At 45.7% G+C, this 461,373-nt stretch carries 450 protein-coding genes, 1 tRNA gene, 11 pseudogenes, 10 riboswitches and 1 other annotated feature (2 of these 473 cut by a window edge); of the genes and pseudogenes, 138 read left to right on the top strand and 324 right to left on the bottom strand.

Annotated features, from left to right (window positions below; genetic code table 11):
• From JNUCC22_RS07685 to JNUCC22_RS07650, 8 genes are all read right to left on the bottom strand, one after another.
• Positions 1-129, bottom strand: the 5' end (the start) of a protein-coding gene (locus JNUCC22_RS07685; protein WP_216062245.1) for a UDP-N-acetylmuramoyl-L-alanyl-D-glutamate--2,6-diaminopimelate ligase. 1,344 nt of this gene lie to the left of the window's left edge; only the first 129 of its 1,473 coding nucleotides appear in the window; it begins with the start codon at positions 127-129; the stop codon falls past the left edge of the window.
• 195 nt (positions 130-324) lie between these two features.
• Entirely contained in the window at positions 325-2,244 is a 1,920-nt protein-coding gene (locus tag JNUCC22_RS07680) for a stage V sporulation protein D (protein WP_007409706.1), read from the bottom strand.
• A 113-nt stretch (positions 2,245-2,357) separates the two neighbouring features.
• Positions 2,358-4,502: a penicillin-binding protein 2B gene (gene pbpB, locus JNUCC22_RS07675; RefSeq protein ID WP_042635171.1), complete on the bottom strand. Its 2,145-nt coding sequence runs from the start codon at positions 4,500-4,502 to the stop codon at positions 2,358-2,360.
• A gap of 6 nt (positions 4,503-4,508) precedes the next feature.
• The gene (gene ftsL, locus JNUCC22_RS07670) at positions 4,509-4,862 is read right to left on the bottom strand and encodes a cell division protein FtsL (RefSeq protein WP_003154442.1); all 354 of its coding nucleotides are present in this window, start codon (positions 4,860-4,862) and stop codon (positions 4,509-4,511) included.
• Positions 4,863-4,901: 39 nt separating this feature from the next.
• Entirely contained in the window at positions 4,902-5,837 is a 936-nt protein-coding gene (rsmH, locus tag JNUCC22_RS07665) for a 16S rRNA (cytosine(1402)-N(4))-methyltransferase RsmH (RefSeq protein WP_015239814.1), read from the bottom strand.
• Positions 5,838-5,906: 69 nt separating this feature from the next.
• On the bottom strand, positions 5,907-6,338 hold the full coding sequence (gene mraZ, locus JNUCC22_RS07660; protein WP_007409703.1) for a division/cell wall cluster transcriptional repressor MraZ: 432 nt from the start codon (positions 6,336-6,338) through the stop codon (positions 5,907-5,909).
• Positions 6,339-6,463: 125 nt separating this feature from the next.
• Positions 6,464-8,083, bottom strand: a complete 1,620-nt coding sequence (gene bshC, locus JNUCC22_RS07655) for a bacillithiol biosynthesis cysteine-adding enzyme BshC (RefSeq protein ID WP_015239813.1) — start codon at positions 8,081-8,083, stop codon at positions 6,464-6,466.
• 86 nt (positions 8,084-8,169) lie between these two features.
• Complete coding sequence (locus tag JNUCC22_RS07650) at positions 8,170-9,051, bottom strand: 2-dehydropantoate 2-reductase (RefSeq protein ID WP_252729746.1); 882 nt, start codon at positions 9,049-9,051, stop codon at positions 8,170-8,172.
• Between the two features lie 162 nt (positions 9,052-9,213).
• Here JNUCC22_RS07650 and JNUCC22_RS07645 point away from each other — a divergent pair, with 162 nt between their 5' ends.
• A complete protein-coding gene (locus JNUCC22_RS07645) occupies positions 9,214-9,696 on the top strand; it encodes an N-acetyltransferase (RefSeq protein WP_012117497.1) in 483 nt (160 codons plus the stop codon).
• 40 nt (positions 9,697-9,736) lie between these two features.
• Here JNUCC22_RS07645 and gerR read toward each other — a convergent pair whose 3' ends face one another.
• From gerR to JNUCC22_RS07630, 3 genes are all read right to left on the bottom strand, one after another.
• Positions 9,737-10,312, bottom strand: coding sequence for a sporulation-specific transcriptional regulator GerR (gerR, locus tag JNUCC22_RS07640; protein WP_020955780.1), 576 nt, complete (start codon positions 10,310-10,312; stop codon positions 9,737-9,739).
• Positions 10,313-10,469: 157 nt separating this feature from the next.
• A complete protein-coding gene (gene rpmF / locus JNUCC22_RS07635) occupies positions 10,470-10,649 on the bottom strand; it encodes a 50S ribosomal protein L32 (protein ID WP_003154457.1) in 180 nt (59 codons plus the stop codon).
• Positions 10,650-10,670: 21 nt separating this feature from the next.
• Positions 10,671-11,189, bottom strand: a complete 519-nt coding sequence (locus JNUCC22_RS07630) for a YceD family protein (protein ID WP_149061681.1) — start codon at positions 11,187-11,189, stop codon at positions 10,671-10,673.
• A gap of 208 nt (positions 11,190-11,397) precedes the next feature.
• Between JNUCC22_RS07630 and JNUCC22_RS07625 the strand changes: the two genes are divergently transcribed.
• Positions 11,398-12,645 carry a nucleotidyltransferase gene (locus JNUCC22_RS07625; protein ID WP_020955779.1) on the top strand — a complete coding sequence of 416 codons (1,248 nt, stop codon included), beginning with the start codon at positions 11,398-11,400 and terminating at the stop codon, positions 12,643-12,645.
• A gap of 18 nt (positions 12,646-12,663) precedes the next feature.
• Here the strand turns inward: JNUCC22_RS07625 and JNUCC22_RS07620 are convergent, their stop codons facing one another.
• Positions 12,664-13,686, bottom strand: coding sequence for a SepM family pheromone-processing serine protease (locus JNUCC22_RS07620; RefSeq protein WP_007409697.1), 1,023 nt, complete (start codon positions 13,684-13,686; stop codon positions 12,664-12,666).
• A 5-nt stretch (positions 13,687-13,691) separates the two neighbouring features.
• Entirely contained in the window at positions 13,692-14,471 is a 780-nt protein-coding gene (locus JNUCC22_RS07615) for a patatin family protein (RefSeq protein WP_007409696.1), read from the bottom strand.
• A gap of 179 nt (positions 14,472-14,650) precedes the next feature.
• On the opposite strand from JNUCC22_RS07615, the gene ylbJ reads away from it, so the two are divergent.
• Positions 14,651-15,877, top strand: a complete 1,227-nt coding sequence (ylbJ, locus tag JNUCC22_RS07610) for a sporulation integral membrane protein YlbJ (protein ID WP_094031688.1) — start codon at positions 14,651-14,653, stop codon at positions 15,875-15,877.
• Positions 15,878-15,895: 18 nt separating this feature from the next.
• On the opposite strand, the gene coaD is transcribed toward ylbJ, so the two are convergent.
• From coaD to JNUCC22_RS07570, 8 genes are all read right to left on the bottom strand, one after another.
• Positions 15,896-16,378, bottom strand: coding sequence for a pantetheine-phosphate adenylyltransferase (gene coaD / locus JNUCC22_RS07605; protein ID WP_007409694.1), 483 nt, complete (start codon positions 16,376-16,378; stop codon positions 15,896-15,898).
• 4 nt (positions 16,379-16,382) lie between these two features.
• A complete protein-coding gene (gene rsmD, locus JNUCC22_RS07600; RefSeq protein ID WP_007409693.1) occupies positions 16,383-16,937 on the bottom strand; it encodes a 16S rRNA (guanine(966)-N(2))-methyltransferase RsmD in 555 nt (184 codons plus the stop codon).
• 299 nt (positions 16,938-17,236) lie between these two features.
• Complete coding sequence (locus JNUCC22_RS07595; protein WP_003154470.1) at positions 17,237-17,509, bottom strand: YlbG family protein; 273 nt, start codon at positions 17,507-17,509, stop codon at positions 17,237-17,239.
• A 58-nt stretch (positions 17,510-17,567) separates the two neighbouring features.
• Entirely contained in the window at positions 17,568-18,017 is a 450-nt protein-coding gene (locus tag JNUCC22_RS07590; RefSeq protein ID WP_003154472.1) for a regulatory iron-sulfur-containing complex subunit RicF, read from the bottom strand.
• A gap of 70 nt (positions 18,018-18,087) precedes the next feature.
• Positions 18,088-18,327: a YlbE-like family protein gene (locus JNUCC22_RS07585; protein WP_003154475.1), complete on the bottom strand. Its 240-nt coding sequence runs from the start codon at positions 18,325-18,327 to the stop codon at positions 18,088-18,090.
• Positions 18,328-18,342: 15 nt separating this feature from the next.
• Complete coding sequence (locus tag JNUCC22_RS07580; protein ID WP_007409691.1) at positions 18,343-18,753, bottom strand: YlbD family protein; 411 nt, start codon at positions 18,751-18,753, stop codon at positions 18,343-18,345.
• 175 nt (positions 18,754-18,928) lie between these two features.
• Positions 18,929-19,969, bottom strand: coding sequence for a CAP domain-containing protein (locus JNUCC22_RS07575; protein ID WP_007409690.1), 1,041 nt, complete (start codon positions 19,967-19,969; stop codon positions 18,929-18,931).
• 84 nt (positions 19,970-20,053) lie between these two features.
• Positions 20,054-20,497 carry a CBS domain-containing protein gene (locus tag JNUCC22_RS07570; protein ID WP_003154478.1) on the bottom strand — a complete coding sequence of 148 codons (444 nt, stop codon included), beginning with the start codon at positions 20,495-20,497 and terminating at the stop codon, positions 20,054-20,056.
• Between the two features lie 140 nt (positions 20,498-20,637).
• Between JNUCC22_RS07570 and JNUCC22_RS07565 the strand changes: the two genes are divergently transcribed.
• A complete protein-coding gene (locus JNUCC22_RS07565) occupies positions 20,638-20,997 on the top strand; it encodes a YugN family protein (protein WP_007409688.1) in 360 nt (119 codons plus the stop codon).
• Positions 20,998-21,031: 34 nt separating this feature from the next.
• On the opposite strand, the gene ctaG is transcribed toward JNUCC22_RS07565, so the two are convergent.
• The 6 genes from ctaG to cyoE all read right to left on the bottom strand — a co-directional run bounded on the left by ctaG (position 21,032) and on the right by cyoE (position 27,004).
• The gene (gene ctaG / locus JNUCC22_RS07560; protein ID WP_095060010.1) at positions 21,032-21,916 is read right to left on the bottom strand and encodes a cytochrome c oxidase assembly factor CtaG; all 885 of its coding nucleotides are present in this window, start codon (positions 21,914-21,916) and stop codon (positions 21,032-21,034) included.
• A 24-nt stretch (positions 21,917-21,940) separates the two neighbouring features.
• Positions 21,941-22,273, bottom strand: coding sequence for a cytochrome c oxidase subunit IVB (gene ctaF / locus JNUCC22_RS07555; RefSeq protein WP_007409686.1), 333 nt, complete (start codon positions 22,271-22,273; stop codon positions 21,941-21,943).
• A gap of 2 nt (positions 22,274-22,275) precedes the next feature.
• Positions 22,276-22,899, bottom strand: coding sequence for a cytochrome c oxidase subunit III (ctaE, locus tag JNUCC22_RS07550; RefSeq protein ID WP_003154482.1), 624 nt, complete (start codon positions 22,897-22,899; stop codon positions 22,276-22,278).
• Complete coding sequence (gene ctaD / locus JNUCC22_RS07545; RefSeq protein WP_007611227.1) at positions 22,899-24,767, bottom strand: cytochrome c oxidase subunit I; 1,869 nt, start codon at positions 24,765-24,767, stop codon at positions 22,899-22,901. The genes ctaE and ctaD overlap by 1 nt, the downstream gene beginning before the upstream one ends.
• Before the next feature lie 31 nt (positions 24,768-24,798).
• A complete protein-coding gene (coxB, locus tag JNUCC22_RS07540) occupies positions 24,799-25,869 on the bottom strand; it encodes a cytochrome c oxidase subunit II (RefSeq protein ID WP_100001416.1) in 1,071 nt (356 codons plus the stop codon).
• Between the two features lie 217 nt (positions 25,870-26,086).
• Positions 26,087-27,004, bottom strand: coding sequence for a heme o synthase (gene cyoE / locus JNUCC22_RS07535; protein ID WP_003154486.1), 918 nt, complete (start codon positions 27,002-27,004; stop codon positions 26,087-26,089).
• A gap of 343 nt (positions 27,005-27,347) precedes the next feature.
• On the opposite strand from cyoE, the gene ctaA reads away from it, so the two are divergent.
• Positions 27,348-28,274 (top strand): heme A synthase CtaA, encoded by a 927-nt coding sequence (ctaA, locus tag JNUCC22_RS07530; protein ID WP_072589067.1) that lies wholly within the window; start codon positions 27,348-27,350, stop codon positions 28,272-28,274.
• A 96-nt stretch (positions 28,275-28,370) separates the two neighbouring features.
• On the opposite strand, the gene pyc is transcribed toward ctaA, so the two are convergent.
• The 4 genes from pyc to glsA all read right to left on the bottom strand — a co-directional run bounded on the left by pyc (position 28,371) and on the right by glsA (position 34,628).
• Positions 28,371-31,817, bottom strand: a complete 3,447-nt coding sequence (gene pyc / locus JNUCC22_RS07525) for a pyruvate carboxylase (RefSeq protein WP_072589066.1) — start codon at positions 31,815-31,817, stop codon at positions 28,371-28,373.
• A gap of 75 nt (positions 31,818-31,892) precedes the next feature.
• Positions 31,893-33,104, bottom strand: coding sequence for an FtsW/RodA/SpoVE family cell cycle protein (locus tag JNUCC22_RS07520; protein WP_007409682.1), 1,212 nt, complete (start codon positions 33,102-33,104; stop codon positions 31,893-31,895).
• A gap of 205 nt (positions 33,105-33,309) precedes the next feature.
• A complete protein-coding gene (locus JNUCC22_RS07515) occupies positions 33,310-33,591 on the bottom strand; it encodes an Fpa/YlaN family protein (protein WP_003154494.1) in 282 nt (93 codons plus the stop codon).
• Between the two features lie 107 nt (positions 33,592-33,698).
• Positions 33,699-34,628: a glutaminase A gene (gene glsA / locus JNUCC22_RS07510; RefSeq protein WP_015239797.1), complete on the bottom strand. Its 930-nt coding sequence runs from the start codon at positions 34,626-34,628 to the stop codon at positions 33,699-33,701.
• Between the two features lie 104 nt (positions 34,629-34,732).
• On the opposite strand from glsA, the gene JNUCC22_RS07505 reads away from it, so the two are divergent.
• The gene (locus JNUCC22_RS07505; protein WP_007409680.1) at positions 34,733-35,209 is read left to right on the top strand and encodes a hypothetical protein; all 477 of its coding nucleotides are present in this window, start codon (positions 34,733-34,735) and stop codon (positions 35,207-35,209) included.
• On the opposite strand, the gene JNUCC22_RS07500 is transcribed toward JNUCC22_RS07505, so the two are convergent.
• On the bottom strand, positions 35,204-36,532 hold the full coding sequence (locus JNUCC22_RS07500; protein ID WP_007409679.1) for a PhoH family protein: 1,329 nt from the start codon (positions 36,530-36,532) through the stop codon (positions 35,204-35,206). The genes JNUCC22_RS07505 and JNUCC22_RS07500 overlap by 6 nt on opposite strands.
• A 154-nt stretch (positions 36,533-36,686) precedes the next feature.
• On the opposite strand from JNUCC22_RS07500, the gene JNUCC22_RS07495 reads away from it, so the two are divergent.
• Together JNUCC22_RS07495 and JNUCC22_RS07490 are read left to right on the top strand one after the other, a co-directional pair.
• Entirely contained in the window at positions 36,687-37,310 is a 624-nt protein-coding gene (locus JNUCC22_RS07495) for a YhcN/YlaJ family sporulation lipoprotein (RefSeq protein ID WP_015239794.1), read from the top strand.
• 102 nt (positions 37,311-37,412) lie between these two features.
• Entirely contained in the window at positions 37,413-37,622 is a 210-nt protein-coding gene (locus JNUCC22_RS07490) for a YlaI family protein (RefSeq protein WP_007409677.1), read from the top strand.
• Positions 37,623-37,663: 41 nt separating this feature from the next.
• Here JNUCC22_RS07490 and JNUCC22_RS07485 read toward each other — a convergent pair whose 3' ends face one another.
• Entirely contained in the window at positions 37,664-37,984 is a 321-nt protein-coding gene (locus JNUCC22_RS07485) for a YlaH-like family protein (RefSeq protein WP_015239793.1), read from the bottom strand.
• Positions 37,985-38,040: 56 nt separating this feature from the next.
• Positions 38,041-39,879, bottom strand: coding sequence for a translational GTPase TypA (gene typA / locus JNUCC22_RS07480; RefSeq protein WP_007409675.1), 1,839 nt, complete (start codon positions 39,877-39,879; stop codon positions 38,041-38,043).
• A 111-nt stretch (positions 39,880-39,990) separates the two neighbouring features.
• On the opposite strand from typA, the gene JNUCC22_RS07475 reads away from it, so the two are divergent.
• Both JNUCC22_RS07475 and JNUCC22_RS07470 read left to right on the top strand, forming a co-directional pair.
• Positions 39,991-40,179 (top strand): YlaF family protein, encoded by a 189-nt coding sequence (locus JNUCC22_RS07475; protein WP_003154504.1) that lies wholly within the window; start codon positions 39,991-39,993, stop codon positions 40,177-40,179.
• 309 nt (positions 40,180-40,488) lie between these two features.
• On the top strand, positions 40,489-41,106 hold the full coding sequence (locus JNUCC22_RS07470) for a hypothetical protein (RefSeq protein ID WP_216062243.1): 618 nt from the start codon (positions 40,489-40,491) through the stop codon (positions 41,104-41,106).
• 38 nt (positions 41,107-41,144) lie between these two features.
• Here JNUCC22_RS07470 and JNUCC22_RS07465 read toward each other — a convergent pair.
• A pseudogene (locus JNUCC22_RS07465) lies at positions 41,145-41,437 on the bottom strand (zf-HC2 domain-containing protein).
• A 37-nt stretch (positions 41,438-41,474) separates the two neighbouring features.
• Positions 41,475-41,576, bottom strand: a pseudogene (locus tag JNUCC22_RS07460) (sigma factor-like helix-turn-helix DNA-binding protein); the annotation flags it as partial.
• A gap of 357 nt (positions 41,577-41,933) precedes the next feature.
• On the opposite strand from JNUCC22_RS07460, the gene JNUCC22_RS07455 reads away from it, so the two are divergent.
• Complete coding sequence (locus JNUCC22_RS07455) at positions 41,934-43,499, top strand: M4 family metallopeptidase (protein ID WP_039063025.1); 1,566 nt, start codon at positions 41,934-41,936, stop codon at positions 43,497-43,499.
• A 51-nt stretch (positions 43,500-43,550) separates the two neighbouring features.
• Here JNUCC22_RS07455 and JNUCC22_RS07450 read toward each other — a convergent pair whose 3' ends face one another.
• The 3 genes from JNUCC22_RS07450 to JNUCC22_RS07440 all read right to left on the bottom strand — a co-directional run bounded on the left by JNUCC22_RS07450 (position 43,551) and on the right by JNUCC22_RS07440 (position 45,109).
• Complete coding sequence (locus tag JNUCC22_RS07450; RefSeq protein WP_039063024.1) at positions 43,551-44,003, bottom strand: GNAT family N-acetyltransferase; 453 nt, start codon at positions 44,001-44,003, stop codon at positions 43,551-43,553.
• Positions 43,990-44,787: an inositol-1-monophosphatase gene (gene suhB, locus JNUCC22_RS07445; RefSeq protein WP_007409670.1), complete on the bottom strand. Its 798-nt coding sequence runs from the start codon at positions 44,785-44,787 to the stop codon at positions 43,990-43,992. Before suhB ends, JNUCC22_RS07450 begins: the two co-directional genes overlap by 14 nt.
• A 133-nt stretch (positions 44,788-44,920) precedes the next feature.
• Positions 44,921-45,109 carry a hypothetical protein gene (locus JNUCC22_RS07440; protein WP_003154513.1) on the bottom strand — a complete coding sequence of 63 codons (189 nt, stop codon included), beginning with the start codon at positions 45,107-45,109 and terminating at the stop codon, positions 44,921-44,923.
• A 235-nt stretch (positions 45,110-45,344) separates the two neighbouring features.
• On the opposite strand from JNUCC22_RS07440, the gene JNUCC22_RS07435 reads away from it, so the two are divergent.
• Complete coding sequence (locus JNUCC22_RS07435) at positions 45,345-45,977, top strand: DUF1054 domain-containing protein (protein WP_007409668.1); 633 nt, start codon at positions 45,345-45,347, stop codon at positions 45,975-45,977.
• 34 nt (positions 45,978-46,011) lie between these two features.
• Here JNUCC22_RS07435 and JNUCC22_RS07430 read toward each other — a convergent pair whose 3' ends face one another.
• The gene (locus tag JNUCC22_RS07430) at positions 46,012-46,278 is read right to left on the bottom strand and encodes a UPF0223 family protein (RefSeq protein WP_007409667.1); all 267 of its coding nucleotides are present in this window, start codon (positions 46,276-46,278) and stop codon (positions 46,012-46,014) included.
• Between the two features lie 179 nt (positions 46,279-46,457).
• Between JNUCC22_RS07430 and JNUCC22_RS07425 the strand changes: the two genes are divergently transcribed.
• Complete coding sequence (locus tag JNUCC22_RS07425) at positions 46,458-47,930, top strand: aminotransferase class I/II-fold pyridoxal phosphate-dependent enzyme (protein ID WP_134986501.1); 1,473 nt, start codon at positions 46,458-46,460, stop codon at positions 47,928-47,930.
• 47 nt (positions 47,931-47,977) lie between these two features.
• Here JNUCC22_RS07425 and JNUCC22_RS07420 read toward each other — a convergent pair whose 3' ends face one another.
• Positions 47,978-48,097, bottom strand: coding sequence for a GapA-binding peptide SR1P (locus tag JNUCC22_RS07420; RefSeq protein ID WP_003154518.1), 120 nt, complete (start codon positions 48,095-48,097; stop codon positions 47,978-47,980).
• Positions 48,098-48,210: 113 nt separating this feature from the next.
• Entirely contained in the window at positions 48,211-49,011 is an 801-nt protein-coding gene (locus JNUCC22_RS07415) for a polysaccharide deacetylase family protein (protein ID WP_007409665.1), read from the bottom strand.
• Between the two features lie 248 nt (positions 49,012-49,259).
• Between JNUCC22_RS07415 and JNUCC22_RS07410 the strand changes: the two genes are divergently transcribed.
• Positions 49,260-49,634 carry a hypothetical protein gene (locus tag JNUCC22_RS07410; protein ID WP_007409664.1) on the top strand — a complete coding sequence of 125 codons (375 nt, stop codon included), beginning with the start codon at positions 49,260-49,262 and terminating at the stop codon, positions 49,632-49,634.
• A 47-nt stretch (positions 49,635-49,681) separates the two neighbouring features.
• On the opposite strand, the gene lpdA is transcribed toward JNUCC22_RS07410, so the two are convergent.
• The 14 genes from lpdA to JNUCC22_RS07340 form a co-directional block, all read right to left on the bottom strand.
• Positions 49,682-51,094, bottom strand: coding sequence for a dihydrolipoyl dehydrogenase (gene lpdA / locus JNUCC22_RS07405; RefSeq protein WP_007409663.1), 1,413 nt, complete (start codon positions 51,092-51,094; stop codon positions 49,682-49,684).
• A gap of 4 nt (positions 51,095-51,098) precedes the next feature.
• A complete protein-coding gene (gene pdhC, locus JNUCC22_RS07400) occupies positions 51,099-52,427 on the bottom strand; it encodes a pyruvate dehydrogenase complex dihydrolipoyllysine-residue acetyltransferase (protein ID WP_012117474.1) in 1,329 nt (442 codons plus the stop codon).
• 123 nt (positions 52,428-52,550) lie between these two features.
• Positions 52,551-53,528 carry a pyruvate dehydrogenase complex E1 component subunit beta gene (gene pdhB, locus JNUCC22_RS07395; protein WP_003154528.1) on the bottom strand — a complete coding sequence of 326 codons (978 nt, stop codon included), beginning with the start codon at positions 53,526-53,528 and terminating at the stop codon, positions 52,551-52,553.
• A gap of 3 nt (positions 53,529-53,531) precedes the next feature.
• Positions 53,532-54,647 carry a pyruvate dehydrogenase (acetyl-transferring) E1 component subunit alpha gene (gene pdhA / locus JNUCC22_RS07390; RefSeq protein WP_150941195.1) on the bottom strand — a complete coding sequence of 372 codons (1,116 nt, stop codon included), beginning with the start codon at positions 54,645-54,647 and terminating at the stop codon, positions 53,532-53,534.
• A gap of 470 nt (positions 54,648-55,117) precedes the next feature.
• Entirely contained in the window at positions 55,118-56,209 is a 1,092-nt protein-coding gene (locus JNUCC22_RS07385; protein ID WP_072589052.1) for a serine hydrolase domain-containing protein, read from the bottom strand.
• Positions 56,210-56,241: 32 nt separating this feature from the next.
• On the bottom strand, positions 56,242-60,093 hold the full coding sequence (locus JNUCC22_RS07380) for an alpha/beta fold hydrolase (RefSeq protein WP_216062242.1): 3,852 nt from the start codon (positions 60,091-60,093) through the stop codon (positions 56,242-56,244).
• 50 nt (positions 60,094-60,143) lie between these two features.
• Entirely contained in the window at positions 60,144-67,532 is a 7,389-nt protein-coding gene (locus JNUCC22_RS07375; RefSeq protein ID WP_216062241.1) for an SDR family NAD(P)-dependent oxidoreductase, read from the bottom strand.
• Positions 67,532-73,243: a type I polyketide synthase gene (locus tag JNUCC22_RS07370; protein ID WP_072589049.1), complete on the bottom strand. Its 5,712-nt coding sequence runs from the start codon at positions 73,241-73,243 to the stop codon at positions 67,532-67,534. The genes JNUCC22_RS07375 and JNUCC22_RS07370 overlap by 1 nt, the downstream gene beginning before the upstream one ends.
• A 23-nt stretch (positions 73,244-73,266) precedes the next feature.
• Positions 73,267-80,271, bottom strand: a complete 7,005-nt coding sequence (locus tag JNUCC22_RS07365; RefSeq protein ID WP_216062240.1) for an SDR family NAD(P)-dependent oxidoreductase — start codon at positions 80,269-80,271, stop codon at positions 73,267-73,269.
• Positions 80,264-88,969, bottom strand: coding sequence for a type I polyketide synthase (locus JNUCC22_RS07360; protein ID WP_216062239.1), 8,706 nt, complete (start codon positions 88,967-88,969; stop codon positions 80,264-80,266). The genes JNUCC22_RS07365 and JNUCC22_RS07360 overlap by 8 nt, the downstream gene beginning before the upstream one ends.
• 47 nt (positions 88,970-89,016) lie before the next feature.
• A complete protein-coding gene (locus JNUCC22_RS07355) occupies positions 89,017-93,789 on the bottom strand; it encodes a type I polyketide synthase (RefSeq protein ID WP_197200165.1) in 4,773 nt (1,590 codons plus the stop codon).
• Positions 93,789-106,043, bottom strand: coding sequence for an SDR family NAD(P)-dependent oxidoreductase (locus JNUCC22_RS07350; protein ID WP_216062238.1), 12,255 nt, complete (start codon positions 106,041-106,043; stop codon positions 93,789-93,791). The genes JNUCC22_RS07355 and JNUCC22_RS07350 overlap by 1 nt, the downstream gene beginning before the upstream one ends.
• Positions 106,044-106,064: 21 nt before the next feature.
• Complete coding sequence (gene fabD, locus JNUCC22_RS07345) at positions 106,065-108,371, bottom strand: ACP S-malonyltransferase (RefSeq protein ID WP_216062237.1); 2,307 nt, start codon at positions 108,369-108,371, stop codon at positions 106,065-106,067.
• Positions 108,372-108,827: 456 nt separating this feature from the next.
• The gene (locus JNUCC22_RS07340; protein WP_216062325.1) at positions 108,828-109,466 is read right to left on the bottom strand and encodes a YkyA family protein; all 639 of its coding nucleotides are present in this window, start codon (positions 109,464-109,466) and stop codon (positions 108,828-108,830) included.
• 244 nt (positions 109,467-109,710) lie between these two features.
• On the opposite strand from JNUCC22_RS07340, the gene JNUCC22_RS07335 reads away from it, so the two are divergent.
• Both JNUCC22_RS07335 and def read left to right on the top strand, forming a co-directional pair.
• Positions 109,711-109,890, top strand: coding sequence for a YjcZ family sporulation protein (locus tag JNUCC22_RS07335; RefSeq protein WP_007409651.1), 180 nt, complete (start codon positions 109,711-109,713; stop codon positions 109,888-109,890).
• Between the two features lie 112 nt (positions 109,891-110,002).
• On the top strand, positions 110,003-110,557 hold the full coding sequence (gene def, locus JNUCC22_RS07330) for a peptide deformylase (protein ID WP_003154544.1): 555 nt from the start codon (positions 110,003-110,005) through the stop codon (positions 110,555-110,557).
• A gap of 34 nt (positions 110,558-110,591) precedes the next feature.
• Here the strand turns inward: def and JNUCC22_RS07325 are convergent, their stop codons facing one another.
• The gene (locus tag JNUCC22_RS07325) at positions 110,592-111,365 is read right to left on the bottom strand and encodes a Cof-type HAD-IIB family hydrolase (RefSeq protein ID WP_007409650.1); all 774 of its coding nucleotides are present in this window, start codon (positions 111,363-111,365) and stop codon (positions 110,592-110,594) included.
• Between the two features lie 354 nt (positions 111,366-111,719).
• On the opposite strand from JNUCC22_RS07325, the gene JNUCC22_RS07320 reads away from it, so the two are divergent.
• Together JNUCC22_RS07320 and rnjA are read left to right on the top strand one after the other, a co-directional pair.
• Positions 111,720-111,929 (top strand): DNA-dependent RNA polymerase subunit epsilon, encoded by a 210-nt coding sequence (locus JNUCC22_RS07320; RefSeq protein ID WP_003154548.1) that lies wholly within the window; start codon positions 111,720-111,722, stop codon positions 111,927-111,929.
• Between the two features lie 5 nt (positions 111,930-111,934).
• On the top strand, positions 111,935-113,602 hold the full coding sequence (rnjA, locus tag JNUCC22_RS07315) for a ribonuclease J1 (protein ID WP_003154550.1): 1,668 nt from the start codon (positions 111,935-111,937) through the stop codon (positions 113,600-113,602).
• A 32-nt stretch (positions 113,603-113,634) separates the two neighbouring features.
• On the opposite strand, the gene ade is transcribed toward rnjA, so the two are convergent.
• The 5 genes from ade to JNUCC22_RS07290 form a co-directional block, all read right to left on the bottom strand.
• Complete coding sequence (gene ade / locus JNUCC22_RS07310) at positions 113,635-115,368, bottom strand: adenine deaminase (protein ID WP_216062236.1); 1,734 nt, start codon at positions 115,366-115,368, stop codon at positions 113,635-113,637.
• A gap of 148 nt (positions 115,369-115,516) precedes the next feature.
• Positions 115,517-116,182 carry a Ktr system potassium transporter KtrC gene (gene ktrC / locus JNUCC22_RS07305; RefSeq protein WP_003154554.1) on the bottom strand — a complete coding sequence of 222 codons (666 nt, stop codon included), beginning with the start codon at positions 116,180-116,182 and terminating at the stop codon, positions 115,517-115,519.
• A 40-nt stretch (positions 116,183-116,222) separates the two neighbouring features.
• The gene (locus JNUCC22_RS07300; RefSeq protein ID WP_007409647.1) at positions 116,223-117,050 is read right to left on the bottom strand and encodes a gamma-glutamylcyclotransferase family protein; all 828 of its coding nucleotides are present in this window, start codon (positions 117,048-117,050) and stop codon (positions 116,223-116,225) included.
• A 1-nt stretch (position 117,051) separates the two neighbouring features.
• Positions 117,052-118,356, bottom strand: coding sequence for an ATP-binding protein (locus tag JNUCC22_RS07295; protein ID WP_007409646.1), 1,305 nt, complete (start codon positions 118,354-118,356; stop codon positions 117,052-117,054).
• Positions 118,357-118,528: 172 nt separating this feature from the next.
• Positions 118,529-118,813, bottom strand: coding sequence for a transcriptional regulator AbhA (locus tag JNUCC22_RS07290; protein WP_003154557.1), 285 nt, complete (start codon positions 118,811-118,813; stop codon positions 118,529-118,531).
• Between the two features lie 270 nt (positions 118,814-119,083).
• Between JNUCC22_RS07290 and mreBH the strand changes: the two genes are divergently transcribed.
• The 3 genes from mreBH to JNUCC22_RS07275 all read left to right on the top strand — a co-directional run bounded on the left by mreBH (position 119,084) and on the right by JNUCC22_RS07275 (position 121,630).
• Positions 119,084-120,091, top strand: a complete 1,008-nt coding sequence (gene mreBH, locus JNUCC22_RS07285) for a cell shape-determining protein MreBH (RefSeq protein WP_003154558.1) — start codon at positions 119,084-119,086, stop codon at positions 120,089-120,091.
• A gap of 71 nt (positions 120,092-120,162) precedes the next feature.
• Positions 120,163-120,297: a protein YkpC gene (locus JNUCC22_RS07280; RefSeq protein ID WP_003154559.1), complete on the top strand. Its 135-nt coding sequence runs from the start codon at positions 120,163-120,165 to the stop codon at positions 120,295-120,297.
• A 100-nt stretch (positions 120,298-120,397) separates the two neighbouring features.
• Positions 120,398-121,630 carry an aminopeptidase gene (locus JNUCC22_RS07275; RefSeq protein ID WP_039063007.1) on the top strand — a complete coding sequence of 411 codons (1,233 nt, stop codon included), beginning with the start codon at positions 120,398-120,400 and terminating at the stop codon, positions 121,628-121,630.
• A gap of 31 nt (positions 121,631-121,661) precedes the next feature.
• Here the strand turns inward: JNUCC22_RS07275 and JNUCC22_RS07270 are convergent, their stop codons facing one another.
• Both JNUCC22_RS07270 and JNUCC22_RS07265 read right to left on the bottom strand, forming a co-directional pair.
• A complete protein-coding gene (locus tag JNUCC22_RS07270) occupies positions 121,662-122,570 on the bottom strand; it encodes a ketopantoate reductase family protein (protein ID WP_216062235.1) in 909 nt (302 codons plus the stop codon).
• A gap of 112 nt (positions 122,571-122,682) precedes the next feature.
• On the bottom strand, positions 122,683-124,302 hold the full coding sequence (locus JNUCC22_RS07265) for an ABC-F family ATP-binding cassette domain-containing protein (protein WP_007409642.1): 1,620 nt from the start codon (positions 124,300-124,302) through the stop codon (positions 122,683-122,685).
• 163 nt (positions 124,303-124,465) lie between these two features.
• Between JNUCC22_RS07265 and JNUCC22_RS07260 the strand changes: the two genes are divergently transcribed.
• Complete coding sequence (locus JNUCC22_RS07260; protein WP_007409641.1) at positions 124,466-124,735, top strand: hypothetical protein; 270 nt, start codon at positions 124,466-124,468, stop codon at positions 124,733-124,735.
• Positions 124,736-124,772: 37 nt separating this feature from the next.
• On the opposite strand, the gene sipT is transcribed toward JNUCC22_RS07260, so the two are convergent.
• From sipT to JNUCC22_RS07190, 14 genes are all read right to left on the bottom strand, one after another.
• Positions 124,773-125,354 (bottom strand): signal peptidase I sipT, encoded by a 582-nt coding sequence (gene sipT / locus JNUCC22_RS07255; RefSeq protein ID WP_007611132.1) that lies wholly within the window; start codon positions 125,352-125,354, stop codon positions 124,773-124,775.
• Between the two features lie 131 nt (positions 125,355-125,485).
• Entirely contained in the window at positions 125,486-127,390 is a 1,905-nt protein-coding gene (locus JNUCC22_RS07250; protein WP_045207295.1) for a PTS fructose transporter subunit IIABC, read from the bottom strand.
• A gap of 14 nt (positions 127,391-127,404) precedes the next feature.
• On the bottom strand, positions 127,405-128,316 hold the full coding sequence (pfkB, locus tag JNUCC22_RS07245) for a 1-phosphofructokinase (protein ID WP_025284666.1): 912 nt from the start codon (positions 128,314-128,316) through the stop codon (positions 127,405-127,407).
• Positions 128,313-129,068, bottom strand: a complete 756-nt coding sequence (locus JNUCC22_RS07240) for a DeoR/GlpR family DNA-binding transcription regulator (protein ID WP_007409639.1) — start codon at positions 129,066-129,068, stop codon at positions 128,313-128,315. The genes pfkB and JNUCC22_RS07240 overlap by 4 nt, the downstream gene beginning before the upstream one ends.
• A gap of 282 nt (positions 129,069-129,350) precedes the next feature.
• Entirely contained in the window at positions 129,351-130,544 is a 1,194-nt protein-coding gene (locus tag JNUCC22_RS07235; RefSeq protein WP_025284665.1) for an ABC transporter permease, read from the bottom strand.
• Positions 130,541-131,233, bottom strand: coding sequence for an ABC transporter ATP-binding protein (locus JNUCC22_RS07230; protein ID WP_007409637.1), 693 nt, complete (start codon positions 131,231-131,233; stop codon positions 130,541-130,543). The genes JNUCC22_RS07235 and JNUCC22_RS07230 overlap by 4 nt, the downstream gene beginning before the upstream one ends.
• Positions 131,234-132,370 (bottom strand): efflux RND transporter periplasmic adaptor subunit, encoded by a 1,137-nt coding sequence (locus JNUCC22_RS07225; RefSeq protein ID WP_012117453.1) that lies wholly within the window; start codon positions 132,368-132,370, stop codon positions 131,234-131,236.
• Between the two features lies 1 nt (position 132,371).
• A complete protein-coding gene (locus tag JNUCC22_RS07220) occupies positions 132,372-133,070 on the bottom strand; it encodes a YknW family membrane protein (protein ID WP_025284664.1) in 699 nt (232 codons plus the stop codon).
• Positions 133,071-133,393: 323 nt separating this feature from the next.
• The gene (moaD, locus tag JNUCC22_RS07215; RefSeq protein WP_007409633.1) at positions 133,394-133,627 is read right to left on the bottom strand and encodes a molybdopterin converting factor subunit 1; all 234 of its coding nucleotides are present in this window, start codon (positions 133,625-133,627) and stop codon (positions 133,394-133,396) included.
• Positions 133,624-134,094 (bottom strand): molybdenum cofactor biosynthesis protein MoaE, encoded by a 471-nt coding sequence (locus tag JNUCC22_RS07210; RefSeq protein WP_007409632.1) that lies wholly within the window; start codon positions 134,092-134,094, stop codon positions 133,624-133,626. Before JNUCC22_RS07210 ends, moaD begins: the two co-directional genes overlap by 4 nt.
• Entirely contained in the window at positions 134,095-134,616 is a 522-nt protein-coding gene (gene mobB / locus JNUCC22_RS07205) for a molybdopterin-guanine dinucleotide biosynthesis protein B (RefSeq protein WP_032868152.1), read from the bottom strand.
• Complete coding sequence (gene glp / locus JNUCC22_RS07200) at positions 134,577-135,869, bottom strand: molybdopterin molybdotransferase MoeA (protein WP_007611114.1); 1,293 nt, start codon at positions 135,867-135,869, stop codon at positions 134,577-134,579. The genes mobB and glp overlap by 40 nt, the downstream gene beginning before the upstream one ends.
• 17 nt (positions 135,870-135,886) lie before the next feature.
• Positions 135,887-136,906 carry a molybdopterin-synthase adenylyltransferase MoeB gene (locus JNUCC22_RS07195; RefSeq protein WP_007611113.1) on the bottom strand — a complete coding sequence of 340 codons (1,020 nt, stop codon included), beginning with the start codon at positions 136,904-136,906 and terminating at the stop codon, positions 135,887-135,889.
• A 50-nt stretch (positions 136,907-136,956) separates the two neighbouring features.
• Positions 136,957-137,559 (bottom strand): molybdenum cofactor guanylyltransferase, encoded by a 603-nt coding sequence (locus JNUCC22_RS07190; RefSeq protein ID WP_216062234.1) that lies wholly within the window; start codon positions 137,557-137,559, stop codon positions 136,957-136,959.
• Between the two features lie 145 nt (positions 137,560-137,704).
• Between JNUCC22_RS07190 and JNUCC22_RS07185 the strand changes: the two genes are divergently transcribed.
• Positions 137,705-138,697, top strand: a complete 993-nt coding sequence (locus tag JNUCC22_RS07185) for a coiled-coil domain-containing protein (RefSeq protein ID WP_021493753.1) — start codon at positions 137,705-137,707, stop codon at positions 138,695-138,697.
• 23 nt (positions 138,698-138,720) lie between these two features.
• Here JNUCC22_RS07185 and rok read toward each other — a convergent pair whose 3' ends face one another.
• Both rok and JNUCC22_RS07175 read right to left on the bottom strand, forming a co-directional pair.
• The gene (gene rok, locus JNUCC22_RS07180) at positions 138,721-139,317 is read right to left on the bottom strand and encodes a transcriptional regulator Rok (RefSeq protein WP_082997942.1); all 597 of its coding nucleotides are present in this window, start codon (positions 139,315-139,317) and stop codon (positions 138,721-138,723) included.
• Between the two features lie 451 nt (positions 139,318-139,768).
• Entirely contained in the window at positions 139,769-140,227 is a 459-nt protein-coding gene (locus tag JNUCC22_RS07175) for a TlpA disulfide reductase family protein (RefSeq protein ID WP_007611110.1), read from the bottom strand.
• Positions 140,228-140,514: 287 nt separating this feature from the next.
• Between JNUCC22_RS07175 and JNUCC22_RS07170 the strand changes: the two genes are divergently transcribed.
• Positions 140,515-141,321, top strand: a complete 807-nt coding sequence (locus JNUCC22_RS07170) for a mechanosensitive ion channel family protein (RefSeq protein ID WP_038463800.1) — start codon at positions 140,515-140,517, stop codon at positions 141,319-141,321.
• Between the two features lie 33 nt (positions 141,322-141,354).
• Here JNUCC22_RS07170 and JNUCC22_RS07165 read toward each other — a convergent pair whose 3' ends face one another.
• The 14 genes and pseudogenes from JNUCC22_RS07165 to fadH all read right to left on the bottom strand — a co-directional run bounded on the left by JNUCC22_RS07165 (position 141,355) and on the right by fadH (position 151,649).
• Positions 141,355-141,600: a YkuS family protein gene (locus JNUCC22_RS07165; protein ID WP_216062233.1), complete on the bottom strand. Its 246-nt coding sequence runs from the start codon at positions 141,598-141,600 to the stop codon at positions 141,355-141,357.
• A gap of 60 nt (positions 141,601-141,660) precedes the next feature.
• A complete protein-coding gene (locus tag JNUCC22_RS07160) occupies positions 141,661-142,785 on the bottom strand; it encodes an N-acetyldiaminopimelate deacetylase (protein ID WP_216062232.1) in 1,125 nt (374 codons plus the stop codon).
• Between the two features lie 70 nt (positions 142,786-142,855).
• Complete coding sequence (gene dapD, locus JNUCC22_RS07155) at positions 142,856-143,566, bottom strand: 2,3,4,5-tetrahydropyridine-2,6-dicarboxylate N-acetyltransferase (RefSeq protein ID WP_007409623.1); 711 nt, start codon at positions 143,564-143,566, stop codon at positions 142,856-142,858.
• A gap of 81 nt (positions 143,567-143,647) precedes the next feature.
• Complete coding sequence (locus tag JNUCC22_RS07150; protein WP_038463794.1) at positions 143,648-144,103, bottom strand: flavodoxin; 456 nt, start codon at positions 144,101-144,103, stop codon at positions 143,648-143,650.
• Between the two features lie 26 nt (positions 144,104-144,129).
• Positions 144,130-145,023 carry a WD40/YVTN/BNR-like repeat-containing protein gene (locus tag JNUCC22_RS07145; RefSeq protein WP_216062231.1) on the bottom strand — a complete coding sequence of 298 codons (894 nt, stop codon included), beginning with the start codon at positions 145,021-145,023 and terminating at the stop codon, positions 144,130-144,132.
• Entirely contained in the window at positions 145,013-145,486 is a 474-nt protein-coding gene (locus tag JNUCC22_RS07140) for a flavodoxin (RefSeq protein WP_216062230.1), read from the bottom strand. The genes JNUCC22_RS07145 and JNUCC22_RS07140 overlap by 11 nt, the downstream gene beginning before the upstream one ends.
• 112 nt (positions 145,487-145,598) lie before the next feature.
• Positions 145,599-146,480 (bottom strand): transcriptional regulator CcpC, encoded by an 882-nt coding sequence (ccpC, locus tag JNUCC22_RS07135; protein ID WP_216062229.1) that lies wholly within the window; start codon positions 146,478-146,480, stop codon positions 145,599-145,601.
• Positions 146,481-146,619: 139 nt separating this feature from the next.
• On the bottom strand, positions 146,620-147,063 hold the full coding sequence (cbpB, locus tag JNUCC22_RS07130; RefSeq protein WP_003154608.1) for a cyclic-di-AMP-binding protein CbpB: 444 nt from the start codon (positions 147,061-147,063) through the stop codon (positions 146,620-146,622).
• 143 nt (positions 147,064-147,206) lie between these two features.
• Positions 147,207-147,398 carry an antirepressor AbbA gene (gene abbA, locus JNUCC22_RS07125; protein WP_007409618.1) on the bottom strand — a complete coding sequence of 64 codons (192 nt, stop codon included), beginning with the start codon at positions 147,396-147,398 and terminating at the stop codon, positions 147,207-147,209.
• Positions 147,399-147,538: 140 nt separating this feature from the next.
• Positions 147,539-148,057, bottom strand: a complete 519-nt coding sequence (locus tag JNUCC22_RS07120) for a ribonuclease H-like YkuK family protein (protein ID WP_007409617.1) — start codon at positions 148,055-148,057, stop codon at positions 147,539-147,541.
• Between the two features lie 122 nt (positions 148,058-148,179).
• On the bottom strand, positions 148,180-148,419 hold the full coding sequence (locus JNUCC22_RS07115) for a YkuJ family protein (RefSeq protein WP_003154613.1): 240 nt from the start codon (positions 148,417-148,419) through the stop codon (positions 148,180-148,182).
• Between the two features lie 443 nt (positions 148,420-148,862).
• The gene (locus JNUCC22_RS07110; protein WP_007409615.1) at positions 148,863-150,083 is read right to left on the bottom strand and encodes an EAL domain-containing protein; all 1,221 of its coding nucleotides are present in this window, start codon (positions 150,081-150,083) and stop codon (positions 148,863-148,865) included.
• 141 nt (positions 150,084-150,224) lie between these two features.
• Positions 150,225-150,771 (bottom strand): annotated as a pseudogene (locus JNUCC22_RS19515) (hypothetical protein).
• A gap of 113 nt (positions 150,772-150,884) precedes the next feature.
• Complete coding sequence (gene fadH / locus JNUCC22_RS07100; protein ID WP_038463789.1) at positions 150,885-151,649, bottom strand: 2,4-dienoyl-CoA reductase; 765 nt, start codon at positions 151,647-151,649, stop codon at positions 150,885-150,887.
• A gap of 144 nt (positions 151,650-151,793) precedes the next feature.
• On the opposite strand from fadH, the gene JNUCC22_RS07095 reads away from it, so the two are divergent.
• The 4 genes from JNUCC22_RS07095 (at position 151,794) to JNUCC22_RS07080 (ending at position 155,181) form a co-directional block, all read left to right on the top strand.
• Complete coding sequence (locus tag JNUCC22_RS07095; protein WP_038463786.1) at positions 151,794-152,657, top strand: metallophosphoesterase; 864 nt, start codon at positions 151,794-151,796, stop codon at positions 152,655-152,657.
• Between the two features lie 74 nt (positions 152,658-152,731).
• Positions 152,732-153,226 carry a L,D-transpeptidase family protein gene (locus tag JNUCC22_RS07090; protein WP_088462390.1) on the top strand — a complete coding sequence of 165 codons (495 nt, stop codon included), beginning with the start codon at positions 152,732-152,734 and terminating at the stop codon, positions 153,224-153,226.
• A 75-nt stretch (positions 153,227-153,301) separates the two neighbouring features.
• Entirely contained in the window at positions 153,302-154,594 is a 1,293-nt protein-coding gene (locus JNUCC22_RS07085) for an MFS transporter (protein WP_015239757.1), read from the top strand.
• Positions 154,595-154,716: 122 nt separating this feature from the next.
• Entirely contained in the window at positions 154,717-155,181 is a 465-nt protein-coding gene (locus JNUCC22_RS07080) for a YkyB family protein (RefSeq protein ID WP_003154622.1), read from the top strand.
• A 42-nt stretch (positions 155,182-155,223) separates the two neighbouring features.
• Here the strand turns inward: JNUCC22_RS07080 and cheV are convergent, their stop codons facing one another.
• On the bottom strand, positions 155,224-156,135 hold the full coding sequence (gene cheV / locus JNUCC22_RS07075; RefSeq protein ID WP_007409609.1) for a chemotaxis protein CheV: 912 nt from the start codon (positions 156,133-156,135) through the stop codon (positions 155,224-155,226).
• A 188-nt stretch (positions 156,136-156,323) separates the two neighbouring features.
• Here cheV and JNUCC22_RS07070 point away from each other — a divergent pair, with 188 nt between their 5' ends.
• Together JNUCC22_RS07070 and JNUCC22_RS07065 are read left to right on the top strand one after the other, a co-directional pair.
• Positions 156,324-156,485 carry a hypothetical protein gene (locus JNUCC22_RS07070; RefSeq protein WP_007409608.1) on the top strand — a complete coding sequence of 54 codons (162 nt, stop codon included), beginning with the start codon at positions 156,324-156,326 and terminating at the stop codon, positions 156,483-156,485.
• Positions 156,486-156,685: 200 nt separating this feature from the next.
• Positions 156,686-157,855, top strand: a complete 1,170-nt coding sequence (locus JNUCC22_RS07065; RefSeq protein ID WP_167860099.1) for an aminotransferase A — start codon at positions 156,686-156,688, stop codon at positions 157,853-157,855.
• A 24-nt stretch (positions 157,856-157,879) separates the two neighbouring features.
• Here the strand turns inward: JNUCC22_RS07065 and JNUCC22_RS07060 are convergent, their stop codons facing one another.
• Together JNUCC22_RS07060 and JNUCC22_RS07055 are read right to left on the bottom strand one after the other, a co-directional pair.
• Positions 157,880-159,700 (bottom strand): PAS domain-containing protein, encoded by a 1,821-nt coding sequence (locus JNUCC22_RS07060; RefSeq protein WP_023356869.1) that lies wholly within the window; start codon positions 159,698-159,700, stop codon positions 157,880-157,882.
• Between the two features lie 177 nt (positions 159,701-159,877).
• Positions 159,878-162,010: a peptidoglycan D,D-transpeptidase FtsI family protein gene (locus JNUCC22_RS07055; protein WP_216062228.1), complete on the bottom strand. Its 2,133-nt coding sequence runs from the start codon at positions 162,008-162,010 to the stop codon at positions 159,878-159,880.
• A gap of 339 nt (positions 162,011-162,349) precedes the next feature.
• Here JNUCC22_RS07055 and JNUCC22_RS07050 point away from each other — a divergent pair, with 339 nt between their 5' ends.
• Positions 162,350-163,135: a CAP domain-containing protein gene (locus tag JNUCC22_RS07050; protein ID WP_190664231.1), complete on the top strand. Its 786-nt coding sequence runs from the start codon at positions 162,350-162,352 to the stop codon at positions 163,133-163,135.
• A gap of 36 nt (positions 163,136-163,171) precedes the next feature.
• Here the strand turns inward: JNUCC22_RS07050 and JNUCC22_RS07045 are convergent, their stop codons facing one another.
• The 9 genes from JNUCC22_RS07045 to JNUCC22_RS07005 form a co-directional block, all read right to left on the bottom strand.
• The gene (locus JNUCC22_RS07045) at positions 163,172-164,038 is read right to left on the bottom strand and encodes an NAD(P)-dependent oxidoreductase (protein WP_108654833.1); all 867 of its coding nucleotides are present in this window, start codon (positions 164,036-164,038) and stop codon (positions 163,172-163,174) included.
• A gap of 81 nt (positions 164,039-164,119) precedes the next feature.
• Positions 164,120-166,087, bottom strand: coding sequence for a methyl-accepting chemotaxis protein (locus tag JNUCC22_RS07040; protein WP_108655010.1), 1,968 nt, complete (start codon positions 166,085-166,087; stop codon positions 164,120-164,122).
• Positions 166,088-166,213: 126 nt separating this feature from the next.
• Entirely contained in the window at positions 166,214-167,242 is a 1,029-nt protein-coding gene (gene splB, locus JNUCC22_RS07035) for a spore photoproduct lyase (RefSeq protein WP_007611071.1), read from the bottom strand.
• Between the two features lie 84 nt (positions 167,243-167,326).
• Positions 167,327-167,566: a splAB operon transcriptional regulator SplA gene (locus tag JNUCC22_RS07030; RefSeq protein WP_003154646.1), complete on the bottom strand. Its 240-nt coding sequence runs from the start codon at positions 167,564-167,566 to the stop codon at positions 167,327-167,329.
• An 87-nt stretch (positions 167,567-167,653) separates the two neighbouring features.
• Positions 167,654-169,369, bottom strand: a complete 1,716-nt coding sequence (gene ptsP / locus JNUCC22_RS07025; RefSeq protein ID WP_108654834.1) for a phosphoenolpyruvate--protein phosphotransferase — start codon at positions 169,367-169,369, stop codon at positions 167,654-167,656.
• Positions 169,369-169,635 (bottom strand): phosphocarrier protein HPr, encoded by a 267-nt coding sequence (locus tag JNUCC22_RS07020; RefSeq protein ID WP_003154654.1) that lies wholly within the window; start codon positions 169,633-169,635, stop codon positions 169,369-169,371. Before JNUCC22_RS07020 ends, ptsP begins: the two co-directional genes overlap by 1 nt.
• Before the next feature lie 96 nt (positions 169,636-169,731).
• A complete protein-coding gene (gene ptsG, locus JNUCC22_RS07015; RefSeq protein WP_003154656.1) occupies positions 169,732-171,828 on the bottom strand; it encodes a glucose-specific PTS transporter subunit IIBC in 2,097 nt (698 codons plus the stop codon).
• Positions 171,829-172,058: 230 nt separating this feature from the next.
• On the bottom strand, positions 172,059-172,925 hold the full coding sequence (gene glcT, locus JNUCC22_RS07010; RefSeq protein ID WP_012117426.1) for a glucose PTS transporter transcription antiterminator GlcT: 867 nt from the start codon (positions 172,923-172,925) through the stop codon (positions 172,059-172,061).
• Between the two features lie 50 nt (positions 172,926-172,975).
• Complete coding sequence (locus tag JNUCC22_RS07005) at positions 172,976-173,941, bottom strand: LacI family DNA-binding transcriptional regulator (protein ID WP_108654835.1); 966 nt, start codon at positions 173,939-173,941, stop codon at positions 172,976-172,978.
• A gap of 97 nt (positions 173,942-174,038) precedes the next feature.
• Between JNUCC22_RS07005 and JNUCC22_RS19620 the strand changes: the two genes are divergently transcribed.
• Complete coding sequence (locus tag JNUCC22_RS19620) at positions 174,039-174,164, top strand: hypothetical protein (protein WP_014721086.1); 126 nt, start codon at positions 174,039-174,041, stop codon at positions 174,162-174,164.
• A gap of 57 nt (positions 174,165-174,221) precedes the next feature.
• Here JNUCC22_RS19620 and JNUCC22_RS07000 read toward each other — a convergent pair whose 3' ends face one another.
• The 6 genes from JNUCC22_RS07000 to JNUCC22_RS06975 form a co-directional block, all read right to left on the bottom strand.
• Positions 174,222-175,316 carry a M24 family metallopeptidase gene (locus tag JNUCC22_RS07000; protein WP_007409596.1) on the bottom strand — a complete coding sequence of 365 codons (1,095 nt, stop codon included), beginning with the start codon at positions 175,314-175,316 and terminating at the stop codon, positions 174,222-174,224.
• Positions 175,317-175,429: 113 nt separating this feature from the next.
• Positions 175,430-177,343 (bottom strand): heavy metal translocating P-type ATPase, encoded by a 1,914-nt coding sequence (locus JNUCC22_RS06995; RefSeq protein ID WP_108654836.1) that lies wholly within the window; start codon positions 177,341-177,343, stop codon positions 175,430-175,432.
• Between the two features lie 242 nt (positions 177,344-177,585).
• A complete protein-coding gene (gene stoA, locus JNUCC22_RS06990) occupies positions 177,586-178,080 on the bottom strand; it encodes an endospore biogenesis thiol-disulfide oxidoreductase StoA (RefSeq protein ID WP_108654837.1) in 495 nt (164 codons plus the stop codon).
• Positions 178,081-178,142: 62 nt separating this feature from the next.
• A complete protein-coding gene (locus JNUCC22_RS06985) occupies positions 178,143-179,483 on the bottom strand; it encodes a polysaccharide biosynthesis protein (protein ID WP_108654838.1) in 1,341 nt (446 codons plus the stop codon).
• A gap of 115 nt (positions 179,484-179,598) precedes the next feature.
• Positions 179,599-180,222, bottom strand: a complete 624-nt coding sequence (locus JNUCC22_RS06980; RefSeq protein WP_108654839.1) for a cell wall hydrolase — start codon at positions 180,220-180,222, stop codon at positions 179,599-179,601.
• Positions 180,223-180,497: 275 nt separating this feature from the next.
• On the bottom strand, positions 180,498-180,692 hold the full coding sequence (locus tag JNUCC22_RS06975; protein WP_007409591.1) for a hypothetical protein: 195 nt from the start codon (positions 180,690-180,692) through the stop codon (positions 180,498-180,500).
• A gap of 162 nt (positions 180,693-180,854) precedes the next feature.
• On the opposite strand from JNUCC22_RS06975, the gene JNUCC22_RS06970 reads away from it, so the two are divergent.
• Positions 180,855-181,040, top strand: coding sequence for a YkvS family protein (locus JNUCC22_RS06970; RefSeq protein ID WP_003154669.1), 186 nt, complete (start codon positions 180,855-180,857; stop codon positions 181,038-181,040).
• Positions 181,041-181,112: 72 nt separating this feature from the next.
• On the opposite strand, the gene JNUCC22_RS06965 is transcribed toward JNUCC22_RS06970, so the two are convergent.
• The 3 genes and pseudogenes from JNUCC22_RS06965 to JNUCC22_RS06955 form a co-directional block, all read right to left on the bottom strand.
• On the bottom strand, positions 181,113-181,388 hold the full coding sequence (locus tag JNUCC22_RS06965; RefSeq protein WP_108654840.1) for a DUF3219 family protein: 276 nt from the start codon (positions 181,386-181,388) through the stop codon (positions 181,113-181,115).
• Positions 181,389-181,737: 349 nt separating this feature from the next.
• Positions 181,738-181,833, bottom strand: a pseudogene (locus tag JNUCC22_RS06960) (NADPH-dependent 7-cyano-7-deazaguanine reductase QueF); the annotation flags it as partial.
• A gap of 1 nt (position 181,834) precedes the next feature.
• Positions 181,835-182,581 carry an SDR family NAD(P)-dependent oxidoreductase gene (locus tag JNUCC22_RS06955; RefSeq protein WP_015239743.1) on the bottom strand — a complete coding sequence of 249 codons (747 nt, stop codon included), beginning with the start codon at positions 182,579-182,581 and terminating at the stop codon, positions 181,835-181,837.
• A gap of 168 nt (positions 182,582-182,749) precedes the next feature.
• Between JNUCC22_RS06955 and JNUCC22_RS06950 the strand changes: the two genes are divergently transcribed.
• Positions 182,750-183,118, top strand: coding sequence for a winged helix-turn-helix transcriptional regulator (locus JNUCC22_RS06950; protein ID WP_032871326.1), 369 nt, complete (start codon positions 182,750-182,752; stop codon positions 183,116-183,118).
• A gap of 496 nt (positions 183,119-183,614) precedes the next feature.
• On the opposite strand, the gene queF is transcribed toward JNUCC22_RS06950, so the two are convergent.
• The 6 genes from queF to JNUCC22_RS06915 all read right to left on the bottom strand — a co-directional run bounded on the left by queF (position 183,615) and on the right by JNUCC22_RS06915 (position 188,460).
• On the bottom strand, positions 183,615-184,109 hold the full coding sequence (gene queF / locus JNUCC22_RS06940; protein ID WP_003154673.1) for a preQ(1) synthase: 495 nt from the start codon (positions 184,107-184,109) through the stop codon (positions 183,615-183,617).
• Positions 184,110-184,126: 17 nt separating this feature from the next.
• Positions 184,127-184,858, bottom strand: a complete 732-nt coding sequence (gene queE, locus JNUCC22_RS06935) for a 7-carboxy-7-deazaguanine synthase QueE (protein ID WP_108654841.1) — start codon at positions 184,856-184,858, stop codon at positions 184,127-184,129.
• Positions 184,851-185,294, bottom strand: coding sequence for a 6-carboxytetrahydropterin synthase QueD (queD, locus tag JNUCC22_RS06930; RefSeq protein WP_007408455.1), 444 nt, complete (start codon positions 185,292-185,294; stop codon positions 184,851-184,853). Before queD ends, queE begins: the two co-directional genes overlap by 8 nt.
• A complete protein-coding gene (gene queC, locus JNUCC22_RS06925) occupies positions 185,295-185,954 on the bottom strand; it encodes a 7-cyano-7-deazaguanine synthase QueC (protein WP_003154679.1) in 660 nt (219 codons plus the stop codon).
• Positions 185,955-186,050: 96 nt separating this feature from the next.
• A riboswitch (PreQ1 riboswitch) is annotated at positions 186,051-186,095 on the bottom strand.
• Between the two features lie 108 nt (positions 186,096-186,203).
• Positions 186,204-187,325, bottom strand: a complete 1,122-nt coding sequence (locus JNUCC22_RS06920; RefSeq protein WP_076424027.1) for a hypothetical protein — start codon at positions 187,323-187,325, stop codon at positions 186,204-186,206.
• A 97-nt stretch (positions 187,326-187,422) separates the two neighbouring features.
• Positions 187,423-188,460: a YkvI family membrane protein gene (locus JNUCC22_RS06915; RefSeq protein WP_012117417.1), complete on the bottom strand. Its 1,038-nt coding sequence runs from the start codon at positions 188,458-188,460 to the stop codon at positions 187,423-187,425.
• Positions 188,461-188,861: 401 nt separating this feature from the next.
• Here JNUCC22_RS06915 and clpE point away from each other — a divergent pair, with 401 nt between their 5' ends.
• From clpE to motB, 3 genes are all read left to right on the top strand, one after another.
• Positions 188,862-190,958: an ATP-dependent protease ATP-binding subunit ClpE gene (gene clpE / locus JNUCC22_RS06910; RefSeq protein WP_108654842.1), complete on the top strand. Its 2,097-nt coding sequence runs from the start codon at positions 188,862-188,864 to the stop codon at positions 190,956-190,958.
• 169 nt (positions 190,959-191,127) lie between these two features.
• Positions 191,128-191,943 (top strand): flagellar motor stator protein MotA, encoded by an 816-nt coding sequence (gene motA / locus JNUCC22_RS06905; RefSeq protein ID WP_007408461.1) that lies wholly within the window; start codon positions 191,128-191,130, stop codon positions 191,941-191,943.
• Complete coding sequence (gene motB, locus JNUCC22_RS06900; protein ID WP_003154685.1) at positions 191,915-192,700, top strand: flagellar motor protein MotB; 786 nt, start codon at positions 191,915-191,917, stop codon at positions 192,698-192,700. The genes motA and motB overlap by 29 nt, the downstream gene beginning before the upstream one ends.
• A 35-nt stretch (positions 192,701-192,735) precedes the next feature.
• On the opposite strand, the gene JNUCC22_RS06895 is transcribed toward motB, so the two are convergent.
• The gene (locus JNUCC22_RS06895) at positions 192,736-193,182 is read right to left on the bottom strand and encodes a MarR family transcriptional regulator MhqR (RefSeq protein WP_007408463.1); all 447 of its coding nucleotides are present in this window, start codon (positions 193,180-193,182) and stop codon (positions 192,736-192,738) included.
• Positions 193,183-193,380: 198 nt separating this feature from the next.
• Here JNUCC22_RS06895 and JNUCC22_RS06890 point away from each other — a divergent pair, with 198 nt between their 5' ends.
• The gene (locus tag JNUCC22_RS06890; protein ID WP_046559543.1) at positions 193,381-194,898 is read left to right on the top strand and encodes a sporulation kinase KinD; all 1,518 of its coding nucleotides are present in this window, start codon (positions 193,381-193,383) and stop codon (positions 194,896-194,898) included.
• A gap of 211 nt (positions 194,899-195,109) precedes the next feature.
• Here the strand turns inward: JNUCC22_RS06890 and JNUCC22_RS06885 are convergent, their stop codons facing one another.
• The 6 genes from JNUCC22_RS06885 to JNUCC22_RS06860 form a co-directional block, all read right to left on the bottom strand.
• The gene (locus tag JNUCC22_RS06885; protein WP_003154690.1) at positions 195,110-195,370 is read right to left on the bottom strand and encodes an aspartyl-phosphate phosphatase Spo0E; all 261 of its coding nucleotides are present in this window, start codon (positions 195,368-195,370) and stop codon (positions 195,110-195,112) included.
• Positions 195,371-195,650: 280 nt separating this feature from the next.
• Positions 195,651-196,187, bottom strand: coding sequence for a 1,2-dihydroxy-3-keto-5-methylthiopentene dioxygenase (locus JNUCC22_RS06880; protein WP_012117415.1), 537 nt, complete (start codon positions 196,185-196,187; stop codon positions 195,651-195,653).
• Positions 196,188-196,202: 15 nt separating this feature from the next.
• On the bottom strand, positions 196,203-196,832 hold the full coding sequence (locus JNUCC22_RS06875) for a methylthioribulose 1-phosphate dehydratase (protein WP_014417578.1): 630 nt from the start codon (positions 196,830-196,832) through the stop codon (positions 196,203-196,205).
• Positions 196,790-197,494: a 2-hydroxy-3-keto-5-methylthiopentenyl-1-phosphate phosphatase gene (gene mtnX / locus JNUCC22_RS06870; protein WP_007610963.1), complete on the bottom strand. Its 705-nt coding sequence runs from the start codon at positions 197,492-197,494 to the stop codon at positions 196,790-196,792. Before mtnX ends, JNUCC22_RS06875 begins: the two co-directional genes overlap by 43 nt.
• On the bottom strand, positions 197,491-198,705 hold the full coding sequence (gene mtnW / locus JNUCC22_RS06865; protein WP_159078063.1) for a 2,3-diketo-5-methylthiopentyl-1-phosphate enolase: 1,215 nt from the start codon (positions 198,703-198,705) through the stop codon (positions 197,491-197,493). Before mtnW ends, mtnX begins: the two co-directional genes overlap by 4 nt.
• Positions 198,706-198,786: 81 nt before the next feature.
• Positions 198,787-198,886: riboswitch (SAM riboswitch) on the bottom strand.
• 36 nt (positions 198,887-198,922) lie between these two features.
• Positions 198,923-200,119 carry a pyridoxal phosphate-dependent aminotransferase gene (locus JNUCC22_RS06860; RefSeq protein ID WP_108654844.1) on the bottom strand — a complete coding sequence of 399 codons (1,197 nt, stop codon included), beginning with the start codon at positions 200,117-200,119 and terminating at the stop codon, positions 198,923-198,925.
• A gap of 91 nt (positions 200,120-200,210) precedes the next feature.
• On the opposite strand from JNUCC22_RS06860, the gene JNUCC22_RS06855 reads away from it, so the two are divergent.
• The 3 genes from JNUCC22_RS06855 to mtnA all read left to right on the top strand — a co-directional run bounded on the left by JNUCC22_RS06855 (position 200,211) and on the right by mtnA (position 203,599).
• Positions 200,211-200,990: a carbon-nitrogen family hydrolase gene (locus JNUCC22_RS06855; protein WP_015239733.1), complete on the top strand. Its 780-nt coding sequence runs from the start codon at positions 200,211-200,213 to the stop codon at positions 200,988-200,990.
• Positions 200,991-201,082: 92 nt separating this feature from the next.
• A riboswitch (SAM riboswitch) is annotated at positions 201,083-201,237 on the top strand.
• Between the two features lie 109 nt (positions 201,238-201,346).
• On the top strand, positions 201,347-202,531 hold the full coding sequence (gene mtnK, locus JNUCC22_RS06850) for an S-methyl-5-thioribose kinase (protein WP_108654845.1): 1,185 nt from the start codon (positions 201,347-201,349) through the stop codon (positions 202,529-202,531).
• Between the two features lie 6 nt (positions 202,532-202,537).
• On the top strand, positions 202,538-203,599 hold the full coding sequence (gene mtnA, locus JNUCC22_RS06845; protein WP_007408471.1) for an S-methyl-5-thioribose-1-phosphate isomerase: 1,062 nt from the start codon (positions 202,538-202,540) through the stop codon (positions 203,597-203,599).
• Positions 203,600-203,630: 31 nt separating this feature from the next.
• Here the strand turns inward: mtnA and JNUCC22_RS19510 are convergent, their stop codons facing one another.
• From JNUCC22_RS19510 to JNUCC22_RS06835, 3 genes are all read right to left on the bottom strand, one after another.
• Positions 203,631-203,750 carry a hypothetical protein gene (locus tag JNUCC22_RS19510; RefSeq protein WP_007408472.1) on the bottom strand — a complete coding sequence of 40 codons (120 nt, stop codon included), beginning with the start codon at positions 203,748-203,750 and terminating at the stop codon, positions 203,631-203,633.
• A 90-nt stretch (positions 203,751-203,840) separates the two neighbouring features.
• Positions 203,841-204,338 carry a methylated-DNA--[protein]-cysteine S-methyltransferase gene (locus JNUCC22_RS06840; protein WP_108654846.1) on the bottom strand — a complete coding sequence of 166 codons (498 nt, stop codon included), beginning with the start codon at positions 204,336-204,338 and terminating at the stop codon, positions 203,841-203,843.
• Positions 204,335-206,554 (bottom strand): PAS domain-containing sensor histidine kinase, encoded by a 2,220-nt coding sequence (locus tag JNUCC22_RS06835; protein WP_216062227.1) that lies wholly within the window; start codon positions 206,552-206,554, stop codon positions 204,335-204,337. The genes JNUCC22_RS06840 and JNUCC22_RS06835 overlap by 4 nt, the downstream gene beginning before the upstream one ends.
• Positions 206,555-206,809: 255 nt before the next feature.
• On the opposite strand from JNUCC22_RS06835, the gene JNUCC22_RS06830 reads away from it, so the two are divergent.
• Positions 206,810-207,832, top strand: a complete 1,023-nt coding sequence (locus tag JNUCC22_RS06830; RefSeq protein ID WP_007408475.1) for an acyltransferase family protein — start codon at positions 206,810-206,812, stop codon at positions 207,830-207,832.
• A 41-nt stretch (positions 207,833-207,873) separates the two neighbouring features.
• Here the strand turns inward: JNUCC22_RS06830 and JNUCC22_RS06825 are convergent, their stop codons facing one another.
• The 4 genes from JNUCC22_RS06825 to htpX form a co-directional block, all read right to left on the bottom strand.
• Positions 207,874-208,044 carry a hypothetical protein gene (locus tag JNUCC22_RS06825; protein ID WP_007408476.1) on the bottom strand — a complete coding sequence of 57 codons (171 nt, stop codon included), beginning with the start codon at positions 208,042-208,044 and terminating at the stop codon, positions 207,874-207,876.
• A 1-nt stretch (position 208,045) separates the two neighbouring features.
• The gene (locus JNUCC22_RS06820; RefSeq protein WP_032864618.1) at positions 208,046-208,720 is read right to left on the bottom strand and encodes a DUF421 domain-containing protein; all 675 of its coding nucleotides are present in this window, start codon (positions 208,718-208,720) and stop codon (positions 208,046-208,048) included.
• 94 nt (positions 208,721-208,814) lie between these two features.
• The gene (locus JNUCC22_RS06815) at positions 208,815-210,167 is read right to left on the bottom strand and encodes a TrkH family potassium uptake protein (RefSeq protein ID WP_007610933.1); all 1,353 of its coding nucleotides are present in this window, start codon (positions 210,165-210,167) and stop codon (positions 208,815-208,817) included.
• 158 nt (positions 210,168-210,325) lie between these two features.
• The gene (gene htpX, locus JNUCC22_RS06810) at positions 210,326-211,219 is read right to left on the bottom strand and encodes a protease HtpX (RefSeq protein ID WP_007610932.1); all 894 of its coding nucleotides are present in this window, start codon (positions 211,217-211,219) and stop codon (positions 210,326-210,328) included.
• Positions 211,220-211,366: 147 nt separating this feature from the next.
• Between htpX and JNUCC22_RS06805 the strand changes: the two genes are divergently transcribed.
• Both JNUCC22_RS06805 and JNUCC22_RS06800 read left to right on the top strand, forming a co-directional pair.
• Complete coding sequence (locus JNUCC22_RS06805) at positions 211,367-212,068, top strand: DUF1836 domain-containing protein (RefSeq protein ID WP_007610930.1); 702 nt, start codon at positions 211,367-211,369, stop codon at positions 212,066-212,068.
• A gap of 135 nt (positions 212,069-212,203) precedes the next feature.
• Positions 212,204-212,398 (top strand): alpha/beta-type small acid-soluble spore protein, encoded by a 195-nt coding sequence (locus JNUCC22_RS06800; RefSeq protein WP_003154717.1) that lies wholly within the window; start codon positions 212,204-212,206, stop codon positions 212,396-212,398.
• Between the two features lie 6 nt (positions 212,399-212,404).
• Here the strand turns inward: JNUCC22_RS06800 and JNUCC22_RS06795 are convergent, their stop codons facing one another.
• From JNUCC22_RS06795 to JNUCC22_RS06780, 4 genes and pseudogenes are all read right to left on the bottom strand, one after another.
• Entirely contained in the window at positions 212,405-213,574 is a 1,170-nt protein-coding gene (locus JNUCC22_RS06795) for an anti-sigma factor domain-containing protein (RefSeq protein WP_014417566.1), read from the bottom strand.
• Positions 213,571-214,326, bottom strand: coding sequence for an RNA polymerase sigma factor SigI (gene sigI / locus JNUCC22_RS06790; protein WP_044801321.1), 756 nt, complete (start codon positions 214,324-214,326; stop codon positions 213,571-213,573). The genes JNUCC22_RS06795 and sigI overlap by 4 nt, the downstream gene beginning before the upstream one ends.
• 276 nt (positions 214,327-214,602) lie before the next feature.
• Positions 214,603-215,500: pseudogene (locus JNUCC22_RS06785) on the bottom strand (TerC family protein).
• 130 nt (positions 215,501-215,630) lie between these two features.
• Positions 215,631-216,200: a DedA family protein gene (locus tag JNUCC22_RS06780; RefSeq protein WP_108654849.1), complete on the bottom strand. Its 570-nt coding sequence runs from the start codon at positions 216,198-216,200 to the stop codon at positions 215,631-215,633.
• Between the two features lie 606 nt (positions 216,201-216,806).
• On the opposite strand from JNUCC22_RS06780, the gene JNUCC22_RS06775 reads away from it, so the two are divergent.
• Both JNUCC22_RS06775 and JNUCC22_RS06770 read left to right on the top strand, forming a co-directional pair.
• Positions 216,807-217,688 carry a non-homologous end joining protein Ku gene (locus JNUCC22_RS06775; RefSeq protein ID WP_108654851.1) on the top strand — a complete coding sequence of 294 codons (882 nt, stop codon included), beginning with the start codon at positions 216,807-216,809 and terminating at the stop codon, positions 217,686-217,688.
• Positions 217,689-217,690: 2 nt separating this feature from the next.
• Positions 217,691-219,526: a DNA ligase D gene (locus tag JNUCC22_RS06770; protein ID WP_108654852.1), complete on the top strand. Its 1,836-nt coding sequence runs from the start codon at positions 217,691-217,693 to the stop codon at positions 219,524-219,526.
• 9 nt (positions 219,527-219,535) lie between these two features.
• On the opposite strand, the gene JNUCC22_RS06765 is transcribed toward JNUCC22_RS06770, so the two are convergent.
• From JNUCC22_RS06765 to JNUCC22_RS06750, 4 genes are all read right to left on the bottom strand, one after another.
• The gene (locus JNUCC22_RS06765) at positions 219,536-220,090 is read right to left on the bottom strand and encodes a YkoP family protein (RefSeq protein WP_007407215.1); all 555 of its coding nucleotides are present in this window, start codon (positions 220,088-220,090) and stop codon (positions 219,536-219,538) included.
• Positions 220,091-220,269: 179 nt separating this feature from the next.
• Positions 220,270-220,734: a MarR family winged helix-turn-helix transcriptional regulator gene (locus JNUCC22_RS06760; protein ID WP_007610911.1), complete on the bottom strand. Its 465-nt coding sequence runs from the start codon at positions 220,732-220,734 to the stop codon at positions 220,270-220,272.
• A 142-nt stretch (positions 220,735-220,876) separates the two neighbouring features.
• Positions 220,877-221,059, bottom strand: a complete 183-nt coding sequence (locus JNUCC22_RS06755) for a Fur-regulated basic protein FbpA (protein WP_003154731.1) — start codon at positions 221,057-221,059, stop codon at positions 220,877-220,879.
• Between the two features lie 88 nt (positions 221,060-221,147).
• Positions 221,148-221,303 carry a hypothetical protein gene (locus JNUCC22_RS06750; RefSeq protein WP_003154733.1) on the bottom strand — a complete coding sequence of 52 codons (156 nt, stop codon included), beginning with the start codon at positions 221,301-221,303 and terminating at the stop codon, positions 221,148-221,150.
• A 193-nt stretch (positions 221,304-221,496) separates the two neighbouring features.
• Between JNUCC22_RS06750 and tnrA the strand changes: the two genes are divergently transcribed.
• Positions 221,497-221,829 carry a MerR family transcriptional regulator gene (gene tnrA / locus JNUCC22_RS06745; protein ID WP_003154734.1) on the top strand — a complete coding sequence of 111 codons (333 nt, stop codon included), beginning with the start codon at positions 221,497-221,499 and terminating at the stop codon, positions 221,827-221,829.
• 35 nt (positions 221,830-221,864) lie between these two features.
• Here the strand turns inward: tnrA and mgtE are convergent, their stop codons facing one another.
• The 3 genes from mgtE to JNUCC22_RS06730 form a co-directional block, all read right to left on the bottom strand.
• A complete protein-coding gene (gene mgtE, locus JNUCC22_RS06740) occupies positions 221,865-223,220 on the bottom strand; it encodes a magnesium transporter (RefSeq protein ID WP_012117400.1) in 1,356 nt (451 codons plus the stop codon).
• Between the two features lie 234 nt (positions 223,221-223,454).
• A riboswitch (M-box (ykoK) riboswitch) is annotated at positions 223,455-223,620 on the bottom strand.
• 106 nt (positions 223,621-223,726) lie between these two features.
• On the bottom strand, positions 223,727-223,864 hold the full coding sequence (locus JNUCC22_RS06735; protein WP_003154740.1) for a transcriptional regulator SplA domain-containing protein: 138 nt from the start codon (positions 223,862-223,864) through the stop codon (positions 223,727-223,729).
• 88 nt (positions 223,865-223,952) lie between these two features.
• Positions 223,953-225,215 carry a glycoside hydrolase family 18 protein gene (locus tag JNUCC22_RS06730; RefSeq protein ID WP_007407217.1) on the bottom strand — a complete coding sequence of 421 codons (1,263 nt, stop codon included), beginning with the start codon at positions 225,213-225,215 and terminating at the stop codon, positions 223,953-223,955.
• A 148-nt stretch (positions 225,216-225,363) separates the two neighbouring features.
• Positions 225,364-225,477: riboswitch (TPP riboswitch) on the top strand.
• A 178-nt stretch (positions 225,478-225,655) separates the two neighbouring features.
• Here JNUCC22_RS06730 and JNUCC22_RS06725 point away from each other — a divergent pair.
• The 3 genes from JNUCC22_RS06725 to JNUCC22_RS06715 are packed head-to-tail and all read left to right on the top strand — an operon-like array spanning position 225,656 to position 228,615.
• Positions 225,656-226,255, top strand: coding sequence for an ECF transporter S component (locus JNUCC22_RS06725; protein ID WP_042635141.1), 600 nt, complete (start codon positions 225,656-225,658; stop codon positions 226,253-226,255).
• Entirely contained in the window at positions 226,242-227,879 is a 1,638-nt protein-coding gene (locus tag JNUCC22_RS06720; protein WP_216062226.1) for an ABC transporter ATP-binding protein, read from the top strand. The genes JNUCC22_RS06725 and JNUCC22_RS06720 overlap by 14 nt, the downstream gene beginning before the upstream one ends.
• On the top strand, positions 227,854-228,615 hold the full coding sequence (locus JNUCC22_RS06715; protein ID WP_007407220.1) for an energy-coupling factor transporter transmembrane component T family protein: 762 nt from the start codon (positions 227,854-227,856) through the stop codon (positions 228,613-228,615). The genes JNUCC22_RS06720 and JNUCC22_RS06715 overlap by 26 nt, the downstream gene beginning before the upstream one ends.
• Before the next feature lie 45 nt (positions 228,616-228,660).
• Here JNUCC22_RS06715 and JNUCC22_RS06710 read toward each other — a convergent pair whose 3' ends face one another.
• Positions 228,661-229,494 carry an STAS domain-containing protein gene (locus tag JNUCC22_RS06710; protein ID WP_216062225.1) on the bottom strand — a complete coding sequence of 278 codons (834 nt, stop codon included), beginning with the start codon at positions 229,492-229,494 and terminating at the stop codon, positions 228,661-228,663.
• Positions 229,495-229,713: 219 nt separating this feature from the next.
• Here JNUCC22_RS06710 and JNUCC22_RS06705 point away from each other — a divergent pair, with 219 nt between their 5' ends.
• Both JNUCC22_RS06705 and metE read left to right on the top strand, forming a co-directional pair.
• A complete protein-coding gene (locus JNUCC22_RS06705) occupies positions 229,714-230,673 on the top strand; it encodes a S8 family peptidase (RefSeq protein ID WP_042635138.1) in 960 nt (319 codons plus the stop codon).
• A 139-nt stretch (positions 230,674-230,812) separates the two neighbouring features.
• Positions 230,813-230,967: riboswitch (SAM riboswitch) on the top strand.
• 83 nt (positions 230,968-231,050) lie between these two features.
• Positions 231,051-233,339, top strand: coding sequence for a 5-methyltetrahydropteroyltriglutamate--homocysteine S-methyltransferase (gene metE, locus JNUCC22_RS06700; RefSeq protein WP_099566682.1), 2,289 nt, complete (start codon positions 231,051-231,053; stop codon positions 233,337-233,339).
• A gap of 48 nt (positions 233,340-233,387) precedes the next feature.
• Here the strand turns inward: metE and yeiL are convergent, their stop codons facing one another.
• Positions 233,388-234,059, bottom strand: a complete 672-nt coding sequence (gene yeiL / locus JNUCC22_RS06695; protein WP_108654854.1) for a transcriptional regulator YeiL — start codon at positions 234,057-234,059, stop codon at positions 233,388-233,390.
• Positions 234,060-234,140: 81 nt separating this feature from the next.
• Here yeiL and JNUCC22_RS06690 point away from each other — a divergent pair, with 81 nt between their 5' ends.
• Together JNUCC22_RS06690 and JNUCC22_RS06685 are read left to right on the top strand one after the other, a co-directional pair.
• The gene (locus tag JNUCC22_RS06690; protein WP_108654855.1) at positions 234,141-235,271 is read left to right on the top strand and encodes an MFS transporter; all 1,131 of its coding nucleotides are present in this window, start codon (positions 234,141-234,143) and stop codon (positions 235,269-235,271) included.
• A gap of 294 nt (positions 235,272-235,565) precedes the next feature.
• Positions 235,566-236,747: a BclA C-terminal domain-containing protein gene (locus JNUCC22_RS06685; RefSeq protein ID WP_216062224.1), complete on the top strand. Its 1,182-nt coding sequence runs from the start codon at positions 235,566-235,568 to the stop codon at positions 236,745-236,747.
• A 20-nt stretch (positions 236,748-236,767) separates the two neighbouring features.
• Here JNUCC22_RS06685 and JNUCC22_RS06680 read toward each other — a convergent pair whose 3' ends face one another.
• The 4 genes from JNUCC22_RS06680 to JNUCC22_RS06665 form a co-directional block, all read right to left on the bottom strand.
• Positions 236,768-237,895 (bottom strand): glycosyltransferase, encoded by a 1,128-nt coding sequence (locus tag JNUCC22_RS06680; RefSeq protein ID WP_025284627.1) that lies wholly within the window; start codon positions 237,893-237,895, stop codon positions 236,768-236,770.
• A gap of 4 nt (positions 237,896-237,899) precedes the next feature.
• Complete coding sequence (locus JNUCC22_RS06675; protein ID WP_059367131.1) at positions 237,900-238,361, bottom strand: hypothetical protein; 462 nt, start codon at positions 238,359-238,361, stop codon at positions 237,900-237,902.
• Between the two features lie 21 nt (positions 238,362-238,382).
• Positions 238,383-238,967, bottom strand: a complete 585-nt coding sequence (locus tag JNUCC22_RS06670) for an alpha-helical endospore appendage domain-containing protein (RefSeq protein ID WP_012117387.1) — start codon at positions 238,965-238,967, stop codon at positions 238,383-238,385.
• A gap of 140 nt (positions 238,968-239,107) precedes the next feature.
• On the bottom strand, positions 239,108-239,518 hold the full coding sequence (locus tag JNUCC22_RS06665) for an organic hydroperoxide resistance protein OhrB (protein WP_003154758.1): 411 nt from the start codon (positions 239,516-239,518) through the stop codon (positions 239,108-239,110).
• Positions 239,519-239,591: 73 nt separating this feature from the next.
• Between JNUCC22_RS06665 and JNUCC22_RS06660 the strand changes: the two genes are divergently transcribed.
• Entirely contained in the window at positions 239,592-240,101 is a 510-nt protein-coding gene (locus JNUCC22_RS06660) for a MarR family winged helix-turn-helix transcriptional regulator (protein WP_012117386.1), read from the top strand.
• Positions 240,102-240,128: 27 nt separating this feature from the next.
• On the opposite strand, the gene JNUCC22_RS06655 is transcribed toward JNUCC22_RS06660, so the two are convergent.
• The 8 genes from JNUCC22_RS06655 to JNUCC22_RS06620 form a co-directional block, all read right to left on the bottom strand.
• Positions 240,129-240,554, bottom strand: coding sequence for an organic hydroperoxide resistance protein (locus JNUCC22_RS06655; protein WP_072589015.1), 426 nt, complete (start codon positions 240,552-240,554; stop codon positions 240,129-240,131).
• Between the two features lie 112 nt (positions 240,555-240,666).
• Positions 240,667-241,914 (bottom strand): glutamate-5-semialdehyde dehydrogenase, encoded by a 1,248-nt coding sequence (proA, locus tag JNUCC22_RS06650; protein WP_025284624.1) that lies wholly within the window; start codon positions 241,912-241,914, stop codon positions 240,667-240,669.
• Positions 241,911-243,023 (bottom strand): glutamate 5-kinase, encoded by a 1,113-nt coding sequence (proB, locus tag JNUCC22_RS06645; protein ID WP_012117383.1) that lies wholly within the window; start codon positions 243,021-243,023, stop codon positions 241,911-241,913. The genes proA and proB overlap by 4 nt, the downstream gene beginning before the upstream one ends.
• Before the next feature lie 369 nt (positions 243,024-243,392).
• Positions 243,393-244,295: a formyltetrahydrofolate deformylase gene (purU, locus tag JNUCC22_RS06640; protein ID WP_108654857.1), complete on the bottom strand. Its 903-nt coding sequence runs from the start codon at positions 244,293-244,295 to the stop codon at positions 243,393-243,395.
• Positions 244,296-244,369: 74 nt separating this feature from the next.
• Positions 244,370-244,684 carry a DMT family transporter gene (locus tag JNUCC22_RS06635; RefSeq protein ID WP_007407235.1) on the bottom strand — a complete coding sequence of 105 codons (315 nt, stop codon included), beginning with the start codon at positions 244,682-244,684 and terminating at the stop codon, positions 244,370-244,372.
• A complete protein-coding gene (locus JNUCC22_RS06630; RefSeq protein ID WP_007407236.1) occupies positions 244,684-245,022 on the bottom strand; it encodes a DMT family transporter in 339 nt (112 codons plus the stop codon). The genes JNUCC22_RS06635 and JNUCC22_RS06630 overlap by 1 nt, the downstream gene beginning before the upstream one ends.
• Before the next feature lie 66 nt (positions 245,023-245,088).
• Positions 245,089-245,197, bottom strand: a riboswitch (guanidine-I (ykkC/yxkD leader).
• Positions 245,198-245,209: 12 nt separating this feature from the next.
• Positions 245,210-245,755, bottom strand: a complete 546-nt coding sequence (locus tag JNUCC22_RS06625; protein ID WP_108654858.1) for a GNAT family N-acetyltransferase — start codon at positions 245,753-245,755, stop codon at positions 245,210-245,212.
• Positions 245,756-245,854: 99 nt separating this feature from the next.
• Entirely contained in the window at positions 245,855-246,373 is a 519-nt protein-coding gene (locus tag JNUCC22_RS06620) for an acyl-CoA thioesterase (RefSeq protein WP_021493808.1), read from the bottom strand.
• 189 nt (positions 246,374-246,562) lie between these two features.
• Between JNUCC22_RS06620 and JNUCC22_RS06615 the strand changes: the two genes are divergently transcribed.
• The gene (locus tag JNUCC22_RS06615) at positions 246,563-247,423 is read left to right on the top strand and encodes a dimethylarginine dimethylaminohydrolase family protein (RefSeq protein WP_108654859.1); all 861 of its coding nucleotides are present in this window, start codon (positions 246,563-246,565) and stop codon (positions 247,421-247,423) included.
• A gap of 70 nt (positions 247,424-247,493) precedes the next feature.
• Positions 247,494-248,543 carry a lactonase family protein gene (locus tag JNUCC22_RS06610; protein WP_216062223.1) on the top strand — a complete coding sequence of 350 codons (1,050 nt, stop codon included), beginning with the start codon at positions 247,494-247,496 and terminating at the stop codon, positions 248,541-248,543.
• 27 nt (positions 248,544-248,570) lie between these two features.
• Here JNUCC22_RS06610 and JNUCC22_RS06605 read toward each other — a convergent pair whose 3' ends face one another.
• The 10 genes from JNUCC22_RS06605 to JNUCC22_RS06560 form a co-directional block, all read right to left on the bottom strand.
• Complete coding sequence (locus JNUCC22_RS06605; protein WP_007610864.1) at positions 248,571-249,542, bottom strand: ABC transporter ATP-binding protein; 972 nt, start codon at positions 249,540-249,542, stop codon at positions 248,571-248,573.
• Positions 249,543-249,545: 3 nt separating this feature from the next.
• Positions 249,546-250,445: a C40 family peptidase gene (locus tag JNUCC22_RS06600; RefSeq protein ID WP_216062222.1), complete on the bottom strand. Its 900-nt coding sequence runs from the start codon at positions 250,443-250,445 to the stop codon at positions 249,546-249,548.
• Complete coding sequence (locus tag JNUCC22_RS06595; protein ID WP_216062221.1) at positions 250,442-251,539, bottom strand: mandelate racemase/muconate lactonizing enzyme family protein; 1,098 nt, start codon at positions 251,537-251,539, stop codon at positions 250,442-250,444. The genes JNUCC22_RS06600 and JNUCC22_RS06595 overlap by 4 nt, the downstream gene beginning before the upstream one ends.
• Positions 251,540-251,545: 6 nt before the next feature.
• Positions 251,546-252,493: a S66 peptidase family protein gene (locus JNUCC22_RS06590; RefSeq protein WP_216062324.1), complete on the bottom strand. Its 948-nt coding sequence runs from the start codon at positions 252,491-252,493 to the stop codon at positions 251,546-251,548.
• 75 nt (positions 252,494-252,568) lie between these two features.
• Positions 252,569-254,188, bottom strand: a complete 1,620-nt coding sequence (locus JNUCC22_RS06585) for a peptide ABC transporter substrate-binding protein (RefSeq protein WP_216062220.1) — start codon at positions 254,186-254,188, stop codon at positions 252,569-252,571.
• A gap of 1 nt (position 254,189) precedes the next feature.
• Positions 254,190-255,212: an ABC transporter ATP-binding protein gene (locus JNUCC22_RS06580; protein ID WP_216062219.1), complete on the bottom strand. Its 1,023-nt coding sequence runs from the start codon at positions 255,210-255,212 to the stop codon at positions 254,190-254,192.
• A gap of 5 nt (positions 255,213-255,217) precedes the next feature.
• Entirely contained in the window at positions 255,218-256,165 is a 948-nt protein-coding gene (locus tag JNUCC22_RS06575; RefSeq protein ID WP_017417615.1) for an ABC transporter permease, read from the bottom strand.
• A gap of 5 nt (positions 256,166-256,170) precedes the next feature.
• Positions 256,171-257,097, bottom strand: coding sequence for an ABC transporter permease (locus JNUCC22_RS06570; protein ID WP_007610853.1), 927 nt, complete (start codon positions 257,095-257,097; stop codon positions 256,171-256,173).
• 14 nt (positions 257,098-257,111) lie between these two features.
• A complete protein-coding gene (locus JNUCC22_RS06565; protein ID WP_007407248.1) occupies positions 257,112-257,936 on the bottom strand; it encodes a M55 family metallopeptidase in 825 nt (274 codons plus the stop codon).
• 155 nt (positions 257,937-258,091) lie between these two features.
• Positions 258,092-259,651, bottom strand: coding sequence for an MFS transporter (locus JNUCC22_RS06560; RefSeq protein WP_025284617.1), 1,560 nt, complete (start codon positions 259,649-259,651; stop codon positions 258,092-258,094).
• A gap of 286 nt (positions 259,652-259,937) precedes the next feature.
• Between JNUCC22_RS06560 and JNUCC22_RS06555 the strand changes: the two genes are divergently transcribed.
• Both JNUCC22_RS06555 and JNUCC22_RS06550 read left to right on the top strand, forming a co-directional pair.
• Positions 259,938-261,287, top strand: coding sequence for a serine protease HtrA (locus tag JNUCC22_RS06555; protein WP_216062218.1), 1,350 nt, complete (start codon positions 259,938-259,940; stop codon positions 261,285-261,287).
• A 99-nt stretch (positions 261,288-261,386) separates the two neighbouring features.
• Positions 261,387-261,563, top strand: coding sequence for a hypothetical protein (locus JNUCC22_RS06550; RefSeq protein ID WP_170919534.1), 177 nt, complete (start codon positions 261,387-261,389; stop codon positions 261,561-261,563).
• Between the two features lie 87 nt (positions 261,564-261,650).
• On the opposite strand, the gene JNUCC22_RS06545 is transcribed toward JNUCC22_RS06550, so the two are convergent.
• The 3 genes from JNUCC22_RS06545 to JNUCC22_RS06535 all read right to left on the bottom strand — a co-directional run bounded on the left by JNUCC22_RS06545 (position 261,651) and on the right by JNUCC22_RS06535 (position 265,927).
• Entirely contained in the window at positions 261,651-262,622 is a 972-nt protein-coding gene (locus tag JNUCC22_RS06545) for a glycosyltransferase family 2 protein (RefSeq protein ID WP_072589006.1), read from the bottom strand.
• 11 nt (positions 262,623-262,633) lie between these two features.
• On the bottom strand, positions 262,634-264,793 hold the full coding sequence (locus JNUCC22_RS06540) for a glycosyltransferase family 39 protein (protein WP_072589005.1): 2,160 nt from the start codon (positions 264,791-264,793) through the stop codon (positions 262,634-262,636).
• A gap of 183 nt (positions 264,794-264,976) precedes the next feature.
• Positions 264,977-265,927, bottom strand: coding sequence for a ring-cleaving dioxygenase (locus tag JNUCC22_RS06535; RefSeq protein ID WP_012117369.1), 951 nt, complete (start codon positions 265,925-265,927; stop codon positions 264,977-264,979).
• Between the two features lie 322 nt (positions 265,928-266,249).
• On the opposite strand from JNUCC22_RS06535, the gene JNUCC22_RS06530 reads away from it, so the two are divergent.
• From JNUCC22_RS06530 to JNUCC22_RS19695, 6 genes are all read left to right on the top strand, one after another.
• Entirely contained in the window at positions 266,250-267,566 is a 1,317-nt protein-coding gene (locus JNUCC22_RS06530; RefSeq protein WP_007610842.1) for an APC family permease, read from the top strand.
• A 285-nt stretch (positions 267,567-267,851) separates the two neighbouring features.
• Positions 267,852-268,469 (top strand): DUF47 domain-containing protein, encoded by a 618-nt coding sequence (locus tag JNUCC22_RS06525; RefSeq protein WP_003154804.1) that lies wholly within the window; start codon positions 267,852-267,854, stop codon positions 268,467-268,469.
• A 12-nt stretch (positions 268,470-268,481) separates the two neighbouring features.
• Positions 268,482-269,480 carry an inorganic phosphate transporter gene (locus JNUCC22_RS06520; protein WP_020955696.1) on the top strand — a complete coding sequence of 333 codons (999 nt, stop codon included), beginning with the start codon at positions 268,482-268,484 and terminating at the stop codon, positions 269,478-269,480.
• Positions 269,481-269,584: 104 nt separating this feature from the next.
• Positions 269,585-270,331, top strand: coding sequence for a type II toxin-antitoxin system SpoIISA family toxin (locus tag JNUCC22_RS06515; RefSeq protein WP_007407256.1), 747 nt, complete (start codon positions 269,585-269,587; stop codon positions 270,329-270,331).
• The gene (locus JNUCC22_RS06510) at positions 270,332-270,502 is read left to right on the top strand and encodes a type II toxin-antitoxin system SpoIISB family antitoxin (RefSeq protein ID WP_003154807.1); all 171 of its coding nucleotides are present in this window, start codon (positions 270,332-270,334) and stop codon (positions 270,500-270,502) included.
• Between the two features lie 96 nt (positions 270,503-270,598).
• Positions 270,599-270,724 (top strand): hypothetical protein, encoded by a 126-nt coding sequence (locus JNUCC22_RS19695; protein ID WP_023356844.1) that lies wholly within the window; start codon positions 270,599-270,601, stop codon positions 270,722-270,724.
• A 33-nt stretch (positions 270,725-270,757) separates the two neighbouring features.
• Here JNUCC22_RS19695 and JNUCC22_RS06505 read toward each other — a convergent pair whose 3' ends face one another.
• The 36 genes from JNUCC22_RS06505 to JNUCC22_RS06330 all read right to left on the bottom strand — a co-directional run bounded on the left by JNUCC22_RS06505 (position 270,758) and on the right by JNUCC22_RS06330 (position 296,427).
• Positions 270,758-271,636, bottom strand: a complete 879-nt coding sequence (locus tag JNUCC22_RS06505; protein ID WP_007407257.1) for an N-acetylmuramoyl-L-alanine amidase — start codon at positions 271,634-271,636, stop codon at positions 270,758-270,760.
• A gap of 13 nt (positions 271,637-271,649) precedes the next feature.
• A complete protein-coding gene (locus JNUCC22_RS06500) occupies positions 271,650-271,913 on the bottom strand; it encodes a phage holin (protein WP_003154813.1) in 264 nt (87 codons plus the stop codon).
• A 13-nt stretch (positions 271,914-271,926) separates the two neighbouring features.
• Entirely contained in the window at positions 271,927-272,190 is a 264-nt protein-coding gene (locus tag JNUCC22_RS06495; RefSeq protein WP_003154815.1) for a hemolysin XhlA family protein, read from the bottom strand.
• A 51-nt stretch (positions 272,191-272,241) separates the two neighbouring features.
• Positions 272,242-273,003, bottom strand: a complete 762-nt coding sequence (locus JNUCC22_RS06490) for a phage portal protein (RefSeq protein WP_160222996.1) — start codon at positions 273,001-273,003, stop codon at positions 272,242-272,244.
• A 56-nt stretch (positions 273,004-273,059) separates the two neighbouring features.
• A complete protein-coding gene (locus JNUCC22_RS06485; RefSeq protein ID WP_039062951.1) occupies positions 273,060-273,257 on the bottom strand; it encodes an XkdX family protein in 198 nt (65 codons plus the stop codon).
• Between the two features lie 4 nt (positions 273,258-273,261).
• Positions 273,262-273,633 (bottom strand): XkdW family protein, encoded by a 372-nt coding sequence (locus JNUCC22_RS06480; RefSeq protein WP_039062950.1) that lies wholly within the window; start codon positions 273,631-273,633, stop codon positions 273,262-273,264.
• 12 nt (positions 273,634-273,645) lie between these two features.
• Positions 273,646-275,268 (bottom strand): pyocin knob domain-containing protein, encoded by a 1,623-nt coding sequence (locus JNUCC22_RS06475; RefSeq protein ID WP_061046843.1) that lies wholly within the window; start codon positions 275,266-275,268, stop codon positions 273,646-273,648.
• Positions 275,269-275,270: 2 nt separating this feature from the next.
• The gene (locus tag JNUCC22_RS06470) at positions 275,271-275,543 is read right to left on the bottom strand and encodes a hypothetical protein (protein ID WP_003154822.1); all 273 of its coding nucleotides are present in this window, start codon (positions 275,541-275,543) and stop codon (positions 275,271-275,273) included.
• Entirely contained in the window at positions 275,540-276,118 is a 579-nt protein-coding gene (locus tag JNUCC22_RS06465; RefSeq protein WP_039062948.1) for a YmfQ family protein, read from the bottom strand. The genes JNUCC22_RS06470 and JNUCC22_RS06465 overlap by 4 nt, the downstream gene beginning before the upstream one ends.
• Positions 276,102-277,148 (bottom strand): baseplate J/gp47 family protein, encoded by a 1,047-nt coding sequence (locus tag JNUCC22_RS06460; protein WP_039062947.1) that lies wholly within the window; start codon positions 277,146-277,148, stop codon positions 276,102-276,104. Before JNUCC22_RS06460 ends, JNUCC22_RS06465 begins: the two co-directional genes overlap by 17 nt.
• Entirely contained in the window at positions 277,141-277,566 is a 426-nt protein-coding gene (locus tag JNUCC22_RS06455; RefSeq protein ID WP_020955689.1) for a DUF2634 domain-containing protein, read from the bottom strand. Before JNUCC22_RS06455 ends, JNUCC22_RS06460 begins: the two co-directional genes overlap by 8 nt.
• Before the next feature lie 103 nt (positions 277,567-277,669).
• Positions 277,670-277,936: a DUF2577 family protein gene (locus JNUCC22_RS06450; protein ID WP_007407264.1), complete on the bottom strand. Its 267-nt coding sequence runs from the start codon at positions 277,934-277,936 to the stop codon at positions 277,670-277,672.
• On the bottom strand, positions 277,936-278,913 hold the full coding sequence (locus JNUCC22_RS06445; RefSeq protein ID WP_061046845.1) for an XkdQ/YqbQ family protein: 978 nt from the start codon (positions 278,911-278,913) through the stop codon (positions 277,936-277,938). The genes JNUCC22_RS06450 and JNUCC22_RS06445 overlap by 1 nt, the downstream gene beginning before the upstream one ends.
• A gap of 13 nt (positions 278,914-278,926) precedes the next feature.
• Positions 278,927-279,586, bottom strand: coding sequence for a LysM peptidoglycan-binding domain-containing protein (locus JNUCC22_RS06440; RefSeq protein ID WP_061046846.1), 660 nt, complete (start codon positions 279,584-279,586; stop codon positions 278,927-278,929).
• Positions 279,579-283,400, bottom strand: a complete 3,822-nt coding sequence (locus tag JNUCC22_RS06435; RefSeq protein WP_252729730.1) for a transglycosylase SLT domain-containing protein — start codon at positions 283,398-283,400, stop codon at positions 279,579-279,581. The genes JNUCC22_RS06440 and JNUCC22_RS06435 overlap by 8 nt, the downstream gene beginning before the upstream one ends.
• Positions 283,388-283,540: a hypothetical protein gene (locus JNUCC22_RS06430; protein WP_216062323.1), complete on the bottom strand. Its 153-nt coding sequence runs from the start codon at positions 283,538-283,540 to the stop codon at positions 283,388-283,390. The genes JNUCC22_RS06435 and JNUCC22_RS06430 overlap by 13 nt, the downstream gene beginning before the upstream one ends.
• A gap of 41 nt (positions 283,541-283,581) precedes the next feature.
• On the bottom strand, positions 283,582-284,028 hold the full coding sequence (locus JNUCC22_RS06425) for a phage tail assembly chaperone (RefSeq protein ID WP_216062217.1): 447 nt from the start codon (positions 284,026-284,028) through the stop codon (positions 283,582-283,584).
• A 68-nt stretch (positions 284,029-284,096) separates the two neighbouring features.
• Positions 284,097-284,540: a phage tail tube protein gene (locus JNUCC22_RS06420; protein WP_003154837.1), complete on the bottom strand. Its 444-nt coding sequence runs from the start codon at positions 284,538-284,540 to the stop codon at positions 284,097-284,099.
• Position 284,541: 1 nt separating this feature from the next.
• The gene (locus JNUCC22_RS06415; RefSeq protein WP_039062945.1) at positions 284,542-285,939 is read right to left on the bottom strand and encodes a phage tail sheath family protein; all 1,398 of its coding nucleotides are present in this window, start codon (positions 285,937-285,939) and stop codon (positions 284,542-284,544) included.
• A complete protein-coding gene (locus JNUCC22_RS06410; RefSeq protein ID WP_007407269.1) occupies positions 285,939-286,148 on the bottom strand; it encodes a YqzN/YkzM domain-containing protein in 210 nt (69 codons plus the stop codon). Before JNUCC22_RS06410 ends, JNUCC22_RS06415 begins: the two co-directional genes overlap by 1 nt.
• Complete coding sequence (locus tag JNUCC22_RS06405; RefSeq protein ID WP_007407270.1) at positions 286,145-286,591, bottom strand: hypothetical protein; 447 nt, start codon at positions 286,589-286,591, stop codon at positions 286,145-286,147. Before JNUCC22_RS06405 ends, JNUCC22_RS06410 begins: the two co-directional genes overlap by 4 nt.
• Complete coding sequence (locus JNUCC22_RS06400) at positions 286,588-287,091, bottom strand: HK97 gp10 family phage protein (protein WP_020955685.1); 504 nt, start codon at positions 287,089-287,091, stop codon at positions 286,588-286,590. The genes JNUCC22_RS06405 and JNUCC22_RS06400 overlap by 4 nt, the downstream gene beginning before the upstream one ends.
• Positions 287,088-287,444, bottom strand: coding sequence for a DUF3599 family protein (locus tag JNUCC22_RS06395; protein WP_020955684.1), 357 nt, complete (start codon positions 287,442-287,444; stop codon positions 287,088-287,090). The genes JNUCC22_RS06400 and JNUCC22_RS06395 overlap by 4 nt, the downstream gene beginning before the upstream one ends.
• Positions 287,441-287,824, bottom strand: a complete 384-nt coding sequence (locus tag JNUCC22_RS06390; RefSeq protein ID WP_015239680.1) for a protein YqbG — start codon at positions 287,822-287,824, stop codon at positions 287,441-287,443. The genes JNUCC22_RS06395 and JNUCC22_RS06390 overlap by 4 nt, the downstream gene beginning before the upstream one ends.
• Before the next feature lie 16 nt (positions 287,825-287,840).
• A complete protein-coding gene (locus JNUCC22_RS06385; RefSeq protein ID WP_007407274.1) occupies positions 287,841-288,776 on the bottom strand; it encodes a phage major capsid protein in 936 nt (311 codons plus the stop codon).
• Between the two features lie 26 nt (positions 288,777-288,802).
• A complete protein-coding gene (locus JNUCC22_RS06380; protein WP_015239679.1) occupies positions 288,803-289,648 on the bottom strand; it encodes an XkdF-like putative serine protease domain-containing protein in 846 nt (281 codons plus the stop codon).
• A 19-nt stretch (positions 289,649-289,667) separates the two neighbouring features.
• The gene (locus JNUCC22_RS06375; RefSeq protein WP_108725297.1) at positions 289,668-291,059 is read right to left on the bottom strand and encodes a phage portal protein; all 1,392 of its coding nucleotides are present in this window, start codon (positions 291,057-291,059) and stop codon (positions 289,668-289,670) included.
• Positions 291,060-291,107: 48 nt separating this feature from the next.
• Positions 291,108-292,406 carry a PBSX family phage terminase large subunit gene (locus JNUCC22_RS06370; protein WP_032866117.1) on the bottom strand — a complete coding sequence of 433 codons (1,299 nt, stop codon included), beginning with the start codon at positions 292,404-292,406 and terminating at the stop codon, positions 291,108-291,110.
• A complete protein-coding gene (locus JNUCC22_RS06365) occupies positions 292,403-293,200 on the bottom strand; it encodes a terminase small subunit (protein ID WP_025284604.1) in 798 nt (265 codons plus the stop codon). Before JNUCC22_RS06365 ends, JNUCC22_RS06370 begins: the two co-directional genes overlap by 4 nt.
• Positions 293,201-293,312: 112 nt before the next feature.
• Complete coding sequence (locus JNUCC22_RS06360) at positions 293,313-293,825, bottom strand: sigma-70 family RNA polymerase sigma factor (RefSeq protein ID WP_012117362.1); 513 nt, start codon at positions 293,823-293,825, stop codon at positions 293,313-293,315.
• Positions 293,826-293,931: 106 nt separating this feature from the next.
• Positions 293,932-294,135, bottom strand: a complete 204-nt coding sequence (locus JNUCC22_RS06355) for an XtrA/YqaO family protein (protein WP_007407280.1) — start codon at positions 294,133-294,135, stop codon at positions 293,932-293,934.
• Positions 294,125-294,466, bottom strand: coding sequence for a hypothetical protein (locus tag JNUCC22_RS06350; RefSeq protein WP_015239676.1), 342 nt, complete (start codon positions 294,464-294,466; stop codon positions 294,125-294,127). The genes JNUCC22_RS06355 and JNUCC22_RS06350 overlap by 11 nt, the downstream gene beginning before the upstream one ends.
• Positions 294,467-294,563: 97 nt before the next feature.
• Positions 294,564-294,731 carry a hypothetical protein gene (locus tag JNUCC22_RS06345; protein ID WP_003154863.1) on the bottom strand — a complete coding sequence of 56 codons (168 nt, stop codon included), beginning with the start codon at positions 294,729-294,731 and terminating at the stop codon, positions 294,564-294,566.
• Positions 294,731-295,531, bottom strand: coding sequence for an ATP-binding protein (locus tag JNUCC22_RS06340; RefSeq protein WP_014417520.1), 801 nt, complete (start codon positions 295,529-295,531; stop codon positions 294,731-294,733). Before JNUCC22_RS06340 ends, JNUCC22_RS06345 begins: the two co-directional genes overlap by 1 nt.
• Complete coding sequence (locus tag JNUCC22_RS06335) at positions 295,431-296,258, bottom strand: hypothetical protein (protein WP_025284603.1); 828 nt, start codon at positions 296,256-296,258, stop codon at positions 295,431-295,433. The genes JNUCC22_RS06340 and JNUCC22_RS06335 overlap by 101 nt, the downstream gene beginning before the upstream one ends.
• On the bottom strand, positions 296,248-296,427 hold the full coding sequence (locus JNUCC22_RS06330) for a hypothetical protein (protein ID WP_007407285.1): 180 nt from the start codon (positions 296,425-296,427) through the stop codon (positions 296,248-296,250). The genes JNUCC22_RS06335 and JNUCC22_RS06330 overlap by 11 nt, the downstream gene beginning before the upstream one ends.
• A 190-nt stretch (positions 296,428-296,617) precedes the next feature.
• On the opposite strand from JNUCC22_RS06330, the gene xre reads away from it, so the two are divergent.
• Positions 296,618-296,956 (top strand): HTH-type transcriptional regulator Xre, encoded by a 339-nt coding sequence (gene xre / locus JNUCC22_RS06325; RefSeq protein ID WP_003154871.1) that lies wholly within the window; start codon positions 296,618-296,620, stop codon positions 296,954-296,956.
• Between the two features lie 148 nt (positions 296,957-297,104).
• Positions 297,105-297,695: an ImmA/IrrE family metallo-endopeptidase gene (locus JNUCC22_RS06320; RefSeq protein WP_007610775.1), complete on the top strand. Its 591-nt coding sequence runs from the start codon at positions 297,105-297,107 to the stop codon at positions 297,693-297,695.
• Positions 297,696-297,833: 138 nt separating this feature from the next.
• On the opposite strand, the gene JNUCC22_RS06315 is transcribed toward JNUCC22_RS06320, so the two are convergent.
• On the bottom strand, positions 297,834-298,439 hold the full coding sequence (locus JNUCC22_RS06315) for a poly-gamma-glutamate hydrolase family protein (protein WP_015239671.1): 606 nt from the start codon (positions 298,437-298,439) through the stop codon (positions 297,834-297,836).
• Positions 298,440-298,550: 111 nt separating this feature from the next.
• Here JNUCC22_RS06315 and JNUCC22_RS06310 point away from each other — a divergent pair, with 111 nt between their 5' ends.
• Entirely contained in the window at positions 298,551-298,928 is a 378-nt protein-coding gene (locus JNUCC22_RS06310; RefSeq protein ID WP_007610770.1) for a PH domain-containing protein, read from the top strand.
• A gap of 37 nt (positions 298,929-298,965) precedes the next feature.
• Here the strand turns inward: JNUCC22_RS06310 and JNUCC22_RS06305 are convergent, their stop codons facing one another.
• The 3 genes from JNUCC22_RS06305 to JNUCC22_RS06295 form a co-directional block, all read right to left on the bottom strand.
• Positions 298,966-299,919 carry an N-acetylmuramoyl-L-alanine amidase gene (locus JNUCC22_RS06305; protein WP_015417280.1) on the bottom strand — a complete coding sequence of 318 codons (954 nt, stop codon included), beginning with the start codon at positions 299,917-299,919 and terminating at the stop codon, positions 298,966-298,968.
• Between the two features lie 142 nt (positions 299,920-300,061).
• Entirely contained in the window at positions 300,062-300,196 is a 135-nt protein-coding gene (locus JNUCC22_RS06300) for a PhrA family phosphatase inhibitor (protein ID WP_003154881.1), read from the bottom strand.
• Positions 300,186-301,322 (bottom strand): Rap family tetratricopeptide repeat protein, encoded by a 1,137-nt coding sequence (locus tag JNUCC22_RS06295; RefSeq protein WP_087920760.1) that lies wholly within the window; start codon positions 301,320-301,322, stop codon positions 300,186-300,188. The genes JNUCC22_RS06300 and JNUCC22_RS06295 overlap by 11 nt, the downstream gene beginning before the upstream one ends.
• Positions 301,323-301,527: 205 nt before the next feature.
• On the opposite strand from JNUCC22_RS06295, the gene JNUCC22_RS06290 reads away from it, so the two are divergent.
• Entirely contained in the window at positions 301,528-301,995 is a 468-nt protein-coding gene (locus JNUCC22_RS06290) for a DinB family protein (protein ID WP_025284602.1), read from the top strand.
• A gap of 144 nt (positions 301,996-302,139) precedes the next feature.
• A complete protein-coding gene (locus JNUCC22_RS06285) occupies positions 302,140-302,904 on the top strand; it encodes a sulfite exporter TauE/SafE family protein (RefSeq protein WP_020955677.1) in 765 nt (254 codons plus the stop codon).
• 33 nt (positions 302,905-302,937) lie between these two features.
• Here the strand turns inward: JNUCC22_RS06285 and JNUCC22_RS06280 are convergent, their stop codons facing one another.
• From JNUCC22_RS06280 to JNUCC22_RS06245, 8 genes are all read right to left on the bottom strand, one after another.
• Positions 302,938-304,431, bottom strand: a complete 1,494-nt coding sequence (locus JNUCC22_RS06280; RefSeq protein WP_039062935.1) for a UxaA family hydrolase — start codon at positions 304,429-304,431, stop codon at positions 302,938-302,940.
• Positions 304,428-305,873, bottom strand: a complete 1,446-nt coding sequence (locus JNUCC22_RS06275; RefSeq protein WP_053104242.1) for a tagaturonate reductase — start codon at positions 305,871-305,873, stop codon at positions 304,428-304,430. The genes JNUCC22_RS06280 and JNUCC22_RS06275 overlap by 4 nt, the downstream gene beginning before the upstream one ends.
• Positions 305,874-305,948: 75 nt before the next feature.
• Positions 305,949-306,947: a LacI family DNA-binding transcriptional regulator gene (locus tag JNUCC22_RS06270; RefSeq protein ID WP_007407297.1), complete on the bottom strand. Its 999-nt coding sequence runs from the start codon at positions 306,945-306,947 to the stop codon at positions 305,949-305,951.
• 76 nt (positions 306,948-307,023) lie between these two features.
• Entirely contained in the window at positions 307,024-308,409 is a 1,386-nt protein-coding gene (locus JNUCC22_RS06265; protein ID WP_020955674.1) for an MFS transporter, read from the bottom strand.
• Between the two features lie 24 nt (positions 308,410-308,433).
• Positions 308,434-309,831 carry a glucuronate isomerase gene (uxaC, locus tag JNUCC22_RS06260; RefSeq protein ID WP_081093612.1) on the bottom strand — a complete coding sequence of 466 codons (1,398 nt, stop codon included), beginning with the start codon at positions 309,829-309,831 and terminating at the stop codon, positions 308,434-308,436.
• Between the two features lie 175 nt (positions 309,832-310,006).
• A complete protein-coding gene (locus JNUCC22_RS06255) occupies positions 310,007-311,185 on the bottom strand; it encodes an NAD(P)/FAD-dependent oxidoreductase (RefSeq protein WP_197200250.1) in 1,179 nt (392 codons plus the stop codon).
• 39 nt (positions 311,186-311,224) lie between these two features.
• Positions 311,225-311,641 carry a DUF1641 domain-containing protein gene (locus tag JNUCC22_RS06250; RefSeq protein ID WP_003154908.1) on the bottom strand — a complete coding sequence of 139 codons (417 nt, stop codon included), beginning with the start codon at positions 311,639-311,641 and terminating at the stop codon, positions 311,225-311,227.
• Positions 311,642-312,027: 386 nt separating this feature from the next.
• A complete protein-coding gene (locus JNUCC22_RS06245; RefSeq protein WP_007407302.1) occupies positions 312,028-312,525 on the bottom strand; it encodes a cupin domain-containing protein in 498 nt (165 codons plus the stop codon).
• A 129-nt stretch (positions 312,526-312,654) separates the two neighbouring features.
• Here JNUCC22_RS06245 and JNUCC22_RS06240 point away from each other — a divergent pair, with 129 nt between their 5' ends.
• From JNUCC22_RS06240 to fetB, 3 genes are read left to right on the top strand one after another with little or no spacing between them, the layout of a single operon-like run.
• A complete protein-coding gene (locus JNUCC22_RS06240; protein WP_007407303.1) occupies positions 312,655-313,638 on the top strand; it encodes a DMT family transporter in 984 nt (327 codons plus the stop codon).
• 26 nt (positions 313,639-313,664) lie between these two features.
• Positions 313,665-314,402: an ABC transporter ATP-binding protein gene (locus JNUCC22_RS06235; RefSeq protein ID WP_072588992.1), complete on the top strand. Its 738-nt coding sequence runs from the start codon at positions 313,665-313,667 to the stop codon at positions 314,400-314,402.
• A gap of 1 nt (position 314,403) precedes the next feature.
• A complete protein-coding gene (fetB, locus tag JNUCC22_RS06230) occupies positions 314,404-315,165 on the top strand; it encodes an ABC transporter permease (RefSeq protein WP_015239663.1) in 762 nt (253 codons plus the stop codon).
• A 25-nt stretch (positions 315,166-315,190) separates the two neighbouring features.
• Here fetB and JNUCC22_RS06225 read toward each other — a convergent pair whose 3' ends face one another.
• Positions 315,191-316,009 (bottom strand): uroporphyrinogen-III synthase, encoded by an 819-nt coding sequence (locus tag JNUCC22_RS06225; protein WP_032871243.1) that lies wholly within the window; start codon positions 316,007-316,009, stop codon positions 315,191-315,193.
• Positions 316,010-316,184: 175 nt separating this feature from the next.
• Between JNUCC22_RS06225 and JNUCC22_RS06220 the strand changes: the two genes are divergently transcribed.
• Positions 316,185-316,370: a DUF8096 family protein gene (locus tag JNUCC22_RS06220; protein ID WP_003154919.1), complete on the top strand. Its 186-nt coding sequence runs from the start codon at positions 316,185-316,187 to the stop codon at positions 316,368-316,370.
• A 42-nt stretch (positions 316,371-316,412) separates the two neighbouring features.
• Here JNUCC22_RS06220 and JNUCC22_RS06215 read toward each other — a convergent pair whose 3' ends face one another.
• From JNUCC22_RS06215 to fdhF, 4 genes are all read right to left on the bottom strand, one after another.
• The gene (locus JNUCC22_RS06215) at positions 316,413-317,597 is read right to left on the bottom strand and encodes a macrolide family glycosyltransferase (protein WP_063095543.1); all 1,185 of its coding nucleotides are present in this window, start codon (positions 317,595-317,597) and stop codon (positions 316,413-316,415) included.
• Positions 317,594-318,814, bottom strand: coding sequence for a cytochrome P450 (locus tag JNUCC22_RS06210; protein WP_052827305.1), 1,221 nt, complete (start codon positions 318,812-318,814; stop codon positions 317,594-317,596). The genes JNUCC22_RS06215 and JNUCC22_RS06210 overlap by 4 nt, the downstream gene beginning before the upstream one ends.
• Before the next feature lie 207 nt (positions 318,815-319,021).
• Positions 319,022-319,564, bottom strand: coding sequence for a helical membrane plugin domain-containing protein (locus tag JNUCC22_RS06205; RefSeq protein ID WP_012117344.1), 543 nt, complete (start codon positions 319,562-319,564; stop codon positions 319,022-319,024).
• Complete coding sequence (gene fdhF / locus JNUCC22_RS06200; protein WP_076423932.1) at positions 319,557-322,514, bottom strand: formate dehydrogenase subunit alpha; 2,958 nt, start codon at positions 322,512-322,514, stop codon at positions 319,557-319,559. Before fdhF ends, JNUCC22_RS06205 begins: the two co-directional genes overlap by 8 nt.
• A gap of 124 nt (positions 322,515-322,638) precedes the next feature.
• On the opposite strand from fdhF, the gene JNUCC22_RS06195 reads away from it, so the two are divergent.
• From JNUCC22_RS06195 to JNUCC22_RS06180, 4 genes and pseudogenes are all read left to right on the top strand, one after another.
• Positions 322,639-323,208, top strand: a complete 570-nt coding sequence (locus JNUCC22_RS06195; protein ID WP_025284586.1) for a YjgB family protein — start codon at positions 322,639-322,641, stop codon at positions 323,206-323,208.
• 97 nt (positions 323,209-323,305) lie between these two features.
• Positions 323,306-323,707 carry a ribosomal maturation YjgA family protein gene (locus JNUCC22_RS06190; RefSeq protein WP_029325856.1) on the top strand — a complete coding sequence of 134 codons (402 nt, stop codon included), beginning with the start codon at positions 323,306-323,308 and terminating at the stop codon, positions 323,705-323,707.
• 43 nt (positions 323,708-323,750) lie between these two features.
• The gene (locus JNUCC22_RS06185) at positions 323,751-323,924 is read left to right on the top strand and encodes a YjfB family protein (protein ID WP_012117340.1); all 174 of its coding nucleotides are present in this window, start codon (positions 323,751-323,753) and stop codon (positions 323,922-323,924) included.
• Between the two features lie 115 nt (positions 323,925-324,039).
• Positions 324,040-324,180 (top strand): annotated as a pseudogene (locus JNUCC22_RS06180) (hypothetical protein); the annotation flags it as partial.
• 86 nt (positions 324,181-324,266) lie between these two features.
• Here JNUCC22_RS06180 and JNUCC22_RS06175 read toward each other — a convergent pair.
• A complete protein-coding gene (locus JNUCC22_RS06175) occupies positions 324,267-324,902 on the bottom strand; it encodes an MgtC/SapB family protein (protein ID WP_007407316.1) in 636 nt (211 codons plus the stop codon).
• Between the two features lie 209 nt (positions 324,903-325,111).
• On the opposite strand from JNUCC22_RS06175, the gene JNUCC22_RS06170 reads away from it, so the two are divergent.
• Positions 325,112-325,336 (top strand): hypothetical protein, encoded by a 225-nt coding sequence (locus tag JNUCC22_RS06170; RefSeq protein WP_225307346.1) that lies wholly within the window; start codon positions 325,112-325,114, stop codon positions 325,334-325,336.
• Between the two features lie 238 nt (positions 325,337-325,574).
• On the opposite strand, the gene JNUCC22_RS06165 is transcribed toward JNUCC22_RS06170, so the two are convergent.
• From JNUCC22_RS06165 to JNUCC22_RS06155, 3 genes are all read right to left on the bottom strand, one after another.
• On the bottom strand, positions 325,575-326,774 hold the full coding sequence (locus JNUCC22_RS06165; RefSeq protein ID WP_223198278.1) for a Kelch repeat-containing protein: 1,200 nt from the start codon (positions 326,772-326,774) through the stop codon (positions 325,575-325,577).
• Between the two features lie 298 nt (positions 326,775-327,072).
• Positions 327,073-327,756, bottom strand: a complete 684-nt coding sequence (locus JNUCC22_RS06160) for an HAD family hydrolase (RefSeq protein ID WP_108655011.1) — start codon at positions 327,754-327,756, stop codon at positions 327,073-327,075.
• 16 nt (positions 327,757-327,772) lie between these two features.
• On the bottom strand, positions 327,773-328,534 hold the full coding sequence (locus JNUCC22_RS06155) for a DeoR/GlpR family DNA-binding transcription regulator (RefSeq protein ID WP_007610724.1): 762 nt from the start codon (positions 328,532-328,534) through the stop codon (positions 327,773-327,775).
• Positions 328,535-328,786: 252 nt separating this feature from the next.
• Between JNUCC22_RS06155 and lacG the strand changes: the two genes are divergently transcribed.
• The 9 genes from lacG to JNUCC22_RS06110 all read left to right on the top strand — a co-directional run bounded on the left by lacG (position 328,787) and on the right by JNUCC22_RS06110 (position 339,434).
• Entirely contained in the window at positions 328,787-330,187 is a 1,401-nt protein-coding gene (gene lacG, locus JNUCC22_RS06150) for a 6-phospho-beta-galactosidase (protein WP_088462267.1), read from the top strand.
• 63 nt (positions 330,188-330,250) lie between these two features.
• Entirely contained in the window at positions 330,251-330,565 is a 315-nt protein-coding gene (locus JNUCC22_RS06145) for a PTS sugar transporter subunit IIA (RefSeq protein ID WP_007407323.1), read from the top strand.
• A gap of 11 nt (positions 330,566-330,576) precedes the next feature.
• Entirely contained in the window at positions 330,577-332,274 is a 1,698-nt protein-coding gene (locus tag JNUCC22_RS06140; RefSeq protein ID WP_015239654.1) for a PTS lactose transporter subunit IIBC, read from the top strand.
• A gap of 15 nt (positions 332,275-332,289) precedes the next feature.
• Positions 332,290-333,459 (top strand): galactokinase, encoded by a 1,170-nt coding sequence (locus JNUCC22_RS06135; protein ID WP_216062216.1) that lies wholly within the window; start codon positions 332,290-332,292, stop codon positions 333,457-333,459.
• Positions 333,460-333,462: 3 nt separating this feature from the next.
• Positions 333,463-334,455, top strand: a complete 993-nt coding sequence (gene galE, locus JNUCC22_RS06130; RefSeq protein WP_216062215.1) for a UDP-glucose 4-epimerase GalE — start codon at positions 333,463-333,465, stop codon at positions 334,453-334,455.
• Between the two features lies 1 nt (position 334,456).
• Positions 334,457-335,956 (top strand): UDP-glucose--hexose-1-phosphate uridylyltransferase, encoded by a 1,500-nt coding sequence (gene galT / locus JNUCC22_RS06125; RefSeq protein WP_216062321.1) that lies wholly within the window; start codon positions 334,457-334,459, stop codon positions 335,954-335,956.
• A gap of 51 nt (positions 335,957-336,007) precedes the next feature.
• A complete protein-coding gene (locus JNUCC22_RS06120; protein ID WP_032866133.1) occupies positions 336,008-337,120 on the top strand; it encodes a glycoside hydrolase family 53 protein in 1,113 nt (370 codons plus the stop codon).
• A 285-nt stretch (positions 337,121-337,405) separates the two neighbouring features.
• A complete protein-coding gene (locus tag JNUCC22_RS06115; RefSeq protein WP_007407329.1) occupies positions 337,406-337,879 on the top strand; it encodes a MarR family transcriptional regulator in 474 nt (157 codons plus the stop codon).
• Between the two features lie 142 nt (positions 337,880-338,021).
• Positions 338,022-339,434 carry an MDR family MFS transporter gene (locus JNUCC22_RS06110; RefSeq protein WP_216062214.1) on the top strand — a complete coding sequence of 471 codons (1,413 nt, stop codon included), beginning with the start codon at positions 338,022-338,024 and terminating at the stop codon, positions 339,432-339,434.
• A gap of 99 nt (positions 339,435-339,533) precedes the next feature.
• Here JNUCC22_RS06110 and JNUCC22_RS06105 read toward each other — a convergent pair whose 3' ends face one another.
• From JNUCC22_RS06105 to JNUCC22_RS06040, 17 genes and pseudogenes are all read right to left on the bottom strand, one after another.
• Complete coding sequence (locus JNUCC22_RS06105; RefSeq protein ID WP_223254689.1) at positions 339,534-339,836, bottom strand: putative quinol monooxygenase; 303 nt, start codon at positions 339,834-339,836, stop codon at positions 339,534-339,536.
• Between the two features lie 100 nt (positions 339,837-339,936).
• The gene (bla, locus tag JNUCC22_RS06100) at positions 339,937-340,857 is read right to left on the bottom strand and encodes a class A beta-lactamase (protein ID WP_136803358.1); all 921 of its coding nucleotides are present in this window, start codon (positions 340,855-340,857) and stop codon (positions 339,937-339,939) included.
• Positions 340,858-340,993: 136 nt separating this feature from the next.
• Positions 340,994-341,194, bottom strand: a pseudogene (locus tag JNUCC22_RS06095) (hypothetical protein); the annotation flags it as partial.
• Positions 341,195-341,360: 166 nt separating this feature from the next.
• Positions 341,361-341,837 (bottom strand): hypothetical protein, encoded by a 477-nt coding sequence (locus JNUCC22_RS06090; RefSeq protein ID WP_064116074.1) that lies wholly within the window; start codon positions 341,835-341,837, stop codon positions 341,361-341,363.
• A gap of 32 nt (positions 341,838-341,869) precedes the next feature.
• Positions 341,870-342,508, bottom strand: a complete 639-nt coding sequence (locus tag JNUCC22_RS06085; RefSeq protein ID WP_064116073.1) for a hypothetical protein — start codon at positions 342,506-342,508, stop codon at positions 341,870-341,872.
• Between the two features lie 131 nt (positions 342,509-342,639).
• Positions 342,640-343,095 carry a hypothetical protein gene (locus JNUCC22_RS06080; RefSeq protein WP_064116072.1) on the bottom strand — a complete coding sequence of 152 codons (456 nt, stop codon included), beginning with the start codon at positions 343,093-343,095 and terminating at the stop codon, positions 342,640-342,642.
• Positions 343,096-343,210: 115 nt separating this feature from the next.
• The gene (locus tag JNUCC22_RS06075; protein WP_064116071.1) at positions 343,211-343,780 is read right to left on the bottom strand and encodes a hypothetical protein; all 570 of its coding nucleotides are present in this window, start codon (positions 343,778-343,780) and stop codon (positions 343,211-343,213) included.
• 115 nt (positions 343,781-343,895) lie between these two features.
• Entirely contained in the window at positions 343,896-344,099 is a 204-nt protein-coding gene (locus JNUCC22_RS06070; protein ID WP_229024218.1) for a DNA-binding protein, read from the bottom strand.
• Between the two features lie 124 nt (positions 344,100-344,223).
• Positions 344,224-344,343 (bottom strand): annotated as a pseudogene (locus JNUCC22_RS19690) (sigma factor-like helix-turn-helix DNA-binding protein); the annotation flags it as partial.
• Between the two features lie 67 nt (positions 344,344-344,410).
• The gene (locus JNUCC22_RS06065) at positions 344,411-344,770 is read right to left on the bottom strand and encodes a hypothetical protein (protein WP_216062213.1); all 360 of its coding nucleotides are present in this window, start codon (positions 344,768-344,770) and stop codon (positions 344,411-344,413) included.
• A 1,262-nt stretch (positions 344,771-346,032) separates the two neighbouring features.
• On the bottom strand, positions 346,033-346,407 hold the full coding sequence (locus JNUCC22_RS06060; protein WP_216062212.1) for a hypothetical protein: 375 nt from the start codon (positions 346,405-346,407) through the stop codon (positions 346,033-346,035).
• 53 nt (positions 346,408-346,460) lie between these two features.
• A pseudogene (locus tag JNUCC22_RS19685) lies at positions 346,461-346,574 on the bottom strand (hypothetical protein); the annotation flags it as partial.
• A gap of 74 nt (positions 346,575-346,648) precedes the next feature.
• Positions 346,649-347,020, bottom strand: coding sequence for a UPF0715 family protein (locus JNUCC22_RS06055; RefSeq protein ID WP_080129801.1), 372 nt, complete (start codon positions 347,018-347,020; stop codon positions 346,649-346,651).
• Positions 347,021-347,067: 47 nt separating this feature from the next.
• Positions 347,068-347,766: a hypothetical protein gene (locus tag JNUCC22_RS06050; RefSeq protein ID WP_216062211.1), complete on the bottom strand. Its 699-nt coding sequence runs from the start codon at positions 347,764-347,766 to the stop codon at positions 347,068-347,070.
• 68 nt (positions 347,767-347,834) lie between these two features.
• Entirely contained in the window at positions 347,835-347,969 is a 135-nt protein-coding gene (locus tag JNUCC22_RS19615) for a hypothetical protein (RefSeq protein ID WP_257727110.1), read from the bottom strand.
• Between the two features lie 42 nt (positions 347,970-348,011).
• On the bottom strand, positions 348,012-348,242 hold the full coding sequence (locus JNUCC22_RS06045) for a hypothetical protein (protein ID WP_012117323.1): 231 nt from the start codon (positions 348,240-348,242) through the stop codon (positions 348,012-348,014).
• Positions 348,243-348,290: 48 nt separating this feature from the next.
• Positions 348,291-348,839 (bottom strand): hypothetical protein, encoded by a 549-nt coding sequence (locus JNUCC22_RS06040; protein WP_216062346.1) that lies wholly within the window; start codon positions 348,837-348,839, stop codon positions 348,291-348,293.
• A gap of 453 nt (positions 348,840-349,292) precedes the next feature.
• Between JNUCC22_RS06040 and JNUCC22_RS19610 the strand changes: the two genes are divergently transcribed.
• The 8 genes and pseudogenes from JNUCC22_RS19610 to JNUCC22_RS19490 all read left to right on the top strand — a co-directional run bounded on the left by JNUCC22_RS19610 (position 349,293) and on the right by JNUCC22_RS19490 (position 354,344).
• Positions 349,293-349,424, top strand: a complete 132-nt coding sequence (locus JNUCC22_RS19610) for an EndoU domain-containing protein (protein ID WP_289847945.1) — start codon at positions 349,293-349,295, stop codon at positions 349,422-349,424.
• Between the two features lie 85 nt (positions 349,425-349,509).
• Positions 349,510-349,845 carry a hypothetical protein gene (locus JNUCC22_RS06030; RefSeq protein ID WP_007610697.1) on the top strand — a complete coding sequence of 112 codons (336 nt, stop codon included), beginning with the start codon at positions 349,510-349,512 and terminating at the stop codon, positions 349,843-349,845.
• 1,426 nt (positions 349,846-351,271) lie between these two features.
• Positions 351,272-351,577, top strand: coding sequence for a YjdJ family protein (locus JNUCC22_RS06025; RefSeq protein WP_017417551.1), 306 nt, complete (start codon positions 351,272-351,274; stop codon positions 351,575-351,577).
• A gap of 60 nt (positions 351,578-351,637) precedes the next feature.
• Positions 351,638-352,186, top strand: coding sequence for a hypothetical protein (locus JNUCC22_RS06020; RefSeq protein ID WP_216062210.1), 549 nt, complete (start codon positions 351,638-351,640; stop codon positions 352,184-352,186).
• Between the two features lie 399 nt (positions 352,187-352,585).
• A pseudogene (locus tag JNUCC22_RS19680) lies at positions 352,586-352,681 on the top strand (hypothetical protein); the annotation flags it as partial.
• Between the two features lie 69 nt (positions 352,682-352,750).
• Entirely contained in the window at positions 352,751-353,071 is a 321-nt protein-coding gene (locus JNUCC22_RS19500; protein ID WP_252729729.1) for a hypothetical protein, read from the top strand.
• Positions 353,072-353,214: 143 nt separating this feature from the next.
• On the top strand, positions 353,215-353,796 hold the full coding sequence (locus JNUCC22_RS19495) for a site-specific integrase (protein WP_252729728.1): 582 nt from the start codon (positions 353,215-353,217) through the stop codon (positions 353,794-353,796).
• Positions 353,739-354,344, top strand: coding sequence for a site-specific integrase (locus tag JNUCC22_RS19490; protein ID WP_252729726.1), 606 nt, complete (start codon positions 353,739-353,741; stop codon positions 354,342-354,344). The genes JNUCC22_RS19495 and JNUCC22_RS19490 overlap by 58 nt, the downstream gene beginning before the upstream one ends.
• A 68-nt stretch (positions 354,345-354,412) precedes the next feature.
• Here the strand turns inward: JNUCC22_RS19490 and JNUCC22_RS06005 are convergent.
• From JNUCC22_RS06005 to JNUCC22_RS05995, 3 genes are all read right to left on the bottom strand, one after another.
• Positions 354,413-354,485: transfer RNA gene (locus JNUCC22_RS06005), tRNA-Val, on the bottom strand.
• Positions 354,486-354,623: 138 nt separating this feature from the next.
• Positions 354,624-355,799 carry a cystathionine beta-lyase gene (gene metC / locus JNUCC22_RS06000; RefSeq protein ID WP_007409073.1) on the bottom strand — a complete coding sequence of 392 codons (1,176 nt, stop codon included), beginning with the start codon at positions 355,797-355,799 and terminating at the stop codon, positions 354,624-354,626.
• Positions 355,792-356,913, bottom strand: coding sequence for a methionine biosynthesis PLP-dependent protein (locus JNUCC22_RS05995; RefSeq protein ID WP_012117314.1), 1,122 nt, complete (start codon positions 356,911-356,913; stop codon positions 355,792-355,794). Before JNUCC22_RS05995 ends, metC begins: the two co-directional genes overlap by 8 nt.
• 69 nt (positions 356,914-356,982) lie before the next feature.
• Positions 356,983-357,108: riboswitch (SAM riboswitch) on the bottom strand.
• Positions 357,109-357,282: 174 nt separating this feature from the next.
• Between JNUCC22_RS05995 and JNUCC22_RS05990 the strand changes: the two genes are divergently transcribed.
• From JNUCC22_RS05990 to JNUCC22_RS05965, 6 genes are all read left to right on the top strand, one after another.
• Complete coding sequence (locus tag JNUCC22_RS05990; protein WP_012117313.1) at positions 357,283-358,005, top strand: esterase family protein; 723 nt, start codon at positions 357,283-357,285, stop codon at positions 358,003-358,005.
• A gap of 25 nt (positions 358,006-358,030) precedes the next feature.
• The gene (locus JNUCC22_RS05985; RefSeq protein WP_007610690.1) at positions 358,031-358,546 is read left to right on the top strand and encodes a YjcG family protein; all 516 of its coding nucleotides are present in this window, start codon (positions 358,031-358,033) and stop codon (positions 358,544-358,546) included.
• Positions 358,547-358,550: 4 nt separating this feature from the next.
• A complete protein-coding gene (locus tag JNUCC22_RS05980) occupies positions 358,551-358,982 on the top strand; it encodes a GNAT family N-acetyltransferase (protein ID WP_061581917.1) in 432 nt (143 codons plus the stop codon).
• Between the two features lie 160 nt (positions 358,983-359,142).
• On the top strand, positions 359,143-359,376 hold the full coding sequence (locus JNUCC22_RS05975; protein ID WP_007409078.1) for an AbrB/MazE/SpoVT family DNA-binding domain-containing protein: 234 nt from the start codon (positions 359,143-359,145) through the stop codon (positions 359,374-359,376).
• Positions 359,377-360,114, top strand: a complete 738-nt coding sequence (locus tag JNUCC22_RS05970) for an ABC transporter ATP-binding protein (RefSeq protein ID WP_216062209.1) — start codon at positions 359,377-359,379, stop codon at positions 360,112-360,114.
• Positions 360,107-360,829 (top strand): ABC transporter permease, encoded by a 723-nt coding sequence (locus JNUCC22_RS05965; protein WP_199022474.1) that lies wholly within the window; start codon positions 360,107-360,109, stop codon positions 360,827-360,829. The genes JNUCC22_RS05970 and JNUCC22_RS05965 overlap by 8 nt, the downstream gene beginning before the upstream one ends.
• Before the next feature lie 41 nt (positions 360,830-360,870).
• On the opposite strand, the gene bla (JNUCC22_RS05960) is transcribed toward JNUCC22_RS05965, so the two are convergent.
• The gene (bla, locus tag JNUCC22_RS05960; RefSeq protein ID WP_039062911.1) at positions 360,871-361,560 is read right to left on the bottom strand and encodes a subclass B1 metallo-beta-lactamase; all 690 of its coding nucleotides are present in this window, start codon (positions 361,558-361,560) and stop codon (positions 360,871-360,873) included.
• 128 nt (positions 361,561-361,688) lie between these two features.
• The gene (locus tag JNUCC22_RS05955; protein ID WP_007409082.1) at positions 361,689-361,943 is read right to left on the bottom strand and encodes a hypothetical protein; all 255 of its coding nucleotides are present in this window, start codon (positions 361,941-361,943) and stop codon (positions 361,689-361,691) included.
• A gap of 119 nt (positions 361,944-362,062) precedes the next feature.
• Between JNUCC22_RS05955 and JNUCC22_RS05950 the strand changes: the two genes are divergently transcribed.
• The gene (locus JNUCC22_RS05950) at positions 362,063-364,348 is read left to right on the top strand and encodes an ATP-dependent helicase (RefSeq protein ID WP_216062208.1); all 2,286 of its coding nucleotides are present in this window, start codon (positions 362,063-362,065) and stop codon (positions 364,346-364,348) included.
• A gap of 68 nt (positions 364,349-364,416) precedes the next feature.
• On the opposite strand, the gene JNUCC22_RS05945 is transcribed toward JNUCC22_RS05950, so the two are convergent.
• The 4 genes from JNUCC22_RS05945 to JNUCC22_RS05930 all read right to left on the bottom strand — a co-directional run bounded on the left by JNUCC22_RS05945 (position 364,417) and on the right by JNUCC22_RS05930 (position 365,931).
• Positions 364,417-364,671, bottom strand: a complete 255-nt coding sequence (locus tag JNUCC22_RS05945; protein ID WP_003154986.1) for a sporulation-specific transcription regulator SpoVIF — start codon at positions 364,669-364,671, stop codon at positions 364,417-364,419.
• A 166-nt stretch (positions 364,672-364,837) separates the two neighbouring features.
• Positions 364,838-364,999, bottom strand: a complete 162-nt coding sequence (locus tag JNUCC22_RS05940; RefSeq protein WP_007610678.1) for a YjcZ family sporulation protein — start codon at positions 364,997-364,999, stop codon at positions 364,838-364,840.
• Between the two features lie 91 nt (positions 365,000-365,090).
• Positions 365,091-365,288 (bottom strand): hypothetical protein, encoded by a 198-nt coding sequence (locus JNUCC22_RS05935; RefSeq protein ID WP_012117306.1) that lies wholly within the window; start codon positions 365,286-365,288, stop codon positions 365,091-365,093.
• Positions 365,289-365,574: 286 nt separating this feature from the next.
• Complete coding sequence (locus JNUCC22_RS05930; protein ID WP_015239585.1) at positions 365,575-365,931, bottom strand: DUF1360 domain-containing protein; 357 nt, start codon at positions 365,929-365,931, stop codon at positions 365,575-365,577.
• 170 nt (positions 365,932-366,101) lie between these two features.
• Here JNUCC22_RS05930 and JNUCC22_RS05925 point away from each other — a divergent pair, with 170 nt between their 5' ends.
• The 5 genes from JNUCC22_RS05925 (at position 366,102) to cotZ (ending at position 368,655) form a co-directional block, all read left to right on the top strand.
• The gene (locus JNUCC22_RS05925) at positions 366,102-366,488 is read left to right on the top strand and encodes a spore coat protein (RefSeq protein ID WP_003154992.1); all 387 of its coding nucleotides are present in this window, start codon (positions 366,102-366,104) and stop codon (positions 366,486-366,488) included.
• Positions 366,489-366,525: 37 nt separating this feature from the next.
• Entirely contained in the window at positions 366,526-366,840 is a 315-nt protein-coding gene (locus JNUCC22_RS05920; RefSeq protein WP_015239584.1) for a hypothetical protein, read from the top strand.
• 92 nt (positions 366,841-366,932) lie between these two features.
• Positions 366,933-367,433 (top strand): spore coat protein, encoded by a 501-nt coding sequence (locus JNUCC22_RS05915; protein WP_015239583.1) that lies wholly within the window; start codon positions 366,933-366,935, stop codon positions 367,431-367,433.
• A gap of 150 nt (positions 367,434-367,583) precedes the next feature.
• Positions 367,584-368,066, top strand: a complete 483-nt coding sequence (locus JNUCC22_RS05910; protein ID WP_003154995.1) for a CotY/CotZ family spore coat protein — start codon at positions 367,584-367,586, stop codon at positions 368,064-368,066.
• 145 nt (positions 368,067-368,211) lie between these two features.
• Positions 368,212-368,655, top strand: coding sequence for a spore coat protein CotZ (gene cotZ / locus JNUCC22_RS05905; RefSeq protein WP_216062207.1), 444 nt, complete (start codon positions 368,212-368,214; stop codon positions 368,653-368,655).
• Positions 368,656-368,712: 57 nt separating this feature from the next.
• Here cotZ and JNUCC22_RS05900 read toward each other — a convergent pair whose 3' ends face one another.
• The 10 genes from JNUCC22_RS05900 to JNUCC22_RS05855 all read right to left on the bottom strand — a co-directional run bounded on the left by JNUCC22_RS05900 (position 368,713) and on the right by JNUCC22_RS05855 (position 377,624).
• Positions 368,713-369,321 carry a CotO family spore coat protein gene (locus tag JNUCC22_RS05900; RefSeq protein WP_015239581.1) on the bottom strand — a complete coding sequence of 203 codons (609 nt, stop codon included), beginning with the start codon at positions 369,319-369,321 and terminating at the stop codon, positions 368,713-368,715.
• 97 nt (positions 369,322-369,418) lie between these two features.
• Positions 369,419-370,195 (bottom strand): enoyl-ACP reductase FabI, encoded by a 777-nt coding sequence (gene fabI / locus JNUCC22_RS05895; protein WP_012117300.1) that lies wholly within the window; start codon positions 370,193-370,195, stop codon positions 369,419-369,421.
• 130 nt (positions 370,196-370,325) lie between these two features.
• Complete coding sequence (gene thiD / locus JNUCC22_RS05890) at positions 370,326-371,138, bottom strand: bifunctional hydroxymethylpyrimidine kinase/phosphomethylpyrimidine kinase (RefSeq protein ID WP_132106254.1); 813 nt, start codon at positions 371,136-371,138, stop codon at positions 370,326-370,328.
• Positions 371,139-371,160: 22 nt separating this feature from the next.
• Entirely contained in the window at positions 371,161-372,171 is a 1,011-nt protein-coding gene (thiF, locus tag JNUCC22_RS05885) for a thiazole biosynthesis adenylyltransferase ThiF (protein WP_216062206.1), read from the bottom strand.
• Entirely contained in the window at positions 372,168-372,938 is a 771-nt protein-coding gene (gene thiG, locus JNUCC22_RS05880) for a thiazole synthase (protein ID WP_100001371.1), read from the bottom strand. Before thiG ends, thiF begins: the two co-directional genes overlap by 4 nt.
• Positions 372,935-373,138 (bottom strand): sulfur carrier protein ThiS, encoded by a 204-nt coding sequence (gene thiS, locus JNUCC22_RS05875; protein ID WP_007409096.1) that lies wholly within the window; start codon positions 373,136-373,138, stop codon positions 372,935-372,937. The genes thiG and thiS overlap by 4 nt, the downstream gene beginning before the upstream one ends.
• Entirely contained in the window at positions 373,135-374,244 is a 1,110-nt protein-coding gene (gene thiO / locus JNUCC22_RS05870; protein WP_216062205.1) for a glycine oxidase ThiO, read from the bottom strand. The genes thiS and thiO overlap by 4 nt, the downstream gene beginning before the upstream one ends.
• The gene (gene tenI / locus JNUCC22_RS05865) at positions 374,228-374,845 is read right to left on the bottom strand and encodes a thiazole tautomerase TenI (RefSeq protein WP_015239576.1); all 618 of its coding nucleotides are present in this window, start codon (positions 374,843-374,845) and stop codon (positions 374,228-374,230) included. Before tenI ends, thiO begins: the two co-directional genes overlap by 17 nt.
• Entirely contained in the window at positions 374,823-375,530 is a 708-nt protein-coding gene (gene tenA / locus JNUCC22_RS05860; RefSeq protein ID WP_007409099.1) for a thiaminase II, read from the bottom strand. The genes tenI and tenA overlap by 23 nt, the downstream gene beginning before the upstream one ends.
• Before the next feature lie 87 nt (positions 375,531-375,617).
• A riboswitch (TPP riboswitch) is annotated at positions 375,618-375,726 on the bottom strand.
• Positions 375,727-375,779: 53 nt separating this feature from the next.
• Positions 375,780-377,624 (bottom strand): monovalent cation:proton antiporter family protein, encoded by a 1,845-nt coding sequence (locus JNUCC22_RS05855; protein WP_216062204.1) that lies wholly within the window; start codon positions 377,622-377,624, stop codon positions 375,780-375,782.
• Positions 377,625-377,852: 228 nt separating this feature from the next.
• On the opposite strand from JNUCC22_RS05855, the gene prpE reads away from it, so the two are divergent.
• A complete protein-coding gene (prpE, locus tag JNUCC22_RS05850; protein ID WP_061046900.1) occupies positions 377,853-378,602 on the top strand; it encodes a bis(5'-nucleosyl)-tetraphosphatase PrpE in 750 nt (249 codons plus the stop codon).
• A gap of 33 nt (positions 378,603-378,635) precedes the next feature.
• Here prpE and JNUCC22_RS05845 read toward each other — a convergent pair whose 3' ends face one another.
• The 4 genes from JNUCC22_RS05845 to JNUCC22_RS05830 are packed head-to-tail and all read right to left on the bottom strand — an operon-like array spanning position 378,636 to position 381,390.
• The gene (locus JNUCC22_RS05845; protein ID WP_043021300.1) at positions 378,636-379,529 is read right to left on the bottom strand and encodes an RluA family pseudouridine synthase; all 894 of its coding nucleotides are present in this window, start codon (positions 379,527-379,529) and stop codon (positions 378,636-378,638) included.
• Positions 379,530-379,543: 14 nt separating this feature from the next.
• Positions 379,544-380,344, bottom strand: coding sequence for an NAD kinase (locus JNUCC22_RS05840; RefSeq protein ID WP_003155018.1), 801 nt, complete (start codon positions 380,342-380,344; stop codon positions 379,544-379,546).
• Positions 380,345-380,361: 17 nt separating this feature from the next.
• Positions 380,362-380,997 carry a GTP diphosphokinase gene (yjbM, locus tag JNUCC22_RS05835; RefSeq protein WP_007610625.1) on the bottom strand — a complete coding sequence of 212 codons (636 nt, stop codon included), beginning with the start codon at positions 380,995-380,997 and terminating at the stop codon, positions 380,362-380,364.
• Between the two features lie 27 nt (positions 380,998-381,024).
• Positions 381,025-381,390, bottom strand: a complete 366-nt coding sequence (locus JNUCC22_RS05830; RefSeq protein ID WP_003155020.1) for a UPF0738 family protein — start codon at positions 381,388-381,390, stop codon at positions 381,025-381,027.
• Positions 381,391-381,514: 124 nt separating this feature from the next.
• Here JNUCC22_RS05830 and JNUCC22_RS05825 point away from each other — a divergent pair, with 124 nt between their 5' ends.
• From JNUCC22_RS05825 to JNUCC22_RS05805, 5 genes are all read left to right on the top strand, one after another.
• The gene (locus JNUCC22_RS05825; protein ID WP_021494986.1) at positions 381,515-382,087 is read left to right on the top strand and encodes a CYTH domain-containing protein; all 573 of its coding nucleotides are present in this window, start codon (positions 381,515-381,517) and stop codon (positions 382,085-382,087) included.
• 4 nt (positions 382,088-382,091) lie between these two features.
• Positions 382,092-382,778: a lytic transglycosylase domain-containing protein gene (locus JNUCC22_RS05820; RefSeq protein WP_216062203.1), complete on the top strand. Its 687-nt coding sequence runs from the start codon at positions 382,092-382,094 to the stop codon at positions 382,776-382,778.
• A gap of 228 nt (positions 382,779-383,006) precedes the next feature.
• Entirely contained in the window at positions 383,007-383,405 is a 399-nt protein-coding gene (locus JNUCC22_RS05815) for a globin domain-containing protein (protein WP_053104216.1), read from the top strand.
• Positions 383,402-384,304, top strand: coding sequence for a protease adaptor protein SpxH (gene spxH / locus JNUCC22_RS05810; RefSeq protein WP_007409106.1), 903 nt, complete (start codon positions 383,402-383,404; stop codon positions 384,302-384,304). Before JNUCC22_RS05815 ends, spxH begins: the two co-directional genes overlap by 4 nt.
• Positions 384,305-384,589: 285 nt before the next feature.
• Entirely contained in the window at positions 384,590-384,757 is a 168-nt protein-coding gene (locus JNUCC22_RS05805) for a hypothetical protein (RefSeq protein ID WP_003155026.1), read from the top strand.
• Between the two features lie 37 nt (positions 384,758-384,794).
• Here JNUCC22_RS05805 and pepF read toward each other — a convergent pair whose 3' ends face one another.
• From pepF to mecA, 3 genes are all read right to left on the bottom strand, one after another.
• The gene (pepF, locus tag JNUCC22_RS05800) at positions 384,795-386,624 is read right to left on the bottom strand and encodes an oligoendopeptidase F (protein ID WP_216062320.1); all 1,830 of its coding nucleotides are present in this window, start codon (positions 386,622-386,624) and stop codon (positions 384,795-384,797) included.
• Positions 386,625-386,851: 227 nt separating this feature from the next.
• Positions 386,852-388,012 carry a competence protein CoiA family protein gene (locus JNUCC22_RS05795; protein WP_150941120.1) on the bottom strand — a complete coding sequence of 387 codons (1,161 nt, stop codon included), beginning with the start codon at positions 388,010-388,012 and terminating at the stop codon, positions 386,852-386,854.
• 150 nt (positions 388,013-388,162) lie between these two features.
• Positions 388,163-388,819 carry an adaptor protein MecA gene (gene mecA / locus JNUCC22_RS05790; protein WP_003155032.1) on the bottom strand — a complete coding sequence of 219 codons (657 nt, stop codon included), beginning with the start codon at positions 388,817-388,819 and terminating at the stop codon, positions 388,163-388,165.
• Positions 388,820-389,094: 275 nt separating this feature from the next.
• Between mecA and JNUCC22_RS05780 the strand changes: the two genes are divergently transcribed.
• Entirely contained in the window at positions 389,095-389,751 is a 657-nt protein-coding gene (locus tag JNUCC22_RS05780) for a TerC family protein (protein WP_015417213.1), read from the top strand.
• A 57-nt stretch (positions 389,752-389,808) separates the two neighbouring features.
• On the opposite strand, the gene spx is transcribed toward JNUCC22_RS05780, so the two are convergent.
• The 8 genes from spx to JNUCC22_RS05740 form a co-directional block, all read right to left on the bottom strand.
• Complete coding sequence (gene spx, locus JNUCC22_RS05775; protein WP_003155034.1) at positions 389,809-390,204, bottom strand: transcriptional regulator Spx; 396 nt, start codon at positions 390,202-390,204, stop codon at positions 389,809-389,811.
• Positions 390,205-390,382: 178 nt separating this feature from the next.
• Entirely contained in the window at positions 390,383-390,961 is a 579-nt protein-coding gene (locus JNUCC22_RS05770; protein WP_007409110.1) for a GNAT family N-acetyltransferase, read from the bottom strand.
• A gap of 117 nt (positions 390,962-391,078) precedes the next feature.
• Positions 391,079-392,266 (bottom strand): putative glycoside hydrolase, encoded by a 1,188-nt coding sequence (locus tag JNUCC22_RS05765; protein ID WP_053104215.1) that lies wholly within the window; start codon positions 392,264-392,266, stop codon positions 391,079-391,081.
• A gap of 106 nt (positions 392,267-392,372) precedes the next feature.
• Complete coding sequence (gene oppF / locus JNUCC22_RS05760) at positions 392,373-393,290, bottom strand: oligopeptide ABC transporter ATP-binding protein OppF (protein WP_020955632.1); 918 nt, start codon at positions 393,288-393,290, stop codon at positions 392,373-392,375.
• Positions 393,283-394,359 carry an ABC transporter ATP-binding protein gene (locus tag JNUCC22_RS05755; protein ID WP_003155039.1) on the bottom strand — a complete coding sequence of 359 codons (1,077 nt, stop codon included), beginning with the start codon at positions 394,357-394,359 and terminating at the stop codon, positions 393,283-393,285. Before JNUCC22_RS05755 ends, oppF begins: the two co-directional genes overlap by 8 nt.
• A 12-nt stretch (positions 394,360-394,371) precedes the next feature.
• Positions 394,372-395,289: an oligopeptide ABC transporter permease OppC gene (gene oppC, locus JNUCC22_RS05750; protein ID WP_007409113.1), complete on the bottom strand. Its 918-nt coding sequence runs from the start codon at positions 395,287-395,289 to the stop codon at positions 394,372-394,374.
• 3 nt (positions 395,290-395,292) lie between these two features.
• Positions 395,293-396,228, bottom strand: coding sequence for an ABC transporter permease (locus JNUCC22_RS05745; protein WP_015239567.1), 936 nt, complete (start codon positions 396,226-396,228; stop codon positions 395,293-395,295).
• A gap of 106 nt (positions 396,229-396,334) precedes the next feature.
• Positions 396,335-397,969, bottom strand: a complete 1,635-nt coding sequence (locus JNUCC22_RS05740; protein ID WP_025284554.1) for a peptide ABC transporter substrate-binding protein — start codon at positions 397,967-397,969, stop codon at positions 396,335-396,337.
• A gap of 476 nt (positions 397,970-398,445) precedes the next feature.
• Positions 398,446-398,657 (top strand) — a binding site (T-box leader).
• A gap of 55 nt (positions 398,658-398,712) precedes the next feature.
• On the opposite strand from JNUCC22_RS05740, the gene trpS reads away from it, so the two are divergent.
• Positions 398,713-399,705, top strand: coding sequence for a tryptophan--tRNA ligase (trpS, locus tag JNUCC22_RS05735; protein WP_014304785.1), 993 nt, complete (start codon positions 398,713-398,715; stop codon positions 399,703-399,705).
• Positions 399,706-399,737: 32 nt separating this feature from the next.
• On the opposite strand, the gene JNUCC22_RS05730 is transcribed toward trpS, so the two are convergent.
• The 11 genes from JNUCC22_RS05730 to JNUCC22_RS05680 all read right to left on the bottom strand — a co-directional run bounded on the left by JNUCC22_RS05730 (position 399,738) and on the right by JNUCC22_RS05680 (position 411,829).
• Complete coding sequence (locus JNUCC22_RS05730) at positions 399,738-400,490, bottom strand: YjbA family protein (RefSeq protein ID WP_007409116.1); 753 nt, start codon at positions 400,488-400,490, stop codon at positions 399,738-399,740.
• A 58-nt stretch (positions 400,491-400,548) separates the two neighbouring features.
• Entirely contained in the window at positions 400,549-401,841 is a 1,293-nt protein-coding gene (locus tag JNUCC22_RS05725; RefSeq protein WP_216062202.1) for an MFS transporter, read from the bottom strand.
• Positions 401,842-402,039: 198 nt separating this feature from the next.
• A complete protein-coding gene (locus tag JNUCC22_RS05720; protein WP_044053099.1) occupies positions 402,040-402,792 on the bottom strand; it encodes a class I SAM-dependent methyltransferase in 753 nt (250 codons plus the stop codon).
• A gap of 165 nt (positions 402,793-402,957) precedes the next feature.
• The gene (opp4C, locus tag JNUCC22_RS05715; protein ID WP_039062890.1) at positions 402,958-403,869 is read right to left on the bottom strand and encodes an oligopeptide ABC transporter permease; all 912 of its coding nucleotides are present in this window, start codon (positions 403,867-403,869) and stop codon (positions 402,958-402,960) included.
• A 14-nt stretch (positions 403,870-403,883) separates the two neighbouring features.
• Positions 403,884-404,834 carry an oligopeptide ABC transporter permease AppB gene (gene appB, locus JNUCC22_RS05710; protein ID WP_007610596.1) on the bottom strand — a complete coding sequence of 317 codons (951 nt, stop codon included), beginning with the start codon at positions 404,832-404,834 and terminating at the stop codon, positions 403,884-403,886.
• 75 nt (positions 404,835-404,909) lie between these two features.
• Positions 404,910-406,538 (bottom strand): peptide-binding protein, encoded by a 1,629-nt coding sequence (locus tag JNUCC22_RS05705; protein ID WP_216062201.1) that lies wholly within the window; start codon positions 406,536-406,538, stop codon positions 404,910-404,912.
• Between the two features lie 77 nt (positions 406,539-406,615).
• Complete coding sequence (locus tag JNUCC22_RS05700) at positions 406,616-407,605, bottom strand: ABC transporter ATP-binding protein (protein ID WP_003155053.1); 990 nt, start codon at positions 407,603-407,605, stop codon at positions 406,616-406,618.
• Positions 407,602-408,588 (bottom strand): ABC transporter ATP-binding protein, encoded by a 987-nt coding sequence (locus JNUCC22_RS05695; RefSeq protein WP_007409119.1) that lies wholly within the window; start codon positions 408,586-408,588, stop codon positions 407,602-407,604. Before JNUCC22_RS05695 ends, JNUCC22_RS05700 begins: the two co-directional genes overlap by 4 nt.
• A gap of 173 nt (positions 408,589-408,761) precedes the next feature.
• Complete coding sequence (locus JNUCC22_RS05690) at positions 408,762-409,547, bottom strand: DUF2268 domain-containing putative Zn-dependent protease (RefSeq protein WP_020955630.1); 786 nt, start codon at positions 409,545-409,547, stop codon at positions 408,762-408,764.
• An 82-nt stretch (positions 409,548-409,629) separates the two neighbouring features.
• On the bottom strand, positions 409,630-410,868 hold the full coding sequence (gene fabF / locus JNUCC22_RS05685) for a beta-ketoacyl-ACP synthase II (protein WP_020955629.1): 1,239 nt from the start codon (positions 410,866-410,868) through the stop codon (positions 409,630-409,632).
• A gap of 22 nt (positions 410,869-410,890) precedes the next feature.
• Positions 410,891-411,829, bottom strand: a complete 939-nt coding sequence (locus tag JNUCC22_RS05680; RefSeq protein ID WP_007409122.1) for a beta-ketoacyl-ACP synthase III — start codon at positions 411,827-411,829, stop codon at positions 410,891-410,893.
• 166 nt (positions 411,830-411,995) lie between these two features.
• On the opposite strand from JNUCC22_RS05680, the gene JNUCC22_RS05675 reads away from it, so the two are divergent.
• Entirely contained in the window at positions 411,996-412,214 is a 219-nt protein-coding gene (locus tag JNUCC22_RS05675) for a hypothetical protein (protein WP_007409123.1), read from the top strand.
• A gap of 28 nt (positions 412,215-412,242) precedes the next feature.
• On the opposite strand, the gene JNUCC22_RS05670 is transcribed toward JNUCC22_RS05675, so the two are convergent.
• From JNUCC22_RS05670 to JNUCC22_RS05655, 4 genes are all read right to left on the bottom strand, one after another.
• Entirely contained in the window at positions 412,243-412,434 is a 192-nt protein-coding gene (locus JNUCC22_RS05670; protein WP_003155061.1) for a ComZ family protein, read from the bottom strand.
• A gap of 12 nt (positions 412,435-412,446) precedes the next feature.
• Positions 412,447-413,400: a BMP family ABC transporter substrate-binding protein gene (locus JNUCC22_RS05665; RefSeq protein ID WP_015417205.1), complete on the bottom strand. Its 954-nt coding sequence runs from the start codon at positions 413,398-413,400 to the stop codon at positions 412,447-412,449.
• An 89-nt stretch (positions 413,401-413,489) separates the two neighbouring features.
• Positions 413,490-414,056 carry a Rossmann-fold NAD(P)-binding domain-containing protein gene (locus tag JNUCC22_RS05660; protein WP_216062200.1) on the bottom strand — a complete coding sequence of 189 codons (567 nt, stop codon included), beginning with the start codon at positions 414,054-414,056 and terminating at the stop codon, positions 413,490-413,492.
• 82 nt (positions 414,057-414,138) lie between these two features.
• A complete protein-coding gene (locus JNUCC22_RS05655; protein ID WP_007409127.1) occupies positions 414,139-414,873 on the bottom strand; it encodes a hypothetical protein in 735 nt (244 codons plus the stop codon).
• 260 nt (positions 414,874-415,133) lie between these two features.
• On the opposite strand from JNUCC22_RS05655, the gene JNUCC22_RS05650 reads away from it, so the two are divergent.
• Positions 415,134-415,319, top strand: coding sequence for a YjzD family protein (locus tag JNUCC22_RS05650; protein WP_007409129.1), 186 nt, complete (start codon positions 415,134-415,136; stop codon positions 415,317-415,319).
• Between the two features lie 36 nt (positions 415,320-415,355).
• Here JNUCC22_RS05650 and JNUCC22_RS05645 read toward each other — a convergent pair whose 3' ends face one another.
• The 10 genes from JNUCC22_RS05645 to JNUCC22_RS05600 all read right to left on the bottom strand — a co-directional run bounded on the left by JNUCC22_RS05645 (position 415,356) and on the right by JNUCC22_RS05600 (position 427,149).
• Complete coding sequence (locus tag JNUCC22_RS05645) at positions 415,356-415,535, bottom strand: YjzC family protein (protein WP_003155070.1); 180 nt, start codon at positions 415,533-415,535, stop codon at positions 415,356-415,358.
• Positions 415,536-415,610: 75 nt separating this feature from the next.
• Positions 415,611-416,582, bottom strand: coding sequence for an ornithine carbamoyltransferase (gene argF, locus JNUCC22_RS05640; protein ID WP_007409130.1), 972 nt, complete (start codon positions 416,580-416,582; stop codon positions 415,611-415,613).
• Positions 416,570-419,665, bottom strand: coding sequence for a carbamoyl-phosphate synthase (glutamine-hydrolyzing) large subunit (locus JNUCC22_RS05635; RefSeq protein WP_216062199.1), 3,096 nt, complete (start codon positions 419,663-419,665; stop codon positions 416,570-416,572). Before JNUCC22_RS05635 ends, argF begins: the two co-directional genes overlap by 13 nt.
• Positions 419,658-420,716: a carbamoyl phosphate synthase small subunit gene (locus JNUCC22_RS05630; RefSeq protein WP_007409132.1), complete on the bottom strand. Its 1,059-nt coding sequence runs from the start codon at positions 420,714-420,716 to the stop codon at positions 419,658-419,660. Before JNUCC22_RS05630 ends, JNUCC22_RS05635 begins: the two co-directional genes overlap by 8 nt.
• A gap of 69 nt (positions 420,717-420,785) precedes the next feature.
• Entirely contained in the window at positions 420,786-421,943 is a 1,158-nt protein-coding gene (locus JNUCC22_RS05625; RefSeq protein ID WP_007409133.1) for an acetylornithine transaminase, read from the bottom strand.
• Entirely contained in the window at positions 421,940-422,716 is a 777-nt protein-coding gene (gene argB / locus JNUCC22_RS05620; protein WP_007409134.1) for an acetylglutamate kinase, read from the bottom strand. Before argB ends, JNUCC22_RS05625 begins: the two co-directional genes overlap by 4 nt.
• A gap of 14 nt (positions 422,717-422,730) precedes the next feature.
• Positions 422,731-423,948 carry a bifunctional ornithine acetyltransferase/N-acetylglutamate synthase gene (gene argJ / locus JNUCC22_RS05615; protein ID WP_039062882.1) on the bottom strand — a complete coding sequence of 406 codons (1,218 nt, stop codon included), beginning with the start codon at positions 423,946-423,948 and terminating at the stop codon, positions 422,731-422,733.
• Positions 423,949-423,970: 22 nt separating this feature from the next.
• On the bottom strand, positions 423,971-425,008 hold the full coding sequence (gene argC, locus JNUCC22_RS05610; protein WP_007409136.1) for an N-acetyl-gamma-glutamyl-phosphate reductase: 1,038 nt from the start codon (positions 425,006-425,008) through the stop codon (positions 423,971-423,973).
• 165 nt (positions 425,009-425,173) lie between these two features.
• Positions 425,174-425,716, bottom strand: a complete 543-nt coding sequence (locus JNUCC22_RS05605; RefSeq protein WP_012117271.1) for an MFS transporter — start codon at positions 425,714-425,716, stop codon at positions 425,174-425,176.
• Positions 425,713-427,149 (bottom strand): FAD-binding oxidoreductase, encoded by a 1,437-nt coding sequence (locus JNUCC22_RS05600; RefSeq protein ID WP_216062198.1) that lies wholly within the window; start codon positions 427,147-427,149, stop codon positions 425,713-425,715. The genes JNUCC22_RS05605 and JNUCC22_RS05600 overlap by 4 nt, the downstream gene beginning before the upstream one ends.
• A 321-nt stretch (positions 427,150-427,470) precedes the next feature.
• Here JNUCC22_RS05600 and fosM point away from each other — a divergent pair, with 321 nt between their 5' ends.
• Entirely contained in the window at positions 427,471-427,914 is a 444-nt protein-coding gene (gene fosM / locus JNUCC22_RS05595) for a FosM family fosfomycin resistance protein (RefSeq protein ID WP_032866153.1), read from the top strand.
• A gap of 131 nt (positions 427,915-428,045) precedes the next feature.
• Here fosM and JNUCC22_RS05590 read toward each other — a convergent pair whose 3' ends face one another.
• Positions 428,046-428,354, bottom strand: a complete 309-nt coding sequence (locus JNUCC22_RS05590; RefSeq protein WP_003155088.1) for a metal-sulfur cluster assembly factor — start codon at positions 428,352-428,354, stop codon at positions 428,046-428,048.
• Between the two features lie 62 nt (positions 428,355-428,416).
• The gene (locus tag JNUCC22_RS05585; protein WP_007409140.1) at positions 428,417-429,184 is read right to left on the bottom strand and encodes a prolyl oligopeptidase family serine peptidase; all 768 of its coding nucleotides are present in this window, start codon (positions 429,182-429,184) and stop codon (positions 428,417-428,419) included.
• Positions 429,185-429,304: 120 nt separating this feature from the next.
• Here JNUCC22_RS05585 and JNUCC22_RS05580 point away from each other — a divergent pair, with 120 nt between their 5' ends.
• The 3 genes from JNUCC22_RS05580 (at position 429,305) to JNUCC22_RS05570 (ending at position 430,549) form a co-directional block, all read left to right on the top strand.
• Entirely contained in the window at positions 429,305-430,117 is an 813-nt protein-coding gene (locus JNUCC22_RS05580) for a Cof-type HAD-IIB family hydrolase (RefSeq protein ID WP_007409141.1), read from the top strand.
• 85 nt (positions 430,118-430,202) lie between these two features.
• Positions 430,203-430,352 carry a hypothetical protein gene (locus tag JNUCC22_RS05575; RefSeq protein WP_003155094.1) on the top strand — a complete coding sequence of 50 codons (150 nt, stop codon included), beginning with the start codon at positions 430,203-430,205 and terminating at the stop codon, positions 430,350-430,352.
• Positions 430,352-430,549, top strand: coding sequence for a DUF3813 domain-containing protein (locus tag JNUCC22_RS05570; RefSeq protein ID WP_003155097.1), 198 nt, complete (start codon positions 430,352-430,354; stop codon positions 430,547-430,549). The genes JNUCC22_RS05575 and JNUCC22_RS05570 overlap by 1 nt, the downstream gene beginning before the upstream one ends.
• A 36-nt stretch (positions 430,550-430,585) precedes the next feature.
• On the opposite strand, the gene JNUCC22_RS05565 is transcribed toward JNUCC22_RS05570, so the two are convergent.
• Complete coding sequence (locus tag JNUCC22_RS05565; RefSeq protein WP_007409142.1) at positions 430,586-431,047, bottom strand: BsuPI-related putative proteinase inhibitor; 462 nt, start codon at positions 431,045-431,047, stop codon at positions 430,586-430,588.
• Between the two features lie 14 nt (positions 431,048-431,061).
• Positions 431,062-431,904 (bottom strand): YitT family protein, encoded by an 843-nt coding sequence (locus JNUCC22_RS05560; protein WP_039062880.1) that lies wholly within the window; start codon positions 431,902-431,904, stop codon positions 431,062-431,064.
• Positions 431,905-432,029: 125 nt separating this feature from the next.
• Between JNUCC22_RS05560 and JNUCC22_RS05555 the strand changes: the two genes are divergently transcribed.
• Together JNUCC22_RS05555 and JNUCC22_RS05550 are read left to right on the top strand one after the other, a co-directional pair.
• Complete coding sequence (locus JNUCC22_RS05555) at positions 432,030-432,881, top strand: DegV family protein (RefSeq protein WP_039062879.1); 852 nt, start codon at positions 432,030-432,032, stop codon at positions 432,879-432,881.
• 48 nt (positions 432,882-432,929) lie between these two features.
• A complete protein-coding gene (locus JNUCC22_RS05550; protein ID WP_003155105.1) occupies positions 432,930-433,052 on the top strand; it encodes a hypothetical protein in 123 nt (40 codons plus the stop codon).
• Between the two features lie 48 nt (positions 433,053-433,100).
• Here JNUCC22_RS05550 and JNUCC22_RS05545 read toward each other — a convergent pair whose 3' ends face one another.
• The 4 genes from JNUCC22_RS05545 to JNUCC22_RS05530 all read right to left on the bottom strand — a co-directional run bounded on the left by JNUCC22_RS05545 (position 433,101) and on the right by JNUCC22_RS05530 (position 438,173).
• On the bottom strand, positions 433,101-434,351 hold the full coding sequence (locus tag JNUCC22_RS05545; RefSeq protein ID WP_039062878.1) for a CYP152 family fatty-acid peroxygenase CypC: 1,251 nt from the start codon (positions 434,349-434,351) through the stop codon (positions 433,101-433,103).
• Positions 434,352-434,482: 131 nt separating this feature from the next.
• Positions 434,483-436,132 (bottom strand): methyl-accepting chemotaxis protein, encoded by a 1,650-nt coding sequence (locus JNUCC22_RS05540; protein WP_216062197.1) that lies wholly within the window; start codon positions 436,130-436,132, stop codon positions 434,483-434,485.
• Positions 436,129-437,106, bottom strand: coding sequence for a BMP family lipoprotein (locus tag JNUCC22_RS05535; RefSeq protein WP_020955618.1), 978 nt, complete (start codon positions 437,104-437,106; stop codon positions 436,129-436,131). The genes JNUCC22_RS05540 and JNUCC22_RS05535 overlap by 4 nt, the downstream gene beginning before the upstream one ends.
• A 170-nt stretch (positions 437,107-437,276) precedes the next feature.
• A complete protein-coding gene (locus JNUCC22_RS05530; RefSeq protein ID WP_170936341.1) occupies positions 437,277-438,173 on the bottom strand; it encodes a CvfB family protein in 897 nt (298 codons plus the stop codon).
• Positions 438,174-438,272: 99 nt separating this feature from the next.
• On the opposite strand from JNUCC22_RS05530, the gene JNUCC22_RS05525 reads away from it, so the two are divergent.
• The 5 genes from JNUCC22_RS05525 (at position 438,273) to JNUCC22_RS05505 (ending at position 442,910) form a co-directional block, all read left to right on the top strand.
• Complete coding sequence (locus tag JNUCC22_RS05525) at positions 438,273-438,764, top strand: YajQ family cyclic di-GMP-binding protein (RefSeq protein ID WP_012117263.1); 492 nt, start codon at positions 438,273-438,275, stop codon at positions 438,762-438,764.
• A 100-nt stretch (positions 438,765-438,864) separates the two neighbouring features.
• Positions 438,865-438,986: riboswitch (SAM riboswitch) on the top strand.
• An 89-nt stretch (positions 438,987-439,075) separates the two neighbouring features.
• On the top strand, positions 439,076-440,917 hold the full coding sequence (locus JNUCC22_RS05520) for a bifunctional homocysteine S-methyltransferase/methylenetetrahydrofolate reductase (protein WP_216062196.1): 1,842 nt from the start codon (positions 439,076-439,078) through the stop codon (positions 440,915-440,917).
• Between the two features lie 82 nt (positions 440,918-440,999).
• The gene (locus JNUCC22_RS05515) at positions 441,000-441,440 is read left to right on the top strand and encodes a GNAT family N-acetyltransferase (protein WP_007409151.1); all 441 of its coding nucleotides are present in this window, start codon (positions 441,000-441,002) and stop codon (positions 441,438-441,440) included.
• A gap of 195 nt (positions 441,441-441,635) precedes the next feature.
• Complete coding sequence (locus JNUCC22_RS05510; protein WP_032871159.1) at positions 441,636-442,262, top strand: pentapeptide repeat-containing protein; 627 nt, start codon at positions 441,636-441,638, stop codon at positions 442,260-442,262.
• Positions 442,263-442,415: 153 nt separating this feature from the next.
• Complete coding sequence (locus tag JNUCC22_RS05505; RefSeq protein WP_015239546.1) at positions 442,416-442,910, top strand: DinB family protein; 495 nt, start codon at positions 442,416-442,418, stop codon at positions 442,908-442,910.
• Between the two features lie 45 nt (positions 442,911-442,955).
• Here JNUCC22_RS05505 and JNUCC22_RS05500 read toward each other — a convergent pair.
• Together JNUCC22_RS05500 and JNUCC22_RS05495 are read right to left on the bottom strand one after the other, a co-directional pair.
• Positions 442,956-443,264 (bottom strand): annotated as a pseudogene (locus JNUCC22_RS05500) (Gfo/Idh/MocA family oxidoreductase); the annotation flags it as partial.
• Between the two features lie 35 nt (positions 443,265-443,299).
• Positions 443,300-444,163, bottom strand: a complete 864-nt coding sequence (locus JNUCC22_RS05495) for an AraC family transcriptional regulator (protein ID WP_015239545.1) — start codon at positions 444,161-444,163, stop codon at positions 443,300-443,302.
• 122 nt (positions 444,164-444,285) lie between these two features.
• Between JNUCC22_RS05495 and JNUCC22_RS05490 the strand changes: the two genes are divergently transcribed.
• Complete coding sequence (locus tag JNUCC22_RS05490; protein WP_003155121.1) at positions 444,286-445,653, top strand: MATE family efflux transporter; 1,368 nt, start codon at positions 444,286-444,288, stop codon at positions 445,651-445,653.
• Between the two features lie 35 nt (positions 445,654-445,688).
• Here JNUCC22_RS05490 and JNUCC22_RS05485 read toward each other — a convergent pair whose 3' ends face one another.
• Together JNUCC22_RS05485 and asnB are read right to left on the bottom strand one after the other, a co-directional pair.
• A complete protein-coding gene (locus tag JNUCC22_RS05485; protein WP_167860040.1) occupies positions 445,689-446,429 on the bottom strand; it encodes a squalene/phytoene synthase family protein in 741 nt (246 codons plus the stop codon).
• Between the two features lie 85 nt (positions 446,430-446,514).
• Positions 446,515-448,356, bottom strand: coding sequence for an asparagine synthase (glutamine-hydrolyzing) (gene asnB, locus JNUCC22_RS05480; protein ID WP_167860039.1), 1,842 nt, complete (start codon positions 448,354-448,356; stop codon positions 446,515-446,517).
• A gap of 175 nt (positions 448,357-448,531) precedes the next feature.
• Between asnB and JNUCC22_RS05475 the strand changes: the two genes are divergently transcribed.
• Positions 448,532-449,074, top strand: a complete 543-nt coding sequence (locus tag JNUCC22_RS05475) for a DUF2777 family protein (protein WP_228550843.1) — start codon at positions 448,532-448,534, stop codon at positions 449,072-449,074.
• A gap of 251 nt (positions 449,075-449,325) precedes the next feature.
• Here JNUCC22_RS05475 and JNUCC22_RS05470 read toward each other — a convergent pair whose 3' ends face one another.
• Both JNUCC22_RS05470 and JNUCC22_RS05465 read right to left on the bottom strand, forming a co-directional pair.
• Positions 449,326-449,682 carry a YisL family protein gene (locus JNUCC22_RS05470; RefSeq protein WP_007409161.1) on the bottom strand — a complete coding sequence of 119 codons (357 nt, stop codon included), beginning with the start codon at positions 449,680-449,682 and terminating at the stop codon, positions 449,326-449,328.
• Between the two features lie 93 nt (positions 449,683-449,775).
• The gene (locus JNUCC22_RS05465) at positions 449,776-450,681 is read right to left on the bottom strand and encodes a fumarylacetoacetate hydrolase family protein (RefSeq protein ID WP_031378473.1); all 906 of its coding nucleotides are present in this window, start codon (positions 450,679-450,681) and stop codon (positions 449,776-449,778) included.
• Positions 450,682-450,898: 217 nt separating this feature from the next.
• Between JNUCC22_RS05465 and JNUCC22_RS05460 the strand changes: the two genes are divergently transcribed.
• The 7 genes from JNUCC22_RS05460 (at position 450,899) to JNUCC22_RS05430 (ending at position 453,253) form a co-directional block, all read left to right on the top strand.
• Positions 450,899-451,114 (top strand): aspartyl-phosphate phosphatase Spo0E family protein, encoded by a 216-nt coding sequence (locus tag JNUCC22_RS05460; protein ID WP_007409163.1) that lies wholly within the window; start codon positions 450,899-450,901, stop codon positions 451,112-451,114.
• A 189-nt stretch (positions 451,115-451,303) separates the two neighbouring features.
• Positions 451,304-451,525: a spore germination protein gene (locus JNUCC22_RS05455; protein WP_003155135.1), complete on the top strand. Its 222-nt coding sequence runs from the start codon at positions 451,304-451,306 to the stop codon at positions 451,523-451,525.
• A gap of 12 nt (positions 451,526-451,537) precedes the next feature.
• Positions 451,538-451,774 carry a spore germination protein GerPB gene (locus JNUCC22_RS05450; RefSeq protein WP_007409164.1) on the top strand — a complete coding sequence of 79 codons (237 nt, stop codon included), beginning with the start codon at positions 451,538-451,540 and terminating at the stop codon, positions 451,772-451,774.
• A gap of 35 nt (positions 451,775-451,809) precedes the next feature.
• Positions 451,810-452,427: a spore germination protein GerPC gene (locus JNUCC22_RS05445; RefSeq protein WP_003155139.1), complete on the top strand. Its 618-nt coding sequence runs from the start codon at positions 451,810-451,812 to the stop codon at positions 452,425-452,427.
• On the top strand, positions 452,424-452,600 hold the full coding sequence (locus JNUCC22_RS05440) for a hypothetical protein (protein WP_003155141.1): 177 nt from the start codon (positions 452,424-452,426) through the stop codon (positions 452,598-452,600). The genes JNUCC22_RS05445 and JNUCC22_RS05440 overlap by 4 nt, the downstream gene beginning before the upstream one ends.
• The gene (locus JNUCC22_RS05435) at positions 452,600-452,995 is read left to right on the top strand and encodes a spore germination protein GerPE (RefSeq protein WP_039062867.1); all 396 of its coding nucleotides are present in this window, start codon (positions 452,600-452,602) and stop codon (positions 452,993-452,995) included. Before JNUCC22_RS05440 ends, JNUCC22_RS05435 begins: the two co-directional genes overlap by 1 nt.
• A gap of 39 nt (positions 452,996-453,034) precedes the next feature.
• A complete protein-coding gene (locus tag JNUCC22_RS05430; RefSeq protein WP_003155143.1) occupies positions 453,035-453,253 on the top strand; it encodes a spore germination protein in 219 nt (72 codons plus the stop codon).
• A 43-nt stretch (positions 453,254-453,296) separates the two neighbouring features.
• Here JNUCC22_RS05430 and JNUCC22_RS05425 read toward each other — a convergent pair whose 3' ends face one another.
• The 4 genes from JNUCC22_RS05425 to addA all read right to left on the bottom strand — a co-directional run.
• On the bottom strand, positions 453,297-453,590 hold the full coding sequence (locus tag JNUCC22_RS05425) for a hypothetical protein (RefSeq protein WP_007610512.1): 294 nt from the start codon (positions 453,588-453,590) through the stop codon (positions 453,297-453,299).
• A 15-nt stretch (positions 453,591-453,605) separates the two neighbouring features.
• On the bottom strand, positions 453,606-456,998 hold the full coding sequence (gene sbcC / locus JNUCC22_RS05420; RefSeq protein WP_216062195.1) for an exonuclease subunit SbcC: 3,393 nt from the start codon (positions 456,996-456,998) through the stop codon (positions 453,606-453,608).
• Positions 456,995-458,167, bottom strand: a complete 1,173-nt coding sequence (sbcD, locus tag JNUCC22_RS05415) for an exonuclease subunit SbcD (RefSeq protein ID WP_167860036.1) — start codon at positions 458,165-458,167, stop codon at positions 456,995-456,997. Before sbcD ends, sbcC begins: the two co-directional genes overlap by 4 nt.
• 64 nt (positions 458,168-458,231) lie before the next feature.
• Positions 458,232-461,373 carry the 3' portion of a helicase-exonuclease AddAB subunit AddA gene (addA, locus tag JNUCC22_RS05410; protein WP_216062319.1) on the bottom strand. 563 nt of this gene lie beyond the right edge of the window, so the window shows 3,142 of its 3,705 coding nt (coding positions 564-3,705); its start codon lies off the right edge, out of view — the gene reads right to left on this strand; the stop codon is at positions 458,232-458,234.

Below are 461,373 nucleotides of genomic sequence, written 5' to 3'. Positions count from 1 at the left end.
TATACACACAAAAAGACTCCCTTTTCTCACTTCCCTGGAGTCCATCTCAATTGAAGTTATGTCAGGGTCATGAAAGTCATTTTGAACAGGTTCGGCCATTAAATATGTAAGCAGCTTTGTAAGTTTCATTGTATCAAACCTCTCAGAAATTCTATTCATTCTTTTATCATGATAACCGTTTATAAAAGTCAGAATGGCTTTTAAACATACAGTTCATATTTTAGCGTAAATAAAAGGATACATCCAGTTAATCTTAAAAGTTATCTTCTTTTTTTCTCTTTATGATAAGAGGCAGCCGAAAACAATCGGCTGCCTCAAAAAGACTCATTCTTCACTCAAGTAAACACGGATCTTTGAGCCTTCTTTTACTTTCGTTCCGGCTGCAGGTGATTGTTTCACAATTTTGCTTCCTTTTCCTGAGGAGTCAATATTCAAATTGACAAGCAGCGACTCAAGATCAGAGACAGACATCCCTACAACATTCGGAACCTCTATTGTTTTTGTGTCGTTCCATTGATATTTTTTCTCGATTTGATTTTTTCGCGGTTTCACGCCGAGCTCAGGCAGACTGTCTCTCATCATATTTCCGACAATCGGCGCGGCGACGGTTCCCCCGAATTGAATCGTGCCTTTCGGATTATCAACCGCGACATACACGACAAGGCTCGGGTCATCAGCCGGCGCAAAACCGATAAAGGAGACGATATGGTTGTTTTCGAGATATTTGCCGTCTTTGACCTTTTGTGCGGTACCTGTTTTTCCGCCGACGCGATATCCTTCCACAAAGGCATTCCGCCCCGTTCCCTGAGCGACGACGCTTTCTAAAGCATATCTGATCTGCTTTGACGTTTCCTGGGAAATAACTTGCCTTTTCGCAATCGGCGATTGTTTCTTAACGGTTTTTTTCGTAACGGGATCAACCCACTCTTTGGCGATAAATGGAGTATAAAGCGTTCCGCCGTTTATTGCTGCGGAAACGGCTGCCACCTGCTGAATCGGCGTGACGGAAACCCCTTGTCCGAAAGCGGTTGTCGCCTGTTCGACCGGGCCGACTCTGTCAAGCGGGAATAAGATCCCCGTTCCTTCCCCTTGCAGATCAATGCCTGTTTTCTTTCCAAAGCCGAAGTCCTTAATATATTGAAACAGCTTTTGTTTTCCGAGCCGTTCCCCCAGCTGTACAAACCCGGGGTTGCAGGAATTTTGAACGACTTCAAGATAAGATTGCGAACCGTGGCCGCCCTTTTTCCAGCATCGGAGGCGGGCGCCGTCGACCTCGGCAAATCCTTTGTCATAAAAGTGGTCTCTTTGCAAGTTTACTTTTTGCTCTTGAAGAGCCGCCGCAAGCGTAATAATCTTAAAGGTCGAACCCGGTTCATATGTGCTCCATACCGGCAGGTTCCGGTTGTAAACAGACGGATCCACCGATTGATAGTCAGCCGGATCAAAATCAGGACGGCTTGACATGCCGAGCACTTCCCCGTTTTTCGGATTCATTGCGACCGCAATCATTCCGTCCGGGTTATATTTCGCCGCTGCATTGTCGAGCTCTCTTTCTATAATCGTCTGAACCTTGGCGTCAATCGTCAGTTTCATATCAAGTCCGTCTTTCGGAGGGGTGTAATCATCCGCTTCATCAGGCATTTTCTTCCCCTTGGCATCCGTATAAAATTTTACGGATCCCTTGACACCTTTTAAGTCATCATCATAATAAGCCTCCAAACCGAGAAGGCCCTGGTTATCAATACCGGCAAAACCGAGAACATGGGACAAAAAGCTTCCGTACGGATAATGGCGGATGCTGTCTTCAGCCACATAAACCCCTTTTAAGTCGAGCGCTTTGATTTCTTTCGCTTTTTTATTGGAAATTTTCCGCCCCTCGGGTGAGATTTTTTCTATGGAGGTTTTCTTAGTAATGTGTTTGTAGACCTTCTCTTCCGACATATTTAAAACTGACGCGAGAAGCTTGCCCGTTTTGATGGGATTTTGGATCTGGCGCGGTACGACAAAGACGGTCGGCGCGCTTTTATTAGTAGCCAGCTTCACGCCGTTTCGGTCAAGAATCTCTCCCCGCTCAGGCTCAAACGGCAAATTCCGGCTCCAGGAATCCTTAGCCAGTGAAGTCAGCTTTTCTCCCATCACAAATTGGACATAGCCTAATCTGCTGTCAATGATCAAAAAAATGATTACGCCAATAAGCAAAACCAGTAATAAACGTTTTCGAACCGTTACATTTGAAACGCGCAAGGGACCGTCCACTCCTTATTTAGGCTTGTTTCAATTTATGCCTCAGCTTGGACACATAGAACGGCGGCGCATAAAAAAGAAGCCCGCGGGCATCCGCGGACTTCTCTGTCCCGTTAATCAGGATTTTTAAATTTCACCTTGATCACGGTATTTTCTTTCAGTTCTTTGCCTTTTTTCACACTTTGGCTTGAAGCGTAACCTTCACCGCTCACATCGATGTGAATGCCTGATACTTTGCTGAATTGAAGCACTTCCCGTCTCGACCATCCGGACATATCCGGCATCGTCATCTTTCCGTCTGTTTTTAAGAAGATTTTCTGATTGGTGATCACATCTTCTCCGGCTGTCGGATACTGCTCTTTTACGGCAACATCGCTGCCGATGACAATCGGTGTGAGATGTTCATTTTTCGCTTCCTTCTCAGCGCTCTTGACCGTCTTATCTGTCAGGTCAGGCATCTTTTGGCTTTTCGTTTCTTCCTGACCGGAATCTGTTTTTTCCGTCGGTTCGATATTCATGTAGTGGAGGCTGTTTTTCATCGTCGGGTTAAAGATTTCCGCGACAGGATCAGAGCTGCTTTGCCCCGCTTTTAATTGCGGCTGCTGCACGGCTACATAGATGACGAGCTTAGGATCATTTTTCGGCGCCATGCCCATGAATGAAAACACATAGTTGCTCGTTCCCTTTAAATATCCGCCCGTCCCGGCGATTTGCGCGGTTCCCGTTTTACCCGCGACGTCAAATCCTTCAATTTTATAAGGTTTTCCCGTTCCGATGTCTGACGTCACGACTTCTCCGAGCAGATTCCGGACTTTTTTCGCCGTATCGGCTGAAATCGGCGTGCCTGCTTGCTCTGGTTTTGTCTGCTTGACGACTTTTTTCGTATCGGGGTCGACAATATGATCAATGACGTAAGGTTTCATCATTTTGCCGTTATTGGCAATCGCCGTGACGGCCTGAAGCTGCTGGATCGGCGTTATCGCCGATGCTTGGCCGTAAGCCGTAGACGCTTTGTCAAAATCATATTTGTAGTTAATTTTACTTGATACTTCACCGGGCAGATCAACCCCTGTTTTTTGATAGAGCCCGAATTTGTGCAGGTACTCATTAAACCGGTCAAACCCCAGTTTTTCGTTGGCCAGTTTGGCAAAAGCAACATTGGATGACCTCATAAGGCCGTCATGGAAGCTTGTCATGCCCCAGCCGGCGCCATCGTTCCAATCTTTAACAGGTCCGCCTCCCACTTTATATGTTCCTGATTTATATTTCTCGTTTGCGGAAAACACATTTTCCTGAATCGCCGCAGCAAGCGTAAAGATTTTCATCGTCGATCCCGGTTCATACGCGTACGACACTAAGTCGTTGTAATAATTGGTGACGTTTCTGATATTCGGGTCGAAACTCGGACGCTGCCCCATCGCAAGCACTTTGCCTGTTTTCGGTTCTACGACAGCCGCCATAATTTTTTTCGGTTTATATTTTTCCGCTACTTTCGTCATGCTGTCTTCTAAAAAGGTTTGAATTTTCTGATCAATGGTTAAATATACATTGTCACCGTTTTTAGGTGCGGTGATTTTTTCTTTGCTGTTCGGAAGTTTCCAGCCGGATTTATCACTTTCGTAAGTGACGGATCCGTCGCGTTCCGTCAGATAGTTGTTCAGTATTTTTTCAAGCCCTAAAGAGCCTTGTATCTCGTTTGTTTTTTCATTCACATCGGCATAGCCGAGAACATTTGACAAAAATACACCGTTCGGATAGTAACGCTTCGTATCTCTTAAGAAAGAAATACCCGGAAGATTCATTTTTTCGATCTTTTGTTTTTTCGCATAAGAGATATCGCGGCCGGCTGAACCGAATTCCACCTGCTTCGCGCCATCCCTGTTTAAGATGTCCAGAATCTCGCTTTTATCAAGATTGATAACGGTCGCCAGTTTTTCCGCCGTTTTCTCTTTGTCTTTGACATGCTGAGGATGCTTCTTGTCGGTCGTCATCTTTTTATCAAGCACGGCAATGAGCTTATATGTCGCCGTGTCCTCTGCAAGCACTTTACCGTTCCGGTCAAGAATAGAGCCGCGGCTCGCTTCTATCGTCCGCTTTTTTTCGTGCTGCTCGGTCGCTTTTGTTGCAAGTTCTACACCGTTTGCTTTACCGGTTAATTGAATGTACGCCATTCTCCCGAGAATGACAAAGAAAAAGAGAGCGAAACAAATACTGAGTATCGCTGCTCCTCTGTTCATAAACTTATTTTTTTTCGGCATGGGTTATCATTCCTGTATGTTTTTCACTTTTTTATCTTTCAGATTCAAACCGTGCTTTTTGGCGATATCCATCAGGCGCTGCGGCTGGCTTAAGTCAGCAGCCGTCTTTTCGAGATCACCGATCTGCTTATTCTTCTCAGATACTTTCTCCTCCAGTTTTTGCACCTCAATATTGGATTGGTACGCCGCGTATGCCTTTGATACGATAAACATTGATGTGGAGAGAACGGCAATGGCAAACAGGACGAGCAGCACCTTTTCCCCGAGTGTAATGGAAGCCCTCTTTTTGACAATCACCTTTTTTTCGGGACTTATCACTGGCCGTTGTTGTTTTTCCTGCTGGTAAGCTAAGTTGCTCATAGGCTGATGACCTCCTTTAATGTTGTCATTTGCTGCCCGTTATTTTCGTTTCTCCGCAATGCGGAGCTTCGCTGACCGGGCGCGGTTATTTTCTTCAAGCTCCTCTTTTGATGCCGTAATGGGCTTTCTTGTAATCAGCTTTAATTCCGGTTCAAATTCTTCCGGTATCACAGGAAGACCCGGAGGCAGTTCGGGAAGTGATGATTTTTCCTTGAATGTCGTCTTGCACATTCTGTCTTCCAGCGAGTGAAAAGTGATCACAGACACCCTTCCGCCCGGCTTCAGCACCTCTATCGCTTGCAAGAGGGCCTCTTCAAATACTTGAAGCTCGTCGTTTACGGCGATTCGTATGGCTTGGAATACACGTTTGGCCGGATGACCTCCGCTTCTTCTTGCCGGAGCCGGTATCGCGTCCTTTATTAGATCGACCAGTTGGCCGGTTGTTTGAATAGGCGATTTTTCTCTTGCCTCTTCAATTTTCCGGGCGATCTGCTTGCTGAATTTTTCTTCTCCGTATTTAAAGAAAATCCTCACAAGGTCCTCATACCGCCATTCATTTACGACTTCTTTCGCCGTAAGGGCGGCCGACTGGTCCATCCTCATGTCCAGCGGTGCGTCATGATGATAGCTGAATCCCCGTTCCGGTGTATCAAGCTGCGGAGAGGATACTCCTAAATCAAATAGAACTCCGTCGACACTCGTAATGCCGTGTTCATGTAAACACTCTTTTAAATAACGAAAGTTGCTTTTCACCAGAATGAGCTGTCCTTTGTATTCGGACAATGTTTTCTTTGCGTTTTCAAGTGCCGTGTCATCTTGATCAAAGGCGATCAAGCGTCCTTTTTCCGATAATTGCTGCAATAAATATGTACTGTGCCCGGCGCCGCCAAGGGTGCAGTCCACATAGGTTCCGTCCGGTTTGATATTTAAACCGTCGACGGTTTCACGAAGAAGTACTGTCTTATGCTGAAACATTTGTGTCGGTCCCACCTTTATCAGGAATGAATTGAATTGTCAGTTGTTGTTGTGATGCACGAAGATCCATTATATATCAAATCCAATCATGTTTTCAGCAATTTCAGCGAATGAATCTTCTTGCTCTTCTGTGTATTGTTCCCATATTACCTTACTCCACAATTCAATTCGATTGGAAACCCCGATGACAACACATTCTTTTTCCAGTTTTGCGTAATTCAGAAGAGATGACGCAATATTAACCCTTCCCTGCTTGTCCAGTTCGCATTCGGTCGCACCGGAAAAAAAGAATCGGGTAAATGCGCGGGCGTCTTTTTTGGTGAGCGGCAGAGCCTTCAGCTTTTCTTCAATCAGCTTCCATTCATTCATCGGATAGCCGAAAAGGCATTGGTCAAGTCCTCTTGTCAGCACAAACTGCTCACCGAGGCCTTCTCTGAATTTTGCGGGTACGATCATGCGGCCCTTTGCATCAACAGTATGCCGGTATTCACCCATAAACATGATAAGGACCCCCACTTTCTCCCCTAAACTCACCACTATCCGCCACTTCTCTCCACAACCTCATTTTACACTGTTTACACATAAAAAAAAACCCTGAACTATTCAGGGTTCTTTAAAACTTTATTTCAAAGTTTGACAATCTGATGTTGGTTTTGAAAAGAAAATGGCAGATGTTTGAAGGTTGTGAAGAATTTTGGACCGTAGCGGTTCAGATAATACATCACATTCCAAATCCGTTCCTGCGGAGCGCCGAGCGGTCTGATGCTGTTTTGGATTCTTTCATAGTCACGCAGCACAAAGCCTTCTTTTTCTTCAATTCTTTTCGTTACCGTCCGTTCTAAAAACAAGAGCTGATCTTGAATGAAGGCGGCATTCTTCTGTAAGAGCGGCTCAAGGCTTGAATCGACCTTCAGCGCTTCGTCCCTTGCGCGTTTATGGACAGCTTCAATCTGCGACTTCGCCTGTTCCATTACAGAAGAAAACTCTTCCGGAATCTGCTCTTCAAAATAAGTGTCTTTCAGGTGTCCGGTGCCGTGTTCGATCGCTTCCTGAAGCGGGATATTCCGTTCTGAAAGCTTCTTTTCAATATGGCGCTCTAAAATCGTAATGTTCAGTCTCGGCATTACCGGGGTCATGCGAAAGCCCATTAATGAGAAAGCCCGCTTCAGCTCACCCCAATAATTGATCTCCCCCGGTCCCGCGATAAACGCCAGAGTCGGGATGAGAAACTCCTGCATAAGCGGCCTTGTCACAACGTTATTGCTGAAACATTCCGGTTTTTCTTCCATATGGGTATGAAGCTCGTCGTTCGTCCACTTCAGATCAAGCTCCTTAATGACAAAAACGCCGTTTTCTTTTTCAATTAAGAAACGCTCTCCCTCGTGTTCGTAAAACAGATTGGCCTGATCTTTGTCCGATTCAATAATCGGGTGATAACCGGCTTCCCGCATAAGACGCTGCTGGTCTGACACGGCTTTGGCAAGCTCATGATTGTGTTTTAAAATCTGCTGAAACATACCCGTTTCCAGCTTTTTAATCCCCGGATCTCCCGAATTCATCAGAATAAGGCCTTCTTCTTGAAACAAGTCGGCGATCAACAGTTCAAAAAAGTCCGTGAATGTCTCTGATGAGCGTAAACATCGCTTCACGTTTTGAAGGAGTGTGTTTGTGTGATCCGTCTCCTCAAAAGCAGCGAACACTTCATCAATCCAAGCCGCGCATTTTTCCTGATCAAGCTCGGTTTTAGCCGCCGATGTTTTTTTCCAGTACGACTGCGGCAGTTTCTGTTTCACCGGACCTTTATTCTCTGTTGACGTATGCACAAAATTGATTTCTTCCAGATCGTGATCTTCACCCGCCACCCAGAAAATCGGAACGACAGGAATCTGCAACGCCTCTTCCTGCTGTCTGGCAAGTACGATAATGGAGATAATTTTATGTATGGTGTAAAGAGGCCCCGTTAAAAGACCGGCCTGCTGGCCGCCTACTACCGCTGCGCTTTTTGGATCTCTCAGTTTTTCGATGGAGGCCTGCATGGCGGCGGAGTGAAATTTTTCGTGATAGGAGGATAAATAATCCGCTAATTCTTCTCTGGCAAACGGCCGCGAAGACAGGTCATGAAGCCGCTTTTGCCATACGTCCTCTGAATGAATATCATAATCAAAAAATGAAGACATGTTTTCTCCATCTATATAGTGCTGCACAAACTTATTTTGACTTTTGATGGAAAGTTCAGTTAGCTGCATCTGTCTGGAACTTCCTTTCTCCAATAAATAGTTAGGTTTCCGAAATGAGTATAGCATGTTACCGGAAAACCTCAAAAGACTTTGTTTCAGTTTCTTTCTAACGCTTTTATGCTGCGGTGTAAAAATGGGAGATGAACGGCCGGCAATCCGCGGCTTTCCGCTTCTTTTACAAGGTAGCCGATAATCGCATCGGCCTCTGTCCGCCTGCCTGCCATGATATCGACGAGCATGGAGGAATGATTTTTTTCCGTCAGTCTGCAAACTTCGCAAACCTTGTTCCACGCTTTTTCTCTATCAGCGAGGCCAAGTATTGTCTCCGCTTCTTCAAACACGTTTCTCATATATTTTTTGTAAGCGTCATTTCTTAACAGCTCTCCGTTTTTCACGCGCAGCAATGCAGTTAACGGGTTGATGCATACATTTATGATCAGTTTTCCCGTTAACAGCCGATACCAGTCGTTTTCATCATATACGGGAAAATCCCGGTGCATGCCGGAAAAGATGCTTTTGAGCGTTTCCGGCCGGGATGCGCTGAATACACTCCATCTTACGGCTCCCGCTCCCGTATGTTCAACGGCATGATCTGATATCTTTTTTGCTCCGTGCTCAACAGTGCCGGCATAAAGCGAATGATCCGTATGCCAATCTTTAATGTCGTGTATGTGTCCCATGCCGTTTTGCAAAAATAGCACATTCGTCCCTTTTATCGTCTCAAGATCCCGCAACACAGCACTTAGCTGGTGCTGTTTAACGGCTGCGATTAAGAGGTCGAATCCGGAATTGAGGCCGGTTTGCGCTCTGCATGCCGCCGTACATTCTATTCCGTCTTTCAAAAGCCGTATACCGCCTGAGTTAATCGCATCAGTCTGCTCCGTCCGCCGCGTAATGACCGTTACCTGATGGCGGGACGATAAGTAGTAAGCACATAAAAGGCCTACCGCTCCGCCGCCGATAATTCCGATTTTCACACTGTCACACCCTATATCTGCATTTTTCCATATTATCATAGCAGAAGCCGCCGCAAATTACTTCAATTTCGTTTTGAGCAAAAAGACTGGCAAGCATATTATAGTTGGAATTTTCAATTAAAGCGTTTACAATAATGGTAGAACACAACAAAGGGGGAGTTTGTGTTGAAAATAGAGCGACTGCTCATCAACTTTAAGACACTCGAAGAATTTAAAAGGTTTAAGGAATACGGGATGCAGGAGCTGTCGATGCTTGAAGATCTTCAGGATAATATCATTGAAAATGACAGCACCTCGCCTTTTTACGGGATTTACTTCGGGGATAAACTAGTGGCGAGAATGAGTTTATATCAGGTAAACGGAGGCACGAATCCGTATTTTGATCAGCGTCAGGACTTTTTGGAACTTTGGAAGCTTGAGGTTCTTCCGGGCTATCAAAACAACGGATACGGAAAAGCGCTTGTTGATTTTGCAAAATCCTTCAGAATGCCGATCAGGACGAATTCACGCATGAAATCAGCAGATTTCTGGGATAAGATGAATTTTGAGCCCGTTAAATATGATATGGCGCGTGATAAAGGAGAAAATCCTTATATCTGGCATCCCGATATGGACGGTGAAATGACATCCGGAGAAACGGCATAATAAAAAACCGGCCGGGCCGCCGCCCCCAGGCCGGTTCATTTTACAGGCTCTGCGCCGATTTTCTGTCGTCTTCTTTTGAATTGACCATCCTTCTCGCTCTGTCCATAATGTCAATTAACGCTTTATAATCTTCTTCCGTCATCTCCAGCTTGTTTCTCAAGCTTTCATTTTCCTCACGCAGATCCTCGACTTCTTTTTGCAGCGCGGTCAGCTGTTCTGTGAGTTTTTCTTTTTCATGACGCACATCCGCTGCGGCTGGCGACTCTTTAAATTGCTGCAGAAACAAAATGACATCATCAATGGACAGCTCTTTTTCTCCTTCCGCCCTGCGGATCGGAGACTGTTTGACGGTTCCCGGCAGATTGGCGGAATGCACCCCGATCTGCTTTCTTAATTCCTTCCGCTGTTTTTTCGCCAGTTCTATCCCTGACTGATATTGTTTTCTGACATAAGAATTCCATCTGAACCCGCAGGCGGCAGCCGTTCTCGTCAGCGCTCTGCCGACTTCTTCAAAAGCGGAAAGCTGGGTCCCGCCTTCCCGAATATGCCTGAGCACCACTTCTGCCAGCAGCAAATCTTCATCTTGCGTCCACGCGTCTTGTCTCGTTATCGTCAATCGTATCTCCCTCCATATTTGCTCATTTACCTCATACATATGCCGCTGATAGATTAGATAGACTACTGGGGCTCACAATTTTTTCGGCGGGAGCAGGCTGGAGGGGCAAAAAAAAGAAAAGCGCAGGAACCGAGATTCCCGCGCTTTTCTTCATACATTAATTGCTTTTAACATTTATGTCTTTGCCGTTGTATGATCCGCATGCTTTACATACACGGTGAGACAATTTCATCTCTCCGCATGACGGGCATTCTGTCATACCAGGTACATTTAGTTTGAAATGTGTACGGCGCAATCTTTTTTTCATTTTAGAAGTTCTTCTAAAAGGTACAGCCATTATTCCCACCTCCTTAAAGAGTTAAGATTCATCATCTTGTGTTAAGAGCTTTTTCAGATCCGCAAGTCTGGGGTCGATTTGATTTTTCTTGTCTTCCTCAGAAATCACTTGCCAATCCTTCCCCACTTGGGGAGCGGCTCCTTCTTTTTGTTCAGTTTCACAAAAGACTTGCATAGGAATTTCTAAAAGAATCTCTTCTTTTATGATCGGAGTTAAGTCGACGGTATCGTCTTCAGCAAAATGAACGTCCTCATCTTCTATATCATCCGACTTATGAAATCTAAACAGTTCTTTTGTCGCGATTGTAAATGGATACGGCACATCAACTAAAGTTCTTGAGCACGGCAAAACCATTTCGCCTGAAATCGTAAAGTCAAACGAAACTTGCTTGGATTCAACCTCCGCGCGGCCCTTCACCCGGACGGGAGAAATGCGGCGGATGTCAGAATTCAATTTTGTCAGCTCATTTAACTCAACTGTTTCATCAAATTCAAAGCTCTTTTTCGCCATTTGATGAAGCTGATAAATCGTCCATTTCATTTGTATCACCTCAGGAAAGCAACAAACATGATTATAGCTTTTCAGAATGTTTTTGTCAATATTTTTTCTTTACAGCATAATGCCGCCGTCATGCAATCGTTGACAGCCGGATAGGCTATGCATACACTAAACGAAACGGACTAAAATATGCACTTCATTTGCAAATGTACCACACGAAGCAAAACATAGCAAGAAAGGCGGGACAAATATGAAAGCAGTCGGCCTGGTTGTTGAATATAATCCCTTTCATAACGGACACCGCTATCATGCGGAACAAGCAAAAATCAAAACGGACAGCAGCGTCGCGGCGGCGGTGATGAGCGGCCCTTTTTTGCAGCGCGGGGAACCGGCCGCCGTCTCAAAGTGGGGCCGGACAAAAATGGCGCTGGAAAACGGCGTGGATATCGTCATTGAGCTCCCTTATATATATGCCGTACAAAAAGCGGAATTATTCGCGCGCGGCAGCGTTTCGCTTCTTCATCATTTAGGATGCAGCAGCTTGTTTTTCGGCAGCGAAAACGGGCGGATCGAACCCTTTATTGAAGCGTCTGAAGCGTTCAGCCGAAAGGAAGATGACTGCAGCCTGATTCTGAAAGAGGAGCTGAAAAAGGGTCTCAGCTATCCGGCCGCCGCCTCAAAAGCTTTTTCACACATATTCAAAGGGCGGGACATGCTCGATTTGTCCAAGCCGAACAATATTCTCGGTTTTCACTACGTTAGAGCGATACACACCTCCGGTTCCGCTATGAAGCCTTATACGACAGCCAGAATCGCTTCCCAATATCATGACGCCGAGCTTCCCGGAGATAACAGCCGGATAGCCAGCGCAACAAGCATCCGGAAAGCGCTGATAGAAAAAGGAACGGCGGCCGTAAGGAGCTTTCTCCCGGAAGCGTCTGCGCGTGAGCTGGAGGCATACAGAAATTCATACGGCATATGGCACAGCACGGAAGACTATTTTTCATATGTAAAATACAGCCTCAGCACTCTTTCCGCTGAAGAATTGAGCCGAATCTATGAAGTGGAAGAAGGCCTTGAGCACAGAATTCTGCGCACCATCAGACAAGCCCGATCCTATCGCGAAATGATGGAACGATTGAAAACAAAACGATACACGTGGACGAGGCTGCAGCGGATGAACACGCACATTCTGACACGGACGAAAAAAGAAGACATGCATCGGCTCTTGCAGCCTTCAAGCGCTCCTTATATCCGTCTTCTCGGAATGACGAAAAAAGGACAGGCGTACCTGTCGGCAAAGAAAAAAGAGCTTACCGCACCTCTCGTCAGCAAGCTCTCTTCTTTCTCTCATCCCGCTCTGGATCTGGACATACTGGCGGGACGGGTTTACAGCCTGCCGATAAACGAACCTGAACGCACATTGTTTGAGAAACAGGAATTTTCACAAGCGCCGATCCGCTATGATGAAGACGAAAAGTGTTTTTTGAATGCGTAAAAAAAGCACCTGTCTGTATCAGGTGCTTTTTACTTTCAGCTGATCCAAATAGTCAAGTGCGTCCTGCATGGTGTCGACAGGGACGATTTTCATATCGGACTTGATTGCTTTCGCCGTTTTTACCGCATTTTTGTAATCAGAATTTTCAGCTCCGTTTTGATTCGGCGCAAAGAAAATATCTTTTCCCGCTTTGTCTGCGGCGACGACTTTCTGATCGATTCCGCCGATCGGTCCGACTTTGCCGTCCACGTCGATTGTCCCCGTTCCGGCTATATTATAGCCTTTTGTTTCGTCAGGTTTTGTCAGCTGGTTGTAAATTTCTAAAGACATCATGAGACCCGCAGAAGGCCCGCCGATGTTTTCAATGCTGAAATGAAGATCCGGCTTCACTTTCACGTTCCGGTCCGTATATAATGCGACACCGATTCCCGCTCTTTTCGGGTCGTCCGGGAATGATTTCAGCACAATGTCAACGGTCTTTTCTTTCGTGTCCCGTTCAATGTGAAACGTTACTTTTTCCCCCGCTTTTTTGCTGCTGATATAATCAATCAGCTTTTCAGCGGATTCGTATGTTTTCCCGTCCGCGCTGATGATTTTATCACCGACCTCTATTTTTCCTTTTGCCGGCATGTCAGAGACGACTGAGCTGGCATAAATGCCGTTAAATGAGTATTTCACCTGTTTCCCGGCTTTTTGATAAGCGGCAATGACCGCGTTTTCTTGGGAGCTTTTCATCATTTGCAGCTGGCGCTTCATATAATCCGAGTCCGATTCGCCCTCTTCTTTTATGCTTTCATCAGGGACGATTTCTTCGTAAGGATGCACTTTCGCCCAAAGATATGTATACGGATTGGCGGGGCCTACTTTGACAGTCATCAAGGAAAGGCTTCCTTTTTCAGGATAGCCTCCGTCCACCTTAATCAGCGGTCTCAGCTCTGATGCTTCTCCCGGCTGTGTGATGTAATACGGGAGCTTAATAAATGTAACAGCGATTAATAAGATCAGGATGATAAACACCCAGCGAAAATGTTTTGCTTTCATATGAGTTAGCCCTCCCAGTTCTCTATTTCTTGTTTAATCCGGCCGATCATCCGGTCTGCGGCTTCTTCGCCCGCTGTGATCATATGATCAATGTTGGCAAAAGAACTTGAGCTGAATGATTCAAGAGAAGGGCGGATCATGACGTCTGCGGCAATGGTCTGGTGACGGACCAATTCATTTTGCAGTATATCCATACTTTGCATGATTACATCAAAAATATGTGCCGCTTTTTCCGTTTTTTTCACCCGGGATACGTCCGAGGCGATGACGATATCAGCACCCATATCTTTTACGGCGGAAACCGGGATTCTGTCGACCACCGCGCCGTCGACTAACATACGTCCGTTCATTTTTTGCGGGACGAAAACGCCCGGTATGCTGATGCTCGCGCGGACGGCTTCGGACACTGAACCTTTCGTAAAAACGAGTTTTTCGCCGGTCTGAAGGTCGCAGGCCACGATGCCGAGCGGGATCCGCAGTTCTTCTATCGGCTTGCCGTACGTATAGGCATGAACGAGCTGCCTGATGCGGTCTCCTTTTAAAAATCCGAGCTTCGGCATCGTATAATCCGCGTACAGCCGCCGCTTAAATGCTTTAGCGACTTTTTTCATCGTGGCCACGTCATGCCCGGCCGCATAAAAGCTTCCGACTAATGCTCCCATGCTGCTGCCGGCAATCATATCAATTGGAATCTGATGCTTATGTAAACTGGATAACACTCCGAGATGAGCGATGCCTCTTGCCCCTCCCGAACCTAACGCTAACCCGATTGTAGGTTTGGCCAACGCGACGAACCCCCTAATAGACATCCTATACATGAATTCTATGGTCTAAATTGAACCCCTATGCTCGTATATTAGTACAGGATGACAAATAGGTACTTGCCCGGCCGCCTTTAAGGTCTGTTCTATATTTTATCATGATATAAATGTCAGTGTGCAATTTTAGCATCGGGGAGGTAAGAATGAATTTGTCTAAGTTTCATACATTTTTGATTTCATTGTTTTTCATTTTTTTGACGGCTACGGTTATTTCACACCCTCAGGCCTCATTCGAAGCCTCCAAAACCGGTCTTTCCATGTGGTGGGAGGTAGTTTTTCCTTCATTGCTTCCGTTTTTTATTCTATCTGAGCTTTTAATCGGATTCGGCATTGTCAAGTTTGTCGGCCTTTTACTCGAACCCTTTATGCGTCCCATTTTCAGAGTGCCGGGGGTCGGCGGATTTGTACTGGCTATGGGCATGGCTTCAGGCAATCCGGCCGGCGCGAAGCTGACTGCACGGCTGCGCCAGGATAAACAAATCTCCAGAGTAGAGGCTGAACGCCTCGTCTCTTTTACCAATTCATCCAATCCGTTATTTATATTCGCTGCTGTGGCAGTCGGCTTTTTTCATAACGCGTCTCTCGGCATTCTGCTGGCATCGGCTCACTATCTCGGAAACATCGCCGTCGGCCTGACGATGCGTTCATACGGACGGAAAGAAGAAGCGGCGTATACCGGTAAAAAGACGATCGCTCTCCCTTCTCTGAAGGAAGCATTTCTGGCCCTCCACAAGGCGCGGCTTTCGGAAAAGCGGCCGCTCGGAAAAATTTTGGGCGACGCCGTCACCTCTTCTGTACAAACCTTGCTGATGGTGGGCGGTTTTATTATATTGTTTTCGGTTTTCAGCCGGTTATTATCAATCGTACAAGTCATGGATGTGCTTTCTGTATTTACAAACGCGCTGCTTTCGCTTTTTCATCTTCCGGCAAATCTGGACATCCCTCTTATCAGCGGAATGTTTGAAATTACACTTGGGAGCAAGCTGGTCAGTGAAGCTGATGCCGCCTTGCTGCCGAAAGCCATGATTGTGAGTTTTATTCTCGGGTTCAGCGGCCTTTCCGTACAGGCCCAGGTAGCCGGCATTTTATCGGAAACAGATATCCGCTTTAAACCGTTTTTCGCGGCGCGTATCCTTCAGGGCATTTATGCCGCACTCTTTATTCTCTTACTGTGGAAGCCGCTTTACCTTGCATTGGACGAACCTTACCAGTCCGTATTCCTCCCTTTCCGCGATCAGGAAGCGGGATCTGCTGCCGTCAGCGGCTGGAATACACTTGTTGAAACCGGGCCCGCCATCACGCTGACAGCTCTCGCCGTATACGCATTGATTTATTGTTACAGGCTGTCAGCACGGACAAAAAAAGGATGAGACGCCAATCAGCGCTTCTCATCCTTTAAATTTCTGCATCAGCGCCTGTTCAACTTCCGGAGGAACAAACTCTGAAACAGGCCCGTTATATTTTGCGACTTCTTTTACGATGCTTGAACTTAAAAAAGAGTACTGATTGTTCGTCATCATAAAAAAAGTTTCTATTGATTCGTCGAGCACGCGGTTGACGGAAGTCCCCTGCATCTCATATTCGAAGTCAGAAACGGCTCTGAGCCCCCTGATAATCGCCTTCGCCCGCTTTTTTTTCGCATAGTCGATTAACAGTCCCTGTGACGTCTCGACCGTAACATTCGGTATGTCTTTTGTCACTTCTCTTAACAGCTCACATCGTTCCTCAACTGTAAACAGCGGCTGCTTAGAAGAATTATTGAGCACGCATACGTACACCTGCTCAAACACGTTTGCCCCCCGTCTGATAATGTCCAGATGTCCGTAGGTGACGGGATCAAAACTTCCGGGACATACAGCTATACTTGCCACATCATTACCCCCTATTTCGGTATATCGTCACTCCTGTAAGCCCGTAAATTTCCCTTCTTGTTACAGAAAGCGCGCCGACGGCTTCAGGAAGCGCAACGGCTTTATCATGCTCGGCTACGACAAAACCGTCTTCATTCAGCATGTTCTGCTCATCAATCATTTCGATAAGCGCTTTCAGCTTTTGTTCCTTATACGGAGGATCTAAGAAAATTCCGTCAAAACCTTTTTCCCGTTTCGCCGCGGCATAGAGGGCCCGCTCTGCATCATTGCGGTATACTTCCGCTGAAGACAGCAGATCAAGCGCTTTGATATTCGCTTTTACCGTTTGGATGGCTTTGAAATCACGATCCACAAAGATACAGCGGTCAAATCCGCGCGACAGCGCTTCAATCCCGAGACCGCCGCTCCCCGCAAACAAATCAAGCCCCGTTCCTCCGTCAAAATACGGGCCGATCATATTAAAAATAGACTCTTTTACTTTATCCGTCGTCGGCCTTGTTGATGTGCCCGGCACAGCCTTTAAGGCTCGTCCTTTTCTTGAACCGGAAATTACTCTCATTATTCACACCACTTTTTCTGAAAACTTTGATGTTACTCATCGGCTGAGCCGTTATGTATCAAAACAATCCCTATCTTATCATAAAGCATTCTTTCAAACAATGAACGTGAAAAACGTGTATACATATTCACATTCCTGTCAAGACTACGTGTAACAGCATCAATGAATGATGTTGTTGCCAACCGCGGAGAAGACTTACGTTTCCCCATAAGTTCTTCCTCCGGTTTCTCCTCTCCCTTTTCCTTCTCCTTAACTTGTTAAGGAATAGAAGGACCCCGCAGGTATCTGCGGGGATTTTTTTATATACCGACTTTATAATCGTACTCTTTCGCCTTATCAAGCTTTGATTCAAATTCCAGCTTTAAAAAAGGTTTATAAGAAGGCTCTACCTTCTTCACATAAGAATAAGAAGAAATCTTTTCCATTGTTTTTTCGATTAGGTCCATATCGCAATACAGCACAACGTATTTCAGCCGCTTGGAAACATAATGAACGTTGCCGAATTTTCTCAGCATTTTGCTGTGTTTTAAGGAATGCAGATATACGATTATGCCTTGGCGCTTATTTTCCATCATGATCACCCGCCTGACTTTCTGTTCATTTTATGTAAAAGACGAGACGGCCGTCTCGTCAGGAAACTTTGCATCCGCAGCCGCCGCCGGAACCGCACCCGCCGCCGCAGGATGACAGGCCGTCAAAATAAGGATTCCCCGTCGGAACTTTTACATGCTCCGAGACGGCCGTTCCGAGTTCAATGCTGATCTCGTCAAGCAGCGACTGAAGCTCAGTCTCCGCTTTTTTAAATTCGGCCACCTTATCGTTTAAATCCAGTTCCCGCTTCATTTCTCTCATTTTGCGGGAAATCTCTCTATAATCAGGATGGTATTTGCCAAAACGCTGCACATCCTCATACTGCTCTTTAACGCTCATAAAAGAACGAATGATCCGCCCTGCCTCTTCATCTTCACGGAGACGCTTGTAACAATCGCGGTAATTTTCAGCCGTCTCAGACTGCAGAATCATGCCGGCAAGCTGCTCCGCTTCACTTTGAAGCTTGACGGACTCAATTGTTGCATACATAAATACGCACCTCCAGTTGCTAGTTTACCATGAAACCACCCAATTGGAAAATGCGGCGTTTAAACGCTTTTTAATCCTGTGAACGCATGGCGTGAACCATCTGCATCATCATCTGCGCCATTTGAATCCCGTTTGAGAATTGGCTTACTCGATGCGGTATCGTCTTTTCATAAAAATTCATCATGTCAAGCTGAAAGGAATTGAGATCGTCCGGTTTTCTCGCAAGTCTGCGGTACCAGACGGGACGCTGCCGTATAAACCGTTTCCGTTCCTCATCTGCGGATATGAATTCCTGAACCTCTTTTCGCATACACGATCCCCTTCTTTAATCCTTTCTGAACGAAAAAGGATGTTGTCCGGAGCCTTGCCGGGGCTGCTTCGTGCTGCTCCCCGAAAATTGGCTTAAAAGGCTTTGCAATGATGAAATGGATTGGCTCATTTTATTGATCTGCTCATTCATTTGGTTGATATCCATCTTTTTGACGGCAGTGACCATTTTTGAAACGAAATCGTTTTTTTCAGCTGGTTCCTGTTTGGTTTCCGCGTCGGAAGAAGGCTGAACGGCCTCGTCTTTAAAAGGGTCCCATATCGGATCATCCTCGCCCAGAAGAACCCAATTTTCATAGACTTCCTGCCAGCTTCTTTGTTCCTTGCGAACATTTTGGATCAGTTTGGGATGCTTTTTTACGAATTGTTTAAAATCATCGATTGATTGCCGTGATTGCTGATTCGCCACAATTCTCACCCCCTCCGAAAAGTTTTGCCTGCTATAATGTATCGGTTCATGCGCCTTAATGTTCGCCTAAATTGCGAAAAAAAGCAGGTATATATAAAAATTGTTTTTTTCGGCAGGAGCGCCGCTCGCGAAAAAACATAAAAAAACCGCGGGGGACGCGCCCCTCTGCGGTTTTTTACTGCCAAGGCTTAATGAAGTTTTGCGTATAATACTTCTGATCAACGCCGACACCGAGGTGCGTATAATCCGGGCTTAACAGCGCCTTTCTGTGGCCTTCGCTGTTCAGCCAGCCCTCCACGGCTGCAGGACCGTCCACATAGTTGTAGGCAATATTTTCACCGGCCTCCCGGTATTTCACATCGCCTTTTTCCAAGCGGTCCTTCAGAGTCCCGTATTTCTTTGAGACGTGAGAGAAATACTTGTTATCCTTCATGTCCTTGCTGTGACCGAATGCCACTTTTGCGGCGCCTTCGTCCCATTTCAGCCTTGCAAGTCCGTGTTTTACGCGGATGACATTTGTAATATCGAGAATCTGCTGCTCACTCGCTCGTTCAATGTCGTTCCATTTTTTATCAGAAACAGGCTCGGGTTCTGTCAGCTTTCCTCTGTACATGACTTCATACGGCCTTTGTTTCACAAGTGTTTCCGCATCAAATGCCCTGATGCTTGACAGATTCCCGTCAAATTTGTCCATGTACAGCTGAACATACATTCCGCCTATCTTAACGGTGGGACGGGTATTGATATCTTCTTCAGAAAATTCGAACCGATACGTGTTTCCCTTGTCAGTCACATTGACAAAAGGAGAAACCTGCGTCGTTTTAAAAACTTCGCCCGTCGATTCGCCGATCTTAAACGGTTTTGCGTTGATGCCGCTTCCCGAAGCGTATAAAGTCACGGCTTTATCATTCAAAATACCGACTTGTACGTATTGGTCTTTCCCCTGGTTGTACACCCACCACTCGTAATCGTAGGCAGAAGGATCTTTCCGGGACGGTTCCCCAAGTTTCTTTTTCACATCGGCGGCAGATTTCCCCATGAGAGAAAGCAGTCCGGATGACGGCATTTTCAGCCGTTTTCCGCTCTCTTCTTCATTGGAAACCTGAGGCTCCTCCTGATCCGTCTTTTTCTGAGGAGCCGATCCATATTGTATAAACAGAACATACGCTCCGTAAATAAGCAAAAGGATAACGAGAGCCCTTGCGATATTTTTCAACCTCTCACCCCCATATGTTCAAACCGTTCTGTTTTTGTTTACTCTTATACAGTACAGCCTATTTGCATCGTCCGTGATTTATGTTTAATGGATAAACCCCTCCGGACCGCCGTCTTCAGAAATGTCAGACAGCGCCCGGCCTGCTTGCTCATTTGATTGCTCGGCCAACGAAAGATCGCCGAGCGTAACAATGCCGACCAGTTTTTTATCCCTTGTGACGGGAATTCTTCTGAGCTGATGTTCAGCCATCAAATGGAGCACCTCCTCCACAGAGGCGTCTTCTTCTGCACTGATAACCCGCTCTGTCATTGCGTCGGTTATTTTTTGAGAGTTCGGCTTTTTTGAAGCAATTCCCCGTAATACGAGATCTCTGTCTGTCACGATCCCGACAAGTGTGGCGCCGTCTTCATCCACTATCGGAATGGCGCCGACATCTGCGTCTTTCATCTTCACCGCAGCTTCATATACATTATCTAATACTGTACAATATTGCAAGTCTGACGTCATGAGCTTATTGATCTTTGTCATTGCGGAATTCCTCCTTTTTTCTGCTACTATTGTCGTCAAATTTTTCTTTTTGCATACTTTCACCGTATGAATCATTGAAAGTGTAACGCTTTCATACTATGATTGTCAGGAAAGGGCATTTTTAAAAGGAGGGGGAAGGTTTGAAGTTTGAAAACAGCGGTCTTGAAGGGGTAACAGCGGAGCTCAGCCGCTTGAATGATCTGATGGAAGGTAAAGGGCTCATTCTGGCTGGACAATGGGATTATGAAAGAGTGACTTACGACAAAAAGTTTTCAGTACCTGAGGGGACATTTTATCTGCGGATTCAAGGAACGGCAAAAGAGGGCGATGTCGGCGGCAGCCGGGCCGTGATTCAGCTGAAGGCCCCTCTTTTAGGAAAGCATTATTATCCGCACGGCGTAGAATACGGCAGCGCTGAAGAATTTCCGGAACATGTCGTCGCTGAAAGCAAAGCTTTACTGCTTGAATTGGAAGAGTCATTAAAAACAGTGCAAATGTAATAAAAAAGTACAGCATATTCTGCTGTACTTTTTTTCATGAGACGGTATGCTCGATATACGGCGGCTCTGACAGCGTATCTTTTTCCCGTTCCGTTCTGACCCACTGAAAAAAGATGACAGCCAAATATGTTCCGTAGACCGCCTCTTGAATGATTTTCATCAGCACTGCCCCAAGCTGCTGATCTTCCAGAGGAGGGAGCGTGTTAAACATCTCCGGTCCGGATAAAGGGATCTCCTCCAGCAAATCTAAAGGAACGCAAAGCTTCATTGCTTCGGCCCAAGCCGCCGGATCTGTATACGTGGCATACATGGGCGCCCCGCTGAACATAATGAGCGCGCAGGCCGGCGTTAACAGAATCCCGTCTGCCATAATATACCCCAGCTTCATTAAACCGCTGAGACGGGGCAGACCGTCCACCTTATGCACAAGCGGCCACCACATAAAAAACGCCGTTACAAAGATGAGTCCGTTCATCAGCGTGTGATACAGCGAATCCGTTTTGACGAAATCAAATATAAACGGGATGTGATACAGTGAAAAAATACCGTTAAACAGCACTAATGCGATAAGCGGCATTGAAAAGAACGAAAACAGCGGCTTTACGACAGGACGGAAGATCAGTTTTTTCCATGCCCAGCCGGGAATTCCGGAAATCAACAGCGGCGGTACGACTAAAAACAGAACCGCCATCTGCGTCATATGGGCGCTGAACATCACATGGCCCAATAAATCAACCGGACTTCCCGCAGCCGCGTAAAAAAACAGCGCGGAAAGCACAAACAGCACCTTCTCCTTAGCGGCCACACGTCCTTTATGCCGGCTGCACCAGTAAAAGTAAACACCTGTTATCACGGCAGTTATACAAAACAGATACGGGCTCCACATTGCGCGAAACCCGAACATTTCCAAATTAATCAAATCTCTCACTCCCCGCCGCCCCGATTACCACCAAATAATCGTGACAAATGCAAGCACGGTGATAAACGCGACAAATATTCCCGAATACAGAAATAATGACGGCGCTTCATGCCCCTTCTGGCTCATATGCATAAAGTAAAACAGCTGAAAGATGACCTGGATGACCGCAAGCAGGATCAGAAACGGCATCGTAAACCATCCGGCAATGCCGTCAGCAGCCACCGTCAAAAACGCGACAAGCGTAAGGCCGATCATCAAACCGAAGGATATGACCTGATATTTCATCTCCTCGGCATTTTTCTTTTTTCGATATTCGAGATCCGTACTGACAGTCCCTCTGTTTTTGTTATCGTCCATCGTTATCCCACCATCCCCATCAAATATACAACGGTAAAGATAAAGACCCACACGACATCGATAAAATGCCAATATAAGCTGGCCACATAATATTTCGGCGCATTATAAAGGCTGAGCCCTCTTTTTGCATTCCGGATCATCAGCGCGCTGATCCACAACAGCCCGAACGCCACGTGTGCTCCGTGTGTGCCGACGAGCGTGTAAAACGCTGAGCCGAGCGCAGAGCTTGTAATGGTAAAGCCGAATTCGTGAGTGTAATGCATAAATTCATAGATTTCCACCCCTAAAAATCCTGCTCCCAATAAAACGGTAACCAAAAGCCACACCTGCATTTTTTTAAAGGAGAAATTTTTCATATGATACATCGCATACACACTCGTTAAGCTGCTCGTTAAAAGAAGCATCGTCGCGATAAATACGATCGGCAGCTCAAACATCTCAGCCGTTGACGGCCCTCCGGCTTTAGATTCCCGTAAAGCAAGGAATGTTGCAAATAGCGAGGCGAACAGAACCGTTTCCCCGCCGAGAAACAGCCAAAATCCCAAAAACTTATTTTTCCCCTCCAGCGTTGCTTTTTCAGGAGAAGCCGGAAAGGTTTCAGCCGTCATTTTTTCCTGCAGCTGCATTACGCCTTCACCCCTTTATCATCATTCGGCAGATCTTCTTTGTGAATATGATAGCCGTAATCATCGACCACAGAGCGAAGCAGCATGGTAAAGAATGTGATGCCGAGCCCTATGAAGATAACCGGAAGCCCCCATGAATAATCGGAGTGGTATAAAAACCCGAACGCTGCGACAAACAGCCCGAAAGATATGATAAACGGCATGATGGATCCGTTCGGCATATGAATGTCCTCTACAGGCTCTGCAGGCGCCATCCCTTCATTTCCGGCCTGCTTTTCAATCCACAGCGGGTCAAGGCCCCGGACAAACGGAAGCTGTTTAAAATTATATTCCGGCGGCGGCGAAGAAACCGCCCATTCAAGCGTACGACCGTCCAGCCACGGGTCGTTCCCGACGTATTTCCCCTTTATTGAGGTATAAATAATATTGACGACGAGTAAAGCAGCCGCGCCCGCCATGAAAAACGCGCCGATTGAACTGATCAGGTTGCCGGTATCAAGCCCCTGGCCGGGCAGATATGTGTAAACGCGCCGCGGCATTCCCATCAAACCGAGGAAATGCTGAATGAAGAAGGTAAGATGAAACCCGATAAAAAATAAGACGAACGAAATTTTCCCCATCGTTTCATGAAGCACCTTCCCGAACATTTTCGGCCACCAGAAATGCACCCCCGCCAGGATGCCGAACACAACGCCGCCGATAATGACATAGTGGAAATGCGCTACGACAAAATACGTATCGTGGAACTGATAATCTGCCGCTGCGGCCGCCAGCATGACACCCGTGACTCCTCCGAGTACGAAAGAAGGAATAAAGGCGACGGCATACAGCATAGGCGTCGTGAATTTGACATTTCCTCCCCAGATGGTCAAAAGCCAGTTGAAAATTTTAATGCCCGTAGGCACCGCGATCGCCATCGTCGCAACCGCAAATATCGCATTAGCGATCGGTCCGAGTCCCGTCGTAAACATATGGTGAACCCAAACCATGAACCCGAGAAAGCCGATCAGCACGATCGCAAAGACCATAGACGAATAACCGAACAGACGTTTCCTCGCAAATACGGGAATGATTTCTGAAAAAATCCCAAAGGCGGGAAGAATTAAAATGTATACTTCCGGATGCCCGAAAATCCAAAACAGATGCTCCCAGATTATCGTATTGCCGCCCAATTCAGGATTAAAGAAATTCGTTCCGAACAAACGATCCAGCATCATCAGCGCCAAACCGACGGTGAGCGGAGGAAATGCGAATAAAATGAGTGCCGACGCCACAAATGTCGTCCACGTAAACAGCGGCAGTCTCATATACGTCAAACCCGGCGCCCTCATATTAATAATCGTGGCGAGAAAGTTGATCCCCGCAATCAGCGTACCTAAGCCTGATATTTGCAGGCCGAGCACGAAAAAGTCTATGCCGTGCCCTTTCGAATTCAGCGCAAGCGACGCGTACGACGTCCAGCCTGCATCAGGAGCGCCTCCTAAAAACCAGCTCAGATTCAAAAAGATGCCTCCGAAGAAAAACAGCCAAAATCCGAGCGCATTCAGAAATGGGAACGATACGTCACGCGCCCCGATCTGAAGCGGCACAACCGCGTTCATCAGCCCGAATAACAGCGGCATCGCCGCCAGGAAGATCATTGTCGTGCCGTGCATCGTCATAATTTCATTAAACTGCTGCGCACCCATAAAATCGTTCCCCGGCCTCAAGAGCTGAATCCTGATAAGCATGGCCTCAAGTCCGCCGACGACGAAGAAAAATCCCCCGGCGATCATATATAAAATCGCGATTTTCTTATGGTCAACCGTCGTCAAATAATCCCAAAGCAAAGAGCTTTTTCTTTGCTGTCCTGTAAGCGTATTCATCATTTACGACCTCCCCCCTGATATCTCCCTGTCCTCACTTGTTCTCCGCTTTCAGCCCTTTTAAATATTCATACAGCGCATCCGTTTCAGCGTCCGAGAGCTTCGGATAAGTGCCTGTCATTTTATTGCCCGGTTTAATGCTGTCCGGATTTTTCAGCCAGGCTTTTATATTCTCTTTATTCGCATCCTTAATGCCGGCCACTTTGACCCGTTCACCGAAGGTAGCGAGGTTCGGAGCCGTTCTTGCCGCTTCAGCCCGTTTATCATTGGGCTCAACCGCATGACAGCTCAGGCAGTTTTTTTCCTTAAACAGCTCTTCTCCTTGCGCGGCTAAACCGGAGTCTGTTGTATGCTTATAATTTTTCATCGCTTTCGTCCATTGTTTAAATTCTTTTGACGGCAGCGGCTTCACTTTGAAATCCATCAGCGCATGTGAAGGTCCGCACAGCTCTGCGCATTTCCCGAAGAAATATTCTCCCGCTTCTTTGCTGCGTTTAGAATCGAAGGTCAGAAAGAAAGTATTGTCATTATCCGTATTCGTATCGATTTTTCCCCCGGCTGACGGAATCCAGAAAGAGTGTTTCACATCTGAGGACTTCAGCTTGAAATAGACGCGTTCATCTGTGGGAACGATCAGCTCCTGACTTGTCACAAACCCGTAATCAGGATACTCGAATTCCCACCAGTATAAATTCGCCCTTACATTAATCACGAGCGCATCCTCTGCTTTACGGTTTTTCTTATCCATCGGCGACGTATCCGCCAGCGCCAATGTATCGATGACAACCGGAATGACAAGAATAATCAGAAGCAGGATCGGAATAACGGTCCAGGTGATTTCTAAAAAACGGTTCCCCTCCACCTGTTTCGGTATCGTGTCTTCCCCTATACGCGACCGTCTGAATCTCACAATGACGTAAAAGAAAATAACTGCTACGACCGCAACGACGACAACCATGATAAGTGTGCTGAGCACCGTCAGATCATATTGTTTATCAGCCACTTCGCCGGCAGGCTTGAGCGTGGACAGAAACGGTTTTCCACAGCCGCTCAATAAAAGCGGCATTAAGGCTAATAATGATAAAAGACGCCAACGCTTTAACATTTCACCCAACCCCTTTTTTGAATCAGTACGAGATGCACAAGCAGTAAATCTGCTTCCAGCCGAAATACTTCTTTTCCTCATTTCTTAAAATATGAGATTTTTTACTTAAAATTCCATCTATGTATAAAAGCAAAGCCGCCTGATTAAACAAAAGGTCAAGGCGGCGTTTACTAGTTGTCATTGTTTGTTTTGGCGATCAAACAAGCTCATTATTCAATTAAAACAGCGTAAAGACCACCATCGCTACAAAATAAATGGTCATGTAATTAAGCGAATAGACAAACATAAGAGTTGCCCACTTCATGATGTTTTTCATGCGGAATCCCATCAGTCCGAGAACAAGCCATCCGACATTCAGCAAAGTGCCGAGAATGACGATCGGAAGACCGAGACTGCCGAGGAAAAACGGAAGCGGCAGCAGGCATGCGACCCAGACGATAATCTGTCTTTTCGTCACTTCAAAGCCGTGCACTACTGGAAGCATCGGAATATTCGCTGCTCTGTAATCTTCCGTCTTCTTAATCGCAAGCGCTAAAAAGTGCGGAATCTGCCAGATGAATAAAATCATGAATAAAACCCACGCGACAACACCGATGTGCCCTTCAACCGCTGTCCAGCCGATTAACGGCGGCACGGCGCCTGATACACTTCCGACAACCGTATTAATCGTATAACGGCGTTTGGTCCACATTGTATAAAGAACAACGTACGTAAACACGCCGATAAAACCGATGACTGCTGCCATCACGGTGGTCATCAAAAGCATGATAAGTCCTAAAGCAATGAGTAAAATTCCTGACCACAGCGCTTGATTCGGCTGAATCTTTCCGGTTACCGTCGGTCTTACTTTCGTGCGTTCCATTAAATGATCAATATCACGGTCGTAATAGTTGTTAACCGCACAAGAACCGGCGATGATCAAAGAAGATCCTATTAATGTAAGAAGCACGGTGTTTAAATTGCCTAAAAAACTCAGACCGGATATATGTAACGCAAGCCACATGCCGGTAAAAGTCGTAATTAAATTCGAATTGACGATTCCTATTTTGATAAGCGAAAGGAAATCCTTCCATGCCGTCGTCTCTTCAATCTGTCCGTCTATAGCTGTATCGTTTAAAATTCTGGAATTAGCCATAACGTAAACCTCCCTTACAAACCTAAAGCAGGTTTTTTAAGACCTGCAACTCTATCATACAAGATAATGACCTGTAAAAAAACATCCTCTTAAATATTAAACGAGAAACAGGAATTTATTTGTGAACTTTTTATGAATTTTACCAAATCCGCCGGTTTCATAATAAAGCGGTTACTTTATTTCTATCAGACCCATCTGGAATAATCAACCCCATTATCTAAGAAGTCCTGATTCTATTATATTTTTGTGAACAAACAGAATTGAGAATTGCCACAAAACACATATTCGCTTACACTTGGTACGTATATCATTTTGTCCAGTTTGTTAAGAAGGTGAATGTAAAATGAATAAAGCTTTGAAAGCGCTCGGCGTGCTGACGACATTCGTTATGCTCGTCGTGCTGATCGGCGGCGCTCTTGTCACAAAGACAGGATCGGGTCTCGGATGCGGAAGGCAGTGGCCGCTTTGCCACGGCCGGTTTTTCCCGGAGCTTAACGCCGCTTCTATCATTGAATGGAGCCACAGACTCGCAAGCGGTGTCTCAATCGTTCTCGTGCTGAGTCTCGCTTTTTGGGCATGGAGAAAAGTCACGCCTGTTTTCCGTGAAACAACCTTTCTCGCCATTATGTCCATTATCTTTTTATTTTTACAGGCGCTTCTCGGCGCATTAGCGGTTGTTTTCGGATCAAATGCGCTCGTTATGGCGCTTCATTTCGGCATATCGCTGATTTCTTTCGCTTCTGTTCTGATTTTGACGCTGCTCATATTCGAAGCTGATAAATCAGACAAAAAGCTCGTCAAGCCGCTCAGAATCGGCAGAAAAATGCAGTTTCATATGATCGGCCTTTCGATTTACACGTATATCGTCGTTTATACGGGGGCTTATGTACGCCATACGAAATCAAGCCTTGCCTGCCCTGACGTTCCGCTTTGCAGCAGGCTGAATCACGGGCTTCCGTCCCATTTTCAGGAATGGGTGCAGATGGGCCACAGAACGGCAGCGCTGCTTCTGTTCGTATGGATTCTTGTCGCTTTTGCACATGCGATGCGCTCTTACAAAGACCAAAAACAGATTCTTGGGGGCTGGATAGCGGCTGTTGCCTTTGTTGTATTACAGGCGCTCTCCGGAATCATGGTTGTTTATTCAGAAATGGCCACCGGCTTTGCACTTGCCCATTCGCTCTTTATTGCCGGCCTGTTCGGCGTCTTATGCTATTTCTTATTATTAATCGCCCGCTTCCGCTATGAATCAAAACAGCGGAACATCTGAGGCACATGAAAAGGCCGAAGCATTAGAGCTTCGGCCTTTACACATAAAAAACCTGATCGCACACGGGGGCGGATCAGGTTTTTTTAGGTTCATTTTTTACGCTTTTTCAATTTCGATCAGTAAATCGCCTGTCTGAATCGGTTCACCGTTTTTCACATGAATCTGCTGTATCGTCCCGGAGAACGGCGCCTGTACCGTCGTCTCCATTTTCATCGCTTCATTAATCATCAGATGATCGCCTTTATTCACCTTTGCCCCGGTTTCCGTTAACAATTTAATGACGGTTCCCGGCATGGATGCCGCAATGTGGCTCGGGTTTGTCCGATCTGCTTTTAATTTTTCCTGTACGGACGATTTAATGCTTTCATCTTTAATGACCACCTCGCGCGGCTGGCCGTTCAATTCGAAATAAACGACACGTGTCGCATCTGGCTGCGGTTCACCGATAGATACAAGCTTCACGATCAGCGTTTTTCCGCGCTCAATTTCCACTTCGATTTCTTCACCGAGTGTCATGCCGTAGAAGAAAGTCGGTGTGTCCAATACGGAAATATCATCGAAGCGTTCCGCCGTTTTAACATATTCAGTAAACACCTTCGGATAAAGAGCATACGCGATTGCGTCCTGATCACTCAATTCCATCTGATGCGTTTCTTTCCATTCTTCTTTAATACCTTCAAAAGATACCGGTTCAAGCAGCTCACCCGGTCTTACCGTGATCGGCGTCTGTCCTTTCAGAACGAGCTTTTGCAGTTTTTCCGGAAATCCGCCGTGCGGCTGGCCGATCTGCCCTTTAAAGAGCTCTACGACTGAATCCGGAAAATCAAGCGTTTCGCCTTTACCATAAACATCTTGTTCTGTTAAATTGTTTTGCACCATGTAAAGCGCCATATCTCCGACGACTTTGGAAGAAGGTGTTACTTTCACGACGTCGCCGAACATGCGGTTGACGACGCTGTACATGTCTTTCACCTCATTCCAGCGATCACCCAGGCCGACTCCTTTTGCCTGCTGCTGCAGATTACTGTACTGGCCGCCCGGCATTTCATGATTATAAATCTCAGTATGCGGAGACTTCATCCCGCTTTCAAATTCACTGTAATACTGACGGACGGATTCCCAGTATTGCGACAGTCTTTCCACCTGCCGGACATCCATTTCAGGACGGCGGCTGTTTCCTTCAAGGGCATGATAAAATCCGCTTGCGCTCGGCTGTGAAGTCAGACCCGCCATTGAGCTGACGGCGACATCCACGATGTCCACACCCGCTTCAACAGCTTTGGCATAGAGAAAGACGCCATTGCCGCTCGTATCATGCGTGTGAAGATGAACGGGAATATCAATCGTTTCCTTCAGCGCTGAGACAAGTTCGTATGCGGCTTGAGGTTTCAAAAGACCGGCCATGTCTTTAATGCCGAGAATGTGGGCACCAGACGCCTCAAGCTCTTTCGCCATAGAAAGATAATATTGCAAATCATATTTCGTCCGGGTCTTATCAAGAATATCTCCCGTGTAACAAATCGCAGCCTCCGCCACTTTTCCGGTTTCACGGACGGCATCGATGGCCAGCGTCATCCCTTTTACCCAGTTCAGGCTGTCAAAGATCCGGAATACGTCAATACCTGACTCCGCTGACTGCCGGACAAATTTTTGGATGACATTGTCCGGATAGTTTGTATAACCGACGGCATTTGATGAACGAAGCAGCATCTGGAACAATGTGTTCGGCACTTCCTTGCGAAGATCTTCAAGGCGTTTCCAAGGGTCTTCTTTTAAGAAACGGTACGCTACATCAAATGTCGCGCCTCCCCACATTTCAAGGCTGAACAGTTCAGGCCACAGGGCAGCCGTAGGATTCGCGATTTTTTTCAAATCATTGGATCTGATCCGGGTTGCAAGCAGGGACTGATGGGCATCCCTGAACGTTGTATCGGTCAGGAGCACGGATTTTTGCTCTTTCACCCAGTCAGCAAGCCCCTCAGCGCCTCTTTCATCAAGGATCTGTTTCGTACCGCTTGCCGGCTTTTCCCCGATACCTAACGTAACGGTCTGAGGCTTATCAAATGCAGGTTTTTCTTTTTTTCCGATTCCCGGAAAACCGTTCACCGTGACATTGCCGATATAGGAAAGCATTTTTGTTCCGCGGTCCTTCTGTTTTGGGAAAACAAACAGCTCAGGCGTTGTGTCGATAAACGATGTGTCATATTGGCCCGTCAGGAATTTTTCATGCTTTGCCACGTTTTCAAGAAACGGAATATTGGTCTTAATGCCCCTGATCCTGAATTCCTGCAGGTTGCGGACCATTTTCGCTGATGCCTGTTCAAACGTCAGCGCCCATGTCGACAGCTTGACGAGCAGTGAATCATAATAAGGCGTGATGACGGCGCCCTGGAAGCTGTTTCCCGTATCAAGGCGGACGCCGAAGCCGCCGCCTGAGCGGTAAGCCATAATTTTACCCGTGTCAGGCATAAAGTCATTCAGCGGATCTTCAGTGGTCACACGTGATTGTATCGCATACCCGTTTGTAAAAATGTCTTTCTGCTCAGGGATATTGACGGCACGGCTGTGCAGTCCGTGGCCCTGCGCCACGAGGATTTGCGTCTGAACGATATCAACCCCCGTTATCATTTCCGTAATCGTATGCTCCACTTGCACGCGCGGGTTCACTTCAATAAAGTAAAATTCACCGCCCGCTACGAGAAACTCCACGGTCCCTGCGTTGATATAGCCGACATTTTTCGCAAGCGCCACAGCCGCTTCACAGATTTCGTCCCTTAATTCAGGCTGCAAAGATACACTAGGCGCCACCTCAATGACCTTTTGATGGCGTCTCTGAACGGAACAGTCCCGCTCATACAGATGGACGACATTGCCTTCTTTATCTCCGATCACCTGAACTTCAATATGCTTAGGATTTTCGATCAGTTTTTCAACATACACTTCATCGTTTCCGAATGCGGCTTTCGCTTCTGATTTGGCCCGCTCAAACGATTCTTTCAATTCGCTTTCGTTTCGGACGATTCTCATTCCGCGGCCTCCGCCTCCGAGCGATGCTTTAATAATAAACGGAAATCCGTGGACTTTTGCGAATTGTTCGACATCTTTTAATGTTTCAGCCGGTCCGTCACTCCCCGGAATAACGGGGATGCCGGCTTTTTCTGCCTGCTCCCTCGCCTTTACCTTATCTCCGAACATATCCAAATGCGCTGACGTCGGTCCGATAAATACGATGCCCTCTTCTTCACAGCGTCTCGCAAATTGGATATTTTCAGAGAGAAATCCGTAGCCCGGATGAATGGCATCTACGCCGTTTCTTTTTGCGATCTCAATAATCCCTTCAATATCAAGATACGCATCAATCGGTTTTTTGCCTTCTCCCACAAGATAAGCTTCATCCGCTTTATAGCGATGATAGGAGCCCGAATCTTCTTTTGAATAAACGGCTACCGTTCTGATGTTCAATTCTGTGCACGCCCGGAAAATCCGAATCGCAATTTCTCCCCTGTTTGCTACTAACACTTTTTGGATGGATTGTTGTGACAAACTTTTCTCCCCCTTGGCCTAATAAATATGTAGTTTATAATAAAGGAATATCCGTCCTGTGTATACACTTGTTTTTTAGAGATACACAGATTTTTCCGTCTGCCGTCTTTTTACCCCCTTAGACGGAACGGGCTCCCTCTTTTTCTTCTTTTCTGAGTACTTGACATGCATGCTGACATTCACCAATATACCGGCGCTCATTAATAACAACAACATTGATGAGCCCCCGTAGCTGATAAACGGCAGCGGAACACCTGTAATCGGAATTAAGCCGCTGACACCGCCGAGATTGATAAAGGTCTGAATCGCAATCATGCTGGATATCCCGATTGCCAAAAGGCTCCCGAACGGATCTTCACATTTTCTCGCAATATAAAAACCTTTTAACACGACAAAAGCCAGCAGCACAATGACAAACAGGACGCCGAAAATGCCGAGCTCCTCTGAAATAACCGCCATAATAAAGTCTGTATGCGATTCAGGCAGATAACCGTATTTTTGAATGCCTTCTCCAAGACCGAGACCGAAAAAACCGCCTGAGCCGATCGCATAATACGAATTTATAATCTGCAGGCCTGATGTGCTGGCGTATTTAAATGGATTTTCAAGGCTTTCAAACCGGCTCATACGCCCGGGTGTCAAAATATCGTCCCATTTCAGATAGATGATCGGGCTGACAAGGAGCAATACGATTCCCGCCATGAGCACCAGCCTGAGCAGGGTCCTTCCGCTGAATCCCGAACACATAATGACGCAAAACGCGATCAGACCGATAATCATCGCCGTTCCGAAGTCGGGCTGAATGGCGATAAGCGCACAAATGACTACGGTGACGATCACCGGCGGAGCAACCCCCGTCAAAAGCTGATCGATGTAGCTTTGTTTCTTTGCGTATACCGCGGCAAGGTACAGTATCAGGGTCAGCTTGACAAATTCCCCCGGCTGAATGGCCATTCCGCCGATTTTAAACCAGCTTTGCGCGTTTCCGGCAACATGTCCGAAAACAAACAGCGCGCAAAGCGCAGCCACTGACGCAAGCAGTATGAATTTCTGAATCTTTTGATGGGCGAACACTTTGTACGGAAAAACGGCCGCGATGATAAACAGCACAAACCCTGCGATGACGGCGAACAGCTGCCGTTTAAAGAAATAGTCGCTGCTCACGCCGTAACGCATAACGGCGGTAATCATGCTTGAGCTGTATACCATTACCAATCCGAAACTGCACAGCAGAATGATAGCGCATATCAATGAATAATCGTAAGATTTTAACATTCTTTTAAACATAACATCCTCTTTCCTGCTTAAAGCTTACGTTTAATACCTATTGCGTATTATATTTTACTATAATTCATAAACATTTTACGCAGTTTCTTTATAGTTTTTCGGATGAAATGCAGATTAAGAGACCGTCTTACGAAAAGAAGATGCAAAAAAAACGGTTTACGGTTATAAAAAAACCCAAACCGTTGAATAGTTTGAGTTTGATCATTTATTTTCCTGTAAACGCGTCATGCAAAGCAGACAGTTCTCTTTCAAGTCTGTCCAGCAGCTCTTTGCCGTCGTTTTCGTCAACTAATCCCAGGCGGACAGCAAAATCGATTTCCCTCGACAGTCCGAACATCTGAGTATCCAAGACCTCTTCATACAGAGGACATTGAGGCATCGTTAAGTTATCCATTTGTACTCGGATCAGCTTCAAAATCTTCTCAGCATCTAACTTCAACAGCTCGAATGCTTTCTGCTGATGGTCAACTATAATCTCTGAAGCCAAAAGTATCCCTCCGTTCCCCAGGCGAGTACCTAATTCTTCTATTTATCATAAAGGGTATCAGATGAAATTGCAAGAGAATTTAAGCAGATGTTATGATAAAAAATGTTTCAAAAAATACTCAGCCTGTATTTCTCAGACATGATTTCCAAAAGCTTCACACCCGCGATGCTGTTGCCTTTTTCATCAAGCGCCGGGCCGAATATACCGATTCCGAAGTTGTACGGCGAAATGCCCATGATCCCTCCCGAAACGCCGCTTTTAGCGGGAATGCCGACCTTGATCGCGAATTCCCCGCTCGCATTGTACATGCCGCATGTCACCATAAACGTCTTGCAGATTCTCGCCACATCTTTTTTAATGACCTGCTCCCCGGTTTCCGGATGCTTGCCGTCAAGGGCGAATACACAGCCGATTTTGGCTAAATCCAGACTGCTCATCTTAATCGCGCACTGTTTTGTATACAAATCCATGACCTCTTCAACATCGCCTTTAAAAATGTCATACTGCTTCATGTAATAACACATGGCCCGATTAATCATGGATGAACTGAATTCCGATTCCGCGACATGTCTGCAATATGTAATGTCCTGATTATTCGCAAGTCTTCTGATGAATCCGAGCAGGTAATCCAGGCGGTCTTTCGGCGAATGCCCTTTAATGAAACCCGTAACGATGAGAGCTCCCGCATTAATCATCGGATTTAAAGGCTTGCCCGGATTCACTGTTTCAAGCTTAATCATGGAATTAAACGGGTCGCCGGTCGGCTCCTGACCCACGCAGCTGAACACCTTTTCCTTTCCGTAATCCATCAGTACGAGCGCCAGAGAAAGCACTTTCGAAATGCTCTGCAGCGTAAATGTCCGGTCGGCGTCTCCTGCCGTCAGACATGTATTTTCCGCATGATAAATCGTGACCGAAAGGCTGTCTTGTTCAGATTCAGCCAGAGCCGGAATATAGTCTGCCACTTTGCCTTCTTCGGTCCTTTTTTTCGCTTCCTGAACTAATGCGTCCAGCTCTTGGTAATGCCGGCATACCATGTCGATCATCCTCACTTCGCTGCCGTTGTATACATCTAATTTGCGACGCAAAGTGACAATTCATGCGAAAACTTTTATACTTTAAGTAAAGGGGGGGCTTCACCATGAGCGTTATTCAGGTAAAAGGCAATGTTACATATCCGATTACAATTGATCCGAGTGTCTGGATTTTCGATGACCGCAAGTTTCCGTTTGAAAAAAATCAGCCCGTTCATCCGGACGGCTCTGCAGAAACCCAGGAGCATACGCTTGATCCGGAACGGGTGATCAGAGAAGGGCGCATTTCGCCGCCGACTTTAAAAAGCGAAAAACGTTATGAAAAAGAAAGACTGATGAACGGCAGCTTCGCCATGAAGCTCGGCGCTGTTTTAGCAAATGCCGAGCCAAAAGAAAGCGCTGTCCTGTGCGCATTTATTTCAAAATCAGAAAGAACCGAAGTGCCGCTAGAAAAGGCGATGGACGCAATCGCGCATTTCAGCGATGCGGGGAAACCCCTTCAAGACGGCGGCCCGGTCCATTTTTACGTGGACGGAGACTTTGAAAAACCGATAACGGGCGTCACAGAAATCGAAGTTTTATAACAAATCGGCGGCGAGCTGTGCAAGGCCGGATCTCTCACCTTTCACAAGCTTCACGCTGCCGGAGACGGTTTGTTCTTTAAACCGTTCTACCACATAAGCAAGTCCGTTATTTAAACTGTCTAAGTATGGGTGATCTATTTGCTCCGGATCGCCCATCAGGACAATTTTGCTGCCCTCTCCCACCCGAGTCAAAAGCGTTTTGACCTCGTGCCTCGTCAAATTCTGAGCCTCATCAATAATAATAAACTGATCCGGAATGCTTCTTCCCCGAATGTATGTCAGCGCCTCCACCTGAATCGATCCGATTCCTGCCAAAATCGCTTCAAGTTCACCCGGCTTTTTCGCATTGAATAAAAATTCAAGATTATCAAAGATCGGCTGCATCCACGGCTTGAGCTTTTCCTCTTTTTCGCCCGGCAAATATCCGATATCCTTTCCCACCGGGACGATGGGACGCGCGACGATCAGTTTTTTATAAATACCGAGATCCTCCGTCTGCAGAAGCCCTGCCGCGAGAGCAAGCAAGGTTTTTCCCGTTCCCGCTTTTCCGATCAGGGTGACGAGCGGGATATCTTCCCTCAGCAGGAGTTCAAGCGCCATTGTCTGCTGGACGTTCTTCGGCCTGATACCCCATACGTGCTCATCATCGAAAACGAGTCTTTTTACGGTCTCGCCTTTCTTATCTGTCATGCCGACCGCAGACGAAGATCCTCCTAATTCATCTTTCATCAGCACAAATTGATTCGGATAAACCTGATGCTGCTGAAGCTCCTTGACTGAAATTTGTTTGTTTTTATAAAACGAGGCAAACCGCTCTTTATTCATAAATATATCTTTGTACCCGCTATATATTTCATCATGGTCAACGACTCTGTCGTTTAAAAAGTCCTCCGCCAAAAGCCCGATGGCATCCGCCTTTACCCTGACAAGCACATCTTTGCTGACCAGGATGACGAGGCGGCCGTTTTCTTTCGTTTCCTCCTCAAGGCTTAAATTTTTTGCCACCGCCAAAATGCGGTTATCATTCGTTTTTTCGATAAAAATTTCTTGGAGCTGGTGAAATGACCGGTGGTTCAGTTCAATTCTGAGCGTTCCTCCGCTTTCAAGCGGAACTTTCTCGTGCAGCCTTCCTTTCTCCCTGAGCCCGTCTATCAGCTTAGATACGTGCCTCGCATTTCTCCCGACCTCGTCCATATACCGCTTTTTTGAATCGACCTCTTCCAGCACGACGGCGGGGATGACAACTTCGTTTTCTTCAAAGGAAAAAATGGCGTTAGGATCCTGCAAAAGTACATTCGTATCTAACACATAAATTTTACTCAAGTCTCAGCCTCCTGAAATAAGGATCAAAGCCCATCGTGTGCTTCTCTTTCCGCGAAATACGGGGATGCCTGCTAAAATATATGATTTGGTGAATAAAGATAGAAGGTTAATTCAACAATAAAATAAATGAAAGCATTCAAGGAGGAAATCTGACGTGCGAATTCTTTTCATTATCATACAAGCCTTGTTTATCCTTACCGGCTGCACTGCTGTACAGGACGGCCGCGGCCGCAATATTCAGAACGAATCAGCCGATCAGCGCGATGCAAAACCGATCCATGTGAAAAATACGGCTCCTGAGACAGCTGAAAATCCCGGCCGGACAGACATCGCTAAGCATCTCGTCGAGGTAACCGAAAAAATCCCCGGCATTTCAGATGCCACCGCGGTTGTACTCGGAAGATACTCCGTTGTCGGTATCGATGTGGATGACAATTTAGAAAGAAGCAAAGTGGAGAGCATTAAATACACGGTTGCCCAGGCGTTAAAAAACGATCCTTACGGCGCCAATGCCGTTGTCGTGGCTGATCCTGATACGGTTTCCCGTCTGAGAGGCATGGGCAGCGACATTAAGGCCGGCCGCCCCGTTTCAGGCATTTTGGACGAACTTGCCGCCATCGTCGGCCGTGTCATGCCGGAAGTCCCGAATGATGTGACCGACAATGAAAAAGAATCACCGACTCAATCGAATGATGATCAGCTGAACCAAAGAGACCAGAACAAGCTGCAAAAAGAACAGAACGATCAATCGGATCATCATATGAAAAACCGCCGGTAAAAAGCAGCGCCCGCTCCAAAGGAAGGGCGCTGCTTTCTTTCCCTTTGGCAGGAGGGGCATCCATGATATAATGCTTGTCATAGTGAAAGAGGTGAAAAATCAATGAGAGTAAAATGTTCCATTTGCGACAAAATCGAACAAATTGATGATGAAACACTGACAGCCAAACGCCTCCGCAATCGTCCGATTCATACATATATGTGCCGGGAATGCCATGACCGAATCAAAGTCAAAACGGAGGCGCGGCTGAATACCGGACACTTTTCCTTTCATCCCGGACAAAAAGCGAAAAAAGATAAACTGAAAAAATAAACCGAATAAAAAATGACCCGCCGGAAGGCAAGGTCATTTTTTTATTGCGGTTTAGCTGACTGGCTTTTTTTGGACTGGTGCAGACGGATTTTGTAAATGATCAAAATCAAGGCGGCGACAACAAGCCCTTCTCCGACCGGCAGAAACACACCGAAAAAAGTCAGCACGGTGCAGCCGAGCACGAGAAAGAGATAAACTGCCGCAGCCTTCAACACCGGCAGCCGTTTGGCAAAGCCGAGTTTAAATACAATCACCGAAAGCACGACGATCGTTCCGTATAACAGCCACATTCCCGTCAGCGGATGCTCATCCACTTGGTAAAGAGCCGCAAAGAACGACAGCCGTTCACTTACTTCATTCAAAAAGATCCCCCTCCCCTTTTCCGTTCGGGTTCTACCTTTTCAAATTCTGCAAGTGATTAAGACATTCCTGCTGTTTTTTTCTTTTTCGCCGCTTTTTCACGTTCGTTTTTATTCAGGATTTTCTTTCTTAAACGGATGGATTCCGGCGTTACTTCACAGTATTCATCTTCGTTTAAGTACTCGAGTGATTCTTCAAGCGACATAATGCGCGCTTTCTTAATCGTAGTCGTTTGATCCTTCGTAGCGGAACGGACGTTTGTCTGCTGTTTCATTTTGCTGACATTGACGACAAGGTCATTGTCACGGTTATGTTCGCCGACAATCATGCCTTCATATACTTCTGTTCCAGGCTCAACGAAGATGACGCCGCGGTCTTCAATACCTTGAATTCCGTAAGATGTCGCTTTTCCGTTTTCCATGGAAACGAGCACACCCTGACGTCGGCCTCCGACTTGGCCTTTTTGCATCGGCTGATAGCTGTCAAACGTGTGGTTCAGGATACCGAAACCGCGTGTCAGTGACAGAAACTCAGTAGAATAGCCGATGAGTCCGCGTGAAGGTACGGTAAAGATCAGGCGGACCTGGCCGTTTCCGTTATTAATCATATCAAGCATTTCGCCTTTTCTCGCACCCATTGATTCCATAACAGAACCGGTATGCTCTTCAGGCACGTCAATCTGCACGCGCTCAACAGGCTCGCAGCTTACGCCGTCGATTTCCTTAATGATAACTTCAGGTTTAGACACTTGAAGCTCATAGCCTTCACGGCGCATGTTTTCAATTAAAATGGACAGGTGAAGCTCACCGCGTCCTGAAACAACCCATGCGTCAGGTGATGCAGTCGGTTCGACACGAAGACTGACGTCTGTTTGAAGCTGCGCGTTCAGACGCTCTTCAATTTTGCGGGCTGTGACATATTTGCCTTCACGGCCTGCAAACGGGCTGTTGTTTACGACAAATGTCATTTGAAGCGTAGGCTCATCAATGCGCAGAACCGGCAGCGGCTCATGGTGGTCAGCCGGACAAACCGTTTCACCGACATTGATGTCTTCCATGCCCGAAACGGCAACGAGGTCTCCCGCTCTCGCTTCTTCAATTTCCACGCGTTTCAATCCTTGGAAACCGAAGATTTTCGTTACGCGGAATGATTTTACCGTTCCGTCAAGTTTCATCAATGAAACCTGCTGACCCACTTTCATCGTGCCGCGGAAAACGCGTCCGATACCGATACGGCCGACATAATCATTGTAATCAAGCAGCGCCACTTGGAATTGAAGAGGCTCTTCGGCGTTATCTACCGGGGCAGGGACATGTTCAAGAATCGTTTCATACAGTGATTCCATATTTTCGTCCTGCTTTTTCGGATCCAGACTTGCCGTTCCGTTAATCGCAGAAGCGTAGACGACAGGGAACTCAAGCTGTTGTTCGTTTGCGTCAAGCTCGATGAACAAATCAAGCACTTCATCAATGACTTCTTCCGGGCGGGCAAAATCACGGTCGATTTTGTTTACGACGACAACCGGATTTAAGTTCTGCTCAAGGGCTTTTTTCAGTACGAAACGGGTTTGCGGCATGCAGCCTTCATATGCGTCAACGACTAACAGAACGCCGTCAACCATTTTCATAATCCGTTCTACCTCTCCGCCGAAGTCGGCGTGTCCCGGAGTGTCCAAAATATTAATGCGTGTATCTTTATAGTTAATCGCAGTATTTTTCGCAAGAATTGTAATACCGCGTTCACGTTCAAGATCGTTTGAATCCATTGCGCGTTCGGCAATATTTTCGTTGGCACGGAATGTTCCGGCTTGGTGAAGCAATTGGTCTACCAAAGTCGTTTTCCCATGGTCAACGTGGGCAATAATCGCGATGTTGCGAAGATCGTTTCGAAGTTTCACATTTTCATCTCCTAAAAAAATTAGATAACTTTCATATTATACCACACATCCTCTTTAAAAGCGTTACGTTTTTCTGTAAACTGAAAGTATGACGTTAAAGGGGATGGAAATATGAAAAAATTGAATTGGCTCTTATTATTATTTGCATTCGCAGCAGTCTTCAGCATGATGCTGATCGGCGTATCAATCGCTGAGAAAAGCGCATGGGGCATCATCGGAAGCATTGTTCTCGTTATCGCCATGATGGGAAGCGGTTTCACTGTAAAGAAAAAAATGCGCGAACAGGGACTGCTTGATTAAAAGCATGACCCTTTGCAAAATTCCGTAAACATGGAAAGAAAATATCTAATGAAGCCTGAATCAAAGATTCAGGCTTTTTTACATCCTCAAAACAGGCTGAGATGTAAGGCTTATCTCCCCCGCCGCCTAGTCAGGAAGCCGGAAATGACAGCTCCCATTCTAGTTACATCAGCAGATTCCCTCAGAATATGCAGTCTGAAATAGTCCGGCATCGTTATGCAGAAAATACCATACCTCCTATTTCAATTCCATCATTGTCTTTTTATACTTGTGGCTGTAAGCAAATACACATGACAAGGAGAGAACGAAATGAAAACACCTTTTTTGAAGAAAACCGCTGCAACTGCCGCCGCAACCGCCTCAGCCGCCTTGCTTGCATTCAGTCCGCTTGATTCTGCCGGCGCAAAAACGATTCAGGCAAATGAACCGCATGTCCTGCAGGCTTCCGCAGAGAAAACACCGGAAGACGCGGCAAAACTCATTGACATCATCAGCCAATCGATTTACGAAAAAGACGGTGTCTATTATTTTGACGGTGAAAAAGCGGTTGAATTGGGATTAGATCAAGAACAAGCCCAGATCATTCAAAAGCTGTGGGACAGTTCAACCGAATTTTTAACCGTACTTTCCCAATGTATTGAGAAAACGGACGGCGAATATACATTTAATAAAGAAAAAGCGGTGGAGCTCGGCTTTACGGAAAAAGAGGCCCTTATCGTTGATCAGCTGTTCACCGCTTTTTCCCAAAGTCTTCATATCCTTCAATCTGCGCTGATTGAAGAAGACGGTGTGTATACGTTTGATCAGGAACTTGCTGAAAAAGCAGGAGCAGGAAAAAAAGAAGCAAAGCTGTGTGCCGGATTCTTTAATTCACTGCCCCAGGAATTGCTTGAAGGCATTTATACAGCCTTTCATCCGGCTGAGTAAACGGATTAAAACGCCCGGTCATTCAGCCGGGCGTTTTTTTAAATCAGCAGTTTAAGGACCAGCATGATAAGGAATACAGCGCCGAACAAACAGGCTGCTTTTATCAGCAGCTTCCCGTAATACCGTTCCTTAAACCGCCTATCTTCTTCTGCATAACAGGCTGGCGCCTTCATCTCAGGGCTGCCGAGGTCAAACGGCTCCTTCATCATATGATATAAACTCCCGCACTTACCGCATGATTCAAGATGGCGGGAAAAAACCGCTCCGTTTCTGTTTCACAATCGCCTTCAATATATAAAGGGAGTAAATCTCTCACTAAACAGCAAGTCATATCTGTCCGTCCTTCCTTTTTTCCCCCAAGTGCTGTTTCAGCTGCATTCTGCCCTGTACAGGGTGCTCTTCACCTTCGAAAGACTCCAGTCCAAAACATCAGCAATCTCTTCGTAAGACAGCTCTTGAAATACCTGTCGAAATGCTGAATAAAATGACTGAAAATCTCTTGTATCTGAAACAATCCTTTTCGTTTATTAAGGCCTCACCCGTTTAGACAAACGGCTATAAAAAAAGTTTTACAGATTGGAACATTTTTCCCCTATCATTTTTCCCGACTTCATTTGTCATTTTTTTCAGAATAAATCGCATCATTCGACTCATGTCTGATTCAACACGTGCCTCTCGGCTTATCCCCCGATGCTGGCCGCCGGAAGCCTTTCCGGGACGATTCTATCAATTCATCAGCGGAGTCTAGTTTTATATTGCAGAATGAGAGAATGCTGGTTTATTATAACAATATAAGTTTTCATTATTTTCAAAAAGGGGGATTTATTGTGGGTTTAGGTAAGAAATTGTCTGTTGCTGTCGCCGCTTCCTTTATGAGTTTAACTATCAGTCTTCCGGGTGTTGAGGCCGCTGAGAATCCTCAGCTTAAAGAAAACCTGACGAACTTTGTGCCGAAGCATTCTTTGGTGCAGTCTGAGTTGCCTTCAGTCAGTGACAAAGCAATCAAGCAATACTTGAAACAAAACGGCAAAGTCTTCAAAGGCAACCCTTCTGAGAGACTGAAGCTGATTGACCACACGACCGATGATCTCGGCTACAAGCACTTCCGTTATGTGCCTGTCGTTAACGGTGTGCCTGTGAAAGACTCGCAAGTCATTATTCACGTCGATAAATCCAACAATGTCTATGCGATTAACGGTGAATTAAACAACGATGCTTCTGCCAAAACGGCAAACAGCAAAAAATTATCTGCAAATCAGGCGCTGGATCATGCTTTTAAAGCAATCGGCAAATCACCTGAAGCCGTCTCTAACGGCAACGTTGCAAACAAAGACAAAGCCGAGCTGAAAGCAGCGGCCACAAAAGACGGTAAATACCGCCTCGCCTATGATGTAACCATCCGCTACATCGAACCGGAACCAGCTAACTGGGAAGTAACCGTTGATGCGGAGACAGGGAAAGTCCTGAAAAAGCAAAATAAAGTGGAGCATGCCGCTGCAACCGGAACAGGTACGACTCTTAAAGGAAAAACGGTCTCATTAAATATTTCTTCTGAAAGCGGCAAATATGTAATGCGTGATCTTTCTAAACCTACCGGAACGCAAATTATTACGTACGATCTGCAAAACCGACAATATAACCTGCCGGGCACGCTCGTATCAAGCACTACCAACCAGTTCACAACTTCTTCTCAGCGCGCTGCCGTTGATGCGCATTACAATCTCGGCAAAGTGTACGATTATTTCTATCAGACGTTTAAACGCAACAGTTACGACAATAAAGGCGGCAAAATCGTATCTTCCGTTCATTACGGCAGCAAATACAATAACGCGGCCTGGATCGGCGACCAAATGATTTACGGTGACGGTGACGGCTCATTCTTCTCGCCTCTTTCCGGTTCAATGGACGTAACGGCCCATGAAATGACACACGGTGTTACACAGGAAACAGCCAACCTGAACTATGAAAATCAGCCGGGCGCTTTAAACGAATCCTTCTCTGATGTATTCGGATACTTCAATGATACTGAGGACTGGGATATCGGTGAAGATATTACGGTCAGCCAGCCGGCTCTCCGCAGTTTATCCACTCCGACAAAATACGGACAGCCCGACCATTACAAAAATTATCAAAACCTTCCGAACACTGATGCCGGCGACTACGGCGGCGTGCATACAAACAGCGGAATTCCGAACAAAGCCGCTTACAACACGATTACAAAAATCGGCGTGAAAAAAGCGGAGCAGATTTACTATCGCGCACTAACGGTATATCTCACTCCGTCATCAAACTTTAAAGATGCAAAAGCAGCTTTGATTCAATCAGCGCGGGACCTTTACGGCTCTCAAGACGCTGCAAGCGTAGAAGCGGCCTGGAATGCGGTCGGCTTGTAAACAAGAAAAGAGACCGGAGAAATCCGGTCTCTTTTTTATATCTGAAACATTTCACAATGGCTTCACCATGATCATATATGTCTTTTCCCGATCGTCTTTTTCAAGCTTAAGCTGTTCAAAGCCGCATTGGCTTAAAAACAAAACCCATTCCTGCCTGTCCAGGGGAACGGCTGAAAACATCGCTTTATGCTCCCCTCTCAGCCGGCCCGCAATCTCTTCAATGACCGCGCGTCCGATTCCTTTCTCTTTTGCCTCCGGAGCGATGGCCACGGTTCCTAGCCACGGTTTTCCGTTTGAAGGCGCCCATTCCAAATGAAAACTGACGGCGGCAGGAGCGCCGTCAATCTCCCATACGAGCCATGTTCCATTGTACATGGAGTATGCAAGCATAAACTCCGCCGCATTTTTTGTTCCGAACTCTTCGTTTTTCCACACCGGGTGTGCAGCCGCCAGCTGCTCCAGAAACCCGAGATCTTCTTCTTCAAAATCTCTACCTGTCAGCATGTAAATAGTCGTCAAAGATAATTTTATGTATTGCCGGATTGCCCGCAAGCACGCTGTGGTTGTCTAAAAACGTAAACGGTTCGCCGTCTGTGGTCGTGTAAATGCCCCCGACTTCGTTCAGCAGCACGCAGCCGGCAGCGTAATCCCACGGAGCGAGCCTCATCGTAATGTATGCGTCAATGCGGCCGGCTGCAACACTGGCCAGCTCAAGTGCCGCCGAACCGTAGGAACGCGTTCCTCTGACCCGTTTTACGAGCGGCGCCAAAATACTCGGGTCAATCCTTCTGTTTTCCGTCACCCATGTGGCATTGATTGCAATAATGGCTTCTTCAATGGAAGCTTCTTTTAAAGGAGCAAGCGGCGTGTCGTTCAGATAAGCCCCTTTTCCGCTGAATGCGTGATACAGTTCGTCCTGCATCACATCATAAATTAAGCCGATTTTGCCTTTTCCGTCTTCAAAGATGCCGATGGAGATCGCGAAATGCCGCTTTTGATGGACAAAATTCATCGTTCCGTCAATCGGATCAATGATCCAGACGATTCCGTCAAGGGAGCGGAGTTTATCCCCCTGCCCTTCTTCTCCGAGAATCCGGTGTCCGGGAAAAGTTCCTTGTATACGGTCAATGAAAAAGCGCTCCGTCTCTTTATCAATATTTGTGACTAAATCATTCGGATTTGATTTTGTTTCAATCGTCAAGCTTTCCTGCATGGATTGTCTGATTCTCGTTCCGGCTTCTTTTACCCATTGTTTTGCGATATCATCAATTTCCGTCCAATTTGTCATACCGTGTACCTCTTTTCTATGTATAGCTTATTCTATAGCATACTGATAAAGGCGATGAAAAAGCAAGGAAAATGAAAAAAATGCCTTCTCACGTAAAAACGAACCATTTCCTGCGGTTCGTTTTTACTATTCTTTATCCGTTAAGCCGAATCCATTCTTTTCTGAGACGTTCCAGTTTTCTTTTGCTAAGATCGATTTGATCTTCATTCTCTTTTTGCATGGCCTCATACAGGGTTGCCAATTCATAATCAACCTCTAGTCTCCAGACAGCTACACGGTTATTTTTTTCCTCCCTGAATCCTTCCTTCACCACTTGCCTCATTGTCTTTCGCCCCTTCCAGAGATCATTTGTTAAAAAAGCATCCCATTTTCCAATTTATTAATGATACTTCTTATATCGTATGGAAACTTATATTCGGCTGTAACAACATTCTTAAAATTGTGTGTTTACCTATTCGTTTTTTACCACCAATCCTCTCGGCTCAAACGTTCTCAATGTTTTTGCGGCCGGCGGCGGCTGTGGTAAAATATGAATACTTACGATAAGGAGGAAAAAGATGACTCAGATGCGTTTTACAAAAGAAGACTTCGATACATTTACAATAGAAGGTTTAGATCCGCGCATGGAGGTGTTAAAAGAACAAGTCCGTCCGAAGCTGACCTTGTTAGGAGAGCATTTCGCACCGACATTGTCAGCATTGACAGGCGATGAAATGTTTCCACATGTCGCCAAGCACGCGAGAAGATCTGTCAACCCGCCGGCTGACAGCTGGGTTGCCTTTGCCAACAGCAAACGCGGGTATAAGAAACTCCCTCACTTTCAGATCGGTTTATGGGACACTCATATGTTTGTATGGTTTGCCATCATTTATGAATCTCCGATAAAAGAGGAATACGGCAGATTGCTGGAAGCGAAGCAGGAGGACATCACAAAACAGATTCCCGGTCATTTTGTATGGTCGCCGGATCATACGAAGCCAGGGGCGTACAAGCAGTCCGACATGGATCAGGAGCAGCTGAAAACATTATTTGAACGCCTGCAGACAGTGAAAAAAGCAGAGCTTTTGTGCGGCATTCAGCTGCAAAAAGAAGACGTGATCAACATGAACAACAATGAATTCCTGCAAACCATTGAAGATGCTTTTAGGAAGCTTTCCTTTTTATACACACTGACTCAGAAAGTCTCATAACATAAAAAGCGGGCCGATTGCCGGCTCGCTTTGTCTACATTTTGATAATCGCTTGATCTGATTGTTTCGCCTGTTTCACAGTCCGATACGGGGAATAGGTGCTGTCAGCTTCAAATTGGCTGCAGATTTTCTTTTCCTCCGCTTTCCCGGGAACGATTTCTTTAAAGCGGCGGTACGCATTCAGAAGTCTGTCTCGGTCAGCTCCTTTTTCATAGGCGTTTTCCACCTGCTGAAAAAAAGCAATGACATCCACGGCCTCCTCTGTCGTCCAGTCCTCATTCATCGGATATTGATATTCCAAATGTCTTCACTCCTTTATAATCATGCTCAAAATAAGCATCTTCCATAGATCATAAATTGTTCTTTACTTTCTTTCAAGTTCATAATATAATTCATTTGTTTTACGTTTAAAAAACGGGTAATAAAACTGAATGTAATACAAACTAATCCGTAGGTATTATGATAAAGGTGGGAAAACAATTGCCGCAACATGAAACACCCCTGTACAGCGGACTGAAAAAGCACGCGGACAGACAGCCTGTCCAATTCCACATTCCGGGCCATAAAAAAGGCGCGGGAATGGACCCGGAATTCAGACAATTTATCGGAGAAAACGCGTTAAGTATAGATTTAATTAATATCGAACCTCTGGATGATTTACATGCGCCAAAGGGCATCATTAAAGAAGCCCAGGATCTGGCCGCTCGAGCATTCGGCGCAGACCATACCTTCTTTTCCGTACAAGGGACGAGCGGCGCCATTATGACGATGGTTATGGCCGTATGCGGACCCGGAGATAAAATCATCATCCCGAGAAACGTTCATAAATCCATTATGTCGGCCATTGTATTTTCCGGAGCGGTGCCGATTTTTATTCACCCGGAAATTGACGATGAGCTCGGAATTTCTCACGGCATTACGCTTGAGTCCGCCGAGCGGGCTTTGACGGAGCACCCTGACGCAAAAGGCCTGCTTGTCATAAATCCGACGTACTTCGGTGTGGCAGCTGACTTAAGCAGCATTGTAAAGCTCGCGCATTCTTTCGATGTGCCTGTGCTTGTCGATGAAGCGCACGGCGTGCATATTCATTTTCATGATAAGCTTCCTCTGTCCGCCATGCAGGCGGGCGCTGATATGGCAGCCACAAGCGTGCACAAATTGGGAGGCTCCCTGACGCAGAGCTCCATTTTAAATGTGAGAGAAGGTCTTGTTTCCAAAGAAAGAGTACAGTCGATTTTAAGCATGCTGACGACAACGTCAACATCCTATCTGCTTCTCGCTTCACTGGATGTCGCAAGAAAACGCCTCGCTACAGAAGGCCGCGATCTTCTAGAAGATACGATTCTGCTGGCGGATCAGACACGGGAACGCCTCAATCAAATTGAAGGCATCCGCTGTGTCGGCGAAGAAATCACAGGGTCTAAAGCTGCCTTCAGTTATGATCCGACTAAATTAATCATTTCGGTCAAAAACCTCGGACTGACGGGTCATGACGTTGAAAAATGGCTCCGCGAATCATATAATATCGAAGTCGAGCTGTCCGATTTGTATAATATTTTATGTATTTTCACCCCCGGCGACAGAGCGGGAGATGCCGACCGTCTTGTAAGCGCGCTTACAGACATTTCAAAGCAGGCTTCCGACAATGACTATGCTCATCAGCAAACCGAAGTTCTGCTTCCTGAAATTCCTCTGTTAGCGATGACGCCAAGAGACGCGTTTTACGCAAATACGGAAGTCATTCCGTTAAAAGAATCCGCGGGACGGATCATCGCAGAGTTTGTCATGGTGTACCCGCCGGGAATTCCGATCTTTATTCCGGGTGAGATCATTACTGAAGAAAATATCAGCTACATTTTTAAAAACTTGGACGCCGGCCTTCCTGTGCAGGGTCCCGAAGATGCAACGCTTGAAATGATCAGAGTCATCAAAGAGCAAAGAGCCATCCAATAAACATAAAGATGCCCGAAACGAAATCGTTTCGGGCCTTTTTACGCTTTTTACTCTTCTTCAAGATGACACTGGCATTGTCCGCAGCATGTTCCGTATAACGTCGTGACCTTCTCATCCTCAAAGTAATGAATCGCTTCGTTACAGTCTTGGCAAACAATTGTACCCATCTGTCATTCCCCATTTCTCAGAATTTGAAAACGCTTAATTTTCACTTGTTGTTATTATATTATTATGTCACATTTAATATGTCAACTGATAAATTGTATAACACATTTATTTTTTACGGTCTTTTTATAGCTCGAGGGTCAATCACAGTATATCCTTTATGACGCAATCCTTTTACAATGTCCGGCATGGCTTCCGCCGTCCATTTCCGGTCATGCATCAATATGTTGGCCCCGTCCCGCAGATAAGGACTGTTCAGTGTGATATCGGTAAGCGCTTTTTTGGATTGATATTTCTGATCCCAATCATACCCGAAGGTCCAGTTCATTTTCACCATACCTTCTTTTTTTATAAGTCTGTCACTGTAGTCCGTATTGCTTCCGAAAGGCGCCCTGAAAAATGCGGGTTTCTCTCCTATTACCTTTTCAACCGCTTTATTGACGCCGATGATTTCTTCCCGTTGTTTTTGTTCGGAAAGATCTTTTAAGTTTTGATGAGTCATTGTATGATTACCGATCATAAAACCTAACTCATGAATATGCTTAAGCGCTTTCTTATTTTCATCTTTTTTCAAAAAATGTCCGTTTACAAAAAAGATCGCTGACGCATTGAGATCGTGCAGTTTGTCCGCAATCTCAGCGGCATGCTGATCAGGCGCGTCATCGATCGTTACCAATGCGATCGGTTTTTTCTCTTTCTGTTCATCCATTTTTTCCACAGAAAAGCTTTTCGGATTGATATAGTAACGGGGCTCCGCCTTCTGTTTTTTCTGTTTTTCCTCTTTTGTATGGTGGTTTTCCCGTTTGGCATGATTGGCCGCGGCTTGAGAATGGGGTTTGTTTGTTTGCATCTTTTCATTTGATTGGCAGCCGGCGAGTAAGCACATACATATGACAGCTGCAGCGGCTTTATACATGACAATCCCTCCTGATATGGTTTTGCTCTCAGTATAACGAAAAAACAGCGCTCTCACGAAAAACAATGTGCCTTTTTTACACATCGGCTGCGCAAGTTGTCACACGTATTATTTCTTCATTAAAAACGGTTTCAATTATATAACAATTCAGTAACAAGCCTTAGGTTTTTCACCTCTCGTGATACACTTGATATAGTCCTTTTAAATGGATGAACCCATATATTATATAAAACAGAGGAGTAAGATAGATGCGCTACCGTACGGTGATTCCCTTTTTTTTGATGCTGTTCGTTCTGTCAAGCTGTTCGGTTTCTACTGTCAGTCCATTCACAAAAAACCGGATCGACAGCATTCATCACACTCAAATCTTGTTTTTTTCCGATGAAAATCATATAGATAAAGAAGTGCCTTATTACGATGCGATTCTTGATTTAGAAAAGAAATATCCCCATCATGTCGATCAAATGAAGGTTTATGACAACAGAAAGGGATGGGAAGAGGAAATCAACACGTTCCCTGCGCTGATGGTGATCAATCATCGGCATGTGGTCATGAAGATTGAGGGATCCGTAAAGAAAAAAGAGGATATCATCAAACCTATGCAGCATGTGCTTGCACAATAAAAACAGCCCCCGCTTTTACAAACGGGGGCTGTTTCTTTGTTACATTATTATTTTACGATATGGATCGGGCTTCCGATTGCTACTTCGGCAGCTTCCATAGTGATTTCGCCCAATGTCGGGTGAGCGTGAATTGTCATTGCGATATCTTCAGCAGTCATTCCGCCTTCGATCGCCAGGCTCAATTCAGAAATCATGTCAGAAGCGCTTGCGCCGGCAATTTGCGCACCGATTACAAGACCGTCTTCTTTACGAGTGATCAGCTTCATGAAGCCGTCAGTTTCGTTAAGAGACAGCGCACGTCCGTTTGCTGCAAACGGGAACTTAGCTGCAACGACTTCAATGCCTTCTTCTTTCGCCTGTGCTTCAGTGTAACCGACAGAAGCCAGTTCAGGCTCAGAGAATACAACCGCCGGAATACCGAGGTAATCGATTTCAGCCGGCTCTCCTGAAATAGCTTCGGCAGCGATTTTACCTTCGTAAGACGCTTTGTGAGCCAATGGAGGTCCGTCAATGATGTCACCGATTGCGTAAATGTTCGGTACGTTTGTGCGGCACTGCTTGTCTGTTTTAATGACACCGCGGTCAGTCATTTCGATACCGACTTGCTCAAGGCCGAGCTCATCAGTGTTCGGACGGCGTCCGACAGTGATTAATACGTAATCAGCATCAACCGTTTTTTCTTCGCCTTTTACTTCGAATGTAACTGTTACGCCGTCAGGTCTTTCCTCAACGCCTTTAGCCATGGCGCTTGTATGGATTTCAACGTTGCCTTTTTTCTTCAGTCTGCGGGTAACGAGAGAACTCATTTGTTTTTCGAAGCCAGGAAGAATTTCATCTCCGCCTTCTAAAATAACCAATTCAGTTCCGAAGTTCGCATACGCTGTTCCAAGCTCAGTACCGATATATCCGCCGCCGATAACAACGAGCTTTTTCGGAATTTCTTTAAGCGCAAGTGCGCCTGTAGAGTTCAGAACGCGTTCGCTATATTTGAAGTTTGGCAATTCGATAGGGCGAGAACCGGTAGCAATGATTGCGTTTTTAAATGTGTATGTTTGCGCAGAGTTCTCATCCATTACACGGACAGAGTTGCTGTCTACGAAATAAGCTTCCCCTTTTATAACATCCACTTTATTTCCTTTTAAAAGACCTGCAACACCGCCGGTAAGCTTATTTACAACAGAAGCTTTCCATTCTTGGACTTTTGTAAAGTCAACCGTTACGTTCTCAGCAGTGATCCCCATGTCATCTGAATGTTTTGCATTCTCGTAACGATGGCCTGCATTGATGAGCGCTTTTGAAGGAATACAGCCGACGTTCAGACAAACGCCTCCAAGAGTTGCTTTTTCAACGACTGTTACTTTTTGTCCAAGCTGAGCAGCGCGGATGGCAGCTACATAGCCGCCGGGTCCCGCACCAATCACAAGAGTATCTGTTTCAATAGGGAAATCTCCTACTACCATAACATTACGCCTCCATTAAAATAAGTTGTGGATCGTTCAGTAAACGCTTGATGTGGTTTAACGCATTTTGTGCAGTTGCTCCGTCAATCATACGGTGGTCAAAGCTGAGAGAAAGAGCTAAGACAGGAGCAGCTACAATTTCACCGTCACGGACGATTGCTTTTTCAGCAATACGGCCGATACCGAGAATCGCAACCTCTGGATGGTTGATAACCGGTGTGAACCATTGGCCTCCGGCAGAACCGATATTTGTGATCGTGCAAGAAGCGCCTTTCATTTCCGCAGGTGCAAGCTTGCCTTCACGCGCTTTTGTAGCAAGGCTGTTGATTTCATCAGAGATTTCGAAAACGGCTTTACGGTCGGCATTTTTCACTACCGGCACAAGCAGGCCTTTTTCGGTATCCGCTGCAATTCCGATGTTGAAGTAATGTTTTTGGATCACTTCATCTGTTTTATCATCAATAGATGTGTTTAAAACAGGGAATTTTTTCAAAGCGGATGTTAATGCTTTGACGACGTAAGGCAGATAAGTCAGCTTGATGCCTTGATCAGCAGCAACTTGTTTGAACTGTTTGCGGTGAGCAACAAGATTTGTTACGTCAACTTCATCCATAAGAGTTACGTGCGGTGCAGTATGCTTAGAGTTCACCATTGCTTTCGCGATCGCTTTACGGATACCGCTCATTTTTTCGCGTGTTTCAGGGAATTCGCCTTCAGGAGCCTGAGCCGCTGCAGGTTTAGCTGTTTCCTGAGGTGCAGCTGTTTCTTGCGGTGCCGCTTCTTGAGCCGCTCCTCCATTTGCAAAGCTGTCGATATCTTCTTTTACAACACGTCCGTTATTGCCTGAACCTGTTACTTTACGGATATCCACGCCTTTTTCACGGGCATATTTGCGTACGGAAGGCATGGCGATCACGCGTTTGTTCGGATCAGCTTCCACTTGGTCCTGCTGTCCTGCGCCGGTTTCTTTTGCAGGCTCTTTAGGAGTCTCTTCTTTAGAGATATCCTGCCCTGCTTCAGCAGACGACTGAACTTGAGCTTCAGTTTTCGCATCTCCTGAATCATGGCTTCCTTTAAATTGAAGATCTTCGTAACCAGGTGCGTCAAACGTAATAATCGTTTGTCCAACAGTTGCAACTGTTCCCTCTTCAACTTTTAATTCTAATACTTTTCCTTTAACAGGTGAAGGAATTTCTACCACTGCTTTATCATTTTGCACTTCAGCCAGAACATCGTCTTCTTCTACCTCGTCGTTCGGCTTAACAAACCATTTTACGATTTCGCCTTCGTGGATACCTTCCCCGATATCCGGAAGTTTAAATTCAAATGCCACAGTTTTCGACCTCCTAGTTGATTAAGCAAATTTTAGTTATGCATTCGCAAGCATTGAACCTAGTAAACAGACTCCTTCATATAAGAGAAAAGGACTCTCTTTACCGTCTTTTATGATGCCTGATTAAAATTCAAGAACTTTTTTCGCAGTTTCAAGAACGTCTTTATGGTTTGGAAGCCATACGCTCTCAGCAAGCGAGAAAGGAAATACTGTATCAGGCGCCGCAACACGCAGAACCGGAGCTTCCAGGCTCAGAATCGCGCGGTCATTGATTTCAGCTACAACGTTGGCAGCGATGCCGGCTTGTTTTTGAGCTTCTTGCACGACAATTGCGCGGCCTGTTTTTTCAACAGAAGCAATAATCGTATCAATATCAAGCGGACTTACAGTGCGAAGGTCGATAACTTCAGCAGAAACGCCTTCTTTTTCAAGCTCTTCAGCAGCCTTAAGCGACTCATGAACCATCGCGCCGTATGTGATGATAGAAAGGTCAGTACCTTCGCGTTTCACATCAGCTTTGCCTAGCTCAATTGTGTATTCCTCCTCAGGAACTTCCTGACGGAAAGAACGGTAAAGTTTCATATGCTCTAAGAAAACAACCGGATCATTGTCTCTGATAGAGGCAATCAGCAGTCCTTTTGCATCGTAAGGAGTGGAAGGGATAACAACTTTAATACCCGGCTGCTGAGCGATAAGGCCTTCCAAACTGTCAGCGTGAAGTTCAGGTGTATGAACCCCTCCGCCGAATGGAGAGCGGATTGTCACCGGAGAAGTCCAGCGTCCGCCGGAACGGTAGCGGAGACGAGCCATTTGTCCTGAGATTGAATCCATTACTTCATATACGAATCCGAAGAATTGGATTTCCATAACAGGACGGTAATCTTGCAGGCCTAAACCGAGAGCGAGACCGCCGATACCGGATTCAGCAAGCGGCGTGTCAAATACGCGGTCCTCACCGAATTCTTTTTGAAGGCCTTCAGTTGCACGGAATACGCCTCCGGCAACGCCTACATCTTCCCCGAAAAGCAGAACGTTTTCATTGTTTTTCAGTTCTGTGCGTAACGCATCAGTGATCGCTTGAATCATTGTCATTTGCGCCATGGCTTACTTCGACTCCTTCGCTTTGTAAATTTCAAGTTGTTCTTTCAAGCTGAACGTCGGCTCTTCAAACATATTCTCAATCAGCTCTGTTACTTTCGGTTTTGATTCACCGTCAGCCTTTTTGATAGCTTGTTTGATTTCTTCTTTGGCCTGTTCAATCACTTTGTTCTCTTCTTCTTCAGACCATAGTCCTTTGTTTTCCAAGAACTTGCGGAAACGTACGAGCGGGTCTTTTTGCTCCCATTCATTTTCTATTTCTTTCGTACGATATTTAGTCGGATCGTCACCGGACATTGTATGAGGTCCGTAACGGAATGTAAGAGTTTCAATAAGAGTCGGACCTTCACCGTTAATTGCGCGCTGGCGTGCTTCTGCGGTTGCAGCATAAACGGCTAGTGCATCCATTCCATCTACTTGAACACCTGTAATACCGACGGCAACTGCTTTTTGGGCAATTGTCTGTGCGGATGATTGCTTTTCTACAGGAGTTGAAATCGCATAGCGGTTATTCTGAACAACGAAGATCGCTGGTGCTTTAAATGCTCCGGCAAAGTTCATTCCTTCATAGAAGTCACCTTGAGAAGCTCCGCCGTCACCAGTGTAAGTAATAGCTACCGCTTTTTTACCGCGCTTTTTAAGACCTAAAGCTACACCTGCGGTTTGAATAATTTGAGCACCAATAATAATTTGAGGTGATAAAGCATTTACTCCCTCAGGCATCTGATTACCTTTAAAATGGCCTCTTGAGAACAGGAATGCCTGATGTAAAGGAAGACCGTGCCAAATCAGCTGAGGAACGTCACGATAACCCGGAAGGATAAAGTCGTCCTGTTCAAGCGCGAAGTGTGATGCAATTTGAGAAGCTTCCTGGCCCGCTGTCGGTGCATAGAAACCTAAACGTCCTTGACGGGAAAGAGAAATTGAACGCTGGTCTAAAATGCGGATATACACCATTCTTCTCATTAATTCCTTTAACTGATCATCTGAAAGATCAGGCATTGCGTCTTTATTTACGACTTCTCCTTCAGCATTTAAAATTTGGAACGTTTCAAACTGCTTATGAATAGCATCAAATTGTTTTTTGCTATCAACAATTGAAGTTTTTGTCTTTGCAGCCATTTTTTAAACCACCTCTTCTTTTGATTTAACAGGGTTAGGATACCGTTTAGCCATCCGTATTAAAAACAGTCTTATCATGCTCTGCAATTCTAAAATTAATCATTCAGAAATTCACATAGCGCTTAAGCAAAGATAATGACGTTTAAACTGTACTAATAAAAAAAGATTTTTTATTAGTACAATATGATCAACAACCATAGTTTACAGTAATTAAACAAAGCCGTCAATCATTTATAACCTCATTTTGAAACCGCTTATAAAACTTAAGATCATATTGCGCCAAACTGTACTATAAAAGACTTTAAACTGTATTATAAAAATGCTCTACTGTACTATAATTAAAAAAAATTACAAAGAGTAAATTAAGTTATTTAACTTAGGGGCGGGCTTTGAAAAGATGCCGCGGGATAAAAACGGGCAGTTAGCAATCGTCCCGCCTGCCGAACAGACGGGACGATGCTTTTGTCTAATTATTCAATACCCGCCCACACGATATTCAGCGGCGTCAGCACGGCATGAGGATGAAACTCGGAAATCGGAGTGAAAAATACATACGTAAAATCTTCGGCTGGATCAGAAAACATGCCGCACCAACCCATTCCAAGATGTGAGAAGGTGCCTTCTGTCATGAAATAATGGTCACCGGCCGGCCACAAATTAATGCCTAAACCAAAGCCGCCTTCCTCTCTGGGCGCTCCGAAGAAGTAAAAAGGAAGACCGGGCTTTATTTGATTTCTCAGCATCGCCTCGACTGTTTTTCTTCCAAGCAGCTTCTTATCTTTCAATCTGCCTTTATTTCTAAACATTTCAGCTAACTTCCAAATATCTCGCAACGAAGAGTACAGACCGCTTGTCGCTTTATTCGGAAAATACGGGTGATGACTTTTTTCCAGCTGTACGCACTCGTGCTCATTGATCACACAAACTTCTTCTTTTAAAGTATCAGGCACATAAAAATACGTTCTTTCTAATCCGAGCGCTTCAATAATATGCTTTGTTACATACTGTTCGTAGGATACGCCTGTTACTTTTGAAATAATGATGCCAAGTATAACAAAGCCGGTTCTGGAATAGTTCCATGCTTCATCCACTCCGTACTCCAAAGGCGTACTGACCAGATAGTTTATCCATTCTTCCTCATTCGTTAAGTCAATGCCTTCAGCCTTTTGAATATCCAGCTCAAAACTTAATCCCGCCGTATGAGTCAAAAGGTGCAAAATTTTAATTTCTCCGAAACCCGGTTTATCAAACGCTGGCAAAATGAGCTTGACCGGCATTTTCAGATCGAGCAAACCTTTTTCGACGAGCTGCATGACGGCTACAGCGGTAAACACTTTTGTCAAAGAACCGATTTCTCTGATTGTATCAAGCTGAAATGTTTGCTTTTCTTTTTGGCCGCCGGTAAATTCCCCTAACGACTCAGCTGCAAAAACCTCACCTCCTCTTGACATCATATAACTCGCACATTGCAGATCTCCATTGTCTATCATCGTCTGATAATGGCCGTTAAGAGCGTTAATTTGTTTCATATCAAATGCCGGATTGCTTAATGTTTGTTTCATTGTTTTCTCCCCCTGTACTGTATGTATCGTTTTCATCCCTTACTTACTGATTTCTTGATGAATTCTGACACCGCTTTATTAAATTCTTCCGGATGTGTGATGTTCGGAAGATGCCCCGCTCCCTTAATTTTCTTTAATTCTGCATTGCTCAGCAGTTTCTGCAGCCTTTTTGTTTCTTTCTGATCAACTACGCTTTCCTTCTCACCCGTAAGGATAAGCGTTCTTGTATGAATGTCTTTTAAAAAGCCGATCGTAGAATAGCCTTCTTGTTGATGTATCTTCATAAAACGTTCAATAGAAGCATTTAAGAATTGATTACTGTATAAACTTTCATATTCATGCGACTTTCCTATAGCTATAAAATCATTTTTCAGTTTTTCCTCGACACTGCTTTCAGGGTCTTCTTCGTATGCGGTGTAACTTCCGGAAAGAATGAGCGTTTTTACTTTTTCAGGGTATTCATAGGCTATCCTCTGCCCTATCATGCCTCCCCAAGAAGCTGCCGCAATGTGGATCGGCCAAGCAACCCCTATCTCGTTCAGCACTTCGATAAAAGTCTGAGCCAGCCCGCTCAGTGTAAAATCGGCGCTCCCCTCACTCAGCCCGTAACCCGGTGTGTGTATGACAATTACATTAAATTGATCTGCCCACTCCTTCATTTGTTCTTTCCACATGTAAGCAGTGGTAGCAAAACCGCAAATCAGTAAAATTGTTTCACCCTTACCGCTCATCAATATTTCCATATGCCGGGCATTTTCTGTGTTTGCCAGAAAATGAACGGTTTCCGTTTCTTCTGTCTGGTAAAAAGCGATGAGTTTTTTTGCGGCATCGCTTTGATTGTGCTGAAGGGCTCCTTTCTTCAGTCTGCTCCAATAATGCAAATAATCGTCGAGATGACGATTGGAAGCCGTGCCGAGTATTCGGAAAGGACTCTCGGCTTCTTCCGTAACGACTGACGAAGCATCAAAATCGGCTGCAATCGCTGAATCTCTTACCAGAGGCGGTGCTGAACGGGCGGATAACGGCTTGAAATCGTTTTGTATTTTTTCTTTTTCTCCGTATAACACGATCAGCTGGTGGCCTCGGCCGAGAAGCGAGTGTTCAAAAGCTTTGATTCCGGCAGTATTTTCTAATGGGTGAAGTCCGTACTCCGTTTTCATAATGTCTTGAATGCCGGGATCAACTGACATGCCTCCGTCTTTCCAGAAAGGCCAATTTACAGCGATGGTTTTTCCTGATCTTCCCCCCGCCTTTCTCATACATTCCCTCCACTCGGCAAAATGCTCCAGAAAACGATTGGCATAGGCGTAATCGGCTTGACCCAGACTTCCGATTTCTGAGGAGATGGAAGAAAACAAAACAAAAAAGTCTAAAGGCATATTTCTGAGCGCTTCATCCAAATGAATCACACCATTGACCTTTGATTGCAGCACCGCTTGAGCTTCCGCGTCTGTTTTATTCATAATGAGTGAGTCTTTTAACACGCCTGCACTGTAAATGACCCCGTTGATTTCGGAAAAATCAGCACGAATTTTTTCCGCTAACTTGATGACCTGCTGCTTATCTGACATGTCAGCCTGGATATAAGAAATGCTTGCCCCGTCATATCGGATGCTGTCTAATTTTTCTTCCATGTCTGCTGTCATTTTCGATCGCCCGGCAATGATAACGCTGGCTCCGTGATTTGCATAAAGAAACGCTGAAATAATCCAGCCGATGCCGCTTAATCCTCCGATGATGAGATACACCCCGTTTTTTGCAAACTTGGCGGCCTTTTGTCCTGTTTGCGGCGAAGCGTCTTTATATGCTGTCACCCGCCTTTTTTGATCGCTGTCATATTTCACAGCCTGATGATGTCCGGCACTTAATTCATTGAGAAGCAAAGGTGCTTTTTCAATGGTTTGTCTTGAAGAAATCTCAACCGTTTTACACTTTATATTCGGCTGCTCCGCATTCAGCGTTTTAAAAAAGCCTCCAATCGCGGCGTAAACCGGATTTGTATATTGACCCTTGTCATGTACGTACAAAATGTTGATGTTTTCTTTTGTTTTTTGACGGATCAACGCTTTGCTTAAATAAAGGATTGAATAAAAGCTGTGAGTCAAATCTAACGCTGCCTCAGTATAAGCTTTTTTTGACAGGTAATGAATGATTGACGCCGGAAATGCTCCGGACTTTTTCATATCTTCTAACAGTCTGGAGTAATGAGCAGACTGCTCCGGATTAAATTTATAATGCTTTTCATTTACTATTTCATATTCAGCGGCGGCTTCCGCATAAATAACATTTTCACTGCCGATGTACTTTCGGATTTCATCACTCAATGAACTGCCGAAATCGAAAATCAATGTATTTTCCTTAGGTACTTCTCCGGACTTTAATGGCGATTCTATCCATTCTTTTTGTAAATACAAGGAATCAAGCACCGGCTTTTCAGACGGCTCTTTCGTTTGCGTTTTTTCTTTAAAAGCTGCGGCCGGCGTATTACGCACATCATATTTTTCTTCTAAATAAGCCGCTAAATCATGAATATTGTTATAATCAAAAAGCAATGTCGGATACAATTGTGTATCCAATCTTTCCTCGAGCATTTTCGATATATGCAGCAGCTGTTTTGAGTCAAGACCCAGTTCGTAAAAAGATTGGTGTTTGTCCGCTTTATTTGGCGGTGTGTTTGTAACCTCTCCAATAATGGATGACAGCTCATCTGTTAATGTTTTATGACTGTCTTGGTGCTGAACTGTATCAGAGATAGAGTCTGTAATGTCAGCTCCGTATTTCTCCTGCAGAAATTCCGTCAATTCACCGATTGTGGAGTAATCAAATAATAAAGTCGGGTACAGCTTTGAACCTAACATCAGTTCTAATTTTTTGGATAAGTCTAATAATTGTTTAGAATCCAAGCCCATCTCGTAAAAGGAAATTTCATTCTTCACTGTTTCAGCAGGTTTTTCAATCATGCCGGCTATCTCTTGGATCAAATTATTTCTGATCATTTCTTTATTGTTCGCTACGCTGCCGACCTCTTTAGCTTTTTGGGAATGCTCCAGCCTTTGTATTGATTTTTCATTTCTGACTCTTTTCACACCGAATCGCTCATAATAAAAAGCAAGCTCTCCATCAGGCCTGTATACTTCTATGTCCGCATATAAAATGTCTTTAGAAGGCGGCTGCGTTATACTGGTTTTATTAATATACACAAAACAAGACCCAGTTGTTTTATGCAGTGCCCGGAATGTCTCAATATATATTGGGATAAACGCATTTGTTCCTTCATCCGGCAAGTCTGATGTAAGGATTCCCAACAAGCTGAGAGACCCATCCAAAAATGCGGGATGCATGTAAAAGTCATCTGAATATTCTTTTGAAAGTCCGCTTAAACTGACCTCTCCCAGAATATAATTTTCACCTTCATATACCGTACCTTCCAATTTCATAAAATCTTTATGAATCAGGCCGCCCCTGCGCAAATTACGATAGGCGGCTTCAGCATCCGAAATCCGGACGGCCCCTTTCTTTAATTCTTCGATTGAAATTGTCTTTTCGTTTATCGCATTTTTTCTTATGATTTCCGCCTGCAAGTTGACTGACGCTTCACCTTCCGCCTTTTCAGCGACCCATTTCCTGCTTGTTGTTTCAACAAGCCAGCCGTTTTCTTGTTCCGTAAACTGGAAGGTGACTTTTTTATCAAAATGGACTGACGTCGCAACAGGTTCACGAAATAAAACATGTTTGATTTCAAAACTTCGGGGGGATATCCCTTTCTCAGCTAAAAATCGTGTTATTAAATCCAGATACGTTACGCCGGGTATCGTACGCACTTGATGAAGGACATGGTCTGAAACAATATAATCGTCATGTTTGACTAATACGCTGAACCTCATGCAACTCGACAACCTTTCTTCTTTTACAAAGTAAAGAAACAGAGCAGGTGCTACTCTGTTTCATCAATAATTTCAAGAAGCCGTTTTTTATTCTGTTTGATTTGTTTTTTCCGATTTGAATCCGGCCAGTACTCTTTTCTGACAAACTCGGCAGGCGGCAGCGGCGTTCTGACGGAATGATATGAATCATTCAGGCCGCATACCAAAAGGTGGGCGTTTGTTCCGCCAAAACCGAAAGCGCTGATGCCCGCCCTCCGTTTTCCATCCTTCCAGCTTCTCAGCTCTGTATTCGGATAAAAAGGCGACTTTTCAAATTCAAAGCGGGGATTTGGCGTTTCACAATTCAATGTAGGCGGAATTTCCTTATGCCATATTGATAAAATCACTTTAATGAAACTTGCCGCTCCGGCAGCGCTTAATAAGTGTCCGATATTGGTTTTTACACTTCCTACTCCGCAAAATTGCGTTTTGTTTGTGTCTCTTCGGAATACTTTTGTCAGAGCCTGAAGCTCAATCGGATCTCCAATCATCGTGCCTGTGCCGTGTGTTTCGACGTAGCTGACTGATCCGGGAGTGATATCGGCTTTTTCAAATGCATCTTGAATAACCTGCTCTTGAAGCTTAGGATTCGGGGTCGTAATTCCCATTGTCGCACCGTCGTTATTAATAGCTGATGCTTCAATGATACCGTATATCCGATCTCCGTCAGCTTTCGCTTTCTCCAGCGGTTTTAACAGAACAGCGCCAAAACCCTCTCCGGGTACAAAGCCGTTTGCCCTTTCATCAAAAGTAAAACACTGACCGTCCGGCGAAAGAGCTCCTCCTTCTGTTAACATCAGGTAAGGAATTTCATCCAAAAGCAGATCCGCTCCTCCTGCCAGCGCCATCTCTGAATCACCGTTTTTTATGCTTTGGCAGGCTAAATGAATGCTGACTAATGAAGAAGAACAAGCGGTATCAGAAACCATGCTTGGACCGTGAAAATTAAAGAAATGCGACACATGTGAAGCAATAAAGTTTTGACTAAGCCCGACGATGTGGCTGCTGCTTTCTTTCGGCAGTTTGTGACCGTAGCCGCCCATTCTGGAACCGACAAATACGCCGACTTTTTTTCCCGATAATTCCGTTTCTTCATAACCGGCATCCCGTACAGTCTGTACACTCGTTTCTAAGAAATGTCTTATCAGCGGGTCCGTTTGGATGGCTTTCTCCTCTTCCATGCGGAAATACTCCGGATCGAAGCTGCCGATTTCATTGATAAATCCTCCCCATTTGCTGATGCTTTTTCCCTTTTGCTGCACCGGAGAGTAATTTTCTTCTATATTCCACCGGGAATCAGGTACTTCTTTAATATGATTCTTCCCTTTTCTCAGATTGTCCCAAAATTCCTCTTTATCAGCCGCTCCAGGGAACTTACATCCGATTCCGATAACAGCTATCTTTGCAGAGGAAGCCGTCTGCGGTTCTGTATTTCGGCTCGTCCCAGACTGCATATCTTGCATATCTTGCTGATTGCTGCTTTGAGAATCAGTCTGTTCGATTTGTTTCTTCAACGGCGGCGCCGTCTTACCGATATATTCCGCAAGACCATGAATCGTGTTGTGTTCAAGAAGCACAGTAGGGTCAATTTTTTTCTGAATCATTGCTTCTATTCGATGTATAATGCTGACAAGTAGTATAGAATCCACACCGTATTCCTGAAAATCCGTATTTGGGTTAAGCTTTTCAAGGGGAATGCTCAATTCCTCGGCAAATACGGCAGAAAGTTCACTGACAAGCCCTTCTGAATGATCAAAAGTGTCGGGAGTCTCCTGTCTTCGGACTGGAACCGAAGCCTTGCCGGTTTTATTGATGTTCAGGAGACTGTCTGCATGAAACACTGTTCCTTTTTTCACGATAGGAATGATATTGGCCGATTTTCTCTCCAGTGCATGATACAAAATCGCCAGTCCTTCCCGTGTGGATAGAGAGTCCAGTCCCAATTCATCATATAAAGGACTCGTCACAGTACCCATTCCGACTTCTTTCCAGCTCGGCCAATTGATGGACGTGAAATACGTTCTCCCCTTTTGAAAATGATAAGCCGCGAAATAGTCCATATATGCGTTTGCAGACGCGTAATCAGTCATTCCTTTCGACAGTTTGGGTGACTGTGCTGCAATTGATGAAAATAAAATAAAGAAATCCAGCGGCATATTATTAAAAATCCGCTCCAAATTCTGAAGTCCAGTGACTTTCGGCCCGTACACCGTCTTAAATTCACTCATTCTTTTATGAATAAAGGCCGGATTTCCGCCGCTGTGCAGTCCGGCACAGTGTATGACACCGCTTATATCTTTAAATTCAAGGCTTACTTGGTGAAAGAATGAACGCAGCTTCTCTTCATTTGTGAGAGAACCGCTGTAATACAGATAGTTGACACCTTTCTCTTCAAAACTTTGAAACAGTTTTATATTGCTGACTGTCTTTTCGTCCTGTCTGCCCTCTTTCAGCAAATGATCCCATTCACTTCGCAAAGGTAATGGACGCGTACCCGTCAGCACGAGTTTTTTCACTCCCCGTTTCACCAAATCTTCAGCTATTGCTCTGCCAATGCCCCCTGTGCCGCCGGAAATCACGATGGCTTTATCCGCAGGAAATGAAACAGGCTCGCCGGTATGGATTCTTTCTTCTTCAAAATACGGAACATATCTGACGCCGCTGCGATAGCATACTTCATTCTCTCCGGTACATTGCCTTTCATTCTTAAAGATTTGTTTCAGCTCATGCGTTTCTTTCATGCTGTCTATATCTATTGTTTTCACATGAACAAAGCCGTATTCCGCAGAAAGGGCTTTCAGAAAAGCCGCTGATTCTGCCCCCGTCAGCTTTGGTTTTTCCGCTTTAAATACCTGCAAGCCATTGGTGATTTGTAAAATGGATAATGGTGTTTCCTTTTTACTCCGCTTAATTATTTCTTGTATAAATAAGAATTTACCATATGGGATGCCGTTCTGATTGTCACTCTGGTTTCCGATATCTGAGAAATCAAATATATTTTCGACCTGCCGCTCACCGCCCGAGAAGATCTCACGGATAACGTCGTATGCGTGGTTTTCATCTAATAAAGAACACTCAAACATTTGATCAGAGTGTTTTATAAATGAAGAGTGATGTTTGATGACAATCAGATTCTCCTGATCTATATCCGAACAAATGGTGCGGGCAATTGATTCTGTGTCTTGATTTACAAATGCTACTGTCAGTCCGTACTCTTTTGTTTCGGATGGATTGACAAACGGATTCTCCCTCCATTTTTTTTGCAAGTGATGTTGAAAAGAATGCTGAGGGATCTCTGTCTTCTCAGTCCTGGACGGAACCCAATAACGTTCTTTTGCAAACGGATAAGTCGGAATTGAGATCCGTTTACCCGGCTGCTGTAAATGTTGATGAACGGATTTCCAGTCGATATCCGCCCCCCAAACCCATAATTGAGCCAGCTTTTCCGCTTCACCGTTCTCAATAATGGTCTTTACAAACAATTCACCTGCTCTGCCTTCCGTTAACGCCTTCATTTTTTCAGCAAATGCATCTGCTGATTGCTGATGAACATATACGCCTGGAACTTGCTTGTCACCGCGGCAAAACTCAAATAATTTATCTTTCATTTCTTTAAGAGAGGTACCGATAATCGCCGCTCTGGCCTCCATCGCTTCTCTGCCCGATTGTGTAGTGTATGCCAGATCCCGTAAAACGACGCTTTCCGATTGGCTGCCTTCCATCACTTCATTCGGGAACAGGTTTCTTATCGCTCCGGCATATTCCTTCAATACGTATTCAGTAACCGCTTGAATGGAGGGGCAATCAGTTAATTCATACATCGTGAGTTCAATATGAAACATTTCGTTAATAAAATCCGCCATCCGGCTTAATTCCAAAGGCCCTACGCCAAATTCACTCAGGTGATCAGCAATATTAATTTCTTCCGGATGGATATGAAGCAATTCCGAAACAAACGGTTTGAGTACTTCATACACCTTTTCTCTCATATCAGGCTGCTTATCCTTTACTTCAGGACTTAGTGAACGTTGGATAAAATCTCTCATGTTTTCGGCATACTCAAGAAGACGTTCATTGTCTTTGGCAGATAACAGGACAATATGCGGTTCGTTCTCAACATGTTCTGTTGAGACGTTTGTTTCTTCATATTCTTCTATAATGATATGAACATTCGTTCCTCCCGCTCCGAATGAGCTGATCCCCGCTCTTCTCGGAACAGTTACTGTTTTTCCGTTTTCCTGCAGTTTTGGTTTCTTCCAATCTTGCAATGACCGCTGTACATAAAAGGGAGATGCTTTAAAATCGATATTTGGATTCAACGTCTCCGCATGTATGGAAGGAAACAGTTTTTTCAGTTTCATTTGCAAAAGAACCTTTGTCAAACCGGCAATTCCCGCTGCGGCCTCAAGATGGCCGATATTTGATTTGACAGAACCGATGGAACAATATTGAGTGTGCTCCGTAAATTCCCGAAACGCTTTTGTTAACCCGGTGATCTCAATCGGGTCTCCAAGAGAAGTTCCCGTTCCGTGAGCTTCAATATAACTAATTGTACGAGGGTCAATACAAGCTTTCTGAAGCGCGTCCTGTATCAGTTCAGATTGACCATTTGGATTAGGAACCGTAAAACCGTTTGTTCTCCCTCCGTGATTGACCGCTGTCGCTTTAATCAGCGCATAAATATGATCTCCGTCCCTTACCGCTTCCGCCGCCGGCTTTAAAAGTACGGATCCCACTCCTTCTCCCGGTACATAACCGTCACCGCCCTCGCCGAATGTCCGGCATCGGCCATCACTTGCAAAGAAGCGGCTTTGATTTAACAATGTATATTTATTGGGATGAAGCGTAAGATTGACCCCGCCGGCAACAGCAAGTGTGCTTTCTCCTCTTCGTATACTTTCACAGGCTAAGTGAATGGCGTTAAGAGAGGATGAACACATTGTATCAACCGCCATACTCGGCCCCTTAAAGTTAAAGAAATACGATATTCTGTTTGCTATTGCAGAAAATGGAGACCCGACGGCCAGTTCATTTCCTTTAAGTGATTCTTCAACGCCGAAAAATTGATAGCTTCCATATGTGACGCCTGCAAATACTCCGACCTTTTTGCGGGTCAGATCTGAAGGTTTATAACCCGCATCCTCTATGGTATTGTACACTGTCTCTAAAAAGAGACGTTCCTGAGGATCAAGAAAAGCCGCTTCTTTCGGTGATATCCGGAAAAATAAAGGATCAAACCGGTCTGGATTTTTCAGAAAACCTCCCCACTTATAGCAGCTTCCCTCCAGCATTTCTTTCCGGTCATCGGGAATTTCGCTTACGCAATCCTGTCCATTCATCAGCACATTCTGGAACTCCCTGATGTTTTCCGCACCCGGGTATCTGCCGCTGACACCGATAATGGCTATATCAGCAGAAAGGGGATCGGCCGCCATGTGCTCTTTTGAACCTTCTCCTTCAGAGCGTACCGGCGCTTTTGTTTCCACTGGTTTTCTTTTTTGCTTTTTTTGATATGAGACAAGTTCAGATGTTCCGGCCGGTTTCAGCAGTTTCATCATTCGTTCGCTGTGATGACTCAGGAAATATTCGGCTAACTGCGATATTGAATGATATTCAAAAAATAATGTTTTCGATAATCTGCCGATACTTTGCTCCAGCTTTTTGGTCAGACGCATGATCATCACTGAATCAATGCCGTATTTCTCCAGATATTGTTTTTCATCTATGAGTGAGGCCGGTAATTTCAATTCCTCTGACATTATATTTTTCAGATAACTGATGATATTTTGTCTTAATTCATCGTTTTGCAAATCGGCATCTTCCTGCTGGTCTGAATGTAAGCTGATTGTGCCTGCACGCTTCAGCACATCCTCAATCTTTTCTTTACGGCCTTTCAGGGCAATCAGCTGTTCAGATGATTGACACAAGCTGTTCTCCAGAGCCTGTATTCCGTCACCGTCACCTAACGGGTCAAGACCGAGTTCCTGTTTCATGTAGGATATTCCTTCATCGTCAATATTCATCCCGCCGGAAGTCCATAGCGGCCAATTGACTGACACTATCCTTTCGGCAGACTCTTTTGCGCTCATAACTGCTGCATACTGATCCAAACAGGCATTGGCGAAAGCATAGTCACATTGGCCGGCTGAGCCGAAGACTGCCGATGTGGATGAAAACAAGACAAGTAATTCAACTTTCATTTTTTTGATTTCTTCCGCCAGCCACAGCGTGCCATAAACTTTCGAACCTGTGACTTGATCAATTTCTTCTTTTGTCTTTCTTAAGATAAAAGAGTCACGGAGTACGCCGGCACTGTGAAATACTCCATGTAAGGTGCCGAACTGCTCTTTTGCAAAAGCAAACATCCGTTCAGCATCACTTTGTTTTGAAACATCAGATCGGATATATTCAACTGTTGAACCTGAACTTCTTAAATATTCGATCTTTTTCTCCTGCTCATCAGTTAAATCAGAGCGCCCTGTCAATATGAGATTCGCTTTCCATTGTTCCGACAGATGTTTTGCCAGAATATAACCGAGACCGCCCAGGCCTCCTGTAATCAGATAATTCCCATGATGTTTCAGCGGCTGGGTTAAATCGAATGAGCCGGCTTTATTATAGCTTTTCGTAAAACGTCTGCCGTTTTCATAGCGCACTTCAAAATGGATATCCCGTTTTTCGTCACACTCTCTCTGATATATATCCGCTATTGCTGGAAGAGCGGCTCCCGCACCCTCTGATTGCGTAATATTGATAATCTGATAGTGAAAATTGGGGTGTTCCTGGTGAACGGTTTTCACCAATCCGCCGAGAGCATGATGCAGCGGCAGTTGTTCTTTATTCTCTGTTTGAAAAATATGCGTCAGCTTTATTATCTTTTTCCATTTTAGTTCAATCAGCGCCTGTGTAATATACAGAAGAGAAAACAATCCGTTTTCCAATTGTTTCTGTATACCTCCCTTACTCATGTCAGCCTGAGAATCAGACCACAAGTGAAGAATCTTTTCGGGCAGCTGATAATGATCATGAATGTATCGGAACAGCTTTAGATAATCGTCTTTTTTCACGTGGTTCATACAAATCGTATCATCATGTAAAACAGCAAATTCTTTTCCGCGGATGACAAACAAGAGAGTACAGTCCTTAAACAAACCGCTCAATTCTTGTATTTGCCGTTCATTTTCTGCAAAAATCAGGAGCAATCCCGTCAAGGGTACGCTCTTCTTACTCGGAATGAACGATTCTGTCCATTCCGGCTTGTAATATAAAAGCGGATGGTTCGATGCCCGTGATTTTTGATTCTGAATGGATGTCACACGGGCATAGCCTTCGTCAGCCGACATTTGTCCTGTTTGAATCAGATCAAGAATATCGCTGAGTTGTTCACGTTTTCCGTTCATCATTCTTCCCCCATTAATTGTTTCAATACAGCCTTCTGATCAATATCATTGGTTTCCAATTGTCGCAGGAGACGAATGAGTTCGTCGTCCGTCTGAACAGTGTCTTTTTCATGACCATATCTGAATCTCACATCTCTGCACTCTGCCAGAATGCTTCCGTTTTTATCTGTAAATGTCATATGATACGTTACATCACGGCTGTTCTGCCGGTTCTCTTTTTGAGTATAGACATAAAAATTTTGAGCGAGAGGCTGATAGACATCCGCCGCTCCCATTCCGATCAATTCCGGGAAGGTTTCTCCGCTGACAAAAAACGCACTGGCTTGAATCGCGGACTCAAGCGCTTCAGGAGAGATCGTAAAATTCTCTCTTTTTGCATAAAGCTCATCCGGCAATGAATGAAGCGACAGCATTCCGTCACTGTTTTTCGCTGATTCAATGACAAAAGGCGCTTCAGCAGGATGTTCAGTCATTTTTGATTTGACTTCAGCAATATCAAGCGCTTCAGGAAACATACCGCTTTCAGGCTTAGCAATATGCGCATTTCCCCTGGCAAGACGTACTTTATTCTCATTTTTTGTGTTTGCATATATGTCAAACCGCGCAAAGTCGCGCTCAGGCGTCAGCGTAATCATCAGTTCCCGTATATCAGTTATTCCGTTCATGCTTTCGGTCCACAATAAATCAGTCAATGTATGAACTGGTTGTCCAAATGCCGCCGCTGCATTGACGATAGCCATTTCAGCCAAAGATGCATAAGGGAAAAAGGACACGTTTCCTTCAGACAGACTTAGTGCGAACGGATGATTACGGCTGATTTTTTTCGTGAAACTGAACTGATTAAAATCGGACGTGTTACTCCCCAAGAAAGGGTGAGTCGGCTTACTCACATCCGCTGAAACAAGTGCTTCCCCTTTTTCCGCTATCCAATACCGCTGTTTGATCAGCGGTTGTCCCGGAATAGAAATCCTGCGAGCATTCCGATTCACCTCAAAAGTCTCCCAATCTATCTTTCTTCCATTTACCCATTTGGATGCTGCTTCGGCGTAATCTGAACAAACGTGAGGCATTTCATTGTGAACTTCTGATTCGAATGTATTACCGGTATGACTGAAGTTGCTTTTTTCACCCCTGATATAAGCTGAAAGCTCTTCAGCAATGACCCGCCCGGAATCTGCCACTATCGCCAGCCGTTCTTCCATATGATCGCGTCCCGTCTGAAGTGTATAGGCAATATCCTGAAGACGCAGTTTATCATTGTTATCCTTCGATTCATTTTCTGATAGAAAATCAGCCATAACCTTTGCATATTTTATCAGCCGTTGTTTGTCTTGAGCCGATAAAACAAAGATCACTCGGCCGCTTTGATGATCAAAAGCTTTTGGCGGCTCATACGCTTCCAATATAAGATGCGCGTTTGTTCCTCCTGCCCCAAAAGCGCTTACTCCGGCTCTCAAAGGATGAACAGCATTGCTGTTTTGCGGAATATTCCATTCAGCCGCTTTCCGCTGCACTTGAAAAGGAACCTGATCAAAATCTATAAACGGATTAACAATATCGGAATGCAGAGAAGGAACAAGCTGCTTATTCTTCATTTGGAGAAGCACTTTCGTTACCGCAGCGATTCCTGCCGCAGATTCTAAATGTCCGATATTTGATTTCACCGAACCGATGGCGCAAGGATGGTTCAATTGATAGGAATCTTTCAGTCCTTGAATTTCAATCGGATCGCCTAATGACGTACCCGTTCCATGCGCTTCAATATAATTGACGGTATTCGGATCAATGTCAGCTTTACGAAGCGCTTCTGAAATGACCTCCGCCTGCGCATCCGGATTCGGTATGGAATATCCGCTCGTCTTTCCTCCATGGTTAACGGCGCTTCCCTTAATCACACCGTATATTTGATCTTGATCTTCTATTGCTTTTTTCAATGGTTTTAACAATACGGCCCCGACTCCCTCACCGGGAACATAACCGCTTCCGTCTTTTCCAAAACTCCGGCATCTGCCGTCACTTGATAGAAACTGTCCCATGCTGAGGAACTTATATTTATTCGGATGTATTGACAAATTCACTCCGCCGGCTAATGCCATATCGCTCTCTCCGCAATGTATGCTTTGGCATGCGTAATGAATAGAGGTCAGTGATGAAGAGCACATTGTATCCAGAGCCAAACTCGGACCTTTTAAATGAAAATAATAAGACACCCGATTGGCAATTGAAGAATAGACGGACGCCGGCGAGAAAGCCACTCCATTTTCTTCTCCTTCAAATAGTTGATATTGGCCCCACATTGCACCGACAAATACACCGACTTTCATCTTTTCCAGCATGTTTCTCGGGTACCCTGAGTCTTCAAAACAATGTTTGGCCGTTTCTAAAAAGAGCCTTTCCTGGGGATCCATAAGTTCTGCTTCCCTTGGGGAAATATGAAAGAAAAGCGGATCAAATTGATCGGCTCCGCTGATAAAACCTCCCCACTTGCTGTAAGACTTCCCTTTCATATCTCTGTCTTCGCTGAAGAAATCATCCATATTCCAGCGGTCAGGCGGGATTTCTGTAATACAATCTTTTCCGCTCTTTAAATTCTCCCAAAATTCAGGTAAGTCTTCAGCCATCGGATACTTTCCGCTTAATCCGATAATGGCAATGTCCTCATGCCTTGTATCAGCTTTCTCATTTATTTGGATCTCGCAGTTTTCATCCTCTATGAAGGTATCTTGAAGTGCAGATTCCAATTTTTCTTTGTCACCTTCAAACACGATCAGCTGTGATGCGTTCAGAAAGAGTGAATCTTGAAAAGCTTTGATCCCATTGGTTTTACTAAGAGGAACCATACCGATTTTTTGTTTCATCCATTTTTCAGTTTGTTTATCCACTTTCATGCCGCCGTCTTCCCATAGCGGCCAGCCGATGGCTACTGAGACGCCGGAGCGTTCTTTTTTCCGCCTCATTCCTTCACGCCACTCAGCGAAAAGATCGATGAACCGGTTGGCCAATGCGTAATCCGTCTGTCCGATATTCCCGTACATCGAGGTGCTTGATGAAAACATCACAAAGAAGTCCAAAGGTTCGGTTTGCAGCAAGCTGTCCAATAAGACCGTCCCATTTATTTTCGGAGCGATCACTTCCTGAATTTCATCTTTTGATTTTTGAATCAATAAAGCGTCGTGCGTCACACCGGCACTGTGTATCACACCGTTGATTTCTCCGAATTGCCTTTTAATGGTTTTTATGATTCGCTCTGCATCGCGGCTATCTGAAAAATCACCTCTTATATATTGAACCGAAGAACCGCCTGCTTTCATTCGGCTGATTTTGTTCTTTTTGTCTTCCGTAAGTTCAGAACGGCCCGCTAAAATAATATTGGCTTTCGTTTGGGCTGCGATATGTTCTGCAAATATAAGGCCTAAGCCGCCGGCCCCTCCTGTAATCATGTATACTCCGTTTTCTTTAAAGGTGAAATCTGAGTTTGGAGCCGGTTCTGCTTCCCGTAAGGCACGGACCCAGCGCACATTTCCTTCATAATAAAGATCGGTTTCTCCCGGATGAGCTTCCGTAGATTCGACTCTGATGATTTCAGCTGTAAGTTCCGTCAACGATGACTTGTCTGAAACTGATATCCCGATTGTCTTAAGGGCCAGTTTCGGGTTCTCAAGCACAATAGACTGCCCTGCGCCATGGACTGAAGCGTAAAGCGGCTGATCATATTTATGGTCCGCCGGATAAAGGAAAAGCGATACAACCTTTTTTTCCGTCTTGCTGCGCATCAATGCCCGGCTGAAAAAGAATAGCGGGTAAGCCCCCTTAGAAAGCTGTTCACTTATTTTTTCCGGGCCGGCAAATGACCCTTCCGGCCACCCGTAAACCACGGTGTCGGGCATTTGCCCCCTTTTTTTCAGATCAGCTGCAAGCCTGTCAAAGTGAGCTTCCTCCCTGTGATCTATCTCATAAACACCGTCTCCGTGATAGGAGAAACGATTCCCTGATAAAACGAGAATGATCTGTGTATTTTCGAATCCATTTTCAGCATTTTCCCGCATAAAATGAAAAAGCTCTCTGTCATATTGAAACAGCAGGCATGTTCTTTTCTTTTTATTTCCGCAATTCGGGTCCCAAGCGGCAGCCTTTTGTCTCCAATGCGGCGTTAAATAGGTCAGAGCCGTATGATTCTCTCCATGATGAAGAGGGAGGTCTTTTTCAACGGAAGTTTTTTCGCCGCTCTCTGCAAAATAGTTTGCAAGTTTTTGAATCGTCGGATACTCAAACAATAAAGTAGGGTACAGTTCCCTGCCTGTTTTCTCTTCCAATGCCTTTACGGCTTGCATAAGTGTTACGGAATCGAGGCCTTGTTCATAAAAACCTTTTACCACAGAGAGTGTTTCAGGGGCAGTCCCTTTGATATCTGCGATCAGCTGCTGAATGTCTCCTTCTGTTATAAGAGCGGAAAGATTTTCGTTTTTACTTTCTTTCATGTCAGGCTTTTCAGCCGGTTGATTTCGCGTTAAGAAATAACTGGACATTCTTTGATTTTCTTTAATATACGCGGCGAGTTCCCGGATCGTTTTCTGCTCAAACAGGAGTGTAGGATACAGCTGTTCCCCTGTTTTGTTTTCAAGTTCTTTGACAATGGCAAGCAAAGAAGCTGAATCCAGGCCCTGTTCATAAAAACCAATGTCTGTCCTTATGTCACGCAGATCTATATTTGAAACCCCGGATATTAATTCTTTAAGGTGTGTCTCAATGCTTTCGCTTCGATTTATGATTGAATCTTTTCTGATCAGGCTGTCTTTTGGCTGAGAAGCCGCTTCAGTTTCCAAACGAGTCTGCTTCAGATTTTCAATTAAATCTTTTGAGCGAATATGTTTCACAGACAGCCGCGTAAAATAAGCGATCATCTCCCCGTATGCATCGTACAAACCGTAACTTACTTGGATGACATCCCCTGAATCATGATTTTGGTCTTGCTTCTCTATGTACACATAACACCTGTCTTCCAGGCGCTTCGTCATACGGAACGATTCAATATGGATGGGAATATACGTCTTCATCCGGCTTGCCGGAAATCCTTGTGTAAAATATTCGGGACATGCCTGATAAAGGATCGATATGATGGTAGACGCATCAAGAAAAGTGGGATGCAATTGAAAATAGCCGGTATATTGATTGGCAATTTGGCTGAGCGACAACTCTGCAAGTACAGAATGATCAGACGCATAAACCTTCCCCAGACTCTTCATAAATTCAAAATGCTCTATATCAACCTTTTTTAAATAGTCATAACATATCTCCATATCGGCTTCACGGACGGAGGCATGTTTGATTTCATCGATATGAATTGAACTCATGCTTTCCGGGAATTTCTGCATGAGCCTGCAGGTCATATTCTCATCCCAGCTTTCATCCAGGATGCGGTCATCTTTTACCTTTCTGCTCTTCGCCTGAATTTCCCATCCCTGTTCCAATCCCTGAAAACGGATGCGGATTTCTCTGTCAAAGGTATTCGATGTTGCTACAGGTTCCAAATACAAAATATTCTGACACTCGAGTTCTTCAATAGGCAAACCTTTGCTCAGCGCCATACGGTATATCATATCTAAAAATGTGACACCGGGTATAATCCGGGTGCCATGCACCCGGTGATCCCTGACAATATAGTCCGTATGTTTAATTGTTAATGTGAACTGATAGTTTTGATTACTGGCCACCTGTCTCATTCCTTTTCTTTTCTTTATAATTCTTTGAAATCAAGTAAAGGAATCAGCAATTCTGACTCTTCCTTTTCTGGAGTTTCTCCATTGTCGATCCAGCATTGTTCCTTATTGAATATAATCGGAGAAAGCGGGTGTCTTTTTGTCTCTCCATATCCTAATGTGAGATGGCTGTCGCTCAATATCATATGTGCGTTCGTGCCCCCGAATCCAAAAGAACTGATTCCGGCTCTCAAAACCCCTTTTCTGGGACGCCATTCTTTTAAAGACGTGTTCGGAAAGAATGGCGACTGATCAAATTTAAAACGCGGATTTGGCGTTTTACAATGTAATGTCGGCGGGAGCATCTGATTTTTTATGGATAAGGCAACCTTTATAATACTCGCTATCCCCGCTGCGCTCATTAAATGTCCGAAATTCGTTTTTACGCTGCCTACTCCGCAAAATTGCCTTTCTTCCGTAACCTCCCGGAACACTTCTGTCAGCGCTTTTAATTCAATCGGATCTCCTATCATCGTACCGGTGCCATGCGTCTCGACATAACTGAGAGTATCTGCATCAATTCCGCCTTTTTTCAGGGCTTTTTTTATCACTGCGCTTTGCGCTTTCGGATTAGGTGTTGTCATTCCCATTGTCTGTCCGTCATTATTAACCGCGGATGAGTCAATTACCGCGTAAATTCTGTCACCTTCGGCAAGGGCGTCATCAAGTCTTTTCAAAAGGACTGCGCCGCATCCCTCTCCCGGTACAAAGCCATCTGCCTTCTCATCAAATGTATGACATTTTCCTTCAGGTGAAAGCGCCCGAGCCTCACTCAGCATGACGTAAGGCTTTTGATCCAGCAAAATGTCAACTCCGCCCGCAATCGCCATATCTGACTCTTTTGACATCAGGCTTTGACAAGCGAGATGGACGCTGACCAATGAAGAAGAACAAGCCGTGTCTACAACCAGATTCGGTCCTTTCAGATTAAAAAAGTGTGAGATATGCGCGCCTATGAAATTTTGTCCTATACCCACGATCGTATTTTTTGAAGGGGAACCTATTTTGGACATAAACGTCCCGGTCCGCGAACCGATGAAGACGCCGACTTCTTTGTTTGATACTTCTTCTTTTGTATAGCCGCCGTCTCTCAATGTCTGGACACTGACCTCAAGACATTTTTTGATTAACGGATCAAGCTCTGATGCCTCACTTTTGTTCATATTAAAAAACGCGGGATCGAAAGACTCAATATCTTGAAGAAATCCGCCCCACTTACTGATACTTTTTCCCTTTTCATAGGTGTCAGAGTAGTATGAAGAAATATCCCATCGCGACGCCGGGACTTCGCGGACACTATTTTGTCCTTTCTTCAAGTTTGTCCAGAACGTTTCTGTGTCCGGAGCATCCGGAAACTCACAGCCCATTCCGATAATAGCGATTTGGTTCAGACTGGTTTGTTGTATTTGAGATCCGCTGTCCCGTACTTCGGAAGCATTTTGATTTATATGTTGCTCTTTTTTCCGAACCTCAATGTTTTCTGAATCAATTTGAGGACTGATCCCCTCACTTGCAAATAATTCGTTTAAATAGACGCCCAGTTGTGAAAAACTCGGATACTCCAGAAAAGCTGATGGTTCAATTTTTATTTGAAATGCATCTTCCGCTTTTTTGACAAGCTGAACCAGTAAGATTGAATCAACTCCGTAATCCGCAAAAGACGTATCCTGATCTAAATTCCCGTAAGGTATTTTCAGCTCCGCAGAAAAAATCTCCATTAACTTCCTGATTATAGCTTCATTGTCTCCCTGACCAGAAATCACTTTTTCCTCAGCATCCGGGTTATTTTTAGCAGCTTGAATTCTTGTCTGGAGCAGCTGCTGCAGCATGAATTTCTCCGGATGTGTCTTTGCCGGTATAAGGCATGGGTATCCGTTTATCGTCATCATTTCATCCAGCATGGCAATACCTGTTTCTGTTGAGTGTGAAAGTAAACCAAGTGCCTGATATGATGGACTTGTCACCTCGCCCATCCCAATGTCCTTCCAGCTCGGCCAGTTAATAGATTGATAATATGTTCTGCCGGCTGCATGCTGATACGCCGCAAAGTAATCCATAAAAGCGTTCGCCGCGGCATAGTCACTTGTTCCGGCGCCTAATAAAGGAAAAGCGCTCGCAACAGATGAAAACAAAATGAAGAAATCAAGTTTGTCATCAATAAAAATGTCATGGAGTACCTGCATCCCCTGCACCTTTGGCTCAAATACTTCTCTTATTTCTTGATCAGATTTATGAATAAAAGCCGGATTCGAATGATTGGCTGCACCAGCGCAATGAATGACCCCGCCGATTTTGCCGAACTTCAGTCTCACCTTTGAAAAGAAGCGATGTAATGTTTCTTTTTCCGTGAGCGGCCCGGAATACACTTCCACCTGAACTCCCTTTTGATCCAACTCATGCAGCAGTTGTAATTTCGAATAAAGAGGTGACTTTTCATCGGTGTCTTTTAACATGCCGGCTATTTTATCAGATTCCGGAAGGTCGGTTACTCCCATCAACACAAGTTTTTTGACTCCCTTGCCGGCATAATGTCTGGCAAGTTCTGCTCCGATCCCTCTTGTTCCCCCTGTAATAATCAGGGTTTGATCCGTACGGCATACTGGCAGACCGGATAGTTTCCGGTTTATTTCCGCTGCATGTAATTTCTCGACGTATGGAATATAACGTTCACCGTTCCGGTAGCAGATTTCACTATACAGCCCGTCAGCGTAAGCTTCATCTGTGATTACCTGTCTCAATTCCGCCGCAGTCCCGACATGACCGTCTACATCTATTGTTTTTGATTTTATCTTTTGATACTCCGCACTCAGCATTTTATATAGTCCGGCTGTTTCGGCTCCGGCTAACGACGGCTTGTCATTCAGAAATGTCTGCAGCCCTCTGGTCACATGTAAAACGAAAAGCTGTTTACGTGTCTTTATGATTTCCTGCAGCAGTGTCAGCTTCCCGATTGTGCCGGTGCGTGCCCCGTTTTGATCACTCCGCAAATCTGACAGGTCAATCATGCCGATGATTTCCGGATTTTCTTCTATGACTGCTAGAGCCGTTTTTTTGGCTTCTCCATCCGAATGATCCCAGTTATCTGCGCAAATGACAGCGGATTCAATCAGAGGATCTGAATCAAACAATTCGAATGCAAGCCGCTCACTTTCACTATTAGCCAGGATCATCACCTGTCCTTTCGTAAAAGCGGAAGGCGCAGCCTTTTGTTTTTTCCACGATTTTTTTAATACATCAAATGATAAGTCAGTCGGTGCGTGTGGCAGACTTTGCGGTACACCTGTTTTTTTCTGTTTCTGTGCAGCTTTTGCGGCAGGCACCCAATATCTGTTCCGTTCAAAAGGATATGCAGGAAGAGAGACAAGCTTCGGTAATTCCGCAGTGTACATCTCTTCCCATTGAACGTCTCCTCCGTTCACCCAGTGAATGGCCATTTCTCTTGCACTTTTAAAGTGGGCGGCTGACAGGGCATTCTTTTGACCAGCGCCTCGGCGGGCCTTTCCCCTATATAAACCGTTTAACTTATGATCTGACCGCAAATACATCGTCAGCTTATTGCGAAGATCGTCAATGCTGCTAACCTCAACAGCGAGCCGCTCTTCCATAGCGTTTCTCCCGGTCTGCGAGGTGTACGCAGCATTAGCTAGTGACGTTTTTGGCCCCAGTTCATTTATATATGCATCAATCAAGAGTCTGAGCCGTTCTTCATTTTTGGCAGAAAGCAGAATAATTTGCGTCTTGTTGCTCTTTACCGTTTCCATCTTTTCTTCATTCTTATACTCTTCGATGATAATGTGGGCATTAGATCCTCCAGCGCCGAACGAACTGATGCCTGACGTTCTGGCTTGATTTTGCGGCGTCTCCCAATCGGTCAATTCAGACTGCACGTAAAACGGTGTTTCCTCAAAATCAATATTAGGATTTAAGTTATCGGAATGAAGGGAAGGAGCAAGCTGTTTATACTTCATTTGCATCAGCACTTTTGTAATAGAAGCAATTCCGGCCGCAGCCTCTAGGTGTCCGATATTTGACTTAACCGAACCAATTGCACAACGATAATCGCTTTTCGAGCTGTGCAAAGCTTTGGTTAAACCTGAAATTTCAATCGGGTCTCCCAAAGATGTCCCGGTGCCATGCGCTTCAATATAACTTATGCTGTCTGCATCAACCCCCGCCTTATCAAGAGTTTCACTGATGACGTTTGCCTGCTCGCCCGGATTTGGCACAGTGTATCCGTTTGTTTTTCCGCCGTGATTTACAGATGTTCCCTTAATCACACCGTAAATCCTGTCTCCGTCAGCCTTCGCGGCAGAAAGCGATTTCAAAAGAACGGCCCCGACTCCTTCTCCCGGCACATATCCGTCTCCTCCCGCTCCAAAGCTTCTGCAGCGCCCATCGCTTGAAACAAAATGATTTTGGGAAAGTAAAGTATATTTATCCGGGTGTAAAGATAAATTCACGCCTCCGGCAATAGCGAGGGTGGATTCTCCTCTTTTTATACTTTCACATGCAAAATGAACAGCAGAAAGTGAAGAAGAACACATTGTATCAATTGCAAGGCTGGGCCCGTGCAGGTCAAAGAAATATGACACCCGGTTTGCGATAGACGAATAAGAAGACAAGAGCGCCTGACGTTCCTCATCATCTGAAGCACCGGCTGCAAATAACTGATAGTGGCTGTAGGTGACACCGACAAATACACCTGTCTTATGCCGTTTCAACTTTTTCTTTGTGTAACCCGCATCTTCAAACGTGTGCCATGCTGTCTCTAAAAATAACCGTTCCTGAGGATCAATTAACTCGGCATCACGAGGCGAAATTGAGAAGAACAGCGGATCGAATTTATCAGCGTCTTTTATAAAACCTCCCCATTTGCTGTCATGACGGGCATTGTCACCTGTGTGATAATATTTCCGAAAATCCCAGCGCTCTTTCGGTATTTCCGTTATACAATCTTTTCCGGAAGAAATATTTTCCCAAAACTGTTCCACATCTTTCGCCATCGGGTAGCGGCCGGCTATACCGATAATCGCAATATCTTCCTCAGAAGGTGCGGATGGTATGCGGGAAACGGAAAGCTTCTCCCGTTTCGCCGGAGCCGAATGATCAATTCGCTGTTCGGCTGCCGGTAAAAACGCCTTCTGCAACTCATGCTGATAGTGTTCAAGAAAATACTCTGACAGCTCTTCAACACTGCTGTATTCAAAGAAAAGAGTCTTAGACACTCTTCCAAAATACTTTTCCAGACGGGAGTTAAGACCTAAAATCGTTAGAGAATCAATTCCGTAACGGTCAAACGTATCCTCGGGTAAAATACTGTCCGCCGGTCTTCCCGTTTCCGCTCCGACGATCTCTGTCAAAAGACGGACCGTTTGCTTTTTCAGATCTTTTTCATGTAATTGCGGCAGATTACTGTTGTTTTCAGGCACAGTCTCTATCTTTTTATGGTCAGTTGAGAGTAATTCACTTATTCTATCTTTGTCTCCGCTGATAACAGCCAGCTGAGAAGCAGAGCGGCTCATACTGTCCTGAAAAGCGGCAAGCCCTGCTTGGGCGGATAAAAGTTCCAGCCCTGCATGTCTTAAAGCCTGCAGCTCTCCCGGCCCGACTGTCATATTGCCCGCATCCCATAACGGCCAATTAATAGAAAGTGTTTTCCCGGGACGTCCCTTAATGCTTCGATACTGGGTGAATCCGTCCATACATCCGTTAGCGAAGGCGTAGTCGCTTTGACCCGCATTAGGCAGAACGGCCGAAAGGGATGAAAACATAACGAAGAAATCTAAAGGCTCTTCTTCAGCTGCTTTATCCAGCCAAACGGTTCCGAATACTTTAGGCGCTATAACTTCTTCTATGCTTTCTTTCGTTTTTTTTATGATAAATGCATCCTTAACAAGTCCGGCACTGTGCAAAATTCCGTTTAATTCTCCGAATGTCTGCTTAATGTGCTTAATCAAAGCGTCCGTCTCTTTTTCCTTTGAAATATCTGCCGGGACATATAAGGCTTCAGCGCCGAGATTTTCAAGAGCACTTAATTTTTGCGCCGTTTCACGGGAGGCCGGGGAACGCCCGGTTAATATCAGCTTGACTTCTGCCTGTTTCGCCAGATATTCAGCAAACAGATACCCGAGACCGCCGGCTCCTCCCGTAATTAAATACACACCGTTCTTTTTTACACTGAAACTATGTTTCTCCCCATCTTCTTTTTTTACTCTTTGAAGCTGCCTTTTATAATAATGCCTCGGCTCATAACAGGTAAAGTGGTCCGTCTTACATTGATTGTTCCATTCAAAAGAGATGACATCTGCAATATGCTGCTTTGTAAACGGCTCGTCAAACATTGATTTCAGCTCTGCAGCCTTACATGTGAAATTCGGATTTTCGGCCTGTACGGTCTTAAGAAAACTTTCAACCGCGTTATAAATCGGCTGAACCTCGCCCTCGGCATTTTCATACAGATACAAAATTTCTGCTTTCGGACAAAGTTTGTTCGCCATGAAGGCCTGAAACATTTGAAACAAGGAATACAGACTTTTATTGAGCTGCTTTCTCATTGCATCTTCTGTATTTTTGAAGAGCCCGGCAGCCAAAAAATGAATAATATGGCGGGGTCTTATATTTTGAGAACGCAGAACCCCGCATAACGCATCATAATCCTCACCTTTTGCAAAGTTCATTGTAAAACGACCGTTCCGGCAATCTTCGAAACGCTCGCCGGAAGTCACGTAAATGAAAGGCGCCTCATAACCTTCAAGCTGTCTCTTCATTACGGTATACATGCTGTCGTCTTCGCAAAAAAATAAAATTGGCTCTTTCGTATGCGGGAATTTTTTACTGCCTTTAAATTCATGTCTATCCCATACCATTTCATATAGATGGGTTGTCCCCAAGCTCTTAATTAATTCCAGCCCTTCTTCAGGCGTCAGGCTGCATTCTTTCACCTTTTTCACGATTTGCTCAATTTGCATCGTTTTTTCATTCATGGAAAAGCAACTCCTCTATCAGCTCTGACGTCTCTTTCGTATTCATCTCACCTGTTTGTGCTTTTTCAAGAAGCGACATGATTTCTCCATCTGCTGTATCTTTATTTGAGTTGTGAAGCTCAGTGTTCGAGAAAGCCTCAGCCTTCTGCGCTTCATCTTTATTTAAATGAATCCAATGTCTGTTCTTACTGAAAGGATAGAGAGGAAGAGACAGTTTAACCGGTTTGAGTTCCTCCTCATACAAGTCTTCCCAGCTGATTTCACAACCGATCGTCCACAACTGAGCCAGTTTGGCCGGCTTGTTTTGCTGAATCAGTGATTGTACATATGCATGACCTTCGGGGCCGCCGAATAAAGGAGCGTACAGACTATCAAAATCCGTTACATTTCCTTCATAAACACCTTGCAGCCTGCTCCCCTGGATGTAACCGTTTAATTTTTCAAGAAGATCTCCTGTATTCGAGCAAGTGATCGCAAGGCGGCATTCAAATGGTTCCCTTCCGGTTTGCAGCGTATATGCTATTTCTTCAAGACTGATTCCGGACTTTTCTCTAAAATTGCCGTTATGCGGTTTATCAGCTGATCGATTCCGGACGCTGCTGATATAGCGGCACAGCTCGCTCAGGGTCATTAATTCCTGAAATATGTCTAGTGATATTTCTGTGCCGTACATTTGGTTTATATAAGAGATTAATTCGGAATAAGCCAACGGATCAAATCCGAATTCAGAAAGAGGTGTCTTTGCATCTATATCTGCGGTATCTAAACGCAGGATACCCGCTGCCGCTTCCCGAACCGCCTCTTGCACATCACGTTCCTGCACCTCTTGCTGACTGAATTGAACTGATAGTTCTTCATGTAAAAACGTTGTTAACTCTTTGGCTTTAACCATCAGCCTTTCCTTTGTTTTGGCCGATAGAACAATGATTTGTTCCCGCTCGGCAGTTACTGCTTTATCTTGGCCGTATTCAAATTCTTCCACGATGACATGAGCATTTGCCCCGCCGAATCCAAAGGAACTGACTCCGGCACGGCGCGGAACTTCATTTCCTTGTCCATCTTTTAATCTGGCCCACTTCATTGTTTTATTGATAATATGAAACGGCGTTCCGCTTAATTGAATATAAGGGTTCAGTTCCTTGACATGTAGTGTGGCAGGCAGTGTTTTATACTTCATGGATAGTAATACTTTAATCAGCCCCGGCATTCCAGAGGCGGGCTCTAAATGACCGATATTCGTTTTTACTGAACCGATGCCGCAATATTGATCATGATTCTTTCCTGAATGCGGCTCAAAAGATCCAAACGCTTTTTTCAAGCCTTCAATCTCAATCGGATCTCCCAGTTCTGTCCCGGTTCCGTGTGCTTCAATATAAGATATCGTATCAACAGGAATATCGGCATTTTTGTAAACAGACGTTAACAGTTCTGCCTGAGCTTCCGGGTTCGGCGCGGTCAATGAAGCAGATCTTCCTCCGTGATTTTCTCCGGTTCCTCTCAGAACTCCGTAAATATTGTCTCTGTCATTCATTGCCGCTTGCAATGGTTTCAATAACAGAACAGCTGCACCTTCACCGCGGACATAACCGTCGGCAAGTTTATCAAACGTCTTACACCGGCCGTCCCTAGACAAAATACCGAGTTTATCAGTATACATATGCGTGACTGGATCTAAGAGCAGCGAAACCCCGCCTGCTACCGCCAGCTCACTTTCGCCATTTTGAATCGAGCGCACAGCTCTGTGGATTGCTACAAGACTGCTTGAGCAGGCTGTATCAATGGACTCACTCGGACCTCTGAAATTAAAATAGTGGGATACACGGTTGCTGATGAGCGCCTGGCTGTTTCCGGTTCCCGCAAACGCATGCGCCCCGTCCGAATGCCTCATCAGCAGCTGGCGGTAATCATTAAATTGAATGCCCGTAAACACCCCGATATTTTTGCCAGACAGCTTTGAAGCTTTGTAACCCGCATCTTCTATCGCTTTCCAGGTTTCCTGCAAATAAATTCTGTGCTGAGGATCCATGAGTTCTGCTTCCCGCGGATTAATATTGAAAAACACCTCATCGAATTTATCGGCATCTGTGATAAAGCCGCCCCATTTCGAATGTACTTCGCTGCTTCCTTTGCCTTCAGCGTATTTTTTCCAATCCCAGCGATCCGGGGGAATTTCCTGAATCAAATCTTTTTCATTGATTAAATTGATCCAAAACTCATCTGCATTTTTTGCTCCCGGAAAAACACAACTCATCCCGATAATGGCAACTGGCTGCTTCTCTGGATGATGGTCAGCCTGTCTTGTTGTCTTTTTTTCAAACGGAAAACTTCGCGGCGGATTCACGGTTTTCCCGGTGGTTTTCTCGGCGTGCACTTTCCTTTTTTCAGAAATGTTTTTTTCTGCATCTGTATTCCCTTTTGCAACAGTACGCAGTTCACTGTTTAGAAATTCTGAAAGAGACTTAATATGGCTGTAAGTAAAGAAAACGGCAGGTGTCAGCTTAAGCTTGTATTTTTTATTCAGTCGGACAGCTAATGTTTTCAAACTGATAGAATCAAAGCCGAGATTACCGAAATTCTCTGCCGTATCCAGCTGTTCAATGTTAATTTTCAATAATTCCGATACCATTTGCTTCAGTTCTTCCAGGACATTGTCTGTATAAGCCGGTGCTGTATAAGAAATTTCCTCTTGACGAACCGGAAGCGTATTTACTTTTTGATGCGGCAGATCTTTTTTTGCTGGTGTTGTTCCGGCATCCCCGGTAACAACCGAAATTTGCGGACAGTCATTTGCCAAAATCGTCTCAAAAGCCGCTATCCCTTCTTCCGTTTCCAAATAATCAAACCCGGATGCGGAAAGATAAGCTTCTTCCGCTTCTTTGTTTAAATGCATTCCGCCTTTACGCCACAACGGCCAGTTAATCGAAATGCTCTTGCCTTGTCTCTCTTGCCGGCGGCTCTGTTCGGATCTCCAATTTATATATTGATCTTGAAAATAATTGCATAACGCATAGTTAACCTGTCCAAAATCTCCGAAGACCGAAGAAATAGAAGAAAATACGATAAAGAAATCAAGCGGCTCATCTTTCGTTAATTCATCTAAACATACCGTGCCTTCAATTTTAGCAGTCATGCCATCTGAAAAATCAGCCAGATTCATCTCTGTAAATAACCGATCATCGGCATGACCAGCTGAATGGATAACGCCTTGAATAGAGCCCCAAGTCCGTTTCGTTTCTTCTATGACCCGTCCCATCGTCTTTTGATCTGCGGCATCAGCTTGATAATATACCGCATCTCCTCCAAGCGCCTGCAGCCGGTCAATGTTATGGCGTTTATCAGCTGTTAACGGTGACCTTCCCGTCAATACTAATTTTGCTTGATATTGAGAGGCTAAATATTTTGCGAAAATCAGGCCCAGACCGCCCAAACCGCCCGTTATGAGGTAAATCCCTTCCTGTTTCAGCTGATGAGAGTGCTCTGTATGATTGAATACATAGTCCTTTAATGTCTTAACATACCTCTTGTCATTAATATATTTAACTTCTTCAGCCTGCCGTTCCACGCGTGAAACCATTTCGTTAAGACAAAATTCAGCCATTTTTTCAATTGATATACGTTCTGAAAAACCGATTGACTTCACATTCTCTGCGGATGGCACCAACATATTTGCCGTTTTTAAACAGCCTGCAAGAGCGCCCGTATACGGATCATTCACGCCTTCTTTAAAAGAGTGAACAAGAAGCAGAGAATGAAGATAAAGAGAGGCGTCACTGCGGGCGCTCAGAGCTTTTAATAAATAAAAAATTGATTCCAGGCCGCTGAGAAGGTGGTCACCCGCGTAAAATGTTTCTCCCGTGTGCAAGATGACATCAGGAGAAAACCCCTTTTTCTCTAATTCTTCAAATAAACGAATGTAATCTGATGTCACTTCCGGGTTTACACAGAATGTCAGCAGGTCCTGATCGATCTGCCGCTGATCCGGCGTGACGAGAATGACACGGCTGTCTGATTGATTTTTCAGAGCTCCAGCCAGTGCTTCATCTTTTGCAAAGACCAGAATTGTTTTTGGCTCCCTATCTTTGATTTCAATCAGAGGGTTTTTTTGATCCCACTTATGCTCATAAAAACGTACATTTTTATTAGGCTTTTCGCCAAAAACCAGCCCGCTCAGTTCCATCAAAATCCCGCCGGCATTGTCTAATACATACATATCATAAGCCGAATCGCTTTCTCCAGTTTGTTCTGCATATACATAAACGGGTTCAGTCTCATGATCAAAAATCGTACATTCTTTAATGTTTTCCGGGAGCTCTCCGGCATTTTCCCCCGCAAGGTATATGACGGCTTGATATACGCTCTCAATAACTTCCGGTTTGATTATGCACCCTTTCGGCCCGGCCTTTGCTTTTATTTTTAAAAGTACCTGTCCGTTCCTGCTGACGCAGTGCTCTGCCGCTTTCAGACTGTCACTGCAGCTGTATCCGAATTCGGCAAGCCGCTGATAAAACGCTTCGTACGGAATGGGGTCTGCGCGCTGAGACAGAAACGGCTCAAGATGAATATTTCCGTTCTCGTACGCCCCGCCTTCTAATTCGAGCCGCCCTGAGGAATAAATGGATGAGTCGCTCTGTTTTTCTATAGAATACGATGCACCCTGATTATCCGGGGTTAATACAATCCGGATCTGCTCATTGCTTCCGCTTTGTAACATCGGTTCTCTAAAGGAGAGCTCTGTTAATTTAATAATCGGATTCCCTGAAGCCATCGCTCCGGCAGCTCTCGCCATTTCAATCTGGCTGAGAAACGGAAACATTTCCTTGTCTTGATACTTTGTTTTTATATACAAACCGGTATCGCTTACATTGATAAGAAACTTCTGTGCTTTAAAATCAGATATATTGCATGAAATGTAAGGATGCAGATCGTTATTAACGTTCATCCGGCGGCTTCCCATATTTTGCGCATCTATTCTGCACAGCTCTTTGGCAAATGGATATCCGGGTGCTGATACCCGTCTCAGAGTGGCATCTTTATAAAGTGACGGCCAATCTACCCCGTTACCGCCAACCCAGTATTCAGCAATCTTCAAAAGATCTCTGTTTGCGGCTGCTTCTTCAATTTCAACTTTATTCATCCTTTGAGCTTCTGTTGTGTCTTTGCCGCTTGTAAAAATATGATCCGTCGCGTTTCCGAGAGTATAGTCTGTCAGTCCTTTAAGCAATTCATCTCTTGTGGAGGCGATAACAGCCAATCTGTGCGGCATTTCTTCTCTGCCGGTTTGTAAAGTAAATGCTGTATTTCTAAGTGTTTCTAATGGATAATCTCTGGCTGCTATATGTTCTTTTGCGCGTTTTGCATATTCTGCCAGCCTGTCGGCATTTTTTGCAGAAAAAACAAATAAAAGCTGTTCAGGTTCTTCAGCCGCGAGAGGAGAGATAGCTTCATCCGCAAATTCTTCTAAAATAACATGGGCATTAGCTCCTCCTGCCCCGAAAGAACTGATTCCGGCACGCCTGGGAACGGATGACTCCCATTTTTCGGCACTGTCCGGTACATAAAAAGGTGTTTTTTGAAACGGTATATTTTCATTCAATTCAGCAGAATGAGTCAGTGACGGAACAATCGTTTTATGTTTCATTTGAAGAATAACTTTCGTAATGCCCGCTATGCCTGCAGCAGCCTCAAGATGTCCAATATTTGATTTAATCGACCCGATCGCGCATGTTTTCTTATCGCGTTCGGCATCTGAAAATGCTCTGGTCAGACCGGTGATTTCAATCGGATCTCCTAAGGCGGTGCCTGTTCCGTGAGCTTCTATATAGCTGATGCTTTTTGGATCAATAAATCCTTTTTTTAAGGCTCTCGTAATGACCTCACTTTGAGCTTTGGGATTCGGCACGGTATATCCATTCGTCTTAGCACCGTGGTTGATGGCTGTTGCCTTAATAACTGAATAAATCTGATCACCGTCCGCAATAGCCTTTTTTACAGGTTTCAGCAGCACGGCACCTGTCCCTTCTCCCGGCACATAGCCGTCTCCTCCGGAACCGAAGCTTCTGCACCGGCCATCACTGGATAAAAATCCGCCTTGAGTCAGGAGTTCATATTTATGAGGATGAATGGATAAATTGACGCCTCCTGCAATTGCAATTTCACATTCATTCCTGATTAAACTTTCACAGGCAAAATGAACAGCCGTTAATGATGAGGAACACATCGTGTCCAAAGCAATACTTGGTCCGCTGAAATTAAAGAAGTACGATACCCGGTTGGCGATTGATGCATATGAGGAAGAAACGGCCGCTTCGTGACCAACGCTGTACAGCTGATAGTGGCCGTACATAACCCCTGCAAAAACACCGACGTTTTTTCGTTCAAGCGTTTTCTTTGCGTACCCCGCATCTTCTATGGTGTGCCAAACCGTCTCTAAAAACAGTCTCTCCTGCGGATCAATTAATTCAGCTTCGGCAGGAGAAATATTAAAGAACAACGGATCAAAATGATACACATCGTCAATAAATCCCCCCCATTTGCTTTGGTTTTTTACTTCATCGCCCGCTGCGGGCTGATAGTGCAGCCCCGAATCCCACCGATCCTCAGGTATCTCAGTTATACAGTCTTTACCGTTCAATAAGTTTTCCCACAGAGTATCAAGATCATTTGCCATCGGGTAACGTCCGCTGATACCGATAATCGCGATATCATTGTCATGATACTTCTCCTGCTGCACCTGATTTTTCATCTGGATTTTCTGTTTCCCGTTAACTTCGGCTGTCTGTTCATGATCTTTTTTCTTCTGAGATGGGGTGCTGCTCCCGTTTTCTCCTAACCGGAGTTTATGAAGAAGAGTATCCCTGTGCTCCTCAACGAAATACTGTGACAATTCTTCTGCAGTCTGATATTCGAATAACAGCGTTTTTGAGAGCGCGCCGAAATGTTTTTCAAGCTCATTCGTCATATTGATAATCATAACGGAATCAAGTCCGTATTTTTCCAATGCCTCTTCTGCATCTATTTTGTCCGCAGGCATCCTGAATTCTGCAGCAATCACTTTGATGATGAAATCAGATGTTTCAGCTTTCAGTTTCTCTGAATCAAATGATTCGATATTTCTCCCTGTTCCTTCATCTGCCTGAATATTGTCTTTTCGTTCATATAATTGCTGAACATGATTGTCAATTTGCTCATCTCCGTAAAATACAGTAAATTGCGAAAAACCGGAGGACAATGCGACTGCAAACGCTTCTTTACCTTCCTCTTTTTCTAAAGGATAAAAACCCGCCTTTTTCATTGTCTCTACCGTGCGCTCATCCACTTGCATGCCGACTTCTTTCCACAGCGGCCAGTTCAGAGAGAGAGAAATCGTATCAGAATCCTGGGCAGAACGCATATTCATGAAATGATCCATATAACTGTTTCCGAACGCGTAATCAGATTGCCCGACATTTCCCAACACTGCGGAAGTAGAGGAGAAGCAAATGAAAAAGTCAGGATTTTCTTTCTCAACAGCATCATTCAGCCACATCGTACCCAATACTTTCGGTCTGATTACCTGATCGAATTCCTCTCGTGACTTGTTAAGAAGGAAAGAGTCACGGATGATTCCCGCGCCCTGAATGACCCCGTTTACTTTTCCATAAGAAGTTTTGGCTTTTTTGACTACATATTCGGCTTCTTCCTTATTGGTAATATCAGCCTGAACATAAACAGCTGAAGAACCGGCATCCTCTAATCGTCTCAGCTGTTTTCTTATATGATCTGAAAGCGGAGATCTCCCCGTTAAAACAAGGCAGCATTTTGTTTGAAAAGCCAAATATTCTGCAAAGGTAAATCCTAATCCGCCCGCGCCTCCTGCGATAATATATACTCCATTTTCTCTCAGCGGCACATCTCCGCTTCCGGAATTTTTTTCGGGTTCATACATTTTGAGCTGTTTAACATAACGCTGCATGTCTTTATAACGGATCTCTACATCTGAAGGCTGGAAATCACTCAGCTCATTGCGTATGATATCAGCTGCGTGAACAGCTGCTATTGACTGCTCCATCTCAATGCTTTTTGCTGAGATTAACGGATTTTCCAGCTGCAATGTCCGCAAAAATCCGCTTGCCGCCGCGTAAAGAGGCTGTTCTCCAGAAAGATGTGAAAAATATCCATATAACAGTTTGATCGGTTTGCGGCAGTTATTTTTGAAGAGCGCCTGTTGTAATAAAAACAAAGAATAGACTCCGCTGTCGCATTGTTCACGAATCGCTCTCTCTGTCTTTTCAAACGGCATGTCTGACCACAAATGCACCGCTTCCCGTATATCTGACTTCTCTTCTTCTATAAGCCATCCTAACAGGTTTATGTAATCTCTTTCAGAGCGGGGGTCGATTTCAAATACACCGTCCCCGGTTTTTCGAAACTCTTTCCCCGGCTTAACCAAAATAACCCTTGTATCATGCAATGCAGCAAGTTCTTTACTCACATCTTCATTTTTATCAAATAATAAAAGGCTGCCCTCACGCCGGCCGCCTTTTACATGAATGCTGAGATCTGTCCGCTGCCAGACCGTCTGATAATATATCGCCTGTCCGTTACCCCCTGCGGAATGAGAACCAAGCTGCTGTATCCGCTTTACTCCTTCTTCCAAAGAAATGATGCCGCTTTCTATGTCAGAAAGTACTTTTTTTCTAATATGACGGGCTTCTTTCATAAAAATCTTCATCCCCTTTACAAATGGCACTGCCGCAAAATGATAAACTAATCCTGCATACGCTCCAGCGCATAATCTGCTTCCTCCGCAGTCAGTTCGCCCGCTTTTAATTGTCTGAGGAGCTCTTTTACTCTCTCGTTCTTTCCATTGGAATCCGCTGTTGCACGAGTCTGTGCCTCCGCGGAAAACGTTTCTTTTTTACGAATGGTTACATCCTTCAAACCTGCAAGTCTTTCTCCTTGTTCATTAAGCAGCTGAATATCGTAAATAAGCTCGGATTGACCTTTTTGGCCTGTTTTACGCGCATAAGCCCAGCATTCTGCTGAAACCTTTTTCCGAACCGTAATCTCTCCTATTGAAAAAGGAACATAAACAGATGCCTCTTCTCTTCCGTCCGTAATTCCGAACAAAGATTGCAGAGCCCCATCAATTAAAGACGGATGCAATGTATAATGTTCAAGAGCATATGCGGCTTCTTTTGGCAGCAATAAGTGTGCAACCGCTTCCGTTTTTCCGCCCCATAAACGCTGAATCGGCTGAAAAGCGCGCCCATACAGGAACCCGTTTTCCCGAAAATACTCGTAACATTCATCTTGTTCACGGACAAAAGCACTTCTGTTTATCATCTCTTGTCTGTCGATGTTCTCTATATCATCATCACTGTAATGATGATCATAATCTAATTCCCCCGTCACAAATCCAGTCCTTACAGCAGCATCCTCGTCAGGTGACATGTTAAATAATATGCTGCCGTCTTTTACGGAAATGTGAGTGTAAATGGTCAGGCTCTCTTGCAAAAGCATGGCCGGTCTTGCAAATATCACGTTTTTTAAACGAGTGACCTTTTTCTTTCGATATGACCGCGTTCCCGCTGCGCATGCCATTTCAAGAAAAGCAGCTGCCGGGAGAATGCTCTTGTTTTTTACGATGTGGTCTTTTAACCAAATCTCTTTTTCTCTTAATGTCGTTTTAAAAAACTGCTGTTCCAGAGTAGATTCATTCGAATCCAGAAGCGGGTGCAGTGAAGACTGCTGCGGCAATATTTCCGGAAATACTGCACTTTGGTTTCGAGGCACCCAGTAAGACTCCTCAGCAAATGGATATAAAGGAAGCTTGACCTTTTGCGGGGTATATTCTTCATATAACTCTCTCCATTGAATATCAGCCCCGAAAGACCATAATTTTGCAAGAAGATTCAAGTCCTTTGTCTCCATCATCGCCTCGAGGAATTTATCTTTCCTCTTTTGATCATGAAAGATAAAGACTTTATCAAAATCTTTCGTAACATTGCCTTTGTATACGCCCTCTCCAATTGTTCCTTCAGTACAGAAAGTTCTCAGCTTCTCCTTAAGTCCCGGCAAATCGGAAGCTACAACAGCAAGTCTGTCTTCCATCGGTTCCCTGCATGTCTGCAATGTAAAAGCGATATCAGCTGCCGAGGCCTTTGTCTCCCGCTCTGTGAATTGCAGAAGGCGCCGGGCGTACTCTTTCAGCCTGTCTTCATTTTTGGCAGAGAGAACTGCGGCAAACGGACCGCTTATTGTTTGTGTGTCCGCATGGTTTTGATATTCTTCCACAATGACATGGGCATTTGCTCCGCCCGCTCCGAACGAACTGATTGCTGCTCTCCTGTTGGAGGCGCCTGATTCTTTCCGCCACTCTTCTTCTTTCTGCTGAACGTAAAAAGGCGTCTTTTCAAATCGGATATTTTGGTTCAGCTGTTCCGAGTGAATGGATGGCGCCAATTTCTGATGCTTAAATTGTAAAAGAACTTTTGTAAGGGCTGCTATACCTGCGGCAGACTCCAAATGTCCGATATTAGACTTCACTGAACCTATGGCACAAAATTGTTTATCGTCCGTAAATTTCTCAAACGCTTTTGTCAATCCTGCGATCTCAATCGGATCTCCGAGCGAGGTACCCGTTCCGTGTGCTTCCAAGTAGCTGACGGATCGCGGACTGATGCCCGATTTCTTGAAATTTTCAGCAATCAGCTCAGCTTGTGCATTCGGATTCGGAACTGTAAATCCATTGGTTTTTCCGCCATGATTTACAGATGTTCCTTTAATCACTCCGTATATATGATCCTGATCAGCAATTGCTTTTTCCAGAGGTTTCAAAAGGACGGCTCCCGAACCTTCTCCCGGGACATAGCCGTCTCCGCCCTCTCCGAAACTTCTGCACAATCCTTCGGTGGAAACAAAATTACCTTGACTCAGCCAAAGGTATTTGCTGGGATGTATGGACACATTAACGCCGCCCGCAAGCGCAATTTCACTTTCCCCTCTTTTAATGCTCTCACATGCCAAGTGAATGGCCGTCAGCGATGATGAACACATCGTATCCAGTGCAATGCTCGGGCCGGAGAGATTAAAAAAGTATGAAACCCTGTTCGCAATAGATGAAAAGAAGGAACTGAGCGCAATCGGATTGCCCCGCGCAGTTTCTTCTGCGCCGAATAATTGATATTGTCCGTACATGGCTCCGACAAACACACCGGCTTTCATACCGTCAAGCTTCTCTTTTGTATATCCTGAATCTTCAAACGTATGCCAGGAGGTTTCGAGAAAAATTCGCTCCTGAGGGTCCATCAGCTCAGCTTCTTTATGAGAAATGTGGAAAAACAGCGGATCGAATTGATCAACACCGCTGATAAAACCGCCCCACTTACTGTTGATTTTCCCCTTCTCCATTCTGTCGGGACTGTAATTCGATCTGAAATCCCAACGTTCCTCGGGAATTTCAATAATACAGTTTTTCCCTCCGGCAATGTTTTCCCAGAACTCCTCAAGAGTATCGGAATTCGGATATCTTCCGCTCACACCGATAATGGCAATATCCTCACCCGGCTGAACCATGCTCGGTGCAGATGTATCCTTCTGCTGCCGGTGCTGTTTTTTACTCAGATTTTCTCTTTTCTTCGGCACTCTTGTTACCGGAGCTGCCCCTGCGGCCTTAAGCACTTTTTCTTTAAAAGATGTTAGGAAGAAGTTTGAAAGCTCTTCAATGTTCTGATATTCAAAAAAGATTGTTTTGGGAAGATCCCCGAAAGTATCTTCAAGCTTTGAAATAAGTGACATGATCATAAGTGAATTGATTCCGAATTTCTCAAAAGAGTCTTTCGCATTTATTTTATGTGCTTGGATTTTCAAGACACCGCTGATGATCTTGATTAAATAGTCATTTACTTTTTCTTTCGCAGCATGTTCCTCTTCTTCATCGTGTTCCGCCGTGAGTGTATCTTGATCTGCTGCAGCTGTATTTCTTTGAATCGAAAGCGCTTTTATCATTTTATCCCGCTTTCCTTCTGCAGGCATTAAGCTGGTAAATGAAGACCGCAGCATTTTCAGAAACGCTTCCAAAACAGAGGAAGTTCGCATCGGAGTCATTCCGTATTTTTCTTTTATTTGGTTGATTCCATTGCTGTCGAGACTCATCCCGCCATCTTTCAATAACGGCCAATTGATTGAAAGGGTTTTTCCGTTTCGGGAGAGCTGAGATCGAAGCACTGCAAAACTGTCCATAAAATGATTTGCGTACGCATAGTCACTTTGGCCGGCATTTCCGTAAGCGGAAAAAGAAGAAAAGAGAACAAAAAAATCAAGATCTTCGTCTTTTGTCAGCTCATCCAGCCAGATTGTCCCGTAAACTTTCGGTTTCAGTACGTCCGTAAAATCACTGAGACTTTTGTTTACAAGAAATGAGTCACGAAGGATGCCGGCAGCATGAATGATCCCGTTTATGCTGCCGTACCGCTGTTTAACGCCGAAAATGAATCGCTCTGCCTCTGTTCGATCTGTTATGTCCGTCCGCTGATATTCAACAATAGAGCCGCTCTCATTAAGCTTACTGATCCGTTCTTTTTGATCAGCGGTTAAAAAAGAACGGCCTGTAAGTATAATCACGGCTTGGTTTTCTTTAGCGATGTGTTCCGCAAACAGCAGCCCGAGTTTTCCCGCTCCTCCGGTAATGATATATATGCCGCCTTTTTGATACGTTACAGATCCGTTATCGTGTTCAGGAATATCAATATGCTGCAGCCCTTTCACATAACGGGTATGTGAGTCTATTAAAATCTCACATTCATCCGTTCGAAAGCGCTGTATTTCACTGATTGCAGCATCCCACATCTCGGAAACCGGAGAATTTTTGTCAGAATCCTCATGGCGTATCTGTATGGTTTTCGCTTTAAGCTTGGAGCTTTCCATGTTTACCGTTTTCATGAACCCTCCGACAGCTTCATGAAACGGCTGATTCAGACCGCTTGTCCAATAAATATGCAATAACGTAACAGGTTCGTTTCTCCGCATTAAAGCTTTTGATAATAAAAAGAGCGAGTTTATTCCTCTGCGAAGAGTTTCGTTAACGGATTCTTCAGTGAATTCTCTGATTTCTCCGTTCCATAAATAAAGCACGACATCAGGTGTAAATCCGTTTTCAGCCAAATCAGACAGCAGCATTTCGACATGATTTTCATCAGAAGGATTGATTGTGCATCTATTCCGTTCAATTCTATAATCAGAATCGGGCGTTACGAGAATGACACGGTTATGATCTCCATTCATCATCTCGGCATGCTGAAAAAGACGGTTATCCTGATCAAAAATCAGCATATTCCCCGGTGCCTGCTGATTCGGCATATCAATGTGATTTGTTCTTACCCAATCGTTCTTAAAAAAAATGGTTGGGGACGGAGCTTGTGATTCCGGCTCCGCCTTTTTTTCCATTTGTTCTTTTCTGTAAGTGCGAATTAGCTCCAGTCCTGCATCAGGAGACATTTGCTGTTCTTCAATTAAGGAAAGTATTTGTTTGATCTGCACTATTTTCCCTCCAGCAGCTGATAAACTTGGTCAGCAGAAAGTTCACCGTTTTTCAATTGTTCCAATAAGAAGAGAATTTCCTGATCTTCATTTTTATGACCTGCGGTTAATTCTCCCCCGGTCACTTTTCTGACAGTAAAGTCTTTCATGCTCACGGCTATTTCGCCGCTCTCGTTAATAAAATCAATGTTATACGTATAAAAACCGGTTTCTTTCACCGAAACATGGCATCGGGCAGTAAGCGCCCTCTTAATGTGAAGCTCTCTAAGTGAATAAGGAACAAATAAGCCGTCTTTCTCATTATCTCTTAACAAAAATGCCGCCGCTTGAAAACCGCCGTCAATTAATGAAGGATGAAGTGTAAAATGTGAAAACCCGTTCGCTAAATGATCCGGAAGCTCCAATTCTGCCATTAACTCCATATCACCGCGATATACGGCTTTCAACGTTTGAAAACCGCTATGATATGTCAGGCCCATACGACTGAAGCGGTGATAACACTCTTCCCGGTTTATGACCGCCTTACTGCTGCGTTTGAACTTATCAATATCGACATACTCAGCATTGCTGTTTATGTCTCCGAATACTGTTTCACTTTGTGTGCAGATTTGCTGCACGCCATCCGGCCCCTCTTTACATATCGTTACGTTCAACTTATCTTGTTTCATTTCCAAGTCGGTATAAATGTGCAGCGTTTTTCCTTTATATAATATAGGTCTGTTCCACATCACGTCTTTTATTTTAGATACTTTACTTTCTCCGCTTATTTCCGCACAAACAAGAGCCATTTCAAGCGAAGCGGCTCCTGGCAGCACATAGTCTCCTGAAACAAGATGATCAGTGACGAAAAATTCAGTTCCGGAAATAACAGTTTTAAATGCTTGTTTCTTTAATGTTGAGACATTCTCGCTGATTAATGGGTGAAGACTTTTGCTATTAACCTCGCTTTTGTTCTTTTTCGGGGTGAACCAATAACTCTCTTTTGCAAACGGATAAGTTGGCAGCGGCACTCTATTCAATTTCTTATTGCCGATTGTCTTCCATTCAAACTCGGCTCCATTGGCCCACCATTGTGCGAGCAGCTCCTCTTTTCCGCTTTGAAGAGCCTCCTCAATCATATATTCAGAAACAGCTGTGGGCTCTTCAGTGTTTTCGCTTATAAATACGCCTTTTTGCACCTTGCTGTCATCAAGAAAGCTGACGTATTTATCTCTCAGCTCAGTCAGACTCGCTGCACATACGGCAATTCTTTCGTTCATTGCTTCCCGGCCGTTTTGCAATGTAAATTCCATGTCACTGGCATTAACGGTCATGTCACCGGCAATCACGCGATCCAAGTACTGAAGCATAAGCCGGATATACTCAAGTAATTGATCTTTGGTTTTCGCAGATAAAACAAAAATATGTGTGTTACCGTTGTTTTCCGGCACTTCTTTTTGAGGTTCCCTATATTCCTCTAAAACAATATGCGCGTTCACACCGCCGAATCCGAATGAGCTGACACCCGCTCTCCTCGGCAGATCGTTGTTCTCTTTATCTTTTATCGGATTCCACTTTTGAGCGGTTTCTGTGATATAAAATGGCGTATTTTCCAGTTTGATGTATGGATTGAGTTGTGAAAAATGGGCGAGTCCCGGAAGTTTGCGATATTTAAAAGCCAGTAACACTTTCATCACTCCGGCTATTCCGGCAGCGGTTTCGAGATGGCCGATGTTTGTTTTCACAGACCCGATTCCGCAGCATTTCTGTTTCGCAAAAGGAATGTCCCATTCTTGATATAACGTTTTAAATGCCTTTATGATGCTGTTTACTTCAATCGGATCGCCAAGACTTGTCCCTGTGCCATGCGCTTCTATATATCCCGCAGTGGCAGGGCTGACCCCCGCCTTCCGCCAAGCTTCGGTTAATAAGTCCGCCTGTGCGTTCGGATTCGGAGCTGTCAAAGAATTGGCGCGGCCGCCGTGATTTACGGCTGACCCTTTAATCAAACCATATATATGATCACCGTCTGCCTGTGCTTTGCTGAGCGGCTTAAGCAATACTGCAGCCGCCCCTTCACTCCTTACATAGCCGTCAGCGCTTTTATCGAACGTTTTGCACTTTCCGTCTTTGGAAAGCATACCTGCTTTATCAAAAGCTATAAACAGAGTAGGGCTTGTCATAATATGCACTCCGCCTGCAATCGCCATTTCAAAATCGCCTCTTTGAATCCCCTCAGCCGCACGATGGAGTGCAACTAACGAACTTGAACAGGCAGTGTCAATCGGTTCGCTCGGACCCGTCAGGTTCAGCTGGTAAGAAATACGATTTGCCAATATACAATGATTTAAACCGGTTGCGGTCTGCGCCTGAACAGAGACACCATTTTCATTCAGACGTTCAGCATAATCCGTTGTGGCGACCCCTGCAAACACCGCGGTTTTCGTCCCTGCCAAATCAGACGGCTTATAGCCCGCATCTTCTATTGTTTTCCATACAGTCTCCATAAAAATTCTTTGCTGGGGATCCATTAATTCTGCTTCGGCGGGAGAAATCCCGAAAAACAACGGATCAAAACTGTCCGCGCCTTTGATAAATCCGCCTTTTTTTATTTTTGTTCTATTGACGTCCCTGATCGGATCGCCGTCAAACTCTTTCCAGTTCCAACGGTCTTCAGGAATGTCTGTAATCATATCCCGCCCTTTTTCAATTCCTTCCCAAAAGTCTTCCAGCGTATCTGTTTGGGGGAAACGGCCGCTTATTCCCACTATTGCAACCGGTTCATTCATATGTCTTTCCTCTTGCCTAGCTTTGTTTTCAGGCTCAGGGGAATGTTCATAAGATTCCGGCGGAGGCGTGCTGTACAATGTTTTTTCGTCAGCTGCAGAAAAAGATTCTGTCTCAGCAAAAAGGATTTCTCCGTATTGCTCGATTACATAATCAGTCATTTCAGCCAGTGAATTGCATTCAAAGAAAATGGACGGCAATAATTCCGTACCATATTGTTGATTGATTTCATTTCCGAGTCTGGTAAACGTAATAGAATCAAATCCGTACTCGCCGAATGAAGTCTCTTCTTCTATTTCCTTTCTGTCAATCTTCAAAATACTTGACATCATCTTTGCGATGCCCTCAATCAGATTTTCTCTCCGGTCTTTCGCCGCAGATTCATCTGAAGAAAAAGAACCGCAGAGATGAAGCTCCTCGGAATACTCACTCTTTAAAAACTCAAGAAGTTCATTAAAATCAGTAAGACCGAAAAAATCTGACGGCATCATTGATATTCCTAATGTTTCGTTTAATTCGTTGCCCAGCATTGTAAACATAATTGAATCAAATCCGTATTCACTTATCGGCAGTTCAAAATCAAATTCCCGTTCTTCAATTTTTAATACGCCGGTGATGATGCGCGTCAAAGTGCTTTTTAAAGATTCAGTTATTGACAGCTCTTTCGGTTCGTAATTTTCGTCGGCGATTGCCGGGTCACTTTTGCCGCTGTCAATCGTTATCATTCGTTCCAGCTTTAATTCATTACCGCTAAATACCATTATTTGATGTTCACACCCTGTCATTGCTTGATCAAATGCTGCAAGGCCTTCCCGTTTTCCCAGAGGCAGCATTCCGAAACGGTCATAAAGGAACTTCTCTGAATGAATATCAATTTGCATACCGCCTTCTTTCCATAAAGGCCAATTAATCGAGACTGTTTTTCCAGGTTTATTTTCCGCCGCTCTCATTTCCGCAAAATAATCCATAAACCGGTTTGCATAAGCATAATCAGTTTGTCCGGCATTCCCGATTATTGCGCTGATAGATGAAAACATAACAAAAAAGTCCAGAGGTTCTCTGTCTGTATACCGGTCAAGCCATATCGTTCCGTAAACCTTGCTGGCCAAGACTGAATCGAGATCCTCTTCACGCTTATTGATGAGTAATGAATCTTTTATCACACCGGCGCTGTGAATAATTCCTTTAACAGGACCTAATTTGTTTTTGACGAGTTTTATCAGGTTATTGACATTTTCCTTATCAGAAATATCGGTTCTTACATAAAAAACCTCTGATCCGTTTTTTTCGAGCTCTTTTACATTGCTTACGGCTTCCTCAGAAAGCTCTGACCTGCCGATAAGGACAAGTTTTATTCTCCCTTTTCGCACAAGATGTCTGGCGAAAATCAGTCCCAGACCGCCTGTTCCTCCTGTAATGAGGTAAACTCCCCCTTCTTTTACTTCCATCTTTTCGGGGGGCTCGGCACTTTCAATTTCTGCAGAGTGTTTCACCTGCCTGATTCCATCTCTGTATCTGATTTCTGAAGTATCATCGCTGATGATTGTTTCTTTCACAAGGTTTTTTAATTCAGGCAGACCGGTGTTCAGCTGTAACTGAATTTCGTCGCTGTGTATTTCAATATTTTTACCGGACAACATAGGATGTTCTAAATGAAGCGACCTAAAAAAGCCGCTGATTGCCATTTGATAAGGTAAGATTTGATTTTCCCTTGTGAAAAATACATGTGATATCAGGATTTTATGTCTTGGGATTGTTGCTAACAGAGCTTTCGTTACATTGAAAACCGGCAAAACAGCCTCTTCCAGCTTTTCACGAATGTTCTGCTCAATTCCCGTTTCAGGGCTCATCCCGATTAAAATGACGCGGTCAATTGTCACTTGTCTTTCTTTAAGAATCGCCAGCAATTTCTTATAGCCGTCAAGTTTGACGCTGTTCAATTCAAAGGAATCAGCTTCTTTTTCTTGAAAACTGCCGCCATGGCGGACAAAGATCATGTTCAGGCCGATATCTTTATATGCCTGGCGGATCAGCGGTTCTGATATATCCCGACGGAGTGAAATCACAAGGCAGCTGTTTAAACCGCTGGCTTCAGGCTGATGAAGCAGAGGGGCCCGCTTCCACATATCAGTGTAATACTTAACTGAATGCCGCTCATCCTGAGTCTGCGGTGCAGCCCTTAATGCCTTCAACGCTAAGTTTTTTATTTTAAGACTTACAGATCCGTTTTCATCCATAAATAGTATATGAAACCTTTTGACATCATCATGTTGTCTTTCATCGGCAGCTGTAATGTAAGCATAGCCGTTTGCCGAAGGTGCGTGAAGAATCTCCAGCTCACCTAATTCAAAAGGCAAATATGCGATGTGATCGTCTTGCTGACCGGACGTAAACCCTGTTGTGGATTGAAAAATGCCATCCAATAAACACGGTTCCAGCAGCGTGCCGGATTTTTTATGAATGCTCTCAGGAAGTGATATTCGTGCAAGAACAGCATTTTCATGGATAAACAGCTGTTTTATTACCTGAAAACTGGTTCCATAGTCCAAACCGCTCTGCCGGAAATCCCTGTAACACTCAGCGCCGCTGATTAATCTTTTCTGTCCGGTTAACCAGCTGTCCAATTGAAAATGCTCTGTATGAGAGGCATCTTGATCTCCGCATGTGGTAATGTTTCCTTGGCAGTGAACTGCCGCTTCAGGTTGCATATCGGTTTTCACCACAAATCTGCCGTCTTTTTGATTCGGCAGCAGATCTATAATTATCGTCTTTTCTTTTTCAACGGTTATCGGAACCGCCCATACAACCTGACTCAGTTTTATGACTGATTTTCCGTACAGCCTCTCTCCCGCTTCTCTGGCCGCTTCGATGATTGCCGCTCCGGGCAGAACCGTTTTCCCATGTACAACATGGTCTTTTACATAATATTCAGAATCTGAAAGCGTTTTATAAAATCGGCACTCACCTGCTGAAAAATCAAATAAAGGAGCTGTACCGGCTGCTGATGTTGTTTGCGCCTTATTTGACACCCACAGTCTGTTTTTTAAGAAAGGGTAAGTCGGCAGGGCAATTTTTCTCGGTTTTCTGCCGGTGCGGAAATCTTCCCAGCTTAAATTGCCTCCTGATACCCAAAATTCAGCCATTTCGGTTAATGTGGTGCTGCCGGATTTGAGCGGAAGATCCGATTGCTGCTGTCCGCGTTTATGATTCGGTTTTTTCCCTCTAAATATTTCGTGATCATCAATTCCATTATAAAAGTGATTTAATTTCAACATCAGATCATCGATATTATTTGAAATGACAGCAAGCCTTTCCGGCATGGCTTCACGCCCTTCAAGAAGGGTATACGCAATATCAGAAAGGTGAAGCGGCTTGTTTGTTCCCGCTTGCTGTAAAAACTCGCCCTGCTTATGACGGGCCTTTTGAAGATATTCCTCCAGCTGTTTTGCTGATTCCCGTAAACTCAGTGAATGCTTGGCTGAGAGTACGATAAGTTCCTCACTTTCCTCACGCCTCGTATGACAGTCAGCAGCAGACTCATACTCTTCCACAAGGATATGAGCATTTGCCCCGCCCGCTCCGAAAGAACTTAATCCCGCACGCCGCGGATATTTGCTGTCAGAATGTTTTTCATTCGCGGGTTTTATCCAGTCGGCGGTTTCCTGCTGGAGGCAAAAAGGTGTCTCTTCCAGATAAAGATCCGGATGCACCCGTTCAGCATGCAGTGTTGCGGCTATTTTTTTATACTTCATTTGTAAGATAATCTTTGTCAGGCCGGCAATACCCGCGGCCGCTTCCAGGTGGCCGATGTTAGATTTAATCGATCCGAGAGAGCAATATGAAACATCTTCGGTATAAGCTCTAAACGCCTTGGTCAGGCCTCGAACTTCAATCGGGTCACCCAGCGGCGTTCCCGTGCCGTGGGCTTCAATAAAGCTGACACTTCTGGCGCTCCAACCGGCCGCTTTAAGAGCTCCTTGAATTAAATCCGCCTGTGCGGCAGGATTAGGCACCGTATAGCCATTTGTCTTTCCGCCATGATTAATTGCCGTTCCTTTAATGACGGCGTACACAGTATCATTATCACGTATGGCATCTTTAAGCGGTTTAAGAATAACGGCCCCTACACCTTCCCCGGGCACGAAACCGTCGCCGCCTTCTCCAAAACTTCTGCATTTTCCCGATTTTGAAAGCATTCCCATCTGACATCGGTATAAATAGTCAGAAGGATGAAGATACAAATTTACTCCTCCCGCAACCGCAACCGAGCACTCACCCTTTGTTAAACTTTGGCAAGCCATGTGAATTGCCGTTAAGGATGAAGAACAAGCCGTATCTACAGGGACACTGGGACCTGTAAAGTCAAATGTGTAAGACACTCTGTTCGCGAGAGACCATGGGAACGAATTTGGAAGTACATCGTTTTTGTCAGTCGGTATTCTTTCGCCGAGCAGCTTGTAAGAATTGGTCGTCACTCCCGCAAATACACCGACATGTTTTTCGGTCTGCTTTCTCAACCCTTCAATGGTATATCCCGAATCTTCAAATGCTTTCCACACGGTTTCGAGAAATATTCGTTCTTGTGGATCCATCGCTTCTGCTTCTCTCGGCGATATTTGGAAAAACAAAGAATCAAATGATTCAGCATTCTTTAAAAATCCGCCCCATTTGCAATAAATTTTCCCCTCATGCGCTTTAGCGGGGTCTGGATCATAGTAGGTCTCATAATTCCATCGTTCTTTCGGAATTTCTGTGATTGCGGTTCTCTCTTTTGATAGAAGCTCCCACAATTCTTCGATATTTTCAGCCCCGGGATAACGGCCGCTGATACCGATTACCGCTATCCCGTCAAGATGTTCTTTTTCCTCCGCCGCAGGTGCAGTGATGTTTTGTTCCGGTCTGGCGGGGGTAATGCTCTGAATCTGTTTTCCTTTTTCCTCCCGTGAAAATAAACGCCCCAGCCGATCCGGATATTCCTTTACAAGATGATCTGCTAAATCTCTGATTGTATGAAATTCAAATAAAAGCGTTTTCGAAATTGCTCCCAGTGACTGCTCCAGCTTTGTGTTGCATTGATGAATCATAACCGAATCCATTCCATATTCAGCCAGATGCACATCTTGATCGATCTCTTCCCGTTCTGCACCGACCTCAGAGGAGATGATATTGGTTAAAAACAAAACTGTCTGATCCAAAATATCGCCTTGAGCCAAAGGAATGGCACTGCCTGTCTCTGTTTCGTCCGTCAAAAATCTCTGCCGCATAAATTGTTCAAAGCGCTCATGATCACCGCAGACTGCAATATTATGCAGCTGACCCGAAGTTACAATCCGCGAAAACCATTGCGTTCCGTCTTCAGCAGGAAGTTCTTCGAGCCCGGAACCATGAAAAAGAGACGTCCGCCCTTGACCTGACAGGTTCGCCCCCATTCCGATGTCTTGCCATAAAGGCCAATTGATTGTCAGCGTGCGGCCGCTGCGCAGAGAATTTTGCCGTTTCTGTTCCCGATATTCGGCAAAATGATCTAAAAAGCCGTTTGCATATGCATAATCACATTGGCCTTCGTTCCCTGCAATAGAGACGACTGAAGAAAAAACGGCGAAAAAATCCAATTCCAGCGACTTCGTTGCATGATCAAGATTCAATGCACCATGAACTTTCGGAGCAATCACCTCTGAAAGTTCATGCTTTGTTTTTCGAAAAAACAGCGAGTCTCTGATAACTCCTGCACAATGAATGACGCCATGAAGACCTGCATGCTGATCGGTAATACCGTCAATCATTTTTTTTACCGCTTCTTTATCGGATATATTCGCCTGTATATAATAAACCTTTGCTTTAAAGCTGTTCAGGTATTCTAAATGTTTCTGCTTATCTCCGTTTAAAGCAGATCGCCCCGATAGAATAATGGTGGATCTTTCAGTTTTCGCGCAATATTCAGCGACTTTACTGCCAATCCCCCCGAATCCCCCTGTAATTAAATACACTTTATCTTTTTCAGGGTATTGAATGGTCTTTCTGTTTGTTTCTCTCTGCTTCACTAACATCCGTGCATATCTTACGCAGCCTCTGTAAGTGATATGAATATGCCGATCAGGCGCTGTGTTTATTTCTTTATGAAGAATGTCAGCCCTTTCTGAAAATGAAACAGATGCCGAATCATGTTCAAAGCAAACCGTCTTACAATGCAGCTGCGGATATTCTTGTTTTACCGATTTTAAAAAACCGTTCACACCTTCAAAATACGGCAATTTTTCTTTTTGATCTGCGCTGAATGTATAAATGAACGTTACTTTGTTTATAAGGTTCTCGCTGATTAAAGCCTTAGTCAGATAAAACACGGAATAAATTCCTGATTCGAGTGTTTCTTCCAGTTCAGGCCGTTTTTCAGACCACGTATGCAAAATTGCATCAGGCGCTGCGCCTTTTTCTTTTAACAGACGAATGACACTTTGATAATCATCGGGACGCTGCCTGTTGATCGTGAAAACACTGTCGCTTATCTGCTCTAAACGGTCACCGGGCATAATAAGATATGCGGACGTATTCTCTCTTTTTTTCAGCTCTTCAAAATAGTCTTTGTTACTTGAGAACAACAAAATAGTACAGACTTGTCGGCTGCCCGCTTCATTCTCAAGTGCGGTTTCTTTCCATACCGGCGTATAAAGTGCCTGATTCTTCTTTTCTGAAAAAGCCGCGTCTGATTTTACCGGCTGAGGGTTTAAAGAAAATTGAGAGCGCTCAAACGGATAAGGCGGAAGCGGTGCTTTTCTTTTATGATAATCACCTAGTTTCGCCCATTCAATCTCTTCTCCTGAAAGCCACATTTGCATAAATGAATGATATAGAGCCTCATCGGCTGGTTTGTCCGCTTCAAAAGCAGCCGCTTTGTTTAGTTTTGCTGATGGAGGGAGCGATCCGAATTTAAAAACTGAAAAATCAGAAATATTCACATCCGGCTCCGTTCCCTTTTCTTCCGTGTGAAGCGGCATATGGTCAGCTATCTCCTGAGACACGGCATCCATTTGATTGTATTCTGTCATCAACGGAAAACGAGTTTTATCATAAAAACCTGCCGGCTGCTCATTAATACAAGCAACAGCCTGTTTAATTCCGTCTTGCTTTTTCAATAACATGCTCAGAAAAAGTTCTTTAGACAAGATTCCTTCATCCAGTAAATTTAATATTTCCAGAACATAATCATTATTAAAGAATCCATCATAATCTGTTAAATCCCATCTCTTATACAGTCTTCTCATAGAGGCAAGGATAGCCATGATCGCTGCTTCCTCATCAGCCGGCAATGCATTTCTTTTATCCGCCGTGCGATTCACAATATAAGATAAAATCTCGATTTCCTGAGTCTTTCCCGCTTTATCCCACTCTTCTAAAAAACCTTTAAACGTATATTGGTGCTCAAGAAGCAGCCGTGTTTTCCCGTACAGGCGGTCTGCAAAATCAGCCGGGAAGCTCAGACCGTTCAGCAGCATCCTTACATATTCTTCATTTAATCGAACCGGCGGGTACGTTTTTGAAGTGTACGGATTGACAAATGGAATGGACGGCGGCTCACAGGATATGTGCGAAGGTTTTTCAGCGCCTGTGATGACAGAAATGGCCTTTTCAATTTTGATGATATCCGCTGCTGCAAGAGCGACGTAATATCCGTCTCCGGCGCCTGTAATGAGGCTTGGCTTAAAACCGGATGCCAGGATACTTTTTATGATTTCCGTATTGATAACTAAAGAATACAAGCGGATTTTCTCAGGTGTCCATTTTCTTTTAAATGAACTGTGCAATGTTGGTATACCCTTCAGCACCGGCCTTACGTTCTTTTCTAAATCAGGGAACACCCGTTTCAAAACGGCAAATTGTTTATAACTTTCCCATTTGAAGTCACCGATGGCAAGCGCCCATTCAGAATCTTGTTTCCTCCGAAAACTCAATCCCTCTTTAAGCTGATTTTTAAATTCCTCCTTGCTGCCTGCCAATAAACCAGCCCTGTAATCAAACGATGTCCTTGTTAAAAGGGTGCTGCTGATCACTTCATTTGATATTTTGCAAAATTCCTCAGAATCGTCAGCAAAGGTTCTCCAATGATGTATCATTTGTTTCATGCTTTCTTCACTTTTAGCGGAAAAAAGGAAGGGTACCCTTCCTTTTCTGTCAGATTCGTCTTTTGTATGTATAAATTCTTCGATGATGACGTGAGAGTTGACACCTCCAAAACCGAAGGAGCTGATTCCCGCCCTGAGCGGAGCCCCGTCTGCCGCCTTCCAATCACTTGAATCAAGCGCCGGCCTAAACGGTGTTTTTTCAAACTGTATAATTGGGTTTACCGTATGTACATTCAGGCTTTTCGGCACCCTCCGGTGTTTCATCATCATTAGAACTTTTATCAATCCGGCCATTCCCGCTGCTGCTTCTGTATGACCGATATTTGTTTTCACACTTCCGATCCTGCAATATTGAGTATCCTCAGTATATTGCCGATACGCTTTTGTCAATGCTTCTATTTCTATCGGATCGCCCAGAGATGTACCTGTGCCATGTGCTTCTACATAAGAAACCGTCGCAGCATCGACAGCAGCGTTGTGTAAAGCTTCTGAGATGACCCGGCACTGCGCTTCTGCTCTGGGAGCGGTTATGGAACGGGTTTTACCGCCATGATTAACAGCTGTCCCTTTTATGATCCCGTATATATGGTGACCGGCTTTTACTGCATCACCAAGGCGCTGCAGCAATACAACGCCTGCCCCTTCTCCGGGAACGTACCCGTTCGCTGCTGCGTCAAAGGTTTTACATTTGCCGTCAGGACTCAGCATTCTGGCTTTAGAAAAAGAAATATATTTTCCGGGTTGGAAATTCAAGTTTACTCCCGATGCGATTGCATAATCGCTTTCTTTTGTCCGCAATGACTTAACCGCTTCATGTAAAGCAACAAGCGACGATGCACAAGCGGCATTTACAGACATGCTTTTTCCGGTCAAACCGAATGTGTATGAAAGCCGGTTGGAAAGCATAGCTTCGAAACTTCCTAAACAGGCATAACTGTCGATTTCCGATTCAGCATGACCTGTCTGCCGGTAGTCAGAATTCATAATACCCGCAAAAACAGAAGTGGTTTTACGCTGGAGATCCTGCAAAGAAACCCCGGAATCTTCGATGCACCGCCAAGTTTCTTCTAAAAGGATTCTTTGCTCAGGATCCATGTTTTTCGCTTCCCGGGGAGAGATATTAAAAAACTTATGGTCGAAATGGTCAGCTTTATGAATAAAACCTCCCCACTTGCTGATTGTTTTGTTCGGTATACTGATATCAGCTGAATAATAAAGTTCGGGATCCCACCGTTCAATCGGCACTTCCCGGATGGAATCTTTGCCGCTATTTATGTTTTCCCAGAATTCATGATAATGATCTGCATCGGGGAATCTGCAAGCAACCCCGATTATCGCGATATCCGCACTCTGTTTATTCAAATGAACCATTGGCCTCCACCCGCTCCTTCTTTAGTGTAGAAATAACGTATCCAATCTGCGCCTTAGCAGACTTTCGGTCTCATTCATCAATTTTTCACCAATGTCATCGACATGTCTGTTTCTCCATGATTCCAAATCCGTGCCCTTTACCCAATGATTAAAAGCGCCTAAAGACGGGCCGCAATGAACTTGGAAATTCACCTTTTGTTCTTCCTGCCCTTCCAAAGCAAGCAGACATCCTCTCTGCAAATACCACTTAAATAGTAACAGCATCTTATATTTTTGATTGCGCTCAGCTTTTTGGGCCAGGTTCGGCTGTTTTTCTATTAAGCTTTCGTAGATTTCATCAACAGTCTTGTTAAAATAATCATTTTCGAGCTGAATTTTTGTCTTTTCATCTATCTCACTCAAAGACTCATATTGTTGGTAGATTTGAAATAATTTATTTGCCCTGACCGGAAACAGCGTGCCCTTTTTCAGCACCTGCACCTTTGTTCCGAACTCAAACAGAGTCTCCGAAGGCGCATAAGCAGTATCGCATATTCCTGTCTCACTCAGCATTTCTTTAACAAAACCGCTTGTTTCGGCTTCAACTGTACATTGATTAATGGATCCCGTCATAATAAAATCAGCGCCCATTAAAAAAGCAGACGCGGCAGACTCGGGAGTCCCGATTCCTCCCGCAGCCCCGATCCTTATCTTCCTTGCGTATTTGTGTGTTTCCATCATTTCATCCCGCAGGTTAACAAAAAACGGCAGCATCGCTGTCAATGAGCCCTGTTCAGTATTACTTCCGCAATCTGCTTCAATAATGATATCGTCTGCTGCCGGAATACGGCTGAGCCACTCCGCCTGCTCTTCCGTCAGCATACCGTGCTGACACATTCTCTTTACGATACTTTGAGGAGGCGGACTCAGAAATGCGGCCGCAACTTCCGGCCGTGAAACTTTGGCAATGATCCGATTATGAGGTATGACCCTGCCGCTTTTGTCTATCTTCAACTGATGCGCTTTGTAATAAATTAATGGTGCGCTGACAGAAAGATACGAAGACGCTTCTATTACTCGTACGTCATGCTTGATATATAAATCTATCAATTCCTTTTCTCTATCTTGATGATCCGGCTCAAATCGCAGATTCATTCCGTAGGGCTGGCCATTTTTGAGTGTCTTCTTAATAGAAATAAGGGCCTGTTCAATTTCCCTTATAGGTAAACCCGCTGTGCCAAAGAACCCCAGCATTCCTTTCTTCCCGAGGCGGATCAGCATTTCAGCGGAAGAGATCCCTCTATGCATCGCACCTGCCAAATACGCGTATGTCAAACCGTAATCTTCTTTGAAAGATTGATCACCCAATCGGGACACCGGTGAAGCTGCACCGCTCTCTATATTTTCAGCCAAGAGGCTATGCTCTTTCCCGCTTTCCGAATTGTCCTTGTTCCCTTCAGAAAAAAAGAGACTGTCTTCCGGCGCACTGATAGTAAGCGGTTCCTCATCTCTTTGTATGGTTTGAATTAATTTAGTCAGAATGTTTCCAGGACCGATCTCTTCAAACAGAGTGACGCCTTGTCCCATTAGATACCTGATGCTTTCAGTCCATTTTACCGAGTTTGTTATTTGTTCAATTAAATTCCGTTTGATATCTTCTTGTTTATAAGGTCTTGCCGTATAGTTGGAAATGACCGGGAAATTCAATTCAGAAAAATGAAACTCCTCGATAAATTCCGCAAATTCACGCTGTGCACTTTCCATGAAACGAGAATGAAAAGCTCCGCCGACTTGCAATACGATATAAGCTTTCGCCCCTTCTTTTTCAAAAAAAGAGGCTGCCCGCTTTATCTCTTCTGCAGCCCCTGCTATCACAATTTGTGAAGATGTATTGTAATTGGCGATATCTATTTGGCCGAGTTCATACTTTTGAAGTATTTTTTTTATGTGATGCTCATCCAGTCCGATCACGGCAGCCATTCCGCCCTCGGAAGCCTCACTCATTAACTCGCCTCTTTTAGCAACCAGCCGGAGACCTGTTTCAAAATTAAAAACGCCGGCCGCAAAAAGCGCAGTATATTCACCCAGACTATGTCCTGCAACAGCATCAGGGCGTGTATGACCTTCTTTTAAACCCTTTAAATATTGCAGTGCGCTCACTGTATAAATTGCAGGTTGTGTATACTTCGTATCAGTCAGCCTCTCTTTTTCATCTGAAAGGCATAAATCCTTTATGGAGTATCCTAAAATATGATCTGCCTTTTTAATGAGCTCACTGAATTCATCGAATAAGTCTCTGCCCATTCCTTTAAACTGCGCTCCCTGTCCGGGAAAGACGTAAGCAAGCATTTGTTTTCCTCCTGTTCCGTATTTCTGCCGTTTCTTTTCGTTCCGATTTTGATTAACGTTTTTCACTTCAATTTTAAAATTGTCGTTTACTCTCAGCACCCTTACTTAATAAGCATTACGAAGCAAAATAAAAAAACCTTTATGCCGGATAAAGGTTTAAAAGCAAAAAGCATGTACAAATATCATATTGCCGCAAATATAAATAGATAGAATTTTCTGATAATTAAAACCACATTTTCATTCTGTTTTCTATATATCAATATAATAAAAACATTCCAACGTGCCGAAACAACGATTGGTTTTATGTGAATATTTCCCTAAATAAATACTATACCATGATTTACTTGTTGTCAATGGGAAACACACGTATATACCAATTCTTCAGCCGCCTTTTTACAGGCGGCTGAACTCGGTTGTTATCAGTTCATCAGCCCATGCCGATATGCCTTCACTATACTATTTGCGGAATAATAGTTCTTTCTCTTTGTTGTAGTCTTTAGTAAATTGATTGAACTCATCTGCTTGTTTATGCACCTTTTCGTAAACTGAGTTTACTTTGCTGATTTGCTCTTCCAGCTGCGCTAATGTGAGCTTTTTATCTTTAATCAGCTTATAAAGGTCCTTATCAAGTGATATGGCTTTTTCGTACTTTTTGTACAAAAGATCATAAGATGCATACCTTTTCCCCATTAAAGCGACAGCATGCCCGGCTTTTTCTTTTACTTTCTTATCCTTTATTTCTTGAGAAGTTTTTTTTGCGGATTCAAACACTTTTTTTGAATCATCAATACTGTCTTTTTCTGCTTTCAGATGTTTTTTTCGCTGATTTGCATTGCTCAGAGCCTGATCAGACAGTGTGACAATTTTCTGGTAATCATCCATATTCAGTTTAACCGCGCTGTCGTATAGCTGATGCTCTTTTTTCTCCAATTTTTCTAATGTTTTCTGCTCTTTTTGAAACGGTTTTTCCGCTTGAACGGCTTTTTCCATCGAGTCATGAAGCGATTCAACCGGATCTTTTCCCCCGCAGCCGGCAAGCAGCATACTTGCGGCGCCGAGCGCTCCGATTCCTGCTAATACCTTTTTCTGAATCATATTCACTTAGAATCCCCCAATCTTGACAATTTCCACTATAGAAGCCCGAACGCTTTTTGACAATAGCTGAGCTGTAATTGGCATGACCGTGTAAAGACGCTTACGGTGCTTTCAAAGAATACTTGCGTAAAAAATTGAGAAAACAGGGCGGATGACCATACATCTTTTTGGCTTTTACATAGTTTATAGTAGACGCCGGCCCTGCTGACAGAGGGTCAGCGTAATTAAAAGAGGAGGTTTTTTTATGTACGGATATGGATTTGGCGGCGGATTTGGCGGCGGTTGTTGCGGCGGCGGATATGGTTATGGCGGCGGTTACGGTTACGGCTGCGGCGGCGGATACGGCCGCACATTCGCATTAATCGTCGTATTGTTTATCTTATTAATCATCGTCGGTGCCGCTTATTTAGGCTGCGGCTGCTGACCTTATACACCATGAACATCGGCCGGCCTGCTATGGCCGGCCAATTGTTTCGTTGCGCCGCGATAAAGAAATTCGCTATAATTTACATATTAAGCTTTAGGAGTGAAGTTTCTTGATTACTATGGAAAATATTGTACGCGACGGACATCCCGCGCTCAGAGAGATCGCTGAAGAGGTCCAGCTTCCCGCTTCTGACGAAGAAAAACAGCATCTTGCTGATATGATTGAGTTTGTGAAAAACAGCCAAAATCCTGAATTAGCCGAGAAATACAAGCTTCGTCCGGGCGTCGGTCTTGCCGCTCCCCAAACAGACGTAAAAAAACGGATGATCGCCGTCCATGCAGAAGATGCGAAAGGCACTTTATACAGCTATGCTCTTTTTAACCCTAAGATCGTCAGCCACTCAGTGGAAAAAAGCTACTTGACGAGCGGAGAAGGCTGCCTGTCGGTAGACGAACCCATTCCCGGCTATGTGCCGCGCTACGCCCGCATCCGCGTAAAGGCGGTGACGCTTGAAGGAGAACAGATTGACATCCGCCTCAAAGGTTTTCCGGCCATCGTGTTTCAGCACGAAATCGATCATCTGAACGGCGTGATGTTTTACGACCATATTGATAAAGAAAATCCGTTCAAAGAACCTGAAAACGCCATTGCCATTGACCGTTAAAAATAACCGGCACTTCCCAAAGTGCCGGTTTTCTTTATTGCAAAAGGCCCAGTTCTTTGACGGCCCAGCTGATTCCTTCCTCATCCACCGGCTTTGTGACGAAATCAGCGGCAGCTTTTAATTCCGGAACCGCATTTCCCATCGCCACCCCGGTGCCGACAAAACGGATCATCTCAAGGTCATTTAATCCGTCGCCGAATGCATAAGTGTCACTTACGCCGTACGGAAGCCGCTCAAGCACTCTTTTAATGCCTTCCGCTTTTGAACCGCCTTTCGGAAGCACATCCGTTGACAATTCGTGCCAGCGGACGTAATCAAACTCCGGAAAAGCGGCATATGCTTTTTCTTCATGTCCGCGGCAGAATAAAAGCAGCTGATAAATTTCTTTTCCTTTATAAAAAGTTTCATCAACTTCGGGATAAGGCGCTTTCAGACTGCCGATTCCTTCCGAGACGTGCGGATGTCCGGGGACGGTCGTTTTCATCGTGTCTTCCGCCATAAATACGACGGGGTGCTCCCCTTCTGCCGCCTGCTTTAATAAACGCGCAACCGCATCTTCAGGAAGCGGATTTTTATAAATGACCTCACCTTCAAATACGACATACTGGCCGTTGTATGAAATAAATGATTCAATCTCAAGCTCTTCCAGAATCGGTTTTACCATAAACGGGGACCTTCCGCTGGCGATAAAAACGTGATGGCCAGCCTCTTTAAGCGCCGTCACGGCGTTTCTTGCGCTATCGGGAATATGTTTATCATGGTCATAGATCGTGCCGTCAATATCAAAAAAGATCAGTTTTGGATTCATGTCAATTTCTCCTTTTTCCCGTTTATCAGTCGTGTCTTTTTCAATATCATCATACAGAAAGTTTTTCTTCCGGAAAACCGCCTTGATGAAATTCCAGTTTTACCCACGAAAACAAATTCATTTTTTCCGCATACTACTGCTATAAAAGGCTTTAAAGGAGGTATACGATGCTGCGCCGATTACGGAAGAAACTCAGAAGACAGTGGGGCGGAATGCTCCGGAAAAAAGTCATCGCGTAGAAGGGATCTTTCGGTTTTTGAAAGTCCCTTTTTTGCTCGAGACTTTCCTTATAATCCGTTTTCGAATATAATAGAATAAGCGAGTCTAACATACGGCATTTAAGGAGAGATTTGGATGATTTATAAGGTATTTTATCAAGAGAAGGCTGACGAAGTACCTGTTCGGGAAAAAACAGATTCACTTTACATTGAGGGCGTTTCAGAACGGGACGTCAGAACGAAACTGAAAGATCAGAAATACAACATTGAATTTGTTCAGCCTGTGGACGGTGCTTTTTTAGAATATGAGAAGCAGAGCGAAAATTTTAAAGTATTGGAGTTATGAGCGGAATGAAATTTGTAAAAAATGACCAGACTGCCGTTTTCGCCCTCGGCGGATTGGGCGAGATCGGGAAAAATACGTACGGGGTGCAGTTTCAGGATGAAATTGTACTGATTGATGCGGGAATCAAGTTCCCGGAAGATGAACTTCTCGGCATTGATTACGTAATCCCCGATTACACGTATTTAGTAAAAAATGAAGATAAAATTAAAGGTCTGTTTATCACCCACGGTCACGAAGACCATATCGGCGGTATTCCGTACCTGCTCAGACAAGTAAATATTCCCGTTTACGGCGGTAAACTCGCGATCGGCTTACTTCGGAATAAACTTGAAGAGCACGGGCTGTTAAGACAGACTAAATTAAACATCATCGGTGAAGACGACATCGTGAAGTTCCGCAAGACGTCAGTATCCTTCTTCAGAACGACACACAGCATTCCGGATTCATACGGAATCGTCGTCAAAACACCGCCGGGCAATATCGTACATACCGGGGACTTTAAGTTCGATTTCACACCGGTAGGCGAACCGGCAAACTTGACAAAGATGGCTGAAATCGGGAAAGAAGGCGTTTTGTGCCTGCTTTCTGACAGTACAAACAGTGAGGTTCCTGATTTCACCATGTCAGAACGCCGCGTAGGCGAAAGCATTCACGATATTTTCCGAAAAGTGGACGGCAGAATTATATTTGCGACATTCGCTTCGAATATACACCGTCTTCAGCAGGTGATTGAAGCAGCCGTTTTAAACGGCAGAAAAGTTGCTGTATTCGGACGCAGTATGGAATCGGCTATTGAAATCGGACAAAATCTCGGTTACATTACCTGTCCTAAAAATACGTTTATTGAGCATAACGAAATCAATCGTATGCCTGCCAATAAGGTAACGATTTTATGTACGGGAAGCCAAGGTGAACCGATGGCGGCGTTATCGCGTATCGCTAACGGGACGCACCGGCAGATTTCCATTAATCCCGGAGATACGGTCGTCTTTTCTTCCTCTCCGATTCCCGGAAACACAATCAGCGTAAGCCGCACCATCAACCAGCTGTACCGTGCGGGCGCAGAAGTCATTCACGGTTCATTGAATGACATTCATACATCCGGACACGGCGGACAGGAAGAGCAGAAATTAATGCTCCGCCTGATCAAACCGAAGTTCTTTATGCCGATTCACGGTGAGTACAGAATGCAGAAAATGCACGTCAAACTCGCGACTGATTGCGGCATACCTGAAGAAAACTGCTTTATCATGGATAATGGCGAAGTGCTGGCCCTCAAAGGCGAAGAAGCCGCTGTGGCAGGCAAAATTCCGTCCGGCTCCGTTTACATTGACGGAAGCGGAATCGGTGATATCGGCAATATCGTGCTCCGCGACCGCCGCATTCTTTCAGAAGAAGGCCTTGTTATCGTTGTTGTCAGCATCAATATGGACGACTTTAAGGTTTCGGCGGGGCCTGATTTAATCTCAAGAGGTTTTGTATACATGAGAGAATCCGGTGATTTGATCAATGACGCGCAGCAGCTGATTTCGAACCATCTGGAGAAAGTAATGGATCGGAAAACAACGCAGTGGTCCGAAATTAAAAACGAAATTACCGATACACTTGCTCCGTTCCTATACGAAAAAACAAAACGCCGCCCGATGATCCTTCCGATCATTATGGAGGTCTAAAAAAAACTGCACTCGTAATGAGTGCAGTTTTTTTATTGCAGCGGAATATGCTGAAAGGCTTTGACATCAAACAGACCGGCTGCTGTCATTTTAATATCCGGAATCACCGGAAGCGCTAAAAACGATAATGTGAGAAACGGATTGAAATCACCGGTGAATCCGAGCAGAGGAAGCTTTTCATGAAGCACGCCCAAGCTGTCATTGACCCATTCCGCCGACTTATCAGACAAAAGCCCGGCGATCGGAAGCGGAACGGAGTGAAGCAATTCTCCGTTTTTCACGGCTGTTAATCCTCCTCCGGTGTCACGGAGCCTGTTGATTGCTTTTGCCAAATCGGCATCGTTTGTACCGACGGCGATGATATTATGGGAATCGTGAGAAATGGTTGTGGCGATGGCGCCTTCTTTTAACCCGAACCCTTGTACAATCCCGAGTCCTATCATTTTTTCGCCGCTGTGCCGCTCTGTGACGGCGATTTTTAATAAATCATTTTCTGTATCAGGACAAAACGCGTCAGCAGACGGTGCAGGCACTTCTTTTTTTCTCGTCTCCAAATGATTCGGTATCATTTCGATTACTTTCATTTTCCTGCCCTCATGAATCGGCATATAAAAATCAGATTCAGTCAGCGGCGATCTCAGCCGCACTGTATCCAACAGCGCCTGGTCCGGCGAATAGGAACCGGCAGACTGTTCATAAACCGTTCGTCCGTTCTCGGCAACGGTCCGGCCGGCGACCATGGTCTTCGTGACGGCAGCCTCCCGTACATCTGAAATGAACAGCAGATCTGCGTCAAAACCCGGCGCTACCGCCCCTTTTGTTTCAAGGCCGTAGCACTCAGCCGCATTTAAGCTGGCGAGCTGATACGCAAGGAATGGATCAAGTCCCGCCTTTATCGCCATTTTGACTTGGTGGTTCACACTTCCTTCTGAAAGCAGATCATCTACATGCTTATCATCCGTACAAAAGAAAAAGCGGCGCGCGTTTTTTTCATTCACCGCCGGCAGCACATTGAGCGTATTTTTTGCCACCGATCCTTCGCGCAGCATGACGTACATTCCCCGTCTGATTCTGTCCAGCGCTTCTTCTTTTGTCGTCACTTCATGATCATTTGACACCATTGCGGTTCTGTATATATTGATGATATCTGAAGACAGTCCGGCTAAATGCCCGTCGATCCGTTTTCCGTGACGCTTGGCATCAAGCAGTTTCTGAAGCATATCCTCTTCACCTTCCGCAACAGACACATAATCCATTACTTCCGCAAGCCCGAGCACCTCTTTCTCCTTATAAAAAGGCTTTAAATCCTCGGCTTTTAATACGGCTCCCGAGCGTTCAAAGCTAGCGGCGGGAACACAGGAAGGAAGCATGAAACGGATGTTCAGCGGCGCCTTTTTCGCCTGCTCTATCATAAATGAAATGCCTTTTGCTCCGGAAACGTTCGCAATTTCGTGAGGATCAGTAATGACAGTAGTCACTCCGTGAGGGAGGACGGCTTTAGCAAATTCAATCGGAGTAACCATAGAGGACTCGATATGAACATGTCCGTCAATAAAGCCCGGAACGATCATTTGACCTTCTGCATCAATGACTTCTTCCCCTTCATATTCGCCCAGCCCGACGATCACTCCGCCCGTAATGGCGATATCTGCAGAAATCCATTCCTGGTTAAATACATCCATGATTTTTCCGTTTTTAATGACGGTATCGGCTTTTTGTCTGCCGGCTGATGCATTCAGCCGTTCAGCCAGTGTTTCTTTGTTCAAAATGAGGCCTCCTCTTTTTCTTTATATGGTACAATATGCTATCGGATCGCCTGATCATAGTCAATAAAAATTGCAGAATATACCGCTTACATGATAAATGTCTTTCTATTCTGACATAATAAAAGACCGTCCTTTTACGGACGGCTTTTCACTTTGTGTGAAGCACTCTTTTTTCAAATCGGGAAATGTCCGTAAGAGAGCCGATAACGATGAGAATATCTTCTTTTTGGATCATTTCAGTCGCCAGCGGAGATACGATCACTTCTTTTTCTCTCTTGATGGCCACGATATTAATGCCGTACTTCGCCCGGATATCCAGATCAAGCAGTGTGTTGCCCGCAAGCCTGCTGTTGGCCACGATCTCCACAATGCTGTGTTCGTCGGACAGCTCCAAATAATCAAGCACATTATTTGATACGATGTTGTGGGCGATGCGTTTTGCCATGTCACGTTCAGGGTGGACGATGTGATCGGCCCCGATTTTCGCAAGCACTTTCTCATGATAATCGTTCTGCGCTTTAACCGTGATCGTGTTCACGCCGAGTTCCTTTAAGATCAGCGTCGTTAAAATGCTCGCCTGTATATTTTCGCCGATTGCCACAATGACGTGGTCAAAGTTGCGCAGCCCTAAGTTTTTCAGCACCGATTCATCGGTTGAATCGCCGATGACCGCGTGTGATGCGATTTTGGCGTATTCATTTACTTTATCTTCATCAATATCCATCGCCATGACCTCAAGGCCTTCTTCACTTAATGCTTTGCAAATACTTCCGCCGAAGCGTCCGAGACCGATAACGGCAAACTCTTTTCTCATAACAGTACTCCTTTAAACAATATCTCTAATAGGAATAGTATCACATTTTCGGCAATGAGTTCATATAGCGTTTAAGCTTTTCTGAAAAGGCGGGCGATAAATACAGATCCGATCCGCGTTCGATTTCTTCCTGATAGTGACCCGGAGGCGCAATTTCCTCAGCTTTATCAAGAACGAGAAACGTCAGGACGCCTCTGTATACACGGCCGCCGGCACACACTTCTATGAACGCGGGACGGTATGTGTGGTTATCAACACCTTCTCTTTTGTACAGATAGGTTGCCGCTTCAAACGGGAGCTTGTACAGCACGCCTTCAGTTCGTCCCCCGTCTTCAACAAGATCGGCTCTGGAACCGTCAGGACGCCTTAACGTGAATCTCGTCGAATACCCTTCAACAACCGCCCCTCCGACCGGCTCGGCAAAAAAGTGGTCGACCCCCGCCTGTTTAAACCGGGCATTGTCCATACAGGAGCCGTATGCGAAATAATAAACCGGACTGTCATCCTCCCGTTTCATAAAACGGTATTCTTTCCAGTCTCCGCTTTTGATACGGCTGAATGAGGCACACTGGTCGGGCTTTACGACATATGCGAAGGCGGTTTTATTCCCGGCATCCGTCGTCACGGCAACCTCTTTTCGATCAAAATCAGCATAATACGCATCCAGCTTACGGATCATCTGATGATCTGTTTCATACAATTCCCCGTACACAAAAGCTGTTTCTGCTAAAGACGCCGCAGGCTGACCTTTATCCGTTTCGTACAGCACGCCGTTTATCGCAGCCTGCTCGCACACACACGGAGCGCCTTTCAGCAGTTCATGGTTTTCTTCACGCTTCCGTAACAAACCGTATGCAAAAAGAAGCAAGTTATTTTTCCTCCTTTTGGACAGCAGCCGCTTCTAACGGCAGAATCACCTGAAACGTACTGCCTTCTCCATTTTTGCTCTTAATGTTAAGTTTACCATTATGCTCCTTCAGAATTCGTAAACAAATCGGAAGCCCGAGACCCGTTCCCTGATCTTTTGTTGAGAAAAACGGTTTCCCGATGTTTTCAAGCTTTTCTTTCGACATGCCGTTTCCTTCATCCTGTATGCTGATCACCGCGTATTCTTCATCCCGTTTTGTATAAATATGAATATTCCCGCCGTCAGGCATCGCTTCAATCGCATTTTTAATAATATTGATAAATACCTGTTTCAGCTGGTTTTCGTCACCGTTGACCATACAGGACTCAGTCTGCCTGAAATCCTTCTCAATCACAGTGTTCGACAGCACCGCGTTCGTGTCAAGAAGCGTCGCCACCTGCCGTAAAATATGGTTGAGATGATGAGCGGTAAACGTCACGGTCTGCGGCTTGGCGAGCAGAAGCAGCTCCCCCAGCACGAGATCAATCCTTTTAATCTCCGAAAAAATAATATCAAAATAATCCGTTCTTTCCGGATACTGGGCTTTCATCAGCTGGAGAAAGCCGCTGACTGACGTTAAAGGATTTCTTACTTCATGGGCGATTCCTGCCGCAAGCTCCCCGGCAATGGCCAGCTTTTGAGATTGCATGGCGAGGCGTTCGTTCGTTTCCAGAAGCTCATCGACAGCTTTTTTCCGTTCACTGATATCAGACATCGTCCCCAGGCTTCCGACAAATTTCTGTCTGCGGTCATAATACAGCTTATAATGGACTTCTCCCCAAAAGATCGAGCCGTCTCTTTTAATATATTTGGCCGTAAACATTCCTGACGGGGACTGCTGCTTGATTTGGGAGATAATATAATCAATGATATGTTTTTCTTTTATAAAATAATCATTATACATCGTGCCCATACATTCGCTGATGGAGTGGCCCGTAATCGCCGTCCAGGCCTGATTCAAATATGTAATATTCCCTTGTGCATCCGTCTGAAAAACGATTTCCTGCAGATTGTCCATGATCCGGTTTTTCTCATCTGAAAGCGCCTTTGCTTTCTGCTCGCTGTCCTTCAGCTCCGCCAGCAGCTGCTTTTTATTATCCACATAATAAGCCAGCAGCCAGACGCTGATTAATGTGACGGCGGTAAAGGTGATGTCAACGGGCCAGTTAATCGGATTCCGTTCAATCATATAAAATAAATAATCCCAAAACATAATAAAAATCATTGCCAAGATTAAGGAAATGATACGCGCTTGATATTTTCCCATAGTCCCACCTGCCGCTAGCATTTCTACATATATTGTAACATTGTTGACTGCATTATTGACTAAAAAATGATAACTATTCCCAATTAATTGAGCAGGTTCGCTTACTTTTCCCGTGAGTTTTTGCACAAGTTCATAATAAAAGGACGGAATGATGCTCCGCCCTTTTTGCTGATTATGATCTATCTTTTAACGCTTCCTCGATTTCCTCAAGCAGCATTTTCGCTCCTTCAGGACTTAAAATAATTTTGCCGTTGCCGTACTCCTGATTTTCGGGAGTAATTTCCCCCGTCATTAAGCAAATGCCGTGCGGCTTGTATTTTTTCAAGACAATTTTGTCTCCGTCAACGAAAAATTCAATACTATCTTTAATAGCGATATCCAATGCTCTTCTCAATTCAATCGGCATGACAATACGCCCGAGTTCGTCTACTTTTCTTACTACACCAATTGATTTCATAGAAATCCCCTACTTCCTTTAATGTCTCTTCTTTATGTCCAAGGAAAATCCTTCATAAACGTAGACGAAAGGAACGGAGCAAAAGTTTCTCAGCATCCGGAACTGAATGTTTTTTTACAGAAGAAAATCCTTTTGAAATATGGGATACAGACTTTCCCTCCTTTTTTACAAAAACATTTCATTCCCGGCGGAAACCCCCAAAAATCGTGGTTTTTCTCAGAAACTTTAAATGTAGAATCAATTAAATCAGGATAGGGATTGGGTGAAAACATGTTTCAATCAACTGAGATCGGAATCGACTTAGGAACCGCTAATATACTTGTTTACAGTAAAAATAAAGGAATTATTTTAAACGAGCCTTCCGTTGTCGCTGTAGATACAACAACGAAAGCGGTGCTTGCCATCGGAACGGATGCCAAAAGCATGATCGGAAAGACGCCGGGGAAAATCGTCGCCGTTCGGCCGATGAAAGACGGTGTCATTGCTGATTATGATATGACAACTGACTTATTAAAACACATTATGAAAAAAGCCGGAAAAAAAATCGGAATGACTTTCCGCAAACCGAATGTCGTCGTCTGCACGCCTTCAGGCTCAACAGCCGTTGAACGACGCGCCATCAGTGACGCTGTCAAAAACTGCGGAGCGAAAAACGTTCACTTGATTGAAGAACCCGTAGCCGCTGCAATCGGGGCCGACCTCCCTGTTGACGAGCCGGTCGCAAACGTCGTCGTAGATATCGGCGGCGGTACGACTGAAGTCGCCATCATCTCATTCGGGGGCGTCGTATCCTGCCATTCGATCAGAATCGGCGGCGACCAGCTTGATGAAGATATCGCCTCGTTCGTCAGAAAAAAATACAACCTGCTGATCGGGGAACGTACGGCAGAACAAGTGAAAATGGAAATCGGTTTTGCATTGATCGAACATGTGCCGGAAACGATGGAAATCCGCGGGCGTGACCTTGTAACCGGTCTGCCGAAGACAATCAGACTGCAATCTAATGAAATTCAGCACGCGATGCGTGAGTCGCTCCTGCATATTCTTGAAGCGATCAGAGCGACACTTGAAGATTGTCCGCCGGAGCTCAGCGGTGATATCGTTGACCGCGGCGTCGTGTTAACCGGAGGAGGCTCCCTTTTAAACGGGATGAAAGAATGGCTGACAGATGAAATCGTCGTTCCCGTTCATTTGGCGGCAAATCCGCTTGAATCAGTGGCTATCGGCACGGGGCGTTCATTAGACGTCATCGACAAGCTGCAAAAAGCGATTAAATAATAAGATTATGCTTCTTTTTTCTCCACCCGGCTCATATTGTGAGAACTGGAGAAACATTAAGGAGGAAGCATATGCTTAGAGATGTGGGAAGACGCGTAGCAGTAGCCGTCATTTTAAGCGGAATTATTTTGGGGGGTATGAGCATTTCACTGGCCAATATGCCCCATTCTCCGGCCGGCGGCGCCGTAAAACTGAATCACCCGTAAAGACGCAGCAAAAGCTGTGTCTTTTTCGTTTGTGCTCCTTTCTTTCCTTTATGAGGCGATATTTGATATGATGAGAAAAACCGATGAGGAGGAATGAACGATGAGTTCGTTTACTGAAAAGTTACATACATATGCTCAGCTGGCGGTAGAAGTCGGCGTCAATGTCCAAAAAGGACAGCATGTCGTAATCAATGCCTCAACTGATGTCCGGGAACTTGTCAGACTGCTTGCCAAACATTCTTATGAAAAAGGCGCTAAAAACGTCACAGTAAATTGGCAGGACGATGAACTGTCCAGATTAAAATACGAGATGGCACCTTTTGAAGCGTTTGAAGAGTATCCTGAATGGGAAGCAAAAGGAAAAGAAGAGCTCGCGAAAAAAGGGGCTGCGTTTATTTCTGTCGTCTCATCCGACCCCGACCTATTAAAAGGCACTGACGGCAAACGGATTGCAGCGTTCCAAAAAGCCGCCGGAAAAGCATTGCATACATACAGACAATATATTCAATCAGATAAGGTCAGCTGGACGGTGATCGGAGCCGCTTCAACAGGCTGGGCGAAAAAAGTGTTCCCGGATCAGCCGGAAGAAACAGCCGTTCAGCTTTTATGGGAAGAAATTTTCAAAACGACCCGCGTAAATGAAGAAGACCCTGTTGAAGCATGGAAAAAACATGATCAAAACCTTCATGAAAAAGTGGAACACTTAAACAAAAAACATTACAGCGCCCTGCATTATCAGGCTGAAGGAACAGACTTAACCATTGAACTGCCGAAAAAACATGTATGGGCAGGCGCAGGAAGCGTGAATGAAAGCGGGCACGAATTCATGGCCAACATGCCGACAGAAGAGGTTTTCACCCTCCCGCAGCGTGACGGGGTGAACGGCACGGTTTCCAGCACGAAACCGCTGAGCTACGGCGGCAACATTATTGATAACTTCACTCTTACCTTTGAAAACGGCCGCATTGTCGATGTGAAAGCTGAAAAAGGCGAGGAGATTTTAAAAGGCATCGTCGAAACCGATGAAGGCTCACACTATCTCGGTGAAGTGGCCTTAGTGCCGTACGATTCACCGATTTCACAATCAAATATTTTATTTTACAACACACTGTACGATGAAAACGCCTCTAACCACTTGGCGATCGGCAGCGCGTATGCCTTTAATATTGAGGGCGGCAAACAAATGACACGGGAAGAGCTTGTCAAAGAGGGCTTAAATGAAAGCATTACACACGTAGATTTTATGGTCGGTTCCAAAGATATGAATATCGACGGCATTACGGCGGACGGCAAAAGAGAACCGATCTTCAGAAACGGAAACTGGGCATTTTAATAAAAAAAGGAGGCGATCAGGCCTCCTTTTTTTATTTCGCTTCATACATTTGCAAGTTGGCGCAGACGGTTTCCAAAACAGGTGTATCAACTGACAAGCCTTTCGCTTTCTCAAGCAAAAATCCGTGTAAATGATCACCTTCCGTCACCCTGCCCTTTTCCATATCTCTCAGCATCGACGATTTCATATGGTAAGACATGCTTGTCAATGTGCGATAACTCTCTTCTTCCAGACCAGGATCTTTCGGGATGCCGGCAGCCTTGAAAATGGCTCCGATTTCAGCAAAGAGGCGCTTTGCCGTGTTGCGGCCGCCTTCTGTATCTAAAATCGGTCCGACCGGCTGTTGAAACAGAGTGGTCACTCCCGCCTGCGCGGCAATAAACATATATTTTTTCCAAATGTCCTTTTCAATATCCCGGCTGATGATGACATCCGCTTTCACACCTGCAAATGCGTTTTCCAGCTCGTTCATACGTTCTGTGCGTTCCCCGTTCCATTCACCGAAAACAAAGCGGTGGGCAGCGCTCGTATGAAGAATTTCCCCTTTGTCGTTAAGGGCGCTCTCAATAAAGCAGAGGCCGCCCAGCACCTGCCGTTTTGAAAAAGCTTCAAACAGCTGGTGATAGTGCCTGTATCCGTTTAAAAAAGGAATAATGACCGACGAAGGTTTGACAAACGGTTTGACATCCCGAATGACGTCCTGCAAAGAATACGCTTTTGAAGCGATGATAACCGCGTCAAATGCTCCTTCTTCGCCCGCCATGATTAATTTCGGCTTGATTGAAACATCACCTTTTTCACTTTTGACGGTCAATCCCGTCTCTTGTAATTGTTCCGCCCGTTTCTTGCGGACGAGAAACGTCACGTCATTTCCCTTTTCTGCAAGACGCGCGCCGATATATCCGCCCACTCCCCCAGCTCCGACAACTAAAAACTTCATGATGCATTCCTCCGTCTCTTTTCAAGTTATGTATTCATTTATTGTAACGGGAAGTCAGAAGATTGAAAACTTTTTTCATAAATAAAAAAGCAGAGTCTCCCCTGCTTCTTTATTACGCGTATAGCTCTTCAAGCTTTTTCTGTACATCCGCGTTTTCAAGAAATTCGTCATAAGACATTTGTTTGTCAACAATGCCTTTAGGCGTTAATTCAATGATGCGGTTGGCAATTGTCTGTACAAACTGATGGTCATGAGATGAAAACAGCATAGCGCCTTTAAAGCTGATTAAGCCGTTGTTAAGCGCCGTAATGGATTCCAAATCTAAGTGGTTTGTCGGTTCATCCAGAATTAAAATGTTCGCGCCGGAAAGCATCGCTTTTGAAAGCATGCAGCGCACTTTTTCTCCTCCGGAAAGGACGTTTGATTTTTTGTTGACTTCTTCTCCTGAGAACAGCATGCGTCCTAAGAAGCCGCGCAGAAAGCTTTCGCTTTGGTCATGCGGCGAGTATTGGCGGAGCCAGTCAACAAGGTTCGCATCGCTGCCGTCAAAATACTCGCTGTTGTCTTTAGGGAAGTACGCCTGAGAAGTGGTCACGCCCCATTTAAATGTGCCGCTGTCAGCTTCCATTTCCCCGGAAATGATTTTAAACAATGTCGTAACGGCAAGTTCGTTGCGTCCCGTAAAAGCAATTTTATCTTCTCTGTTCATAATAAAGCTGACGTTATCAAGCACCTTAACCCCGTCAATCGTTTTTGTTAAGCCTTCAACCCGCAGCACGTCATTTCCGATCTCGCGTTCCGGCGTGAAATTGACATAAGGATAACGGCGTGATGACGGTTTGATATCATCAAGCGTGATTTTATCAAGGAGTTTCTTTCTTGATGTCGCCTGCTTTGATTTAGAGGCGTTGGCGCTGAATCTGGCCACGAACTCCTGAAGCTGTTTAATCTGCTCTTCTTTTTTCTTGTTGGCTTCCTGAGAAAGCTTTAAAGCAAGCTGGCTGGATTCATACCAGAAATCATAGTTGCCGACGTACACTTGAATTTTATTAAAATCAAGATCGGCGATGTGCGTGCACACTTTATTTAAAAAGTGACGGTCATGGGATACGACGATGACTGTGTTCTCAAAGTTGATTAAAAACTCTTCCAGCCACTGAATCGCTTTCAGATCCAAGTGGTTGGTCGGTTCATCAAGCAGCAGAACGTCCGGCTTGCCGAACAGCGCCTGTGCCAAGAGCACTTTCACCTTTTCTGAACCGCCTAAGTCCGCCATTTTCTTCGTATGCAGGTCTTCAGAGATGCCCAGGCCCTTTAACAAAATAGCGGCTTCACTTTCAGCTTCCCATCCGTTTAATTCCGCAAACTCTCCTTCAAGCTCAGCGGCGCGGATGCCGTCTTCATCTGAAAAATCAGGCTTCATATAAATCGCGTCTTTTTCCTGCATGACTTCGTATAAACGTTTATGTCCCATAATAACGACTTTCAGCACTTCGAAGTCTTCATATTCAAAGTGGTTCTGCTTCAGAATGGCAAGACGTTCGCCCGGGCTCATATGGACATCGCCGGTCTGCGGCTCCAGCTCACCGGATAAAATTTTCAAAAATGTTGATTTTCCGGCACCGTTTGCGCCTATTAATCCGTAGCAGTTGCCCGGCGTAAATTTAATATTGACATCTTCAAATAACTTGCGATCCGCAAAACGCAAGCTCACATTATTTACAGCAATCATTTAGAATCCTCCATCGTGTCTATCATCATTAAAAGTATACCATGAATAAAGGGGAAGAGAAATGTTTCCCTGCGAATATAAGGGTTTTGAAAAGACGCAAGCGCCAAACCCGAAGCCCTGTGATACAATAGATATATATACATATTCATCACGGAGGAACAAGTTGAAGCTTTTAACACTCACAGAATATTGTCTTATGATTTTCTTTACCGGGGTTTTTCTGGCCGTCACAGGCTTTACCGCACGTGACATCGGCTTGTACGTCGGAATCGCCCTCATTTACACGTTTTCGCATCTCTTTTCAAAACGGATGCTTGAAAAACGCGGCAAAGAGAAGCAGCAGGTGAATCTTTTTTTCAGCGTTCTGGCCATTGTCGGATCAGTGCTGGCCACGGTAATGTTCATTGCCGTCGCCGCCTCGTTTGCCAAATAAAAAACGCCTGCTGTCCGAATCGGGCAGCGCGGCGTTTTTATTTTGTCTGACGCATATCATGAAACGGGAAGAACACAAACTTCGAGGTGCCGACGATCCGTTTTTCGGCAATTAAACCGAGTCCGTTCCGGCTGTCCATTGAGTTCAGCCGATTGTCGCCCATGACGAAGTATTTGCCTTTCGGAACCTTTACGGGGCCGAAATCTCCCGTCAGGTTGACTCCCAGTTTTTTCGCTTCTTTTTTATTGCTCGCGAGGTACGGTTCATCGATTTTTTTGCCGTTTATATAAAGCGTGTCATTTTTCATTTCCACCGTTTCTCCGGGTTTTCCGATGAGCCGCTTTACATAATGGACTTTCGATGTATCGCCGTTAATAATGACGATGTCCCCCCGCTCGATTTCTCCGATATAATTGACGCTTTTGTTGACAAACAGCCTTTCACCGTCATGTAATGTCGGGTACATTGATGATCCTTCCACTAAGTACGGTTCAAACAGGAAATGGCGGATTAAAAGCGCAAGAGCGACCGCTATAATGATGGCCTTTCCCCATTCCCAATACGTGTTGGATTTTCTTTTTACCGATTTTTCAGAAGTAGGTTTTTGTTCTTCAGTCAACGTGGTTCCTCCTAGACGATCACTGTTACGGTTTCATGTACTATCTTTACTTTATCACAACTCATCACCAAATACATAACGCTTCTATGCGCATATGATTGAAAAAAGCGCCCGTAAAGGACGCTTTTTGCTTATTTCTCTACAACCGGTTTTTTGACGATTCCCAAGATAACCGCCGTTACAATCGCTCCGATCACGATGCTCATTAAGTAAAGCAGCGGATGGTTCGTAATGAATGCAACGAATATTCCTCCGTGCGGTGCAGGAAGCGTTACCCGGAAAAACTCTGTCAACCCGCCCGCTACCGCAGAACCGACAACGGCTGCAGGGATGACGCGAAGCGGATCAGCCGCTGCAAACGGGATGGCGCCTTCTGTAACGAAAGCTGCTCCCATGAAGTAGCACGTAATACCGGCTTCACGGTCACGTTTAGAGAATTTGTGTTTAAAGAATGTTGTCGCCAGTGCGATTCCAAGCGGCGGAGCCATTCCGCCCGCCATGATGGCCGCATGCGGCGCATAGTTTCCGGCCCCGATCATCGCGATACCGAAAGTGAACGCCGCTTTATTGAGCGGGCCGCCCATGTCGATAGCCATCATACCGCCTAAAATAATACCCATTAAGACAAGGTTTCCAGTTCCAAGGCTTTCAAGCCAATTTGTTAAGAAATTCATAAACGCTGCGACAGGTGTGTTTATGACAAACTGCATCAGGACACCGGTGATAAAAATACCGAGCAGCGGATAAATCAATACAGGTTTTAATCCGTCAAGAGTCTGAGGAATAAAGACAAACAGCTTTTTCAAAAGGACTACGACATAACCTGCTAAGAATCCGGCAATCAGTCCGCCCAAGAATCCGGCATTCGCCTGCGTAGCCATAAATCCGCCGACCATACCCGGCGCAAATCCCGGACGGTCCGCAATACTCATTGCGATGAATCCGGCAAGAACTGCAACAATCAGCTTTAACGCATTATCGCCGCCGATAAAGTTCAGCGCTGCGGCAAACGTGTTGTATGTCGGGTCTTTCGGATCAGCTGAATGAATTCCCCAGAAGAATGAAATCGCAACGAGAATTCCGCCGCCGACGACAAATGGCAGCATGTTGCTGACACCGCTCATTAAGTGTTTATAGAAAGTACTTCCGATGCTTGTGCCTGATTTCTGTTTCGGGCCGTCTTCATCTGAAGCGGAAGATCCTCCGCCGCTGCCCTCGTAAATCGGCGCATCTTGGTTAACGGCTTTTTCAATCAGTTCCTGAGGACGTCTGATACCGGCCGTTACAGGCACTTGAAGAACATGTTTGCCTTTAAAGCGTTCCATTTCAACCTGTTTATCAGCCGCCACGATAATCGCAGGCGCGTCTTCAATTTCTTGAGCCGTCAGCTTATGTTTGATACCGCTTGAGCCGTTTGTCTCGACTTTAATGTCAACGCCGAGCTCTTTCGCTTTTTCCTTCAGTGCGTCAGCTGCCATGAACGTATGGGCGATACCTGTCGGACATGCCGTAACGGCAAGGATTTTGCCCTTTCCTGACGGCGCTGCCTGTTCTTCCTGCTCTTCTTCTTCCTCATCGTCATCTTTGTCATGCTGATTGATGATGTCAATGATCGCATCTTCTGATTCAGCTTCAAGAAGCTGTTTGCGGATTTCCTCACGCATGAGAAGCGTTGAAAGTCTTGATAATGCCTCAAGGTGCGTATTATTCGCTCCTTCGGTTGCCGCAATCATAAAGACCAGGTGTGCCGGCTGACCGTCTAATGATTCATAATCCACACCATCTTTTGAACGGCCGAATGCGATGGCCGGGTTAATGACGCTCGCCGTCTTCGCATGAGGGATGGCAATGCCTTCGCCGATTCCCGTCGAGCTTTGGCTTTCACGATTTAAAATGGCTGCTTTGTAAGCCTCTCTGTCATTTAATCTGCCGGCTTTGTCAAGCACTGTCACCATTTCATCGATAACGTTTTCTTTCTCTTTGCTTTCTATATTGAGATGAATTGTATCTCTTGTTAACAGCTCAGTTATCTTCACTTTTCTTTCCTCCTCTATAGACGTGTGACTTTAACTTCAGGAAGAAGCTGCTGTACAAACTCTTCAGTTCCGAGTTCTTCAGAAAATGCCGTTGCGCTTCCGGAAGCAACTCCTAAACGGAACGCATCTTCCAAAGGCAGCTGTTTTGAAATTCCCGCAAGGAATCCCGCGACGACGGAATCACCCGCGCCTACCGAATTGACAAGCTTTCCTTTAGGAACATTGGCGAGGAAAACCGCCTCTTTCGTAAATAAAAGCGCACCGTCGCCAGCCATCGAAACAATCGCATGTTCAGCGCCTTGTTCAATCAATTTTTTACCGTAAGGAACGGCAGCTTCGGCTGAATCAATGACCGTATTGAACATTTCGCCAAGCTCATGATGATTCGGCTTCATCAAAAACGGTTTCATTTCTGTCGCTTTCATCAGCGCTTCACCGGAGATGTCCACCACTACCCGGGCATTCTGCTTTCTGCATGCCTCAGCAATTTTTTCATACGTGTTATGCGGCAGGGAAGAAGGAATGCTTCCCGCTAAAACGACGATGTCTCCCTCTTCCAAAGCGGAGAACTGTTCTAAAAAGGCATTGAACATTTCGTCTGAAATCGTCGGGCCCTGTCCGTTAATTTCCGTTTCATCGCCCGTTTTCAGTTTTACATTTATACGTGTGTCTTCATCTACCTCAGAAAAAGCCGTTTCCAGACCTTCCTGCTGCAAAAATGACGTGATATAATTTCCGGTAAATCCGCCGACAAACCCCAATGCTTTTGACGGCACATGATGTCTTTTCAGTAATCTCGAAACGTTGATGCCTTTTCCGCCGGGATACTTCGTGTCATAGCTGGAACGGTTTAAACCGCCTACGGCAAAATCTTCAACGTGAACGATATAGTCAACAGACGGATTGAGGGTTACAGTGTAAATCATGGTTTCACTACCTTTACGACAGTTTTTTCTTGGTAATTATCGAATGCAAGTTCTTCAGCTTCAGTGGTAATGATAGCGGCATCGCCCAAGGCGGCGAACGCTGCGAAAGAAATCTCGCCGAATTTAGAAGGATCGGCTAAAACATACGCATTTTTCGCCTGTCTCACAGCCTTTGTCTTCAGAAGAGCCTCATCCGGATCGGGTGTTGTAAAGCCGGCTTCAATGTGCACGCCGTTCACCCCGAGGAAGCTTTTGTCAAAACGGTACTGGCTGACCGCCGTTAATGAGGCGCCGCCGATCATCGCACCTGTTCTATGCTTCACATATCCTCCGAGAAGATAAAAGGGGATCCCTTTCCTTATTAAAGCGTCGATATGCATAACTCCGTTTGTGACAACCACAATGTCCTTAGAGGGATCTATAAAATCAATCATGTGCAATGTAGTTGTTCCCGCATCAAGATAAATACAGTCACCTTCTTCTAATAAAGATGCCGCTTCTTCTGCGATCTTCAGTTTATCCTGAAGGTTTTTGGAGGATTTTTCAAGCATATCGGGTTCTTGCCTGCTGTTGGAAAGTTTAGACGCCCCGCCGTGAACGCGTTTTAAAAATCCGCGCTCTTCAAGTGTTGATAAATCTCTTCTGATCGTTGATTCAGAAGCATTTGTCATACTTATCAGCTCTTGAATCTTCACCACATCACGCTTTTCAATCTGATCCATAATCAGCTGATACCTTTCAGGAGTGAGCATATTCCGCCTCCTTTGGAAACGTATTCATTTCGGCTGCAAGATAATTGTAAACGCTTTTTTTACTTCTAGCAACTAAAATCACTCAAATTCACTCAATAACTATCAAAATCTTTCACATTTGTTCATATTAACGTATGTACATAGGGTTTGTAAACTGTAAATTCGACAAAAAGGGGGACAATTGTATGACATTTTCTTTTTATCATAAATGAAAAAAGTCTATTATATTCATTCAATCATTAAAACACAAAAAAACCCCATGCAGACTGCATGGGGTACGGGTTATTCATACCGTAACGCTTCAATCGGATCTAAGCGTGATGCTTTGTTGGCGGGCAGCATACCGAAAATGACACCGATCAGCATACTGAACAGCACGCCGATACAAACCACCTGCCAGGAAACGAGCGACGGCCAGCCTGCGATAAGGGAAACGAGTGATGCTCCCCCGTAGCCGAGACAGATTCCGATTAAGCCGCCGATTAATGTAAGCACAACAGATTCAATTAAGAATTGTGTCAGAATCTGTCCTCTCGTGGCACCGAGCGATTTGCGGATGCCGATTTCTCTTGTCCGTTCCGTCACTGATACAAGCATAATATTCATGACCCCGATCCCGCCGACAATGAGAGAAATACCGGCGATCGAACCGATGATCGTCGTCATGACGGTCGTGACCTGGCCGATGCCCGCCGCGATTTCTTCCATATTCATGACTTGATAGGCCTCTTTTGTACCGTGATTGTCATTTAAGAGACGGGCCGCTTCTTTTCCTGTTGATTTGATTTGATCAGCTGACTCCGTCTGAACGGAAACGTTGCTGTAGTCGTTAGTACCGAAAGACGTTTTCAGCATGTTGAACGGCACATACATTTCACTGAGTCCTAACGATAAAAAGCCGCTCTCTTCTTTCAGTACGCCGATTACTTCAACGGGCTGTCCGCCGGCCCAGACGATTTTTCCGAGCGGAGACGTTTTCCCGAACAGCTTTTCAGCCATTTTTTTCGAGATGATTCCCGCTCTTTTCCCGGAAAGAAAATCATTATCCGTAAATGTCCGTCCATCTTGAACATCCAGTTTTTTTACGTCCATGTAGCCGCTGTTAATGCCGTTCAGCGTAATATCCGTGTCTTCTTCATGGTAACGGGCCGTCATGGATTTTACCGCGGAAGCGACAACCTGCTTTACGCCGTCCACTCCTTTTAATCCATTAATATCTTCTTCTGTAAAACTCGCTTCCTGTAAGGCGTTCGGATTGGCTGTTAATTCTTCATCACTGGGCATGTAAAACAATTCAATCGTATTGCCCGGCCCGCTGATGGATTGCTTCAGCATTTGCTCTCCGCCTTGGCCGACAGCCACAACAACAATTACTGAACCGACGCCGATAATGATTCCGAGCATTGTCAGAATCGATCTCAGCTTGTGAGCTCTTACGGAACTGAGGGCCATTCGGAGATTTTCTGACAGGCTCATTCCCCCACTCTCCTCTGCTCAGCATCGCGGGAAACGATCATGCCGTCACGGACGAAAATCACTCTGTTTGTACAGTCCGCCACTTCAGGCTCATGAGTGACGAGCACCACGGTCACGCCCTCTGCATTAAGCTCTGTGAACTGCTCCATAATGGAAATGCTTGTTTTCGTATCCAGCGCGCCGGTCGGTTCATCAGCTAAAATGAGCTTCGGTTCGTTCACGATGGCTCTTGCAATCGCGACACGCTGCTTCTGGCCGCCCGACAGCTCATTCGGCATGTGACGCATCCGATCCGCCAAACCGACTTTTTCCAGCGCGTGCTCAGCCCGTTCCTCACGCTCTTTTTTGCCGATACCGGCGTAGATCATGGGGAGTTCGACATTTTTTCTTGCATTCAATCGCGGCAGCAGCTGAAACTGCTGAAAGACAAATCCGATTGATTTGTTCCGGACCGCCGCAAGCTCTTTTTCAGTGCATGAAGAAACATCTTCGCCCGCAAGCCTGTAACTGCCGGACGTCGGTCTGTCCAGACAGCCGATGATATTCATGATCGTAGATTTTCCCGATCCCGACGGTCCCATAATTGACACATATTCTCCTTCTTCAATCGTCAAGTCAATTGAACGGAGAACATCAAACGTCTCCTTGCCGATCTGATAGCTTTTTTTCACCTTTGAAAGCTGAATCATCTATGCTTTCACATCCGTTCCATCAGTCAAACCGTCAGCCGGATTCAGAATGACTTTATCATCCTTTGAAAGCCCCTCTTTTATCTCCGTAAGCTGATTTGCGGTATCGCCGACTTTAACTTTCACGCGTTTGGCCTTCCCGTCTTTCACCGTAAAGACCCAGTGCTCATCTCCGTCTTTTTTGACCGCGGAGGACGGCAGCGTATCGGCTTTCCGTTTGTCGGTTTCAATGTTCATAATTAATTTAAACCCCGGCTTGCCCTCCGGAAGGTTTCCGATCAGCTTAACCTGAAACGGATACTGCACAGCCTGTTCCGTGCTTTCCCCTGAAGCAGCGCTTGACTTTTGATCAGGAACGAGGCCGACAGCCGCCACTCTCCCTTTCCACGTTTTACCGGGGATGGCGTCTGAGGTAATCGTAACGCTTTGTCCCTTTTTCACTTTCAGCGTGTCGTATTCGGACAAATTGCCGGCAACGATCAGGTGTTCCGGGTCTCCTATATGTATAACCGGTTCTTGAATATCCGATTTTTTAGAAGCCGCTTCTTGATTTACCGAGATTACCGTCCCGTCCATCTCACTCTTAACATTGAGATTCGCCACCTGATTTTCAAGAGACTGCTTTTGCAAATCAGATTGCTTTAATTCGATTTCCGCCGTTTTTTGCTGAAGCTGCAGATCAGTCCGTTCGGATTCAATTTGTTTTTTGGCTTCCGCTTCTCCCACTTGTTTTGCCAGATCTTGTTCCTTGCTGTTTAATGCTCTGAGTTTTTCTTCAACTTGTTCGATTTGCATCCGTTTTGATTGTTCTGTCAACTCGTTTTGTTCTTTATCAAGATTGAGCTGCTCATTTGTATACGTGACTAACGACGATCCTTTTTTTACTTTGTCGCCTTCTTTTACTTTCACTTTATCAAGAGTTCCTTTATCCGCTTCATAAAAAACATACTGTTCTTTAGAGAATTTAAGTGTTCCCGGAACCATAACCGTAGAGGAGATTTCTCTATTTTCCATGGTTCCGGTTTCGATTTTTTTCCCGGCGCTGCCGCCCGCGGGAGCGGCAGACTTATAAATATTGATACCGATGAATACTGCAACAATTACGGCGATGCCGATTCCGATCCAAATTTTTTTCATGTTATACACCTGCTGTCACTGAACTTAACAGTCCTCCGACTGCCGAAACTAAAAGCATAATAACAAACAGGACAATCGCGGAAGTCCAGGCCGCTTTTTTCGAAATGCCGCCTGTATAGCGAAGTCCCAAAGCGAGCAGAATATAGCTCCAGATGCTGAAAATGTCGAACGCGCTTAAAAAGACCGCGACGCCGTCTCCGGCCGGTATGACACTCGCCAAAGATGTTACGGCATACAATGAGCCCGCACCGGTAAAATAAGTAACAAGACCGTTAATAACTAAGCCGATATTGGTAATAAATGCCGTAAACAGGCTGAGTGAGAGCATTTTTTTGTAAGTTGTCACGCCGCCTGAAATTTTGACGCACAGCCAGTAAATGAGCGGAACGATAAACAGAGCGATAATGCCCCCGAAGATTCCTCCGAACATCGTGCCGAATTTAGCGAAGGTTTTGGTCATTTCAATCTGATCATCCGTCAAACCGTCAAGAGATGAGCTGTTCAGCACTTCTTCATAATTCATCCCAAGACCGCGCAAAATACTGCCGGCCGCGATGAGAATGATGACAATCAGGAGAGGAATGCCGATGACCGGCTTTTCTTTTAATCTTTTAAACTGCACAACAGGACTTGTAATGACGCCGAAAATTGACGGCTTTTCCGTTACTGCCGTATTGCTTTTTTCCAGGTTTGGTTCCATATTGCTGATGCCTCCTATGTATTATTCTGTTTATACGTACGCTTTAGGCTGAGAGAAGTTTCAATTTTTTTGCCGTTTGCGTATTTATGCTAAATTGTAACACAAATTCTCAGCTTTACGTTCCATAATTATGTAAAAAAAAGCATTGTCTGACCGGTATGACGGGAGGCTCAAAGCCTTGTGAAGGCACTGTCTTCAGCCTATTCATGCAGTCAAAACCAGCTCAATCGCAAATTCCTTTAAATCCCATTTAGATATTCTCTGGAATTCAGCGCCTATATACAAAAAAGCCGGATGGCAATGATGCACATCCGGCTCTTTTTTCACCCTCCGCTTACAGGAGGGATAAAGGCAATGGTATCACCTTCTGTTACGATGCTGTTGTCTTTTACATATGTTTCATTGATTGCGATCATGGCATTGTCAATCGTCTGAAGGCCGTACCGTTCCTTTAGCAGCGTTTTTACAGCAGACGCCGCCGTCTCTTTTTCGTCAAGTTCAATGACCGGTGTTCCCGCCTGCTCCGCAAGCCCGGCAAACAATAATACTTTAATCATCGCGATTCCCCTTTATGCAAATCCGGTTTTCCGTTCGGATAGGGCGTTGTTTCCAGCTGATCGCCTATCCATTCTTCTCCGTCTTCCCAGATTTCTTTTTTCCATATCGGCACAATCTGTTTTATCCGTTCAATTGCATATTCATTCGCCTCATATGCCGCCTTTCTGTGCGGAGAAGACACGGCGATTACGACCGCTGCTTCTCCGATATCAAGGACGCCGACACGGTGAGTGATTGCAGCTTCGGCTCCTTCCCATTTCGCACTGATTTCATCGCCGATTTGAGAAAGCATTTGAACAGCCATCGGTTCATACGCTTCATATTCGAGACGCACCGTCCGCCGTCCGGCAGTCCACTCTCTGACCGTGCCGATAAACGTTGTGATGGCGCCGGCTTCACGCTTTTCAACTTTTTTTACGATATTTTCCGCAATGATAGGTTCCCTTGTAATTTGAAAACGTTCCATTTATGCAGATTCCCCTTTCAGCTGCGAAAGCACAAACATCATGGCAGCCGGATCGTCCGCATGGAAAACGGGCATGCCTGCATCTGCCGGCATATGCTCCGTATTTCTGCTGATAACCGCGATCACGCGCTCCAAATGCTTCAGCTTTTGCCAATCTTCGCTGTCTTTGATCATAATGATTTTCGGATGCGGCGCATGTTTAAATCCCTCTATGAGAAGACCGTCAATTCCCAGGCATTCATACAGACTGATCAAACCCGCCAGATCCCATTTTTTTCGCGCCGTAAGCTGCAGGACGCCATCCCCTTCTACTCCCGTAACCGCGGCCCCGGCTTTTGAAAAACGCTCCGAGTCTTTTCCGTCAGAAAAAGGTTCCGGTTCTCCGCCGTGTCCGTGATGTTTTAAACATCCAATATCGCACTCTTTCGGCGCCGCTTTCAGCACACGTTCAATAAACGTTGTTTTACCGCTGTTTTGAAAACCTACGATCTGGACGATCGGGAAAGAATTGACCACGGCCATTCACTTCCATTCTCATCACGGATGAGGAGCGCGTGAACCGTCCGGCCCGCTTCATACCCCCTCGTTCCTCCCGGCAGAAGGATAAACGCGTTTGCTTCGGCTAGAGATGTGACTGAGCTTGATTTGTCGAGACCGACCGGTGACGCCATCATCTTTCCGTCCTTATGATAAACAAACGCCCTCACAAATCTCGTAAATGGATTCGGTTTCGGAAAGTCGTTTGTTAACACGGCTTCCGCCCATCCGGAATGAGGTTTTTCATTCAGAAGCCATGTCTGAATCATCGGTTTGACAAACAGGGTGAATCCGACATAACATGCGGACGGATTGCCTGAAAGGCCGAACAGCAGCATGTCATCGGCCCGGGCGACAGTTGTCACGCTCCCCGGGCGCATTGCCACTTTGTTAAAAAGAACTTCCGCTCCGAGCTTATTATAAATGTCTGGAAGAAAATCAAAATCGCCGACTGACACGCCGCCGGTCGTGATCAGAAAATCAACTTTTTTCATAGCTTCCTTCACCGCATCATAGCTGTCATCAAAATCATCGGAAATTTTCCCTAAGTTCAGCGGTACCGCGCCCGCTTCAATGACCTGGGCATACACCATGGCAGCGTTGCTGTTGCGGATTTTCCCCGGCTCAAGCGGATCGCTGACATGAAGAAGCTCGGTCCCCGTTGCGATAATGCCGACAACCGGCTTTCTGACCACTGGAACAGAAGCATAGCCGAAGGTTGCTAAAAGAGCGGTTACGCCCGGCGTGATTTTCGTCCCTTTTTTTAATAGCGAGCTGCCTTTTTTCGCATCTTCTCCTTGATATGAAATATTATCACCCGCATGAAAAGGGCGTTTCACTGACATGTAATTCGTCCCGTTTTCAGAAAACGTTTTTGTCAGCTCAAGCATCACTACGGCATCCGCACCTTTTGGAATCTGCGCCCCCGTCATAATGCGGACCGCTTCATAAGGCCCGAGTTCTTTTTCTGACACGGCGCCTGCTCCGATATGGTCAATGACTTCAAAGGTGACGGCATTGTCACGGGAAGCCGTTTTTGAATCGCTCGCCCTGATGGCAAACCCGTCATACGGGGAACGGTTAAAGGCCGGCACATCATGATCCGCCTTAACATCCTCCGCCAAATAGCGGTGGAGACTGTCCTCAAGCGCCACCCATTCGGTATCCCCCTGTTTTTTATACCGGCTCACCCGGCGGACTGCTTCGTCCACCTGAATCGGCGTTCTTTTTTCAAGCATAGCAATATCTCCCCTTCCTACAGTCCGATCACCCTGGCCAGAACTGAATTTGCTTCTTTTATATCGTTTGTACCGTGAATCAAAGCCCGTCCGTCCTGAAAAATAACGATTCTGAAGCGCTCATACGCCATGTGCAGCAGAAATTCATTTGCTTCCACTTTACCGATCTGCTTCAGACGTTTGACAAGCTCTTCTTTATCCAGCCTCTTTAAGGCTTCCGATCTGATTTGAACGGTGTCTCTTCCGCACAGCACGCTTGCTTTCGGCCTGTTTTCAGGCTGCAGATACGGATATACGGGCTCCGCGCCGCAGGAAGGGCAATGATCCCGTTTGATCTGATCCACATTTATGCTCATATTGGTGTTATTCCACACGTCAAACGTGAAAAAGCGCCGATTTACCGCCGCATGATTTCCTGTCAGCAATTTCAGCGCCTCAGCCTGCTGATAAGCGGAGACGATATGAACCGCCGGAGGTATGATGCCTGCTGTATCACATGTCGCTCCGCCCACGGGCATTTGCTCAAACAGGCAGGATAAACACGGCGTAACCCCCGGAATAATCGTCATGCACATTCCCTGACTGCTGACACAGGCACCGTAAATCCAAGGTGTTTTCGTTTTCAGCGCCAGATCATTGATGACCATTCTCGTTTCAAAATTATCTGTCGCATCCACGATGCAATCCGCTTGTTCGATCAGCGGTTCGAGCGTTTCCGCCGTACCTTCCGCCGCGTAAGCATCGATATGTATATCACTGTTTACCGCCAAAAGACGCGCCTTGGCCGCCATTGCTTTCGGCAGGCGCTGTCTCGCGTCTTCTTCTGTATACAGCTGCTGTCTTTGTAAATTGCTCCATTCCACATAATCCCGGTCAATAATCGCCATACGGCCCGCTCCGGCTCTTGCCAGGCCCTCTGCCGCTGCTGTTCCGAGGGCTCCGGCTCCGACAATCAGGACACTGCTGTCAGCCAGCGCCTGCTGCCCTTTTTCCCCTATCGGCTTAAATCTTGTCTGCCGCGAATAGCGCTCTTCCATCTGTGTTGTCCCCTTGCATTTTTATTTCATCATACCATGTTTCTTCCCGATCAGTCTTGATTTGAAGACTCGACATGCGCCAAAAGTCTGGTGTAATCGTCCTGTGTGTTGATATTAGCGAACTCCTCCGGCCCGGCGCCGATGTCTTCAGCCTGCACATAACAGACAGACAGCCGTTTCAGCGTGTCTGTCATTTTCAGTTTGTTTTGTGTCAGCTGATCAAAAAGCACATCCTGCACCCGCTTATGATAAACCGCCAAGAGGGGCTGCTCTCTGTTTTCACAAACCGGTATGACAGCGTCCAGGTTTCCGGTCAGCTTCATTTCAAGCGCCGCCATCGTTTTTCTTTTCACGAGCGGCGTGTCACAGGATATGACCGTATATATTTCGCCTTCCGTTTGTTTCATTGCCGTATAGATGCCGGCAAGCGGGCCCATTCCCCGAAACCGCGGCTCATCGGCAAAAACATGCCGCTCCCTGTTTGATAAGAACTTTTTTATATGTTCAGGGCGGCTGATAATTACCGTTTCTCCGCCGCCGAAGGCTTTTTTCGCCTGTTCATAAAACATGCCGCCCTTCCACTTTGCAAAAGCTTTCGGTTCTCCGAATCTTCGGGAAGCTCCCCCCGCTAATATTACATTCACCCGTTTCATGTCATCTCTCTCCCATTCTATATAAAAGCATAGCAAACGCCTCAGCCGAAATACAATATTACGGTGCTTGTCTGTTTAATTAAGAGGAATAGCCGTTGATCCTTTCCCATATTGTAGTGTTAACATCATGAGGGAGATGGTTCTTATGAAAATATCCGGTCCGTTTTTCCACGACACTTCTCAAGAGAACCTTTACTTGAAATCCGAACTTTCCAGATGCAGAAAATTAATTTCAGAATTTGAAGCAAGCTACTTCCATCAAAAAAATAATAAGCTTCAGGAGGAAAACGCCAATATTAAAGAGCGGCTTCACAAGCTTTCTGACGAATTGGAAGCCATGGCTCAAAAACACAAACAGACAAGTGACACGGAACGTTCTTTGCATGAAATCAGAGCCGGGCTGCTCGATAAAATCGTCATTCTGCAAGAACTGCTTCAGCAGGAAACGTTTCGGCGGAAAAATGAGATGGAAGAAAAGCACCGTCTGCATCTTACAAATGTAAAATTTGAAGAAGAAAATAAAAACTTACATACCCGCATCCGCTCACTTGAGACCGCCATTCAAACTGAACGGACTTCTCACGAAGATATGAAACAGCGTTATCATGCCGCTGCAGACGAAAATACCCGGCTCCAAACACAAATGATAGAAAAAGAATACCAGCTCAAACATATTAAAATAGAAATTAATCATATGAGAGATCGAATACTAGAAACAAAAGAACGGCTTGTAGAAATAGAAAAAACGAAAGAAAAGTTATTTCAAGAAACCATTCTTTCGTATAAACGGCAGCTGGACGAAAGTGATGCTTGGATTGCCGGCCATTTTGCTGATATTGACAGCCGCACGGCGGAACCGGCGGAACAAGCTCTGGAAATCCCTTCTGTTTCTAAAGAGACTGTTCAGGCAGAAGACTTGCTTAAAGCCGTTACCGAACAAGTCATCTCCCTGCAAAAACAATTTGTACAATCAGAGTCCCGCGATCAGTCGTTTGATGAAAAACTGGATGCGTTGAAAGAACGTGCTGACGGCGAAAAGCCTTTCCAAAAATATGTCGTCAAGCTTGAAAAAAAGCCGGGAAAAGATGCGTCACTTCCACAGAATAAGCGGGAAAACGCAAAAAAACTGCTTGAGTAACGCAAGCAGTTTTTACTGTTTTATTATTCAGCAGCCGTATCATTTGCCGTTTCTGATGTTTCCTGAGAAATTTCTCCCTCAAGAATATATTGGCCGCGGTATGGTTTTTTCACTTCCGGATACATTTTAATTAAGCTTTGCATAAATGTTGTCATATTAGGAATTTCAAGGCCGCTTTCCTTTTCAATTTCCTTTTGCAGTTCGGAACTTTTGATCGCTGCATTGTGGCGTTTCAATGTTTTAATCGCTGCTTCGCGCAGTTTTGCCGCTTTTGATCCCGGTCTCGCCGTCCCTCTTCTTCTTCTTGTAGAACCGTCTGGAATGCCGGCGGGAAGAGACGTAATAGACTGCATCTGCGGCTGGGAGGATTGAGGTTGTGTCTGCGGCTTTTGATAGCTTCTCATTTCCTGTGCTGCAAGCTCTGCAAGCACCGGGAGAGAGTCACTTTTTTTCTCCGGACGAAACTCTTTTTTTGTATCGGACAGGCTGCCTGTATTGTCTAATTCTCTCAGTTTTGCATATATTTTATCACGTTCTATTTGATATTCACGAATGACTTTTACCTCTGCTTCGTTCAATTGTTCTAAACGTAAGCGCAGCGCTTCTCTTTCATTAAACATGTGTAAAACCCCCTGTCAAAAATTTAAACGCTTTTATTAAGATATTAGATTACAAAAGTAATTTTATCAACTATTATTTTATCATTTTACTATTTTATTTACTCTATGAAAAAGTGCTTATTTTCTGAAAATGGTACTTTATATACAAAAATCCCTTATCATATAGGGGATTCTGGACAAAGTTCCAATTTATTCAACCATTTCAAAATATAACTTGAAATTACTTGTTTAATGAAAATTAGCGTAATATCTACAATTTTCGACTATAATATGTAAAAGATTATGATATGGATAAAACAAGCGGTACAGCGTGTTTACGGCTGTTTCTCTTATTTTTTAAGCCACACATGTCATATTGGAATTTTTTATCCAATAGACACAAAAAAACCCTGTTACCTAACGGCAAAGGGTTTGCGGAACCGAGACAATAGTCCGACGGAGATTGTCCCGATTACTCAGAAGCCTGCTCCGATTCTGAAAGTACTCGGCTGACGCGTTTTTCAAGCATTTTCATCCCGCTTCCTCCCGCTTGAAAATGGCGGAACTGTCCGCTTTTATCAAAAACGTAATAAGCCGGCACATATTCATTTTCAAATGCTTCAGTCAGCGTATGATCGCTGTCGACGTAAATCGGCTGAGAGATATCGTGTTCAGCCGCTGTTTCCTTGATTTTCTCAAGATCAAGATCATCTTCGGAACGGGGCATGTGAACGGCCACCACATTCAGCTGATCTTTATATTTATCACGAAATTCGTTCATCTCAGGCATCGCTTCTTTACACATGCGGCAGCTGGCGGACCAGAAGTGAATCAGTGCCGGCTTTCCGCCGACCAGCTGTTCCTTCGTGACTTCTCTGTTAATCCATGCTTTAGCGCCTGTCAATTCAGGCATTTGCTGACGTAATTTCATCTTATTTCCCTCCTTATGAAAAAGGTTTTTTGCCGGGGCTTTCAGTTTCGCCGGGCAACGTACTCCTGTTTTCCCTCCAAAGGATATCATTTGGCTGAATCACCATGTTAAAATGAGTGTGGCGATTTCTTAGTTCATATCTTCACAAAAATGATGATATTGAAACCGGCAATATGAACAAATCATAAATGAAATAACTGATTTCTATTAAAAGGTTTATTTTATTTTAAAAACGGGTATATCACTTTTAGCTTTTTCTGCAATAGACTTGAAAGGAAGACATCACTATGATTGATTTAAAACACTTTGATTGGGCCGGGCTTCTCACATCTGCCGGGATTTTCATCATAAAGCTGGCTCTCATTATTTTAGCGTACTTTATTTTCCGGGCGGCAGGAAAAAAGCTGATCAAGCATCTGTTTCAGAAATTCGAGCAACAAAACAACCTATCCACAGGCCGTGCTTATACTTTGCGAAGCCTCGCGCTTAATGTATATGGATACATCCTGATTTTCGTTTTTATCGTGATGATTTTGGATTTATTTCACTACAATCCGAGCGCTCTCATTGCCGGCGCCGGCGTGGTCGGTCTCGCAGTCGGCTTCGGGGCTCAGGGGCTTGTCAGTGACATCGTCACCGGATTTTTTATCCTTTTGGAAAAACAGATCGACGTCGGCGATTATATTACGGTTGCCGGCTACAGCGGCATTGTCGAGCAGGTCGGTCTCCGTACGACGCAAATCCGGAGCTTTGACGGCACGCTTCACTATCTTCCCAACCGGGGCATTACGAATGTGAGCAACCATTCCCGCGGAACGATGCAGGCGCTTGTCGATATTAAAGTGCCGCTTGAAAAAAATCTTGATGAAACCATTCAAATCCTGCAAACCGCGTGTGACAAAGCAGCCGCTGAGCTCCCGCAGATTAAGGAAGGGCCGGACGTCATCGGGGTTCAGGATTTAAGCACGTCAGAAATGGTAATCAGAATCATTGCCAAAACAGAAAATATGGAGCAATGGCGGGTTGAACGCGTACTGCGGAGAGAAATAAAAATCGCGCTCGACCGTTTTAAAAACGCCGCTTCCGCCGAATAGAAAAACCGAAGCGTAAGCTTCGGTTTTTTCTTTTTATTGAAATTTTTTTTCCACTTCGCTGCAGATTTCGTCGGCGGTCATTCCGGAAGCCGTAATGACGGGAGCCTGAGTTGACGTATCGGCAATTCCTTGGACATTGCTGTCAAGTCCGGTTACGACACAGCAGTCACAATTCTTCGCATCCTCAGGAGTCTTCATCATCACTACGTCATATCCTTTTTGTTTTAACGCCTGTTCTACATCCGATAAAGATTGTTCAATTCCAATTTTTTTCGTCATATTGAACACCTCCGTTATGTAGAATGCTCAATTTTTGTTAGATTATTCTTCTTTTCGGATTTAATTGGCATACTTCGAAAAATATCCGACCATGACATTTACCGCGGTTTCCATCGCATCTTCATCCGGGTTCAGCTTTGCGTGATGAAGCCCGTGGGATGAATCGGCCCCCAGCCAGAACATAAAGCCGGGATATTTTTTCAGCATATATCCGAAATCTTCTCCGGTCATCGCTTCTTTCGCCGTTTTCACGTCAGCAAGATGATGATCGCTGACAAATTGCATAAATTCTTCGGTCAGGCCGCTTGTATTATAAACTTGATGATAAACGGACGGATACGTGACTTTTCCTTTGCATCGGAAGCCGATTTCAATTCCTTTGACAAGCTCTTCAATCCGCTTTTTCACCATACACATTGATTCCCCGGAAAGCGTCCGGATGGTTCCCTCCAGATGAGCATGCTCTGCGATGATATTTTGCGCCGTGCCCCCGGTAATCGTTCCGACAGTTATCACAGCACTGTCAAGCGGATCCGTATTTCTGGATATGACCGTCTGCAGCTGCGTGACAAGCGTGCTCGCGGCAACGACCATGTCGTCTGCTGTATGCGGATATGCCGCATGTCCGCCTTTCCCCTCAAGATCGATGACGAGCTCGCTTGTATTGGCAAACAGCAATCCGCTTTTGGTGGAGATTGTGCCTACAGGAAGCTCAGGTGCTATATGGAGAGCGGTAATCAAATCCGGCGTCCATTTTTTCAGCACATCGCTTTCAAGCATCGGTTCCGCTCCGCCCGGTCCTTCTTCAGCCGGCTGGAATAAAAAGAGCAGATCATGTTTGACGGGATGATGGACAAAATGATCAATAATGCCGAGCGCGATGGTCATGTGCATATCGTGGCCGCATGCGTGCATAAAACCGGGGTGTTCAGATGCAAACGGAAGCCCCGTCTGCTCTTCAATCGACAGAGCGTCTATATCCGCTCTGTAGGCGAGCATTTTTTCCGGAGCCGTGCCGTTGACTTTGACAAAGATGCCGGTTCTCCAAGTTTCGATTTCAATTCTTTCCTCCGGATATTGGTTCAATAGATTCAGCAGGTACTGTTGGGTTTTATATTCCTGAAAGCCGATCTCCGGAATGCGGTGCAGATCTCTTCGGATGGCAATGAGCCGCTCTTTTTCCATATGTATTCCTCCTTGAGATAAGAATAAGGCGTGGATTTTATCATCCACGCCCATTCTATCAAACCATTCCTTACAGCTGGCGTAATTCCTGTTTGATTTCTGTTTTGCCTTTTGTTTTTTCATCGATATCTTTGATTTTTTTCGCAGGTGTTCCCGCTACAACGGTATATGGCTCGACGTCATTTACAACGATGGCTCCGGCAGCGACAACCGCGCCTTTACCGATTGTTACGCCTTCAAGCACAACCGCATTTGCGCCGATCACAACGTCGTCTTCCACGACAACAGGCTTAGCGCTAGGCGGCTCAATAACGCCCGCTAATACAGAACCCGCTCCGATGTGGCAGTTTTTGCCGACAGTCGCGCGTCCACCGAGAACAACGTTCATATCAATCATCGTACCTTCGCCGATGACTGAACCGATATTAATAGATGCACCCATCATGATAACGGCATTGTCGCCGATTTCGACTTGGTCGCGGATAATAGCGCCGGGCTCGATTCTCGCTTTAACATCTTTTAAATCAAGCATCGGGATCGCAGAGTTGCGGCGGTCATTTTCAATGACGTAATCCTCAATTTTGTCTTTGTTTTCTTCGATTGCGCTTTTAATTTCAGCCCACTCGCCAAAAACGACGCCGGATTGGCCGTTCAGGAATGTTTTAGCGGAATCGCCAAAGCTGATTCCTTCAAGATCGCCTTTTACATACACTTTTACAGGCGTTGATTTTGTACTATTTTGAATAAATGAAATAATTTCATTTGCATCCATCATTTTCATATGTATTGTCCTCCTCTGATTTTCTACCTCATTACTGTAACAAAGGAAGGATACAAAGACAAGAAAAAAAGGAACAAGCCTTTATTCTGCCGGCTGGCTGCACAGCGCGGCAAACTGTCTTCCGAATTCCCGGAGCTCTTCTTCCTCACTGCCCTCAGGGTTGTTTTCAATTTTGACCGACGGCAGCACCACCCGCCCGCCGCGGGCTGTGATTACTTTTTCCAATTCGTCAACCGCTCCGCAAAAAAACTCATAGGACGTATCTCCGGAACCGAACAAAGCAAATGTTTTTCCTATAAACTCCAGGTTTTCCATATCTTCAGCAATATCGAGCATTTCATCAGGAAGATCCCCGTCTCCCCACGTATATGTGCCTAATAAAATATACTCGTAATCATTAAAAAGTTCGGCATGAATATCCATAGCTTCATATCTGTCTACGGATGCTTGTGCTTCGATCAGCCCTTTTTCAATTAAATCCGCCATCGCCTCGGTGTTTCCTGACATTGTGGCGTAAACAAGCAATACATTCCCCATCTTCGTCTCTCCTTTATGCATAAAAACTAATGTGCGAGCCGAACCGCCTCATACGGTCTGACAAACTTACTTTCGTAAAGGCCCGCGCAAAAAAAGTTTTCTTCCCGGTTGGCCACCCGCCATCCGTGACCGCGGATCGTATCAAACCACTTTAATTCACCGGCGGCGAGATCAGCTTGATAAATACGCGAAAATCCGTTTTCGTCCTGTGACGATGTGACATAAATAATCCCGTTATCCTCAGAAACGTCGAGAAATGATTTTTCCCGTACGGCGGGTCCGGCTGTAATGGCAAACTCCTCTTGCGTCCGCACGTTTCGGACGGCAACCTCCCCCCGTTCTCCCTTTGCCGCGCCCTTTGCTGCAATGAGCCAGTCATTCTGATACATCATCATTGAAGCCGTCATGCGCTGCCTTTCGCGGCTTATACGCCGGATGCGTTCTTCCATAAGATCATACGCCCAAATGCCGCCATGATTCATATGAATCCGGGTGCCGATATAAATCGTCTGCCCGTGTAAACAAAGCGAACGGATGACAGGCGGCTCCTTTAATTGTGAAAAGGGCTTAGCCACATGCCAAGTGACGCCGAAATCATCAGATATGTAGAGGCAGTATGTGCCGTGCGCACAGACAAACCCGTCATTCCGCCCGGCAACGGCCCATACGGAGGCGCTGGTCGGAAATCGGGAGGCCGTCCAAGTCTTTCCCTGATCGGCTGATCTGAGGACGGCGCCTTTTTCTCCAGCGGCGAATATGTAAGGCCCTATGTAAGTCAGCACATGAATTCTGCTTTTCACTCGGAACAGTCTTTTCCAGCCTTCTTCCGCGGAAAAATGAAAAATACCTTCGTCTTTCACTGCGACAAAATATCCTGAGGTCACTGATGCCATGACAGCCGTCGCGCCTTTATGAAACATGGCACCGGTCTCCGTGGTGTGCGGCCCATGCAAGAAAACCGCGGACAAATTCTTTGCAGCATTCTTGATCTTCAGCCGTCTCGGGCGCCAGCTCGATTTTCAGCGTTTCCGGATATAAATTGGCTCCGGCCTGTTCAAACGCATCGTAAAACAGCGTGACCGCTTCACAAAACTTCGGGTAGGCGTGATCGCCTGAACCGAAACAAGCCGTTTTCAGTCCGTTGAGCTGGCTGTGCAGAATATCTTCGTAAAAATCTTCCGCTTCGTAAGGAAGATCACCGTCCCCCCATGTGTACGTGCCGACAAAAACATAATCATATGCTTCGAGAGAATCCGCATCTGCCTCGTCCATGTCGAGGCAGTCAACTGCTATCTGATGCTCGCTCAGTGTTTCTTTTATAATGCCGGCAATATCCTCTGTATTCCCCGACATGCTTGCATATATCATTAATGCTTTCTGCATATGATCACCTCGTAATTGATAATGATTTTCATTAACATATATAACACTTTAAATGATAATGATTTTCATTGTCAATAAAAAATAAAAAAAAGACAGCATGATTGCTGTCTTTCTAAAATGGGCGTTCCTGCTTCAGCATATCTTTAATAACAGAAACAAAAGCCTGCACCTGTTTTAATTCAAATGCCGGCTCATAACCGAGCAGCCATGTGTCACGGCCGATCGGATGGTCCTTTGTATCAAGCAGGGGCATTTTATTTACTTTATCTTCCTCTTCTAAGGTGACTGACGGCAGAATGGCATAACCGATCCCGTGCAGCGCCATCTGCTTGCACGTTTCAATCTGATCGACGAGGATGGTCTGTTTCGGCGAGGTTTTGAATTTTTGATGCCACCAATGCTGAATTTCCTGAAAATATGTACTGTCACTTTTGAATTGGATAAACGGCCGATTGGTATGGGCAATATCATCAATACAGGAAATTTCCGTATCAACCAAATATAAATGATCGGTCATTAAATAATCTTTCCGGCCTTTCCATTCCGGATTTCCCCGGATAATGCCGATATGTACCTGATCTTCATACAGACTTTTCAGCATTTCGCTGCTCCACCCTGTAATGAGAGAGACCTTTGCATTCGGATATCGTTCCACATATGTTTTTAACACTTTCGGAAGCCAGTGCTGCCCGATAATGGAGGCGACGGCAAGTTTTAATGTACCGTGAATCTCACCCTCAAGTTCATCAATGTTTTCTCTGATTCTTTCTTGCCGATCCGTGACGTCATTTGCAAATTGTATGATTTTTTCTCCTGCCGGCGTTACCGTAAGTCCTTTTTGAGATCTTAGAAAGATCTTTGTTCCCCAGGCTTTTTCAATGGTCTGCAATCGCTGGGACAGAGCCGGCTGTGACACGAATAACCGTTCGGCAGCCTTCCTCATGTTTAATTCCTCAGCTAAAACTACGAGCATATGAAGCTCTTGAAGCTGCATGTCGTCCTCCTTTTCAATGCCTTTCGTATTTCTTATCTACCATTCTAATAAAATAAAGGCTGCCGAGGCAAGCGCCACTCATATGTATGCGTTTTCTTTTTCCGGCATGCAAAAGAACAAATAGGCTGATCGTGCGAGCCTACTTATTCAATGATCTGATATGGCTGCTCAACTGTTTTAACACGACTCTTCTCGTGAAAATGCCTTCAAAGACGCCTTCATCATTTTCAACGCAGACAAAGCCGTTGTTAATGACCATGCTGAACCCTTTGATAATCGGATCATTGATGTGGAGACGGGGAATGTCTTTCAGCATGACTTCCTCAACCGTAATTTGATCCAGCTTCTCAAACTCGATCCGTTCAAGTCCGAAAATGCTGTTCATAATCATATTTGTCCCGATCAAACCGTGCAGACGGTACGAAGCGTCAAGGACGGGAATGGCGGTATAGCCGGTTTTCGTCAGCACTAATAGAGCATGCTCAAGGTTGTTTCCGACTTGAACGTGCGCCACTTTATCCGCCTCGATCATAAATTGTCCGACTGTTGCATCAAGAAGCTGATCTGATTGTAAGCTAATCATGTCACTTCGACCCCTTTACATTTTTCATCAAAGCATGTATTCCCTATATTGCAATAATATAAACATTATCATTTTTTGTCGAAAAGTTTCCGTCAATAAAAAAGATACTCTTTGCAATCGAGTATCAATTTATAGGCCGCTGATTAATTTTCATTCCGAAAACGGTCATAGAGCGTTACGAGTTTTTTATAAGTGGTTCCATCAACGCTTTTTGACCCTGCTTCTATATCGTTGATTTCGCTGGTCAAAAGCTCAATGGCATATTCTTGATTGATCAGGATATTCAGCAGAAGTTTCTGTTCTTCTTCCGTAAATCGTTCACCGATAAGACTCATACGTAATCAGGCCCCCTATTTTTAACTGAATACCTCCGAAAGCAAGGTGAAATTTGCTTTCAGCTCTACCGCTAGAATAAGTAAACAGAAAAAAATCGTCAACCGCATAATTCGACATTTTGCGGATTCTGTATGAAATATTATTTTGTGTAACGATTGGCATAACTGAATGCTGTGCAGGAATCGGGCTTGATTTTCGCTTCAATGCCCATCGAGGTAATGCGGCCGGTCATTTCTTGTATCAATTCTTTTGTCAGCCCTTTTTGACCGATATCCAGATGCACTTCAAATGAAAGATCCGCCCCTTCATCCGTAAAAGGCAAGAGCAAATCTGTCAGTTCCATAAGACGGCCGTCGAGGATATGCGCAGCCATCTCCTGGCTGAATGCGGTTTCCAGCGAAATTTTTTCGCGAAGGCTATGTATCGGTCTTGCAAGATCATGATTTTTCAAACAGCCCCAAGCTCCCTTGCCTGTACGGTGCAAGTGTATAGCCGTAATAAACTTTGTGAAGTCGCGGTAAACTTGTGAATCAGTCCCTACAGACAGCACGTATGCTGAACGGGGGTCTTTATTGACAAAGCGTTTCAGCCGCTCCGTCACGTCTTGAAAGGTCATCTGTGCCTCAGAAAGATTATAAAACAGAAAAGAATCAGCCATGTACGGACACTCCTCTTTCCAGAGTCTACAACCAAACGAACAAGCACGTTCCTTTGCATAATTTAATAAAGCTCCGCTTGCGGAAGACCGGAAGCTTGGTCAGCCTGAAAAATCAAATCAAATTACTGAAGGAGCTCAAAAATTTCAATAGAAATCATGTCAATGTTATCAAACGGATATGTGTTAGGTTTTTCACCTTTTTGGAAAACCGTCAGTTCAAACGTTTGATTTTTTTCGAAATATTTAACACTGCAAATTTTTTCGCCGTTAACTTCAAAATAACGCTGCATCGGCTCGTTAGCCGCTTCCGCTGTTTCTTGCAGACTTTGCAGCCGCGTGATGATACCCATTAATTGTGACATTCTAAAAAAAGACTCCTTTCAAAAAACAACTTCAAATCAACAAGTATTTATTATAATACAAGTTCTACAGAGCATCATACCATAAAGTAGACCGGGATGGCATTTTCCCGCTGGATTTTCAAAAAGAAATAAACGGGAAAACCGTGTTTTCGAATAGTTTGAAGCTTTTTTCGGAATGTCATACACCTTTCAAAAATAATTTTTCACTTTTTGAGCCGCCATTATCAAATGTATGTAAGGAGAAGCCCTTTTATGAGGAGATAGCATAAAAAAACTTGGCGGGGGTAGCGCCAAGTTTTTTCGGATCTTGATCTGATAGAGGGGTTGGGGAACAGAGAGTAACTTCTCTCTATAACTAAATGATAATGATTATCAGTATCATTGTCAATCGTTTTTTAAAACTTTTTTCAAATGAACAAAAAAAGCGGCATACAGCAGCCGCTTTAAAGTAACCCGTCCTGTTCATATAAATAAGAGTAAGGCAGATCGATAAATAAATACATATTGTCATCCATCGGGTATGAAAAGGTTCTGATCATCTCACCTGTCTCAATATCACTGTACAGGTCACTGAAAAAGCCTTTTCTTGAATTCCGCATCTTCATGATGTTTTCTAAAAAGTACGGACGCCAGCTCCAGTTTTTCTCCATGTATTCAGGCTGATAAAGCCATTCGCCGGACTGCTTGAACACATTTCCCGTCAGCTGATAGCCTTCTTCATCACACATATAAATTCTGAAGCAGCAGTCGGTCAGGTTTTCCGCCAGTTTTTTAATAAACTCATCGTCCGCCTGATGGGTTTTCTTTAGCTCGGAAACTGCCTGATTGACCCGCTTATAAAAATTCTCAGAGTGTTCATATACCGTTTCCAGCTTCTTTTTTTCTCTCGTAATAAATTGCTGAAACTCCGTTTTCAAGCGTGCTTTTAACAGGCTCCGGTCTATAAAATCCCCGCTCGGCGCCTGCAGATAATAGCCTTGAAAAAATCGGCCTCCGTTTCTCCATGCGTACTGGAGCTGGAAATCAGCTTCTATATCTTCATACAGCAGCGCGGCGCCGATTTTTCTCGCCAGCAATGAAATGCTGTACAGCACATGCTCATATGATGGTGACGGCTGAGATACCTTCAGCGCCTGCAAATCTATTTTCAGAAGGTCCGGTGAAAGGAGCGCGATTCTGTCCAGGTTGCTGCTCTCCTTACCTATATTGTCCACCGCGATTTTAATGCCGTATGTACGATAGTAGGCAAGCATATGGTACAGCTGTTCAATGTCGCCTTCGAAATTGTGCTCGGTGATCTCAAGCACAATACGGTTCAATTCAATGCCCTGCTCTTCGTATTCTTTCAAAAGCTCAAGAAAGCTTTCGCCGTGGTCAAGCATCAATACATTCGCATCCTGATTGATAAAAATCAACAGATCACGGTCAGCTTCTTTAAACCGCTCCAGCGCCTGCCTGATGACTCTGTCATCGACCTCAAGCTTATATTCTTCCGGAATGCCGGAATCTAAGAAAAACGGCCCGAGGCTCTCAATCTCCGCATCTGCCAAAATCCGCCCAAGCACTTCGTAGCCTACGACTCTTTGTTCCTCAGCGTTAAAAATCGCTTGGTAATACGGAATGACATCATCAATATTCGTCAGTATATCAAGTGGGTCCAACATGTTATCACCTGCTTCTCTATCTTTGTCTGATTATACACAATTATATCAGCACCACAAATGTTTAGATTAGGGGAAAAGGAGGCAGTATGGCCGCAGCTTAAAATAAAAGGGGGACATTTTTAAGATCACTCTTCAGACCGGTTAATTAAGGACGTTATTGATTTGTTTCACAATCACAAATAAAAGGATAAATATAAGAGCATTATAACCGGCAGCTGTCCAAAAATAATGGCTCCAATCAGTGCTGTTAAATATCCAATCATCATCATGTTCCAACTGAAAGAAAGTTCCTTTTTTATCTAAAGTGCCAAATGTAAGAGTTGTTAACCCGCCAACACTCTCGGAAACGTCAACTCCATACATTGAACCCGCATGATCAGTATGATGTATTGGCATATACGTATAATCAGATAAAATTGTTTCCGCCAGCTTAGTTGGCAGAGACACATATAATACAGCCGATGTATCGCCTCCGAGCCCACTCAAATACTCCCTGGCTTTAATAAATTTCGTTTCATCAGGAAAATCGATGTGATATAGCTTTTCAAATCTGATTATTTCATCAGATGTAAGATTGGTATTTTGATAATACTCCGGAGTAAAAGCACAAATAATAAAGTACCAAATATTAAAGATGATAACGAAACTGCTTACATAGTACAACGAACCATTTTAATAATTTCTTCAATTAATCGCCCCTTAATCTTTCAAAATTATATCATAATTTTGAATAGAAAATAAAACAAGCGAACGGCGGCTTTAACGTTCGCTTGTTTTGCAAAATAATCAATATATGAAAAATTAAAACGGATAAGGATTCAGCCATTGCCCTCCGTCCATTGTGATACAATCCCCGTTTATATAGGATGCTTCATCAGAAAGCAAAAACGCTGCCAAAGCGGCGATTTCCTCCGGTGTGCCCAATCGGCCGAGCGGCACACTGTTCATCGTGCGGGCCATCGCTTTTTCCGATTCAAACAGCTTCTCCGCACCGCCTGTTCGTTCAATCGGTCCGGGGGCTATCGCGTTTGTGCGGATGCCGTACTTGCTCCCCCACTCAACGGCCAGCGTTCTTGTCAGTGACAATACCCCTGCTTTGGCTGCAGCGGAATGAACGACACCCGCTCCCGCTCCCCATGCGTATGTAGCGGCCATATTTAAGATGACGCCCTTCTGCTCCTGCTCGATCCAATGCCTTGCCGCTGCTTGGCTGCAGAAAAATGTGCCGTTTAAAACAATCTCAATAACAGCTTTCCATCCATTGGGCGTCAGCTTCTCTGCCGGGCAAATAAAGTTGCCGGCCGCATTGTTAATCAGCGCATCAAGCCGGCCAAAGACTTTTTTCGCTTCTGAAATCATGTCTGAAGCGGCGGAATCAGAACGGACATCCATTTGAAAACAGGCGACCTGCCCCTCAAAGGTCTCAATTTCTTTTTTTGTTTCCTCAAGTGCTTCATGGTTCCTCCCTGTCACCATGACGTGCCATCCTAATTCAGCCTGTTTTTTCGCCATTGCTTTTCCCATGCCGCTTGATCCGCCTGTAATGATTACCGCTTTCTTATCCATAACAAACCCACCCCTTTTTATTGAATGAATAATCATTCATAATTTTATCATAGATGTCTTTCCGCGTCATTACATGCTGAGAAGGGATTTTTCAGCCAAGCTGATGATATAATAGAACAACTCTGACAAAGGTTGGTTTTACATATGGAGAAAATGACCAGAAGAACATTTTTAAAAAGAGGATTCGGCATTTTGGGTGCAGCTCTCGCAATGGCTTGCGGAGGTTACGGCTATGCCCGTTATATTGAACCGCGCATGATTGAGATCACCCGGCATACAATCACCAGCCGCCTGATCCCCCGCGGCTTTGACAATTTTAAAATCGTTCAATTCAGCGATACGCATCTCAGTGATGTGTTTACATCCGGTGACTTGAATAAAGCAGCGGAAAAGATCAATCAGCTGAAACCCGATCTGCTCATCTTTACGGGAGATTTAATTGATAAGCCGCATTTATTTAATGATCACCAGCATGCACTCGCCGTGCTGCAAAATCTTGAAGCTCCCTTCGGCAAACTTTGTGTTTACGGAAACCATGACCACGGAGGCTACGGTACGAACACGTACAAGGCTCTGATGGAAGCGGCTGATTTTCAAGTGTTTCGAAACGGCTACCGTCAGGTGCAGCTGACAGATGGAAGCCGGATTGAATTCGCGTTTTTGGATGATGTAATGCTCGGAAAACCCGATTATGAAGGCACCCTGTCACGCCTTTCCGAAGATGCGTTTTCCATTTTAATCGTCCACGAGCCTGATGCCGCTCTCAAGATAGGCGGATATCCCGTAAACCTCCAGCTGTCGGGACACACTCACGGCGGCCAGGTCCAGTTCCCGTTTTTCGGCCCTCTCATTACGCCTCCTTACGGAAAAACGTATACCGACGGCATGTATACACTGCATGACACAGCCGTTTACGTCAATCGCGGGCTCGGTACGACAAGACTGCCGTATCGATTTTTAGCCAGACCGGAAATCACGCTGTTCACATTGAAAACCGAGCAAAAATAAGACTTTTATCCTGATGCACAGACACCCCCTCCGTAATATGTATATGGAAAAGAGCAAAAAGGAGGGTGATGAAACTGCTGACATATCAAGTGAAACAAGGAGAAACCATCTCAAGCATTGCGCAAGACTTCAGAATAAGCACTGCTGCTCTCCTTCAGGCAAATCCCTCAATCCAATCGGTCATATACGCGGGACAGCATATTATCATACCGAATCTTCCCGACCCATCCACCATTCCCTACTCCATCATCGTGTATATCGGAGCGAAGAAACTGGAGTTATACCGCCTTGGCAGGCTCATCCGTACGTACCCCATCGCAGTCGGAAAAATATTGACGACCACGCCGACCGGAGAATTTTACATCGTGAACCGCCAGCCTAAGCCCGGCGGCCCGTTCGGCGCTTATTGGCTCAGCCTCTCTAAAATTCATTACGGCATTCACGGAACAAATAATCCTTCCTCCATCGGCAAAGCGGTATCAAAAGGATGCATCCGGATGTATAATCAGGACGTCACTGAACTTGCCGCTACCGTTCCTAATGGAACAAGGGTGACTATTATAAGATAGAAAGATCTTATTTGTTAATGGAACGAGCTGATGATAATATATTACAGTGGGACCTTTAGGGTAAGGAGCGTGTTTATGGATATATTTAAAAATCGCAATTTTGTCCGTCTCTTTTTCGCAGCACTCGCTTCTCAAATGGGAACGACTGTAGGTAATATGGCTTTCGCTTTTTACTTGCTGGACCATTTTTCAAACCAGCCGGCATACACGACTTTGGCTGAGCTGATGTATTCACTGCCGACAGTTTTCGTATTTCTGATTGTCGGTGTCGCAGCTGACCGGCTTGACAGGAAAAAGGTCGCAGAGAATTGTGACTGGATCAGAGCCGGACTGACGATCGTATTGTTTGCCGCATTATACACCGGGAGCATCCCTCTCGTATTCTGTATTTTGTTCATCAGAAGCGCCGTGACCAAGTTCTTTTTCCCGGCGGAAGCCAGCCTTGTACAAGCTATTCTGCCTAAGGAGCATTACGCGAAAGCGGCGGGACTTAACCAGATCCTGTTCAGCATCTTCATGGTATTCGGCGTAGGTATAGGCGCGTTTATGTATAAAACGATCGGTATTCACGGAGCCATCATCCTTGATTTTGTCAGCTTTATTGTATCAGGCTTTCTGATCCGCGCGTGCCGCATTCCGAAAGAAGCCCGTCAGCCGAACGGCCCTTTTAAATGGGGAGATTCGTTTCTGAAAGACTCGGTCGCTGATTTTAAGGAAGGGATCGTATATATTGTTAAAAACAAATTGCTTGCTTCCCTTATTTTCGGCTTTTTTATCTTTGGTTTTGTCAACGGCGGCTTTGCCGTACTGCCGATGTTTACGATGAAATACGGACTTGCGCCTGATCATTACGAATCACATACTTCCATCTTCACCGTCGCACTCGGCTTCGGCCTGCTTGCAGGAAGTGTGATCGGAACGATGATCGCAAAAAAAGTCAAACCGCATCATTTGATGTCGATTCCTATTTTGGCAGCCGGACTGCTCATTTTTGTCCTCGGCTATACGGATAAGCTGTGGATTTATTATGCGGCGGCTTTCGTCCTCGGCATGTGCATCGGCCCTGTCAATATCGCCATCGGCGGCTGGATGCCGAAAATCGTTCATCCGAAAATAATGGGCCGGGTCAGCGGCTGGCAGGATCCTTTTATGATGTTTGCCCAATCGATTACACTCGGACTGGTTGCCCTGTTGTTTCCGAAATTCGTTACCAATATTGATTACCTTTATTACGGCATGGGAATCGTGATTTTAGCGGTATTTGTGTTCTATTTTATCGCTCTTCCGAAATACAGCGCCGAGGCAGCAGAGATCGATGTGCAGCAATCATTAAAGGCTGATTCTGAAAAACATGCGAAACCTGTCTAATAAAGGAAAAAGATGCGCCCTTTTCATCAGAAAAAGGCGTATTTTTATAATCAATATTTGCATTTCAACGCTAAAAAAGTATAATCTATATATGAACTTGATCAATGCAAAGGAGAGAAATAATGGACGACCACGCTTATTCGAAAGAGCTGCAGCCAACCATCGAGAATCTTTCAAAAGCTGTTTATACTGTGAACCGCCATGCAAAAACCGCCCCCAACCCTAAATACCTTTATCTGCTGAAAAAACGGGCATTACAAAAGCTTGTGAAAGAAGGCAAAGGGAAAAAAATAGGGCTTCACTTTTCAAATAATCCCAGGTTTAGCCAACAGCAGTCAGACGTACTTATCTCTATCGGAGACTACTATTTTCACATGCCTCCAACAAAAGAAGACTTCCAGCATCTTCCGCATTTAGGTACGTTAAATCAATCGTACCGCAATCCTAAAGCACAAATGTCTTTGACAAAAGCGAAAAACGTATTGCAAAAATATGTGGGCTTAAAGGAAAAACCGCTTGCCGCCAACAGGCAGCAGCCCGCTTATCATAAACCCGTATTTAAAAAACTTGGTGAGAGTTATTTTTAATTCCGCCGCAAAAAAAGCCGATGCGTCATGCATCGGCTTTTTCTATTCAATCACGTACGTATCCACTTTTTTAATGAGCTCGCTGATTTCAGGCTTGCTGATCTGTTCATCTGCTCCGACTACTTCGCCCCGGTGGCGCAGGTCGTCCGTAATCAGGGACGAGAAAATCATAATCGGCACATCAGAGCTTTGCGGGTTATCCTTAAGGAGCTTCGTCAAACGATGCCCGTCCATTTTCGGCATTTCAATGTCACTGATAATCATGTCAATATGGTCTGACAGGTTTGCTCCGTTATCCGTCAGTTCCACGACGTAATCATACGCTTCTTTTCCGTTTTCAAACGTAACGATTTCACTGTACCCCGCCTCAGTCAGCTCATCCGTCAAAAGACGCATCAGAAGCGGAGAATCTTCAACGATGATCAGTTTTTTACCCGCCCGTCTTTCATCAAATCCTTCCTGATGGACATGATAAGTCTCAACTCCGGATGCCGATTCAATATCATAAATGATCTTTTCATAATCAGGCAGAAAGATCATCGTGTCTTCCAGTTTGATGATTCCCGTTAAATGCCGCTCCATGCCCTGGTTCAAGGAAGTCGGCTTTTCAATCGCCTCCCAGGACACCCTGTGGATTTGTGAAACGGAACCGACGTGAAAGACGATTTTCCGCTTGTTGAATTCCGTTACGATATATTTATCGTCTTTTGCTCCTTCGGCATCAACGCCGAAAAAGGTATACAGACTGATGACGGGAAGAATTTCGCCTCTCAGCTTAATCATCCCTTCTACGTCTTTATGAGACTGAGGCACAGATGTGACATCTACCGGCTGAATGATTTCCCGGACTTTCATCACATTTATGCCAAATGTATTGACGCCTACTTCAAATTTGACGATTTCTAATTCGTTTGTGCCTGAATCCAATAAAATATCGTATTGTTGTAAAGACAATTCAATCCCTCGCTATCCGCATTCAGTATTGTACTGTATATATCGGCTGGAAACGGAAAAAGTGAATGTATTCGGTCCAACTGGCCATGAACTCTTTATAAAAAGATGCTTTTTTCTGATATCCCATTGACTTTTTGACATCGAGTGGTAAAATAGTCAAGGATTTTTCAGGAAGAAGGGTGTAATAAATGGGTACAGTAGTCATATTCGACCAAGATCAAATGACGGTGTTAGAAGATATCAGCAAAACGGCTTACCTGCAAATGAAAAAAGAGGCGAAAGAGCGTCCCGACAAGCCCGCTCCATACATCTTATGGCGGGAAGACGTCAGCTTTGAATACGGGTATTAATGACATTCGCCACATATCACAATAGATAGATCATGATACAATGAAGACAATCATTTCAGCTGGTTGTCTTATTTTTTTCTGAAAGAAGGTATGTTTTCACATATCGGACATATACTCGGGATAGTTCAATAAAAAGATGACAAATGCTCAGCTAGTGGTAAAATAGGATAAACTCAATATATAGTATAAGGTGATGAATTATGGAACATTTGCTTAATCCGAATGTAAAAGAAATTGAAATTTCAGGAATTCGCAAATTCTCAAATCTTGTAGCTCAGCACGACAATGTCATTTCGCTTACGATCGGTCAGCCGGATTTCTTCACGCCGCACCATGTCAAAGCGGCTGCCAAAAAGGCAATCGACGAGAACGCAACGGCATATACTCCGAATGCGGGCGGCCTTGAGCTGAGACAGGCCGTACAGCTTTATATGAAGAAAAAAGCTGATTTGAATTATGAAGCTGAAACTGAAATCATCGTCACAACCGGGGCAAGCCAAGCGATTGACGCGTCTTTGCGGACGATTTTATCTCCGGGCGATGAAGTTATTCTCCCCGGACCGATATATCCGGGCTACGAACCGATCATCCGCATGTCGGGCGCCGTTCCGGTCCATGTGGATACGACGACACACGGATTTAAGCTGACGGCGCGGCTCATTGAAGAATCGCTGACACCAAAAACAAAATGCGTCATTCTTCCTTATCCGTCAAACCCGACCGGAGTGACATTGTCTGAGGAAGAGCTGCAAAACATCGCAGCCGTCCTGAAGGGCAGAAATGTTTTTGTCCTGTCTGATGAGATTTACAGCGAATTAACCTATGACAGACCGCATTATTCGATTGCGTCTTATTTGAGAGACCAGACGATCGTCATCAACGGCCTGTCAAAATCGCACAGCATGACGGGCTGGAGAATCGGTTTCATTTTCGCACCGAAAGAAATTGCCAAGCACATCTTAAAAGTTCACCAATACAGTGTGACATGCGCGTCTTCAATCTCTCAGAAAGCGGCTCTTGAAGCGGTGACAAACGGTGTTGATGATGCGCTTATTATGAGAGAACAGTATAAAAAGCGGCTTGACTATGTATATGACCGTCTTGTTTCAATGGGGCTTGACGTCGTAAAGCCGTCAGGCGCATTTTATATCTTCCCTTCCATTAAGTCATTCGGAATGTCATCGTTTGATTTTAGTATGGCTCTTTTAGAGGATGCAGGTGTGGCTCTTGTGCCCGGCAGCTCGTTTTCAAAGTTGGGTGAAGGGTATGTGAGGCTGTCATTCGCATATTCACTGGATACATTGAGAGAAGGCTTGGACCGGCTGGAAGCATTTATTTTAAAAACGAGAGAATCCATACAGACTATTTAAACAACGGCATAACGCCGTTGTTTTTTATTGTTTCGGGAATGTAATATGAAAGGCCGTGCCTCTGTCCGGTTTGCTGTCTACTTGGATAGCTCCCTGGTGGTTTTTAATAAGGTTGAATGTGACCATCAGCCCCAGGCCGGTTCCTTTTTCTTTCGTTGTCAAAAACGGTTCGCCTATTCGTTTCAGCACGTTTTCCGGTATCCCGTCACCCTCGTCTTTCACCGTCACATTAACGGAATACTCATCTTCTGTCATGATGATGTGAACCGTTCCCCCATCCGGCATCGACTCAACGGCATTTTTAATCAGATTGATAAACACCTGTTTCAGCTGATTTTGATCACCGTTAATATACATGCTGTCATGTTCGTAATCCGTTTTGATAAAAATCCCTTTAAGATTTGCCTGCGTCTCTAAAAGAGCGGTCACTTCACTTATAATTTTCTTTAAGTTTACACGCTCTTTCACGGCGTTTTGCTGAGGTTTGGCAAGCATTAAAAGCTCACTTAAAATTAATTCGATTCTGCTCAGTTCAGAAAACACAATTTCAAAGTAATGTTCGTTTTCCTCCATCGTCGGCTTCATGAGCTGTAAAAATCCTTTGATCGCCGTCAGCGGATTGCGGATTTCGTGAGCGATTCCCGCCGCCAGCTGCCCTGCGATAGACAGCTTCTCCGACTTCAGCATTAATTCCTCCGTCTGCTTCCGCTCAGAAATGTCACGCAGAATGACCTGCACGGCCGTTTCTCCGAAAAACGTCGTCGGAATGCAGACCATTTCCGTGTAGATCAGCCGGTTTTTAAAGGTAAACCACGATTGCTTAATAATTTCTGACTCGGTCTTTCGGTTGATAATATTTTGGATCCGCTGTTTCACGCCGTCATGATCACAGGGATGAAGCTGATCATAGACGTTTTTCCCGATTAAATCTTCATATGTTTCAGCCTCAAACAGCGAAATGCCCGACTCATTCATGAATACCCATTTATCATTGTGAATCACGGCGATCGTGTCAATTGAATTCTGAATGAGGAGCTGATAACGTTCTCTGCTTTTTTGCAGAATCGTTTGGAATTTTTTCCGTGAAGAAATATCAATCAGAAGCAGCAATTCCGCCCGCTGATTTTTATATGTCGTCGGTGCCGCCTTTACTTCTAAATGAACGGGCGTGCCGTCGAGCCTTCTCCACGTCTGTTCGATCATTCCGACTTCCATTCCTTTTTGCATCCGCACAATTCGGTTTTTCACAATGTCGTGGTACTCTTCTTCAATAAACTCATAAGAGCGCCTGCCGATTACCTCGTCTTTGCTGTCGGCTCCCAGCATGGCAAGCATCGCGTTGTTGGCGTAGGCGATTGTGCCGTTGATGCTGACATATAAAGGATTCGGCAGCATTTCGACAAGACGCTCGAATTCGCCGTTTCCAGCCGCATCTTCCGACTGTTGTTCTGCCTTTTGCTTCTTTTGTTCATACATATAAGGCCGGCGGGGCGTCTTCTCCTCAAGCACCTTGATTTTGAGGATGATTTCCCGATCCGTCCCCTCCATTTGCGGTGTGACAATTTCCACACCCGCTTCAAGCCATACGATGGTATGATCTTTTTTAATAAGACGAAAGGTGCAAGGCATCAAATGATGCTCATTATAGAAGTAACTTTCAACCAAAAATTGATCTTCTTCATGCAGGAACGTTTTGAGAAATGACCCAATCATCTCTTCCTGAGAATAACTGAAGTACGATTTGCAGTTTGCAGAAATATACATAATACGCCCGTTAGACGTCAAAACGGCATGAAGATCGGTTTTCGATTGAAACTGTTTGACATGCTGAGTATCCTGTTCCACAGAATCCCTCCTTTGCATTATACTCGCACTGCAGGCTGGACACGGACTGATATAAAAAGAAATTCCACTAGATTGATTCGCTAAAAAATGAGCATTCTCCTTCTATTCTTATTGTGAACGTCAATTTTCCTGAATGAAAGAAAGGGCGCACGAGATGTTCGGCCGCCCTTTCATTTGTTATTTTTTATTGTATTTCTTTTCAAGTTCTTTGTAAGCGTCAATTGCTCCCTTGGCAATGTTTTTGCTTACATGATCTTTATCATTTCGAACAGACGGAACGACGACGCTGAATGCCACTCTTGGATGTTCTGACGGATAATAGCCGACAAAGGTCAGGTTATACGTGTACTTCCCCCACCAGTTTTTGTTCGTGCCGTAATAGTGTGTCTCCGCGGTTCCCGTTTTTCCGGAAACATCAGCGCCGGACCCCTGGAATGTTGAATAAGCCGTTCCTTGAGGCGAGCTTGTAACCAATTTCATCCCTTTATGAACTTGATCAAAATCGCTCGGGCTGTTATTTACTTTGTTCAAAATTTTAATATCTCGCTGTTCAATCGCTTTTCCAATCTTGTTTTTGCTGTCCGGTTCATGAATGCTTGTGACGATCCGCGGCTGGACGCGATACCCGCCGTTTGCGATGGCTGAAATATATTGAGCCATTTGAAGCGGCGTATACGTATCAAACTGTCCGATCGCAAAGTCAAGCAGCAATCCCCCGACCATTTGCGGATTTGACTGCATGCCCGCTGATTCCTGCGGAAGATCAATCCCGGTCTTCACACCTAGGCCGAATTGGGCGTAGTAGTTGCGCATTTTTTTAATATCGTCTAATCCGGCAGGCAGTGTGCCGTGCGGGACGTAAGTAATGCCCGCGATATGCATGGCCACATGAAACATATATACGTTTGAACTTCTTTGCAGCGCGGTCAGCTCAGTAATAGCTCCCATTTGTGTCCACGATTGTTTTTTCGTGTCGCCTTTAAATACAAGCGGTGCATCGACAAACGTTTTATAATGCGGGAGGCCGCTTTGGTAACCTGCGAGAACAGTCGCTCCTTTAACAGAAGAGCCCATCTCATATTGGGTCGTAAATGCTCCGATCGCAAAATCCTGTGTTTTATTTGTTTCGAGATCGATGCGTTTCCCCGCCATTGAGAGAATATCCCCGTTGTTCGGGTCCATCATGACGGCAAATCCTCTGTCAACCATAAAGTTGCCTGCGGCGCGGCTTCTTCTCAGCTCTTTTTCAATGACTTTTTCGACTTTCGACTGTAATTCCATATCGAGCGAGAGCTGCAGATCGTAGCCTCTGCTGCCTTCATCGACGGGCTTTTGGCTGACGACTTCACCTTTGCTGTTTTCCACATACTCTACTTTTTCTTTATGTGCGTTTAAATAGTCTTCATACTGATATTCAATGTAGCTTTTTCCCACTCGGTCATTCAGTGAGTAGCCTCTTGTGACATAATAATCTTTCCGTTCGCCCAACAATCCCTGTTCCGGGGTCGTCACACCGCCGAACAGAGAGTACAGCGTTTTATCGTACGGATATTTCCGCGTCCAGTCATTGATCACGTCAATGCCGGGGAGCTCTTTCAGGTGCTCGGATACGACGGAAACTTCTTCATATGTCAGGTCGCTTTTTGGTTTTTGCTTGTTGTTTTCATGCTCGTCAAGCAGTGAACCGCTGTTTCCGTTTCCGTTCAGCTTATTCGGGTCCATTGATTTGACGACTTGCGGCTGATAGGCGTTGCCGCTTGAAAAACGCGTATAAATCGCCGCGATTTCCAGCTCTTTTTTATTTTGTTTGATCGCATCAATCTCCTGCTTCGGGACGCGTTCAATCTGGCGTTTGTATACTTCTTGGGATTTCAGGCTGTTTTCTGAATCCTTCATAAGCTTTTCCGCCTTCTTCGGATGTGCGGCAAGCCAGTAATCAATGATATTTCGATCCTTCATAAATTCAGTATCAATATGAATCAGTGCGGCGAGATTTTTTGCCGTTTTCAATTTGTCCTTTGCCGAGGTTTTTGAGGTAGAAACGTATACAATTTCAGGCACAGCCTGGTTATCAACCGCCACTCTGTTCCGCTTGTCATACATCTTTCCCCGCGGTGTCGGATAATAGGCGGTTTTTGCATTTGCCTTCTCCGCATCCTGGCGGTGTTTATCCCCTTCGACAATCTGGACGATGCCGAGTTTAAAAATCAGTGCCGTAAAGAGAAGGAAAACAACTAAAAAATAGAGATTCATTCTCAGCGCTCTGTAACGTTTCGTTTTTTTCTTTGGTTCACGCGCAACTTCAGCCACTTTCTGTTACACCTCTCAAATCATTGAATATATTTACATAAACAGATTTTAATTGTAACATTTTTGTAAAAGTTGTTACAGCGAAAACGGGTAAAAAAAACTGTCAAGATCAAATTATCTTAAAATATATCTAACACTTCAAATAATTTGAAGAGATGTAACGGATTTTAAAAAATAAATACAGATCGTTTTTCCCGGTATAGAGCCATTTTTCTGCGCTCAATTACAATTATGACAAACGTTTGTTGTCAAAGGAAATGGCTGCCTGCATTATGACAAAAAAGCTGTGATAAGATTTTTCATGTAGAAAAAACAACTTCTCTGGGAGGCTATAAACTTATGAAAAAAGCATTTCTCTTATCTGCCGCCGCGGCAGTCAGTTTGATTACATTCGGAGGCATTCAGCAGGCATCTGCAAAAGAGCTGTCATGCCAGCACGTCGTTACTGTGAAAAAAGGAAACACCGTACAGCATCTGACTCTTCAAGAGGCTGTTGAAAAACTACATATGAAAACGAGCGCGAAACAGCTGAACGTTAAAAATGAGAAAGAACTGAAACAGCAGCTGCAAAAACACGCAAAGCATTCTGATATGACAGTTAAAGACGTTCAAAAAGAAACACCGGCAAAAACGGCTCCGGCAGCTGCTGAAAAACCGAAAGCCGATCAAAACCAGCAAAACCAGACGGCTGACAATGCAAAGCAGACAGATAACACAAACAACAGCAGCGAGAAAACTCCTTCATCTGTCAGTGCGTACGAAAAGAAAGTCGTTGAATTGACAAATGCAGAGAGACAAAAGCAAGGCTTAAAACCTCTGCAGATTGATGAAAAATTAAGCAAATCAGCTCACGCAAAATCACAAGATATGAAAGACAAAAACTATTTCGATCACCAAAGCCCTACTTACGGCTCACCTTTCGATATGATGAAGTCTTTCGGAATCACTTATAAGACTGCCGGTGAAAATATCGCCAAAGGACAGCCGACTCCTGAAGCTGTCGTTAAAGCTTGGATGAACAGTGAAGGCCACAGAAAGAACATCATGAATCCTGAGTTCACTCAAATCGGTGTCGGTTACGTAGAATCAGGAAACATCTGGACACAGCAATTCATCGGAAAATAAATAATAAAAAAGATTGCCCCCGCGGGCAATCTTTTTTTATTTCACCCAAAGCTTATAAATACTTTGAGTTCCGCTGTTTTCTTCTCCTTGCGCGGAAAGCTTGTCGTATAATGATTTGGCAAGCGCCAATCCGGGCATCTCTTCTCCCATGAGCTCCGCTTCTTCAAGGGCGATGCCCATGTCTTTAATAAAGTGTTTCACGTAGAATCCCGGCGCAAAATCGCCTTTCAGCATACGGGGGGCGAGATTTGACAATGACCAGCTGCCAGCCGCTCCGGTTGTAATGCTTTTCAGCACTTGTTCCGGGTTCAGACCGGATTTTTCAGCGTAAGCCATCGCTTCAGCCACTCCGACCATTCCCGCTGCAATCGCGATCTGATTGCACATTTTCGTATGCTGGCCGCTGCCGGCCGGCCCTTGATACTGAATGTTTTCCCCCATAACGGAGAAAAGCGGCAGGCATGCTTCAAACGCTTCTTTTTCTCCTCCGGCCATAATGGCAAGCGTTCCGTTCCTCGCGCCGATGTCTCCTCCGGAAACGGGTGCATCCAATGCGTGAATGGACTTTTCTTTGGCTTTCTCCGCTATCTTCTTCGCCAGAGACGGTTTTGATGTCGTCATGTCGATGACAAACGCCCCTTCTTTTGCGTGCCGGAGAATGCCGTTTTCGCCGAAATAGATTTCCTCGACATCACTCGGGTAGCCGACCATGGTAATAATAATGTCAGCTTTCTCTGAAAGGTCTTTGACCGTCTCCTGCCAGACCGCTCCCTTATTCAGAATCTCTTCCGCTTTTTGTTTCGTCCGCGTGTAGACTAAAACAGGATAGCCCGCTTCTAAAATGTGCGATGCCATACTGTTTCCCATGACGCCCAAACCGATAAATCCGACCGTTTTGTTCACTGCGCTTTCCTCCCCTGATGCGATTCATAGTATTATTCTTTCATGTCTATATTACCTTATTATAGGCTGATAGAGACCGCATTACAAAGTGAATTTAGAAATGGCGCTGATCAGATCTTCGCTTGCGCTCTTTAACATATCAGTCGATTGCTTCACTTTTTCAAGCGTAACGAGCTGTTCATCAGTAGAAGCATTCACTTCTTCCGCCGCTGCCGCAGATTCTTGAGAAATGGCGGAGATGCTTTGAATCGCTTCTTGAATCGCGGCTTGTTCTTCACTCATTTTTTGAATGTCATTGTAAATATGATCTATACCTTGTACGAGAGACTGCATTTCCGTCGTAATCAGATTGAGAACCTCACCCGTTTCATGAATGGCGCTGTTTTGTTCATCATTCATTCTGCTTGCCTCGATCATCGCGTGCGACGCTTCTTTTGTCTCTGATTGAATCAGCCGGACCGTCTCACTGATATGGCCGGAAGAAAGAGCTGATTGTTCAGCAAGCTTGCGGACTTCTTCCGCGACGACGGCAAAGCCACGGCCGCTTTCTCCCGCTCTTGCGGCTTCAATGCTCGCATTCAGCGCCAAGAGGTTCGTCTGGTCTGAAATGGCGGATATTGCCGTCACGACTTCTTCTATGTTTTTCGTTTGTTCTTCCAGGTCATTCAGCATTGCCTCTACTTTTTTCGTTTCTGAATTGGCTTCGTTTGACTTCATCAGCAGCTGCCCGAGCGCGTCCAATCCTTTGTAGCTGGCATCCTCTGAAGATTTTGAGAGTTGTTTTATGCTGCCCGCGCGATCTGCGATTCCTTTTATTTTGACTGAGAGATTTTCTGATTTTTCATTGATCGTCTCAACCTCTGACGCTTGCTCTGTCGCTCCGGCGGCGACTTCCTCTATCGCTTTTGCGATTTGTCCGCTCGTTTCATTTGTTTCTTGTGAAATGACGGTTAGCTGGTCAGATGTATCAGACACATTTTCTGAGGAGGCCTTAACCTGTTCGACCATCTCTTTCATATTTTCAACCATTTGGTTAAAGTCTTTTGTTAACTCGCCTACTTCATCTTTTGATTTCGTCTGGGCGCGGACGGTTAAATCTCCCGCTGAGACCGAGTTTGTTTTGGCGATCAGCTGCTGAATCGGCCCGGTTATCGTTTTTGCTAGGAAATAGCTGAGTCCGATCGTAATCACAAGGGCGATCAGTGACATAAAAATGCTCACCGTGTTCATTTTATCAGCTACTCCCATCAGCTGATCTTTTTCAAACTGCGTTCCGACTTTCCATCCTGTTTCTTTTACCGTTTGGTAGACGACCATGTTCCCCTGCAGCTCTTTGATGCCTTCTTTATCCGTAGTGATGTCTTTTAACGTCTGATCTTCCGACATATTTTTTCCCTGTTTTTCCGGATGCGCCAGAAGAGAGCCGTTTTCATCCGCCAAAAACGCAAATCCTTTATACGGTACCTTTTGCTCGTTGACCATGCTCTGAATGGAGGACAGCTTCAGATCTAAGCTCGCCACTCCGACGACGGTTCCGCTGTTTTGAATGGCTTTTGACGCCGTCACGATCATGTCTCCCGTCACTGCATCTTTGTAAGGGTCAGTCCAGACAACCTTATCGGGTTTTTCGGCCGCCATCTTATACCACGTTCTATTTGTCGGATCATAGTCTTTGGCAAAGTCGGCCTTTGGATATGTAAACATTTGTTTGTTTGCGGTTCCGACGTACGCAAGCGCGACATATTTGTCATTCTGTCCGATCTGTTGTAACTCATCGTTAAAAAGCCGCGCGGTTTCTTTCTTCCCATCTGATAGAAAAGACCGGGACAATTCACCGCCTGCTAATCTCAATAATACGGTCTCATCATTTTTCAGCTGAAGCTCAATGTTCTGACCGAGTGAATTGGTGACATTCTCTGTCGTACGTTTTGCTTCCTCCGTCATCATCGGTTTTAATGTCAAATATGAAGAAACCGTTAAAAAAACAACCGTTACGATAAGCATTGCCGATACAAACACAGCAATTTTGATATGCATTTTTTTAAACATAACCATCCCCTCCTGAGAGTTATATCGGTCTTTCGGCCATGAAAATGAATAAATCTTGAAATAAATATCAAACATTTCCGCCATTTGGCGCTGCAAAAAAAGAGCCGTCATACCGACAGCTCCGCCTTACGTAAAATATTCGATTTTCGCTTTCGGAAAATAGGTTTCGATATAAGATTCGAGTGTTTCCCTTAAGTCATGCTCTTCGTCTTTTTGGTATATATACTTGCCGATTCCGTAGCGTCCCCATTTGTATCTGCGCTTTTCTTCATCCAGCTCAAGCTTTGTTTTCGGATAGTTCTTCTCAATCACCCGTTTGGCCGGTTTTGTAAAACGGTGCTGAATCAGTTCAAATGTGATGTCATGCCGAACGTCTTCATCAAGCGCCGCATCAAGTTTCTCAAACAGTTCCTTATAGCCTTCCTCCCAGCCATCGTGAATATAAATCGGCGCCACGATGAAACCGAGCGGATAGCCCGCTTTAGCGACTTTGACGGCGGCTTCTATCCGTTTGTCGAGCGGAGAAGTTCCCGGTTCAAAGTTTTTAATGACATAATCCGCATTGATGCTGAATCTGAACCTAGTCTTTCCGTTATGTTTTGCATCAAGCAAATGATCGACGTGGTGAAATTTAGTCACGAATCTGAGCTGTCCCAATTCGCTTTGTCCGAAATGTTCAATGGCTCTTTTTAATGTATGTGTCAGATGATCGATTCCTACGATATCAGACGTACAAGAGGCTTCAAATCTTGTAAATTCCGGCGCCCGTTCTTTCATATACTCATCAGCCTGATCCAGAATCTCTTCCACATTGACATATGTCCGGATGTAGGGCTTTGACCCCATCGTCGTCTGCAGGTAGCAATAGTGGCAATGCCCCATACAGCCCGTCGCAAATGGAATGGCATATTCGGCGGACGGCTTTGAAGAATCGAATTTCAGTGTTTTCCGGACGCCGATTACCAATGTTGATTTCGCATTCCGGTATTGCTGCAAGTGATTTTTTCCCGGAATATTCCGGACTTGATTATGCGATGTCGTTTCTCTGATCTCAAGCCCCATGTTTTCAAACTTATTCTTCAGCTCTTGTCCTAACGGGTATTCGAGCGCTCTCGGTTCAATATAAACAAGCTGGGGCACAAACGGCTTCAGCATAGACAGACACTCCCTTTACATATTCTCATGTTGTTACTTTCCGTTTAAAAGAGAGTGAATATGCGTTGTAAACATTTCCTTTGATCAATGATACCGGTCTTCTTCAAAAAGCTCGCTGTAAAGCGCTTCCGCTTCCTCATATGTCGAAAAGACCGCGTCATCTTCGGCCAGCGGATGATAGGTTTCGTATAAAAACAGAGACAATTCTCCCTCATGATACGGGTGATGGACGATCTCCGCCTCTTTAATATGGGCAACATTGGCGGCATGCGGATTGCGGTAAATCACATAGACCGTATCCCCCGCTGCAAATGATTTTGTCATAATAATCCCTCCTGTTGAAAGTTATTGTTCCCCCCTTTTTTCCGAATATGAAAAAAACCAGACGGCTTACACCGTCTGGCTTTTGTATTACTTATTGAATGTTTCTTTAACGAATGCGACAACCTCTTCTGTCGTGCTCATAGACAAGATTGTTTCTTTGAATGATTCAGCTTCTTTTTTAGAAAGCTTGCTGATCTGCGTTCTTGCCGGAAGGATGGATGTAGCGCTCATCGAGAACTCATCTAAGCCTAAGCCGAGAAGAATCGGAATCGCAATTTCGTCTCCCGCCATTTCTCCGCACATGCCGACCCATTTGCCCTCTTTGTGAGCGGCTTCAATAACAAGGGTGATCAGACGGAGAATCGCCGGATTGTATGGCTGATACAGATAAGCTACGCGCTCGTTCATGCGGTCAGCAGCCATCGTGTATTGGATCAAGTCATTTGTTCCGATACTGAAGAAGTCAACTTCTGCGGCAAACTGATCTGCGATCACGGCTGTAGACGGAATCTCTACCATCATACCGACTTCAATATCGTCAGCAACCGCTACGCCGGCTTCGACGAGTTTTTCTTTTTCTTCGAGAAGAATCGCTTTCGCCTGTTTAAACTCGTTTACTGTCGCAATCATCGGGAACATGATTTTTAAGTTTCCGTATGTACTTGCACGAAGCAGCGCACGAAGCTGAGTTCTGAAGATTTCTTGCTCTTCAAGGCAAAGGCGGATGGCTCTGTAGCCTAAGAACGGGTTCATTTCTTTAGGTAGCTGCAGGTAAGGAAGCTCTTTGTCACCGCCGATATCCAATGTCCGCACGACAACTGACTTTCCTTCCATACGCTCAAGAACCGTTTTATAAGCGTCAAACTGCTCGTCTTCCGTCGGAAGCTGGTCGCGTCCCATGTAAAGGAATTCCGTACGGTAAAGCCCTACAGCTTCTCCTCCGTTTTCAAGAACGCCTTTTACATCGTCCGGTGTGCCGATATTTGCGGCAAGCTCTACATGATGACCGTCTTTAGAAACAGTCGGTTCATTGACGAGCTTCGCCCACTCAGCTTTTTGCGCCAGGTAAGCACTGTGCTTTTCTTCATATTTCTTTAACGTTTCACTGGAAGGATCGATGATCACATCACCATCGATGCCGTCTACGATTACCGTAACACCGTTTTCAATTGTCCCTGTAGCCGCTTTTGTGCCGACAACAGCCGGAATTTCAAGCGAACGGGCCATGATCGCGGAGTGTGAAGTGCGTCCGCCGATATCAGTTGTAAAACCTTTTACAAACTGGCGGTTTAATTGCGCCGTATCAGACGGTGTCAAATCTTCAGCCACGATAACAACCTCTTCTGAGATCATGCTCGGGTTCGGAATTTCCACGCCCAGCAGGTGCCCCGTCACACGTTTTGTTACGTCACGGATATCCGCCGCACGCTCTTTCATGTATTCGTTATCCATTGATTCAAACATAGTAACGAACATGGAAGCTGTTTCTTTCAAAGCGAATTCAGCATTGACTGAATCTGTGCTGATTTTCTCCTTTACCGGGTTCAATAGCTCAGGATCACTCAGAACTAAAAGGTGCGCGGAGAAAATGTCAGCTTTGTCTTGTCCCAGTTCTTTTAAAGCATGCTCTTTAATTTTTTCAAGCTCTTCTTTAGAACGTACAATCGCTTCATCAAAACGGCTTACTTCAGCCGCAGCATCAGCAATGTTTTTCTTTTCAACCGTTAAGTCCGGCTCTTCAAGCCGGTATGCTTTCGCAATCGCAATTCCGGCTGAAGCGCCTATTCCTTTTAATTCTTGCATTACTCGCCGAGTCCTTCGCTTTTCATTGTTTCTTCTAAAGCATTAAGAGCATCGTTTTCGTCAGCGCCTGAAGCGGAAATTGTGATTTCAGCGCCTTTAGCGATACCTAGAGACATAACGCCCATGATTGACTTAAGGTTTACTGTTTTGCCGTTATATTCTAAGTTTACGTCAGCATCGTATTTGCTTGCAGTCTGTACAAGAACTGTCGCAGGACGAGCGTGGATCCCGGAATCTGCTGTTACTTTAAATGTTTTTTGTGCCATGATTATCATTCTCCTTTAAATTAAAGCTATTTTACTACACAATATTATATCATACAGCCGTACTTGTCATCTGACAAGCACGGCGTATTTATATGCTTATTTTCCGATTTTCACAATATCTTTTTGTTCCCGTTTTACGGTACCTTCGGCCGAAAGGGAAATCGCTTCACCCTCGGCAAGATTTGTAAAGACAATCGGTGTCATTAATGAAGGAACATGAGGTTTAACCGCTTCAAGATCAACTTCAAGCAGCTTTTGCCCCGGTTCAACCCGGTCACCCTCAGAAACAAAAGAAGTGAATCCTTCGCCTTTCAGGCTGACTGTGTCGATTCCGAAATGAATCAGGATCTCTCTTCCGCCGTCAGACTGAAGGCCGATCGCATGTTTTGTCGGAAAAACATTCAGCACTTTTCCGCGGACAGGCGATACGACGATTCCTTCTTCAGGAAGAATCGCAAAACCGTCGCCCATCATTTTTCCTGAGAACACCTGGTCAGGCACATCGGTAATCGGATGGATTTCGCCGGTGATCGGAGAAGCGAACACTTCTTCACCCTGCTCGTTTCGGAGCGGATCTGCGATAACCTCTTCAACCTGCTGGCTGACTTCTTCTTGCGCGGATACTTTCGGTTCAGGGCGCGGCGTGCGTCCGGCGATAATATCCTGCATCTGTGTTTTTAAACCGTCAGAACGCGGGCCGAAAATGGCCTGAATGTTGTTTCCGACTTCAAGAACGCCTGAGGCGCCAAGCTGTTTCAAACGAGTCTTATCCACTTTCTTCTGGTCGTTGACCGTAACGCGGAGTCTCGTGATACAAGCGTCAAGGTGCTTAATGTTTTCCTGATCACCCATTGCCTGCAGGATTTCATAAGGAAGGTCGCCGGCTTCGCCTGAGGCGCCCGCACCTTCATCCGCAGCCTCTTCTTCACGGCCCGGCGTTTTCAGATTGAACTTTCTGATCGCAAACCGGAAACCGAAGTAGTAAATGACGGCTAATCCTAAGCCGACCGGAATGACAAGCCACCAAGCCGTCCGGTTAGGCAGAATTCCGAACAGGAAGTAGTCAATCAGACCGCCTGAGAAGGTCATACCGATTTTTACATGCAGCAGCTGCATGACCATAAAGGAAAGTCCCGCGAATACGCAGTGAATCGCAAACAGGATAGGAGCCACAAACAAGAATGAGAATTCAAGCGGCTCGGTAATTCCCGTTAAGAAACTTGTCAGAGCGGCAGAACCCATGATTCCGGCTACAAGTTTTTTCTTTTCAGGCTTCGCTTCATGATAGATTGCAAGCGCTGCCGCCGGAAGACCGAACATCATAAACGGATATTTCCCCGTCATAAATGTTCCCGCCGTCAGCTGTACGCCGTCTTTGATCTGAGCCATGAAAATCCGCTGATCTCCGCGGATGATGTCTCCGGCCGCATCTTTATAGCTGAAAAATTCATACCAGAACGGCGAGTAGAAAATGTGATGAAGACCGAACGGAATCAATGACCGCTCAATCATCCCGAAAATAAAGGCCGCCAAGGTTGGATTCGCTTCCACAAGACCCGTGGAGAAGGAATTCAGACCGTGCTGGATCGGAGGCCAGATCACTAACATAATAAGACCGAGAATTAATGCGGAAATTGATGTGATAATCGGGACGAACCGCTTACCCGCAAAGAATCCGAGGTACTGCGGAAGTTCAATTTTATAAAACTTGTTGAACAATAACGCGGCCAGAACCCCGACGATAATACCGCCGAACACGCCTGTCGCCAAAGTGGGTATCCCCAGCATGTTAATATAGGCCGGATGGTTTTCCGCAAAAAACTTTGCCCGTTCAATTTTGTCAGACGGAATACTGCCGTTTGCCATAAGCACGGCGCTCATGGATACGTTCATGACCAAGTATCCGATAATAGCCGCGATTCCGGCAACACCGTCTCCGTTGGCAAGACCGATCGCAACCCCTACTGCAAAAAGAAGCGGCAGGTTGTCAAATACGATTTGGCCGGCGCTTTCCATGACGTTCGCCACAAGCTGAACGTTATCATTGCTTAAGAAATGCATGACTTGAATCATATCTTTGTTCTGCATGGCATTCCCTAACGCAAGTAAGATCCCCGCAGCCGGTAAAATCGCAACCGGAAGCATAAGAGCACGGCCGATTTTCTGGAGAACGCCGAATAATGCTTTAAACATAAAAGATGTACCTCCTCTGTTAGCTAGTGTGACCTTACAGCGAAAATTCATGACAACGAATTCACTGGCGCAAGTCTTCAGTTTAACCGTTTACATTTGCCCTTTTACACAACAAAAAAGGCATGAGTAAAAAGGGTGTGCAAAATAACGGGACCGTTCTTCCCGTTTTTTACCCTCAATCACTCATGCCTGATCGAATCAGTGACACGTTTTTAAGGTTTCAACTGAAATTATGAAATTTTATTGGTTAATCGGTACAAATGAAGCGTGAGATAAACCGCTTCCGCCTCATGAACTGGTTTTTTCAGTATTTGCTGCAAGATTTTTATCAGTTTCCAAGCAGTATTGTAGCATAGCGGGTATTCATTTTTCAATAATAACATTAACTTTTCTGGTTCTTTTGTCTGCTCTTCCCGATTAATCCTGTCTATGGTAAATCTGATATGCCGGATCAGCCGCAAATAGTGGACGCTTTCTTTATTCACTTTCATCTGGAAAGATTCCTCAATCACCTGAACGAGCCGGGACATCAGCTGTGAATGCTGATTGACCTCTGAAAGGGGCCGATTCGTCAGGGCGGAGTGGATATGCAGAGCGATAAAGCCGATCTCTCCTTCCGGAAGGCAGATTCCCGTCTTTTCATTAATCATGCCGACGACTTCACGGGCAATTTGGAATTCTTCCGGATAAAGCGTTTCGGTTTCCATGAGAAACGGGTTTTTAATGTCAAAACCCTGCTGCAGCCGCTTTACCGCAAAGGCGATATGGTCAGTCAGCGCAATATGGATATGCTCATTTAACGGTTGGCTTGTCCGCTTCTTGATATGATAAATGACGTCATTGGAGATGTCGACAAGTGTCTCGTCCACATAACCGAGGAGCTTTTTAAATTGTTTTTGTTCTTTTTCATCCTTTAAGATGAACATCTTGTCATACCCTTTATCTTCAATGACATCCGCTTGTTTTTTTCCAAAGCCGATCCCTTTTCCGATTAAGACGACCTCACTGTATCTATCATGTGTTGCGATGAGCACATTGTTATTTAATACCTTTTCAACTGTAAAGGACCCCTTCATGATCCTCAGCTCCTTTGTCATTCAATACCTCATATCGTACAAAACGAACGGAAAGCGCGTCAATTCTTTTTTTAGACGGTTGATCGTTCAATAAGGCGGTAATCAAGAACTTTCCTTGCCGGAGGCCCGCCGCTGATCCTGTTCTCAAGCATGTGAAAAGCCTGCTTTCCCATTTCTTTTGTTTGTATATCTATTGTGGAAATACCTAACATCTTGCTGATATCATGATTGTCGATGCTCAAAATCGCAAGCTCTTCCGGGATGCGCGTCCCGTTTGCCTTGGCTTCAAGGTAAAGACCTGCGGATACTTGATCATTCGCCGCAAACAGCGCAGTCGGTTTGTCATCCCAGCTCTTCCATTTATGAAAAAGGGCTTTCCCGTCAAGCAGCGTCAGCGCCTTTTCCACAACCAGCTCTTCCCTGTAAGGCTGCCCGATCTTCTTGAGCGCCTCTTTGTATGCGGCAATGCGTACTTGACTGTTTTTTCCCTTTTTTCTGGCCAGGCTGATCGCTATTTTCCGGTGTCCCTTTTCTATCAGATAATCCAGACCGTGCCGAAATGCTTCCCGATGCGGATTACTGATGGAGGAAAGCCCCGCCGCATCAGTGTACTGGCAGAGGATGAGCGGTTCTTTCACGGTAAGCAGATGTTCATCAGGAATTGCTTTGGAGCAGATAATCAGGCCGTCCACTTGGCGCTCCTGTAATTGTGATAAGGCAAAACGTTCTTTTTGCTGCTGATAATCTGTCTGGTATAAAGAAAGATGCACGCCTGACGCTTCGGCAGCCTCGGCAATACCTGCAACAAGGTCTGCAAAATACGGCAGATTCACCGACGGAAGCACAACGCCGATCATATCGGAAAAACCTTTGGATAAATGTACAGCATGAATGTTGCGCGTATATCCGAGCGATTGCATCGCTTTTTTCACTCTTTCTCTTTTGTCCTTACTTACATAAGGATGATCGTTTAATACTCTTGATACCGTTGTAACGGAAACCCCGGCAGCGCCGGCAATGTCTCTGATCGTAGCCATGGCGTCCCCCTTTCTTTTTTCCCTTGATCTGGAATGCGTTTCATACAGTAAGCTAGAAACAGAAACAGCCTATTCGTTTGAAAGGAGAAGAACAGCGATGGGGATTCTTTGCTTAATCGGTTTGTGTCTGGCCATAGTCGGCGGCAGTTACCTTGCCATGCGGCCCCTGAATGAAAAGCATGACATCAAACCATTTCAGCATTTTGATGATTTTTTCATTTAAAAGGTGATAAAAAAGGACGCTGCGTTCCAGAACCGTCCTTTTTTATCACAAAGCTTTTTATTTCAGAATCGTTAATTCTTTCGGATACTGCGTTAATGCTTCGGCGCCGTCTTTTGTGACGAACACATCGTCTTCAATGCGCACGCCGCCGACATCCGGCACGTAAATCCCCGGTTCTATCGTGTATACCATGCCTTCTTTGAGGAGTGTGTCGTTCGCGCTGCTCATTGATGGATATTCGTGAACCGAAATCCCGAGTCCGTGGCCGAGGCGGTGCGGGAAATAGTCTCCGTATCCGGCTTTTTCAATAATGCCGCGGGCTTTTAAATCGAGATCGCCGATTCTGACGCCTGGTTTGCTTAATTGAAGCGCCGCCTGTTCAGCTTTAAGCACCGTTTCGTAAATCTCTTCCTGTTTCGGGCTGATTGATTGGTATGCGAATGTTCTCGTAATGTCTGAACAGTAGCCGTCAAGAATAACGCCCAGATCAAACAGAACGAAATCGCCTTTTTTCAACCGGTCTGCACCCGGATTCCCATGGGGCTGGCCTGATTTTTCCCCGAACAGCACCATCGTTGAAAATGACATGCCCTGCACGCCTTTTTTCTTCAGCTCAAACTCAATCTGCGCGAGTACTTCGGTTTCACTCACACCCTCTTTAAGCGCCGCGACACCGACTTCAACTCCGTAATCCGCGAGTTTTGCCGCTTCCCTGAGAATGCTGATTTCCTTCTCATCTTTCACGAGACGGAATTGGTTGAGCGTTTCTTCTGCCGAAACAAATGCCGCGCCCCCTGAAGCTTGTTTGAGCTGTTCTGAGCGGGAAAGAGAGATCGAATCCTTTTCAACCGCGATGGAATCAAGCCGCACATTTCGTTTTGTGAGCTCGGCTTTGATCAGCTCCCACGGATCTTCGTGATCGCCGTAGCCGATAATATCATGCTCCCACCCGGCGCTGCGGGCTTGTCCGGCTTCCATTCCCGGACAAACGAAAAACGGCTCCTGTTCCTGAAACAGGAACAATCCCATTAACCGCTCATGCGGATCCGTGTAAAAATCAGTTAAATAAAATACGTTTTCCTTAGTATGTATAAACGCCGCATCATGTCCTTCTTTTTTCAGCCAAGATGAAACACGTTCTAATCTGTTCATTTTCTGCTTTTCCTCCTTACCAAAGTGACTCTTTATTCATTCTATCAGTTTTCCGGCGTTTATGCTGTGAACGAACATTAAAAAAACAGCCGCCCGATGTGCGGCTGTCATGTTTATTTTAATAATCTCAGTCCGTTCAGAATGACCAGAATCGTGCTCCCCTCATGCCCGATCACGCCAAACGGCAGTTCCATCACCTGCAGAAAGTTAGCGCAGATCAAAAGGCAGATGACCGAGAGCGAGAAAACAATATTCTGCTTAATAATCCGGTTCATTTTCCTTGAGAGTCTGCACATTTTCACAAGCTTGTGAAGATCATTTTTCATAAGGACTAAGTCAGCCGTTTCAAGAGCCACGTCCGTTCCCCCGCCCATCGCAATACCGACGTCAGCGGTTTTCAGAGCGGGCGCGTCATTAATGCCGTCCCCCACCATGGCGATTGTGCCGTACGTTTCTTTCAGCTTCTTCACTTCTTTTGCCTTCTGGTCCGGCAGACAATCGGCAACAACCGTCGTCATGCCGGCCTCTTTTGCAATGGCAGCCGCAGTTTCAGACTGATCGCCGGTGAGCATGGCTGTTTGAATGCCCAGTGATTCAAGCTCAGCCATCACGGCTTTGGCTTCAGGTCGGATTTGATCCTTTAAGGCGAAGCAGCCCGCAATCCGGTCATCTTTTTTAACAAAGACCAGTGTAAAACCTTTATCCTTTAATTCTTTTCCCGATGTTTGCAAAAAAGCATCTGCCGCATCTTCACCTGCAAACCCCGCTTTTCCGACCATCCATTTGACGCCTTCTATTTCAGCCTGAACACCGAATCCGGACGTCTCGTCAATCGATAGATGTCCTGCGGGCGCGGCGCCCCGGCTTTCGGCAAATTCAGCTATCGCTTTTGCAAGCGGGTGGCTTGATTGCTTTTCTATCGTATACACCGCTTGCATGATCTCATCTTCACTCACATTTTCGGCAGCTTGAAACGCCGCGACTGCCGGCTGTCCCTTTGTTACCGTGCCGGTTTTGTCAAAAGCGATCATCCGTACGCTTCCCAGCTGCTCTAAAAACACACTTCCTTTAACCAATAATCCGTTGCGGGCCCCATTTGAGATAAGGGAAAGCGCAGCGGGCATAATAGAAGCAACAAGCGCGCACGGGGAGGCGACCACCATAAACACCATCGCCCGGTAAAAGGTTTCACTCCAGCTCCAGCCTAAAGCGAAATGAGGAACGAATAAAAGCAAAGCCACGGCTAACAGCACGCCTTTGACATAGACACTTTCGAACCGCTCAATAAATGCCTGAGCCGGTGACACGCTGTTTTGGGCTGATTCCACCAGCCGGATGATTTTTCTGAATAAAGACTGTTCATTTGTTTTCGTCACACGGACCGTTAAGGAGCCGTTTCCGTTTACCGTTCCTGTAAACACAGAATCTCCTGCTGTTTTTTCCGCCGGCATCGCTTCACCCGTAAGCGCCGATTCATCGAGGCTCGTCACGCCAGACTCAATGATCCCGTCTGCTGCTACGCGTTCGCCCGGCTTAATGACGATCATGTCACCGATCTTAAGTTCAGCAGCCGGCACCCGCTTTTCCCGTCCGTCCGCAAGCAGTGTCGCTTCCTCCGGTTCCAGTTTCATTAAAGAGGTTAAATCACGGCTGCTTTTATTCATCGTATATGTTTCGAGCGCGCCGCTTAACGAAAAAATAAAGATAAGAACAGCGCCTTCAGCCCAATAACCGATCAGGGCGGAGCCGACAGCCGCAAAAATCATCAGCAGTTCCACATTTAACGCCTTCGTCTCAATGGTATCCTCAATTCCCTCTTTCGCTTTTGCAAATCCTCCGATCAGGAAGGCAAGGATATACAAAGTGACGGACAGGCCTTTTGTTTCGGTAAAAAACCAGGCCGCAAGAATAAGGACGCCGGATACGAGCGCCGCAATGAGTTCTGCATGCTGGAGCCACTTTTTTCCGGCCCGCTCTTCTTGTATGTGCTGTTGTGGATGGGTTTGTGTCATCACTTGTTCATTCATTATGAATTCTCCTCTCTAATTGAGAACGTAAATCATCTTCAATTCTCCGATAAAAGTAAAACAGCCGCCTGACAGGCAGCATTTTCACAGTGTTATCGCAGTGTTTTCTTTATTATAGCATGCCGCCGGAAGATTTCAATTATAATTGTTTTAATTTCTTTTTGATAATAATTATCATTAGTGTTTCATCAGCTGTTCATTATATGCAAAAAAGGTGCGGGAGGAATTCCTCCCGCACCTTTTTATTTCTCTGACCATTCTTTTAATTGTGAGGCGGTCATCGGACCGACGATCTTTTTTTCGATTTCTCCTTTTTCATTCAGCAGAAATGACGTGGGAATCGTCATGATATCGTATTCCTTCATAAGCTCGCCTTTCGTGTCAAGAACAATCGGGAAAGTGAGATGGTGCTGACTGACAAAGTTTTGAACGGTATTTTTATTTCGCTCGGCATTCATCAAATTTACCGTTACAAGGCTTACATCATCGGACTGATGCTGTTCAAAATACGTTTGGAACTGCGGCAGTTCTTTTTTGCACGGCGGACACCACGATGTCCAAAAATGCAAAATCGTTTTCTGCCCTTTATTCGGAATCGATATCTCGTCTCCTTCAATCGTCTTCATCAGAAACACGGCGGGAACTGCCTGTTTTTCTGATGAGGCTTTTGCTTCAGGCATCCAGACGGCGGCAGCTATCAAAAGGACTGCACATACAATTAGGCGGTTTTTATGCATATGATCTTCCTTTCACGCGTTTCGGATAGCTTGCCCTTCCTTATTGAAATGTATCAGCCTTTTCAGCTTTCGATCCGGGGCGCTGTTCTTCCGCCGCCCGTCAAAAACACGGAGACACCGAGGTCTTTGCAGATCGTCGCGTAATGTAAACTTGTCAGAAGAATCATGCCGGTATTCATGCCGAGTATAATGCCGAGCATTTGCAATTCCGGCATAGAACCGAGCACATACATCATCGAAAGCCCCACAATGCTGCTCCATACGTTATGATAAAACGCCGTTTTTACGTGGCCGATACCGATCAGACAGGCCTGAAGCGGCATCACAAACAGATGAAAAAGAAAAAACGGCCACAAAAGCTGCAAATAATACTGCGCTTCCGGAGACTGAAAAAACAAATGGGTCAGCGGGCCCGCGAACTGAAACATGACCCAGACTGCCGGAATGCCGTAGCCGAATGTAATAAAAATCGCTTGTCTCAGCCGTTTCAGCACAATATCATATTGGGACAGCGCATACGCTTCTGAAATGCTGGGAATCATGACGACCATCAGCGAATGGGCGATAAATGCGGGAAACGAACCGATTGTCATCGCTACACCGGCAAGCATGCCGTATTGATCAATCGCGGCTGTCCCGGCTGCCCCGGACGCCAGCAGCGCTCCTTTCACTAAAAAGGGTTCAATGGCGTTTGTCACCGCATGAAATATACGAAGTCCCGTTGTCGGGATGGATACGGCCAGGAGGCGTTTCCGCACGTCTTTCCCGCGAAGATGAATGTGCTGATGGCCGGAAAGCGCCCTCCGCGCCAAAATAAACTGCGTATACAAGTAAACGAACACCACGACATCGCTTGCGACCAGCACAAATAATGAAATGAGCACGGCCATATCAATTTCAAAAGAGTACCATTGAAAAAAGATAAACAGACAAAGCACTTGAATGATTTTTTTCATGACATTCGCAACCGCGATTTTTCCCATTTGCTGCACACCCATAAAATAACCTCTGGCGATGGATGTAAAAGCGACGACTGGAATCAGCCCGATGACAATCCCTTTAATAAACGGGTGATACGTATCGAATACAGGAATGAACGGCAGCGCGATGCTTGCGGCCGCGGTTGAAAACGCGGTAAAAACGGCGGTCATTCTGAAGGCATGACGGAGCATGCTTTCATGCAGCTTCCGATTGGATTCCGCGATGAATTTTGAAATGGAGATCGGAAGCTCCAGACTGGCGATGACGATAATTAAAAAAATGGTGGGCAGAATGCTCATGTAAAGTCCCATCCCATGCTCGCCAAGCTCCCGCGCCAGTATCATATTCACGACAAATTCCAGACATTCCGCGAAAAAGGCGGCGATGGATAAAAGAATGATCCCTTTCACAAATCGATTCATGGTGTCTCTCCTTGTCTCTCGTTCTTCCATCATCATATGAGACAAGTTCTGAAAATATTTTCGATTTCTCAAAATTGAAAAAAGCATAGCCGGGATATTTTTTATCCCGCTATGCTTACATCGCAAATACGTGTCTGCCGATCCGTTCGATAATTTTTCGGGAACGGATCCAGTGGTCAGATGCCGTTTTCGGATTGTAGAAAAACAACGCGTCCGTTTCTCTTCCCGGATGGTCAAGCGCCTCATTTGCGGCGGCGATGGAATCCTTATCCGGCTTTTGATTAATGCTTCCGTTTGCTACCGGTTCAAATGCATTCCTTTGATAGATCACACCCCGAATGGTATCCGGGAAGCCGTTTTTTTCAGTGCGGTTCAGCACTACGCTGGCTACCGCAACCTTCCCTTTATAAGATTCACCTTTCGCTTCTGCGTGAACGAGACGTGACAGAAGTTGTCTGTCAGCGCGGGAATACGTTTTTTTCGGCGGCTGATAAGCCGTCTCTTCCGGTTTTGCCTTCTTCTCTTGGTGAGATGACAGCTTTATCGGTTGGATAGAATGCTTATGATCCGTTTTTGAAAGCTTCGAAACCGAGCTTTTTTTATTTAAATCAGCAACCAGTGTGCTGGGTTCTTGCTTTGGCTTCTTCGCAAAAGTAAACAGAGCTTCTGTATGTTCAATTTTTGATGCAGGCATAAAACATAGAAAAAAGACAGCCAAGGCAGCAAATTTTGTCGTCATACGATTTCCTCCTTAAATACTTCACTACCTTAACAAGAGCTGTGCGCAAATTCACGGTTAAAGATTTTCCAGTGCTCCCAATCAGCTTTTATGATGGAAGAAGTTCGTTAACAGCCTTGTTATTGGCAGGAAAACAGCCGTCATTTTCACAACATTAACCAAATAGCAGTAAAAGTATCCATCGGAGGGATTTTACATTTTGTTTACATCTGTTACAGCAAGATGAAATGAGAAACCAAAAAACAAAAAAAAGACTCCTCAAGTGCGAGGAGCCGTCAGCTTCTTGGCTGTTCTAAATACTGAAATACAACATCTCCGCCCTGCTGTGCAATACCGCGGAAATGCTTAAAATCTTCCTGCTTCGATAAAACTGCTCGAAATGCAAGAAAATGTTCTTTCTGCACCCTGAATTCTTTGATTTCACCAGTGCGCATTTGGTTGATACATTCTGAAATTTCCTCAGGCAGCAACGAACACAGCCTCCTTTTCTCGGCTTTTTCCCGAAAATCAATATACCATCTTTCCCCCGCCGGGACAATGATTGAGCGGGCTGATACCCATATCGCTTTACTTCTTAAAGAAAATACTGCAAAATATTTTCAAACAGGATTTATGATAAGGAGAGGAAGCTCGTGAAAATTGCTAAGGTTGGAAACGTCATTGAATTTAAAAACGGATTAACCGGTATTGTTGAAAAAGTAAATGAAAACTCCGTCATCGTTGATGTAACCATCATGGATAATTATCGTGACCTTGAATTAGATTCCCTCACTGTCGTCAACCATAAGAATTATAAAATCATCAGAGACTCCTATTAAACCCCCCGAACAATCCGAACCATTTACATATCCCGCACAAAAGCTGCCGCCCGGCAGCTTTTTCAAATGAATTCAGATCTCGGTCATTTCTACAAAAAAATCATCGGTCTCACCTTTATTGTAAAGATTTGTGACGGATGTATAGTAGTTGGTTATTTTACCGCGGAATTCAAGCCCGCGCTCGGGCGCCTTGATATCAAATGTTTTTTCATACAAAAGAACGGCAATATCATGATACGTTTCAGAGGTCACCTTCAATATAAATGAAATCATGCGGCCGTTTTCACCCGCACTTTCTTTACAATCATACATTTTCAGTCTTACACCGTTTAACTCTAACGGCTCCATAACGAACACTCCTTCTTTTTACAGGACATGCTATCATGCTGACCATTCCTTTACAATTGATCCGCTCCGAATGAGAAAAAACTGCGCAGGCCTTTACAAACGTATGTTCCCTATTTTATAATGAAACAGACGAGCTGCCATCCAGCACCCGTCACGTATTGAAGCGGCGAGTACACTCCCCCCGGGTTTACTCGTCTTTTTCTTTTCTCCAAATGATCTCTCTTTTCCTTATAGAAGTTCTGTGCAAATATCATGCACCTTTTTGGCGGCGCGGCACAGACGAAAAATACCCCCGCTTAAAAGGCGGGGGTATTTAGGTTATATTCCGAGACCGTACTCCGTCTGAAAATTAACGGTTGTCAATCGTCTCCGGACACATATCATGATTCATCATCCGATGTTCGGCCATTTTTTCATATTTTGTTCCCGGTCTGCCGTAGTTTGTATTATACCTGTGCTAGCCCGCCATCTACGAACAATTCAACACCCGTCAAGTAACTGCTTTCGTCTGAAGCAAGGAAAGATACAGCGTTTGCTACTTCTTCAGGTGTCCCAACTTTTCCAGCTGGAACAGTATTTCTGGTATTTTCCATTGCTCCTTCAAGTGCATCACCAAAAAGCTCATCGTATGCAGGTGTAAGAATAACTCCTGGACTCACCACATTTACACGGATTTCAGTACCTTTTAGGTCAAGAATCCAGTTGCGAACTAGTGCTCTTAATGCTGCTTTAGATGCTCCATATACACTAAACGCTGGGTTGCCAATTGATCCAGCAGTAGAGCCCGTTACAATAATAGAACCTACTTTGTCCGGGAATAGTGATAACGCTTTTTGAACAGTAAAGATGGTTCCTTTAACGTTAATGTCGAACGTTCTATCAACCTGCTCTTCAGTAATTTCACCTAATGGAAGGAAGTTGCCGGTGCCTGCATTAGCAAAAAGAATGTCCAACTTACCTTTTTCCTGCTTTATCATGTCATATAGTTTGTCTAAGTCTTCAAGCTTAGAAATATCACCTTGAACACCGGTTACGTTCTTGCCAATTTGGTTAACAGCTTTATCAAGTTCGTTTTGTCTACGTCCCGTGATATAAACATATGCACCTTCGTTTACAAATTTTTGTGCTGTAGCAAGACCAATCCCACTTGTTCCACCCGTTACAAGCGCTATTTTACCTTCAAATTTACCCATACTTAACACTCCTTTAGAATTGATTTTATTTTATGTCTAGTACCTTTAAGTACTTGAAGAACAACTTACAAGATATAGTATCCTTCAGTAAGCACATTATCGGAAGTACCTACTTTTTTGTGATATAGTAACTAAAAAGTAATAAATGTGGAATGGAGAGCTTTAGACATGAAAAAATTTAGCTGTGGGTTTGAAGTGACAAAGGAAGTTATTGGCGGAAAATGGAAAGGCCTTGTATTATACTTTTTAATGAATGGACCAAAGAGAACGAGTGAATTAAAGCGCATGATCCCAAATATAACTCAGAAAATGCTGATTCAAACACTTAGAGAGCTTGAAGCCAGTGGACTTGTGAGCAGAAAGATGTATAATCAAGTACCGCCGAAGGTTGAATATTCATCCACTGAACTTGGAGAATCTCTTAAACCTATCTTGCAGGAGCTCTGTCAATGGGGAGGCCATTATGCGGAGCAAAAGTATGCAGAAGGTGAATATGAAATTGTACAACCAGAACAACTAAAGTTAGGATTGATGTAGCTGCTGAAGTAAATGCTAAACAACTTCAATACCATCACCTAACAGATGAAGAACAGTCAGAAATAAATGAGATATTCAATTTTGAAAGTGAAGTTCTAATAAGAAGTGTCATGGACTATATTCAGGAAAACTTTGATGAAATTCAAAAAAGAGCTGTTTCAAATGTTAAAGAGAAGGTTCAGAAACTTAGCCAAAAAATAAATGAAGATATTGATAATAATATTTAATGCCTATGATCTCTAGATAGGCATTTTTTCTTTCGGATAAAAAAGAAAAGACGTACAAATTGTACGCCTTAATCTGCTTCTGTACTATCAATTTTTCACTGCATAAAAGTCACAGTTCAGGTTGCACCTCAGGTCACACTTTTATTGAGCTTAGTGCTGGTCACACTTCGCTGTGACTCGGTCACAATTCCGCTGAAAACCAGCACTGAATGTTCGGATTTTACTGTGACTCCACTTCGTTTCACACTCCGTATCACACAACGGAATAATTACCGATTATCAATCGTCTCCGGGTACATATCATGATTCATCATCCGATGTTCGGCCATTTTTTCATATTTTGTTCCCGGTCTGCCGTAGTTTGTATACGGGTCAATCGAGATTCCGCCTCTAGGCGTGAATTTTCCCCATACTTCAATGTAGCGGGGGTCCATTAATTCGATCAAATCATTCATGATGATGTTCATGCAGTCCTCGTGGAAATCTCCGTGGTTGCGGAAGCTGAAAAGATACAGCTTCAGCGATTTGCTTTCCACCATTTTTTCGTCCGGAATATAGCTGATGTAGATGGTTGCAAAATCCGGCTGTCCCGTTTTGGGGCAAAGCGACGTAAATTCCGGGCAGTTGAATTTAACGAAATAATCACGGTTCACGTGTTTATTCGGAAATGATTCCAAAACCTCCGGCGCATATTCAAATAAATAGTTTGTCCCTTGATTCCCCAGGAGCGTAACTCCTTCTAATTCTGATTCTTTTCTTGTCATATAAATCTCCCTTTCTATTAAACTCCCCGTTTATTGCCCCAAAGCAGCGTATGCAGCTGAGGCAGGACTCTGACGAGATTCAGATCCGAATCGGCTGAAACCTTATCAACGAGTGTTTCGTATTTTCCGAGCAGATGTGCGATCAATGCCCGGTCGTCCGTCGTATGGACGTTATCGTTTCCGACCTGAAGATAAAACGGGATATTCGGATACCGCTTGTGCACGGTTTTCGCGAATTGCAGATCTTCATCATTAAAAATGACGACCTTTAAGCTGACCGCGTTAAGCCTTTTTGCCGCATCAAGTGAAGACACAATGTGATCGAGCTTTGCAAAATCGGTTGTCATCCCCGAACTTGGCGGCTTCGGTGAAATCGTCAGGTCGTTAATCATTGTGAACCAATCCTGATAGACCGTTCCCTGCGTTTCTAAAGCGGCGCGCACCCCGTGCTCTTTCAGCAGCAGAATCAGCGCGTCAAGCTGCTTTAACAGCGCCGGGTTTCCTCCTGAGATGGTGACATGGGAAAAGGCGTCTCCGCCGATTTCTCTCAGCTCGCGGTAAATGTCTTCCGCCGTCATCCAGCGGATATCTTTTTTGGCAGAGCCGTCCCATGTAAAAGCGGAGTCGCACCAGCTGCAAGAGTAGTCGCAGCCCGCCGTGCGGACGAACATGGTTTTCTGGCCGATAACCATGCCCTCCCCTTGTATCGTCGGTCCGAAAATTTCTAATACCGGAATTCCTTTAGCCATTCCTATCACCTTTTTTCGGGCGGTATACGCAATAGCTTGTCGGGGTTTCCCTGACAAAAATCTGCACGCAGACCGGCTGATTCTCCAGTGTTTCGAGGTAGGACTGCACCTTATCGTAAATCGTTTTGGCCACGACCTCGGTCGTCGGCAGTGAATATCTGTCATCATCAGCAGAAAACTCGTCATGGTCATTCAGCAATGTATGGTCATAAGCGCCGTGCACCAATTTCTTCAACACGCTGAAATTCACGAGAAAGCCCGAATCGTCCAGTTCATCCCCCGCAACTGTAATATTTACTGTATACGTGTGCCCGTGGACTCTGCTGCACGCTCCGGCGCTTTCGCGGGGAATAAAGTGCGCGGCTGAGATGTGCATGTCCTTATTCAACTCAAACGAATAAGGATGCTGAACCTGCGGGTAAATTTGAGAAAGCAATTAGTTCCGCTCTCCTTTCATTTTCATATATTCATCATATCCTTTATTGCGGAGCAGGCATGCCGGGCATTCGCCGCATCCGTCCGCAATGATGCCGTTATAGCAAGTCAGTGTGTTATTCTTTACAAAATCAAGCGCGCCGAGCTCATCCGCAAGTTTCCACGTTTCTGCTTTGTTCAGCCACATAAGCGGCGTATGAATGACGAACGGCTTTTCCATCGCCAGGTTGACGGTGACATTGCAGGATTTGACGAACTCGTCACGGCAGTCCGGGTAGCCGCTGAAATCAGTCTCGCAAACACCGGTGATAATGTGGCGCGCGCCAATTTGATATGCAAGAATCGATGCAAAGGATAAAAATACAAGGTTGCGTCCCGGCACAAAGGTTGTCGGCAGTTCCCCGTCCTTCGCTTCAATTTCGATATCATCTCTTGTCAGCGCATTCGGCGCGAGCTGATTTAAAAGAGACATATCAAGCAAGTGATTTTTGACACCGAGCTTTTCGGCAATCGATTTTGCCACATCGATTTCTTCTTGGTGACGCTGATTATAATGGAATGTAACGGTTTCCACTTCTTCGAAATTTTGCAAAGCCCATAATAAACAAGTCGTGCTGTCTTGGCCTCCGCTGAACACCACAACTGCTTTTTCTTTTTTCATGTCTTTCTCTCCCTTATCTATCATTCCATAAAAAAAGCGCCTTTTTCGGAGAAGGCGCCCTAAAAAACATAAAAAAACCGTATCCAAGGATACAGCTCGTCCTTAGTTTTTTATAGAGGGTGTAGCTAGAACCTCTCCCGCATCAATACGGATTTTCTTCTTTTTTCACTTTTGCTATCATACCATAATGTTGTTTCCCGTGACAATAAAAAAACAGCCTGAACCCTGTGTCAGGCTGCAAAATCGGGTTTAAGCCCCGCGTTTTTTCCCCGGAAATACCATCAGCGCAATCCCGATCAGAACAAATAAAGCAGGCCAGAAAACAGAAACCGGAATGATCGGCTGATTCGTCATCATAAAGCAAAGTGCTGTCAAGGTCAGCACCGCAACCGGGATGAGCAGCGCCTTCTGTTTCCCGCCGAACAGCCACAGCTCAAATAAACCGAATGCCGTTGCCAACAGGTAAACAGGCCATGTCACACCGGAGTAGGACCAATTGGTTGCCGTTTCAAAGACAAACAAGATCCCCGTAATCAATAAGATGCCGCCCGGTACGAGAAGTCCCGCGTTTTTGACAGGTTTCGGGCCGAAAATCGGAATGTGAAAAGCGGCGCCCAGCAAAAGAATGAGAGCGGGCCAGCCGCGTTCGCTGATGACTTCATTTGCATTGGTGAATATGCCGAAAATGCCCGCGGCGCACAGAACCGCCGCAGCAGTCAAAAGCCCTCTTTGCCTTCTGCCGAACAGCCAGGCTTCAAACAGGCCGAACGCAACGGCAAAGAGGTAGACAGGCGATGTCACATTTGCGTATGTCCAATCCGTCAGCGTTTCAAACCATAACAAGCAACCCGTCACAAGCAAAATGCCGCCCGGAATAAGAAGGCCCGATCTTTTTTTCGGCTGCATAAAGGCAACGGCGTGAAACAAAAGCGCGGCTGCGATGATCAAAAGCGGCCACAGCCCCGTCATCAGCATACCGGCAAAGCATAGTGCTCCCACGGCTGTCAGGATGAAAGCAGGAATCAATACACCTAACTTCCTCCCGCCGAAATACCACAGCTCAAACAGACCGAGAGCAGGCGCCCATATATAAACAGGCCACGTCACGCCCGAATACGTCCATCCCGTTGCCGTTTCAAAACAAAACAGGCAGCCCAGCACAAAAAACATACCGCCCGGAACGAGCAGTTCCGCCTGTTCAGGCGTTTTTTTCGCAAAAATAAATCCGGCGTGAAACCCTGCGGACATTATAATGAAAAGAAACGGCCACGCCGAACCTGCGGATATATGAATAACTCCCGCCCTCTGTAAAAAAAACGCAATGCCGATACAAATAAAAATAAATCCCAATAATACACGTCGAGCTTTCATCTCTTACTCCTCCCCATCATTTCCCAATTCATTATACAGAAATGTTAGGAAAAAAGAAGGGGAATTCCCAAAAAATACAGACATTTTCCTTATATCCTTATTTTTCTTTCGGGATTTTTTTGCAAATCAATGCGCCGATGAAAGCGAGGCTCACATACCCAAACACCGGATAAACGGTGGAAATCAGCTGTCCGTAGCCGATTTGGCTGATAATGAAAGCAAACGCCAAAATGCCGCCGTAAATATATGTACTTTTTATATGAAGAAAACTGTTTAATTGTTTTTCCAATCCGTATAAATTGCCGATGACCGACGTAAACACTTCCCCGAAAATAATAAACAAATAAATGATATGAAGCGAACGCGAATACGAATAGACGACTTGAGCCATCGGAATGTCAAACTCCAGCACATCCGGCAGCACCGATAATGATAAAAAGCTCGCGGCAAGCACCAGTGTCAACAGAACGCCGCCAAAATAAGCCCCCCTTCTGATCACCTTCTCTGAAGACATTTCATTCGCAAGCGGCACAAGGACGGCTTGGGCGAGCGATAAATTTAACGCGCCGTAAGAGACGGCGGACAAAAGCCAATTCCACTTGTCAGGCCATACCCATTCGTCCGCGTTTCTCGTGCTTGTAAATACAAATGAATCTGCTGTCACGATAAAAGAGAAGGAAATTAAAAGCGGCACAACCAATATATTGACGCCGAACACACCTTTAACGCCGCTTGTCATGACGGCAAAGCTCAGTACGATCGTCAAAAGGATCCCCGCTTGTGCGGACCAGCCAAGCTGTTCATGAAACAGCGCTCCCGCTCCGGACAGCATGACAGAGGTCACTCCCAGCAATATAAACATCATAAACATATTAACGGCGCGGCCGATGGACTTGCCAAATAAATATGTGTTCAATTCCTGATAAGATGCTGCATGAATCCGTTTGGAAATGATCATGATTTTGGCGCCTAAATATGTAAACATCAGACCGCTTACCACGATACCGAACAGACCGATCCAGCCAAACTTCAGAAAAAACTCAACGATTTCCCGTCCCGTGGCAAAACCGGCTCCTACAACCGTGCCTACGTATACAAATGCAAGCTGACTTGCAGAACCTTTTGTTTGTCCCATTTCACCCTCCGGCTAAGCGCAGATTTGTCCAGGCCTTTATATATGCTTATGAGACAAGTCGCCCGAAAAGACGAACAAATCGTCCTTCCCCGGAGAAAACAGATTCAGCTCTCTCCTCTAAGCAAAAATATTGAAAGAAAAAAAGGGCCGGCGTATACTCTTCATCAAGAAAGGTCAAAGCATTTCATTTCCTTTCTGACTATATTGGTCAAAAATAATCAAACCTCACAAATATCACTTATCATGCTGTAAACATTTATTTTTCGGGGTTTGGAACAAAACACTTGAAAGTCAAAGAAGGTCAGAGTATACTATTAATCAAAGAAGGTCAAAGTTAAGACCTTATTTTCTAATCCATTTGGTCAAAGATGATCAAACATTTTTCGAGGAGGTTTTGGCAAATGCGTTGTCAACATTGTCAGAAAAACGAGGCGACGATTCGCCTGAACATGCAAGTCAATTCCATTCAAAAACAATTCGTTTTATGTGAAACATGTTATACAGAATTAACCCGAAAACCGTCTATGAGCATGGGGCCGCAATCATTCGGATTCCCGTTTGAGCAAGGTTTCGCTCCCAATCAAAATAAACAGCAGGCCGGCTCTGAAAAAGGCCTGCTCGACGAGCTCGCTCAAAACGTCACAAACGGCGCAAAAGCAGGTCTGATTGACCCTGTGATCGGCCGCGATCATGAAGTGGCGCGCGTAATTGAAATTTTGAACCGCCGGAATAAAAACAATCCGGTGCTGATCGGTGAGCCGGGCGTCGGTAAAACGGCTATTGCAGAAGGCCTCGCGCTTAAAATCGCTGAAGGTGATGTGCCGAACAAATTGAAAAACAAAGAGCTTTACCTGCTTGACGTCGCTTCTCTCGTCGCCAATACAGGGATCAGAGGCCAGTTTGAAGAAAGAATGAAACAATTAATGAACGAATTAAAAGAACGGAAAAACGTCATCTTGTTCATTGACGAGATTCACCTTCTTGTAGGCGCCGGCTCTGCCGAGGGATCAATGGATGCCGGGAACATCCTGAAACCGGCGCTTGCCAGAGGCGAGCTGCAGGTCATCGGGGCGACAACGCTGAAAGAGTACCGCCAGATTGAAAAAGATGCGGCGCTTGAAAGACGCTTCCAGCCTGTCATGGTTCACGAGCCTACAATAGAACAAGCCATCAGCATTCTGGAAGGCATTAAAGATAAATATGAGAAATACCACGGCGTCACATTCAGCAATGAAGCGATAAACGCCTGTGTTACGCTTTCATCCCGTTACATTCAGGACCGCCACCTGCCGGATAAAGCGATCGACTTATTAGATGAAGCCGGCTCTAAGGCGAACCTGGAGCTTGATACCGTAAATGAAGAAGATGCGGCTGAGAGACTCAAAGCAATTGACGCGGAGAAAACAAAAGCGCTTCATGAAGAAAATTATGAGCTTGCCGCGAAACTGCGTGATGAAGAAGCGGCGTTGGAAAAGCAGCTGGCACAAGAAGCTCCGGCCTCTTCACCTAAAATCGGGGCGGAGCATATTCAAGCCATCATTGAACAGAAAACAGGCATTCCGGTCGGAAAACTCCAGGCTGATGAACAAGTCAAAATGAAGGAACTTGAAGAGCATCTTCATCAGCGCGTCATCGGTCAGGAAAAAGCCGTGAAAAAAGTGGCGAAAGCGGTCAGACGAAGCCGCGCCGGCTTAAAATCCAAAAACAGACCTGTCGGCTCCTTCCTCTTTGTCGGACCGACCGGAGTCGGAAAAACCGAGTTATCAAAGACACTCGCAGATGAACTGTTCGGTACAAAAGATTCCATTATCCGTCTCGATATGAGTGAATACATGGAAAAACACGCCGTATCAAAAATCATCGGTTCACCGCCGGGATATGTCGGACACGATGAAGCCGGTCAATTAACGGAAAAAGTGCGCCGCAATCCGTACAGCATCGTGCTGCTCGATGAGATTGAAAAAGCCCACCCTGATGTCCAGCATATGTTTCTGCAGATTATGGAGGACGGCCGTCTGACAGACAGCCAGGGCAGAACGGTCAGCTTCAAAGATACCGTTTTGATTATGACAAGCAACGCTGGAACCGGCGAAAAACAGGTGAAAGTCGGATTCCAATCTGAAGAGAGCGTCCTGGAAGAACAAACGTTGATTGATTCACTGAGCGCGTTCTTCAAACCGGAGTTTTTAAACCGGTTTGACAGCATCATTGAATTCCAATCCCTGAAAAAAGAACATCTCGTGAAAATCGTCAGCCTGCTTCTCACAGAGCTTGAAGACACATTAAAAGAGCGCGGCATCAGCCTGAACGTCACCGATGATGCGAAAGAAAAAATCGCTGAAATCGGCTACCACCCAGCTTTCGGAGCACGCCCGCTCAGAAGAACCATCCAAGAATTGATCGAGGACGAAATGACAGATCTCTTATTGGATAACAACGATATAAAAGCCTTCCATGTCGTAATGGAAGAGGACGGCATCAAAGTCCGGGCACAATAAGAAAAAAGCGGTTCCCTCCTCGCGGGGAGCCGCTTTTTTGTTTCTTTATCCATGTCAGAAGGGAGAAACTGTGAAGAATTCGGGAACAATTTCTCAATCACCCTAAAGTTCCATGCACTGCCACCGATATTAACCATAGAAAGCTAGTATAAAGGATTTGGTGAAAACTATGGATAAAACATCGATTATCGGTATCATCCTCGCCTTGATTGCTTTAAGCGTGGGCATGGTGCTGAAAGGGGTCAGCTTAAGCGCACTCGCTAACCCGGCAGCTATTCTGATTATTTTGTTCGGTACGATTTCTGCGGTGATCATCGCATTCCCCGGAAAAGAAATCAAAAAAGTGCCTGCCCTTTTTAAAGTGCTGTTTAAAGAAAACAAACAGCTGACAATTGCGCAATTAATTCCTATGTTCTCTCAATGGGCGCAAATCGCCAGACGTGAAGGTCTGCTTGCATTGGAAGCAAGCATTGAAGACGTGGATGACGCATTTTTGAAAAACGGCCTGAGTATGGCGGTTGACGGACAAAGCGCAGAATTTATCAGAGATATTATGACTGAGGAAGTTGAAGCGATGGAAGACAGACACCAGGCCGGCGCAGCCATCTTTACACAAGCCGGCACATATGCGCCGACACTCGGCGTTTTGGGTGCGGTCATCGGCCTTATCGCGGCTCTTTCCAACATGAACAATACCGAGGCGCTCGGACATGCCATCAGTGCGGCTTTTGTCGCCACCCTTCTCGGGATTTTCACAGGATATGTACTATGGCATCCCTTCGCCAACAAACTGAAACGCAAATCAAAGCAGGAAGTCAAACTGCGTGAAATCATGATCGAAGGCGTTCTGTCAGTGCTTGAAGGACAGGCCCCGAAAGTGATCGAACAAAAACTTCTCATGTATCTTCCTGCGAATGAACGCGCAAAAGTCGCTGAACAAGAAGGAGAGGCAAACAATGGCGAGAAAAAAGAAGAAGAAGCATGATGACGAGCATGTGGATGAGTCTTGGCTGATCCCGTACGCGGATTTGCTCACCCTTCTTTTGGCTCTGTTCATTGTATTGTTCGCCATGAGCTCGGTCGATGCGGCGAAATTCCAAATGCTGTCTAAATCATTTAACGCCGTGTTTACCGGAGGCACGGGTGTTCTTGAATATTCAAGCGTCACCCCTCCTGAAAACGAAAAAGACGGCGTTGATCAGTTAAAAAAAGACAAGGAAAAAGATAAAGAACAGAAAAAGAAAGAAAGAGAAGCAGCCGACCGCGAAGAACTTGAAGGCGTGCAAAAGCAAGTCAATCAATTTATAAAAAATAAAAAGCTTGAAACTCAGCTGGAAACAAAGCTGACTAAAGAAGGACTCTTAATTACCATTAAAGACAGTATCTTTTTTGATTCCGGACGGGCGGATATCCGTCAGGAAGATATTCCGCTTGCCAAGGAAATCTCGAATCTCCTTGTGCTGAATCCGCCAAGGAACATTATTATCAGCGGACATACGGACAATGTACCGATTAAAAACTCACAATATCAATCTAACTGGCATTTAAGCGTCATGCGGGCCGTCAACTTCATGGCTATTCTCACGGAAAACCCGAAACTTGACGCAAAAGTATTCAGCGCCAAAGGTTTCGGAGAGTATAAACCGGCCGTGTCGAACAAAACCGCCGAAGGGCGCAGCAAAAACAGGCGCGTCGAGGTATTGATACAGCCTAGAAACGCCGCGACTGACCAAAATCAGTAATATAAAAAAGGAAGCCTTTCAAATGGCTTCCTTTTTTATTTCTGATGAAAATGTTTAGCGTTTAACCCCACTCTTTTCAGCATTTCCGTACACATTTCTATCTCTTCATCACTCAACACACTGATCATTTCTTTAATTTCGTCAGCATGATCAGGGAAAATATCGTCCAAAAGACGGATTCCCTTTTCGGAAATCTGTGCGAAAGTCACTCTTCTGTCAGTCGGCGAGGCTTTTCTGATGAGAAGTTCTTTTTTCTCTAATTTGTCAACAACGTATGTAATACTTCCGCTCGCTAATAAAATTTTGTCGCCGATCTGCTGAAGCGGCTGGTTGCCTTTGTGGTACAGCAGCTCAAGCACCGCAAATTCCGTCGGGTTCAGGCCGTGCTTATGAATATGTTTATTCATATGGTCGTTAATAGATCGGTACGCACGTGACAGTACAATAAATAATTTCAATGAGTTTTCTGTTTTATCCGTCATACATTCAATCATCCTTTTACAAAAGAAACCGTTACAGAGAAACATTAATAAACAAAATGAAAAATGTCAACAAAAATGTTTCCAAAATTTCTCTTCTTTTTGTCTGACCTTAATAAAATAATTTGTTTTTCTATCATTTTGGTTATTTTTTCTTATTAAAGAAGTATAAAAATGATATAATACCTCTATTCAAGTGTAATGTTGGAGCGATGCAGAGTGAATACATTTAAAGGTGCCCGGGGAAAGATCAAGCTTTATCTCATATTGGTGATCATCCCGGCACTTATTATCAGCTTTTTCATTTATGAAAAAGAAAAGCAGAAAATAGCCGATAAACACATACAGGAAGCCAGTATGATGCTCAACCTTCACCGCAATAAGCTCAATTATTTAATCGGTGAAACAAAAGCACGGATGACAACACTTGCGATCGCTGTCGATAAGCCTGTCAATGAAGAAAAGATCATTGACATTCTCGATCAGGCTTTTGAGGATGAACCCAGATTCAGCGGTCTGTATATGCTGAATTCCAAAGGTGATGTCATCGCAAGCACGACTGATCTGAAATCAAAGGTGAATTTGGCCGACAGACCGTATTTTACGAAGGCGAAAAAGACGAAAAAAACGGTCATCACAAATGACTACTCCAGCAGAATTACAGGCCAGCGCATCTTCACGATCTGCGTGCCGGTGTTAGACGCAAAACGGGAAGTCACGGATTATTTAGTAGCCGCCATACAAGTCGATTATTTGAGAAATATGATCAATATGCTGAGCCCTGACGTTTATGTCAAGGCAACCAATCAGAATAAAGTGATATTTGCCAGCGGACGGGCTGATCAATCAGAAGGTGTGAAACCGGTCAGCGGCTATCTGGATGATATTAATTGGAATATCAATGTTTATCCGAAACCGGTTGAGCTGAATGAGCTGACCAAAAGCGTGCTGCTGCCGATGTCCAGTATTGCCGTGCTGCTGAATATTCTGTTCATCCTCGTTCAATATTATTTGCTTAAGCGCAAGACCCAGCTGGAGCGCGCTCAAAATGAAGCGCAGAAATTGGAGCTGATCGGAACGCTTGCCGCCAGCACCGCCCATGAAATCCGCAACCCGCTTACAGGGATCAGCGGCTTCATTCAGCTTTTGCAGAAAAAATACAAATCGGAGGAAGATCAGCTGTATTTCTCAATTATTGAGCAGGAGATTAAACGGATCAATCAGATTGTCAGTGAGTTTTTAGTGCTTGGAAAACCCACTGCTGAACGGTTGGAAGTGAACTCGCTGCAGGATATTCTTGATGAGATTATGCCGATTATTTATTCTGAAGGGAATCTATACAATGTGGAAGTGAATGTGGAGATTCTCGTCAATCGGCCGCTCAAGGTCAACTGCACGAAAGACCATATTAAACAGGTGATTTTAAATGTCGCGAAAAACGCGCTGGAATCCATGCAGGAAGGCGGCCGGCTGTCCATCTATTTAGAAGCCCGCGATCATAAAGCAGTCATTAAGGTGGCCGACAACGGAATGGGCATTTCTGAAGATATGCTTGAGCACATTTTTCTTCCGTTTGTAACGTCAAAGGAAAAAGGCACCGGCCTCGGCCTTGTCGTATGTAAACGAATCATGCTGATGTACGGCGGTTCGATTGACATTCAAAGCGAAGTCGATAAGGGCACAGAGGTCACCATTACCCTCCCTGCCGCTTCTCGATGAAAAAAAACACCCTGGATCGGGGTGTTTTTTATTTAAAGAAGAGTATGTGTAAGAGGATATACGAGAGGAACGGCATCATAGCCGGCAGATAGTACGAGGCGCTTCGTGAGCCGTGTCAGCGGAAAAATGTGCTGACTGTACGCGGTCATCTTTCGGATGCGGCGCTTGATCAGGAAGCGCATTCAGTCTTCGTTATCTGTTTTATCATCAATCATTTGTTTGCTTCATATGCAGGCATGACGTCACCGCGGGAGAACAAGCCTATTTTCTTCACAAGGCCCTGTATTCCTTGGTGATGTGTACGATCACGGTTTACCAGCTGCTGATACGCGTTCATCAGACAGTCCAGTTCCTGGCTGTGCCTGATCGTGTCATATCCTGTAAACCCTTGCCTGTTAGCCGCATCTATCATCATTTTTCTTTTTTTATCAATAGATACAAGCAATTTTTCTTGTTCAGAATAACTGCCCATTCACTTCACCCCTCACCGCTAAAAGAATAGGAAACAAGTTTGATTGGGTTATTGAGCATTATTACAGATTATACTTTATTTGTAAACATTTTTTTACTAAATAACTTATTTTTTCATTTCATATTGGAATCTTTAGCATGAATACGAGAATAATACCCATTCGGGTAATGATATAAACAGAATGCGGCATATTCAAGAATTAAAAAACAGCCACAGCTGACTTTATATTACAATAAAAAACCTCTCATGCCGGCGTGGGCATGAGAGGTTCGGGCGTCTATCAGTTTTGCACACTTTCATTTTCGTAAATCGGCACCCAGCCCTCAGTCGTCACGAAGATTCGGATTGCGACGACCCGGCGGTCTTCCTGAAGCGTAAAGTAGTGGCGGATGTTCTCCGGAACTGAAATCAAATCTCCCGGATTTAAACGGACGTCGAAAAATGTGCCGTCTTTGCCTTGAATGACGAAGATGCCGTGTCCGCTGACGATAAAGCGGACTTCATCATCCGTGTGGTGATGTTCTCTTTGGAAATTTTTTAATAATTCATCAAGATTCGGCGTGGTGTCTGATAAAGAAATGACATCCTGAGACTGATATCCGCGCCGGGCTGAAATGTCCTGAATCTCCGTGTCAAACACCGCGAGAATCCGTTCTTTTTCATCTTCGGTTAGGTCGTATTTTTCCGAAAGCTCAGACGGAAGTTTTTCAATGTTCCACTGCTCATAGATCACCTCTTGTTCGTCTAAGAAGCGCGCTACTTCTTCCTGATGTTCAATGAGCGTATTTTTTTCGTCATGAATTCTGATGGTCGCCATTTTCTATTCCTCCTTTTATTTTACCAGCTGCGGCCGAAGTGACAGAAGCTTGAGGTGACAGCTGAATAAAAATTCATAGGCTTCCAGCACCCTTTTCGCTTCAAATGCGGTCCGCCCCCATGCCGTAATGCCGTGATTGCGGATTAACACCGCGCCTGAGCCGGCGTCCGCATGGTGCGCGAAGTTTTCGGCCAATGCCGGGATATGCGCCGGATTGTCAATGATCGGAACGGTCACGGACGCGTTTTCCTCCCATAATCCGAGCGCCTTAATCATCTCCTGCCCCTGAAAAGTGATTTGTTTTTCATCCCCGTAAAGCTCTGAGATGACATTATTATTGACAGTATGGACATGCAGACAGCAGCCGGCGTCTGTCTTTTGGTATAAGTAAGTATGGAGAAGCGTTTCCGCTGAAGGTTTTAAAGAATGGCCGGTCTCAGCGGGCTTCCCGTACTCATCGATTAAGAGAAAATCTTCGTCTGTTTCTTTTCGTTTGTCTTTTCCGCTCGCCGTAACGAGAAAAGTCAGCGGCCCGTCGGATACTTTGATGGAAAGATTCCCGCTCGTTGCCGGGAACCAGTCTCTTTCAGCCAGCTCGCGTTTTACCTCGGCAAGTTCGCGCCAGCGTTCTTCTTTTGCAGCCATGCCTGCACCTCCCCGATGTTTTCAATGCCTGTTTTCACCTCATGAAAATCTTGAAAAGGCAGATGCCGGAGGCCGAGTTCTTTGCATTCAGTCAAAAGATAATCTCTCGCAAAGCACATATCGGACAACTTTGCAGCCTCGACATCCGTGACCGAATCACCGATCATAACGAGAAATTTCTGCTGATCGGATAGCTTCCGGATGACTGACGGTTTGCAGCAGCCGCATTGATTGGTACAGTCTCCATCACAAGCGTGCGGCCAGTCTATATGAATATATTCATGGTCAAAGGATGCATGATTGCAGAAAATCCGCTCCTTTTCTACGATCCCTTCCAAAAGCGGATGCACAAAAAAGTCCATTCCCCCGCTTACGATATAAAACGGGAGGCCGTTTGACCGGACAAACGAGACAAAATCCAAAAAGCCGTCCCGTATTTTCGCATCCTTCAGGATAAAGCCGGTCAGTTCTTCTTTTAAGCTGCTCGGCAGCAGTCCGAACATCCGGCCGACTCCTTCTTGGATTGATATGCTTTTAGACAGAACACCGTCTTTTATTTCAAGCCACTCAGGAGGCGCGAATTCTTTCATCATACTGACAATGTTGTCGTTCATGGTGACCGTTCCGTCGAAATCACAAATAATCAGCGGCGTGCGGGTCATACGGCTTCCACCCTTCCCCATTTGTCTAATGCGAGCTGAAGATCTTTGCACGACGCGGCTTTTTCTTCAATCGGCTGCGCTTCAAGCACCGCATCAATGACGGCGCGGAACGCTCTTCCGCCGCCCTCGGCTCCTTTCGGATGGCCGTGAATGCCTCCGCCGGCATTGATGATGTGATCGATGCCGAAATCGCGCATCAATAATGGCACCATACCGGGGTGAATGCCTGCTGACGGGACGGCAAACGACGGATGAAAGACATCGTCTTTTACACATTCATCATGGATTGCAAGTGCGGACTCCTTCGGAAGAGCAACGGATCCGTAAGGTGACGGAAATAAACTGAAATCAGCGCCGCAATAGCGGTTCAGCTTGCCGAGCAAAAGCGCATGCGACAAGCCGTAAACAGGAGATGATGTGAACGCGCCGCTGACTGCCGGGTGCGCCATGATCGGAAGCGGGATTTCCCTGTCTTCAGCAAGGCTCTGCATCACATCTAAACCATAAGCGAACACATTCAATAAAAGCGCGTCCGCCCCGAGTTCTGCCGCGCGCCTCGCTTTATCCCGCAATTCAGCGGTCCTTCCCGTAAGGTTTACGGCATACAGCGTTTTATGCCCCGTCTCCTCCCGGGTTTCCTTCAGGACTTGTTTTCCTTCGATAATGCGGGTTTCAAACGGAGCCAGTTCATTTTCAAAGAAAATTTCGTCGTCTTTAATCAGATCCACGCCGCCGAGCGCCTGCTGTCTGAGCTGTTCTTTAATGTCGGCGAGATCCCGTCCGATCACGCCTTTAAATATGCTCATCAGAAGCGGTCTTTCAAATTCGCCCAGCAGTTTGCGGATACCGTATATACCGAATTTCGGCCCGGGAAGGGAGCGTTTAAACCCTTCGGAAAATTCAAGATCAGTCAATTTTATTTTTCCGTCCAGTGACAGCTTTCCGAATACCGTCGTCAGGACGGCCGGAATATCTCTTGAAAAGTTCGCCTCGGGATAGGCGATGGTGATGACGGATTGTGTTTCGTTTTCTGAGGTTCCTTCTATCTCCTCAACTTTTACGACCCGCCCTTTATGTTTTCTGAGCTGTTCCTGCTTCACCAGGGGCAGGTCAGTCCAGGAGCCTACTGTCAGCCCCGCCGCAATCTGTTCCGCCCGCTTTTCACTGTCCGTTGTGTCTGTCAGAAGATATGTTGCCAATACCTCGCTCATGCGTGAACGCCTCTCTTTCTTTCGCAAAACATAAAAAAACCTCTTCCGTATGAGCAGAAAGAGGCTTCGTGTTATGTCCGAATCTTATCTCTCAGCTCCTGCTGCAAGAATTAGCACCGTGCTTTATCAGTCGGTTGCCGGGCTTCATCGGGCTCGTCCCTCTGCCTGCTCTTGATAAGAATAATGATTTTATAAAGTATTTTGAATTATCGCATTGTTATCCTGATATGTCAATGCTTTTTCGGGTGAAAAGATTCAGTTTCCCGATCCGTTCCGCAGCTTCTTTAAGTCTTTCTTCACTTGTCAGAAGACCGACTCTTATATAGCCTTCCCCCCATTTTCCGAACCCGTTTCCGGCAGCGACCGCGACATCCGCTTTCTCGAGCAGCAGATCTGAAAACGACTGTGACGTATAACCGTCAGGCACAGGGAGCCATGCAAAAAAGGAGCCCGCCGGAGCCGTCACATCCCAGCCGATATCGCGGCAGGCTTTAATCCATGCATTGCGTCTCGATTCATATCTGTCATTTTGCGCTGCGACGCATGCCTGATCCGCTAAAAGAGCGGCTGCCGCCGCCTGCTGCGCCGCGGGAAACAAGCTGACAAACATATGATCCTGATATAGGTTGATCGCTTCGATGACAGAAGCGTTTCCGACGGCAAATCCGACCCGCCAGCCCGCCATATTATACGTTTTGGACAAGGTATAGATTTCGATTCCCGTCTCTTTTGCGCCTTCGGTCTGCAAAAAGCTCAGCGGTTTATGCCCGTCAAAGCCGACGGCTCCGTACGCGAAATCATGAATGACACAAATGCCGTTTTGCTCCGCAAAACCGACCGTCTCCTCGAAAAACGCCTCTGTCGCCACAGCGCCGGTCGGATTATTCGGATAATTGAGATACAGCAGCTTCGCCTCACTCCGCACCTTTTCAGGAATTACGCTGTAATCAGGGAGAAACCCTCTTTCTTCTGTCAGCGGCATCATTTCCATTTTCGCTTTTGCAAGGGCGACGCCCGACCAGTAATCAGGATATCCGGGATCAGGCACCAGAATGGTATCTCCCGGGTTTAAAAGACATTGCGGAAGCTCAACAAGTCCCGCCTTGCCTCCGAACAGCACGGCGACTTCCGTTTCCGGATCAAGCGTGACCCCGTACTCCCTTTCATAAAATGCAGCGGCTGCTTTTTTGAAGCTGTAAGCGCCCCGGAATGATGAGTATTTATGATTTTCCGGCCTTTCGACGGCGCGCTTCATTTCTTCAACGATATGCTGAGGCGTCGGCTGATCAGGGTTTCCCTGCCCTAAATTGATGACGTCTCTGCCTTCTTTCAGCTTTTGATTCACTTTTTGCACCAATGATGCGAAAAATTGTTCCGGCAGCTGTTTGAGTACATCTGAGATTTCAAAGTTCATATTTTCACCTTCTAAAAATGTCTTGAAATGATAGTCCATCATCATATATGGTTAAATAAAAAAAGTAAAGAGAAACTTGAGGTGTTAAAAAATGAAATGGACCGTTTCCTGTTTGCAATTTGATATTTCATACGGAAATCCTTCAGAAAACTTTAAAAAAGCAGAATCTTTGATTGAGCAAGAAAGCCGCCATGCTGATGTAATCGTGCTTCCTGAGTTGTGGACGACCGGCTATGATCTCACACGGCTAGACCAGCTGGCGGATGAAAACGGCAAAGTTTCGGAACAATGGCTTAAAGAAACGGCAAAAACATACAACGTACACCTCGTTGCCGGATCTTTTGCGGTCAAAGAAGGCGAAAATGTCTATAACACCATGTACATCGCCGATAACAGCGGACAGATCGTGAAGCGGTATCAGAAAGCCCATCTGTTTCAGCTGATGGATGAACACCTTTACTTGGCAGCAGGAAACAGCGACGGTTCCTTTGAGCTTGACGGTGTCAAGTGCGCCGGGCTGATCTGCTATGATATCCGTTTCCCCGAATGGATCAGAAAGCATACGTCCCAGGGCGCGAATGTCCTGTTTATCTCTGCGGAATGGCCTCTGCCCCGCCTTGATCATTGGCGAAGCCTGCTTATCGCCAGAGCAATTGAAAACCAATGTTTTGTCGCAGCCTCTAACTGCACGGGGTCCAATCCCGATAATGAATTTGCCGGCCACAGCCTGATTATTGACCCGTGGGGCCGGATTTTAGCCGAAGGAGACCGGACGGAAGGCGCAGTCCGGGCGGAAATCGATGTGTCAGAAAGCGCGGACGTGCGGGGAACCATTCCGGTTTTCCAAGACTTGCGGCGTGATTTATATTAATTTTCAAAAAAATGTTGACAAGAATATCCGGCACCTGCTAATATTTTCATCAACTGATTAATCCGAATTGTGATACAAATCAATATATTTTTCTCTTATCGAGAGTTGGGCGAGGGATTGGCCTTTTGACCCCAACAGCAACCGACCGTAATTCCATTGTGAAATGGGGCGCGTACATTTTGCGCCGAGACGATTGTCTCATAAGGCACGGTGCTAATTCCATCAGATGTTATCTGAGAGATAAGAGGCGGACTGCACTGTTTCAGCCTCCTTCTCTTTCAGAGAAGGAGGCTTTTTTTCGGGCGTATTCTCCGTCACGATCTCTTACTGCCACTACATAATTGGAGGGTAAATCCATGTCAGCAACTAAAACAAGTCTTTATGAACAATTAACAGAAAGCTCCGCCGCCGCGTTAGCCGTCAAGCTCGGCTTATTCCAAAGCAAAAGCACTCTGACATGCCGTGAAATCGGCGACGGCAATTTAAATTACGTCTTTCATGTTTACGATAACGAAAACAAAAAAGGACTGATTATCAAACAGGCGATTCCTTACGCGAAAGTCGTCGGTGAAAGCTGGCCGCTTACCATTGACCGGGCGAGAATCGAAAGCAGCGCCCTCATCCGCCAGGGCGAACACGTGCCGCACCTCGTTCCGGCCGTTTACTATTCCGATACTGAAATGGCCGTCACGGTAATGGAAGACCTCTCGCATTTGCGAATTTCAAGAAAAGGGCTGCTGGAAGGGCAGCATTATCCGAACTTATCGGTTCATATCGGTGAATTTTTAGGGAAAACGCTCTTTTACTCATCCGATTATGCGCTTGATGCGAAAGTAAAGCAGCAGCTCGCAAAGCAGTTTACAAATCCTGAGCTTTGCAATATTACGGAAAGGCTTGTGTTTACAGAACCGTTTCTCGACCATGAGACAAACGATTTTGAAGAGGAGCTGCGCCCATACGCAGAAAAAGTTTGGAACAATTCCCGGCTGAAAGAAGGCGCTGACGAATTGAAAGCCATCTTTCTGAATTCCGCGGAAACATTGGTTCACGGCGATCTGCACACGGGAAGCATCTTCGCAGATGAACATGAAACAAAGGTGATTGACCCCGAGTTTGCTTTCTTCGGACCGATCGGGTTTGACATCGGCCAATTTATCGCCAATCTGCTGTTAAACGCCCTCAGCCGCGACGGTGACGACAGACAGCCGTTATATGATCATACTGCCGCCGTATGGGATACATTTGTGAAAACATTCAGTGAAGCATGGGAGAAAGACTGCTTGCCTTCCCGCAGACACCTGCTGGAAGACACACTGAAAAACGCGTTTGAGGAAGCGGTCGGTTTTGCGGGATGCGAACTGATCCGGCGCACGATCGGACTCGCTCATGTGGCTGACTTAGATGAAATCACTCCGTTTGACAAACGAATCGAACGGAAGAAGCTGGCGCTTGACATCGGCGCCTATTATATCGAAAACAGAAAAGAACTGAAGCATATCACCGAGGTTCTGGACCAATTTAAGCTCCGTGTAAAGGAATGATGCAGCATGACCAATGAATTTGCCATCCCCCGTTCTGTAGAATGGAAAGAAACCTACATCCGCATTTTAAATCAGCAAAAGCTTCCCGACGTCACTGAATATGCGGAACTTAAAACAAAGGAAGATGTATTCGACGCGATTGTCACGCTGAAAGTAAGGGGCGCCCCGGCCATCGGTATAACCGCGGCGTTCGGACTCGCGCTCTCCGCCAAGTCGTTTGAAGCCCGCGACCTTTCAGATTTCCGACGTCAGTTCGCGGATGTCAAAGCATATTTAAACAGTTCAAGGCCCACTGCCGTCAACCTCGCGTGGGCGCTTGACAGACTGACGGATTCCATCAGGGATGCGACCTCAATCAATGAAGCGAAGACAACGCTCGTTCATGAAGCCATTCAAATTCAGATTGAGGATGAAGAAACATGCCGTATGATCGGCCAAAATGCGCTGCACCTTTTTAAAAAAGGCGACCAGATCATGACCATCTGCAATGCGGGCTCGATCGCCACAAGCCGGTACGGTACGGCGCTTGCTCCCTTTTACTTAGCGAAACAAAAAGACCTCGGCCTTCATATCTACGCATGTGAAACAAGACCCGTTCTCCAAGGATCACGGCTGACGGCGTGGGAGCTGATGCAGGGCGGAATTGATGTCACGCTCATTACCGACAGCATGGCCGCCCATACAATGAAGGAAAAACATATTTCTGCAGTCATTGTCGGCGCTGACAGAATTGCAAAAAACGGTGATACGGCCAACAAAATCGGAACGTACGGCCTCGCTATTTTGGCAAACGCCTTTCAAATTCCGTTTTTTGTGGCCGCACCGCTTTCGACATTTGACTTGCAGATTGAAAACGGCTATCAGATTCCGATTGAAGAGAGAGATCCGGATGAAGTCAGACAGATCTCCGGCATACGCACCGCTCCCGAAGATGTGCCGGTCTTCAATCCGGCCTTTGACATCACACCGGGCAGCCTGATTTCCGGCATTATAACCGAGAAAGGAATTGTGACCGGCTCTTACACGGAAGAAATTGAACAATTATTCACTGACTGCCAGCTGAGCTGAAAAACCGCTGATGATATTGCCTCAGGCAATGTCAGCGGTTTTTTTGTCTGCACAATGTAATCACTTCATCTTTTTGGACGGCTGTAATGAGATGCATTTTAAAAAACAGCTCTGCATAACCGGCTATCTTTTGCGGACGGCTCATTTTCATCAGGCTTCGTCCTCCTTTTTCATCAGACCAACTTTTTTCACTTAATAAAATGATATGTCGGACGTGAAAAAACGGAACGTGCCATACGCTTTATTTTTCTTTATAGGATATTTGTTCGATGTTCAGCAGCACCGCTTTTACATCCGTCTTCGTGCCCGCGTATCCCGTTAAGGCGCTGTTTTTGCCGATTACCCGATGGCAAGGGATCAAAATCGGCAGCCGGTTTCGTTTATTGGCTTGTCCGATGGCGCGCACCGCTTTCGGTTTTCCGATCGCTTCAGCCATATCGCCGTAGCTTCGGGTTTCCCCGTAAGGAATCATCGTCAGCGCGTTCCATACCCTTTCCTGAAAGGGTGTGCCTTTTTGTCTCAGAGGCAGAGAGAATTGCTTTCTTTCTCCTGAAAAATATGATGCCAGCTGCTGTTTCGCCTCCGACAGCAAAGCGGTTTCGCACGGCTTTACGCCGGGCGCGTCTTTCCGCCATTCCTCAAAATCTTCCCCGGTGAGAAACAGGCCGGTAATAAAGCTCTCTTCCTCTGTTACGATGACGGTTCCAAACGGCGCTCTCACACTTGTAAAACAGATCATTCCCCGCTCCTTCTTTCCTCGGTATTCTGCCGGACCGGAAGCGTCAAATGAAAAACCGTGCCCTTCCCTTCTTCACTTTCCACATGAATGCGGCCCTGATGCTCTTCGATGATTTTATAGCTGACCATGAGGCCGAGGCCCGTTCCCCTGTCTTTTGTCGTGTAAAATGGTTCACCCAGACGTTTTAATTTGTCTTCGGAAATGCCTGTTCCTTCATCTTGAATAGAAATCAAAATATGGTCTTGATCAGAAGACTGAATGGTCACGTAGATATTGCCGCCGCCCGGCATGACTTCAATGGCGTTTTTTAAAATATTGATAAACACCTGTTTTAATTGATTCGGTTCACAGTAAATCGGCGGGATGTTTCCGGTCAGGTTCAGATGGATCTGCACATTGACAAGATTGGCCTGGGCATTCAAAAGATCAGCCGTGTCTTTCATAATCTGCGTCACGTCTTTTTCTTCATATAATATCGCCTGGGGTTTCGCTAAAATTAAAAATTCAGTGATGATAGACTCGATGCGTTTTAATTCTGAGGTAATGACGTTAAAGTACAGAGAATATTCGCCTTCAATGCTTCCTTGAAGAAGCTGAATGAACCCTTTCAGCGCCGTCATCGGGTTTCTGATTTCGTGGGCGATGCCCGCCGCCAGCTCCCCTACAACATGAAGAGTGTCGGATTTCCGCAGCCTCTCTTCAAGCTCTTTGGCCTCTGTGACATCTTTAAAGATTGCCAGATTCATATTTTGAATGATATTTCTTTTGAAGGAGAATTCCAGTTTGCGGCTGTCGCTGCTGCTTAACAGGAAGGGGATTTCATTATCCATTCCTTCTAAATCAATCTTTCTGGCGGGAACACCCGCGTTTTCAATATCAAATAGAGAAAGAATATCCGGAACGGTGTACGCTCTCAGCTCCTCATCCGGCATACCGAGTATACGGCTTGCGAGAGGATTCGCGTCAATAATGCGGAATTGGTTGTCAAATAAGACCTTGCCGTCCATTGAGCCGTTGAATACTTTTCTGAATTTCAGCTCGCTTTCCCGCAATTCTTTTTCCATCCGCTTACGATCGCTGACATTTCTTAAAATGGTTAAATGCTGACCTTCAAGTATGGTTCGTTTTGATGTGAACTCAAGCTCTTTAAATTGGCCGTTTGCCATCTGAAACAGCATTTCTTCACGGATTTCTCCGTATTTTTCATATTTCTTCTTAATCTGCTTGTATTTTTTCTGCGGATCAACGATAAACGTACATAAATTCCGCTCCACCAGCTTATCCATCGGCAGTTCGAAAATGCGGCACGCCGATTCGTTTGCTTTGGCAATCTTTCCGTCATCAGACCAAATGACAATCGCGTCCATGGCGTTTTCAAAAATTTCGCGGAGTCGCTCTTCGCTTTTAAAGAGTTTCAATTCCATCAGCCGTTTCTCTGTTATGTCTCTCATAATAGACATGTAGAACCCGCTGATTAAGTTGGACGTAATCGTAAATTCAAACAGCTTCTCTTCGCCCGACCGAAGCTTGACAGGCAGTTCTCCTTTGGCGTTTCCTTTTCTGCGGAGGGTTTCCCAGATTTCTTTCAGATGCTTTTTGTTTTCTCCGTCGGTAAAATGGCGGAGCGACAGATGGGACAATTCATTCTGGCCGATCTCAAAGCTTTTGCAAAAAGAGAGGTTCGCATCAATAAACCCGCCGTCCTTATCAAACAGCACGATGCCGTCGACAGCCCTGTCAAACAAATCTTTAAACAGCTGCTCGTTCATGGAGAATTCGCGCTCTAATATTTTTTTAGAGGAGATATCCCTCATCACCACAAAAAAATAATCCTCCCCAATTCCGTCTCTGGCGAGGAATTCAATGTATTTCGTCGCGCCGCTGTCAAGCTTAATCGGCACCTCTTTCCACAGATGGCCTTTTTTTAAAAACTTTTTCACGGCCTTATTCAGTTCTTCCTGAGGCACGGAATATAAAAAATCCAGGACTGAGCGGTTAATGAGGCTCTCTGCCTCAATCTGCATCATCCGGGCCGCAGCCTCGTTCGCCTGGACGATTTTCATTTCCTTACGGCATATAAAAATGGCATCAAGCGTGTTATTCATAATCACGTGATACCGGTTCAAATCACTCTTCAGGCGGTCATTTTCCTCTTTCATCCGCTTCAGCTGCTCTTTCAGCGACTCGTTTGTTTGCAAATCCAGAGTTTCAGCCATTCAGTACACTCCTTCTTCAAAAACCTATCCTTCAATATTTCTACAAAATACCTCATCTTCCTTCATTCGCCCTATACATTTCAGAAAATTTCAATGATATGACAAGTTAAAGTCTTTTTCTACGATCCTTACCTCCCCATTACATCATCCTAACAATCCCTTTTGTCCTCCTTCAATTTTTTGTTTTTTATTTTAAAATGAACACCAACAGGAAATAATCATGCAGTGGATGATTTTTGAAGAGAAGGTGATGCTATGACAAAATCGCGAGACAGTTACTTTGACAACGCCAAGTTTATCTTGATTTTTCTGGTGGTGTTCGGCCATATCCTCCGGTCATTTATTAACGGAAATGAGTTTATGCTCCATCTCTACAAATTCATTTATACTTTTCATATGCCGGCCTTTATCCTGGTTTCGGGCTATTTCGCAAAAAACTTTAAGCGGAAAGGTTATGTGAAGAAGCTGGCTGTGAAGCTGATTATTCCGTACTTGATTTTTCAGGGCATTTACTCAGTTTTTTACTATTTGATTCAGGATGAAAGCATGGCAAGCGTCAATCCGATTGATCCGCAGTGGTCTCTCTGGTTTTTAGTCAGCTTATTCTTTTGGAATCTGCTGCTTTACCCCTTTACGAAGCTGCCGAAAATGTGGGCGCTTGGGGCGAGCTGCGGGCTTGCCGTCATGATCGGGTATCTTGATTTTATCAGCAGCACGCTGAGTCTTTCACGGACGTTTGTTTTTCTACCGATGTTTCTCGTCGGGTTTTATTTAAAGAAACAGCACTTTGATTTGCTTCGGGCTAAAAGAGGCAGGCAGATTGCCGCGGGCGTACTGGGGATTGTTTTCCTGTTATGCTGGTGTATTGATTTTGATTACTCGTGGCTGTTCGGATCGGAGCCTTATTCTACATTCGGCACAGTGTCGCTGTTGAGCGGTCTGTCGCGCATCGGCTGGTATGTTTTGGCCTTTGCCGCCACTTTCAGCTTTTTGGCGCTCGTTCCGCAAAAGCGTTATTTCTTTACGAAATGGGGGACGAGAACGTTTTACGTGTATCTGCTGCATGGATTCATTATAAAAACGCTGCGGCAGATCGGGCTTGAAGATCACTTGTCTGATTATCAGAATTTAGTCATGCTCTTAATTTTAACGGCCGCTCTTACGTCCATTCTCTCCAGCAATGCGGTGAAAACGGCCGCACAGCCGTTTATTGAGCTGCGGATCACCGGCTGGCTTGAAGCGGTGAAAGGAACAAGAAACGGTGCTTATTCGAAATAATGCAAAATACCTCTTAAGCGTTGCCGCCTAAGAGGTATTTTTTATTGTTTGCGGTCTTCTTTTTTCTTTGGCTTCGTCTGTTCAAGCGTTTCAATCCATTTTCCGGCGTTATAATCACCGAGCTCGCTTGCAAACTCTTCTTCAAGCAATTTAGGGTCCATCGGCTTTTTATGGTTTTGCATGTCTTTGCTGTGGCGGTTTTTTTTCGTCATGTTACTCGCCTCCTTGTTTGCCGTGTTTTGATTTGCGGTTTGCGCCTCTCAGTCCGGGATCACCGTCATATTGTGTTTTGTATGCATCTTTGTCCATGCTCTCAGTCGGTGTGTTGTTGTTGGTCAAAGCTTCATTCTTTGCTGCTTTGCGTTTCATTTGATTTCCTCCTTCTGTCAGCAAATCTGTTTTGAATTCATCAAGCATTTCTTTCAAGTCGCGCACTGTCACGTTTTTGGCCTCATCAATGAGTTCATAGCCGATCTGTCCGTTCGGCTCAAGCAGCACATATTTAAAATCTTGAATGTCTCCGAGGCCTTCCTGCCTGATCCTCATTGACAGCTGAGCTTCGGTAAAACGCATTTTTTTTAAGTTTTCCGGGATGATTTTTCCGTTTCTGACAACGGCGACGGTTTTTCCTGAAAATAAAAACTCAAAAAAGCTTGATTTGATTTCTAAATATTCCATCAGGATTAATACCGCAATAAAAATCGCCGCCGCGAAAATGGTTTCCCATAAATTATGTTCAATGAACGGCTGAATAATAATCGAGCCGATCGAAATCATGATGACTGTCTGGGTCACCGACAGCTGGCTGATTGATTTCCGTCCGGCAATCCGCAATAAAAAGGTACCGACCGCTATCATAACTACCGACTTCCAAAATACGGCAAACAATGACGTCACCTCTTTACAAGTAGAATCTCCAAAGAAACTGTTTCCACACATCCATTTTACGGCAATAAAAAACACCGCTTTCTAAAAAGCGGTGTCAGCCGATAATCATTCTTTCCTTCGGATAGTGATAATTTGCTTCGATTTCTTTTCGGCCGATCAAATAAAGGAACGTCAAAATGCCGATCCGGCCGATAAACATGACAATCATGATCACGCATTTTCCGATGTCGCTTAAATGCGGAGTAATCCCAAGCGACAGGCCGGTCGTTCCGAATGCGGAACACACTTCAAAAAGCAGTCCGAGGAGCGTCTGATTTTTCTCCGTCACGGACAGAATCAGCGTCGATCCGAACACGAGCAGAATCGCCATCATCGTGACGACCAGCGACTTCATGACATCAGCCTGATGAAGCTCGCGTTTAAAGACCTTGACCGCTTTATTCCCCCGGGCAAAATGAAACAGGGCAAGCAGGTTAAGCGCAAATGTCGTCGTACGGATTCCGCCGCCGACCGAGCTCGGTGATGCGCCGATAAACATGAGGGCGCAGATGAAAAATAATGTCGGCGCCGACAGCTGGCTGATATCAATTGTCGCAAGCCCGCCGCTTCGCGTAGCGGTTGATTGAAAGAGACATAAAAATAAAACATCATGCCAGCTTTTCCCCTTCATGACATGGCTTGCTTCAAGCGCATAAATGCCCACGGCTCCGAACAAAACGAGCATTCCGAACGTAACGGTCGTAATTTTCGTAAACAGCGTGAATGAGTATCTGCGCTGTTTTGAAAACAAAAAGTCTTTTACTTCTACGAGCACCGGAAAACCGATCGCACCGAAAATAATCAGAAGCATCGTAATAAACTGCACGAAATAGTCATGTCTGAACGGGACGAGTGAATTTCCCGTAATATCAAAACCGCCGTTTGTCGTGGCGCTGACGCTCGCAAAGAATCCATGCAAGTACGCCTGTTCAAACGAATCATAATACGTTAAAAAATATGTTCCTAAGATGATGCCGCCTAAAAACTCGATTAATAAAATCAAAAACAGCACTTGCTTCATCAGGTTGACGATACCGGAAAACTGCGATTGATTCTGATCCACCATAATGAGCTTCCGTTCCCGCAGACCGATCCGTTTGCCCATAATGAGCCAGACGAATGTTCCGAGCGTCATGATGCCGATTCCGCCGAATTGAAGCACGAAAGCCAAAATGACAATCCCGGCCGTGCTGAATGTATCAGCCGTGTTGACGACCGTTAAACCGGTGACACTGACTGAGCTGACAGCCGTAAACAGCGCGTCTATAAACGACCAGCTGGCCCCTTGTTTGTGGGCGGCCGGCAGACTTAGCAAAATAAATGCCACCGTTACAGCAAGAAAATAATATAATGCAATCAGCTGTGCAGGCGACAAGATCTGTATGAATTTCTTCAGTTTTAATTTCATAAGATAGTTCCTTCTGCCTCTCAAATGTAGTACGTAATTATTCTAATGATATTGGGAGAATTTTTAAAGGTCTTTTTAGAAAGATTTTTCATTACCTTATGTAATTTGCCGATCTTTAAACAAAAAACCTCTGAAACGATTGTCAGAGGTTTTGTTGATTATTTTGCTTCCAGCCTGCGGATACGCTCATCGAGATCAGGGTGTGTGGAGAACAGTGACGAATGCTTTTTGCCGTTAATTTTTAACGTCTGCACCGCCGTCTGGTCCTCTTCATTCACATGTCCTGTATAAGACTTCAGCGTACGCAGGGCGTGAATCATTTTATCCTTGCCGGCAAGGTCTGCACCGCCGCGGTCAGCGTGAAATTCTCTATGACGCGAGTAGGCGAAGACGACAAGACTGCCGAGAATGGAAAAGATAATCTGAAACACGATCATCGCGATAAAGTGAACGACCGGCGCGAGGTCTTCTTTGACAAAGCGGCTTGCAAACCATGCCGCGATTCGGGAAAGGAATACGACGAACGTATTGACGATTCCCTGCAGCAGCGTCATCGTGACCATATCACCGTTTGTGATGTGTGCGACTTCATGGGCAAGAACCCCTTCCACCGCAGCATCATCCATCTGCTGCAATAAACCTGAAGAAACTGCGACAAGCGAACGGCGCTTAGAAGGCCCGGTCGCAAAAGCATTGACCTCCGGGGAATGATAAATGCCGACTTCAGGCATTTTCGTCATCCCTGCGGCACGGGACAATCTGTGCACACGGTCAACCAATTGCTGTTCTTCATAGCTGAGCGACTGTTTCTTCGGATTTAACACCCGGACGCCCATCATCGTTTTGGCCATCCATCTGGACATTCCGAGAGAAATAAAAGAACCGACAAAACCGACGACAAGACTGAACACGAGCAATGCCATCAGATCAATGCGGCCATTTTGTATATACGAGCCGACACCGGTAACGCTTGTAATAATCGTAAGCACAATTCCGATTGTCGTAATGACCAAAAGGTTCGTTAAAATAAACAGAAATATTCTTTTCGCCATAATTACCTCCGTCTTTTTTAAGATCAAAAGAACTTATTTACTTAAATTATAAATGATCTGTTTGAAAATGCAACATTTTCGACGTATGATGTTAATGTAATTCTCATTGATATTAGAAAGTAACACGTAATCAATCAGAGGTGAACCATGAACACGTTTAAACTGACCCGAACTGATATGGTCCGGCTTCTTTACGCGTTAAAAGGCCAAGGAGACGCAACCCCTCTCCAAATCTTATTGCAATCAGCGGATATGACCTTGGATGAAGCGGAAAGCCGTCTGCATATCCCTGAATTTCTTACGAGATTCGAACGAAAAAAAGAGAAAAAGGAATACGGGCTTTCAACTAACGAGATTGTCGAGCTGGGAAATCTGTGCGAGCTGACGTCTTTAAAATCAACCGCCGTCCAAAACTGGGTGAAGCGCGATATTAAAGATTTAATCGGCCACCCCTTACTCGGCAAAAAATATACAATTGAACAAGCTGTCATCCTTCTCATTGTACGTGATTTAAAATCAATTTATGACTTCGAACATATACGCGGCATATTAAAAATCGCTTTTAACACGATCACAGACAGATCAGATGACGTCATCAGCCCGATCAGCTACTATGAAAGCTGCGCCCAAGTGATTGATTATCTTCATCATAAGGCAAACCCGCCGATGAAGGAAACGAGCCTGCAGGAGCTCGTCGAAGAGCAGACGGACAAGCTCAAAGGCTGCTTTAAAGAACTCGGAAGCGGACAATGGAACGATATCAGATCCATAATCGCCGTCACGGTGCTCTCCGTTTTGACTTTCCATATTCAAGCCTCAGCCTACAAAATGATCAGCCATTTATTATAATTCATAACGCTTCTTCGCCCCGGTGTCTGCGCCGGGGTTTTTTTGCTGTACAACAATTGCCAGCATAATCAATACCGTTCCGTTTGAAACTAAAATGCGAAAACACATCTTGCCAGAGAAAAGGAGATGAAAAAGATGGCGAGCAGAAATAAACTCTTAGTTCCAGGGGCTGAGCAGGCACTTGACCAATTTAAATACGAAGTGGCTCAAGAATTCGGCGTGAACCTTAGCTCTGATACAGCAGCACGCGCAAACGGCTCTGTAGGCGGGGAAATGACAAAACGTCTTGTACAGCAGGCTCAATCACAATTAAACGGGAAAAATCAATAATGCAGCTTATTCGCCGGGACTTCTCGGCGAATTTTGATATTTATCGGCATTCTCCTTTCCGTGCCGGTAGCCGTTCGGATTCCTTCGGTCTGACGAATCTTCATGATGCCGATAGGATTCCCAATGTTCATTGCGATCATGATTCCAGTAATGATTGTAATACTTTTGCTTAGGCTCTTTGTCATTTCCGTTTTCCTGAGGATTTTGTGTTGGGGGCTGCTCTGTTTCCCCATCTTGTTCCTTTTGTGTGTTTTCCTCTGATCCGGAAGCTGCATTTTTTTCGGTTTGCTGATTGCCGTCCTGACTGTCCGGCTTCGCTTCTTCCGTACCGGGCGTTGTTTCATTGTTTCCCGGCTTCTCTGCTGCCTTTTCTTCATCAGGAGCTGTCTTTTCATCAGCCGCCGGCTTGTCTGTGTCCGGCTGCTCGCTTTGATCAGCGTCTGTTTCGGTATCTTTTTGATCTGTTTCATTGCCGTCGGTTTGCTTTTCAGGCTGTTTTTCTTCTGTTTTCTTTTCGTTTCTTCTTATGTAGCTGCCTGTTGACATCCCTTCCTGTTTTGCTTTTTCTCTTGTTTCCATATCAGATTCAAGCGATTGGACCTGGTAGGTGCCCTTATATTTTTCAGTCATGTCAGCCAGCTGTTTTTTAACGCCTTTTTTATATGTATTGTCATCTGTATTTTCATAAACCGTGGAAATTAAAATCTCTTTTGATTCCTTTACATATCCATGCTTGCTGCAATCGGTAATAATATTACTGATGACTTCCTTAAAATCGCTGCTTTTCCAATCTCCAATGTCACTGATGACCTGTTTGGCGTCATGGTTCAGCGGTGTCAGTTCAATGACTTCATATTTGCTGTTTAAAGCCATTTCAATGCTGGGATTAATGTCAAGCGTCATATATGCGTAAGCTTTGTTATCAGAAAAAACCGGGAGCAAAATTAAAATAAACAAAATAATAGCAGTCATCGTAAACACTCCCAATTTAAAAGGGCGCAGTTTCAGAAAATCAAAAAAGCTGGCCCTTCTTCCCATACGCGTTTCGCCTTCGAACGTAATTTCCTCTCCGATTTCACAAGTGCGGTGATCATTTTTTGTTTTTAAAAATTGTCCGTCAGGGGTTAGCAACGTGACGAATTTTTTATTTTTCTCTACTATGATCCCTCTTCTCATGAGTGCAACACCCCTTTAAGATAATCTTTTAAATAAATATAATCACCGGTAATAATAATACTCATGGCGATGATATATTTTCTGTTCCGTTCGATCGTTTTTCTGCTGACCGACACGAGCTGCTCCAGCTGTTTGACAGGAAGCTGTTTTTTATGGTGCAAAATGGACGCCAGCTCTTCATTTTCAACAAGCGTGTAGGCTACCTTAATCGCATTCTGCCTCGCATCTGTATGCTTCGGCGATTGTTCCAGCAGCTCTTTAAAAGACAGGCCGTATTCTTTCAGCTGCTTCTGAAAAAAAAGAATTTCTTCCCGGCGCTGTTCCTGTTCTATCTGTTTGCGGTATTCATCAATGGAAAGCTCCGCTTCGATAAGGCTCTGCGAAGATTCCTGGTCGTCGCCTTCCTGCACATCCATATTGATATGCTGAGCGGTTCTTGCTTCTTTTCTGATATAGTCTATCACTTTTCTTTTTATAATCAGCTCTGCAAATGCAAGCAGCGAATTACCTTTTTCAGCCGAATATTTTTCAATGGCTTCGTTAAACGCGATCAGCCCGATGCTGAATTCGTCGTCTTTTTCATCTATATATCGTTTACAAACGGATGAAACCGTCTTCGCGATAAAAGGCTTATATTGCTGTATTAAATCGTTCTGCAGATCTTTGTCGCCTTTTTGTATTTTTTCAACAGATGTTTCAAGCGTTTGCTTCTTTTTTCCCAATTTAAACAAAAGGCTAAGCACTGGTTTCACCTCAGTTCCTCCCTATAACTACTCATAATCATAGCTAATTTAGTAGGGATTCGCAAAGGAAGAAAAAGAGAAATCGATTTCATTTGTCTCAATTATGACAAGCCAATAAGACGTACTATACATGATTTCGTGCCCCCATGCAGAATTAAGGGGGTTTTCTCTGTGTTTTTTGTAACAATGCTGTTATAAAATTGTTATCATATGTCTTAAATGTAAGCGCTTCAAACAAAAAAGGGAACCTGCTTTTTAAAAAGCCAGACTCCCTTTTTGATCATTTTACGCGTGTTCTCTTTTTTCCGATGCCGCGCCAGACTCTATTTGTTTTGCTCCTGACATAAACCATCCGCAAATCGCAATGGCAGCCAGAACCGCCCAGAAAATGATTTTCCAGGCCGCCGAATGGATGACATCTGCCGGAATTATACCGAGTTCCTCATGGGCCAATGTATAAAGAGCGAGCTTCACGCCTACCCATCCGACAATCACAAATGCCGCCGTTTCAAGGCCCGGCCTGGTTTTCAGTAAGGATACGAACATTGATGCCGCAAAACGCATAATGATTAAACCGATTACGCCGCCGGCTAAAATAACGAGAAACTGACCGCCGTCCAAGCCGCCGATGGCAGGAAGCTGTGTTCCCGGGAGCGTTACGGCAAGCGCGACCGCCGCTAAAATGGAGTCAACGGCAAAAGCGATGTCCGCGAGCTCCACTTTCAAGACAGTCTGCCAAAACCCGCTTTCTTTCTGCGTTTTCTGACCGGCGTTATCTTTAAATACATACCGCTTCAGCAAATGGCTGACCGCAATGTAAAACAGATATAAAGCGCCGACGGCCTGGACCTGCCAAACATTCACCAGAAAAGAAATGGCGAACAGCGACCCGAAACGCAAAATAAATGCGCCCGCCAATCCGTAAAATAAAGCCTTCTTCCTTTGTTTTTCAGGAAGATGCTTCACCATCACAGCCATCACCAGCGCGTTATCCGCCGCCAAAATCCCTTCCAGCCCGATTAAAACGAGAAGAACCCATCCGTACTCCAATAATAATGCAAAGTCCAATCCATTCCCTCCGTTTCTTTTTTCTATCATCCGAGCTTATACCGGCGGTTTTTTACGCAAAAAAGACCTTTGCCGATATAAGGCAAAGGTCTTGCTAGACATGAATGATTGGCATGCCAACAAAGCCGATGGATATGATCCATGAATTGACGACTTTGTTTCCGGAATATCCGGACGCTACTCCCCTTTGGGATTTCAAGAAATATTTGTTTATACGCTCATGATAAAGCCTGTTTCATCATTTGTCAACGCTTAACTTTTTTAACAAATTGAGAAATTTCTTCTGTTTTGGCCCGCTGTTTTCTTCTCTTTAAAAACATCCAAAGAATGAGAAGCAACACAATGAATATACCGAGCGGCAGCATATATTGATCGAGAATGGAACCGACGCTTTTCCAATTTTCCCCGAGTTTCATTCCGAGGTATACGTAAGCAAATGTAATCGGCAGCATCGCTGCATATGTATATAGAGAGAACACCCAGACATTCATCTTCGCAATGCCGCACGGTAAAGAAATCAGCGTCCTGACCCCCGGTATAAAACGGCCGCTGAACGCGACCAAACCTCCGTGCTTCTGAAAGAAATCATCTGATTTCTGCAGGGATTCGGGTTTTAGCCATATATACTTTCCATATTTCAGCAAAAACGGCCGACCGCCCAGCCTGCCGATTCCATATAAGACAAGCGGACCTGAAACACCGCCGAGCGAACCGGCAAACACGGTCCCGGCAAGTGTCATATCCCCTTTTGAGACCCAATAGCCCGCAAGCGGAAGAACAATTTCCGCCGGGATGAATTCTATACTGAGCGCCAAAAAAATTCCGGCGTAAGATAAGCTTTTAAACGCTTCAATTATTGATATGATGAAATCTTCGATGATTTATCACTCCCGGCTTACGTCTATATTCTGAAACTTAAGAATGATTTTAACACAAAACCTTGAGTCTGAAATATCTTTTAGACATGCCCGTTATAAATGTGAGTCGTTTCAGATCGGTATAGCGGGAGGGAATGACATGCGCAATACAACGTCCCGCCTGTCTCCTGATTGCTTGTCTGGCGGCGGTTATATCACTTAAGTTCTCCGGAAAAATCACCCCTCGCGGTAAGCAGCGGCTGACCGCGGATTCAGTTCATATGGGAGCGGGAAATTTTCTCAGTCACTACATGGGAATGCGGGGCATTTCCCGGGGAATGATTTTGTATAATCTTTTTGATCACCGCTGATGATTTTCAGGGACTTCAGCGCTTTAAAGAACTTACCGATTCACTGATTGTAAATAAAGAATTCATTTCCTTTTCAGCCGACCATTTCCGCCTGAGGAAATGGAACAGCCGCTCCATGCCGCATCACCCATAAGTTGCTACACATGGAACGGACCCGTTTATCCACAATAAAGACAAAAAGGAGTTTTTATTCATGCACACGATGTGGAAGGGTTCGATCAGTTTCGGCCTCGTCAATATCCCGGTCAAGCTCTTTGCGGCCACTGAAGATAAAGATATAAAATTCCGCAGTCTTCATAAAGAAGACCATGCGCCGATTAAATACGAAAAAATCTGCACCGGATGTGAAAAGAGTCTGGAGCCTGATGAAATCGTGAAAGGCTATGAGTATGTAAAAGGGAAATACGTCATTATGACAGACGAAGACTTGAAAAACGTAAAACAGGAACATGAAGAAAAGGCGGTTGAGATTGTTGACTTTGTCCAGCTGCAGGAAATTGATCCGATTTATTTTAACCGGTCGTATTATGTCGGGCCGGGAGATAACGGCACAAAAGCCTATACACTTCTGCGGGAAGCGCTGAGGACGACGGGTAAAATCGGGATTGCCTCCATTACGATCCGCTCTAAACAGCAGCTTGCGATTCTTCGCGTGTATGACAATTGCATCGTGATGGAATCCATTCATTATCCGGATGAAGTCAGAAATGCCGGACATGTGCCGGGCGTTCCCGAGCAGACAGCCGTTAATGAAAAAGAGCTGCAGACGGCGATTACGTTAATTAATGAGCTGACAACCGAGTTTGACCCAGAACAATACGAAGACACATACCGGAAAGCCCTTCTCTCTAAAATTAACGATAAGCTCGAACATGAAGAAGCGGGCGTGACACCGGCTGCTGCCGGCCCGCGCGAAGATGTCATCGATCTTGTCAGCGCGCTTCAGGCAAGCATTGACCGGACGAAGCGGCCGGATCGCGAACAGGCTGCACCGGCGCGGACAAAAGACGCCGCGTCAGCAGGCGGCGGAGGCAAAAAGCAGAAGACGACCAGACAAAAAGCCGGAACGTCTTAATCATGGTGCTGACGATGCAGCCGATTTTGACCTCTGTACCGCCTGAAGGCAGTGAGTGGCGCTATGAGGTAAAGTATGACGGATTCCGCTGTCTTCTCCGCATAGATGAAAGCGGCGTTACATTAACCAGCAGAAACGGACAGACGCTGACGAATCAATTTCCGGAAATCACGGCTTTTGCGGCCCGGTGTTTTCAGCACATGAAAGACAGGTTCCCCATTACGCTTGACGGAGAGCTTGTCTATTTAATCAATCCGTACAGAGCGGACTTTGAGCATCTTCAAATCCGCGGTCGTTTAAAACGGACGGAAGCAATTGAAAGCACCGCTGATAGACGGCCGTGCCGCTTTCTGGCATTTGATCTCCTCGTTCTGGAAGGCGCGGGCACCGTCACATTACCGTATGTGAAACGGAAACGCGCCCTTTCCAAACTGTTTAAAGAAGCAAATCTTCCCGCCTGCCCTCATCACTTAGCGGAAGAAGCGATTCAATACATTCCGGAACACACTGACTTTGATGTGCTTTGGGACAAGGTCGTCCGCCATGACGGAGAAGGTATCGTAGCAAAAAGAGCATCAAGCGGCTGGGCGGAAAATAAACGCTCTCCCGACTGGCAAAAGTATAAACATATGAAAACGGCACATGTGCTATTAACCGGGTTTAATCCGAAGAACGGGTATGTAACGGCCTCTGTTTTAAAAGACGGCACCGCCGTCCCGATCGCTTCCGTTTCCCACGGCATGCAGGCGGAAGAAAAAAACGCCGTCAGAACCATTATGGAGACCCACGGAAAAAAACAAAAAAGCGGCGAGTATACACTTGAGCCTTCTATCTGCATGACCGTGCAGTATTTAACCATATTGCAGGACACGCTGCGTGAAGTATCTTTTGTGTCTTTTCAGTTTGAAATGGATTGGACGGAATGCACGTATCAGCAGCTTATCCTTCACTCTAAAACGCTGCCGCCGAAGCTGCAGTTCACAAGCCTGGATAAGGTTGTTTTTAAAAAACGTGAAAAAACGAAAGCAGATTTCCTTAGTTATATGGTGAAAATGAGCGATTTTCTTATGCCCTTTCTTAAAGATCGGGCCGTCACGGTGATCCGTTATCCGCACGGCGCGCCCGGCGAATCTTTTTTTCAAAAAAACAAACCGGACTACACGCCGGACTTTGTCTCAAGCGTGTTTGACGGGAGCCACGAGCACATCGTATGCAGCAGCATACCGTCACTTTTATGGCTGGCTAATCAGCTGGCGCTTGAATTTCACGTTCCGTTTCAGAAAGTTCATTCTGAAAGGCCCGCAGAGATTGTCATTGACCTTGATCCCCCGTCAAGGAATGATTTCCCTATGGCTGTGGAGGCTGCGCATGTGCTGAAACAGCTGTTTGACTCATTCAGCATTACGTCATTCCCGAAGCTCTCCGGAAATAAAGGCATTCAGCTCTACATCCCGCTTTCACCGGAAGCATTCACCTATGAAGAAACCCGTGCGTTCACAATGCTCATCGCCGATTATTGCGTCAGGACGCGCCCGGATCTTTTTACGACAGAGCGGTTTATCAAAAACCGAAACGGCAGACTCTACCTAGATTATTTGCAGCATGCCGAAGGGAAAACCATTATCGCCCCCTATTCGACCCGGGGCAACGAATTGGGAACGGTTGCGGCTCCCCTTTATTGGAGCGAAGTCAACTCCTCTTTAACACCTGATGATTATACGATCGATACAGTAGTGAACCGCGTCAGGACAGAGGGAGATCCGTTTTATGATTTTTACAGGAATCCGCAGGACGGCCCGCTTTCAATCGTGCTTGAGCAAATCAAGAGAAAGAGCTGACGCTTTTTGTCAGCTCTTTTCAGTCTGATACGTGCACATCAATTTTTCTTTGGAAATAAATAAATAGCAGGAATAAGGAATGTTTTTGAGGGTGAGCTGTTTTGCAGTAAAGTATAAAATGGGAATATGGGCCGCTTTCTTAAACAGCCTGTAGCAGCCGCTGGACGGTTTTATCACATCAAAACCGAGTCTCGCCGCTCCTTTATGAAGCATTGTAATGCCGACGACTCCCTTAATCTCGTCTTTCCGTTTATGCTGGTTAATATAATCCGCTAAATGAGGCATGGATTGATATACCTTCTGATATAGCATAATCCCCCTTCTGACCGCGCTTTCAATAGGCTGCAGCTCTTTCAGGAGTTTGACATTATGAAGATGAATTTTAACTAACACGTCGTTTTTTTTAATTCTGGTTCCGTCGCTCAGGATGACTTCTTTTCCTTTATATCTAGTCAAACGGACGCGGAATACATTCGATTGCCGTTTATCAATCAGCGTCAGCCGGGTAAAGAAGAAATAAAGCGGATCAAGTAAGTACCATATAGACAGCAGACAGCTTCTCACATGTTCACCTTCTTTATATTCAAAGCACCCTCATATTTTGGCATGGGGCGTGTCACATTATGATTGGTAAATAATGATGCCGACCTGTATCAGCTTATGCAAAAACCGCTTCAGGCTCTACTGTCCGGAACAGAAAAAAAACACTCTTCGTGAAGAAGAGTGTCTGTATCCGCTTTCTTTTAACGGAAAAGCAAATGCTGGCTGTGAATTCCCGCTTTTTTCAGTAGGGCTATCAGCTGTTCCTGTTCCTCAGGCATAAGTCCTGAAAACGCTCTCGCAATTCTCAATGAATGAATCGGATAAATTTTATCCAAATACTCGTTTCCTTTATCAGTTAAATGGGCGTAAACAGACCGTTTGTCCTTCGGGTCTTGTTCTCTGACCAAAAACCCGTTTCTTTCAAGCTTGTCGATGACATAGGTGACATTCCCGCTGACAAGCAAAAGGCGCGACCCGATTTGCTGAAGCTTTTGCGGTCCTCTCGTATAGAGCAGCTCCAAAACGGCAAATTCAGTCGGATTAAAACCATGTTCTTTACTGTCGCGGATGCTGTGTTCAGACACACTTTTGAAAGCCCTTGCAAAAACTTTGTACAAATTCATCGAACGCATCACTTCTTCTTCGTTAAATGATAATCTCATCATATCTACCCCGTATTTAAGATTTTTATAAAAAAATAATGTAAACCCTTACAATTCATAAGAGTCGTTCTTTGTTTTATATTCTATTCGTGCCGTTTTTCAGAATTCCTTCTTTTTTATATAAAAAAATACCCTTATACATCATTTAATTTGTATAAGGGTTCCGTTCTTTATAGGGAATGTTCCGAAAAAAATACGCGTATTCCTTTCTCAGCTCCGTAATTGTCATGGAATTGAGTATTTCTTTCGTATAGACTCCGATCTGCAGAAGCTTTTTGGAATAATGGTTTCTCTCTTTGTCCAATGCATTTTGAAGCAAACGACTCATAGCGGCCTCCTTTGTTTTCCGTTATTCTATGATCAGAATAACGCTTTTATATCAAAGACGTATAAAGCCATTGTAAAACTTCTGTAGATTATGATGTTTTTCGGTAAAGTCCGTTCTGGACGGCTCTGAGCAGCGGAAAAGCGTGTTCCCCGGCAAGCTGCATGAACGCCTCCAGCATTTCATCGCGTTTCATATCTAATTCAATGATTTCTTTTGCCAGCGAAACCGCTTTTTCTTTCTCCATTCCTATCCTTCCTCCTCATTGTGTCTGTACAGTAAGCATAAAACGGGGCACAGAACCATGCATTAACCTTGTCAATTTTTCTGCCGCTTTTTTTCTAAAATTTTCTATTCCGCGTCAGAAAACCTGACAAGCGTCAGGTTTTTTCTCTTTTTTTCTTATATAATATGAGTAAAAGACATCCAGGGGTGGAAAAATGACGACAGACGAACAATCTTACAAAGATAAAAAAGTAATCTCGATCGGCATTGTAAGCGAATTAACCGGATTGTCAGTCAGACAGATCAGATACTATGAAGAACGGAAATTAATCTATCCGCAGCGTTCATCACGGGGAACGAGAAAGTATTCCTTCGCGGACGTTGAGCGGCTGATGGATATTGCCAACAAGCGGGAAGACGGCGTGCAGACGGCTGAAATTTTAAAAGACATGCGAAAAAAAGAACAGGCTCTCAAAAACGACCCGCAGCTCCGCAAAAAAATGCTGGAAGGACAGCTTAATGCTCATTTTAAGTATAAAAACCGCTGATCAAAAAAGTCCGCCTCCTGTGAGACGGACTTTTTTTATAAAGCATGAAGAAATGCAGTTGCAATGCCGAAATAAATTAATAAGGACAAAATATCGTTCAGCGTCGTAATCAGCGGTCCTGATGCAATCGCCGGGTCAATGTTCAGTTTATGAAGAATAATAGGGACGATCGTTCCGGCCATCGTACCGATAATCAACGTTGCAAGCAGCGATGAACCGACGACAAAACCGAGCGTTAAGTCTTTCTGCCAGACGGTTGCGACAATCGTAATCGCGATCGCACAGACGATGCCGATATAGATACCGGTTCTTAATTCACGGAAAATCAGTTTAAAGATGGTTTTTTTATTCATTTCTTCTTTAGCCAGTCCTCTGATGACGACGGCGAGTGACTGTGTGCCTGTATTACCCGTCGTTCCCGCAATCATCGGCATGAAAAACGCGAGGGCGACGACTTTTTGCAATGTATCTTCAAAATAATTCAGAATGCTTCCGGAAATCAATCCGATAAACAAAAGCAGAATGAGCCACGGCAAACGGCGGTACGCCGCAACGTACGCTTTCGTATCAAATGTAATCGCCTTACCGGAGGCTGCGAATTTTTCGTAATCTTCATCGGCTTCTTTAATCACGACGTCAATAATATCATCGACAGTGACAATACCGACAAGCACATGATTTTCTTCCACGATCGGAATGGCTAAAAAGTCATACCGCTGGATCAGCCGGGCGACTTCTTCCTGGTCTTGGAGCACCCCGGCCGAGATGACACGCGTAAACATGAGATCCTGCACTTTATCCTCAGGCTCGCCGAGAATTAAATCTCTGTAAGAGAGCACTCCGACAAGCTGCTTGCTGTCATTAATTACGTACAAATAATTTATTGATTCTGCGATTTCTGCAAAGCTTTTCAGCTTCACAACCGCATCTTTTACTGTATAATGCTGCGGAATCCAGACGAAGCGGTTCGTCATCATCCGTCCCGCCGATTCTTGCGGATAGTTCATCAAAAGCTGCACGGCCTTTGATTCCTCAGCCTCCATGCTGGATAAAAGCTGTTCTTTCAGTTCTTCATCCATCTCTTCCAGCAATGCGGCGAGATCGTCGTTATCCATTTTATTCATTGCGAGAGTGGCTTTCGTTTTACCGACTTTATGCAAAACGGCAAGCTGAAATTCCCGCTCCAGCTCTCCGATCATGTCGGTGATGTCATCAACCGTCATATATGACAGATAGCGGGCCCGGTGCTTTTCCGGCATTTCTTTAAACAAAAATGCCATGTCATAGGGCTGAAGCTCATCTATCATGTTTCGAAATTCTTTTATTTTTCCGTCCCGCAATAAAATGATAATGCGTAATATGAGTTCGTCATAGGTCATGTTTTGGACCATCGGGACTCGTACCTCCTTTACGGAGACGCGCCGTCCGTCAAGGGAAGTGCGGCGGTTTGTCTCCTCATCATGTCGTCACTGGTTATCTGGCTGTATATGGGTACTTCTTCTGACATACTCGAATGGGGAGAATCCATACTCCGCACCTCCTTATCATGCTCAGTCGTGTACGTTTTGAGGCATAAAAAAAACCTTCTGATATGAAGGCGAAAACAAGCACGGCAAATAAACGTGCGGGGCCTCCAATCGTAGAGCTTTAGCACTGTATGGCATAGGACAGCCATCCAGCTGCGTTAAGAATCACCTTATGTCGATGATTCCTGTTGACCCATTGGCGTCTTTGGACATTTTTGGGCAGCAGCGTATCTCCATACAGGAGCCTCACCTAACGAAGTTCTTATTTGAATTGACACACTGAGATTACAGAAAAAAAAGGAATGTGTCAACCTTAAATTTGTGATTTCAGCACATGCCTATAAAATAAACGGAATAAAGGCATAAAGCCCTTATTCCGGCAAATCGCTTTCATCCTCTTCTGAAAGGAAATGATAGGATTCATGCAGCATGAGCGCGTACTCCCCTTCTTTTGTCGGATGCGGTACATACTCAGCCTCGTTGATATACTGCTCTTCCCTTTTCTTCATATGACAGACCTCCTGTTCAATTTTAGATTGTCCAAAAGAAGATCCGTTATCATAGGAAAAAAAATTACTTGCGGAGCGGGACATGCAGCTATATTTTTCGGATCGTGAAAAAGTTCCTAAGCAGCCACGGGCCCGGTTTGAAACCGAGCGTTAATTGCCACGCGCCGATCGCCTGCAGTCCGAACTCCCGAACGAGAACCATTTTTTCACTCATGCTCCGCACATCCTCAAACCACACTTCATGCGTTCTTCCATTTTCATCAGTATACCGGAAGTAAGGGGAACGCTCCTGCTGGGAATAACGGATCACTGATTGATGCTTCATGGCCGTTTCCATGGCGCGCTGATTGGAGATGGCGGATCCGATCGTTCCCGGACGGTACGGAATCACCCAATCATACCCGTATAGCGGAACACCGAGAATCACTTTTCTTCTCGGCACCCTGCTGATGGCAAAATTGATCGTTTGCCTGACCTCTGTCAAAGGCGCCACGGGTCCCGGCTCACTGCCGGCGTGGTGCCAGTCGTACGCCATAATGAACATATAATCGACGACGGCTCCGATTCCGCCGTAATCATATCCCCTCAGCCACGGCACTGCATCACTTGTTTTCGCCGGAACCGATATCGTTAACGCGAGCTGATGCTCTGAAAGCCGGGTTTTTAACTGCCGGAGAAATCCTGTGAAGAGGTCCCTGTCAGCTTCTCTGACCCGTTCAAAATCAATATTTACACCGCCGTATCCCTTTCTTACGGTTAAGGAGACGATATTGTTGACGAGATTCGTTCTTGCCGTCGGATTTTGCAGCACTTGATGGGCTAATTCCGGACTGAATCCCCCTTCTGTCAGATTCGTAATGACGGCAAGCGGGCGCACTCTGTTCTGCCATGTGGTTTCTATTGCGGTTCTGTCGTTTAAATCGTTAATGATATCTCCGTTCGGGCCAAAATGATATTCAAACAAAGAAATCGCCGAAGAATACGGCGCAAAATCATTAATTAGCTCTCTATCCGCTTCAGGCGTCCGAATGACATAAAATTGCAGGGTTCCCGCAAGATAGTTAGAGATATCAGGGATCTTCACTTTCATACCCGCCCGCAGCCGGTTCGGCGGAATATCCGGGTTTGCCTGCATCAGCTGCATCTGCGGCACATAAGCCTTACCTGCGATAACGGCATACGTATCATTCGGCTGAACCGTATATTCATTAAGAGGGATTAAAAGCGCCTGCCCCGGAACGATATTCGTTTCCTCAAGCCCATTGACGCTTCTGATGCTGTCAACAGGGTATCCGTACTTTCTGCTGATGGAAAATAACGAGTCACCAGACTGCACTGTATGAACAAACATAGATGTCCTCCGTTTCCTTTTGATCAAAAGGGCTCTACTTATCTTTATGAATGATCATCCGGTCCGATTCCAAACTCTGTTTGAAGAAAGGCTGTTTACAAATCAGACATGATCAACTATGATGATGTCATCATAAAAAACTGTATAGGAAACGCACTAGGGGTGCTGTTATCGGCTGAGATAAAACATGCGGCAGGCATGTTTTGATCCCTTATAACCCGATCTGGATAATACCAGCGTGGGGAAGTGCAGATTGACCGGAGCGCAGGGTTTTTCCCCATGCGTTTTCGTTCTGCTGCTGCATATTCCCTCGATATGCAGTTTTTTATTTTTCATTAAAAAACGGGGGAGGACACCGCAATATGAAACTGAATATGAACCGCCTGTAAAATCATCTCTTTCATACATACGACTATCCGATAAGAAAGCAGGAGATCACAATGAAAAATTGGAAAATGAGAGAAATTGTCGTCATGTCCGTCATCAGTGTTGTATTTGCTGTCATTTATTTAGTATCAACTCATGCAAGCAATATAGCGGCAGGATTTTTCGGCCGGATGAGCTACGAACCGATTTACGGTATCTGGTTTATCGTCTCGGTGATTGCCGCGTACATTATTCAAAAACCGGGAGCGGCTCTCGTTTCTGAAATCATCGCCGCGTTTGTGGAGTGCTTACTCGGAAATCCGTCAGGACCGATGGTGATTCTGATCGGGATCGCACAGGGAATCGGTGCGGAAGCGGTCTTTTTTGCGACACGCTGGCGGATGTATACCCTGCCCGTGCTTCTTTTATCCGGTATGGGTTCTTCTGTGACGAGCTTCATTTATGACTTGTTCGTTTCCGGATACTCTGTTTTGAATCCGGGTTTATTAGCCGTCATGCTTCTCATCCGTCTGGTCTCAGGTGCGCTTCTTGCCGGCCTTCTCGGCAAAGCAATCAGTGATGCGCTGGCTTACACAGGGGTGCTGAACGGCATGGCGCTCGGAAAACAATTCAAGAAGAAAAAGAAACAGGTGAACCAAGATGCAGGCATCTGAGCCCCTTCTATCGGCCGGCCGTCTTACCTTTTCTTATGATCAGGATGAAAAGCCGATTCTTCAAAACGTGTCCTTTCAGCTCCGCAAAGGAGAGCGGGCTTTATTGCTCGGGCCGAGCGGATGCGGCAAAAGCTCGCTCGCTCTCTGTTTAAACGGTCTGTACCCGGAAGCATGCGATGGGGTTCAATCGGGAACCGTTTCTTTATACGCAACACCTCTTTTACATCTGACAGAGCCCGCCGCCAGATCCATCGGCGTCGTGTTTCAAGATCCGGACCAGCAGTTTTGCATGCTGACGGTTGAAGATGAAATCGCCTTCGGCCTGGAAAATTTGCAATATACAAAAGAAGATATGGACGCAATCATCGATGACGTTTTAGAAAAATTAGAGATCACTCATCTGAAAACGCGAACGATCGCTTCGCTGTCAGGCGGTTCAAAACAAAAAGTGGCGCTTGCCTGTATCATTGCGATGGAACCGGAACTCATTATTTTGGACGAACCGACGGCACAGCTTGATCCATATTCCGCACGTGAATTAGTGCGGCTGATCAAAGATCTTCAAGCAAAAAAAGGCTTCGGCCTTCTCGTTATCGAACATCAGCTTGATCATTGGGCTCCGTGGATGGACAGGACGATTGTCCTTGACGAAACGGGTCAGAAGGTGATGGACGGAGAGACGGACGTTATCTTTGAAACAAAGATTGAAGAGCTGATGCAGCTCGGCATTCCGATTCCGCGTGTGATCTCATTGCAGGAGCACGTCAGCATTCCTTTTACATTGTGTAAAGAAAAGCTGTTTCAAGAATCTGTACCGTCTCTGCCCGAACCCCGGCCCGCCGCGCTTTCGGCAGAAGACGCGCTGAGCGTTCACGAGCTGTCATTCTCAAGAGGGGCAGACGTCATTTTTCAGGATGTGAGCTTTTCCGTAAAAAAAGGTTCAATCACCGCGATTGCCGGCCCTAACGGAACAGGAAAAACAACGCTTCTTTCTGCCGCGGCCAAGCTCATCCGTCCGCTGGGCGGAGACATCAAAATAGACGGCAGACCGATTGATTCCTATTCTGAAAAAGAGCTGCGGCGGCTGATCGGATATGTTTTCCAAAATCCTGAACACCAATTTGTCACAGATTCCGTCATTCAAGAGCTGATGTTCGGTTTTGAAAGCAGCAGAGCCGCAAAGGAGAAAGCTCTTCAGCTGTTAACCCGATTCGGCCTGAGACGCCATGCCTCACAGCATCCGTTTTCTTTAAGCCAAGGACAAAAACGCCGGCTCAGCGTCGCAACGATGCTTATGCACAATGTGAACGTTTTGATGCTTGATGAACCGACTTTCGGACAGGATGCCAAAACGGCGCGGGAGTGTATGCAAATGCTCCGTGAGATTCAAAAGGAAGGAACGGCTGTTTTGATGGTGACACACGATATGGAACTCGTCTCAGATTATGCCGACACGATCCTTGTGCTCTGCGGCACGAAACTGGTATTCCGTGGAACTCCCGACGCTTTGTTTTCTGATAACACCGGGATCGCCGAGCAGGCGCATTTGGCTTTGCCGCTGCGGTATGAATGGATGAGACACGACAGGAGGCGGAGAAATGAACTTGCGGCTGGAGGCTGTTAACCCGTCAATAAAGGCGGCGGCTGTATTGTTATGCGTCATTATGCTGTCGTTTATTTATAATCCGTACACCCCTGCTTTGTTTTATATCATCATTGCGGGAGGCGTCCTCTCGGCGGGGCGTGTGCCGCTGAAAAAATGGCTGCTGTTCACGATTCCGTTTGTCATTCTGGCCTTCGGTTCTTTATGGACAGCCGCCGTATTCGGAAACGTCCCGACAACCGGAAGCAACCTGCTGTTTAAGCTCGGGCCGATTGCCGTCAACAGTGATAACGCGGCGCTCGGGATTTCTATCGCGTTTCGTATTTTATGTTTTTCCGCTTTGTCGATGATGTTTCTTTTCACAACCGATCCGATTCTGTTCATGCTCAGTCTGATTCAGCAGTGTAAGCTGCCGCCCAAGCTTGCATACGGCGTTATCGCGGGGTTCCGGTTTCTCCCTCTTCTGAAAGATGAAATCCTGATCATCCGGCAGGCGCACAGAATCAGGGGCGCGGGGTCTGATTCCGGGCTGAAAGGAAAGCTCTCCGCCTTCAGGCGCTTCACCATTCCGCTATTGGCAGGCGCAATCAGAAAGGCGGAACGCACGGCGATCGCGATGGAATCTAAAGGCTTTACGGGGAGCCGAAACCGCACGTTTTACAGAACTGTTACCGTGCGCCGCGCCGACTGGTGCTTTTTCCTGCTCGTGCTTCTGTTATTCGGCGCAAGCTGGCTCATTTCATTGTTGTTTGTATAAAAACAGGCCGCCGGAGTGATTCGGCAGCCTGTTTTGTTATGTATGTTATTGATGATAATTGAGAGCCTGAGCGAGATTGGACTTGATCGTAATATCTGAGAAATTAATGCCGAGCTGTACGGCGGTTTGAGCGATTTCCGGCCTGATTCCGGATAAAGTGGACGTGACGCCGATCAATTTCAGCGCCTCAACTAATTTAAAAATCTGATGCGCCACCATCGTATCGACAACCACTACACCCGACAGGTCAATTAACAGATGTTCAATCAGCCGTTTTGCACATGTGCTCAGCGTATTTTCAAGAATGAATTTGGCGCGCTCCGTGTCAATATCGCCGACAAGCGGCAGCAGCGCCGTCCGTTTGCTCAGCGTGATAACCGGCGAGCTTAACTCCAAAATCATTTCTCTTTGCGCATTCAGCTGCATTTTTGAATTATGCTCGGCATGATCGACAAACGTGTAAATCGTAAAATCAAATACTTGTACAATTAAATTCTCCCATTTCTTCCTTTCTCCCTGTGCAAACGAAGATTCATGTTTATCGGCAAACGCATCATAATAACTGACATATAGTCTCCGGTTTCTCATGAATTCACGGACCACATACTGGACGGGAGTATCCAGATGCTTCTGGTCTTTCGCAAGCTCAATCACCCACCGCTCGAACTCTTCTAAAAATTCTTTTTTCGGCATGATATACATTTTATTAATATGCCGGTAAAATTCTTTATCCTGCTCCGTCAGTTCTTCTGTGATGACGGGATTTGTCAAAGAATAAATCGAATTCGGATCCGAATCTTCCATCGTTTCGATCCACTCTTTCGCAATTTGATCCACTTGTTCTGAAAAATAGCTGTATAATGCTTCACTTATCTTCATATCTCTTCTCCTTTCCCATTTCCAATTATAGCGTCAGCGGATCATGAATGAAAATAAAAGTTGTTAAACTATCCATTTATTTGAAATTTTTTAGTGCGATAGATTACGCCTTTTTTATGAAAATGCTTCAAATGACTCTTTCCGGCCGGCATGCTCTGCCATAAAATAGTAGCAACACCCTTGTATCCACTCGCAAGCATAAAAAAGGAGGGCTTTTTTATGAATGGTGAAATGCATTTGATTCCTTATGTCACGGATGAACAGATCATGGAGGTAAACGAGCTTCCAGAGGGTATTAAAGTGATTAAGGCGCCAGAGTTGTGGGCAAAAGGGTTTAAAGGCAAGGATATTAAAATCGCGGTGCTTGACACAGGCTGCGACATCAATCATCCTGATTTGAAAGACCGGATTGTCGGCGGGAAAAACTTCACCGATGATGACGAAGGCAAAGAAGACGCGATTTCCGATTATAACGGACACGGGACACACGTTTCCGGAACGATTGCCGCCAATGATTCAAACGGCGGAATTTCGGGTGTCGCGCCGGAAGCAAGCCTTTTAATCGTTAAAGTTCTCGGCGGTCAAAACGGCAGCGGCAAATACGAATGGATCATTAACGGCATCAACTACGCCGTTGAACAAAAGGCCGATATCATTTCCATGTCACTCGGCGGGCCAAGCGATGTGCCAGAATTGAAAGAAGCCGTCGCAAATGCGGTAAAAAGCGGTGTTCTGGTCGTTTGCGCGGCAGGAAACGAAGGCGACGGAGACGAACGTACAGAGGAACTGTCGTATCCAGCCGCTTACAACGAGGTGATCGCAGTCGGATCAGTCTCAATCGCCCGTAAATCGTCTGAATTTTCAAACGCTAATAAAGAGATTGACCTGGTGGCTCCGGGAGAAAATATTCTCTCCACCCTTCCCAACCATAAATACGGGAAGCTGACGGGCACTTCAATGGCCGCCCCGCATGTGAGCGGAGCGCTTGCCTTAATAAAAGGGCTTGAACAGGACGCGTTTCAGCGGACGCTTTCTGAGGCTGAAGTCTACGCCCAGCTCGTGCGGCGGACCCTTCCTTTGGACATCGCCAAAACATTGGCCGGGAACGGATTTCTGTATTTAGACGCGCCTGAAGTACTGATGGAAAGAGCCGAACAGGCACAGCTGCTGTCTTTCTGATATTTTTCTCATATAATGATTAATCAGCTTGTTACATCACCAATTTTTAAAATGTGAGATTTTCTATTGACAGTGATCTGAATAAGCTGATAAGATAACCAACAAATGATGTAACTTTTCAAAAAAATTTAAATATTTTCTCTTATCGAGAGTTGGGCGAGGGATTGGCCTTTTGACCCCAACAGCAACCGACCGTAATTCCATTGTGAAATGGGGCGCGTGATTTTTGCGCCGAGACGACTGTCTCATAAGGCACGGTGCTAATTCCATCAGACGTGATCTGAGAGATAAGAGAGGCTTGCATTTTGAAGTTAAAGCCTCTTTCTCTCATGAGAAAGAGGCTTTTTTGTTACATCTCACTTAAAGGAGGAAACTTAATGACAACAATCAAAACTTCGAACCTCGGTTTTCCGAGAATCGGCTTGAACAGAGAATGGAAAAAAACGCTTGAGGCTTATTGGAAAGGTAACACTGACAAAGAAACGTTTCTTAAAGAACTTGACGGTTTATTCTTATCAGCTGTCAAAACACAGCTTGACCAACATATCGATATCGTGCCGGTCTCTGATTTCACCCATTATGACCATGTGCTTGATACAGCCGTCAGCTTTAACTGGATTCCGGAAAGATTCCGCAGCATCACGGATCCCGTTGATACATACTTTGCGATTGCCCGCGGTGTAAAAGACGCCGTTTCCAGTGAAATGACGAAATGGTTTAATACCAACTACCATTACATCGTTCCTGAATATGACGAAAGCATTGAATTCCGTCTGACGAGAAACAAACAGCTTGACGACTACCGCCGGATCAAAGAAGAATTCGGAGCGGAAACGAAACCTGTCATCGTCGGTCCGTATACATTTGTCACGCTTGCGAAAGGATACGAAGAATCAGAAGCGAAAGCGATTCAAAAACGCCTTGTTCCTCTTTATGTTCAGCTGCTGAAAGAACTTGAAGCTGAAGGCGTAAAATGGGTTCAGATCGATGAGCCGGCCCTTGTGACAGCTTCTTCTGAAGACGTCCGTGCCGCAAAAGAACTCTATGAATCTATTACAAAAGAGCTTTCAGGGCTGAATGTCCTCCTGCAGACATACTTTGATTCGGTTGATGCATATGAAGAACTCGTTTCTTATCCCGTACAGGGAATCGGGCTTGACTTCGTGCATGATAAAGGCAGAAACCTTGATCAGCTGAAAAAGCACGGCTTCCCGAAAGATAAAGTGCTGGCAGCCGGTGTGGTCGACGGCCGCAACATTTGGAAAATCGATGTTGAAGAACGCCTTGATGCAGCTCTGGATATCCTCAGCCACGCTGATGTTGAGGAGTTATGGATTCAGCCTTCAAGCAGCCTTCTGCACGTGCCGGTGGCGAAACACCCTGACGAGCATCTTGAAAAGGATTTGCTGAACGGCCTGTCATACGCTAAAGAAAAACTGGCGGAACTCGGCGTCTTAAAAGAAGGGCTTCTGTCCGGCAAAGCGGCCGTCAGTGAGCAGATCGAAGAATCAAAAGCGGCACTTAAGGCTTTAAAAGCATTCGCAACAGGAGCGAACTCAGCTCAAAAAGAAGAGCTGAATCAGCTGACGGAAAAAGATTTCTCCCGTCCGGCAAGCTTTGAAGAACGATTGGCGCTGCAGAATGAATCACTCGGTCTTCCCCTTCTGCCGACGACGACAATCGGAAGCTTCCCTCAATCTGCAGAGGTGCGGAGCGCACGGCAAAAATGGCGGAAAAAAGATTGGACGGATGAACAGTACCAAGCCTTTATTAATGCGGAAACGAAGCGCTGGGTTGACATTCAGGAAGAAATCGGCTTAGACGTGCTCGTTCACGGAGAATTCGAGCGTACGGACATGGTCGAATACTTCGGTGAAAAACTGGCCGGATTCGCCTTTACGAAATATGCATGGGTGCAGTCTTACGGTTCACGCTGCGTACGTCCGCCTGTCATTTTCGGAGATGTCGAATTTATCGAACCGATGACGGTAAAAGATACGGTCTACGCCCAATCGCTGACGGAAAAACACATGAAAGGCATGCTGACGGGACCTGTCACCATCTTAAACTGGTCATTCCCGCGTGTGGATATTTCAAGAAAAGAAATCGCCTTCCAGATCGGGCTTGCCCTCAGAAAAGAAGTAAAAGCGCTTGAAGATGCCGGTATTCAGATTATCCAAGTGGATGAACCCGCGCTCCGCGAAGGACTGCCGTTAAAAACGCAGGATTGGGATGAATATTTAACTTGGGCCGCAGAAGCATTCCGGTTAACGACGTCTTCTGTGCAAAATGAGACGCAGATTCATACGCATATGTGTTACAGCAACTTTGAAGATATCGTAGATACGATCAATGATCTTGACGCGGATGTCATTACAATCGAACACAGCCGAAGCCACGGAGGATTTTTAGAATATTTGAAAGAACATCCTTACGTGAAAGGCCTCGGACTCGGTGTATACGACATTCACAGCCCGCGTGTGCCGGCAACTGAAGAAATCTATCAAATTATTGATGACGCGCTTGAAGTGTGTCCGACTGACCGCTTCTGGGTAAACCCGGACTGCGGACTGAAAACAAGACAGCAGGAAGAAACCGTTGCGGCATTAAAAAATATGGTCGACGCCGCGAAACAGGCACGAAAAAAACAAGCTCAGCTTGTATAATGAAAACAGCCATCCGCAAATCGCGGGTGGCTGTTTTTTCTGGGCGTGCTACTTATTCTTCAGCGCCTCCGCAAGTTCACTTAGTGAATCATGCTGCTTAATTTGATAGCCCCGCCCTTCTTTTTGCAAATACCCTTTTTGGCAGAATTGCGTCAGCACATGCAAGAGATGACGGTAAGATACACCCAAATAATCACAGACCGTTATGTGCTTCTCTTTATAACCCCCTTCATAAGCCGTCTGCAAAATAAAATCAGCCAGCCGGTTTTCAAGCGGAAACGCCAGACTTTGTGAATATTTCGAAGCCATAAGCGTTGCCTTAGCACTTAAAAACTTAGCCAACTCACGCAGGAATTTCGCATCCTGCAGCAATTGCGCGCGGCAGCGGTAAATAGGCAGAGCAAAACAAACAGTCTTCGCTGAGGCTTGAATTCCTTTTGTGTAATACACTTCATGTAATAGTTCCATCTCTCCGATGTAATCATTTTTGTTGATAAAATTAATTAAAGAAACTTTCCCGTTTTGATGGGTTACATATATTTTCGCTTTTCCTTCAATCACGTAAAACAGGAAGTCAGGCCTCCTGCCCTCTTGAATAATCCATTCGTCCCGCTCATATTCGCGCACTTCCATAAACTCTTCAGCGGGGAAAGAGAATAAATGCGCGATTGAGTGTTTTTCTAACTGATGCCGCTTTTTCTCGCCTTTATAAATTTCCATCGTCCACCCCAAAAATATGAGATATCTCATATTGTCTTTATGTCCTTACATGATAACATGCCAATTAAAGGAGGAACGGGAATGAAAGCATATCGCTGGATGAGTCTGCATTTTTTTAGTTTTTTTATGACATGGGGTGTTTTTCTGCCCTATTGGACGGGATGGATGGTGCATATAAAAGGGGTTTCCGTATCCGAAGCCAGTTTCATTATGAGCCTGGGCTTGGCGGCAAGAGGGATTTCCACATTATTTTTCTTCCCTTATTTATCAGGAAAATTCAGCAGCAAAGCCTTATTAAACGGCGCCAGAATCGGGACGCTTCTCGCACTTTTATGTTATATTCCCGCTGATTCTTTTCAAAGCCTGCTTCTTGTCACATTAGTGCTGCATGTGTTTTACCCTGCTTTAATGCCTGCTTTAGACAGCGCTTGCGGCGTCCTTGTACAGCATAACGAATTAAAGGCTTATGGGACAAGCCGCCAGTGGGGGTCCGCGGGTTTTGTTTCAGCCGGCGTCATCCTGTCCGTCTTTACAGGTATATTCGGAGATCAAGCGATTTTATGGGCACTGCTTTTGGGCACCCTGATATTCGCATGTCTCAGCTTTATGCATGCGCCAGCTGTTCTTTCAAAACGGCCGGAAACAGACCGCGCAATAAAAGAGGGCATGTTTGCCTTATTCCGCATCAAATATTTCGGTCTGGTGCTTGCAATCGTTATCTTACTGCAGGCGGCACATGCATCTTACTACAATTACGGTTATCTCTTTTTGCAGGAAATCGATACGCCCGCATATGCCATCGGAATCATCATCAACATCGCCGTTATCGCGGAGATTATCTTCTTTGCAATCGCGGACCGATACTTTCATCAATTTACAGCAGGCTCTTTGCTCGCCCTGGCGGCGATTGGTGCTACCGTACGCTGGATACTCGTATTTGCCTTTCCGCATGTCATCATTTTCTGTATTGCGCAGACACTGCATGCCTGTTCATTCGCGATGGGACACTATGCATTTATGAAATACTTAATTAAAAATATTTCACCCGCGCAAATCCCGAAAGTCCAAGGCATATATTCAGCGCTTGCACTCAGCTGGAGCACTGCGGCATTTACTATTTTCGGAGGTTTTTTATATGAAATTGAACCCCGGTATGCCTTTATCGGAATGATTGTTTGTACGATCCCATCCATGCTACTCGCCCTTGTATAAAGAAAACTTGAAATGAAAAAGAGAGTTTTTGCAGGAAACGCACAAGATATATAGCCATCGCTTTATAGACGATCACATGTCCCGCTGTCATTTTGACCGATTTGCGAATGCTGTGCGATGTATTTTCTCTATATTTAAAGTATTTCCTTCATATATGAGGAAATTAATGAAGGGAATTCGTTCAGAAACTTGGACAGAATCCGTGAATATAATGATACAGTACTGCTTACGCTCATTTCGGGGAACTTTGTTCGTAATAAAATGATTTTCAGCCAACTCATAAGGAGGGACATTGTGTCACAGCCTAATTTGCCCAATATCACCCCTGTCGTTACACTTTCCAGAGACGATACCATCAACCTTCTTCTTTCGTCAATTGCTATGGAAGAACTGGGAATGGCACATATTCTGAATGCGGAAGGGGAAAAAATCCAATACGCGCTCGGAACGATTCCCGGATTAACAGGACCCCCGTCAAGTCTTGCTGATATTCTTAACCTGAATGAGAGCGTCCGTGATACGCTTGACAGCTTAATGAAACAGGAGCTTCTTCTCGGTTCAAAATTGGACAGTATCTCAAATATCCCTACACTGGCGGGCCCGACTGGTGCTACGGGGCCGCCGGGACCAGCCGGCGGGCCCGCAGGACCTACGGGAGCAATCGGACCGGCCGGAGCGACGGGGCCAACCGGACCGACGGGGGTTACCGGTGCGGGTCTTCAAGGGATTTTTGCTTTTAATCCGCTGATCGCCCCTACTTACACGACCGGACAGGTTGTCTTGTATAACGGCAGCTCTTACGTCGCAAATGTAAACAGCCCTGCGGGAACCCCTGGAGCCTCAGCTGACTATACACTTTTAGCTGCGGCGGGAAGCACCGGCACTACTGGCGTTTCCGGGCCGACTGGAATCACCGGCGCTACTGGCGGTACCGGACCGACCGGAATCACCGGCGCTACTGGCGGCACCGGACCGACCGGGATCACCGGCGCTACTGGCGACATCGGACCGACTGGAATTACCGGTGCTGCTGGCGGCACCGGACCGACCGGAAGCACCGGAACAAGTCTGACAGCAACTTCCGGCTATGCGAGCAATACGGGCGGCGGTGTTGTCGCAGTTATTGTCGGCGGTACGACCATTTCCTTACCGAATGAACAAAACCTTTCGGCAGATATTACGGCTAATGCCGCAAATACCATATTTACCGTTGCTCCGGCGGGACGGTACTATATTTCCTACCATATTAATTTAACGGCCGGCTTGCTTGTAAGTTCGCGTATTTTAATCAACGGCACTCCTCCTGCAAGTTCGATTATCGCCCCGGTCGCGTCTTTGGCAAACTTTAATAACTCCTTTATTGTGACTTTGCCAGCAGGCAGCACCATCCAGCTTCAGCTGTTCGGATTATTGGGTGCGGCCACATTGCTTGGAGGAAGCACCGGTGCAGCTTTAAACATTATTCGATTATCTTAATGGAACATGCAAAAAAAGGATCAGGCGTTTGTCCGCTGATCCTTTTTTAATTGAGACAGAAGTTCTTTCGCGGGTTTAAATTGAGGATTGAACTTCACCGATTTTTTGGCGTAAGCGATGGCCGTCATATCATGGTTTAATGCAGCATGGCATTTCGCCATATAATAAAAGGCTCTGAAATCGGCGGCACCTTTTAAAATGAAGTGATCAGCGTTTTCTCCTTCAACCTGCGTTCCGTTTTCAAATGCTTTGATTGCCGCTCTGTACTTTTCCAAATGATATAATACAAGGCCTTTATAATAATGAAGATTGCTGTAATCAGGATATAGCTTGAGCACTTTTTCAATCCCTTGTTCGGCTTCTTCATACCGTTTGAGCTCAAGCAATATTGTATATTTCAAATAATACAGGAGAGACGGAGGCATTCGTTTTTCGCTTAAAAATTGAAAAATTGAGCCGTTGACAAGATGTAATGCTTTTTCATAGTCTTTGATTCTGTAGCATTCACTTGCCAAATGATAGACAAGCCACGGATCAGGATTTTCCTCTGAAAGCTCTTCATTTAAAATGCTGATATTCCGTTTATGTTTTTGCTTGATCTTTTCTTCCTGCTCCAAGTAGCCGTAGTGATGAATCACACATGGGAGCGTGAAAAAAGCATTGTTTTCTTCCTCATTGGAAGCCGAGATATTCTCGTGAATTCTGCCTTGATACAGAAGGCCTTTATGATTGCGGAACAGTCTCGGCTGCATGCTTTCAAACGCTTCGTTTTCATCGAGCTGCTTCCCCGTATAATTGATGATTTTCATAAGACCCCGGCTCGGTAATCCGTCATGAAGCAGCGAAGTTAAAAAACGGCCCGTCTCCTGATCGAGCTCTTCATCCGCGTCAAGCACTAAAATCCAATCTCCTTCGGCATGCTGCAGGGCGTAATTTCTGGCCTTTGCGAAATCATTCTCCCATTCGAAATCAAACACTCTTGCCTGAAAGCTTTTGCATATATCTTTTGTATTATCTTGTGATCCGGTGTCTGCGATGACGATCTCATCAGCGATGTCTTGTACACTTGATAAACAACGGGAGATGTATCTCTCCTCGTTTTTCACAATCATGCAAAGAGTCAGTTTACATTCAGCATTTCCGCTCATTTTCTCACCTTTCCCGATTTTGGAGTTGTTGATTGAACCAAGGCCGTTCAGGAGTGCCGTTCATCGTGATGATGACAGGCCGCACCCATCTGACGGCAGGTTCGGCAGTTTCCGTATTCCATTCCTGAAGCTGCCTGACAGCCCGCTTCGTAATCGGATGCGCCCGGAATTCGCGCGGGCTTTCAGAAATGAATTTTTTCGTTCGTTCCGTAACTGTCTTCATTTCAAGAAAGTGCCGCTCATACATCTGCTTCTGCTCTTCTTCCAAGCTGATCATTAAAAACAGACGGCCGCCTGTTTCCATCTGCCAGCGGCACAATGCGGAGAACAGCCTGATTTCTTCTTTGTAATTTGAACCCCTTCTTTTATCCACGGTCACAGATAATATATGTAACAGCGCAATCGTGAGACAATGCATGGCTTCAAAAGATGCCTGTTTCGCTTTTGAGATGCTTGGATACGGCATATGCTTCACCCGTCTCTTTTTTTATGAACGCTCCCCGCCTTTTTTCTTCCAACCGCAGTCCTCACAATCCCCGCACTCACAGCAGCCAATGCGGCCGTAAAACAGGCCGTCACACGGATCTTCCGGATCACTGGGATCGTCTGGATTCCACGGGTCATCAGGATCGCCCGGATCACTCGGATTGCTCGGGTCGTCCGGATTCCACGGGTCATCAGGATCGCCCGGATCACTCGGATTACTTGGATCATCCGGATTCCACGGGTCATCAGGATCGCCCGGATTACTCGGATTGCTTGGGTCGTCCTGGTCCATACAGGCTTCAGAATCCTGTAAGAAGATAATGTCCTCAAGCTTCGTCTGCAAAAGGAGTTGTGATTTCATGACGGTGCGCAGGAGCCGTTCAGTGCTTCTATTGATTGATGACAATTCCTCCAAGGAGGGATCGCCGGAAGCGCCGAGAAACATTTGAATCCTTTCCGCTTCCGCCTGCAGAATATGGGATAGTCCGATTTCTTCCATAGCCACGGATGAAAGAAGGAGGTTCAGGGTCTCACATCTGGAGAGTGTAATGTCGGGGGTGATGTTCGGTATGTTTGGAAGAGACATCGATTTCTCCCTCTTTTCTCTTGGTGTTATTATGCAAAAGTGCTATATCGTATTCTTATTCCGGGAGAGAAGAGATCATTACTGATGTTTTCGTTAATAAAATATCCCGGATATAAAATCCGGGATATTCGTTCGGTTATTTATTTTAATTCAAGTTTGACGTCTACATTTCCTCTTGTTGCTTTTGAATACGGACAGAACTCGTGAGCGGCATGCACAAGCTTCTCCGCCGTTTCTTTGTCAAGATCTTTTGTATCAATGACGAGCGTTACGCCGATTTTGTAACCTCCGTCACTCTCATCTTTTAAAAGGCTGACCTGTCCTTCAATTTCAGAGGTCATGTCGATTTTTTGTTTTTGGGCGGCGAGCTCAAGCGCTCCCCCGAAGCAGGCAGCATATCCTGCCGCAAAGAGCTGTTCAGGGTTTGTGCCGGTTTCTCCGTCTTTTTTTGCATTCGGCATGATGATGTCAAAATCCAGCACCCCGTCTTCGGATTTAATATGTCCTGCTCGTCCGCCGACTGCGGTCGCTTTTGAAGTAAATAATGCCATTATTATCAGCCTCCTCATTGTACTTACTGTATATATTGCCCCTGCTCATATTTTTAAACATGAGGAATAGGAAATGGACTGTTTTTCGGCTACAATAGGGGTAACGTTAACAAACAAAGAGTTGGTGAAAGAAGTAATGGCAGAAAAAGATTTTGAACATATGAAACTGGAGAATCAGCTTTGTTTTTTGCTGTACGCAAGCTCAAGGGAAATGACGAAACGGTACAAACCGCTGCTTGATAAGCTCAACGTAACTTATCCCCAGTATTTGGCGCTGCTTTTATTATGGGAGCACGAAGAACTGAATGTGAAACGGATGGGTGAGCTTTTGTACCTGGATTCCGGAACGCTGACACCGATGCTGAAACGGATGGAGCAGCACGGAATCATCATGAGAAAGCGATCGGCTGAAGACGAGCGATCCGTGACGATCAGGCTCACAGATGAAGGACGGGCCTTGCAGAAAACAGCGGCGGATATCCCCATTGCCATGCTGGAACAGACGGGACGGTCAAAAGAGGAATTAAAGCAGTTAAAGCAGTCGCTTTATGAGGTTTTGAATACGCTGCACGGCAAAAAATAAGGATGCCCCGAATGGGCATCCTTATTTTTATTCTGCTGCCAGAAGCTTCACTTCAATATTTCCCGCTGTCGCTTTTGAATACGGGCAGACACTGTGCGCTTTTTGGATAAGGGCTTCAAGCTCCTGTTTATCAATGCCGGATGCTTTGACCTCAAGCGTAACGCCTAGTTTATATCCTTGGTCTGCTTCATCTTTCAGCAGACTGACATGCGCAGTGACCTCTGTTTCAATACTCAGACGCTCTTTTCTCGCTACGAGCTGAAGAGCGCTGTCAAAGCAGGCTGAATATCCTGCGGCAAACAGCTGTTCAGGGTTTGTAGCATGTTCGAGCCGTTTTGCTCTTGGCGTTCCCGGCATGGCAACATCAAGATTCAGCACTCCGTCAGAAGACGTAACTTTCCCTTCACGTCCGCCGGCGGCTGATACGGTTGCAGTAAATAATGGATTTGTCATGTGAATTCACCTCTATTATATTGTGTACAATTTAATTTTACACAATATAATAGGAACCGTCAATCTTTCCGATAAAAAAAGCCTACCCTTTTTGAAGGATAAGCTTAAAAGATTATACGCGGATTTGTCCGTTTCCTTTGATGATGATTTTTGTAGATGTTAACGCCGGAAGCCCCATCGGCCCTCTCGCGTGAAGCTTTTGCGTGCTGATGCCGATTTCGGCTCCGTATCCGAATTCAAAACCGTCCGTAAACCGGGTTGAAGCATTATGATACACGGCGGCGGCGTCAACGGCGGTCTGGAAGTAAGCCGCATGCTCGGCGTTCTCCGTCAGAATGGCTTCTGAATGGTTTGTGCCGTACTGCTGAATGTGGCGGACCGCCTCCTGTACGTCCTGCACCGTTTTCACACTGAGAATCGGCGCCAGGTACTCCGCTCCCCAATCGGCTTCTTCTGCTTGTTTCGCTTGAGGCTCCAGTTTGCAAATCACCTGGTCTCCTCGGAGCTCCACCCCTTTTTCTGTCAGCTGATTCAGCAGCTTTCGTCCGTGTTCTTCGGCCCATTTTTCATGAATCAAAAGAGATTCAATCGCGTTGCAGACCGAAGGACGCTGTGTTTTGGCATTGATGACGACCTCGCTTGCCATTTGAGGATCTGCTGACTCATCTATGTACACGTGGCAATTGCCCGCTCCGGTTTCTAAAACGGGTACGGTTGATTCCCTGACCACTAGATCAATTAAATTTTTACCGCCGCGCGGGATCAATACATCCAGCCCGTCATTTAATGTAAAGAGCTGTTTGGCGGTTTCTTTGCTTGTATCTTCTATGAGCTGAACGGCATCAATCGGAAGCTTTGACAGCCCCAGTGCGCGTTTCATCACACTGACAAGCGCTATGTTGCTGTGGATGGCGGAAGAACTTCCTCTGAGCACAACCGCGTTTCCGGTTTTCAGGCAGAGTGTGGCCGCGTCTACGGTAACGTTCGGTCTGGCCTCATAGATCATGCCCACTACTCCAAGGGGCACGCGGATTTTTTCAATGGATAATCCATTCTCTTTTTGAATGGTCTCCAGCGATTCACCGACGGGATCTTCAAGACCGATCAGCAGTTCCACGGCGTCCGCGATATCGAGCAGGCGTTTTTCATCAAGAGTCAGCCTGTCAATAATGTCAGGTGTCAGTCCTCTGTTCCGTCCCGCTTCAATATCTTTCTGATTCTCTGTTAAAATCAGCCGGCGTTCATTTCTGAGTCCGTCTGCGATACATTGGAGCGCTTCGTTTTTTTCAGCCGTCGTTTTCATGACCATTTCGGCAGCCGCTTCTTTTGCCAAGGCCGCTTTTTGCAATACTTCACTCATTTGTGTTCCCCCTCGTCAAATAAATTCACCCAATCATCTCTGTGAATCACTTCCACCTGCTTCGTTCCTGAAAGCTGGTCGCTCCGCTTCCCTTTGACTTCTAAAATTTCATCGGATGAGTACTGCGTCTGCCCTTTGCCGATAATGCCGCCGGGCCCTTTGACTTCCACTACGGCCCCTTTCGGAAAACTGCCGCAGACATCGGCGACGCCGGCCGGGAGGAGACTTGACCCGTTATGGATCATCGCCTGCTCCGCTCCCCCATCAATGATGATTTCCCCTGATATCGGAGAATGAAACATGATCCATTGCCGTGTATTATTCACTGAGGACAGGTCTTTATCGCCGATATAAGTGCCGTCGCCTTTTCCGTCTAAAATCACCATCAGTTTTTCCCGTCCGGAGCCGGTTCCGATAAATACCTTTACCCCGAGCGACAATGCGGTCTGGGCGGCGAGAAGTTTTGACTTCATGCCTCCGGTGCCGACCTTTGAGCCTGCTGATCCGGCATATCCGAGCAATTCAGGTGTGATGTCATTCAGATAGTCGAACCGCTTTGCGTCCGGGTTTTCATTCGGATTGGCATCGTACAGCCCGTTAATGTCTGTGAGAATCATTAATTGGTCTGCATGAATCAAACCGCTTACAAGCGCCGACAGCATGTCGTTATCACCGAACGTCAGCTCTTCGACTGATGTGGAATCATTTTCATTAATAATCGGCACGACTCCCCGCTCCAACAGTTCCATTACAGTGGCATAGGCATTTCTGTACCGCTCTCTTTTTGAGAAATCATTTCTTGTTAATAAAATTTGTGCCGGCGTCAGACCGTATCTTTTTAAATGGTCCATATATTGCTGCATTAAAAGCGTCTGGCCGACTGCGGCAGCTGCCTGCTTTCCTTTTATTGTAACGGGTCGCGACGGATAGCCGAGAGCGGAAAAACCCGCTGCCACCGCGCCTGAGGTAATGAGGATCACTTCATGCCCGTTTTCTTTTAATAAAGAAATGGCTTCCGTATGTTCCTTGATTTTTGCTTCATCAATACTTCCGTTACTGTTGGTGAGCGAGCTGCTCCCGATTTTCACAACAATTCTTTGTTTTTTCATCGTTTCTCCTCCGTGGCAATCAATCCAAACCGGCTCTCTTCAATAAAAAAAGCCCATTCCGTCCTGAAAAATAAGGACGAAATGGGCTTTCCGTGGTACCACCTTGTTTGAACGCGTTTTTCACGCGTCCCGCTTTCCTGTAACGCCAGGTTATCGCGCCTGAGTTTTCCCCTCAGGACTCCAAGGCAGGTTCGGCAGGTTTCATGCGGCAAAATGTTTCAGCGGGCCATTTTGCTCTCTGTCACAGAAAGTTCTGCGTACTGATCCTCTTCAACGCTCAATGATTTTTTTATATTATGCAAAGAAAACAGGTTCTTGTCAAGACATTTTCATCCATAAAAAACAGTCCGCCTCCCCGGCGGACCGCCATTAATTAAATACGATCGTTTTGTTTCCGTGAACGATGACGCGGTCTTCCAGATGCCATTTTACGGCTCTTGCCAACACGCTCCGCTCAATCGTTCTGCCGATATTCTTCAGATCCTCTGCGTGATCTCTGTGATCGACGCGTTCAATATCCTGTTCAATAATAGGCCCTTCATCAAGATCGTCCGTCACATAGTGAGAGGTCGCGCCGATTAATTTCACTCCGCGCTCATAAGCCCGTTTATACGGGTTAGCGCCGATAAAGGCCGGCAGAAATGAATGGTGGATGTTAATAATCCGATTCGGATGGGCAGATACAAAATCAGACGTCAAAATCTGCATGTAGCGGGCAAGAACGATCACATCAATCTTATACCGCTCCAGCAGCTCAAGCTGGCGCCGCTCCACTTCGGCGCGGATGTCTTTATTAGCTTTCATGTAATGGAACGGAATATTCAGCGGTTCGACCACTTCTTTGGCCTCTTCGTGGTTGCTGATGACGACCGCAATTTCGGCCATCATATTGCCGCTTTGCCATTCCCAAATCAGTTCATGAAGGCAGTGCAGCTCCTTCGATACAAAGATCGCCACTCGCTTCAGCTCACTTGCCAGAGACAGGCTCCATGTCATGCCGAATGTCTTGGCGATTGAGGTGAACGCCTGCTGTAAGTCCTCTTTTTTCTCACGAATGCCCTTGCAGTCGAATTCGATCCTAAGAAAAAACCGTCCGCCTTCAGGGTCAGTCGTATATTGATTTGATTCAATAATGTTTGCGCCATGTTCAAACAAAAACGCCGACACGGCCGATACAATTCCCGGCTGGTCGGGGCAGCTGACGAGCAGGCGCCCTTTTTCCTCATTCCCGCGGCGGTATTCTTTCAGCCGCTGTGTCATATATGAATTCATCTGTTTTAATCCCTCGTATCTTCATAATTCGTAACTTACTAATAGATTATACTGAAGATTTGATAAAAATCAATTTACGAGAGAATTTTCAGCCCTACGGCAGCGCATAAAATAAGCGCAATGAAAAAGATGCGCTTCGCATCCTTCTGCTCGCCGTAGAAAAGAATGCCGGCTAGTGCGCCGCCCGCTGTGCCGATACCGGTCCAGATCGCATAGGCCGTGCCCATCGCGATTGTTTCCATCGCATAAGAAAGCAGGGAAAAAGAAGCCGCAAATCCGGCGATAATGAAAAGAATCCATTTGACTTTCTTTTCTTTTTGAAATTGATTCATTAAAATGACCCCGAGCATTTCACAAAGACCCGCGGCTATCAGGCTGATCCAATGCATTACGCCTTCTCCTCCTTCGTCTCAGGCTTATCCTGTGTGACCAGCTTTAATCCGATGACACCGATCAGCAAAACGCCGATCAGCACGATTTTCACCGGATCGGCCTGTTCTTTGAAAAGCAGGATTTCACTGAGCACGGTGCCCGCTGTCCCGAGCCCGGTAAAGACCGCATATACCGTTCCTACGGGGAGGCTGTCTGTCGCCTTGATTAATAGATAAAAACTGATGATGATTCCCGTAATCGTGCCGCTCCACGCCAGTGCCGAATCAGCATGTTTCAGGCCGGTGACCCATACCACTTCAAATACGGCCGCTATGACCACTAAACCCCATTTCATGTTCTTCACCCTTTCTGTATCCGGACAATACAAAAAAGCCCGGATAGTCGTCTCACATGAGATTGACTCTCCCGGGCTTTTTTCCCTCCGTGTGCATATGCGGGATATGTCCGCATATGTGTTTTCTCTCGGACCAGGCCATGTATGAACATGCGGAACCCTAGAAAACATGTCTGTTCGTATCATACTACATTTCGCCGAAACGTTCAACGTCAGATGTGATGTCAAAAACCGTCAGCTGCCTCTCCCATTTGGTAACGGTCTCACCGGGCACCATACCGATTTTTTCCGCGACACGGACGGAGGCAGCGTTTTCCGGATCAATCAGCGCCGCTATGCGTCCGTATTGCTGCGTGTGAAAACCGTAGTCCAGACAGGCGTTCGCCGCCTCTGTCGCATAGCCGCAGCCCCAGCGGCGGCGGGCAAACATATAGCCGATTTCCATCAAAGTGTGTCCGTTTACCGTCTGCGGAACGATTCCGCATTGACCGAGAAATGCGCCCGTCTCTTTATCCTCTGCGATCCAAAGGCTGACGCCGTATCCTGCGGCCAATCGTTTGTTCCAGGCAATCCATTCCTTCGTTTCCTGTCTGCTTTTAAGAGAAGGATAATATTTCATGACCTCTCTGTCGGTAAACAGCCTGTACAAATTTTCTTCATCGTCATCCCGCATAGTCCGCAGACGGATACGCCCGGTTGTCAGGATGGTGCCGGAAGACTTATGTTTCATCATGCACGCCACGTCTCCTTTCCCTGTAATAGATTATGGATCCGGCAGGAAAAGTCCTTTCTCAGCATAAAAAAACCGCTTTTTAAAAAAGCGGTTTGACGATTACCAAGGTTTATCTGTTCCGAGCGCCTCGGCCAGGGCCTTGCTGTGTTTTAAGCGGTTTTTTCGTTCTCCGGCGCGCTGAACGGCCGTATTGTGAAGCATGACTTCTTCCTCGGTTTCCGGCACGATCCGCGGAACGGGTACCGATTTCCCGTTTGAATCAAGCGCGACAAAGGTCAGAAACGACGTTGCCGCAAGCTCGCGTTCGCCCGTCATCAGATGTTCTTTAATGACTTTGACAAACACCTCCATAGACGATGTGCCGACCCATGTGACGTAAGATTCAAGGCATACGGAATCCTGTTGGCCTATGGGGCGCAAAAAATCTACAGAATCCATTGAGGCCGTGACTGTTTCACACCGGCAGTGGCGGGCCGCGGAAATTGAAGCGATATCATCAATGTAGCTCATCAGCTTTCCGCCAAACAGCGTATTGTGATTATTCGTATCAAGCGGAAAAACCCTGCTTGTTTTAACAACCCTTGTTTCTTTGCAAAATCTTGATTCTGGCAACTTCATATTATTTAAACTCCCCTTTGGTGTCTGGTCGTTTTGACTCATTCATCTGTACCCTATTAAACAATACTTTGACCGTTTTGTCTAAAATTTTAAATATTAAGTTGGTTAGATATTCTCTCATAAATGTTTCATTATTCATCACATCCGGGAATAATAAACGCACATTGAATACCGATAGGAGGATATCACATGAACGTATCCATTCCCAAATCCACGCGAAAACCGGCTTGCCACAGTGAGTTTGATGCTTTGCAGACAGTCATCTTATGCCGGCCGGAACACATGACCATCAAGGATATTATTAACGGAACGCAGAAACATTTCAAACAAGAAAATATTAACATACCCGTTGCCCTCAAACAGCATAGTGAGTTTATTGACATTTTAAGATCTCATCAGATTGAAGTCGTCCTGCTGCCTGCCGATCCCGCATTGCCTGAGCAGGTCTTCACCCGGGATATCGGATTTGTCTTAGGCGAGACGGCGTTTATTTCAAACATGGCGGCTTCAGTCCGGCAGGGAGAAGAAAAAGTGTTTCAAGACCTGCTTGACAATAAGAAAATCCCCTATACGCGACTGAAAAAAGCGAACATTGAAGGCGGCGACATCTTGATCGCAGACGGCACCGTTTACGCCGGGCTGAGCAAGCGCACGGATAAAGCGGCTGTCCGGGAGCTGCGGGAGGCGCTGCCGGAGATGACTGTTGTGCCGATCCCTCTCAAGGAGGATTTTTTACATTTGGACTGTGTATTTAATATGATCTCGGAAACGGAAGCGCTATACTGCAAAAATGGCTTGCGGCAGAAAGAAATTGATCTTCTCGCCGAACGTTTTGAGATGATAGAAGTGCCTGAAGAAGAGCAATTCACGCTCGGCCCGAATATCCTGTCAATCGGCAATCAGACAATTATCAGCCTGCCGCAGCACCATCATACGAACCGCGAGCTCAGAAAAAGAGGTTATACAGTCATTGAAACCGAGTTTTCCGAAATTATTAAATCAGGCGGTTCCTTCCGCTGCTGCACCTTGCCGCTTGTCAGAACATCTTAAACATTTACAAGGCAGTTTCCTTCAAGATACGTTAATATAGAGAAGACAAGACTCTAAAGGGGGAAACCGAATGGCTAAGTACATAGGATACGCGGGAACATATACAAAAGGCGGAAGCGAAGGCATTTATTGTTTTGAACTTGATACAGAAGTGAAACGGCTCAGCCGGCCGAAGCTGGCAGCAAAGCTCGGCAACCCGACATACGTCACTCCGAATTCTGATAACAGCATGCTGTATTCCATTGAAAAGGCAGACGGAAAAGGCGGTGTCGCAGCCTATCAGATTCATCAGAACAGCGGGGAATTAACTTTTGTGAACCACCAGCTGATTGAAGGCCCGTCTCCATGCCACGTCAGCATTGATGATAAACATGAATATGTGTTAACCGCTAATTACCACAGCGGAAAAGTGCACGCCTTTCCCGTCAATGAGGACGGAAGTCTGCAGGAGCCGGCTGCCGAAGCCGCTCATACGGGAACAGGTCCTCATGAAAGACAAGAGAAACCGCATACCCATTTCGCAGGCTATACACCTGAGCATAACTACATTGCAGCCGTCGATTTAGGGACGGATACGCTGTATACTTACCAAATGAAAAACGGTTCGCTCACAGAGGTGAAAACTCATTCTTTCACACCGGGTTCAGGGCCGCGCCACATCGTTTTCCATCCGGCGGAAAAATACGCCTATGTCATGACGGAAATCAGCAATGAAGTCATCGCGCTTGAATACAACCCGACCTTAGGTGAATTCAGAGAGCTGCAGGTCATTTCCGCTTTGCCTGAAGGCTTTACGGACAAATCGCAAGGCAGTGCGATCCGCATATCTAAAGACGGCAGATTTCTTTATGCCGCCAACCGCGGACATGACAGCATCGCCATCTATAAGATCAACCAATATTCCGGTGAATTGTCTCTTATTGAATGGGTGCCGACAGAAGGCAACTGGCCGCGTGATTTCGCGTTTGACCCTTCCGAGACATTCCTTGTCGCGTCAAACGAAGAAACGGGAAATCTGGTTTTGTTTGAACGTGATCCGGAAACAGGCAAATTGACTCTGCTTCAATCTGACATTCCGGTTCCGTATCCGGTCTGCGTGTCATTTCTGCATCAGGTTTAATCAAAAAAGAAAGCTGACTTTATATTGTCAGCTTTCTTTTTTGTATAAATGGCAGGCGACAAAACGCCCCGCCTTCACTTCTTCAAGCTCAGGCGTTATCTTACCGCAGAGCTCCATCGCTTCAGGACACCGCGTCCTGAATACACAGCCGCTCGGCGGGTTAAGGGGGCTCGGCAGCTCCCCTTTCAGAATAATCCGTTCACGCTTGTCCTCAAGAAGCGGATCAGGAATCGGGATTGAGGATAAAAGCGCCTTCGTATAAGGGTGAAGCGGTTCCCGGTAAAGCGCAGCGCTTTCTGTAATTTCCATCATGCGGCCCAAATACATCACGCCGATCCGGTCGCTGATATGCTTGACCATTGATAAATCGTGGGCGATAAATAAAAATGTCAGCCCTTTCTCTTTCTGAAGCCTTTTTAAAAGGTTGACGACCTGAGCCTGTACCGACACATCCAGCGCGGAAATCGGCTCATCCGCCACGATAAATTCGGGATGCAGAGAGAGCGCTCTGGCAATCCCGATTCTCTGCCTCTGTCCGCCGCTGAATTCGTGGGGATACCGGCTGCCGAAATCCGGATGGAGCCCGACAGCTTCAAGCAGTTCATCCGCCATCATCAGACGGGCTTTTCTTGTATTGTAAAGATTGTGAATTTCCATCGGCTCCATAATAATTTCCCTTACGGTCAGGCGCGGATTTAACGAGGCGTAAGGGTCTTGGAAAATCATCTGCAGCTTGCGGAAGAAGACCGACCGCTGTTCTGCCGCGGCACGGTGTATATCCGTCCCTTCATATGATACCGAACCGGCCGTCGGGTCATACAGACGGAGAATAACCCTTCCGAGCGTCGATTTACCGCATCCCGATTCTCCGACAAGTCCGAATGTTTCCCCTCTTTTAATGTGAAAGCTGACACCGTCGACTGCTTTTACGGCTTTCTTTCTTCCTGCGTCAAAATGCATTTTCAGCCCGCTGACTTCAAGGAGCGGAGATGCCGTCATTTTCTATTCCCCCTTTTCACTTATACAGCGGCGTACGGTGCATAATTCTTTTTCATAGACGGTTCCTTCCAAAGACAGCACTTCGATTGTTTTTCCCGTTTTCGGGGAGTGCAGCATCCGGCCGTCTCCCAGCGCCAAACCGACATGGTGGATCGCGCCTTTTCCTTCTTCATAGGCGAAAAACAAAAGGTCAGCCGGCCGGATATCGTTTACCGCCGCGCTGCATCCGGCTTTTGCTTGGTCCTTTGCATCACGGGGAAGGGCATAGCCGTTTGCTTTAAATATCGAATACATAAACCCGGAACAGTCAAACCCGAAACCGCTGAGTCCTCCCCATAAATACGGAAGCCCGAGAAACATCATGCCCGTTTCGATGACATCGGCCGCCCGTCCTTCCGTATGCCGGCACTCGTCTGCGTCAGCTTCATTTACGAACCGTTCTCCGAGCGGCGTCACCACCCGGAAAAAGCCTTTCTCACGTCCTGATGCCCGAAGACGCGTTAAGAAACTTACTTCCAAGTCCGGTTCGCCGTTTGTGTGATATAAAATAGCTGTCGGTTTGGTAATCCATACGGCGGGAGAAGATGTATGAAGGCCGTCTTTTGAAAGCTGGCTTTTTTTCATCCACCCCGGATATCCGCGCACATCCTTGTTTGAAGGCTGGCCGGGAACGGCGACAAAAGCCCATTCCCCTTCCTCTTTGAGAATGATCACCTCTTCCCCGAAAAGCGCTTGCGTTTGGACAAGGTTGTCTGTGCATAATTGCAGCCGCTCTTCATATCCCATAGACGCTAACCATTTTCTGATCTGCGGAGGGTTTTCGAGCATGGGCGTATCATACGAACGGGGAGATGACGGCAGCGTCCATACATTGGCTGCCGCCGCTGTAACGGCTGCTCTCATCTTTTCGCCTCCTCTTGTATCGACACACCGGTAATGCCGAGACCCGGTTCATCGGGAATCGTAATCTGACTGCCGCTGTATGTGATGCCGCCTTGAATCAAATCATCTTTCAGCATAAGCGGCGCATCAAAATCAAACCTTGTCACATTCCGTTTGGCCGCGGCAAAATGAGCCGCGGCGGTGATGCCGAGCTTGGTCTCAATCATGCTGCCGACCATGCATTCCACGCCGCACGTTTCCGCCATCGCATTGATTGTTTCCGCCTGCTTTATGCCGCCCGCTTTCATCAGCTTAATATTAATTAAATCGGCGCTTCTCGTCTGCAGCACGTGAAAGGCCTGACGGGGGGTAAAGACGCTCTCATCCGCCATAATCGGCGTGTCTACGGCATCTGTGACCTGCTTCAGCCCGGCGATATCGTCTTTATGAACAGGCTGCTCGACAAGCTCAATGCCGAGGCCGGCGTCTTCCATCTTTCGGATCGCAGTCACGGCTTCTTTCGGCGTCCAGCCTTGGTTGGCGTCCAATCTCAGTTTGACGTTTCCGCCGACACGTGATCTGATCGCCTGAATCCGCGCAACATCTTCCGATATGTCACCTATGCCGACTTTTATTTTTAAAATATGAAATCCTCTGTTCACATAACGGTCTGCATCCCCCGCCATCTCCTCAGGAGAATTAACGCTGACGGTAAAATCTGTTTCCAGTGTATTCCGATAGCCGCCGAGAAGCCGGTAAAGCGGCTGTCCGTGCATTTGCGCCCATCCGTCATATACAGCCATATCCACCGCGGCTTTTGCGCTTTGATTTCTTTCCAACAGCCGGCTGATATCATACAGAACAGCTTCCGTGCCGGAAAGGCTCCGTCCCAAGAGAGCGGGCTTCAGCACATCGTGGACGGCGCTTTCAATACCGTCCGCGCTGTCGCCTGTAATGACAACCGTCGGCGGCGCCTCCCCCCAGCCGGTAAGACCGTTGTCAAAAGTAAGCTTCACAATGACCGATTCAGCATTGTAAACCGTGCGCAAAGCGGTCTTAAACGGCTTTTTCAGCGTCACGGACATCCGTCCCGTTTGAATATCTGTTATCCTCACGCCTGATCACTCCCTTCCGGAAATCCCCGATTCAATCGTTACCGCTTTGGCCGCCGTATCCATAACCGCGCGGACTCCGATCGGAACGGCGAAGCTCGGTGAACAATGGCCGATTTTAAAGCCTTTAAGCGCAGGCTTCCCTGATTTGACAATGTAATCGTTCAGCACTTGCTCTAAGGTAAGGGACTTTTCTTTGTTTTTTGGTTCGCATTGGTGAAAATCACAGACCAGGATTCCGGCTGCGTCTGACAGTTTTCCGGCCATCTTTAATTGATTCAGCATTCTGTCGATTTGATACGGCTCCTCTTCAATATCCTCGATAAACAGCAATTTGTCTTTCGTATCAATTTCAAACGGCGTGCCGAGTGTGGACGTAATGAGCGACAGGTTGCCGCCTGCAAGCTCTCCCTCGGCCCTTCCGCCTGTCAGCACCTCAAGCGGAGAAATGTCCTCCGTATAGGTGAATTCCGTTTCTGTAAAAAGCTGATGATACGACGCTTTCGTCAGGGGATCAGCATTCTCAAGCCCGACATCCGTGCTCAGCATCGGGCCGTGAAATGTGACGAGCCCCGTATTTTGATGAATGGCGGTATGTAAAAACGTAATATCGCTGTATCCCCAGAAAATTTTCGGATTGCGGCGGATTAAGCCAAAATCGATGTCGGCGGCAATGCGGCCCGTGCCGAATCCTCCGCACGCGCATATCACCGCTTTGACATTCTGATCACTAAACATGTCATGGAGATCATCAAGGCGCGTCCGGTCTTCTCCCGCCAAATAGCCGTGACGGGTCTTCAGCGCCCGGCCGAGTTTCACTTGAAGGCCAAGCTCATTCTCTAAAAACAGCAGCGCGGTTTGCAGCGTCCCGCTCTCAGGCGGGCTTGCGGGCGCAATCACACCGACCGTGTCGCCTTTTTGCAGTGCTTTCGGTTTATGGTTCATGACTTTTTCAATCTCCTTTCCGGATTGAAAAGTGAAACACGCCGCTCCTTTAACGGCAAAAGAGCGGCATATGTTTCCGCTGTAAGATCAGGACTTTTCCGCCCATTTCAGATCAATGTAACCGACGGGGTGCCGGACAATGCCCTTCACGCCGCTGTTCTGCAGATGCACCTGATTGTAAAAGTAAATCGGAATGATCGGAGCCTCGTTCATGAGCAGTTTTTCCGCTTTATGCATGAGCGCAAAACGTTTTTTGGCATCGGCTTCCTGTTTTGCCTGCTTGATGTAGCCGTCGTATGCCGCGCTGCCCCAGCCGGTGCGGTTCATGGAATTATCCGTCTGGAAAGCCTCAAGAAAACTGATCGGATCTGCGTAATCCGGTAAAAATGAGCTTTGAGAGAACTGGAACTTCAGTCCTTTCTGCTCTTCTAAAAAGACGTTCCATTCCATATTGGCGAGCTTAACGTCTATACCGAGCACACTTTTGAGCTTCTGCTGAATCGCTTCCGCTATTTTCTTATGCTCCGGTTTTGTGCTGTATGTCAATGTAACGGCGGGCAGCTTGTCATAATGCTCTTCTGCCATGCCTTTTTCCAGCAGTTTTTTGGCTTCTGATTCATCCGGATTTAATAAACTGCCGCCCGCTTTGCGGAAATCTTTCCCGTCAGGCTGAGTAAATCCCGGGGATACAAAGGCATGTGCCGGCTTTTCACTGTTCTTAGTCACATAATCCGTGATTTCTTTCTGATCAATCGCTGCCGCGAACGCTTTTCTGATCTTTTCATTTTGAAACGGCTCCATTTTTACGTTAAAACGATAGAAATAGAGTCCAGCCTGATTCCACGTGCGGACATTTTTTCCTCCCATCAGCTGCTCGCTCAGCTCTGCCGGCACAAAGGCGGTATCCAAATCTCCCGACTGGAACATCTGATAATCGGTATTCCGGTCACTGACCATCGCCCAAGTGACTTTATCCAGTTTCACCGTCTTTTTATCCCAATACGTCTCGTTTTTGACCATCGTCATGCTGTCGTCATGCTTCCATTCCGTCAGTTTGAACGGCCCGTTGCCGACAAAGGTTTTTGCTTCAGTGAACCATTTCGGATCAGCCTTGGCGACCTTTTCATTAATCGGGAAATACGCCGGATTGGACACGACGCTCAGAAAATAATCCTGCGGCGCCGCCAATGTGACGATAAGCGTTTTTTTATCTTTTGCCGTGACTTTCACGTCTTCTTGTTTGCCTTTTCCGCTGTTAAATTCTTCTCCGCCTTTGATCATGTAGCCGAGAAAAGCGGAAGATGCGCCCGTTTTCGGATCGAGCATCCGTTTCCAGGCGTATACGAAGTCTTCCGCCGTAACGGGATCGCCATTTGTCCATTCGGCGTTATCACGGATATTGAAGGTATATGTCAGCTTATCAGCGGACACCTTCCAGCTTTCCGCCATGGCCGGTTCGGGCTTATTATCTTTTCCGAGCCTCGTCAATCCTTCCATGATGTTATTCAGCGGCTGCCAGGAAACATTATTAAATCCGATCGGCGGATCAAGTGAGGTCGGCTCATTTTCGTTATTGAGCCGCAGCACCGTTTCACCCCCCTGTTCTTTTGCTTTTCCGGGTTCTGTCCCCGCCTGTTCATTGGCTGTACAGCCCATCAGAGCAAACGAAACAACAGCAATCACACCGATCGCCCATCTCTTTTTCATTTCAATCCCCCTTTTCCTCTGCTGCCGTCAGCTGCTGCTTCAGCCGCTCTGCACGGTGATCCTGAAGCCAGCAGTTGACGATATGGCTTTTGGATTTCATGGTTGTTGCCGGGTATACCTTTTCACAGACGATCATCCTGTCCGGGCAGCGGGCGGCAAACGGGCAGCCCGGCGGCGGATCGAATAAATCAGGCGGCGTCCCGTCAATCGGCGACAGCTCACTATCCTCCATATCCAGCCGCGGCACTGAACGAAGCAGCCCCTTTGTGTATGGATGAGCCGGACGGTAAAAAATATCATGCCTCGTGCCGATTTCGGCGATTTTCCCCGCATACATGACGGCGACTCTGTCAGCGGTCTGAGCGACAACGCCGAGATCGTGTGTGATCAGAATAATAGACACGCCTGTTTTTCTTTGAATCTTCTTAAATAATTCAAGGATTTGTGCTTGAATCGTCACATCAAGGGCCGTTGTCGGTTCATCGGCGATCATAATTTCCGGCTCGCAGATCAGAGCCATCGCGATCACGATCCGCTGCCGCATGCCCCCGCTTAATTGGTGGGGGTACTGCTTCAGGCGGGATTTCGAGTCCGGGATACCGACCAGATCCAGCATGGCGAGAACTTCGGATTCAGCTTGTTTTCTTGTCATGGCGCGGTGTTCCAACAGCGCTTCTGAAAGCTGATTCCCTATGGTCAAAGTCGGATTGAGCGCCGTCATCGGGTCCTGAAAGATCATAGAAATATCGCGCCCCCGGATTGCCCGCATTTCCCGATCCGACATTTGGCAAAGGTCTTTCTGTTTAAATTGTATGCTTCCGGATTCAATCTTTGCCGAATGTTTCGGAAGAAGGCCCATCACGGCTTGTGACGTCACGCTTTTTCCGCAGCCCGATTCACCGACGATCGCAAACGTTTCACCTTTATATAAATCGAAGCTGACGCCTCTGACGGCTTTTACAGTGCCTCCGTATGTTGAAAAAGTAACATGCAGATTTTGAACGGAAAGAACTTGCTGCGCCATTTTTCCTACCTCCTCAGTTTCGGGTCTAACGCGTCCTGCAAGCCGTCTCCAAGTACGTTAAACGCGTACATCGTCAAGGAAATGAAAAAAGCCGGGAAAAACAGCCGCCACCAATGGCCTGATAAAATCGCCGGCAGCCCGTCGTTTGCCATGACTCCCCAGCTTGCAAACGGCGCCTGAATGCCGAGTCCGAGAAAACTTAAAAATGATTCGGCAAAAATCGCCGCCGGCACCGTAAGCGTCATTTGGACAATAATGGCTCCCATCGTATTCGGCAGCAGATTTTTCTTAATGATCCGAAATGTTTTCGCTCCAAACGTTTTCGAAGCCAATACGTGTTCATCATGCTTCATCCTCAGCACCTGCCCTCTGACAATCCGCGCCATGCCGACCCATCCCGTCACGGTCAGAGCGACGATAATGGAACTGAGCCCCGGCCCCATCAGCACCATTAACAAAATGACAACGAGCAGATACGGCAATCCGTAGAGAACCTCGATGATTCTCATCATGGCGCTGTCTGTCCGGCCCCCTTTGTAGCCGGCGACGCCTCCGTAGATAACGCCGATCAAAAAGTCGATCAGCGCCGCCATCACACCGACAAATAAAGAGATCCTCGCTCCGTACCATGTTCTTGTAAACACGTCCCGGCCAAGTTCATCGGTTCCGAACCAGTGTGAAAAAGACGGCGGAAGATTCTGCTCGGCGAGCGTCTGCCTTGTCACGCTGTGCGGTGATATCAGCGGACCGAACACAGCCGATAGAAACAGGCAGCATAATATCACAAGCCCGGCCATCGCCAATTTGTTCTTTTTAAGCCGCCGCCACGCATCCTGAGTGTAAGACAGGCTCGGACGCTTGACCGACTCGGTTTCACCCTTTCTTTCCGCGCCCGGCTGAAACCAGTCATCAGGCACTTCTGTGTGTTTTACCGTTTCTTGCGGGAGATTCATCAGGATCACCCTTTCTTATGAAGTTTTATGCGGGGGTCTAACAGGCCGTATGCCAAATCAACCAGAAACAGCAGGACGATCAGAATCACACTGTAAAATACGGTCGTTCCCATGATGACCGGGTAATCACGCTGATTGATGCTTTCTACGAAATATTTGCCCATTCCCGGTATGGCAAAAATTTTCTCGATGACGAAACTGCCTGTTAAAATACTTGCGGCAAGCGTCCCGAGTACTGTCACAACAGGCATAAGTGCGTTTTTTAAAGCGTGTTTGATCACAATTTTGACGGGAGAAAGCCCCTTTGCTTTTGCCGTGCGGATGTAATCCTGAGTCAGCACTTCGGCCATGCTTGATCTTGTCAGCCTCGCGATAATGGCCATGGGACCGACGGCAAGCGCAACAGTCGGCAGGACCATGTGAACGGGACTCGTCCAGGTAGCTGCCGGAAACCATTTCAGATGAACCGCAAATTGCTGAATCAGCAGCGTAGCCATAATAAAATTCGGAATGGAAATCCCAAGCACCGCAAGGCTCATGGCCGCATAATCGAGAAATCCGCCGCGCCTGAGAGCGGCCATTATGCCGAGCGCGAGCCCGGAAATAACAGCGATGATGATCGCCGTTATCCCAAGCTCAAATGAGACCGGAAACCCGCGTTCAAGCATAGCGTTTACACTGTCTGACGGTTTTTTAATTGAAGGACCGAAATCAAAGGTAAGAATGGATTTTAGATAGATGGCGTATTGAGTGATAAGAGGTTCGTTCAGATGATAGTAGGATTCGAGATTTCGCTGAACCGCTTCGTTTGTGCCCCGCTCTTCGTTAAAAGGCGAGCCGGGTATCACTTTCATCATGACAAATGTCAGAGTGGTGATGACGAGGACGGTCATAATCATGGCGATAAAACGTTTGATAAAATACCGCAGCAATGCCGTTCACCCCTTTAACAGAATGTTGTTCTCATGGCGAGTTCTGTCATGACGAGCATGGCCTGATAGGCTTCCGGCATGTCTTTTGCCTGAAATTGAACGATTGTCGTTCCCGGGATGATTTCTGTGCCCGGCATTAAATGGGCCCATTCAGCCTGTCCGTAGTTGGCAAATTCAATGCCTAATACAGGTCTTTCAGGCGGAGTCAGCGGTTTGACCTTATCTTTATTTTTGAGCGCATAGGCTGTTTTTTCGGTCAGGAGCCGTCCGGCTTTTTGAGGGGACAGACATTTGACCGCGGTTCTTGAAATGGTTTGTTTGACGGCGGCAGTCGTCACATTCGGGATCAGCTCCTCCGCCTCTTTTGCGGCGCAATCATCTCCGGCAGCCATGATGACAGGGACATCGTAAAATCCGGCGAGATAGGCATTTAACCCCAGTTCACCTACCGGCTTATCATTTATGTAAAAGTGGCGGACGCCGAATATCATGCTGTGCGACATGACGCCCGGCATCGACGCTCTCGCATGATAGCCGATAAACATCACGCCTGAATACGATTCATCAAGGCCCTGCATCATGGAAAACGGCTTGACATCCCCCGTAATCAGCTCTGCCTCAGGGTGAAGTTTTTCCGCGAGCAGATTATTCATCTTTGAGTGGCTGTCATTCACGGTCACTTCCGTGCATCCGTTATTAAACGCTTCTGCGATGCACCAGTTTGCTTCTTCGGTCATCAGAACCCTGCCGCGCTCATAATTGTGCATGCGGGAATTGACAAATGTTTCATCAGGCAGTCCGGAAATCCCTTCCATATCCACAGATAGATACAGTTTCATGTAATGCCTCCTTTTTTACTTAAAATTTCGATATTAAATTATGAATATTCTAACAAATTATATTAAAAAAGGATGAAACATGCAATATACCATTCTGCCATTATGGGAAAAAACAAACCCTTTTCACCGGGAAAAGGGTTTGCTGATAGAAAAAGTTACATACTGTTTTTGCTTATATGATGACGCTGAAACTGTCTGACCGCACTTCTGTATTCATGATCGGGAATGACCTGATGCCTGATCGGTTCAGGAGCCTGCGGCGAAGACTGTTCAGCCGCCTGCTTACGGACGGCATGCGGTTTATGCGCCAGCTTATGTCCCATGCCGGTCGCATTCATGACAAATGATAAACACACTAAAAGCAAGCTTAAGATGAAAGCAATAAGAAACAAATCGCTGTATGTCCCCATCAGCAGGTCATGCGGTGATTGTGTGCCGCGCGCGCCCCGAAGCGTGCCGGAAGCATCTCTTTTCGTAAAATACCCTATTAAAACAGGTGCGCCCATATAAATGAAAAGCCTCAAAAACTGAACTGCCGTCATGCGTTTCACCAGTTCCGGAAGCGGTCCGCCCAACGCGGCTCCCATCAGTCCGGCTGCCACAATAAGCCCTGTCCCGGCCGCCAGCATCACGAAAAGCCCCGCAAATAGAATAAGCGGTATATGATGATCCGCCGTCATCCATTGGAAATTCACGAACACCAGTATAACAGAGCCTGTTATGCCGAGCATGCCCGGACCGACTTTATCATATGCTAATGCACTGATGACAGCGGCGATGGCCACGCCTCCCAAAAGGCTCGCATAAAGGAATATCAGTTGAGTTTGTGACATATGATATGCGGTCTGAAGCTCCCCGTGAAATGCAGAAAGACTGACCGCTATGGAAATACTGCCCGCAGCGATCATGAAAACACCCAGAATCGGCTTTGGAATCAGCATAAGTTTAATCGAAATCAGCGCATGTTCGTTTCTGTACTGCATGATCAGCAAGATCAGAAGAATGACGATGCTTCCTCCAAATCCCGCCAATGTCTGCCATGATGAAAAGCCCCATTTCGGCAGATGAATAAATGTATAGGCGGTCAGCACGGCTGATACACCCGCTAACAGAAAACCGATGCCGTCAAATGGAGATTTTTCAGCATTTTTATGAGCGTCATCCCGCAGCCACATATAACTGAAAATGAGGCCGAAAAAAGACAGCAGGCCAAAAATGCCGAACAGCCAATGCCAATGGCCGGCGCTTGCCGCCGCCGTGCCTAAAACGGTTCCCATAATGACGGACCCGTAAAATCCGCCGATCAACACAAATAATGCGTAATTCCGGCGCTCAATCGGAAACGAAAGCACCAGCATCGGGATCATAATCATCAGCATAGTGCCCGCCGCAGCTCCCTGTAAAAAACGGCCCGCGGCGAGCGGATAAATATCATTTGTCACAGCAGCAAGGAGCGCTCCGATGACACCCGCGGCCATCGAAATCATATAGACAGGCCGGGAGCCGAATCTTTTTCTTAAATACGGCCCCGCCGGCACGAATAAGGCAAATGCCATATTACCGATAATAATCGGATGAAAAGAGTCAAAGTTTTCCCCGCCGACCGTCTGCCGGACAAGGCTTTGGACAGCCGAAAGAGCGGTATTCGACATCAGCCCCGGCCCGACCGCCAATACAGCAAGCAGAGAAATGATCCAGTGATGTTTTTCTTTCATGTGACAGCTCCTTTCTGACTATTTGACAAAGTGAAAAAGCTAACAGATCTCCCCCATTAGCTTGACAGAATTTTCATATCTTTTCATGTGAAGGATTGAACATAATATCTCATTTATTATTTCAAATCCGATGGAAATTGTCAATATAAAGCGCCGCCGTCCGATTTCGTCTTTTTCACAATTTCCCACAATCTTTTCATTATTATCCCACACTTTTTGTTTAAGATGGAGTCAGTAATAATAGGCAAATCATGCTATGATGAAATAGAGAAACGGAGTGAACATGATGGATAACTATCGTGATGAAAATCGGACAGACCAAAAAGAACAGGAAGTCCTTTTAGTAAAAGAAAACCCGCAGACGTCCGGACATTCCGCGCCGGACGAGGACAAGAAAAAACGAAGCTTCGGCTGGTTCAGACCGCTTCTCGGCGGAGTGATCGGCGGAGGGCTCGCCCTCGGCATCTATACATTTACGCCGCTTGGAGACCATCAGACTCAAGATACTTCCAATCCGGCTCCCGCTCAGGAAACGTCATCGGTAACCGCCAAGCAGACATCTTCTGAATCAGACAGCGGCAAATCGGCAAACAGCTCATCGGCAAATTCAAGCAGCATTTCGAATATGGTGGAAGACATTTCACCGGCGATCGTCGGGATCACCAATCTGCAGAAGCAGCAAAGCAGTTCCGATTTATTCGGATTCGGATCAAGCTCAGATTCAAACTCAAATTCATCGGGTGAAGATGCGGAAACAGGATCGGGTTCAGGCGTTATTTTTAAGAAAGCAAACGGCAAAGCGTATATCATTACGAATAACCACGTGGTCGAAGGCGCCTCTTCCCTTAAAGTGTCATTATATGACGGCACCGATGTAACAGCTAAACTCGTCGGCAGCGACTCTCTGACAGACTTGGCCGTTTTAGAAATCAGTGATAAACACGTGACAAAAACGGCAAGTTTCGGCAGCTCATCCGCTCTCAGAACGGGTGAATCCGTCATCGCCATCGGTGATCCGCTCGGAAAAGACCTTTCCCGCACCGTCACACAAGGCATCGTGAGCGGCTTAAACAGAACCGTCTCGATCTCTACGTCAGCCGGCGAGTCCAGCATCAACGTCATCCAAACCGATGCCGCCATCAATCCCGGAAACAGCGGCGGACCGCTCTTAAATACAGACGGCAAAATCATCGGCATCAACAGCATGAAAATCAGCGAAAGTGATGTAGAAGGCATCGGCTTTGCCATCCCGAGCAACGATGTAAAACCGATCGCCGAAGAGCTTCTCACGAAAGGACAGGTGGAGCGCCCTTATATCGGCGTGAGCATGATCGACTTGGAACAAGTGCCGCAAAACTATCAGGAAGGCACACTCGGGCTTTTCGGCAAACAGCTGAATAAAGGCGTTTATATTCGCGAAGTGGCGCAGGGCTCACCTGCAGCCAAAGCCGGATTAAAAGCAGAAGACATCATTATCAGCTTAAAAGGGAAAGAGACCGACACGGGCAGCGAACTTCGCAATATTCTCTACAAGAATACGAAAGTCGGCAGCACCGTTGACGTGAAGATTATCAGAAACGGCAAGGAAATGACGAAAAAAATGAAACTGACTCAAAAAGAAGAAACATCTTCTTAACAAAAATCCAAGGCAGCCGCCTTGGATTTTTTATATACAGATGAAACTTTAGGCCTGGATCAGCCGTATGACTTAGTGTACAAAGGAGGATACATACACATGAAACAAACCGGACTTTTGCTGGTCGTTATCGGCCTGATCTTACTGCAGCTGAGCATTCAGCTTCCTCAGCAAAACGCTGCTTGGGGAATGACGCTTGGTGCAAGCATTTTACTGAACCTTTCGGGAACCGGACTGATCATGCGCTCTCTGCACACGCAGACCGGCCGCAGATGAATAAAAAAGCCGCGGGACATTCTGTCATCCCGCGGCTTTTATTTCACATAAAAGCACCCTGTCCGCTGGCCGGACAGGGTGTTTCGGTTAAGACATATGCTGGTCCCGATAAATCTTTTCGTTTTTCATGCCGTACGCTTTTTGCACGATATAGAGCGGACGATCTTTTGCTTCGTCATAAATCCTTCCGATATATTCGCCGATCATTCCGAGCATTAATAGAACAATGCCGCTGAATAACAGCTGTATCACAATCAGAGAGGACCAGCCCGTAATGGTGCTGTTCGTAAACAGCTTCATGTATAAAACGATAAACATATAGAGAAAACCCGCTCCGGACATGATCATTCCCGCATAGCTTGCCGCCTTGAGCGGTTTATGAGAGAACGTTGTGATTCCGTCCATGGAAAGCTTCAGCATTTTTTTAAGCGGGTATTTCGTTTCTCCCGCAAGCCGCTCATCTCGTTCATATTCTACAGCAGTCTGCTTAAAGCCGACCCAGCTGACGAGTCCTCTGACAAAAGGATTTTTTTCTTTTAATCTTTTCATCTCATCACAGACTTTTCTGTCCAGCAGGCGGAAATCTCCGGTGTCGAGCGGAATATCAATATCAGTCACGCTCCGCAGCAGCCGGTAAAACAGAGAGGCCGTCTGTTTCTTGAAAAAGGTTTCTCCCTTTCGTTTCGTTCTGACGGCGTACACCACATCGTAGCCTTCTTTCCACTGCTCAATCATATCAAGGATTAATTCAGGAGGGTCCTGCAAATCGGCGTCAATGACGGCGATTGCATTCCCCTCTGCATAATCCATACCCGCTGTGATCGCGATCTGATGTCCGAAGTTTCTGGAAAAATCGATAATTTTCACTCTCGGATCAATCAGACTTTGCTCTCTTAAAATCTCAATACTGCGGTCTTTGCTTCCATCATTGACAAAGATCAATTCATAATGCTCTTTTGTTTGATCCATGACTTCTTTCAGGCGCTGATAGGTTGTCTGAATGACGAGTTCCTCGTTATAAACCGGGACGACTATTGAATATTGAATATGTCTGCTCATGTTTTTTCCTCCTATTCATCAGATTGAAGTTCGTATAATGAAGCTGACTGATTCATTCCGCCCGGCCCGCCGCTCATTCGGCTGTTTTTACCTGTGGCCTTGCTGCTTTTTGTATCAGCTGCATCATGATTTTTCGTTTTCTGATCTGTGCTTGATTGCCATTTATCTGAAGATACTTTCTTTCCGTTTTTCTCAACCCACTGCACAATATCGTTATTTCCGCCTTTGCCCATTCCGGATGTTAAGAAGTATTTTACTTTCCCTTGTTTTACGAGCTTTTTAAATTGAGTCAGCGTAATGGCCGGGTCAGATCCGCTGAATCCGCCGATCGCCATGACCGCTTTTTTCGTTTTAATAATGTAAGGCGCCGCCGTGTTGGAATCGGTTGTAGCAAATAGATAGTCCGCTCCGGCGTTATGTTTCTCTAAATAGTTGATCAGTTTTGTATTGACAGATGCGTTATCCATTCCCATGCCTTTTCCGCTTGTTGAAGCGAGCTGAGGGCCTGTTTCAGGCAATGAGCTGTTGCCTCCGTACAGAAGCGGTGTGCTCGCCCAATAAATCGGCATGACCATCAAGACGAGAAGGGCTGCAAGTGAAACATAGTAACTGAGCGGTTTTTGGCGCTGTTTGAATACGAACAGGGCGATTGCTGCCACTGCGCCGAGAACGCCTGCTCCGATGCTCCAGCCTGCTCCGATTTGATCATTGTAGTTTCTGAGGATAAACAGCTCAAATCCGGTTGTCACAAGAATAGCGGCCGGCAATAGCCAAGTTTTCCATCCCGCCTGCTTGCGGTACAGATGAACGAGGGCGACCCATCCCGCACCGACAAGTGCCGCGATCGGAGGCGCCAGCATAATGAGATAATAATGGTGGAAAAATTCTGCGACACTGAAGAATCCGGCAATCGGCACAAGCCACGCTGCCCAAAAGATCGTTTCCTTCTGTTCTGCTGATAATCGTCTTCTTTCTCTCGCCCCGGCGATCAATAAACCGGCCATTCCAAAAATCGCAAACGGCAGGAGCCAGCTGATCTGATCAGATAATTCCGTTTGGAAAAGGCGCAGCGGACCAGGGGTTCCCGTTCCGAACATTCCTGAACCTGATTGCATTTTCGAGCCGGTGCCTGCACCGCTTTTTCCTCCGCCGCCGGGACCGCCTCCGCCGCCATCTCCGCCGCTTGAAGGGCCTCCTTGACCGCCGCTTGGCATTTTCCCGTTAGATGGAGGTGCCGTCATACTGCCGTTTTGTGATTTGTCTCCGCTTGCTGAACTGCTGCTTGAAGACTGGCCAGGCGGCTTTTGCATTTGTGAAGAACCGCCGGAAGAAGACATCTCTTTCGATGCGTTTCCGTCCGGCCCGCCCTGGCCGCCGCCGGAACTTTGCCCTGTCAGCCGCTGAATCCCGTTATATCCGAAAGCCAATTCCAATACGGAGTTTGTCTGGCTGCTTCCGACATATGGCCTTTTGCTGGCAGGAATATTGTCAACAATGAGCGGCCATGACAATGAAACAGCTGTTAAAACGGCTAACGCGCTTACCAATGAAATGATTTTTTTCTTAATCGTGGTGTTTGCCGCAATCATATAGAACAGCAAGAAGGCCGGCAAAATCATATAAGCCTGAAGCATTTTTGTGTTAAAGCCTGCTCCGACGACAAAAAATGCCGCCAAAAGCCAGATCAGTCTGCCTTTTCTGATCGCTTTAAAGAGAAGCCATGTGGCGAACAAGAGGAAAAAGACCAGTAAAGCATCGACATTGTTCGTCCGCGCGACCGCTACTGCGATCGGTGTACACGCCATGACAAATGAGGCGATGCGCGCCGCCGTTTTTCCGAACGTCGGCTTTATTAATAAGTACATGAATAGAACTGAACCTACACCCGCCAATGCCTGAGGCAGGATGACGCTCCACCCGTGCATACCGAATATCAGCGCGCTGATCGTTTGTATCTGGTATGTAACAGGCGGTTTATCTACCGTGATAAACCCGGCTGCGTCAAATGAAGCGTAAAAGAAATTATGAAAGCTTTGAAGCATACTCGTTACCGCTGCGGTGTAATAAGGATTCACCGTATCGTCATTCCAGATGTTGTACATATTCAAGAATGCGGAAGCGAGTAAAATGAGAATTAAGACTGCGTCTATCTCGCGTTTTTTCATTTTCACCTGTGTTTTCACTCCTTTTGTTTAACTTTGAACAAGTGTAACAACCAAATGTGAAAAATTTATTAATAAACAAAGACAATTATTTTGCCGTTTACAAATAGGTAAAAAGAATGACAAAACGGGTAAAAAAGCAAAAAAAAGATGCCCCCGTCAAGCCGGGAGGCATCTGTCATGATTTCTGATTTACTGAATCGGTTTCAGCCGCGCTTCTATTTCAGAACGGCGGTGTTCGAGATAAGGCGGGAGCGCAACCGTTTTGCCTAGCTCTTCAGGTTTTTCATCAACCATAAATCCCGGACCGTCCGTTGACAATTCAAACAGAATTCCGTTCGGTTCCCGGAAGTACAGCGCTTTGAAATAATAACGCTCTACAATGCCTGAGTTGCTGAAACCTTCTTTCGTAATGATGCGGTGCCATAAAGCAAGCTCCTCTTCATTCTGAACGCGGAAGGCCACATGGTGCACGCTGCCTTTTCCAGGACGCTCGCGCGGAAGATCGTTTCTTTCAATGAGATGGACTTCTGTACGCGCGCCTCCGTTTCCGGATTCGAGCACCGTAACCGTGCCCCGGTCTTCATGCGTTTCTTTCCCGATTTCAGTGAAGCCCAGCACATCGGTTAACACACGCAGCGTCGGTTCTGCATACGGGACGGTCAATTCAACAGGACCAAGACCGCGGAAAGAATATTCTTCCGGTATGCCGCTTTGCTTCACCGCTTCACCGATGTCTTTTCCTTTTTCGTCAGCTGTCAGCACAAGCCGCTGTCCTTCATGATCCCAAAAAGCGAGTGTCTCTCTGCCCGCTATTGTCATGATGTCGCCATGAGCGACCTGATGCTCTTCAAATCGTTTTTTCCAATATTGAAGCGCTTGTGCATCCGGGACACGCAGGCCGATTGAAGAAATACTGTTTGTTCCCGCATGAAACGGCGCAATCCGCGGAATTTCGAAAAACGTCAATTCCGATCCCGGATTAGCTGTTTCATCACCGTAAAATAAGTGATACATCGTCGGTTCATCCTGGTTTACGGACTTTTTCACAAGCTTCAATCCCAGGATGTTCCGATAAAAATCTAAATTTTTCTGCGCATCAGCCGTCAATGCTGATACATGGTGTATTCCATTAACTTTCATTATGTTATCCTCCAGTCAATTATCTCGATTTCGAGATATTTTATATATACAATTTATGTTATCCGGATCGCAAAGTCAACCCATCTGCTTCACAGACGGTCTGCAGACTGCCGCTCCCCAAATAACGAACCTTCGATATTAAAAAACCATTAATGTTCGTTTTTAAAACGGTATTTTTTCCTTCTCAAAAGCAGAAACCTTTATCTTTTAGGGAAAACAACAAAATCAGAAAATTTATTTTATTTGCGTTTCAGCAATTAGGGTTTACAATATGGAAAATAGTTTTTTCAGCATGACGATTTTACATCTGGAGGGAAAGGATATGCAGATTGAAGAGAACGGACTTAAAAAAGAGATCGGCCTTACCATCGCCCTCTCACTTGTTATCGGCACCATCATCGGTTCCGGCGTATTTATGAAACCAGGCGCCGTGCTTGCCTACTCCGGTGATGCGAAAACTGCGCTTATCGCGTGGCTGTTAGGAGGCATTTTGACGCTTGCCGGCGGCTTGACCGTTGCGGAAATTGGCACTCAGATTCCGAAAACGGGCGGACTTTATACATATCTCGAAGAAGTGTACGGCGAATTTTGGGGCTTTTTGTGCGGATGGGTTCAAATTATCATTTACGGCCCCGCCATTATCGGAGCAATCGGCTTGTATTTCGGCTCTTTGATGGCGCACTTGTTCAATTGGGATTCCGGCTGGTCTAAATTGATCGGGATTTCAGCCGTTTTGTTTTTAAGCATCATTAACATTATCGGAACGAAATATGGCGGCATCGTCCAGGGAATTACGACTGTCGGCAAATTGATTCCGATTATCTGCATGATCGTGTTCGGCCTTTGGAAAGGCGATCAGCATATTTTCACAGCCGTTACAAGCAGCATGTCGGACATGAATTTCGGCGCTGCCATACTGGCCACCTTGTTTGCTTATGACGGCTGGATTCTGCTTGCGGCACTCGGCGGCGAAATGAAAAATCCGGAAAAGCTGCTCCCGAGAGCGATGACGGGCGGACTGCTGGTCGTCACCGCCATTTATCTTTTCATTAACTTTGCGCTGCTGCACATTCTTCCTGCGACCGACATCGTCAAACTCGGTGAAAATGCGACCGGCACCGCTGCCGGAATGCTGTTTGGCGACATCGGAGGAAAATTGATCAGCGTCGGAATCATCGTCAGCATCTTCGGCTGTTTAAACGGAAAGATTCTCGCTTTTCCGCGTGTCTCATTTGCGATGGCGGAACGGAAACAGCTGCCGTTTGCCGGACAGATTTCGCGGGTGCATCCGACGTTCCGCACCCCGTGGATTGCCGTGTCATTTCAGATCGCGCTGGCCATTATTTTTATGATCGCCAGCAATCCCGATAAGCTGTCTGAAATCTCTATTTTCATGATTTATATTTTTTACGTCATGGCCTTTTTCGCCGTGTTTATCCTCAGAAAAAAAAGCGGCGGAAAACCGCGCGCCTACAGCGTGCCTTTGTATCCGATCATTCCTGTTTTGGCCATCGCGGGTTCACTGTTTGTGCTGATCAGCACGATCATTACAGATACACTGAGCTGCGCGCTGTCCCTCTTGATCGGCCTCGCCGGGCTGCCGCTTTATTTTTGGCTGAAAAACGGCAGAAAAAACTGACAAAAACGGTTCCTTTTACGGGAGCCGTTTTTTTTCTGGCAAAATCACGTGCAAAAGTTGACAGCAAATTCACATCTTTTGTTATACTTTTTAAGCAAGATGTCTGAATTCGAAGTATGTTACGTTTTTTTGGCGAAGTGGGTAACATAAGAAAAACAGGATGAGACACGTTTTTACGAAAAAATCAAGAGGCGTTTTTTTCGACTTTATCTGTTTTTTTTCGACAAAAGGCTATATAATAATTTGATGTGTGCATTGTCTCATTCAAACAATGGAGGGTTTTTAATGATAAAAAGAAAAAAAGATAAGTTCTCACTCCTTTTAACAGAAATCGCAAAAAACATAGACGAAACCGCAGAATACTTTGTCAACTTTAAAGTGACGAACCAGACGACTTTAAAGGAATTTGCCGATACGTTAAAAGAGTTTGAAACAAAAGGAGATAATCATGTTCATGTCATGATTAAAGAGCTGAACAAAGCTTTTATCACTCCCATTGAACGTGAAGACATCCTTGAGCTGACAAACAGCCTCGATGACGTGCTTGACGGAATCGAACATTTTTCAGCAATGATGGAGATTTTCTCGATCACTTCTTCCGATGAGCATATCGATAAGTTCAGCGGATACATCAGAGAGTGCGCGAAGGAAATTTTAATCACGATTGAACTGCTTGCAGAAAACCGATTGAAGGACATTCACCCTCACGCCATTAAAATTAAGGAATACGAGCACAGCTGTGATAACCTGCACCGTAAATCATTAAAAAATCTGTTCGGCACAGAAACCGATCCGATTAAAGTGATTCAGTACCGCGAAATTTACGAAACGCTTGAGGAAATTGCCGACTCTTGCCAAAGCGTTGCCAATAACCTTGAAACCATTATTATGAAAAACGCGTAACGAGGGGTTATAATGGATACTCTATTACTTTTAACGATATTAATTGTCATATGCGCTTTGGTATTTGACTTCATTAACGGATTTCACGATACCGCAAACGCAATCGCCACCTCAGTTTCGACAAAAGCGCTGAAGCCGCGGCACGCAATCGTTATGGCCGCCATCATGAACTTTCTCGGAGCGATGACATTTACCGGTGTGGCGAAAACCATTACAAAGGACATTGTGAATCCTTATACATTAGACAACGGGTCAGTTGTCATTCTGGCGGCTCTACTCGCCGCAATCGCCTGGAACTTGATCACATGGTATTTCGGCATTCCGAGCAGCTCTTCACATGCGATTATCGGAGCGATCGCCGGAGCGGCCATTGCAGCGTCAGGTTTTGCAACGCTTAATTATAAAGGGTTCATTAAGATTCTCGAAGCACTTATTTTATCACCGATCATCGCCTTTGTTCTCGGCTTTATCGTATATTCGATCGTGAAGCTGATTTTTAAAGACAGCAATTTGGCGAAAACAAATAAACGTTTCCGCAGAGTGCAGATTTTGACGGCTGCCATTCAGTCCTATACACACGGAACGAACGACGCGCAAAAAGCGATGGGTATCATTACGATGGCGCTTATGACGGCCAATTTACATAAAAGTGATGCCATTCCTTTTTGGGTGCAGCTCTCTTGTGCCCTGGCAATGGGTCTCGGCACATCCATCGGCGGCTGGAAAATCATTAAAACCGTCGGCGGAAAAATTATGAAAATCCGTCCGGTAAACGGCGTATCTGCCGACTTAACCGGCGCAGCCATTATTTTCGGGGCCACGTTTATTCATCTCCCTGTCAGCACGACGCACGTCATTTCGTCTTCCATTCTCGGTGTGGGCGCTTCCCACCGCGTAAAAGGCGTAAACTGGGGAACGGCTAAACGGATGCTCATTACATGGGTCATCACCCTGCCGATTGCAGGTACACTCGGCGCCATCGCCTTTTTCATCCTAGATCTCTTTTTCTGATGACATCCGCTTCTTTACAGAAGCGGTTTTTTTTGTGACAGGAAAATGATGTCATGACATAGAATGAACATAGCAGACCATTTTTCAAATTGTGAGGGATGCTCATGCTTTTGTTTTTTCAGATCATGGTGTGGACGATGGCGGCCGCACTCATTTTATATGTGTACGCATCCTGGCGGTATGAGGCAAAGGTAAAAGAAAAAATGTTTGCCATCCGTAAAACGTGGTATTTACTATTTGTACTGGGCTCCATGGTCTATTGGACATATGATCCCGAATCGCTCTTTGCCGCATGGAGACAATATTTGATTGTTGCCGTCTGCTTTGCCCTTATTGATGCGTTTATCTTTTTGAGCGCGTATATCAAAAAGCTCGCCGGCAATGAATTAGAGACGGATACGCGGGAAATTTTAGAAGAAAATAACGAGATGCTTCACTCCTATCTTGAAAAACTGAAAACCTATCAATATCTGTTGAAAAATGAACCGATCCATGTATATTATGGAAGTACAGAAGCTTATGCGGAAGGCATCAGCAGATTGCTGGCCGCTTATGCCGAAAAAATGAATGTCACGGCTTCCTTGTGCGACTATTCCGCACAATCGGATAAGGACCGCTTGACGGAGCATATGCCTGATGCGGCGGACGTTCAGTCCCGTCTTAACCGTAAAGACGTCTACTATGATCAAAAAGGCAGGCTTGTGCTTATTCCGTTTACAGTCCAGAACCGCCATTACGTGATCAAACTCACGTCGGAAAACCTGTTGACGGAATTCGATTATTTGCTTTTCACATCGCTAACGAGCATTTATGATTTAATGCTGCCAATAGAAGAGGAAGGTGACGGTTAAATGGAGCAGGCATTTCAAAACGGGCAGCCGGAACAAAGAGCGAAACCGTTCAAAATGTTTAAAAAACGTTCAATGACAAGTATCGCAAGTTACCAGGTCAGCCCTCATACCGCCAGAATTTTCAAAGAAAACGAGCGGCTGATTGACAAGTATAAACAAAAAAAAGCTTGATTACACTAAGGACAGGAGACACGGCTCTTGTCCTTATTCCTTTTTTCCTTATCTTTCATATAATAAAACCAACAAAGAGATGCGACAGGTGATGATGTGAAGAAAATTGTCAGGCGCGTAAAGTTTGTGGATTACGGACGCTTCGGGCTTTCCGCTTATTCGCTGAGGATGCGGGCGAGGAATCTCAGGCTATTGAACCGGTTAAAAAAGAAAAAAGGCTGAATCCCGCAATGTGAACGGGACTCAGCTTTTTTGTTAAAGCTGCATCAGAATTTTCGCTTTTACAGCGGGACCGTAGACGCCGTCAGACGTCAGTCCGTTTACAGATTGGAAGCGGGCCACGGCATCTGCGGTTTTCGGACCGTAGATACCGTCAATTCCGTTATTGACAGCTCCTTTTTCAGGATAGAAATAAAGCGCGGCGAGCGCGTTTTGCACCTGGTATACCTTTTCGCCGGACGTGTACGGCTCTGTCAGCTGAATCACCTCGTCCGGAAGAGAATACAGTGCTTCAACCGGCGGGCTGACGATCAGTACTTGTCCGACTTTAATCAGGTTCGGGTCAGCGATGTTATTCCATTTCTGCAGATCGGCCACGCTGACGCCGAATTTCCGCGCGATCGCCGACAGCGTATCTCCTTTTTGGACGGTATACGTCTGTCTTTCCCCAGAACCGATTCCCGCTTTAAACTCATCCCATGTATCCAACAGTCTTCTCGGACAAAGCTTTCCTGACCAATGCTTGTGCGCAACGACATTTGCAAGCGGGATGCCGTGCGAGGTCATTAATGTGCGGATGAGCCATTGGGCGTTTGCCACGGCCTGTGAAAAGTTGCCGTCTGCGTTTTCACAAATTTCAATACCAATGGATTTACGGTTGCCGTCCCCGTTTCCGTCACCGGCATGCCAGCCGTTTTCGTTCAGCGGAAGATGCTGATAAATTTCCGTATCATCGACTGTGAAATGCCAGCTTGTCGGTGTATCGGGATTTTTCACATAGCTTGCGTGACTTTTGGCGTTAGCTCCGACTGCGGTATTGGCTGTATTGTGCACCGTAATGTAAATCGGTGTCATTGCATAGCCTGGACGGTTATTGTTTCCTGCCGGGATAAAATCCTGTGTGATTTTTACCATATTCTCATCTCTCCTATTTCGATAAATTGTTTATTTTTAATAAAGCCTGCTGTTTTTTCCCTTTTGCTGTAACGTAATTGTTTTTAAACCAGGCGGCGGCAGTCGTTATGATTGTAAAAACGGCCGACCCGGCGGCATACAGCGTATCTGCAAGCTGGCTGACCTGGTCCTCCTGAATATTCAGCGGCGATTTGCCGAACATCAGCAAAGTTTGATTCAATAAAGCAAGCAAAAGAAGCACCGTCCTGACGACCGTGCCTTTGTCCGCGAATTTCATATCGGTTTCCCCCTTACTTTTGCAGCAGATTGTACATGATGGCGATGGCTCCGCCAATGACGCCCGTGCAGATTGCTGTCACGATCGCTCCTGTAATGGTCCGCTTAATCCATGTTGTGTTTTCGTCAATTTTGTTCAGTTTTTCATTCAGCGTCATGATTTGCTGATCCTGCCGGTCGGATACCCGCTCTAATGCGGCTACCCGCTGTTCAAGCACCTTTTGTTCACCTTTGATGCCTGCGAATTCTTTTTGCACCGCTTGTTCATCCAGAAGCACTTCCGCTCCCCCCTCTTACATTGTTCTCACCTCCCTTCGGAAGCTTCATTCTTACGAAAATGCCGTGCCTTTGACAGAAAGGCTCCCGCCGGAAATGCTCTGGATTTCCATGACGATTTCCTTAAAGCCGGCAATATCAAATGACCACACTTCTTCTGTGCCTGACGTACCGGCGGCTGATGTCCCGTCATCAGACCTGATTCCTCTGATCGGCACATTTTTTCCCGAGATGGATCTCCCCCAAAACGCGACATGGCCCGACTCAGCCGTGCCGGTGATTTCGACGAGAAGTTTTTTCCAAGCGCCCGCCGAGAAGATGCTTCCCTCGCCCGCCTCTGCTGCATTTTCATGAAAAATCACGTCTGTATATGAAAACGCCATATCACCGCCCGTACCGACAGATTGGTATAAAACAAATTCGGACTGTTTTTGATTTCCGTTTTCAAAACGGAACCGGTAATATCGTTTTGTCAGGAAGACCCACCCCGAAGCGGTCAGCACTCCGCCTTTGACTGCGACAGAATGTGAAGCCGTCCACGAATTGTTATCCTCACTCTCTTCGATAAAAAGAGTTCCGCTGCGGTCCGAATAAGCCCACCCCTGTACTCTGTCTATTAAGACGGCTCCTAAACGGTCTTGTCCGAATTGGCTGTATACTTCAATCGCTTCTAGCGGCGTATTGGTAAGAAGCTCTGCCATTCCGGACAAATCAGCAACAGGTGTGACATAATCGTTTTTGTTACCGCGATAAGCTTTTACGGCGCCGGGTCTGCCAAGTTGATCGGCGGGAAATTCAAATGAATGCTTTTTCATCGGCCGTCCTCCTTTTCTCATTTATTAAAAATGACAAATAAAAAAAGCCGTTTGGCTTATGACACAGCATTTTTGTAATTTTCGTATGTTTCACCCGTTATTTCTTGAAATTCCTCAGGCGTGATATACTTCGCGGCCACACCTTCAGCCAGATCTTCGGCAGAGCAGTCATCATAGCCCATAGCTTGTTTTACCATTTCTATTGAGGCCCACTTATAAAACAAAGCGTAAACCCAAAAGTTAAGTTTTTTCATTTTTTCATTCTCCTTTTACGTTTAATAATTCTAATTTTAAAGACGCTAATTGCCTGCCGAGTGACTGCTGCGCTTGTTCGGCCGCTTTTCTGGCCAATTTCTCATTCGCCAGCTGTCCGCCGAGGCCTGCAAGCTGGTTTGAATGGGGAGCTGTATCTTTTTTTAAGCTGTCTTTATATGCTTCGTCAGCCGTTTCCACCCATTCTTGTTTTTCTTCATCAAAAAACGGACGCCACATGCCTTCGCCGTTTATTTCCGGCGGAAAGTCCGCAGCGTTAGGCGGCATCATATAATCTCCTGTCTCAGAATCCGGATAAAGCTCAATCGGAGTGCCTGTATAAATGTTGTCATTGTCATACGGAAATATTAATTTCATATTCTCGCTCCTTTACGTGAGTGCCAAAACAAGATCAATATAATAGCCGTTCACGTTATTTTCTATATTGGCCATAATTCCCGTCAGCTTCATATCTCCATTAGAATAAATAATAAATTTGCTGTAACCGGTGGTGCCGCTGGCTGCAACCATCGTCACAACGCCTTTGGCCGGCGCACAAGAGGATGGCACACTCCCGAATACCACTTCTCTGTCCGTAAGAACGTGTCCGTTCAGGTGAAGGGTGTTTCCCACTTTGCGGTATTGAAGCGGCCTGTCTCCTGATTTAGCGCCATTTTTATAAGGAACATTTATCCAAGGTACATTCTCAGTATCAAGTTCAGTAACGAGGCGCCGCCAGCCCTGCCAGCCCAAGTTCAAATCCAAATAGTTCGTGAACATATTATTTTTATAATCAACGGCAATGACATACCCAAACGTTCCCTTTCCCTCACTGTCAAGAGAGGTAAAATGAAACATGCCGCGGGTCGAAGCGTTGCTCGGACTGTTTGCCGCTTTGCCGGTTGAATAAAAGGTGCCGAACGCCCTGCCGTTTTTAACGATTTTTTCAAGAAAGTTATCATCATCACCAATTGTAAGAAGATAGCCGCCGTTATCGTTTGTTATTTTCGAAAGCTGTGCGCCGTTCCACATATTTTTATCCGCCTGTGTGACATGGATGTCTTTTTTATTGGCGTGAGCGTCTACTTTTGCTTGAGAGCCGGCATCTGTTTCTCTTTGGCTCCATTCCGACCATACGCCTTTAGTGCTGAAACTTCGGACGTATATGGGATTTCCGGCGGTCACTGTGTCTATAAACATTTGGACAAAAGTCGGTGATGCTCCGCGGGTTCTTTGCATTACAATTAATTGTCCGTATTCCGCAGGCTTATTTTCCGTATGCTGAACTGATATATAGTAGATACCGGACGTTTTTATATTGTCTAAGTTTGTTTCCGTTACCGTTTTAGCATTCCCGTCATTGTCAGTCAGATTGAATAACTGCCCTGCATTCCATTTGTCTTTGTCAGACTTGGTTACATGAAGATCTGTTTTGTCGGCATGCTCATTTACTTTTGCTTGTGCTCCGGCAGCTGTTTCAAATGGCATCCATTCCGTCCAGATGCCGTTTTTCAGCGTTTTTCTCCAAAATCCCCCGTCATCTGAGAAAGCGGCCGCCTCTCCGTTATTCTTTGAAGAATAAAGGTATATACCCTCTGACGGTTTAGGCGGGGTATTTATTCCAGTTGCAGCTGCTGAGAAAGTAAAGGTCTTATTCTGGCTGGCAGCGGTCTGATGAAAATCCTGTCCGTCAGAGATATCAATAAAAGCTGAGCCATTATCTTTTGTCATTTTAGACAATTGCCCGTTATTCCACTTCTGGCGCTCTTCCTTCGTCACATGCCGGTCCAGATCTTGATTGTGCTGATCAAAATCTTTCTTTGCTGCCTGTTGGACATTGTCTACGTTTCCGAGACCGATTTGCGCCTTTGTCGTTTTGTGCGGGTTGTTCATGTCGTTTTTATGGGCCGCCAGATCCGTGTGGGCGTCTTTTATGCCTTTTTCCCAGCGGTTGACGTCATCTTCGTTAATCGGATCGTCTGGAAGCCAGTCTGTTTTTTCTTCGTAAGCCATCGTTACACCACCTCAAAGGTAAATCTTAAATCAAGCGTTCTGTTGTTGCTGAGATCTAAATTTGTTTTTCGTTCTGTGATGACGCTTCCTGTTTCGTCAAGCATCTGCACGGTTTCAATGTGTTTGACGTCTTCTTCCCTGCGTGTGAGAACGGTGACTGCGGCATCTTTTACGGAAATGTCCGCAATCGGAGTTTCTTTTCCGTTTAACAGCACTTTTGTGATCCTGTTTTTCAGATCGGCTGCGGCACGCTGTCTGTAAGCGGCTGATATCATGGTAAGACCACCTCGTTATTGTTGAGTGTGACGGAATAACCGACCTTCAGTTCACTGACTTTTCGGTATCTCCGATTGTTGAGAATGACCCGGTCTTTGATTTCCAGTGTTTCGTTTAATGCGGCTCTCAGTGTATACGCCAAATGAGCGGGTTTGATTTTTTCAAGCGTTTCAATCAGCTCGTTCATGTGCTGCAGGTCATCAAGCCCGATATCGGCATAAAAACGATACTGCCTCGGAAACATCCGAACGTAAGCTGACGGATGTTTTAAAAAACGGTTTAGCGCCTGCTCGATCGCTTGATGTGTGATGGGCGGAATATTCGACATCTTTGAAATCAGCCTGAGCCGTCTCATATCCTCCGTGTCACCTGATTCCCGCGGTATTTTTAATATTTTTTCCCAGCGGTCAAGCCCCCACGTCGCCGTCGTGATAAAGAGCTGATCTGTCAAATCGAAAATATCGTTATTCTGCCGCTCAAACTCAGGAGCTTCCGCCTCAAGCAGTTGTGCCATCTCCTTTAATCGGGTTAAAAACGGCGGGAGGTACGCCGTCATCTCATCGAGTCTGCTCAAGGATTGTCACCTCTTTGAGTTTAGGAATTTCCACGTCACTGAGCACGAGGTTTTCCGCCGCACCGTTCATTTTGATATCGGCGTAGTCACTGACGGATGCCGAGTTATAAACGATGTTGTTTATTTGTGATAAACGGACGGTGTTTTCTTCGAAGGCCATTTTCTTAAATAAATTCAGGACGCCTTTTTCAATCTCCGCTTTCACGTCATCGATCGAGCTGTTCAGCTCAGGCAGCACGGAAGCGGAGATTTCGATTTCCTTCCATACGGCGCTTTCCACCGTTACTGCCGCTCCGATCGGCGCCTGTCCTTCTCCCTGCCCTTCGTCCGGATCAATATAATCCTTTACTTTCTTGATCAGAATATCTGATGCCGGTTCCAAATTCGCATTTGTGATGACAACCTTCACTGTTCCGGCTCCGTTCCAAAGCGGAAAGATTTTCGCCCTGCCGACGCCGTCAACCTCTTCGGCCCATTGTTTATAATGCTGTTTATTTGCGCTGACTGCCTCCCGGCGGACACGGGTAAAATAGCGCGCCCTTAAGCTGTTGTCATCTTCTTCCTCACGGCCGGGAATTAATATATCGCGCACGACTGCTTTCTCAAGCCCGGGTATCGTATCAAGCGGCAGCAGGTTCTGCCCTGAAATGCCGGCATTGCCCGCTTCACCGGCTGTTTCACATTCAAGCGTTCCACCCCCCGTATATTGAAAATACAGGTTATCAACGAAGAAACGGGAGCCTGGCGGAATGGTGATGCCCGCTGTGAATTCTCCGGCTCTGACCGCTTTTGTGGCAGGTGTTCGTTCAATTCCCGCTTCAGCAGCCCGCCTGTCCAGAAATTCTCCCTGAGCCGTATCAGAAAACACGAGCTCCAGCACGGTATCAAGCCAAATATAAGACTTTGCGAGCTCAGCAGCCGCAGGCGCGAGCGCATTGTAAATGACGCTGCCTTCTCTCGTATCAATATCTGCCGTAATGCGCGCCAGCATTCTGTCCATAATGTCGTCAAACGTCTGAGCTTCAAACATCCTCACCCAGCACCTCCTCTATCTCAAGCATGCCCTCATCAGTTTCAACGGTAAAAGAGACGGTGAAGGCATCATCTTTTTTCTCAATCTCAAAATTGGTAACGGCCAAAATACGGTCATCATACAGCAAGGCTTCTTCTATCAGTCTTGGAATCTCCATTTTTTTATAAGCATCCGTCGTGTTCTGATCTGAAAGTACTTCCTGAAGTTCGTTTCCGATATCATGGCTGAAAACCGAATATGAATACCGTTCTGTGTGAAGAGCGATATAGACGAATTGTCTGATTGCGTCCAGTCCGTTTATCAGTTCATTGGTAATCCGGTTGTTTTCAAAATCAATTCGGTAGGTTTGTGAAGTCTCAACAGCCTCACTCGCATCCTCCAAATCTTCAAATTCGATTTCCGGTGTCAGGGCCATTGCACCCGCTCCTTTTTGATTTGATCATGTAAAAAAGCCCTCTTCGGATGATGAAGCGGCTTTAATAGGCTGATATTCTCGTACATCTCCGTCCGGATGACGGTTAAATTTTGTCTAGTACAAAGAAAGACTGTCCTCCTGTTAAAGCGCCGGTCATCACCCGATCTCCCGTCTGAAGCGGATCCTCTCCCCCGGATCTCAGCCGCTTCGGCACAATGAGTGCATCAGACGGAATCAAAAGTTTGTCGTGATCTTTCAGTTTCAGCTCGAGCGGCGAAACGGAGGTCACTTCGGCCGGCATCAGCTCCACCGGCGCTTCGGCGTCAACCGCTCCGACGGCTAAATGTTTAATGGCATCACTTAATCTCATCAGGATGTCCCCTCCGGAAGTGAATTTTTCTCCGTGACGTCAATCGTCATGGTATGTTTTGTTCCTTGGAATTCATGGCGGTCCGTATCTACATAATAGGTTTTCTTCAGCCCGATTTCCGGAATTGAGATATAGACAGGCAATCCGCTTTCCAACCCAGGAATACCGATCGCCTGTATATTTTTCAGCTCTTTCTTAACGCCTTTTTTCTCAGCCTGCTTCACTTTTGCGCGCTGTTTCAGCTGGGCTTCATTAATGTCGTCAGAAACCGTTTCGGTATACTGCAAAACGCCGAATGTTTTCATGCCCGCGCTGTCTGAGACGGCAGCCTTCACGGTTTTATCGTCTTTTTGCAGCCGCATGACGACACGGGTTGCGGTGTCATCAATTGAGGTGCTGTATTGATACCCTGTGATATTAACTCCTGTTTCCAGCACCCATATGTCAGACGGCTCCGGCCATTCACGCAAGCCGAGCCTGCCTTTTTCTGAATAGAGCTGATAATTGCGCCCCGTCTGGCTTTTTGTCTGCTTTAACGCTTTTAGCATCATATCGTAAAGGCTTGTATCATTTTTAAAAACGAGTGATTTAATGGTATGGCCTGTGTTGGCAATGGATGTGACGGGAATTTGAAAATCGCTGGCGATCCTTTTCAATATTTGATCGGCGCGCTTGTTGGAAAACACGTAAACGTCCTGGTTTTTCACAAGGTATTGAAGCATATCGTATGCGGTGAAGGCGACGGTATGCTCATCGGGCGTTCTTGCAAAAACAACGCCGCGGAACAGCTCTTTTCCGTTCCATTTGAACAAAACCGTATCCCCCTCTGATACACCGTAATACGTCTGGCTGCCCTGCTTTACGACAATCGTCGCTTCGATGGAGCGGGGCGCCTGATATCTGTGTCCTTCCAGCGTGACGCTTTCTGTGACAAGCTCGAGCCACTCCGTTTCTTTTATGACAAATAGTTCAATCATCTTTTCACCCGTTTCATTGCGGTATCTTCAGCTTCTGCCCCGGGAAGATCCAATGCCCCGGCTGCCGGATATTCCGTTTGCTGCGCTTAATCATGGCGGTTTTATTCGCGTTCCAGATTTTCCGCCACTCCGTATGGTTTCCGTAAAATTTGCCGGCGATGTCCCAAAGCGTATCCCCTTTTTTGACGGTATATGTTTTGGGTGAGGCTTTGGACGGGCGCTTCGCTTTCGTTTTTTTCTTTTGTTTGATTTTTCTTGGCGAAGCGGTTTTATATTCTTTCAGTACGATATCAAAATTCCGGTCGCCGATTTCATTGTCACCTTCGCTGTAATTAAAGCTTTCAATGCTGCATGTGACATTGATTTTTGTTCCTGTAATCAAAAACTGAACGGGTTTTTTCGCTTTCATCCATGCTTCAATGGCTGAAATGGCTTTTTCCGGCGAAGGGATGCTTTGATATTCGGCAATCGGGCTGTACCGTTTCGGAAAAAAAGAAGAGAACGAAATTTCTTTCGCTCCCGGTTCTTCGATAAACGTCACCTCTCCAAGTCCGGTGACTTTCACGGAATCATTCTGCACGCTGTTTGCGATATCAATCGCTTCAGGAAGAACGGGAAGCCGGAGCTTGTCCTTCCCCAGAGACAGCCAAAATTCGTAAACAGATTTAGTCAAAAGCAACAGCCCCCTTTGCTCCGGTATAAATGTCTTTTTGCAATTCATCAATCAGCGCCTGTTTGATTTTGGCGGCGAGGCTGTCGGCGTCCTGTCCGTTATGGAAATGCTGATCGCCGCTGAATTCGATTTTAATTTCTTTTGTTCCCGTTTTTTGAACGGTTTGTCCGCCGCCTTTAACGGCTGCGGAAACCGTGCCGGCTGAAAGCGCCGCCGGTTCCGTCTGGGACGGATCGGACACTTCCATGCCGAGCGCTTGAGCGGCTTGTTGCAGCAGATAACGGCCGCGGATGCCCCGCTCTTCAGGGATGATCCACTCCCGTTTGTTCCCTTCGCCGACACGGGCGATCTGCTCCTTGGTAATCAGACCCCCATTGGCATAACCGACGTAAGGGCCTCCATGAGCCATACTTTTAATCCCGGGGACATTGCTGATCGAGCCGTATCGGCTTTTAATATAGCCGATAGCGGCAGCGGCGTTGTGAATTGGATTTCTGATATCATTCATGCCCGGCGCTTTGTGATCTTCAAAGGTGCTCGGAATCGTCTGCATAAGCCCCTGTGACGGGTGTCCGGCTTTGGCGTTGCTGTCCCATAGATTAATGGAATTAGGGTTGCCGCCTGACTCATGCTGTGCGATCGCCATTAATCCCGGAAGCCAGCTGATCGGCGTATTGGTTGCTTTCATTGCGGCCAAAAGCCACTCTTTGACGCTTCCTCCCGCTGCACCCATGCCGGAAAAGGCTGCTGCAAGCGAACCTGCCTGTTTTTCGGCGTATTTTTTCACGTCAACTGAGCCAAGCCCTTTGACGACGCCGACTGAAGCAAAGCGCCCGAGACTCATCATGACACGGGAAGGAGAGTGAATATCAAGCTCTTCCCTGAATGCGTCCTCGACTTTTTTGGCCATATCTTTGGCCGCCTGTTTGACTTCGCTTCCTTTTGCAGTCATCCCTGATACGAAGTGTCCGATCAGGCCTGACCCCCAGCCGTTCGCGGAATCTCTTGATTGCACAAACGGTTTATTGATATGTGTGCTTACGTATTGCGACGTTCCCGTATCTTTTGCATTCTGTCCGGCCGAATATCCTCTCACCGTTGCGGCGCCCCATGATGACGATTGATTAACCGCCGATTGATAAGGTGTTTTCACCTTTGTTTTTAAAAATGAATCGGTGCCCGTCGGCGAAGTATTCTGACCTTTGGCATAGCCCGCAACGACTTGCTTTCCGTAACCGGATGAAGACGAAATGAGGGCATTGAACGGCGTTCCGATGTTTTTTTCCTTCCAGCCGTCCATATCCACCGCTTTTTTGCTGATTCCGCTGTCAAAGCCTTCAGTAAACTGTTTGCCGAGTGATGAAGCCGTCCCGCTAAGTCCGGATGCCTCTACAGACGCTGCGGCCGATACAGATGCAGAAGAAGAAACACCGCCCGCTCCCGCCGGAACAGCAGAAGACTGAGCCGAAGCCGCGCCCATATCATCGACAACACGCATGCCGAGCTTAGACGCAGCTTGTGAAAGCAGCATCTTTCCGCGTCCGCGATTGTTGTCAACGGGAATGACAAATTCTTTACCGGCTTCACCGATCCAGGAAATGGTCGGCTTTGTAATGTAGCCGCCCGTGGCATTTTTGTCATAATGAAAGTCATTGTAAGCTTTATTTTTCCCTTTCTGAAAACTTGAAGATACTCCAGAAAACCAGTCTTTCACACCATTCCCAATATTCCCTGCAGTTTCTTTTACCTTACCGCCTATATTTTTAGCAGTGCTAACCACTTTCCCGCCAGCACTTTTAATAGCATCCATTGAATCTCCTAGTATATTTTCGCCCCATTGTTTAACCGAATTCCATTTTTCAGACCACCAATCTTTGCTAAATAAAGTTTCCTTGATTTTACTTTGAAATTTATTCCACAATTCCTGGCTATTTTCCCAAGTATCTTTACCCCAGCTTTGTACGTTTTTCCATTTCCCATTCCACCAATCTTTATTAAAGACCGTTTTCTTTACGTTTGATTGTACGTCATTCCATATAGAAGAGGCTTCTTCCCATTTTTCGGATGTCCAGCCTTTTACTCCTTCCCATTTTCCTTTCCACCAATCACTGTTAAAAAGAGTAGATTCCATAGCACCATATGCATAACCCGCTTTTTCTGCCCACCAATTCGAATTATTAAAAAATGACGTAGATGCAGTACTCTTAATATTGTCCCAAGTATCCCCAAGACCGCCTAATGTATTGCCTGCAGATGTTTTTACTCCGGTCCATTTCTCGTTCCACCAGCTCCCATTAAACAGCGTTTTGGATATATCTTCTTTTAACTTGGAAGTATCAAACATCTTACCAATTGATTTACCAGCTTCTTCACCGCCGTATGCACCTATGGCTCCACCTGCCAAACCGCCTGCAGCTCCGCCTATTACAGTGCCTGCAGGCCCTGCGAAACTGCCGATTGCCGCACCAGCTTCGGCGCCGGCAATACCTCCCGCTTCCATACCGGCAATACGCCCTCCGACTGTGCCAACTTTTTCTCCGACATTATCTTTATTTGTACCTTGAAGATCAAATAAAGATAACAAATTCCCCACATAAGGAATTGCTTTACGGAATTTCCCCAGACCTTTTAGTGCTTTTCCTAATTTGGAGGATTCTTCACCTGCTGAGGTTAAATCACCGAACCATTTTTTCATCTTTGAACCAGCCGTTTTGTTCCCTGAAGATTTCTCCTGACGATTCTTTATAACTTTACTAGGCACTCTAATTGTTCTTGAAGGGGCCTTTCCAGGCGTTTTCCTTGTACCTGGGCCTTTTCTTTTTTTACGGGGATTTTTATTTCTATTTCTTCCCGGCACGCTGCTTCCTCCGCAATCGCAACAGCACCCTCCTGTATTACGGTTTTTAATTTTGCTTTCTGTTTCCTCTTTGCCTTCAGAATCTTTCTTTTTTTGAGGACCAAGGATTTTGTCAATGATTTTATCAAAAACGTCATCCTTCAGCTTTTCCATCAGCCTTTCCTTAAATCGATCCACAAACGCCTTTCCGATTTCTTTAAGTGTATCTTTTATCCAAGGCCATGCTGATTTTGTCCACCAGTCTTTAAGCCAGCCTTTTATTTTACCAGCCCATCCAGGCTTTTTGTCAGACTCATTTTCTGAAGGTTTTTTGGAATTCTCACTTTCACCTTTTTTAGGCTTATCTTCCTTATATTCAAGAGGACTTCCTTGGTTCTTGACTTTGTCAGTAACCTTATCCTTTACTTCCAGTTTGACATAGTAGGTCTTTTCAAATTGCCTGAGAACAGATGTTAACCGATTGACGGTTTTTGTGATCTCGTCAATCACTTTTAATTTTACAATGTAGCCCTTTTTTAGATTCCGCTTAATATAGCCTATTATTTTTTTGACTTTCAATGTAATTTGATCATCAGCTGTTAGAAGAAAGGAAAATGCATGATTTGATAACATTTTTTTCAGTTTTTTATAAACAGGTGTCACATGTTCGGTTAAAGAAACAGAAATATTCATTTTTTTGGGGAGAAGCTTCATTTTTTTTTCTAAAGCTTCCAGTCTGCCGGTAGCTTGGTCAACAATAGCCACTTTAATCTGAAGGGATTTTGCGAATTTCAGAATAATATAATCATTGATTTTTCTCAGTTTGTAGAAAACTTGATCTTCAGCTCTAATACTGATTTTAATCTGTCGATTAATTGTCTTCGCTTTTTTCTCAACCTCTTTAAAGCCTTTATGTATCCTTTTCAGTTTTTTGGATACCTTGTCCTCTAAATCAAAACGTGCAGTCAGCTTTGCCAATTTATGCCCCCCCCTTTCTTCGATTCTTTTTCAAGCAGCTCCAGTTTATAATTGATCAGCCCGTATAAGAGAGCCTTAAAAGGTTTCTCCGCCTCATATAATTCTAAAATCTGGGACGGTGAATAATGAAGCTCGTGCATCGCGTAATAAAGATACACGGCTTCTTTATTACCATCCTTAATTAGTTTTTTGCTTCTTCTTCCAGATCTTCAAGATCATCTTCAAAACCATTGATCTCAATCGCTTTATTCAGCCAATTTGCATACTCACCGCCGACAGAGAGTACACGTTTAGCCACCTCAACCGGGTCTGCTGTTTTATACGCTTCACGCAGTTCCTTAGAACGAAAATCAGGATAAATTGTGGATTCAATAGCGATTCGTGCATAGAAACGCTGAGAGTCTAAATCTTTAATTCGGCCTCTGCCTTTCACATTTTTAAAAGTCGTATTTTCTTTCTCCAGCTCATCAATCCGTTCAGTTGTAATAGGCTTTAATATAAATGGAATGACATTCCCTTTTTTATCTACAAAACGTTTTGAAATTGCAACTTTTATTTCTTCAGCTTCTATTGTTTGTCCAGGCATAAAAAATGAAAGATCATATACATTTTGTTGTTTTTCACTCATACAGCATGCTCCTTTTATTTAAAAAAACCATCGCTGTTGCGATGGTTTTAATACTTTTTCATTTTTTCTTAAAACGTTTCAGAAAGCTTTTCCGGCACATCGAAATCTTCAAAGGTAAACGGCACTTCTTCTTCGAGTGCTTCTGAGTCTACGTCCAGGCCGGCGATTTTTGCAGAATCAAAGTTGACGTCATACAGAGTGACGCGTTCTGTTCCGCGGCCCGATGATTTGTCATCAAGAACGGCTTGCAGCGTAAAATACGGGTCGCTGCCTTTTTTGACGTAATCCATCATAAGGACTGCGAATTTGGATGTGACCTTATAGAATGTTGCCGTGCCCGTTCCGTTGGCGCCTGTTGTTTTATGTCCCGTCATGCGGCGGCCCATGATGTTTACTTCTGATTTGTTTTTTTCCACGTTTGCTTCAAACGTTTTAATATGCGCCATCTCTTCTCCGTCGAGAAATAAACGGCCTTCTTTTCCTGAAATCGTGTTTTGCGCTTTTAATGCCATCTTAGTTTACCTCCACGTTAAAGTAGAATTTTTCTGCCGCATCCACAGGCTGTACGGCGAGATCGATTAAAAAGCCGTCGCGGTCTTCATTCAGCCCGATTGTAATGTCTGTATCTGAGTCAAAATTTGCGATGCCGCCCGCATCCTGAAGCGTAGTCAAATATTGAATGATCATCGTTTTGACGAATTGAAGGCCGTCATTTGTCGCAGGAAGATCGCTGCCCGTGCCTTTTTTCGATTTAATTAAGGCTTTCAGTTCTCTTGTCAAATCGTTATTCACCGCATCAAGCACACGGACGATTTTGTTTTTCGCGAACTTTTTGTTTTTCTCTGCCGTAAATGTCACCAATGAGTTGATATCTTTTTCAACGCTGACTGACTTATCACGGGCATCATAAGAGAAAAGGAATTCACCTTTGGAAAGACGTCCGATCACTTCATCATGAGTCAGGCGGTGCAGCACATCGACGGCGCCTTCGTATTCAACGAATGTTAAGGATTGATTAAATGCGGCGCTGGCACTTGCGCCTGCCACCCAGGCGGTCGCATCTTCAGCTTTAATCTCGGTTCCGTCTTCCAGCAGCACACCTTCAGTAACATTGATAATGCCTTCATAATCCCCGCTGTAATGGGCGGTCACCCCTTGCACTTTCTGTCCCTGCGCATCGCGAAGGCGTTTAATGAATGCGGCAAATGTCGCTTTCAGCTGATCGTTTTCCGCGACAGGAAGAGCGATGACATCGAAATTCTCCGTTTCAGCAGCAGCTAAAAAATCCGTATAGTCTGAGTTGACCGGTGCTTTATCAGTTCCGCCCGCGAGACGGATGCCTGCCTGCGGGTTTAACGTTTCCCCGGATTCTTCCTCAGTGCCTGTCAGCGGGATGGAAGCCGACAGTTCGCCCGTTCCCGTGAATGTGACATAGCCGTTTGCTTTTAATTCTTCGGCTTTTTTCACCGTTTGTTTGTCAACTTCCGCTTCATCCATGTAAGTGGTCACATCGAAAGCGGTCTGATCAAGGACGTTTTCACTGATGCGGATGATGATGTCATTTCCTTTTGAACCGCCGTACAAAGCGGTTGCTTTAACACCTTGTGAAAGATCGGCGCTCGCTCTGATTCCCTCTGTCAGACGGTACATCAAAACGGTTTTTGCTTTCTTTTTCGCCTCACGAAGCAGAATCAGTGACGGATCTTCAATACTGAGCCCCACTTTTTTATTCAAATCTTCAATGCTTGAAATGGAAACGAATGTTTTCGCTTCCCCCCACCCGGATGCGACGGGAAGGGCGACAATCCCGCGTTCACCGATCGATACCCGCTCCTGGGCGGTTGTTTTAAAGTTAAAATAGATCCCGGCACGTTCTTTTTCTTTTCCTTGCGTAAATGTTCCGCCGTTCATTATTGCATGACCTCCTTGGTTAAAAATGCTTCAATGTAAGACTTAGCTTGCGCTTTTGTCATTTGTTTTTGCTTCACGCCGAATAAAGCACCCTGGAGAATCTCGGGTTTTACGCCGAAAAGCTCCTTCGCGTGCTTTGTTAAATCCGCCGTGTCATAAAGAACCGCTCGTTCCGCCGCTGCGGCGTTTTTCTTTTTATATTGTTTCACTTTTCTTTCACCCCGCTGTTAATGTCCACATCCCGCAGTGCGGGAGATGTTTGTTTCTGATAGTAGTAGCGGCTCGTCCAGCGGATTGTGATCACTGCCTCGCCTTTGTCTCCGACTCTTGTTTCGATACGGCTGATGCGGACGAAATCACCGGTATCCTCCCCTGATTCCGTAAGCAGCGGAATCAGCTGTCTTGATTCTCTCACCGCATCGGCGATCCGGTCGGCTGCATAGAGCGCCTGCACCGAGTCGGCATGGAACAGCTTCACATTCAGACTGTATGTCTTCTTAAAGGTGGAGACTGTGTCATTCTCGTCAAAAACATACGGGGGCGGAATGTATAGTGACGGCACCTGAAATTGTTCAGGCAGTTCATTTTCATATACGGGCACGCCGCACTGCTGATACAAAAAAGCGGCGATTGAACCGGTTTCGCGATTCATCCGATATCTCCCCCCAACGTGTTAAGCCACTGATTGAAACGCTTGTCCAGCGATTCGGCGAAGAGTGTTTCATACAAAAGAAGGGCTTTGTCCCAAAACCCATTCCCGCTGATCCACTGTTTTTTGAGCGCCATTCCCGTTGAAGCTGACGGATCATAGATGAACCGGGAGCCTTGAAAATATCCGGGCACCCATCTGACATTTTCATCTGAGACGGTCCAATGTCCGTCATTTATGAATGAGGCATACTCTACATTGGTGCCGATTTCAAGGGTCAGTCCCCCGTTTTCAATGATCCATACATGATCCTGCGCTCCTTTTCGGAAAGAAGACAGCAGGTTTTCTGTATCAATTCCTCCCGAATGAATAAGCTCCTCCCGTACCATGTCGAGAAAATCCTCTCCTGACTGTTCCAGCCATTCGCCTGCCTGACGGGCAAATTCTCCGGATGATGCCTTTTGCAGCGACCGATTCCATTGTTCAAGGTTTTTTATGTTCATAGTCTGTCATCTCTCACAGCGATAACCTCCCAATGGTGCTGTCTTGCTTTCTTCGGCATTTCCAGAATATACGTCTGTCCTTCCCAAATGATTTTGTCATTGACACGCACAGCGGCCTCTTTCGGAAAATGAACGAGAAACCGCTGATATACCTTATGATCAGGCGCAAGCTGAATAAGCTGCTGCTGTTTTTCAACAAACAGACACGGCACGTCTTCAGCATCGGGCACTTCCGGATAAGAAAAGACAGGCTGGAGCTTTTCGGCGGGAATCCCGAAGCGTCCGGCCTTCGGAACTGACACCGTCTCATGATAAATATCGCATCTGTCAGTGAGCAGCCGTTCGTAGCTCATAAAGGTCTCACCTTTGCGATTGCAGAAACCGGGGAATAACCCGGCGTGATATATTCACAGAGCAGATGGTGCACCGCCGGTTTTCTGATTCCGCCTTCACCTGCCACCGTATACGAGTAGTCGCCTATCTTTTCAGATTGATAGGCGGAAGCGGCTGCTTCATTCTGGTTGATCAGCGCAAAATATTGAGAAAGCTTTAATAACGCAAGCTTAATCTTTTCGGGAAGCGGTGAGTAAATAGGGTCAGTGAACGAATGCCCCGCCATTCTGGCCGCTTCCGCCTCCGCCTCCAGAATGTCCTGTATTAGAAGCGGCTCCGGCCTGTTTTTGACTTGATCATAAACTGAATATGAAACAACGTCAGACGGCTGAATTAACATAACTGCCACCCCCGTCTTATTCTTTAACGTTTACGATTTTGGCGCTTGCATCTTCTTCTTCAAATTTGCTGTCAAGTTTAGCCGTCAGTACGATAATAAATTTGCGGCTGCGAATATCTTTATCTACTTCGATTCGGATATTCCGTGAAAAACCGAGAATGATATTTTTTGGGTGAGTCAAAATGATGTCAGACGCATCGTATTGGGAGTCACCTTCTCCGACCGAGTACGGCTGCAGATTGGACACTCCTTTGACCGGAACGCCGAATGCTGAAGACAAACCGCCCTGCACCGCAAGATCCCCCAGATTGGTCTGACGGTCAGCCACACGGTCTTTCCATTCAATCTCCATGCCTTGAGATGTGTAAAATCTGAATTCCTGAGGCAAGCGCAAATATTTAGCCGGAATGGCTTTTAAGCCTTTTTTAAATGTGGCTCTGGACAGCTCTTCCCCGTTTCCGTCAATGACGTGAGATACAGTCTGCTTACGGATTCCGTCAAGCTGTGCCAAGTACGGATCAGAAGAAGATGTATCGCCGTTTACGACAAGCTCCTCAATATCGACTGCCGCCCGCTCCGCCAAAATCTGCATGATCGTCTGCTGCAGGCCGTCTTTTTCAATATTATTTTCAAGCGTGTCATAGGTGATATTAATTTCCGCAATGACTTCTTTCGTATTCAGCTGCACCGTACTTGTTGCCGGGACGGTCAGCTGATCGTCAGTTAAGGCTTTTCCTTCCTCAGCGGCACGCAGAATACGCTGTCCGAAACCGATTTTTTCAAATTTCTGCGAGTCATTTTCCATTTGAATCACACGCGATTCGCTGAAAATGGTCGGCGTGTTCTGCACCATGCGGATAAATGCTGAAGCTTGTGCGGGGTTCATTAAACCGCCGCTTTTTAAAGCGGAAAGTGACATTTCCGCCTTTCTGATGATATCTTGATTTCTCACTCTACAGTTCCTCCTTCTGACTGGGCTTAAAGCAGTCCGCTCCAAATGGATTTTTTAACAGGCTCTTGGCCGCCCGTCTCTTCTTCCGGCTGCTTTGATGCGCCTCTTACTTTTTCAAGCGCTTCAATGCGTTTAATAATCGGCGCGAGCATGTCCTCAACAAGCGTTTTCAGCTTTTCTTCATCAGACGGCGCAGCCGCCCCGTCTTTGTCTTCCGTGTTTTGGTCCAAGCTGTCAAGCCGCTTTAAAAGCGGGTGCAGCGCGTGCTCAATCGATTCTCTAACGTCTTCTTTTCTCATCTTGTTCAAGTCCTCTCCTTTGCGGTTTCTTGATTTGCGGTCACGGTCGAGAAATTGCTTGACCGCGCCGAATAAGCCGGCTTGCTTTTCTGCCGGCTTTTCGTAAACGTCAGCGGTTCCCGCCATGCTGTAGCCCGTAATGATACCGGCTTTAATCTGATCCCATACTTCATCGGAAGCTTTGGTGACAAGCACCCAAGATCCTTTCCGGATCACAGCATTCCCGATTTCAAAGTCATCCGGGGCGACGTACGACTCCACCACCTCGCCGGTCCCGCCTTCAAAATTATGATTTGTATCGATGTTGCGGGCGTCCGCCAAAAAACCGTGAGCGGCCTTTTCAATCTCTTCAGCCGTCATATAATCGCCATGGGCATCCGGGACATCCGGCTCGTAAACGATGCCGTAAACAAGCTTCTGCTCATCCGATTCGCTTTTTGTAAACACCTGCACCTTTTTTTCAAATGACGGAAGGCCTCCGGCTGATTTTGTAAAAAAGAATTCCGTTTGGTTCGCCGCCTTATCGACATAGCTCACAAAACTGATGACGGCATTTCTCAATTCTCTCGGCACGAGATGTTTTCACCCCCTTTCAGGATTGCTCCTTTTTCCCTTTCAGCACCGGCCGGCTGTAGTACTCTTCAGGCCACTCCTCAAGCGTCTTGCCGAGCACTCTTCCGGCCAGATCACGGAGGTCATTAGGAGAGACCGCGCCGGCGGAAATAAATGGTGTAAGCACCTTCGCAATTTCAAGCGGATCGCGAAAATCAGGCCCTTTTAATGTAAGCTGTACATCGTGGAGACCCAGTTCAGGCAAAAATAACGTGTTGAGCTTATTAATCAGCGTTTTCCGCTCCGGCTGAAACACCTGCTCCTCCGTTATTTTCCGTGCCGTATCGGCGGTGGCTTTGTTGTATTCCTGCGCCTCGCCCGTATAAAGCGGCGGGAGACGGAAAGCGGAGCGGAGTTTATTTCTGCTTTTGTCGTCATATTCAAGAAACAGCGCATCATCCTGCAGAATTTCCGCAAGTGATTTAATTTCCACAGACACGGGCGTAATGTCTTCGCCTCCGTGAAGGTCTTTTTCCTTCGCAATGCCTTCCGCCTCAATCAGCAGAAATTTGTGGGCATTTTCCACCCCTTCCAGGTCATTCATATAATCCTGGAGTTCTTTGTACGATGCTTCTGACAGCATGCCGTTTTCAACCGTAATGGCGGCCGGCACGTGACGGCCCTGCTTGAAATACATAAAATTCAGTTCTTCCGCTTTCCGGGCGCCGTATAGATTGACGATATTGCCGACCCAGCGCGGAATTCCGTAAGTGCCGCTGCCGATTTTTAAGTGAATGGCTTCATTTGCCCGGTATTCTTCAGACAGGGTCTTTACGTATTCGCCGGTTCTCATGTCCATCATGCGGGGGTCGCCGTATTCCTTAAAAAACACTTTCCTACCGTTCAGCATCTGAACATATTTACGAAACCGTTTTTGCCTTTTAATCGTTTTGGATGCGCCGTTTTCTTCATAAGAAAATATAACTTCAACGGGATCAGTCACACCGCACACGCGCATATGTTTCACATCCAGATATTCAATCCCCGCTGGTTTTCCCGCCCCGTCCCGAAGCACTTCGAGAAAACCGTTGCCCGTTTTTTCACGGTCTTCTATCGCATATCCGAGGATCGTCTCGGCCGATTCATCAAAATGAAGACATTTGTAAAAGCTCTCCAGCTTCATCCAGTTTTTTTCGGCCCGGGCCTTTTTTGACGGGGAGCAATCTGGGCTATTTACATCAAAGGTATATTCCACATCAAACCCAAAACCCGTAATATTGACCCGATACGCGTCAATGCACTGCTGAAGAATCGTCGAGTATTCGGCGATTGTTTTCAGTTCAATGAGATTATAGGGCGGTGAAATGATGTCTTCGCCGTACAGATCGGCAAATTGATCTTCGTTCATCTGCCTTGCCTGCGGCGCGGCCATTTTTGATTTAAAGACGGTGGCTCTAACGTTTTGATAGTTCGGCAACGCCTACCTCCTCCTTTCCCGATTCGGACGTCTTCGTTTTTGTGATGCATCTTTCAGATCCGCCGCGTCATAGTCATCCAGCGCATACCAAATGGCTGAAAGTGTGTGGGGATCAATTGAAAACTCATCTTCCGACAGAGCGCCGTTTTTGTTTTTTGCGTACGTTAAGTTCTGTAATTCGCGGATCGTATGTTGACAGCTGTCTGAGCAATAGATGTGTTTGAACCGTTTCAGTTTTTTTGTATACTGAAGTCTTGAGCCCGGAAACTTTTTGGCCGCAACCATGCAAAAGCCCTGCCTGCGAAAATATTGGATGCTTTTCGGCTCAGCCGAATCCGCTTTGATCAGCTCTTTTTGATCCGCCAATTCCTGAAGCTCCTCAGCTGTCTGATCATCGGTCATTTTGTTTTTGTAATACTCCCAGAAAATATAAAGCTCTTTTTGATCCGGATCGACGGCAAGCCGGATGACCGCATTGTATGACTCTTCAAAACCGAAATCCATGCCGGTCCGAAACAGGGGGCGCCTGATGGAAGCAATCCGCTCCGTTACTTCGTTGTGCTCCATGACCTGAAACTGCGGAAACACGCGGATGCCGTTGACGCCGAACTGTCCTTTGCGGGCGATCCGGTATAAATCGGGATCGTAATGCCGTAAACTGTCCAGCTGCTTTATATAGCTTTTCGGCAAAAACAGATTATCGCACGCTGTGGAGTGGTGGTAATACGTATCTCCCTTAACGACGGTGCCTTTTTCATACAGCGTCTGATCATCCAATACGAAGCGTTTTTTTTGCTCATCACGAAAAAAATGCCGGTACGTCCAATTGGAGGTGCCGACGGGATTTGTGGTGCATATCATATGAAGCGAAAGCTCGGGATGGCGCAGACGCCCGATCAGCTCCTTAAAGCCTTCATACTTCACTTCAGAGCATTCTTCAATCCAAATCAGTGAAATATGATGAATGGATTTCAATTTGGCCGGGTTGTCCATCCCTTTAAACATAATCCGGCTTCCGTTTGAAAATCTCAGCTGCATCGGTGAAGACACGGCCTTTACGGCATGTCCCAGCTCAAGCTCCCCGATAATATCTTCAAACAAGGCAAAAGTAGAATCTCTGTGCGTATCGAAAACTTCCCGCACGACAAGCGCCGTCCGCTTTTCACGAAGCAGCTTCAGGATGATTTTCAGCGCGGTATGATAGCTTTTTGACGAGCCGTAGCCTCCGACGAGAAATTGGTACGTTTCATTCCAATTGAACAAATAATCTTCAAAGCGCGGGTTGACCGCTTTTTCAATCATGACCGTTCCTCTTTCCGCGTAATGACAATGTCAATCGGCTTTTGGCTGTCTTCTGTTTTTTCCATCTTCTGCTGTGCCAGCTTTAATTTTTCATTTTCGATTTTTTGTTTAAATTGATCGGGGAAAAGGTCAAAGTACAAGGACAGCTTTTCAAGAGCCTTCATCTTGTCGGCAAGCTTTATTGCAATGCCCTCTTTTCCGAGTTTTGCTTCTGTGACGATGGTTCCGTCCAGAAGGTGCGAATCTTTAACGTCAACGTAGCTGATTTCCTGCATAATCGGCTTATCATTTTCGTCAAAGAGCGGCCCTGATTTTCCGAAGGCCTGAACCTCTTTTTTTCCGAAGGTTACATAATCGGTAATGTCGGCGAAAGCGATTTTCACATAGACTTGAAGAACGTCCATTGCTTCGACAAACACTTTATTGACCATTTCCTTTTTCATGCGGCTGATTTCTTTGGCGACTTTTTCGTTTTTTAACAGCCTGCTTCCCGTCACATGCGCGCTTTCCGGTGAATACCCGGCTTTTATCGCAGATTGGGTGGCGTTAAAGCTTTTCACATAATAAAGACAAAACAGCCGCTGGCGTTCGTTTAACTCATCACCTTCGCCCGGGGTGTTTTTTCCGCCGCTTTCCGCGTTCTTATGAAGCGCCTCGTCCCAGCGCCCTTCTTTTTTCCATCTGCCGATCGTTCTTGCGGATACGCCTGATTTGCCGGCAAGGGCGCGATTTGTGATGCGGCCTTTATGAGACTGATAGATTGTAAATGCCTGTTTTCTTTTTGCGTTTTTCATGCTACGGCATCACCGCCACCTCCGACATGATTGTCTATAATAAAAAGCGGCTTCTAATCGGGCCGCTTTTTGTGATCGTCTGTTCACTTCTAGGTGGCAAACGTATGACAACTTATGAAGCAGGCGATTGATTTCTTTGTTCCTGCTGTTTTTGAATTTTCAGAAGCGCCCGTTTGACCGTCGTCTGTACGGTTGATTTCTTTACGTTCAGCAAGGCGGCGATCCGTTCATATGAAAAGCATTCCGCTTTGTGGAGCAGCAGCATTTCTTTTTCTCTATCCGTTAAAACGGCTAATGCGTCCCGCAGTCTGATTCTGTCTTCTTCAGTCACATTTGCGGACGGTTCAAACATCAGCGCCTGCGAATAGGTTTCTATGATTCTCGGATCTTTAATCAGCATTCTCTGATAAGCGTCTCTTCGGTCTATCGCTCTTCTTATGCCGGGCTGCCGGCCTTTTTCAAGCCATTCGATGACATATTCCACATCTGTAATGATCGTTCTGATGATTTTTTTATCTTTCAGTTCTTCTGAAGTAAGCACCGTTTCATCGGCTTCCTCCAGCTGCTTGTACCACTTTTTCGTCTCTTTCAGCGTGCGTTTATATTCAAATAGTAAGTCTTCCATGCAGATCCTCCTCTTTTTCGGAACAAAAAAAGGACACCAACCAATGCGCAGCATGTACGCGATTGATCAGTGTCCGCAGGCTTTCCGTCTTGGACGTATTCTGTTTTTAATTCAATTTAAAGCCGATTTCATATTCGACCCGGGCCAGATCTCCTTTTCTCGTTTCGACAAGCGTTTTGCCGTGCTCCGGCGCTTCGGCGAGCCATGCTTCCTTCTTCAGTCCGTCTACAATGATGACCCGCACCTTGCCTTCTTCCAGCTGGCTTTGTAATGTTGTATGTTCAATGTCGGTCAGTTTTTTAGGATTCATGTTTTACGTCCTCCGTTTTTTTCAGGATGTTTACTTCATGTATGAGGCTTCCGAGCTCATTTATGAACGCTTCTTTTTCTTCAGAACTTTCTCCCCGGAGCAGGCGGAGAGCCGTTTCGGCCGCCTCAAAAAGTTCCGGGGCCTTTGCCATCAATGCCGCGTTGATCTGCTGAGAGTATGAACTTAAGTTGAAAACGGCCGCGATGAGCCTTCCGTTTGAATAAGGGAACTTCTCTTTATCCGCTTCGCTGTAAGCGGAATAAATGTAAATGGGTTTTTCTTCTCCGCTGTGTACGGCCCGCCATGGAGCGGGGCTGTGTTTTTCTTGCAATGGTTATCCTCACTTTCCATCAGCCTCATGCCATGCTTCAATTTGCTTTTCTATCCGTTTCGCCCTGAACAGCAGGCAAAAAAGCCATTTAATATATTTATACACGTGCATCAAGCCTCGCTTTTGCGTCTTGAACCATTCGCTCAAGACGTTTAATGACCGGCGTTAAATCAGTGCCTGTTTTGCAGTTCGGGCAAGGGTGAAAGACAGCGCCGAAACCCGTTTCCGTCACAATGACCTTCTTCGGCCCGCACAGCTTACACATTATCTCGCCCCCTCTAATCTGTGGTTTACGTCAAATGAATTGCCATTAATGATGACTAAATAATCGCTGCACATCTCATAAATTCTTGTGCCCAAGGCTTCATCAACCTGCACCAGTCCGTCACAGGCCAGCTCGCTCGAGATAAGAACCGGCTTATGATTTAAATAGCGGTAATTCACGACGGCGTACATTTGTTCAATCTGCCAATCGGTCGCCCGGGGTTTTCCGTTCAGCGGTTTGAACAGATCGTCAATAAAAAGCACATCCGCCTGTTTCATACGGCCAAGCTTTGCATCAAGCAGATCAAAATCATTTTTTAAATCCGTAAATCCCTCCACAAAAGGAAAATACAGCACGGGTGTCTGCTTCTGTCTCATGACATAATTGCTGAGAGCGGTCAAAAGATGGGTTTTTCCCGACCCCGGACGCCCTAAAAGGGCAATGCTGTTTTTCCGGCAGTTTTTAATCTTGTCGAAGTTTTCAACATATTCAAGGGCGCACTCATATGCGTCGACGACTGCCTGAGGCTTGCCCCGCGTGATAAATCCTTTGAAATCCAGCTTCCGAAAGGCGCCTGTAATCTCACTTGCGCTGAGGATGCGCTCTGCTTTTCGTTCGGCGGCGCAGCGGCACTTAACCCACACATCCATTCCCAGCTGGTTTTTGAGATAACCGCCCTGATCTTTACAGAGCGGACAGTCAAAGCGGCTTTCGTCTGATTCTTCCGGTCTGTCCGCCAGTAATGGACGTTTTCCGTTTTTCAGGTCGGCCAGTATCTGCTCGATCGTTCGTTTTGTCATGTATCGTATTCCTCTCTTTTTTTGTTGTGATTGTCCTTCCCGCAATTCGTGCATTCAAGCGGTCTTCCATATACTTGGCGCAATAGCTGAAAGCCTTGATCGTTTCAGCTGAAGATGTGCGCCGCTGTTCAAAAGCGGTAAAGCATTCGCCGAGCCATTTGATTGCTTCTTGTGCTGACGCACCGAGGGAAACAATACGGGCGATGGCCTGATAATCCCGGGGCGACGGGTATACGCTCCGCCCCTCCTGTGCAGACCTTAATCTGATAAAATGGGCGGCAATGTCGTTAATCGTTTCTTCAGCAGTATGATTTTTTGTTATATCTATTTCTCTCCGGACATTTTTGTCCCGGTGATCCGCCGATATTGTCCGGTCAGTTGCTTCCGGGCGGGTCAATGTCTTTTTCGGCGTGAATCTTTTCGAGTGCTTTACGGAGACGATGAGTCCGTAAGGGGCGCGGACGGTTTTGATATATTCATGCTGTTCCAAAACCTCAAGCCACCGTCTGACGGTTTTTTCGCTGACGGCAAATACATCGGCCATCTCTCTTGCTTTTACGGGCTTATGACCAAGGACGATCCCCCACTTTACACCGTCTTTTACGTGTTCCTTTGTCGTTGAGCTGATGAACCATAAAAACAGCCAAATGGCGGACCCTATTTTGTCATAATGTTCTGAATTCAATAATCCGGAATAGATGAAAAACGGGTAGCTTTTACGATTCATAAGGGACGTCTCCGTTTGTCTTCAGACCTATATAGCGTTCATACTGCAATCGGTTATCAAATCGGAATACCGGAAGTCCGCAAGCGGTAAAAGATATCGAACCGCCTGCTTTTCCTAAACATCTCTGGTCAGCCGGATTGCTGCTGAAACGGATGATTATCGGCTGCATCTCTCACCCTCCTGATCAATTTTTTATCGTATATTGATACATTTCGTATCCTTATGATGTTGATTATATACGATACATTTCGTATCATCAAGACCTTTTTGATACTTTTTTTATCATCTCTTTATTTTGATACATTTTGTATCTATAATCATAAGTAACTTAGGGTGTTGAAAAAAGAGAGGTCATTCGGATGATAGGCGGAAGATTAAAGAGTCTCAGAGGAAAGAAAACGCAGGAAGAAGTCGCAAATCATATCGGTGTCTCGCGCGCCAGATATTCTCATTATGAAAACGGCCGATCTGAACCCGATTACGACACGCTGCAAAAGCTTGCGGATTATTTCAAAGTGTCGACTGATTATTTGTTAACCGGAAAAGAACCTTCAGATGAAGACATGTTTGCCGATCCCGACCTGCAGATCGCATATCGGGACATGCAGGACTTTTCCCCGGAGAGCAAACAGCAGGCCATTGAATTCATTAATTATTTAAAAGAAAAAGAGAAAAACCGCAGGCCGAAACATAAATAATCCGCTCTTTTCCTTTAAACTGCTTAACGTTCAGCCGATATAAAAGCTGAATGTTTATTTTTAAAAGAAAAGGGAATTGATTCAAAGTCCGATCAGGGCTTTTCTTTCTCGCTTAAAAAAGAACATATGTTCGAAAGGGTGTATTCAATTGGGCGATTTTTTAACACATCTTGAGGAATACGTCAAAAACTTATATTGCCGCATGGGAATGACCGCCCCTCTCCATATTGATATGCAGATGATTGCCAAGGAGCTTGACATTTGGATTCATTTTGAAGATACGCACAGTATGATGCTGAAGCGGGACGGCATGTACAGCATCGTCCTGAATCAAAAAAAGTCACCCGAAGAGCAATGGCAGGATTTTGCGCACGAACTGTGCCATGTACTGAAGCATACCGGCAACCATTTTCATATGAACAAGCTGTTCAGGGAACTGCAGGAATTTCAGGCCAACCATTTTATGTACCACTTCTGTGTGCCGACCTTTATGCTGTTAAACATGGAGCTTCCCCAACGGAGAAGCCATGCCGTTATTTTAATCGCAGCCGCTTTCCGGGTGACGGCATCATTTGCGGAAAAAAGGCTGGAGCTGTTTGAACGGCGTAAAGCAGGTATTCAATTTCAGAAGCGGCTCGCTTGTCTGTTATCCGACAAGCGGCCGAATGTGTATTATGAAAGCGGACAGACACACTTGCATGCCGCTGAAGAAAAAACGCCGTATTTTATTGAAAATTAGCGATACTCCGCCGCCAGAGTGTCGGCATTTTAAATCGCAGGAAAGGTTTTTTGCATCATGACGCTGTTCCCACCGTGCTGCCCGCCACGCACTTCTTGCGCCGCATAGCTTCAATGAATGTAAGAACGGGCCCCCTGTTCATTTATCATAAAAACCGGCCTTCACGGCTTCTACATACCGAAAAAACAGATCGGTTGGCGTATATTTTTCTCCCCGGCAGCCAAAATTGCTGAACAGCGCGTGTCTCTGCGCCGTGCTCACTTCCAATTGCAACCCCATTTTCCTTTTTGTCCGATTGACAATGTTGCCGGGGTTTACACCTGCCAGCCGATCATTCTTCTCTGTCAGCTCGGCATCAAACCCCGCTTCACGCAGCAGATCACAAATCAGTCTTGCTTTTTCCAGATCCGCGCCCCCGACGAGTGTATTTGCCTTTTTCAGATCATGATACCCATGAAAAGCCAATCCGTAATGATGGGCGGTCACTTTTTCTAAAGCCAGGGGTTCGTCAAAGCGTGTGCTTGTCAAATGGAGAGAACGGTTATCGCACCGCTTCGTTCCTTCAAATAAATAAATTGAGCTTTGGTCAGAAAATGCCCGCACCAGCTCACTGACACCCGGCTCAATCCTGCCGCCGTGGGGAGCGAGGACGATACATTTACTTCCCTCTTTTTCTTCATAAATAATTCTGTATTCCGATTCAGCAGCAGATAGGGCTGCGAAATTATCATATCTATCTTTCATGTGTAACATGCTCTCCTTTTCCAGTCAGCACCAGTTTACTCTACTCACCTGGGAATGGAAACCTTTTTATAGTATGATTTGATAGAATACGTATCAGGGGGGGGATATATCATGGGGTTCATCAATGGATTGCTGGGCAATGCGTCGACAATATCGACGGCTGAAGCAAAAGCAGAACTGGCTCGTATTCTGCTGGAAGGTGAGAATGTCAACGCCGCATTTAAGCTTGTCCGAGATATCATTGTCTTTACGGATAAGCGTCTTATTCTTGTTGATAAACAGGGACTCACAGGGAAGAAAACGGAGATTCAATCCATTCCGTACAAGAGCATTTCCAGATTCAGCGTAGAAACTGCCGGCCGCTTTGACCTTGATTCAGAGCTGAAAATTTGGATTTCAGGCGCGGAGCTTCCCGCTGTCTCAAAGCAGTTTAAAAAAGATGAAAGCATTTATGATATTCAAAAGGCCCTTGCAGCAGTTTGTATGTAAGAAGAAACGGAAGCCCGGGGGGCTTCCGTTTTATTGATTACAGTTTTTCTTCAATTTTCGCCTTCGTTTTCGGGCCGTAAATTCCGTCTGCCGTTAATCCGCTGACGGATTGAAAACGTTTTACGGCATTTGCCGTTTTCGGACCGTAAACGCCGTCCGCCCCATGATTTTTTGCTCCTTTATCGGGATAAAAATAAAGAGCGGATAAAGCGTTTTGCACTTGTTTTACGTTTGTCCCTTTCGTCAGCGGTTTCGTCACTTTGATCACACCGGATGGAAGCGGATAGGAAGACACAGCCTGACTTTTTGAAGAAGAACCCGTCTGAGCGAGCTTGATCACTTGTCCGACTGTAATGTGATTCGGATCGGTGATATGGTTGATGCTTTGCAGCGATTTTACGCTGACACCGTGCGATGCGGCGATTTCCGATAAGGTGTCGCCTTTTTTCACATGGTATTCAGACGCGGAAGAAGCAATAGAGGCTTTTTTCGCCGGCATACTCCCGCTTAATTTTTTTTCAATCTTCGCCTTCACTTCATCCCAGCGGCCTTCAGACAAAATGCGGTGCGGGCAGTACTTTCCGTTCCAGTCCTGATGCTTTCTGATTCTGTCAATCCCCCAGCCCCGTTCTTTCAAAAGCTGCGCCGCGAACGCAATCGCCAGTTCTTCTGCGGCTCTGTACCGTTCGCCGCCTGACTTGCTGTAACAGATTTCTATAGCAATCGACTTTCGGTTTCCGGTACCGTTCGTGCCGTCTCCCGAATGCCAGGCATTCCGGTCCAACGGAATTCCCTGGATCACTTCTTTGTCATCAACCGCAAAATGATAGCTCGTTGATTCGCTGTTTCCCGTCATATAGCTGATTTCATTAGCGGCGGATGCGTCGTTTGCCGTGTTATGAATGGTAATATACTCCGGCGTCATCGGATTCGGACATTTTAACGCATATTTATCAGCCGATACGAGCCGTTTTTTCACTTCAATCCCCACTCTTCATCTCTCCTTATGCCTTTTTCATCAATAGGTGGCATTCGTAGGACAGATAACTTGAGCATATAGACCCTGCATTCGGATAAAAATGGAATGGATACGCATGCAAAAAATAAGACCCTTCCAAAGAAGGGTCTTTATGTTATGTTTGGTTGCGCGCGGCAATATGGAATGTGCCGTCCGCTTGATTTTCCAAATGGCTTTCATGGCCGATCACCTGTGTAAAGCTGAACCCGACAGCAACAAGCAGCAATCCTGACAACAGTTTAGATTTCATATAGACAATCTCCTCTCTGGATTTGTTTTTGGGCGTGCACCATTTTTTCATAAAACGTGAGCGCTTTTTCAGGCTGTCCGTGTTTCATGTAAAATTTGGCAGCATCATGCGCCAATTCTTCCACATACGGATACAGCATGTGTTCTTCCAGAAAATCAAACGTGTGCCTGACGGATGCGTTATCCATTTCCTTGCCGTATAACGCATGTAAAAATTGGAACAGATTCACAAACAATTCATCATTGTATTCGCGGGCGATACTGAGCCCGAGGCGGTATTGCTTCTCTGCTTCGGCTGTAGTGTTCTGTTTATAAAGAACCTGTGTTAATGAGTAAATAGAATGCGGAAGATTATCGAACTTTTCTGACCTGCAAATGGAAACGGATGTCTCAAAATATTCGGCTGCTTTAGAGAGGTCTCCCATTTTTTCGTAACAGTTTCCGAGATTATATAAGGCTGAACTGATAAGACGGGGATTGCCTTCTTGTTTTGCAAGATCTAAAGCAAGTTCTAAGTGGGGCAATGCTCTTTCTGGATACTGCATGTCATCATAATTCCCTGCAATAACGAATTCACATTGGATTCTGCGGACGTTGTACGTCTCATACGATTGGTACGTTTCAAGGGCTTGAACGGCATAACTCATGGAGACGTAGGTTTGTTTCAGGTTGTAAAATATCTCGGCCATTTTAAAAGCAAACTCAGCTTTCTCGATGTCATCAGAAACGAGTGCAAGGTTTTTTTCAGCCCGTTTGTAATACATCATGGCGTTTAGGAACATTTTCTGTTTAAATTCGTACATTCCTCGAAAAAAATTAAAGTAGTAATCAAGCAGTCCTGTCAGTTTATACTGGTTGCCTTCAATGTCTTCCAATAATTCTGAAAACTCAGGCTGAGAAGGGTCCTCTTTTAAGGGCTTGATGTAATCCAGCATGACACGGTGTCTGAATTCCATTAATGAATAATACAGCAGCAGATCCTGATCTTCTTCCATATCCTCGATCTCTCTCTCTACTTCACGTTTGACGCGCTCCGCCTCAAGGACGTGAAACTGCCGGATATGGGTATACCATTCATTAATTTTGAGCCCGACAAAAGAGGACGGAATAGTCTGCTTCATCCTCAATAAATCCCCCCTTTTGGAATGACCGAGATATGTCATATTTTATCATATTTGCTAGAAAAAGAAGAACGCAAAAAGACCGCAATTGTCGAATTTCGGATATCCGCAACGATTTATCTCCGTCACAAGCTTATTGCTTGTTTCTTCCGTGCCGTTGATATAGCATATCCTTGCAGCTTTTTATTCTGTATTAAATGGGGGTTTTCACATGACAGCACAAAATCAATTGGTCAGCCACTTTCTGTCACATCGAAACGTGACGATTGAGCTGGCGGAAAAAATCAGCCGCGAACATTACGATTACAAGCCGGCAGAGACATCAATGTCCGCTCAGGAACTTGTAAAACACATGGTTTATTCTTTTCTTATGTTTGCAAACGTCATTAACGACGGAAACGCATCAGCCATCCAGAACAAACCGAAAGAAGAAGCAGAAACAGACCTCGTCAAACTGGCTGAAACGTGTACTGAAAAAACGACAGACATCCTGTCACAGCTGACAGAAGAGCAGCTGAACCGCGAAATTGACCTGACCGCCTCTTTCGGCAGAAAAGTGACCGGCGCGGCTCTCCTTCAGCTTGCCATGGAGCATGAAATTCATCATAAAGGCAATCTTTTCGTGTATGTCAGAGAAATGGGCCACACGGAACTTCCGTTTTATCAGCAAAAATCATAATCCGGCCATCCGCCGGTCTGCGACATAACAGCAGGCTGGCGGATTTTTTGTTCTGTATAAAATTTTCCGAAAATTTAATTGATTACCGCCTCTTAATCATATATAATCTGATAAAAATAGTAGGATTATTCAGGAGGCACACAGATGACAGTAAGCATTGTGTTTATGGGTTTCTTTGTCGGAACGCTTGTCGGATTGACGGGTGTGGGAGGAGCAGCGCTTTTGACTCCTTTACTGATCGTTTTGGGGATCAACCCCTCAATCGCCGTCGGCACTGACCTTTTATATAACTCCATCACCAAACTGTTCGGTGTCGTTTCTCATTGGAAGCAGCGCACCGTTCAATTTAAACTTGTCGGTTACTTGGCGCTCGGAAGCATTCCCAGCGCAACAGCCGCCATCGGTGTTCTTCACTTGTTTCCCGCTTTTCACCAGCATCAGGAGCAGATTATCAAACAGGCGCTCGGCTACGTACTGACCCTTGTCGCCATTTCCATTATCGCCCGCCTTTTTTTCGATAAAAGACTGCGGCCGAACCGCTGGCAGCAAAAAACGCTTGAAGAAAAGCGGACACTCATGATACTGATCGGCGTCATTTTCGGCTTCATCGTCGGCCTGACATCTATTGGGTCCGGCTCATTATTTGCAATCGCCATGTTATACCTGTTCAGAATGAAAACGGCAGAAGTGGTGGGAACGGATATCGCACATGCCTTTCTGCTCGTAACTGCTGCCGGTCTGTTAAACGCAAGCTTCGGAAGCGTCGATTACCTGCTTGTATTGAATCTGTTGATCGGCTCTGTGCCGGGTGTGCTTCTCGGCAGCTTCTTTTCGCCGAAATTCTCACCGCGCCCCCTGCAGTTTGTGATGGCGGCGATTATTTTAATCAGCGGAATAAAACTAATATAAAAAAGGCGGTCTGTTGTCAGATCGCCTTTTCCCTTATAACGTCACACCGGACTTAAAGATTGCAAGCTCCCGAAAATCGTTTTTTTCGTTATTGACGAATTCTCCGCTTGCAACTTTAATAATGTATTGAATAAAATCTCTTACAATGTGATCTTCTGTTGTTTGGTCTTCCGCCAATCTGCCCGCGTTGTAATCAATCCAATGAGGCTTTGATTGAAATAAATCGGTATTTGTTGATACTTTCACAGTCGGGACAAATGTGCCGAACGGCGTGCCTCTTCCGGTTGTAAACAAAACGATGTGACAGCCCGCCGCGGCGAGCGCTGAAGAAGCGATTAAATCATTGCCGGGCGCACTGAGCAGTGTCAATCCCTTTGTTTTCAGTGTTTCACCGTATGTCAGCACATCAGAAACCGGTGCAAGACCGGCTTTTTGGGTGCAGCCGAGCGACTTGTCTTCGAGCGTTGAAATGCCGCCTTCCTTATTCCCAGGTGACGGGTTTTCATAAATCGGCTGCTCGTGCTTCATAAAATATTGCTTGAAATCATTGATCAATCGGACTGTTTTATGAAACACTTCTTCACTCGCCGCACGCTGCATGAGAATCGTCTCAGCGCCGAACATCTCAGGCACCTCCGTTAAGACCGTGCTCCCTCCCTGTGCAATCAAGTAATCTGAAAATCTCCCTAATAAAGGGTTTGCGGTGATGCCGGAAAAACCGTCCGACCCGCCGCATTTCAATCCGATGCTCAATTCTGACAGCGGAATCTCCTCACGTTTATCTCCCTTTGCCGCAAGGTGTATCTCTTTAAGAAGCGCAGTACCCGCTTCAATTTCATCTGTGACAGCTTGTGATTCGAGAAATTTCACCCGATCTCCATTCACTTCAGAAAGCGTTTCCCTAATCGCCGCCAGCTCATTATTTTCACAGCCGAGCCCTAAAACCAGCACACCGCCCGCATTTGGATGACGGATGGCGTTCATCAGCATTTGTTTCGTATTCTCATGATCATCGCCAAGCTGGGAGCAGCCGTATTGGTGCTTTAAAACCAGCACATTGTCAAAGGGCGCAATGTCTTTCGCCTCTTTTACGAAGCGCTGCAGGATTTTCTCAGCGACGCCGTTAACGCAGCCGACTGTAGGCACGATCCACAGTTCATTCCGGACGCCGGATGTACCGTTTTCTCTTCTGTAGCCTTTAAATGTCCGGTTCTCATTTGTAAAAGGATTGTCCTCGAAGCGCGGTGAATACGTGTATTCTTGCACATCGGATAAATTCGTTTGCAGATTATGGGTATGAATATGCTCGCCGGCCGAAATCCGCCTTGTCGCACGCCCGATTGAAAAACCGTATTTAATGATGCTGCCGTTTTCTTCAATGGTTTGCAGCGCGATTTTATGCCCCCGCTTTACAGGGTCCTTCACTTCAATCGTCAGTCCGTCTGTATGCAGCCGCTCCCCTTTGTTAAAATGGCGCATGGCGAGAAGCACGTTATCGTTTTTATGGATTTTTATGACCTCTTTCATTTCACTTCCCCCTTTTTGCCGCAGCATTCATGTATCGCCTGCTTCATACCCCGCTCATGAATGACAGACAGAAAAAAAGCCGTTCGTTCAGTCAGCCCCGGAAGATGGTTCAGATTCTTTCCCCACAACCGGTCTTCTCCTAATATGGCAGACGCCGCTTGAAACATATCATCTTTGCAATGGGACCGAGCCATTTGAAAACGGTTAAGAACCTCCTCGCAGTCAGCCGGTTTGTTCGGTCCGTTCCAGTATGAATAGATCATGGCGCTGAACGAAAATACCAGCTTCTCAGGTAGCCGGCCCTCCTGTTCGATATAAGCCTTCAGCGTCGGCAGGTTTCTTGTTTTGAATTTCGCGGCGGCGTTAAGGGTAATGCTTTGCAGATAATGGTGGATATAAGGGTTTTTAAACCGCTGTAACACATCTGCCGCGTATTGGGTGACATCCTCCATTTGCAGCACAGGGAGGATTTCTTCATTGATCAGCTCTTCAATGAATCTGCCCGTCACCTCGTGCTCAGCCGCTTCCCGGACGGTTTGCAGTCCGTATAGTAAAGCCACTGGCGCCAATGCCGTGTGAGCGCCGTTTAAGATTCTCACCTTTTTTGTCCTGTAAGACGTAAGGTCAGACGTGATCAGTGCGTTCAGCCCGGCCTCAGCAAAAGGAAGCTCATTCTGAAGCTGTTCCGGCCCTTCTATCACCCACAAATAATAATGCTCACCAACCACAAGCAGACGGTCTTCGTATCCGAGAAAATCGGTAAGTTCTTCCGCGGTATCAACAGGAAATCCGGGAACAATCCGATCCACGAGGGTATTGCAGAAGATGTTCGCGTCATGAATCCATTGAGTAAAACCAGGTTCCAGCTCCCACAGCCCGGCATATTGAAGCACGGCCGCCTTCAGTTTCCGTCCGTTTTCTTCGACCAGTTCACATGGAAGCACAATACACCCTTTCTCGGCGTCACCCGCAAATGCCTTATAGCGGAAATAAAGGAACGCCGCTAATTTCCCGGGGAATGTTTTTTGAGGTCTATCCTCAAGCCGGTCGCCTTTCTCAAACGTAATTCCCGCTTCTGTCGTATTGGAAATGATAAAACGAAGCTCCTCTTGTGCTGCCAGCCGTTTAAAGGAATCATAGTCAGAAAAAAGATCAATGCCGCGGCTGATGGATTTGACGATCATGTGTTCTTCAGCCGGTTTTCCGTCCTTTATCCCCTGCAAAAAAAGCGTAAATAAACCGTCCTGCTCGTTTAAACGTTTTATTTTCTCAGAGCCTCTCGGCTGTACGGCGACAACGCTTCCGTTAAAATCCGTCAATTGATTCAATTGATCGATCTGCCAGTCAGCGAAAGCCCGCAAAAAGTTGCCTTCACCGAACTGAAGGACTTTTTCAGGATATTGAATGTATTCGCCGCACATCTTTTTATTCAGCTGCTGCAAGCTGTCCGCCTCCTTCTGTATTTATGCACACGTTAACATTTCTCCGTGTGAAAACCCGGATATTCAGACGGGCCGTTATGTGAGTTTTTTAATGGAATCTCTTATCATCACCTCGGTGTTTTCATATATTTTTTCCGCCGCCGTATCCGGGTCGGCGATTAGCGCCAAAATCTTCTCTGCGCCAAGTATGCTGATGTTTTCAACCGGGCGTTTTACTGTCGAAAGCCTCGGCGTCATGTATTGGGAAATGCCGATGTCATCAAACCCGATAACGGATATATCTTCCGGAACGTTCAGGCCCTTGGCGAAAATGGCGTTCATCGCCCCGATCGCCATATCATCGTTTGAACAAAAAACAGCCGTAGGCGGTGATTGAAGCGCCAAGAGTTTTTCCATCGCCTGACTGCCGCTTTCCATATCATAGCGGCCTTTTACACTGTATTCATGCTTAATCGGAATAGAATGATCAATTAAAGATGTCAAATAGCCTTCTTTCCGCTGAGAAGTTGACCTGAATCCTTCCTTTCCCTCAATGATCGCGATATCTCTGTGTCCGTTTGCGATCAGGCAGTCGACCGCCTGTCTGGAGCCTTCTTTATCGTTTGACAGGATATTCGTGATGCTCCGGTCATCAATGTCCCGGTTCAGCACGACAAGCGGGATGTTTTTCTCGCGGATATGATAAATAAATGAATTATCACTGTCGCTTTGGCTCATTAAAATGATTCCGTCATATCTCATGGGCGTAATGGTTTCAAAGCTTTTCAGGTCGTCAATCGCGCGGACGAACAAATTGTATTCCTCACTGATTGTGCGGTTTACACCTTTGATGGTATCGGAAAAAAAGCTGTGTGAGGTTCCGTTTGTGATGCTTGTAAAAAACAGCCCGATCGTATGGGACTTTTGCATGGCAAGGCTTTTTGCATTTACATTCGGTGTGTAATTCAGCTGTGAAGCGAGCTCTAATATTTTCTGTTTTGTATGCTCTTTAATGTAGGGGCTGCCGTTAAGTGCCCGGGATACGGTTGTGTGGGATACGTTGGCGAGTTTTGCGATATCTTTTATGGTTACCATCGTTTTTCCTTTCTTTCTGTATGCTGTCATTTATTTCTATTGTACCATTAACGGACAGTCCATAAAATCACTAAAGTTAAGGTTTTGCATGATGTAAGTCCTGAACGAGCTCGGCATGCTGCCGGTCCGTCAGCTTATACATCAAACCGATAATCAGCATGGCGCACGCTAAAGCGAAAGCCGGGTACAGCAGCAGAAGCCCTTTAATCCCGATCAGCGTGCCTTTTGTCTGAGATGCATTCGGGATATAGCCGATAACGCTCAGCCCGATGCCTGAAAGAAAACCTGATAAAGATTGGGCGAGTTTTCTGGAGAAGTTGAAAAGCGAATATGTCGTCGCCTCCTTCCGTTCACCCGTCTTCCATTCCCCGTAATCAATAATGTCCGACACAAGCGCCCACGTAATGCCGTTTGGTATGCTGATCCCGATAAAAGCAATGCTCGCTAACGCCGTAAAGATATATACATTTGACGGCAGACAGAAATTCAGCGCATCAGCCGCGGCGCTGACGGCAAAACCGATCATCACCGTTTGCTTTTTTCCGAAACGTTTGACGAGTTTCGGCATAAACAAAACACCTAAAAATGAAGAACCGATGATGATAAAACTCATGTAGGACATCAGCTCCGCATTGTTGAGATTGTACTGGGCGAAGTAAACAAGCATAGCGGATTTAATGTTATATGCCGATATTGAGAAAATCGTCATGAAAACGACGGTCAGAAGCGGTTTGTTGCCGATAAAGCATTTGAAAACCGACATGACGGACAGCTTTTCTTTCGGCGCTTCACGGACGATAATTCTTTCTTTGCAGTTTCGGTAGCAGATCATAAATCCCGCGATTCCGATTACGGCCATCATTCCCATGACTGCCGGGTAGCCGATGTGAACGTTATCAAAATGAACAAGAATCGGGATGACGATGACACTTGTAATGAGCAGCGCGCCGAGGGAGCCTATCTGGCGGAATGCGGAAAGCGCCGTTCTGTCCTCCGCATCCTGTGTAATGGCCGCGCCGAGAGAGCCGTACGGAATATTGACGAAAGAATAAGCGACCCCCCACAGCATGTAAGAAGCATAGGCGTACACAAGCTTCCAGGTGACGCTCACGTCCGGTGACACAAAAATCAATACGGTCATGACCGCAAGAATAATACTTCCGAATAATAAGTACGGCCTGAATTTCCCCCGGGGTCCGATCTTTTTTCTGTAGTCAATGGCCGAGCCGACAATCGGATCAGTCAAAGCCGCAAACAGCTTGCTGACCAAAAAAATACTGCCGGCGAACGCTGCCGGAATGCCTGCGACATCTGTGAAAAACTTCAGCAAATAGATCTGCCCGAGATCAAACATAAATCCGTTCCCAAAATCTCCAAAACCATAGGATACTTTTTCTTTCAGACTCAGCTTATGCTCCTTCACTTTTGCGGCAGGTGCTGTCACGACAGGCACATTACTCATAGGCCACCTCTTTCATTCCATTTTTTAAAAGCGGAAATATTCCTCAGCATTCCGGTAACAAATCCCCTCGACAATCTTTCCTAAAAGCTCCATATCGTAAGGCGCTTCGCCTTGTTCCGCCCAGCCGCCGATCAGCGTGCAGACAAGCCGCCTGAAGTATTCATGGCGGGGATAGGACAGGAAACTTCTTGAATCCGTCAGCATCCCGATAAAACGGCTGAACAGGCCTGTGTTTGATAACGCTTTCATTTGCTGGAGCATTCCATCTTTCGTGTCATTGAACCACCAGGCTGTGCCGAATTGAATTTTCCCCGGTGTTTTCCCATCCTGAAAGCTGTTGATCATGCTGGCGATAATATAGTTGTCATTCGGATTCAAAGAATACAAAATCGTTTTAGGCAATTGCCGCTTTTTTTCGGCGGCATCTAACAGCCGGGCAAGCGGTTTTGCGATACGTTCATCATTAATTGAGTCATATCCCGTATCAGGACCGAGGCTGCTGAACTTATTTGTATTGGTATTTCTTAACGCGTTAATATGGAACTGCATCGCCCAGTCCAGTTCGGCGTAAAGACCGCAAAGATATTGCAGTGTCCGTGTTCTGAATTTCTTTTCATCTTCAAAAGACACATGCTCTCCGCTTAATCCGGCTGCAAAAATCCGGGCCGCTTCCTCTTCGGTCGTCTCGGCATAAACCATTTGATCTAACGCATGATCCGACACTCTTCCCCCGGCATTGTGAAAAAAGCGGACGCGGGATTCTAACGCATCTAAATACGATTGGTAGGTGGTGACAGCCATTCCGGAAGCGCTCTCCAGCGAACGGACCCAATCGGCAAAACCCGGGCTGCTGATGTCCAGTCCTTTGTCAGGCCGAAATCCGGGCAGCACTTGAACCGGAAAATCACTTTCTTTCAACAGTTCGTGGTATGTCAGCGCATCGGCAGGATCGTCGGTTGTGCAAATGACTTTGACATTTGATTTCAGAATGAGATCCCTTGCGCCAAACCCGTCTCCCTGCAGGAGCTCATTCGTTTTTTTCCAAATTGCCGCGGCCGTTTTTTCATTCAATACGTCATAAATGCCGAACCAGCGCTGCAGCTCTAAATGCGTCCAGCTGTACAGCGGATTGCCTATCGCCATCGGCACCGTTTTTGCCCAGGCGAAAAACTTCTCTTCATCTGAAGCGTTTCCGGTAATGCAGCGCTCTTCAATGCCGTTGGCCCTCATGATCCGCCACTTGTAGTGGTCACCGTAAAGCCATGCCTCCGTAATCGTTGCGAAGGTTTTATTTTCATAGATTTCCTTTGGGCTTAAGTGACAGTGATAATCAATGATCGGCATGTTTTCGGCGTATTCCCTGTACAGCTTTACGGCCGTTGTACTATCCAGTAAAAAATCATCACCCATAAAAGCTTTCACACTTTCATCCTCCCTCTTAAAAAAATGTTAACGTTAACAAAATGGTTCTTTTTTATTTTAGCTTCCTCTTTCTCACATATCAATCATTTTTATTTTATTTTTCAGAAAATTGTATCCGTTAAAAAAAAGACACTGCCGAGAAAGTCCGGCAATGTCTTCTGTGTGATCTTAAGGATTAGTAAGCGAGGCTGAATAATCCTTTGATATGTGTTAAATAACGTACGTTACTTGCTTCTTTCATTAAAGATGCCGGAAGACCTTTCAGCGGAGTAGAGTTCGCTCCGATGATGGCAACCGCGTCTTTACGTCCGAGGCTTGCAAGCGTACCAGAGTTTACAGGCTTGAATGTTTCAAGCGTTTTTCCTTCTAAGTAAGCGAACAGGTTGTAACCCACAAGTTCACCCATCTGCCAAGCGATTTGCGCTGTCGGCGGGTACGGACGGCCGTCCGGCGCAAAGTATACAGCGCTGTCTCCGACAACGAATACATCTTCATGAGAAGTAGATTGTAAGAAATCGTTAACCGTCGCACGGCCGCGGTTCACTTCAAGGCCGGATTCGCCGACTAACGGGTTGCCTTGTACGCCGCCTGTCCATACAAATGTGTTGGCAACGACTTTTGAACCGTCTTTCAGATCAATAACGTTTCCTTCAACATTTGTAACAGGAAGACCTGTTAAGAACTCAACGCCGCGTTTTTCAAGACTTTTTGTCGCGCGTTCGATAAGATCATCAGGAAGAACAGGAAGAATTTTCGGACCTGCTTCTACTAATTTCAGTTTGATATCTTTCGGATCTACGCCGTATTTTTTCGTAAGGTTCGGCATGATGTCAGCAAGCTCACCGACAAGCTCAACGCCTGTTAAGCCGCCGCCGCCGATAAGGATCGTTGCATCAGCTTCGTTTTTCGTTTTAGCGTATTCACGCACACGGTCTTCCACGTGTTTGTATACTTTGTTGGCATCAGCAGCAGATTTCAGCACCATGCTGTTTTCTTCGAGTCCAGGAATGCCGAAATAAGCCGTAACAGAACCAAGTCCGACAACAAGCGCGTCATAAGTCAGCTTAGAACCGTCAGAAAGGGCAACTTCTTTCTTATCAACTGAGAAAGAATTGACTTCTGCGATTTTAATGTCGACGTCTTTTCCTTTCAGAAGTTTTTCAAGCGGCATAGCAACAGCCTGTTCAGACACGTTGCCGGCTGCAAGGCGGTGCAGTTCCGTAATGATTTGGTGAGTCGGGTATTTGTTCACAACGGTTACGCGTGCTTCATCTTTACTGTAATGTTTGCGAACGGTTAAAGCAGAAAGAACTCCGCCGTAACCAGCGCCTAAAATGACAATATGTTTTGACATCGTATATCCTCCGTCCTTTATATCAATTTGAATCTGAGATTATTTTTGTTTTTCGTTCATGATTTCAAGATAGCTGTTAGCAAAACGGAACAGCTTTTGAGCTTGAGGGTCTTTCAGCATGCGCAGCAGGCCGAAAAGTCCGATCGTTTCATTGCTTGCATCCGCGCGGTCTTTTGCTTCGATCGCAGTAGCCGCCACTTCTTTCGCTGTTTCTTTCACCGGCTCAAGAATTTCTGTAAGCGCACCCACTGTATCGCTCTTCAATACTTCGTCTGTCGCTACAGACTGTGCAAAATCATAAGACTTCGTTAAAATATTTACTAACTCAGTCAGTTTTGGAAGCTGATCCACTAAAACAGTCAGTGATTCTTGAACTTCAGGTTTTAGCAGCTGATCAATAAGATCGCGTTGGCCTTGGCTGACAGATGCATTTGTTTGATCGATTGTTTCTGGCATATCCGATTCTCCTTTACTATAAGCAGTATGCTGATTTTTTTGGAAAGGGTAGCCTTTCCCCCTTCATGCAGAAAAGCATGAAAAAGCAAGATTGTGAATTCATGCACAATCATTTACAAAAATAAATGTTTACTACCCAGTTTTTCACTTTGCCATATCCAGTATTATTTTTATATCAACAAAAACAATTGAATAAGTCAAAATTTCTTTTTCCTCTCTGAAAATAGCAAACATAAAAAACCCCAATTTGATTTACTCTTATATAATAACACTTTTTGAACAAAATTTGAACGTGAATTGTTTCGTTTATGAAATTATTTATATGGCGGGGGTGTAATAACGTTTCTTTTAGGCTATTTTTTTACAGACCATCCGCTTTTCCCCTGTCATTTTTCCCACAATTTTAATAGCGGGCCCGTTTTTCCCGTAAAGGGGTCGCATTCCGGGAGCGGGACACGGCTGATTTCTTCTGAAGTTCTATCATTTTTCTCCGTTTTTGTATCGTACTGCCGGCCGCCCGGATAAGCCCCGATCACGGTAAAATCAGAACTGCCCGACAGTTTTTTATGTCCGGTGCCGGCCGGAATGACCGCTGCGTCTCCCATTTGAAGAACGGCGTCCGCTCCTTGTTCCCCGCCGAACCTCAAAACCGCGTTTCCTTTTACCGCGACAAGAACTTCGTGCGTGGTGCTGTGAAAATGGTGATACGGAAATACTCCGCCCGTCCAGCTGTTCGACCAATCGTGCCGGCGGAGGACGGACTCTGCTTTCTGTACCGTTTCTTCATTAAATACCGCGTTATAAATAACAAGCGGAAGATTCGGGTTATTCGGAATGCGGCCGTCATCTTCAAAATAAAGCACTTGAATATCCTCTTTCTGCATTGTTTTCACCTCCGTATATGTCTGTTTCCCATTCATCATTTGTTAAAACGCTATTTTCTCATATTCCATTGCGAAGCCTGCCGGTGAATAGTATAGTATAAAAAAATATGTGTCAAAATGAGGGATTTAATGAAAGCCATCGTGATCGGAATATTGGCATCTCTGTTTTTTGCAGTCACCTTTATTTTAAACAGGGCGATGGAGCTTTCCGGCGGAAGCTGGATGTGGAGCTCTTCCCTGCGTTTTCTTTTTATGGTTCCGTTTTTATTTTTGATCGTTTATGTGAAAGGAAAATGGGCGCCGCTCTGGCATGAAATCCGAAAAAAACCGTTTTTTTGGCTGAAGTGGAGTTTTACCGGGTTCGTGCTTTTTTATGCCCCGATTACGTTTGCGGCGGCATATGGGCCGGGCTGGCTGATCGCCGGCACGTGGCAGATTACAATTGTCGCGGGTGTGCTTCTGTCGCCGTTTTTCTACGAAACAAAAAATTCACCGGCGGGCCCGGTTTCCGCCAGACAAAAGATCCCGCTGATTTCGCTGGTTACTTCCGTCATCATCCTGATCGGAGCCGGTCTGATTCAGCTTCAGCATGCGGGTTCTCTGTCCGGCCGCACGATACTATTCAGCGTTGTGCCGGTCGTCATCGCCGCTTTTTCCTATCCGCTCGGCAACCGCAAAATGCTGGAACAATACGGCGGAAAACTCGATACGTTTCAGCGGGTGCTCGGCATGACGCTCGCAAGCCTTCCGTTTTGGCTTTTGATCGCCGCTTTCGGCTGGCATAGAGACGGGCTTCCGTCAATGGGACAGACATTCCAATCCTTTATCGTCGCACTCAGCTCTGGCGTTATCGCAACAGTATTATTTTTCCGCGCCACCGATATGGTGAGGAATGAGCCGCAGAAGCTCGCTGCTGTTGAAGCGACGCAGTCCGGAGAGGTTCTTTTTGCACTGATCGGCGAAATCGTCTTTTTATCCGCGGCGTTTCCGTCACTTCTTTCATTTGCCGGACTGTTCATTATTATTGCGGGAATGGTCATGCATACATTCGCTTCCCGGCAGACAGACCAGAAAACGGCTGAGCAAACGTCAGCCAATCTCACCGGTTCCTGATTTTTTTACGAAAGGTGTCCTCCTGTATGAAAGAAGAAATTCCGGCAATATCTTTTCTGTCAGCCGGCAAACGCTTTGAACAAAACAATACGTCCTTTGATGTCCTAAGCCGTGTAACCGGACATATTCAAAAAGGTTCTATCACGGCGTTGATAGGGCCTTCCGGCGCGGGAAAAAGCACATTGCTGTCACTGTGCAATCTGATGAATACACCTGATGAAGGGGAAGTGCTTGTATTCGGAAAAGAAATAAGACACTGGGACATCAGAGAGCTCAGAAAAACCGCGGGCCTTGCATTTCAATCAGCTCCCGTCCTCGAGGGAACGGTGCGGGACAACCTTCTGCTCGCAGAAAAACTCCACGGGGCACAGCACTATACGCCTGAAAAGCTCGCAGATTTTACAGACCTTCCGCGCGTGCTTCTGGATCGAAATGCAAAAGAATTATCCGGAGGCCAGCGGCAGAAGCTCTCATTAGCGCGAACCCTCGCCGGACTGCCGTCCATCCTGCTGCTGGATGAAATCACATCGGCGCTGGACCCGTCATCCGTTCTCATCATTGAGAAACTGATTACGAAACTCCATCGGCAAAAACAGCTGACGGTCCTGTGGATCACCCATAACCTTGAACAAGCGGAACGATTATCCGATACGGTATGGTTTATGGCTGAGGGACGGCTTTTAGAGACCGCGGAAACGAAAACGTTCTTTAAGGAACCGAAACACGAAAAGGCCCGGGCGCTTTTACAAGGGAGCGGGTGCTGATATGAATGATCTTTCTCTATTATTGACAAGTATATTTGTCATTATTGCTTTATTCCTGTCTAAATCTTTTAAAGCCGGGGTCGAAAAGGATATGATCGTCGCAACCGTCAGGGCCGTCATTCAGCTTCTCATCATCGGCTATGTGCTGTCGCTGATTTTTCGCGGTGATCACCCGATATTTATCATATTAATGGTGCTTCTCATGCTCACGGCCGCTTCGCACAATGTCTCCAAACGGAAAAAAATGCGGATCGGCTCATTTTGGCGCGTTTTTCTGACACTGGCGATCGCGGAAACCGTGACGCAGGGACTTTTACTGACCCTTCACATCATTCCGTTCACTTCAAGATATGTCATTCCGATAAGCGGCATGGTCATCGGAAACTCCATGGTGCTCTCAAGCCTGTTTTTAAGCAGGCTCAGTTCGGAAGCAGACCTGCGGAAAGAAGAAATCCAGCTGATTCTCTCTCTCGGAGGAACGCCTAAGCAGGCCGTCCGGCAGATATTGACGTCCAGTATGAAGCTCAGTATGATCCCGACGCTTGAAAGCCAGAAAACATTGGGTCTCGTTCAGCTTCCCGGCATGATGACGGGGCAGATTTTAGCGGGGGCTGATCCGATACAGGCGGTGCGCTTTCAGCTGCTGATCGTTTTTACAACGATGGCCTCCGCTCTTCTTACATGTATCATACTCAGCGCCTTGACATATCCTTCCCTTTTCACGGAACACTGGCAATTAAAAAAATTCAGCAGGGAAGCGTAGGCTTTTTTCCCTGCTGAATGATGGTTTATGACAAGGTCAGAGATTCATAGTAACGGGATAATTCAATAATCATCGCTCCCATCCGCTCAATGTCCGGAGCAAGGACCCTCTTTACCCCTTCATCCCGGATCGCTTCAGCCGTCACTTTGCCGACTGCGGCGGCAAGCACTTGTTTTTCGAATGCCTGCTGCAATTCTTTTGTGGATCCTTTTTCTTTTGCATAATCAAAGAGAGAGCGCACTTGAATGGCTGTTGTAAAACATACGGCATCGACCTCTCCGTTTAACAGCTCTCCCAGCAGTTTATCAACCGTCTCCCTTTCAGGCGGAATATGCTGATACGGCAGAACAGGGAATACCTCCGCTCCGTTTTTCTCAAGGAACTCCGTTAAGACCGGCGCTTTTTCGCCATGAAGCTGTATCATGACTTTTTTATCTTTAAAGTCAAATCGTTCCAAGGAGCGGATCAGCCCTCTTGTTGTACCGTCTTCATCTGAGGCATGCGGCGTGATGCCGAGCTTTTTTAAGGCCGCATATGTTTTATAGCCTCTGCAGCCGATTTTCGCTTCATGAACGGCCGCTAAAAATTCTTCTTTCAGACCGATTTTTTCCGATACCGACAATAACGTTTCCGTACCGATGCCTGTGGTGAATATTACCCAGTCGGCTTTTTGCCCGGCAAATGTTCTTACGTCGGGTTCAATTTGATCCTCCGCCAGGTATACGGTTCCTTGGAGGGAACGGACGACCGCCGTTCCGCCCTGCTTTTCTATTAATCTTGTGATCTCTTCTGTTTTCCGCGAACCGCCGATGGCAATCCGTTTCCCGTTCAATCCTTTTCCCATCGCTGTTTTCTTCTTCCCTTCAGATGCCGGGCGCCCTATGGCAGGCCGTCATTTATTTCTATTATTGTTACGCAATCAGCCGGGAAAATCAAGCTATGCTCCCGTTGAATCCCCCGTGCAGTTGCTGTATCATTAACCGGGCAGAACGATTTGATTCGCGGAGGGATTTTCAATCATGGAAACAAAAAAAGAGTTCGAGACAAAAGGATACGATACTTCGGTCATTTATGAGTTCAATGAATATCCTGATGTTCACAGCGGCCGATGTGACAATTGCGACTACACGCTGTTTAAAAGCTCAGTGAAGGGCGGAAAATTTTTGAGGGAATGCCGGAGATGCGGCATGAAGAAAAACATATAACAAAACAGGCAGCCGTCTTCCGGTGCGCTGCCTGTTTCTCAATCAATTTTCGACGGCCGCCTTTTTCAAAAATTCTTCAATGGCGCAAACAGCCTGTTTGGGGCCGCCAGTTTCTTCTATTTTCTGCTGCATGCTTTTCACGCGGCTGAGGATGTTTTTATCGCCGTATACGTTTTGAACGTCTTTTTGCAAACGGGCCACAGTGACTTCTTTCGGCGGCAGATGCACGCCAAGCCCCAATTCATCCACACGCTTTGCGGTGACCTCTTGTTCGTGCATTTGCGGAACGACAACGAGCGGGACACCCGCATTCATCGCCTCCATTGTACTGTTCATCCCGCCGTGAGATACGAACAGCTTTGCTTTCTCCAGCACATCAAGCTGAGGAACGTGCTGGCGGATGATAAAGTGATCGGGGACATCCGAAAAACTTTCCGGATCAATTGTTGTGCCGACTGACATAATAACCCGCCAGTCCGAGTCCCGAAACGCGTCAATACACATCTGGTAAAATTCAGGCCAGGCGTTAAACGCCGTTCCCAGTGAGATGAGCATAAGCGGACGGTCATCGGCTGCATCAATTTCCAGACTTCCCGTATTTGTGCGTTCTCCAAGAGACGGACCCACAAAACAGAATCGTTCATCAAAGGTTTCCTGTTTCGGCTGAAAGGCCCTTGGCATAAAGACAATATTCAGTTTTTCAGGCATAAAAAATTCTTCCATTGTCATCCGTTTCAATTGTTCATTTTCAATCTGCTCCTGGTATTCTTCTATCGCCTGTTTGGCCGCTTCCAGTGTTTCTTCGTCTCTTCCTAATTGAAAATACTCATTCATTGCATAGCTCGGGCAGAACTTTACGGCCGGGATGCCGCCATTATCCGCAAACAATTTTCCGGCAAGAGCTAAAAAATCAAACAGGACGATGTCAGGAAGGTCGTCTTTGTACAGCTCTTCCAGCTGCGGAAGCACTTCAACCGCTTCTTCCAGAAACATCACAAACGCATCATTTTTATTTACCCGTTCTTTTATCGTCTCCGGGTCCGCCTTTATGCTTGTGCGGTATAAAACGGGAATGGCGCCCGTTTTGGCAACGGAAGCTTCGAATTCCTCAGTCGTAGCGAATGTCACTTTATACCCGCGATTGACAAGTTCCTCGGCTACAGGCAGCGTGGGATTGACATGACCGTGAGCGGCCACATTAATAATGGCGATATGTGTTTTTCTCATCTTTTTTCTTCTCCCTTATTTTCGTTTATCTCCGCTTCTAAAGACTCCAGCCCGTACATGACACTGTTTCGGATCGGCTCAATCCGAACGGGCTCAAGGTGTGAAAAGGCTTTTACAATTCCTTTCAGCGCGACTTCCGCTTCAAGTCTGGCAAGCGGAGCGCCTAAGCAGAAGTGTACGCCGAATCCGAAGGAAAGGTGCGGATTCGATTGGCGATGAATATCAAATACGCCCGCCTTCTCAAATTTGTTTTCATCACGGTTGGCAGATGCAACGTAGCAGAGAACGATCTCCCCGCTTTTCAAGCGGCGTCCGCGCAGTTCAGTGTCGTGCCGGACCGTCCTTCTGACAAACGGAGCGGGAGCGCGAAAACGCAGCGTTTCTTCCACCGTTTGCGCGATGAGAGAAGGGTCCTGTCTCAGCTCTTCATAAAGGCCGGGCGTCTCTAATATGCTGTAAACCGCATTTGAAATGAGATTAGTCGTTGTTTCATTTCCCGCCACTAAAAGCAGGTTGCAAAACGGGATCAGATCTTCTGCCGTGAGCTTCTCTCCCTCTTCTTCCTCTTTTATCAAAATAGAAATAATGTCTTGGCCGGGCTGTTTTCGTTTGCTTTCTATTATTTCCGCAAAAAACGCCGCCAGCTCCGCCTCACATTGGTCACGTTCCTGCTGATTTTTCTCCGCCGCTTCAGGACTCGCATCTTTCGGCATGCTGACGAGAATGTCCGACCATTTTTTAAACTGATCCATACGTTCGGACGGAACGCCTAATAATTCTGAAATCACCATGACCGGCAAAGGGTAAGAGAGATCTTTAACGATATCAATCCGCCCTTTGTTCTTTGCCTGTTTCAGGAGATGATCGGTAATGTCTTTAATTCTCGGCTCCCATTCCTTCAAGACGCGGGGAGTGAAAGCGCGATTGACGGCGGATCTGATTTGGGTATGCTTCGGCGGGTCCATATTCAGCATGGACTTTGCAATCGAGCTTTTCACATCAGTCATGAGGCTTGAGAACGTCTCTTTATCACTGATGACTTTTTTGACATCATCGTATAAAAACACACTCCAAACCTTCGTTTCTTCATCAAAGTGTATAGGGCTTTCCCGTCTCATTTTTTCGTACCAAGGAAAAGGGTTGTATACGTCCAGGCCGTTTTTTCCTTTCATCAGGGTTCTTTGGATGGCTTGTCTCGTGCTCCTCAGCTTACTCATGTTTCATCACTCCTGATTGTTTCATATTTGAATAGTTGACGTACCTTGAATTTTATCCTAGCACATATTTTCAATTTTTTTCTATTCATAACCTTAACTATTAACATAACACAACAAAAGTCATGAATCCGGAGGTGAAATTTCTCCCAAGAAAACAGCAGAAGCGCACAAAAAACCCGAGCCTTCGGCCAGGCTCGGGAGATATGTTCACTCATTCGTCTGCGGTTTCTGGTGCTGCTTTTGGTCTTCAGGGGGCTGCGTATTTCTTTCCATATCGTCCGTATCAGCGCCCATGCCTTTCAGGAAAGAAAACAGCAGAGTGACGGCCTTGTTGATTTCCGGGTCTTTTAAAGCGCGGACGATATCAAAATACCCGGTCTTCCTGCCGCTGTCTTTTTCCTCGACGGCCTTTGTGACCCCCGCATTGATTTTAACGATAAACGGCTCAAGCTGTTTTACATCGAGCATGCCGAGAACGCCGCTTAACAACAGGAGATTTTTCAGCATATTGGCCGTTTCCGGAGTATTCGCCTTCTTCACGAGGATATCCATCACTTTGTCTCCCTGGCCGAAGAGCCCGCGCAGAAGCGCCAAAACGCCGCGCTCGTTCATGTGCTGAAGAATATGCAGAGATTCCAAAATCGCGTCTTTATTTCGTAAAAGAGCCGTCTCGATCTCTTCTAAGTCCTTTTTTCGTTTGTCTTCTTCTGTGACGGTCTGTTTTCGGATGCCGCTGATTGCTTTAGCCATTTTGCTGTTTCCCCCTTTTTACGGCGTCTCCCGGGAATACATAATCTTTACGCGCCCATTTCCGATCAACCCGGACACCGATCTGCGGCTGCGGGTTTCCGTAACGGAAATTGATTTTCGGAAGCGGATTAACGCCTTCTTTTTTCAAAATCTCCATCTTCGCTGATGTTTCTTTATAAGCCGGTGTATCGGTATCCTTATCGGCATAGCTGCTTGTCAAAAGGTTAATGGCGGCGTCTTTTGAATCGTTCATCGGAAGATAGACTTGTTTGCCTTTTACCCTGTCTGTGATGACGCATTTGACTTTCACATTTCCGTACGGTGATGTCAGACGGACAAGCGTTCCGTCTTCCAGCCCTCTTTCTTCGGCGAGTTCGGGCGAGACCTCAAGGAACACACTCGGTGTTTTTTCGGATATTCCTTTTGATCGGTAAGTCAGATTCCCTTCGTGAAAATGCTCGAGCAGCCGCCCATTATTCACATGGATATCATATTCTTCACCAAATTCTTTCGGCTCGGTCCACTGAACGGGATATAGAATCGCTTTGCCGTCTGAAAACGGGAACTTATCCGTAAATAAAAGCGGTGAATCGGTTCCGTCCGCTGCAACCGGCCATTGCAGTGAATTGTAGCCTTCGAGACGTTCGTAAGTGACGCCTGCGTAGAGCGGCGAAAGCATCGCCGCTTCTTCCATAATGTCTGCCGGATGTTCATAGTGCCAATCAGCGCCCAGACGGTTGGCGATGTCCGTAATGATCTGCCAATCAGGCTTTGAATCGCCCAGCGGTTCAAACACTTTGTAAAGGCGCTGCACCCTCCGTTCCGTATTCGTAAACGTCCCTTCTTTTTCAAGGCTCGGGCTTGCCGGAAGCACGACATCGGCGAACTCGGCCGTACGCGAAAGAAAGATATCCTGCACAACGAAGAAATCAAGCTTTTCAAATGCGGCATGAACATGGTTAATATTGGAGTCGACAAGCCCCATTTCTTCTCCTTTTAAGTACATGGACTTCAGTTTTCCTGAGTGGATGCCTTCGATCATTTCATGATTTGTCATTCCGATTTCTTTCGGCAAGTCTGTTCCCCACCCCTGCTCATACTTTTTGCGGGCTTTTTCATCCGTTACTTTTTCATAACCGGGGAAGCTGTCAGGCATACTGCCGAAATCACTGGCTCCCTGCACGTTATTATGGCCCCGAAGCGGATATGAGCCTGCGCCGGGCTTGCCGTAATTTCCGGTCACAAGAAGCATGTTGGAAATGGCCGTGCTCGTATCACTTCCTCCGATATGCTGGGTGACACCCATCGCCCACAGTGCGCACACGCTACCGGCTTCATGAATCATCCGGGCTACTTTGATTAGGGTATCCTTGTCCACACCGGTATGTTTTTCCGCATATTCCATTGTATAAGGTTCAAGGCTTTTCACGAATTCATCTAATCCGTTCACTCTCTCCTTCAGAAATGCAGTATCCGCCAAATCGTGATCAAGCAGATATTTCGATACGGCATTCAGCCAGACAATATCTGATCCGGCACGCGGCTGGAAAAACACATCGGAGCGCTCGGCCATTTCATGTTTTCGCAAGTCAGCCACGACGAGCTTCTGTCCGTGCAGTTTATGTGAACGTTTAATGCGTGTGGACAGGACGGGGTGAGACTCAGACGTATTTGAGCCGATAATCAGCACGAGCTCAGCTTTTTCTATATCTGTAATCGACCCTGAATCACCGCCGTATCCGACCGTTCTGAACAATCCGGCCGTGGCGGGAGACTGGCAGTAGCGTGAGCAGTTGTCGACATTATTTGTGCCGATGACAGCTCTTGCAAGCTTTTGCATCACGTATGATTCTTCATTCGTGCATTTGGAAGATGTGATAAAGGCAAGTGCGTCCGGGCCGAAATGTTCTTTTATATCAGTAAATTTATCAGCGATCAGCTGCAGCGCTTCATCCCATTCCGCCTCCCGAAACGAGTCTCCTTCCCGGATAAGCGGTTTGGTAAGGCGCTTTTCACTATTGACGAAATCCCAGCCGAATTTCCCTTTCACACACGTCGAAATGCCATTTGCTGGCGCCTCGGCCTGAGGTTCTACCTTTAAAATGTCTCTTCCTTTCGTCCATATATCAAAACTGCAGCCGACACCGCAGTATGTGCATACGGTTTTCGTTTTCTTGATTCTTTCATCCCGCATGGCCGATTCCATGTCCGATATGGCCAAAATCGATCCGTATCCGGTTTCGACCCCTTTTGTGATGTCAATCATCGGCCGAAGCGTCTCTTGGTTAATGCCTGTTAAATACCCCGCTTCGCCTTCCATGCCTTTTTCCATCATGGCATTGCACGGACATACCGTCGAGCAATGTCCGCAGGAAACACATGATGATTCATTGATCGGCACATCCTGATCCCAAATGACCCGCGGGCGTTTCCGCTCCCAATCAATGCTTAACGTTTCGGTTACCTGTACGTCCTGACAGGCTTCGACGCAGCGTCCGCACAAAATGCACTGGTCGGGATCATATCGGTAAAACGGATTTGATTCATCTTTAGGATACGGTTTTTGATCGAACGGAATGCTTTGATGATTGATTTTCATTTCCTTTACGGTATTATGTACTTCGCAGCTCCCATTGTTGTAATCACAGACCGTGCAGTACAATTCATGGTTGTGCAAAATGTTGTCCATGCCGATAATCTGCGCTTTTTTCACATCGGACGAAAGCGTATCGATGACATCTCCGTCCTTTATTTGCGCGGAACACGAACGCACCAGTTCCCCGTTAACATTGACGATACAGGTATCGCACGTTTCAATCGGCCCGAGACTCGGATGATAACACACGTGCGGCACGTCAATTGAACTATTGTTCAAAAGCTGCAAAACGGTTTGGCCGTCCGGCGCTTCCATTTCAACCCCATTGATTGTAACTTTCTTTGTACCAGCCATTTTCTTTTCCCCTTTCTGTACCCCTCTATACATCCTCTATGATTCCCAGCCGGCCTTTCACTAAAACATCTCGTTTATCTCAGGAAACATACGGGTATGAGCGGTAAAAAGGAGGCGTTCACATATGTTGAAGAAAAAAACACTCGCCACGGGATTATCGGCAGTGATGCTCACGGGATGCGCATTCGGCGCAGAAGCATTTTCGGTTATACAGCCCGTCCATGCCGCAGCCGCTTCAAAAACGGAAAATCAACGTGCACAAGAACTGGTGAACAGCCTTTACCAATCGGCGTTTAAAGGGGAAATGCCGCAAAATGTGAGAGGCCTGAAAATCAACCAAAGCACAAGACAGGACGTTTACGATAAAATCGGCGAGCCGGAACAAAAAGCAGACAGCCGCAATCCATTTGATTTATACAGCTGGAACATGGGAAACCCCGGTTATGGATTTTCCTATCATAAAAACGGAAAAATCTCGGAAATACGCTATTTCGGAACAGGGGTTGAGCGGCGCTTAAACCTCGGCAGCGTCACACCTGACGTCTTAAGCAAACAAATCGGCAGCGCTGACAAAATCCTGACAGTGCCAAAAACGGGCGAAACAGATTACGTCTACCATACGGGGCAGTATGAGCTCCGCTTCGTCATCGGCAGTGACCAAAAAGCAGACCACGTCAACCTAAAAGCCAGATAACGCAAAAAAAGCGGCCTCCCGGGCCGTTTTTTCATAGACAGCTTTTCCGTCGTTCCTTACAATACATGGGAGTACAAAAAAAGGGGAACAGTGTGAAGTGAATAGACATCCATTGACATACGGAATATGTACCGTTTTTATCATCGCCCTCGGTTTGCTGTCCAGAACCGCATACATCACCGCCCTATTGCCCGGCATCATAAACGCTTATTTAGGAGATGCCTTGTGGGCGGCAATGATTTTTACAGGATTCGGGCTTTTATTTCGGCACATCCGGACGGAAACAGCCGCTATCCTGAGCCTCTCGTTTTGCTGTCTGATTGAATGCAGCCAGCTGTATCACGCGCCTTGGATTGACGCAATCAGAAGCAGCACGCTCGGCGGGCTGATCCTCGGCTGGCAATTTGTCTGGAGTGACATTTTCGCCTATACCCTCGGGGTATGCGCTGCCGCATTTTTAGAATGGGCCGTAAAAAGAAACCGCCAGTCCCCTTCATAATCGGAGCATGCCGCCGATATGAAGGGATAAGGAGGTGGAAGCTATGGATATCCCTGCGTTATCAATCGCTATGCACCAAGCATCTCTGGCGCAGAATGTAAATATCGCTTTAACAAAAACGGTCATGCAGCATGCACAGGCTGCGGCGGAAGAAACAGTGAAAATGCTGCCGTCCCAGCACCCGACTGCCGGACATTCAATTGATGTGAAAGTGTAAAAAAAGATGCCGGATGATAACCGGCGTCTTTTTTTTTTGCCCGTTGTACGTACACCATACCCGGCATACAGGAATAAGGTAAACGGAACCAACATTTGAAAAGGAGGTTTTCCTCTTGTACGATCCTTTCTATCATGAATACACAGCCGAGAGCCACGAACGGGTGCCATATCATTATCCGCGGCCGCCTTATTATTTCCCAAGACCATATCCATACTATCCGCGGCCGCCTTATTATTTCCCAAGACCGTATCCATACTATCCGCGGCCGTATATCCCGTTCTATCCCTGGTATTAATGTTTGAAAAGAAATGACTGCAGACAGGAGGCTTCCCCTGTCTGCTATTCAACTTTGACCGACAGAATATACGGGAGAGCTTGAACTTTTTCCATTACCGCCGCTTTCCCGCTTTTGCTTTTCACCCTTCCCTTCACTTCAAGCACCGCCTTATTCAATTCATAGGACGTAATAAGAATTCCTTTTTCCTCAAGAGAAGTTAAAATATCATGCATGACGGCTTTCTCCTCAATCCTGAAACTGACAGACAAAGAATGCGCCGCCGGTTTAAACAGAAAATTTAACAGTTCAAGCCCGATTAACGCCAAAATCGTGCCGCTGATGCCGATGACATACATACCTGCCCCGATCGTCAGCCCGATGCCCGACGTAGCCCAAATCCCCGCGGCCGTCGTAAGCCCCCGCACGACATGCCGCTGCAAAATAATCGTGCCGGCTCCTAAAAATCCGACGCCGCTGACGACCTGCGCCGCCACCCGGCTCGGATCAAAGGACGTATGGCTGTTGGATAACAAATCAAAAAAGCCGTATTTGGAAACGATCATCATCAAGGCGCTGCCGACGGCCACTAAAAAATGCGTCCTCAAACCGGCTTCCTTCGCCCTGAATTCTCTCTCCAATCCAATAAGAGCCCCAAGCAGACCCGCAACCGCCAGACGAATCACAAAATCAAGTTCCATCCGTCTCTCTCCTTTCTTTATCTTCTTACCCGCTTTTACAACCCAATCATGCGGTGTATCTTTTTTAAAAATGCACCGACTAATTGACATAAGAAGGTTTTATGAAATATATTCTGTGTTTTTTTATATTATTGTTATTTAGCTTATTTATTTTAGGAGGATATAAAGCATCTGTTTCTCACCCGGATTTCCCGGTGCCATTATTCGCTATGCACAGCAAAACAAAGGAATATGAAAAAGGAAAATACGTTTCAAACTATACATACCGTTTCGCAAAAGAAGAAGAAGGTCCGAGCGGTTTATACCAATTGGAAATAGCCGAAAAAGGCTGGAAACTTAAAGGGCAGGAAGGACTTATAAAAACCTATGAAAAGCGAGGAGAACGTGTTTCACTTTTTTTCGGTACGGGGGAAATAAGCGTCATTGAAGAATGATCCTTCTCAAAAGACAGGCTGAAATCCCAAACGGCATATCTTTTACGACCCCTTTATCTCTGCGAATCTATAGATTCAACCAATATCTCAATTAAGGCGAACACCTTTCTGATCCAAAAAATGCCGCCTCCGATGAGAAAATTATTATAAAACAAAAACGCAACTGAAAAAGGATAAGCACCTCATAAAAAAAGCCCTCTTTCTAAAAAGAGGGCCGCAGAAGGAAACAGGTAATTATTTATTTATCTAAAGTGTATTCACTCACATTAAAAGTAAGAATGTTCCCAAAAACAATATGGTCCCTTCTATTTTGAAAAGGCCCTATATTATTATAGTGCTTCTCGATAACATATCTAGATAAGCCTATTCCAGAACTTTTTTGATCATACCATCTGATAAAATCTTTAATCTCTTCCATTGAAAGATCAAATTCTTTCTCAAGACCTGTGGTCATTGTAACAAGAAGAATTGCCCGATTACTGGCGGGCTGTTTATTTGGTGGTTCCTCAGGATTCTTCGGTTCTCCATCTTTATCCTCTTCGGTCTTTACCGGAGTAAGAGCATGCAGATATTCTAATGCATATCCAGACGGCGTTAGACCGCCAAAAAGATAAAGATTGTCTCCAACTGCGGCTATTCTGGCATCATATCTTTCAAAAGGATAGGGTTTTTCTACGCTAATTTCATCTTTAATTGGATCATATACTTTTGTTAAAGGCTCAATTACACTTGGATTTTTTCTACCGCCAATAATGTAAATCTTATTATTAAGGACAGCCGTCGAAGTATTTTGCAAAGGCCCTAAAAATTTTTTGCGATTCCATCTATCCAAACCAGGATCATATTCGTAAATATATTCGTTTAGATCGCTTCTGATATGTCCTTGAACTACTTCTTTAGTTTGCCCGCCAACTAAATAAATCTTTCCGTTAAAAACTTCAGTTTCTGTTGCATATATATTAATTGGGGGCGATTTTTTAACACTCCAAGTTTTGGATAAAGTATCAAAAGCATAATGTTGCGAATGAGCAGCATCGGTGTCGAATCCCCCAATCAAATAAATTGTATCGTTAATAACAGCGGCTGATGCATGGCAAGTCGGGGTCGGAATATCAGGTGCACTTCCCCATGTATTTGTTTTAGTATCATAGACATCTACAGAGCTGTAAACATTTGCTCCCTTATAACCGCCCAATACATAAATATAATCACCTATCACTGCTGTGCATGAACCTACCCTGGGCGTGGGTATGTCTAATCCTTGCGTCCATTTTTGACTTATGGTGTCAAAACTATAATTTTTGTTATATTTTTGATTACGTGCACCTCCTAATACATAAATGGAGTTACCCACAACTGCTGATTCAAAAGCATAATTAGGTTCAATCATATCAAGTAATCTTGTCCACTTGTCATATTTCTCTGCCAATTTATTCATTCCTCTCATCTTTGTAATAATTCTCATCTATAGATGGCGATCGTATGACAAGAGATTCATTTAACTAAGCGATCTAAAATCACTTACTTTCAATCAAAGAAATATTGAAAAAGCCTCTCGATTTAAAAGTGATTTGGTTTTCACTCCTCGGTTATTGGCCAGCAGTTTACTAAAAACTTAGTACATAAGAGTAATATAGAATAACACCTCTCGATGAATCCTTAATGAAGCTCATAATAGCTTCAATCAAAGACATTTCACATTACAATAAAGATCACACTCAATCCAACTGCATCTCTCAAACAGAATGTCCGGCAATCACCTCAAAAAACGAGGTGAAATCTGTCAGTATCCCGTCATCCGCCAGTTGTTTTTCTTCAAATAGCGCGCGGTTTTTTCCGAGCGGGTCAATGGCTATAATCTTGCCTGCACCTGCTTTTTTTGCCGCTATGAGCCCCGAAAAGGCATCTTCAATAACTAAGCAATCTTCAGGTCTGAGCCCTAACTTTTCCGATGCGATGAGAAAAATATCCGGCGCCGGTTTTCCAGGGAAGCTCCCGTCATCAAACGTGACTTTGTCAAAATCAAACCACCGATCCAACTGAAAGACGTCAAAGTAAAACTCGACATTTTCCTTTACCGTAGCCGTGGCAATAGTCATCGGCGTTTCTGATTTTTTCAAATGGTTCAATACGCCGGTCAATCCCTTCGTCAGCTTTAACTCATCTTTGTTTTCAAGGCATAATTCTCTGTAGTAGGCTTCTTTTTCAAAAGACAGCTTCTCGATTTCTTCATTTGTTAAATCGCCGGAAATAAAATACGTCAGGATTTCACTGTTTGTTCTCCCGTGAATGTTCACGAAAATGTCTTCATCAGAAATGGTTTTCGGCGCGTATTTTTTCACCATGAAAAACCATGCTTTTTCGTGCAGATGCGAATCTTGAAACATCGTGCCGTTGAAATCAAAAATAACCCCTTTCATCGAACCGCCCGCCTTTTTATTTTTTTGCGATTTTGACATCTACATATTGCTCGTAATGAATTTGAACATCTTTCATCACTTTATCATCCGTAATCAGATAGTCCATATCGTGCAAGTTATAGAACACGTAAAAATCTTCCCGGTTGAATTTTTTATTATCCGCCAGCAAAAATTTCGTCCGCGAATTATTCAGCGCGATTTGATGGGCTTCCCCTTCTTCAATGCTGTAAGAAGAAATCTCATCATTATGTATGCCGTTTGCGCTGATGAAGGCTTTCGTAAAATTGAATTTCTGCAGATTGCCGTTCACGATGGGTCCGACGAAGGCACCGGTATTTTTTCGGAAATCGCCGCCAATCAGGATGGTATCCGCAGTGTCACCATGTTTTAAAATATCAAATACGGGATAGTTGTTTGTGATAATCCTGATTCGCTTATGCAGCAAGTGTTTGGCTAAAAGTTCAATCGTCGTGCCGGGCCCTAAAAAAACGGTATCGCCGTCATTTACATAGGAAGCTGCGAGTTCCGCGATCTTCTCCTTCTCCTCCATTTGAACACCCAGTTTTTCATTATGCGATAATTCGTGATCAATGGAATAAGAAATGCTCTGTGCGCCTCCGTGAATACGTACGATTTTTCCGGCCTTATCCAGCTCGTCCAGATCTCTTCTCACTGTCATATCAGAAACATCCAGTTCATCGATAATATCACTCACCGTAATAAACCCCCGCGAGTTTACGATATCGATGATTTTTAAAAGACGCTCTTTTTTTAACATGTTCAATCATCCCCTCAACTTTACACACAATCTAACACACCGCGGCAATCCGGTCAACAAAAACAAACACTAACAAACAACATAATCAACATATAAAACAATGAAAAACTTATATAACCCCTATGAAAACAGATGTTATTTCTTTATGAAGCTATTGACAACAAAAATGTATGCGTTTACTATTAAACAAAAGATAACAATTACAAACATTAACAAACTTCAATTCACACATTGGCGAAGGAGGATTCAGTAATGCTCAAATTACCTCATGACTTTATTTTCGGCGGGGCGACTGCGGCATATCAAGCGGAAGGCGCCACAAAAGAAGGCGGCAAAGGGCCTGTGGCCTGGGATGAATTTCTTGAAAAACAGGGAAGATTCAGCCCTGATCCGGCAAGTGATTTTTACCGCCAGTTTCCGGAAGATATTAAACTATGTGAAAAATTCGGAATAAACGGCATCCGCCTTTCTATAGCCTGGACGAGAATTTTCCCTGACGGCACGGGCAAAATCAATCAGGAAGGTGTTGATTACTATCATCGTATTTTCTCAGAGTGCCATAAACGCAACGTCACCCCTTTTGTCACGCTGCATCATTTCGATACACCGAAAGGATTATTTGATCAGGGAGATTTTCTCAACCGCGCTGCAATAGAAGCGTTTGTCAGCTATGCGGAGTTTTGCTTTAAAGAATTCAGCGAAATCAGATATTGGAGCACGTTTAACGAAATTTATCCCACAGCCACCAACCAGTATTTACTCGGGGTTTTTCCGCCATCTGTTAAAAGTGATATCACAAAAGTCATTCAATGCCTCCATCACATGATGGTAGCGCATGCGATGACCGTCAATCTTTTTAAAGACGGCGGCTATCCGGGAGAAATCGGTGTCGTCCACTCATTGGAAACAAAATATCCCGCCAGTGACTCAGAAAAAGACCGCCACGCCTGTTTTCTGGATGACGCGTTATCAGTGAGATTCCTCCTCGACGCCACCTACCTTGGGTATTATTCTGAGGAAACCATGCGGGCTCTGGATGAAATCTGTGAGGCAAACGGCGCTTCATACGAGTTTTCAGACAGTGACTTTGACGTGATGAAAAAAGCGTCAACGCGCAATGATTATCTCGGCATCAATCATTATCAATGCCATTTCGTCAAAGCGTACGACGGAGAAACCGTTATTCACCATAACGGAACGGGCGATAAGGGCACTTCGGTCTATAAAGTAAAAGGAATCGGCGAAAGAATTTACAAAGAAGGCCTGAAGCGGACCGATTGGGACTGGCTCATTTATCCTGAAGGTCTGTATGACATGCTGATGCGCATCAAACGGGACTATCCGCAATATAACAAAATTTACATTACCGAAAACGGCATGGGCTATAAAGATGAGTTTGAAGACGGCATCATTATGGATAAGGCAAGAATCGACTATTTAAAAGTCTATTTAGAAGCCGTCAGTAAAGCGATTACCGACGGAGTCAATGTAAAGGGGTACTTCTTATGGTCCTTAATGGATTTATTTTCATGGACCAACGGCTACAACAAACGTTACGGTCTTTTTTACGTCGACTTTGACACCCAAAAACGATATCCGAAAGAATCGGCCTACTGGTACAAACTTGTAAGTGAAACAAAAACAATCATTTAACGATCATACATGGTGAAAAGAGTCTCTTTTCATCATGTGTGCCGTCTTTAGGAGGTTTTTTTCATGACAAAGGAAGAATTGCAGATGCTCGGTTTTGAAATCGTCGCCTATGCCGGCGACGCCAGAAGCACTTTATTGAAAGTCCTGAAAGAAGTCCGTGCCGGAAACTTCGAAAACACGGAAGCAGCATTGAAAAGCGCCGATGAAAATTTAACCCTCGCCCACAATGCGCAAACGAAAATGTTAGCTGAAGAAGCTGACGGCAAGGACATGGAATTAGGGTTTATTTTCGTTCACGGTCAGGACCACTTGATGACAACCCTTTTGCTCCGTGATCTTATTCAGGATTTTATAGAACTCTACCGAAGCCGCCGATAAGGAGTGGAAAAATGAACGGTATCATCAAGCAAATCGAAAAGGGAAAACCGTTTTTTGAAAAAATCTCAAGAAACATTTATTTAGGCGCGATCCGCGACGGCTTCTTAACTGCCATGCCTGTTATTTTATTCGCCAGCATTTTTATCCTCACCGCCGCTGTGCCGGAAGTGTTGGGTTTCACTTGGCCTAAAAGTGTTTCTGAATGGCTTTGGAAAGTTTATAACTATTCAATGGGCGCCCTCGGTCTGATCGTTGCGGCAACAAGTGCGAAATGCCTGAGTGAATCAATGAACCGAAAAATGCCGAAAAACAAAGGGATCAACCCCGTTTCAGCGATGCTTGCTTCAGTCGTCGGGTTTCTCATTTTAAGCGTCACTCAAATCGATGGCGGATTCTCCACGGAATACCTCGGCACAAAAGGTCTTTTAGCCGCTTTTGTATCCGCTTTCATAACAGTGAACGTTTACAGATTCTGCGTGCTGAAAAATATTACGATTAAAATGCCTAAAGAAGTACCGGGTACCATTTCACAAACATTTAAAGATGTTTTTCCGTTCGCTTTTTCCGTTTTGGCCATGGTGATCGTTGATTTATTGATCAGGAACACGCTGAACGTATCGTTTGCAGAGGCTCTCTCCTCTCTCTTATCGCCGTTTTTTACCGCCGCAGACGGTTATCTGGGGATTTGTGTCATTTGGGGAATGATGGCGCTGTTCTGGTTTGTCGGCGTTCACGGGCCTTCTATTGTGGAACCGGCCATCGCAGCTATTATTTACGCAAATGTGGAGGCGAACCTTCAGCTTCATAATGCCGGTGAGCAGGCGTCCAACGTGCTGACCGTCGGACTCGGGAACTTCGTCGGCACAATGGGAGGAACCGGCGCAACCCTTGTGGTTCCGTTTATCTTTCTTCTTTTCGCGAAATCCAAGCAATTGAAAGCAGTCGGAAAAGCATCCGCGGTTCCGGTGTCTTTCGCAGTAAACGAACCTCTGCTCTTTGCTGCGCCGATCATTTTAAATCCTTATTTTTTCATTCCGTTTGTTGTAACGCCGATGGTGAATGTCTGTCTGTTTAAATTTTTCGTGGATGTCATCGGAATGAACAGTTTTATGTATGTTCTTCCGTGGGCCACCCCGGCGCCCGCCGGCTTGATTCTCGGAACCGGCATGGGGCTCTCGGCTTTTGTGCTGACAGCTGTATTAATCATTGTCGATTTCCTGATATACCTGCCATTCTGTAAAGCTTATGACAAAGTATTAGCGGCGAAAGAAGCCCAACACACCGAGCCTGAAACCGCGCCGCAAACATTACAGCCCGCCATGGCCGGCGCCTCCGAAGACGCGTCCTCCGTCATCAGCACAAATCTTCAGGAATCCTCATCCGCCTTGGAACACAGCACCAATGTGTTAGTGCTGTGCGCCGGAGCGGGAACGAGCGCCATGCTTGCGAACGCACTGACAGAAGGAGCCGAAGAATATAACGTGCCGATTACCGCCTCAGCAGGCGCCTACGGATCCCATTACGACATCATGAAAGACTTCGATATGATCATTTTGGCTCCGCAGGTCGGCTCTTATTACGATGACATTAAAGAAGATGCGGACCGCCTGCAAGTGAAACTCATCGCAACGAAAGGAGCAGAATATATCAGCCTCACCAGAAATTCACAAAAAGCCATTCAGTTCATACTGGAGCATACCTCAAAATAGAATCGGAGGTTTATCATGGAAACCAAACTTTTGAAATCAAGATTCGAAGACATTTTCAAGAGAAGTAACGGAGAACTGTTTTTCGCACCCGGCCGGATCAACCTGATCGGGGAACATACGGATTATATAGGCGGCCACGTTCTTCCATGCGCGATCACGATCGGAACTTATGCCGTATGCGCAAAACGCGGAGATCACCAGATCCGGTTATACTCAGAAAACTTTCCTGACAGCGGCATTGTCTGCCTTGATCTTTCCGCCACAGCATACAAAAAAGAAGACGGCTGGGCCAATTATCCGAAGGGGATGATCCATTACCTTCTTAAAGCCGGCGGCCAAATAGACAGCGGAATGGATATTCTTTTTCACGGTACGATTCCAAACGGAGCCGGTTTAAGCTCCTCCGCTTCCATTGAAATGTTAACAGGTTCCATTTTAAGAAAGTTATTCAGCCTGGATGTTTCCGATACTGAACTGGCGCTTATCGGAAAAAGAGTCGAAAATGAATTTATCGGCGTGAATTCAGGCATTATGGATCAATTCGCAGTGCAAAAAGGCAAAAAGAACATGGCCATTCTGTTAAACTGCGATAAGCTTGAGCACGAAATGATTCCGGCTGCTTTTAACGGATATAAAATCGTCATTATGAATACGAACAAGCGCCGGGAGCTGGCGGCTTCAAAATATAATGAACGCCGCAGCGAATGCGACGCAGCTCTTTCAGAACTGCGGCAATATCGGAATATCGCATCACTTGCGGAATTGACGGCAGAAGAATTCAACGAACTCGAATCCCTTCTCTCCTGTGAAACGTTGCGTAAAAGAGCCCGGCACGCGGTCAACGAAAACGAGCGGACCCTCTCAGCTGCGGAGGCTCTCAAATCGAATGATTTGAAAACGTTCGGCGAGCTGATGAATGCGTCCCACCGTTCGTTACGCGATGATTACGAAGTGACCGGTGACGAATTAGACGCGCTCGCTGAAGCAGCCTGGAAAGAAGGAGCGCTCGGAGCGCGGATGACGGGCGCGGGGTTCGGCGGCTGCGCCATAGCCATTGTGGAAAGTGAAGAAACCGCCGGCTTTACCCGGGCCGTTTCATCTCACTACCGCAGCAGGACAGGACTTGAAGCTTCTTTCTACATCGCGGATATAAGCGATGGCGCGGCTGAATGGAGGGAAAAATAAATCATGGCGATTCTCGTTCTCGGCGGAGCCGGCTATATCGGTTCTCATGCGGTTGATCAATTATTAAACAAAGGATTGAAAACGATAGCTGTTGATCATCTGCAGACAGGCCACCGGAAAGCTGTTCATGAAAAAGCAGTTTTTTACCATGGAGATATCCGTGACAAACCGTTTCTTCGCTCTGTGTTTGCGAAGGAGAACGTAACAGGCGTTCTCCATTTTGCCGCTCAATCCCTTGTCGGCGAATCAATGAAAGACCCTCTTTCATATTTCAATAATAATGTGTACGGTACGCAAATTACGCTGGAGGTCATGCAGGAATTCGGAGTGAAACACATTGTGTTTTCTTCATCCGCCGCTGTATACGGCGAACCTGAAAAAGTGCCCATCACAGAAGACATGCCGGAAAAGCCGGAAAGCGCATACGGCGAATCAAAACTCATGGCAGAAAAAATACTGAAGTGGTGCGAAACCGCCTGCGGCATAAAATATGTCTCGCTTCGGTATTTTAACGTTGCCGGCGCGAAAATGGACGGTTCCATCGGAGAAGATCATCATCCGGAAACCCACCTTATCCCTATCCTTTTACAAACCGCGCTCGGTCAGCGCGAGGAGGTTTTGATATTCGGCACTGACTATGAGACAAAAGACGGCACGTGCATCCGCGATTATGTCCATGTTTCCGATTTAATCGATGCCCATATTCTCGCTCTGGAATATTTGCAAAACGGCGGAGACAGCGGCATTTTCAATTTAGGATCAAGCAGCGGTTTTTCCGTATCAGAAATGGCGGAAGCGGCCCGGCAAGTGACCGAAAGAGACATAAAAGTAAGAGCGGCCGCAAGAAGACCCGGTGATCCAAGCACCCTCATCGCTTCCAGCGATAAAGCGCGGAACATTCTGGGCTGGAATCCGAAACAAACGGACATATCGGAAATCATTGCGTCAGCATGGAATTGGCATCGGCATCATCCAAACGGATACAAGGACAAATGAAATGGAGGCGGCGGTCATTGAAGTTTTTGAATCAGTGGCAGGGTTTCTGAAAGAAAGCACTGTCTTAGGCGACATAAATGAAACAGATGTGATTTATACAAGAAACAGACTTCTCGATCTGCTCGGACTGACGGATTATGCAGATCCGAAGCATATCAAGAAACAAAACAGGCTTTACTATTTGGACGAATTGGTGAAAGACGCGGTAAAACGGTCAATCATAAACGATACGCCGGCTGAAAGAGACATGCTGGGAAGCAGAATCATGGACGTGATCACACCGGCCCCTTCTCTGATCAATGCCGCATTCAGCAAATTGTTATCAGATTGCCCGAAAAAAGCAACAGATTATTTTTATAGATTGAGTCAAAACAACGACTATATTAAGACGCGGGCCATTCGAAAAAATATCGTGTACCGCTCACCAACACCTTTTGGAGAATTGGACATCACCATTAATTTATCAAAGCCCGAAAAAGATCCTAAAGACATCGCCGCGGTAAAAAACAGTCCGGAAAACCGGTATCCGACATGCCTGCTCTGTATGGAAAACGAGGGGTATGCCGGAACACCGCATCACCCCGCCCGTTCAAACCACCGCATCATCAGGCTTGACTTAGCGGGAGAACAGTGGGGGTTTCAATACTCTCCTTATGCGTATTACAGCGAGCACGCTATCTTTCTTTCAAGCGTGCACAAGCCGATGAACATCAGCCGCGACAGCTTCAGAAGGCTTCTGGCCATTACGGAAATCTTCCCGCATTATTTCGCGGGATCAAACGCAGACTTGCCGATCGTAGGAGGCTCCATTCTTTCTCACGATCATTATCAAGGCGGCGCCCATGAGTTTCCGATGGCAAAAGCGGGTTCTCTCTACCCTTTTCATATGCGTCATTTTCCAGACGTTCAGGCCGAAGCCGTGAAGTGGCCGGTATCAGTGATCCGCCTTCGCGCAAAAGATCCGGATTTGCTGACCGATGCCGCTGCGTATGTTTTTGAAAAGTGGCGGGAATATTCAGACGAAACCGTCAGCATCATCGCAAAAACGAATGAACCCCATAATACCGTCACTCCAATTGCCAGACGCAGGGGAACGGATTTTGAAATCGATCTCGCTCTCAGAAACAACCGCACCTCCGAAAATTATCCGGATGGCATTTTTCACCCGCATCAAGATGTCCATCACATCAAAAAAGAAAATATCGGTCTGATTGAAGTGATGGGACTCGCCGTTTTACCTCCCCGCCTGAAAGATGAGCTGGCAGAAGTGAAAAAGTATTTACTGAATGAACCTCATGACATCAAAGACATTCATCTTCCGTGGGCCGAAAACATCAAAGCGGATGAAGACGTGACACCGGAAAATGCAGCCGCTGTTTTACAAAAAGAAACCGCGAATGTATTTTTACGCGCGCTGACCGATGCAGGCGTTTTTAAAATGACACCCGAAGGAATTCAGGCGTTTCAGCGTTTCACGACGTTATTGGAGAATGGCAGCTGAAACATTCAGAGTGAAATCAATCAACAATCTTTTTTATCAGGAGGTATTGTGATGTTCAAAAACCGATTGAAACGTGTATTTGTAAACGCAATCTGTCTTTCTCTCATTTTCACTGCTTTTACATTCTTTGAGAAGTCTCCTAAAGCAAAAGCGGAAGCCCCGTTTGCCTATGGCGCTGATATAGGATGGCTGAAACAAATGGAGGACGAAGGTGTGCGCTGGCTGGATGACGGCGGAAAACAGAAAGATGCCTTGCAGATTCTTAAAGATCACGGAATAAATGCCGTGAGACTGAGAGTGTTTGTGAATCCGCCAAGCAGCTATTATTGGCTGAAAGACGGCACAACATGGACCATGCTCGGCTATAGTGACAAAGCGGGCGTACTTGCAGCGGCAAAAAGGGCAAAAGCGTTAGGAATGAAGGTAATGGTTGACTTCCATTACAGTGATGTGTTCGCTGATCCCGGCCACCAGATCAAGCCGAACAAATGGACCGGCTATTCAAACAGCCAGCTGCAGGCAGCCGTGTATAACCATACGTACGATGTCATGAAAGAACTTAAAAATCACGGCATCTCCCCTGATTGGGTGCAAGTAGGAAATGAAATGAATTCAGGAATTTTACTGCCCGACGGCAGCACGAACGATTTCAGCAAATTGACCGCCTTACTGAACAAAGGCTATGACGCCGTGAAATCCGTCAGCCAGGCCACCAAGGTCATCAGCCATTTGGCACACGGCACGGACAACGCCCTATTCAGATGGTGGTTTGATCAATTCATTAAAAACGGAGGAAAAACCGACATCATCGGCGTTTCGTTCTATCCCTATTGGGAAGGCAAGCCGTACTGGGAGCTCACCAGCCATTTATCATCTAATTTGAATGACATCGCCTCACGCTACAACAAGGAAGTCATGGTGGTTGAACTGGGCGGAGATGAAAATAATCCGAAAGATTCCTACTGGACCATAAAAGACACCATAAAACTGGTGAAAGCGGTTCCGAACGGCAAAGGAATCGGCGTATTTTACTGGGAACCCGAAGCTCACTCCAGCGTTCTGTCAGACGCGTACCCATTAGGCGCAACCGCCAAAGTGTCTAAAAACGTCTTGAAATACACAACCGCAATCGACGCTTTTCATGATGCCGCAACAGGAAAATGATTGATGCGAATCTCAAGCAGGCTCATTGTGCAGCCTGCTTTTTTATAAGGCTGTAGTGTTGGCCTGTTATGAAACAGAGCAAGTAACGAATACGGAAAGAAAAATACCCGAAAACCCACGTTTCGGTTAAAAAGCCGCTTTTTAAATAGAATACTTCTTCTCTTCCCCCTCCTTCTTATTTCTGCGCACTATCTCTCAGTTCCTAAATAATAACTTTACGATTGTTGAAAAAGAAACAAACATTTTATAATATTGTGTAAGCACCACCGAGCAGGAGGACGGGACATGGACAAAAAAGAACAGCTCCTCACGGATTTCAGGGACTTTTTTAACAAGATGGTGTGGCTGAATAGGCTGAAGATGGAAGAAAGCCTTAAGGGGCATAAACCTTCTGAAGTGCATTGCATCGAATTCATCGAAAAAATTGAAGACGCCAATGTGACTAAACTTGCGGAGTCCCTTTATATGACAAGAGGCGCCATAAGTAAATTAACGAAGAAGCTTATCAATAAAGGCCTTATTGAAAGCTATCAGAAGCCGCTTAACAAGAAAGAAATCTATTTCAGGCTTACTGAGCAAGGAAAAGTCATTTATAAAATTCACGAGGAATTGCACAAAGAGTTTCAAGAACGGGACAAAATCGTGTTTGAACAAGTAACTGATGAACAATTTGACACGATGCTGAACTTCGTGGAAACATACAGCAGGCATTTGGATTCAGAAATAAAGAAACTTGGTGCAGACATGAAATCGGAATAAATATGAATAAAACCATAGGCAGCCCTTCTCCATGAAAACGGGCTGCCTTTTTATATCCCTCTTATTGTTGACAAAGAAACAAAGTCACTCTATTATTTTGTTGACAAGGAAACAAAGACAGCAATTTTGAGAGGAGAGTAATATGTCAACACATAAAAGAAAGGAACTTCGGGTGCCAAAAGAAGTTCTCACAGCCGCCTGGGCTATTGCACTGGGAGCAATCGCTCCAATGCTTGACTCTACGATGGTAAACATCGCCATCGACAAACTGACCAAAGACTTCAACACGACATTGGATACCATTCAGTGGTCCGTTACAGGCTATGTCTTAGCACTTGCGATTGCAGTACCCGTATCCGGCTGGCTTATGAATAAATATAACGGTAAGAAAATCTTCATCGGCTCAGTCATCGCCTTTGGTGTCATTTCTGTTTTTGCGGGGATGAGCCGTGACGTTTCCAGCTTCATCTTCTTCCGTTTGCTTCAAGGATTCAGCGCCGGTATTATGACTCCGCTTATGTCAACACTCTTGGTTAAAACGGCAGGTCCGGAAAACCTGGGAAAAGTGATGGCAATCGTCAGCACCCCTATGATCTTCGGCCCGATCTTAGGACCTGTCATCGGAGGCTTCATCGTCCAAGGCGCTTCATGGCATTGGATTTTTTACATCAACGTGTTCATCGTTTTGATTGCTGCACCGCTTATGATGAAAACCATTCCAGAATTTGAACCATTCAACAAAGATCGTAAACTCGATATTTTCGGGATTATCAATTTGTCATTAATGAGCGCGGCATTGATGTACGGTATTACAAAAGCGGCGGATCATGCATCATTTAACAATAGCGACACCATTTTATGGGTGGGCATCGGTCTTGTTTCAGCAGTCATTTATCTTGTATATAATCTGATCCAGAAAAACCAAACCGTGCTGCCTATGAATTTGTTTGCAAACAAGAGCTTCTTATCATCTTCGATCGGGTTGTTCTTAGCGAATGTTGCCATCATGGGGCCGATGTTAATACTTCCGCTGTTTTTTCAAAACATTCGTCATTTCACGGCAGCCGGAGCAGCACTCGCTTTAATCCCTCAAGGAGTCGGAATGCTCGTGACTCGTCCGCTGATCGGAAAAATGATTGATAAGATCGGTGCGAAATACGTGGTTACGGTCAGTCTTGTTCTTTCGCTGATCGGATCTATCCCGCTTATTTTTATCACCGATAACACAAATATGATTTGGATTTCCGTCGTATTATTTATCCGCGGCACCAGTTTTGGAGGAATTATGCTCCCATTAATGAGTGACGCTTATACAGGTCTTGACAGCAAACAGCTTCCGGAAGCGGGTGTCGGTATTCATATGATTGAAAACCTCGGTTCCAGCTTTGGGTCAGCTGTGATCGCAACCGTTACCGCAACTGTCATACAAGGATTGCAGCCGACGATTTCGAACAGTTTAAAAGGCTACCATGCCGGATTCTTAGTATCCGTCATCATCCTTGCGGCCATCTTCATTCCAAGTCTGTTCCTTACCCATAAAAAGACTGCCATATAAAGAACTTTTTAAAGTAAAAAACCCTTGCACAGCAAGGGTTTTAGTGAATGAAACTGATGATTGTTGCCGGCAAAGTCAGCCAACAACAGACAAAGCCTTTTACTCATTCACATTGCTTTTCATTAACCATTCTACTTCCGTTAATTCTTGTTTTTGAACGTCTTTTGTATGTTTTTTCGTAAAATGGACTTTAACAGCTTCTTCGTTTTCCCAAATCTCCCAAAGCATGAGTTTGCGTTCTGATGGTTCGAGCGGATAAGCATGGAACTGAATACAGCCTTCTTCTTTGTTCGTTTCTTCCTCAAGTTTTTTGAACTCTTTCATTATTTCATTAAGGTCTTTATCACTGATGATTTTTAAGCATGCCGTTATGTAATGCATCGAAATTCCCCCTCTTCCCATCTTTTTATGGCTTTACATTATAACATTTATCGAAAAACGAAACCGGCATACCGCATTCTCAACATATAAAAAACCGTCCATAAAAAATGAACGGCAATGTTTATTTAAGAGCATTTAGAGCGACTTTTGCAGCCTCAGCGATAAGAGCATTATTATAATTGGCATCTTCCGTAAACCGGTTTGACAGGATTGCCAAAACAATTGGGGCTCTGTCAGGCGGCCAAACGATCGCAATGTCGTTTCGTGTGCCGTAGCTTCCGGCTCCGGATTTATCGCCGACTTCCCATCCTGCAGGAGCGCCTGCCCGAATCAGTTCGTCGCCGGTAGCGTTGCCCCGCATCCAATCTGTTAAAATCGTGCGCTTGTCAGCCGTGAGAGTGTTACCCAAAGCGAAAGTCTTAAGGTCAGTCGCCAGTGCTTTTGCGGTGCTTGTGTCACGACGATCCCCGGGAATCGCAGAGTTTAGATCCGTCTCGAATCGATCAGCTTTTGTTACATGATCCCCGATCTGTTTCAATGACTTTTCAAAACCTTTGGGGCCGCCAAGCTGCTGGAGCAATAGGTTCCCGGCGGTATTATCGCTGTAACGGACAGCGGCTTCTGAGATTTCTTTCAGGCTCATGCCTGTATCCAGGTGTTTTTCTGTGATTGGAGAATATGTAACTAAATCGTCTTTGCTGTAGCGGATGATGGCATTAAGTTTTTCATTTGAGCTTTTCTTCAGAACAGCAGCTGCAGCCAGAACTTTATAGGTTGATGCGTAAGCAAACCGTTCATTCGGCCGATAGGCGATTGTCTTGTTTGAACCTGTATCAATCGCATAAACGCCGAGCCTGGCATCAAATTTTTTCTCAAGCTGAACAAATTTCTGATTCGTTATACAGCTTGTCATTTTTGCGTCCTCTATGGATTTCGCTTCAGCATGCGCTGAGCCGAATAAAGGATTGAAACCGGTAAAGCTTAAACATAAAAGTCCAATGCATATTCCAAATTGTATTCCCGCTTTATTTTTCACATCCAGACCTCCTCATTATAATGTTTTTGTATACATCTTCTAATTAACATTACAAACAGGATGAAAGTCAATATATTTCCTGTGTGATGTTTTCCGTGACAGTTAGGAAATCAGCTGAAAATTTAATTGAAAACACCCCTGACTCTTCAATGGATAGTGTTTCTTCCGGCAGATATTTCGAGAAGAACCCATGTGATACAGCGTTTGATTTCTTGCCGGAGCCGCCCCGCCGCTGTTTTTACGATTTAATGGTGTTCACTGACACCCCGTATTTCTCGGCAAGATCCTTGTATTTCATGCCTTTGACGTAATCCTTATACGCCTGTATGTGCTTTTCAGCCATCTACATCCACCGCCGCCCCCTTCTGATTCGTGTTTGTTTTTGAAAAGATATTCCCTCTAAACCGACGCCGCACTCAGACCGTTAACCGCCAATAGTTTTTCTGAGGCTTCCGGAATCGGTTTAAAGAGAATATAAAAAAGACACCTCTAAGGTGTTTTTAGAGGTGCTATGTGATTTTATGATACTTCCTGTATAACTTCAGATAAGTTTTGGAGGTACTATCTAAGAAAACCAAAAAATGTTTGTATTTAAGGTAATACGCCTCTTCGAAATAAATTTCTGCTCCCTCACCTTCCAAAAACAGCCCCCAAATATGTAAATCATCCGCCTCTAAAAGATGAATATTCTCTTCAATTAGAGGCTTAACCAAATCAATGGCAAAGTCCCAAGCGCTTGAATTGGGTTCCCGTAATGGTTCATTATTTTTACGGAAAATATCAGCTAAATCTAAGCTATCATAAACTTTTAATTTAATAATATACAGTTTATTATATAATAATTTCAGCTTATCCTTTTCTAATAGCTGAACATGACTTCTTTTCTCTTGCCAAACTTCCTTAATTAAGGTTATGCCGGTAGTAAAAAGAATGGTAAAGGCGGAGGCGAGAATCGGAATACCTACTAATTTAAAAACATCTATCAAATTTTCACCTTCTTGAGATTTATTAAATCACTTTAATTCTTGAGAACAAAAATTTGATTATCTATTTTTCCAGTTCTCCGTTCTGACTCATTAAAATCCATTTTGCAAAATTTCAGTTTCTCATTCGTTTCCATTACAATTCTTATAACAATCTTATAAATATAATCCAACTCCGTTTTTTGGAACACTTCTAATTGAATCTCATCAAGATCTTTTTTTGTATAATATTCATGACAGTACCTGTATCCTACTGCTAGTTTTAATAATTCTTGTGATGCATATTGTTTATTTCTCATGATTAGCGCAATTATATTTTTTTTGTCAAACCTAGTTATCGCGGTCTCTACATCTTCTCCTATTACTTTTTCTTCTCCTGTAACCAAATTGGTTTGTATTTTTTTAATTCTTTTAGCCAATTCTATAAAGGGAACCTCCTTCATAGAATTCAGCTCATCAATGTGATGAAACTTCCTTAAAAACTCCGATTGACATACTATCGCATAAAGTTCCTTATATAACTCATTAAGCTGCTTAAAGTAATGATCTCTTTTGAATTGTTTTATACTTACCATGAAATCAGTTTTATTTTGAACCAATTTAAATAAAATGTTAACTATAAGCGTTAATATAGCGGTAGCTATCGCAAGGCCTAAACTATCTGCTAAATCCATTATTTCACCCCTCTCCCTCTTTATTATCTGCAAAAGAGAGTGACAATGGAACCACTGGCGAAATTTGTCGAACGATTTATCGGAGTCAGTTTACAGAAAACATAAAAAGCACCCCGAAGGATGCTATAGACTCAAGAAATTAGACTTATTAATAATTCTTGGAAGTTGTCCTTTTCTAGAACTGTCTCTTTTCTATCACTTTTTGACCTATTATCAACAAGAAACCATGTCCCCTGTCGAATTTCTAAATAGAGATCGCTTACAGGTACAGTCGTTCCTCCTAATACGAAGCGGACTTTAATTTCATCTATCTTCTCAAAGTCTTTCATAGGCGAAACTATCAGTATCTTTTTTTTCTCAAAATGAAGGACAAGACCGATTACATCTTCATACAATCCAAATTGATGGTTTGATTCATCGAATTTGACGAAACCATTATTTTTTGTCTCTTCAAGCCACAGCTTCATGGAACTTATGATACTTCGAAATTTTTCTAAGTTGTTATCCCGTGTTAGCTGGATAATATTTTGCGCATTTTCTTCTTCTCTTTTTTTCTCTGCTAAGAAATCAGTTAACTTATCACTCATCTTTTCACCTCCCACCTTATTATCGGTTAAGGATATGACAAAGGAACTATTTGCAAAATTTGTCGAACGAAAGTGTCTTTCATAAATAGGTGGTAACCGTAAGACAAAAATGCACCTATTGAGTGCTTGAAGATTCGTCCTGTGTATTTTGTTTTTTTAATTCTTCATATTCATCTTTACATTCTTCGATTATATCTTTTAGATAGTTCCTTTTATCAATTTTTCCAGCCATTCTGTACAAATATAAACCATATCCGATTGCAATAATTAGAAAACATAAAAAAACATAGAACACTGCCACTTGAAAAACAGGTGAGTAATCTATTGATTTTGTCAGACTTAAAAATTTTTCTTTACTTAATTTTTCTTCACCTAAATAACTTCTTAATAGAGTATTGTAGAAGGTAAGAGTTACAGTTATTAATGCTATCGCCATTGTTGCTACAATAGATAACAATACTGCGAAAAAAGTAAAAGGAATGTTATAAATAGGTTGACTATCTTTGGCACCTTCAATTGACGACTTCGTCCTACGTAACATTCTCTCTATATCGGTTAAATCGTGATCCATTACAATTGACTTTCTTAAGTCTGCTTGTTCATCAAATGTTAAATTGTAAATTTCCCCATACCTGTTTTCCAAATATTTTTTTACATATTTTGATTTCCCAAATTCTCTAGTCATTTTTTTCGCCTCCCAAATTATTATCGGCAGCTAGGGAGCGTATTAGAAGCTATTGCAAAATTTGTCGAGAATTCCCCAGTATAAAACACCCTTTTGACAGGGTGCTCATTTCCTTCTATGTTTTTGAGAATCCAAAATATTCTCTTTCAGATAAATCCAGTTCCGAGACGTTTCTTTTCATCGGCTCGAATTCCCCTCTTTTAACTAACTGGTTTAGGTATTGACGAGTGAAGCCCAATAATTCAATTGCTTCGCTTGTATTAACGGTTTCCTCATTTAAGAACCGTTTAATTGCATCGCGTTCTTTAAGATTGTACATTAACATCATCCTCTTTGAATTCCCTGAATTGCAACAATAAACAATACCATTATACCTATATAAATAACAGTATTTAAATATTTTTTGAAAACTTTTCTTATATTTCAATAAATAAACAACCTATTCATGCTAAACAGAATAGGCTGTGATCTGCTCTATTTTTCATTTTCAGGCGGGAACGTTCAATGTTCTTCTGCACAGTTCCTTTTTTAATCCCCAATAACTGCGCGATCTCTTCGGCAGACGGCGCAACGGCCTCTGCTATAATACAACGGATAAATGATTGCCTTGAGTAGTTTTTTTCATTGTCATTACTTCCCCTGTTTTTTGTATTCTGCGATTTCCCTAGGGGTAGCCTTCCGGACTCCGTCTGTGTCTGTCCTGTTTGCCACTTGAGCGCCTTCCATGTTTTTTATCTCGCTGACTACTCCCAAATGCTCTAAATACACATGATCACCAATCTTGAAACGATTCAGTTTGGCCCGCTCCTCTGTCATACTCCTGTATTCAGTCGCGGCTTTCATTTTTAATTCAGCCAGACACATTTGACAAAGGGTTACTGTTACAGAATTGCCGTTAAAATCAGTAAACGAAACCGATCTGACAGATTCCTTTTCCGGGTGCATCGTGCATGTTTTCTTCATAGGCGATGGCCGTGTAAATTCAATCATTCCGCTTCCTCCTCAAAAAAGTCGCTTCGTCCCTCTGACGTAACAGCAGATGAATGGGAAGTTCCATACACCCGCATTCAAACCGTCACAATTACATGGAGATTGCCTTTCCTTCGCCGTCTGACGGATATTCATCCATCCTGCATAGCTGTAAGCCTATATTCCTTTATATTCCCAATGCTTGCCGTACTTCCCTGTTAGGATGAAATTTCCAAAGCTGTGGACCAGTTGCCGCATGTTGGTGCCATGCGAAAAGCCATGTGGACCGCCGTATCCCAATTCATATAGGTAAATTCAGCCCTCTAATATGTGTGTATGTTTTTTAAAGGAGATGCATCACATGATGTTCTAATAACCGATTCAACCTGAACAAAGTGATTTAGTCGACAAAAAGATTGCCGAGAGCAAAAAGAACGGTGAATCTAAAAACGATTGATCTTTCTGAATATGAATTGCTAGTCAACGCATATTCCAAATTAATAAGATAAATAAAAATAGACCCCCTCACAGAATGGTGAGGGGGTCTTGAGTATGTGGCGATATTTCTTTATTAAACTCCAAATGTCTGCATCTCAATACCGTCTGCAGATATACTTTTTCTAGATTGAAATATTTTAAGCATGGATAAGGTAACAACTGAAATAAACGAAGAGATGCAAAAATGGATCGAAGAGGTGATGATTTTGCCGCCATGTTAATGTACAAATATTTAATTAAAAAGGGAGAATTAAACTAGGGTTAGATGTTTCAAATTAACGTACTTCAGAGCTATGGAGAAGAATCATAAAGTACTTGCTTAATTCAGATTCTTCGATTTTGTAAGTACCCTGCAAGAACCATTTTCTTTTGTTCTCCGCACCTTTTTATTCACACCCAGCAACTCGAGCAAGGTCGTCTTCTTCCTAAGTTATTAAAGAAGAGATGTGTTTTTTGGAATAACTACAAAACGCACTGGCCAAAAAGGCCTTGTATGATGACACGCCAATACATTCTCGGTTTTAAAACTTTTTTACTTTTATTTTTTCCACTTAATACTTCATCGTGATGCTCTGCTTTATTTTTCACCTTTATCATTAAAATAAGAGAACCACAATAAACTTATAAACCCAGCGGCTCCTATAATTATAGATATAATGTAAGTCCAATTAAGTAAATCCAAAAACTTTCTCCTTTAAAAAAATTCCAATACATCCAAATAAAAAGATTAGTTCTAACTGTAAGAAATTTTAACATTTTATGTTTTCTTCTGATTAATAAATTCTTTAGTCTTCCTCAAATTTATTTATTCTGCTTAACATTCTCCTATCATTTTTCGAAGCTTTCTTCAGCGGTCTTTTCTCATATGATGACCCTTTATTAATCACAACAAAATCCGAATTATTTTGCACATAAACTTTTGAGTCAGATGATTCATAGTAACCCATAACGTTTTCTAAAACCGTCTTGGAATTGTCTTTATTATATAGATCATAGTTGACCGGCGGTCTGCTGATTGCAAATTTCCCAAAAACAGCAAAATCATCCTTACCGGGAGTATGGCTCGCTCCTTTAATAAATATGACGCTAAATATTAAAATCAAAAAAATTGCAATTAAAGTTCCTGCAAACATAAATTTTTCATTTCTTTTCCAGTTCAACATAAACACCCTTTTCTTTATCATTCCGTGTTGATATAAGTAAATTTCACAATTTATGTACTAACAAATTTAAACAAGCAGCTTCCATTCAAATACTTAAATCGCTGCTGATAAAGGTCTTTCAGGATTGATGCCCATTCACCCCAGCCTTCCGCAACAATGCTTTTTTCTCTCCATCCTCAATCCGTTCACTTCAAAGTTACTCACTCTTCCGAAAGTGTTTTTACTTAGACTCAGTTACTTAACCCGCAACTTTTTGTACAAGAATAGAGTCCCAAACCCAAAAGATCAGAGCAAATAATACGCAGAATAAATATATCTCATAACTCGCTAGTATAGACCCTATTGGATTATAAGGTTCAAAGAGAACGGCCATGATTAGCCATGTAACAAATGAAGATACTGTGTATATTAAGAGATATTTTAAATTGAACCTTCTAGGTTTCCGGTTTAAGATAAGCTGCAATGGCAATTCAAAAATTAAATAACATGTCAACATGATCCCGCTAATTATAAGATAAGGGACATATTCAGCTTGATTCAGGATGATCACATATACCAGTGTGGCACATATGACCGACAAAATAAGGACAGCTAGGTATCTTACCACCATCAAATCTATCTCCCCCTTACGATTAAAAAACAAAAATGCTTGAATTGCTATTTTTCGTAATAATAAGATTTAACCCAAGGATAGATTCTGCCCTTATTTTCACACCATTCAACAAATCCCTTTGATTGTTTTTCTTTAAACAACATCCAGTCATTCAACAAACCTTGATAATAGTTAAGTTGTTCGTTATTGGTTTTTCTTGTTTGTTGACAGTCTATCTTGTTGTTCAACTGCCGGGACTTGGTAAGAAGTGCTTGATCTTCTTTAATATCGCCAAGATATAAATCTTCGGATATGTGATGAAAGGAATACCACAAGGCGTTTAAATGAATATCGATTAACGTTAATAAAGATAGTTGTTCATTACTTCCACCTAGTCTAAGTGCATTATTCAAGTAATCGACACGGTTTTCAGCATTTAAAAACACACCATACCACCTGTATGGTCTTGGATCTTCGGGGTTAGTCTTCATCCACGCTTCAAGCAAAGGCTTTAAAAGATCCATTTCTAAAGGGTGAACAAGTATATGGTGAATATCATCTGATGTTTCTAATAAAGCAAATAGCCAACAAGCAAAATTCTGTTGTGCATGATTATCCCACGTTTTGGCTTCATCGATAAACGAAGATAATGCTTTAAAGGATTCTTTACGTAACCCTTTTTCTTTGAGAGAACAAAACTTTTTAAATAATGGGTATTCATCCAGTCTGTCATTTTTTAAGATATTAGTTAAGACATCTATCATGATTCACATCTCTCTTTGCCTAGAATAAACTTAAACAATTTGAAATACGACATACAATGCAACTTCAGCTACAGCAAATAAATCATATATCTAGCATAATTTAATACATCTTGATCAGTATTTTTCTCTTTTTTAAAAGTCCATGCAAATAAACCTAATACAGTTGCCACTAATGCAATTTCAATTATTGTTAATATTGACATACCTTCCTCCTAAAAAAGGCGAGAGTTCCTTATGATGCATATTTACTTAGTTTCTTCAAAAGAATAATGACAATAAACTGAGTTGCTTTCTTCATATCTAATATATGTATCTTGGGTTAAGAACTTTGTATAGCCGGCTGTTTTGAGTATCGCTTTACTCATCATGAGCATATCCTCCTGGATATCATAATCTGTTTGAATATCCAAATTAACTTTAAATGCTGCATGTAACTCAAAGAACGAATCGTCAAATTTAAATTTCAAAATTTTCATTGCGATCCCCCGATCTGTTTCATTGAAATGCGTCAATTTAGACTAAAACTATAAATCAACCTCAATCGCCTTTTCATATGCCGAATGGAAAATTATTTTGTTATCTTTCCATTCGGCATTACCTGCTCCTAACACATCAAGGTCGTCTTCACCCTCGGTATTTCGGGTCATAATATATACGGTGTCCTTATTCACTTTTCTCATTAAACCAGGGTATAAACTAGGAACATGCACATAAAAATCGTAAAAGTGATTCGTTTCCCCTAAGGTGGCGTTTCTATATTCTATGGTTACTGTTACATTTTTAGCTGGCGAAGAAATAGTCCCGTATGAATCACCAGTTGCCGCCAACAATGCAACTATAAGTACTACTGGAATTGTTAAGCAAATTACATATAATTGCCGTATTTTATATCTACGAGCTAACACAAAAAAACCGACTAAAGTAAGCAGTACAGGGAAAATATAATTTGTTTCCACTACAAAGCTTAAGTAATAACCATCATGAGACATTAAGAAAACAGTTAAATCAAATGCTAAAACCAATACAAAGAAGATTGTTGCTCCATTTATTTTGCGTAATATTTTGTTTACCATAATCATTGCCCCCGTTCATACACCGCACTCGATCATTTGCGATCTGCAGCCTTAGAGTTGCATTATAGCAAAGTAATAGGGGCATCAGTAATAAAGAACAGAAAGACCTATGACAATTTTTAGATCGTACAGCGATCTTTTTCTTCATTCTTCCATGGTAATATCTTGTTGAAGTATTTCGTATGAAAGGACATGATCATGAAAGTTTTCGAAGCAAACAACCTGCTGGCTGCTGCCAAACAGCGCGCGGGTGAATATAAAAAACTGCGCGGTTAGATGGTCAACCTGAAAAAAAGCGTGACAAGGCATGGCTGATCTTGGTGACAATGATTTCTCAGGCCGGGGAGCCGACAACAAAAAGCATGATAGGCGGGAAGATTATACCAGATACAGAAAAGAAACCTGACAAAAATGGAGTGTATATGACAAAAGTTGAAGTCGGGTCTGTAAAAGATAGCGGACTCAAGTTTCTTTCCAAGAGAATGGAACCGCGCTGATGTATTAAAAGCAATTGACGAAGCTTATCATACCAGAAAACAAGTACGTTCAAATAAGTATAGGGGGAATCACTTCAACAGGAATTAAAATTGAAATGTATTTAAATAGTGACGGAACAATAGCAACAGCATATCCGTTATATCAAAAATAATCTTAAAGGTGACCGTGACACATGAAATATTCATACAGGTTTGATAAAGATCCATTTGGTGATATAAAAATAGTTCTACCAGAAGAAATCAGCATTTTCTCTGACTTCATTGAAAATATTACAACAATAGAACAAACTGATGAGTATATAGAATACATTCAGAATGTTTTAAATGGGATACATGAGGATTTTGAAATTGATTTAAATGGGATAAGTGTATTGATAAAAAAAGATGTTACCGATGTTGAAAACCCTTTTTTAATCGATGACCCTTATAAAAACTCAATAGAAACAGACCAATTTAAAGAGTTGTTATTAATATGGAGAAATAAAATTCCTGAGATATTTAAAGATTAAGTACATTCATTATTCTACGAGCCGGTATTCAAATTGCCCAGAGGACCAAAATATTAAAGCCTTTCTCATAAGAGAGGGGCTTATATAGTGCGTGAAATTTGAGTAACATGTCAGACAGCACTTGCCGAAAAGGTCGGAAAGTATAGTTCTGTTCTGAGTGATCAAAAAAACATTAGTAAAATAAAAAAAGGCTCTCTAATCCTGATAGTAGACCTCCTAATGCCTTAAACAAGTTACAGAATAAATAAAACAATACATTGAATGGCTCAAGATAAAAGAAAGCCCTTCTCTTATGAGAAGGGCTTTATCTATGTTTTAAATAGGATAGACTGTCTTCAGTCCGTAGAAAAGCACATCGAGATTGCTCGTAGTATTCCGTAAAGTACGTTCCTTTTTGACGAGTTTTCCTGTTCTATTTACGGACATATTACCGCCTCCGTTCGGTTAAGTCACCGAAATAAAACTGCTACCTTGTCGTTGGTAGGACCGCTACCCTGCGCCTTAATACGCCTAAGTCATCGCCTAAGTCAACGCAATAAAAAACGGCTAGAAACGTTGATATAACGCCTCTAACCGCCGTGTATGATTCCGACTGGGCTCGAACCAGCGACCTCTACCCTGTCAAGAACGAGACACGTATTCTGACTAATCTTTAACAATCCTAAATAATTGCCCAAACCCTTGCCATATCAAGCTTCACGGGATTTAATTTCCTGATTGGTATTTGTTGTTTCTAAGTAGTTTAAAATGTTCGTGTGACTCCATGGTGACACGAAAAGACCCGCTGCACAATTTGTTATGAATGGAGTAACAAAACAGGACTCCATCCAACCCTCAGAATTATAGGAGTGTACAAATCAACATACCTTCACCTTGAGGGTATGCAAAAGAAATCTTTAAATCCAATTTTGGGTTAAACCATGTACAAATTGACGACGGTTCAAAAACACTTGCTGCACAATTCGGCAATTTGACGATTCGATATCTGCTGTTCACCGAAATCGGTAATCATTTCGTATCTGCTCATCTTTTCGGAATTTCCGAAAATCATTTTAGAGTTGATCACGCAAATTTTGCCTGATCATATTGTGTTTTGAATTAGTTCGTGCCAATTTGGCACAATCAAACGATACCGTTTAGTCGTTCACATTATGAACGAGCTCTATACTTACTCATCGGAAATTTAGAGAACGGACTTTTCCGTTTTCTAAAATATCCAGGAGACAATTTGTCCGTTTGCTCTATGGTTTGAAAGATTACTTCGATTCTTTTGACACCTTAAAAATTGTTTATTATTCTTTATTGTGGTAAAATAATGCTTGGTTTTCTCTGGATGTTAATCAATTAGTATACAAGACTTTAAGTAATGAATTCTATTCTCTTTTCAACATAGAAAACAAATTGTTATGATTTGGAGGCATTAAATGTGAAGAAAATACTTTTAGTTGTTCAACTTGGATTGTCTTTTCTGATCTTTCTATCTTTAATTGCTGTGAATTGGTATCAAGGAAGTGAACTTGCTTCAGATATATTCGAGTGGAACTATACAGCTAAGTTCTCCAAACTATTTAATGGGGTTGATAAAATCACCAGCCCAGATCAAATTTCTCAATTAGATTTTTTCATTTACTCTGCTAAACACTATCCAGTGGTTACCACTTTAATGATATGTTCATTTATTTATGTTCTGATATCACTCTTCTTCCTATTAAAAACATTGAAAAACAAATAGATAATATATGACATATGTGGTATAATTTACCCGCAATAACTACATATGGAGGTAAAAACATTGAAAAAAGCTTTATTTTTAACTTTCTTTGTCGGTTTGTTGATTTTTGGCTCTCTAACCCCTATTTCTGCTAGTGCAGAAGAATCAAAAGGAACTAACACCCCAGCTTCAACTCAAGTAGAGTATTATGATGCAAACAATAAACTTGTAAGTGTAGAGAGCTATACGGAAGAAAAGCAAGCTACAAGCACACCTTCTACAAAATTCTTCTCATTGGCTGCATCCAAAAAAGGTGTTTCGTATTATGATTTCGGTAAGACGACTTTCTCAAACTATATTTGGGTAAAAGGTGGATACGCCTTCAAAAACCCTGGTGCAATGTCTATAGAATTAAATAATAGACCTAAACAATTTGAAGTAAGAATGTATGCTTCTAATAAAAAAACTTACATTGGTAAAGGTGTAGCTAAGAATGCATCTGGGTGGGTTCCATTTGATTGGAGATCACTTAGAAAAAAAGGAAGTTCATACACTTTTAAACTAGTGAGTGCCGCCAATTCTGGAAAAATCACTGTAAACAATGGAACTCTTGAATACAATGTTAACTAAATTAAAGTGGTTGAGAAGAAGCAGGTTATACTTGCTTCTTCTTTTATTGGCTAAGATTATTATTTTTAAAAACTCACAAACTCCCCTTATACTCATTCAGCAGCGTTCTTCTTTTCGCTCGGTTGTAGATCATATCGTACCGTATTCTCGCCTGTCTTCGTTGGGATATTGTTAACGTCTTATCTCCCATCATCTTGAGAAACATTTCTAAATCCTCGTACTCCTTCTTGGTTACAGACACTTTCAATCGTTTAACCTCCATTCATCGTCAAAACTTTTGTTATTTGTCTTGACTTTTCTTTTGATTTTTTGCTTGATTGGTGAGACTTTGGACAACGGCTGGGCAAGTTGTCTGCCTGAATTTGCTTGTAAAAAAAATAAACAAACTCAGGCAGGCGACTGAAACTTGATTGTATATCAACTAATTCTCAAGAGCTTTCAAAATCATTAGGTAAGTCCGGAGCGTACATTAGTCAAATTGAAAATGGACACAACAAGAATCCGGATTACAACACATTATTAGAGCTATTTAGAAAGCTTGGAATCGCAGAAGAGAATTTAGAAATGTACTTAGAAGCTCTTGGTTTTAAGTCTCCTGAAAAAATAGCAGCTGAAAAGGCAGCAGAAGAAGCCTGGATCGAACGGGAAATTGAGTTAATGAATGATCCTGAGTACCAAAAACACTTACTTGAACAAGCTGAAGCTATACGAATCCAAGAGCAACATGCAAGCTATGATGAAATGATAAATAAAAAAATAAATGAGATTAAAAACGACCTTGATTGGTACTATACGATAAACCCTAGTGAATTCGGCACAGTCATCGAAAACCTTCATAAGCTGATGTTATCAATGGGAGATTCCCCTGAAACTTCCGATTTCTAGTTTCTTTATTCCGTAAAGATATAACAAAGTTCAATAAAGACGCTAAGGAACATATTATCAGTGCATTAAAAGAAGGTTACGAAAAAAGCAATACCGGATGGGGAGAGCGCCCTAGCTGGTAAAAATAAAAAGGAGAACGATTAATGGCATCAGTAAAAAAAGATAAGAGAAACGACAATTGGTACTATGTGTTTGATATAGGGAAAGATGAGAACGGCAGACGGAAGCAGCGTAAACGAAGTGGGTTCAAGTTAAAGAAAGATGCAGAAGAAGCATTAAGGGAAGATCTCCAGTTATATCACTCTGGGGATCTTCTTAAAGATAATGATTCAACCTTCAAGGAATTGGTTGAGTATTGGCTTAACATCAAAACTCCAGATGTAAGCAACCAAACTCTAAAGGTTTATCATTATAATTTGAAAAATCATATACTCCCCGCCTTTGGAAGCATGAAACTAAGCGATATAACAACTCAAAAGGTACAAGCATTTATAACAAGGTTAGTTAATGCCGGCTTATCTGCTGCCACAATAAAGAAGATATATCATGTACTCAACAATGTAATGAAAACAGCTGTCCAAGATGAGTTTATTAGAAAGAATCCAGTCGAAAAAGTTAGGAAGCCATCAGTTAAGCGCAAAGAAGTTGAGTTTGGTCAGCGGAACAGATGTCTTTATTTCTGGATCACACTAAAAACAGTCGTTATTATATCGCATTTTGGTTAGCGATTTCTTTCGGGCTTAGACAAGGTGAAATTTTAGGCTTGCGTTTCAAGGATATAGACTTCAATAATGGCGTTTTGAGAATTGTTCAAACACTAGAACACTCTGGTGGCCAAACAAAATACGGTGGAAAATCATCGACAAGCACACGCACCATCGACTTATCAGAGCATGATATCCATATACTGAAGAAACAAAGAAGTCGTGTACTGAAAGATAAGAGTTTATGCGGAGGACTCTATACAGACCGAGATTTAGTTGTATGTACAGATACAGGGAATGCAATCAATCCAAGGAACCTTTTAAGACAGTTCAAAGCTTATTTAAAGCAGCTTGATTTACCTGATATCCCATTCCATAACCTTAGACACTCTCATGCATCCTTACTGTTAACAAAGTTTCATCCTAAAGTCGTTCAAGAAAGGTTAGGGCATAAAGATATCCAGGTTACGCTTAACACCTATTCGCATTTAATGCCAAACATGCAAAAGGATGCTTCCACATTTATCAGTGGCATCTTACAAGGCAAACAAAAAGAGGAATCACATTAAATTGTGACTCCTCTTTCTTGTGACTCCAGTGTGACACGAGTAAGTGTCCAACACGCTGAAACCCTTGATGATTCCGACTGGGCTCGAACCAGCGACCTCTACCCTGTCAAGGTAGCGCTCTCCCAGCTGAGCTACGGAATCATGATATGTATGTGTTGCTGGGTATGTTGTTGTCTCTCTGACATTTATAATTATATATCCTGATTTCTCATTCGTCAACACTTTTTTTATCTAAAATAAAAAAAGGGCGCGTCGCAAAATTGACGGCGCCCTTTTCGTTTATGATCTCACTTGGGCAGGGGTTATTTTTTTCAATGCCTGTTCGAAGTCCCGTTCTAAATCTTCGGCGTTTTCGACTCCGACGCTCAAGCGCAGAAGGCCGTCTGTGATGCCGCGTTTCTCCCTCTCTGCTTTCGGCATGGCGGCATGCGACATGGCTGCAGGGTATGAGAGAATGGATTCGACAGCGCCGAGGCTGACGGCAAATACCGGAAGCGATACGTTTTCGACCAGCTTTTTGACGGCTTCTTTGCTTTCCAATTCAAAAGACAGGACGGCGCCCGCTCCGCTCGCTTGCCGTTTATGGGTATCGGCTCCCGGGTGTCCGGCAAGGCCGGGATAGTAAACGTTTTTGATGGCGGGATGCCCGTCAAAATAGGCAGCCAGCCGCTCAGCCGTCCGGCTCGCTTTTTCCAGTCTGACCTGCAATGTTTTTAAGCCTCTCAATACGAGCCAGCAGTCCTGAACGCCGAGCACCGCTCCAAATGAGTTTTGCAGCTTATACAGCTGATTGCCGAGCTCTTCATCCTTTACGGCGGCAAGGCCTGACAGCACGTCACTGTGTCCGCTTAAAAATTTCGTCGCACTGTGGAGCACGATATCTACACCGAGATCAAGCGGACGCTGCAGAGCAGGCGTCATAAAAGTATTGTCAAGGTATGTCAGACAGCCGTGATCCTTTGCCAGTTTGACGACGCCCTTAATATCCGTGATGCCGAGCGTCGGGTTTGACGGTGTTTCCATATAGATGGCTTTCGTATTCGGCCGGATGGCGCGGGCGACCGCTTCTGTGTCCGTCATATCGACAAAGGTATGTTCGATCCCGAAACGGGACAGAACCTCAGTCACCATGCGGAATGTTCCGCCGTACACATCCTCCGTGACGAGGACATGGTCGCCTTGGGATAAGAGCAGAAATGCCGTCGAAATCGCCGCCATTCCCGAGCTGAAAGCAAAGCCTCTCGTTCCGCCTTCAAGACCTGCGATCGTTTCTTCAAGCGCTGTTCTTGTCGGTGTGCCTGAGCGGCTGTAGTCATATGTCCCGAATTCTTCAAATGAAGACTGATGGAATGTGGAAGCATGCTGGATCGGGACGCTGACGGCTCCGGTGGCTCCGTCTGTTTTAAATGGATTGTGCACGAGCTGGGTTTCCAGCGTCCAATTGTGATTACTCATATGACACGGCCCCCTCTTTTACTTGCTGTAATGCCTGCTTTACATCCCGCTTCAAATCTTCTGCATGTTCAATGCCCACTGAAAATCTCAGCAGACGGTTGCAGACGCCGTTTGCGATACGGATGTCTTCAGGAATATCCATGTGCGTCTGTGTCGCGGGGTATGTAATAAAGCTTTCCACCCCGCCGAGACTTTCTGCGAAACAGATCGTTTTCAGCGCCTTTAAAAACGGATTGACCCATTCCTCTTTTTGCAGCCGGAAAGACAGCATCCCGCCTTTTCCGGGATATAACACATCGGCGATTTCTTCTTCCTGTTCTAAAAATTCCGCAAGTTCACGGGCGTTTTCTTCATGACGGCGCATTCTGAGTCCGAGTGTTTTCATCCCTCTCATTAAAAGCCACGAATCAAACGGCGGGAGAACGGCGCCGATCGCATTTTGGTGATTAAACATGATCTCGCCGAGCTCTTCATCCTTTACGACAGCAAGACCGGCAAGGAGATCATTGTGCCCGCCTAAATATTTTGTGGCGCTGTGAATGACGATGTCCGCTCCCAGTTCAAGCGGACGCTGGAGCACCGGGGTATAAAACGTATTATCCACAATCAAAAGCAGGCCGGCTTCTTTCGTAATCCGGGCGATTTTTTCAATGTCCGCCTCCTGCATTAACGGGTTTGTCGGTGTTTCAACAAATACCGCTTTCGTGTTTTCCGTTATTTTGGAGCGTAAACAGTCTTCATCGCTGAAATCATCGTAAATAAAGCTTAAGCCGTATTTTCTCCATTCGTTTTCAAACAAACGGTACGTGCCTCCGTATAAATCGGAGGATACAATCAATTCATCTCCGCTTTTAAATAAAGCCATAATCGTTTGAATGGCTGCCATTCCCGAGCTGAAAGCAAAGCCTCTCGCACCGTTTTCCAACACGGCGATAGCGTCTTCAACGAGCTGGCGTGTCGGGTTTTTCGTACGCACATAATCAAAGCCTGTAGATTCTCCAATTCCTCTATGGCGATAGGCGGTGGACAGATAAATCGGCGGACTGACCGTTCCCGTTGCTTCTTCGCTTCTATTTCCGATTTGGGCTAATTTTGTATCAACATGCTGCGTCATCAGTAAGCACCATCCTTTTTCAAAAATAAAAAAGCCCCCTCTTCATAAGAAGAAGGAGCTTTTCTCTTCCTCTTATCTTCCAAGCATGTGAATCGCTTGCTGGATTTAGCACCTTGGCACTTTGCCTTCCCGCGGCAAAGCAAACCGGTTGCTGAGGTTTCAAAGGGCCAGTCCCTCCACCTCTCGTGATAAGAATATTGTTTTGTATTTTCTGATTGTTCTATATTAACGCACTATAAAATGAATTTCAATAACTTTTTATTTATCTGAACTCTCGCAAGAAGTGCATCTGAAGAAAGAAATTTCTAATAATTCATGGTACAATAGGAAAAAACCATCAAGACAAGAAGCGGCCTGGAGGAATGCGAAGTGGCATCAAAAAACGGAATCATTCATGAGAAAAAACTTTTCTCCCATGAGCTTGAAGAGGAAATGACCGTTTTGGTCTACCTGCCCGCCACCTTCTCCCCCCTGTATAAATATCATACGATCATCGCTCAGGACGGCCATGATTATTTCAGATTAGGGAGAATCGGGCGGCAGGCGGAAGAGCTTATGTCAAAAGGGGAAATTGACCGCTGCATCATTATCGGCGTCCCTTATAAAAATGTGCGGGAGCGAAGAAACACATACCATCCAGAAGGCTCTAAGTTCGCCTCATATAAGCGATTTATCGCAAATGAGCTCGTTCCTTTTATCGACAAAGAATACCCGACTTATCAAGTCGGATACGGCCGCACCATGATTGGGGATTCCCTCGGCGGAACCGTTTCGCTCATGACGGCGATTGACTATCCGAATATGTTTGGAAACGTCATCATGCAGTCTCCGTATGTTGACGGGCACGTGCTGGATGCCGTCCGGCAGTCGGAGGATCTCAAACAGATTTCCGTTTATCATCAAATCGGAGAAAAAGAAACCGGCGTTCACACGACGGACGGGCAGGTTCTTGATTTCACCGCGCCGAACGAAGAGCTCAAACAGCTGCTGGAAAGCAAACAGTCTGAATACACGTATGAAACCTTCGACGGGGATCATAAATGGACCTACTGGCAGCCGCTCATCACGCCGGCGCTGAAAAAAATGCTGTAACCATTCATTTAAGGAGGGAACTTTCATGAAATACGGTATTGTTTTATTTCCATCAAAAAAATTACAGGATCTCGCAAATTCGTACCGGAAACGCTACGACCCGAGCTACGCGCTCATTCCTCCGCACCTGACGCTAAGAGATCCGTTTGAAGCGACAGAACAGGAAATCGAGCAGGTCGTATCACAGCTGAGACAGACGGCGAAAGAGTCGCATCCGCTCGTTCTGAAAATCACAAAATACAGCTCGTTTTCTCCTGTGAATAATGTGATATATATGAAAGCAGAGCCGACGGAGGAATTAAAATCTCTGAGTGAGAAATGCTACTCAGGAGCATTATCCGGCGAGCCGGAATACAGCTTCGTTCCGCATGTCACGGTCGGCCAGAAGCTGTCGTCAGATGAACATTCCGACGTACTCGGACAGCTGAAAATGCAGGACATTTCCCACGAAGAAGTCATCGACCGTTTTCACTTGCTCTATCAGCTGGATAACGGCTCATGGACTGTGTACGAAACATTTTTATTAGGCGGAGGAGAATAACTGCTTGGAATCCATCATCGCAAAAACTGAAAAACAGCTAAACGACGCTTTTTTCATCAGAAAAGAGGTCTTTGTTAAAGAACAGCACGTTCCGGAAGAAGAAGAGATTGATCAATTCGAAGACACGTCAGAGCATATAGTCATATATGACGGCGGCCAGCCGGTCGGAGCCGGCAGATGGCGCTTGAAAGACGGGCATGGAAAATTAGAGCGCATCTGCGTGATGAAAAGCCATCGTTCTTTAGGCGTCGGAGCCATCATTATGCAGGCGCTTGAAAAAGCGGCGGCAGCCAAGGGCGCCGACAGCTTTATCTTACATGCGCAGACGCAGGCGGTTCCGTTTTACGAAAAACAAGGATACCGCGTCACATCCGGCGAAGAATTTCTCGATGCGGGCATCCCCCATCTGGAAATGATAAAGGAACACAAACGATAAAATCAAAAGCACTCCTGTTGATATGGCAGGAGTGCTTTTTTTATGAAAATAATACTATTTCATGAATTTTATTGCATTTTATGGAAGGTTAATGTATGTTTAGTATGCGAAGTATTACAATTCATACAAAAAGTACAATTCATATTTCGGAGGGATAAACATGACGGCACCAAAAGGAAAACACATATTCGGGACTGTTAAAGTGGGTACAAAAGGACAGATTGTCATTCCTAAAGAAGCAAGAGATGTTTTCGATATAAATCCGGGGGATTCACTGCTTATGCTCGGAGATGACCAGCAAGGTATCGCACTTGTTAAACAAGAACTCTTTTTCGAATTTGCAAAAGATATTTTAAACGCTAAGCAAATAGATGAAGATAGCGAGGATGAGTAAATGCACGCGATTGAGCTGAAGCAATTAACGAAACATTATAAAGAAACCGCCGCCGTTGACCGTCTTGAGTTCTCAGTTGAGAAAGGGGAATTTTTCGCTTTACTCGGTGAGAACGGAGCCGGAAAAACGACATTAATCAGTATGCTTTGCGGACTCCTTTCTCCGGATGACGGTGATGCATCAGTGCTTGGACACAGTATTTTGACTGATTTGGATAAAATAAAACCGAAATTGAATATGTCCCCGCAGGAAACAGCTATCGCGCCTCATCTAACCGTACGGGAAAACTTGGAATTTATAGCCGGAGTCTACGGAATTCCGAAAAAAGAAGCAAAAAAAAGAACAGATGAGATGCTCGAATTGTTTCAATTAAAAGAGAAAGAAAGAGCAAAAACAAAAACATTATCAGGAGGAATGCAGCGCCGCCTCAGCATCGCAATGGGAATGATCACCAAGCCGGATATTTATTTCTTAGATGAGCTGACATTAGGGCTGGACGTCCGTTCACGCCGCGAGTTGTGGAAAAATCTTGAGGCATTAAAGGGTGACATGACGATTATTTTAACGACACACTATTTAGAAGAGGCTGAAGCCCTGGCAGATCGTATTTGCATTTTAGAAAATGGGACTTTAAAAGCACTGGGCACGGCGGAGGCCCTGAAAAAGCAAACTCATTCAGCCACATTTGAAGATGCCTTTTTAGCGATTTGTGACGGGGAGGCGGGTCTTTATGCTTGATTTCGCCATTCGCAACCGCAAAGAAATTTTTCGTGACCCCCTGTCTATTATCCTTGGAATCGCACTGCCTGTTATTCTATTGTTTCTGTTTACGGCGATTGAAAAAAATGCGCCGCTTGATACCTTTAAAATTCAGCACTTAGCACCCGGACTCATTGTTTTCGGTTTCGCTTTCCTTACGATGTTCTCTGCATTGCTGATCGCAAAAGACAAACAGACCGCCCTTTTGACCCGTTTGTTTGCTTCCCCTTTAAAAACAGCCGATTATGTCATCGGTTATGCACTGCCGATGCTGCCGTTAGCCATTTTACAAATCGTCATTTGTTTTATCGCAGCAGCGGCTGCCGGTTTATCCGCCGAGTGGATGAATCTTCTCGCAGGTATCGCTGTCTTGCTGCCGATTGCGATGATGTCCGTTTTCTTCGGTTTATGTTTAGGGGCTGTGTTTACGGACAAACAAATTTCAGGTATCGGAACGATTTATATTACACTCGTGCAATTTCTGGGCGGGGCTTGGATGGAGGTGAGCCTGCTCGGTGACACATTCAAACATATCGCTTATGCCTTACCGTTTGTTCACTCGATCGAACTGGCCCAGGAAGTCATATCCGGAGATTATTCTTCCTTTCATCAGCATATTTGGCCGATAGCGGGATATACCGTTTTGGCGCTTGCACTTGCTTTCCTCAGTTTTATGAAAATCAGGAAGAGATAAAAAAAGCCGGCACTCCGTAATGGGAGCGCCGGTCTTCTTTATTACGTTTCTTTCAGAAGGCTTATCGTATGCGGCAGCAGACGGTCATCCCCCGGACTGCCATGGCCCGGAACGACAATGCTGATGTCCTGATATCTTTTCATGACTTTGCGGACGGCGCGCGGCCACTGATCCGGATAAAAACCCGGAGTAGGTACGATTTCCTTTGTTTCTAAAGCCTTGATTAAGCATCCGCCGAATAAGAGCTTCTCCTCAGGCAGCCAGACGGTCATATTGTCTTCCGTATGACCTTTTCCCGGATAAAACGTTTCAATTTTCATATCGCCAAACTGCAGCTTTGTCACGTTTTTCAAATCTCCGAGCGGCCGGTCATATCCTTGCTGTCGGGCCAAGTCGGCGGTCAGCTTCGTGCTGTGCACCTTTACACCGTATGTATACAGGGTGTTCAGCCCGCCGATACGATCGTCATGAGCGTGTGTCACAATGGCATCGGTCATCCTTTTGCCGGGAAACCGCTGTTTTATTTGTGTCATTAACTGCTCTGTGAGACTGTCATTCCACGGAGTGTCAATCAGTACGATTCCTTTGGAAGTCTCAAGAAGCAATCCGTTCGCAGGGACGGGACTTCCGTCTGCCGTACCGGTGCTTGTATGCATCCAGACATGCGGCGCCAGCTGTGTGAGAGTGACATCTTTTGCTGCGGAGCTCTCCGCCGCGTCTGCCGGTTTCATTCCGGCAGTAAAGAGGCCGAATAGAAATAACCCCGCAATTCATAATGAAAGCTTTCTCAAATTGAATCATTCCTTTCCGCATCTTTCATATATACGACTCAAAAAAGCCCGGATATATCCGGGCTTTTTCACACGTATTGATTTATCAACCGGCCTTTTCCCATGATTTGCGGCAGACGGGAAAGAGAGCGCTTACGTTTTTCCTCATGTACTTTCTTTTCTGCGGCTGCGGTGTTTTCCTGGCGGCGCTCCACCTCTCTGTACACCCTGTCATTGGCAAGGGCGGCCGCTTTCGTAATGCCGGCATAATCAGACTTATAACCCGCTGCCCGGTTTGCGTATTGAGAATACTGCTGGTTTTGAATCCGTCCTGCATAAATCATATGTACCCCTCCCCTTCGCTTTCATTTCCCTTAATCTTACTTTTTGAAACGCTGTTCTTTTGTTATGATATTCTTTGTCTATCAAATGGATGAACACCTTTTAATGGGAGGACCCCTTTTTGAAATGCGCCCGACTGAATAACCGAACGATACATTTACATACATATTCTAGAGAACATTACCAATTCCTTTTTGAAGAAGCTCAGAAAGGAAATATTTTTTGCGCACATTGTGAGCAGCCCGTCTTGATGAGGCTTTCGATTTTAGAGCAGCCCGCATTTTATCACCGGCAAAAGGGAGACTTCACCGCCTGTGAAAAAGCATGCGCGGCCGAGGAACCACAAGCGGAGAAAGAAAAAGAAGAGTATAAGGAAGCCGGCATGTTCCGCCTGCCGAAAGGAAAAGCGATTTCAGAGAATCCGAAACCGATCGTCTCAGAATGGAAAAGCCCGAAAAAAGTGCCTGCGGCCGAACCGTTTTCACCAACATCCGAGGCGGCTGATACATCTTTGTTCCCCGGCATCGGCCTGAACCGTGAACAGATGAAGGCAGTTACTGAAACGGACGGGCCTTTATTAGTGCTTGCCGGAGCGGGAAGCGGAAAAACAAGGGTGCTGACAGCACGCGCCGCCCATATGATTGAACACCTCGGCATTTCACCTGAGAATATGCTGCTTGTGACCTTTACGACAAAAGCCGTCGCCGAAATGAAAGAGCGGATGGCAAATGAGTACGGTCTGGCAGCCGGAAAAGTCTCCCGTCTCGTGACCGGAACATTCCACAGTTTTTTCTATAAAATACTCTGTCATTATGATTCTTCAAAATGGAACGGCAGCCAGCTTTTAAAAATGGAGTGGCAAAAAGAGCAATATGTGAAAAAGGCGCTCTATGAAGAAAACTTGGATGAAAAAGAGTTTCCCGTCGACCAGGCGCTTCAGCTTATCGGCTGCTGGAAAAACACGTATCTCCCCCATGAGACCATTCCGCTTGCGGACGACTGGGAGAAAAAAGTGTACAGGCTCTACGAACATTACGAACGGCAGAAGCAGGAAAAACGGCAATTTGATTTTGATGACATGGCCCAAGGCTGTTATGAACTGTTTCAAAGCCGGCCTGATATTCTCGCGCAGTACCAAAACAGATTTTCTCATATTTTGATTGATGAATTTCAAGATATCAATCCTGTCCAGTACAACATTATGCAAATGATCGCAAGCCCAGAGAATAACCTGTGCTGCGTGGGTGATGACGACCAATCCATTTATGCGTTCCGCGGCAGCAGCCCGTCTTTCATTTTAGATTTTCAGAAAGATTATCCGGCAGCAAAGACCATTTACTTAACGGCAAATTACCGATCGCCGCATCCGATCGTCTCAAGCGCTCATGCCGTCGTAAAGAAAAATAAAAAACGGTATGAAAAAACACTTTCTGCCGTCAAAGACGGCGTTCACAATCCCGTGATGTTTTTTCCTTACGATGAAGAAGAAGAAGCGACCATGATCGTTTCGGATATGAAAGAGAAGATTCAAAACGGGGCGAGTCCTGACGATTTTGCCGTGCTTTACCGGACAAACAGCGCCGGACGGGCCATTTATGAAAGACTGCACCAATCATCGATTCCTTATCATGCCGACCGGGGCGTGCAGACGTTCTACAGCCGCAGAATCGTACGCCAGATCCTCGCCTACTTATATGCGAGCCAGAATGAAGATGATCCGGATGCGGTGAAAGACCTGCTGCCCGCCTTATTTTTAAAGCAATCCGCCCTGCAAACGTTAAAGGCGCTGTCAATTACGGAAGATTGCACGATGATTAAGGCAATGACGAAACTGCCTGACCTGAAGCCTTTTCAAATAGGGAAGATCAAGCAGATCGTTCCGTTTTTCGCAAGCATCCGGACAATGAAGCCGGTTGAAGCCATCACCTTTGCAGAAAGCAAAATGGGTTTTTCCGAGTATTTAAAAAAACGGGGCAATGAGGGAAACAAACTGGAAAAAGGCTCTGATGATCTCAGGGATGTCAAAGTGGCCGCCAAAAAATTCAAAACCATTCCCGATTTTCTTGCGCATGTCGATCATATGCGCGCCGCTGAGAATCTGAAAACCGATGAAAACGGCGTCGAACTGCTGACCATTCACCGCTCTAAAGGTCTTGAATTCAATACGGTCTATATTTTAGGCGCGGCTGACGGCTCGATCCCCCATGACTTCGCACTTGAGACGGCCAGACAGGGCGATCCCGCTCCGCTCGAAGAAGAAAGACGGCTTCTCTATGTCGCAATGACAAGGGCCATGCAGCATTTATATGTATCTTGTCCCGCGTACAGGCGGGGAAAAACAGCGCGCAGCTCAAGATTTCTCGAGCCCCTTCTTCGGACGGACAGACGGAGCGCACTCAGGATATAAAGAACCCGGCAGATCACTGCCGGGTTCTTCTCACATAAAAAGGCCTTTTTAGCAAGGCCGGCTGACGCCTATTTATTGTTCAGCATTTTAGAAATGGTGCCAAAATCAAGTTTCTCTTTACCGCTTGTAATAGATTGAACGATTTTGTCTTCCAATTCTTTCGGAACACGCTTGTTAGCCAGCTGGGACACCTTCTGAATGACGCCTCTCACCGTGTTTTCATCTTTGAAATTGGCATTTTGCAATGATCCTGCAAGGTTCATGACATCCTTCATGCTGACGCCTGTTTTCTTCTCAATATTTTTGAAAAATTGATTATCCATGGTGTGCCTCCTTTTGTGGAGTAATACGATATTGTATGAATAAAGAGCGGAACATGTGCCCGTAAGACAAGGAAAAAATTCCGAGTGCCCCGTCTCTATACTCCTTCATACATCAGGGAAGCACGGGACTGAACGGTCCCGCGCTTATCCAAGGTCTTGCTAAGGTTTAGCCAAAAAAGGATGCACCGACAATGATCAGAAGGATGAACAATACGACAACAAGAACAAATGTTGAGCCGTATCCGCCTCCGACATAGCCGCCTCCGTATCCGCCGCAGCCGCCATAACCGCCGTAGCCGCCGCCGAATCCGCCATATCCGAATCCCATATCTAAGCACCTCCTTTACTCCCTATACTCTATGTGAGCCGACTTGTTTGGCTTGGATAAATGCATAGGGCCGGTGCGGATTTCATTCATTTTAGTGAGAATGCTCATTTTTCTTCAGTTTTGCTTCTGTTTCGGCGGCAAACACATCTATCCATTCCTCAAAGCGCGATCCCGCTTCATCAAACTCAGACAGCTGTTTTTCAATAGATAAGATATATTTGTCATGCTCCCGCTGGTTTTGATTGTGCCGGCGGTATTTACCGTTTATGAATGATTCAAATATATTCATAACATCCCCTCCTCCTATGATCTATGCCGAACAGAGGCCGGCGTTCGGCAAAAAACAAAAAAACCGGAAGCTCCGGTTTTTTAGAAAACGGCTATTTCGGTTTTTTCTTTTGGCCGCAGCCGCAGCCTTTTTTCTTGATTTTTTTTTCGTAAGGCTGATGCACAGTTGATTTGTATGGAGAATGTTGGGAAGGTTTGCTTGATTGACTCATGGTGATCCTTCCTTTCCTTATGTCATATATGCCAGTTTATGCCGAAGGTGACGGTAAGTTGCTGGTGGAACCGCCTTATTCCTGCAGAAGACGAGAAACCGCAGCTTCAATGATCCCGGCCGCGCCGGCTATGGCTAACAGCAAAATCAGCCATTGCGCAGCCTCGGGTACCACAATCTGGACCGCAATTAAAAAGGCGGCACACCACACGCCCGTACACCAGTAGCAGCTGAGAAGTTCACCGATAAATGCCCTGATGCCTTTTCCTTTTATGACAATGTAGGTTTCTGTCGTGCCGTCGGGTGCGGTTTCTGTTTTTTCCTCGTGAAAAAGGCTCCGAAGCGGCGCCATAATGGTGTCAAATACGAAAAGCCTGGCCAGCCGGAAAACGGCAAACGATAACAGAATAAATGAAAGCCAATTGATAACCACCTGTTCACTCCTTTTCAAAACTTGACCTCTTTATACATATGCGAAAACCCTGATCTTCATGAATCGCACCTTGTCCGGTAAAAAAATAGGTGCGGTTTAGTTGTTTTTCTTATTCCGCTCGGCGTTTCATTTGCATTATATAAAGTATGAATGAGAAAGGAGTGAAGGTTATGTCGTTTGAAGAAAAAGTCGAAACACTGCAACCGCAAATATACGAACAATTATCCAACGAATTCGAGCAGACGATCGAAGTGATTGATTGCGAAAATGTCACAATAGATACAACACATATAACGGCCGCTCTTTCTATACAAGCCTCAGTTACTACGGCGATTATCCTCGCGACACAGCTCGCGATCGCAGATGAAGACACAGCCGACCAAATAGCAACCGAACTGCTGATCCTGGATGATTGCCAAATAAAAAAGAGGACCGTCATTCAAGTCCTGAACAGCCGCAATATTAAAATCACACTGACTGCAGACGATATTATGGCCTTTGTACAAATTTTGTTTCAATTATTAAATATACTTTTTGCTGAACTAGACATCCTTTAACCTTTCTTTTCAAATATTTAAATAGAGGTGAGAACAAATGGCAGATAACGAAAAATTAAAAAAAGAACTCGAAAATCTACCAGAAGTGGATCCGCTTTTAAAGGTGCTTGTCAGCAATGTCTTCAAAAAACACGGCGTGACAAAAGATAAAATGCGGGAAATACCTGATGAAGAAAAAGAAATGCTGATCGCATTAGTCAAAGACATGCAGGCAAAAACAGAAGCTTTTCTTGAAAGCCAGAAACAGAAAAAAGAGCAGGAAAAAGCGCAAGATCAGCAGACCAATCCGCAAACCCGCAGAGAACAATTAATCGAACAGCTCCGGCAAAGACGCCAAAATCCCGGTCAATAACTAAAAAATAGTGATTTTTATCAGGATAGATGCCTGAGTCAAAGTAAGGGGCCGGCTCATTTAATAATAGTAAAAGAAAAGGAGGAATAGATATGGAAAGCAGACCATACTCTTGGGTTGCACTTGATCCTGAATGCGAACATCCGCGAGAAGAAAAAGAAGAAAAAGAAGGCAGAAGATGTAATGTTTGCTGTAACGGACATGGATTTGGCGAAGATAATGCCTTCCTTGACCAAGACCTTGCTCAAGCGAATATCAACAAACAAGTTTCTGAAGAAGCGATTATTATCAGAGACTCTTGTGATATTAACGTAACGTCAACAGACGTTCAAGCAGTCGCTTCAGTCATGACAGCGATTAATGCAGCAGTCGTAACGGCCACTCTCACTTCAATCGCTGACGGAGTCATCGCTGAATTGGTCGCACAAGACTTATTGCAGCTAACAGCTAACAAACAAATCAACCGTCAAAAACTGCTCATCGAAAACTCCCGCGGCGTAAACGTGACAACAGTAGATGCCGATATCGCAGTTTTGATCTCAACAGCGACAAATTTACTGATTGCTGTCTTAGTCATCACCCTTGTCCTCTAAAAAGAAAAAGCAGAGCTAAAAATGCTCTGCTTTTTCTTATTTTCTCCGCATATGATGAATATATAGACGTTCACCCACACCAAGTGAGGCTCGCGTACATATGTTGTTAAAGACAAAAGTCAAATACCCTAAAAGAAGGAGCTGAAATCCATGAGCTGCGGAAAACACCATGGCCGAGATGAAAGTTGTGTATGCGATGCAGTCGAGAAGATTTTAGCAGAACAAGAGGCTGTTGAAGAACAATGCCCGACTGGATGCTATACCAATCTGTTAAGCCCGACGGTTACCGGTAAAGATACCATCCCGTTTCTCTTGTTTGATAAAAAAGGCGGTTTGTTCTCCACATTCGGGAACGTCGGAGGCTTTGCGGATGACAGCCAGTGCTTCGAGTCTATTTTCTTCCGGGCAGAAAGAGTTTGTGATTGCTGCGCAACGCTTTCAGTATTGCGCCCCGTAGATGTGCACGGCGACACCCTCAGCGTCTGCCATCCTTGTGACCCGGATTTCTTCGGTTTAGAAAAAACAGATTTTTGCATTGAAGTTGATCTGAGCTGCTTCAGCGCCATTCAATGCCTTTCACCGGAGCTTGTTGACCGGCCTGAGCCGCACAAAGAGAAAAAGCATCACGGATAGTCATTGATTCGCATCTTTCCTAAAGAAGAATCCCCTTCCAACCTTCTATTACAGATGCAATCATCAGCCCGCCCGGACTTCCGGGCGGCTGACTCTCCGATATCGTTTAATCCGGTATATAAAACGTGAAGTCAGGAGGGATATTATGAGCAAGCATACAACATACTGTGTGCGTGAAGCGGTAGAAAATATTGAAGACCTGCAAAATGCGGTCGAGGAAGATTGCCCGGCCGGATGCTATTCCAACCTTTTATCGCCGGGTTTTTCATTAGGCGATACAGTGCCGTTTGTGCTTTTCACTTCTAAATCATCACCGTTTACCGCATTCGGAAATGTCGGCGAGCTGGATAACGGTCCGTGTTTTAACACCGTTTTTTTCAGAGTTGAAAGGGTCTGTGACGGCTGTGCCACATTAAGCCTGCTTATTGCTTTTGACGAGCATAAGCACATTCTTGATTTTACAGATAAAGACTCTCTCTGCGATGTATTCCGTTTAGAAAAAACGAACTATTGCGTTGAAGCCGATCTCCATAGCTTCTGCGCCATCAATTGCCTGAACCCGAGACTGATCAACCGCACACATTCTTAAATCAAAAAGCATAAAAATAAGCTGCCGGATTAAGAATTCAGGCAGCTTTTTGTATGGTTAAAATCCAAGCGGATGCAGCGAGGTAATATCGTCTATTGCGAGTTCTGCCGGCGCTCCGTTGCTTGTCGTCCGCAGGAAGATCGCATTATTTTTTCTGCCGACGATTACGCCTCTGTAGGTTTTCCCGTTGGCTTCTATCAGACAAAGGGTCCGCGGCATATTATGCGGCAGCTTCGTTAAGAAATCAATTTTTTCAAGAATGGACATTCTGCTCATCGGCTTTTTCACGCGCTTTGGCGGAACCTTTTCCTCTGGGGCGGCATTGTGAACCGCTTCAGGCTCTTTTTCAGCGGCATCAGACTCTTTTTTAGCGGCGTCAGGCTTGGCAGTGTCCTGCTCTGCTTGCGCCGGAACTTCTTGAACGGCTTCTTCTGCGCGGCTGTGCTGTTCAGGTACTTGCTTTTCTGGTTCGACAGCCACTGCTCCTTCAGGCTGAGTTTGACATTCTTCCTCCCGCTTTCCATGCATCGGCTCTTCTTCCGGCGGCTGAGGCGCTTTCCTTTTTTTGATTAATATGTCCTGCATTGATGATTGCGTGTCTGAATAATCCGCCTGAACAATATACATGAGCGGTTTTTTTTCCGCGTTTCTGTTTTGTTTTGACATCTTCATCCCTCCGATTCTGTCATGTTTTATTTATATGACGGAATGATTAAAATCAGAAGAAAGAAAAAAGCAATCCCTGAAAGGGACTGCTTGTTATTTAACGTGCGGTAATATGGAATCCTGAATCAACGTGAAGATTTTCGCCCGTGATGCCTCTTGACAGGTCACTGAACAAGAATGCAGCCGTGTCGCCCACTTCTTCAGGTGTTGTCGTGCGGCGCAGCGGCGCGCGCTCTTCAATTTCTTTCAGGATGGAGTTGAAATCACTGATTCCTTTTGCAGACAGCGTACGGATCGGTCCTGCTGAAATGCTGTTGACGCGGATGTTTTCTTTTCCTAGGTCAGCGGCTAAATATCTTACGCTCGCATCAAGAGACGCTTTTGCCACACCCATTACGTTATAGTTTGAAACGACGCGCTCTCCGCCGAGGTAAGTGAGTGTAACGATGCTTCCGCCTTCAGTCATAATCGGACGCGCCGCTTTTGCGACCGCTGTCAGAGAGTAAGAACTGATGTTATGCGCAAGCAGGAATCCTTCGCGGTTCGTATTTAAATATTCGCCGACAAGCTCTTCTTTGTTTGCGAACGCGATGCAGTGCGCGATGCCGTGAATCACGCCGACCTGCTCTTTAATGCTCGCAAAGCAAGCTTCGATCTCAGCGTCATTTGTCACATCACACGGAAGGATGATGGAATCATTTCTTTCTAATGTAGCCGCAAGGTCATGAACTGATTTTTCCAAGCGCTCTCCCGCGTAAGTGAAAATGAGGCGCGCTCCGGCTTCATGCAGCGAACGGGCGATTCCCCATGCGATACTGCGTTTATTGGCAACGCCCATCACAACGATGTTGCGGCCTTCAAGTGAGAAATTCATATGTATAAAGCCTCCTGTAATCGTCTTAAAGACATAGTTTTAGTACCTGATCTTAATTTTTATCATATCATAACCTTGTCCAGATTGAAAGCATGGGAAAAAGACCGCGGATGTAGAAGCGGTCTCTTTTTTATCTCGTCTGCAGACTGTTCCTTTTAAAGGCAAAATGATTGGTCGGGCCGTGTCCCTCTCCAATGCCGAGCGTATGTTCCACGGCTTCCCGCACAAAATTGACGGCTGTCACAAACGCGGTCTGAATGTTTTTCCCCTTTGCCGTTTCCGCCGTCAGCGCGGCTGCGAACGTGCAGCCTGTTCCGTGGGTGTGTTTGGTGTCAATATAAGCGTGGCTGATTTGGGTAAAAGACGAACCGTCAAATAATAAATCAACGATCCTCCCCTGTTCAGGCTGGTGTCCGCCTTTTATGATGACATGCTTTGCACCAAGCTTGCAAAGGCGTTCGGCCGCTTTTTTCCGGTCCTCAAACGTGCGGATTTCCATTCCCGTCAATACCTCAGCTTCCGGAACATTCGGCGTCACCGCATAGCTGCGCGGAATTAACAGCTCTTTTAACGCGGCCTGAGATTCCTCACGCAGCAGGGAAGCGCCTCCTTTGGCAATCATGACGGGGTCCGTGATGACATGATCAAGCCCGTACTGATCCGTTTTTTCCGCAATTTCCGCAATCATTTCCGCGCTCCACAGCATTCCCGTTTTTACAGCGTCAGGCCGCAAATCTTCCGCCACCGCGTCAATCTGGCTGCCCAGCGCTTCCCGGGTGAGCGGATAAATGCCGTGAACGCCCAAAGTGTTCTGGGCGGTGACCGCTGTAATGGCTGACATCCCGAAAACGCCGAGCTCCTGAAAGGTTTTGAGATCCGCCTGTATACCGGCGCCGCCTCCTGAATCTGATCCGGCAATCGTCAATGCTTTGCATATGCTCATGATGTTTTTCTCTCCTTTCGCATTATCCGATCCATTTATGATAAAAGGATTTCGCTCTGCTGATATCACTTGTGCCGTGTATTAATGCTCTGCCGTCACGAAACAGTACCATCTTGAAATTGTCTTTGCAAAACGAAATTAAATACGGGTTGGCTGAAACATCAAGCCCTGTCCGTCTGAGCTGTCCCGCAAGTTTTTGCAGATCAAACTGTTCAGAGATCCCCGCTCTGATCTGCACCGTGTTCCGCCCGCACAGAACCGCCGCTTTTGTCTGATTTTCATAGGATAAAAATGGATAATCGTTCGTGCCGCAGCTTGGGCAATCAGCCGACTTAAGACGGGCGACGTTTATTTCTGACCGTTCATTTTTCCATAAATCAAAGGAACGGAGAACATGCTCGATAGATCCGCCCGTTAACAGCTTCAGCGCATCTGCTGCCTGAAAAACGGCCGTCTGCAATACAGCCGGGCTGATGATTCCCGCCGTATCGCATGTCATACCGCCTAAAGGCAATGTCTCAAGCAGACAATGAAGGCACGGCGTGACACCGGGAATGACGGTAAAAGAGAGCCCGTAGCTGCCGACACAGGCGCCGTACAGAAAGGGAATCCCTTTCTGTACAGCCGCATCATTCACAATCAGCCTCGTTTCAAAGTTGTCAGCGGCATCCACGATGAGGGAGGCGCCACGAATCAATCCGGGTGCGTTTTCCGCAGTGACATCCATGACAAATCCCTCGACCTCTACATCACTATTTATAGATCGAAGCCGTTTTTCAGCCGCCGCGGCTTTCGGCATTTCCTGTCTGACATCGTCTTCGGTATAAAGCTGCTGGCGCTGGAGATTACTCCACTCCACATAATCTCTGTCAGCGATCGTTACCTTCCCGACTCCTGCTCTGACAAGCATCTCCGCACTTGCCGTCCCAAGCGCACCCGCGCCGATAATCACGGCATGAGACGACCGGAGCTTCTCTTGGCCGGAGGGACCGATCGGCTGAAACAGCTCCTGTCTGGAATATCTGTCCATCATACCGGAAGACCGTCTCGCGGACTGCTTGCAGTTCCGTAATCTTTCACCGGAATTCTCCCCGCTTCATAAGAAAGGCGGCCCGCTTCTACGGCAAGCTTCATCGCCCGGGCCATCTTGACCGGATCAACAGCGCCTGACACAGCGGTATTTAACAGCACGCCGTCTGCCCCGAGCTCCATCGCGTAGGCGGCGTCTTTTGAAGATCCGACGCCGGCATCGACAATGACCGGCACCTTCGCCTGTTCAATGATAAAGGATAGATTCAGCGGATTTAAAATTCCCTGACCGGAACCGATCGGCGAAGCGCCCGGCATAATGGCATGCACCCCGAGCTCCTCAAGACGTCTTGCGAGCACGACATCGTCTGACGTATACGGAAGCACGATAAATCCCTCTTCGAGCAGCTGTTCTGATGCTTTCAGCGTTTCAACCGGATCAGGCAAAAGTGACCGGCTGCATCCGATGACTTCTACTTTTATCATGTCACAAAGCCCTGAAGCTTTGGCAAGCCTTGCGATTCGGACCGCCTCTTCAGCCGTTGCGGCGCCGGCCGTATTCGGCAGAAGCGTATACTTAGACAAATCAAGCTGTTCAAGAAAGTTAGGCTGAGACTCTTCAAAGATGTTCATCCGCCTTACCGCAAAGGTTAAAATATCTGATTCCGAGACAGCCACCGCCTCTTTCTGAATCTCAAAACTCGGATATTTTCCCGTTCCTAACAGCAATCTTGACTGAAACTGTTTTCCGCCTATTGTTAACATCCTCATCCGCCTCCTACAAAATGGACAATTTCTATGACATCGCGGTCACACAAACTCGTATTTTCATAATTCTTTTTTTCAATGATTTCTTTATTTCTCTCCACAACTACGATTCTTTGATCAAGCTGGTACGATTCAAGCAAATCCTGAACCGTCCCCTCATTTCGATTCCAATCAATTTGTTTTCCGTTCAGCTGAAGGATCATATATGAACAGCCTCCTTGCGATCAATTCGAAACGCTTCTTCCCATTCCTTTTTAATCTGTCTTTCCAGGATCATATCCCGCACCATTTCAGCCGTTGCCGGCGCCAACAGGATGCCGTTCCGAAAATGGCCGGCGGCGAAGATGATCCCGCTGTCTTCAGGATGCCGCCCGATAAACGGCTTTCCGTCTCTTGTTCCCGGCCTGAGACCCGCCCAAAACCGGTCTATTTTCATATGTTCGATGGCGGGAAGCATGGTTTTCGCTTTTGCAATGACGGCCTCAATTCCTCCGATGTCAGGCGTATCGCTCCAGTCGTCCTGTTTCATCGTGGCGCCGATGACCAGCCGGCCGCTTTTTCTCGGGACGACATAACAATGATCATGGTAAAGGGTTTTGGTCAGCGGGATATCGTCATTCCACACGGAAAGGCATTCTCCTTTCACAGGAAAAAAAGGCTGTCCCAAGCCGAGCTGGCTGAAAAACCGGCCGCTCCATACCCCGCTGGCAACTGCGACTTTGTCAGCATAAACATCCCCGCCGGATGTTGTGATGCAATATTCTCCGTTCACCCGTTTTACGGAGGTGACTTGTTTATGCTCATATATGTCAGCGCCATAGCGCCGCGCCCCTTTTGCATACGCTTTGCAGACATAATACGGTTCGACATGGACATCGTCTTTTATAAAACTTGCGCCGAGAATGTCTTTTGAAGCGTAAGGCTCTTTTTCAAGGGCATCTTCCGCTGAAAGCCAGGTGACGGAAGGCAGATCATCCATCTTCCGTAGACGGGCGATATCTTCTTCGGTATACGCCAGTTTAAGCATTCCGCCGTTATGGCGCCTGATGTCAATGCCGCAAGCTTCCTCAAGCTCTTGCCCCGCCGCTTCATACAGCCTTTGACTGTACATGGCAAAATCAAAAAACGCATCCCGGTTTTCACATTCCGCATGAGCGCCCAGCATTCCCGCGGCAGCGCTTGTCGTTTTTCGGCCGACTTCTCCGGCTTCAAGCAAGACAATGTTCTGCTGCGTCTTCGCCAGCTCATAAGAAATGGCGCACCCGATAATTCCGCCGCCGATCACCGCCGTATCATAGTGCTTCTTCATAATCGGCCTCCCTTACCGCGCGTGCATACCGCTTTGCCGCCTCCTCAGGATTTTCAGCTGAGAAAATACCTGACATGACGGCAATTCCGTCCGGTTTCGCCTGCTTTGTGTGTCCGATCGTCTGCAGTGTCATTCCGCCGATTGCGATGACGGGGATGGAAAGCGTGCGTTTGATCTCTGAAAGCAGGCTGATGCCTCTTGCTTCAAGTCCTTGTTTACATTCGGTTTCAAATACATGGCCGAACACCACATAATCCGCATCTTCCTTTTCAGCTTGGATGGCTTCTTTCAGCGAATGAACCGAACGTCCGATATGAAGATGGGGAAATCTGCTTCGCACCTGCTTTACGGAAAAGCTGCGGGACGGAAGCTGAACACGGTGTATATTGGCAAAAAGCGCGATATCCGCCCTGTCATTGATGATCAATTTGTCCTTATCCGCACCGCCCTTTTTCAAAAGGGTCAAAAGCTGCATGATTTCTCCCGCTGTTTTATCCCGCTCACGGATATGGATAAAGCTTACTTCGCGCTGAATCGAAAGAATATCTTCGGCCAGCTCGGCAACGGATTTGCGATTATCAGTTACCGCGTGCAGCTCCAAAAGATTCCACCTCTTTTCCGCCCTTCTCGGACCAGCCTTCTTTTTGATAAGCCATTCCCCAAAATTGATATTCATAATAGCTTGAAATCACAAAATTCTCTTTCATTTTCGCACGGATGTCTTCTGTGCTGTTTTCAGCAATCTCGTCAAAACGGCTGATCTGTTCTTCGACTTGCTGTCTGAACCAGTCTCCGCCGTATGTACCGATCCATTTTTCATAAATCGGATGCTCCGGTTTGCACTCCTTTAAGTGTTCGCCGACTTCATAATAAAGCCAATAACAGGGCAGAAGCGCAGCTAATATTTCTCCAAAATTGCCGCTCATCACCGATCTGTACATATGAGACGTATAAGAATAGGCGGTCGGTGCCGGTTTAAATGCCGCACGCTCTTCTTCCGTAATCCCTAAAAGCTCCGTAAACTCGCGGTGCAGCGCCATTTCCGCTTCATATGTCCCTTGAGCGTGGCCCGCCATCCTGCCCGTCGTAAACAAGTCTTCGGCATATGCGGCGCCGAACGCCTGAACTTTTGCAAAATGCGTCAAATAGTAGGAATCTTGCAGCACGTAATAGCTGAAACGGTCTATCGGCAGGCTTCCGTCACCGATTCCCGTTACAAACGGATGAACAAAACTTCCGTCCCACCATTCGGCAGCCGCCAGTCTGCATTCTTCAGAAAATGTCATCATTTCTTCCCCCCTGATAAAATAAAAAAACCACTTTCCCGCATCGGAAAAGTGGTTTGGAATTTAAATGGATAAAAGGAACCCCAAAAAAATACCGCTCCACTTCCCTACGCAGGTCTGAACCTGTTCAAGTTATGAGGGTCTAAAAGTCTCACTTTTATCTCAGCCCTTATGAAGGACACCCCTAGTGGTCATACGATTAATGATTTATTTGTTATGCCTTCTATATTATCACGAATTGCAATTTGGTCAAGCTTCAAGGATTTTTCTCAGTTCCGACACGTAGTTGCGCGAGCCCGTGACGATGAGACGGTCTCCTGTTTTCAGCCGCGTGTCTCCGTGCGGAACGATGCTGTCCACACCTCTGAAAATCCGGACGAAAATCACATCGCCCATCAGCGGAAATTCCCGCAGAATGATGCCGTTATACGCCGGGTTTTCCAGATTGATCTGATATAACGAAGACTCCTCATTCGTCAGGAGACTCATCACGCCCGGCGCCTCAATTAATGCGCGCAAGAGCGTCTTTGTAGACAGAAGGATAGAAAAAATACTGATGCCCTCTTCTTTCAGTTTTGTTTCATGCTCAACCGAGCCGACGCTTGCGATGATACGCTCAGTCCCTTTCTCTTTCGCTATTAAGGCGATTTCGGCGTTCACATCTTCATTTCCCGTCGCCACGACAAGAATATCCGTTTTGAAAATACCGTGCGACTCAAGCGTGCCGGGCTCGTAATCAGAAATCGTGTCAACCGAAAAAACGGATTCCGCAAGCGTTTCCCCGGCATTTTCCTGATACACATGGACGACCCGTACTTCATATTCCTCATCGGGCAATTCCAGCGTAACCGGAAGTGTCATTTGGTTGGCGCCGATAAATGTAATGCGCTTTTTTTCCTGCGGCGCACTTTGCCGTTTGTATAATTTCTTAAAGCCGATCGGCGTGATGATGCTGGCAATAACCGCAACTAAAGTCAGCGCGCCGGACATATTGGCGCTGATAATGTGGAGCCTTTCTCCGATCGTAGCCGCCGCGATAACAAGCGACAGCGTGGACGTCAGCAAAAAGCCCGAAGCAAACACGGTTCTTTTGTCATACCATTTCTTTAAGTAAAACACCGGGAACATCTTGCTGATAAACAGCGCAAGCAGAAGCAGCGGAATCATCGTTAATGTTTTCGGATCTTGGAAGAGTGTCCAAATGTCCAATTTCACCCCGACCATGACGAAAAAGATCGGAATTAAAAACCCGTAGCCGAAGGAATCCAGCTGTTCCACCATTTCTTTATTCGGAGACAGAAGCGATACCAGAACGCCTGCCAAAAACGCGCCGAGAATATTTTCCGCCCCGAGAGATTCCGATAAAGCGACAAGCACGATAATCAGTGTGAAAATGGCTCTCGTGCCGATCTGCACGGTGCCTTTGGACATCGACTGCACAAATGAACGGTGTTTAAAGATCCTGCCGAAGAAATACAGCACGACCCCCGCGGCAAAGAGAATCAACAGAAGCCACATATTTCCGCTGTCTTCTCCGTAAAGAGAAGAGAAGAAAGCGAGCAGAATCATCGTAGCCAAGTCCGCGATAACGGCGACAAGCAGGATGATCTGGCCGATATTGGAGTTCATGATCCGTTCTTCCTTTAAAGTCGGGACCACCACACCGAGTGATATCGTCGAAATAATAAGCGTCATTAAAAATGCGTTTTGAATAAAACCGGCTAATACAAAGGTATAGGACAGCAGCAATGATAAAATAAAGATGCCGAAAAAGATAATCAGTGCGGCAGAAAACGTGTTGGGCGCTTCCTTGCCATTCGGAAGGAATTGTTTTTTCTTCCCTTTCTCAAATGAAGAAAAATCAATTTCCAAGCCGCTTAAAAACATTAAAAAGATAAAGCCGAGAACAGACAGCGTCTCCAGCCACGTATCTCCCTGAACGACAAGATTCAGGCCGCTTTTTCCGATAATAAGCCCCATGATGATCTCCGCGACGACGACGGGGATGCTGAGCTTAAACCGATGTAAAAGGAGCGGCGTCAAAAAAGCGACGATCAGAACGACGACTAAAGATGCGACTGATGTGTGTTCCATTCGTAAATACCTCCTTAAAACAAGGGTTATAAAAGCCCGCTTAAAGCGGGCGAAACCTTACTTTTTTTTAAAAACATAACGCATATTCTAACAAGGCTGAACGCGAAAAAAAAGTGATAAGGCTTTATTTCTTTAATTCTTTTTTTAATTTGTGCAAAAACAGCGTAATTAGGTATAGGAATTAGCCGCATAATAAATAAAAAACCGTTAATAAGGAGGCAGACACGAATGGCTTATGACATCATCAGCGATATACACGGATGTTATGACGAAATGATCGCGTTAATACAAAAGCTCGGATATGAAGTGAAAGACGGAACGCCCGTTCACTCTGAAGGCAGGACGCTTGTCTTTGCGGGGGATTTAACGGACAGAGGCCCAAAATCCGTAGAAGTGATGCGTTTTGTGGCAAAAGCATATGAAAAAGGAGCCGTCCGTTATGTCCCGGGAAATCATTGCAACAAACTGTACCGTTACTTAAAAGGAAACCCCGTAAAAGTGATGCACGGACTGGAAACGACGGCAGCCGAACTGAAAGAGCTGTCTCCCGCCGACAGAACGGAAGTCTCCAGACAATTTATCCGATTATATGAGTCAGCGCCGCTTTATGACATTTTACATAATGGCGATCTCGTTGTCGCCCACGCCGGCATAAAAGCTGACGATATCGGTAAATACTCGCGTAAGGTAAAAGAATTTGTTCTGTACGGCGATATCACGGGTGAAACGTATCCCGACGGCAGACCCGTCAGAAGAGACTGGGCCGCCGCTTATGAAGGCAAGGCATGGATTGTTTACGGCCATACCCCGGTAAAACGCCCCCGGATCGTCAACCGTACAATCAACATTGATACAGGATGCGTCTTCGGCAATCAACTGACAGGCTTTCGCTTTCCGGAGCATGAAACCGTCTCTGTGGAAAGCTCAATGCCCTATGATGCCTCACGATTTCGCGAGGATCACGGAAGGCAGGCATGAAAAAAAGCCCGAAACCGGCAAACGGTTCGGGCTTTACATGTGTTCAATTAATGTTTTCATATCGTCAGGCACCGGAGCGTGAAAAACGAGCGTTTTTCCGGTCATGGGGTGTACGAATGAAAGCCGCTCACTGTGAAGAGCCTGCCGCGCAATTCCCTCATTTTTTCCGCCGTACAGTGTATCACCGACTAACGGATGGCCGAGGTAGCTCATGTGCACTCGGATTTGATGCGTCCGCCCCGTTTCCAACCGCAGGGCTGCAAGCGTAAACGCATGTCCCGCTTTTTCCGTTTGAAAATGCGTCACCGCTCGTTGTCCCTCCGGCGTTACCATCCGCTCAATAATACTGTCGTGTTTTCTTCCGATGGGCGCGTCCACCGTTCCTTCCTTCTGAGACATGATCCCGTGTACGACAGCGAGATACCGCCTGCTGACAAGCCCCTTTTTCTGCGCTGCCGACAAAAGAGAATGGGAAAGCCGATGTTTGGCGATCAGCATCGCCCCCGATGTATCCCTGTCAAGGCGGGTGACAAGATGAACCGTTGATTGTACGCCGCTTTTTCGGTAGTGGCTGATCACTCCGTTAGCGATGCTTTCCGACGGGTGTTCTCTTGATGGAATTGAGGAGACATACGGCTGTTTATTGACCACAAGCACATGGTCATCTTCATAAAGAATATCAAGAGGAACCGGCTCAGGCAAAAGCGTTTCACTCACATGCTCCTTCGGAAATTCAATCTTAAGCACGTCTCCTTCCGCTAACACGGCGCGGACGGTTACATGCTCTCCGTTCACAAGCAGGTCTCCCCCGCCGAATTTAATGTCAGCGAGAAGCCGCTTTGAAATGCCGAGCTGCGCCGTATATTCTTTTACCGTCATGCCGGCTTCCCGGGCAGTCATGTTCTTTTGGATAAAAAAGTTGTCCAATCCGTTCCCTCTTTCTATTCGCCTTTTCCGATAAAGGAATCCTGCACCCTTTTCCAAAACGGAAAAGGACGGAATCTTGCAAATCTGACTTTTTCATTTGCCACACGGCATAGAATGGACTTGACATCCTTATGCAGCAAGGTTAAATGATCAATTGTGACTTGAAAGTCGACGTCGTTTCTCGGTTTGATGACACAGTTATGATGATCGGGAAGCAAAAGCGGCGAGCCGACAGTCCTGAACACTCTGTTGTTGATGGATGCCATTTCCGCAAGCTGAATCGCTCTGATGGAAGGGTGGATGATCGCGCCGCCTAACGCCTTATTATAAGCCGTGCTTCCGGAAGGCGTGGACAGACATAAACCGTCCCCCCTGAACGTTTCAAACAGCTGGCCTTTAATTTCCACGTCAGCGACGAGACTGCCTTCTATGCTTTTGATCGTACATTCGTTCAAAGCCAGATACCGCTCCTCACGCTCTTCATCATGATAAGTGACAATCACCTCAAGAAGGGGATACTCCACGGTATGATACGGCGTTTTGGCAATGGCCAGAACAAGTTTTTCTATCTCCTGCGGAACCCAATCGGCATAAAAACCCAAATGCCCCGTGTGAACTCCGACAAACGCCGTTTTATCGAGACGGTCGCTGTACCTGTGAAATGCGTAAAGAAGCGTTCCGTCACCGCCGACGGAAATCACGATTTCCGGCTCTTTTTCATCCAAGGTCATATCAAAATCGAGTAAATACGCCTGTATTTTGCTTTTCAGTGTATCTGAAACCTCGTCTCCTTTTGAAGAAACGGCAAATTTCATGCCATTCCCCTCCTTTCCTACTGGTGGTCTCCCGCTTTTTTCTTTCGCGAGAACGCGGCTTGGGCTTCCTGGATTTCTCCGCGGATTTCTGACATTTCTTCATCGAGCCGGGATGCGGCTTCTGAGGCCCGCTGCAGCCTCAGCTTTACTTTTTCGGGAATGTTCCCGCTGTATTTGTAATTCAGTGAATGCTCAATGGTTGCCCAAAAGTTCATGGCAAGCGTCCGAATCTGTATTTCCACAAGAACGTGCTTTTCACCGGACGTTGTTTGTAAAGGATATAAAACGACAAGGTGGTAAGACCGATATCCGCTTTCCTTATGCTCTGCTATGTAATCCCGCTTATCGACAACGGTAAAATCTTTTCTGGCAAACAGCATATTTTTGACGATCTGGATATCATCGACAAATTGGCACATGATACGCAGCCCCGCGATATCCTGCATCGTTTCAATCTGATGAAGCGGTATGCTTTTTCGTCTCGCTTTTTCAAGTATGCTCGCCACCGGCTTCACGCGGCCTGTCACAAACTCAATCGGTGAGTGGTCATCTTCATACTCATAAAGGGTTCTGACGCCTTTCAGCTTCACCTTTAATTCTTCAACAGCCTGGCGGTATGGCGCTAGAAATTGCTCCCATTGTTTGTCATCCATCGTACATCCCCCAATTCCGAACCTGTTCTAAAGAAATACGCTTTTCACTTTTTCTTCCATATCTCCGTAGTTTGCATTATCTTTAATATTTTCAAGAAGATAATCGAGTTCTTCATGCAGCCCTGAAAGTTCAACCGTTTTTCCGCCGGCCTCAAGGACCGCCGGTTTTCTTTGGTCTAAGGCTTCTTTCAGATCCGGCCAGATATGTTCTTTTATAATGACATATTCAAAAGAGTCAGCTGATTCAAGTATGTATACAAAAGCAAAGTGATCGGAATCAACAAGCATTTGACCTGAGGCTTTGCGTTCCGCTCCGCTTAAGTCCTCTCCGCACTTCAAGCGGAGCGCGTCTTCTGTTAATGATGCATTTTGGATTTCAATTCTCTTTTGCATAATGTTCTCCTTTTTTAACAAAGTACAGCATTTATTTTATCATATCAAGGTCGATATTGATAAACGTAACCTCTAAAGAGATAATGGGAATTATACAATTTTTCGTCCTGAAAGGAAGACTGTCATGACCCAAGAAATAGAAATTGAATTCAAAAACCTGCTGACAAAATCAGAATTTCTGAAGCTGAGTGAAGCACTCTGCATGAAAGAACATGATTTTAAACAGCAGGTCAATCATTATTTCGACACGAAAGATTTTTCCCTGAAACAAAAAAAATCAGCACTCCGCATCCGAGAAAAAGACGGCGCGTTCGTTCTGACGTTAAAAGAGCCTGCCGCGGTCGGTCTGCTGGAAACCCACCAAGAGCTTGCGGCACCTGATCTTGACGTCTTCAAGATTCCGGAAGGCCCCGTCAAACGTCAGCTGGAAGGTCTCGGAATCAACTCAGAACACATTTGCTATTTCGGAACGCTGTCGACCGCACGCGCGGAAAAAGAATCAGAAAAAGGCTTAATCATTTTAGATCACAGCCGATATTTAGAGAAAGAAGACTTTGAATTGGAATTCGAAGCTGCTGACTGGGATGAAGGAAAACGGGCGTTTGAACAATTGCTCAAGCAATTCGGCATTCCAGAGCGGATCACGAAAAATAAAATCCAGCGTTTTTATGAACAGAAACAAAAAAAGGTGGAATGACACAGTGAATATAACGAATTGGGCGGCCCTTCTCCAGCTGCAATCAATGGCGCTGCAATCAATCTCTCATACAAGCACGGCTTCAGGCGGACAATCTTCAGAAAGCCCGCTTGCCAATTTCAGCGCGCTTCTCAGCCAGTATACGGACACAGCCGTCCGGCAGCAGCCGGAATCAGGAATTTTAAACGGTGTGCGGACCGCTCACGCTTCTTATTCACCGAGAATTCCCGTTTCATCCGGCTCCGCGGCTGCTTCACAGACCGATTCCCCGGGCATAAAGTCTCCGGATGCGGCTTCTGATATCAGCACCGGAAACTTTTCAATAGACAGCGCCATTCAGAAAGCGGCCGAAAAATACGGAGTGGACGAAAAGCTGATCCGCGCGGTTATTAAACAGGAATCAGGCTTTAATCCGAAAGCGGTCAGCGGTGCGGGGGCAATGGGACTGATGCAGCTCATGCCTTCCACGGCAGAATCACTCGGGGTGTCAAACCCGCTTGATCCCGTCCAGAACGCTGAGGGCGGCACAAAGTACTTAAAGCAGATGCTCACGAAATACGACGGAAATGTATCTCTGGCGTTAGCCGCCTACAACGCAGGCCCCGGCAACGTAGATCGGTACGGAGGCATTCCGCCGTTTAAGGAAACACAGCAATATGTCAAAAACATAACCCGGCAGTATTACGCGTAAACCAGAGAGGCTTCCTTCGCCCTCTGGTTTTTTTGCGGAGTGAAATCTTACACATGAATGAAGGCGATGTGATATGATATGAAATACAAGCGCCTGACAGAAAGGCACTTTGTTTGTAGAAATAAAATGTTATTGCTAAAATATACAGTAACTGAAGATAGTAAAACTGAAAGATAAATTCGCAATGGGAATTATGATTCCTATTAGCCATATAAAGGAGTAGTCAACATGGGACAATCGTTTAACGCACCATATGAAGCGATTGGAGAGGAACTTCTATCGCAACTTGTTGATACTTTTTATGAGCGTGTCTCGTCTCATCCCTTGCTGAAGCCGATATTTCCAAGTGATTTGACTGAAACGGCCAGAAAACAAAAGCAATTTTTAACCCAGTATTTGGGCGGACCTCCTCTTTATACTGAAGAGCACGGACATCCCATGCTCAGGGCAAGGCATCTCCCCTTTCCGATTACGGCCGAGAGGGCTGATGCGTGGCTAAGCTGTATGAGCAAAGCGATGGATCAGGTCGGGCTGGAGGGCGATATTCGTGAATTTCTGTACGGGCGTCTGGAACTGACGGCCAGGCATATGGTAAACCAGTCAGAAGCGGAGGATCGATCATATTGACGAATTATCAGCATGAGCAATACTTCGCCCATTGCCACGGACATCCAAAAAAACCGCTCGAAATTTACATGTTTGTCGACCCTTTATGTCCTGAATGCTGGTCGCTGGAGCCCGTCATAAAAAAATTAAAAATCAAATACGGACGTTTTTTTACGCTGCGGATCATTGTTTCCGCGAGTATTACATCGCTGAATAAGCAAAAGCGGAAAAAACACCTCCTTGCCGAAGCTTGGGAAAAAATTGCGAACCGTTCCGGGATGCCCTGTGACGGAAGCCTTTGGCTTGAGCAGGATCAGCCTCTTTCATCGCCCTACCTTGCCGCACTTGCTTTAAAAGCGGCCGAACTGCAGGGAAGAAAAGCGGGCATTCTGTTTCTCCGCAGCATGCAGGAAAGCCTGTTTGTTTCCAAGCAGAATATTACGGATGAAGACGTTCTTTTAGAGATTGCCGAAAAGACGAAATTGGATGTTGAAGAATTCAAGCGCGACCTCCATTCGCAAAGCGCGGTAAAAGCGCTTCAGTGCGATATGAAAATCGCGGCGGAAATGGACGTCACCGTCAACCCGACATTGACGTTCTTTAACAGCCTGCATGATGATGAAGGGCTGAAGGTTCCCGGCAACTATTCTTATGACGTATACGAAGAGATCTTATTCGAAATGCTCGGGGATGAACCGAAGCCTTCTGAAACGCCGCCTTTGGAATGTTTCATTGAATATTTCCGGTTTGTCGCATCGAAAGAAATCGCACTCGTTTATGATTTGAGTCTAGAAGAAGTTGAAAAAGAAATGAAAAAACTGGCATTCGCCAAAAAGGTCGCCAGAGTGGAAGCAAAGCACGGTCTGTTTTGGAAATCTCTGGCCGGCACCCAGGAGGATGTCACCTGTTGTGATCATTAAAAAAAGCTGATTCCTTACGGACCCGGCTTTTTTTGTGCAAATAAAGAAACCGCGCCGGGATAAGCGCGGTTTCATATGTCTTAACGACAACAAAGGGGATGGGAGAAATTTTTCACGGTCAAACAAAGGGGTAATGTTTGTTTGTGATCAATTTCACATCCTTATCATATCAAATCTTGTCGAGTTTTGACAAGCCATAAGATTAATGTTCATATTTTTGTCACAAAACATAACTGACTGCTTGTTTTCATAGAATATATCAATCATAAACAAGGAGGGAAATCAATGCTCCGCACCGTATTGATCATCGGAATGATTGTGTTTTTCTTCTTTTTAAACCTGCTGGCCATGATGCACATGCTGCCGATTTACATTACATCTCCCCTGCTGTTTCTGTCCATATTGTTTGCCCTGTATCGGCTGAATCACAGAAAAACGTTTAAAGGGTTTTAAAAAAAGCCTGCGCATCTTATGCACAGGCTTTTTTGAACTACGAAGGGTTCAATTTCGAAAGAAGCTCTTCCATCTCGTTCAGTTTCTCTTCAAACATTTTGCAGGCCGCCTCGATCGGTTCAGGCGATGTCATATCGACTCCCGCTTTTTTCAGTATGTCGATCGGATATTCCGAGCTTCCCGCTTTTAAGAATTCGGTATAGCGCTCCACCGCAGGCTTGCCTTCTTTTAAGATCTGGCTGCTCAGCGCTTGGGCCGCACTGTAGCCTGTCGCATATTGATACACATAATAATTGTAATAGAAATGCGGAATTCTTGACCATTCCAGACTGATTTCTTTATCAATCACCATGTTGTCACCGAAATACTTTTTATTCAGATCATAATAAAGTTCGTTCAGCAGTTCAGGCGTTAGCGGCTCGCCTTCCTGTGCTTTCGTATGAATCAGATGCTCAAATTCAGCGAACATCGTCTGTCTGAACACTGTGCCTCTGAATCCTTCAAGCATGTGGTTGAGCAGGTACAGACGCTGTTTTTCATCCTTTAAGCTGTTCAGCATATATTCACCGAGCAGCGCTTCATTAGTCGTTGAAGCGACTTCAGCGACAAAAATGCTGTAGTTACCGTACGGATACGGCTGATATTTTCTCGTATAGTAGCTGTGCACGGAATGGCCGAACTCGTGAACGAGCGTAAACAGATTATTGACATTATCATGCCAGTTCATCAAGATGTACGGATTCGTGCCGTATGTACCGGACGAATAAGCACCGCTGCGTTTTCCTTTATTTTCGTATACATCGACCCAGCGGTTTTCAAGTCCTTCTTTTAAAATAGACGCGTATTCCTCGCCCAGCGGAGCAAGTCCTTTGAGCATATACTCTTTCGCTTCCTCATATGTGACCTTCATTCCCGAATCTTTTACAAGCGGTGTGTAAAGGTCATAAATATGGACTTCATCAAGGCCGAGAACCTTTTTCCGCAGGTCAATGTAACGGTGTAATAACGGAAGATGTTTATTGATCGTTTTAATAAGGTTATCGTAAACTTCTTCAGGGATGCTGTTATTGGATAAAGCCGCTTCCCGTGCTGATTTATACTTTTTCACACGGGCGTAAAAATTATCTTTTTTCACAGTGCCGCTGAGTGTAGTCGCCATCGTGTTTTTATACTGTCCGTATGTTTTATATACGGCTTCAAATGCGTTTTTACGGACTTCACGATTGCTGCTTTCCAGGAAATTAATAAAGTTGCCGTGTGTGATTTGAGTTTCCTTGCCGTTTTCATCTTTAATCGACGGAAACGTAATATCGGCGTTATTTAAAACGCTGAATGTATTGGAAGGCGACGACAGCGCTTCAGAGGCTTCCGCAAGCAGGGCCTCTTCTTGTTCGCTCAGCACGTGCGGACGCTGTTTTGTAATTTCTTCAATTGCATGGGAGTAAAGCTTAAGCTCCTCTTTTTCCAGAATAAACTGGTGCAGCTTGTCCTCCTGAATCGCCAGAATTTCCGGTTCAATGTAAGCAGTCGCGCTGGCAGCCTGAGAATACAGGCTTGCGGCTTTATCGTTCAGCCCTTGGTAGAAAGAATTTCCCGTATCCTGGTCTGAGCGCATATGCGCGTATGCATAAAGTTTCCCAAGGCGGTTCGTCACTTCATCCTGTGCCGTAAGCGCAGCGTATAAATTATCAGCCGAATGAGCAAGCGTGCCTTTAAAAGAAGATAAATTCGGGATTAATTCTTTAACTGCTTGAAATTCTTTATTCCAGGCCTCATCACTAGGAAAAATATCCTCTAGTCTCCATGTATGCTCTGCCTTTACTTTACTTCTGTCAGGCAGCTGTGCTGCTTTATTTTCCTCAGTCATGGTGATCCCCCTCGTTTTCTTTACTTCAAGCCAATTGAAAAAACGATTGTTTCTCCAAAAACTTGTGTTGTGATTATCTTCCGGCTTTTCACTGCCTTTTGTCAAATCATATGCGGCATATAAGACCGAGCATACCAATAATACAGTGAAAAAACGAAAACAAAATGCTTGTACGCCCCTCACATTCGCCACCACCTTGACGTTAGGGTGAACGAAATGAAGCATTCTCATTCCCCAAAAAAGAGCAGATCCCGCCGGCGCAGCTCTTCTGCCGTTTGAGGGAGCTTCCGTTGAGATGAGGGCATATATACTTCATTCTCAATTTCCCTTAAAAAATCCTGCAAGCATAAGAAATCAGCATATTGTTTTACCGCCATTCTGATAAGGCTATTTTGGGAACCATACCGCATCCGAATCTCCTTACGCCTGATTTTTTGCCGCAAATCATGAACCATGCCGGATAATCGGATCGGCGCGCCTTTTTTAGAAAGTTCCGCAAGCCGCAAGTATAAATGGCTCTGCCACACAAAAACGGGACTTGCAAACACAAAGCCCGCTGAAACGGGAATAAACACTTCAGAGGGGAGAAATGGAAATGCAACCTGATGTCTTTCGTAAAAAATACGCCGGATAAGACCGGCATCTTCAGATAAAAACCGCCCGCTTTTGTTTCGGAAGCCGGCTACGGCACGTCCCCACGAGGGAAGTCTGACGCTGTGCCGCCCTTCCGGATGACAAATGTCTTTCAGGTTTGCTTTGTGAAGAGGGATTGCGGTTAAGCCGGCATAAGAATAGCCGGTGTAAAACGGAGTGATGGAATGCAGCCTGTAAAAGGAGCGGGCGTCGGGGCAGTAAAACAGTAAGGAGGAAAATGAATGGACTTCAAAGAACTGCCAGTGAAAAGCAGAAAGCCGGAAAAATTGCGCGGCCATCCGTTTTAACCGTTTTGCTCCGATGATCCAGACCGGCCGGTACCCGGCGTTTTTCAGGCCTGCCGTCCGGCTCTTTAAAGAGTCCGCCGAAAGGTTCGCACATTGAAATTCAAAAGCCAGCCTCTCTTCTCCGCTTTCCGCCGTCAAGTCAGGCCGCTGTCCAGCGGAAGTCAGATACGGTTCCAGGCTGACGCTGCACCCTTGTGTCTTTAGCCAGAGAAAAAGCTGCCTTTTTCCTTCCAGATGGTATTCGCTTTCAGGTTCGGATTCCCCCGGACACAGCCTGCTTTTTTTATGAGCGAAGTGCGGCAGTTTCTCCCGTCCCAGTTTGATATCAAGCTCACTTTTGCAAACGGGGCAGAACCAGCGTTTCTTTCTCAGCTCCGCCGCTTTTTCCTTTGAATAGCTTCCGGCCAGCTGAATGAGCCGTCCGTCGGCAGTCACAGCACTGAACATGTTGCATCTTCTCCTTTCCTGAATCTTGTTGTATTCAGCAGGGAGAAGATATAATCCTGTTTGCGGATGAGAGCCGTTATACGGTTTTCATCCGTTCATCCTGTCATTCAGAACAAAAAAAACCGATTTCTGCTGAGAGAAATCGGTTTGTTATGATGCAAAGTGTTTTTTTATTGTATATAACGCATGATCAGCGATCACCAATTTGCCGTATTCTTCAAGACGGTGAATGCTGACTGATGATTCGTGCGCGTACTCCAACAGGATGCTTAGCTGATTTTCAACCTCTTCATCAGTTTGCTCATAAAAATCTGCATATAAATAATATCGGTCTTCAAACGAATACAGGGTCGTTTTGATTCCGTTAAGATTCAATTTTGATAGCGAGATGAGATCCTCAAAATCATCGAACCGCAAAGTGAACTGAAGCTTTTGCTCCTTATCTTCCCGGCTCTCGGCCTGCTCTTCTTTCTGGAAATCATCAAGTAAAGCATCGAGATTTTCATCTGCCGGCTCTTGTTTTTTATCTTCCGGGATCGGCAGTTCGAGTTTTTGTCCGTCCTTGGAAAGCTGGGCTTTTGTTACGATTATTTCCAGTCCTTTGTCCAATGCCTGAACCTGAATCCAAAGAGGACCCTCGACAGCGAATTCCTCTTCATCATGCACTTCATCCATGACTTCCCAGAACAGTTCTTCACTGCGCTCGCGATTGTACCAGATTTCTTCTCTGTCAAAACCGCGATCTTCAATATCACCATAAGACATATAAAATTTTACAGTATGCTCATTAATTCTTTCTATTTCCATTTTGCCAACCTTCCCTTCTTTATAAGATGTTGAAGGGACATCTAAGCTCCCGATGAATAGTACTTTACTACACTTTACCCATTCCGTCCACATCTTAACCTTATAGAAGACAGCGCAAATTCTTTATATTTCTATTTTATGATAAAACAGTTATAAAAGAAATAAAAAAGCATTTTCACAGCGAAAAACAGGCTTTCTCCCGGTTCCCATCATAAATAGCGTACTGCTTCATATATTAGCTGTACAAGCAATCGATCTATAAGCGAGGTGTTACCATGCCGCACGATTACCTGCTGTCCCTTCTGCTTATTATCGGGATTGACCTTATTCTCGGCGGTGACAATGCCGTCGTCATCGCGATGGCCAGCCGGAATCTGGCCCATAAACAAAGACAGCAAGCGATCATCTTCGGAACATTTATCGCAGTCGTCTTGAGAATCGTTCTGACGAGCGCTGCGGTCTATTTATTGAATGTTCCTTTTTTGCAATGCGCAGGCGGGGTATTTTTATTGTATCTCGGCTATCAGCTTCTGATTGAGAAGAAAGATGCGCAGCATGTGAAAAGCAGTTCTTCTCTTTGGAAAGCCATCCGCACAATCGTTATGGCTGATATCTTTATGTCGCTTGACAATGTCATCGCAGTAGCCGGCGCTTCTCACGGTGAGCTGACACTTGTAGTGATCGGTCTCTTCATCTCGGTGCCGATTATCATTTGGGGCAGCAAGCTCGTTCATGCCGCCATGGACAAAATGCCTTTATTGATGTACGCCGGAAGCGGTCTTCTCGCATTTACCGGCGGTGAAATGATTGCCGGAGACAGCAAGCTGTCATTTTTCATGGCAGAACACGGCATTATACAGATGATGCTGCCGATTTTGACCGTCGTTTTTGTTATCCTCGCCAGTATGATTTACCAGCAGACTGAAAAATAACAAAAAGCCCAAACCGCGATGGTTTTGGGCTTTTTCCATGCTTATCGTAAGCTTATATCAGTTGGCAAGACGCTGTGCTTCTCTTAATTGGAAAGAACGCACTTTTCTTGGCAGGAATCGTCTGATTTCATCTTCGTTATAGCCGACTTGCAGACGTTTTTCATCAATGATAATCGGACGGCGGAGCAGTCCCGGATGCTCATTGATCAAAGTATATAAGTCTTGAAGCGGCATAGATTCAACATTTACGTTCAGTTTCTGGAATACTTTAGAACGGGTAGAGATAATTTCATCCGTACCGTCTTCAGTCATACGCAGAATCTGCTTGATCTCATCAATTGATAACGGCTCGGAGAAAATGTTTCTTTCTACAAACGGAATCTCGTGCTCTTCAAGCCAAGCTCTTGCTTTTCTGCATGACGTACAGCTAGGTGATGTGTATAATGTAACCATTAATCTTCACTCCTCTAATTAGTAGGATGAACATGTTTGTATTCTCAAATTGAAATGACTTTAAAAAAGGAATCTTTATAGGTATTATACTATAAAAAAGTAAGTGTGAACAGTCTCCTGAGAAAAAAATGTGTCAATCCGGCAAATTTACGGCTGGCGGATTTTTCCCCATTCTCAATTAGCTCAGCTGATCGAAAATGTTTTTTCGTTTTTTCTCATCAATGACTTTGAGAACTTCATCCGTTTTTTCGTATGATTCTCCGTACCATTTTTCATCTTTATAAGTGTGAATGTTTTCATATGTCTGTTTCATCGCTTCAAACATTTCTTCTTCTGATTCCGTCTTAGGTGACCAGTACAGAATCTCCATTTTGTTCACTTCATTCGTAGCCAATGACCGGCGCCGATACCCGATTGACTGCGCGTGCTTGAAATGCTCTCTTTGATAAAAACGCAAGCGTTTCTGTGTATCCGTGTCATCCTCGTCAACAGGCTCCACCTCAAGCAGAATCGGCTTGTTTTTCTTTTTCAGCCTGCCGATCAGCTTGCTTCCGAGGCCTTGTCCTCTGGATTTCTTTGACACAAACAGGTAATCAATAAAGATGAAAGAGTCAAATTCCGCATACATCAGCACGTGGTACTGCCCCTCTTCTTTATGATAAACATCGCTTTGCTCCTTTAACAGAGCTTCCATATGCGCTTTTGATTTCATTTCTTCAATCGGAAAATATTCACTCAGCTTTTCGTACCAGTTCATTCATTTGCTCCTTATGGGTTCGTTGTCTTCACACTTTTAGATATACCCCATTTCCGATTGTTTAAACAATCTTACATCTATTAAGACGTGTGATCCTTTAACATGGTTTCAATTTTTTTAAAATGGTGTGTAATCGACGTTTTTGGTATAGCGGTTTGCCGCGTCCCACAATAAAAATTCGTCAATTCCTTCATCATGCAGCGCTTTAACCTGGTCTTCCACCTGGCGTTTTCCGTACTTTTGATAATTTCCGCTGCCGAGATATGATGCCGTGAAGTCCTGAAGCCACGGACGCGATACAGGCTGGTGTTTCAGCTTAGACAGTTTTTTATTTTCCACCTTTGCGTATTCTTTGACGACTTTGTAAGGCTCAAGATCCGGTTTATCAATGCCGAAATAGCTTGTCCAATGGCTCGGGTAAATCATGGATGAAATGACATCGACCTGTTCTGAAATTTTGCTGAAATTCTGGCCGATCCCAGGCGCTTCCGGCAGCGTGGCTGAATAGCCGAAAATATCAACCGACACATCCGCGCCGTACGGCTTGAGTTTTTTCTTCGCATAACCGACAAAATCGGTGACGGCGTGAACGCGTTTTTGCACATTGCTGTCTGCTGTTTTTCCGTAATCGCCGTGTCCGTATGTCAGTTCGTCATCACGTTTTTCAAATCCTTCAGGAAAACGGACATAATCAAACTGAATTTCTTGAAAACCCATCTTTACGGCTTGTTTTGCAATCTTTACATTGTAATCCCATACTTCTTTCATAAACGGATTGACGAACGATTCGCCGCGGCCGTTTTTCCAGACACTTCCGTTTTTTTCTTTAAAAGACCACTCCGGCTTTTTGTTCGCGAGTTCGCTGTCTTTAAATACGACAATACGCGCGATCGGATAGATCTTTTTTTCCTCCAGCTTTTTCATCATCTTTTTTGGGTCTTTGATGTACGGCTTGGCGATTTTGGCATACTCAGAATGGCCGTCCGGCTTAAAGGTGAGGTTTCCGTTGTCATCCTTGACATCAATCACCATTGTATTGAGCTCCGTTTTGTCCACAAAGTCTGTCAGCTCCCCGAATTTGCTTCCTCCCGCTGAATGCCCTGTGACGTAAATGCCCCGCACCTTATCAGGATGTGAAAAATGCAGCCCTGACGGATAAGCGAACCGTGCATTTGATTTCGGCAGTTCTTTTTCGGCCAGCGCTATTTTTACAAGCGGCTGCTCCTCTTTCGCAGCGGCGTGGGCCGGATAAGCGGCTGCACTGATAAACAGTCCCGCACAAATGGCGCACAAAATGGTTTTCATACTGATCTCCCCCTTTTTTTCCATTATAGAAAAACGGGAGCAGGCTTAATAAACTTGAATGTGCGCAAAAAAATCCTCCAAGACTGAGTCTTGGAGGATGATACGTTTATAGATAGGTTTTAAATTCAGCTTCTGTGCACATGACAAAATGTCCCGGTTTCACTTCTCTGAATTCCATTTTTTCTCCGTCTTGCAGCTGATGAACTGCCGGATCGTATTTCTTTCGCGTGCGATTTCTTTCATAGTCCGGATCAGGGAGCGGGATAGCGGACAGCAATGATTTCGTGTATGGGTGAAGCGGGTTTTCGTAAAGCTCATCCGCCGGCGCAAGCTCCACCAATTTTCCGAAATACATGACGCCGATGCGGTCGCTGATGTATTTGACCATTGATAAATCATGGGCGATAAACAGGTAAGTGAGCCCTTTTTCTTTCTGCAATTCTTTCATTAAATTGACGACTTGCGCCTGAATGGAGACATCAAGCGCCGAAATCGGTTCGTCCGCGATGATAAACTCCGGATCAACCGCCAGCGCTCTGGCGATTCCGATACGCTGGCGCTGTCCGCCCGAAAATTCATGCGGGTAGCGGTTGGCGTGCTCTTTATTTAAACCGACCGTTTCCAGCAGTTCGTGAACCCGCTGCATCCGCTCTTTTTTCGTTTTTGCCAGGCGGTGAATATCTATTCCCTCGGCAATAATGTCGGCGACTGTCATTCTCGGATTTAAAGATGCGTACGGATCCTGGAAAATCATCTGCATTTTCCGGTTAAACTCCAGCAGTTTCTTGCGGGATTTTTTCCCGTGGACATTTTCCCCGTTAAAGAGAACTTCCCCGCCGGTTGCCTCATACAGCCGGATAATGCTGCGGCCCGTCGTTGATTTACCGCAGCCCGATTCTCCGACAAGGCCGAGCGTTTCGCCTTTATAAATATCAAATGACAAATCATCTACGGCTTTTACCGTTCCTTTCTGCGTGAAAAAATGCTGTTTTAAGTGTTTGATTTCGAGAAGCTTCTCAGTCATTTTTTTCACCTTCCTTCATTAAAACAGGATGCTGATACGTATTCGGAAGCTGACGGATTTTAGCCTTCACCGCTTCAGGCGGCTCGACCTTAGGCGCATCAGGATGCAGAAGCCACGATTTCACAAAATGCGTATCAGACACTTTATACATCGGCGGTTCCTGTTCAAAGTCAATTTTCATCGCATATGAGCTGCGGAGCGCAAATGCATCCCCTTTCGGAGGGTTCGTCAGATCAGGCGGCGTGCCCGGGATGGCCGTCAGTTTTTCCTGATCGGTGCTGTCCAGGCTAGGCATTGAGGCAAGCAGCCCCCACGTATACGGATGGCGCGGATCATAAAAGATTTCATCCACCGTGCCCGATTCGACAACCTGACCCGCGTACATGACAGCGACCCGGTCGGCGACATTGGCGACAACGCCGAGATCATGCGTGATAAAAATGATAGACGTATCAATTTTCTTTTGCAGATCTTTCATCAGCTCAAGGATCTGTGCCTGAATCGTCACATCAAGAGCTGTTGTCGGTTCATCGGCAATTAACAGTTTCGGATTTGCCGCAAGCGCCATCGCGATGACGACACGCTGTCTCATCCCGCCTGAAAATTCATGGGGGAATTGGCCGATCCTTTTTTCGGGCATCGGAATTCCGACGAGATCAAGCAGCTCTATGGCGCGCTTTTTCGCGGCTTCACTTGAGATTTTTTCATGTTTGAAAAGCACTTCCGTAATTTGTTTGCCGACTCTCATCGTCGGGTTCAGAGAGGTCATCGGATCTTGGAAAATCATTCCGATGTCCTTTCCCCTGATGGCCTGCATTTCTTTTTCGGACATCGGCACGATATCGCGTCCGTCAAAAAGAATCTGTCCTCTTTTAAAGTAGCCCGGCGGCATCGGGATCAGCTTCATAATCGCTTGGGAGGTCACACTTTTTCCGGAACCTGACTCCCCCACGATCGCAAGTGTCTCTCCTTTATTCAAATGGAAATTCACGCCGCGGATTGCCTGTACCTCTCCGCCGTATGTTTTAAATGAAATGGCTAAGTCTTTTACTTCTAGCAAACGTGTCACTCATATCACTCCTTATTTGCGTAACTTAGGATCCAGCGCGTCTCTTAACCCGTCGCCGACAACGTTAAAGCCGAACATCGCCAGGCAGATAAAGCCGGCAGGGAAGAACAGACGCCAAGGGTAATAGGTTAATGCAGGCAATCCGTCTGAGGCCATCGTTCCCCAGCTCGCAAGCGGCGCAGGTACGCCGAGGCCCAAATAACTTAAAAACGCTTCTGTAAAAATCGCCGTCGGAACCGTCAGTGTCATCGTTACGAGGATAGAGCCCATCGCGTTCGGGACGATATGCTTAAACAAAAGCCGGCCGGTTTTGGCGCCGAGTGTCTGTGAAGCAAGCACATACTCCTGATTCTTTAATTGCAGCACCTGTCCGCGGACAATCCTCGCCATATTGATCCAGCCCGTGATCGTCATGGCGACGATAATGGTGAGCAATCCTTTCGGCAGAACAACCATCAGCAAAATAACCATTAATAATGAAGGAACAGCCCACAGAATGTCGGCGATGCGCATCATCACTTCATCTGTGCGTCCGCCGCGGAATCCGGAAATGCTGCCCCAGATTACGCCGATTAATAAATCAAGCACGGCAGCTGCGACACCGATAAAGATGGAAATCCTCGCGCCCACCCATGTCCGGACGAATATATCCCTTCCAAGGTCATCCGTGCCGAACCAATGATCTTTCGACGGCGCTTTATCCGCATTTAATAGATTGGTAGTGGCATAATCATACCTTGAAAAGACAGGCGCAAAAATCGCCATCAGAATAATAAGAACGATCAGTACGAACCCGACCATCGCAAGCTTATTGCTGCGGAAGCGGAGCATGGCGTCTTTCCAGAGGGAAAGGCTTTTTTTATTTATTTTTTCGGCATCGCCGGCATTAGCTGAAGCTGGTTCAAACATATTTTTAGGAATGTTCTGCATGGTCTAGGCTCCTTTCTTTGCTTTGGAAAGCTTGATTCTCGGATCGATTAATCCGTACAGCACGTCTACAATTAATACGCATAAAAGCAGAAGCACGCTGAAGAACACGGTAACTCCCATAATGACCGTATAATCACGGTTTGTAATGCTGTTTACAAAATGCGCGCCTAAACCGGGAATTCCGAAAATGGATTCAATGATGAAACTTCCCGTTAAAATGGATGCCGCCATTGGCCCCATATATGTCACGACCGGCAAAAGCGCGTTTCGAAGCGCATGGCGCACGGTGACTGACGGACGGGAAAGTCCTTTAGCTGTTGCAGTCCGTATGTAATCGCTGTTTAACACTTCAATCATGCTTGAACGGGAGAGTCTGGCAATGAACGCCATCGGCATGGAAGCGAGCGCAATAGAGGGCAGAAAGGTGTATGCCCAGGATTCCCACCCTGCGACCGGGAACAGTTCTAATTTAATTGAGAAAATATATTGCAAAATCGTCGCCAATATAAAGCTCGGAACTGAGATCCCAAAGATCGTTAAAATCGCAATGGTATAATCCTGCCATTTATTATGGTACAGGGCAGCAAGCACCCCGAAAAGCACACCGAACGCTAAAGCGAGGAGAATAGCTTCTGCACCGAGAGTGAATGAGACGGGGAAGCCTGAATTGATTAAATCATTAACACTTTGGCCTTTATATTTAAAAGAAGGTCCGAAGTCCCACATCGCTACAGATTTTAAGTAGCTGACATATTGAACGAAAAGAGGCTTGTCCAGGCCATAGTGTTCGTTTAAGTTTGCCTCAATTTCAGGCGGCAGCTTTCTTTCGCCGGAAAATGGTCCGCCCGGCGCTGCCTGCATTAAGAAGAATGTGGCGGTCACAATCACAAACAGCGTGATGATCATGTAAATGAATCGTTTACCGATATATTTCAGCAAGGTGAACACCTCCATGTTTTTTACAATTTTATACTTAATCAGTAAGAAAGGTATATGGGGACATCCTCCCCATATACCTTGGGTCTTTTGTTTTCAGAACCGTCTTTTATTCAAAAGAAGCATTTCTGAAGTAAACTTCGCCTGTTCCTGTCAAGATCACATTTTTGAGGTTTTTATCCTGCACCCAAGGATCCGTATAGAAATAAACTGGCGCGACCGGCATTGCGTCAATAAAGATCTTTTCTGCTTTTTTCAGCTCTTCGATACGTTTATCCGGATCCGTTTCAAGCTGAGATTGGTTCAGCAGCTTTTTAAACTCAGGATCTTCCCATCCGGTATCATTGTTTCCGCCTTCTTTATCACGGAACAATTCAAGGAAGTTGATCGGATCGTTGAAATCGCCGAGCCAGCCCATACGCCCGATTTGGTAGTTCTGGCTGTGCAGCTTGTCGATGTAAACATTCCATTCGGAGTTATCAAGCTCAACTTTGACGCCCAAGTTCTTTTTCCACATTTCCTGTACGGCCTGCGCGATTTTCGCATGCGCGTCATCCGTATTGTAGGACAGTTTGATCGCCGGAAGGTCAGAGGCATTCTTGACGCCTAATTCCTTCAGTCCTTTATTTAAGAATTCTTTAGCTGATTTGACGTCATTGTCTTTGAAATAACCTTTTGTGTTATCCTTGAATCCCTTCATTGACGGCGGCACCGCAGCCATGGCCGGGATCTGTTCGCCCTGCGTTACATTTTTCACGATGGACGAGCGGTCGATCGCATAAGCAAGGGCTTTACGGATGTTGACATTGTTCAGCGGTTTCTCTTCTGTGTTGAATTTGTACCAATACACGCCTGCGATCGGTTCAACGTGAAGAGATCCGTCTTTTTTCAATGTCGGCAGAGATTCAGTCGGAAGCTGGCCGAGCGGCATTCCTGCCCAGTCAAGCTCACCGGCCTGGAATTTTTTCAGTTCGGTGTTGTTATTGTTAATCATCACCATGTTGATTTTCTTCAATTTCACAGCGTCTTTATCCCAATATTGATCGTTCTTTTCGAGCGTGATGGAACCGCTGTGTTTCCAGGCCGTCATTTTGAACGGGCCGTTTGACACATAATTTTCGCCCGCATTTGTGTTCCAGTTTTTATGTTTTTCCGCGATTTTCTTGTTGATCGGCATATACGTATAGAATGAAGTTAATTGCGTGAAATAAGGTGTCGGGTTATTCAGTTCAACCTTTAATGTTTTGTCATTTACGGCTTTTACGCCTACATCATCAATCTTTCCTTTTCCTGTATTGGCAGCTTCAGCGCCTTTGATGTAGTAGAGCTGATAAGCGTATTGTGATTCGTTGTTCGGGTCAAGCGCCCATTTCCACGCATATTCAAAATCCTGCGCCGTCACAGGGTCGCCGTTAGACCATTTCGCACCGTCACGAATCGTAAATGTATAGGTCTTTCCGTCTTTGCTTGTTTCAATTTTAGATGCCATTCCTTCTTCAGGCTCACCTTTGGAGTTTACGCGTGTCAATCCTTCAAAAGTCTGGCGGATTACGCCTCCTGAAACGGAATCATTCGCTAAACCAGGATGCAGTGAGAACGGCTCGGTTTTAATATTGATATTAAGTGAAGTCTGTCCTTTGGTGTCTTTTTTACCGCCGCCTGATCCGCCGCTGAATCCGCCGCACGCACTTAATACAAGCGAGAAGATAAGCATCAAACCTACAATAGACCAACGCTTTTTCATGCACTAACCCCCTAATCAAATTTTTCAGCCTTTACTACTAAATACTCAGAAATATCAGACAAAATAACTTAATATTTTTCTAAACTTTAATTGTGTTCCGTCTTTTCTGATTATTTTATGTAAAGAAGCTGTAACAATAGAGTGAACAAGTTCATTATAATGAAATGAATAATTTATTGCAATACTATTTTCTCAATTTAAAATATTTAAATTTGGTCAGTTTTTCTGTCAAAAAGGTGATACACTTCTATAGTTTAAAGCATGACCTAACTAAATTTTTTTATTGCAATTTCCAGTTCATATTGCTTTTTACATATAATATTCGTTATACGAAATGTTGATATGCGTTATCATTTAAGCATTTTCAGTTCTTTTTGAGGATTTCCAGCCCTTAAGCAAACTGGAAATAAGCTTGTATTCCTCTGATGACATTTGGCTATAATTGATTTATAATAGATCAATCAAATACATTTGTTGTGATTGCGATGATGAAGAGTAGTACACATTTTCATCCGTTTGAAGAGAGTCTGCGGTGCTGGGAGCAGGTAACGGGCGATGTGGAATGGACTTCTGAGCAGCTGACCGAACGTTAGTAGGCCCAGCCGGAGCAGCCTCCGTTACCAACGTCTCGAGCGATTCCATTGTAATGGAATAATCAGGGTGGCACCACGGTTCATTCGTCCCTTTTTTCTACGGGAAGAATGGGCTTTTTTTATTATGTTTTAAGAAATGAGGTAAGAACTATGAAGAAAACGATTTTTTCTGGCATTCAGCCGAGCGGTTCCGTTACCCTCGGCAACTACATCGGCGCAATGAAGCAATTTGTTGATTTGCAGCATGACTACAACGGCTACTTCTGTATTGTCGATCAGCATGCGATTACGGTTCCGCAGGATCGGCTTGAGCTGCGGAAGAACATCCGCAACCTCGCGGCTCTTTACCTGGCCGTCGGACTTGATCCCGAGAAAGCGACCCTCTTTATCCAGTCGGAGGTTCCCGCTCATGCCCAGGCGGGGTGGATGCTCCAATGCGTCGCATATATCGGCGAGCTTGAGCGGATGACGCAATTTAAAGATAAGTCAAAGGGCAAAGAAGCCGTCGTGTCAGGACTGTTAACCTATCCGCCGCTGATGGCCGGCGATATTTTACTGTACGGAACGGATCTTGTTCCGGTCGGAGAAGATCAAAAACAGCATCTTGAACTGACCCGCAACCTGGCGGAACGCTTCAATAAAAAATACAATGACATCTTCACGATTCCTGAGGTGAAAATTCCTGAATCAGGCGCGCGCATCATGTCACTGGCTGATCCGCTCAAAAAAATGAGCAAATCAGATCCGAACCAAAAGGCATTCATCACGCTGCTTGATGAGCCGAAGCAGCTCGAGAAGAAAATCAAGAGCGCCGTGACTGATTCTGAAGGCATTGTAAAGTATGATAAAGAAAACAAACCGGGCGTTTCTAATCTTTTGACGATCTATTCTATTTTAGGAAACACATCAATTGAAGAATTAGAAGCTAAATATGAAGGCAAAGGGTACGGTGAATTCAAAAGCGATTTAGCCGAAGTCGTTATCGGCGCATTGACACCGATCCAAGAGCGCTACCGTGAATTAATTGAGAGCGACGAACTTGACCGCATTCTCGACGAAGGAGCGGCGCGCGCAAACAAAACGGCCGGCAAAATGGTGAAGAAAATGGAAAACGCCATGGGTCTCGGACGGAAAAGAAGATAAAGAAAAGAGGCGGGAGAATCCCCGCCTCTTTTTTAGTTCACTTTTGATTCCTGCTCCATTTCCCAAAGCTTTTCGAAAAACGGCTGCCCTTTAATCAAATTTTCACAGAACGCAAGATGTTTATCTGACCAGCCTTCAATTGTTTCATTGTAAAGCATGTCCCAGATCTCTTCAAAGCTCATCCGTTTGATCTGCTCATACATATGCGGATTCCATTCCGTGTACCAATACACAATTTCCGCACGGTTTTTCAACCCTTTCAGCTGGTCGAGCGCCATAAACATCAGCTGCTTGATCTGCCGCTCTTTTCTCGTCAGCCCTCTGACGTGCTCCGGCGCCAATGACAAAATGTGATATTCCTTTGAAGACTCCAATTGCGCCGGCTCAAATTGAAACGATTCCGGTTCTACATCCTTTACCATTTCATAAACAAGCTGCTCCTGTCTCGGAATCAGGCGGCTCTTTCTGACCGGAATGGTATACCCGATCGTATCCACGGCAATGATGCCGATCCCGTCTGTCACGACAAAACAATACTCCAGCTTTGTCCGCTCATGATTTTTTCGCACGTATGACTTTTGGTGGACTTGGTCAAGCAGCTCTTTCGGAAGCTCTGATAAGTCGTTTTCTATGTAATGAAATAATACCGACGGCACTCTGAGCAACGGCGTCTGATCCAAAAGTTCAACCGTGTCTTCCTTCCGCCATTCGTGAAAATGGCATACATTGTAGCCGTTTTCTTCCCCTTCAAACCAATTGACCCATACATCATGAAGAAATAACATATTCGACCCCTCACTTTACAAAAACTGTTGTCCACAGTATAGGCAAGGGGTAGATAAATTATTCCATTTTAATATGAGATTTCCGCTTTGTCCTCAATTGAGCCATATTGCTGGGCTTTTTTTCAATTGATAATAAGGCTTTGTATCCTTTCATTTTAATAGTAAACAGTGAAACAAGCACCAACAATCCGCCTGACAGTGCTGTGATGAGGACGACACCAAAATACTTTGATAGCAGACCAGCAATTAGAATCCCCATTACAAGACCAAAATTTGAAGACATCTGCAACATTGCCATAGCACGGCCTCTATATTCGGAAGGCGTTAATCCTAGAAATAGACTGCTTATTGGTACATTTAGAAAAGCGTTCATCAACCCTATTCCCAATACCCATAGGTAAACCGGAAGTAAACCGGCCCATTCTTCTGCACGTTCTAAAGGAATCACCGTGAGCATCCATATTCCCATCAAAACTGTGGTGACTAAAAGCAAATAACCAGGCTTCAAATATCTTAAAAGCAAAGGGCCCATCATTGCACCTATGACTGCACCGATTCCAGCAACTGCTTCAATCATTCCAAAATGAAAACCAGGCACTTGAAATATATGTAGCAGCAATGAATTAGAAGTCGTATTGAAAATTCCAGCCGCAAACATTACTTGCGCCAATAGCAGGATTAAAAAGGAAAGCGGAGCAGTTTTAAGAATGACTTGAACACCTTCTTTAATGGAACTGCTCATAGGTTTTATAACTGATGGATTCTCAGTGTTCGCTAACTGCTGTTTTTTTAATGTCACTACTGTTACTGAGATGAACAAAGCTGAAAAGAAATAGGTAGCGGCGTCTATGACTAAGAGATATGATGGTGATAAAAACATCAACAAGATTCCCGCAAAACCCGGTCCTGCAATCTGCATAATAGAATATATGCTTTGTGACACAGCCATGGCTTCAGAAATATATTTCTCACCTGCTACAATCGGTACAAAAGATGAACGTGCAGGGTAAAATAAAGCACTGCCTACCCCTGATAAAAAGACCAAAACGATCAGTGCGTAAGGATACTGTACTGTAAAAACCATGAGAATTAAAATAACGGCACGATATAAATCAGCGCCAATCATAACAAAATGTTTTTTAAATCGGTCTGCAATTGATCCAGCAAATAAGCCGAATAAAATCATCGGAGAGTATTGACAAAAAAGCACAAATCCAATCAGCAATGGGTCTTGCGAAGCCATACCGATGATATATAAAATTGCAATGGTTGTCAGCCCGTCCCCGAAACGTGACAGAAGCTGGGCCAGACAAAAAGTAATAAATGATGTGTTTTTAAAAAGAGGAACCATTCATTTGACCCTTTCCGTCTTTTTTTTCTAACTAAAAAATATATTATTCACCCACTGTCTAAGTATATGGGATCTTATTCTACCCATGAAAAATGCGTGCTATTAAAATAACACGCATTTTCTGTGCAATCATAAATTATTAATCTTCAATAATAATTTTTATTCCTCTCTTCAACTTTTTCACCCCCTTTCAAGTTTTCACTTAGAACAGATAACCAATATACTAGGAGATTCAATAGTATACTCACTTCCATTAAAATCCCCGTAAATATGTTCAATGTTAAAACCCGTTTGTTCTAATGCGTTTTTTATTTCAGTAACAGTATATAACCTCATTGTTATAACATGATGACTTGTTTTATTATTGATCAATCTTGTTTGGTTTATTTTCAGTGTGCCATTTAATAAATCAAGACTTCTTTTCTCTAATGCATAACCTGATTCATCATTACCAAACCAAATGATAGGGTTAAAATGTTTAATTAAATACTCTCTATTTGCAAGATGCAACAATAATTTACCACCAGTTTCTAAGCATAAATACATTGTTTCCAGCATCTTTTTGTTTTCTTTATCGCTCATATATACAATAGATGTTTCCATATTCAAGACAACATGATATCTATGTTTTGGTACAAAACACCTCCCATCCGCTAAAAAAGTGGGAACATGAGCATTAGATTTATCACTTATATGTTTCAGGAAGTTTTCATTAATATCTAATCCGTGAATATTGTAGCCTTCTTCCCACAGCTTTAGTAAATGTCTTCCATGACCGCAGCAAAAATCCATGATTTTAGGGTTTTCAAAATGCTTTAAAATCCTATTCTTAATGAAGTTAATTTCATCATCCAGATCTCTAGCAAGCAAATTTGAATAGACTTCTTGATAAGCTGAATTAAAAAATTCAGTGCCTTCATCTGAAATAGCATTCTTAGAGTCATGAATCAAACTGTTCCCTCTTCCCTTTTTATATTAAATATGTATTATTTTGTAATTATATTATAACTATGTTCTTCGTCTATTTCAATGAATAAATTTATTTTTCTGATTATTTTGATTCAAAAGAAGACTCTAGTTAGCATAATTTTCACTTAACGTAGAGTCCAAAAGTGATCATTTCACATTTTTCGGATCAAGCGCATCACGCAGCCCGTCACCGACAAAGTTGAAACACAATACAGTAAGAAGGATGAACAATCCCGGAAATAACGGGTACCACCAAGCCTGAATCATAATCGTAAAGTTCTGTGCATCCTGAAGCATATTGCCCCAGCTTGCGATCGGCGGCTGGATACCGAAACCGAGATAACTCAGCGCCGATTCGGCCAGAATAACCGATCCGACTTTTAAAGTGGCTGACACAATAATTGGTCCCAGCGCATTGGGCAGGATATGTGAAAAAATAATTTTATGTGTTTTTGTTCCGATTGTTTTAGCGGCTAATACATATTCTCTCGATCGCAGGGATAAAAATTCTCCCCTGACCAAACGAGCGGTTGTCGTCCAGCCTGTCAGGCAGAAAATTAAAATTAATTTGTCCACGCCTGGCTTAAAGATTGTAACAAGCGTAATCAATAAGAAAATATCAGGAATGGAAAGAACAATATCCACTAACCGCATAATAACAGCATCTGCGAAACCTTTAAAATAGCCCGCTACCGCTCCTAAAATCGTCCCGATAAAAATAGAGCCGACAACAGAGGCAAATCCGACTAGTAAAGAGATTCGCGCGCCGTACAGAATCCGGCTGAAGATGTCACGTCCGAATTTATCCGTTCCCATCAAATGTTCTAGACCCGGCGCTTTAAATTTATCAAGCAGGTTTTGCTGCTCTTGAGAATAAGGAGCAATCACCGGTGCAAAAATCGCTGACATAATAATCACGAACAGAATCACAGCACCTGCAACCGCCAGTTTATTTTTCGAAAACTTTTCCCAAAAGATTTTTGTCATGGTTTCCGGTTTCTCAGCAATATTTTCTTTCAGCCCGATCTCCGGTGACGGAGATGTGTTCAGCTCAGCCATCGATGTCCCCCCTTTTAATATTCAATTCTCGGATCAACCACTGCGTATAAAATATCAGCGACAAGGTTGCCAATGACCACAAGGACAGCTGAAATGACGGTCATCGCCATAATGACGGGATAATCACGCTGAAACGCTGAATCAACAAACAGCTTTCCTAACCCCGGCCATGTGAAAATTTGTTCGACAACGACAGATCCTCCGATAAACGAGGGAATCATCAAACCGAAAATTGTAATGACGGGTAATAATGCATTTCTCAATCCGTGTTTAAATAATACACGGTTCTCTTTGAACCCTTTCGCTCTCGCTGTACGGATATAATCCTGATTTAATACATCAAGCATATTGGATCTCGTGTATCTCGTCAGTCCGGCCATGTCAGCTGTAGCTAATACGAATGCAGGCAGAATTAAATGATGAATCCGGTCAAATATATTGAAATCGGCATTCAGCGTCTCGACACCGCCGGTCGGAAACCAGCCGAGATTTACTGATAAAATCATAATCAAAATTAATCCAAACCAAAAGTTTGGAATGGCCAGACCTATAAATGAGGTAAACGTAATGCCATAGTCGAGCTTTGAATAAGGCCGCTTTGCCGACAGGACACCGAACGGAATAGAAATCATAAGAGCCAAAATCGTTGAGACGAGCATCAGCAGCAGCGTATTGGGCATTCGGGCCATAATCAATTCTGAAACAGGCGTTCCTTTTCTGACAATAGACGTTCCGAAATCGCCCTGCACCATGTTGCCGAGCCACTTTAAATATTGAACGTACTGAGGATCATTCAAACCGTATTTTTCAATAAACTGCTCTCTGTCAGCCTGGCTGATTTTCGGGTCCATCATTAATGTCATCGGATCTCCGGGCGCGGCTTTCATAATAACAAATGATAAAATTGTAATTCCCAATAAAATCGGGATAGACATTAAGGTTCTTCTGATAATATATGCAGCCATATACTTGTCCCCCTTTACTTTCCTTATTAAAAACAGAAGAGGGAGAAAACGCTCTCCCTCCCCTTTAAGGGAAAATTATTTTGCAAGCCACCATTTTTCGATATTATACAATTCACGTTTCGGATGATATTTGAATCCTTCAAGATTTTCCGGCATTGCCATATGGTTGTTAGGGTAATACAAGAACGTATACGGCTGATCTTCCGCAATTTTTTGATAGATCTGCTCATATTCTTTTGAATACTGCTTTCTGTCACTGATTGATTTTGCATCTTTCATGAGCTTATCCGCTTCGGCATTTTTATACCAAACGTAGTTTAAGCCCTTTTTAATCTGGCTTGAATGGAAGATGTCATATTGATCCGGGAATGTGGATAAACTCCATCCCATGACCATTGCATCAAAATCCCAATTCGGAGGGTTCATTTGTTCAACGAGAGCGCTCCATTCAACGATCTGGGTCTTCACTTCAATGCCGATTTTTTTCAGCTGTTCCTGGACGACGACAGCGATGTCTTCACGGACTTTGTTTCCTTGGTTCGTTTTAAGGGTAAACGAGAATTTCTTTCCGTCTTTATCCAGGATGCCGTCACCGTTTGTATCTTTCCAGCCGGCTTCTGCAAGCATCTGTTTCGCTTTTTTCTCGTTGTACGCAAATTTCGGAACTTCTATATCTTTAGGATAGTTCCAAGATAAAGGGGATTCTGGAATGTAGGCTACCTTGCCGTCTCCGTCTAATACTTGGCTGACGATTGACTCGCGGTCAAGAGCGGTTGTCAGCGCCTGACGGACCTTTTTATCTTTAAATAATTCATTTTTTTCATTCCACCCGATGTACACGTAACTTAATGCCAAATCAGTAACGACTTTCAGATTATTAAATTTTTCAGCCGTTTTGTAGTCAGTGGCGGGCACATTAAAGAAATTAATATCGCCTGCCTGCAGCTGAGCAACGGCAGCATTTGCGTCGGGAATGACTTTATACGTTACAGTATCTAAATACGGCCTTCCTGCAAAATAATCATTATTCGCTTCGAGTTTAATATATTGGCCCTGCTTCCATTCTTTAAACTTAAATGGTCCTGAACCGATCGGTTTCTTTCTGTTAAACTCATTTTCTTCTAAATCAGCAATCGGAACATTACCGAGAATGTGCTTCGGCAGAATGGCTGTGCTGTCTAACGCATTATTGTAAAAATTACCGTCTTTATATTTCAGCTTGAACAAGACTTCGTAATCGCCTTTTTTCTCTACGGATTTCAGCATTTCATATGTTGATCCTCGTTCTCCCTTGTAATCTTTGCTTAAAGGGACACTGTACGTAAATACGACGTCATCTGCAGTCAGTTCTTTTCCGTCATGAAACTTAACGCCTTTTTTAATTTTCACATCATATGCTAGGCCGCCGTCTAATTCTTTAATATTTTCAGCGAGTGATAATTTCACGTTCAGTTTTTCATCCGTTTTCGTTAAAAAGCTGTACAGCATATTTTCAATATCCGTACTTGCGTCATCCGTAGAATACAGAGAGTTAAAAAGTGTGGGTTCCCCGATTGACCCGACAACCAAATCTCCGCCTTTTTGCGGTTTTCCTGCCGGTTTGGATTCGGTGCTTGTGGATTTTGAGCCGGAGCAGGCTGACAGGAAGATGGCAAACGCCATAAAAACACTTAGCATCATCAGTGCGCTTTTACGTAATTTCATATCAATTCCCCCTTTGTGATATATATGCAGCAAACTGGTTATGTAATCCGGCATACCCCCTCTCGATGCTTGTCATTTCAGGCATATAAATGGCAAGCGACGTAATGGCCGGGAGCGGCTTCTTCAAATGCCGGGATTTGTTCCTTGCAGATCGGTTTGGCCATCGGGCACCGCGTGTGGAACACGCAGCCTTTCGGCGGGTTTGCCGGGCTTGGCAGTTCTCCTTTCAGGATGATTCGTTCCCGCTTGACGGCGTCTTTTTTTCTCGTGACGGGCACTGAAGACAAAAGCGCTTGCGTATAAGGGTGAAGCGGATTGCCGTACAGCTCGTGTTTATCGGTCAGCTCCATCATTTTTCCCAGATACATGACGCCGACTCTGTCGCTGATATGGCGGACAACACTCAAATCATGAGAAATAAACAAATAGGTCAGGTTGAATTCATCCTGCAGTTCTTCCATCAGATTGATGACCTGGGCCTGAATGGAGACATCGAGTGCGGAAACGGGTTCATCCGCAATAATCAGCTCGGGATTCAACGTCAGAGCCCGCGCAATCCCGATCCGCTGGCGCTGCCCTCCGGAAAATTCGTGCGGATAGCGGTTTGCAAAGCTCGGATGAAGGCCGACTTTCGCCAGCAGCTCCTCCACTCGCTCGTTCCGCTCGCTCATGCTGTACATATGGTGAGTCTGGAACGGCTCTTTAATAATGGAACGCAGCGTTTTCCTCGGGTTAAGGGATGCGAAGGGATCTTGGAAGACCATCTGGATGTTTTTGCGGACGCTTTTTCTCAGCTTTTCTTCAGATAAGCCGGAGATATCCTGACCCTTAAAAAGAATCCGGCCGTCTGTCGGCTTGTATAAACGGATCATCGTCCTTCCCGCCGTTGATTTGCCGCATCCTGATTCACCGACGATGCCGAGCGTCTCCCCGCGCTTCAGTGAAAAAGAAACACCGTCAACAGCCTTTATATCACCGACTTTCCTTTGAAAAAAACCGGAGCGGATCGGGAAATATTTTTTTACGTCTTTCAGCTCTAAAATCGTTTCTTGGCCTGCAGCTGTCATTTTGATTGGGCACCCTCTTCCTCATATAAAAAACATCTTACAGAACGGCCGCTTTCATGCGTTATCAGCTCCGGCTGCCCTGTTTTACATTTGTCCATCGCTTTTGAACACCTCGGGGCAAATCGGCAGCCTTCCGGAAGATTATCCGGTGTCGGGACACTGCCTTTGATCGCTTTTAATGTATCAATCTCTCCATCTATCACCGGTATGGAGTTTAACAGCCCCTCGGTATACGGATGAAGAGGGTTTAAAAATAAGTCCTCCACACTCGCGCTCTCTACGACTTGTCCGCAGTACATCACGATCACCCTGTCGGCGGCTTCGGAAACCACACCTAAATCGTGAGTGATCAGCAGAATGGAAGTATCGAATTTTTTGCAGAGGTCTTTCATCAGCTCCAATACTTGGGCTTGTATCGTCACATCAAGCGCCGTCGTCGGCTCATCAGCGATCAGAAGCTTCGGATTGCAGCTGAGCGCAATGGCGATCATCACCCTCTGTCTCATCCCTCCGGAAAGACGGTGCGGATATTCTTTCATTACTTGTTCCGCTCTGGAGAATCCGACGAGTTCCAGAAGCTCAACGGCTTTTTTAGCCGCTTCTTTTTTATTCATTTTTTTATGGTATTCAAGCACTTCGGTAATTTGTTCGCCGATGGTCAGCACCGGATTCAGGGAAGTCATGGGCTCCTGAAAGATCATAGAGACGTCATTTCCGCGGATTTTGCAATATTCGTTTTCGGTGAAGGAGGCCAGGTCCCTGCCTTCAAGCTTAATCGAGCCGTCCATAATTTTTCCGCCCGAGCCTTGGACAAGTCCCATAATAGAAAGCGAGGTGATGCTTTTGCCCGAGCCGGATTCTCCTACAAGAGCGACGGTTTCGCCTTTGTTAATGTGAAAATCAACCCCGTCGACTGCGGGGATCGGCTGTTTCTTTCTGAAAAAATAGGTCTTTAAATTATTCACTTCTAATAGTGTGCTCATGATACGCCCCTTTCTCATTCCGCTGAAGCAGAGGGAAACATACGTTTCGCTATCACAAAATATAGAATAGTCGAAAAATTTTATAGTTGTATATTATTACATCATTATTACAAAAGCAAGAATTTTTTAGGATAAATGTAATATCCTTAAATAATTTCCATTCTTTTAATCTATTAAAGCGTTGCCTCCAGAAAGGTTTTTGAAGGGATGGCCAATGCTTCTTTTACTGTTTTTTGATGGCCGGTTAAATATTTTTTTACTATATTGAATCCGACGGCATAGCCGAGCATTGAGGGGAAGTATCCTTTTCCGTATAACAGCTGGGAAAACATTCTGCTGTCTCTCGTTAAGCGGAGGTTCGGCTTGACTCTTTTTTCAAACAGAAAATCAAGCTGCTCAGGCGTATAGTAGGACGTCCATTCCGCCGTAAGACTTGAGCCGAACCGCTCATATACAGCATATTCTGCCAGCCCCTCCATCATGATTGTATCAAGAAATGTCTCGTCTTTTTCGTCCTTTGTCACATGTTCTAACCGGCAGACGTGATTATATTCATGTGTCATAAGGGCGGATACAGCTGAATTGGAACTATCCGACGATAGAAAGAGGAACATTTTGTCCCGAAAGGCCAGACCGGATTTTGATCCGAATTCCTGACGGATTTTCCGGTTTCGTTCGTCGACGGGCAAAACTACGATCGGCACGTCCGGCCCGTTCCACTTCTCCTTTAAATAAGCTTCCTCCTTTTGAATATGGCTGTAGCATCCTTTTTCTTTCAGCCGTTTACTGGTCCTAACGCCGTCCTTCAAATGGCGGAACATGCCGTGGTTTTGCAGCATCCCGAGTATCGGCTTCCACTCTTTCTTATCGGCCCCTGCAAAAAGCGGCAAAAGATGCGGGGCCAGATCATTTACGGATGCCGCCTTTTCCATCCATTGATATGTCTGCTTGACGCTCATACCGGTTCGCCTCCTCTTGTTGTTATCATATGCACACACAAAAAAACCGGCCACCTTTTTCAGGCAGCCGGTCAAAACTGTATTATTGATATTTTTTAAAGATCAAAGTGGCATTATGTCCGCCGAAGCCGAGCGAGTTGCTGAGAACGATGTTGACATCCTGCTCGCGCGCTTTGTCCGGTACATAATCTAAATCACACTCTTCATCAGGTGTTTCGATGTTAATCGTCGGCGGGATAATGCTGTCTTTAATGGCCATGACGGAGAAGATTGCTTCAATTCCTCCGGCAGCGCCTAACAAATGACCCGTCATTGATTTTGTCGAACTGACGGCGAGCTTGTACGCATGATCACCGAAAACGGTCTTAATGGCTTTTGTCTCGTATTTATCATTGTAGTACGTGCTTGTGCCGTGAGCGTTGATGTAATCAATTTCTTCAGGCTTGATGCCCGCATCTTTGATTGCTTCCTGCATCGCTCTCGCACCGCCTTCCCCGTCTTGGGCAGGCGCGGTAATGTGATAGGCATCACCCGTTGAGCCGTAGCCGACAATTTCCCCGTAGATTTTCGCACCGCGGGCAAGGGCATGCTCAAGCTCTTCAAGCACGACGATCCCCGCGCCTTCTCCCATGACAAAGCCGTCACGGTTTTTATCAAACGGGCGGCTTGCCGTTTTCGGATCAGGATTTGTAGAAAGGGCTTTGTTTGCGCTGAAGCCCGCAAATGACATTCTTGTCAGCGGCGCTTCCGTTCCGCCCGTAATCATCGCATCGGCATCGCCGCGCTGAATGACTTTAAACGCGTCACCGATAGAGTTCGTTCCCGTCGCACATGCCGTCACCGTACAGGAGTTGACTCCTTTTGCTCCGAGAGCGATTGAGATTTGGCCTGTCGCCATATCCGGAATCATCATCGGAACAAAGAACGGGCTGACTCTTCTCGGCCCTTTTGTCAGGAAGATTTCGAATTGGGATTCAAGCGTTTCAAGACCGCCGATTCCGGACCCGACCCAAACGCCGACTCTCGGCGCGATCTCGTCTGTGATGTTCAGACCGGCATCTTGAACTGCCATTTTCGCGGCTACGACAGCGTATTGCGTGAAGCGGTCCATTTTTCGCGCTTCTTTTTTATCCATGTAATTTTCAATATTGAAATCTTTCAGTTCAGCAGCTACTTTCGCCGGATACTCGTCCGATTCCACACGTGTGATCGGTCCGATTCCGGATACGCCGCCGATTGCATTTTTCCAGCTTGTTTCGGCGTCGTTTCCAAGCGGAGACAGGGCTCCAAGCCCTGTAACGACTACTCTTTTTTTACTCATCTTGTGTGCACCTCACCTTTTTTTATCGTCCCCAGCGTATTGCTATGGCGCCCCATGTCAATCCTCCGCCGAAACCGACCATGACGATGACGTCGCCGTCTTTAATTTTGCCTGCTTCCAGTTCCTCTACTAATGAAATCGGAATGGATGCTGCGGATGTGTTTCCATATTTATGGACTGTTTTAGACATCTTTTCAACCGGAAGCTCCAAACGTTCCCGTGCCGCTTCCATGATGCGGATGTTTGCCTGATGCGGAATCAAAAAGTCTACGTCCTCTTTGGAGAGGCCGGCTTTTTCAATGACATTTACACTCGATTCACCCATTTGCCGGACGGCGAATTTGAATACTTCTCTTCCATGCATGATTGTATGCCCTTTTTCATCTAAGTACAAGTGCTGACCGCCTGTACCGTCTGCTCCGAGCTCAAATGACAGTATGCCTCTGTCGTCGCTGACCGGTCCGATGACCGCCGCTCCGGCTCCGTCTCCGAACAGCACAGCCGTATTGCGGTCGTCCCAGTCGGTAATGCTTGAGAGCTTTTCCACGCCGACCACGAGGACATGTTTGTATGTTTGCGATTCAATGAATTGTTTGGCGGTTACGATACCGTACATAAAACCCGCACATGCGGCGCTGATATCCATCGCGCACGCTTTTTTGGCCCCGAGCTTCTCTTGTATCATACAGGAAACGGTGGGGAAAGACTGGTCAGGAGTAACCGTCGCCACGAGGATCATATCAAGCTCCTCAGCGGAAATGCCGGCCTGATCAAGCGCTTTTTGCGCAGCCTCAGCGGCCATGCCGGATGAATACATATCTTCCGCGGCGATTCTTCTTTCTTCTATACCTGTTCTCGTACGAATCCACTCGTCCGATGTATCTACCATTTGTTCAAGATCATGATTTGTCAGCACTTTCTCCGGGATGTAACGGCCGACGCCAAGAATTCCAGCTTTCATTGGAAAGACTCCTTTTTTATAATGAATTTAAAACTAATTAGTTATGATCAATTATTAGTATCAGGTACTAATTCTACCCTATTTTTTTTCTGTTGGCAATATATTCGTCTAAACTATCGGACGCTGCTCCTCATAGAATAAAAGGAAGACGAAAGGAGGCTTCACTATGGATATTTTCTCCAAAATGATGTTCGGCGATTCCAGAGACCGGGATAAAGAACCGGAAGAAAACCCGGAGCAGCCTCAGGCTGAAAACGAAGAAGAGATCGATTACAACCACGTGATGAATCAGCTGGGGTCCATCATGAACTCTCTGGATCAATTAAAGCCTGTATTTAAAGACTTCGCGCCGATGGTGTCCGCTATAAAGAAAAAAATCATGTGAAAAGCCACTTCATGAAAAGTGGCTCTCTTTATTTATTCAGCTCCCCGGCATCAGATCTGCCAAGCTCATACGCTTCCGCCATGACCGATGTAAACAGGTCCATAAACGGCTGAATCATTTCCATAGACAGATCTATGCCGGATTTCTCAAGCTCCGCCTTTGCTTCCGGCAGGTATTTCATCGCGATCTGCATAAATTCAAGAGACTTTTCATGCTGCATGTGTATCCACCTCTATTCATTTGACGGCAGTTCATTTGTTCGGTTATACGTTTTTACAAGGTCTGAGATTTTGTCTTGAAATGCTTTGTCCACCAGAGGGCTGAACGTCCCCATTTCAACGACTCCTTCCCTGAAATCAAAGTTGTGATCTCCGCTCTTGAGCGAACCTTTATTATATTGCTCGGCAATTAATGTATAGGCTTTATCTACGTTTTGCACCGTGCTTGTCAGCACCGTGTTTTTGCCGAGATTCGATTGTTCGGCGACATAGCCGATGGCGTAAAGCCCGTCTTTTTTGATTTGCTGAATGACAGGAACATTATACCCGTCTCCGGCCGGATATACAACATCCGTGCCTTCCGCTTTTAACTTCTCGTAAAGATGCAGCGCTTCATTGCCGTTATCCCAGTGGTCCGTAAATTCAGTATTGACGGTGATATCAGGCTTTTCATATTTCGCCCCTTTGATAAAGCCGTCTACTTCAGGCTGCCACAAAAAGGAGGCGATGACGCCGACCTCATTGGTTTTTGACATATGGGCGGCTGTCATTCCCCCGAAAAAACCCATTGCTTCTCCCATAAGATGAACGCTTGTGACATTATCGCTTTTCGCCGTTCCGTTTGCGACGACGAATTCCATGTCGGGATAATCCTTGCTGATCATATTGAAGATTTCCTCGTATTCATTTCCGTGCCCGTATAAAAGATTGACTCCTTTTTTATGAAAATCATCTATCGCTTTTAAAATATCTTCATCGGATCTGATATTTTCTTTATAATAAACGTCAACGTTAAATTCAGATTGTATCGCTAATAAACCTTTGTAACCTTTTGTGCCCCATACCAAGTCACTGATAGTATCGGGAAAAAGCATTCCGACCTTCTCAATTTTTCCTTTAAACGGAGTTTGTGCGCATCCGCTCAATAAAAGGAGGACAGAAAAGATCATGACAAGCCTGGTGATCAAGCCATGTTCAACCCCTTTTCAAACTCATAACATGTATAATTGATATACGTTTATTGTAGCGGTAATGCACATAACATGGAAGGTATTTCTTAAAAAATGTCGAATATTGATGAAAATTGTCTTTTCCATTCTTTAATTTTTTCTTCCGCTTCCGTTTTTTGCGTTTTTTCTTTTATTTCCAGGGTAATAATCTGATTTTCGTCTTCTGAGCCGTATGCCTCAAGCTGATTCATCAGCCCGCAGACTGCGTCTTCTAAAAAGATCCTGCTTTCGCCATCTTCTTTTGCTTCTGTCCACGGACCGTAAAGGGGAGGAAGGATAATCGCTTTTGCCGTATCCCGCTGACCGTTTTTTTCCCAGTCTCCGTGATCCTCACTGTAAACAATCCAATATAAAGGCTCAGCCCTTTCTTCAGGCAGACACCCGCTCCCGTATTGAACGCAGATACGATCGTATTCCTTTTCACCGATTTCATCTATTATTTGAAAAAGCCCGTTTCTCGCGAGCCACATTAAACGTTCTTCTAAATACAGCTGCCTCGTTTTGTCCTCCGGTTCTGCCAAAATGACATCAACATGCACACCCTCATCCATCAACCGTTCGCACAATGAAAGGCCGAGAAATTCATCTGCTCCAATGATCAGCGCTGTCTTCATCACATCTGCCGCCTTTCCGGTTTTTCATTCGCACACAAGCCAAACAGCCCTCTGAAAAGAGATGGCTGTTGTATTCTATTCATTACAGGTCTTTTTCATGACTGCGGAAAAACCGGCAGATGGCTCTGTACATACGCGCAGGGTTCTCAAGCAGGTGATACGTGATATCAGTCTTGCTTCCGGTCTTTTCCCGGGCTTCTTTATACGCGTTCGCATGCAGGGTGTACGGATACGGCGCTCCGGTCGTTCTTTGCCATATATGTACCGGCACGCGGGTGCGGCAGCCGGTAATGGTCTGATAGCTCAGTGAGCTTGCCTCTTTTTCAGAAACACCGAAGCTTTGTGCCGTTTCCCTCAGAAACTGCTTATAAAAAAACTTATTTTCTTTCTCTGATTCAAAATGGGCTTGAAGGTCAAGACAAGGATCTAACATTGCGGCTGAACGGATATGCTCCGCTGAAGACTGCAGCAATTGATCGGCGATAAGGGCGCCCATGCCTTCTGCGAGCAAGTGTATTTTCGGATTGAGGATTTCTTGTTTCAGCACATAATGAATCAGCTGTCTGGCGTAAAGGACGGCTTTTTCCGAACCCCAATGCCGTCCGTATAAATTGCTGTTAAAAATGGTGTATCCTCTGTCAAGCATCGTATTTAACAGCTGGTTTCTCCCTTCATGTTCGAGCCAAAAGCTTGAGTCCCGGCTGACAAAGTGGGTTCTGTCCCCCAGAATAAAGATACAGAAGCCATTCGGCCGATACGGCAGATGGATGACGTTCAGCTCAGATCCGAATTGGAAAAATCTTTCCGTAATCCCCATGCCTGCCCGCCTCCTTTTACTCCTAATCTCTCTATTGGCTATCATATGTAAGAAGAATGAAAACGGATCGGATAAACTCCTATTTGCTGCTATGTTTTGGCTATTATCCCGAGCACAGGAACCGAATTTTCCATCAGACGGCCGGACAGGCGGGCAAATGTCAGTTTCAGGCGCGCTTTTTGATGAGAAAATGACCTTCCGCCCGCGCTTTATGTATGGTATGATACAACGTAGAATAAAATGAAGGACGAGGTGGAAACGTGCGGTTTATTATCGGTTTTATTTGGACGTTCCTTTTAACACATATGGCCTGTTATTTGGTCGCCTCCATGAACAGCGCGGCGTACAATTTCAAGCAATCATCCGTTATTGCCGTGGTTATTGCGGTGCTAGTCTTTGTTCTTGCGGAGATCATGCCTGTCAAACAGGATGCAAGCCAGCATTAAATAAAAAAACCTGCTATTCAGCAGGTTTTTTTGTGTTCACGGTTTTCGTTGATACGTCCACAATCTGTTGTGGTTTGAAGTTTCAGGGAACATTTCCCCCACCGTAAGCTTGATTTTTTGCGGGTTTTTGACCATGCTTCCCGTTTCGCCGATTTCAACGTACACACCGTTATTCGGCGCTTTTTGTCCCGGGCGGAATTGATGCTGCTGTCCCACGTCATTTCCTCCTTTTTCTTTTTTATGTAGTATGCGCTTGTATGCGGAGAAATATCAAAAACCGCTGAATGAGATTCAGCGGTTTTTTTGTTCATCCTGTTTGTAAAGAAGAGCTTTCAGGAGCGCTTTTTGCGCGTGAAGCCGGTTTTCCGCCTGCTGAAATACCGCAGAGTTCGGACCGTCGATAATCTCGGACGTGACCTCTTCTTCCCGATGCGCGGGCAGGCAATGCAAAAATGTATAGTCGGGTTTTGCGAGACTGACGAGTGAGGCGTTGACTTGATACGGGGCAAACACATTCAGCCGCTGCTGCGTCTCTTCCTCCTGCCCCATGCTCGTGAAGACGTCGGAGTAAATCACATCTGCATCCCGCACCGCTTCCTGCGGATTTTCGGTAAGGGTGATTTTCGCTCCGGAAACAGCCGCCGCTTCTTTCGCGGCATTCACCGCCTCTTCCTCTACTTCATAGCCTTTCGGCGAAGCAATCGCAATGTCACAGCCCATTTTTGCGCAGCCGATCATAAGTGAATGCGCCACATTATTTCCGTCACCGATATAGGCGGCTTTTACTCCTTTCAGTTTTCCTTTTATTTCTTGTATCGTTAACAGATCCGCGAGTGCCTGACACGGGTGATACCGGTCGGTCAGCCCGTTTATGACGGGAATGTCTGCATGCTCGGCAAGCTCTTCGACTTTTTCATGCTCAAAGGTGCGGATCATAATGGCATCAACGAAGCCGGACAGCACCTTCGCCGTATCCGCGACCGTCTCCCCCCGCCCAAGCTGCAGGTCGCTGCTTGAAAGAAATAGTCCCGTTCCCCCGAGCTGGGCCATTCCCGCTTCAAAAGACACACGTGTGCGGGTTGAAGATTTTTCAAAAATCATCGCCAATGTTTTCCCTTGGAAAATCGGCTGTATCGGATGTTGTTTTAATAATGAAGCTTCTGTCAGAAGCGCTTTGATGTCTGACGGGCTGACATCTTTTAAGGAAAGAAAATCTTTGCCGTACAAATGGGTTAATGTGTGTTCCGCTTTTATTGTGTGCATGATGCCACTTCCTTTTGATAAAGATCTTTGAGCGATACAGGCTTAGGTTTGCCGGAGCCGCTTGCTAAAAATGCCTTTACGGTTTCCGGTTCAGTAAAGACCGTCACACCGTGCGTCATGGCTTCAATCCGTTGTTTACGCGCTTCTTCAGAGTGATTGAAATTGATATGGACCGCTTTATCCTTTCGCTCTGCCCATGCCGGGAACGCATCTTTGCATACGGTAAATCCCGCCTCTTGAGCCTGACGTTCCAATTCCGCATCACAGCCTTCCAGATAGATGCTGCCTTTTTTCTCCCAGACGTGCGCGTAGATTTTTTTCAGGGCGCTTTCTGCGTCAAACGCGACACACATGCCTTCTCCGGTCGACTTCATTTCCGGCCCGGGCTTTACGTCCACATCCTGAATGGCGTGCGAAGAAAAAACCGGGAATTTCACTGCCGTTCCGTGCTGATTTTGAACCTCGGGCTTGATGTCTTTAAGGGAAGCGCCGGCCAGCAATCTGGCGGCAAGCGGGATCATCGGCACCCCCATCACCTTAGACACGACAGGAACCGTGCGGCTTGCCCGCGGATTCACTTCAAGAACGAGAATATCCCCTTTGTCATCAATGACAAACTGAATGTTCATGATGCCTTTAAAAGCCAGTTTTACCGCGATTTTTTCGGCGGCCTCTCTTATATTCCGCTGCATATCAGGTGTGACAGACGGACCCGGAAGAATCGCAAAACTGTCGCCCGAATGGACGCCGGCGCGTTCAATGTGCTCTGTGTAAGTCGGCACGAATACTTCATGTCCGTCGGAAATCAGATCGATCTCCAATTCTTTTCCTGTAATGTACTGATCGATCAAAATCGGATACGGCATGCCCGCTTCATTTTCCAGCAGTTCTGACATTTGCGCTTCTGAATCAACGATGATCATGCCCATCCCACCGATGACATAAGACGGACGGATCAGCACGGGGTAGCCGATTCGGCTTGCTTTTTCCGTTGCTTCTTCTTTTGAATAAGCGGTTTCGCCTTTGGCATGTTTCAGGTCAAGGTCATCAAGCAGCTGATAAAACAGATCCCGATCCTCCAGCGCATCAAGGGTTTCAAAGGATGTTCCGAGCAGCGGAATGCCCGCTTTTTCCAGCGGTTCAGCGGCATTGATCGCGGTCTGCCCCCCAAACTGGACGATGGCAAAATCAATGTTTTCATGTTCCGCCACGTTCAAAATATGTTCTGTCGTCAGCGGTTCAAAATAAAGCCGGTCAGCGATTTCATAATCCGTGCTTACTGTTTCCGGATTGTTATTGATCATAATCGTTTCATACCCCAGCTTTTGCAGGGTCAGAACGCCGTGGACGGCACTGTAATCAAATTCCACTCCCTGACCGATGCGGATCGGGCCTGAGCCGATGATGAGGGCGCGTTTTTTCTCTTTTCGGCTGATATCTCCGTCGCTTTCCCCGAGGTAGGTGGAGTAGAAATAATTCGTCTTGGCATCAAATTCAGCGGCGCATGTATCTACGATTTTAAACGACGGGACGATGCCTGATTTCTTTCTGAGAGCACGGATGTCTTCTTCCGTTTTTCCCGTGAGAGATGCGATCATGACATCCGTGAAGCCTTTTACCTTCGCCTGCTTTAAAAGCGGCATTGACAGATGATCCCCTTCTTCCATCAGCTCGTTTTCCAATGTGATGATATTTCGGAATACATGGAGAAAAAACGGGTCAATTTTCGTTTTGGCATGGATGTCTTCTATCGTTTCACCGCGGCTTAACAGTTCCATGACGACGAAAAATCTCCGGTCATCCGGCGTTACCGCTAATTCCCACAGCTGATTGATCGTACAGCCGCCGAGTTCAGGCAGGCGGGTGCCGATCGTTTTCAGCTCAAGGGAGGCCGCCGCTTTTTGAATGGCCGCTTCCATATTTCTTTCAATCGCCATGACCTCTCCCGTCGCTTTCATCTTCGTTCCGAGCGTGCGGTCGGCATGTTTAAATTTATCAAACGGCCAGCGCGGGAATTTGACGATGACATAATCAAGCGCCGGTTCAAAGCTTGCATAAGTAGAGCCCGTCAGCGGATTTTTCAGTTCGTCGAGCGTATAGCCGACGGCAAGTTTCGCCGCCATTTTGGCAATCGGGTAGCCGGTCGCTTTTGACGCGAGGGCTGAAGAGCGGCTGACACGCGGGTTCACTTCAATGACATAGTACTGTTTGCTGAACGGATCCAGCGCAAATTGAATGTTGCAGCCGCCGACCACATCCAGCGCCGAAATAATCGCCAGGCTTGCTGAACGCAGCATCTGATATTCTTCATCCGTTAACGTCTGGGACGGTGCGACGACGATGGAGTCCCCTGTATGCACGCCGACGGGATCGATGTTTTCCATATTACAGACGGTGATGCATGTATGATTGCTGTCGCGCATGACCTCATATTCGATTTCTTTAAAACCGGCGATGCTTTTTTCGACGAGGCATTGGCTGATCGGGCTTGCTAACAGCGCCTGTTTAATAAGCGTATGAAACGCTTCTTTCGTTTTCGCGATTCCGCCTCCCTTTCCGCCTAACGTGTACGCCGGTCTCAGAATGACCGGAAATCCGATAGACTCAGCGAAACGGAGGGCGTCTTCTTCGTTGTCGACGATTTCGCTTTCCGGAACGGGCTGATCGAGCTCTTTCATCAGGGCGCGGAACTGCTCCCGGTCTTCGCCTTTTTGAATGGTTTCCACCGATGTTCCCAAAAGCTTGACGTGATGCTTCTTCAGCACGCCTGCTTCTTCAAGCTTAACGGCTAAATTCAATGCCGTCTGGCCGCCCAAATTGGCAAGCAGACCGTCCGGTTTTTCTTTTTCAATAATGGCCTCGATGCTGTCGGTTGTGAGCGGTTCAAAATATATTTCATCGGCAAACGCCTCATCCGTCATAATCGTTGCCGGGTTGTTGTTGACTAGAATAACGCGGTATCCTTCTTCTTTCAGAGCCATGCAGCCCTGCGTTCCTGAATAATCAAATTCTGCCGCCTGGCCGATGATGATGGGGCCGGAGCCGATGACTAATATGCTGGAAATGGTTGTATCTTTAGGCATGAGCGATTTCTCTCCTTGCTGGTATCACTTTCTCTAGAAATTCATCAAATATCCACTCGCTCTCAGCCGGTCCGGGATGAGCTTCAGGGTGGAACTGGACGCTTAATACGGGAAGGCGCTTATGAATGAGCCCTTCCACTGATGTATCATTGACATGATGAAATCTGATGGACAGCTCGTTTTCGTCAATTGATGCTTCATCAACGACATAGCTGTGGTTCTGGCTTGTCATAAACACCCGTTTCGTTTTCCGGTCAATGACGGGATGGTTGGCACCCCTGTGGCCGAACGGCAGCTTATACGTATTTCCTCCGAAAGCCAGGGCAATCAGCTGATGCCCGAGGCAAATGCCGAGTGCGGGGAAATCACTGAGTAATGATGTAATCCGGTTCATGTACGGCGCAATCGCTTTCGGGTCGCCCGGGCCGTTTGAGAGCACGATTCCGTCAGGCTGAATGTCGTAAACAGCGTTCATCTGCTGATACGGAATGACCGTTACTTTACAGCCGCGCTTTACAAGTGACGAGGCGATTGATTTTTTATAACCGAAATCAATCAGCGCAATATGCCGGTCTCCATTCCCCATTGACGTGATGTCTTCAGACTGCGCCAGCTCCGCCGGGTTTTCTGTTCCGGATGCTGCCGGAATTTCTCCTGTTGTTGACACGGCAGCGTTCATCGTGCCGCCGGAGCGGATGGTTTTGACGACGGCCCGTGTGTCCACTTCGGTTAAGAGCGGGATGTTCCATTTATTTAAATACTCTCTCAAGCTTGAGACTGCTTCATGGTGAGAAAAATGTTCACACGCTTCATAGACGGCAACAGCCTTGACTTGAGGAATCTTACTTTCAAGGTCTTTTTCATTAATTCCGTAGTTTCCGATCAGCGGATACGTAAAGACGACGATCTGACCCTTATATGACGGGTCTGTAAGCACTTCCTGATAACCCGTCATTCCGGTGAAAAAAACCGCTTCGCCAACACAGCGGGCTTCTTTTTCAAGTTCACCGCCGAATGATGTTCCGTCTTCCAATACTAAATAGCCTTTCATCTAAAGCCCACCTCTTGATGAATAATTAATTAAAAATATGAATTTTTATACTTTTATATCGAAAAAAAATTACCGTTTCACTGCCGAATGCGCTTCGATCGCTGCCTTAAGCATACTGACGGCCGACAGCATTTCTTCTTCAGAAACCGTAAGCGGCGGGAGCAGCCTGATGACATTCGGTCCGGCCGGAAGCACGAGAAGCCCGCGTTCCTGCAGATCTCCGATGATGCCGGACACGGGACCTGCGCATTCAATGCCGATTAATAACCCTTTTCCGCGGATTTCTTTTACAAAAGGCCCTGTCAGTTCACGGTTCAGCTGCGCTTTTAAAAATGATCCTTTGTCTGCCGCCGCCTGGAGAAAGTCCGGCTGAAACACAATGTCCAAGGTTGCTTTCACAGCTGCCATGGCAAGCTTATTGCCGCCGAAAGTCGTACCATGCGTACCCGGCGTAAAGGCGTCGCCAAGCTTCTTTTTGCCGATCACGGCTCCGACGGGAAAACCGTTTCCAAGCCCTTTCGCAGCAGTGATGATGTCCGGCGAGATGCCGAAATGCTCATAGCCGAATGCCTTGCCCGTCCGGCCGATTCCGGTTTGAATCTCGTCTGCGATAAGCAGCGCCTGTTTGTCTTTGCAAAATGTCTGTAAGGCTTCGATGAATTCCGGATCGGCGGGATTGACTCCCCCTTCTCCCTGCACCGTCTCAAGCATGACGGCGGCGATATCATCCTCTTTTGAAAGCGTGCTGAATGCCGACGGATCATTGAACGGAAGATAGTGAAAGCCTTGAAGCATCGGTCCGAAACCGGTCTTGATTTTGTCTTGTCCGGTGGCGGCCATCCCCGCATAGGTCCGCCCGTGAAAGGATTGATGAAATGTTACAATTTTTGTCTTTCCCGTTGCTTTACGGGCAAGCTTAATGGCGCCTTCATTCGCTTCGGCCCCGCTGTTGCAGAAGAAAACGAGATCCCCCGCGCTATGTTCGGCAAGCTTTGCCGCGGCTTTTTCCTGAAGATCATTTTCAAACAGATTGGAAACGTGCCATACGCTGTCAAGCTGTTCTTTCACCGCTTCTGTGACCTCATCATGACAATGGCCGAGATTGGAAACGGCGATGCCCTGAATAAAATCGAGATACGTTTTTCCGTTTTCATCCTCTGCAATTGTCCCTTTCGCTTTTTTGATATCGATGGGCCAGCGGCTGTAGGTTTGAAATAGACTGCTCATGACACGCTCTCCTTTTCTTTGACAATTTTTGTTCCTTGGAAGGCTTGATCGGTGAAAAACGCTCCTTTTCCGTTTACGATCATCACTTCCTCGACATCTTCACTCAGTGCCGATAATGCCGAGTTTACCTTCGGAATCATCCCTCCTGAAATCACGCCGTCATCTATGAGGGCCTGAATCTCTTGCGGCGTCAAAGTATCCAGCCTGCTCTCTCCGTCCATAATTCCTTCGACATCCGTGACAAATAAAAGTTTGTCGGCGTGTAAGGCTGAAGCGACGGCCGATGCCGCGGCGTCTGCGTTGACGTTCAGCGTTTCGAAATCACTTGTCATGGAAAGCGGAGCGATAACGGGAATGATGCCTTCTTTCATTAATGCGTGAATGATTGACGGATCGGTTTTTTGTATTTCGCCGACTTCTCCGTATTTGTCTTGATTAAGATAGGATGCTTGAAGGAGACCGCCGTCCTTTCCTGATATTCCCGCGGCTTTCAGCCCGTTTTTCGCGAGTTCGGTTACGAAAAATTTATTGATCGTCCCTGACAAGACCATTTCCGCTGTTTCCAGCACCGGTTTGGTCGTTTTCCGCTGTCCATCGACAAATTCCGTTTCAATCTGCAATGTTTTCAGCATTTTTGAAATGTCCGGGCCGCCTCCATGGACGACGGCAATGTTCCAGCCCGATTGCATCAGCTCTTTTACATTTTGAAAAAAATCGGCGGATAACTCGCGGATCACGCTTCCGCCGCACTTAAAAACGATCGTTTTCTTCATGCCGCTCCCCTTTGTTATGTGCGATAGCTCGCATTGATTTTAATATAATCATAGGTTAAGTCACAGCCCCATGCCCGGCCGCTGCCGGAGCCTTCCTGCAGGCGGACTGAAATCGTAATCTCATCACCTGATAAGTACTCCTTGGCATCAGTTTCCGAAAACGGCTGAGGTTCGTTGTGTTTAAACAGACACTGGCCGCCGAGGAAAACTTCCACTTGTTCGGCCGTTACGCTTGCCGCACTGTGCCCGATTGCGCCGATGATGCGCCCCCAGTTGGCGTCTGTGCCGTAAACGGCGGTCTTCACAAGGCTTGAGCCGACGATTTTTTTGGCGATAATATTCGCCTCAAGGTTGTTTTTCGCGCCTTCGACTCTGGCTTCAATTAATTTCGTCGCTCCTTCACCGTCTCTGGCTATATCTTTGGCAAGGTCTTCGCATACAAGCTTTAATCCCTTTTTAAAAGCCGGCCAGTCAGGGTGCTGATCCGTCAGGCAATCATTCCCCGCGCAGCCGTTTGCCATCACAAGCACCATGTCATTCGTCGATGTTTCTCCGTCAACGGTGATTTGGTTAAATGAAACATCCGTAATCTCTCTAAGCGCGTTTTTGAGCGCCTGTTCTTCCACGGCCGCGTCCGTTGTGACAAAGCCGAGCATTGTCGCCATGTTGGGGTGGATCATGCCGGAGCCTTTCGCCGCTCCGCCGATCGTGATGATGTCTCCGCCGATCACCAGTTCATAACACGTCTGTTTCGTCACTGTATCCGTCGTCAAAATGGCTTCTTCAAATGCTCCGGACACGGACGGCGCTTGACCGAGCTGTTCAATGCCCGCTTGAATTTTTTTCATATCTAAAAGCTCGCCGATCACCCCGGTTGACGAAACCGCAACAAGCTCCGGCTCAATGCCGAGCTGGCTCGCGAAGCCGTCCCGCATTTCATAGGCGTCCTTTAATCCTTGGTCTCCCGTACAGGCGTTGGCAATCGCGCTGTTGACGATAACCGCCTGAAGCATACCCTCTTTTTTCAGGCTGGCTTGCGTCACTTTCAGCGGTGCTGCCTGAAAATGGCTCTGCGTATATACCGCTGCACTGACTGCAGGCGCTTCGCTGATAATCGCTCCGAGATCTTTTTTTGAATAGCGCAGACCGCAATGCACGCCCTTTGCCTCAAACCCTTTCGGCGAGGATACGCCGCCTTTTATTTTCGTGATTTCCTCACTCAGCTGAATCATATTTTTGAATCCCTCTTTCGTTCTATGGATAGACTGGCGTCATCGTAAGTCCCGTTTCTTCCTGCCAGCCATTCATGATATTTAAATTTTGAACCGCCTGCCCTGCGGCGCCTTTCATCAGATTATCTATGACAGAAACGATGGTGGCACGGTTTGTTCTTTCATCCACGGTGACACTGATATCACAAAAATTGCTGCCGTATACCTCTTTCGTCGCCGGAAATTCACCTTCCGGCCTGATTCTGACAAAATATGAATCTTTGTAGAATTCGGAATACAATTCTCTTACCTGTGCAGCAGACATACCCGGAGGAGCCTCCGTATACATCGTCGCCATAATGCCCCTTGTCATCGGCGCCAAATGTGCGGAAAACGTGATCGGGCCTGTGCCGGGCTGCCAAGCCGCTAATTGCTGTTCAATTTCCGGAGTATGCTGATGCTCATTAACCTTATAAATTTTGAAATTATCATTCAGCTCAGAATAATGAGTGCCCATGGATGCTTTTCGGCCGGCGCCGGATACGCCCGTTTTCGCATCAACAATCAGAAATGAATCTTGTAAAAGCTTATTCTTCGCCAGCGGGGCGAGCCCGAGCAGCACAGCCGTCGGAAAACATCCCGGATTGGCAATCAGCTTTGCAGTCTGAATCTCTTCTTTTTGCAGTTCAGCTAAACCGTAAACCGCGCTTTGAATCGTTCCTTTCGGAGCGGCCTTCCGCTTATACCACTTTTCATACACGGCCGGGTTTTGAATCCGCAGATCGCCGGATAGATCAATGACCGGGATACCCGCCTCCGCCAGCTTGGGCGACCACTCTCCGGAAACGCCGGGCGGCGCGGCTATGAAAATGACATCAATTTCGTTTCGGATCGTTTCTATATGAAGCGGCCGAAGTGATTGTGACGCTATATTCCTCAAATGCGGATATGAAGCGGCATATTCTTTTCCTTCGTCGCTCGATGAATATAATATACAATCTTCTGCATAAGGGTGATGGTTAAGAATCCTGACAAGTTCGGCGCCTCCATAACCAGTCGCGCCTATAATACCTATTTTCAACGGGTTCACCTTCTTGGTTTTTGTGAAATTATTTAACATTATAACATGAATAAAAATTAATTCAATTGTATATTTAATATTTTTTCATTCATTTTCCATCTGTTTTCGCTGACAAAAAACCCCCTCTCGATCGAGGGGGGGCATAAGAAAAACAGGCTGATCGGATCAGCCTGTTTTTTTCAGCATCATCAGCCCGCTTATAAAAAACAGCACGGAGCTGGCGTAAAAGATAATATAAACCGTAAAGAAATCAGCGAGAAACCCGCCGAGAATAATGGCGGCAGCTGAAAATACGGCCGTCCAGAAATGATAGCTGCCGACTTTTTTTCCCCGCTCCCCGCCGTCGGTGTAATCGGCGATCATGATTTTCTCGCCGTGTTTTTGCATCGCGCCGAACAGGCCCAAAAGCACCTGCACAACATAAACCTGGTGCACGCCGGTAATGTGCGGGAGCGTCAGAAGAAGCACCGCCATCCCCCACGAATTTGCCATAAGGAACCAGCGGGAATCCAGTCTTGCCGACAGCCGGCCGAGCAGCGGATGAATCAATGCGCCGCTCAAGCCGAACAAGCCGTATGAGAGACCGAATTGCGTGTAGCTGGAACCGATGTTTTTAATAAATAAAATATAAAACGGAAAGATCAGGCTGCCGGCAAAAAAGACACTGCTCTGTGACAGGATCAGCCATTTTAAATGGTTGTGTTTCATGATTTGTACCTCTGATAAAAATAATTCATAAACAAGTCATCCGGATCATATTTGTGTTTTTTCTGAAAGAACATATCGCTTTTCGGATATGCCTCACGCATCTGCTCTTTCGTTTGATACAGCATATACGGGAGATAATAACTGCCGCGGTGGCGCAATGCCGTATCCGTCATTTTTCTGACAATCCGCGCCGCACTCGCCTGGCTGTCTGTTGAAAACCCTTCATTGATTAAAAGAACGAGTGAAAACATGTCTTCCTTTGCGTATGACAGATCGGCTTTTTCATTTTTTTGCACGTAGCGGATCGTAATATTTACGAGGTTGAGATCTTCATGTGACAGCGTCTTGCGTAAATCATGAATGTACGGCGCAAATTCGCCGACGGGCACGAAGTATTCTTGCAGCACATCGGTGTTGTCCGTGTTTTCATATTCCAAAAATTTCGATTCTGACCGCATGACATTGTTCCTGGAGACTTTCACACCGTTTTGTCTGAGAAAATAAGACTGCTGGGTTGACCAGAACCAATTTCTTCCCCAGTCATACCGGCGGGAGAGGCCGAGCGCGAATTTCGTCAGCGCCGGATGCTCATCTTCTTTCAGTTCATTGTGCCGCTTTAATTCTTTCTGATTGTCTGAGAGTGTGTAATCAGTCACATACATATCGTGCAAAAAGCCTTTATCCCCTGTTGCGATCCGCGCGAGATGCATGCGCACGGCGGGGTTGCGCCGAACATGCTGCGCAAAATATTGACTGTATGTATCAGCGTTCATGCGTTTCGTTTTCATTTCATAAAGCTCATCATCCGTCAGCTCAATATCCGCGTCCAGGATGACGCCGAACAGGCCGTAGCCGCCGATGACGGCTGAAAACAGGTCATCTTTCGGAGTAACGGTGATGACTTTGCCGTCCGCCTTTAAAAGATGAAACGATTTGACCGTATCAATCAGCGAACCGTACCGGATATCCCGGCCGTGGGCGTTGGCGCTCAGTGAGCCGCCGATCGTAAAAATGTTTTGCGATTGCATGACTTTTACCGCGAGCCCGTACGGATTGACATAGCGCTGAATATCATTCCACGTCGCTCCCGCCTGCACCCTGATGATTTTTTTCTTTCGGTCGAGACCGAGTATTTTGTTGTAGCCCGTCATGTCGAGAACGATACCGTCTTCATAATACGTCTGGCCGCCCATTGAGTGCTGGGCGCCTGCGATTGAGATCTTCAGATGCTTTCTCTTTGCTTCCTTAATGGTTTCGACCAATGTTTCTTTCTCTTTTCCTTTGACCGTCTGCTTAATTTTCACGGGCATGAGACGGCTGACATCCGTCATTGTCCCTGCCTGCTGCACCGGCTCTTTGTGAAAAGCGGAAACAGCGAACAGCGCCGTATAAACAAGAATGCTAAGGATAATGAGAAGTAATTTTTTCTTCATGGATTCCTCCCTCGCATGCAGCCGGTCTATTATATCATGCCTCACGTCCGTTTTTTTCCTTTTTAACCCGATACCGTAAAAAACCCCGAATGGTGGGAAATTCGGGGTTTTTTAATGACTTGCCCTTCTTTCCGCACGCCGGTCTGCAGCGGCAAAGCAGACAGAACGGCGCCCGACAGAATCATGTTTAGTACAGCTCGAAACGGTCAGCCGGAAAACACCGGGCATAAAAATACACAGAAATCCTTAAAATGATTTTTTAGTCAGTATATAATCGATATATATGCAGATGTATTACCAAAAGAATTGTTTAAAACAAACATGTTAAATGAGGTGGGGAAAATAAACATAAAAGGAATCAATCATCTTCTTTTTTCTGTTTCAAATTTGGAAAAATCTATAGAATTTTATGAAAAAGTATTTCATGCACAACTCCTGGTTAAAGGGCAAAAAACAGCATATTTTGATCTGAACGGGCTTTGGCTTGCACTTAACTTAGAGGCGGATATACCAAGAAATGAAATACATAAATCCTACACACATATGGCCTTTACAATTGACCCAAAAGATTTTGATGCAATACATCAAAGGCTAAAAAATCTAAATGTAAGTATATTAAATGGGCGTCCTAGGGATAAGCAAGATCATAAGTCAATTTATTTTACTGATCCCGATGGACATAAATTTGAATTCCACACAGGTACACTCCAAGACAGACTGTCCTATTACAAAAAAGATAAACCTCATATGAAATTTTATATTTAAAGGTTTGTTTGCGATCCAAAACAAACCCTCACTGTCGCTTATCCGCGTTGATTTTTTCCTTGTAAATGCAGACAAAAGAAAAGCACCTCCAAACTTTAGGATGTACCTAAAATCCGAGGTGCATTTTCTTATTACTGAATCCCTAATGCGATTTTTGCGTAGCGTGACATTTTGTCTCTTGTCCAAGGCGGATTCCAGACGATGTGGACCTCCGTCTCTTTTACATCCGGAATGTCGGCGAGCGCTTTTTTCACCTCGTCGACGATGATCGGAGCGAGCGGGCACCCCATTGATGTCAGTGTCATCGTAACGTGCGTCAGGCCGTCGTCATCCATATCAACGTCGTATACAAGGCCGAGATTGACGATATCGACGCCGAGCTCAGGGTCAACAACCTGCTCCAAGGCGCCCATGATGTTTTCTTTTAATGCTTCTTCCACGTTCCATCACTCCTTTTTCCTCAGTATAACGTAAAAGCGGGTTTTGTTAACACCTTTGTGCTTTATAAATGCTTATCGAACCAGGCGACGGTTTCTAAAACGGCGTATCTCGGGACTTTATGATCAGCCCGTTCGTCTTTCAGAAACTGAAGATGGTCAGGCCGGCTGCTGTAATGAGGTTTAATCGTTTCATAAAAGCCGCGGGTCGGTGCATACGGAACGACTTTGTCTTGAACGCCGTGCCAGAACAGCAGCGGGCGGCTGCGGAGTTTTTCCGGTTCCAGACTGAGATCGAACGGTTTGAGCCGCGCAAACAGTTCATCGACCTGTTCTTTTGTGACGTCAATGTCGATGTCCTGCTTTTGAATGTGGTCAATCTGCTGCTGAAAAAATGCCGTATAGTTCGGGCTTCCCATCAGACTGACGCCGGCTTTGACCCAATCATACGCGGCCATCGCGCCGAATGTCGTAATTCCGCCCATTGACGTGCCCGCAAGACCGATCCGCCCGTCTTCAATCAGACCGCGCGCTTCAAAATCCTTTTTCAGCACGTCAAGCTCCTCGATTTCATTTAATACAATGTCCCAAAAATGGACGGCGAGCTCTTCTGCTGACAGCTGTTCAGCGCGTTCACCGTGGTAAAGAGCTTCCGGCAGCACGGCCCTGAAGCCCTTTTCAGCAAGCAGGTAAGCGAAATGAAGATTATGCTCCTTCGCGCTTGTAAAACCGTGAATAAAGAAAACAAGGGGAGCGGGACGGTCCCGATTTTCTTCTTTTACAATATGTAAAAACGGAATGCCTGATACGGTTTGATGATCAATAAGAATCACGTTGACTCCCTCCTTAGGATAACCATAATCATAAGTGTAACATGTAGACAATAAAGATGGTAAAAAGCTACACTGTACATAAGTGAAAAACAGCAAATTATATGACAAAAGGAGTTATTTATGGAGACAAAACCTTATCTCATCGCCTTAGATCTGGATGGAACTTTATTAAAAGACGATAAAACCATTTCCCCTGAAACGGCACGGACGATTCAGAAGCTGAAAGAAGCGGGCCATCATGTCTGCATCTCAACCGGGCGCCCGTTCCGTTCCAGTTCGATGTATTATGACGAGCTTGGGCTGACAACGCCGATTGTCAATTTTAACGGGGCGTTTGTCCACCATCCGAAAGACGAATCATGGGGACGATACCACACGTCTTTATCGGTCGATGTGGTCAGACAGCTTGCCGAACTTACAGAGACCTATCAAATACATAATGTGCTCGCTGAGGTCATTGATGATGTGTACTTCCATTATCATGATGAGCATTTAATTGAGGCGTTTCATATGAATACGGCGAATGTCACATTCGGCGATCTGCGTGAAACGGTCAAGGAGGATGTAACGTCCGTATTGATTCATGCAAAGGAAGAGGACGTCGCGGATATACGCGCACATTTATCCGATGTGCACGCCGAGGTCATTGACCACAGAAGATGGGCGGCTCCGTGGCATGTGATTGAAATCATTAAACACGGGATGAATAAAGCGGTCGGCCTGAAGAAAATCAGCGACTATTACCAAGTGCCGAGAGAACGGATCATCGCGTTCGGCGACGAAGACAACGATCTTGAAATGCTCCGGTTTGCCGGGTGCGGCGTAGCGATGGGAAACGGCACGGATGAAGTCAAACAGGCCGCCGACCGCGTCACGGGATCAAATGAAGCGGACGGAATCGCCGAATTTTTAAAATCCTATTTCTCCCTGTGAGGTTTTGCCGCTCATAACACAAAGCCTTCCGCCCATACTAAAACAGACGACTCATCTCGTCTAAATATGGAAGGGGGACATTGCAATGGGTAAACGAAACAAATCAAAACGGTTTATTCAGCAAGGCAAGGACTCTGTCAGTCTTCATGACGCAAGATTTCCATATCGGTCTACATTAGAGGAAGCACAGCATGATGCAGCAAAAGATTCGGCTGAAAGGCAGGTTGACTTTTAATGAGAAACGAACTGTTTTCTCAAGCCAAGTCATTTGTCCAGCAGGCCGTCATGATTGCTAACGGTTTCGAGGACGGCGATCAGGAAAAAGCTGTCTCACGCGCCAAAAACGCCGTGTCTTCCGCGTACGCCAATTCGACGGATGCAGAACGTCAGCAGCTGCACCAATTTCAGGATCAGCTGGAGAAATTGCAATAAAAAAAGGCGCCCCGTTTAGACGAGGGCGCCGCTTTTTTATTTCACTTCAAATGTTTTTACCGTTTTCAGTCTTTTTCCGATCTGATCGGACTTCCCTAAAAACGTCACCGTCACCGTGTATGTTCCCGGACCGGGCACGTTCTTCCACACATCTGAAAAGTCATACGTTTCATTCGGCATTAAGGTCACAGTCTGAAACGCCTGAGTAAACATTTTGTCTTTTGAATAGCGGTACAGTTCTTTGTGATGTTGGTCATGTACGGTCAATTCGAATTTCTGCCCTGAGCTGAATGTGAAATCGATCGGGCTGCCGCTCTTATTTTTTAAAGACATTTGAAATTCGATCTGCTGATCCGTCTGCACAGGGTTTACGGCTAATTCCGCTTGCTGTTCATTCATCTCTCCGGATACCTCCTCAGCGGGCTCCTTCTGCCCGGATTGACTGCTGCATCCGATCAGTAAAATGACCGGTAATAACAGGCCAAACAGCCACTTCATTCTATCCGCTCCTATCAGTCTTTTCTGAAGAAACCAAAGATCCCCGTCGTTTGCACGATGTTTGTGAAGGCTTTCGGGTCGACTTCTTTCACGATTTTCTCAAGGTCATACAATTCGTACCGCGTAATGACGATGATCATCATTTCTTTCTGTTCGTTTGTGTAAGCGCCTTTTGCCGGCACCGTCGTAATGCCGCGGACCATTTTCCCGTAAATCGCTTCTTTGATTTCATCGGCTTTTTTTGTAACGATCATGGCGGTCAGTTTCATGTGGCGGGTGTGAATGGCGTCAATCACCCTTGTTGTGACATACAGAGCGACAAGGGTATATAATGCTTTCTCCCATCCTTGCAATAATCCTGCCGTCAAAATGATAATCCCGTTCAAAATGAAGAAATATGTGCCGACCGGCTTATCCTTCCATTTGGCCAGCACCATCGACACGATATCAAGACCGCCTGTCGAAGCACCGAATTTCAGCGTTAAACCGATGCCGATAGCTGAGATGACTCCTCCGAATACGGTATTCAGAAGAATATCGTGCGACAGTCTCATTTCCGGGAGAATTCCCATAAAGACGGACGTCAGCGCTACGCTTAATATGCTGTATACAGTGAATGATCTGCCGACTTTCAGCCACCCTAACACACCGATGGGAATGTTTAAGAGGAACATGAGAACTCCTGTCGAAATATAAAAGGGGGCGTATTGATCAACGACGCTTGACAGCAGCTGGGCGACACCGGTAAAACCGCTGGCATATACATTCGCCGGTATCAGGAATAAATTCAGTCCCGCCGCATACAGAAACGCGCCGATGACGACGATTGTTAATTTTTTTGCTTGTTCTAGTACCATGGCTTGCTCCTCCGCTCATTTTCATTAATAGCTTTTCCCTTAAAATAAAGTTTTGAACACTATTTTGCCACATTTATATGATATAGTTGGCATCACTCTCACCAATCGGAAAGAAGGGAATTATGATGACAGTTCACCTTATTGCTGACAGCGCCTCTGACCTGCCGAAATCTTATATTGAAGAAAACCGGATCGGGTTCATTCCGCTGCACGTAACACTTGACGGAAACGAATATGAGGACACGGTCACCATTCAGGCGGATCATATATTTCAAGCGATGCGGGACGGGAAAGTTCCGAAAACATCCCAGGCATCACCGGATACGATAAAAAAAGTATTTTTACAATACGCGGAACTGGGAGAACCGGCGATATACATCGCCTTTTCCTCAGGTCTTTCCGGCACCTATCAGACGGCGGTGATGATCGCCAATGAAGTAAAAGAGGAATTTCCCGATTTTGATTTACGGATTGTAGATTCCAAATGCGCTTCATTGGGCTGCGGCCTCGCGGTGATGCACGCGCAAACACTCTGTGTTAACGGGAATACAATACAAGAAATCGAAACGTCTGTAAAGAGCTTTTGCGCACGGATGAAACATATATTTACGGTCGATGATGTCGCTTATCTCGCGCGGGGCGGCAGAATTTCAAAAACGTCCGCTTTTGTCGGGGGGCTTTTGAACATCAAACCGATTCTGCATGTGGATGACGGCAGGCTCGTGCCGCTCGAAAAATTACGCGGACAAAAGAAACTGTTTAAACGGATTATAGACATGATGAAGGAAGAAGGCGGCGATTGGGCGGATCAAACCGTGGGGATCAGCTACGCAGATAACGAGGAGACGGCGCTTCGGATGAAGGAAATGATTGAAGAAGCGTTCCATCCGAAAGAGACCATTCTTCATTCAATCGGCTCTGCGATCGGCGCGCACTCCGGGCCGGGCACGCTCGCGATTTTTTTCCTGAAGCCATAATTTCAATGCGGGCGGGCATCCTAACGGACAGAAGGGAGGCTTTGCCGCATGAAAGATGATGACAAAAAACCGTTGGACAATAACGCCGTAAATCAGAAAAAGAACCGGCTTGCCGAAAAAAACCGGCAGGCGGGAAAAAACCAGAATTCCAAAAAACCGGACCATCTGTAAAAGCAAAACAGCCCTCTTGTGTATGAAGATAGAGGGCTGTTTTTTGTTCTATATGCGTCTAACATCACTTATCACGAATCCGCTTTCAGGCAATGCCGGCATTCTGGACAGGCTGAAGCTCAAATCTTGGGACGGAACATCGTACTCTATTTCATTGGCAAGAAACGCAAGGGAAGTTTTCATGACTTCCACGGTCATTCCCTCACCCGGACAGCGGTGGCCGTTAGCCGGATCACCTCCGCCCTGGGGAATGAAATCAAATTTATTTTCCTCCCGCACCTGAAAACGTTCCGGGCGAAATTCATTCGGATTCTCCCAAAGCCGGGAATCATGGTTTGTCCCATATAGGTCAAGCATGACGGATGCACCCTTTTTAAACTCACAGTTCTTCCATACGAAATCTTTTTTCACAACGGCTCCTAAAAACGGGGCAAACGGGTAATACCGCCGAACTTCATGTGCAAATCTTTCGGCCTCCTGATCATCTCCCGACCTCAGCTTATCCCAATATTCAGGGTAATCATGCAATGCAAGAGCTGAAAACGTAATGAAGTAAGAAATGGCGGCAATCGGGCGCAGAACATTAATAAGCTCAACAGCAGCCATGTGAGAATCAAGTCTGTTCCCATCAAGTTCTGTATGAAAAGCCATTTCATACAAGGCTGAGCACTCCGGCGTTTGCAGCTTGCCGGACCGCACATCCTCAATGACCTCCTCTATCCATTTCTCCGTTTTCAGCCTCGCCCTTCTGCCTTTCCAATGACGCGGTCCGACAGCGCCGAATGCGTCTACCATATCGGTGAAATCCTCCGCCCGCTCTTTCACTTCTGAGTCTTTCAGCGGGACGCCGGCCCACTCACAGGCAGCCCGGCACAGCACTTTCTTCGCTTCATCAAAAAGGACAATTCGGTTTGAACCCTCCCACTTTTCCGCAGATGCTTTCCACTGTTTTGCCACCGCTTCCGCAAGCCGTTTTTGCCGGGGCGGCGTCATCAGCGACATAAATAGAAGCTTCCTGTGCTTATGCCGTTCACCGTCCATTGCCTGGATTGCCCCTGTTCCGAATAACGTTTTCTGCACCCGTTTGGGGAGGGCCTGCTGCCGCTGAAATCGTTCTGTGTCATAAAAAAGCTTTGCGGCTTCCGCTCCGCTCATACAAATGAATGTCTTCCCTAATAAACGGGCGCGAAACACATCTGAGCGATAATTCTCCGCTCGGTTTTTCACAAATACATAACCATCGCGTAATAAAGCCAGACTATTATCAAGACCCTTTTCATGCGGAATTTGTTCATCCATCCCGATTCCTCCCATCTTTTTTCACCTTTCACGAAAAAGAATAAATATAAACACAAGTATATTCAGTATTTGTGTTTCATTCAGAAGTTACTCATGTCAGGCTGCAAAAATCAGGGGCGGGCAAAAGCCCGTTACAAAGTAAACCGGCGGACCTGATCGTTTAACCGCTCTGTCAGGCTCACCAGATTATTGACGCTTTCTGCCATTTTATGAAAAGAAGACAGCTGCTCAAGCGCGGAGGCAGAAATCTCTTCGCTTCCTGCAGCCGTTTCCTGAACGACGGCGCTGATGCTCTCGGCATGCTGGAGCACTTGCCCGCCAAGCTGTTTCGATTCGATGATCCGTCCGTCCAATTGAGTAAGCTCCGCCTTAATATGGGCGGCTTTTTGTTCAATATGGGCGAATGATTCTGACGTTTTCTCCATCAGCTCCTGCTGTCTGTCCGCTAAAGCGACGCCGGTCGTGACAGCTCCGGTAATAGACGTGATGCCGTCTTCAATTTGCTTTACCATATCGAAAATCTGCGCGGTCGCTTTGGCTGATCCGTCTGCGAGCTTCCGTATCTCCTCGGCAACGACGGCAAATCCTTTTCCGGCCTCGCCTGCTCTGGCCGCCTCGATTGCGGCGTTTAATGACAGCAGATTGGTCTGGCCCGCAATGTCAGAAACGGTCTGCGCCATCATACTGATGCCTGCCGCATGCTCTATGAAGAGATCGGCGGCTTCGGAAATCTCTTTTGATGTCTCATTGCTTTTATCAATGGCTTGCTTGGTCTCGGCTAAAGCACCGCGCCCCGCAGCCACCGCCGCAATCGTCTCTTCGCTGCTTCTCGTCGTTTGTTTTGAACGTTCGGCGTTCGCCTTTGAATGTTCATCCATTTGTTCAATGAATTGCACCGCATGCTGCAGATCTTCTGAAATGGTTTGGGAGCCTTGCGCCATTTCTTCCGTCGACACGGATACCTGCTCGGTCATGTCCTTCAGCGTCTGGTTTTCCTTCGTCAAACCTTCCGCGAAAGTCTCGACTTCACGGCCGACCTCTCCGATCGCCTGAATTAAGGTGCGGAGCTGTTCAGCCATCATTCCGAATGAGTCATTCAGCTCTTTCAGTTCGTCCTTCCCTTTATAATCAAGCATTTCAACAGCAAGGTTCCCTCCTGCAATACGACGGGCATTTTCAGCCATGCGGCGGATCGGCCCTGCAATTCTCTTCGTCAGCCTGATGGAAGATATGACGGTGACGGCAAGTATCACGATGGTCAGCACGGCTGCGCTGTAAACGATAAACTGAATCTGGTCAGCCGTCTGCTTCTGCATGTCTTCATAGTGATCCCGGCTTTTCAGATTCAGCATATAAATATCATTCAGAAGACCGTTGATGCGGGCCGCCGTCCTTGTCGCTTCAGCCGGGCTTTTCGAATCAAGAGCAGCGTCCGCCTCCGCCTGCCATGATTCGTATTTTTTGGCGAGTTTGTCATAAGCGGCTTTGTCTGCACCGTCCGTCATCGTTTTTTTGAGCGCCGCCAGTTTGTCTGAGCTGCTTTTCATATAGCTTCGCACATCTTCTTTCTGGGCGTCTGCGAGCGTATAGGAATAGCCGGTGATGCTTTCTTTTAACGTATTAAGGTCAGCTTTTGCTTCCTGAACGTTTAACAGCGCGTCCACTTCATCTTCATTTGAAGCCTGAATCTTCATCATGTTTACGATGGTAAAGCCGATGACGGCGGCGAAGCAAATCATCGTAACGGCTGCGTTAACGAGCAGCCTTGTCCGTAATGTCACTTCAGATCGCCTCCTTTTTCAATCAGACTGTTTTTCATATCCGTGATCTTTTTCGTCAGCCCGCCTGCGTTTTTGACAACTCTGATCTTAGCTAAGTCCATGCCGTTTTCCTTCAGTCCGTAAACGAGCTCTCCGCTTTTGATCTCCTTGTTGTCTTTTAAATCTTTCGCCAATTCATAGATGACATGGTCGACGTTTTTCACTAAAGAAGAGATAACCGCGTGCTCGGCGGTGTAATATTGATCGCTGTCAACACCGATGGCGTATACTTTTTGCGCCTCCGCTTCTTTCAGTGCGCCGACACCCGTGAAGCCGGCCGCCGTAAACAGGACATCGGCTTTTTTTCGGATCATGTTTTGGGCGATGCCCTTCCCGAGCTTATCATCATCAAACGTACCGCTGATGTCCGACAGCACGCGGATTCTCGGTTTGACTGATTCCGCGCCTTTCAGATAGCCTTTTTTAAACCGTTTAATGACGTCGGCATCTGAACCGCCGATAAATCCGATTGTGCCGGTTTTGCTCGTCATGGCCGCCAGCGCTCCGGCTAAGAAGCTTCCTTCATCCTCTTTAAACGTGACGGAGGTGACATTATCCAGGTCTGATACGGAATCAATCAGCACAAACCGCTGCTTCGGATATTTTTTGGCGACCTTTTCTAAATCCGCCTGCATGCTGTAACCGAGCCCCACCACAAGATCATTGCCTTCCCTGACAAGCTGTGTCAGTCCTTTTTCGTATGTACCGGTATCTTTTATTTCCCTATAGTCAAATGTGATGCCGAGCTCGTCTCTCGCTTTCATCAAACCTTGAAAGCCTGAATCATTAAATGATTGGTCGCCGAGGCCGTTGTCTGTCAGCATGATGCCGATTGTTTTCGTTTTTTCGGCCGCCGTTTCCTCAGATTTGCCGGCACATCCCGCCGTGCTGAGCGCAAGCAGCAGTACAGCCGCAAATATCGCCATTTTTCTCATTAAAACTCTCCTTTTGTTTTTTTCTACAGTTATATATCGGTTCGGATGTCAGAATATTTTATTTCAATAAAATATGTATGTTCGGCAGGATGTTAAACAAATGAGGGTATAGGAGCTTTTGAGAAAATAAAAAACATCGGTTTTGGTTCACCGATGTTTTTGCAGAAAATTTATTGTTTTTCGTATGTCCAGCCGTCTTCCTGATAGACCTTGCCGTTTTTCATCAGATGCCCGAGCGCCCGCTTAAAGGCGGCTTTGCTTAAATGAAACCGTTCGCGGATATCGTCAGGATGGCTTTTGTCTCCGTAAGGCATCGCGCCGTTTCTTGATCTCAGATAGGTCAGAATTTCTTCCGCGTCAACCGAAAGCGCATCCTGCTTTCTCGGCAGCAGGGACATGTTGACGGAGCCGTCTTCCTTCACCTCGATGACACGTCCTGTCACGCGGCTGCCGAGTCTCGGCTCTTCTTTTCTTTCTGAAGGGTGAATAAACGCTCGGATGCCTTCATCGGTAATCAGAAAAGAGCCTGATGCAATCAGTCTGTACACCGTACCCGTCAGGTCTTTATTCATGACGTCTTCCTCTGCATCCGTAAATAATTCACTGATGATATCCTCGGGCGCCGGCTTGGCAAACATGCGCCCGCGGCTTGTCACCTTCAGCATGCAATACAGTCTGTCTCCTTTTTGCGGCCAGACGGATTTGTACGGAGGCAGGTGCTCCGTTGCGACGAGCGCGTCTTTTGACAGACCGACGTCGACGAATACGCCCATATCTTCCACAGCGTCCGTCACTTCCACCCATCCGTAGTCATAAAAGCTGATGAGCGGCTTTTTCATCGTCGCCGCGAGTCTTTCCTGATGATCGACGTAAATAAATACGTCCACTTCATCTCTGTCTTCGATATCCTCTGTGATTTCACTGTTATGTAAAAGAACCGTATCCTCGCCGTCGGTTAAAAAATAACCGAAATCGGTTTGGTGATCTATACTAAGCGTGAGCTGCTGCCCTGGTCTCATGTTATCGTCCTTCCTGATTCGCCCGTATGAGGCTGATGTTTTTCTCATTTTTTCCAATATGCATAAATTCATGCTTTATGCTGTTGGACATTTCTCTTTATTCTACTATAATCAACTCATAAGTGAAATGTTATAGGAGGTTTTCTCATGGCAAAAGAAAGTTCTTTTGATATTGTATCCAAAGTTGAATTTCCCGAAGTGCAGAATGCGATTCAGATGACGCTGAAAGAAATCGGCACGCGCTATGACTTTAAAGGATCGAAAAGCGATGTAACTTTAGAAAAGGAAGAACTCGTCCTGATTTCTGATGACGAGTTTAAACTGAATCAGCTCAAAGATGTGCTGAGCGGCAAGCTGATCAAACGGGACGTGCCGACGAAAAACATTGAATACGGCAAAATCGAAAATGCATCGGGAGGCACGGTGCGCCAGCGTGCGAAGCTTGTACAGGGCATTGATAAAGACAACGCCAAAAAAATCAACGCGGTGATTAAAAACTCCGGCTTGAAGGTCAAGTCGCAGATTCAGGACGACCAAGTGCGCGTCACCGGAAAAAATAAAGATGATCTGCAGCAGATTATTGCAGCCGTCCGCGGAGCAGACCTGCCGATTGACGTTCAATTTATTAATTTTAGATAAATTATGTGATTCCTATTGATTATTGTCTCTATTTTCGGTAAATTTGGAGAAAGGGATTTTCACAGTTAAGTTTTGGAAACCCATGACAATTACATGAACGTTCTTATCAAGAGAAGCCGAGGGACTGGCCCGACGACGCTTCAGCAACCGGTGTAGTGGTTTACCCAAACCATGACCAAGGTGCTAAATCCAGCAAGCTAAAAACAGCTTGGAAGATAAGAAGAGAGACAAATGATTACAAAGTCTTCTTCTTAAGAAGACTTTTTTTATTTCTCTTTTTTCCTTGCTGAATGTGACGAAGGAGGCAAACAATGGGACTATTACAAGACTTAAAAGAACGGATTTTAATCGGAGACGGCGCGATGGGCACTCTCCTCTATTCCTACGGCATTGACAGATGTTTTGAGGAACTGAACGTATCAAAGCCCGAAGAGATCAAGCGGATACATAAGGCTTACGTGGAAGCCGGGGCAGACATCATCCAGACAAATACGTACGGCGCGAATTTTATTAAGCTCTCAAGATACGGACTTGAGGACGAAACGAAAAAAATCAATCAGGAGGCGGTCAGAATCGCGCGCGCTTCCTCAGACGGCGCTTATGTATTGGGAACGATGGGCGGCATCCGCACCTTTAACAAAAACGCCTACAGCCTGGAGGAGATTAAACGCAGCTTTCGGGAGCAGCTTTATTTATTGCTGCACGAAGAGCCGGACGGTCTGCTTCTGGAAACATACTATGATTTAGAAGAGGCGCGCGAAGTGCTGAAGATCGCGAGAAAAGAAACGGAACTTCCGATTATGCTGAACGTATCCATGCACGAACAGGGCGTGCTGCAGGACGGAACGCCGCTTCGGGAAGCCCTCAGGTCCATTGCCGATCTCGGCGCTGACATAACGGGAATCAATTGCCGGCTCGGCCCGTACCACATGATTGAAGCGCTCACCGAAGTGCCGATTTTCCGTGACGCTTATTTATCGGTCTATCCGAACAGCAGCCTTCCGTCTTTAGAAGAAGGCCGGCTTGTTTATGATACGGACGATGCCTATTTCCGGGAGAGCGCCGTACAGTTCCGCACTCAGGGCGCGCGCATTATCGGCGGCTGCTGCGGTACGACGCCAAACCATATCAGAGCCATGGCTGAAGCGGTCCAAGGACTTTCTCCCGTCACTGATAAAGAAGTGAAAATCAGACGGGAAGAAGAAGTCATCTCAGTCCGCAACGAACGGACCGAGCCGGGTTTAAACGAAATCGCCGCTCAAAAACGGTCAATTATCGTAGAGCTTGATCCGCCGAAAAAATTGAATTTTGACAAATTTCTGCAAGCGGCGGATGAATTAAAAGAAACCGGCATAGAAGCGCTGACGCTCGCCGACAATTCATTGGCGACACCGCGGATCAGCAATGCCGCCTGCGGTTCATTGCTGAAAGAGCGCCTTGATATCCGTTCTCTCGTTCACATTACATGCAGAGACCGCAACATCATCGGCCTTCAGTCACATTTAATGGGGCTGGATACGCTCGGGCTCACCGACATTTTAGCCATCACGGGTGATCCTTCAAAAATCGGCGACTTTCCGGGGGCTACCTCCGTCTATGATTTAACGTCCTTTGACTTGATCAGGCTGATTAAACAATTCAACGAGGGCATTTCTTTATCAGGGAAACCGCTCGGCAAGAAAACGAACTTTTCCGTAGCCGGAGCATTTAATCCGAATGTCCGCCATCTCGATAAAGCAGTAAAACGGCTGGAGAAAAAAATCGAGTGCGGAGCTGACTACTTCGTGTCCCAGCCTGTCTACTCGGAGCAGCAGCTCATTGACATTCATCATGAAACGAAGCATCTCAAAACACCGGTGTATATCGGAATCATGCCGTTAACGAGCAGCCGCAACGCAGAGTTCATCCATCATGAAATCCCGGGCATTAAGCTGTCAGACAGCATCCGCGAAAAAATGGCGCTCGCCGGCGAAGACAAGCGGAAGCAGAAAGCCGAAGGCCTCGCCATCGCCAAGTCGCTTCTCGACACGGCGTGCGAACTGTTTAACGGAATTTATTTAATCACCCCGTTTCTCCGTTCTGATTTGACGTCAGAGCTTGCAGCTTATATTAAGCAAAAGGATGAAAAGCGGGCTGATGTATATTTGCATTGACGCGGAAGAGGCCGCCTGATATGACAGGCGGCTTTTTCATGGTACGATACAGAAAAAGAATCAAGCAAAGGAGGATTTTTTCATGGTTGAAGTAAAACCCATCACCGCAGAAGACACATACGCGATCAGACACAGCGTGCTGCGCCCCCATCAGACGATTGAGGATTGTAAATATGATCAGGACAGCGTCAAAGGAGCCTTTCATCTCGGAGGTTTTTATGACGGGACATTGATCAGCATCGCTTCTTTCTACCCGCAGAACCAGCAGGCTTTACAGGCAGCGCCCGCCTACCAGCTGCGCGGCATGGCGACGCTTGAGGAATACCGGACGCAAAAAGCGGGAAGCACGTTAATCGCCTATGCAGAACGAAAACTGGCAGATATGGGGGCGGCGCTTGTCTGGTGCAACGCCAGATGTCACGTAAAGGGATATTACGAAAAGCTCGGCTGGAAAAGCACGGGCAGCCCCTTTGACATACCCGGCATCGGCCCGCATGTGATCATGTATAAAGAACTCGCCTGAAACAGACAAATGCCCTTGGGGACATGTCTCTAAGGGCATTACCTTGAATGTCACGCCTGCTTTTATATACGGTACTATTGACGCCCTCCCGCTTTTTTAATACCCTTTGTACATTACACAACAGCAAGGATGGCAGGCAGAACGATATCTGTCAATTGCCGTTTTCAGCTATTAATTCAGAAAAGGAAGTATGAGATGAATACGATCCAAAAACCGAAAATCCCGAAAGAATTGCCGGTGCTTTCTTTCACAGAAGCGCTTCAGGACGACCTCATAAAAGAAGTCGTCATAGAAAACGCCGTCGTAAACAGCAAACTGGACGGCCTGCGCGCCGAAAAAGTCATTTTCAGAAACACCGTTTTTACGGATGTCTCTTTCAGACATATGGAATGTACGGATGTCCTGTTTGACAAATGTGATGTCTCAAACGCTGATTTCAGCGGAAGCATCATCCATAGAACGGCGTTTCAGCATTCAAAACTTCTCGGCTTGAATCTGGCGGATTCCGCCATGCGTCATGTACGGTTTGAAGACTGCCTCGCAAATTACAGCTCCTTCAGCTATTCCAATATGAAGCATGTCCGGTTTGACACGTGCGCTCTTACAGAAAGCGAGTGGAATGATGCCGTTCTTGAATACACAGATCTTGACGCCTGTGATTTGAACGGTGCAAACTTCATCGGCACGTCTCTTTTTAATATGGATATCAGCACGTGCACATTTGATCATCTGCACGTCTCACTTGAGAAGCTGAAAGGATGCCGCATCTCTCCGGCGCATGCCGTTACATTCGCAGAAGCGCTCGGAGCCATTGTGACGTGAGCTTTTATTAAACGAAACGGCGGGCGGCATCCTGAATAAATGCTCGGCATTGGTGATGTGGGGTGCTGCTTTTTATTTTGCGGCGCTTTTGTTTCGATAAAAGGAATTCGGCCAGGCCATGTTGAATGTACCGGAAGAAGAGGGGGAATTGGAATGTCAGACATTTTAAAGCTGTATCACTACCACAGATGGGCAAATGAGCAAGTTATTCAGCATCTGAAGACGCTGCCCGCGGTCAGCTTACAGCAGAAACTGAAAAGTGTTTTTCCGACTGTGAACGCCGTGCTTGTGCATATATACCGGGCTGATTACATTTGGCTTCACGTGCTTTACGGAGAAACTTTCGAACAAATCGTCTCGCAGTTTGATCAATTTGAAAAGCTTGACGGAGATTTTGAGGCGATTGAACATAGAATGACTGAACTGGACAAAGAATTCAGCGAATTTTTAAAAGAAATGGAGAACCCGGAAGGTCCGATCTCTATTTCTCATCCGCGCCTGGGGACGCTTCAGACGACATATGCCGATGTGATCCGGCATGTTGTGAATCACGGCACATACCATCGCGGCAATATCACCGCGATGCTTCACCAAATGGGCTATAAAGGCGTGCCGACTGACTACATTTTTTTCTCATACGAATCATAAAAAAGCAAAGGCCTCCCGGGCCTTTGCTTTTTCACTTCGAATCTATCATAATCCGGCATAGCCGGAGGCGCCCGGGGTGAGCTTTACTGGCCTTCCGGTTTTAAAAGATTCCGTCGCGGCGATCCCGATTTCTAAGTTAATCGTGGCATCGATGTCTGTCACAATCGGCGTTTCCCCTTTTTTCACACATTCGGCAAAGTGCTCAAGCTCCAGACGGTAAGCGTCTTTAAAACGTGCTTGAAAATCCGGAATAATGTCGCAGCTGCTGCCTGACTCCGTTAAAACGGTGACATGGCTTTTCCGCAGCGTAACGACCAAGATGCTTCCCGCCGTCCCGATCACTTCGGCGCGGATAAACCGCCTCCTACTTTTTGTTCTCTGGTTTTGGGTCAGTCCGTTTTCCGGCTTACGAATTTGCGGTATTCAAGCGGCGAAATGCCTTCAATCTGTTTAAACAGTTTGGAAAAATAGGTCGGGTCCTCCATACCGATGGCGTCCGCGATTGCCCCCATTTTGTCATTGGTTGCGGACAAAAGACGTTTCGCCTCCGTCATTCTGACTTTGTTCGTATACTGGCCGGGCGTGACGCCGAGCACCTGCTGCATACAGCGGGTCACGTAGTCTTGGTTGTAATGAAGAGCCGAAGAGAGCGCTTTGATGGTTGTTTTCTCCTGATAGTGCTCCTGCAGGTACCGGGCGGCCTCCCATGCGACTCTTTCCTTTGCGGACGGGATTTGGAACGCTTCTTTCTGAAGATGGAGCAGCAGCTCTTCAAACAGAATCTGCTTTCTGAGCGGCAGATCGGAGTTCTCGGCGCTGTCATCGGTCAGCACACTGAATTGCCCGGCCATAAACTGCGGGCGTCTCACCTTCCCTTTTTGCGGCAGGGACAGCCGGTAGCGGGACGGCTCTTCAAAGCTCCCTTTTTTTCGCCTCAGCTCCGACCAATTGTTCCCGGTTGTTTCCGCCATCTCATAAGCCGCTCCCTCAAAATGAAGCCACGAATAGGATGTCGTTTCTTCACTGCCTTTTGTCCCGTAATGTTCAAGCCCGGGAGAAAGCAGAATATATTCTCCCGCTTCAACGGAAAAGGCGTTTTCGTCTTCTGTAATGTAGAGGACGCCTTCTTTCACATACAGCAGATCAAACACCGGGAAGACCCGTCTCACATGGGTTTCGCCTTTTTTGAACACTCCTTCTCCCGCAGCGATAAAGACCGGGAACGGAGGAACTGTGAACTCGAGAAAGGACATATTTTCGGCCCTCCTTTTTAAGTCGGATTTTTGCAAGAAGTTTCGTTTCTCTCCCTTTTTATTATAAGAAAATGGAGGTACACTTTTAAACGTTGATTTTGTCAGGAAAGGGGTTAAAAGAAATGAAACAAGCGATTTTAAAACGGGCTGCGTTCAAACAATCCTCTGATCACAAACTCTCATTATACGCGCTGACTTGGCCGATATTTATTGAGGTTTCATTATATATGTTTATGGGAAACGCCGACACTCTTATGCTTAGCCAATACTCTGACAACAGTGTGGCGGCCGTGGGTGTCAGCAATCAGATTTTAAATTTAATTATCGTGATGTTCAGCTTTATCGCAACGGGCACGACAATTGTGATTTCACAGTTTTTAGGATCTAAACAGAAAAAAGAGGCGCAGGAAGTGGCTTATGTATCAATAGGAGCGAACTTTGTCATCAGTCTCGCCATCAGCGCCGCCATATTTTTTGCGGCCGTTCCGCTGCTTCATGTGATGGGTCTTTCCAATGAATTGATGCCGGATGCCAAAGTCTTTTTGCAGGTGGTCGGCGGGCTGTCCTTCATTCAGGCTTTGATTATGACGTTCAGCGCCATTTTAAAAAGCTACGGTCATACGAAGGATACGATGTTCGTTACGATCGGGATGAATATTTTAAATATTGCCGGAAACTTTCTTGTCATTTTCGGGCCGCTCGGCCTTCCGGTGTTAGGCGTCGCCGGTGTTGCGATGTCAACGTCCTTTGCGCGGATCATCGGGCTGATCGCGATGATTGTGATCGTCAAAAAACGCATCGGACTCGGTCTGACATGGCAAAAGATTTTTCACGTCCATAAAGAGCACTTGCGGAAACTCCTGAAAATCGGGATTCCGTCTGCCGGCGAACAGCTGTCTTACAACATTTCACAAATGGTTGTCACTTATTTTATCGCCATTATGGGCGCTCAGGCGCTTACAACAAAGGTTTATACACAAAACATCACCATGTTTATCCTGCTGTTCGGAACGGCGATCAGCCAGGGCACACAGATTTTGATCGGCAGATATATCGGCGCCAAACGGTTTGACGACGCTTATGACCGCTGCATGAAAAGTCTGTACTGGGCGCTTGGCATTGCCGCTTTGACATCCGTGATCATGACCTTGTTTTCAAAGCAGCTGATCGGAATTTTCACAAGCAGCCCTGACATTATTGCGACGGCGAGCATGCTGATCGCCATGACGATCATTCTTGAGCCCGGCCGTTCATTTAATGTCATTATCATCAACTCGCTGCGGGCTGCCGGAGATGCAAAATTCCCCGTCTACATGGCGATGATTTCCATGTGGGGTATCGGACTGCCTCTCGCTTATCTGTTCGGCATCCATTTCGGATTGGGGCTTATGGGCATCTGGATTTCATTTATCGCGGATGAATGGGTCAGAGGCATTCTTATGTACAGAAGATGGCGGTCGCGGATTTGGATTCAAAAAGGGATTGCATAAACGCCCGGAGCTTCGTTAAGAAGCCGGGCGTTTTTTTATGCTTGCGAAAGCCGTTTTCTCATGTCACCGAGCTCTGACCGGTAATGTGCCAGCAAACCGGTAACGGCGGGCCTTGAGTATAACGGAAACAGCTCCAGCTCTTCAGACGCCTCCTCGAAATACGCCTCAGCCTCGAATGCGATGTACTCCCATACATTCATAAAAGCTTTGTTGACGGTATGGCTCTCCAGCTCTTCTTCCGTATAGCCGAATTGCTTCATCACCTGGCGCGGGAGACGCTTTTTCGCCAGCTCGTCCGTATGAATCCCCAGAAGCACCCGGGTCAGCTGAATGGCTGCTCCTAATGAAACGGCTGCATGGCGGAGTTTCTCTTGGTTCCGGCGCGCGCAAACCGGCAGCAGAAGCAGGCCGAGGGCTCCGCCTGTTTGGCCCGCGTACATCAGCAGGTCATCAAACTCTTGATACGTTACTTTTTCTCTGTCAGAGATGTGGCCGGCGATAAACTCACGCAACGGCTCTTCTTCAAGCGCAAATTGCTGCCGCACATCGGTGAGCGCCTCCCACAAAAAGCCGTCGGCGCGTGACCCGTTCAGAAAGTCTTGTGCCGCCTGTTCAAATCCTCCAAGTTCCTGCACATCAAGCCGGTCAGCTTCGTGAAACAAAGCAAGCACCGCCCATGCGGCCCGCCTGTTTTTTGGCGGCAGGGATGAGAAAGTCCGTTTATATAAAGGAAAGTGCGCCTCGGCAAGCTGGGCGCATGTTTCGTATTCGGTCATGGTATCACTCCTCTGTTTTTTAGTGTACCATATGTTTCACAATAAAAAGACCGATATCCTTCAGCGGAAACCGGTCGCGGCACTGTTATTCTTCTATATCGATACGGTACGCCTCAAACCATGTATGGATCTGGGCAAGATGGGCGATCAGCTGCGGGCCTTTCATCAGCTGGCCGAACCACGGAACCTGAAAAGATGAACCTTCTGTCTCCAGCAGCATTTCCAGCTTCTTTCTGTCAAGCAGGGTGTGAAGCACGGAATCTTTCTGTTGTAAAATCGTTTTCAGCCATTCTGTGACCCCCTGCGTGTATTTCGGGTGATGCGTTTTCGGATAAGGACTTTTTTTGCGGTACAAAATATCTTCAGGAAGCAGTCCTTCAAGCGCTTTCCGCAAGATACCTTTTTCCCGGCTGCCATGCATTTTCATTTCCCAAGGAATATTCCAAACGTATTCCACAAGTCTGTGGTCGGCGAACGGCACCCGTACTTCAAGACTTGCGCCCATGCTCATGCGATCTTTGCGGTCGAGCAGATTTGTCATAAACCAAAGCATATTTAAGTAGAACAGCTGCCGTCTCGCTTTATCTGTTCCCGTCTCACCATCTAACAGCGGCGTTTCCGCAATGGTTTCTTCATATCTCGCATTCACGTATTCTCTAAGATTCAGCCGTTTTTGCCACTTTTCATCCAAGAGCGTGACCCTCTCCTCAGTCGACCTCATCCAAGGAAATCCCTCTTCTTCTGCCGCTGTGTGAAACCACGGATATCCGCCGAAAATTTCGTCCGCACATTCTCCGGAAAGGCTCACGACAAAATCTTTTTTAATTTCCCGGCAGAACCATAATAGCGATGAATCAACATCAGCCATGCCCGGCAGGTCTCTGACGAGAACGGATTCCTTCAGATGTTCAATCAGCTGATCCTGCGTAATCACGCACTTATGATGCTGTGTGCCGAATGCATTTGTCATTTTATCGATCCACGGGCCGTCATCATTCGGCTGAAAGGCGCTCGCTTTAAAAAATTTGCTGTTCTCCTCATAATCAATTGAATAAGTATGAAGGGGATCTCTGCCTTGTTTCTCAAAATGAGCCGCGGCTATCGCGGTTATCGCGCTCGAATCAAGCCCCCCTGATAAAAACGTGCAAATCGGCACGTCAGATACGAGCTGGCGTGTCACTGCATCCTGAAATAAGTACCGAATGTGAGCTGCGGTTTCATCGAAGCTGTCTGTATGCTTTTCGCTCTTTACATTCCAATAACGCCATATGGACAAACCGTCCTTTGAGAAAGTGAACGCATGGGCGGGACGCACCTCGTGAATTCCTTTAAACACCCCGCAGCCCGGAGTTCTGGACGGCCCGAGTCCGAATACTTCCGCAAGTCCGCCGCTGTCTGTGCGGGCTTTCACATCAGGATGAGCAAGGATGGCTTTCAATTCCGACCCAAACAGAAAGGAAGAGCCGTGTTCTTTATAAAAAAACGGTTTGACGCCGAGCCGGTCTCTTGCCCCGAACAGCCGCTTGCGCTTTTCATCCCAGATGGCAAAAGCGAAAATACCGTTCAAGCGGTCCACGCACTCCTCCCGCCACTCAATATAGCTGTGCAGCAGCACTTCTGTATCAGAGGTCCTCTCAAAACGGTGGCCCCTCGCCTGAAGCTCCTTCCGCAATTCCTCCGTGTTATACAGCTCGCCATTATAAATGATGGTGTACGTTTCCTCTTGATGCGTGCAGGCCATCGGCTGGCGGCCGCCTTCAATGTCAACGACCGAAAGTCTTTTATGTCCGAATAAAACATGGGGCTCTCCCCAGACGTTTGAATCATCAGGCCCTCGTTTTGAAAGAGTGTCTATCATATTGTTCATAATATGTTTCTCTTGGACGAGCTGCTTTTGAAAATCGACCCAACCCGCAATTCCACACATGTGATATCAGCTCCAATCCCGTTTCTGTCGGTATCAAATTCGTTTCTATCAGCACTTTACCCAGTTTATGCAAAGAAACGCAGATAGTTGATTTGTCCCACTAAGAGTTGTATGAGACAAGCCCGATTTGGAAAGAACGGAAGAGAAGAAACAAACAAAGGAGACCGGCACGGTTATGAAACGAAAACAGCTTTTCTCAGAAAAAAACAAATGGGGGCGCGGCACCCTGATGATAGAGGACGGCATCTGCCTCATCGAAAACGATGAAGGCGATATCCTGCTTGCAGACAGTCTAGCAAACGCAGACGTATTGATGAAACGCGGCGGCAGATGGCAGCCGGCACGGATTTGCGGCGGCGCGGCCGAAATCGGTGCAGACACCATCCCCCTGCTCGGCGGGGAAGAAATCCGTTATGAAAAGGCGGTCAAACGGCCGCTGTTAACCTTGCTCGATTCGCTGGACGATGAAACGTTCCTGCTGTTTCTCAGCCATCTGCACGGGTTCGGCCTGTCTGTATATGATTGCGTATTTTCCTACAATCAGGCGCTGTTTTCCGGTGAAGGCGTTTCGTTTTATCACTTCTCGGCGGATGACGCACAATGCGCCCTGCAGCATCACCGCGGCAGCTCGGGTAAACACGACAGATTTGAATGGACGGCATCTGACGGGCGGCGCTCCATTATGTATTCTGCGGCAAAACAAGACGGCACCGCGTAACAAACAGGCGGCACCTTTTAAATAGGTGCCGCCTGATGTATTCAGCTTTGTTTTTCACGCTGATTGATGCCCGGCGTTTGCTTTTACCCTTCACAGCCGTAGCTTTTGCGGCAACAAGAGTGATTGACGCTTTTGGCATCCTGCACATCTCCTTCGCCTCATCAACATCCCCTGTCACGGCATTTCTCATTCAGCGGCACAGTTGCGCAACTAAAAAAACCCGGATGCATCCGGGTTTTTCAAGCGATGGATTAAAATACGTGAAAGCCGATCGGCAAGTGAAGGCCGAGCAGCACCGTCAGGACGAGCACGATAATAAAACCGATCCACAGTCCGCCGGTTGATTTGCCTTTTTTCTTACGGATGACGAGCATTTCCATCAGTCCGATGGTAATGATGCCGAGCAGCATTTTTCCGGCGTATTCTCCGTTCCAATTCGCAAAACGGACAAAAAGCTCAGCTCCGGTCAGAATAATAATAATGTAGAATAAGCGCAGAATCATATGCGTAATTTTTGCGCCCTTCGCTTTTCCGGAACCGTACAGCCCGTAGCTGACAAACACCAGGATAAGCGCAACGACCCATGAAGTAATATGCCAATGTGTCATTATGTTCAATTCCCCCTATCAGATCAATCTGCCTCACTTATGGTACCACAACAAGCCGCTCGGAGCATTATCAATCGTGCGATGGACACACAATTATCCGATTTGGTTCGACAGCGTGCCGATCGGTTCAATTGTAATGTCAATGCGGTCCCCCGGCTTTAAAAATTTCGGCGGCTTAAACCCTTTTCCGACACCGGACGGCGTCCCCGTCGCTATAATGTCACCGGCTTCAAGCGTCATTCCTTTTGACAGCGTTTCGATTAATTCAGCTATCGGAAAAATCATGTCCCCCGTTGATCCTGATTGGCGCAATTCTCCGTTCACCCGCGTTTCAACTTTCAGGCTTTGCGGATCACTGACGGCCGACTTATGTACAATGACCGGGCCCATCGGGCATGTCGTATCGAGGCTTTTGCCGATAAAAAACTGTTTATGTTTCTTCTGCAGATCGCGCGCTGTTATATCATTTACAATTGTATAGCCGAATATATGATCAAGCGCATGTTCTTTGGAGATGTGCGATCCGCTTTTTGATATGATTACCGCAAGCTCCCCTTCATAATCAAGCTGCTCCGTTACGTCCAAGTGGCTGTCCACTGTTTCTCCGTGTCCTGTAACGGCAGCGGGGGCTTTCGTAAAAACCATGGGATGCTCCGGTATATCAGCCTCACTCCCCATTTCAACAGCATGATCACGATAATTTTTCCCGATGCAGATCACGTTCTTTGAAGGTCTTGGAATAGGCGCGCAAAGCTTTACGTCAGACAGCGCATACATAAATGAACCCGACTCGTCATTCGGTTTTTTCGCCCATTCCGCAAGCTGTCCGGCATGCGCGACAAACTTATCTCCTTTTTGAATGCACTCGATCAGCGAACCCGGAATCGTCTCAAGTTCAAACAATTTTTTTTCAGCCTTTTGCAGATCTAAGATTTTGTCATCATCAATGATCAGACCGACAAATGTTCGGCTGTTCAGTTCCCCTGTCGCAAATTTCATGTTAATCCCCCATCATTTTTAAATCTGGCATTCCTTTATGTATTCTTCCTCCGGGCGGGAAATTCCTCTTTTAAACAGGCTGAAAATAAGTGTAAAAGAGTATCAAAAATTGTCACTTTTTTAGTCATATTGACGAAATAAAACCTTCTTGGCCAAAATGGGTTATACTATTATCATCCTATGTTTTCCAAAATAATCGAGAATTGGAGATCACACGATGAACAAAATTGAAGAAAAAAGATTAACTTTATTCGAGACAGCGCAAAAATTCGGAATCAATGCAACGGAGACCATCAGGTGCAGCCAGGAGCTGGACAGCCTTTTAAACGGGTGCCGGGGCGGGCTCATCCAACAAACGAAAGACAGCGGGCTGAACCCGGCCGCACAGATTGAGCACGGCCGCACCGCAGGAAAAAAAGAGGCTTTCTCATAAACGTGATATGTATATAAATCTGTATCATTTATGTATAAGACCCGGCATGCGTAAAGCGCCGGTGTTTTTACGTCTAAAGTTTTTTCCGCTCACAAAAATGTGCATTTGTCATAAGCTATTTTAGGCAGGCAGCCCAGATAAGCTCCTGAAGTGCAGTCATGAAAATCTTCACGAAAAGGATGTGCTCGTATGCCCGCAATTGTCGGAGCGTTTAAAATTAATGCCGTCGGTACGAGCGGAGTCGTTCATATAGGCGACTGCATCACCATTTCTCCAAAAGCAGAGGTTAAGACATTTGCCGGAGCGGGCAGCTTCAATACCGGAGACAATCTCACACTGACGAATTACAGGAATTCAACGAATGTGTACGATAATGATGTAATCGATCAGCCGATGGCAGGAAACGCATAAAGGAGGCGCCGTATGAATTTTTACGTCAATCAGTCGATCCATATCAATTACATGCGTGTAGAATCTGTCAGCAATTCCTCCATACTGCAAATCGGAAGCGCCGGTTCAATTAAATCTCTTTCCAATCTGTACAACACAGGGAGTTATGTTGAGCCGGCGCCGCCTGTCACCGCGGGGCAGCAGACTGTAACAACAGGGGGAGGTCCCGGCACCTCATCATTTGTACCGCTCCAGCCGCCAAGCCGGTAGTTTTAATGAAGGAAACGAGACGCGAGGTGAATGTCATGTATGATCAATCCGTTTCATCCTACCTGCAGAATTTAAATTCTTTCGTCCAGCAGCAGGCGCAGCAGATTCAGGAGCTCGAACGGCAGCTGAAAGAATTCCAAAATGAAATTTCAACGCTGAAGCAGCAGCCTTCTACAAGAATCGATCGGCTCGAGTATAAATTTGATCAGCTGAAAATTGAACGGCTGGAAGGAACGCTGAATATCGGATTGAATCCGACTGATCCGAATGCCGTGCAAAACTTCGAAGTCGGCCAGACATCTCCGCAGGTCGGAATGATGCAGCAGGAACAGGCGGGCCAGCAAATGCAGCAAATCCGCCAAAACGTCGATATGTACCTGAATGAAGAAATCCCCGCGCTTTTAGAACAGCTCGAAACTCAGTATGAGAGCAGGCTGGACGAAACGAACAAATATCATATTATTGAAGATATCAGAAAGCAGATGGACAGCCGGATTCAGTATTATCTGTCCCATGTCCCGAAAGAAGAAAATACGGCGCCCGCGCAATATGCCGAGCAGATTGCCGAACATGTGAAGCGTGATATTGTCAGGGCCGTTGAGCACTTTATTAAGCACATACCTGGTGAAATGAAAGGTGATGATCCGTCATGATTTTTACAGTGATTAACCGGAATATTGAAGTCGGCGACATCCGGTCTACCGGTGTGTCCAGTTCTTCCTTATTATTAATCGGCGACACCGATTCCGTCTATCTGTCTTCCATCTTTGACACGCCTCCGGAATCTCTTATTATCGGGCCTTATGTGCCGCTGGCGCCGGAATAATGTTAAAGCGCATTTCACGCCTCCGGAACGCCAAAATCAATTCAGTCGGGATTGCGAGTGTCTTTCAAGCAGGCGATACGAATGAAATCAATATGCGGATCAAAGTATTGGCCAATCAGCGTACTATTGCCTTATACAGAGACGATGAAGGCTCATTTAACAAAAAAGAATACCAGATCTTTCGGCAGCCGGCCGTCATGCCGTTACCGGAAACGGGAGTCCAAAGCGCATTCTGCCATGAAAACCCTTCAATTCGGGTAAGGAATGTGAAAGTTCAAGGGGTATCGTCAGCGTCCGTGGTTCAAATCGGATCGACGTCGATCGTTCTGGGAGATTCGCGGCTGAAACATATTAGGCAGATTGTCACACCAAGCTCACAATCACAGCAGCCCTGACATATAATGACGGTGAGACTTCTATAAAGGGTGTCGTTTATGCCAGCAATTACCGGACCTATAGCTATCAATTCCATATCGGGCGGAGTCGTAAACTTTGGTGATTCCTTTTACCTTTCTCCAAAAAGCTCTTCTAAATCTGCGCTCGGTTCGGGAGCAGGCAATACCGGAGATTTCCTGTTATTAAACAACGTTGTCAATGCGACAAACTATATAGACCCCGATGTCAGCGATCAAAATGTGGTAGGAAACGCCTAAAAAGCAGCCGCTCTTTCAGAAGAGGGCTGCTTTTGGTTCAGCGTTATGTTCGTTCATTTGCTTTTTTTGTTTTTACAAGCTTTTCCGGCGGCTGTTTTCTGATCCATTTCACAAACCGCGCGAGTTTCGGGTCACGCCGCAGCTCTTCTATTCCCGCGAGCCTTGCCGCAAGCTCCTGATTCGTATAGAGCGCGTGAACCTGTTTATGACAAGGGATGCAGAGCATTGCGGTCGGAAGGAATGTCCCGCCTTCTTCCTTAGGCGTTAAGTGGTGCTCCGTCAGCCGCACATGATGGCGGCCGCATAATTCACATGTGCCCTCGGCAGAATCGGCCATAATTCCTTCTCCTTTCTACATGATCTCCAATGTGACCCGGGTGCCTTTCCCGCCCGGTTCGGACGGATGAACGATTAATTTTTTCGGCAGACGCGCTCTCAGCTCCTGCACATGGCTGATCACTCCGACGGATAAGTTGTCCGATTGCAGCTTTTCGAGCGCTGTGACAACGGTGTCTAAGAGCCCTTGGTCAAGAGTCCCGAATCCTTCATCTAAGAAAAAGAATTGCAGCGGGTATTGCCCCCTCAGCTGAATCTGGGCGGACAAGGCAAGCGCAAGCGACAGCGATGTCAGAAACGTCTCCCCGCCGGAAAGGCTTGATACGGGCCGTTTGACGCCTCCGTTCGCGTCATCACGCATGACGAAACCGCCTTCTGAATCGACTAATATGGCATATCGCTGCCTTGTCAGCGCTCCGAGACGGGCAGAGGCGTCCCGAGCCACGCTTTCCAGCTGTTCTTCCGCTAAAAATTCGACGAATGTATTGCCTTTACATACAGACTGGAGCTTATCAAGCCTGTCAATCTGTGTCTGCCAGCTTTTCAGTTCGGCTTCAATCTCTTTAAAGCGCTTATGCTGTTTTTGCATAACCGCGAAGGCTTTTGCCTGTGCTCCTTTTTCCTCCATGGCGGCCCCTAACTCAGCCTCTGCCTGCTTCAGCAGAGAAACGGATGCTGTCCATTCTTCCTCCGATATCCGGCGCTCGGCTAATTTATCAGTAACACGGCTGATATTTGCCGATAGCTGTTTTGAGGTGTCCAGGAACTCATCAATTTCTTTTTTCATTTCCTCTGCACGCCCTTGCGGAAGCAGACTTTTTTTGACTTGGTCCGGCTCGGCAAACCCGGTGTCTTTTGACCTCACGCGCCAGTCGTTTTGCGCTTTCTCAAGGGAGGTCTCAGCATCCCTGAGTGACATGAGACTCCCGGATTCCCGGCCTTTTGCGTCATTCAGTGATTGCTGCGCCTGCTTCAGCGCGTCGAATAGGGACTGTTCTTTGGATTTTAACAGCTGTAATTCCTGCCGCACCGCTTCAAGCTTTGCGGAAATTGATGTTTCTTCGGCTGCTGTTCCGAGCTCTTGTTCATATCCGTCAATCACCTGCTGCAGGCGCTCAGACGCATAGTGAAGCTCGAGCCGTTCCCGTTCAAGCCGATGCTTCATCTCCTGCAGGCGTTCTTTCTCCTCTTCATGTTCCTTGAGGAATGCGATGCTTGTTTCAATGCGCTTCTCACATTCTTCTGCCTGCCTGTCCTTCTCATCTATCGAAGCCTGCCAGGCGTCAATCCGGTTTGGCGGAATATCACCGCAGACTTCATTGTACTGATTCAATCGGCTTTCTGACAGCGATTCAAGCTCTTCTAATGAATGTCTGAGACGGCCGACTTCTTTTTCCTCGTAGCGGATTCGTTCGGCAAGCTGCTCAGCTTGTTTCACCGTCTGCTGATGCGCGCTGATCAGTCTTGTGACCTTCTCTTTTACCGACAGCATATCCTGTTTCATTTGTTTCCACTCCAAGCGGACGGCGCTGAACGCTTCATCAAGCGGGCGTCCGCTGATGGAGGAAGCGGCTTCCAGCTCCGGAACCCGGGCGCTTTGCAGAAACGGACATTCTTCGGTAAAACGCCCCGACTGTTCTTCTAATGCAACCTTGGCCGTCAGCACCTCCTGAGAAAGAGCCGCCGCCTCAGAAAGCAGCGCTTCAACCTGCTGCAACTGTTCCTGTACAGCCGTATCAGGCGAGAATGTTTCATGAGCGGAACGCGGGCGGTCATGCTGCGTCGAGCCGCATACAGGACAAGGCTTTCCTTCGATTAGTTTTTCCGATAATTCTTTTGTTAATGCAGCCGTTCTCGCTTCCTCTGAGCGCCTGCGGAGATCGGCTTGCGTTTTGTCAGCCCGTTCGGCTGCGGCTTTCAGTGAACGTTCCGTTTCACAGACCATATGGTAAACGGTTTGAAGCGTTTGATAAGCGTGCGTAATGTCTTCCTCTTCCGTTTTCGCTTTCGCTGTGAGCGACTCGCTTTCTCCGTTCAGCTTCTCCACGTTTTTCAGCTGCGTTGTCAGATTGGCCCGCTCTTTCGTGATTTGTTCCTGTGTCTGCTGAAAGCCTGCCGCCAGCTGTGCTGCGGTCTGGCATTTTTTCCGTTCATCGGCGGTCACTTGAACTGCTTTCAGCTCTTCTTTCAGCTCATTCTGCCTGTTTTGGCCGCGGGTCAGGCGGTCTTTCACTCCGGCCAGCTGTTTCGAGGCGGCTTCGTATTCTTCCTCTTTTTTGCTGTGTTCCGCATTTGTTTTTTCCGCTTCTTTTTTCGCTTCAAGCAGTTTTTGTTCAATGGCTGAAAGTCTTTGATACAGCTCTTCTTCCTTGACAAGCTTCGGCTCCTGTTCGGCCTTATGGGCCCGCCATGCTTCATAGGCTTCATTTTGCCGGGTAAATGAAACGGTTTCCGCCTCTGATTTCCGTTTGGCCAGTTCGTGTTCCTGTTCGGCGCGCTGCTGCCGGCGGACGGCTTCTGTGTAACGGTCTGCGTACGGCTCAAGGGCGAGAGCTGTTTCCGCCTCTTTAAGACGCTCAGTCAAATCCGTGATGTACGGGCGTCTTTCCTCAAGCTTTTTCTCCCGGCGCTCATATTCATCTCTTTCTGTCTGCAGGTTCCAAATTTCCTGGTGATTCTCAAAGCGCTCTTTTGCCCGGACCCGTTTCTTCTCAGCTTCTTCAAGCCGTTCGTTCGCTTCGTGAAACTGCTGTTCAGCCTGCTTCAGCGCATCTTCTCCTGCGTCTCCGAGGCCGGATTGTTCGGCCAGCATTTCATTTTTTTTCGCTGCCGCTTCCTGCGCCCGCCGCCGCAATTTTTTGACAAGCCTGTCCCCGTACTGTTCCAGATTAAACAGGCGCTGGAGCATATGTCTTCTTTCCGCGCCTTTAAGCGACAGAAACTCGGCAAACTTTCCTTGCGGCAGCACGACGGCTCTTGTAAAGTCGTCAATGGTCAGGCCAAGAAGCTCCTCTACCTTTTTGTTCACTTCATTCGCTTTATCGGCCAGCACCGTTTGTTCGTCTTTGATTTCAATCAGGCGGCAGAGGGCGGTTTTTACTTTCGTTTCATCCGTTCTCTTAAAAACGCGCTCGACCTTGTAGGAAACCCGGTGGCCGGATTGAAGCGCGAATGTAAATGAGACGGCGAGCTGCTCTTCGGCATGATTCAGGATGCCGTGCGTATTATTTGCGGCGCGCTCCACTTTTCCGTATAAAGCGAGTGTCATGGCATCAAGGATCGACGATTTTCCGCTTCCGGTCGGCCCGAAAATCCCGAACACCCCGGCTCCTGACAGTCCGGCAAAATCAATGGTCTGTTCCTCCCTGAAGCTGTGGAGCCCTTTTATCGTTAACAGAATCGGCTTCATGTCGCATCCTCCTCATCATCTGCTGACGCAAGCTCTAAAAACAGCTTGACCATCTCCTCATCCGGCACGCCGCCGCCCGTTTGTTTTTCATAAAACTTCTTAAATCGATCCTCAATTGATGTGTGTTTCACTTCAATCCGGTCATTTTCGGTCTCTTTTTCTTCAAAAACCGGCCTGATATGGATAAAGCCGGGATGCGCCTTTCTCAGCCGATGAATTTCCTCGAGAGAAAGCTGATCCGTCAAATGGATATCAAGATCGATCCAGGCATTCCGGTCACGCCCTTCATCAAGCCAGCCGTGAACCTCGCTCAGCCCCTGCGCTTTCCATTTGACGAGCGGTTTACCGGAAGACAGGAAAATCTCTTCCCACTTCGCTTCTCCGCCGGGCTTCGCTTCTACCACCGTCACCGATTTGGCATAACCGGCTTCTGAAAAGCTGTATGCCAGCGGAGAGCCTGAATAACGGGCAGCCGTCTTGGCGCGCTTGATCGTTTGCGGACGGTGGAGATGGCCGAGAGCCACGTAAGCCGCATCAGCCGGCAGGCTGTCAGCGGCAACTGTGTAAGCGCCCCCGACTTCAATCGGACGCTCTGAATCAGTCTGATTTCCCCCCGCGACATAAATGTGGCTCGCCGCGATTTTCACGGCATCGTTCCGGCACAGTCCGCACATGTGAGCAAACGCCTCTCTGATTTTCACATCGTAATGATCGCGAAGAAGCTTTTCCTCAAACGTATCAGAAAGCACTTCGTTTAATCTCGCCTCTGACGGATATGCCAGCGCGGCTACGGCTAACAGCTCGTCCGTCGACGGCACCTCAATATGCACAGGTTCTGTCCGCGGATAGCCGATTAAATGAATGCCGCGCTCATTTGTTAACGGAGAAGCCGCCGCCAGCCTGTCGGGATTGTCATGGTTTCCGGCAATGACGACAACCGGGCGCTTTCCGCCGTCAGAAAGCGCGGAAAGACTTTCGTAATACAATTGTTCAGCGAGCGCAGGCGGGTTGACCGTATCAAATACATCCCCCGCCATAATGACCGCATCAATATTTTCTTCCTTGACAATGGTATTCAGCTCTTCCAATACCTCGGCCTGCTCGCTCAGCCGGCTTCTGCCTTCCAGCGTTTTGCCGAGGTGCCAGTCAGCTGTATGTAAAATGCGCATACCGCATTCACCTCACTTTTTGATAGAAAAAAAGATCCGCTCCAAAAAGGAGCTTCGGATCTTGTTACAGTGTAAGAACGTGACCTCCATCGAAAAAATAGAGCGCACGCCCTTTCACTTTCGTTTTTGTAATTTGTTCAACCGCTTTTGTATACAATTCGATTTGTGTTTCATACCTTTTTTGCAGAATCGGAGCCGCGCCTTCAAATCCGTTCCGGAATTTCCCCTCTATCCGATCAGTTTTATAGTCCAGCAAATAGAGACCGTCCGCAGTTTCATAGAGGCAGTCAATAATCCCCTGCACGAGCAGCGGTTCACCGGCCGTTTCGGCATCCTTGTACACCTCGCCGGCCGGAAGCGCCATACTGAACGGCACTTCCCGGTCAATCCGCAGCGCCCCGAGAAGGTCTTTCCCGATTTCAGTTCCGAAAAACTGGACAATTTCTTCTATATCAATAGCTTCCTGCTGTTCTTCTGTCAGCAGCTCTTTTTCGTAAAGCATCCGGACCGTCCGCTCCGCTTCTTCGGCAGTCGGAACGTGCGTCAGCGGTATGTGCTGCATCACCGTATGCATCGCCGTCCCTTTTTCGGCGGCTGTCAGCCCTTTTTTCATCATAAAACCGGGACGCCTGTATAAAAGCGTGTCTCCTGACGGTTTGATGAGAGAGCGGCCGCTGTATTCATCCTCGTATTCTTGCTTTCTCTTCAGCTCAGAAACTGACTGCTTCGTTCTGATAGCCGTCAGCTCTCGGTACGGATATTCCCATTCAAGCAGACGGCGCGCCTGATCATCAAATGAAAACGAATCAGGAATCGGCTCGCCCTGCTGAATCGCTTTGAGACGTTTGCTCTTTTCTTCAGCACGTTCTTTTGGATTCTCTTCCAGCAATTCACTTTGCTGCAGCATCCGGATGTGAAAACGCGACGGGTCGCGCGCGATATCCTCAGATGAGGAAAGTCCCGGCGTCCTGTGCGCCTCCATGTCACGGTGGCGGATGAGCGCCGGCCCGATAAAGTCCAAATAAGATGACGCCTGATAGCGGTCGAATTCAGAAAGAAGCCAATCGGCCCGGTCTGCTTGCGCCTGCCATTTGGCCAGCTGTTTTTCCCGGTTTTTGCAGGAACCGACGAGAAACAGCTTTTCCTTCGCTCTGGTCAGCGCCACATACAATACGCGCAATTCTTCGGATAAGAGCTCTCTGCGCATCTTTTTCTTCATCGCCACAAGCGGAAGAGTCGGATAGCTGATTCTGAGTTCCGGATGGATATACTTCGTGCCGAAACCGAGCTCTTTATCAAGCAGGTATGATTTGTTGAGATCCATCATATTAAAACTTCTGCCGAGTCCGGCGGTGAAAACGACGGGAAATTCAAGTCCTTTGCTGCTGTGGATCGTCATCAGCCGAACGACATCCTCCTGCTCGCTGAGCGCCCGGGCCGTCCCCAGATCATCGCCGCGCTCCTGCATCCGTTCAATGAACCGCAAAAAGCGGAATAACCCGCGGAACGCCGTCGCTTCGTACGAGCGCGCCCGGTCATACAAGACGCGCAGATTGGCCTGGCGCTGCTTTCCGCCGGGCATGCCGCCTGCATAGTCAAAATATCCGGTATCGCGGTATACTTCCCAAATCAGCTCAGACACCGAATGATTCGTCGAAAATGACCGCCACTTTTGCAGACTGTCATAAAAAGTTCTCAGTTTTTGATACAGTTCATCATGTCTGTCAGCGTTCGCTATATATGCTTTCAGCGCTTCATAAAACGGCGCTTTTTTCTTTTCAAGGCGTATCAGCGCAAGTTCATTTTCGTCACAGCCGACGATGGGCGAGCGCAGCACGGAAGCAAGCGGAATATCCTGATACGGATTATCAATCACCTTCAAGACTGAAAGCGCCGCAGCCACCTCCACGGCTTCAAAGTAACCCGACGTCAAATTGGCGTACACCGGAATGCCCTGGTTTTTCAGCTCTTCCATTAATTGCGGCGCCCACGGCATGGAACGCAGCAAAATCACGATATCCCGGTACTGGATATTCCGGTGTGTTTTTGTTTTGCCGTCATATACCTTAAACGGAGATGAGACAAGCTTTCGGATCTCCCCGGCTATCGCTTTCGCTTCCCAGTGCACGGTTTCAAAGTCTTCGGCATCCTCGGAGCTGTCTGCGCTATCAGCGCTGTCAATGAGCAGCAGTTCCGTTTTTGCCGCGTCATTCGGCGGATACGATGCGCCGAGCTTCAATGCCGCCTGTTCATCGTAGTCCACTTCGCCGATTTTTCCGCCCATCAGCTGCTTAAACAAGAAATTCGTACTGTCCAAAATATCGGAGCGGCTGCGGAAATTTTGGTTCAGGTCAATTTTCTGCCCCGCGCCTTCCCCGCTTTCTGTAAACCTTTTATATTTCCCGAGAAACAGCAGCGGCTCAGCAAGTCTGAAACGGTAGATCGATTGTTTGACGTCGCCTACCATAAACAGATTTCCCGCCTCTTCATTCCCGCTTTTAACAAGCTGCAGGATAGACTCCTGCACAAGGTTCGTATCTTGATATTCATCAACCAGAACTTCATGGAACTGGTCTTGATAATAAACTGCCGCTTCGCTCGGCACCCGCCGGCCTTCTTCATCAGCCGCAGTTAAAATCGCCAGGCAGTAATGTTCCAAATCTGAGAAATCAATAATTGATTTTTCTTGTTTCGCCGCTTCAAATCGTTTTCCGTACGATATCACGAGCTGAACGAGCGTTTCGATGACAGACTTCATATCTGCTAAACTCTTTAAGTGATCTTGCGGACTTCTTGTAAAGTAATCATTCTTTAACTTTTCGATCAGTTTCTTCGCGCCGTTTCGCAAATCGGTCGCTTCGTCCAAAAGCGCTTTGTCAAATTCATCACCCTTTACCGCCTTCGCCCGCTTAAATGAGACTGCGGGAACCCGTTCATACAGCGCATCGAAGTCATGCCGGCAGCTGATCAGCTCTTCTATCTGCTGAAGGTCATCCAGAAAATTATCAGCGCGCGGGGCCGGCCCGCCGGGCGCTTTTGTCAGTTCAAGCGCCTTTTCAAGCTTTTGTTTTGCCCCGAAGAGCGCCATTTCAGCATCTTCTCTCACATACTGGTAAAACGGAAGCTCTTCCATTTTGCTTTCTTCCGTCACGTCATACAGGCGGACAAAGCTTTGCAGCCACGCTTCCGGGTCAGGATGCGACCGG

Source organism: Bacillus sp. JNUCC-22, from assembly GCF_018861275.1.
Classification (GTDB): Bacteria; Bacillota; Bacilli; order Bacillales; family Bacillaceae; genus Bacillus; species Bacillus velezensis.
Note: the sequence above shows the minus strand (reverse complement) of the source record. Positions and strands in the feature narration are given on the sequence as shown.

Bases quoted from the DNA above. Each gene is read 5' to 3' on its own strand.
- pbpB (WP_042635171.1), bottom strand. From the start codon at position 4,502: ATGCCGAAAAAAAATAAGTTTATGAACAGAGGAGCAGCGATACTCAGT.
- ftsL (WP_003154442.1), bottom strand. From the start codon at position 4,862: ATGAGCAACTTAGCTTACCAGCAGGAAAAACAACAACGGCCAGTGATA.
- rsmH (WP_015239814.1), bottom strand. From the start codon at position 5,837: ATGTTTCAGCATAAGACAGTACTTCTTCGTGAAACCGTCGACGGTTTA.
- mraZ (WP_007409703.1), bottom strand. From the start codon at position 6,338: ATGTTTATGGGTGAATACCGGCATACTGTTGATGCAAAGGGCCGCATG.
- bshC (WP_015239813.1), bottom strand. From the start codon at position 8,083: ATGCAGCTAACTGAACTTTCCATCAAAAGTCAAAATAAGTTTGTGCAG.
- rpmF (WP_003154457.1), bottom strand. From the start codon at position 10,649: ATGGCTGTACCTTTTAGAAGAACTTCTAAAATGAAAAAAAGATTGCGC.
- JNUCC22_RS07630 (WP_149061681.1), bottom strand. From the start codon at position 11,189: ATGAAATGGACGATTTATCAGCTTCATCAAATGGCGAAAAAGAGCTTT.
- JNUCC22_RS07625 (WP_020955779.1), top strand. From the start codon at position 11,398: ATGAAAGCAGTCGGCCTGGTTGTTGAATATAATCCCTTTCATAACGGA.
- JNUCC22_RS07620 (WP_007409697.1), bottom strand. From the start codon at position 13,686: ATGAAAGCAAAACATTTTCGCTGGGTGTTTATCATCCTGATCTTATTA.
- ylbJ (WP_094031688.1), top strand. From the start codon at position 14,651: ATGAATTTGTCTAAGTTTCATACATTTTTGATTTCATTGTTTTTCATT.
- rsmD (WP_007409693.1), bottom strand. From the start codon at position 16,937: ATGAGAGTAATTTCCGGTTCAAGAAAAGGACGAGCCTTAAAGGCTGTG.
- JNUCC22_RS07595 (WP_003154470.1), bottom strand. From the start codon at position 17,509: ATGGAAAATAAGCGCCAAGGCATAATCGTATATCTGCATTCCTTAAAA.
- JNUCC22_RS07590 (WP_003154472.1), bottom strand. From the start codon at position 18,017: ATGTATGCAACAATTGAGTCCGTCAAGCTTCAAAGTGAAGCGGAGCAG.
- JNUCC22_RS07585 (WP_003154475.1), bottom strand. From the start codon at position 18,327: ATGCGAAAAGAGGTTCAGGAATTCATATCCGCAGATGAGGAACGGAAA.
- JNUCC22_RS07570 (WP_003154478.1), bottom strand. From the start codon at position 20,497: ATGACAAAGATCAATAAGCTCATGACGTCAGACTTGCAATATTGTACA.
- ctaF (WP_007409686.1), bottom strand. From the start codon at position 22,273: ATGGACGATAACAAAAACAGAGGGACTGTCAGTACGGATCTCGAATAT.
- ctaE (WP_003154482.1), bottom strand. From the start codon at position 22,899: ATGCAGCTGCAGGAAAAAATGACGGCTGAAACCTTTCCGGCTTCTCCT.
- ctaD (WP_007611227.1), bottom strand. From the start codon at position 24,767: ATGATGAATACGCTTACAGGACAGCAAAGAAAAAGCTCTTTGCTTTGG.
- coxB (WP_100001416.1), bottom strand. From the start codon at position 25,869: ATGTTAAAGCGTTGGCGTCTTTTATCATTATTAGCCTTAATGCCGCTT.
- cyoE (WP_003154486.1), bottom strand. From the start codon at position 27,004: ATGGCTAATTCCAGAATTTTAAACGATACAGCTATAGACGGACAGATT.
- ctaA (WP_072589067.1), top strand. From the start codon at position 27,348: ATGAATAAAGCTTTGAAAGCGCTCGGCGTGCTGACGACATTCGTTATG.
- JNUCC22_RS07520 (WP_007409682.1), bottom strand. From the start codon at position 33,104: ATGTTTAAAAGAATGTTAAAATCTTACGATTATTCATTGATATGCGCT.
- glsA (WP_015239797.1), bottom strand. From the start codon at position 34,628: ATGGTATGCCGGCATTACCAAGAGCTGGACGCATTAGTTCAGGAAGCG.
- JNUCC22_RS07505 (WP_007409680.1), top strand. From the start codon at position 34,733: ATGAGCGTTATTCAGGTAAAAGGCAATGTTACATATCCGATTACAATT.
- JNUCC22_RS07490 (WP_007409677.1), top strand. From the start codon at position 37,413: ATGAGAGTAAAATGTTCCATTTGCGACAAAATCGAACAAATTGATGAT.
- JNUCC22_RS07475 (WP_003154504.1), top strand. From the start codon at position 39,991: ATGAAAAAATTGAATTGGCTCTTATTATTATTTGCATTCGCAGCAGTC.
- JNUCC22_RS07470 (WP_216062243.1), top strand. From the start codon at position 40,489: ATGAAAACACCTTTTTTGAAGAAAACCGCTGCAACTGCCGCCGCAACC.
- JNUCC22_RS07450 (WP_039063024.1), bottom strand. From the start codon at position 44,003: ATGCTGACAGGTAGAGATTTTGAAGAAGAAGATCTCGGGTTTCTGGAG.
- suhB (WP_007409670.1), bottom strand. From the start codon at position 44,787: ATGACAAATTGGACGGAAATTGATGATATCGCAAAACAATGGGTAAAA.
- JNUCC22_RS07440 (WP_003154513.1), bottom strand. From the start codon at position 45,109: ATGAGGCAAGTGGTGAAGGAAGGATTCAGGGAGGAAAAAAATAACCGT.
- JNUCC22_RS07435 (WP_007409668.1), top strand. From the start codon at position 45,345: ATGACTCAGATGCGTTTTACAAAAGAAGACTTCGATACATTTACAATA.
- JNUCC22_RS07420 (WP_003154518.1), bottom strand. From the start codon at position 48,097: ATGGGTACAATTGTTTGCCAAGACTGTAACGAAGCGATTCATTACTTT.
- JNUCC22_RS07415 (WP_007409665.1), bottom strand. From the start codon at position 49,011: ATGTATAAAGCCGCTGCAGCTGTCATATGTATGTGCTTACTCGCCGGC.
- JNUCC22_RS07410 (WP_007409664.1), top strand. From the start codon at position 49,260: ATGCGCTACCGTACGGTGATTCCCTTTTTTTTGATGCTGTTCGTTCTG.
- lpdA (WP_007409663.1), bottom strand. From the start codon at position 51,094: ATGGTAGTAGGAGATTTCCCTATTGAAACAGATACTCTTGTGATTGGT.
- pdhB (WP_003154528.1), bottom strand. From the start codon at position 53,528: ATGGCGCAAATGACAATGATTCAAGCGATCACTGATGCGTTACGCACA.
- pdhA (WP_150941195.1), bottom strand. From the start codon at position 54,647: ATGGCTGCAAAGACAAAAACTTCAATTGTTGATAGCAAAAAACAATTT.
- JNUCC22_RS07385 (WP_072589052.1), bottom strand. From the start codon at position 56,209: ATGAAACAAACATTAAGCAATCCGGCATTTGATATGAAACAAATTAAC.
- JNUCC22_RS07380 (WP_216062242.1), bottom strand. From the start codon at position 60,093: ATGAGGTTCAGCGTATTAGTCAAACATGACGATTATATTGTTTCAGAC.
- JNUCC22_RS07375 (WP_216062241.1), bottom strand. From the start codon at position 67,532: ATGAACGGAAAACGTGAACAACTCAGCGATATTCTTGATCTGATTCAA.
- JNUCC22_RS07365 (WP_216062240.1), bottom strand. From the start codon at position 80,271: ATGAATGAAAAAACGATGCAAATTGAGCAAATCGTGAAAAAGGTGAAA.
- JNUCC22_RS07360 (WP_216062239.1), bottom strand. From the start codon at position 88,969: ATGAAAGAAGCCCGTCATATTAGAAAAAAAGTACTTTCTGACATAGAA.
- JNUCC22_RS07350 (WP_216062238.1), bottom strand. From the start codon at position 106,043: ATGGTTCATTTGAATAAACAGAGTGCGGATATCGCGATAATCGGGGTT.
- fabD (WP_216062237.1), bottom strand. From the start codon at position 108,371: ATGCTTGCTTACGTCTTTCCCGGACAGGGAGCGCAGTTTAAAGGAATG.
- JNUCC22_RS07340 (WP_216062325.1), bottom strand. From the start codon at position 109,466: ATGATTCAGAAAAAGGTATTAGCAGGAATCGGAGCGCTCGGCGCCGCA.
- JNUCC22_RS07335 (WP_007409651.1), top strand. From the start codon at position 109,711: ATGTACGGATATGGATTTGGCGGCGGATTTGGCGGCGGTTGTTGCGGC.
- JNUCC22_RS07325 (WP_007409650.1), bottom strand. From the start codon at position 111,365: ATGAATCCAAAACTGATCTTTTTTGATATTGACGGCACGATCTATGAC.
- JNUCC22_RS07320 (WP_003154548.1), top strand. From the start codon at position 111,720: ATGATTTATAAGGTATTTTATCAAGAGAAGGCTGACGAAGTACCTGTT.
- rnjA (WP_003154550.1), top strand. From the start codon at position 111,935: ATGAAATTTGTAAAAAATGACCAGACTGCCGTTTTCGCCCTCGGCGGA.
- ktrC (WP_003154554.1), bottom strand. From the start codon at position 116,182: ATGAGAAAAGAGTTTGCCGTTATCGGTCTCGGACGCTTCGGCGGAAGT.
- JNUCC22_RS07295 (WP_007409646.1), bottom strand. From the start codon at position 118,356: ATGGGAAAATATCAAGCGCGTATCATTTCCTTAATCTTGGCAATGATT.
- JNUCC22_RS07290 (WP_003154557.1), bottom strand. From the start codon at position 118,813: ATGAAATCAATTGGTGTAGTAAGAAAAGTAGACGAACTCGGGCGTATT.
- mreBH (WP_003154558.1), top strand. From the start codon at position 119,084: ATGTTTCAATCAACTGAGATCGGAATCGACTTAGGAACCGCTAATATA.
- JNUCC22_RS07280 (WP_003154559.1), top strand. From the start codon at position 120,163: ATGCTTAGAGATGTGGGAAGACGCGTAGCAGTAGCCGTCATTTTAAGC.
- JNUCC22_RS07275 (WP_039063007.1), top strand. From the start codon at position 120,398: ATGAGTTCGTTTACTGAAAAGTTACATACATATGCTCAGCTGGCGGTA.
- JNUCC22_RS07270 (WP_216062235.1), bottom strand. From the start codon at position 122,570: ATGAAGTTTTTAGTTGTCGGAGCTGGGGGAGTGGGCGGATATATCGGC.
- JNUCC22_RS07265 (WP_007409642.1), bottom strand. From the start codon at position 124,302: ATGATTGCTGTAAATAATGTGAGCTTGCGTTTTGCGGATCGCAAGTTA.
- pfkB (WP_025284666.1), bottom strand. From the start codon at position 128,316: ATGATTTACACTGTAACCCTCAATCCGTCTGTTGACTATATCGTTCAC.
- JNUCC22_RS07240 (WP_007409639.1), bottom strand. From the start codon at position 129,068: ATGCTCACTCCTGAAAGGTATCAGCTGATTATGGATCAGATTGAAAAG.
- JNUCC22_RS07235 (WP_025284665.1), bottom strand. From the start codon at position 130,544: ATGAGCCTGTCAGAAAATCTCCGAATGGCCCTCAGTTCCGTAAGAGCT.
- JNUCC22_RS07230 (WP_007409637.1), bottom strand. From the start codon at position 131,233: ATGATTCAGCTTTCAAAGGTGAAAAAAAGCTATCAGATCGGCAAGGAG.
- JNUCC22_RS07225 (WP_012117453.1), bottom strand. From the start codon at position 132,370: ATGAAAAAAATTTGGATCGGAATCGGCATCGCCGTAATTGTTGCAGTA.
- JNUCC22_RS07220 (WP_025284664.1), bottom strand. From the start codon at position 133,070: ATGGAACCAAACCTGGAAAAAAGCAATACGGCAGTAACGGAAAAGCCG.
- moaD (WP_007409633.1), bottom strand. From the start codon at position 133,627: ATGATTAAAGTATTATTGTTTGCCGGGCTTGCGGAGCAGGCGGGAACA.
- JNUCC22_RS07210 (WP_007409632.1), bottom strand. From the start codon at position 134,094: ATGGAACGTTTTCAAATTACAAGGGAACCTATCATTGCGGAAAATATC.
- mobB (WP_032868152.1), bottom strand. From the start codon at position 134,616: ATGGCCGTGGTCAATTCTTTCCCGATCGTCCAGATCGTAGGTTTTCAA.
- glp (WP_007611114.1), bottom strand. From the start codon at position 135,869: ATGCTTGAAAAAAGAACGCCGATTCAGGTGGACGAAGCAGTCCGCCGG.
- JNUCC22_RS07195 (WP_007611113.1), bottom strand. From the start codon at position 136,906: ATGGAAGAGCGCTATTCGCGGCAGACAAGATTTAAGCCGATAGGGGAA.
- JNUCC22_RS07190 (WP_216062234.1), bottom strand. From the start codon at position 137,559: ATGAAACGGGTGAATGTAATATTAGCGGGGGGAGCTTCCCGAAGATTC.
- JNUCC22_RS07185 (WP_021493753.1), top strand. From the start codon at position 137,705: ATGAAAATATCCGGTCCGTTTTTCCACGACACTTCTCAAGAGAACCTT.
- rok (WP_082997942.1), bottom strand. From the start codon at position 139,317: ATGTTTAATGAAAGAGAAGCGCTGCGCTTACGTTTAGAACAATTGAAC.
- JNUCC22_RS07175 (WP_007611110.1), bottom strand. From the start codon at position 140,227: ATGAAATTACGTCAGCAAATGCCTGAATTGACAGGCGCTAAAGCATGG.
- JNUCC22_RS07170 (WP_038463800.1), top strand. From the start codon at position 140,515: ATGATTGATTTAAAACACTTTGATTGGGCCGGGCTTCTCACATCTGCC.
- JNUCC22_RS07165 (WP_216062233.1), bottom strand. From the start codon at position 141,600: ATGACGAAAAAAATTGGAATTGAACAATCTTTATCGGATGTAGAACAG.
- JNUCC22_RS07160 (WP_216062232.1), bottom strand. From the start codon at position 142,785: ATGGAAAAAGAGCGGCTCATTGCCATCCGAAGAGATCTGCACCGCATT.
- dapD (WP_007409623.1), bottom strand. From the start codon at position 143,566: ATGAAAATGATGGATGCAAATGAAATTATTTCATTTATTCAAAATAGT.
- JNUCC22_RS07150 (WP_038463794.1), bottom strand. From the start codon at position 144,103: ATGGGGAATGTATTGCTTGTTTACGCCACAATGTCAGGAAACACCGAG.
- JNUCC22_RS07145 (WP_216062231.1), bottom strand. From the start codon at position 145,023: ATGTTTCATAAAGGCGCGACGGCTGTCATGGCATCAGTGACCTCAGGA.
- JNUCC22_RS07140 (WP_216062230.1), bottom strand. From the start codon at position 145,486: ATGCAGAAAGCATTAATGATATATGCAAGCATGTCGGGGAATACAGAG.
- ccpC (WP_216062229.1), bottom strand. From the start codon at position 146,480: ATGCAGCTTCAAGAGCTTCATATGCTCGTAGTTTTAGCTGAGGAATTA.
- cbpB (WP_003154608.1), bottom strand. From the start codon at position 147,063: ATGATTAGCTTACAATCAGATCAGCTTCTTGATGCAACAGTCGGACAA.
- abbA (WP_007409618.1), bottom strand. From the start codon at position 147,398: ATGAGTCTTATCGGTGAACGATTTACGGAAGAAGAACAGAAACTTCTG.
- JNUCC22_RS07120 (WP_007409617.1), bottom strand. From the start codon at position 148,057: ATGGCTGATTCTTTTCTGTTTTATAATCTTTCTGAGGCACAGATGACC.
- JNUCC22_RS07115 (WP_003154613.1), bottom strand. From the start codon at position 148,419: ATGTCACAATTAATGGGTATCATCACGCGGCTGCAAAGTCTGCAAGAA.
- JNUCC22_RS07110 (WP_007409615.1), bottom strand. From the start codon at position 150,083: ATGTTGGACCCACTTGATATACTGACGAATATTGATGATGTCATTCCG.
- fadH (WP_038463789.1), bottom strand. From the start codon at position 151,649: ATGGATAAGAAAGCGGTAATCATTACAGGCGGATCAAGCGGCATGGGA.
- JNUCC22_RS07095 (WP_038463786.1), top strand. From the start codon at position 151,794: ATGGAGAAAATGACCAGAAGAACATTTTTAAAAAGAGGATTCGGCATT.
- JNUCC22_RS07085 (WP_015239757.1), top strand. From the start codon at position 153,302: ATGGATATATTTAAAAATCGCAATTTTGTCCGTCTCTTTTTCGCAGCA.
- JNUCC22_RS07080 (WP_003154622.1), top strand. From the start codon at position 154,717: ATGGACGACCACGCTTATTCGAAAGAGCTGCAGCCAACCATCGAGAAT.
- JNUCC22_RS07070 (WP_007409608.1), top strand. From the start codon at position 156,324: ATGGGTACAGTAGTCATATTCGACCAAGATCAAATGACGGTGTTAGAA.
- JNUCC22_RS07065 (WP_167860099.1), top strand. From the start codon at position 156,686: ATGGAACATTTGCTTAATCCGAATGTAAAAGAAATTGAAATTTCAGGA.
- JNUCC22_RS07050 (WP_190664231.1), top strand. From the start codon at position 162,350: ATGAAAAAAGCATTTCTCTTATCTGCCGCCGCGGCAGTCAGTTTGATT.
- JNUCC22_RS07040 (WP_108655010.1), bottom strand. From the start codon at position 166,087: ATGTTTAAAAAAATGCATATCAAAATTGCTGTGTTTGTATCGGCAATG.
- splB (WP_007611071.1), bottom strand. From the start codon at position 167,242: ATGCTGAAGCCGTTTGTGCCCCAGCTTGTTTATATTGAACCGAGAGCG.
- JNUCC22_RS07030 (WP_003154646.1), bottom strand. From the start codon at position 167,566: ATGACAAAATCATTTGCAGCGGGGGATACGGTCTATGTGATTTACCGC.
- ptsP (WP_108654834.1), bottom strand. From the start codon at position 169,369: ATGCAAGAATTAAAAGGAATAGGCGCTTCAGCCGGAATTGCGATTGCG.
- JNUCC22_RS07020 (WP_003154654.1), bottom strand. From the start codon at position 169,635: ATGGCACAAAAAACATTTAAAGTAACAGCAGATTCCGGGATCCACGCT.
- ptsG (WP_003154656.1), bottom strand. From the start codon at position 171,828: ATGTTTAAAGCATTATTCGGCGTTCTCCAGAAAATCGGCCGTGCTCTT.
- glcT (WP_012117426.1), bottom strand. From the start codon at position 172,925: ATGACAAAGGAGCTGAGGATCATGAAGGGGTCCTTTACAGTTGAAAAG.
- JNUCC22_RS07005 (WP_108654835.1), bottom strand. From the start codon at position 173,941: ATGGCTACGATCAGAGACATTGCCGGCGCTGCCGGGGTTTCCGTTACA.
- JNUCC22_RS19620 (WP_014721086.1), top strand. From the start codon at position 174,039: ATGGGGATTCTTTGCTTAATCGGTTTGTGTCTGGCCATAGTCGGCGGC.
- JNUCC22_RS07000 (WP_007409596.1), bottom strand. From the start codon at position 175,316: ATGAACAGATTAGAACGTGTTTCATCTTGGCTGAAAAAAGAAGGACAT.
- JNUCC22_RS06995 (WP_108654836.1), bottom strand. From the start codon at position 177,343: ATGAATGAACAAGTGATGACACAAACCCATCCACAACAGCACATACAA.
- stoA (WP_108654837.1), bottom strand. From the start codon at position 178,080: ATGCATAAAAACCGCCTAATTGTATGTGCAGTCCTTTTGATAGCTGCC.
- JNUCC22_RS06985 (WP_108654838.1), bottom strand. From the start codon at position 179,483: ATGAATCGATTTGTGAAAGGGATCATTCTTTTATCCATCGCCGCCTTT.
- JNUCC22_RS06980 (WP_108654839.1), bottom strand. From the start codon at position 180,222: ATGACGACAAAATTTGCTGCCTTGGCTGTCTTTTTTCTATGTTTTATG.
- JNUCC22_RS06965 (WP_108654840.1), bottom strand. From the start codon at position 181,388: ATGGAGCCGTTAGAGTTAAACGGTGTAAGACTGAAAATGTATGATTGT.
- JNUCC22_RS06955 (WP_015239743.1), bottom strand. From the start codon at position 182,581: ATGGGTAAATTTGAAGGTAAAATAGCGCTTGTAACGGGTGGAACAAGT.
- JNUCC22_RS06950 (WP_032871326.1), top strand. From the start codon at position 182,750: ATGAAAAAATTTAGCTGTGGGTTTGAAGTGACAAAGGAAGTTATTGGC.
- queF (WP_003154673.1), bottom strand. From the start codon at position 184,109: ATGACAAGAAAAGAATCAGAATTAGAAGGAGTTACGCTCCTGGGGAAT.
- queE (WP_108654841.1), bottom strand. From the start codon at position 184,858: ATGGCTAAAGGAATTCCGGTATTAGAAATTTTCGGACCGACGATACAA.
- queC (WP_003154679.1), bottom strand. From the start codon at position 185,954: ATGAAAAAAGAAAAAGCAGTTGTGGTGTTCAGCGGAGGCCAAGACAGC.
- JNUCC22_RS06920 (WP_076424027.1), bottom strand. From the start codon at position 187,325: ATGAAAGCTCGACGTGTATTATTGGGATTTATTTTTATTTGTATCGGC.
- JNUCC22_RS06915 (WP_012117417.1), bottom strand. From the start codon at position 188,460: ATGGGACAAACAAAAGGTTCTGCAAGTCAGCTTGCATTTGTATACGTA.
- clpE (WP_108654842.1), top strand. From the start codon at position 188,862: ATGCGTTGTCAACATTGTCAGAAAAACGAGGCGACGATTCGCCTGAAC.
- motA (WP_007408461.1), top strand. From the start codon at position 191,128: ATGGATAAAACATCGATTATCGGTATCATCCTCGCCTTGATTGCTTTA.
- motB (WP_003154685.1), top strand. From the start codon at position 191,915: ATGGCGAGAAAAAAGAAGAAGAAGCATGATGACGAGCATGTGGATGAG.
- JNUCC22_RS06895 (WP_007408463.1), bottom strand. From the start codon at position 193,182: ATGACGGATAAAACAGAAAACTCATTGAAATTATTTATTGTACTGTCA.
- JNUCC22_RS06890 (WP_046559543.1), top strand. From the start codon at position 193,381: ATGTTGGAGCGATGCAGAGTGAATACATTTAAAGGTGCCCGGGGAAAG.
- JNUCC22_RS06885 (WP_003154690.1), bottom strand. From the start codon at position 195,370: ATGGGCAGTTATTCTGAACAAGAAAAATTGCTTGTATCTATTGATAAA.
- JNUCC22_RS06880 (WP_012117415.1), bottom strand. From the start codon at position 196,187: ATGGCGACCATCAGAATTCATGACGAAAAAAATACGCTCATTGAACAT.
- JNUCC22_RS06875 (WP_014417578.1), bottom strand. From the start codon at position 196,832: ATGGCTGCAAAAGAAGAACGCTGGCGCGAACTTGCCGAGGTAAAACGC.
- mtnX (WP_007610963.1), bottom strand. From the start codon at position 197,494: ATGACCCGCACGCCGCTGATTATTTGTGATTTCGACGGAACGGTCACC.
- mtnW (WP_159078063.1), bottom strand. From the start codon at position 198,705: ATGAGCGAGGTATTGGCAACATATCTTCTGACAGACACAACGGACAGT.
- JNUCC22_RS06860 (WP_108654844.1), bottom strand. From the start codon at position 200,119: ATGAACTTTGAAATCTCAGATGTACTCAAACAGCTGCCGGAACAATTT.
- JNUCC22_RS06855 (WP_015239733.1), top strand. From the start codon at position 200,211: ATGAAATGGACCGTTTCCTGTTTGCAATTTGATATTTCATACGGAAAT.
- mtnK (WP_108654845.1), top strand. From the start codon at position 201,347: ATGTCAGCAACTAAAACAAGTCTTTATGAACAATTAACAGAAAGCTCC.
- mtnA (WP_007408471.1), top strand. From the start codon at position 202,538: ATGACCAATGAATTTGCCATCCCCCGTTCTGTAGAATGGAAAGAAACC.
- JNUCC22_RS19510 (WP_007408472.1), bottom strand. From the start codon at position 203,750: ATGAAAATGAGCCGTCCGCAAAAGATAGCCGGTTATGCAGAGCTGTTT.
- JNUCC22_RS06840 (WP_108654846.1), bottom strand. From the start codon at position 204,338: ATGATCTGTTTTACAAGTGTGAGAGCGCCGTTTGGAACCGTCATCGTA.
- JNUCC22_RS06835 (WP_216062227.1), bottom strand. From the start codon at position 206,554: ATGGCTGAAACTCTGGATTTGCAAACAAACGAGTCGCTGAAAGAGCAG.
- JNUCC22_RS06830 (WP_007408475.1), top strand. From the start codon at position 206,810: ATGACAAAATCGCGAGACAGTTACTTTGACAACGCCAAGTTTATCTTG.
- JNUCC22_RS06825 (WP_007408476.1), bottom strand. From the start codon at position 208,044: ATGACGAAAAAAAACCGCCACAGCAAAGACATGCAAAACCATAAAAAG.
- JNUCC22_RS06815 (WP_007610933.1), bottom strand. From the start codon at position 210,167: ATGAAATTAAAACTGAAGAAATTCATACAGATCTTGTCGCCTGCACAG.
- htpX (WP_007610932.1), bottom strand. From the start codon at position 211,219: ATGGCGAAAAGAATATTTCTGTTTATTTTAACGAACCTTTTGGTCATT.
- JNUCC22_RS06805 (WP_007610930.1), top strand. From the start codon at position 211,367: ATGAACACGTTTAAACTGACCCGAACTGATATGGTCCGGCTTCTTTAC.
- JNUCC22_RS06800 (WP_003154717.1), top strand. From the start codon at position 212,204: ATGGCGAGCAGAAATAAACTCTTAGTTCCAGGGGCTGAGCAGGCACTT.
- JNUCC22_RS06795 (WP_014417566.1), bottom strand. From the start codon at position 213,574: ATGAGAAGAGGGATCATAGTAGAGAAAAATAAAAAATTCGTCACGTTG.
- JNUCC22_RS06775 (WP_108654851.1), top strand. From the start codon at position 216,807: ATGCACACGATGTGGAAGGGTTCGATCAGTTTCGGCCTCGTCAATATC.
- JNUCC22_RS06770 (WP_108654852.1), top strand. From the start codon at position 217,691: ATGGTGCTGACGATGCAGCCGATTTTGACCTCTGTACCGCCTGAAGGC.
- JNUCC22_RS06760 (WP_007610911.1), bottom strand. From the start codon at position 220,734: ATGATGAGATTATCATTTAACGAAGAAGAAGTGATGCGTTCGATGAAT.
- JNUCC22_RS06755 (WP_003154731.1), bottom strand. From the start codon at position 221,059: ATGAGTCGTTTGCTTCAAAATGCATTGGACAAAGAGAGAAACCATTAT.
- JNUCC22_RS06750 (WP_003154733.1), bottom strand. From the start codon at position 221,303: ATGGAGAAAGAAAAAGCGGTTTCGCTGGCAAAAGAAATCATTGAATTA.
- tnrA (WP_003154734.1), top strand. From the start codon at position 221,497: ATGACGACAGACGAACAATCTTACAAAGATAAAAAAGTAATCTCGATC.
- mgtE (WP_012117400.1), bottom strand. From the start codon at position 223,220: ATGGTCCAAAACATGACCTATGACGAACTCATATTACGCATTATCATT.
- JNUCC22_RS06735 (WP_003154740.1), bottom strand. From the start codon at position 223,864: ATGAAGAAAAGGGAAGAGCAGTATATCAACGAGGCTGAGTATGTACCG.
- JNUCC22_RS06730 (WP_007407217.1), bottom strand. From the start codon at position 225,215: ATGTTTGTTCATACAGTGCAGTCTGGTGACTCGTTATTTTCCATCAGC.
- JNUCC22_RS06725 (WP_042635141.1), top strand. From the start codon at position 225,656: ATGAAAAATTGGAAAATGAGAGAAATTGTCGTCATGTCCGTCATCAGT.
- JNUCC22_RS06720 (WP_216062226.1), top strand. From the start codon at position 226,242: ATGCAGGCATCTGAGCCCCTTCTATCGGCCGGCCGTCTTACCTTTTCT.
- JNUCC22_RS06715 (WP_007407220.1), top strand. From the start codon at position 227,854: ATGAACTTGCGGCTGGAGGCTGTTAACCCGTCAATAAAGGCGGCGGCT.
- JNUCC22_RS06710 (WP_216062225.1), bottom strand. From the start codon at position 229,494: ATGAAGATAAGTGAAGCATTATACAGCTATTTTTCAGAACAAGTGGAT.
- JNUCC22_RS06705 (WP_042635138.1), top strand. From the start codon at position 229,714: ATGAATGGTGAAATGCATTTGATTCCTTATGTCACGGATGAACAGATC.
- metE (WP_099566682.1), top strand. From the start codon at position 231,051: ATGACAACAATCAAAACTTCGAACCTCGGTTTTCCGAGAATCGGCTTG.
- yeiL (WP_108654854.1), bottom strand. From the start codon at position 234,059: ATGGAAATTTATAAAGGCGAGAAAAAGCGGCATCAGTTAGAAAAACAC.
- JNUCC22_RS06690 (WP_108654855.1), top strand. From the start codon at position 234,141: ATGAAAGCATATCGCTGGATGAGTCTGCATTTTTTTAGTTTTTTTATG.
- JNUCC22_RS06680 (WP_025284627.1), bottom strand. From the start codon at position 237,895: ATGAGCGGAAATGCTGAATGTAAACTGACTCTTTGCATGATTGTGAAA.
- JNUCC22_RS06675 (WP_059367131.1), bottom strand. From the start codon at position 238,361: ATGCCGTATCCAAGCATCTCAAAAGCGAAACAGGCATCTTTTGAAGCC.
- JNUCC22_RS06670 (WP_012117387.1), bottom strand. From the start codon at position 238,967: ATGTCTCTTCCAAACATACCGAACATCACCCCCGACATTACACTCTCC.
- JNUCC22_RS06665 (WP_003154758.1), bottom strand. From the start codon at position 239,518: ATGGCATTATTTACTTCAAAAGCGACCGCAGTCGGCGGACGAGCAGGA.
- JNUCC22_RS06660 (WP_012117386.1), top strand. From the start codon at position 239,592: ATGGACTGTTTTTCGGCTACAATAGGGGTAACGTTAACAAACAAAGAG.
- JNUCC22_RS06655 (WP_072589015.1), bottom strand. From the start codon at position 240,554: ATGACAAATCCATTATTTACTGCAACCGTATCAGCCGCCGGCGGACGT.
- proA (WP_025284624.1), bottom strand. From the start codon at position 241,914: ATGAGTGAAGTATTGCAAAAAGCGGCCTTGGCAAAAGAAGCGGCTGCC.
- proB (WP_012117383.1), bottom strand. From the start codon at position 243,023: ATGAAAAAACAAAGAATTGTTGTGAAAATCGGGAGCAGCTCGCTCACC.
- purU (WP_108654857.1), bottom strand. From the start codon at position 244,295: ATGAATTCATATATGACACAGCGGCTGAAAGAATACCGCCGCGGGAAT.
- JNUCC22_RS06635 (WP_007407235.1), bottom strand. From the start codon at position 244,684: ATGCATTGGATCAGCCTGATAGCCGCGGGTCTTTGTGAAATGCTCGGG.
- JNUCC22_RS06630 (WP_007407236.1), bottom strand. From the start codon at position 245,022: ATGAAATGGGGTTTAGTGGTCATAGCGGCCGTATTTGAAGTGGTATGG.
- JNUCC22_RS06625 (WP_108654858.1), bottom strand. From the start codon at position 245,755: ATGATGAAACATAAGTCTTCCGGCACCATCCTGACAACCGGGCGTATC.
- JNUCC22_RS06620 (WP_021493808.1), bottom strand. From the start codon at position 246,373: ATGAAGTTGCCAGAATCAAGATTTTGCAAAGAAACAAGGGTTGTTAAA.
- JNUCC22_RS06615 (WP_108654859.1), top strand. From the start codon at position 246,563: ATGAACGTATCCATTCCCAAATCCACGCGAAAACCGGCTTGCCACAGT.
- JNUCC22_RS06610 (WP_216062223.1), top strand. From the start codon at position 247,494: ATGGCTAAGTACATAGGATACGCGGGAACATATACAAAAGGCGGAAGC.
- JNUCC22_RS06605 (WP_007610864.1), bottom strand. From the start codon at position 249,542: ATGACGGCATCTCCGCTCCTTGAAGTCAGCGGGCTGAAAATGCATTTT.
- JNUCC22_RS06600 (WP_216062222.1), bottom strand. From the start codon at position 250,445: ATGAGAGCAGCCGTTACAGCGGCGGCAGCCAATGTATGGACGCTGCCG.
- JNUCC22_RS06585 (WP_216062220.1), bottom strand. From the start codon at position 254,188: ATGAAAAAGAGATGGGCGATCGGTGTGATTGCTGTTGTTTCGTTTGCT.
- JNUCC22_RS06580 (WP_216062219.1), bottom strand. From the start codon at position 255,212: ATGGCGCAGCAAGTTCTTTCCGTTCAAAATCTGCATGTTACTTTTTCA.
- JNUCC22_RS06575 (WP_017417615.1), bottom strand. From the start codon at position 256,165: ATGAATCTCCCGCAAGAAACGGTAAAACACACAGAAGTGCCTGATGAC.
- JNUCC22_RS06565 (WP_007407248.1), bottom strand. From the start codon at position 257,936: ATGAAACTGTATCTATCTGTGGATATGGAAGGGATTTCCGGACTGCCT.
- JNUCC22_RS06560 (WP_025284617.1), bottom strand. From the start codon at position 259,651: ATGAAAGAAAAACATCACTGGATCATTTCTCTGCTTGCTGTATTGGCG.
- JNUCC22_RS06555 (WP_216062218.1), top strand. From the start codon at position 259,938: ATGGATAACTATCGTGATGAAAATCGGACAGACCAAAAAGAACAGGAA.
- JNUCC22_RS06550 (WP_170919534.1), top strand. From the start codon at position 261,387: ATGAAACAAACCGGACTTTTGCTGGTCGTTATCGGCCTGATCTTACTG.
- JNUCC22_RS06545 (WP_072589006.1), bottom strand. From the start codon at position 262,622: ATGAGCAGACATATTCAATATTCAATAGTCGTCCCGGTTTATAACGAG.
- JNUCC22_RS06535 (WP_012117369.1), bottom strand. From the start codon at position 265,927: ATGAAAGTTAATGGAATACACCATGTATCAGCATTGACGGCTGATGCG.
- JNUCC22_RS06530 (WP_007610842.1), top strand. From the start codon at position 266,250: ATGCAGATTGAAGAGAACGGACTTAAAAAAGAGATCGGCCTTACCATC.
- JNUCC22_RS06525 (WP_003154804.1), top strand. From the start codon at position 267,852: ATGATAAAAAGAAAAAAAGATAAGTTCTCACTCCTTTTAACAGAAATC.
- JNUCC22_RS06520 (WP_020955696.1), top strand. From the start codon at position 268,482: ATGGATACTCTATTACTTTTAACGATATTAATTGTCATATGCGCTTTG.
- JNUCC22_RS06515 (WP_007407256.1), top strand. From the start codon at position 269,585: ATGCTTTTGTTTTTTCAGATCATGGTGTGGACGATGGCGGCCGCACTC.
- JNUCC22_RS06510 (WP_003154807.1), top strand. From the start codon at position 270,332: ATGGAGCAGGCATTTCAAAACGGGCAGCCGGAACAAAGAGCGAAACCG.
- JNUCC22_RS06505 (WP_007407257.1), bottom strand. From the start codon at position 271,636: ATGGTAAAAATCACACAGGATTTTATCCCGGCAGGAAACAATAACCGT.
- JNUCC22_RS06500 (WP_003154813.1), bottom strand. From the start codon at position 271,913: ATGAAATTCGCGGACAAAGGCACGGTCGTCAGGACGGTGCTTCTTTTG.
- JNUCC22_RS06490 (WP_160222996.1), bottom strand. From the start codon at position 273,003: ATGAAAAAGCATTCATTTGAATTTCCCGCCGATCAACTTGGCAGACCC.
- JNUCC22_RS06485 (WP_039062951.1), bottom strand. From the start codon at position 273,257: ATGAAAAAACTTAACTTTTGGGTTTACGCTTTGTTTTATAAGTGGGCC.
- JNUCC22_RS06480 (WP_039062950.1), bottom strand. From the start codon at position 273,633: ATGAAATTAATATTTCCGTATGACAATGACAACATTTATACAGGCACT.
- JNUCC22_RS06475 (WP_061046843.1), bottom strand. From the start codon at position 275,268: ATGGCTTACGAAGAAAAAACAGACTGGCTTCCAGACGATCCGATTAAC.
- JNUCC22_RS06470 (WP_003154822.1), bottom strand. From the start codon at position 275,543: ATGATATCAGCCGCTTACAGACAGCGTGCCGCAGCCGATCTGAAAAAC.
- JNUCC22_RS06460 (WP_039062947.1), bottom strand. From the start codon at position 277,148: ATGTTTGAAGCTCAGACGTTTGACGACATTATGGACAGAATGCTGGCG.
- JNUCC22_RS06455 (WP_020955689.1), bottom strand. From the start codon at position 277,566: ATGGCCCTGACACCGGAAATCGAATTTGAAGATTTGGAGGATGCGAGT.
- JNUCC22_RS06450 (WP_007407264.1), bottom strand. From the start codon at position 277,936: ATGAGATTAAGTGATGCCATTAAACATTTAGCCGTCGGAGCGGTTGAC.
- JNUCC22_RS06445 (WP_061046845.1), bottom strand. From the start codon at position 278,913: ATGATTGAACTATTTGTCATAAAAGAAACGGAGTGGCTCGAGCTTGTC.
- JNUCC22_RS06430 (WP_216062323.1), bottom strand. From the start codon at position 283,540: ATGCACGAGCTTCATTATTCACCGTCCCAGATTTTAGAATTATATGAG.
- JNUCC22_RS06425 (WP_216062217.1), bottom strand. From the start codon at position 284,028: ATGAGTGAAAAACAACAAAATGTATATGATCTTTCATTTTTTATGCCT.
- JNUCC22_RS06420 (WP_003154837.1), bottom strand. From the start codon at position 284,540: ATGGCATTAAAAGCGCAAAACACGATTTCAGGAAAAGAAGGCCGTTTA.
- JNUCC22_RS06415 (WP_039062945.1), bottom strand. From the start codon at position 285,939: ATGAACGGCGGAACATTTACGCAAGGAAAAGAAAAAGAACGTGCCGGG.
- JNUCC22_RS06405 (WP_007407270.1), bottom strand. From the start codon at position 286,591: ATGAATCGCGAAACCGGTTCAATCGCCGCTTTTTTGTATCAGCAGTGC.
- JNUCC22_RS06400 (WP_020955685.1), bottom strand. From the start codon at position 287,091: ATGAACATAAAAAACCTTGAACAATGGAATCGGTCGCTGCAAAAGGCA.
- JNUCC22_RS06395 (WP_020955684.1), bottom strand. From the start codon at position 287,444: ATGAGCTACGAACGGCTGCTCACTGACAGATGCGATATTTATCATGAG.
- JNUCC22_RS06390 (WP_015239680.1), bottom strand. From the start codon at position 287,824: ATGTTAATTCAGCCGTCTGACGTTGTTTCATATTCAGTTTATGATCAA.
- JNUCC22_RS06375 (WP_108725297.1), bottom strand. From the start codon at position 291,059: ATGGCCGCGCCGCAGGCAAGGCAGATGAACGAAGATCAATTTGCCGAT.
- JNUCC22_RS06370 (WP_032866117.1), bottom strand. From the start codon at position 292,406: ATGATTGAAAAAGCGGTCAACCCGCGCTTTGAAGATTATTTGTTCAAT.
- JNUCC22_RS06365 (WP_025284604.1), bottom strand. From the start codon at position 293,200: ATGAAAAACGCAAAAAGAAAACAGGCATTTACAATCTATCAGTCTCAT.
- JNUCC22_RS06360 (WP_012117362.1), bottom strand. From the start codon at position 293,825: ATGGAAGACTTACTATTTGAATATAAACGCACGCTGAAAGAGACGAAA.
- JNUCC22_RS06355 (WP_007407280.1), bottom strand. From the start codon at position 294,135: ATGAATCCTAAAAAACTGACCGACATTGAACATACAACATTACAAAGC.
- JNUCC22_RS06345 (WP_003154863.1), bottom strand. From the start codon at position 294,731: ATGTGTAAGCTGTGCGGGCCGAAGAAGGTCATTGTGACGGAAACGGGT.
- JNUCC22_RS06340 (WP_014417520.1), bottom strand. From the start codon at position 295,531: ATGACAAAACGAACGATCGAGCAGATACTGGCCGACCTGAAAAACGGA.
- JNUCC22_RS06335 (WP_025284603.1), bottom strand. From the start codon at position 296,258: ATGAATCGTAAAAGCTACCCGTTTTTCATCTATTCCGGATTATTGAAT.
- JNUCC22_RS06330 (WP_007407285.1), bottom strand. From the start codon at position 296,427: ATGCAGCCGATAATCATCCGTTTCAGCAGCAATCCGGCTGACCAGAGA.
- xre (WP_003154871.1), top strand. From the start codon at position 296,618: ATGATAGGCGGAAGATTAAAGAGTCTCAGAGGAAAGAAAACGCAGGAA.
- JNUCC22_RS06315 (WP_015239671.1), bottom strand. From the start codon at position 298,439: ATGAAAGATAGATATGATAATTTCGCAGCCCTATCTGCTGCTGAATCG.
- JNUCC22_RS06310 (WP_007610770.1), top strand. From the start codon at position 298,551: ATGGGGTTCATCAATGGATTGCTGGGCAATGCGTCGACAATATCGACG.
- JNUCC22_RS06300 (WP_003154881.1), bottom strand. From the start codon at position 300,196: ATGAAATCTAAACTGTTGTCAGGATTGCTGCTTGTTGCTGTCGGGTTC.
- JNUCC22_RS06290 (WP_025284602.1), top strand. From the start codon at position 301,528: ATGACAGCACAAAATCAATTGGTCAGCCACTTTCTGTCACATCGAAAC.
- JNUCC22_RS06285 (WP_020955677.1), top strand. From the start codon at position 302,140: ATGACAGTAAGCATTGTGTTTATGGGTTTCTTTGTCGGAACGCTTGTC.
- JNUCC22_RS06280 (WP_039062935.1), bottom strand. From the start codon at position 304,431: ATGAAAGAGGTCATAAAAATCCATAAAAACGATAACGTGCTTCTCGCC.
- JNUCC22_RS06270 (WP_007407297.1), bottom strand. From the start codon at position 306,947: ATGGTAACCATAAAAGATATCGCAAAACTCGCCAACGTATCCCACACA.
- JNUCC22_RS06265 (WP_020955674.1), bottom strand. From the start codon at position 308,409: ATGAGTAATGTGCCTGTCGTGACAGCACCTGCCGCAAAAGTGAAGGAG.
- JNUCC22_RS06255 (WP_197200250.1), bottom strand. From the start codon at position 311,185: ATGTCAAAACATATTGTCATTTTAGGCGCTGGTTACGGCGGAGTTCTT.
- JNUCC22_RS06250 (WP_003154908.1), bottom strand. From the start codon at position 311,641: ATGCCAGAAACAATCGATCAAACAAATGCATCTGTCAGCCAAGGCCAA.
- JNUCC22_RS06245 (WP_007407302.1), bottom strand. From the start codon at position 312,525: ATGCAGAAAGAGGATATTCAAGTGCTTTATTTTGAAGATGACGGCCGC.
- JNUCC22_RS06240 (WP_007407303.1), top strand. From the start codon at position 312,655: ATGAAAGCCATCGTGATCGGAATATTGGCATCTCTGTTTTTTGCAGTC.
- JNUCC22_RS06235 (WP_072588992.1), top strand. From the start codon at position 313,665: ATGAAAGAAGAAATTCCGGCAATATCTTTTCTGTCAGCCGGCAAACGC.
- fetB (WP_015239663.1), top strand. From the start codon at position 314,404: ATGAATGATCTTTCTCTATTATTGACAAGTATATTTGTCATTATTGCT.
- JNUCC22_RS06225 (WP_032871243.1), bottom strand. From the start codon at position 316,009: ATGGGAAAAGGATTGAACGGGAAACGGATTGCCATCGGCGGTTCGCGG.
- JNUCC22_RS06220 (WP_003154919.1), top strand. From the start codon at position 316,185: ATGGAAACAAAAAAAGAGTTCGAGACAAAAGGATACGATACTTCGGTC.
- JNUCC22_RS06215 (WP_063095543.1), bottom strand. From the start codon at position 317,597: ATGAGAAAAACACATATCGCCATTATTAATGTGGCCGCTCACGGTCAT.
- JNUCC22_RS06210 (WP_052827305.1), bottom strand. From the start codon at position 318,814: ATGAGTAAGCTGAGGAGCACGAGACAAGCCATCCAAAGAACCCTGATG.
- JNUCC22_RS06205 (WP_012117344.1), bottom strand. From the start codon at position 319,564: ATGGCTAAAGCAATCAGCGGCATCCGAAAACAGACCGTCACAGAAGAA.
- fdhF (WP_076423932.1), bottom strand. From the start codon at position 322,514: ATGGCTGGTACAAAGAAAGTTACAATCAATGGGGTTGAAATGGAAGCG.
- JNUCC22_RS06195 (WP_025284586.1), top strand. From the start codon at position 322,639: ATGTTGAAGAAAAAAACACTCGCCACGGGATTATCGGCAGTGATGCTC.
- JNUCC22_RS06185 (WP_012117340.1), top strand. From the start codon at position 323,751: ATGGATATCCCTGCGTTATCAATCGCTATGCACCAAGCATCTCTGGCG.
- JNUCC22_RS06175 (WP_007407316.1), bottom strand. From the start codon at position 324,902: ATGGAACTTGATTTTGTGATTCGTCTGGCGGTTGCGGGTCTGCTTGGG.
- JNUCC22_RS06170 (WP_225307346.1), top strand. From the start codon at position 325,112: ATGCACAGCAAAACAAAGGAATATGAAAAAGGAAAATACGTTTCAAAC.
- JNUCC22_RS06165 (WP_223198278.1), bottom strand. From the start codon at position 326,774: ATGAATAAATTGGCAGAGAAATATGACAAGTGGACAAGATTACTTGAT.
- JNUCC22_RS06160 (WP_108655011.1), bottom strand. From the start codon at position 327,756: ATGAAAGGGGTTATTTTTGATTTCAACGGCACGATGTTTCAAGATTCG.
- JNUCC22_RS06155 (WP_007610724.1), bottom strand. From the start codon at position 328,534: ATGTTAAAAAAAGAGCGTCTTTTAAAAATCATCGATATCGTAAACTCG.
- lacG (WP_088462267.1), top strand. From the start codon at position 328,787: ATGCTCAAATTACCTCATGACTTTATTTTCGGCGGGGCGACTGCGGCA.
- JNUCC22_RS06145 (WP_007407323.1), top strand. From the start codon at position 330,251: ATGACAAAGGAAGAATTGCAGATGCTCGGTTTTGAAATCGTCGCCTAT.
- JNUCC22_RS06140 (WP_015239654.1), top strand. From the start codon at position 330,577: ATGAACGGTATCATCAAGCAAATCGAAAAGGGAAAACCGTTTTTTGAA.
- JNUCC22_RS06135 (WP_216062216.1), top strand. From the start codon at position 332,290: ATGGAAACCAAACTTTTGAAATCAAGATTCGAAGACATTTTCAAGAGA.
- galE (WP_216062215.1), top strand. From the start codon at position 333,463: ATGGCGATTCTCGTTCTCGGCGGAGCCGGCTATATCGGTTCTCATGCG.
- galT (WP_216062321.1), top strand. From the start codon at position 334,457: ATGGAGGCGGCGGTCATTGAAGTTTTTGAATCAGTGGCAGGGTTTCTG.
- JNUCC22_RS06120 (WP_032866133.1), top strand. From the start codon at position 336,008: ATGTTCAAAAACCGATTGAAACGTGTATTTGTAAACGCAATCTGTCTT.
- JNUCC22_RS06115 (WP_007407329.1), top strand. From the start codon at position 337,406: ATGGACAAAAAAGAACAGCTCCTCACGGATTTCAGGGACTTTTTTAAC.
- JNUCC22_RS06110 (WP_216062214.1), top strand. From the start codon at position 338,022: ATGTCAACACATAAAAGAAAGGAACTTCGGGTGCCAAAAGAAGTTCTC.
- JNUCC22_RS06105 (WP_223254689.1), bottom strand. From the start codon at position 339,836: ATGGGAAGAGGGGGAATTTCGATGCATTACATAACGGCATGCTTAAAA.
- JNUCC22_RS06085 (WP_064116073.1), bottom strand. From the start codon at position 342,508: ATGGATTTAGCAGATAGTTTAGGCCTTGCGATAGCTACCGCTATATTA.
- JNUCC22_RS06080 (WP_064116072.1), bottom strand. From the start codon at position 343,095: ATGAGTGATAAGTTAACTGATTTCTTAGCAGAGAAAAAAAGAGAAGAA.
- JNUCC22_RS06075 (WP_064116071.1), bottom strand. From the start codon at position 343,780: ATGACTAGAGAATTTGGGAAATCAAAATATGTAAAAAAATATTTGGAA.
- JNUCC22_RS06070 (WP_229024218.1), bottom strand. From the start codon at position 344,099: ATGTACAATCTTAAAGAACGCGATGCAATTAAACGGTTCTTAAATGAG.
- JNUCC22_RS06065 (WP_216062213.1), bottom strand. From the start codon at position 344,770: ATGATTGAATTTACACGGCCATCGCCTATGAAGAAAACATGCACGATG.
- JNUCC22_RS06055 (WP_080129801.1), bottom strand. From the start codon at position 347,020: ATGGTGGTAAGATACCTAGCTGTCCTTATTTTGTCGGTCATATGTGCC.
- JNUCC22_RS06050 (WP_216062211.1), bottom strand. From the start codon at position 347,766: ATGATAGATGTCTTAACTAATATCTTAAAAAATGACAGACTGGATGAA.
- JNUCC22_RS19615 (WP_257727110.1), bottom strand. From the start codon at position 347,969: ATGTCAATATTAACAATAATTGAAATTGCATTAGTGGCAACTGTATTA.
- JNUCC22_RS06045 (WP_012117323.1), bottom strand. From the start codon at position 348,242: ATGAAAATTTTGAAATTTAAATTTGACGATTCGTTCTTTGAGTTACAT.
- JNUCC22_RS06040 (WP_216062346.1), bottom strand. From the start codon at position 348,839: ATGGTAAACAAAATATTACGCAAAATAAATGGAGCAACAATCTTCTTT.
- JNUCC22_RS06030 (WP_007610697.1), top strand. From the start codon at position 349,510: ATGAAATATTCATACAGGTTTGATAAAGATCCATTTGGTGATATAAAA.
- JNUCC22_RS19500 (WP_252729729.1), top strand. From the start codon at position 352,751: ATGTACTTAGAAGCTCTTGGTTTTAAGTCTCCTGAAAAAATAGCAGCT.
- JNUCC22_RS19495 (WP_252729728.1), top strand. From the start codon at position 353,215: ATGGCATCAGTAAAAAAAGATAAGAGAAACGACAATTGGTACTATGTG.
- JNUCC22_RS19490 (WP_252729726.1), top strand. From the start codon at position 353,739: ATGTCTTTATTTCTGGATCACACTAAAAACAGTCGTTATTATATCGCA.
- metC (WP_007409073.1), bottom strand. From the start codon at position 355,799: ATGAGTAATCACAATTGGACGCTGGAAACCCAGCTCGTGCACAATCCA.
- JNUCC22_RS05995 (WP_012117314.1), bottom strand. From the start codon at position 356,913: ATGACGCAGCATGTTGATACAAAATTAGCCCAAATCGGAAATAGAAGC.
- JNUCC22_RS05985 (WP_007610690.1), top strand. From the start codon at position 358,031: ATGAAATACGGTATTGTTTTATTTCCATCAAAAAAATTACAGGATCTC.
- JNUCC22_RS05975 (WP_007409078.1), top strand. From the start codon at position 359,143: ATGACGGCACCAAAAGGAAAACACATATTCGGGACTGTTAAAGTGGGT.
- JNUCC22_RS05970 (WP_216062209.1), top strand. From the start codon at position 359,377: ATGCACGCGATTGAGCTGAAGCAATTAACGAAACATTATAAAGAAACC.
- JNUCC22_RS05965 (WP_199022474.1), top strand. From the start codon at position 360,107: ATGCTTGATTTCGCCATTCGCAACCGCAAAGAAATTTTTCGTGACCCC.
- bla (WP_039062911.1), bottom strand. From the start codon at position 361,560: ATGAAACCGGCAGACGCGGCGGAGAGCTCCGCAGCAAAAGATGTCACT.
- JNUCC22_RS05955 (WP_007409082.1), bottom strand. From the start codon at position 361,943: ATGATTTATGCAGGACGGATTCAAAACCAGCAGTATTCTCAATACGCA.
- JNUCC22_RS05945 (WP_003154986.1), bottom strand. From the start codon at position 364,671: ATGGATAATCAATTTTTCAAAAATATTGAGAAGAAAACAGGCGTCAGC.
- JNUCC22_RS05940 (WP_007610678.1), bottom strand. From the start codon at position 364,999: ATGGGATTCGGATATGGCGGATTCGGCGGCGGCTACGGCGGTTATGGC.
- JNUCC22_RS05935 (WP_012117306.1), bottom strand. From the start codon at position 365,288: ATGAATATATTTGAATCATTCATAAACGGTAAATACCGCCGGCACAAT.
- JNUCC22_RS05925 (WP_003154992.1), top strand. From the start codon at position 366,102: ATGTCGTTTGAAGAAAAAGTCGAAACACTGCAACCGCAAATATACGAA.
- JNUCC22_RS05920 (WP_015239584.1), top strand. From the start codon at position 366,526: ATGGCAGATAACGAAAAATTAAAAAAAGAACTCGAAAATCTACCAGAA.
- JNUCC22_RS05915 (WP_015239583.1), top strand. From the start codon at position 366,933: ATGGAAAGCAGACCATACTCTTGGGTTGCACTTGATCCTGAATGCGAA.
- JNUCC22_RS05910 (WP_003154995.1), top strand. From the start codon at position 367,584: ATGAGCTGCGGAAAACACCATGGCCGAGATGAAAGTTGTGTATGCGAT.
- cotZ (WP_216062207.1), top strand. From the start codon at position 368,212: ATGAGCAAGCATACAACATACTGTGTGCGTGAAGCGGTAGAAAATATT.
- JNUCC22_RS05900 (WP_015239581.1), bottom strand. From the start codon at position 369,321: ATGTCAAAACAAAACAGAAACGCGGAAAAAAAACCGCTCATGTATATT.
- fabI (WP_012117300.1), bottom strand. From the start codon at position 370,195: ATGAATTTCTCACTTGAAGGCCGCAACATCGTTGTGATGGGCGTTGCC.
- thiD (WP_132106254.1), bottom strand. From the start codon at position 371,138: ATGAGCATATGCAAAGCATTGACGATTGCCGGATCAGATTCAGGAGGC.
- thiF (WP_216062206.1), bottom strand. From the start codon at position 372,171: ATGATGGACAGATATTCCAGACAGGAGCTGTTTCAGCCGATCGGTCCC.
- thiG (WP_100001371.1), bottom strand. From the start codon at position 372,938: ATGAGGATGTTAACAATAGGCGGAAAACAGTTTCAGTCAAGATTGCTG.
- thiS (WP_007409096.1), bottom strand. From the start codon at position 373,138: ATGATCCTTCAGCTGAACGGAAAACAAATTGATTGGAATCGAAATGAG.
- thiO (WP_216062205.1), bottom strand. From the start codon at position 374,244: ATGAAGAAGCACTATGATACGGCGGTGATCGGCGGCGGAATTATCGGG.
- tenA (WP_007409099.1), bottom strand. From the start codon at position 375,530: ATGACATTTTCTGAAGAATGCAGACTGGCGGCTGCCGAATGGTGGGAC.
- JNUCC22_RS05855 (WP_216062204.1), bottom strand. From the start codon at position 377,624: ATGGAACACACATCAGTCGCATCTTTAGTCGTCGTTCTGATCGTCGCT.
- prpE (WP_061046900.1), top strand. From the start codon at position 377,853: ATGGCTTATGACATCATCAGCGATATACACGGATGTTATGACGAAATG.
- JNUCC22_RS05840 (WP_003155018.1), bottom strand. From the start codon at position 380,344: ATGAAATTTGCCGTTTCTTCAAAAGGAGACGAGGTTTCAGATACACTG.
- yjbM (WP_007610625.1), bottom strand. From the start codon at position 380,997: ATGGATGACAAACAATGGGAGCAATTTCTAGCGCCATACCGCCAGGCT.
- JNUCC22_RS05830 (WP_003155020.1), bottom strand. From the start codon at position 381,390: ATGCAAAAGAGAATTGAAATCCAAAATGCATCATTAACAGAAGACGCG.
- JNUCC22_RS05825 (WP_021494986.1), top strand. From the start codon at position 381,515: ATGACCCAAGAAATAGAAATTGAATTCAAAAACCTGCTGACAAAATCA.
- JNUCC22_RS05815 (WP_053104216.1), top strand. From the start codon at position 383,007: ATGGGACAATCGTTTAACGCACCATATGAAGCGATTGGAGAGGAACTT.
- JNUCC22_RS05805 (WP_003155026.1), top strand. From the start codon at position 384,590: ATGCTCCGCACCGTATTGATCATCGGAATGATTGTGTTTTTCTTCTTT.
- pepF (WP_216062320.1), bottom strand. From the start codon at position 386,624: ATGACTGAGGAAAATAAAGCAGCACAGCTGCCTGACAGAAGTAAAGTA.
- JNUCC22_RS05795 (WP_150941120.1), bottom strand. From the start codon at position 388,012: ATGTTCAGTGCTGTGACTGCCGACGGACGGCTCATTCAGCTGGCCGGA.
- mecA (WP_003155032.1), bottom strand. From the start codon at position 388,819: ATGGAAATAGAAAGAATTAATGAGCATACTGTAAAATTTTATATGTCT.
- JNUCC22_RS05780 (WP_015417213.1), top strand. From the start codon at position 389,095: ATGCCGCACGATTACCTGCTGTCCCTTCTGCTTATTATCGGGATTGAC.
- spx (WP_003155034.1), bottom strand. From the start codon at position 390,204: ATGGTTACATTATACACATCACCTAGCTGTACGTCATGCAGAAAAGCA.
- JNUCC22_RS05770 (WP_007409110.1), bottom strand. From the start codon at position 390,961: ATGAACTGGTACGAAAAGCTGAGTGAATATTTTCCGATTGAAGAAATG.
- JNUCC22_RS05765 (WP_053104215.1), bottom strand. From the start codon at position 392,266: ATGAAAACCATTTTGTGCGCCATTTGTGCGGGACTGTTTATCAGTGCA.
- oppF (WP_020955632.1), bottom strand. From the start codon at position 393,290: ATGACTGAGAAGCTTCTCGAAATCAAACACTTAAAACAGCATTTTTTC.
- oppC (WP_007409113.1), bottom strand. From the start codon at position 395,289: ATGCAGAACATTCCTAAAAATATGTTTGAACCAGCTTCAGCTAATGCC.
- JNUCC22_RS05740 (WP_025284554.1), bottom strand. From the start codon at position 397,969: ATGAAAAAGCGTTGGTCTATTGTAGGTTTGATGCTTATCTTCTCGCTT.
- trpS (WP_014304785.1), top strand. From the start codon at position 398,713: ATGAAGAAAACGATTTTTTCTGGCATTCAGCCGAGCGGTTCCGTTACC.
- JNUCC22_RS05730 (WP_007409116.1), bottom strand. From the start codon at position 400,490: ATGTTATTTCTTCATGATGTATGGGTCAATTGGTTTGAAGGGGAAGAA.
- JNUCC22_RS05725 (WP_216062202.1), bottom strand. From the start codon at position 401,841: ATGGTTCCTCTTTTTAAAAACACATCATTTATTACTTTTTGTCTGGCC.
- opp4C (WP_039062890.1), bottom strand. From the start codon at position 403,869: ATGGCTGAGCTGAACACATCTCCGTCACCGGAGATCGGGCTGAAAGAA.
- appB (WP_007610596.1), bottom strand. From the start codon at position 404,834: ATGGCTGCATATATTATCAGAAGAACCTTAATGTCTATCCCGATTTTA.
- JNUCC22_RS05705 (WP_216062201.1), bottom strand. From the start codon at position 406,538: ATGAAATTACGTAAAAGCGCACTGATGATGCTAAGTGTTTTTATGGCG.
- JNUCC22_RS05700 (WP_003155053.1), bottom strand. From the start codon at position 407,605: ATGACAGCTGCAGGCCAAGAAACGATTTTAGAGCTGAAAGACGTAAAA.
- JNUCC22_RS05695 (WP_007409119.1), bottom strand. From the start codon at position 408,588: ATGAGCACACTATTAGAAGTGAATAATTTAAAGACCTATTTTTTCAGA.
- JNUCC22_RS05690 (WP_020955630.1), bottom strand. From the start codon at position 409,547: ATGAGCGTCAAGCAGACATATCAATGGATGGAAAAGGCGGCATCCGTA.
- fabF (WP_020955629.1), bottom strand. From the start codon at position 410,868: ATGAGTAAAAAAAGAGTAGTCGTTACAGGGCTTGGAGCCCTGTCTCCG.
- JNUCC22_RS05680 (WP_007409122.1), bottom strand. From the start codon at position 411,829: ATGAAAGCTGGAATTCTTGGCGTCGGCCGTTACATCCCGGAGAAAGTG.
- JNUCC22_RS05675 (WP_007409123.1), top strand. From the start codon at position 411,996: ATGGATATTTTCTCCAAAATGATGTTCGGCGATTCCAGAGACCGGGAT.
- JNUCC22_RS05670 (WP_003155061.1), bottom strand. From the start codon at position 412,434: ATGCAGCATGAAAAGTCTCTTGAATTTATGCAGATCGCGATGAAATAC.
- JNUCC22_RS05660 (WP_216062200.1), bottom strand. From the start codon at position 414,056: ATGAAGACAGCGCTGATCATTGGAGCAGATGAATTTCTCGGCCTTTCA.
- JNUCC22_RS05655 (WP_007409127.1), bottom strand. From the start codon at position 414,873: ATGGGGATTACGGAAAGATTTTTCCAATTCGGATCTGAGCTGAACGTC.
- argF (WP_007409130.1), bottom strand. From the start codon at position 416,582: ATGCACACAATAAAAGCGGAACACACATTAACCCATTTGTACGGCAAA.
- JNUCC22_RS05635 (WP_216062199.1), bottom strand. From the start codon at position 419,665: ATGCCTAAAGATACAACCATTTCCAGCATATTAGTCATCGGCTCCGGC.
- JNUCC22_RS05630 (WP_007409132.1), bottom strand. From the start codon at position 420,716: ATGAAAGGCTATTTAGTATTGGAAGACGGAACATCATTCGGCGGTGAA.
- JNUCC22_RS05625 (WP_007409133.1), bottom strand. From the start codon at position 421,943: ATGAGCAGTCTATTTCAAACCTACAGCCGCTGGCCCATCGATATCAAA.
- argB (WP_007409134.1), bottom strand. From the start codon at position 422,716: ATGAAGAAAACGATCGTTTTTAAGTGCGGCGGAAGCGTGATCCGCGAG.
- argJ (WP_039062882.1), bottom strand. From the start codon at position 423,948: ATGATTCAGCTGAGTGAGGAAATCACGAAAATAAAAGGCGGCGTATCC.
- JNUCC22_RS05605 (WP_012117271.1), bottom strand. From the start codon at position 425,716: ATGAAACACAACCATTTAAAATGGCTGATCCTGTCACAGAGCAGTGTC.
- JNUCC22_RS05600 (WP_216062198.1), bottom strand. From the start codon at position 427,149: ATGAAGAAAAAATTACTTCTCATTATCCTTAGCATTCTTGTTTATACG.
- fosM (WP_032866153.1), top strand. From the start codon at position 427,471: ATGTTAAATGAGGTGGGGAAAATAAACATAAAAGGAATCAATCATCTT.
- JNUCC22_RS05580 (WP_007409141.1), top strand. From the start codon at position 429,305: ATGGAGACAAAACCTTATCTCATCGCCTTAGATCTGGATGGAACTTTA.
- JNUCC22_RS05575 (WP_003155094.1), top strand. From the start codon at position 430,203: ATGGGTAAACGAAACAAATCAAAACGGTTTATTCAGCAAGGCAAGGAC.
- JNUCC22_RS05570 (WP_003155097.1), top strand. From the start codon at position 430,352: ATGAGAAACGAACTGTTTTCTCAAGCCAAGTCATTTGTCCAGCAGGCC.
- JNUCC22_RS05565 (WP_007409142.1), bottom strand. From the start codon at position 431,047: ATGAAGTGGCTGTTTGGCCTGTTATTACCGGTCATTTTACTGATCGGA.
- JNUCC22_RS05560 (WP_039062880.1), bottom strand. From the start codon at position 431,904: ATGGTACTAGAACAAGCAAAAAAATTAACAATCGTCGTCATCGGCGCG.
- JNUCC22_RS05555 (WP_039062879.1), top strand. From the start codon at position 432,030: ATGACAGTTCACCTTATTGCTGACAGCGCCTCTGACCTGCCGAAATCT.
- JNUCC22_RS05550 (WP_003155105.1), top strand. From the start codon at position 432,930: ATGAAAGATGATGACAAAAAACCGTTGGACAATAACGCCGTAAATCAG.
- JNUCC22_RS05545 (WP_039062878.1), bottom strand. From the start codon at position 434,351: ATGGATGAACAAATTCCGCATGAAAAGGGTCTTGATAATAGTCTGGCT.
- JNUCC22_RS05535 (WP_020955618.1), bottom strand. From the start codon at position 437,106: ATGAGAAAAATGGCGATATTTGCGGCTGTACTGCTGCTTGCGCTCAGC.
- JNUCC22_RS05530 (WP_170936341.1), bottom strand. From the start codon at position 438,173: ATGAGAAAAACATCAGCCTCATACGGGCGAATCAGGAAGGACGATAAC.
- JNUCC22_RS05525 (WP_012117263.1), top strand. From the start codon at position 438,273: ATGGCAAAAGAAAGTTCTTTTGATATTGTATCCAAAGTTGAATTTCCC.
- JNUCC22_RS05520 (WP_216062196.1), top strand. From the start codon at position 439,076: ATGGGACTATTACAAGACTTAAAAGAACGGATTTTAATCGGAGACGGC.
- JNUCC22_RS05515 (WP_007409151.1), top strand. From the start codon at position 441,000: ATGGTTGAAGTAAAACCCATCACCGCAGAAGACACATACGCGATCAGA.
- JNUCC22_RS05510 (WP_032871159.1), top strand. From the start codon at position 441,636: ATGAATACGATCCAAAAACCGAAAATCCCGAAAGAATTGCCGGTGCTT.
- JNUCC22_RS05505 (WP_015239546.1), top strand. From the start codon at position 442,416: ATGTCAGACATTTTAAAGCTGTATCACTACCACAGATGGGCAAATGAG.
- JNUCC22_RS05495 (WP_015239545.1), bottom strand. From the start codon at position 444,163: ATGTCCTTTCTCGAGTTCACAGTTCCTCCGTTCCCGGTCTTTATCGCT.
- JNUCC22_RS05490 (WP_003155121.1), top strand. From the start codon at position 444,286: ATGAAACAAGCGATTTTAAAACGGGCTGCGTTCAAACAATCCTCTGAT.
- JNUCC22_RS05485 (WP_167860040.1), bottom strand. From the start codon at position 446,429: ATGACCGAATACGAAACATGCGCCCAGCTTGCCGAGGCGCACTTTCCT.
- asnB (WP_167860039.1), bottom strand. From the start codon at position 448,356: ATGTGTGGAATTGCGGGTTGGGTCGATTTTCAAAAGCAGCTCGTCCAA.
- JNUCC22_RS05475 (WP_228550843.1), top strand. From the start codon at position 448,532: ATGAAACGAAAACAGCTTTTCTCAGAAAAAAACAAATGGGGGCGCGGC.
- JNUCC22_RS05470 (WP_007409161.1), bottom strand. From the start codon at position 449,682: ATGACACATTGGCATATTACTTCATGGGTCGTTGCGCTTATCCTGGTG.
- JNUCC22_RS05465 (WP_031378473.1), bottom strand. From the start codon at position 450,681: ATGAAATTTGCGACAGGGGAACTGAACAGCCGAACATTTGTCGGTCTG.
- JNUCC22_RS05460 (WP_007409163.1), top strand. From the start codon at position 450,899: ATGAACAAAATTGAAGAAAAAAGATTAACTTTATTCGAGACAGCGCAA.
- JNUCC22_RS05455 (WP_003155135.1), top strand. From the start codon at position 451,304: ATGCCCGCAATTGTCGGAGCGTTTAAAATTAATGCCGTCGGTACGAGC.
- JNUCC22_RS05450 (WP_007409164.1), top strand. From the start codon at position 451,538: ATGAATTTTTACGTCAATCAGTCGATCCATATCAATTACATGCGTGTA.
- JNUCC22_RS05445 (WP_003155139.1), top strand. From the start codon at position 451,810: ATGTATGATCAATCCGTTTCATCCTACCTGCAGAATTTAAATTCTTTC.
- JNUCC22_RS05440 (WP_003155141.1), top strand. From the start codon at position 452,424: ATGATTTTTACAGTGATTAACCGGAATATTGAAGTCGGCGACATCCGG.
- JNUCC22_RS05435 (WP_039062867.1), top strand. From the start codon at position 452,600: ATGTTAAAGCGCATTTCACGCCTCCGGAACGCCAAAATCAATTCAGTC.
- JNUCC22_RS05430 (WP_003155143.1), top strand. From the start codon at position 453,035: ATGCCAGCAATTACCGGACCTATAGCTATCAATTCCATATCGGGCGGA.
- JNUCC22_RS05425 (WP_007610512.1), bottom strand. From the start codon at position 453,590: ATGGCCGATTCTGCCGAGGGCACATGTGAATTATGCGGCCGCCATCAT.
- sbcC (WP_216062195.1), bottom strand. From the start codon at position 456,998: ATGAAGCCGATTCTGTTAACGATAAAAGGGCTCCACAGCTTCAGGGAG.
- sbcD (WP_167860036.1), bottom strand. From the start codon at position 458,167: ATGCGCATTTTACATACAGCTGACTGGCACCTCGGCAAAACGCTGGAA.